Genomic DNA, 446376 nt, shown 5'->3' on the forward strand with positions numbered 1-446376 from the left:
CACACCTGGGCCTTGGCCGGCCTGGCAGCCGCCGGGGACACCGTCCAGCTCGAGATCCTCCGGGAAGACCAGGAACATTCCCTCGACCTCCTGCGCGCCGGCGCCGCGGCGGCCGCGATCACGGCCACGGCGGCGCCGGTGCCGGGCTGTTCGTCGCGCAAGCTCGGCGTCATGCGCTACCTGCCCGTCTGCACGGCGGACTTTTCCCGCCGCTGGTTTGCCTCCGGCGTCACCGCGGCGGCGCTGGCCAAGGCCCCCGTGCTGGTCTATGACCGCAAGGACGACCTGCAGGACCGCTGGCTGCGGCGGTTCGGCCGCTCCCCGGTTCAAGCACCGCGGCACTACATCCCGGCCGCCCAGGAGTTTGGGGATGCCATCCGCTGGGGCATGGGCTGGGGCATGATGCCCGAGATCGAAATCGGCGAGGACCTCCGGACCGGAACGCTGGAGGTCCTCGCTCCGAGCACCCATGTGGACGTCGCCCTTTACTGGCAGCAGTGGCGGCGTGGCTCGGCGGCGCTCGCCCACGTCGCGGACGCCGTCCAGGCCGCCGCACGCGTCCTCCGGTGAGGCCGCCGGGAACACGCGCGGGAACATTGGCAGGAAACCGACTAGACCTGACCGATTTCCGCCAGCCGCCACGCCGCCGCACGGGCTAGATTGGCAGCATGGCAACAACCGCCGAGACAGGCTCCCCCCATCCGGACAGCACCCACCCGGGCACCGCAGACCCCGGTACCACGAACCCCGACAGCACGCACGAAGCAGCCTCGCACGCGGCCCCGCCCGCCGCGGCCAAGGCGCCCCTTCGGCCGGGACAGATCAGCAGGCTGGGGATCGCCGCCGTCGTGGTCACGGTGGTCCTCTGGGCGTCGGCCTTCGTGGGCATCCGCGCCGTCGGGCCCAGCTTCTCCCCAGGACCGCTGACCCTGGGGCGGCTTTCCGTGGCCGCCGTCGTGCTGGGCCTGGTGGTGCTGCCGCAGTTCCGCAAGGCGCCCGCGTTCCCCAAGGGCCGCGAGTGGTGGCCCATCCTGGCTTACGGCGTGATGTGGTTTGGCGGCTACAACGTTGCCCTGAACGCCGCCGAACATATGCTCGACGCCGGCACGGCCGCCCTGCTGATCAACGTCAACCCCATCCTCGTGGCTGTGATGGCCGGGATCATCCTAAAGGAGGGCTTCCCGCGCTGGCTGATCATCGGCAGCCTGGTCGCATTCGGCGGCGTCGCGGTGATTGCCCTCGGGTCCGGCCAGCGCTCGACGGCGGACGTGGCCGGGGTTCTGCTCTGCCTGCTCGCGGCCGCCCTCGCCGCGGTGAGCGTGATCGTGCAGAAGCCGGTGCTTCGGAAGATCCCGGCAGCCCAGGCCACCTGGTTCGGCATCATGGTGGGTGCGGTGTGCTGCCTGCCCTTCAGCGGCCAGCTCGTCGCGGAGCTGCAGGCGGGGCCGCTGCCCGCGACGCTGGGCCTGGTCTACCTCGGCGTATTCCCGACCGCGATCGCGTTCACCACCTGGGCGTACGCGCTCTCCCTGATCGACGCCGGACGGCTCGCGGCCACTACCTACCTGGTCCCCGGCACCACCATCCTGATCTCCTGGCTGGTATTGGGCGAGATTCCCACCATCTGGGGCCTGGTGGGCGGCGTGATCTGCCTCGCCGGCGTCTCCCTCACCCGGCGCCGCTCCCGCCAGGGTCCCGCCCCGAAGCAGGGGGCCTAGAGTTCTAGGTATGCCCGCTTCACTGCCTCCCGGCCTGCCGATCGTGCCGGACGGAAACGACGACGGCGGCCGCGCCGGAGACGGCGGCGGCGGGCCGTTCCCGATGTCCGAGGACGAGTTCGAAGCCGCGGTGGGCGACGCCCTGGACCGGATTCCGCCGGAGCTGGCGAAGACCATGAACAACGTGGCGGTCTTCATCGAGGACGACTACACCCCGCAGCCGGGCGAGGACCCGGACACGGTGCTGCTGGGCCTTTACGAGGGCGTGCCGCTGACCGAGCGGGATTCCTGGTGGGACGCCGGCTCGCTGCCGGACCGGATCACCATCTACCGCCAGCCGATCCTGGAGCTCTGTACTTCGCGCGAGGACGTCGTTGAGGAAGTGACGGTCACCGTGGTTCATGAAATCGCGCACCACTTCGGCATCAGCGACGCGCGGTTGCACGAACTCGGCTGGGGCTAGCTGCCCTGGGGGCGACTAGCCTTGGAATCATGGGACACGACCACAGTCACTCGCACGGCATCACGGCGTCAGCCACCGGCACTGCCAAGCACCGCAAGCGCCTGATCGCCGTCCTGGGCATCACGCTGGCCGTGGTCCTGATCCAGGTCGCCGGCGCCCTGGCCTCCGGCTCGCTGGCGCTGCTGGCCGACGCCGGGCACATGCTCTCCGACGCCGCCGGCGTCTTTATCGCCCTGCTGGCCGCCTGGATCGCAGCGCGTCCGGCGAGCGATGCGAGGACATACGGCTACCAGCGGGCCGAGGTTTTGGCCGCACTGGCCAACGCGCTGGTCCTGATCGTCATTTCCGTGGTCATCTTCTTGGAGGCCATCCGGCGGCTCGGGTCGGCCCCCGAGGTACACACCGACGTTATGCTCTTCGCCGCCATCCTGGGCGCGGTCGCCAACCTCGTCTCCCTGCTGATTCTGCGCGGCGCCCAGAAGGAAAGCCTCAACGTCCGCGGCGCCTACCTTGAAGTCCTGGGCGACCTGTTGGGCTCCTTCGCCGTCATTGTCGCCGCCATCGTCATCATGGCCACCGGCTACCAGGCCGCGGACACCATCGCCTCGATCCTCATCGCCTTGATGATCCTGCCCCGGGCCTGGCACCTGCTCCGGGACGTTGTTGACGTGCTCCTCGAAGCCACCCCCAAGGGTGTGGACGTGCAGATGATCCGCGAACACATCCTGGCCGTGGACGGTGTGGTGTCCGTCCACGACATCCATATCTGGACTATCACGTCCGGGGTGCCCGTGTTCTCCGCCCACGTGGTGGTGGAGGATGCGGCGCTGGGCGCCCGCGGCGCGGACCGGGTGCTGGACAAGCTGGTCAGCTGCCTGGGCTCACACTTCGACACCGAGCACTGCACTTTCCAACTCGAACCCGCCTCCCACGCGGAGCACGAAACGCACCAGCACGCCTGACACTTCCGGCCCCCTCCCGGGGCGACACGCCCGGAAGAATGCAACCGAATAACACCAGTGTTGTTTATGTTATTGATGTGACCTCTGTTGCCAAAGTGGTATTTGGCACGTAGCCTCGTCCCTGCTGGGCGATCCGCAGAGGGGCATGTCTCCGTGCCAAAATTCCTACCTCGCTCGCACCAGCCTGAATGCAACGAGGTTTTCCATGGTTTGGACCGGACCCGGCGGCAGGGCCGCAGCCCTGTGCACCGCCGTCGCGTTGCTGGCCACACTGGCCCTTCCGGCCCAGGCCGCACCGGCCCTGACGGCCTCCGTACCCGGCCTGCGGGTCCCGGCCGCCCCCGAGGTCCCGTCGCCCGAGGACATCGCCGCGGCGAAGTCGAGTGAAAGCGCGACGGCGGACCAGGTCGCGCGCATTGACCGCCTCCTGGCGGAAGCGGCCAAGGCCCTGGACACCGGCCTGGCCGCCTCGCTCGCGGCCAACAACGCCTACGCGGACGCCTTGGTGGAGCTGGGGATTCGGCGGCAGGCCGCCGCGCTGGCGGCGGCCAAGGCCTCCGCTGCCGAAGCGGAGCAGGCCAAGGCGCGCAAACTGATCGGCCAGCTCGCCGGGGATCTGTACCGCAACGGCGGCATGACGCCGGCCCTCGGCAGCCTGGTCAGCGGGAACGGCCAGGCGCTGCAGCAGGCCGCCACGCTTGAAGCTGTGGCCGCCGCCCGCACCCGCGCCTTCCAGACCGCGGAGAATGCGGCCGCCGCCGCCCAGTCGGCCAAGGCCTCCGCGGCCGAGGCTGACCACGCCGCCGACGATGCAGCCCGCACGGCGGAATCCCGGAAAGCCGAGGCCGAGCAGGCCAGCCAGGCCCGGCACCGGGCGGTGGCCGCCGCCGCGGCGCAGCGCACGGTTTTGGTGGACCAGCTGGCGACGCTGCGGAACACCACCGTGGCCCTCGAGACGGCGCGGGTGGACGCCTTGGACCGCGAGCGCCAGCAGGCGCAGCTGGCCGCCGTGACTGCTGCCTCCGCGCAGCTTCCGGCTCCGCAGCCCGCCCGCCTCGTGCCGCCGGTGCCGGCTCCAGCGCCGGCCGCGCCTGTTCCGCCGGCGGCCGGGGCGGCGCCCGGGCAGGACCCGGTCCTTCCTGCGCCGCCGCCTGCACCGGCGCCCCTCCCGGCTCCGGCGCCGGCTCCTGCCCCGCCGCCCCCACCCGTGCCCGCGCCCACACCCGGTGGTTCCAACGAGACGGCAATGTCGGTGGCCCTGGGCAAGACCGGCGCGCCGTATTTCTACCAGTACGGCGGAACGGGCGCCTACGGCTTCGACTGCTCGGGCCTGGTGCAGAACGCGTTCGCGGCGGCCGGCAAGTCCCTGCCCCGCACGGCGGCGGAACAATTTGCCCAGGCTCCCGTCCACGTCCCGCTTTCCGAGGCGCGGCCGGGCGACCTGCTGGTCTGGGGCTCCGCACCCGGCTTCTACCATGTGGCCATCTACCTGGGCAGCGGACGGGTGGTTCAGGCACTGAATGTGGACGCGGGCATTACCGTGACGGACCTTGCCTCCATGTCCGGGATGCAGCTCTACCCGGTCGCTGCCCGGTACTGACCCCCTGCCGGAGGCCTGCGAGGCCCTAGGAGAGTACGTCCTTGGTGGCGAACCTGGCGTAGGCGAGCGCCCCGAACACGGCCAGGTACCCGCCCTGCAGCAGGGCGTTGGCGGCGAACGAGTCCCACGCGATGGGCTGGCGCAACAAGTCGGCGAAGTCGAGCCAGCGGTGGCTGAAAAGCCATGGGTGCAGCCATTCCAGCTGCGGCAGCGCATCCGCGACCTGGGCGACGACGGCGAGCACCACCGTGGCTGCCATGGCGCCAACGGGAACGTCCGTGAGGCTGGACATGAACAGGCCGATGGCGGACAGCCCCACCAGGGACACGGCCAGGTAGGCGGCGATCAGGAGCAGGCGTCCCAGGGCTTCGGCCGCGCCGATCGTCTCCCCGGAGAGCAGGGTCACCGGCCCCACCGGGAAGAGTGCCGCCCCGATGCCGGCCCCGACGAGCGCCACCGTGAGGGGTGCGGCGACGGCGAACACTACCGCGCCGGCGTACTTCACCAGCAGCAGCCGGCCCCGGCCGGCCGGGGCCGCCAGCAAATAGCGCAAGGTCCCCAGGCCCGCCTCGCCGGCCAGGGTGTCGCCGGCCACCACGCCGATCGTCAGCGGCAGGAACAGCGGAACGGCCACCAGCATCGCGGTGACGCCGGCGAACAGCCCGTTCTGGCTGATCCGGTCCAAAAACGCGGGTCCGCGGCCGGGCGGGACGGCCGACGAGAGCCGCACCGCCACGGCGATCAGCACCGGGATCGCGGCCAGGGCGAGGAGCATGGCCCAGGTCCGGCGGCGGCGGAAGAGCACACCGAGTTCGGACGCGAGGAGCCGCAGGCCAGGGGCCCGGGCCGCGCCCTGATGAAGGGGTCTCCCCGGATCACTGGGCAACGTCAAACCCCTCCCCTGTCAGCTCGACGAAGCGGTCTTCGAGGCTGCCCTGCTCCAGGGTGAAGCCGCGCACCCGGACGCCGGCCGCGACGAGCGCCTCCACCACTTCTTCCGGCGCGGGGGCGCCGGCGACGGGCCCGGCAGGCAGCGGCGCATACAGCACCTCGCCCCTTGCCGCAGCGGTACCGCCGTCGGCCGTCAACCCCAGGCCGGCCAGCACCCTGGCGGCGGTCCCGGCGTCGGGGGTCAGCAGCCGGATCCTGGCTCGGCCGGCCCGCCGCAGCTCCGTCAGGGGGCCCTGCGCCACGAGGCGTCCGGCGCTCATGATGGCCGCGTGCGTGCAGATCTGCTCCACCTCGGCGAGCAGGTGGCTGGAGACGAACACCGTGGCGCCGTCGGCGGCGAGGGAACGCACCAGGTGCCGCACCTCCCGGGTGCCCTGGGGGTCCAGTCCGTTGGTCGGCTCGTCGAGCACCAGCAGCTCCCGGGGCACCAGCAGGGCGTTCGCGATGCCAAGGCGCTGTTTCATGCCCAGCGAGTAGGCGCGGACCTTTTTGTCCGCGGCATGCCCCAGGCCCACCCGTTCGAGCGCCGTGCGCACCCGCGCGTGCCGGGTCGCGGCAGGCGCCGCCGGATCCGCGGCGTCAAAGCGCAGGAGGTTCGCCGCCCCCGAGAGGAATGGGTAGAAGGCCGGCCCTTCGACCAGGGCGCCGACCCGCGGCAGCACGGTGCGCAGCCGCTCCGGCATCTCCTCGCCGAGCACGCGCACCGAGCCGCTTGAGGCCGCGGCCAAGCCCAACATGATCCGGATGGTGGTGGTCTTGCCTGAGCCGTTGGGGCCCAGGAAGCCGAAAACGGAGCCGCGCGGCACGGCAAGGTCGACGCCGTTGACCGCCAGTTGGCGGCCGAAGCGTTTGCTCAAACCCCGGGTCTCGATGCTCAGTTCGGCGGAGGGTGCGACGGCGGTCACCGCTCGGCGGCCGCGGCCTGGAGCCGCTCCAGCGGGACGAACCCGGCGAAGACGCGGCCGTCGTCGAGGATCAGTACGTTCACCAGGGCGCTGGAGAGGAGCCTGCCGCCGGGGACCGGGACGCTCGCCCGGGCCAGCAGCGACGCCGCGTTCCCGGGCTCCCCCGACTGCTGGGCCGGCGCCTTGCCCGGTGAGCCGGTACCGTTCAGTGCGCCGGCGGGGAGCTCGACGACGGATTCCCAGCCGGTTCCGCTGACGTGGACCTTGTCCTTGGCCGCCGGGTGTTCCTTCGGGCCGGTGGATTTGTGGTCCGGGACCGGGAGTTCCTTGACGGTGGCCCCGGGGGGCGGGCTGAACATGAAGATCGCCGCGTCGGGGGTCTCGAGCGAGAGCTTCGTGAAGACGAGGCGGAACGCCGGGTCCGCCTGGCCGCGGGCCTTCACTTCGATGCCGAGCGGCATTCCGTTCTGGCCGTCCACCGAAATCGCCACGGAGGCCAGCAGGGTGGATGAGGACTTGGGCGTGAGCACCAGCTGGTAGGCGGCCCGTCCGGCAACCTCAACGTCCGTCCCGACGGATACGTCGCTGCTCTTCTCGAGCTTGGCCAGGAGTTTGTCGGCCAGTTGGTCCGGCGCGGGCATCGCTTCTTTCCCGGAGCCGTGCCGGTCTTTCGATCCGGCCGGGAGGACGGCATGCGCGGCGGTGTTGTCCTTGGAGTTGTACAACCAGACCTCGTCGCCGTGCCGGACGACATCCCGCTCCGCCAGCCGATCCAGCACCTGGATGCGGGCGTTGTCCGGGCCGTCACGGTAGACCCTGGCGGTGTGCGGCCCGGTCAGCAGTTCCAACCAGGCGGTGTCTCCGGTCGATGCTCCCGGACCGGTCTGCGGGAGTTCCGGCAGGCCAAGGCTGGACGTTTGGTCCAGCGTCCCGGAGAACGACGTTTCGCGGTGCTGGGCAATCAACGCCAGCACCTGCTCGGGTGATTTCGCCGGCAACGGATCCCCCGCGCTGGCAGGCACGGATCCCGCCAGCACCCCGGCGGCGATCACGGCAGGAACGGTAACGGCCGGCAACCAGCGCAGCCAGAGGCGGGTCATTGCGACCGCGCACCAACATTGCAGCTCATGATTCAACATTACGCCCGGGAAGCGCCTGCATCACCGCTCCCCGGAGGATTGCTTCGACGGACTTTCCCCGCCGGGTGCCGCGCCCGCGGGCCCGGCATCCGGCACCACGGTGCCTTCGCCGCCGTCGACCGTAATCCGCTGCCCGGTGGCGATCAGCGAGGTGGCGTCCGGGACTCCGACGACGGCGGGGATGCCGTATTCCCGGGCGACGACGGCGCCGTGCGAGTTGGGTCCGCCCATCTCCATCACGAGTCCGCCGGCGGTCAGGAATAGCGGCGTCCAGCCCGGATCCGTGGACGGCGCCACCAGGATCTCGCCGGGCTCCAGCCGCGCACCCTGGGGATCGAGGATGACCCGCGCCGCGGCGGTGACCGTGCCGGCCGACGCCGGGGTGCCGCCCAGCACTCCCGCTGCCGCACCCGTCCCGGCGGCGCGGGATTGAAGCGCCTCCGGTTCGGTCCCGTCCGAGAGCAGCACGCGCGGGATGTGCCGCCGGCCCAGTTCGCGGGCGTAGTCGGCACGGCGGAGCGCCACGACCGCGTGCAGTGACCTCCCGGCGAGGCCTTCGCGGACCTCGACCAGGTCCAGGAAGAAGACGTCGTCAGCGTCCGTGATGCGGCCGGTTCGGGCGAGTTCCGTCCCGATGGCTTGGAGTTGCCCGCGCACCGCGGCGAGGGCCTCGACGATGTGGTACTTGGGCAGTTCCCTTAGCCCGGCGAACATCCGGGTGCGTTTCAGCGCCGCCCGCACCAGCACCGCGCGCAGCCTGCCCCGCTCACCCGCGACGGCGGCCAGCCGCTGCGCCTGGGCCTCGGCGTCCCGCGCCGCCCTGCGGAATTGCCGGTCCGGGGCCTGCTCCGGATCCTCCAGCCGCAGGTAGTTGGCCAGGACGCCGAGGATGTGGACCGGGTCCTCGGACCAGCGGGGCACCCCCAGGTCAATTTCGGCCACCGCCCGGTGCCCGTAGCGGCCCAGGAAACCGGCAAGCCCGGACTGCACGGCGGCTGGCAGCTCGCGGGCCCGGTAGCGGCGGGCGAGCTCCGGCACCGTTTCGGCGTCGAACACCGCCGCGGCACCGGCGTCGGCCCGGATGGCGTCGGCGAGCTGCCAGAGCGCCAGGTCCATCTCGGTGGTCACATTGTGGGGCAGCCCCCGCAGCACCGGCTGCAGCGACCCCGGCACGGCGCTGTTTCCCAGCAGTCGGCCGGCGGCCGCCAGCAGGGCAAAGCCCAGGGCGGGCAGCGGCAGGATGCTGGGCACCACCGGGAACAGTTCGCGGCCCAGGATGCGCTCCACGTGGTCCAGCCGTTGCTCCGCGGTGGAGCCGGCCGGGACCACCAGGGCGGCCCGGAAGCGTTCGCCGAAGCGCTCCGCCCGGCGCAGCGCTGCCTCCGGCCGGAACAGGGCGCGCAGCAGCGACTCCGGGACCCTCCCCCGCGCCGCCACGGGCAGGATGTGGCGCAGCAGCCGCCAGGGCGACCGGCTGGTGACGGAGAACCGGGGGTCATCGAACAGGCTCCGCAGCACGGCCGCGGAGCGGGCTTCCATCACGTCGAACACCCGCGGCACCAGTGCCCGTCCGACGGCGCTGCGCAGCACCGGGGTCAGGTCGAAGAACAGCCGCTGCCCGGCCGGCGCGTACGGGGCGGGTCCGTCGTGCGGAGCCGGCACCTCGAAACCTGCCGCCCGGGCCACGGACGAAGCGATCAGCCGGAAGCCTGCCAGCCCCATCGGCGTCAGGGGCCGGGTCAGGCCCTGGGCCAGGCTGAAGCACAGGTAGACGCGGGTCCCGTCGGGGACCTGCCGGCGCTCCGGCAAGGGGTAGAGCGTGGTGATAGGCCGCGACTGCGTCAGCCACGCCATTCCGCCGTCGTCGATGGCCCATTCCAGATCCTGCGGCGCGCCGAAGTGCACCTCCGCGCGGCGCCCCAGAAGTTCCAGCACCAGGAGCCGGGCATCGTCGACGCAGGGCTGCGCGCCGGAGCCGGACTGGCCGACCCGAGCGGTCCCGCCGCCCGGCAGCGGCCGAATGGCCACCTCTTTGCTCCCGATCCGGCGTTCGAGGATCCGCCGGGTGGCGCTGTCGATGACGAAATGGTCCGGGTTGACCGCTCCCGACACCACGGCCTCGCCAAGGCCCGGGCTGGCATCGATGACCGCCTCGTGCCGCCTGCCGGTGACCGGGTTCGCGGTGAACAGGACCCCGGCGACGGCTGCGTCCACCATCCGCTGGACCACGACGGCGAGCGACACGGCCTCCGGGCTGATCCCGTGGGCGGCGCGGTAGCTCACCGCCCGGTCTGTCCAGAGCGAGGCCCAGCACTGCCGGACCGCCGCCAGGACCGCCTCGATGCCGACGACGTTGAGGAGGGTGTCCTGTTGGCCGGCGAAACTGGCGAACGGCAGGTCCTCGGCGGTCGCGGAGGACCTGACCGCCACCGGGGCATCCGGGCCCAGCGCCGCGTAGGCGTCGCGCACGGCCAGGACAACATCGGCCGGGACGTCCGCGGCCAGCACCAGGCGGCGCGCGGCGGCGGCCAGACCGGCGAGCCCGGGAAGGTCCTCGGCGGAGGTCGCGGCGAGGGACGCGTGGACGGCGTCGAGCCCGGCGCCCGCGGTGGCGTGCCGGTAGGCCCGGGTGGTCAGGCAGAAACCCGGTGGAACCGGCAGTCCCGCCCGCAGCAGTTCACCGAGGTTAGCGGCCTTCCCGCCGACGGCGGGCAGCAGCTCCGCGCCGATCAGTTCAAGGGCCAGGACCAGTCCGGGCTGCGGCTCCTGCCGCTGCGTCCCTGGAACGGATGTTTGTTCCACCTGACGGCCCTCCCTTGGGCGAGAAAGCGCTCGGACTACGAGCCGAGCATCGGTCCGAAGCTGGGCCTGTCGGCCAGCCGCGGGTCCTCCCGGTCCGGGACCACCATGACGGGGCCCTTGGCGTGGTGCAGGATGCCGTCGGAGGTCGATCCCAGCAGCATTCCTGCGAAGCCGCCCCGGCCGCGGGTGCCTACCACCACGAGTTCCACATGCCGGCTCGCCTCGACGAGGATGTCCACCGGGGAACCGTCCACGAGCTGGGTTTCGACCTCGAGCCGGGGGAAGTGGCTTTTGAGCCAGGCCACTCCGGCGTCGAGCTGGACCCGGATGTCGGCGAAGAGCGCCTCCCGGTCCATCGGGGCGGGAACCCAGGCGAGTGAACCGCTGTATTGCGGGACGGCGCAGACCAGGCGCAGCGGCGCGGAGAGGCGTTCGGCCTGGGCGGCGGCCTCGAGCACCGCCACGCGGGCCTGTTCGGAGCCGTCCACCCCCACCACCACGACGTTTTCGACCGGCTGGTGTCCGGACTTTTCCCGTTCGGCCCGGACATGTTTGTCATCGGTTGTCTCGCCCAGCCGGTCGCCGCAAATGAGCGGGACCGTGACCGTGGGGCATTTGGCGTGCGCAGGCAGCGCGCTGCTGACCGATCCGAGGAGCCTGCCCACGAAGCCGCCCCGGCCGCGGGTGCCAAAGACCAGCAGCTCGGCGGTTTCCGTCATCTCCAGCAGGACACCGGAGGCGTCGCCGTTCTCCACCGAGGCGTCGACGTCGATGTTGTAGCGGGCCACCTTGTCCAGGGCCTGCTTCAGGATCGCCTCGGCGCCTTCCCGGATCACCGAATCGTCGACCGTCGCGTACCCGCCGTCCAGGCCGGAGGCGGCGAAAACGGGCACCGAATAGGCGGTCACGATGTGCAGCGGGCGACGCCGGCGCTCGGCTTCCCGTGCCGCCCAGACCAGGGCGCAGTGGCTGTGGTCCGAGCCGTCCACGCCGACCACGATCCCCCGAGGAGCGTGCTCTTCGGCAGCGTCCCCCGCCGGGTCCGGCTGCACCTGTTCTCGGGCCATGGGGTCCGCCTCCTCGCGATACGTGGCTGTGTTGCGGCTATTCTGCCAGACCTGCCGGGGTACGGCCTCCATCGGCCCGGCGGGCAGGTTTTACCAAGTGTTTACACAGCGTTCGGCCGGCCCCGGAACCCGCGGAGCGACAGGCTTCCCGGCAGGTCCGGCCAGCGCAAAACGCCGTAAACCCGGGAAAAATCAAAGTGAGGCCGCCCCTGTTCACGGCCGGCAATCTTGGGTATCCTCTGAGGCAGCTGAACCGAGACTCGTCTTTCAGATCGCAGGCTCCCTTGTGGAGTGCGCCTGGGACGGGTCAGTGGAAAAGCGTTCCGGACATGGGTCCGGAACACGCATCATTCGAGGAAGGACCCCCGCAGTGTCGAGCATGCCCGCGTACGGCGGAATCGAACGGACCAGCACTGTGGTCATCGGCACGGGGCTTTCCGGACTGGCGGTGGCCAGCGAGCTGCAGCGCCGCGGGGTCGGCGCCATCGTGGTGGACGGGCTGGACCTCCTCGGCGCCGGGAACCCGGCCAACACCTCCTCGCTGCAGCGGTGCGACGCGGCGGATGCGGCCACGCTCCGGGAACGCAACGAGATCCTGCGGCACCTGCGGAACTACGCCGTCAGCCACAAGCTCGACATCCGCAATGACGTCCGCGCCCTGCAGCTGGACCACCTCGACGCCGACGGCCTGGGCGTTGGCGGCCTCGGCGCCGGCGAGGACCTTCACGACGCTGCGCACCGGATGCAGCCGTGGGCTGTCAGCACCCCCAACGGGATCCTCTACGCGGACCACCTGGTCCTCACCCGCTGCGCGCACAGCCAGTTGCGCCGCATGCTGGCCGAGCTGGGGGTGGCCGCGGGCCAGAACCTGATGGCAGCCATGCATGCGCTCGGCATGTACCTTGTCGGCGTAGGCGAACTCATCACCCCGACGCCGAAGGAAGTCCTCCGCCAGGCCAAGCTGGTGGGCCAGGCGATTTCCGCCAAGGTAAACCCGGACGGCATGCCCTCCTTGCTGTCCGGCGGATTGGCCCTGCCGGCCTAGGAGCCGCCGCCCTCGCCGTTTCCTGCGCCGTTTGTTCCTGCGCTGTATTCAGCGCCGGTGGCGTCGTCGTCGCCGGCGTTGAGGCGCCTCTTCGCCGACAGCGCCAGGGCCACGAGGATGCCCACGGCCACCGCGACGAAGAGCACGATGCTCCACGGGAACGGCTGGGAGGCGTCCGGCACCGTCGTCGGCGCGACCGTTGTGCCCGGCTGGGCGGTGCCCAGCGTCGGCACCGTGGCCGCCGCTGCGCCCGCACCCGCTGACGACGCGGCGCCTGCAGCGGTAAAGCCGAAGGTGCCCTCGATCGGGTGGCCGTCGGAGCTGGCGACCCGCCACTGCACGGTGTAGGGGCCGGCCGGGGCGCCCGCCTTGAGCTTCTGAGACGCAACATTGTCCACGATCTGCACCGCGCCGTCGGCCCAGTTGGTGCCGGCGGCGTCGTTGACCTTGATCTGGGTGCCGAGCGCCAGCGGGCGTTCGCTGAGGGTGAGCGACACCGTTGCGGGCGCTGTGGGTACCGTCGCGCCGGCGGCGGGGCTGGTCGATTCCACGGAGTCGTGGGCGGACGCAGGTCCGGCACCCAGCAGCGCGGCGCCCAGCAGGAACGCAAGCAGCGTGATCAGGCCCAGCAGGGCACCCGGAAGTTGTCTGGTCAAACGCATGGCCGGCCCGCTCCTAGTGTTGGCTTCCTTACAGACTAGGCGAGTTTGGCGGGTGGGCGCCGTCACGCCTAATAGGATTTAGCTAACACCCCTTTTCCCTCCCGGAGGACCAATTGCTTAAGCAGGGCTCTGCACTCGACCGGTATTTCAAGATTTCCGAGCGGGGGTCGAACTTCTCACGCGAGATCCGTGGCGGGTTCGCCACGTTCTTTGCCATGAGCTACATCGTGGTGCTGAACCCCCTGATCCTCTCCGGCCCGGATTCCTCCGGCGGAACGCTCGGCTTCCCGGCCGTCGCGGCCGTGACCGCCCTCGTGGCCGGCATCCTGACGATCCTCATGGGAGCCTGGGCCAAGCACCCCTTCGCGCTGGCAACCGGCCTCGGCGTGAACGCCTTCGTGGCCGTCACCGTCGCCACCAACCCGGGCCTGACCTGGCCGGACATGATGGGCCTGGTGGTCCTCTCCGGCGTCACCATGCTGATCCTGGTGCTGACCGGCTTCCGGACTGCCGTGTTCCGGGCCGTCCCCGAAGGGCTGAAGACGGCGATCGTCGTCGGCATCGGCCTCTTCATCGCCCTGATCGGCCTGGTCAACGCCGGCTTCGTCCGCCGCATCCCGGACGTCGCGGGCACCACCGTCCCCGTGGGCCTCGGCTTCGACGGCAAGCTCCTCGGCTGGCCCACGCTGGTGTTCGTGATCGGCCTGGTCCTGACCATCGCCCTCGTGGTGCGCAAGGTCAAGGGCGCCATCCTGATCGGCATCATCACCTCCACCATCCTGTCCGTGATCCTGGAATTCACCCTGCACATCGGGCCCAGCTTCGACGGCAAGAACTTCAACCCCCAGGGCTGGTCCCTCGTGGCGCCCAAGTTCACCGACTGGGCCGCCCCGGACCTGTCCCTGATCGGCAAGGCCAACCCCTTCGGCGCGTTCGAGCACCTCGGCTTCGTGGCCGCCACCCTGCTGGCCTTCGTGATCCTGCTGAGCATCTTCTTCGACGCCATGGGCACCATGGTGGGCCTGGCCACCGAGGCCGGCACCATCGACAAGGACGGCAACATCCCCAACGTGGACCGTGTGCTGCAGATCGATGCCCTCGGTGCCATCGTGGGCGGCGGCGCGTCCGTCTCCTCCAACCAGATCTACGTCGAGTCCGGCGCCGGCATCGGCGAGGGCGCCCGGACCGGCCTGGCCTCGATCGTCACGGGCCTGCTGTTCCTCGTCGCCATGTTCTTCACCCCGCTGATCAACCTGGTGCCGTTCGAAGCCGTGGCTCCGGCGCTCGTCGTCGTCGGCTTCATGATGGTCTCCCAGGTCGGCAAGATCGACTGGCAGGACTGGGGCATCGCGATCCCGGCGTTCCTGACCTTCACGCTGATGCCGTTCACGTACTCGATCGCCAACGGCCTGGGCGCCGGGTTCATCTCCTTCGTGCTGATCCGTCTGGTCCAGGGCCGCGCCCGCGAGGTGCACCCGCTGATGTGGGCCGTGGCTGCCGCATTCCTGCTGTTCTTCGGCATCGGCCCGATCGAGGCCGCGCTCGGCATCCACTAGGGGCTCCCCCGCGTTTAACCGGTTTTGGGAAAAAGTTCCGGGATTTGGGACACTGCGGCGGTGGCGCTGCTGGTTTTCCCGCCCGGGCTGGGGTGAGCTAGGTGCATGCCTTCTCCCGCCACTACCGTTGATCTCCCGCCGCAGCCCTGGACCGGGCGGTTCGACGGCGATAGCGCCGAGCACCGCCGCTGGTGGCAGGCCGTGACGCCCTACTGGGCGCACCGGCTTCCGCACCCGCAGCGGGCCGGCTCCTCCGCCCCGCGGCCCGCCGTCGTCCTCGGCTTCGGCAGCGACGCCGGCGTACGCCGCAACAAGGGCCGGGTCGGGGCGGCGGCTGCGCCCGCCGCCATCCGTGCCGCCCTCGGTCCGCTCGCCTTCCATCTGGACCGGGAGGTGCACGACGCCGGCGACGTCACCGTCACCGGTGACGCACTGGAGGCCGGGCAGGCGCGGGCCGGGCTCGTCGTCACGGCACTGCTCGACGCCGGGGCCCTGCCCGTGGTGCTCGGCGGCGGCCACGAAACCGCCTTCGCCAGTTACCTCGGCGTCGCCGGCTCCGCCTCGGTCCGCGAAGGCCTCCGGGTGGGCGTGCTGAACCTGGACGCCCACTTCGACCTCCGCGACGAGCCGGTGCCCAGTTCCGGCACCCCGTTCCTGCAGATGGCCCGGGCCGAAGCCGCCGCGGGCCGCGAACTGCGGTACGCCGTCGTCGGGATCTCCGAACCCAACAACACCCCCGCGCTGTTCCGCACCGCCGCCGAACTGGGAGTGGACTACCTGCTGGACGAAGACTGTTCCGCGGAGGCGGCGCACGCCTTTGTGGCCGCGTTCCTGGCGCAGGTGGACGCGCTGTACCTGACCATCGACCTGGACGTGCTGCCGGCGTCGGTGGCGCCAGGGGTAAGCGCCCCGGCCGCCTACGGCGTCCAGCTGCCGGTGATCAGCGGGGTCTGCCGGCAGGTGGCCGCGAGCGGGAAGCTGCTGCACCTGGACGTTGCGGAGCTCAACCCGGAGTTCGACGTCGACGGCCGCACCGCCAGGGTCGCCGCGCGGCTGATCAACACGCTGCTCCGGTAGGCCGCGGGACCTCAGATGGCCGTGTGCGGTGCCTGGCCCTCGTCGCCGTGCTGTTCCACCGCCCGGCGCTCACGCAGCCGGTCCAGCCGGTTCATCACCGGCGCCGTCGTCGCGCCGTGCAGCACGATCGACATCGCCACCACCAGCCCCACAAAGGCCCAGAGCCGCTCCGCTTGGGCTCCGAAATTCCCGTGGCCGAGGGCGTAGGCGAGGTAGTACAGGGAGCCGATACCGCGGATCCCGAAGAAGGAGATGGCGATGCGTTCGCGGGGGCCGGTCTTGCCCCGGGCCAGCCCGAGCCAGCCGGCCAGCGGGCGCACCAGCAGCAGGAATGCCAGCGCCACGAGCACCTCGGCCCAGCCGATCCCGGCCAGCAGGCCGCGCGCGATGGCCCCGCCCAGCAGGACCAGGATGACCACCGTCAGGAGCCGCTCCAGCTGCTCCACGTAGGAGTGCATGACGCGGTGGAAGCCGTGCGTGCGCTCGGCGGCCCGGATGGTGACGGCGCAGACGAACACCGCGACGAAGCCGTAGCCCTCCACCATCTGCGTGACGCCGTAGGCCAGGAACGTCGCCGCCAGCGCCACGAAGCCCTCGGAGTGGTTGGACAGCCGGACGCTCTCATGCCGCGCCGTAAAGAAGAGCCGCCCCAGCAGCTTCCCCGTGGCCAGTCCGAGCAGCACGCCGACGCCGATCCGCCAGAGCACATCCACCGCCAGAAAGTGCCCCAGCCAGCCGGACGGCGACGCCCCCACGAAGCTGATGGCGATGGCGAGGTAGACGAACGGGAACGCCAGGCCGTCGTTCAGGCCAGCCTCGGAGGTCAGTCCGAAACGGATCTCGTCCTCCCGCTCGGTACCTGCCTCCTCGTCGGCGGGCTCCCCCACCTGCACCTCGGAGGCCAGGACCGGATCGGTGGGGGCCAGAGCTGCCGCGACGAGGAGCGCGGCGCCCAGGCCGAAGCCCAGGAACCAGAGCCCCAGCAGGGTCAGGCCAATGATGCACAGCGGCATGGCCAGGCCGAGCATCCGCCAGGTCGTTGACCACTGCCGCCGTCCGAGCGGCCGGTCCAGCGCCAGCCCGGCGCCCATCAGCGAAACGATGACGCAGACTTCAGTCAGGGAGGTGACGAATTCACCGTGCTGCAGCGGATCGGGGTCCGGCAGGGCGGGCATCAGGGTAAACGCCAGCATGCCCGCGCCGAGGAAGACCATGGGCATCGAGAGGGGCGCCTTGCGCAGCAGCTTGGGCAGCACGGCCGCGATGAAAACGGCGATGCCGGCCGCCGTATAGATAACACTGGGAGCCTCAAACACGTGCACGTCCTCCTGCCGCGAGCGGGATGCGGGCCTGGAATGGGTCGAGGCGCCGTTCCAACCAGAACGGCGCCCCTCGCCTCAAAAGATATACCGCCACCTGCACACTATCGGCTCCGGGCGGGTAAGCCACGCCGGACAGACTAGAATGGAGGGCGGCCAACCGGCCGGATTCTAGGAAAGACCAGTCAATGAACACACCCACAATGCAGACCCAGGCCGCTGACACGACGTCCATCAGGCTCTCGTTTGCCAGCGCCGACGAGGTCCACCACGGCCTCGAAAATGCCGTCAACACACTCATCGCCTCGGCCGTCCGGGACCGCCGGTGCGGGATCCGGGTCACCCGGCACGAACCCGGCGCCTACACGGTCGCGCTCGACGATACCGTGCCCTTCGGCGAAACCCACGAGGACGTCGCCGCCTAGCCTGCGCGGGCTGCGAGACGGCAAAGGGCCGGTGCGGGGAACTCCCCTCACCGGCCCTTCTGCTTGCCGCTGGCGGCGCGGGGCGACTAGCTCCGCCGCACCTGCACGCCGTCCGACTTCAGGAAGAGCTGCGCCTCGGACGGCGCTCCCGGCACGAGCCAGAGCACGTTGCCGCTGGCCGAGACCTCTTCGACTTCTCCTGCCGCCAGCAACTGTGCGTGCTTCACAATTTCGACCCGGTCCCCCGTCTTGAGGCTCCTCCAGTCGGAAACCGTGCCGGCCAACGCCGTGCGCCTGGACATGACCGTCCCGCGTGCTTTCATGAACTGCTACCCCTTTGTAGGTTCGTTTTTTAATTTTTGGGCCACAACATCCTTGGTGTGGGCTTTGTCATATTTTTACTACATTTCCCTTGGCCCCGTTGGCCGTGTTGCCCACTATTTCGGGGGTGCCGGAAAATCCCTGCCCGCCTCGTATTTTCTTTGCCGTCAGGCCAGATTTCCGACGGCGGATTCGGCGGCGGCCCGGACCTTCCCGGAGGCGACCAGCAGGTCGGCTGCCTCCAGTTCGGGTGAGAGGAAACGGTCAGTGCCCGGGCCCTCGACGACGTCACGCAGCACCGCGATTACCGCGGCCCCGGCCGGCCCCGGGGTCAGTTCGCCGCCGGAGAGCTGGGTGCGGATGTCCAGGGCCCTGGCCGAGGTCACGAGTTCGATTGCCAGGACGCGGCGCAGGTTCTCCACCGCCCGGCGAAGCTTGCGGGCCGCGTGCCAGCCCATCGAGACGTGGTCCTCCTGCATTGCTGAGCTCGGGATCGAGTCCACCGACGCAGGCACGGCAAGGCGCTTGTTGTCCGAGACCAGCCCGGCCTGGGTGTACTGGGCGATCATCAGGCCCGAGTCGACGCCCGGATCGGCGGCCAGGAAGGCCGGCAGCCCGTGCGAGCGGGCCGGGTCCAGCATCCGGTCGGTCCGGCGTTCGGCGATGGAGCTGAGATCCGCGACGGCGATCGCCAGGAAGTCCAGCACGTAGGCCACCGGGGCGCCGTGGAAGTTGCCGTTGGAGCTGACCCGGCCGTCCGGCAGGACCACAGGGTTGTCGATCGCGGCGGCGAGTTCGCGTGAGGCGACCAAGGCGGCATGGTCCACGGTGTCGCGGACGGCGCCGGCCACCTGGGGTGCGCAGCGCAGCGAGTAGGCGTCCTGGACCTTGGTGTCGTTGATCCGGTGCGAGGCCACGATCGGGGAGTTGGACAGGACCCGGAGCATGTTCTCCGCCGCGGCAGCCTGGCCGGGGTGCGGCCGGAGTGCGGCGTGCAGTTCGGGCAGGAACACCTGGTCGGTGCCCAGCAGCGCCTCGACGCTGAGCGCGGCGGTGATGTCCGCCGTCGTGAGCAGCTGGCGGAGGTCCGCGATGGCCATCAGCAGCATGCCGAGCATGCCCTCGGTGCCGTTGACCAGGGCCAGGCCCTCCTTTTCGGCCAGGGTGACGGGTTCGATTCCGTGCGCGGCGAGGAGTTCCGCGACCGGGCGGGCGGCCTTGGTGCCGTACAGCGTGCCGTCCGGGCCGGTCGCCTCGCCTTCGCCCATCAGGACCAGGGCGCAGTGGGACAGCGGGGCGAGGTCACCCGAGCAGCCGAGCGAGCCGAATTCGCGGACCACCGGGGTGATGCCGGCGTTGAGGACGTCCACCATGGTCTGCAGGACAACGGGCCGGACGCCGGTGCGGCCGGAGGCCAGGGTCTTTGCGCGCAGGAACATGATGCCGCGGACCACCTCGCGTTCCACGGCCGGGCCCATGCCGGCTGCGTGGCTGCGGATCAGGGATTTCTGCAGCTGGGTGCGCAGCCCGCCCGGGATGTGGCGGTTGGCCAGCGCCCCGAAGCCGGTGGAGATGCCGTAGGCGGGCGTCTCGCTGTGTGCGAGCTCGTCGATGTGGGCACGGACCTTGGCGACGGCGTCGAGGGCGTCCTGGGCGATGGTCACGTGGGCGTCGTGGCGGGCGACGGCGACGAGGTCCTCCGGGGTGACACCGCTGGAGCCGAGGGTGACGGTGAGCGGTTCGTGGGTGGTGAGTGTCACTTTGTGGTTCCTTCGTTCATGGGGATGCGGACGCCGCGTTCCTTGGCGACCTGGACGGCCCGGTTGTAGCCGGCATCGGCGTGGCGGATGACGCCCATGCCGGGGTCGTTGGTGAGCAGGCGTTCGAGCTTCTGCGCCGCGAGGCCCGTGCCGTCGGCGACGGAGACCTGGCCGGCGTGGATGGAGCGGCCGATGCCGACGCCGCCGCCGTGGTGGATGGAGACCCAGGTGGCACCGGAGGCGGTGTTGAGCAGGGCGTTGAGCAGCGGCCAGTCGGCGATCGCGTCGGAGCCGTCGGCCATCGCCTCGGTCTCTCGGTACGGGGAGGCGACGGAGCCGGAGTCGAGGTGGTCACGGCCGATCACGATCGGCGCCTTGACTTTGCCCTCCCTGACGAGCTGGTTGAAGAGCAGGCCGGCCTTGGCGCGGTCGCCGTAACCAAGCCAGCAGATGCGGGCCGGCAGGCCCTCGAACTCCACCCGTTCCTGCGCGGCGTCGATCCAGCGGTGCAGGTGCTTGTTCTCGGGGAACAGCTCCTTGATCGCCGCATCCGTGACGGCGATGTCCTCCGGGTCGCCGGAGAGCGCTACCCAGCGGAACGGGCCGAGGCCCTCGCAGAACAGCGGCCGGATGTAGGCGGGGACGAAGCCGGGGAATTCGAAGGCCCGGTTGTAGCCGCCCTTGCGGGCCTCGTCGCGGATGGAGTTGCCGTAGTCGAAGACCTCGGCGCCGGCGTCCTGGAACTCGACCATAGCCTGGACGTGCTTGGCCATCGAGGCTTGGGCCTTCTTGGTGAAACCTTCGGGGTCGGCGGCAGCCTCGCGGTGCCATTCCTCGACCGTGATGCCTTCGGGCAGGTAGCTCAAGGGGTCGTGCGCCGAGGTCTGGTCCGTGACGATGTCCACGGTGAGCTCGCCGGCGTTGTGGCGGCGCAGGATTTCCGGGAAAACCGTGGCGGCGTTGCCGACGTAGCCCACCGACCAGCCGCGGCGTTCTTCCTTGGCTTTGAGGACCTTGGCGATGGCGGTGTCGAGGTCGGTTTCCACCTCGTCGAGGTAGCGCTTGCCGGCGCGGCGGCGCAGGTGGCTCTCGTCGACGTCGACTATCAGGCAGGCGCCCTCGTTGAGGGTGACGGCGAGCGGCTGGGCGCCACCCATGCCGCCGCAGCCGCCGGTGAGGGTCAGTGTGCCGGCGAGCGTGCCATCCTGATCCCCGGTGAGCTTGCGGGCTATCGCGGCGAAGGTTTCGAAGGTGCCCTGCAGGATCCCCTGCGTGCCAATGTAGATCCAGGAGCCGGCGGTCATCTGGCCGTACATCATCAGGCCCTCGGCCTCGAGCCGGCGGAACTCGGGCCAGTTGGCCCAGTCGCCGACGAGGTTGGAGTTCGCAAGCAGCACGCGCGGCGCCCACTCGTTAGTGCGGAAGACGCCGACGGGCTTGCCGGACTGGACCAGCAGGGTCTCGTCCTTTTCCATGGTCTCCAGGGTGCGGGTGATGGCGTCGAACGCTGCCCAGGACCGGACGGCACGGCCGGTGCCGCCGTAGACCACCAGGTCGTCCGGGCGCTCGGCGACCTCGGGGTCCAGGTTGTTCATCAGCATGCGCAGCGGGGCCTCGGTCTGCCAGCTCTTGGCAGTGAGCTCGGTCCCGCGGGCTGCTTTGACCGGGCGGGCACCGGTGGTGAAATCGGCGGGTGCCATGGGGGGGCTCCTTCGTTCTCTGGGGTGGTTCCGGGGACAGGTTCTGTATCAACTAAAGCCTGTCCGCAGGCCCGGAAACAGGGGGTTCGGACGGGTGCTGTCCGGGATGCCAGACCCAACTGACTCGCACTTGTTGTCGTTTTGGGCCGCAAGACGACAACTACTGCGGGTTAGTTGGGCTGGGGCGGCCGTGGATCCGGGCCGAGAGATCGTCCGCGACTTTCTTCACCCGCGCGGCCAGGACCGGCCACTGCTCGGCGGGCAGCTTGTCCTCCAGGAAGGTCACGGCGACGGCGGCCGTGGGCCAGCCGGTGTGGTCTGTCACGGCAGCGGCGATCGACCCGAAGCCCGGCGTCACCTCGCCGTGTTCGGTGGCGTAGCCGCGCTGCCGGACCTGGTCCAGGTGCGAGGACAGCGCGGAGTACTTGGTGATCGGGGATTCCGTCTCATGCCGCGCGCTGAACGCGGCGGCGTTCGGGTACAGCGCCCGGACCTGGGACTTCGGCAACGCAGCGAGGATCGCGCGCCCACTGGCGGTGAGGTGGCTGGGTAGCCGGACGCCGACGTCGGTCACCAGCGAGGGCCGGTTCTTGGCCCGCTCCTCGACGATGTAGAGCACGTCCCGGCCATGCAACACGGCCAGGTGCGCGCTCTCCCCGATCACGTCCACGAGCGTAGCGAGCATCGGCCGGCCGAGCCGGGAGAGCGGCTCCTGCCGGGAATAGGCGCTGCTCAGCTCGAAAGCGCTGATGCCGAGGCCGTACCGCTGTTCCTCATGCAGGTGCAGGACGAAGCCGTTCGCCTCCATCACGCCGAGCAGGTGGTAGACACTGGAGCGCGGCAGGCCCAGGGAGGTGGCAATGTTCGACGCCGCCATCGGCCCGCGCTTGGAGGCCAGCAGTTTCAGGATGCGTAAGGTGTTCTCGGCCGCGGGCACCTTGGATGCCGCCCTGGCCGCCGGCTTTGGCGCGGCGCTGGCGGCCACGATTGGCGCGGCGCTGGCACTGGCAGCTTGCATGTGTTCCTCCTCAACGGGCCGGTGTCCGGTATCCCGTACTTAAGCATGCACCCGGCACTCGGATGCCAGCGGGCACGCTCCAAGTGTTGTGTCTGGTATCCCGGACGTTGGCCGGACGCCGCCGAGGGACTTCCGACCCTAGCCCCGCCGGTGGCGGCGGTGCTTCGCTGGACGCAGCCCCGGACCGCGAGGGAGGACTGCCGTGCGCTGGTTTGCAGGACTGTTTCTGGTCGCCCACGGCTTGGTCCACCTGGCCATCTGGCTGCCGCGGCCGGACGCGAAGGCGCCGTTCGACGTCGGCCGGTCCCCCTTCGCCGGCGAGGTGCGCCGAATGGCCGTTGTTCTGGCCATCGCCGCCGCGGCGGTACTGGGACTCGGCGGGCTGGGAGTCCTCGTGGCGGCGCCGTGGTGGATTCCGGTCACGGTTGCCGGCGCAGGAATCTCCGCGGCCCTGCTGCTGCTCACGTTCAACCCGTGGTGGCTGATCGGGCTGGGCATCAATGCCGCCATCATCGTGCTGGCTCTGCAGCAGGCGAGGTAGCGCGCGTGGATGCCCCGCCGACGGCGTTTCGCAGCGCCGGGCTGAAAGCCGTCAAGACCGTGCACACCCTCGCCTGGTTCAGCATCGAGGCGGCCATGGCCTACGTCCTCTACGCCGGGATCCGGGGACGCTCCGACCGGAAGGCGGGCGTCGCCGGCGGCGTGGTCTTCGCCGAAACGGCGATCTTCGCGGGCAACGGCTTCCACTGCCCGCTGACAGCGGTCGCGCAGCGGCTCGGCGACGCGAGCGGCTCCGTCACGGATATCTACCTGCCGGGGTGGTTTGCCCGGAACCTCCCGGCAATCCATGTGCCGCTGATCGTGCTGGCCGTCGCGCTCCACTGGAGGAATCTCCGGACACGCGTCGGTAGGTCAAGGCGCCCCACGCCCGGGGCAGGACCTAAAATCAGTTATGGTTCCGCTGAGTAATATGCTGGCGTTTGCGCTGGCCTCCGCCGTGCTGATTGCCGTCCCTGGGCCCAGCGTGCTGTTCGTGATCGGCCGGACCCTGGCCTTGGGCCGCAGGGGCGGACTGTTGAGCGTGCTGGGGAACGCGCTGGGTGAACTGCTGCAGATCGCCGCGGTGGCGCTGGGGGTCGGCGTCGTCCTGGCTCAGTCGGTGGCACTCTTTAACGTGGTGAAGTTCGCCGGCGCCGCCTACCTCATCTACCTCGGCATCCAGGCGATCCGGCACCGCGGCGGAAATACGGGTGTCCGCGGCCCTGCGCGGTCGGATTCCGCCTGGCGCGTCCTGCGGGAGGGTTTCATTGTGGGGGCGACGAATCCCAAGTCGGTCGTCTTCTTCGTTGCCGTGCTGCCCCAGTTCGTGGACTATCGCGTGGGGGCCATCCCGCTTCAGCTCGCTACCCTCGGTGCGGTCTTCCTGATGATCGCGCTGGTGTCGGACAGCGCGTGGGCCATGGCCGCCGGGACCGCCCGGCACTGGTTCGCACGGTCACCGCGGCGGATCTCGGCACTGGGCACCACCGGAGGGATCATGATGATCGGCCTCGGCGGCACACTGGCCCTCGTCGGCCAGGCCGGAGAGCTACCCGCGGGTAAGTAGTTCTTGGCTGCAACCCAAGTGGTATGGGTGCTCCCAAGGGGTAGTTGTTACTCGTGTTACTCGCGATGGCGGCCCGTACAGTTGGCGTACGACGTTACCGGACCGGCCGGGTGCCTCCGCTGGGGAGACCTCGGGCCGGTGCGGACCGCCGGGGCCGCACCGCTGACCAGAGCAGCGGCGGGAGCCCACCGCGCTGAGGTGAGACTTAGCGCCCCGGTCTCAGAAACTGGGCGCCAAGTCCCACCTCGGCAGCAGCGGCTCCAGCCGCCCGTGAAGTGGGCGGTCAGCCTAGCGGGCGGACCAGCCGCCATCCATGGTGTAGCTGGCGCCGGTGACCATGCCGGCGTCGTTCGAGGCCAGCCAGGCCACCAGCGAGGCAACCTCCTCCGGCTCGACCAGGCGCTTCACCGCGGCCTCGGTGAGCATGATCTTGGCCAGCACCTCGGACTCCGGGATGCCGTGCACCTTGGCCTGGTCCGCGACCTGCGACTCGACCAGCGGGGTCCGGACGTACCCCGGGTTGACGCAGTTCGACGTTACGCCGTGCGCGCCGCCTTCCAGCGCCGTGACCTTACTCAGCCCTTCCAGGCCGTGCTTGGCGGAGACGTAGGCGCTCTTGAACGGCGATGCCCGCAGGCCGTGGACCGAGGAGAGGTTGATGATCCGGCCGAAGTTGTTCGCGTACATGTGCGGCAGCGCGGCACGGATCAGCAGGAAGGGTGCCTCCAGCATCAGCGTGACAATCCGGCGGAAGTCCGCAGGATCGAAGTCCTCGATGGGGCTGATGCGCTGGATCCCGGCGTTGTTGACCAGGATGTCGCAGTCCAGGCTGAGCGTCTGAAGCGAGTCGACGTCGAGCAGGTTGACCGCCCAGGCGGTTCCTCCCACTTCGTCGGCGAGGGCAGTGGCGGCGGCCTCATTGACGTCGGCCACCACCACCTTCGCGCCGCGGGCGGCCAGTGCGCGGACGGTTGCAGCCCCGATGCCGCTTGCGCCGCCGGTGACCAGGGCCTTGCGGCCGTTGAGCGAATTTTCCATGTACCCAGCCTTCCAGTTCAGAAATTGACGAGTTCTGCAGTTGACATCACGCGGTTCAGCGGACGGCCGCCACGGCCAGGCCTTCACGCTCGGCGTCGAGCCGGTCCACTTCCTCCAGCGCGATGCCCTTGGTTTCCTTCAGGCTAAGCACTGCCACCGTGGTGATGGCGCAGGCCACGACGAGGTACAGGGCGGTGGGCAGCCAGGAACCGGTGTCCTTGAGCCAGGCGGTGGCCAGCAGCGGCGCCAGCGAACCGGCGAAGATCGAGGTGACCTGCGAGCCCAGCGAGACGCCGGCGTAGCGCATCCGGGTGGGGAACAGCTCGGCCATCAGCGCCGGCTGGCCGGCGTACATGAAGCCGTGCAGGCACAGGCCGATGGTCACGGCCAGAACGATGATGACGGCGTTCTTGGTGTCGAACATCGGGAAGGCGAAGAACGGCCAGGTTGCTCCGGAGATGGCGCCGACCAGGTACACGGGCTTGCGGCCCCAGCTGTCCACCAGGCGGCCGATCTGCGGGATGATCAGGAAGTGCACCAGGTGCGCGATCAGGAGCGCCAGGAGCAGCGACGAGGTGTCGTACTTGTCCACGGTCTTCAGGTAGACGATCGAGAAGCTGACCACCAGGTAGTACATGATGTTCTCCGCGAACCGGAGGCCCATGGACTGAAGGATGCCCTTGGGGTATTTGCGGATGACCTCGCGGACGCCGTAGCTGGCGGCCTGTTCGGCTTCCAGCTGCGCCTTGGCCTCGAGGAAGATCGGCGCCTCGGAGACGTTGGTGCGGATGTAGTAGCCAACGAACACGATGACGGCGGAGAGCCAGAACGCCACGCGCCAGCCCCAGCCGAGGAAGTCCGCGGCGCTGAGCGTGTTGGACATGATGAACAGCACCAGGGTGGCCAGCAGGTTGCCCACCGGCACGGCGGCCTGGGGCCAGCTGGCCCAGAAACCGCGTGACTCGTTGGGGCTGTGCTCAGCCACCAGCAGCACGGCGCCGCCCCATTCGCCGCCGAGGGCGAAGCCCTGGATGAAGCGCAGGAGGACCAGCAGGGCCGGGGCAAGGTACCCGATGTCGACGAAGCCGGGGAGGCAGCCCATCAGGAAGGTGGACACACCGATGATCACGATGGTCAGCTGAAGCGTGGGCTTGCGGCCCAGCTTGTCACCGATCTGGCCGAAGACGATCCCGCCGAGCGGGCGGGCGACGAAGCCGACGGCGTAGGTCAGGAAGGCCTGGATGATGCCGTCCAGCTCATTGCCGGTAGCCGGGAAGAAGTACTTGCCGAACACGAGGGTGGCGGCGGTGGCGTAGAGGAAGAATTCGTACCATTCGACGACGGTGCCGACCATCGAGGCGGCCACGATTTTCTTGAGCCCCTCACCCTTGCGGGTTGCGGGGGGTGTAGCGGAGCGCTGTTCTACGCTCATAGAAAACTCCTAGGTGTCCACGGCGACACATTTTGTGGTGCTTGCCGTTGCCGTGCATCCAGCTGTGATGCACGGCACTGAAAATGGGCTTCATCGAGTATTGCCGCAGATTCGCCGCGGCTCAATGGCCAAACGGGCACGAAGTATGTGCAGAATTGCAGATATGAAGGCAAATCCCGACGACCTCCTGGTCCTGCTGGCCGTCTCGCGCTCGGCTAAGTTCACGACGGCGGCCCAGGCCCTGGGCCTGAACCACACCACGGTCTCGCGCCGGATCGCCGCGCTGGAGAAGGCTCTCGGCGGCCGGGTCCTCTCCCGGGCCGCCGGAGGCTGGGAACTGACGGACCTCGGCGCCGCGGCGGTTGCCGTCGCGGAGCAGGTGGAAGGCGCCGTGAGCTCGCTCGAACAGCCCGGAAAGACGCCGGACCCGGTCACCGGCGTCGTGCGGATGACGGCGACGGACGGCTTCAGCGCCTACATCGCCGCCCCCGCGGTCGCCCGACTCCGCCGCCTCCACCCCGGGCTCAGCGTCGAGATCATTACGGTGACCAGGCGGGCGCTGCAGCAGCGCTCCGGACTGGACATCGAGGTGGTGGTCGGCGAGCCGCAGGTGCACCGCGCCGAGGCCGCCCGGCTGGGCGAGTACATGCTCGGCATGTACGCCTCGCGCAGCTACCTGGCGGAGTACGGCACGCCGGCGTCGGTGGACGAACTGAAGGAGCATCCGCTGGTCTACTTCGTCGACTCAATGCTCCAGGTGGACGACCTCGACGCCCCGCGCCGGCTGGTGCCGACCATGCGGGACGGGCTGAGCTCCACCAACGTCTTTGTCCACGTGGAGGCGACGCGGGCCGGGGCGGGGGTCGGTTTCCTGCCGTGCTTCGCCGCGGACCTGCACCCGGACCTGGTCAGGCTGCTGCCGGAGCAGTTCGCTGAGTTGCTGCCCTATTGGATGGTCCTGCGGCCCGATTCGATGCGCCGGCCCGCCGTGGCCGCCGTCGTCCAGGCCCTGCGCGAGCAGACCGACGCGCACCGCGAGGCCCTCCTCGGCCGGGGCGGTCACGCATCGGCTGCTCCGTAGGCGCCCTTTTGGGCCCGGAACAGGACCGTTACGGAGCAGCCGACGACGCCGGACGGGCGGCATCGCCGTCCGCCGACGTCGCCTGGTCGGGCGCCGGCGGGTCGTGGCGGACGGCCGCGCCGGCGGCGAAGGCACGCACCCTGGCGTCGTCCCAGATGTGGGCAGGCACCGCCCCGCCGAGCAGGCGCCGGGCAAGGCCGGGGTCGTCGTCGAACGGCACATCGCTGCCGGCGATGATCATGTTGCCGTAGCGCCGGCCCTTAAGCATGGCTGGGTCGGCGATGATGACCGTGTGCTCGAAGGCCGCGGCGATGGTGGCGGCGTCCTCGCGCGCATTGGCCAGGGCCGGGGCGTCGCCGGAATTCACCAGGTAGATCCCGCCGGGCGCCAGGACCCGCTTGGCGTGCCCGGTGAACTCCGCCGTCGTGAGCGGCCGCGGGGTCACTGCGCCTGCGAAGACGTCGCGGATGATGAGGTCCCGCGTCTGGGGCGTGAGGGTCTCGGTCACTTCCCGGGCCTCCCCCACGCGGAGGCGCAGCAGCGGGGCCTTGGGCAGATCGAACCAGCCGCGGACGTACTCGGCGAGTTTTCCGTCCAGCTCCACCACCACCTGGCGGGCGTCCGGGTAGGCGGCGTGGAAGTAACGCGCCAGTGAGCATGCCCCGCCGCCGAGGTGCAGGGCCCGCAGCTTTGGACGGGTCGACGGTGGCCAGCGTGATTCCACCAGTGCGGCAATCCACCGCATGTACTCGAAGTCGAGGAACAGCGGGTCCGCGAGGTCGATATGCGAGCTCATGACGCCGTTGATCCGCAGCAGCCAGCCGGTCGAATTGTCCTGGTCAGGAATGAGCTCGCAGTCGCCGGTGTCGATGTAATAGACGCCGGCCACGGGTCCGTTCGGGCGCGAACCCTTTGGCACGTCCACCACTCCCGGCGTCGAGGTTGCGGTGTCCCGGCCGGCCGCCCTGCCCCGCTTGGCCATCAGCCGTCCACCGTTTTGCTCATGCTTCAACCCTAGCGGGCAGCCACTCCCCCAATTTGCGGTCCGGCCTTGTAATCGAATGCGAAGCATGCTTAGTATCGACTAGTAATCATGCTTACTATTCGAGTTCGGCGCTGCGGGTTTGCTCCCCGGCAGCAGATCTACAAGGAAAGAGAGCGACGATGACAGAGAACCAGTGGCCCCAGGACGGCAGCTACGGCACCCCGACGGTGACGCAGGCCAACGACACCGAACTGCGGCAGAGCTCGACGTTCCCGCCTGCTTCGACCGGGACGTCCTCGAAGACCGACACCGCCAAGGGCGAAGCGGGCGAAGTGAAGCAGCAGGCCGCGGAATCGGCCCAGAACGTCACCGAAACGGCAAAGGCCGAGGCGGCGAACGTGGCCGGCGAAGTGAAGAGCAACGCCAAGGACCTCCTCGCGCAGGCCCGGACCGACCTCACGGCGCAGGCCGGCACGCAGCAGCAGAAAGCCGCCGAGGGCCTTCGCTCCATCTCCAGCGAACTCCACACCATGGCAGCGGCCTCGGACCAGCCCGGCGTCGCCACCGACCTGGTCCGGCAGGCCGCCGAGCGGTCCTCGTCCGTGGCCACGTGGCTCGACAACCGCGACCCCGGTTCGCTGCTGAACGAAGTGAAGTCATTCGCCCGCCAGCGCCCCGGCACTTTCCTGCTGGCCGCCGCCGGCGCCGGCATCCTGGCCGGGCGGCTCAGCCGCAGCCTTAGCGCCGGAGCCCCGGAAACGTCCTCCGCCGGCACCGCCGCGCAGTACAACGCCCCGGCCACCCGGATACCCGATGCCGGCGTCGCGGTCCCCCCGCCGCCGGTGGGCTACCCGGAGACGACGACGGCCGGCATGGCCGGAACGTATCCGGAGCCGACGACGGCCGGCGCCGCCGAAACGTACCCGCCCAGCCCCCTTGAGGGATCAGGCACCCAGGCCGACCCGTGGGCCAATGACCCGCTGACCGCCGACCCGTACCGCATCGATCCGAGCGTCGACCCCGACCGTAAGGATCCGTTCGACGGAGGCCGTCGATGAGCAGCGAGATGCCCACGGGCGCCCCGATGCCTCCCACCGAGGCCCATGTGAAAGCCGAAACGAACTCCCTGGGCGACCTGCTCGGTGACGTCACGCGGGACATGTCCACCCTGATGCGTCAGGAAGTGGAACTCGCCAAGGCCGAACTGAGGCAGACCACGAGCCGGGCAGGCAAGGGCGGCGGCATGTTTGCCGGTGCCGGCGTCGCAGGCCACTTTGTCCTGCTGTTCCTCTCCCTCGCCCTCTGGTGGGGGCTGGGAACCCTGATGGGACTGGGATGGTCCGGCGTCGTCGTCGCGATCATCTGGGGCATCATCGGCGCCGTGCTGGCCTCGATGGGCCGCAAGGAACTCAAGGCGATCAAGGGCATGCCGCAGACCGCGGAGACCCTCCAGGAAATCCCCCCGACCCTCAAGCCCAGCCACTAGAGCGAGGAAAACACAATGAGTGAAAACCCGGATGCCATCCGCGCCGACATTGAAGCAACCCGCGCCCGGCTCGGCACCAACGTCGACGCCGTGGCCGACAAGGTCACCCCGTCGCACATCGTCCAGCGCCAGACTGACAAGGTCAAAGACGCAGTGTTCGGAGTGAAGGAGAAGGTCATGGGAGCAGCCGACCACACCACCGGCAACGTGCATTCCGCGGGCGGCAGCGCCGCCTCGCACCTGAACGACGCCGGTTCCGCCGTCGCCGACGCACCGCACCAGGCCAAGGTGAAGACCCAGGGCAACCCGCTCGCTGCGGGCCTCATCGCCTTCGGCGCCGGCCTGCTGGTGTCCTCGCTGATTCCGGCCAGCACCAAGGAGCGGGAGGCCGCTGACGCGTTGAAGACAGCTGCCGAGCCGCTCACCACCGAGCTGACCGAGGCCGCGAAGCACGTGGCCGAGGGCCTGAAGGAACCTGCCCAGGATGCCATGGAGAACGTCAAGGCCACCGCCGCCGACGCCGCCCAGAACGTCAAGGGTGAGGGTCAGATGGCGGTCGCCGATGTGAAGGACCGCGCCGCCGACGCCAGGGACAACGTCCAGCAGGCCTAGCCCGACCCGGCAGACGGCCGGCTGCCCCGCTGACGCGCTGGGCGGCCGGCCGCTGCGCTTAACCACGAAAGAAGATTCCGATGGCCAAGAACCTCACCACGGCGGAAACTGGCTCCATGGACGACGCCGAAACCCCGGAGAGCAGCACCGCAAAGGCGCGCACCGCTCCCGCCCCGGACGACGCGCGCAAGCCGGACCGCCCCACCGATGTCACCAAGCCCTCCTGGAAGTACATCGCCAAGAAGACCCTCCGGGAATTCACCAAAGACCAATGCCCCGACCTGGCCGCCTCGCTGACCTACTACTCGGTGCTCTCGATCTTCCCGGCGCTGTTGGCGCTGGTGTCCTTGCTGGGCCTCTTCGGAGACGCGCAGAAAACCACCTCGGCGTTGCTGGACATCGTCCAGGGGATCGCCCCGGGCGAGACGGTCAAGACGATCCGCCCGGTGGTCGAAGAACTGGCCGGTTCCTCGGCCGCCGGCTTCACGTTCATCCTGGGCCTCCTCACCGCCCTCTGGTCCGCCTCCGGGTATGTCGGGGCGTTCGGCCGGGCCATGAACCGGGTGTACGAAGTCGATGAGGGCAGGCCTTTCCTCAAGCTGCGCGGCACCATGCTCGCCGTGACCGTCGTCAATCTGCTGATCGTCGTCGTGCTGGCCGCGATGCTCGTGCTCAGCGGGCCGGTGGCCGAGTCCGTCGGCAACGTCATCGGCCTCGGCGATGCTTTCCTGGCCGTCTGGAACGTCGCCAAGTGGCCGGTGATGCTGGTGCTGGTCATCGTGGCCATCGCCGTGCTGTACTACGCCACCCCCAACGTCAAGCAGCCGAAATTCCGCTGGATGAGCATGGGGTCCGCGATCGCCGTGGTCGTGTTCCTGCTGGCTTCCCTGGCCTTCGGCTTCTACGTGGCCTACTCCAACAGCTACAACAAGACCTACGGCGCGATCGGCGGCGTCATCATCGCGCTGCTTTGGCTGTGGATCCTGAACATGTCGCTGCTGTTCGGCGCCGAGTTCGACGCCGAAACCGAGCGCGGCCGCCAGCTCCAGGCCGGCATCGAGGCCGAGGAAACCATCCAGCTGCCGCCGCGCGATACAAAGAAGAGCGACAAGCTCCAGGCCAAGGAGGAAGAGGACATCCGCCGCGGACGCGAGCTGCGGGAAGAACACGGCGGCCGCGAACGGGCTGGGGACCAAAGCCCCTAGGCGCTCCGCGCCCGCACGGGTTGTACTGGGGGGACGCACCGCTGGGGGTGCCACCGTCCGCCTACCGGGAGGATATATGCCGGCGCCTGCAGCAGCCCCCGGGCCCATCGCCGTCGGCTATGACGGTTCCGAAATCTCGCAGCTCGCCGTCCGCTGGGCCGCCAGCCATGCCGCGTCCCGGGGCCTCCCCCTAAAAGTTGTGCACGCCTGGGTCTGGCCGATGTTCACCAAGGACCTGGGGCCGGTCAAGGGCGTGGCGGGCAGCGGACTACGGCATTCCGCCGAGGCCATCCTCGCCGAGGGCCTCAAGCTCGCCCGCGAGAACGCCCCGGGGCTCGACGTCGGCGGCGTCATGGAGGCGGGCCTGCCCGCGCAGGTCCTGCGCCACGCCTCCGCCGGCGCCGCCCTCCTTGTCGTCGGAAGCCGCGGCATGGGCGGCGTGCTTGGACATTTGGCCGGTTCGGTCTGCCTCGACCTCGCAGGCTCCGCACCGTGCCCGCTGATGGTGGTCCGCCGCCCGCACCTGCCCGGCCGGCCCGTCGTCGTGGGCATCGATGCCGCCGCCCGGAGTTCGGCCGTCCTCGCCGACGCCGCCCGGCTGGCAGCCGCGGTCGGGGCAGGTTTGCAGCTCGTCCACGTCGATCCGGGCCGGGGCGGGGCCGGCGGGGAGCACGGCCGCCACGCCCCGCTGCACGGCTCAGAGCTGTTGGAGCACGCCGTCGCCGAAGCCGGCCGTCTGGTCCCCGGGCTCGCCGTCTTCGGCACCCTCAAGGACGGCCACGCGGCCGCCAAGGAATTGGTGGAAGCTGCAGCGGATGCGGATGTGCTGGTGCTCGGCACCCACAGCCGCGAGGGGGGACTGGGGAACACAGTTTCCGCGGTGCTGCACAAGGCCCCGTGCAATGTCATGATTACGCGCTGATTCCCGGGCTCCGGGAGCGCCGCCGCCGGAGCCCCCGATTCAGGCCGAGGAGTGCGGGAAAGGGAGGCTCTGTGCGAGCCTGGTGGGTTGCGCAGCCCGGGCCGATGGCCGACGGGCCGTTGGTGTCCGGCGAGCGCCCGGACCCCGTGCCCGGCCGCGGGGAGGTCCTGGTACGGGTGCATGTGTGCGGGGTGTGCCGCACGGACCTGCACCTGGCCGAGGGCGAGCTGGCCCCGCGGCGGCCCGGCGTCATCCCGGGGCACGAAGTGGTGGGCGAGGTGGTCGGCGCCGGACCAGGGGCAGCCAGGTTCCGCCCCGGCGAGCGGGTGGGGGTGGCATGGCTCGGGGGCACCTGCCGCTCCTGCCGGTTCTGCCTGCGCGGGCAGGAAAACCTGTGCCTGTCCCCCACCTTCACCGGCTGGGACCGCGACGGCGGCTACGCCGAACTCATCACCGTCGCCGAGGACTTCGCCTACCGGATCCCGGGCATCTTCCCGGATGAGGAAGCGGCCCCGCTGCTCTGCGCCGGCATCATCGGCTACCGCGCCCTGATCCGCGCGGAACTGCCCATCGGCGGCCGGCTGGGCATCTACGGCTTCGGCGCCTCAGCCCACCTCGCCGCCCAGTTGGCGCTTTACCAGGGGGCCAGGGTCTACGTGATGACGCGGTCCCCGGACGCCCGCCGCCTCGCCCTGGACCTCGGGGCCACCTTCGCCGGCGGGGCCGACGAACAGCCTCCGGACCCGCTCGACGCCGCCATCCTCTTCGCCCCGGCCGGCGGCCTGGTGCCGCCGGCCCTGAGGGCCCTGGACCGGGGCGGGACCCTCGCCGTCGCCGGCATCCATCTCAGCGACATCCCGCCCCTGCACTACGCCGCCGAGCTTTTCCAGGAGCGCCAGCTGCGCAGCGTCACGGCCAACACGCGGGCCGACGGCGAGGAATTCTTCCGCCTCGCCGCGGAAATCCCGCTCCGCCCGACCACCGTGGCCTACCCGTTCGACGCCGCGGACCGGGCGCTGCGGGACCTGGCCGCGGACCGGGTCACCGGCGCCGCCGTCATCCGCGTGGCCCCCTAGCCATCCGGGCCGGCGCGGAGGAACTCGTGCTCCTGGCCGGCCCGGAGCAGCACTTGCCGGGCGCCCACCCGGACCAGGACCGGGGCGGCGTCGCCCGGGGCAGCGGAGACAAGCAGCCGGTCGGTTTCCAGGTGCACGGCCAGCAACTGGTCGCGGTAGCGGACCTGGAAGTCCACCCGGCGGAGTTCGGTCGGCAGCCGGGGGCTGAAGTCGAGGGCATCGCGGGTGATCCGAAGCCCGGCAAAGCTGCGCTGGACGACATCGATCGAGCCGGCCATAGCGCCGAGGTGGATGCCCGAGCTGGTGGTTCCGCCCTGGGTGTCGTCGAGGTCAGCGTCCAGGGCTTCGCGGAACGTGGCCCAGGCCTGCTCCGGGTCGCGCTGGGCAAGGACCGAGGCGTGCGCCACGCGGCTGAGCGTGGAGCCGTGCGCTGTCCGGGCCAGGTAGAAGTCCACGGTTGCGGCCATCTGCGCGGGGGTGACCGTGTAGCCCATCCGGCCGAGGAAGCCCACGAGCTGGTCCTCGCCGAGGACGTAGAGCAGCATCAGGACGTCGGCCTGTTTGGCGAGCCGGTAGTGGTTGGTGCTGTCGCCCTCGGCTTCCAGGATGAGGTCCAGCCGCTCGATATTGCGGTAGCTGCGGCGGTAGTGGTTCCAGTCCAGCTCACGGAGCGCCCCGTAGCCGGCGAACTGGCTGATGATGCCGTCCCCGTGGAAGGGCACGAACATGCGCCGGCTCAGCCGCGCCCAGGCCGCGATCTCCGCCGCCCTAACGCCGAGCCGTGCCCGGAGGTCCTCCATGTCGAAGCCCCGGACGGAGTGCATGATCCATTCGGCCTGGTCGAACACCCAGGCGGCCATGATGTTGGTGTACGCGTTGTCATCCAGGCCGCCGCCCGGGTCGCCCGGATTTCCGGTGTGGTACTCGTCCGGACCCATGACGCCCCGGAGGTGGAACCGGTCGTCGATGGGGTCGTAGTCGGCCATCGACGCGAACAGGCGGGCAACCTCGACAATGAGTTCCGCGCCGTGCTGCGTCAGCCAGCCGCGGTCCTGGGTGGCTTCGAAGTACTGCCAGGCGTTGTAGGCCACGGCCAGGCCCACGTGGCGCTGGAGATGGGAATAGTCCGGCACCCAGTGCCCGGAGAGTTTGTTGTAGAGCAGCATGGGGGTCTGCTCCGTGCCGTCACTGCCGCTCTGCCACGGGAAAAGCGCGCCGCGCAGCCCGGCCGCCCTCGCGGCGTCGCGGGCCGTGCCGAGCCGCCGCCAGCGGTAGTCGATAAGTTCACGGGCCAGCGAGGGCAGGCGGGAGTTCAGCACCGGAAGGACGAACAGCTCGTCCCAGAAGACGTGCCCGCGGTAGCCCTCCCCGTGCAGTCCCCGGGCCGGCACGCCCGCGTCCAGCTCGGCGGTGTGCGTCGTCAGCGTCTGCAGCAGGTGGAAAACGTGCAGGTTCAGGATCAGCTGCGCCTGGGAGGGGGCATCGGACTCGATGATGAACGGTGCCAGCAGCAGGGTCCAGGCCCGCTCATGCTCCGCCAGCAGCGCCTCGAAACTGCCCGATCGCGCCAGCACCGCCTCCGCGCCCGTCAGCGGAGAAGAGACCGCGTGGTCCCGGGAACTGGCGACCCCCACCGTCTTGGTCACCGTCACCGCACTCCCGTCTGCGACCGGCACCTCGAAGCGGTGCGCGTACAGCCCGCCCAGCTGCTCGAACTCGGAATTGGCCGGTCCGGACAGCTCCGTCCGCAACGCCAGGGCAATGCCGATCCGGCTCTGGCTGGTCTGCACCTGAACGCTCAGTCCGACGGCGCCGGGGCCGCCTGTGTTCTGCCCGCCGGCACCCGGGCCGCCGGCGGACTCCGAGACCTGCACCCCCGACAGGTGCCGCGTCGACAGCTGCGCATCCTCCGGAACATTGGAGTTGGTCACCGCCGTGTCGCAGCCGCTGCGGATGCTGACGCGGCCGCTCCAGCCGTCCGCGGTGAGCACGGTCTCCAGCGCGGCGAGATGCGGCTCCGCCATCGACACGAGCCGGCGCTGCACCAGCTGGAGCCGCCGCCCGGCATCGTCCTCCAGCAGCGCTTCCCGGGTGAGCAGCGCCCGCTTGAGGTCCAGGGTGCGGCGTTCCCGGCGAAGCGTCAGGCCACCCTCGGACCACCAGGCGCCGTCTTCGATCCGCAGGTCCAGATGCAGCCAGTCCGGGATGTTGACCATGTGTTCGTCCACGGTCCGCTGGCCCTGCACGACGCTGGCCAGCCGGTTGTAGACGCCCGCCAGATAAGTTCCGGGGTAGTGGATCTCGCCGCCGCGGTGTTCGGGGGCGGCGCCGCGGGTCGCCAGATAGCCGTTGCCCAGCGTGGTGAGGGCCTCCCGGTGGCCCTCATGCGCCGGGTCGAAACCCTCATAAACCAGCAGCCAGGGGTGGGTTATGACCAGGCCGATGTCCAGTTCGCTGACGTCTTCCACCACGATGTCCGCACCGGCGGCTTCCAGCTCGGCCCGCCGACCGGTCCGGTCGATGCCGACGACGAGTCCGAAGCCACCCCGGCGGCCCGATTCCACCCCTGCGACGGCCGCTTCGATGACCATGGCCCGGCCGGGCGGAATGTCCAGCCGGCGCACCGCCTCCAGGGCCAGCGCCGGCGACGGCTTGCCCGGGATGGCGCGCCGGAGCGCCGCCTGCCCGTCGGCCACGTGGTCGAAGAACCCGTCCAGGCCGACGACGGCCAGGAGCGCGCCGGCGTTGGAGGCGGAGGTGGCGAGCAGCACCGGGATCCGGCCCGCCCTGAGCCGTTCCAGCAGGGCTACGGTGCCGGGGAAGGCCCGCGGCGGGTTGCCGCGCAGCGCCTGCCCGAACAGCTCATCCTGGCGTTTACCGAGTCCGAACGCGGTCCAGTCTCCCGGGCCGTCCGCGGGCGAGCCGGGCGGGAGCTGAGCCCCGCGCGCGGCCAGGAACGCCGCGATCCCCTCGGCGGCGGTCCTGCCCTCGATGAAGGCCGTGTAGTCGGCATCGGTGAGCGGGTCGCGGCGGGTACGCGACGGCAGCCGGGGGTCGTTGAAGACGTCCCCGACGAGCCGGCGCCAGGTCGCGGCCCGGAGTTCCGCGGTGTCGAGGACCACGCCGTCCAGTTCGAAGACCACCGCGTCGACGGGCGCCAGTGCAGCTGCAACAGTGGGCGACTCCGTCATGCGCTATTCGTACCAGTCTTCGGTGTGCGGCAACAGGGGCGGCAACAGGGGCGGCAACTGGGGCGGCCGGCGCGGCAGCTGCTGCGGCAGCCGGCCTCAGCCAAGGAGTGCATCGAGCGTCGTGAAGCCGTAGCCGGCCTGCCGGATCCGGTTGAGTAGCTGCGGCAGGGCGTCGGCGTCGAGGGTAGTTCCGTCGTCGGGGTTGGAGCCGATGTGCATCAGGACGATTTCCCCCGGCTGCAGCGCGGCGAGCACCCTGTCGGCAACGATTTGGGCCGTGATCCCTCCGCTGGTGCCCTTCCAGCCCAAGGTGTCGACCGTCCAGCGGACCGGGAGGTAGCCCAGCGCATTTACGGCCGCGATGGTCCGCGCGTCCCGCTCGCCGAAGGGAAACCGGAACAGCGGGCGGGCGTCTGCGCCCGCGGCCGCGATCGCCGCCTCGGCTCCGGCGAGTTGCTGGGCGATCTGGGCGTCGCTGAGGGAAGTGAACCCCGGGTGCGCCATCGAGTGGTTGCCCACCCGGTGGCCGGCGGCCACGATCGAGGCGACGCCGGCCGGGTTGGCGCTGGCCCAGGTGCCGGTGAGGAAGAAGGTTGCCCGGGTTCCGGTCGCGGCGAGGGTCTGCAGAATGCCGGGCAGGCCTGCAGAGTTGGCGCCGGCGTCGAAGGTCAGGGCGACGACGGGCCCTGCGTTCGGGATGACCCCGACGTCGGCACCCCGGAGCGCCGGCGGGAACGGGTCCGCAGGCGGCTGCGGCGGAGCCGGAGGAGGTTCCGGCGGGGCGGGAGGCGGTTCAGCGGGCGGAAGCGGCGCCTCCGTTACCGGGGCCTCGGTGACCGGCGCGTTCGACGGCGGAGCCGGCGCCGGGCTGGTCGCGGGGCTCGCCGGCGGGGCCGGCGGCGCGCTCTGCGTCAGCGCCGCCGCGGCCGTCGTGGTTCCGGTGGTGCCGGAGGCCGCCGGCGGCGCAGCACCGTCAGGCCGCCCGGAAAGGATCACCGCCGTCACCACCACGGCGGCAAGCAACAGCACCGCGGCCGCCAGCGCAATCAGCCGGCGGGTGTTCCCGGCCAGGATCGACCACATGCTTCACCATGGCACCACCGGCCCCAGCGAGGGTAGGGCTGAAAGGCCCGCGAATATCCCCGTCCTCCCGTCTCAACATCTCGACGCGCCACGGGGAGGGGGAGGCTGCGCAGTAGGATGCTTGTAGGCGCAGACGCCTGGTTCTGCGCGAACATCGAGGCGGGAAAACCGTGAAAATTGTGCTCCGGTATCCGCTGGTTGCGGGCACGGTCGCCGTTCTCCTGGCGGTGGTGTTGCTGTTGGTCTCCGGCCAGGAAGACATCGCCCAGATCGGCGCGAGCATATACGCGCTCGCCGTGGCCGCCTACCTCGCCGTCGGCATGGTCCGTCGGCTGATGGGCGGGCAGTGGGGCATCGACATCCTGGCCGTCACGGCGATCGTCAGCACCGTGCTGGTGGGCGAATTCGTCGCCTCGATGATCATCGTGCTCATGATGGCCGGCGGCACAGCCCTGGAGGACTACGCCGCGGGCCGGGCCAAGAAGGAACTGACGTCCCTGCTGGAGCGCGTTCCGCAGACGGCCCACCGGGAACGCAACGGCAGCTCCGCCGCCGGAACGAACCCCGCCGGCACGAACCCCGCCGTCACCAGCACGTCCGGAACCGAGCCCCTTGACATCCAGGCCGGTGGCCAGCACGAGGACGTGGCCGCCACCGACGTCCGGGTCGGGGACATTCTCCTGGTCCGGCCGGGCGAAGTGGTGCCCCTGGACGGCATCCTGCTTTCCGAATCGGGCAGCTTCGACGAGTCCTCGCTCACCGGGGAGAGCCTCCCGGTGGAGCGCGTGGCCGGCGAAGGGCTGATGAGCGGCTCCCTCAACGGCGAAGCAGCGGTCCGGATGCAGGTGACCGCCCTGATGGAGGACTCGCAGTACAGCCGGATCGTCGCCCTGGTGAAGGAAGCCGCGGACAGCAAAGCGCCCATGGTGCGCCTGGCCGACCGCTACGCCGTCCCGTTCACGGCGTTCGCGTACCTGCTGGGCGCCATCGGCTGGATCATCAGCGGCAGCCCGGCCCGGTTCGCCGAAGTCTTGGTGGTGGCCACGCCGTGTCCCCTGCTGATCGCCGCCCCGGTGGCCTTCCTGGGCGGCATGAGCCGGGCCGCGCGCGGCGGCATCATCGTCAAATACGCCGGCGTCCTGGAGCAACTGAGCCGGATCAAAACCGCAGCCTTCGACAAGACCGGAACCCTGACCTACGGCCGGCCGTCCCTGGTGGGTATCAGGACGGCTGGGTCCTTCACCGAGGACGCGGTCCTCGGGCTCGCGGCCTCCGCCGAACAATATTCCTCCCATGTGCTCGCCGCCTCGGTGATGGACGCGGCGCGGGGCCGCGGGCTGGTCTTCGGGACCGCCACCGAGGCCACCGAATTCGCCACGCACGGCGTCCGGGCCCGCTTCGACGGCCGGGACGTAGTGGTCGGCAAACCCAAGTTCGTGGCGGAGTCGGCCGCGGGCCTGGTGGAAACGGAGCTGGCCAGCGGCGAACTCGCCATCTACGTTGGCGTGGCCGGCGAATTTGCCGGAGCCCTCGTGATGAGCGACCCCATCCGCGGGGAAACCGGCCGCACCCTGGCCCAGCTCAAGGAACTCGGCGTCACCCGTACTGTCATGCTGACCGGCGACGCCCTCGCCACCGCTAAGCACATCGCGGGCGAGGCCGGGCTCACCGACGTCCGCGCCGAATGCCTGCCGGCGGACAAGGTCGAAGCCGTCCGGTCCCTCCCCGCCCGCCCGGTGATGATGGTGGGCGACGGCGTCAACGACGCACCTGTCCTCGCCGTCGCCGACGTCGGCATCGCCATGGGGGCCCGCGGCTCGACGGCGGCCGGTGAGTCGGCCGATGTCGTGATCATCCTCGATGACCTGTCCAAGGTCGCCTCGGCGGTGCGGATCGGCCAGCGCACGATCAAGGTGGCGCTGCAGAGCATCTGGATCGGCATTGCGCTAAGCGTGGCCCTGATGATCGCCGCCGCGGCCGGCTTCGTCCCGGCCATCGCCGGCGCCCTGTCCCAGGAGCTCGTGGACCTGGCCACCATCCTCAATGCCCTGCGCGCGCTCAGTGCCGGCAAACAGGGGGCCGGCAAACAGAGTGCCGGCAAACAGGGGGCGGCCAAGGCGGCGGCGGGCACCCCGGCGCCGGGCACCGCGGGGCCCGGTGCCAGGACCCGGGGGCAGAAGGACGCCGGCGGTGCTACCGGGAAGCCGCCAGCTTCTCGGCTTCCGCGATCCGCGGGACGGTCCTGAGGTAGCTGTCCGGGTTCAGCGAGATCGAATCGATGCCCTCGCCGACCAGGAACGCCGCGAACTCCGGGTGGTTGCTGGGCCCCTGGCCGCAGATGCCGATCTTGATCCCGGCCGCGTGCGCTTTGCGGATCGCCTCGCTGATCATCGCCATGACGGCCTCGTCGCGCTCGTCGAACAGCGCCGCCAGCTGCGCAGAGTCTCGGTCCACTCCCAGGACCAGCTGGGTGAGGTCGTTCGAGCCGATCGAGAAGCCGTCGAAGCGGGTGGCGAACTTTTCGGCCAGGACCACGTTGGAGGGGATTTCGCACATCATGTAGACCTGGAGGCCGTGCTCGCCGCGGACCAGGCCGTTCTCTGCCATCACGGCCAGCACCTTGTCCGCTTCCTGCGGCGTGCGGCAGAAAGGGACCATCACAATGATGTTGCTGAAGCCGATCCGTTCCCGGACCCGCTTCAGGGCCCGGCATTCGAGCGCGAAGCCGTCCCGGTACCGTTCGTCGTAGTAGCGCGAGGCGCCGCGGAAACCGAGCATGGGGTTTTCCTCGGCCTCCTCGAACGCTGAACCACCCACCAGGTGCGCGTACTCGTTGGTCTTGAAGTCGCTGAGCCGCACAATCACCGGGTTCGGGTGGTAGGGGGCGGCGATCTTCGCGATGCCCAGCGCCAGCGCGTCCACAAAGTAGTCCCGGGAGTCGGCGTAGCCGCGGGTCAATTCCCGGATCTGCGCGGCCTCCTGCGGGTCCGTGACCCGTTCCGGATGGACCAGCGCCATCGGATGGACCCGGATCAGGGCGCTGATGATGAACTCCATCCGGGCCAGCCCGACGCCGTCCGCGGGCAGCCGCCACCACTGGAAGGCGGCCGCGGGGCTGGCGATGTTGACCATGACCTTGGTGTGCGTCGCCGGCAGTTCGCCCAGGTCCACCTCCTCGGTCTCGAACGCGAGCGTGCCGGCGTAGACGCGGCCCTGGTCGCCTTCGGCGCAGGACAGCGTCACGGCCAGCCCCTCGGCCAGCACCCCGGTGGCGTTGCCGGTCCCGACGACGGCGGGCACCCCCAGTTCCCGGCTCACGATCGCCGCGTGGCTGGTGGGACCGCCGTGGTCCGTGACGATCCCGGCCGCGCGTTTCATGATGGGAACCCAGTCCGGGTCGGTCATTTCGGTGACCAGGATGGCGCCGTCGCGGAACTTCTCGATGTCCGCGGCGCTCCGGATCACGCAGGCCGTCCCCTGTGCGATCGAGTCGCCGATCGCCGCGCCGGTCGCCAGGACAGCCCCTGTTTCGAGCAGGTGGTGCAGGGTGAAGCGGGAGCCGGTCTTGAGTGACTGCACGGTCTCGGGCCGAGCCTGGACCATAAAGAGTTCGCCGGTCTCGCCGTCCCGGGCCCATTCCATGTCCATCGGCCGGCCGTAGTGCTCCTCGACGGTCACGGCCCAGCGCGCCAGGGTCAGGATCTCGGCGTCGGCCAGGACGAAGGCGCGGCGTTCGGCGTCGGAGGTGTCCACCGTCCGGGTGCGGGCGTGGCCGCCGCGGCTGTAGACCATCTTCTGTGCCTTGGAGCCGAGGGTCTTTTCGATGATCGGGCTGATTCCTTCGGCCGGCCCCTCCGCCGGTCCCTCTGCCGCGGCGGCGCCGCCCAGGAGCGGTTTGAACACCAGGTACTTGTCCGGGTTGATGCTGCCCTGAACCACGGTCTCGCCGAGGCCCCAGGCGGCGCTGATCACGGCCGCCCGAGGGAACCCGGAATCCGTATCGATGGAGAACATCACCCCGGAGGCCCCGACGTCGGAGCGGACCATCCGCTGCACGCCGATCGAGAGCGCGACGTCGAGGTGGTCGAAGCCCTTGACCTCCCGGTAGCTGATGGCCCGGTCGGTGAACAGCGAGGCGTAGCAGCGCCGGCAGGCGTCCATGAGTTCCCGGTCGCCGGCGACGTTGAGGAAGGTTTCCTGCTGGCCGGCGAAGCTGGCGTCGGGCAGGTCCTCGGCCGTGGCGCTGCTGCGGACGGCGACGGAGAGCCGCTCCCGCCCGGCGCGCCGGCCCAGGTCCCGGTAATGCGAGCGGATGGACTCGGCGATGTCCTCCGGGAAATCGCTGGCCAGGAAGAGTTCCCGGATGGCCTCCCCGGTTTCGCGCAGCGTGGCGTCGCCGGAACGGTAGGCCAGGATCCGCGAGCGCATCGCCGGTTCGATCCCGTTCGCCGCGATGAACGTCCGGTAAGCCGCGGCGGTGGTGGCGAAGCCGTCGGGGACCCGCACGCCCCGGGCCTTGAGGGACTGGATGAGTTCGCCCAGGGAGGCGTTCTTGCCGCCGACCTGGGGAACGTCGCCCATGCCGATCTCTTCAAACCACAGCACATGTTCGGGCATGCCGGCGCTCCTCGGTGTTCGTCCGCCAATGGTCCGATCCTGCTGCCCGGCGCGGCGCGGGGTCAGAGGCTTTGGACCTCTTAGGCGGCGGATTCGGCGGTGCCTGGCCAGCCCGCGCAAGACTAGGCGGCGCGGGCCAGCCCGCGGTGCCGGGCCGCCTTGTAGAGCGAATCGGCGAGCAGGACGGCGGGAATTGCGGCGAGGGCCACGGCCAGCCCCCCGGGAGTCGGCGGGGCGTGGCCCAGCAGCGCCGCGAGCGGGCCGAGGAACAGGAAGACCGCCAGCAGACCCAGCTCCGCCAGCACGGCCCAGAGCAGCAGCCGGTTGGTGAGCCAGCCCAGCCGCCAGGGCGGGGCGGTGGCGCTGCGGCAGGCGAAGGCGTTGGCGAGCTGGCCCAGGACCACCGTGGTGAATGCGGCGCCCGAGGCGGCCATCAGGACGTCCGACGGCGGCAGTTCCGCCCCGGGGCTCCAGCCGGCGCCGAAGAGCACGGCGGTGTAGGCGATCATTTCCATCAGGGCCTCCACCGGTCCCAGCAGCCCGAACACCCGGAACATCAGGGCGCGGTCCATCAGATGCCGGCGTTCCGGCGGGCGTTTGAGTGCCCCCTTGCTGGGGGCCTCGCTGCCGAGGGCCAGGGCCGGCAGCAGGTCGGTGCCGATGTCCAGGGCGAGGATCTGCAGCACGCTCAGCGCCAACGGGAACCGCCCGCCGGACAGGGCCCAGAACACGAACGGCGTCAGTTCCGCGACGTTGTCCGTGAGGTGGTAGGTCAGGAAGCGGCGGATGTTCGCGTAGGTGGCGCGGCCCTGCTCCACGGCCGCGATGATTGTCGCGAAGTCGTCGTCGAGCAGCACCAGGTCCGCCGCCTCGCGGGCCACGTCCGTGCCGCTGCGGCCCATGGCGACGCCGATGTCCGCCTGCTGCAGGGCCGGTCCGTCGTTGACGCCGTCGCCGGTCATGGCCAGCACGTGGCCGCGGTGCTGCAGCAGCCGGGCCACCCGGAGCTTTTGCTCCGGCGTCACCCGGCTGACCACGACGCCGTCGCGGTCCAGCAGCGCGGCCAGGACCTCATCGTCTTCCGGCAGCGTATGGCCCTCCAGCACCAGCTCCGGTGAGCCGATCAGGCCGGTTTCGCGGGCAATGGCGGCGGCCGTGAAGGCGTGGTCGCCGGTGACCATGCCGACCTTGATGCCGGCCTCGCGGGCCGCCTGCAGGGAGAGCCGCACCTCGGCGCGGGGCGGATCGTGCAGGCCGATCAGCCCCAGCAGCGTCAACCCGGTCTCCACGTCCTCGGGCTTGAAGGGGGCGCCCGGCAGGCCCGGCAGGCTCCGCTGCGCGACTGCGAGGACCCTGAGCCCGCGCGAGGCCATCTGGTCCACCATTTGCAGGGCGCGGTCGGCGCCGCCCTCGCCCTCGCCCTCGCATAAGGGGATCACGGACTCCGGGGCACCCTTGACGAAGAGCGTGGTGCCGACGATGGCGGACTCCCGCAGCCGGCGGGGATCGAAGGCAAAGCGGTGCGACGGCGTCGGCTCCTCCGGCCGGCCGCCGGGGCCGGCAAGCCGGGTGGCGAGCGCGTCGATGGCGGCTTCCATCGGGTCGCCCTCGGCGATCCACTGCCCGTCGTGGGGCACCGCCCGGCCCACCGAGGCGGCACGGGCGGCGGCACTGAGCCGCTGCCCCGCCTGGAAAGCCGCCGCCCCGGCGTCCGCGCCGCCTTCCCCGGAGACTTGGGCTTCCGGCCCGTAGCCCGCCCCTGTGATGCCCAACAGACCCGACGGCGTCCAGACCTCGACGGCGTTCATCCGGTTCTGCGTGAGGGTTCCCGTCTTGTCGGTGCAGATGAACGTGGTGGAGCCAAGCGTCTCGACCGCCTGCAGGTTGCGCACCAGGGCGTTCCGCGCGGCCATCCGCTGCGCGCCGATGGCGAGCGAGAGGGTGACTGTGGGGAGCAGGCCCTCGGGCACCAGCGCCACTGCCACGCCGATCGCGAAGAGGAACGCATCGCGCCAGGAGATGCCTACGAGCAGCGAGAGGATGAAGAACAGGGCGCCGATGCCCAAGGCCACGCCGGCGACAATCCGGACAATCCGCTGCAGTTCCAGTGCCAGCGGGCTCGGCGGCGCTTCGACCTTGCCGGTCAGCGACGCGATCTCGGCGAGCCTGGTCTGTCCCCCGGTGCTGGCCACCACGCCTTCGGCCGTGCCGATGACCAGGAAGGTTCCACCGAACACCGTGTCGCCGGCGGCCTTCGTCACCGCTTCGCTTTCGCCGGTGAGCATCGATTCGTCCACCGTGCAGCCCGCGGCCAGGGCCAGCTGGAGGTCCGCCGGCACCCGGTCTCCGGCAACCAGCACGACGGCGTCGCCGGGAACCAGCTCGGCGGCGTGCACCGTGACGATGCGGTTGTCCCGCCGGACCGAGACCATGGCGGGCAGCAGCTCGCGCAGCTTGGCGGCTGCGTGCTGGGCGCGCTCCTGCTGGATGTAGGCGAAGACCCCGTTAACGACGATCACGACGACGATGGCGACGCCCAGCTGCGGCATCCCGGCGACGAAGGCGAGGACGGCCGCCACCCAGAGCATGATGGCAAAAAAGTGGGTCAGCTCTGCCAGCAGCCGCCGCCACCCCGGCACGGCCCGGACCTCGGGCAGCCGGTTCGGCCCGGCGCGCTCCAGCCGCAGGGCAGCCTCCGCCGAGCTCAGCCCGGAAATTCCTGGCAGCGGCCCGGCCGCGGCGGGGTTCACCCTCCGCCGCCCGTCATGCGCAGCACCTAACCCCGGCACTGCCCAGGTGCGTCATGCCTCCGAGGATGCTCCGGCGCAGCGCCGCTGGTTAGGGCCAAAGGTCACCGGGGGCGGCCGGCGGCTACGCCCCACCGGGGCGGCTGCGGTTGCCGGGCCCCCCTCAGTTGCCGGTGGCGGCCGGCGGCCGCTGCCGGCCGAGCGAACGCAGGTACGCGCCGAAGCCCTGGGGCGCCCGCGACTGCGTCCGCCCGGAGGTCAGCACCCGCATGCTGTCCGTGGCGAGGACCGTGAACGCGAGGCTGCGCAAGCCTTGGACGAGCGTGCGGTCCTCATGCGATTCCTGCTTGGAGAAGCCGCCGGCGGCCAGGTAGGCGGAGGCCCGGACGCCGAAGTTGGCGCCGTAGATGTGCGGGTGGTTCTCCTCGAACGGATGGCGGTCCAGCCAGCGGCGCAGCAGTTCCGGATCCATGCCCACGGGATCCGGTTCCACCGAGCCCAGCACCGCATCGGCGCCCGCGTCGGCGAACTCGAGCTGCCGGACCAGCCAGTTCTCCGGGACCTGGGAATCGGCATCGGTGTTAGCCAGCCAGGTCCGGCCCGGCCAGGGCGCCGGCCGGGAACGCTGTCCCGGGGCGCGACGGCCGCCAAGCACGGCGCTGCGGACACCCGCCGCCCGGCTCGCGCCGGCGCTGCGCAGCCGGACCTCGAGTGCACTGAAGCGCGGGTCGGCGTCGACGTATCCGGCGGTGATCGCGGCGGTGCGGTCGGTGCAGCTGTCCAGGACCACCGTCACGCAAACGGCGATCTCGGGCCGCTGGCGCTGCAGCTCGTCGGCAGCGCGCTGCACCGCCCGCAGCGCCCGCCCGATGTGCTGGTCCTCGTTGTGGGCAGGCATGACCACGGCGACGGCGTCGATGCCGGGCCGCCGCGACGGGGTCCTGGCCGCTGCGGCCGGACCGCTCACGGGAGCGGCTCCGGGGCGCGGAGGATTTCCAGCACGAAGTCGCGCTCCCGGTAGAGGCCGGCGTCGGCCCAGCGAAGCTGCCGGCGGGCTGCGGAGTGGACGGTGTCGCCGTCGAGTTCCCAGCCGTCGATCGGGTGCCGCCAGTGACAAAGCGCCAGGGTGCCGCCGGGCAGCAGGGCATCTTCGACCCGGTCGAACAGCGCGGCCAGTTCCTCGGGCGAGAGGTAGTAGCCCACCTCGGACACCACGATCAGGTCAAAGGCCCCCTCCGGCCAGTCCTGCGGAACCGTGAGGTGGCTGGTCCGCGCGTCGGGCAGGTGCGCGAGCCGCCGGGCGGCGTGCGCCAGGGCGGCGCTGCTCGCATCGACGGCCAGGAAGCTCCGGCACCGCTCAGCGAGCTCGACGCTGAGGGTGCCGATCGAGCAGCCGATCTCAAGCCCGGCGGTGAAACTCCGGGCGGGCAGCGCCGCGAGCGTCAGCGCGCGTTTGCGGTGCTCGTACCAGCTGGTGGTGTAGTCCCAGGGGTCCTCGTTCCGGGCGTGGACGGCGTCGAAGAGCCCCTCGGCGTCGGCCGCGGCGTAGCCGGGGCGGGTGCCCGCGGCCGGAGCGGGCGCTTGCCAGGCGAAGGTTTCCCAGTGCCGGGAGAAGTGTTCCAGGAACGCGGGCGGGAGCAGCACTTCGTCCCCCGGCTGGTCCGACAGCGCCCGGACCTGCGAGGTGTGCGCCGCCATCGCCTGTGCCTTGGCCTGCTCCTCGGCCGGGGACAGCGGGAGCCGCAGCCACCGTTGCCAGGCCGGGTCCCCGGGACCGGCCCAGAGCCAGTACCAAACCGGGTACTCCAGCAGCCCGTACCCGGCCGCGGCGACCGCCTCGGCCGCCGCGACGCCCAGCGCGTCGTGGTCGGCGTGGCCGTCGTGCCGGTATGGCGCCACGAGGACAATCCGGTCCGCCGGCAGGCCGGTGGCGGCCGCGGCCTCGCGGATGGCGGCCAGGACCTGCTCCCGCCGCCCGGAAAGCTTTCCGTCCGGCAGCCCGAGGTACCGCCACTCGGCGTCCGGGACGAGCCTGCCGAGCGCACTGTCGAACTCCCGCAGCCGCAGGGCGGACAGCCGTTCGGGCGTGGTGCTGGGCGAACCGGGGTGCGAGGCCTCCCCGGCCGTGCACAGCAGTACCCGCACCTCGGCGCCAAGCCCGTGCAGCCGGGCCATCAGTCCGCCGGCGCCCAGGGATTCATCGTCGGGGTGGGCGGCCAGGACGATGAACGCCGTGGCGGCGAGTTCCGCGGCGTCCAGCGGCAGTTCCGGCAGGGTTGCCACGCCGCTGCGTGCCCAGTCGGATTCGGGAGTCCCGGCGTCGCTGTGCGTGAAGCTCACCATGGGTGGTCCCCCTTGAAGGTCAGGGCGCCGAGTTGGGCGTCGTCGCGCATGGCGTGGTGCTGGCGGACGTAGAGCGAGAGGTCGGCCATGCGTTTGGCGTAGGGTTCGTCGAAAGCCAGCGGGCCGGGCCCGAGGTTTTGGCCCACCAGCGCCTGGATGCGGTCGACGGCGGCGGCCACGTTGCCGCGGACGCGCAGCGCCTCACTCCATGCGCCGGGTCCGGAGAGTTCCCCGCCGTCGATCCGGGCTGCGGTCCGGGCGAGGTAGTGCAGGAGGCCGGAGAGCGTGCGGTCGATTTCGCCGAGGTGCGCGAGGGCCAGCTGGTCCGGTTCGCGGCCCCCGTCGGCCGCCGTCTTGAGCGCGTCCGCGTAGCTGCGGGCCACGGCGACGGCGCCGCCGAGCCAGCAGGCAGCGACCCCCATGCCGCCCCAGGCGAAGCCGGGGCGCTGGTAGTACCAGCCGGTGCCGCCGAGCGGGACGGCCGGGACGGCGTCGAAGTGCACGGTGCCGCTGGGGATTTCGCGCAGGCCCCGGCTGGTCCAGTGCGGGTCCGCGAAGCTGACCCCGGCGGCGTGCAGGTCGACGGCGAAGGCGGCGCGGCCGCCGCCGTCAAGGTGTGCAGTCAGCACGGCGTGGTCGAGCTGCGCGGCGATGGAACACCATGGCTTGGATCCCTGGAGGACGACGGTGCCGCCCGCCTCCTTGGCGTCCAGCGTCAGCCCGGGCGCCTCGGCGGCGAAGACTCCCCACGTCCCGTCGAACGGGACGGTGCCCCCGGCCCCCGCTGCCTGGGCGAGGATGGCGGCGGCGTCGAGGTGGGGTTCCAGGATCCGGCCGGCGGCGACGTCGACGGCGGTGACCGAGGCGAGGATCTCCCAGAGGAACGCGGTCCGACCGGACCCGGGCTTGGGGGCGGTCTCCCCCAGATCTTTGGCAAGGGCCAGCAGGGCCGGGACATCACCGACGCCGGCAGCGGCGGTTTCCAGCAGCGGCCCGAGCCCGGCAAGTTCATCCGGGGTGGAGCTGATCCGCACGGCGCGGGGAGGGCGGGTCTCCTGGGTCGCGTTCATTCGGTGGCCTGTGTCCTTTGCGAAGTACGCCTGGTGCTGTTCGTTTCAATGGCTGTCGGCCGAAGCCGCCGCCGGATAAATCTAAGCATACTTAGCATTTGGCCGGTCCGGGCCGCCGCGGCGCCCGTCTGCGCCGTCACTGCGCGATCGCACAGGCCACCTCACGGCGCTATCTTACGAGGGCGAGCGCGAAGCCGTCCCAGCCCTTCGACCCGACCGTCTGGATCACGGTGGCGTCCAGCCGCGGGTCCTCCCCCATCATCTGCAGCGCGGCGACGATCCCCGGGGCGTTGACGGGGTCCAGGGCCGGTTCCAGCACCGCGCCCTCCCAGACCACGTTGTCCATCACTACCGTGGTGCCGGGTCGGCCCAGCCGGATGGCCCAGTCCAGGTATTGCGGGTTGTTTTCCTTGTCCGCGTCGATGAACACGAAGTCGAAGGGTCCGGAGTCCTCGGCCTCCAGTTCGCGCAGCGTGTCCAGGGCCGCGCCCACCCGCACGTCCACGAGGTGGCCCAGGCCGGCCCGGTCGAGGTTCGCGCGGGCCACCTCGGCGTGCCGGGGCAGGTATTCGCAGGTGATGATCCGGCCGCCGTCGGGCAGGCCCTGGGCCATCCAGATGGTGCTGAATCCGGCCAGGGTGCCGATCTCCAGGACCCGGCGGGCGCCGGAGAGCCGGACCAGCAGCTTGAGCAGCTTGCCGGCGTTCGGGGCGACCTCGATGGGCGGCATCCCCGCCGCGAGGGCGGCTTCCACCGCGTGCCGCAGCGATTGATCGGGCCGGACCACGACGCCGGAGAGGTACTCCTCAACGGCGATCCAGCGGGACGTGGGCTGATGCTCGATCATGCGGCCCAGTCTTCCAGTTGGTGCCGCCAGGCGGTAGGGGCAGTGCGGTAGGGGCAGCGCGGCAGGACTGACGCGACCGCCGATGCCCAGGCCGAGCGCTCCCGCCGCTCCCGGTCAGTCGCCCAGCGCCGCTTCCAGCCGGTCCAGTTTGCCCGTCAGTTCGCCCGAGTAGCCGGGGCGGATGTCGGCCTTGATCACCAGGGAGACGCGGCTTCCGTAACGGCCCACGGCGTCGGTGGCCCGCTTCACGACGTCGAACACCTCGTCCCACTCCCCCTCGATCGTGGTGAACATGGAGTCTGTCCGGTTCGGCAGGCCGGATTCGCGGACGATCCGCACGGCCTCGGCAACGGCGTGGTGGACCGAGGCGTCGTCGGCGTCGGATCCGGCGGGAGCGTCGGCGGGGCGACCTGAGGGTGCGACAGAAAATGCAAGCAACATGGCTCCAGTCTGCCACGCCCCGTGAGGCCCGTACGGGGCCGGATCCGCGGTCCGACACGTCACAAAGTGGCGTACCCGCCGGTAACAGGTTTCCTCCACCTCCGCGTTGCTACCCTGAGCAAATGAACCGGGGAGTAGACCGCAGGCCGTTGCGCGCGGACGCCGCGCGCAACGTGAACAAGATCATTGCCGCGGCCCGCCAATGCTTCCGCGAACACGGCCCCGAAGTCCCGCTGCAGACCATCGCGGTCACCGCCGGGGTTGGTCCCGCCACCCTGTTCCGGAACTTCGCCGACAAAGAGGAACTGGTCCTCGCAGCCCTGCACCAGCAGCTGAAACTGCGGGTCAACCCGGTCATCGAAGAAGCCCTGGCCGGCAAGGACGCAACCGAGGGCCTGTTCCGCGTGGTCGACGCCCTGATGGGGGTGGCCAGCGACGAAGCCAACCTCCTCGGCGCGGTGGCCGGCCGCCGAGGTGTGCTTACCGGGATCACCGGGGACCTGATCGAGTCGGTGGCTGTGCTGTTGGGCCGCGGCCAGGGCCAGGGCACGCTGCGCAGCGACATCTCGATGACCGACATGATCCGGCTGCTGGCCATGCTGATCGGTGTGGTGGACACCATGGAGGCCGGCTCGGACGCCTGGCGCCGCCCGGTCGCGCTGCTCGAAGACGCCATCCGCGCCGAGCGGCCCGAGCGCCCGCTGCCGCCCCAGTCGCTGCTGCCGGGAACCGTGTACGGCACCGCTTTCGGCGTCGGCTTCGGCTTCGGCGGCAGCTAGGCATCACGTAGCGTTGGTCCCATGACCTGGGAATCCGTTGCTGGCGTGCTCGGCGGCCTGTTGTTGCTGTATGCCGCGCTGCTGGTGCTGCTCTGGGGCTACGCACGGCGTCACCCCGAGACCGTCACCATGAAGGATGCCCTGCGGCTGCTGCCGGACCTGCTGCGGCTGATCCGGCGGCTGCTGGCCGACCGCACGGTGGCGGTGGGGGTCCGCGTCCGGCTCGCCCTGCTGCTGGCCTACCTGCTCTCGCCGATCGACCTGGTGCCTGATTTCCTGCCCGTCATCGGCTACGCGGACGACGTCGTCATCGTCGCCCTGGTGCTCCGCTCCGTGGTCGCCCGGGCCGGCGAGGAGGCCCTGGCGCGGCACTGGCCCGGCACCCCCGAGGGGCTGGGGCTCATCCTGAAGCTGGCCGGGCTCGGCGCCGCCCGGTGAGGTGTGCCACGCCCGGGCGCTGTGCGGAATAGCGCCCGCGAAGCAGCCGTTGTGGCCTGCATGAAGGCAATCACTTACAGCGAATACGGCAGCCCCGACGTCCTCGAGTTGACGGAGCAACCCCTGCCGAAGGTCGGGCCGGGCATGGTCCTGGTCAAGGTCAAGGCGGCGTCGGTAAACCCGGTGGACTGGAAGATCATGGCCGGCTACCTCGATGCAGCCATGGATCTGCAGTTCCCGGCGATTCCCGGCTGGGATGTGGCCGGGGTGGTCGAGTCCGTGGGCATCGACGCGCCGCACTTCAAGGCCGGTGACGAGGTCATTTCCTACGGCCGCAAGGACTATGTCCATGGCGGCAGCTTCGCCGAATACATCGCGCTGCCGGAACGGCTCCTGGCCCGCAAGCCTGCGTCGCTGGGCTGGAACGAATCCGCCGGCCTTCCCCTGGCGGGATTGACCGCCTACCAGGTCCCCACCCGCTTGGGCCTCAAAGCGGGTGAGACGGTGCTGATCCACGGCGGCGCCGGCGGCGTCGGGTCCCTCGGAATCCAGATCGCCGCGGCCCTCGGCGCCAGCGTGATCGCGACCGCCTCCGAAAGGAACCACGACTTCCTCAGGTCGCTCGGGGCCGAACCCGTCAGCTACGGCGACGGGCTCGCCGAGCGGGTGCGGGCCCTGCGTCCGGACGGCGTCGACGTCGTGGCGGACTTCGTGGGCGGCAACCTCGACGCCACCCTGGCCGTGCTGGCCGACGGCGGCCGGCATGCCTCCATCGCGGACAGCGAGGTGGAGCAGCACGGCGGCACCTGGATGTGGGTCAATCCCGTTGGCTCCGAACTGCAGGAACTCGCCACCCTTGTCGACGAGCGCCAGCTGAGGGTCGAGGTGGCGCGCACCTACCCGCTGGCCCAGGCTGCCGATGCCTTCCGGCTCAACATGGAGGGACACACCCGCGGCAAGATCGTTGTCACGGTCGACGGCGACTAGGGCCGCCGCCCGGGCGCCAGCGTAGCCGCCCCCGCGGACGTCCCCACGGGGCACCGCGGGGGTTCTCCGACGAGGATCTGCCGGCCGCGCGAACTCGCGGGGTCCACGGACGGCGCCGAGCTGTTTGTCTATCCCGGCGCTCAGCACCTCTTCGCCGGCTCCTCGCTCGATGCGTACGACCCGGAGGCGGCAGCGCTTCTGCTCGAACGCGTGCAGGCGTTCCTCGCCTCCGTCTGACCGGCACGACCGGGAACGACCAGCCGCCGGGCATGTCAGTCCGAGGCCGGACCTTGCTGATCGGCATCCGGCGGCGAATCCGGCGTGGCGGGCTTTTCCTGGGCCGGCTTTTCCTTTGTCCCGTGCCCGTGCCCGTGCTGTGCCGCCTCCTGCAGGTGTTGCTGCAGTTTCTCTTCGGCCTCGCGGCGGCGCCGGGCCATCTCACGCAGCTCCCGGGTGGATTCGGCACCCGGAGATACGAAGTGCTCATGCGGCTTGGCATGGTGTGCCCGGCCGGCGGCCTCCGGATTCGCGTCCGGGCTCGTGTCCGGCCCCGCGGCGGCCCGATCCGACGGTTCGGGGGCAGCGCGGTTCGGAACATCACTGTCGGTCATCTTCCAATGCTCCCACCGGCCGCCCGGGCGCGCTAAGGGCTAAAGACCGTTGAGCGCGGCGGGTCAGTTCCAGCCGAGCAGCCGCAGCCCGGCCGCGGCACCGGCGCCGGCCAGGACCACCACCAGGAATGGCGCGCGGAACCAGAGTGCGACGGCGGCCGCGGCGAGGGCACCGAGCCGGGCATCCAGTGCCAGCGACTGTCCGGACGCCACCGTGTTCACGACGGTAAGGGACGCCAGCAGGCCGATCGTCATGGTGCCGGCGATCCGGGACATCCGGGGATTGCGCAGCACGCTGGCCGGCACGAGATACCCCACCAGTTTCCAGGCGTAGGCCAGCACGCAGGACAGCAGGAGCCAGAGCCAGAGCGTCATGAGGCCTCCCCCGGAGCGCGGCCGCTTCCATGGCCGTGGTGCTGCTGGGCGTACGGGTCCACGTCGGGCTCAAGACCCTCGTCGCTGCGGCCATGGCTGAACCAGCCCACCAGCGCGGCCACGGCCGCGGCGACCAGGATCGGCACCCCCGCCGGCACCCACGGCACGGCCAGGACGGTAGCCAAGGCGCAGGCGACGGCGATCGCGACCGGTTCACGGCCCTTGAGCCTCGGCCACAGCAGGCCGAGAAACGCTGCCACCGCGGCGCCGTCGAGCCCCCACTGCTTCGGATCGCCGAGCGCGGCGCCGGCCAGCGCGCCCACGGCGGTGAACAGATTCCACAGCACGAAGATGCCGATCCCCGCCGTCCAAAAGCCGCGGCGTTGCTCCGCCGGGTCGGTCTGGCCGGTGCTGGTGGCGGTCGATTCGTCGATGGTCACGTGCGCCGCAGCGAACCGGCGCCAGCCCCGGGGCCGGAGCAGTGCGTTGAGCTGCATGCCGTAGATGCCGTTACGCATACCCAGCAGGGTGGCCGCACCCATCGCCGCGACGCCCGAGCCGCCGCCGGCCACGACGCCGATGAAGGCGAACTGCGAGCCGCCGCTGAAGAGCAGCAGGCTCAGCGCCATGGTCTGCCAGAAATCGAGCCCGGACGTCACGGACAGGGCCCCGAAGGACACGCCGTAGAGCCCGGTGGCGATGCTGATGGAGAGTCCGACGCGGACGGCCGGGGATTGCGCGAGCTTCACCGGCGGCGCTTCGGGGCCGGCCTGGACAGGCTCCACGCGCACGCGATGAGCGGGGCCTGCAGCGGCAGCCGCAGGCTGTGGACGCGCCGCTGCACGGGCGTGCCGGCGGGTCCGTAGGCCGCGCGGAGCGCAGCGAGGTGTCCGGCGAGGAAGGCGGTGAACAGGCCGGCCACGCACCCTGCGGCCACGCGGCGGGTCGGCGGGATCAGGAGTCCGACGGCGGCGCCGGCCTCCAGCAGCCCGCTCGCTGCCACCCATTCCTCCCGGGACAGCACGGCGAGGGGCCCGTTGCGCCGGCTGCCGGAGTCGTCCCGGCAGAGGTAGTCCGGGACCACCGGGGCGAAAAACCCGGGGTCGCGGAAGTGTTTTGCCGCACTGGCCAGCAACAGCCCGCTCAGGGCTGCCGCGGAGAGGGTGTGGGTTTCCCGGGGGGACCAGCGGAAAGGCATGGAACCATGCAACCACAGCCGCGGAGCGCCGGGTAACCTAAGGCCGTAACCTGCGCAGGCTTTGCGCCCGCGGGCGCCGAAAACGGGACTTTCCGCAGGGGGTTCGGGAGGGGCGCCCGGGAGTACCTTGGTGACTATGAGCAGTGTCGTGCAGATGACGGGCGTCGTGAAGCGTTTCGGGGCCGTGACCGCCCTCAATGGCCTGGACTTCGAGGTGGCCGCCGGTGAAGTGCACGGCTTCCTCGGCCCCAACGGGTCCGGCAAGTCCACCACCTTGCGGCTGCTGCTGGGCATGTTGCGGGCCAATGCGGGATCCATCCGGGTGCTGGGGTTGGATCCCTGGCGCGATGTCGGCACGCTGCACCGCCGGCTCGCGTACGTTCCCGGCGACGTGTCCTTGTGGCCCAACCTGACCGGCGGCGAGGTGATCGAGCTCCTCGGCCGGCTGCAAGGCGGCCAGGACCGGGCGCGGCGGGACCAGCTGCTGGAGCTTTTCGAGCTGGATCCCACCAAAAAGGCCCGAACCTACTCCAAAGGCAACCGGCAGAAGGTGGCGCTCGTCGCTGCCTTGGCCACCGACGCCGAGTTGTTCCTGCTGGACGAGCCCACGAGCGGACTGGATCCGCTGATGGAGGACGCGTTCCGCGGCTGCGTCCGTGAACTCCGGGCGCAGGGCCGGACGGTGCTGCTCAGCAGCCACATCCTCAGCGAAGCGGAGGCGCTCTCCGACCGGGTCAGCATCATCAGGGCAGGCCGGGTGGTGGAGACCGGGCCGCTGGAGCAATTGCGGCACCTGACCCGCACGTCCGTCACGGCCGACGTCGGCGCCGTGCCGCACGGGCTGGAGCTCCTGCCCGGCGTGCACGATGTGGTGGTGACCAACCACCGGGTCAGCGCGCAGGTGGATCCCTCGGCGCTTGGACCTTTCCTGGAGGCCCTGACGGCCGCCGGGCTGCGGTCGCTGACCAGCCAACCGCCAACGCTGGAAGACCTGTTCCTGCGGCACTATGGCTCGGGGAACGGCGGCTCCGGGAACGGTACGGGGGCCAAGGAGACCGGCTCCGACGCCGTCGGCTCGGCCGCAGCGGGTTCCGGCAGTTCGGGTTCAGGCGGTCCGGGGGCGGGCAATGCCTGAGACGCTGGCCGGCACCGGAATACTCATTCGCCTCGGGCTGCGGCGGGACCGCTGGCTGTTGCCGGTCTGGGTCCTCGGCTTTGCCGTCGTGGCCTATTCGACGGCGCTGGCCGGCGCGGACCTCTACCCAGACGTCGGCAGCCGCATCGAGGCCGCCAACGCGCTGAACGCCACCGCCTCGATGGTGGCGATGTTCGGGCGCATTTACGACCCCGCGTCGCTGGGGGCCCTCTCGCTGATCAAGTACACCGCGTTCATGACCGCAATCCTCGCGGTCCTGATGGTCATCCTCATCATCCGTCACACCCGGGCAGATGAGGAGAGCGGACGCCTGGAGCTCCTCGGCGGCGGCCGGTTGGGGCGCGACGCGGCGCTGGCGGCCGCCCTCGGCATCGGTTTCGGGGCGAGCCTGGGCGTGGGGCTGCTGTCCGCCGCCGCTTTGGCTGCCGGCGGCCTGCCGGCCGCCGGTTCGCTGGCCTTCGGCCTGGGCTGGGCCGCCACCGGGATGGCGTTCAGCGCAGTGGCCGGCGTCGCGGCGCAGCTGACGGCGAGCGCCCGCGCCGCCACCGGACTGAGCGTCGGCGTCATCGCCGTCACCTACGGCCTGCGGGCGGTGGGAGACCTTGCCGAACCGGGCCCGTCGGTGCTCTCCTGGCTCTCGCCGATCGGCTGGAACCAGCAAATCCGGGCGTTCGCCGGTGACCACTGGTGGGTGCTGACGCTGCCGGTAGCGCTCTGCGTCCTGCTGATCCCGGCGGCCTTTGCCCTCCGAGCGCGCCGGGACCTGGGCGCGGGGCTACGGGACGAGCGGCCGGGTCCGGCGGTGGGTTCGCTCACCGGGGTCTGGGCCCTGGCGTTGCGCCTGCAGTACCGGGTGTGGCTGGCCTGGGCGGTGGCCTTCATCGTCTTCGGCGTGGTAATCGGGTCCCTGGTCAGCAACGTCGAGCAGATGCTCAGCTCCCCCAACGCCCAGGACCTCATCAAGCTGATCGGCGGCGCCTCCGCGCTGCGGGACGCCTTCCTGGCCGCGGAAATCAGCATCATGGGACTCCTGGCCGCGGCCTACGGCGTGGCGGCGGTCAACCATCTGCGGAGCGAGGAGTCCGCGGGGCATACCGAGGCCTTGCTGTGGACCGCCACAACGCGCCCCCGCTGGGCCAGCAGCCACTACGCCTTCGCGCTGGCCGGGGTTGCCGTGCTGATGGTGCTGGCCGGGGTGTCGATCGGCGTCGGCGCCGCCGCCGCCGTGCAGGACCCGGAGCTGGTTGGCCGGTCGATCGTCGCTTCGCTCGCGCAGGTTCCGGCGGCGTGGGTGCTCGCCAGCGTCGCGCTGGCCGTCTTCGGTTGGGTGCCACGACTGGCCGGGGCGGTCTGGGGGGTGCTTCTTGCCTTTGTGGCGCTGGGAGAGTTCGCAGTGCTCTGGAATGCCCCCGGATGGCTGATGGACCTCTCGCCGTTCCGGCACTCGCCGCTGTTGCCGGTGGGTGCCGACGCGGTGCCCGCCCTGGTCGCCCTCACCGCCGTCGCCGCAGGGCTGGCCGCGCTGGGGTACCTCGGCTGGCGGCGGCGGGATCTGGCCGCCTAGCGGCCGTGGGGTTAGCGTGCGCGGCGCACCATCTCGCTGATCCAGATGGGGGCAAACGGGGACGTGCAGCCCGGCGGAGTGGGATAGTCCTTGAGCACGCCGAGGCGCTCACCAATGGCAAGGGCCCGGGCGCGGTGTTCGGCGTGCTCGATCCCTATCTGGGCCAGGCAGTGGTTCATCGCCCACTGCAGGCGGTCCGGGGCATCCTTCAGCTGCGCCTCGATGGTGTCCAGGAGTCCGCCAAGGTCGAGGCCAACGGGATTCTTCGCTACCCGCTCGGTCGTCAGCGCCCAGCCGGCACTCGCAACCACCGGATCCGGGTTGGAGGACCACAGCAGCCGCAGCTTTTCGGCGTGGGGGCTCTTCTTCACCACGTAGTTCACGAGCCAGTCGTGCACCTTCGGACTGCGGGCCGCACGTACCATCGCGTCCAACTCGTCGGGCCCGAACGCCGCCGGGCGGCAGATAAGAATCGCCAAAAGCTGCGCCGGGGTCTCTCCCGCCTCCCATAGCCGGGTGGCGAGTTCCTGCTGCGTCTTCAAACGCTTCGCAATGGCGCGCAGCTCGCTGAGCTTCACACCGTGGTCGTCACCGTGCTTCTCGTTCACCAGCCGTGCCTTCGGGTCCTCGAGCCGGGCCAGTTCAGCCATCAGCTCGGTCACTGACTGGTTCAACGTCGTCTCGTTCATCCCGTGCTCGCCTAAAGCCGGGCGAGCAGCTGGGCGCGGACCTCGGCGGGACGGTTGGTGGTGATCTCCTGGATGCCCAGTTCCTGGCAGAGGTAGACGTCGTCCGCCGAGTCGACCGTCCAGACCCGGAAGCGGCGGCCCGAATCCAGCCAGCGCCGGACCGTACGGGCGTGCCCGCGGACGTAGCTGATGCCAGGCCCGGCCAGGCCCACCTCGTTGTCGTCCAGGATCCGCTCCCCCTCGGTTTGCGCGGCCTTCAGGACGTTGGCGAGGGCGCCGCCGGTAAGGGCCCCGAGTCCCAGTTCCTCGCGGATTTCCTCCACGTGCACGTCGTCCACGAGCTGGCAGATGGCCGAGGCCGGCACGGACTGCAGCAGATGCTTCACCGAGTCGGGGCTGAAGCTCATGAAGGAGACCCGGATGTTGTCCAGCATCGAGGTGGTCCGGTCCCAGCCCTCGGCCTCGAGGACCGCCAGGACCCGGTCCTCGAGCTTGAGCTGGTAAGGGCTGGGGTGCTTGAGCTCGATCGCCAGCCCGATCTCGCGTCCGGCCAGGCGCAGGATGTCCAGCAGTTCGGGGAGGGTCAGGAACTGTTCGGACAGGGCGCCGTATTCCTCGGGGATCCGCGCCCCCTTCCAGGAGCAAAAGTCCAGCAGCCGCAGCTCCGCCAGAGTGCGGTCCGCGACCGGGCCGGTGCCGTCCGAGGTGCGGTCAAGATTGGCGTCGTGCAGCAGCACCGCGTGCTGGTCGCGGGTGAGGTGAATGTCGCATTCGACGCCGTCGGCGCCGTCGGCGATGGCCTGCAGGTAGGCTGCGCGGGTGTGCTCGGCGAAGGCTGCGCTGGCGCCACGGTGGGCGTAGACGAGCGGGCGGGCGGCGGCGGGCTCCTCGGTAGTCATGCTGACACGTTAGCGGACGCCGGTGACGGATGCGCGGCTAGGCTGGGCACATGCAGGTGAACACTGAACGAACCGCCCGCCCCGCCGTCCCAGCGGCCGGCGCCGGACACCGGCTCTCGACCGCCGACGCCGAAAAGGCCGCGGCGCTGCGGAAGATGAAGCTGCTGGCCGTGTCCCTGCTGATCGGCATGGCGGTCATTTTCGTGCTGGCCTTCGCCCTGCAGAAGCAGAACCCGTGGCTTGAGTACGTCCGGGCCGCGGCCGAGGGCGGCATGGTCGGCGCCCTCGCGGACTGGTTCGCTGTCACGGCGCTGTTCAAATACCCGCTGGGCCTGAAGATCCCGCACACCGCGATCATCCCGCGGCGGAAGGACCAGATCGGGGCCTCGCTGGGCGAATTCGTGGAGACCAACTTCCTCTCCGAGCAGGTGGTCAAGGAGAAGCTGGCCAGCGTGGACGTCGCACGGAAGGTCGGCGCCTGGCTGTCCGGTCCGGGTGGCGCCGAACGCGTGGCCAAGGAGGGCGCGGCCGTGATCCGCGGCGCGTTTACGGTGCTGAACGACGACGACGTCCAGGCCGTCATCGAGGGCATGGTCCGCCGGCACCTGCTGGCCCCGCCCTGGGGCCCGCCGGTCGGCCGGCTCGCCGAGCGCGTGTTCGACGACGGCCACCACCACGCGCTCGTGGACCTGCTGGTGGACCGCACCGTGGACTGGGTCCGGGACAACCACGAGACGGTCAACCGGCTGGTCACGGACCGCTCCCCGGCCTGGGTGCCCAACTTCGTGGACGGCCTGGTGGGCGACAAGGTCTACGTGGAGATCCTGAAGTTCACCCACGCGGTGCAGGCCGACCCGCAGCACCAGGTCCGGCTCTCGATCGACAAGTACCTCAAGGAGTTGGCCCAGGACCTGCAGCACGACCCGGTCATGATCGCCCGTGCCGAAGGCGTCAAAGCGCAGGTGCTGGGCGATCCGGAGGTCCGCGAACTCGCCTCGCGCACGTGGGGCACGGTCAAGGCCGCGCTGCTCACCGCCGTCGACGACCCGCACAGCGAGCTGACCGTCAGGTTCAAGGCCGCCGTGCACGACTTCGGCACCCGCCTGGTGGTTGATCCGGAGCTCGCGGGCAAGATGAACACGTGGATCGGCGACGCCGCGGGGTACCTCGTGAACAACTACCGCGCGGACATCGCCGGCGTGATCACCGATACCGTGGCCCGCTGGGACGCAGCGGAGACCTCGCAGAAGATCGAACTCCAGGTGGGCAAGGACCTGCAGTTCATCCGGATCAACGGCACCGTGGTGGGCGCCCTCGCCGGGCTCGCCATCTTCACCGTGGCTCACCTGGTCTTCGGCTGACCCGGCGCGAACGGACGCTGAGGCCCGCTAGGCGGGCGCGACCTTCGCCGGGGACCGGCCGTGCAGGACGAAGAGCGTGAACGCCAGCGCCGCGAGCGCGGTGACCACAAGCAGCAACAGCCCGATCGAATAGCTGTGGGTCGCGGCGTCGTAGGTGGCGCCCATGACCAAAGGCGGGAAGTAGCCGCCCAGGCCGCCGGCGGCGCTGACCACCCCGCTGATGCTGCCGACCTTGCCCGCCGGGGCGAGCACCCCGACCCAGGCGAAGACTCCGCCGGTGCCGAGGCCCAGGGCCGCCGCCATGGCGACGAACGTCAGCCCGGCGGGCACGTCCCCGTCGGGCTGCAGGTTCACCACCCATGCCAGCACGGCGACGCCGGCCAGCGAGGCCACCACCACGGGCTTGGGGCCGAACCGGTCCGCGAGGACGCCGCCCACCGGCCGTGCCAACACAGCGGCCAGGGCGAACCCGGCCGTCCGGGCACCGGCGGCGCTGGGATCAAAACTGTAGACATCACGCAGATACGTGGGCAGGTAGGTGGCGAACGAGACGAATCCGCCGAAGACTACGGCGTAGAGGAAGCACATCTTCCAGGTGATCGGAGTCTTGGCGGCGTCGAGCAGTTTCGGCAGCACCGGGGCGTTGTTGCGGCTCCAGCCGGGGGATTCCTTCATCAGGAACCAGACCAGCGCGGCCATAACGGCCAGGACCCCGGCAATCAGCAGGTGCGTGGGGAAGTACCCGATCCAGGCGACCAGCCGCGGGTTCAGAAAAGCGGCCAGGGCGGTGCCTCCCATCCCGGCGCCGAAGACTCCGGTGGCGAAGCCGCGCCGGGACGGTTCGTACCAGGCGCTAACGAACGGAATGCCGACGGCGAAGACCGTTCCCGCGACGCCCAGGACCAGCCCGGCGGCGAGCACCAGCGCGAAGGATCGGATGGTGCCGCCGAGCGCCACCAGCAGGATCGGAACGATGGCCGCCAGCAGGACGAAGCTGAACATCGCGCGGCCGCCGTACTTGTCGGTGAGGGCGCCGACGACGACCCGGCCCAGCGAACCGACGAACACCGGCATGGCAACGAGGATGCCCGTGGTGGCGGGGTTGAGCTGGAGGTTCTGGGTGTAGAAGGCCCCCAGTGTGGCCACCGAATTCCATGCCCAGAAACCCGCCACCGAGGCGGCGGTGGCGAGCACCAGGTTGAGCGTCCGGCCGCCCGGGGCGGCTGCGGACGGGACAGCTCCGGCCATCGTGGTTTCCTTTCGGTTCAGCGGGGCGGGGTCACCAGGAACGCAGGCGCCTCACCGGTTCCTGGTGTCCCGATCGCGGGTTCCGACGGCGGACCAGCCGCGGCGCGCGGCGGTAGTGGAACTTCGCGCGGCGGCGGCGCCGGCCTTGGCGCCGTCCCGGTCGCGGTCCCGGGAGCGGTAGACGATGTAGGGGCGGAAGAGGTAGTGGAACGGGGCCGTGAAGGCGTGGACCAGCCGGGTGAAGGGCCAGATCACGAAGAGCGCCATGCCCACCAGGGTGTGCAGGTGGAAGGAAAAGGGCGCCGCCGCCATCGCCGCAATGTCCGGCTGGAAGATGAACAGCGAGCGGAACCACGGGGCCACCGTCTCGCGGTAGTTATGCCCGTGTTCGCCCTCGAACACGCTCGCGAGGGTGGTCCAGAGCCCAAACACGATGGCCGCGGTGAGTACCACGTACATGGACTTGTCGTTCCGGGTGGTGGCCATGAAGACCGGCCCGGTGGTGCGGCGGCGGTAGATCAGCAGGAGGATCCCGCCCAGGGTCCCCACCCCGGCGATCCCTCCGACGGCCAGGGCATTGAAGTGGTAGAACTCCTGGCTCATCCCCACGGCCTGGGTCCACGCCATCGGGATGACCAGGCCGAAGAAGTGCCCGGCGATGACGGCGAGCAGGCCGAAGTGGAACAGCGGCGAGGCGATCCGCAGCAGCCGGGATTCGTAGAGCTGGGAGGACCGCGTGGTCCAGCCGAACTGGTCGTATTTGTACCGCCAGACCAGGCCGCCCACCAGCACAACGACCATCACGTAGGGCAGGACGCCCCAGAGCACGATGTCCAGCGCCGAGATTGCGGCGGTGGCTCCGGGCTCGGCTTCGGACACAAGCATGGTCAGGCCCCCTTTACGGGCAGCAGGCGCGGATCGTAGGGGTCCAGGCCCACCGCTTCGGTGGGTGGCCCGTAGCCGGCCATCCGCATGACCGCCTGTTCATCCGACGGCGACTTGCCGGGCAGTGTGGCGCAGATGGCCTGCAGGATGCGGGCGTGCGGCAACTCGTCCCTGAGCAGCCCAAAGCGGAGCATCTCCAGGCTGGCCCGGAAGCGGCTCAGCAGTTCACGTCCGGCAGCAAGGTCCACCAGCGCGGCGTATTCCAGGACCATCGGCAGGTAGTCCGGCAGTTCGCCATGGGTGTCCACCAGGATGTCGCTCTGCCGGTAGGTTTTCTTGAAGTTGCCCAGCACTTCGCCCCGGCGCCGGGTGTCCCCGTCGGTCCAGTAGGACAGGTGAAGGGCATGGCGCTTGCCCAAATCGAACTCACGGACGTAGTGGGCCTGGAGCTCCAACGGCGGGGTGGATTCCAGCCGTTGCAGGACCTCGGCGAAGTCCGCGACGGCGCCGGGGAACTCGGCCAGCGCAGCCCGCATCAGCGGCACCCTCCCGATCAATTCCTCGTCCGGGTAGGTCAGGCACCAGGCGGCGCCGAGGTAGACCACCTGCTCGCGGCGGCTCACGGCTGCTCCCCCGCGTGGCTGTGGGTGCCCGGCGTCGCCGGCGGCCTTTCGGTCGGCCTTTGGGTCGGCCTTTCGGGGAAGAGCCCGGAGGGGGCCCCGGTTCCGTCCCAGTTCAGCAGGTTCACCCGGCCCCGCAACGTTGTTTCCCCGGGCGCGGAGCCGGAGGTCTGCCGGTCGCGCAGGGCGTTGAAGGTTTCCACGGCCACCGGGACGGGCCTGCCGCTGGCTTCGCCGAACGGGGCGGAATCCTGCATGCCGGGCCCTCCCTCGAAATCCAGCGAGCAGCCCATCTCTTCGAGGTCGTGGGCCTGTTCCACGTGGGCCTTGGGGATCACGTAGCGCTCCTCGTACTTCGCGATGGCCATCAGCCGGTACATCTCGTACATGGTCTGGCTGTCCATGCCCACGGCTTCGGGGATGGTGTCGTCGGGGTCGTTGCCGAGGCTGATGCCGCGCATGAAGGAGCGCATGGCCGCGAGCTTCTTCAGCACCGCGGTGACCCGGTCCGCGTCCCCCGCGGTGAAGAGCTCGGCGAGGTACTCCACCGGGATGCGCAGCGCGTCGATCGCGCCGAAGAGGTTGCCGGCGTCCTCGCCGTCGTGCCCCTGGTCGCGCAGCAGGTCCACCACGGGTGAGAGCGGCGGGACGTACCAGACCATCGGCATGGTCCGGTATTCGGGGTGCAGCGGCAGGGCCACCTTGTAGACCTTGGCCAGGGCATAGACCGGCGAGCGCCGGGCCGCGTCGATCCAGTCCTCCGGGATGCCCTGGGCGCGGGCATCGGCCTGGACCGCGGGGTCGTTCGGGTCCAGCAGCACGTCCATCTGGGCGTCGTAGAGTTCCTGCGGATCGGTGACGGCGGCCGCGGCGGTGACGGCGTCGGCGTCGTACAAAAACAACCCCAGGTAGCGCAGCCGGCCCACGCAGGTCTCCGAGCACACCGTCGGCAACCCCACTTCCACCCGCGGGTAGCAGAAGGTGCATTTCTCGGCCTTGCCGGTCTTGTGGTTGAAGTAGATCTTCTTGTACGGGCAGCCGGTGACGCACTGCCGCCAGCCGCGGCACTTGTCCTGGTCCACCAGCACGATCCCGTCCTCCACGCGCTTGTAGATGGCGCCGGAGGGGCACGAGGCCATGCAGGACGGGTTCAGGCAGTGCTCGCAGATCCGGGGCAGGTAGAACATGAAGGTCTGCTCGTAGGCGAACTTGATTTTGTCCTCGGATTCCCGGCGGACCTTTTCCACGATCGGGTCCAGGTGCCCGTTCTCCGTGGAACCGCCCAGGTCGTCGTCCCAGTTCGCGGACCAGGTGATCTTGGTGTCCTCGCCGGTGATGAGGGACTTGGGCCGGGCCACCGGGAAATCGTCGCCCAGCGGCGCGTCCACGAGGGTTTTGTAGTCGTAAGTCCAGGGCTCGTAGTAGTCCTTGAGTTCGGGCTGGACCGGGCTGGCGAAGATCCCGAAGAGTTTCTTGACCCGGCCGCCGGCCTTGAGCACCAGCTTGCCGCGCTTGTTCAGCACCCAGCCGCCGTGCCACCGTTCCTGGTCCTCGTAGCGGCGCGGGTACCCCTGTCCGGGGCGGGTTTCGACGTTGTTGAACCAGACGTATTCGGTACCCGCACGGTTGGTCCAGGCCTGTTTGCAGGTCACCGAACAGGTGTGGCAGCCGATGCATTTGTCCAGGTTCATGACCATGCCCATTTGAGCCATAACACGCATCAGTACTGCACCTCCTGGGAACGCCGGCGGACGGTGGCCACCATGTCCCGCTGGTTTCCGGTGGGGCCAAGGTAGTTGAACGCGTAGGCCAGCTGGGCGTAGCCGCCGATCAGGTGCGAGGGTTTGACCAGCAGCCGGGTCACGGAGTTGTGGATGCCGCCGCGCCGGCCGGTGGCCTCGGACTTGGGCACGTCGATGGTGCGTTCCTGGGCGTGGTGGACGTAGACCACGCCGGCCGGCATCCGGTGGCTGACGATCGCCCGGGCCACCAGGACGCCGTTGATGTTGACGCATTCCACCCAGTCGTTGTCCTTGACCTCGATGGCGGCGGCGTCGGCCGGGCTCATCCAAACCGTGGGTCCGCCGCGGGAGAGCGAGAGCATCAGCAGGTTGTCCTGGTACTCGGAGTGGATGGACCATTTCGAGTGCGGGGTCAGGTAGCGGACCACCACCTCCATGGACCCGTCCCGGCCCAGCTTGGGTTCGCCGAAGAGCCGGTGCATGTCCAGCGGCGGCCGATAGATCGGCAGGGCCTCGCCGATGTCCCGGATCCAGTCGTGGTCCAGGAAGAAGTGCATCCGCCCGGTGAGCGTGTGGAAGGGTTTGAGCCGCTCGATGTTGATGGTGAAGGGCGCGTAGCGCCGACCCCCGGTTTCGGAACCGGACCACTCCGGCGAGGTGATCACCGGGACCGGCCCCGCCTGGGTCTGGGCGAAGGTGATGAACTTTTCCTCCGAACCCTCGGACAGGTCCGCGAGTTTCTTCCCGGTACGGACTTCCAGGTCCCTGAAGCCCTGGACGGAGAGCGCGCCGTTGGTGGTGCCGGAGAAGGCCAGGATGGCCTCGGCCATTTTCGCGTCGGTGTCGATCGCGGGCCGGCCGTCCGCGGCGCCGCCGAGCATCACCCCGTTGGAGCGGCTCAGCCGGTCCAGCGCGCCGGCAAGTTTATAGGTGACGTTCTTGACCGTGAAGCCGAGCTTGTCGGCCAGCGGCCCGACGGCGGCCAGCTTGTCCGCGATGGCCGTGTAGTCCCGCTCCACGACGGAAAAGACGGGCATGTTCTGGCCCGGTACAGCGGGGATGGACGTGTCCCGCCAATCCCGCACGATCCCGCCGGGCTGGGCGAGCTGGCCGGGGGTGTCGTGCTGCAGCGGAACGCTGACCAGGTCTTTGCGGACACCCAGGTGGGTCTTCGCGAGCCGGGAGAACTCCTGGGCCAGCAGGTGGAACATGTCGAAGTCCGTTTTGGTCTCCCATGGCGGGTCGATCGCCGGGGTGAAGGCGTGCACGAACGGGTGCATGTCGGTGGAGGACAGGTCATGTTTCTCGTACCAGGTCGCCGCGGGGAACACGACGTCGGACAGCAGCGTGGTGGAGGTCATCCGGAAGTCCGCCGAGACCAGCAGGTCCAGTTTCCCTTCCGGCGCCTGCTCGTGCCACTTCACGTCCCGGGGTTTGAGCCCTTCGGCATGGTCTTTGCCCAGGACGTTGTTGTGCGTGCCCAGCAGGTTCCGCAGGAAGTACTCGTTGCCCTTGGCCGAGGAGCCGAACAGGTTGGAGCGCCACAGCACCAGGGTCCGCGGCCAGTTCTCCGGGGCGTCCACGTCCTCGATTGCCGGGTTCAGGGTGCGGTTCTTGAGCGCCTCCGCGATGTAGCCGGGGGTGTCCTTCGCGGTGCCGGCGGCGACGGCGGCCTCCGCCTCATCCGCGACATCCAACGGGTTGCGGTCGAACTGCGGGTAGAACGGCATCCAGCCCAGCCGGGCGGACTGGGCCATGGCGTCCGCAGTGTGCATGCCGTCCAGGGCCCCGGTGGACAGCGGGGACTTCAGGGCGTCGGCTGAGTACCCGTCCTGCCGCCACTGATCCGTGTGCATGTACCAGTAGCCGGTGCCGATCATGGTCCGCGGCGGCCGTGACCAGTCCAGCGCGTTCGCCAGGGACACCCAGCCGGTGGCGGGCCGGGTCTTTTCCTGGCCCACGTAGTGCGCCCAGCCGCCGCCGTTGCGGCCCATGCAGCCGGTCAGCATCACCAGCGCCAGTACGGCCCGGTAGGTGGCGTCGCCGTGGAACCACTGGCAGATCCCGGCGCCCATAATGATCATGGAGCGGCCCTTGGACTCTTCGGCGTTCCGGGCGAACTCGCGGGCCACCCGGATGCAGGCCTGGGCTGGTACGGAGGTGATCTCCTCCTGCCAGGCCGGCGTGTAGGGCGTCCCGGCGTCGTCATAACCGGCTGCCCACTCACCCGGCAGCCCGTCGCGGCCCACACCGTACTGGGCCAGCATCAGGTCGAACACCGTGGTGACCAACTGCCCTTCCACCTCGATGACGGGAACGCCGCGCCGGAGCACACTCCCTTCGCCGCCGGCGTCCTCGAAGCACGGCAGCAGGATCTCCGCGCTGTCACCGGACACCTCGCGCAGGGACAATGCGGGGTCGATTCCCTCAAGGTCCAGGTTCCATTTGCCCTCGCCGCTGCCGGAATAGCGGAACCCGAGGGAGCCGTTGGGGACCGCCGGCCGCCCGGCCTTCTTGTCGAACAACACGGTGCGGAACGCCGCGTCCTCGGCCAGGGATTCGGCCGGGATGTCCTTGGCGGTGACGAATTTGGACGGGGTGAGGGTGCCGTCGTCGCGCCGTTCCAGCCGGACCAGGAAGGGCAGGTCGGTGTATTGCCGGACGTAGTCGGAGAAGAACGGCACCTCGCGCTCGACGAAGAACTCCTTGAGCATGACGTGCCCCATCGCCAGCGCCAGCGCCGCGTCGGTCCCGGCCTGCGCGGGGAGCCATTCGTCGGCGAACTTCGTGTTGTCCGCGTAGTCCGGGCTGACCGTGACCACCTTGGTGCCGCGGTACCGCACCTCGGCCATCCAGTGCGCGTCCGGGGTGCGGGTCACGGGGACGTTGGAGCCCCACATCATCAGGTAGCGCGCGTCCCACCAGTCGCCGGATTCCGGGACGTCCGTCTGGTCGCCGAAGACCTGCGGGCTGGCCACAGGGAGGTCGGCGTACCAGTCGTAGAAGGACGTCATCACCCCGCCGATCAGCTGGATGAACCGGGTCCCGACGGCGTGCGAGACCATGGACATCGCGGGGATCGGCGAGAACCCGGCGCAGCGGTCCGGGCCGTAGTTCTTGATGGTGTTGACGTGCGCGGCGGCCGCGATCTCGATCGCTTCCTGCCAGGACACCCGGACCAGGCCACCCTTGCCGCGTGCCTGTTGGTAGCGGCGGCGGCGCTCCGGATCCCCCACGACGTCGGCGAAGGCCAGCACCGGGTCGCCCAGCCGGGCCTTGGCCTCGCGGTACATCTCCACGAGCACCCCCCGGGCGTAGGGGAACCGGACCCGGGTCGGGGAATAGGTGTACCAGGAGAAGGCCGCCCCGCGCGGACAGCCCCGCGGCTCGTATTCCGGGCTGTCCGGGCCCACCGAGGGGTAGTCGGTCTGCTGCGACTCCCAGGTGATGATGCCGTCCTTGACGTACACCTTCCAGGAGCAGGACCCGGTGCAGTTCACCCCGTGCGTGGACCGGACCACCTTGTCATGGCTCCAGCGGTCCCGGTAGAAGATGTCGCCCTTGCGGCCGCCTTCCCGGAACACCGCCCTGCCGTCGTCGGTCTGGTCCCATTTCGTGAAAAATCGGCCCAGCTTCAACATTGCGTCCGAGGCGGGTCCGTCCAACCCCGCGGAGCCTCCGGCAGTCATGCCCCCAAGCTAGGTGCCGGAATCTTGCTCCGATAGGGCCCTACGGCACTGGGCAGTTGTGCGGCTTGTGCGCATCGACGGCGGCTCGGCCCACTGGAGTCAGAAGTCGATCCCCTTGACGAGAGTAATGAACTGGTTCTTGGTCTGTTCGGCGGTGGGACCGGTTGGGGAGATCAGGATCTGCGCGGTGAAGATGGCCATGTTTTGGCCGCGGGCCACCATAAGGGACATGACCGTGACCGGAACATCGCTGGGCGGCCGGAGGGCCTTCGGTCCGCCGGGCTCCGTCCGGACAATGAGGATCGCCCGGTCTCCGACACTGTCGACGTTCTGGCCGTCCGGCACCGGCCGCGACAGCCAGGAAGCCCCGCCCTGGTGGAATTCGATGGAGAAGACCAGCGAGTCCGGTCCGGGGGTTCCCAACGCGCCGAACGTGTGCCGGCAGTTGCCCTCGCCCGGGAGGACCTGCGCCTGGGTTGTCGCGTCGAACGCCCGCTTGAGCGCTTCGGCGCTGACCAGGGCGCACACGGGGTTGTCGGTGGTGGCTTGCGGGCCGACGGGCGGCGCGGACGGGACACTGAGCGCGCTCCCGTTGCCCCAACCTGCCTCGACGGCGGCCTGGGCGAGCGCACGGGCCGTGGCGTTGCCATCCGGGACGGGGATCCCCGACGCTATGGGCGGGGTGGCCACGACGCGCAGGTCCAGTGACTCGTTGCCGCGGACCGCCTTGAGAACGGTGTTGGCCGACGCCCCGCCGGCCTCGCCGCGGAACCAGCCCGTCCATTGGAAGCACGCGAAGTCGCCAATGCCCGCCACGGGCGAGCAGTCCGGGGTCTTGTTCGCCTCGGCGATCTCGGCCGCCGACGCGGGCGAGGTCAAGGACACGGTCAGGGCGTTCATGCCCTGGTCCGATTTGCTGATGTAGCTGCACAGGTAGGCCGGGCTCCCCGGAGGCCTGGCTGCCTGGTTCTGCCCCGTGCCTCCGAAGCTCGGATCCACCTTGGCGGCAATCTGCGGTGTGATCAGGTCGCAGGCCGGATTGCCCGAACCGGACGATGGCGGCCCGGCGGACGGCGTCGAACTCCCCGGTGCACAGGCGCCGAGGAGAAGCGCCAGTGCCGCGCAAAGCGCCAAACGCTGTCGAGAAGCCCGGATCCGATGAACGCGCATGGTCTCCCCCAGTCGGCGGAAACCGCCCCCGCCTGTTCGAGGGCTGCTCCGATGGCACCAACGCTAGGGACAAGCGGGTTGCAGCAACAGGGCCGACCGGCCCCCGGAGCCTCAAGTGCCCGTTTGCGCTCTGACTAGGCGAAGGGCTCCAGTTCGACACCGGCCTGTTCCAGCGCGGCGCGGACGGCGGCGGCTACCGACACCGAGCCAGGGGTGTCGCCGTGCAGGCAGAGGGAATGCGGTGTGAGCGTGACGACGGTGCCGTCAACCGCCAGGACTTCGCCCTTGAGGGCCAGTCGGAGCGCCCTCTCGACGATCTCCTCCGGGTCCTCGATCACCGATTCCTCCTCCAGCCGCGGCACGAGGGTGCCGTCCGGGAGGTAGGCGCGGTCGGCGAAGGCTTCATGGAACACGGGGTTGCCTGCGTCCCGGGCGATTCCGAGCAGGGCGGAATGCTCAAGGCCCAGGATCGGCAGCCCGGGATCGTAGGCCTGGATGGCGGCGACCACGGCGGAAGCCTGTTCGGCGTCGTGGATGGTGCGGTCATAGAGGCCGCCGTGCACCTTGACGTAGTCCACCGAGGCGCCCACCGCATGGGCCACGCCGTCGAGCGCGCCGAGCTGGTAGAGGACGGCCCCGAACAGGTCGTCGAAGGTCATGTCCATGGCGCGGAGGCCGAAGCCGGCCAGGTCCGGGTAGCCCAGGTGGGCGCCCACCCTGACGTCGAGCTCATAGGCCGCGCGGCAGGTGTCCAGCATGGTGACGGGGTCCCCGGCGTGCAGTCCGCAGGCCACGCTGGCGCTCGTGACCAGCCGGAACATCGCCGCGTCGTCGCCCATGGTCCAGGAGCCGAAGGACTCCCCGAGATCAGCGTTCAGGTCCACGGGTCAGCCTTCCGCTTCGGGGACAGCGGCCATCAGCTCGCCGGGGATGGTCTGCGGCATGGGGCCGAAGGCCTCCTTGGCATTCCCGATCACGGCACGCCCCATCATCCGGTTGCCGACGCCGCCCACCACGGCACCGACGCCGAACGGCAGCGCCCGGCCCAGCAGCGCGGTGCCCTGGCGCTTGAGCAGGTTCCGCAGGAAGGCCCGCTGGATCCGCTGCCGCACGGAACCAAAGCCGATCAGCGGCGCGCGGCGCGCGAACAGCGTCCCCCAGGCCTGGGTGGGGCCCCTGCCCTGGCCGGCCGCCTGGCCGCTCAGGGAGCTCAGCAGCGCGGTGCCTTCCTCGCCGAGCATGATTGCCATGACCAGGGTGCTCGCCTTCTCCGGGTCCACCATGCGTACGCCGTGGAGCTCCGCCAGAGAGGTTGCGTACAGGGCGGTGGCTTCCAGGAATCCGACCGTCGCGGCGGCGGAGAGTCCCAGGGCGGCCACGGTGCCGACGCCGGGGATGACGGCCGATCCGCCGACGAGGGCGCCGCCGCCGGTCACGGCGGCCAGGTAGTTGCGTTCCAGGATGGCGGCCAGCTGCGCCGCGGAGGCGTGCGGGTGTTTGCGCTGCAGCCGCCGCAGGTTGGCCAGCACCAGCGGGCGCTGGATCTCCACCGCGCGCAGGAGCATGTTGTGGACGCCTGCCTTGGGCTTGCCGTCGGCGTCGAACATTGCGTTGTGGGCGGTTTTCTGGGCAATCTTCATTGCCGGGTTGCTGCGCTGGGCCATCGTCGCCTCTCCGTAAACCTAAGGGTGCTGAACTTCTTCCAGCCTTAACACTAGGCCACGGGCCGTCCGGCCGCTCCGGCACCCCCGGCACATCGGCGGCGGCTAGAGCACCCAGGACTCGGCGAGGGCGACGAAGGCGGAGGAGGACGGCCCCAGCGGGCCCGGGTAGACCGCGGGCGTGCCCGGCCATTCCACCCCGAATTCACTGAGCCGGCCGGAGCTGCAGGGCAGGTAGACGTTGCTGAGGGCGGCGCTCCCTTCGCCGAGCTGGAAGTTCGGGGCGGTGAACTGCCGCCGGTCCAGGACTCCGTTGACGGCCAGTTCCGCCTTGTGGCCGGTGGCACGGAACCCGGTCGCCGGGTCCACTTCTACCGTGAACTCGTCGTGGGTGTGCCCGACGCCGGTCAGCGGGAACCGGGCCGCCTCGGGGAAATGGCGGGTGAGCTCGGCGGCCAGGGTTTCGGCGAGGACTTCGTTGGGGCCGTAGCTCCGCCAGCCCTGCAGGGTGGCCACGAGCAGGGCGCTGCCCGCACCCCAGCGGGACCAGTCGGCCTGCCAGAAGGTGGCGAAGCAGCTGGCCGGCTCACCGGGAACCTGGGTTCCGCCGGCGTCCGCGGGGTGCAGCGCCAGGCCCACGTTGATTCCCACAAATGCCAGGCTGCGCCGCACCGCTGCGGTGGCCGTTTTCTCCATGAAAGGAGCCTAACGGGACGGCAACGGCCGCAGCCGGAAGGTCGTTGCTTCCGGCCGCGGCCGTGTCCTCGCTGGGTTGTCCGGCTAAAAGCCGGTCCGCGCCTGGGGACCGCCGCTTAGCGCGGGGTGCGGATCAGCTTCTTGTTCACAAACTCGTCCATCCCGAACCGGCCCAGCTCACGCCCCACGCCGGAGCGCTTGACGCCGCCGAAGGGCATGTCAGCCTGGGTCTGGGCGACCGAGTTGATGAACACCATGCCGGTGTCCAACTGGTCGGCAACTTCCTGGGCCTTCCCGGGGTCGGCGCTGAACACCGAGCCGCCCAGGCCGTAGGGCGAGCCGTTGGCCAGGTCGATTGCTTCCTCCACGCTGGCCACCTTGTAGATGACGGCCGCGGGCCCGAACAGCTCCTCGGAGAAGGCGCGCATCTCCGGGGTGACGTCGGTGAGGACGGTGGGCTCCACGTAGGCGCCGGGTCCGTCCACCTTGTGGCCGCCCGTGCGCAGAGTGGCGCCCTTGTCCACGGCGTCCTGGATCTGCTCGATCAGCCCGTCCGCGGCGCTCTGCGAGGACAGCGGACCGAACCGGGTGTCCTCCTGCTGCGGATCGCCGGGCTTGATCCTGGCCATCCGCTCGGTGAACTTCTCCACGAACGGCTCGTAGAGGTCTTCCAGGACGATGAACCGCTTGGACGCGGTGCAAGCCTGACCGGCGTTGCCCATCCGGCCCCCTACGGCGGCCTTGACCGTGGCGTCCAGGTCATCGGAGTCGAGCACGATGAAGGGGTCGCTGCCGCCGAGTTCCAGGACGTACTTCTTAAGGTTGCGCCCGGCGGCCTCGGCCACGGCCGCACCAGCCCGCTCGCTGCCGGTCAGGGAGACGCCCTGGACGCGGGAGTCCGCGATGATCTCCGCCACCTGGTCGTTGTCCAGGAAGACGTTAGTGTAGGCGCCCTTCGGCAGGCCGGCGTCGTGGAAGATCGCCTCGATGGCCAGCGCCGACTGCGGGCAGCTGCCGGCGTGCTTGAGCAGGATGGTGTTGCCCAGTACCAGGTTGGGCGCGGCGAAGCGGGCCACCTGGTAGTAGGGGTAGTTCCACGGCATGATGCCCAGCAGGGGGCCGACCGGGGCCGAGCGGACGACGGCGGTGCCGCCGCCCTTGACCTCCAGCGGCTCGTCCTTGAGGAATTCCGGGCCCTCGGTGGCGTAGTAGTCGTAAATCGAGGCGACCAGCTTGACCTCGCCGCGGGCCTCCACCACGGGCTTGCCCATCTCCTTGGCAATCAGGCGCGCCAGTTCATCCTGGCGCTCCCGGTACAGCTCGGCGACCCGGGCGATGACCTTGGTTCGCTCCCCCACGGGCGCCTTGCGCCACTCGAGGAATGCTTGCTGCGCGGCGGCGAGCGCCGTCTCGACCTCTTCCTTGGTAGCAAGCGGAAATTCCTTTTCCGTCTCTCCGGTCGCGGGGTTCACTGTCTTGTAGGCAGTCATGGGTCCACCATCTCCGTTTCTGGCTGGTTTGAGCCGGTTCGGGCGCGGGACCGCGGGTGGCGCCGGGTAGGGCGCCGGCGGCGGTTCCCGCCCATTGCGAGGGCCGGCCTGATCGCAAGAGCAGAACCGGTCCCTTAGGCGCCAACCGGGGCACCCCCCGGCGTATTCCATCCTGCCGCGGCCGAAGCCGTCCCGGACCCGGGGACGGCCGGCGACCCGCTGACCGATGGCCCTAGTTGACGGCGCGCACCACCGGGATCGACGCCGTCGGCGGACCACCCGGGAAGACCGTGGGCTCCGGGCTCACGACGGCATGCAACGGCACGGTCACCGGTTCGCTGCCGACCGTGAACCGCTCCCCGCGCACGTCGACTTCCAGCGGCGCCCCGTCCGGGACCGTCAGCCGGAGCTGGGTATGGTCAAGTTCGACGTGCAGCAGCCCGCCCCGCAGTTTCAGGTGGAAGTCCAGGGCGTCCCAGTCGGCAGGCAGCCGCGGATCGAAGTGCGGCACGTCGCCCTGGTCCCGCAGGCCGGCGAAGCCGCTGACCAGCGAGCTCCAGACCCCGCCCGTGGAGGCGATGTGCACACCGTCGATCGTGTTGCCGTGGGTGTCGTCAAGGTCGATGTAGAGGGCATGGATGAAGTGCTCCAGCGCGGCCTCCCCGTGGCCTACCTCGGCCGCCATGATGCCCTGCACACACGCGGAGAGGGTGGAGTCCCCGGTGGTGATGGGGTCGTAGAAGTCGAAGGCGCGGCGCTTTTCCTCCGCAGTGAAGTCCTGCCACTGGAGGAACATCGCCAGGACGGTGTCCGCCTGTTTGAGCACCTGGTGCCGATAGATCACCAGCGGGTGGAAGTTCAGCAGCAGCGGGTACTTGGACCGCGGCGTGTCCCAGTCCCATGGCTCCAGGGTCATGAAGTCGTTGTCCTGCGAGTAGACCTGCAGGTCCTCGTCGTAGGGCAGCTGCATCCGGTTCGCGGCTTGCTCCCAGAACTCCCGCTCGGCGTCGTCGATCCCCGGATGGTCCAGCGCTGCGGCGGCACGCAGATTAAACCGGGCCATGACGTTGGTGTAGAGGTTGTCGTTGACGACGGCGGTGTACTCGTCCGGGCCGGTGACCCCGTGGATGTGGAACAGCCCGTCCTTGCCGAAGAAGCCCAGCGAGGCCCACATCCGTGCCGTCTCGATCAGCAGATCGGAGCCGAGGGTCTCCTTGAACTCCGTGTCGCCGCTGGCCCAGATGTAACGGTTCGTGGCGAAGGCGATCGCGGCGGCGATGTGGAACTGCGCGGTGCCGGCGGCGTAGTAGGCGCTGGCCTCCAGGCCGTTGATGGTGCGCCAGGGGAACAGGGCGCCGTCGACGCTGAGCTCCTTGGCGCGGATCCGGGCCTCGGGCAGCAGGTCGTGGCGGAACTCCAGGACCTGGCGGGCGTTACCCGGGTTGGTGTAGGTCAGGTAGGGCAGCAGGTACACCTCCTGGTCCCAGAAGTAGTGCCCGTCGTAGCCGGAGCCGGACACGCCCTTGGCCGGGATGCCGGCCACGTCGGCGCACGCCGTGGCCTGCGCCAGCTGGAAAAGGTTCCAGCGGATGGCCTGCTGCAGTTCCTCCTGGCCGCCGACGACGATGTCGCTGGTGGTCCAGTAGTCGCGGTAGTGCGCCGCGCTCTGGGCAAAGATCTCGGCCACGGACAACAGGGCGGACTCAGCGGTGTCGGCGAGGTCCTCGTCCGCGGCCCGCCCCACCGCGTAGCTGACGCTTTTTTCCAGCACGAACGGGGCGTCGGGGCTGACCGCGAGGACGTAGCGGACGCTGCTGTCGTCCTCGTCCACCTGGGTGTCGAACGGCTGCACGCCGGCGTTGGTCCAGTGGTCCACGGCCATGCCGAGCCGCTGCTTGGATTCGGCGGCCTCCCAGGAGAGCCGCAGCGAGCCGTCGCCGCCGTCGAGCCGTACCGGGAGCAGCACACGCCCGGCGTGGCGGCCGGCGCGCCGCGGGTCGTGGGCCGAGTGGTCCTCCACCGGCTGGTCCTGGCGGTTGACGACCGCGGACGTGACGTCCGCGGAGATCTCGCGGTCCGCCGCGACTTCCAGCGAGATGCCGAGGGCACCGCGGGCCTGGTATCCCACAGCGCGGCGTTCCGTGGTGGTCACGGTGGCCCCGGAGCGGCACTGCCAGACGATCCGGCACTCGTAGACGCCGGTGGCGAAGTCCACGCTCCGCCGGTAGTCCAGGACCGTGGATTCCTCAAGGCTGAGCATCTCGCCGTCGATAATGACAACGAAGTTGTTGGCATCCGGAACGTAGAGGATGCGCTGGCCGGTGCGGGCGAAGCCGTACGCGTTTTCCGCGTGCTTGATGTCCCAGATCTCGTGGAAGCCGTTGATGAAGCTGCCCGGGAGTTCCGCGTCGGCGGCTGCCCAGTGGGCGCCCCGGATACCGAGGTGGCCGTTTCCGAGGCTGAAGAGTGTCTCCAGCGTTCCGGCGTTGCCCGGCAGGTGGACGGTCTCCACAAGTTGCCAGGGGTCATTGGGGAACCTGGCGCGGTCCGAGGTGATGAGAGCCATGGTGGGGTCCTTCAGCGGTGGCGGTTGAACGGGTGAGGGGTGGCGGCCGGTTAGAGCAGGTCGGCCAGATCGCCGACCACGATCGTGGCGCCCGCGTCGAGCAGGGTCTTCCGGCCCGCTCCGCGATCGACGCCGATGACCGAGTGGAAGCTCCCCGCGCTTCCAGCCTGGACACCGGAGACGGCATCTTCGACGACGACGCATTCTTCGCTGGGCAGGCCCAGCAGCCGTGCGGCGTATTCGTACGTGGCAGGGCTCGGCTTGCCCGGCAGGCCTTCGGAAGCCGCGACGACGCCGTCAACCACCACCGGGAAATAATCCGAGAGCCCGGCGGCCTTAAGCACCGGGACGGCGTTGCGTGAGGAGGAGACCACGGCGACCTTCAGTCCGCGCTCCAGTGCGGCTTCGATGAAACGGACCGAACCCTCGTAGGGTGTCACGCCGCCGGCCGCCACGATGTCGTTGAAGACCTTGTTCTTGCGGTTGCCGAGGCCGTGCACGGTGTCGTTGGCCGGATCGTCGTCGGCCGGACCCTCGGGCAGCACAATGTTCCGGGAAGCCAGGAAGTCGCGGACGCCGTCGAACCGGGGCTTGCCGTCGATGTGGTCGAAGTAGTCGCTCTCGCGGTAGCCCGGCGCCTCCGGCACACTCTTCAGGAACCCGTCGAAGAGTTCCTGCCAGGCGCGTTCGTGCACCACCGCGGTGGGGGTCAGGACGCCGTCGAGGTCAAAGAGGATCGCGGAAGCGCCGTCGAGGACGCCGGCCGGGCCGTGGCTGGTGGAAGTCTCGGCGACGGTGGAAATCTCGGTGCTGCTCGAAGTCTCAGCGCCGTTGGAAATCTCAGTCATGAAGCGATTGTCCTTTCAGACGGTGGCATGGAAAGTCTCGGAAAAGTGAGGGGCCGGGCTACGTCGCACCGGGGTGGCGGCTGCCGCGGGCGTTGGCCGGCATCAGCGTCGGCGGCGGGTGCTCCGGCGCTCCACCAGCTTGGTCTCCAGCAGGTGGGCGGCGGGGGGATTTGGAAGCCCCGGGTGGTGGAGCCTCTCGATCAGCAGGTTGGCGGCGAACGCGCCCTGGTCCGCCACGGGCTGGGCGATGGTGGTCAGCCCGAGGAACCAGCTCATCTGATGATCATCGATTCCTATGATGGAGACGTTCTTGGGCGCCGCCAAACCGAGATCCCGCAATGCCATCAGTGCACCGAAGGCGGTTTCGTCGCAGCCGGTGAACACGGCGGACGGCATCCGGCGGTTCTCGATCAGCTCCGTCATGGCCCGGCGGCCGCCCTCGATGCTGGATCCGGCGTCGAGCACCAGGTCCGGATCGACGGTCAGCTCGTGCTCGGCCAGGGCCAGTTCGAAGCCGCTCCTCCGCGCCTCCGCGGTGACCACGGAACGCCCCTCCGGCTCCAGTCCGGCCAGCATCGCCACGTCCCAGTGGCCGAGGCCGAGCAGGTGGCCGGTGGCCTGGCGCGCGGCCTCCACATTGTCGATGCCCACGTTGTCCCACGGGACGCCGTGCATCCCCACGCTCGCGACGGCCAGGCCGGAGGCCTCGACGGCGGCCACTTCCGCGTCGTCGAGGGCGACGTTCAGCAGCAGGATCCCGTCCACCCGCTGGGCCAGCCCGGCGAGGTCGCCGAAGAGTTTGCGTTGCACGCTGGGCCGGTTCCGCAGGCTGATCAGCACGGTATCGTAGCCGCTGTCGGCGAGTACTTCCTCCGCGGCCTCGACGGCCTGGGCGAAGTACCAGGCGGTCGCGGTGGGGACAATGATGGCCACGGAGCCGGTGGTTCCCCCGGCCAGCCGGGCGGCTGCGGAGGACGCCTTGTAGCCGAGCTTGGCAGCCGCATCGGTGACTGTGGCTTGGGCCTTTTCGGATACGTTGGGGAGGTGCCGGAGCGCCCGGGAGACGGTGCAGATGGAGAGCCCGGAAAGGGCGGCGACGTCTTGGATTGTCACGCGCGGAGCCTTAGTCATGCGACACGGGCCTGGACCTTTCTTCCCCCTGCAGTAGTGGGCCGATCAAAATGGCCAAAGTAAACTGTAAACGCTTATAAATTGAGCGCGCAAGTGGCGGCGGATTTCCATCGAGTAGAAATATCCGACGGCGCAGAGTCCGGCGCAGCGTCCCGGCTCAGGGTCCCGCCTCAGGGTCCCGCCTCAGCGCAGCACGTAGTGGCGCAGGAACGCGCCGACGTCCACGAGTTCCGCCGCTGAGACCGAGTGGCCCATCCCCGGGTAGCTGCGCGCCGTGAGCTGGGTATGGCGCTGCAGCCACTCCTCGGTGTGCGCGGTGGCGTCGTCGTTGATCACGGGGTCCGCTTTGTCCCGCCCCCAGAAGAACGGCGGCCGGGCGGTGAAGGACTCGCTCATGGCCAGCAGCTCGTTGTCCAGGACAAAACCGGACAGCCCGACGACGGCGCGGAACGCCTCCGGCCGGAGCCGCAGCAGGGTGCTTGCCATGGCCATGCCCTGGGAGTAGCCGAGCAGGCTGACGCTGCTGTGGTTGGCCTTGACCGAGTCGATCCAGGCGAAGACCGAGTTGGTGGCGGTGATGACGTCCGCGAAGTCGTGGGTGAGGAAGTAGTCCAGCAGGAACCAGCCGTAGTCGTCGCCGATCACCTTCGGCCCGCGCAGGGCGGCGCAGGTGAACTCGGGCGGCAGGCTGGGGAAGAGTTCCGCCATCCGGGTCTCGTCCGTGCCGTAGCCGTGCAGCATCACCAGCAGCGGCGTGCCGGCGCGCTCGGGCTCCGGCCTCGACCAGACGACAGTTTCCATGGGGACAGCCTAGCCAGCCGGTGCCCTTCCCCGGTCCGCGGGGGTTTCCGCGGCGGAATCGGACAGCCGCACCGGAATCGGGCAGCCGGACCCCGGACCCGCGCCGCGCCCGTCCGAAAACGGCGCCGCCATCCGAAACCGCCGCGAAATTAACCCCGGACACACCGAATTTTCCGGCGGGGCGTGGCCATAATCGTTGAAACGACAGGTACCGGGCTGTAGCGTGACGCTGGACAGCATGCTTAGCATCACCTATCGGTCCCACCGGACAACAAGGAGCAAGTCATGAGAATCGGTTCCTCCATCTTCCTTATCGCCATCGGCGCCATCCTGGCCTGGGCCATCGCACCCGGCCTGATCCCCAACGTCGACCAGACCATGATCGGCTACATCCTCATGGTGGTCGGAGTCATCGGACTGGTCGCGTCCCTGATCCTGGCCTCCCCCGGCCGCAGCCGCACGCGCCGCGTCAGCGAAACACGCTCCGTCGTCGACCCCAACACCGGCGAGACCATCACCCGCAACGAAAGCCGCGACGCCGGCATCTAATCCGCGCACACTCCCCGGCGCAGCCATGCGCCCCAGCAACGCCACCCGGACGCCGGGCCGGACCGTAAAGGTCGGGCCCGGCGTCCGCTGTTTAACCCGCATCCCCCACGCCGGGCACCGCAACGTCCGGGCATGCCCATCCCCGGGCGGCACGAATGGACATAATCCCGAAGTGCCCACTACCCGGCGGCAGGAATGGGCATGCCCCTCACCCCAAAGCTCCACCACCGGGCATGTCCCCTGGTAGTCCCCACGATTGGGCATGCCCATCCCCGGGCGGCACGAATGGACATGATCCCGAAGTGCCCACTCCCCGGCGCCGGGAATGGGCATGCCCCCCGCCCCGAGGCCCGACCAATGGGCATGTCCCCCGGCGCATTCGAAGACCGGACATGTCCCCAACCCTGCTCCATCTACCCCGTTCTGCGTTCGTGTTGTTTTTTCGTTGACAAAGCCACATGAACAAAGATAAAGTCAATCAATTCCACTTCATGTGATGGGGGTCACCGAAAAATCCGGGATCCGCAGCACCCGAAGTAGCAGTACCCGAAGTAGCAGTACCCGTAGTTATCGTCGCAATGGAGGGCACGTGTTCGCCGAGGAACGCCAACAACTGATCGTGGAGCTCGTCGCCGCCAGCGGGCGGGCCAGCGTCACCGACCTCGCCGAGCGCTTCAGCATCACCACCGAAACCGTCCGCCGCGACCTGGCCGCCCTTGAGATCGCCGGCACTGTCCGCCGGGTCCATGGCGGCGCAGTCTCGCCGGAGCGCTTCAGCACCACGGAAGAAAGCATCCTGGAGCGTACGGTGCAGCGGCAGACCGAGAAGACCCGGATCGCCAAGGCGGCCCTCGACCTCATCCCCCAGGGCCGCGCCGGCAGCATCCTGATCGACGCCGGCTCCACCACCGAGGCCCTCGCGGAGATGCTCGCCGCCCGGACGGCCGGAGGAAGCTCCGGAACGGCGGGAGCCGGCCCGGCAGCAGCGGGCGGAGCGCCGGGGCCAGCCGGCGCCGCGGGCGAACCCGAGCTCGTCGTTATCACCCACGCGCTGCCCATCGCCGCGAAGCTCTCCGGCGAACCCGGCGTCGCCCTGCACTTGCTCGGCGGCAAGGTCCGCGGCCTGACCCAGGCCGCGGTCGGGCAGTCCACCGTGGAAGCCGCGGGGCGGATCCGGCCCGACATCGCGTTCATCGGCACCAACGGCATTTCCGCGGCCTTCGGCCTGAGCACTCCCGATCCTGAAGAAGCAGCCGTCAAGGCCGCCTTCGTCCATTCAGCGCGCCGCATTGTGGTGCTGGCTGATTCCTCCAAACTGGACGCGGAAACGCTGGTCCAGTTCGCCTCCTTGAAAGATCTGGACACCGTGATCACAGATACGAACCCCAGCCCGGCCCTCGCCGCGGCCCTCGCGGAAGCCGGAGTTGAGGTGGTGGTCGTATGATCGTCACTCTCACGGCCAACCCCAGCCTGGACCGCACCGTGGCCCTGCCCGGCCCGCTGCTCCGCGGCGAGGTCCAGCGCGCCATTTCCGTCCGGCAGGAATCCGGCGGCAAGGGCGTCAACGTCTCCCGCGCCCTCGTGGCCTCCGGGCTGAAAACCATCGCGGTGCTCCCCGGGGCCGCGGCCGACCCGGTGCTCGCCGGGCTGCGCGACAGTGACGTGCCGTTCGCCGCCCTCCCCATCGGCGAGCCGCTGCGCAGCAACGTGGCCCTCACCGAGCCCGGCGGCGTCACCACCAAGATCAACGAACCCGGCCCGGTCCTGAACGCGGAACAGCAGGAGGCCCTGATCGGGCTGCTGCTGGATTCGTCCCGCGGCGCCAGTTGGGTCGTTCTGGCCGGCTCGCTGCCGCCCGGAGTCCCGGCCGACTTCTACGCCACCGCTACCCGGCGGCTGCGTTCCCTGCACGACGGCACCGAGGCACCCCTCATCGCCGTCGACTCCTCCGGCGAACCGCTCGCCGCCGCGATCTCCGGGGATGCCCTTGGCCGACCGGACCTGCTCAAACCCAATGCCGAGGAACTGGCCGAACTGGCTGCCGCAGCCGGATTCGCCACGGACAAGTCCGCCGAGGAACTCGAGTCGGATCCGGCGGCTGCCGCGGCCGCCGCGGCCGCCGTCGTGCGTTCCGGAGTGGGTGCGGTACTCGCCACCCTCGGTTCCAAGGGGGCGGTGCTTGTGACGGCCGACGGCGCGTGGCTGGCCACGCACCCGCCGGTCAAGGCGGTCAGCACGGTTGGCGCGGGAGATTCCTCGCTGGCCGGCTACCTGCTCGCTTCAAGCCAGGGCGCCGCCCCGGCCGATTGCCTGCGTCAGGCGGTAGCCCACGGGGCTGCCGCTGCCTCCCTGCCGGGCTCCACCGTCCCGGCAGTTCACCAAACCACCCCCGATGCCGTAACCATCACGGCCCTGAAGAAGGATTGACAGTGACCCAGCTCATTACTACCGAACTGGTCGAGCTCGACCAGAATCTAGGCACTTCGCCCGAGGACGTGATCCGGCACCTGGCAGGCAGAGTTGCGGCCAACGGACGCGCCACCGAAGTCGAAGGCCTCTTCGCCGACGCCTTCGCCCGGGAGTCCAAGACCGCCACCGGCGTTCCCGGCGGCATCGCGATCCCGCACTGCCGTTCGACGGCGGTCACCGAGGCGACGCTGGCCATGGCGCGGCTGTCCCAGCCGGTCGATTTCGGCGCCAAGGACGGCCCGGCGGACCTGATCTTCTTTATCGCGGCCCCGGAAGGCGCGGACCAGGACCACCTCAAGCTGCTCTCCAAACTGGCCCGCTCGCTGATCAAAAAGGACTTCACCGCCGCCCTGCGCGCCGCCGCCACGCCGGCCGAGATCGTGGAGCTGGTCGAGGGCGCCCTCGCGGACAAGCCCGCAGCCCACGCGGACGCCGCACCGGCAGCCGCCGCAGCCGCCGCTGCCGGCGCCGGCTCCGCGGCCGGCGCCGGCTCCGCGGCGGAAGCGCAGCCCGGCGCTCCCCGCGCCAAGCGCCTGGTCGCCGTGACCGCCTGCCCCACCGGCATCGCCCACACCTACATGGCGGCCGACTCGCTCGTGGCCGCTGCCAAGGAAGTCGGCGTGGACCTGCAGGTGGAAACCCAGGGTTCCTCCGGCGCGAAGGCCCTGGACCCGGCCGTGATCGCCGCCGCCGATGCCGTCATCTTCGCCGTCGACGTCGACGTCCGCGGCAAGGAACGCTTCGCCGGCAAGCCGGTCATCAACGCCCCGGTCAAGCGCGGCATCGATGAGCCGGAGAAGATGGTCCAGGAGGCCCTCGCCGCGGCCGACAACCCCAACGCCCGGCGTGTGCCGCACTTCGGCGCCGAGGAACAGGCCCAGCACGAGGCCGAGGAAAAGGGTGAGCACATCGGCCAGAAGCTCAAGAAGGCCCTGCTCACCGGTGTCAGCTACATGATCCCGTTCGTGGCGGGCGGCGGTCTGCTGATCGCCCTCGGCTTCCTGATGGGCGGCTACCTGATCACCAAGTACGCAGACACAATCGTGGTGCAGAACAGCCTCTTCAACCTGCCCACCGAGTTCCCGGACAACGCCTGGGGCCCGTTCGGCGCCTACCTCGGGGCCGTGCTGTTCAAGATCGGCGCATTGTCCCTCGGGTTCCTGGTTCCGGCCCTGGCCGGTTACATCGCGTACGCCATCGCCGACCGCCCGGGCATCGCGCCGGGCTTCGTCGCCGGCGCCGTGGCAGGCTTCATGGGCGCAGGCTTCCTCGGCGGCATCGTCGGCGGCCTGCTCGCCGGCTATGTCGCCCACTCGATCGGCAGGCTCCAGGTGGCGCGCTGGCTGCGCGGCCTGATGCCGGTGGTCATCATCCCGCTGCTGGCCTCCCTGGTCGCCTCGGGGCTGATGTTCCTGATCCTGGGCGGCCCGATCGTCGCCATCACCAAGGGCCTGAACGGCTGGCTGTCCGGCCTCACCGGGGCCAGCGCCATCGCCCTCGGCGTGATCCTGGGCCTGATGATGTGCTTCGACCTCGGCGGACCGGTCAACAAGGTGGCCTACGCCTTCGCCGTCGCCGGCCTCGGCGCCGCGAGCATGGACAACCAGGCGCCGTGGCAGATCATGGCCGCAGTGATGGCTTCCGGCATGGTTCCCCCGCTGGCAATGGCCCTCGCCTCGACGGTGCTGGACAAGCAGCGGTTCAGCCTGGCCGAGCGTGAAAACGGCAAGGCGGCCTGGCTGCTGGGTGCTTCCTTCATCTCCGAAGGCGCCATCCCCTTCGCCGCAGCCGACCCGCTGCGCGTCATCCCGGCCAGCATGCTGGGCGGAGCGGTCACCGGCGCCATCTCGATGGCGGCCGGCGTCGGATCCAAGGCACCCCACGGTGGCCTCTTCGTCTTCTTCGCGATCGACAACTTCCTGATGTTCGTGGTGTCCATCGCGGTTGGCACGGTAGTCACTGCCCTCGCCGTGATCGCGCTCAAGCGCTGGGCAGTCAAGAAGACCGTTGATACGGTTGAACCGGTTCCCGTAACCGTCTGAGCCGGTCCACCACAGACCTTCCCCAGCGATTATCCGAAGCTGAATCCCCAAAGCTGAATCCAAGGAGCAGAAATGACCGAACGTAACGCCACCATTGCCAGCCGCGTCGGGCTGCATGCCCGGCCGGCCGCCATCTTTGCCGAGGCTGCAGGCGAGTTCGATCTCGAAATCACCATCGCCCGGCTCGGCGAACCGGAGGACGAGGCCATGGACGCCGCCAGCATCCTGTCCCTGATGAGCCTGGGCGCCTCGCACGGCGAGGTTGTGGTGTTGCGTGCCGAGGGCGACGGCGCCGACGCCGCCCTCGACCGCCTGGTCCAGATCCTCGAAACGGACCACGACGCCGAATAGCACCACCCCGTGCGGCCGCCGGCCCGCCTCCCCTGCCAAGGGACGGCGGACCGGCGGCCGCACGTCGTTAAGGCCCCGCCCTCACGGCTCACGCCCCCGATGGGACATGCCCAGTCCTCATCGCCAACCGGGGGCATGCCCATTCCTCATCGCCAACCGGGGGCATGCCCATTCCTCATCGCCAACTTTGGGGCATGCCCATTCCCGTCGCCAACCCTCTGGGGACATGCCCACTCCTGGCCCCAGCGCATGGACATATAGGCACTATGTCCATTGGCGGGCCGACCCGAAGGGCATGTCCCGTGGTTCTGCCGCTGACGGGACATGCCCGGCCACCGTCGTCCAGGCCGTCGTCCCCGCCGGCAGCAGCCGCAGGGCCGATGTCATAAGGGGACTTAGTAAGTGCTTGTCTTCGCCGTGCGGCGTGGATAGTTTGGGAACCGCGGCACCTCCACCGAGGGTCGCCGCCGGAACGAGTTCCCGGACCGAAGGAGATCACCGCATGGTTAGCGTGCAGGAAAGCATCGAAGTCGACGTTCCCGTGTCCACCGCGTACAACCAGTGGACCCAGTTCGAGACGTTCCCGAAGTTCATGAAGGGTGTCGAGGCCGTGGAGCAGATCGACGAGACCTCGCTCCAGTTCCGCACCGACATCGCAGGCGTGCGGCGCGAATATCTGGCCCAGATCACCGAGCAGGAACCGGACCGCAAGATCGCCTGGGTCAGCACGGACAAGCCCCGCAATGCCGGCACCGTCACGTTTGAACCCCTCGGCGCCGAGCGCGCACGCGTCAACGTCGAACTCGAGTGGGAGCCCGAGGGCGTGGTGGAGAAGACCGGTTCCGCCGTCGGGGCGGACAGCCGCCAAGTCAGTGCGGACCTGGGCCGCTTCAAGGAGTTCATCGAGTCCCGCGGTATCGAAACCGGTGAATGGCGCTCCTCCGTTGCCCGCGGCGAGGTCGACGACGTCGACGACGCTGACCCGGCTGCCGGGGAGCTGCGGTAGCCATGCCCGCGAAGAAAAAGGGTGCGCCGCAGGGCTCCGAAAGCCCCAGCATCAAGGACCCCGAACTGTACGAAGCGTTGCTGGACGACGGCGCCTCAAAGCAGAAGGCAGCCCGGATTTCCAACGCAGCGGCCCAGCGGGGCCGGTCCGCCGTGGGCCGCAAAGGCGGCAAGTCCGGCGACTACGAGGACTGGACGGTTGCCCAGCTCAAGGACAAGGCCAGGGAGATCGGCCTCAAGGGCTATTCGGCCAAGAAGAAGAGCGAGCTGATCTCCGCTCTGCGGAACTCCTGAGCCGATGGAGGTACCGCCGGCGGCGACCCCGGATGCGGGCTCAGGCGCCCTTGCGCGCCGTCTTCGCGGCCGGCGCCTTGGCGGCAGGGGTCTTCGCGGGGGCGGCCTTCGCGGTGGACTTGGCGCCGGCCGCCTTGGCTGCCGGCGCGGACCCCGCCCCGGCACCGCCGCCAGCGGCCTTTGCGGTCGACTTGGCCGCGGTCTTGTCGGTGGTCTTGGCCGTGCTCCTGGCAGTGGTCTTCTGGGCTGCCGGGGACGCCGCGGACCGGGGCGTTCTCGTCGAGGCAGCGGCCTTGCTCCCTGCGGCCGCGGCGCCGCCGCCGGCGGCGGAGGCCGCGCCCCGTTTACGCTCGATGCTGCGTTTCAGCGCGTCCATCAGGTCGATCACCTCACCGGTCCCGGCTTCCGCTGCCGGGGCGCCGAAGGTCTCCTCCGTGTCCAGCGACTCGCCCTGTTCGAGCTTGGCGTCGATCAGCTGCCGCAGTTGGATTTGGTAGTCGTCCGTGAACTGCTCCGGGTCGAAGTCGGCCGCCATCGAGTCGACCAGGGCCGCGGACATTTCCCGCTCCTGCGCCGAGATCCGCACGCTCGTCTCCAGCGCCGGGAAGCTCGCCTCGCGCACCTCGTCGGCCCACAGCAGTCCCTGCAGCACCAGCACATCGCCGCGGATCCGCAGTGCCCCGAGGCGGGTCTTCTCCCGCAGCGCGAACTGGACGATGGCGACCCGGTCGGTGTCCTCCAGTGCCCGGCGCAGCAACACGTAGGCCTTGGGCGACTTGGCGTCCGGCTCAAGGTAGTAGCTCTTCTCGAACGTCATCGGGTCGAGTTGCTCGGCGGGGACGAACTGCACCACCTCGATCTCGTGGCTGTTCTCCGCCGGGATCGACTTCAGCTCCTCGCGGCTGAGGATCACCGTGCGGCCGTCCTCCTCGTAGGCCTTGTCGATGTCCTCGTAGTCGATGATTTCGCTGCAGACCTCACATCGGCGCTGGTAGCGGATCCGGCCGCCGTCAGCGTTGTGGACCTGATGCAGGCTGATGTCGTGGTCCTCGGTCGCGCTGTAGACCTTGACCGGGACGTTGACCAGCCCGAATGCGATCGCGCCTTTCCAGATGGCTCTCATGGCTCAAGTGAACACCAGAGCCGCACGGAGGTGAAGTGTTTTGGCTGAGAGCAAGGAACGCGTCCGGGTCGGCGGCCGGGAACTGGTGCTGACCAACCTGGACAAGGTCATGTACCCGGTGACCGGAACCACCAAGGCCGATGTCCTGGCCTACTACGCCGCGGTGGCACCGGTGCTTATCCCGGCGGCGGCCAACCGGCCGGCGACCCGGAAGCGCTGGGTCCACGGCGTCGGGACGGCCGAGGCGCCCGGCGAAATGTTTTTCCAGAAGAACCTGGACCACTCCACGCCGGGCTGGGTGCCGCGTGCCTCCATCACCCACAAGGAGCGCACCATCCAGTACCCGCTGGTCAATGATCCGGCCACGCTCACCTGGCTGGCCCAAATAGCGGCCCTGGAGATCCACGTGCCGCAGTGGCGGGTGGATTCCCACGGCAACGCCCTGCCGCCGGACCGGCTCGTGCTGGACCTGGATCCAGGCGACGGCGCCGGCCTGGCCGAATGCGCGGAGGTCGCCGCACTGGCCCGCAGCATCCTCGTCGATGTCGGCCTGGAGCCGGTCCCCGTGACCAGCGGCAGCAAGGGCATCCACCTGTACGCCGCACTGGACGGGACGCAGAGCTCGGACCAGGTCTCGGACTTTGCCCACGAACTGGCCCGGGCCCTGGAAGCGGACCATCCGGAGCTGGTCGTGAGCGACATGAAGAAGACCCTGCGCACCGGCAAGGTCCTCGTGGACTGGAGCCAGAACAACGCGGCCAAGACCACGATCGTGCCCTACTCGCTGCGCGGAAGGCTGCGGCCCACCGTGGCAGCACCACGCACCTGGCGCGAACTGGCCTCGCCATCGCTGCGCCAGCTCGACTACGAGGAAGTGATGAAGCGCGTGAAGTCCGGCAAGGACCCCTTCGTGGTCATCTCCGGCGGCGCGCACGGCAGCGTCCCGGGCGGAGCCGAGGCCGAAGCCCCCGCGGAACTCGACGGCGGCGACGCCGACCCCCGGCTGGAGACCTACCGCACCAAGCGGGACGCGGCCGGCACGCCGGAGCCGTTTACGGCCGAACAGCACCGCAACAGGACCGACGGCGGCACGCTCCGGGAGAGCTTCGTCATCCAGGAGCACCACGCAAGCCGACTGCACTACGACTTCCGCCTCGAGCGCGACGGCGTGCTGGTGTCCTGGGCGCTGCCCAAAGGCGTCCCCACCACCAAGACCAAGAACCACCTCGCGGTCCAGACCGAAGACCACCCGATGGACTACGCGGACTTCGAGGGCACCATCCCCAAGGGCCAGTACGGGGCTGGCACCGTCAGCATCTGGGACCGCGGGCACTACGAGTGCGAGAAGTGGATTGCCGGCAAGGAAGTCATCGCCACCCTCAGCGGGCAGCCGGACGGAGGACTGGGCGGGACCCGGCGGTTCGCGCTGATCCATACCGGCCAGGCCAACGACCAATGGCTCATCCACCTCATGGACGCCCCGGGGCAGGCCCGCACGCCCTCCCCCAAGGACGCTCCGCCGGCAGGGCCGCAAACACCGGCCGGCGGCACCGCCGGCGGCACTCCCGCCCCGGATCCGGCGCAGCTGGCACCGATGCTGGCCAGCGCCGGAACGCCCGCGGACCTGGCGGACAAGGACTGGCAGTTCGAACTCAAATGGGACGGCGTCCGCGCCCTGGTCCTGGGCGACGCGCAACGGATCAGGCTGATCAGCCGCAACGGCAACGACATGTCCGCCAGCTACCCGGAGCTGACGGACCGCGGCTGCTGGCCGCCGCAGGACTTCGCCGCCGACGGCGAGATCATCGCCGTCGGTCCGACCGGCCGGCCCGACTTCGGGCTGCTACAGGGACGGATGAAGCTCAGCAAGGCCGCCGACGTCGCGAAGGCGCGGGCCGCCACCCCGGTGCGCCTGATGCTCTTCGACCTGCTCACCGAGGGCGGCGAGGACCTCCGGCGCCGCCCGCTCCGGGAGCGGCGGAACCGCCTGGAGGCTTTCGCCGCGGCAGGCTTCCGGGCCGAGAACCAGGAAGGATCCTGTCCGGTTCAGCTGTCCGAGGTGATCGACGCCGACGTCGGGCACCTCCTGGAAAGCGCCGAGGAGCTGGGACTCGAAGGCGTGATGGCCAAGCGCACCGGCGGACGCTACGTCGGGCAGCGGAGCCGGTCCTGGCTCAAGCTCAAGTTCGAGAAGACCCAGGAGGTGGTGGTCGGGGGCTGGCGGCCCGGCAACGGCGGCCGCAGCGAATCGGTTGGATCGCTGCTCCTGGGCATCCCGGACGGGCCAAAGCTGCGCTATGTGGGCCGGGTGGGCAGCGGTTTCAGCACCCGCGAACTCCATGAACTGCGCCAGCAACTGGATGCCATACCGCGCAAGACGTCGCCCTTTGCGGAGGTCCCGGCGGAAGACGCCGCCGACGCCCGGTGGGTGTCGGCCAGGCTGGTCGGCGAGGTGACCTTCGGCGACTGGACGGCGGGCGGGAAGCTCCGCCACCCGGTCTGGCGGGGCTGGCGGCTGGACAAGGCCCCGGCCGACGTCGTCGTCGAACATAGCTGAGGGCCCGCCGTGGCGGGCCCTCAGTGGGCTTAATCGTGGTGTGGGATGGCGGGGCGGCTTTGACGGTGGATGGCCGCTTCGGCCACCTGCTGCGCCTGCTGTCCGCGGACCACATCCCGGTCCTTGGGATGGCGGTGCTTGCCGCTGCCGTCCGGCCACTCATGGCCGTCTGCCGGCGAGGGCGGCTCCGGGCGTTTCCCCTCCGGTCCCGGGACCTCGTCCATGGACTCCGCGAGGTGGCTGGCAACCTCAGGCTCGATCTCTTCTCTCGAGTGATGATCCGCCATGGCTCTTCCTTTCTGCGATGAAATGAAGCGTCCCACAATCGTAGGTCGGCGCCGGTGAGATGTCTCTAGGTGCTACCAGCGGACTTTCTTCTGCGCAGGGCCCTGCTTGCCGCTGGCGTGGGTGGGCTTATGGCTGCGTCCGACACTTGGCAGTCCGGCGCCGCCGCGGGATTTGCTCGCGAGCATTTCCTTCTGGGCATCGGTCAGGCGGGACTTCAGGCCCTTTTCCGGTGTCGGTGCCGCCGGGGGTTCTTTCGCGCCGGGCGTCCCGGGCTGCTCCGGCTCGTTCTTGTCTGTCATGGAGGCTCTCCTCAGCTCGGCTCGAAATGACGCTCGCGATGGCACTGGCGACGGGTCCACCATAGGCGGTTGCCGCGCCGCTTGAACAGGGGTTCGACGGCGGCGGACGCCGGCCCGGGGCGGGACGCGGACGCGCCCGGGGAATTGGAGCTGTAATCGCTCTACACGCTGAGCCACGACTACGGCAGCAGGCTCGGGGCCGCCCTGCTGGCTTCGGCCCTCGGCGACTCCCCCGCCTACCTGTGGGTGCTCGAAGACAACCCCCGGGCCCGGGCCTTCTAAGCCAGGCACGGGTTCCAGCCCGATGGGGAACGCAGGCTGCTGCCGCCCAGGTGGTACGAGCTGCCCGAACTACGCCTTGCGCGGCCGGGTGCGGACACCCCGAAAGCGGCCGAATAGGCGCCCCAAAGCACCCACATCCCGCCCGGCGCGAAAAAACTTGGCGGCCACTCCCCGAAACCGCCTCCTTCCTAGGAACGGCGCGGATAAAGCGCGCCCGGAGTCAGCGCGCAAAGACCCGTAGCGGCGGTCGAAGCGGCGGATGATACGGCACCGAAATCGGAAACGCCATGGAAATCGCGTAAAATTGAAACCCTGCCCGGAGCGGGGCAGCTATAAGTCGCAAGCAAATGACCTCCACAGGAGTTGCCCAAATGCCCAAAGACCGAAGCACCACCGACTCTTCAGCTGGCGTTTTGAACGCCAGCGGAACTAACCAAGGCGCACCCAGGGGCGCCAAGAAACCGCGGCTGCGCCGCCGTCGACTCCGCGAGTCCGACGTCAACGTGGTCGACCAGCCCATGCTTAAGAAAGCGCTCGGCGGCACCATCGTGGGTAACACCATGGAATGGTACGACGTCGGCGTGTTCGGCTACCTCATCACCACCATGGGACCGGTGTTCCTGCCTGAGGCGGACAAGTCCGTCCAGACCCTCTTCCTGCTCGGCACCTTCGCCGCCACCTTCATCGCCCGCCCCCTCGGCGGCGTCGTGTTCGGCTGGCTTGGCGACAAGGTCGGCCGGCAGAAGGTTCTCGCCGCGACCCTCATGATCATGGCGGCCAGCACCTTCGCCGTCGGCCTCCTGCCCGGCTACGCCCAGATCGGCATCTGGGCTGCGGTCCTGCTGGTCCTGTTCAAGGTGATCCAGGGCTTCTCCACCGGCGGCGAGTACGCCGGTGCCACCACCTTCGTGAGCGAGTACGCCCCGGACAAACGGCGCGGATTCTTCGCCAGCTTCCTGGATATGGGCAGCTACCTCGGCTTCGCCGCCGGTGCCGCCCTGGTGTCCGTGCTGCAGCTGACCCTCGGCCAGGACACCATGGAGCAGTGGGGCTGGCGCATTCCCTTCCTGCTGGCCGGTCCGCTGGGCCTGATCGCTGTTTACTTCCGGAGCAAGATCGAGGAATCCCCCCAGTTCCAGGCCACCCTGGATGCCCAAGAGAACCTCGCCAAGGACGCCAGCGCCGCTGACACGGCCGCGTCCAAGGGACCGGTGGGCATTGTGAAGGCCTACTGGCGCTCCATCATCGTCGCCATGATCCTGGTTGCCGCGGCCAACACCGCCGGCTACGCCCTGACGTCGTACATGCCGACCTACCTGACCGAGTCCAAGGGCTACGACGAGGTGCACGGCACCCTGTTGACCATCCCTGTGCTGGTCATCATGAGCCTGTGCATCCCGCTGACCGGCAAGCTCTCCGACCGGATCGGACGCCGCCCCGTGCTCTGGATCGGTGCCATCAGCACCGTCGTCCTGGCCACCCCGGCGTTCCTGCTGATCGGCGTCGGTGAGATCTGGTCCACGTTGGCCGGCCTCGCCCTGATCGCCTTCCCGGTGACGTTCTACGTGGCCAACCTGGCGTCGGCGCTGCCGGCCCAGTTCCCGACGGCCAGCCGCTACGGCGCCATGGGCATCGCGTACAACTTCTCGGTTGCCATCTTCGGCGGCACCACGCCGTTCATCGTCGCGGCCCTGATCAACGCCACCGGCAACGACATGATGCCGGCCTACTACCTGATGGCCACCTCGGCGATCGGCGCCGTGGCGATCTACTTCCTCAAGGAATCCGCCCAGATGCCGCTGCCGGGCTCCATGCCCAGCGTGGACACCCAGGCCGAGGCCCGCGAGCTGGTCGAGACGCAGGACGAGAACCCGCTGATCGACCTCGAGCACATGGACATGCCGCTCACCGCGGCAGAGGCCACCGAAGGCGACGCCGGCAAGGTTCCGGCCCCGGCTTAGCCCGGACCGTCCACCGGACGGCCCCGTAGCCAAGCGCCCCGCCCGTAGAGGCCCGTCGCGCGCGTTTCCCGTTCCGGAAGCGTGCGGGGCGGGCCTTTGGCGGGTCCGCAGCTCCCCGTGTCCCGACTGTCCGCGCCCGATGCCCGCACGCATCCCCTTCCGCACAGCCACCCGCAACCGCACCGTCTGGAGGCCCGAATGCAGTCCCTGCTGCGGCACGTCCGCGTGCTGCACCGCCTTGGACCGGCAAACCGCGACCATGTCTCGGCGCTGCGCGTTGCCTTCAGCGTGGCCGGGCCCTCGCTGGCGCTGCTCGCGGCCGGACGGCCCGACCTGATGATCTACGCCGTGTTCGGCGCCCTCACCGGAATGTACGGCCGTTCCGAACCCCACCAGCTCCGGCTCAAGCACCAGCTCCAGGCGGCCTTGGTCCTGCTCGGCGGCTTGGGCGTCGGCGTCCTGCTCTCGGTTAACCAGCTCCACTCCTGGACGCTCGTGGCCGTGGAGTCGTTCCTGGCCGCCGCGGGATCCTTGTTCGCGGACAAGGTGGGGTTGAAACCCAACGGACCGTTCTTCGGGATCCTCGCCCTCGGCGCGTGCGCCTCCATCCCCACCCCGGGCCCATGGCCGCTGGCGCTGCTGGTCGGTGCGGGATCGGCTGCCTTCTCCATCGCGGTCGGATTTGGCGGCTGGGTTCGGGGCCGGGTGTGGGAACGCGGCGCGGAGCGTGAAGTACCGCCGTTGCGCGGGATTCGCCGTCGTGCCGCCTGGATCCACGCAGCACGGTATTTCGCAGCGGTCGCCGCGGCCGGCAGCATCGGGGTTGTGAGCGGCAGCGGACACCCGCACTGGGCGATGGCCGCGGCTGCCGTTCCGCTGGCAGGGGCGGACCTGCCAAGCAGCGTCTACCGCGGGGTGCACCGGATTGTCGGCACCCTGCTGGGCCTGGTGGTGGTGGCCGTGGTGCTGTTCCCCTGGGCGTGGTCGCCGCTGCGGCTATTCCCCGGCCACGAGACGGCCGTCCTGGCCGTCCTGGTGATCGTCCTGCAGTTCACCACCGAGCTCTTTATGGCCCGGCACTACGGGCTTGCGATGGTGTCGTTCACGCCCGTCATCCTGCTCATGACGCAGCTCGCTTTCCCGGCCGACCCGCGTCTCCTGGTGGCGGAGCGGGCGGTCGAGACCCTGGTCGGCGCCTGCACCGGGATCGCCGTCGTGGGCCTGATCCGGCGCCGCTGCCCGACCGCTGCGACAGCTGGCGCGTAGCCGGCCGTTGCCCCTACTTGGCGCGCCGCGGCGGCCCAGCCACGAGCCGCGCCGGCAGCACCCGCGTCGCCGCGGTGAGAATCTTGTAGCGCTTGCTCGGGATGGACACGGCCTTGCCCTTTTCGTTGTCGGCCAGGCCTTCGCGGACCACCTGTTCAGCCTGCAGCCACATCCAGCGTGGGGCGACCGTTTTGTCCATGCCCATCCGGTCGTGGAATTCGGTGTGCGTGAAGCCGGGGCAGACGGCCGTCACCTTCACCCCGCGCCCGGCGTATGCGAGGTTCGCCCAGCGGCTGAAGCTCAGCAGCCAGGCCTTCGCGGCGGAATACGTTTGGCGCGGCAGGTACGCAGCCACGGACGCCACGTTGATGACCCGGCCCGAGCGCCTTTGCAGCATCCCCTGCAGCGCGGCGTGGGTCAGTTCCATCGCCGTCTGGACGTGCAGCCTGAGGTGCTGCTTTTCCTCGGCGATGTCATTGTCCGCGAAGGAACGCAGCAACCCCATTCCCGCGTTGTTGACCAGGATCTCCACCGGCCGCGCCGGATCACTCAGGCGCCCGACGACGGCGGCCACGCCGCCGTCGTCCGCCAGGTCGGCAGCCAGCACCTCAGCCCGGACGCCATAGCGGTTTTCCAGGTCCTGGGCGCGGGCCTGCAGGCGTTCCACGTCGCGCGCCACCAGGACCACATTGTGCCCCTGCTCCGCGAGCTGGCGGGCGAATTCGGCCCCGAGTCCTGCAGTGGCGCCGGTGATCAGGGCGGTGGCGGCCGTGGCGGACGGTCCGTGAGCGGGTGTGTTCATAGCCACAGCCTAGCCGCGCCGCGTGGGAGGGGTCAGGCCAGGGCCGGCCCTGCGGCCAGTTCGCCGCCGGCCGGGCCGTCCGGGGCGGGGTCCGGGGCGCCGCCCAGACCGTACCCGGACAGGCCGGGGGCGCTCTGCTGAGTGGGGTCATCCGCGGCCTGGTAGCGCTGCTGCAGTTCGTCGGCGGCGAGCTCGTACCAGGTGTGCGCCCCGAAGGAGGGGCTGGGGGTGTCCAAGTGGCGGTACAGGGCGTCGGCCAGCTGTCCCAGCGCCACGTCGGAGAGGGCCCGCACGGTAGCGGCAGGATCCATCGTGCCCTCGAAGTAATCGGACAGTTCGAGACCCTCGATCAGGTCCGGACCGTCGGCGGCAGGTTCGGCTTCCGCGCAGTCCAGAGCATCGACGTCGGCGGCGACCCGGCCGTTGACGCTGCCGGTGATCTCGACGTCCAGGTCGGCAAGGACCTCGCCGTCCGAGCCGACGTGGAGGAGGCAGATCGGCAGCTCGGCCGGCTCCTGCAGGGTGACGCGAAAGCCCTCGGTGGCGGCGGCCGCGACCCCGGCACCGGGCGCGGTCGGGTCCTGGGCAGCCGCGAGCTGCCGGAGGTAGAGCAGGATCTCCGGGTCGAGGTGGGAGGCGCCGTGCAGGTCGATGCTGACGTCCGAGCCGTCCGCAAGGCGGCTGGCGCGCCGCATCATGTGCAGCAGGTCGGGATAGTTTGCCTGGGTCAGGCAGCCGGTGACTTCCAGGGTCACCTGTCCGGGATCGGCATCAACACGGACAAGCACACGCAGTTTGTGGTTCACGGGATCTCCAAATGACAAGTCCTTGAGCCAACTGCATAACTCAAGCTAAACCATACGAGGTTGTTGCGCGGGCCACAAGCGGCTACGCCCCGGCAGGTTCCTGTTCCGGCCAGTCGATGCACTGGTTGTAGGCGTCGTGTTTGCGCAGATACCGGTAGATGTACGGGCAGTGCGGAATGATCCGCTTCCCCGACGCCACAACGTCGTCCAGGGCGAAGTGTGCGAGCACCCCGGCGAGCCCCTGGCCCGCGAATTCTTCGGCGGTTTCGGTGTGGATGAAGTCCACATGCCCGGGCCGGTCGATGTAGCGCACCTGGACCGCGAGCTTGCCGCCGACATGCAGTTCATAGCGGTGCAGGGCATCATTGCGGGTGGTGGAGACGTCCGGAGCGAACGTGTCTTCAGTGCCTACCGAGTTCTCCGTCATGGTTCGACATTGGCACTTAATGGCGGGCGTGGCAATGGCAGTCCGGCTCCGCCTCCGTCGGCGTTGCGGGCCGGAACGCGGCCCAGCAACAGCACGGCGAGCGCGAAGCACGCCGCCCCGCCGCCGAGGAGCCCCACCGTGAGCCCGTTGAGGGCCGCATCGGCGACCGGGATGAAAACGACGACGGCGGCCGTCACCACGGCGGCGGCCGGCCGGGCACGCGAGTGGCCCGGCGCCGTCGGCCGTTCCTCCAGCCGTCCGAACAGGGCCAGCACCGGCAGCAGCAGGACGATGACACCCAGCAGCACCAGCGGCCGGGTCCACCACCAGGCTGCGGTCCCCCCGGTCGGCTGGGGCAGGTCGGTGAGCAGCAGCAGTCCGGACATGGCGGCGAGCAGGGGCAGGTGCCACAGGTAGACGGTCATGGAACGCCGGCCCGCCCGCGCCAGGAGGCTGCGGACTCCGCCGAGTGCCGCCAGCCGGGCGACCAGGGGCCGGAGCAGCTGGAGCGCCGAGGCCTGGGAGACCGCCAGGAGGAACAGGGTGAGGTTGGGCGGGTTGAGGTTGACGAGCATGTTTCCCGAGTACAGGCGCAGCACCACCAGCAGGCCGAGCACCAGGTTGCTTGCCGCCATCATGCCGAGCAGCCCGGAGGGGCCGAGGCCCCGGAGCTTCCCGTCGGCCACGAGGAAGCCCAGCTGCTGCACGGCGCACCACAGGAACACCATGTTGGCGTAGGCCAGCTGGGGCAGCGCCCCGCGGAGGCAGTCCACGGCCACGACGAGGGAGACGAGGACGGTGAGGGTCAGCCAGGGGGCGCGGACGTGGAGCGCGGCCAGCCACGGCAGGTTCAGCTGCGCGGCCAGATACGCGGCCAGGAACCACAGCGGCATGCCCGCGCCGCTGGCCAGCAGCTGGATCACCTGGGGGTCCACGCCGCTGAGCCGCGCGGCCCAAAGGCCGGTGAACATCACGGCCAGCAGGACCGCGGCCGGCCGGATCAGCCGCAGCAGCCGGCCCTGGACAAACTCGAAGGCGTTTCCGCCCAGTCCCGACAGCCGGCGCCAGGAGTGCAGGCCGGTGATGCCGCCGGCTACGAAGAACAGCGGCATCACCTGCAGGACCCAGACCACGGGCTCGAACCAGCGTTGGTTGCCGAGGGTGTTTTCGGAACTCACGGTGCCGTCCGGGTGCAGGACCGGGCTCACCATCATCGTGTGCCCGATGACCACCAGCGCGAGGCAGAAGAACCGGGTCAGGTCGATGACCAGGTCACGCTCCGGCACAGCAAATGCCGCGCGGTCTGCCGGCTGCTGCCGTGGAGCCCGTGGGCCGGGTGCGGAATCTGCCAACGCGCCCCCTTCGAGCTTGTGAGCGTCAAACCCTCCGTATTGCCTCCATTGTCGGCCCTGGCGCCGCCTGCGGCCAGAGCCGCCTGCGGGTCAGCGGGAGAGGGTGGCCAGTGCCGTGGCTGCGAAGTTCCCGGCCGCGGCGCCCCATTCGGAGAGCAGTCCCTGAAGGTTCTCGCCGTCCCGCCGGTGGGCTGCGGTGTGGGTTTCGAGGGTCTCCAGCACGCCGGTCCGCAGCTCCGTGTTGAAGTTGACCTTCCCCACGTTCATGCTGGCCGCCTTGACGAGTTCCGCCGCGGGGATGCCCGAGGCGTCGTGCAACACGAGGGGAATGCGGGTCCGCACCGCGATGTCCTGCAGCACGTCCCAGCGCAGTTCCGGATCGCCCTGGTATTTGCCGTGGACGTTGCCCACCGCGACGGCCAGCAACTGGGCGCCGGTGCGGGCCACAAAGTCCTCCACTTGCGCGGAGTCGGTGAGCCCCGCCGTGCCGGGCGCCGGAGCATTGCCCGCCGCGTCGGATCCGAAGGCACGGTCCTCGTCGCCGGCGAGTCCGCCGAGCTCGGCCTCGATCACGATCTCCCCGGCGAAGCCGGCGCCATCAAGGGCGGCGCGCGCCGCCCGGACCAGGGCGATGTTGTCCTCGTAATCCAGCGACGACCCATCCACCAGGACGGAGTCCGCCCCGGCGGCCACGGAGTCGGCAATCACCCGGAGATCGGAGGCGTGGTCCAGCTGGACGGCCACCGGAACGCCGGCGACGTCGGCGAGGCCGCGCAGCGCGGCGATCAGCCGCAGCCCGCCCGGTGTGGCCGCGGTGCTCGGCGAGACCAGCAGGATGGCGCCGAGGCCGGCGTCCTCCGCCGCAGCCACGACTGCGAGCGCCGTCGTGAAGTCGTAGCAGGTGAAGGCCGGTACGGCTGATCCCCGCTTCAGTGCTGCGCTGACCAAGGAATCGAGACGGACACGCATCAGGCGCTCAGGCCTCACACCAGGATCCAGGCCACGAACGTCAGGGCGAATCCTGCCAGACCCAGCACTGTGGTGAGCACGGTCCAGGTCTTGAGGCCGTCCGCCACGGTCAGGCCGTAGTACCGGACGACCACCCAGAAGCCGGCGTCGGTCACGTGGGAGAGGCCAAGGGAGCCGAAGCCGATCGCGATGACGATCACGGCAATCTGGGCCGGGGTGTAGCCGCCGCCCGCCACGGCGGAGGAAAGCAGGCCGGCCGTGGTGACGATCGCGACCGTGGCCGACCCCTGGGCTGCGCGGAGGGCCAGGGAGATGATGAAGCCAAGCAGCAGCAGCGGCACACCGAGGGTGTCGAGGGATTCGGAAAGTGCCTTGCCGATTCCACTCACCTGCAGGACGCTGCCAAAGACGCCGCCGGCTGCGACCACCATCAGGATGGAAGCGATCGGGGGAAGGGCTCCTTCAAAGATTTCGCCGGTCTCCGTCAGCGACCACTGGCGGCGGACGGCCAGGAGGAAGAAGCAGAGCGCAACGGCCACCAGGAGGGCGAACACGGGGGTGCCAACGAAGGAGGCGACGCCGTACCAGAAGCTGTTCTTGTCGATCACGAGGGTGCCCACGGTGCCGAGCAGGATCAGCGCGATCGGGGTGGCGATGAGGAAGATGATGAGTCCGGGCCGGGGCGCGGCCAGGGCTTTGCTGCCCGGGCCATCGTGACCGACCCGCACCAGGGAAGCGGAGCCGAACTCATCCACCTGGGCCTTGATGGAGGGCAGGAGCTCGTAGTCCTTGCGGTTCATGATGGATGCCACAAAGTAGGACAGGAAGCCGAGCGGCACGCAGATCACCAGCGAGATCAGCGCGATCAGTCCGATGTCGGCCCCGAGCACGCCGGCGCCGGCAACGATCCCGGGGTGCGGGGGAACGGCCACGTGGATGGCCAACATGATGCCGGCCATGGGCAGGCCGAACTTCACCGGATGGACGTTGGCGATCTTGGCGAAGGCGTAAACGATCGGCACCAGGACGATGATGCCGACTTCGAAGAACACCGGGATCGCAACGAGGAAGCCAACGGCGGTGAGGGCCACGGCCACCCGCCGGGCACCGAGCCTGGCGGTGAAGTGGTCGGCCAGCGACTGAACGCCGCCGGAGACCTCGATCATCCGGCCAAGGATCGCGCCGAGGGCGATCAGCAAAGCCACCTTGCCCATGGTGCTTCCAACGCCGTTGGCCACCACGGTGAAGACGTCTTTGAGCGGGATCTGCGCGGCCACGGCCACCAGTACGCTGACGGTCAGCAGGGCCACGAAGGCCTGGATCTTGAACCGGATGATCATCAGCAGCAGCAGGGCAACGCCGGCGACCGCGATGGTGAGCAGCAGCGGAGTTCCCAGTTCCACGGCCGGCTTGATGACGGGCGCGTCGGCCGCGCGCACCATCAGGGAATTGAGCAGGGGATTCATGCGGAGTGTCTCCTTTGACGTCACTCTAGCCAGTGAGGGGGTGTTGTGGTCGACGGCGGACGGCGCCGGCGTCGTCGGGTTGGGGGGACCCGGGGGTCCGGGCCGATCGGTGGATTAGGCGTTGCGCCTGGTGGGGGCGACAACCTTGATGACAGCGGAATCATCGGCGGCAGCGAGCCCCTGGGCCTGGCCGAGCAGGTACAGCTGTTCGGCGGCGGCGGCCACCGGCGCGGCGAGTCCGGCCGCCCGCGTCGCCTTGCCGACGATTCCCATGTCCTTGACGAAGATGTCCAGGCGGCTGAGGACTTCAGCGCCGCTTTCCGCGTAGGCCTGAAGGATGCGGGGACCGCGGTTCGAAAGCATAAACGACCCGGCGGCGCCGGCTTCCAGGGCCGCCAGCGTCTTGGCCTGGTTCAGGCCGAGGGCGTCCGCGAGCGCCATCGCCTCGGCCGCGGCGGCGATGTGGATCCCGCAGAGCAGCTGGTTGACGGTCTTGAGCGCCTGGCCGTCACCGGGCTTGTCCCCCACGATGGTCAGGGTGGAGGCGAGCAGTTCCAGAACGGGCCGGGCCGCTTCCAGCGCCTGCGGCTCGGCACCGACGACGATCAGCAGATCGCCTTCGCCGGCACGCTGGGGTCCGCCCGAGAGGGGCGCGTCAACGAGGGAGACGCCGTATTCGGCAAGCCGGGCAACGGTGGCGGGGATGGCGTCGGTGCCGACGGTGCTGCCGAGGATCACGACGGCGCCGGGCTTGAGTACCGGGGCGACGCCGGTTTCGCCGAAGAGGACGTCGTCGAGCTGCTCGCCGTTGCGCACCGCCAGGAGCAGCGCGTCGGCCCCCTCCGCTGCCGCACTGGCGGAGGCGAAGGTCCGGACCCCGGCGTCTTCGGCGAGGCGCAGGCGCGGCTCGGCGATGTCGAAGCCGTGGACGGTCAGCCGGGTGGCCAGGCGGGTGGCCATGGGCAGTCCCATGGCGCCCAGGCCGAGGACGGTGACTTGGTAGTTCATGGTTTTCTCCGTTGAAAGGGGTGTTGTTGGGTTAGGGGGCAGCCGGGGAGAAGGTGTTGCTGAGCTTGCGGGTGACCTGGGCCAGGGATTCGTCGTCGCCCACGTTTCCGGCGAAGACGACGTAGGGGATGCCCTTGGCCGGCCCGTCCACCGGCTCCCACAGGCTGACGATGCCAGGCAGCATGGGGCCGCGGACGATCGCGTGGCGGATTTCCAGGCCCAGGGCGGCCACGTCCGAGGAGGTGATGCCGCCCTTGGCGATGACAAAGCGCGGCGGGTAGGTCTTGAGGGTCCGGTTCACCACGGCGACGACGGCGGCGGACACCGAGCGGGCGATCCGCAGGCTCTCGGCGGCGTCGTCCGTTTTGATGAGCAGGCGGCTGGTGTGCAGGATGACGTCGGCGCTGTGCAGGGACTCTACGACGGTGCGGACGATGCCGTCCAGGTAGTCCTCGGACGAGCCGCCCAGGAGCTTCTCGACGTCGATTTCGACGATGCGGGCGGCACCATGCTGCTCGACGAGGGCCTTGAGCTGGCGGGTGGTCACGCCCACGTGCGAACCGACGACGATCAGGCCGCCGGCATCTGAGGGGGCGTTGCCCGCGTAGGCCTCCTCGCCGCTGAGCTCGGGACGGATGTCTTGGCCGATGCGGCCGCGCACGAACGGCGGCCCCACACGGTAGAGCAGCTTCTTGCCGCGGCGCTCGGCTTCCTCGAGGCCCAGGGCGAGGGCACGGAAATCGTTCTCGGTGACAATGTCGGCGACGATCGGGGTGGAGTCCGTGGCGGCGTCGATGGCGTCGGCGATGGCCTTGGCCGAAACCTGGGGGTCACCGTCAGGACCGGCGGCGCGGATGACGTCGAGGGTCAGTACGATCACCGACTCCGCAGGGAAGCGGCCCCCGGACTTCTCTTCGACATACTTGGCCAGTTCGGAGTTCGCGAAGCCGAAGCTAGCGTCCCTGGCGAACTCCGTGTCCGCCACGGGGGAAAGCTTGCCGGCGTTCGTGCCGGTGCCGCGCATGAAGTGCACGCCGCCGATCGTCACGCGTCCCGCGTCGGGGAACGCGGGCACGATCACCACGCCGTCCGTCGCCTCGCCGCTGGCGGCGGCGATGGTGGCCGCGATCGTGTCCGGCTCGAGCGGGTAGTGGCCGCGGAGCGTGGAGTCGCTGCGGCTGACGAACCCCAGGCGCAGGCTGGAGCCGGCACCACTGGAACCGGCACCACTGGGACCGGCACCGTCGGCCAGGAGTTCGGCCGCCGCCAGGGCGTTCCGGACCACTGCCTCATTGCGGACGGCAGCCTCGGCGGGGTCCAGGCTGCGGGTGTTGGTCAACACGTAGACGGCGTCCGGGCGGCGGCCATCGATCCGGTGCGTGAACGCCCAGCTGAAGTCTTCGACATCCCAGCGGGTGAGGACCGGCAGGTTCGCGACGGACTGGGTGCCGGTCGGGTCGTCGTCGAGGACCACCAGGATGCGGGGTGAAGCCCCGGACGCGGCGGCGAGGGCGTCGGCGACGGTCCGCGCGGGAATCCGGACCTCACCCGGGAAGGCGGCCAGCACGTCTGCTTCGAAAGGCTCTGCTTCAAGGGGCACTTGCACTCCATTGTGGGAACTCTGCGGCGATGTGGTGATTTGTAAGATGTCTGACATCTAACAGGTGAATGCTAGTGTGGCATACGGCACAAAGACGCGCAAGTAGACTGGTCAGTCAGGCAACTCGGTGACGGCGGATGGGGAAAATTGGCTAGGAAATCGTTGGTCGGCGTCGTGGCAGATGAACTGCTGGACCGCATCATTGCCGGCGAATTTCCGCCCGGGGCATCCGTCCCCGGCGAGCTGGAGCTCAGCGCCCGCCACGACGTGAGCCGGATGACGGTCCGCGAGGCGATGAAGACCCTGGAAGCCCAGCGGATCCTCAGCGTGGAGCGCGGCCGGGGAACGTTTGTGAACCCGTTGAGCCGCTGGGCCTCACTGGAAGCCGTGCTCCGGGCGGCCTCCGAGGGCAAGAACGACGCCGCGGCAGCCGTCCAGCTGATCGAACTGCGCCGGATGCTGGAAACGGGCGCCTGCGAGCTGGCGGCGGCCCGGATCGGCGAGGCCGACCTCACGACCCTGCGCGGGCAGGTGGAATCGATGCGCGAGGCGCATGAGAAGCACGACGTCGCGGCCTTCGTGGCGGCGGACCTGGCCTTCCACGACCTGATCCTGCGCGCGTCGGAGAATGTTTTTGTGGCTGTCTTGTTCGCGCCCCTGCATCGGGTGCTGGAAAAGCGGCGGACCCAGACCTCCGAGGTGCGGGAAATCCAGGCGCACGCGATCGGGCATCACCGCCAGATCGTGGAGGCGCTGTCGACGCGCGATCCGCACCGGGCACGGGACGCGATGGACGCCCACATGCAGCAGACCCTGGACGACCTCAAAGCCTACGTCCTGGCCGAACCCCGGGCCTGACCTGCCGGGTCACAGCCGGCTGGAATCAGGCGAGCGAGAGGAAAAGCTTCTCGAGCTCGGCCCGGTCCAGGCTGGGATCCTCCTGCTGCATGCACTGCTGCAGGCCGGTGGCGATGATGGAGAAGCCGGCCTTGTCCAGGGCGCTGGAGACAGCAGCAAGCTGCGTAACGACGCTCTTGCAGTCCCGCCCTTCTTCAATCATGCGCGTGACCGCGGCGAGCTGGCCCTGGGCGCGGCGAAGGCGGTTGATAACGGACTTCATATCGGTGGGATCGAGTTCCATGGGTGGCCTCCCGGAGTAAATGGATTCCTTCCTATGGTATACCCCCCTTGGTATTACGCATACCCCCGGCGGTATGCCCTAGGGCGCAGTGACGCGAAAATCCCGCCCGCTAGGGGACATAAGTACCTAGCGGCGGCGTAGATTCCGGCGTAATGCTGAGGATGTGAACGCGGCCAGCTTCATCAATCCGGCAGACGCTCGAAAAGGTGCCACCACCACCGGTTCCGGGCCCTGGAAGCGCTACGTCGCCCTGGGAGACTCCTTCACCGCTGGCCTCGGCGATCCCGAGCCCCTGAACCCCGGAGGGATGAGGGGCTGGGCGGACCGGATCGCCGAGGAATTCAGTGCAGCGCGCAACGATTTTGCCTATGCCAACCTGGCCATCAGCGGCCTCGTGCTGCAGCAGATCGTGGACCAGCAGCTCGGCCCGGCGATCACCCTGAAACCGGATCTCGTCACACTCTCCGCCGGCGGCAACGACCTGGTCTTCCACCGCCGCGATCCGGACCGGCTGGCGGCCAGCCTCGATGAGGCCGTGGCGGCCCTCTCCGCCACCGGGGCGACCGTCGTGCTGTTCACCGGGCCGGACTGGGGGGATACCCCGGTCTTCGGCCACATCCGCGGCAAGGTGGCGGTCTTCAACGAGAACATCCGGACCATCGCCGCCCGGCACCACGGCGTCATTGCCGACTTGTGGACCCTGCGGCAGTTGAGCGACCCGAGGATGTGGGACCCGGACCGCCTGCATTTCTCCCCGCTCGGCCACCATACGATCGCCGGAATGGTGCTGGACACGCTGCACGTCCCGCACACCCTGGAGCCGCTGCAACCCAAGCCTTTGCCGGCCGGCAACTGGCGGGCGACCCGGGCGGACGACCTCGCCTGGGCCACGCACTACCTGCTGCCCTGGATGATGCAGCGGGTCCGGCCGCGCGCCCGCAACGGTCCGCCCGCCCCGAAACGTCCCGAGCCGGGCCCGGTCTTCGGCTGGCCGGGCACTGCGGGCCGCCCCTAGTCCGCCCGCGATCTGTCGGCTACTCTGCAGGGACGGCCCTGGCCGGAGACTGCAGACCGATGACGATCACGAGGAGCGAAGTTGTCTAATCACACCTACAGCATTTCTGAAATTGTCGGAACCTCGAATGAAGGCGTCGACGCCGCCGTCCGCAACGGCATCGCGGAGGCCTCAAAAACCCTGCGGAACCTGGACTGGTTCGAGGTCAAGGAGATCCGCGGGCACCTCGAGAACGGCCAGGTAGCCGACTGGCAGGTGACGATTAAACTCGGGTTCCGGCTGGAGCGCTAACGTCCGGAAGGACCGCCCATGCAGTACAGCCAATTGGGCCGCTCCGGCCTGAAGGTTTCCCGCCTCTGCCTGGGCACCATGAATTTTGGGCCGCAAACAGAGGAGTCGGCCGCCCACGCAATCATGGATGCCGCGCTGGACGCGGGCATCAATTTCTTTGACACGGCCAACGTCTACGGCGGCTCCAAGCACCGGGGCTGGACCGAGGAAATTCTGGGCCGCTGGTTCGCCAAGGGCGGCGGGCGCCGGGAGCGGACGGTGCTCGCCACCAAGGTTTACGGCACCATGGAGGACCGGCCGAACGAATCCAGGCTTTCCGCCCTGCACATCCGCCGCGCCCTGGACGAGAGCCTGAAGCGCCTCGCGACCGACCATATAGACCTCTACCAGTTCCACCACGTGGACCGGAATACCCCGTGGGAAGAGATCTGGCAGGCCGTGGATGTCGCGGTGCAGCAGGGCAAAATCGTATACGCGGGCAGCAGCAACTTCGCCGGCTGGCACCTGGCCCAGGCGCAGGAGGCCGCGGCCCGCCGGAACTCCTACGGCCTGGTCAGCGAGCAATCCATCTACAATCTGCTGACCCGCGACGCGGAACGTGAGGTGGTTCCGGCCGCGCAACACTACGGCCTGGGCATCCTGCCGTGGTCCCCACTGCACGGCGGGTTGCTGGGCGGGGTGCTCAAAAAGGAGGACGACGGCGTCCGACGGACCCAGGGCCGCGCGCTGGAGGCCCTCAAGAAGCACCGGAACCAGATCCGCCGCTATGAGGACTTCGCGGACGAGCTCGGCCAGGAGCCCGGGGTGCTGGCACTGGCCTGGCTGTTGCACCAGCCCGCCGTGACGGCGCCCATCGTCGGCCCGCGCACGCCGGAGCAGCTGGGCGCCGCACTCACGGCCCTTCCGCTGAAGCTCGACACGGAGGCCCTGACGCGCCTGGATAGAATCTTCCCCGGCCACCGGACCGCCCCGGAGGACTACGCCTGGTAGGCCCTAACTCGGCCTGCCCCGGGCCATGTTGGCATGTTCTCCGGATGTCCTCCGGGCGCAGAATGGGCCAAATTCCCCCGCCAATTCAAGGATTCGCGAAGATTTTGGGCGCGCCGAGTGGTATTTTGATAGTAAGCATGATTAGTATTTAGGCAGAAGGATGAAGCGCACCCGGCAACCCGGGTGTCTCCTCAACGAAAGAGAAGGGCCGATAAAAATGGGTTTTTTCGCATTTCTGATTCTGGGTCTTATTGCCGGCGCAATCGCTAAGGCTATCCTGCCGGGCCGTCAGGGCGGTGGCTGGGTCATCACGCTGATCCTCGGCGTCGTGGGCGCCCTGCTGGGCGGCTTCATCGGTAGCGCACTTTTCGGCACCGGACTGCAGGAATTCTTCTCGCTGACGACGTGGCTGCTGGCGATCGGCGGTGCGATCATCGTACTGCTGGTCTACGGCATGATCACCAAGCGCTCGCACCGCTAAAACGGAGCGACCGGAAAACCGGTCCCGGGATTATTTCCCGGGGCCGGTTTTTTGGCACCGGACAGTATTCGGATACGACTTCCAGAGCACCAAGAGCAGGGGTACAGCATGAAAGCCAAACTTCTTTTCGGCACCGGACTCGCAGCAGGTTACGTCCTTGGGTCCCGCTCGGGCCGGGCCGCCTACGAAAAACTCAAGGCCAGGGCAACAGGCCTCTGGCAAAGCAAGCCGGTCCAGGACAAGGTGGCCGCGGCGACTGAAGCGGTCAAGGAAAAGGCCCCCGAGGTCTCCAGCCAGCTGACCGAGGCCGCACGCCGCGCGGGCACCGTGATCAGTTCCGCTGTCCTCCGGGACGACGACGCGTCCGGCACCTCCGGCGGCGCCCATGCCGCCGCGGGAGCGGCGGCGGACGCCCCGTCCGACGTCTTCTCGGATCCGGCCCTGAACGACACGACCGGTCAGGACTGGTCCGATGAAGGCGGCGTTACGCCCGCCGGACCGGCCACCAACGTGGACCCGGAGAAGCACTGACGGATCCAGGCGTCGGAACCCTCAGCGCGGAGTTTTGGCCGCGGCGCCAGCCAGGACGCTGCCAAGCACCACGGTGGCGTCCAGTCTCCGTGAGCTGAAGACGCGGCTGGAGAGCCCGTTCCCGGCAAGGATCCCGATGGTCTGCGGCGCTTGCCGCCGGCTCGTCTCGATCAGCAGATGGCCGCCCGGCGCCAGCCATTCCGGCGCCGCGGCGGCCACTCGCCGTTGCAGCTCCAGCCCGTCCGGGCCGCCGTCCAGGGCAACACGGGGTTCGTGCAGCCGTGCCTCTGGGGGCATGGTTCCGATCATCCCCGAGGGGACATAGGGCGCATTCACGGCCAGGATATCCACGCGTCCGCGGAGCCGTTCCGGCAGCGGGCCGTACAGATCGCCTTCATGGACTTCGGCGCCGAGCGGCTGCAGGTTGCGCCGCGCACAAGCCGCCGCAGCGGGGTCGACGTCGGCGGCGTGCAACTCCAGCGGCCCGGCTGCTGCGGCCAGCGCGGCGCCCACGGCCCCCGAACCGCAACACAGGTCCACCACAACGGGCGTTCCGGCCGCCCCGCGCGCCTGCAGGAGCCGGGCTGCCAGCCGGACAAGGTACTCGGTGCGACGGCGTGGGACAAACACCGCGGGGTCAACCTCGATGCGGAGGCCACAAAACTCCGCCCAGCCCAGCACGTGTTCCAGCGGCAGCCCCGAGACCCGCCGCCGAACCAGCGATTCCAGCTCCTCCGCGGTGGCCGCGGCGGCGACCAGCAGGGCAGCCTCATCCTCGGCGAACACGCAGCCGGCGGCGCGGAGCCGGCCGACGACGTCGGGGCGCTGCGTGGGGATTGTAGGCATGAATGACGCCCTTTCCGCCGCGCGTGACGGCAGCAGGTCCTGGAAGCCCCATGCTATCCAAGCCGCGCCCAGACACCCCTGTGAATGTTCCTAGCCGACCAGCCGGAGCGGCGGCACGGGCCGGGCAAGCTTGCTGGCCAGCTTCTCGGCCGCGGCAGCCGGGGGCCGGGCCGCGGGATCCATCGCGGTCATGGCCGTCAGCAGGGACACCCAGCCGGCGCCGAGTTCGGCCGGGATAGCCGGGCCCCGCAGCGTGCGGGCCACCAGCGACTCGACCGGCGTCCCGGGATAGGCCTTCACGCCGGTGAGGCACTCCAGCAGCACTAGCCCCAGCGCGTAGATGTCGCTGGCCGCCAGGACGGGCTGCCCGGCCGCCTGCTCGGGGCTCATGTAGTGCACGGTTCCCGAAGAATCGCCGGGTTCCGGCTGCGTGCCGGCCGCCGTGGCAATGCCGAAGTCGGCGATCCGCACGGAGCACCGCCGCAGTTCACTGAGCAGGATGTTCGCGGGCTTGATGTCTCGGTGGACCAGCCCGCGTCCGTGCACATGCCCGAGTCCGGACAGCGCGGCGGCAGCCCAGCCGGCCACATCCTCCGGGGCGCATGCGCCGCCGCGGATCCGCTCGGCCAGGCTTCCGCCGTAGGCGAATTCTTCAACCAGGAACGGCCGTCCCGCCCACTGGTCGCCGCCGGGGACAGTGCCTGCGGCGATGAAACGGACGACGGCGGGGTGGTCCAGCGAGGCGAGCATGCGTGCCTCGGCATGGATCCGGCTGGCGTCCTTCTCGGCCGGCCCCTCGGCCACCTTGATGGCCACCGGGCGGTCATTGGAAAGGTCAGTGCCCCGGAAGACGGTGGCGGTTGCGCCGCGGCCCAGGAGTTCGTGGACCAGGAACCGCCCCTCCGGGGCGTCCGGCAGCGGCAGGATTTTGGCATCGAGCCCGGCCACGGCGGGGACGGCGGCGGGACGTCCCACCGCGGCGACTGGAGCCGCACTCACGAAAGTGCGAGCAGTGCGTTGGAGGTATGGACGATGCCATCGAGCTGGAATCCGCAGGAGCAGCGCCACACGGGCGGAAGGTCTGCGGAGCCGCTGCCGGCGTCGAACGAATAGACCGACATGGTGCCCAGCACCGGCGCCGTCCACTCCATCGGCGTACCGCAATGGCTGGGCGCCGGGTTCGCCGTATTCAAGGGCAGCGCGGACGCAACGGCGCCCGGCTCTGCGGGTGACCGGGGCGCAGCCAAGGGGCCCGCACCGGCTCCCGGGGTTCCGGTGATCGTCAACAACTCAGTCACGACTCCTCCACGCGCACGATTATCTGACACAAGTAGTAAGCATACATATCAAGTAGTAAGCATACATATCACTAGCCGGACTAGCTAGTTTTCGGAGCTAGATACTTGCGCACCGTCCTGCGCGGCAGGGTCAGTGGTGTTCCGACTGCCCGTCGAGGGCTTCGGTCATGCGGCGAAGAAAGCCCACGATGATGCGGCTTTCCTCGGCGCTCAGCTCCTCCGCGACGGCCAGCATCCGGCGGTGCATTTCGCCAAGGGTGGCGCGGACCTCGGAGTCGGTGACGGCGGTCGGGACGATCACGAGGGAGCGCCGGTCCGTGGGGTGCGGCTCGCGGCGGACGTGGCCGCTTCCGACCAGCCGGTCAATCAGTGAGGTGGTGGAGGCCGTGGTGATGCCCAGAGTGCGGCTGAGGTCTTTCGGCCCGACCCGCTCCCCCGTGGCCTGGGCGCGCAACAGGTACCGCAGTGCCAGCAGGTCCGTCTCGCCCATGCCCATGGAGTCCCGGGTGGAACGGCGGGTGGCCACCTCGGCGGCCCGGTAGCTCCTCAAGGCGTGCAGCACGGCCGCCGGGGCATCGAGGCGCTCGTCGGGGCCGTACCAGTACCCTGAGCTGGAGGCGGTGTCGGAGTTCATCCGTCAATCCTAGCCTGACTTATTACTAGACGAACTTGCAATGAATGGCCCTGCCTCCATCAATTGGAAAATTGTCTAAGGCCATTGACGATGGTTTTCCTCAGGGCCATCATTTTGGCTAGACGACGCTGGGGCGCTGTGGCACGAGGAGCCGCGCCGTGGACAGGCAACCGTTCAAAAGTTCATGCGAGGGGCCCTTTCCAGGAGTCGATCCCGACGCAGGTCCCCGCATCGACAACACCGCAGTGGGGTTCCGGCTATGATGGCCGCGATGCTGCGCCTGGTTCTGCAGTTCCGGTTGCTGGTGCTGGCTGTGGCGGCGGGAATTCTCGCTTTTGGACTCACGACCCTGCCGGGTACGGCAGTGGACGCCTTCCCCGAATTCGCTCCGCCCCAGGTGGAGATCCAGACCGAGGCCCTCGGGCTGTCGGCGGCGGAAGTCGAGCAGCTGATCACCTCGCCGATGGAGGCTGACCTGCTCAACGGCGTGGCGTGGGTGGAGGCAATCCGCTCCAAGTCCGTTCCGGGCCTGTCCTCGATCCAGATGGTCTTCAAGCCCGGCACAGACCTGTTCCGGGCGCGCCAGCTGGTCTCGGAGCGCCTGACCCAGGCCCGCGCGCTTCCCAACGTGTCGGCAGCACCCGTGCTCATGCAGCCACTCTCATCGACCAGCCGGGTCATGATGATCCGGCTGACCTCCACCGACATGTCGGCCATCGACATGTCGGTACTGGCCCGCTGGACCATGAAGCCCGGGCTGCTCTCCGTACCCGGCGTCGCCAACGTGGCTATCTGGGGCCAGCGCGACCAGCAACTGCAGGTCCTGGTTGACCCGGCACAGCTGGCAGCCAAGGGGGTGACGCTGGACGAAGTCATCAAGACCACCGGCAATTCCGTCTGGGTATCGCCGCTGAGCTACCTCGAGGCCTCCACCCCCGGCACGGGCGGCTTCTTCGAAACCGGGCACCAGCGGATCGGCGTCCAGCACGTCCTGCCGATCGCCTCCCCCCAGGACCTGGGCCAGATTCCCATCGAGGGGCCCAACGGCAAGCTCCTCCTGAAGGACGTTGCCACGGTCGAAACCGACCACCAGCCGCTCATCGGCGATGCCCTCCTGAGCAAGGAAGCCGAGCTGCTGCTGGTGATCGAGAAGTTCCCCGAGACCAACACGATGGCCGTGACGAAGGGTGTGGATGAGGCCCTCAAAGCCCTCCAGCCCGGCTTGCCGGGCGTCAAGATCGACACGACCGTCTACCGGCAGGCCTCCTTCATCCAGGAGGAAGTCGGTACGCTCGGCATCGCTCTGCTGATCACCCTCGTGCTGATCGTGGCCATGTTCGGTGCGTTCTTCCGCTCGTGGCGCACCGCCGTCATCAGCGTGATCGCCATTCCGGTGTCGCTGTCCGCGGCTGGTCTGCTGCTGTACGTGCGCGGCGCCGGAATGAACACGATGGTCCTCGCCGGGATGGTCCTGGCCCTGGCCGTCATCGTGGGCGACGTCGCCGAGGACCTCAACGGCCTCGTCAGGGCCAACCGGATTCCCGCCGGCCCCGGCCTCCGGGGCCAAGAGTGGCGGGAAGCCCTGATCCCTGAGGCCGTGCGGTCGGTACGCACGCCGATGCTCTACTCGCTGATGATCATGGCGCTGGCGGTCATGCCGGCGTTCTTTGTGGCGGGCGAAAACGGGGCGCTGTTCGGGCCACTCGTCCTGAACTATCTCTTGGCCCTGGTCATCGCCATGGTCGTGGCGCTGACCGTCACGACAGCGCTGGCCTATTACCTGCCGGCGGGGTCCGCGCCCCGCCCGGAACGCCGCGCCCTGGCCCGATTCGAGGGCGGTTACGGCAGCCTCGTGTCCCGGGTGACCGCAAAGAGCCGGTGGGTCTTTGCCGCCGCCGCTGTGGTGGCGCTGGCCGGCCTTGCCCTGGCACCGCAGCTGGCCGGGTCACGTCCCGTGGTGCCTGTCCTGGCCGACAAGACCCTGGTCGTGCACTGGAGCGCGATGGCCGGAACCTCGGACCAGGAAATGAGCCGGATCACCGAAGCCGCCGCCGGCGAACTGCGCGCCCTCCCGGGGGTCGCCAACGTGGGCGGGCACGTCGGCCGCGCGGTCACCTCGGACCAGGTCGGCGACGTCAGTTCCGGCGAGCTGTGGGTCACGGTTGCCCCGGATGCGTCCTACGCCGACACTGCCGCCGCCATCGGGCAGGTCATTGCCGGGTATCCCGGCCTGACCAGCAAGGTGTCGACCTACCCGCAGGAGCGCATCGACCAGATCCGCGAGGCCGGCGACAGCGGCTTCGGGGTGCGGGTCTACGGCCTCGACAGGGCGGTCCTGCGGCAGAAGGCGGCAGAGGTGCAACGGATCCTGGAGCATACCGCCGGCGTCGTGAACCCCCACGTGGACGCCCCGGTGGAACAGCCGATCGCCGAGGTCAAGGTGGACCTCGCCGCAGCGCAGAAAGCCAGCATCGTTCCCGGCGATGTCCGACGTGCAGCAGCGGCGCTGCTGCAGGGCATCGAAGTCGGAAACCTCTACGAGCAGCAGAAGGTCTTCTCCGTGATCGTGAAGGGGGCGGCGTCCACCCGGAACAGCCTCGACAGCGTCCGTGACCTGATCATCGACACCCCCAACGGCGGCCACGTCCGCCTCGGCGACGTCGCCCAGGTCACGATGGTGGGGAACGAAGCCGCGATCCTGCACGACGACACCTCACGGCGCATCGACGTGAAGGCGGAAATCCAAGGCCGTTCCGTCACCGATGTGCAGCAGGACGTCAACAAGAGCCTGCAGCAGATGCAGTTCCCGCTCGCCTACCACGCCGAGGTCCTGACCCAGTACGCACAACTGCAGGGCAACTACCAGTGGCTGTGGCTGCTGGCCGCCATCGCGGCGGCCGGCGTGCTGGTGCTGCTCCAGACGGCCGCCGGAGGCTGGAAGCTCGCCGGCATGATCTTCCTCGGCCTGGTCCTGTCCCTGTCCGGCGGAGTATTGGCCGCCCAGGCCGCGGGCTCCGTCAATTCGCTGATTTCGCTTGTCGCCTTCGCCGCCGTCCTGGGCATCGCCGCCCGCGGCGCCCTGCTCCTGCTGGGCCTGCTCCGGAGTCTGCGGGCCGAGGACAGCACCGCCTCGTGGCCGGATCTGATGCTTCGGGGCGCACGGGAAAGGCTGGTACCCACCCTGATGACGTCCGTGATGACCGCCGTGATCCTGCTGCCGCTGGTCTTCTTCGGCGGCGTGACCGGTACGGAGATCATCTTGCCGCTCGCCGTGATCATCTGGGGCGGGTTGCTGACGACGACGCTCTTCGTGCTGTTCGTTATGCCCGCCGTGCTGCTTCGGTTCCAGCCGAAGGAAGCACTGAGCCCCCGCGCCGGCAGCGGTTCCCTTGGCCGGACCGAAAGTCAGGATGCGTCATGAACCCGATCGCTTCGCCACGGCGCCGCACGTTGGCCGGGCTGGTCATTGCCGCCTTCCTGGCCCTCGGGGCAGCAGGCTGCGCCCAGATCCAGGAGGCCGCCCCTGCCAACGGAGACCCCGCCGTCCTCGCTGAGGTTCCGGGAACGGATCTGCACCGCATCACCCTGACGGAGCACGCCGTCGAGCGCGTCGGCCTCAAAACCGATGTCACCGCCGTGGATCCACAGACGGGGAAGCTGAGCGTCTCCTACTGGGCCATCCTGTACGACAGCACCGGAAAGACCTGGGTCTACACGAACCCCGAGCCCCGGGTCTACGTCCGCCAGGCCGTCACCGTCGAGCGGATCAACGGCGCCGTCGCCCTGCTGAGTGACGGTCCCGCCGCCGGCACCGTGGTGGTCACCACGGGAGCCGAGGAACTGTACGGCGCAGAATTCGATACGGCGCACTGACATGCGCTGGCTCATCGGCATCAGCCTGAGGTTCAGAACCATCGTCGTGGCCTTGGCCTGCGCGGTCATGCTGCTCGGCTCGCTGCAGCTGGGCTCCGCATCAGTGGATGTCTTCCCCGAATTCGCCCCTCCCCGGGTGGAAATCCAGACCGCCTGCCTGGGATTGACCGCGGAGGAAGTCGAGCAGCTGGTCAGCGTCCCGATCGAGGCGGCGGTGGGCGGCATGCCGGGCCTGGACGAGCTGCGGTCCAAGTCGGTGCCGCAGCTGTCCTCGATCGTGCTGATCTTCCACCAGGGAACGGAACTGCTCAACGCCCGCCAGTTGGTGTCGGAGCGGATGGCTGCGGTGACGGCGGCGCTGCCCACCTGGGCGGCCCCGCCGGTGATGCTGCAGCCGCTGTCCGCCACGAGCCGGGTGATGAAGATCGGCATGACCTCCGCGGACCGGTCCCTGATCGAGATGTCGATGCTGTCCTACTGGACCATCCGGGCACGGCTGCTCCGGGTTCCGGGGGTGGCCAATGTAGCCATCTGGGGCGAACGCCTCCAGATGCTGCAGGTGCAGGTGGAACCGGACAAGCTCAAGTCTCAAAACGTCTCGCTCAACCAGGTCATGGAGGTCACGGCGGGGGCCCTCGACGCCGGGCTGCTGAAGTATTCTCCGGGACGGTTCATCGGCACCGGCGGCTTCATCGACAGCCCGACCCAGAGAATGGGGGTCCGCCACGTCCAGCCGATCCAGACGCCCGCCGACCTGGCCCAGGTCACTATCCGGGAGAAGGACGGCGTGGCATTGCACCTGGGCGACGTCGCCCAGGTGGTCGAGGACCACCAGCCCCTGATTGGGGATGCCGTCATCAACAACGGCCACGGGCTCATGCTGATCGTCGAGAAGCTGCCGTGGGGCAACACCCTGGACGTGACCAAGGGCGTGGAGGAAGCCCTGAAGGAGCTCCAGCCCGGGATGAGCGGGATCAGCTTTGACACCACCATCTTCCGCCCGGCGAGCTTTGTCGAGGAGTCCATCTCCAACCTCAGCACCGCGCTGCTGCTGGGCTGCCTGCTCGTTGTCCTGATTCTCGGTGCCTTCCTCTTCCAATGGCGCACCGCCCTGATCAGCCTGATTGCCATACCGCTTTCGCTGCTCACGGCGGCCCTGGTCCTCTATTTCACCGCCAGTTCGATCAACACCATGGTCCTGGCCGGGCTGGTTATCGCCGTCGGCGTGGTGGTGGACGACGCGATCATCGACGTCGAAAACATCTTGCGAAGGCTGCGGCAGCACCGTGCCGCGGGTTCTAAGGGCTCGGGCAGCGACGCGTCGGCCGCTTCCGTGGTCCTGAAGGCCTCGCTCGAGATGCGAAGTCCGATCGTGTACGCGACGCTGATCATTGTGGTCGCCGCCGTGCCGATCTTCTTCCTGGACGGGCTGACCGGCGTCTTCTTCCGGCCGCTGGCCATCACCTATACCCTGGCCGTCCTCGCCTCCATGCTGGTGGCCTTGACCTTGACGCCGGCGTTGGCCCTCATCCTGTTGGGGAACGCAAAGTTGGAGGAGCGGGACCCGCCGCTGGTCCGGGTGCTGAAGCGCGGCTACCACGCCGCGCTGTCCAGGGTCATGAACCGTCCCCGCTACGGCTATGCCGGCTTCGCCGCCCTCGCCGCCGTGGGCCTGGCGATCACTCCGTTGATGGGATCGTCGCTGTTCCCGACGTTTAAGGAGCGGGACTTCCTGATGCACTGGATCGCGCAGCCGGGAACGTCGGCGCAGGAGGAATACCGGATCTCGCAGCGCGGGTGTGCGGAGTTCCTCAAAGTGCCCGGCGTGCTGAACTGCGGCACGCATATCGGGCAGGCGTTCGCGGCGGACGAGATCGTCGGCGTCAACGCCGGCGAGCACTGGATCAGCATCGACCGCCACGCCAACTACGACGAGACGCTGGCCGCCGTGCAGGAAGTCGTGGAGGGCTACCCGGGGCTTCACCGCGACGTCCAGACCTACCTGAAGGAGCGGATCGAGGAGGTCCTGACCGGGGCCAGCGAGCCCATCCTGGTCCGCGTGTTCGGTGACGACCTCACCGTGCTGCGCGAACAGGCCCAGCGGGTCAAAAAGATACTGGATGACGTTCCGGGCACCGAAGACCCCCATGTGTCCCTCGAGGTCGAGGTGCCGCAGGTTACCGTCACGGTGGATCTTGCCGCCGCGCAGAAGTTCGGGCTCAAGCCCGGGGATGTGCGGCGGGCAGCGGCCACGCTGGTTGCCGGCGAAGAGGTCGGAGACGTCTTCCGGGACGGGCGAGCCTACGACGTCCAGGTCTGGAGCACCCCGGCCACCCGCTCCAGCGTGACCAGCATCGAGGACCTGCCGATTGATACCCCCGGCGGACAGCGGGTCCGGTTGGCCGACGTCGCCGCCGTTAAACTGCAGGCAACGCCCAACCAGATCGACCGCACCAACGGGTCCCGCCGGGTGGAAGTGGGATCCTTCCTGGCCAAGGGTGCAGACATGGGGGTCGTCGTCGGCAAATTGCAGGACCGGCTGGCCGACCTGGAACTGCCGGCCGGCTACAGCGTCCAGTTGCTGGGTGAGTTCACCGAGCGTCAGGCCGCGACGAACCGCCTCATGGTCTTTGCGTTGGCGGCTCTTGCCCTGATCCTGCTGCTGCTGCAGACCTCATTCCGCAGTTGGCGGCTGGCATTTCTCTCGCTGTTGACGCTGCCGATCGCCCTGGTCGGCGGGGTGATGGCCGCGTACATCTCCGGCAGGGTCCTGTCGCTGGGATCGGTGGTCGGGTTCCTCACGGTGATGGGGATCGCGGCGCGCAACGGCATCCTGCTCATCAACCACTGCCAGCACCTGGAAAAGAACGAGGGCCAGGCTTTCGGCCGTGCCCTCGTTCTCCGCGGAGCCGGGGAACGGCTCTCGCCCATCCTCATGACCACACTGGCCACCGGGCTGGCCCTGGTGCCACTCGTGGTGATGGGAGCCGTTCCGGGCCACGAAATCGAACACCCCATGGCCGTCGTCATCCTCGGCGGCCTGGTCACTTCAACCCTGCTCAACCTGTTTATTGTGCCGTCGCTCTATCTCCGTTTCGCCAAATCGAAGAAGGAACGTCTGGCCCCCACGCCAGAGGCCGCCGCTTAGTACCCGACCCTCCCGGCGATTCCCCACAAAGAAGAGGACAGATCGATGTTTAGTAAGCAACGTGCCGCATTAACGTGCCTCATCGCCCTCCCGATGTCGTTCCTGACCGGGAGCCCCGCCGTGGCCGGAACGGCAGACTGCGGGCCGGGCTCGATGCCCGAATTCAAGGCCGCGGACTTTCCCTCGCACCCTGAGATCGACAACAGATGGCATCCCATGAAACCCGGTACAAGGTCGGAATTCTCCGGCACCGTCACAGACCTCAGCTCCGGAACGCCGGAGACCCACGAACACCGCGTCGTGTCCATCGTGACCGGGCTCACCAAAAAGATCGACGGCGTGCGGACCGTGGTCCTGTGGGACAGGGACTACTCCGACGGGGTGCTGGCGGAGTCTGAGCTGGCATTCTTCGCCCAGAACCGGCACGGCGACGTCTGGCTGCTCGGTGAGTATCCGGAAGAGTTCGACGCCGGAAAGTTCACCGGCGCCCCCAAGACCTTCATCTCGGGCCTGGACGGCGCGCACGGCGGCATCGCGATGCAGGCCCATCCCCGGGAAGGAACGGACGCCTACACCCAGGCCTCGGCACCCTCGATTGGCTTCCTCGATTGCGCGCAGGTGGTTGAGCGCAAGGGTTCAACGGTGAAGATCGACGAGTTCAACCCGCTCGACGGCGCGGCTGCCGGCCACCAGCAGAAGTACTACCGTTCCGGCGTCGGAAGCTACAAAGTGACCGCCTCCGGCGGGGACAGCCGGGAACTCCTGAACCTTGACAAGACGGTCAAGCTGGACGCCGGGGACCTGGCCCGCGTCAACGACCGGGCGAAGGCGCAGGACCGCCACGGCTACGAGGTCAGCCCCGACATCTACGGGCAGACCCCGAAGGCCGTCGAACGGTAGCGTCCCGCCCTCCCGGCCCGTGACGCACAAAAACCCCCGGCATCCTGTCGCCAGGAAGCCGGGGGTTTTTCCACTCTTCGCTAAAAGAGTGGGCCCTGTGGGGATCGAACCCACGACCCACGGATTAAAAGTCCGATGCTCTACCAACTGAGCTAAAGGCCCCAGCCGACAGCCACCAACGGCAGAAAATCCGCCCTTGACAGACACGTCGGCCCATTCCATTTCTGGACGTTAACACTGTACCCCAGACGCAGGCGGCCTTTGTCACACGGGCCGACACACCGCCGTCGCATTGCCGCTGCGCCGCCGTCGCGCGGCGGAGGTCCATGCTCGATTCCCGGAATGCACAGGAGTAGCGTGGGGGCATGAACGAGCAAGCAGGAGCCAGCAGCCCCGGACCGCACCGTCACCACAAGCCGAAGCCTTTCGCACCGATCGACTTCGAACCGTTCGCCGGTGGAGCGGATCCCGCCCGGGTCTCCGAGGCAGCCCACCTCGCGGCCCAGGCGCTCGTGCGCCGCGGACGGGACAGCGACGACCCCAAGATCACCAAGCGGCTGGTCAAACTAGCCGACGAACAGGGCCTGGACGCGATCGCCGAAATGTGGGCGGAGAGCCCGGCACGATCCCTTCCGGGCGCCCTCTGGCGGCTCTACGCCCTGCGTGCCGCCACGATCCGTGACCCTGAACGGATTTCGGTCTACTTCAAGGCCGGCAAGGACACCGCACAGGTGTCGCACGTGGTGGCAGGGGCGGCCGAGCCTCCGGGCGCCGACGAAATGAAGTCGATGGCGGACGCCATCCTCTCCGGCGCGTTCGACGGCGAGTTCGACGTCGCGCTGGAACGGTCGGCAGCGTTCTGCCGGGTGGTGGCGCTGGGCCAGGCCACGCTCGCCGACGGCGTCGATCACAGCAACGCGAACCATGCGAGCAAGCTGACCCGGAATTCGCACCTCCTGGTCAAGACCGCCGAGGACCTCGAACACGCGGCCAACGCCTGGCGGCTGGGCGAGCTGGACTGAGTCACCCGGCGGCCGTCCCCGGGCGCCGCGCGACGCCCGAAGACGACCGTTTAGACCCCTTTCACGGCACTGTCAATACGCACGCCGGGCCCGCGCTGTCAATGTTGACTTGGGCCTGCCGACGTAGAAAACTAAAGGCGGTGTCGAACCGCGAAACCCCCGGGCTTCAACAATTAGCCGCCTAGAGCGGCCTACCGCCGAGAGGCGTATCCGGTTCGGCACCATTTTCATGCCCGCTGCCGGGACCGGCGGATTCCCACCTTCAAATTCCGGGCGGTAAAGTAATCCCCATGCGCGGGTCATCGTCACGTTCCAGGGCCGGCAGACAACGCCCGTGTACGCCTCGTCCGGAGACCGGTAACCCCACGTGAAGCTGCGCCTTTTTCCCCACGAGCCCGCAGGGCTGAACCTGCTCTCCCAGATGGCCCACCAGATAGCCCTCGCCACGGGAACCCTTTCGGAGATCCTGGGCGCCCCCGCCAGCGAGCACTCGCGGCTCGTGGAGGACATGCACGACCACGAAGCCAAGTCCGCTGAACTGCATTTTGCCCTCCTGACACACATGCGGACCAGTTTCCTGAACCCGCTCCCCCGCGAGGACATGTACGCTCTTTCCCGCTACCTCAACGAGGCGATGGAGAAGCTGGACGCCGCCGCGGACCTCGTTTTCCTCTACAAGCTGGAGCGGCTGCCCAAACGCGCGGCCGACCAGCTGGAAATCATCAGCCGGCAGGCCGAACTCACGGTCGACGCCATGCGACAGCTGAACAATCTGGATGACCTTGAGGATTACTGGATCGAGGTCCTCCGGCTCACCAAGCGGGCGGAGCGCACCCACCGGGTCTGGGTGGCTGACATGCTCAAGGACATGAAGTCGGCCCAGTACACGCGCAACCGCGACATCGCGGACCAGCTCGTGGAAGTCACCAAGGACATGCGGCGGATCGCCACGCAGGTGGGCAGCATCATCGTCAAGGAATCCTGAGGTGTCCCTCGTCCTCTTTGCCCTGGTGGTTCTCTTCGCCGGGGCGTTTGCCTTCCTCAACGGTTTCCGGGACGCTTCCTCCTCGGTTGCCCTAGCGGTCCGGACCCGGGCCCTGACCCCCACGGTCGCGGTGCTGCTGGCCGGGTTGTTCAACTTCGTCGGCGCCGCCCTCAGCGCGACGATGGCGCTGCAGGTCAGCCGGACCTGGGTCATCCTCCCGGCGGGGGCGAACGGGCTCACCATCCTGGTTGCCGGGCTGCTCAGCGCGGTCCTGTGGGGCATCTACAACTGGTGGCGCGGAATTCCGTCCTCCTCGACGCACGCGCTTGTGGGCGGTCTGGCGGGGGCCAGCGCCGCCAGCGTGGCGGTGGGCGGAAACTCGGTGGCGGGCGCGGATCAGTCGCTGCTCTTCCAGGTGGTGCTGCCCTTGCTGATCTCCCCTGTCATCGCCTTCGCGGGCGCCTACCTGCTGGTCTGGCCCGCTTCCTGGGCGGCCCGCTACACCCCGCCGGGCGTGGTGAACAGCAGGTCCCGGCGGGCACAGTCCGTCGCCGCGGGCGCGGTGGCCTTCGGCCACGGCCTGCAGGACGGCCAACGCACGAGCGCTGTGCTGATCCTGGCGATGCTGGCCGCGGGACTGCCCGACGGCGGCTCCACGCCCGCGTGGGTGGCCCTCCTGACCGCCGCCATGCTGACCGCCGGCACCCTCGCGGGAGGCTGGCGGATCTCCTACACGATCGGCTACCGGCTGGTCAGGGTCGACCCACTGCGCGGGTTCGTCGCCCAGCTTTACAGCAGCGTCATCCTGCTGGTGGGCGCGATCGGACTGCACTGGCCGGTTTCCACCACCCACACTGCAACGGCGGCCGTGCTGGGCGCGGGCACGAACCAGCGTTTTACCGGGACCGACCGGCGGCTGGTGCTCCACGTCCTGGCCTTCTGGGCCCTAACCCCGCTGGTGACCGCAGCAGCGGCCTTTGTGCTGGAACTCGCCCTGTCGCCCCTTACCGGGCTCTAGCACCCGGCGGTTGCTCCTTAGGTGGGCTGGTTATCCGAAGCGGCCGGAGACATAATCCTCGGTGGCCTTGACGGTGGGGTTGCTGAAGATGGTGTGCGTGTCGCCGTATTCGATCAGCTTGCCGGGCTTGCCGGTGCCCGCGATGTTGAAGAACGCCGTCTTGTCCGAGACGCGGGCGGCCTGCTGCATGTTGTGGGTCACGATCACCACGGTGTATTCGTCCTTGAGCTCGTTGATGAGGTCCTCAATGGCGAGCGTGGAGATGGGGTCCAGGGCGGAGCAGGGCTCATCCATCAGGATCACCTGGGGCTCCACGGCGATGGCGCGGGCGATGCAGAGTCGCTGCTGCTGGCCGCCGGAAAGTCCCGATCCGGGCTTGGCCAGGCGGTCCTTGACCTCGTTCCAGAGGTTGGCGCCGCGCAGCGAGCGCTCCACGAGGGAGTCCGCCTCACCCTTGGAGATCCTCTGGTTGTTCAGCTTCACGCCGGCCAGCACGTTGTCCCGGATGGACATGGTGGGGAACGGGTTGGGCCGCTGGAAGACCATGCCGATCTGCGAACGCACCGTCACCGGGTCCACGCCGGGGCCGTAGAGATTGTCGCCGTCGAGCAGCACTTCGCCTTCCACCCGGGCGCCGGGGATGACTTCGTGCATCCGGTTCAGGGTGCGCAGGAACGTGGACTTGCCGCAGCCGGAGGGGCCGATGAAGGCGGTCACGGACTTGGCGTCGATGCTGATGTTGACGTCCTCGACGGCCAGGAATTTGCTGTAGTAGACGTTGAGGTCTTTGACGTCGATGCGCTTAGACATGCTGTTCCTTCACTTGTGGAGGTAGGGACCGGGTGCCGGCGGTGGCCTAGCGGCCGGTCTTCGGGGCGAAGATGCGTGCCACGAGGCGGGCGCCCAGGTTGAGCAGCATCACCAGGATGATGAGGACCAGGGCCGCGCCCCAGGCACGCTGGTCGGAGGGACCCGGGTTGGACGGGGAGGTCGGGTTGAGGATCTGCGTGTAGATGAAAGTGGGCAGCGAGGCCATCCAGCCGCCGAACACGTTGTTGTTGATGGAGGTGGCGAAGCCGGCGGTGACCAGGATCGGGGCGGTCTCACCGATCACGCGGGCGATCGCGAGGGTGACGCCGGAGGCGATGCCGGAGATAGCCGTGGGGATGACCACCTTGATGATGGTCCGCCACTTGCGGACGCCGAGGGCGTACGCGGCTTCACGGAGTTCGTTCGGGACGATCTTGAGCATTTCCTCGCTCGAGCGGACCACCACCGGGATCATCAGGACGGACAGCGCGACGGCGGCGACCGCGCCGGTCTTGGTGCCGGGGCCGACGACGACGAAGAAGAATGCTGCGGCGAACAGACCGGCCACGATCGAGGGGATGCCGGTCATCACGTCGACGAAGAACGTGATGGCACGGGCCAGCGCCCGGTCCTCGCCGTATTCGACGAGGTAGATCGCGGTGAGCAGGCCCACCGGGACGGAAATGACGGTCGCGAGCAGGGTGATCTGCACCGTGCCCACCAGCGCGTGGTAGATGCCGCCCATCACGGGGGCGCCGTTATCGACACTCTTGTTGTCGAACGACCCGGTGACGCCGTTCATCGAAGTGCTTAGAAAGCCCGGGTCCAGCAGGCCGGGGAGGCCCTTGGCCAGGACGGTCCAGATCACCGAGATCAGCGGCAGCAGGGCAATCAGGAAGGCGCCGACCACGAGGCAGCTGGCCAGCCTGTCCTTGGCCTTGCGGGAGCCTTCCACGACGGAGCTCCAGCCAACCAGTCCGGCGGCAAAGAGCAGGGCCGAAACGATGCCCCAGCCGAAGGCATTGAAGCCGATCAGGGCCAGGATGGCAGCCCCGAGGACGAGCGCGAGGCCCAGCACGATGTACGGCGCGGCCTTGGGCAGCTGCCCTTTGGTCAGGGCCGAGCGTTTGCGGGCCGGGGTCAGGGTGGAGGTCATTTAGTTGGCTCCCGAGAATTCTTTGTGCCGGGTGATGATCCACCGGGCAATCATGTTCACGCCCAGCGTGATGACGAACAGCACCAGGCCGGCGGCGATCAGCGTGCTGACCTTGAGGCCGCTGGCTTCGGGGAAGTTCAGGGCGATTTCGGCGGCGATGGTCTGGTTCCCGGACTGGATCAGGCTTGCCGTGAGGGCGCCGGAGGAGAGCACCAAGGCGACGGCCATGGTCTCGCCGAGGGCTCTGCCGAGGCCCAGCATCACGGCGCTGACGATTCCCGGGCGGCCGAACGGCAGCACGGCCATCCGGATCATTTCCCAGCGGGTGGCGCCGAGGGCGAGGGCGGCCTCCTCGTGCAGCTTGGGGGTCTGCAGGAAGATTTCGCGGGAGAGCGAGGTGATGATCGGCAGGACCATCACGGCCAGCACGATACCCGCAGTGAGGATGGTCTTGCCGGTGGCCGAGGCCGGGCCCTGGAAGATCGGCAGCCAGCCCATGTTGCCGGCCAGCCAGTTGTACGCCGGGGAGATTTCCCTGGCCAGGAACGCGGCGCCCCAGGCGCCGTAGACTACGGACGGGATGGCGGCCAGCAGGTCGATCACGTAGCCGAGGCCCGACGCCAGCCCGCGGGGGGCGAAGTGCGAGATGAAGAGTGCGACGCCGATTGCGACCGGGGTCGCGATCACGAGGGCGATCACGGCGGCGATCAGGGTGCCGATGACAATCGGCCAGATGTAGGCGAAGAAGCCTTCGCCGCCCTGGATCTTGTCCGGGGACGCCACGAGGGCGGGGATTGCCTGGATGACGAGGAAGAGTGCCACGCCGAAGAGCACGGCAAGGATCAGGCACCCTGCGGCCAAGGTGGCTGCGGAAAAGACTTTGTCTCCGGCGCGGCCTGCGCCCCGGGACGTGGTCAGGGAGGTGGTGGTCACTTCATGATCCTTCAGCTTCGATCCGCACCGGCGGCCGCGTGGATCTCTCCGGGCCGGCGGCTGTGGATCTTTGGGTACTTCGAAAAAACGCCTAGGTTCCCTGCCCCGGGCGGGCGGTCAATAACCGCCTTTTCGGAACAGGGAACCTGGGGTAGGGCTGGTGTTTCCACTATGCCCTGCGGCGCAAGAGATCCCTAGGACTTGGCCTTGATGGATTCGATGGACTTGAGAGCCTTGTCCTGCAGAGTCTTGGACAGCGGCGCGGACTTGGCGGCGTCGGCGGCAGCCTTCTGGCCGGCGTCGGAGACTACGTAGCTTTCGAAGGCCTTGACCAGGTCCGCGGTTGCCTTGGTGTCGTAGGTGCCGCACACGACGTGGAAGGAGACCAGCACGATCGGGTAGGCGCCTTCGATGGTGGTCTTGCGGTCCAGCTTGATGGAGAGGTCGTTGGCGTTGCGGCCCTCCACCGGCTTGCCGGCGTCGACGGCCTTGGCGGCGGCGTCGGCGGAGATCTTGGTGAACGAACCGCCGACCTTGATCTGGGCGACGCCCAGCTTGCCGCTGACAGCGGAGTCATCTGCGTAGGTGACGGCGCCGGGGGTGTCGGTAACGGTCTTGACGACGCCGGAGGTGCCCTTGGCGTTCTCGCCCTTCAGGGACGCGGGCCAGATGCCGGATGCCTTGTCGGTCCAGACGTCGGAAGCGGCGGCGGCGAGGTAGTCCGTGAAGTTCTGCGTGGTGCCGGAGTCATCCGAGCGGTTCACCGGGGTGACCTTGAGGTCCGGGAGCTTGGCGTCGGGGTTCAGCGCGGCGATGGCCGGGTCGTTCCACTTGGCGATTTCGCCACGGAAGATCTTGGCGACGGTGGGCGCGTCGAGCTTGAGCTCCTTGAGGTCGGGCAGGTTGAAGGCCACCGCGATCGGGGAGATGTAGACCGGGATGTTCAGCGCGCCGTCGGGGCCACACTTGGCCTGCGCGGCGGTCATCTCCTCGTCCTTCAGGTAGGCGTCGGAGCCGGCGAACTGGGCCGAGCCGTCGATGATCGCCTTACGGCCGGCGCCGGAGCCGTCCGGGGAGTACTGGACGTTGGCACCCTGGTTGGCGGAGGCGAAGTTGGTCTTCCACACGTCCATGGCTGCACCCTGCGCGGAGGAGCCGATGCCGGTCAGCGTGCCGGTGACCTTCACGGCGGCCGCAGACGGCGTGGCCGACTGAGCGGTGTTGGTTGCGTTGTCGGAGCCGCAAGCGGTGAGCGCGAGAGCGCCGGCTGCGATGACAGCGATGGCCGCGTTGCGGCCGAAGCGTGATGCCTTCACTAGATGTACCCCTTCCAGGGTTATTCAGATGCGTGCCGGACCGGAGACGTCCGAACAAAAAGACGGTGGATACGTTTGTACCTTTACCGAAGGTAGGTGCCCCAAGTGAAGAGAATTGTGGTCCAAAGTGAACGGCGGGTTAACGACTCCCGGCCATTCGCTGACATCTGACGGGTTGCGGTTGCGTTGCGTGCGTCACAGTCGTAGGGGCCGCGGCCTGCGGCTCCGGCACCGCGGAAGGCAAATAGACTGGTAGGCATGGCCCCCGCTACTGGACTCACCGCAAGCGCACGATTCCTGCGCGGGAGGGTCCGCACCGGCTTTGTCCGGAGCCGCAAGTCGCTCCTGCCGGCGATCCAAATGACGGCCTGCGCCGTCGGGGCCTACGCCTTCGCCGAGTACGTCCTGGGCCATACGGGGCCGCTGTTCGCCGCCACCTCCTCCCTGATCGCCCTGGGCTTCTCCCGCGACCCGCGGCTGCGAAGGGTGGTGGAAGTAGGCCTGGGCTGCACCATCGGCATTGTGGTGGGCGATCTGCTGCTGCACTGGCTGGGCGCGGGGATCTGGCAGGCCGCCGTCGTGCTCCTTTTCTCGATTCTGCTGGCCCGGTTCCTGGACAGCGGAACTATTTTCACCACGCAGCTGGGCCTGCAGTCCCTGCTGGTGGTGCTGCTGCCGGCGCCCGCGGGAGGACCGTTCACCCGGAGCATCGACGCGGTGGTCGGTGGTGTCTTCGCCCTGCTGGTGACCTTCCTAATTCCCAAGGATCCGCGGCGCGAACCCCGCAACGACGTCAAGAAACTGCTGCATGAACTGGCGGAGGTGCTTCGCGAATGCGCCTCTGCCCTGACCCACAGCGACTCCACCCAGGCCTGGCACGCGCTGATCCGCGGCCGCAACTGCCAGCCCCTGGTCGACGCGATGCGCCAGACGCTCCGCGCCTCCGGTGAGGTCGCAGCACTGGCCCCCGCCTACCGGCGGCACCGGGAGGAGCTGGACCGACTGGCGCAGTCGGTGGACTTCATTGACCTCGCGCTGCGCAACAGCCGCGTGTTCGCGCGCCGGCTCACCAGCGCGATCAACCATGCCGCCCTCTCGGACGAGGCGACCGAGAACATCGCGGAGGTCCTGCAGGAAACCGCGGCCGCGATCGACGAACTGGGGCTGGGCCTGGCGGAGGTGCAGGACGGCGCGCGGCGCGCCCACCTGCGCACGGCCCGGGTGGAGCTGAGCGAGACGGCCGGCCGGCTGCACCCCCGGCTGCTGGACGTGCAACGGCTTGAGGGCGAAACTGTCGTGATGCTCTTCCGCCCGCTGATGGTGGACCTTCTCGAGGCCGCCGGCATGGATCCGGACGAGGCCCGCGACATCCTGCCCGCCCTGTAAGGCCGGGGCGGGCTTCCCCGCGGGGCGGACTCCCCGGCGGAGCGGACTCCCCGGCCGCGTCGGTGCCCGGCTGGGCTGGTGTCCGGAAGTGCTAGATGCAGGAGTGGTCGTAATCGAACCCGCCGGAAACGTACTGGGTGAGGCTGACCTTGCCGCCGCCCGTCAGCGCGGGGTCGGCGCAGCCGCGTTTTGCCAGGGCAAGGGTCCGGGCCCCGGCGAGCCAGCTCGGCAGTGTGTAGAGGTTGCTGGCGGACGGCACCGTGCCGACAATCTGGTCCCACTGGCTTCGGCTGGAGTAGAGCCCCGTGCGGGCTCCGATGCTGGCGAAGTACGCGGCCATGCCCTCCAGGTCCGCACGGTTCGCCAAGGTTTCCTGGGACCAGCTGTTGCCGGTCTCGACATCAAGCCACCACATGTACGACGCCGGGTTGCGGAGGCCCCGGATGGTGGCGTCGTCATAGGCCTTCGCGTAACCGTACATGTACGAGCAGGCGGCTCCGTAGGAGTGCCCGGTGCACTCCCCGTACGGGTTGGCCACGGTGGTCCCGCCGTAGCTGTTGCTGCTGGGCCACCACGACCCGGCTGCCCCGGGATTCGCTGTGTTGACGTACAGGGCCACCAGCGGCTGGCCGGTTCCGCCCTTCGAGGTGCCGGCCCAGGTCAGCTGCGTGCCAAGGCAAGGGTTCGTGGTGTTGGCCAGCCCGTTGTTGACGCCGACGATGCCGAAGGTCTGGCCTTTCGGCAATGCCTTGCCACACTGGGGCCACGAGACGTCGTTGCCGGGACCGGGTGCCGTGGCTGCCTCGGCGGGCAGCGCGGCAAACGCCAGGACCGCTGCTGCGGCGGCCGCCAGGACCACCCGGAAATGCCACCGGGAAACAGCTGGGTTACGAGTAGACATGGTCGGCCTTCCGTTAGTGCCTTGGCACGGCAGGAACCCAGCATGGGCGGTAGAGGCGTGCACCGTCAAGGCCCTCCCGCAACGGACGCCGCCCGCCCGAAGCGGGGCTCCGGGCCGGATGTCGGCGCCCCCGGTTAGGGTTGAGCAATGGCAACAAAGACAACCCGAGCCACCAAGGCACCGGGCTATAAGTGCGCGGAATGCGGCTGGACCACGGCCAAGTGGGTCGGCCGCTGCGGCGAATGCCAGGCGTGGGGCACCGTGGAAGAGACCGGCGCCGCTGTGGCGCGGACGACGGCGGCGGCCACCGTCCTGGAACCCGCGCGCCGGATCGCCGACGTCGACGCCACAACGGCCGCGTTCCTCCCCACCGGGGTGGACGAGCTGGACCGGGTGCTGGGCGGCGGCCTGGTCCCCGGCGCGGTGATCCTGCTGGCGGGCGAGCCGGGCGTGGGCAAGTCCACGTTGCTGCTTGACGTCGCGGCCAAGTTTGCCCGCACTGCCCAGGACGTCCTCTACGTCACCGGCGAGGAGTCGGCCGCGCAGGTGAAGCTGCGCGCGGACCGGATCGACGCCGTTGCCGACTCGCTGTACCTGTCGGCCGAGACGGACCTCGGCCAGGCGCTGGGCCAGGTGGAAAAGCTCGAGCCGAGGCTGCTGGTGGTGGATTCGGTTCAGACCCTGAGCAGCGCCGACGTCGAAGGCAGCGCCGGCGGCGTTTCCCAGGTCCGCGAAGTCGCGGCCTCCCTGATTGCCGCGGCCAAGCGCCGCAACATGACCACCCTGCTGGTGGGGCACGTGACCAAGGACGGCTCGATTGCCGGCCCCCGGCTGCTCGAGCATCTGGTGGACGTGGTCTGCCAGTTCGAGGGCGAGCGGCACTCCCGGTTGCGGCTGCTGCGCGCCGTGAAGAACCGCTACGGTCCCACCGACGACGTCGGCTGCTTCGACCTGAACGAGGACGGCATTGTGGGCCTGGCCGACCCGAGCGGCCTGTTTGTTTCCCGGACCAAGGATCCGGTCTCCGGCACCTGCATCACGGTGACCCTGGAGGGGCGCCGCCCGCTGCTGGCCGAAGTCCAGTCCCTGCTGGCCGAGAGCGCCAATGCGCAGCCGCGGCGGGCCACCAGCGGGCTCGACAGCTCACGGGTGGCGATGCTGCTGGCCGTCCTTCAGCAGCGTGCCGGCTGCCTGCTGCACAAGGACGACTCCTACGTGGCGACCGTGGGCGGGGTGAAGCTCAGCGAGCCGGCCACGGATCTTGCCGTGGCCCTGGCCGTCGCCTCCGCAAAGGCCAAGAAACCGCTTCCGCAGCGGCTCATCGCCTTCGGTGAAGTGGGGCTGGCCGGCGAGGTCCGGCCGGTGCCCGGGATCAACCAGCGTATCCAGGAGGCCCACCGCCTGGGGTTCACCCATGCGGTGGTCCCCGCCAGTCCCAACGGCCCCGGCCCGGTCCCGGCCGGCTTCTCGGTCCGGGAGGTCAGCCACCTGGCCGAGGCCCTGGGCCTGCTGATCAGCTGACGCCCGGCGCCGCACGTCCCGGAGGCGACTTAGGACCCTAGCGCTCCGCTTCGCGCGGGCGCACGATTGGAACAGGAGCTTCCAGCGGCGAAGGGACCGGTCATGATGTGGGGGTACGGGCAGAACCTCGGGTGGATGTGGCTCTGGGGCATGCTGCTCCTGGTCGGAATCGCAGTGCTTGTTCTGCTCGCGATCCGGGTCTTCGGCGGCCCCGGCCGCGGCGGCCTGCCCGGGCACGGACAGCCCGGGCCCTACGGCACACCCCCGGTGCCCGGCCGGAGCCCCGGAACCCCGGGGGGCCGAAGCCAGGCCCGGCTGATCCTCGACGAGCGCTTCGCGCGGGGCGAGCTGACCGCGGAGCAGTACCGCGAACATGTGAGGGAACTCGGCGAGGGCACGTAGTGCCGCCGATCAGCCGCCGGAACGCCCTGCTGCTGGGCGGACTCGGAGCCGCCGGGACCATTGCCGGCGGTACCGGACTGTGGCTTTCCCTCAACTCCGGGCCGGCGCCGGTCACCGGGCAGGACCTGGCCCAGCCCGGGGCGCTCCGCAGCTCGGGCGGCGTCCTCGCCGCGACCCTTGAGGCGGCCCCGGGACGGCTGCCGCTGGCCGGGCGGCTGGCCGGTGCTTTGGGCTACAACGGCGGCACCCCGGGACCCACCCTGCGGCTCCGGGCAGGCGACGTGCTCAGGCTCCGGCTCGTGAACAAGCTCGCCGAACCCAGCAACCTGCACCTGCACGGGCTCCACGTGTCGCCCGAGGGCAACGGAGACAACCCTTTCGTGACCGTGGAACCGGGCAGCAGCTTCGACTACGAATACCAGCTCCCGGCCGGGCACCCGCCGGGCCTGTACTGGTACCACCCGCACCATCACGGAAGGGTGGCGGACCAGATCTTCGCCGGGCTTTTCGGCGCCATCATCGTCGAGGACCCAGAGCCCGTTCCGGCGAGCGCTGAACGCATCCTGTTGGTCTCCGATACCAGCCTCGACGCCGGGGGAACGTGGCAGAGGCCACCGAGCCGGAGCGGATGGCCGGACGGGAGGGCACCCTCGTGCTGGTCAACGGACAGGCCAACCCCCGCCTGGCGGCGCGTCCCGGGGAACGGGAGCGCTGGCGGATCGTCAACTGCTGCGTGGCGCGGTACCTGCGGTTGCGGCTGGACGGGCAAAAGTTGCAGCTGCTGGGAATGGACTCCGGGAGGTTCCAGTCGCCGTCGGACGTGCACGAGGTGCTGCTGGCGCCGGGGAACCGGGCGGAACTGCTCGTCACGGCCGCCGCCGGGGAATCCGTGCTGCGGGCACTGCCCTACAACCGGGGAAACATGGCCGGGATGGCCGGCCGCGGCATGGGTCCCGGACAGCCGGAGGGCGCACCATCGGATCCAGCCGGCACCGCCTTGGCGACTCTGCTGGTCGCCGGCGACCCCGCGTCCCCAGCCGCCGCCGTTCCCGCCGGGCCGGCACCGCCGGAACTCGGCTCCGCCGTCGTGGCCGCCCGCCGGCAATTGGTCCTCGCCACCCCCATGGGGATGGGTCCGGGGATGGGCCCGATGGGCTTCAGCATCAACGGGCGGACATTCGACGCGAGCAGGACGGACACCGCCGTGGCCGCCGGGACCGTCGAGGAGTGGACCCTGGTCAACCGGAGCCCGATGGACCACCCGTTCCACCTGCACGTGTGGCCGATGCAGCTGATCGCGGAAAACGGCCGGCCCGCGGAACCCGCCGGCCTGCGGGATGTGGTCAATGTGCCAGCCAACGGGCGGGCCACTGTGCGGATCGCGTTCCGGGATTTTTCCGGCCGCTCGGTCTACCACTGCCACATCCTGGACCATGAGGACCTCGGCATGATGGGCGTGATCGAGGTGCGTTGACGCCGCTCTGCCGCGCGGCGCGGCACCCCTCCCCGGCCGCGCCTAAACACTTGCCAAGCATACCCCCCGGGGGTATGTTGTAGGTGAAACCGGACGCCAAGGAGACTTTGCAGGAAGCAGGAATCATGGAACACCAGCACAGTGGCCGCACGGAGCAATTGCAGGCCGGCGGCGCCACCGGACACACGCACCACCCCGGCCGGCTACCCGGCCGGCAACCCGCCCGTGACGATGAGCACCTGGTGCACAGCCACGGCCAGCACGCCGGGCACAGCGTCGCGATGTTCAAGAACAGGTTCTGGCTGACGCTCGCGCTGGCGGTCCCAGTGGTGCTGTTCAGCCCGATGTTCGGCGCTCTGCTCGGCTACCAGCCGCCCGAGTTCCCCGGCTCCGCTTGGATTCCGCCGGTCCTTGGCACGGTGGTGTTCCTCTACGGCGGCCAGCCCTTCCTCAAGGGCGGACTCTCCGAGCTGAAGGCGCGCACGCCGGGAATGATGCTCCTGATCGCCATGGCCATCACGGTCGCTTTTCTCGCATCCTGGGCGACCAGCCTGGGAATCGGCGGGTTTGACCTGGATTTCTGGTGGGAACTGGCGCTCCTGGTGGCGATCATGCTGCTGGGGCACTGGATCGAGATGCGGGCCCTCGGTTCGGCGCAGGGCGCGCTGGACGCCTTGGCGGCGCTGCTGCCCGATGAAGCGGAGCGCATCACTGACGGCGGGACTGAAACGGTGAGCGTCGCAGATCTCGCCATCGGCGACGCGATCCTGGTCCGCCCGGGTGGCCGGATGCCAGCGGACGGCACTGTCACCGAGGGCCAGGCGGAGTTCGACGAGTCGATGATCACCGGTGAATCCAAAACGGTCCTTCGCTCCCCCGGCGATCCGGTGGTCGCCGGGACCATCGCGACGGACAACAGCGTCCGCGTGCGGGTCTCAGCGATCGGTGAGGACACCGCCCTGGCCGGAATCCAGCGCCTCGTGGCCGAGGCCCAGGCCTCCTCCTCGCGGGCCCAGGCCCTCGCGGACAGGGCGGCGGCCTTCCTGTTCTACTTTGCCGCCGGGGCCGGCATCCTGACCTTTATCGCCTGGACCCTGCTGGGAAGCGTGGCCGACGCCGTCGAACGCACCGTTACGGTGCTTGTCATCGCCTGCCCGCACGCCCTGGGCCTCGCCATCCCGCTGGTGATTGCCATATCCACCGAGCGGGCCGCGCGGGCGGGGGTACTGATCAAGGACCGGATGGCACTGGAACGGATGCGCACCGTCGACGTCGTGCTCTTCGACAAGACCGGAACCCTCACCAAGGGAACCCCCGAGGTTTGGGCCGTGGCCGCCGCGGAGGGCGCCGACCAGGACGAGGTCCTGGCCTTGGCCGCCGCGGTGGAGTCGGACAGCGAGCACCCCGTGGCCCGCGCGATTGTCAGCGCCGCCCGCGAGCGCGGTCTGGACGTTCCGACCGCAACGGACTTCACCTCGCTGACCGGCCGCGGCGTCCGCGCCAGCATCGGCAGCAGGCAGCTGCACGTGGGCGGACCGGCCCAGCTGCGGGAACTCGGCGCCGCGGAACCCCCGGAGCTCGCCGCCGCCACCACCGGCTGGATCGAGCGCGGCGCCGCCGTGCTGCACCTGATCGAGGGAGGCCGCGTGCTGGGTGCGGTCAGCCTGGAGGATGCGGTGCGCCCGGAATCCCGCCAGGCCGTCGCGGCGCTGCAGCACCGCGGCATCAAGGTCGCCATGATCACGGGCGACGCGCGGCAGGTGGCCCGGGCCGTCGCGGCGGAACTCGACATTGACGAGGTCTTCGCCGAGGTACTGCCGGCGGACAAGGACAAGAAGGTGGCCGCGCTGCAGGCGCGCGGCCTGAAGGTGGCCATGGTGGGCGACGGCGTCAACGACTCCCCCGCGCTGGCCCGTGCCGAGGTGGGGATCGCCATCGGCGGCGGGACGGATGTGGCCGTCGAGTCCGCCGGCGTGGTCCTGGCCGGCAACGACCCCCGCGCAGTGCTCTCCATGGTGGACCTTTCCCGGGCCAGCTACCGGAAGATGTGGCAGAACCTGGTCTGGGCCACTGGCTACAACCTCGTCGCCGTGCCGCTGGCCGCCGGGGTCCTGGCCTTCGCCGGGATCATCCTCTCCCCCGCTGCCGGTGCCGTGCTGATGTCAGCTTCGACGATTGTGGTGGCGCTGAACGCCCAGCTGCTGCGGCGCCTGAAGCTCAACCCGGCCCAGGTCCGCTGAACGTGACGCCCATGGACGCCCGCTCAAACACCCCTTCCTTCGGCCGCTCCTACGCCCGCGTCGGTCCGCGGATGGACGCCCGCGGTGCGGCGGCCCACCGCCGCCGTTTGGTGGAGGCGGCGCACGGTACCGTCGTCGAAATCGGGGCAGGCTACGGTGCGACCTTCCCGTTCTACCCGCCCACGGTTTCACAGGTGCTGGCGCTCGAACCGGACCCCACGCTGCGTGCCCTGGCGCGGGACGCCGCGGCCACGGCGCCGGTCCCGGTCACGGTGCTCAACGGGGTCGCGGAGTCGCTGCCGGCCGCGGATGCCTCGGTGGACGTCGTCGTCTCCAGCCTGGTGCTGTGCAGCGTGGCCGAGCCGGCAGACGTCCTGGCCGAGGCCCTCCGGGTCCTCAAGCCGGGGGGCCAACTGCTGTTCTACGAGCATGTCCGCTCCGCGCACCGGTTGCTGGCGGCGGCGGAGGACCTGCTCACCCCGCTCTGGAGCCGGCTGGCAGGCGGCTGCCACCCGAACCGGGACACCGCCGCGCTGATTGTCCGGGCGGGCCTGGCGGTTCAGTCTCTGGACCGCTTCGGCTTCGCGGCCCTGCCCGGCAACCCGCCGGTGGCCCACGTCCTTGGGGTGGCCGTCAAGGCCTAGGGCCGCCAGGGCGGCCGCCCGGCCCGGGGAAACCGGGCTGGAGCCCGGAACAAAGAACGCAGGACAAAGAAAGGACGCCCGCCGCGATGGCAGGCGTCCTTTCCGGCAGGCTCGGGTGCTTAGGCCTTTTTGGGCGGCAGGGCGAGCTTGAAGATCTTGGCCCAGGTGGAGCCGACCTGCTTCCAGATCGGGCCGGTGGTGTACGGCAGTCCGTAGCGCCTGCAGATCTCCTGCACCTTGGGCGCCACCTCGGCGTAGCGGTTGGACGGCAGGTCCGGGAAGAGGTGGTGTTCGATCTGGTGCGAGAGGTTGCCGGTCATGAGGTGCATGAACTTGGAGCCGGAGATGTTGGCCGAGCCGATCATCTGGCGCACGTACCAGTCGCCGCGGGTCTCGCCGTCGACCATTTCCTCGGTGAAGGTGTCCGTCCCGTCGGGGAAGTGCCCGCAGAAGATCACCGCATGGGCCCACACGTTGCGGACCGCGTTCGCGGTCAGTGTGCCGTAGAGGGCCTGCTTGCCGGAGCCGGTGAGCATGGCGACGGCGGGCGTGGCGGCGTAATCCTTGGTGAACTGCTTCAGCGCCTTGCGTCCGAGCGCCTTGAGGTCCTTGGTGAGTGCTTCCTTGGACTTCCGGCCCTCGCGGTAGTCCACGAGCTCGAGGTCGTAGATCGCGATGCCCCACTCGAAGACCGGGGCCAGCAACGCGTTGTAGAGCGGGTTGCCCAGGTTGAAGGGCTTCCACTCCTGCTGCGGGTCCATCCGCAGCAGGTTGTACCCGATGTCGTTGTCCTTGCCGACGACGTTGGTCCAGCGGTGGTGCAGGTCGTTGTGGGTGTGCTGCCAGGAACGCGCCGGGGTGACGAAGTCCCACTCCCAGGTGGTGGAGTGGATGTCCGGGTCGCGCATCCAGTCCCACTGGCCGTGCAGGATGTTGTGTCCCAGCTCCATGTTTTCCAGGATCTTGGCGAAGCTCAGCAGCGTGGTGCCGGTGACCCAGGCGGCCTTGTTCTTGCTGACCAGCAGCGCGGCGCGGCCGGAGATCTCCAGGGCGCGCTGGATCTTGATCATGCGGCGGATGTAGGCGGCGTCGGAGGAACCGCGCTTGGCGAGGATGTCGTCCTTGATGGCGTCCAGCTCGCGGCCTAGCTCTGCGACCTGCTCGTCGGAGAGGTGCGCGGCGGCGGGCGGCCGCAGCAGCGGGCTGCCGGTCTCGGCGAGCGCCCCGGGCCGCTTCTTTACGGCGGCGGGAGCCTTGGCGGCGCCAGCGCCGGCTCTGGCGCCCTGGGGAGCGTCCTCGGAAACGTCGGGCTTGTCGGAAACAATCGTCATGCGGTGGTTCTCCTCAGAGGTCGAGGTTAACGGGTCCGGCGGCTGCCGAAACACACGTCTGGATTAGTTGGCCGGGCTCGCCATGGACTTCGTCCGTGCGCAGGTCACGGACCTGTCCGGCCCGGAGGGGGATAAGGCAGCTGTGGCAGATGCCCATCCGGCAGCCGCTGGGCATCAGCACGCCGGCGTCCTCGCCGACGTCGAGCAGCGGGGTGTCACCGTCGGCCTCGACTTCGCGGTCGGAGGCCTCGAAGGTGACCAGTCCGCCGTCGCGCCCTTCCCCGCCGGCGAGTTTGGTACTGAAGCGTTCGATGGTGAGACTGGCTTCGGAGGGTTCGGTGCCGGCGGCTTCTGCCTCCCAGAGGGCCTCGGTGTCGTCGAGGAACCCTTCGGGGCCGCAGGCGTAGGCGGCGCGTCCGCGCCAGTCGGGGCACAGCCGGTCGAGGGTTGCCGCCGTGCCAAAGTCCAGCCGTCCGTGTTCACCGCTGAACCAGTGGATGACCTTGAAATTGGGGAATTGATCAGCCAGTTCGGCCAGTTCCTCGCGGAAAATGGCGTCGGCCGCCGTGCGGGCCGTGTGGACCAAGACGACGTCGGCGTCGGGGCGGCGCGGGACCAGCGTCCGGATCATCGACATCACCGGAGTGATGCCGCTGCCGGCAGTGAGCATCAGCAGCGGACGCGGATGCTCCGGCAGGACGAAGTCGCCCTGGGGCGGCGCTAGGAAAAGGACGTCGCCGGGCTTCGTGGTGCGGACCAGGGCTCCGGAAACGGCACCCATGTCCGTGACGGTGATGGCGGGGTCCTCGCCGGCGGGTGCGCTGAGCGAATAGGAGCGCCAGTGGCGCACGCCGTTGAGTTCGACGCCGATGCGGGCCCACTGGCCTGCTCGGTGCGCTTGCCAGCCTCGGCCGGGACGGAAGAAAATGGTGGCGGAATCGGCCGTTTCTGGAACCACCCGGGTGACCACGCCGCGCAACTGGCGGGCGGAAAACACGGGATTGAACAGCGACAGAATATCTTCTGGAGCTAGGGGGGTGGTCAGTAGAGATGCGGCGCGCGCCAGCTTACGGAGCCGGATCATCTACCAAGCCTATGTCAGCTTGCGTCATAATTCTTCACCCAAGGCATACGATCTACCTGAAGAAACTATCTCCACACAACAACTTTTTTGGAAACCGTTATGGATGCTTCGCCCGCCGGGCACCCCGGCTACCCCGCCTACGACCCGCCGTGGCTTGCCTTGCCGAAGGAGGTCTCCGACATGCTCCGGCCCAGGATGCCCGGCATCGTGGAGGCCATCATCGAGGCCGTGCCGCAACTGGTTCCCGCCTATGCCCGGCCGATCGAGGGCCGCTTCGGGCGAGGCCTGCGGCGCGGCGTGGCCACGGCGCTGGACCGCTTCCTGCAGTTGCCCGGCACCACGTTGCCGGCGCTTTCCGAGGAAAGCCGGCAGCTAGTGGCGGGACTGGGCAGCGGCGAGTTCCGGCAGGGCAGGAGCATGGATGCGCTGCTGAGCGCCTACCGGATGGGTGCCCGCGTGACGTTCCGCGAGATGTCGAAAGTCTCGGTGGAACACCATCTGGGCCAGAACGTGGTGGTGGATCTGGGCGAGTCGATCCTGGCCTACATCGACGAACTTTCCGCGGTCAGCGCCGAAGCCTACGCCTTCGAGCAGTCCGAACGCGCGGGAGCGGTGGACCGGCGGCGCACCGAATTGCTGGACCTGCTGCTGCTGGGTCAGGCGGACGAGGCGGCCCTGCGCCAGACGGCGGCCATGGCGGACTGGTCGCTGCCCGTGCGCATGGTGGTGGTGACGCTGCCGGTGGACCGGGCCGCCGGGCTGCGGCTGCGGCTGGGGCCGGGAACGCTGGTGATCGAACGCGAGACCGACGCCGTGGCGCTGGTTCCTGCGCGCAAGTCCAAGTCCGCGCGGAGCGACCTTGAGGCGGCGCTCCGGGGCCGCGGCGCCTCCGTGGGGCCGGCCGGTGGCTGGGAGAAGGTTCCCGAATCCCTGCGGCTGGCCGTGCTGGCAGCGTCCGTCCTGCCGCACCGGGACGGCCCCGATGACCCGCCCATCTGGGCGGACGAACATCTGGCGGCGGTAATCCTGGGCGCCGAGCCTTCCGCGATCACTGAACTGGCCACCCGCCGGCTCGCTCCGCTGGAGGGACTCCGCCCGGCGCAGCGCGAGCGGCTCGCCGAGACGCTGCTCTCCTGGCTGCGCCACTGGGGCCAGCGCGGACCCGTGGCGGCCGAGCTGGGCATCCATCCGCAGACCGTGGGCTACCGGGCGGCCCAGCTGCGCGAGCTGTTCGGTGACGCGCTGGAGGACCCGGTGGCACGGTTTGAGCTGGAACTCGCGCTCCACGCTGGTAAGCGTTAGACAGCGCCGGCGCTAGCTGGCCATGGCCCCGCGGCTCTGCAGCCGCATCTCCAGGTCGTTCATGACAATCGCGGCGAGGTCCTCGAGCGTACGGGTGTCCTCTGCGGAGAACTCCCGCGGCTCCCGGTCCAGGATGCAGAACGTGCCGAGGTTGAAGCCGTCTGGGGTGCGCAGCGGGACCCCCGCATAGAACTGCAGCCCGAACTCCCCGGCCACGAGCGGGTTGGACAGGGTCCGCGGGTCCGTCACGGCATCCTCGACGACCCAGGGGCCGTCCTGCAGGATCGCCGAGGCGCACAGCCCGGGATCCCGGCCGATCTGGGTGACATCGGTGCCGTGGTGGGCCTTGAACCAGATCCGATCGTGGTCCACGACGCTCACGATCGCCACCGGTACCGAAAACACCCGGGCTGCAAGCGCTGCGATCCGGTCGAAGGAACCGTCCTCGGGGGTATCAAGGATCTGGTACCGCTCGACGGCGCGCATCCGGCCGTCCTCGTCGTTCGTCGTTGCCTCGAGCTGCCGGTGGCGGCCGGCGCCGTTGATGACTTCCTGGCGCAGGGCGAGGGAGACCTCCCGGGCGGGCGGCCGGGCGGCCGGGTCCCGGGACAGCATGGAGGACAGCAGCGCCACCCACATGGGGGCGAGCTCCTCCGGAATCTGGGGATCCTGCAGCAGCCGGGCGACGGCGGACTGGATCGGCGCGCCGGGGTAGGCCATCTTCCCGGTGAGTCCTTCGAGCAGCACGAGTCCCAGCGAGTAGATGTCGCTGGCCGGCCCGGCCGGGTCGCCGGCGGCCTGCTCGGGGCTCAGGTAGGCGGGGGTCCCGGAGGTGCCGCCGTCGTCGTCCATGCGGTTTTGCCCGAGGATGGCCGCAACGCCGAAGTCGGTCAGTTTGGCCCGGGGCCGGCGGTCGTCGCTGCTGTAGTTGACCAGCAGGATGTTCGCCGGCTTGATGTCCCGGTGGACGATCCCGTGGTGGTGGATGTACGACAGCCCGTCCGCCAGGTCATAGCCGATGTGGGCCATGTGCGCGGCGGAAAGCGGGCCCTGGAGGGTCCGCTGGCGCAGGTCGTGACCGGGCACGAGTTCCATCACCAGGTAGGTCAGTCGGGAGTCCGGATCGCTCAGGTCGGCGCCGGCGTCGAACAGGGTGACCAGGGCGTGGTGGCTCATCCCTGCGAGAATCCGGACTTCCTGCCCCTGCCGGCGTGTGCGTTGGAGATCGTCCGCGTCGTTGCGGAAGAGCTTGACCGCCACCTCGCGCTGCAGCAGCTCATCGTGCGCGCGGTAGACGGTCGATTGGCTTCCCCTGCCAATGAGGGCTTCGATCCGGTACCGTCCGCTCAGCAGAAAGCCGGATTCCATAGTTATTGTCAACGGGGTTCTTGTTCCCTCGATACGGGTCCGCACGGGGAAATCGGGCGGATCAGTCCTAAAGCCGGCCAGTCGGCCAGCGCCCGCGCTATTAGCAAGGTTACTTATGATACCGCGAAAAGCGGATTCAGGAAGACCCTGCGGCGGGTTATTTCGGGCGCCCCGGCGGGCCGCCCGTCGGTGCTCCGGACCGCGGTCCGGAGGCTACTTTGCGGGGTTGTGCGTGCCGATCGGCAGGAGCGTCAGGTCCGGGTGGTTCTTCTCGATCCGGCGCAGGGCCCAGACGTCGTTGAACAGCGCCAGGTATTCTCCATCGGAGCGGAGCAGCACCTCGGCGCCCGGCACGTTGGCCAGCGCGGGCATGGCGTCCGCCGTCGTGATCCGGGCGAGAGAGTAAGGCAGACGCTCCAGCCGCATCGGGGCACTGAAGTCGTGCGCCATCCGGTCCTCGACCACCTCGAACTGCATCGGGCCAACAGCTGCCAGCACCGGGGCCTGGTCGCCGCGGATGTCGGAGCGGAGCACCTGGATCACACCCTCGTGTTCGAGCTGTTCGATGCCGCGGCGGAACTGCTTGAAGCGGCTGGGGTCCTTCGAGCGCGCCACCTGGAAGTGCTCCGGGGCGAACAGCGGGATGGCGGGGAACTCCACGGGCTGCTCCAGGAACAGGCTGTCCCCCACGCGCAGGGAGGAGGCGTTCACGAGGCCAACGACGTCGCCCGGGAAGGCTTCGTCGATCACCTCGCGTTCGCGGCCGAAGACCTGCTGGGCGTACTTGGTGGCGAACGACTTCCCGGTCCGGCCCTGCGTGACCACCATGCCGCGTTCGAAGATGCCGGAGCAGACCCGGATGAATGCGACGTGGTCGCGGTGGGCCTTGTTCATGCCGGCCTGGACCTTGAAGACGAACCCGGCGAACGGCGCGTCGACCGGCCGCGGGTCGCCGTCGACGTCGGGCCTGGGGGCAGCGGGCGGCGCGAAGTCCACCAGGGCGTCGAGGATTTCCTTGACGCCGAAGTTCAGCGCGGCGGAACTGAACAGGATCGGCGTCGCCTTGCCGGCGTGGAAGGCGTCGACGTCGAACGCGAGGTTGGATTCGATCACGAGGCCGGCCTCGTCGACGGCGTTGGACCAGTCCCCGCCCTGGCTGGCGGCAGCCTGCTCGGGGGTGAAGTACTCGGTCAGGGCGATGTTGGCGCCGGCGTTGTTGCGCTGGAACCGGGCGAAACGGTCGTTGCGCAGGTCCCACACGCCGCGGAAGTCACCGGAGATCCCCACCGCCCAGGTCAGCGGCATCGGCTGCAGGCCCGTGCGTTCGGTGATCTCATCCATCAGGGCCAGGGCATCCAGGCCCGGCCGGTCCCACTTGTTGATCACGGTGATGATCGGCAGGTTGCGCTGCTTGCAGACCTCGAAAAGCTTCATGGTCTGGGTTTCCAGGCCCTTGGCGGCGTCCACGAGCATCACGGCGCAGTCGACGGCGGCGAGCACCCGGTAGGTGTCCTCGGAGAAGTCCGCGTGGCCGGGGGTGTCCAGAAGGTTGATGACGGTGTCGCGGTAGGCGAACTGCAGCGCCGCGGAGCTGATGGAGATGCCGCGGTCCTTCTCCATCTGCATCCAGTCGGAGACGGTTTCCTTGCGGTTGGCTTTGCCGCTGGATGCACCGGCGGTGCCGATCACCTTCGCGTGCAGGGCGAGCGCCTCGGTCAGCGTGGACTTACCGGCGTCGGGGTGCGAAATGACTGCGAAGGTCCGGCGCCGGGCTGCCTGCTTGTGAATCTCCTGGACTCGGGCGGGGCTGTGGACTTCTTGAGACACGGTGCTACTTTCGCTGCGGCTGTGGACGGGTCACGGCGCGGAGAGCCCGCGGTACACCCAAGGCTCCAAGTTTATCGCAGGCAGCGCCGGACCCCGGGCCGAGAGGGAAAAGTGCGGTTTCCACGGAGGAGTCCACGGCCATCCGCGGGGCACCTCGGTCCGTGCCGGAATGGGCCACTTTGAGGCTTGACCGTGCGGAAACAGCCCTCCGGTACCCCTATGATGGTGCTTACGGGAAACCGGGCATTTTTGTTCTTGCCGGCAAACGGTTGAAAACCGGTAAAAACGGCGTACTTGCGGGCAGCGGCCTGCACCTTTGAAGGGAAAACCTATGGCTCGGAGCCCCGAAGATGCACTCAAGGCGACTCTGGCCAGGGTGGCACCGGGGACGGCCCTGCGGGACGGGCTGGAACGCATCCTCCGCGGGCGCACCGGCGCCCTGATCGTGCTGGGCATCGACCGGACCATCGAATCCATCTGTTCCGGCGGTTTCGAAATCGGTATCGACTTCTCCCCCACCCGGCTGCGCGAACTGGCCAAAATGGACGGGGCGATCGTCTGCGACAAGGACGCGAGCAACATCCTGCGCGCGGCGGTCCAGCTGGTCCCGGACTCCAGCATCGAAACCCAGGAATCCGGCACCCGGCACCGGACCGCGGAGCGTGTTGCCATCCAGACCGGCGTCCCGGTCATCTCGGTGAGCCAGTCGATGCAGATCATCGCGCTTTACGTCAACGGCCTGCGCCACGTCCTGGAAGGCTCCGAGAAGGTCCTGGCCCGCGCCAACCAGGCCCTGGCAACCCTGGAGCGCTACCGTTCACGCCTGGACCAGGTGACCAGCTCACTGTCCGCCCTGGAAATCGAGGCCATGGTGACGGTCCGCGACGTCGCCGTGACCCTGCAGCGCCAGGAAATGGTGCGGCGCATCTCCGAGGAGATTTCCCAGTACGTGCTGGAACTCGGCGAGGACGGCCGGCTGCTCTCGCTCCAGCTGGACGAGCTGACGGTGGGCCGCGGGCCGGGCAGCGACGTGATCATCCGGGACTACTCGGGCCCGCACGCCTCGGCCGAAGACATCGAGAAGGCCGTCAAGGCGCTCGTGAACCTGGGGCCCACCGAGCTCATCGACCTCGGCAAGATCGCCGGGATCGTCGGCTTCGCCGGCGGCGAGGCGAACCTCGACGCCGTCGTGCAGCCGCGCGGCTACCGCCTGCTGTCCGGACTGAAGGCGGTGCCCAAGGCCGTCGCCGACCGCCTGGTGGACCACTTTGGCGGGCTGCAGTTCCTGATGGCCGCCACCATCGACGACCTTATGACCGTGGACGGCATCGGCGACCAGCGTGCCCGGACCGTCCGCGAGGGCCTGAGCCGTATGGCCGAGGCGAGCCTGCTGGACCGGTTCCTCTAGGCCCCTGATTCCCGTCGGCTGCTCCGTAACGTCCCTTTTGGGCCCGCGAAACGGCCGCTACGGGGCAATCGCTGGAGCTCAGCCGAGCTGGAAGACGGCTTTCGGGCTGGTCTTGTTGCCGAGCCGGGCGGTGAACACGTAGGTTCCTCCGGCAGGTTGGACCGCGACGGCAGCGCAGCCCTCCACCGTACGGTTGCGGGCCCACGGGAAGTTTGCCGTCTCGCTCTTGCCCGGGGCAATCGTCTTGACCAGGTCGCTGCTCTCCGCCTGGCAGTCCTTGGAGGAGAAGATCCGGTCCGACCCGCTGGTGACCAGATACTCCATCTGCGACGTGCCGATGTTAACCTCGCACGGGACGCTGTTGCCGTTGGTGACCTTCAGGGTCAGCAGCGGATTCTCCCCCGCCGCGTAGGCTGCCTTGTCCGTGGCCGCGGCGACGGTGACGAGCTTCTGGTCGCAGCCCGAGCTCGGGCTGGGCGTGGCCGCGGCGGATTCCTGTGTGCTGGGAGCCGGGGTACTCCCGGGCTTTTCCTGCTGGGGGGATTCGCTGGCCGTGGCCGCCGGGTCCGCACCGTTGAGGGCGGTGGAGATCGCGACGAAACCGCCGACGCTGAGGGACAGCACCAGCAGCAGAATGGCCCCGACGAAGAGCCGGCGGCGGCGGTACACGGGACTGACCGGCTTCCGGGACGGGTTTCCGCTGGTCTTTGCCCTGGCGGACGCCTTCGGTCCCGAACCGTGCGTACCTGAGTTGCCTTGCCTGACCATCCTTCTAGGCTAGAGAACGCGGCGGGTTATGCCGGCAAACCACGCCGCTGGCCGGACTATGGTCCGCATCTCTATTAAGCTGGATCGATCAAAGCCCTAGCCGATTCCCCCGCCCTCCCGGCCGCCCCGGCGGTTCCGCTCACCCAACTGCACGCTGCCCTCGACGGCTGGTTCGACGAAACGGCCCGGGATCTTCCGTGGCGCGCGCAGGACTGCTCCGCCTGGGGTGTGCTGGTCAGCGAAATCATGCTTCAGCAGACCCCCGTGGTCCGGGTGCTGCCGGTCTGGGAGGAATGGCTCCGGCGCTGGCGCGCCCCGGCCGATCTGGCCCGCGAGGCCGCCGGCGAGGCGGTCCGGTCCTGGGGCCGGCTGGGGTATCCTCGGCGGGCCCTGCGGTTGCACGCGGCCGCCGTCGCGATCGTGGACAACCACGGTGGCCAGGTCCCGGGCGGCTACACGGAGCTGCTCGAGCTCCCCGGCGTCGGCAGCTACACGGCGGCTGCCGTCGCAGCGTTTGCCTTCGGCAAGAGGGAGACGGTGGTGGACACCAACATCCGCCGGGTCCACGCCCGGCTCGTCACCGGCGCCGCGCTGCCGGCCCCGGCCCTGACGGCGGGCGAAATGCGGCTCGCCGCACAACTGCTGCCCGACGACGGCGCAGCCTCCGTGCGCTGGAACGCCGCCGTGATGGAACTGGGGGCGCTGGTCTGCACCGCCCGGGCCCCCAAATGCGGTGAGTGCCCCGTGCGCGGCGCCTGCGCGTGGCTCGCCGCCGGCGAACCTCCGCCCACCTACACACCCAAGGGGCAGGCCTGGCACGGGACGGACCGGCAGGTGCGCGGCGCCGTGCTCGCCGTCCTGCGTGTGGCCGAGTCGCCGGTGCCCCGCGAACTGCTGGAGCGCGCGCCGGTGGACCTGGGTTTCGAAACCGGCGGGATCGGCGTTCCGCTCGCAGCGCTGCACCGGCTGAGCTCCGCGCCGGAGCAACTGGAACGCGCCGTCTCCGGGCTGCTCAGCGACGGCCTGGCCGAGCTGCACGCCGGCGGCCTGCGGCTTCCGGGCTGAGCCTTCCGGCCTGAGCGTTCCGGGCTGGGTCTTCCGGGCGGGGCCTTCCGGGCGGGGTCAGGGCTCCCCGAAGCCGGCCCGGATCAGGCCGCCCAGGTAGTCCACGGCCTTGCCGGCGTCAGGGCCGCTGGCCTCGACGTGCAGCACCGTCCCCTTGGCGGCGCCGAGCATCATCAGCTCGGTCATGGACGCGCCGTCCACCCCGTTGACCGTGACATCGGCGTCCATCCCGGCCACGCCGCCGGCGATTTTCGCAGCCGGCCGGGCGTGCATCCCGGCCTGGTTGACCAGTTCGAAGTCGCCCTGGGCGTCCGGCGGCTGCTGGTGCTCGTGCGCGGTACCGTGCGGGTGCGCCGGCGGCCGGTAGACGGCTTCGGCCGCCTCTTTCACCGTCTCGGCGTCGGCCCCCGCCTGGGCCGAGACCGCGGCGGCGACGAGCCCTTCGATGAGCGGGGCGTCGGCGAGGTGGATGGACTCCGGCTCGGCGGCGAATTCCACCGCCGATGCGGCTGTCATAACGGCGGATCCAAGGTCGGTCAGCACCACGATGCCGTCTCCCCCCGCCGCCTGTTCCAGCGCGGCCATGACCTTCTCAAGGCTGGTTCCGATCCGGCCGTCGTCGGTGCCGCCCGCGGCGATGATCAGGACGTCCGGCGCCATTTGCGCGGCAAGTTCGACGGCGCCGTCGGCGATCTTTTCGCTGTGGGAAACGACGACGAGCCGGACGGTCATCCGGCGGCTCCCGACGCGGCGCGCAGGATCAGGGCACTGGATACCGCCCCGGGGTCGCGGTGGCCGATGCTGCGCTCCCCCAGGTAGCTGGCGCGGCCCTTGCGGGCCAGCATCGGGTCGGTGGATACGGCCCCGGCTTCGGCCGCCTCGGCCGCGGCGGCCAGCACCTTGTGCACGTCGCCCTCGGCGGCGGCGGCGGCGGACGCGTCGACGGCGGGGGTCCAGGCATCCACCATCGTCTTGTCTCCGGACTCGGCCTTCCCGCGGGCCACGATGCCGTCACGGGCCGCCTGCAGGGCGGCGGCCAGGGTGGCGGCGTCGATGTCGGCGGCGTCCCCGAGCGCGGTGGCTGCGCGCAGGAAGGCCGTACCGTACAGCGGCCCGGCGGCGCCGCCGACCTTCGACATCAGCGTCATGGCGGTCAGCTTCAGCGCCGCACCCGCCGTTTCCGGCGGGGTTTCGGCGAGCTTGTCCATCACGGCCTTGAAGCCTCGGTCCATGTTCTCGCCGTGGTCGGAGTCCCCGATGGGCCGGTCCAGCTCGATGAGTTCGACCCTGTGTTCCGCCATGGCCTCCGCGGACAGGGTCAGCCAGCGCACCGCCCAGTTGACGTCAAGCCCCATGTTCAGACGCCCCAGCGAAGGGCCGCCGTGTGGACGGGCGCGTCCCAGAGCCCGGTCATTTCATCGTCGAGGCGCAGGACGGTGATGGAGCAGCCCTGCATCTCAAGCGAGGTGATGTAGTTGCCCACCAGCGAGCGCGCCACGGTGACGCCCTGGTCCGCGAGTCGCTGCGCGGCCCTGCGGTAGACGATGTACAGCTCGCTCGCCGGGGTGCCCCCCATGCCGTTGACGAACAACAGGACCTTGTCTCCCGAGGCGAGGCCGAGGTCGCTGACCACCGGGTCGAGGAGGCGGTCCGTGATGCCGTCCGCGGGCTCCATCGGGATCTTGTGCCGCCCGGGCTCCCCGTGGATGCCGATGCCGATCTCGATTTCGTTTTCCTCGAGCTCAAAGCTGGGCACTCCGGCGTGCGGGACGGTGCACGCGCTCAGGGCGACGCCCATGCTGCGCACGTTCTGGTTGACACGGTCGCCGATGGCCGCGACGGCGTCGAGGCCGTCCCCGCGCTCGGCTGCGGCGCCGGCGATCTTCTCGACCAGGACGGTGCCGCCCACACCGCGGCGGCCCGCCGTATAGAGCGAGTCCTGCACGGCGACGTCATCGTTGACCAGCACCGTGCGCACCTCCACCCCCTCGGCCTGCGCCAGCTCGGCGGCGGTTTCGAAGTTCAGCACGTCGCCGGTGTAGTTCTTCACGATATGCACGACGCCGGCGCCGGAGTTCACCGCGAGGGTGGCCGGCAGGATCTGGTCCGGGGTGGGCGAGGTGAACACCGCGCCGGGCACCGCGGCGTCGAGCATGCCCATCCCTACGTAACCGCCGTGCAGGGGTTCGTGGCCGCTGCCGCCGCCGGAGACGAGGCCGACCTTGCCCGCCACCGGCGCGTCCTTGCGGACAATGAATTTCGGATCCGGGTGGACAGTCACCAGGTCGGCATGGGCCAGCCCGAACCCTTCCACTGACTCGTCGACCACGGCTTTGGGATCATTGATGAGTTTCTTCATGGCTGCGCTCCCTGGATGGTGTCCTGGCTGCTTGCTTAGACCCTACTACCGGGGCCCGGCCAGCGGTAGGCTCCGGATTCAACCGCAACCGGAGCTCAGGGCCGGGGTGCCGCCTCGGGCGTGAAGCCGGGCCAGGCGTCGGCGCCGAGCGCGTCCTGGCGTCGCGGCCGGTGCGCGGAGCCGCCACTGGCTCCGCCGGACACGCCTTCCCCGCCGGACGGGTCCGGCGGCAGCGGCAAGGCGTCGACTGTCATTTGGAATGCGGAGAAATCTGGAAAAATCACGCGATTCTGCAATTTCTGCCTCCGGAAGCTGGCGGCCCGCCCCATCGGGCCGGGATCAGTTTATCCACCAAGTTGATTTAGCGGAAGACCCCGGACCCGGGCAGGAGAGGCGGCCTACAGAGTCCGGATCATCCGGGTGTTGCCCAGGGTGTTCGGCTTGACCCGCGCGAGGTCCAGGAATTCGGCAACGCCCTCGTCGTGCGAGCGCAGGAGCTCCGAATACACCACCGGGTCCACCGCCGTCTGGTCCGCCATCACGTCAAAACCGTGCTTCTTGAAGAACTCCACCTCGAAGGTCAGGCAGAACACGCGGGCGATGCCCAGCGCCCTCGCATCGTCCAGCAGGCGCTCCACCAGCAGGTGGCCCACACCCTTGCCGCGCCAGGCGTCCGAGGTGGCCAGCGTGCGCACCTCGGCCAGGTCCTCCCACATCACATGCAGCGCACCGCAGCCGATCACCTCGCCGTCGGCCGTTTCGGCGATCCGGAACTCCTGGAGGCTTTCGTAGTACGCCACGGTTTCCTTGGCCATGAGGATCCGCTGTTCGGCCAGGGGTGCCACGAGGGTCTTGATAGCGGCGACATCGCCGGTGCGGGCAGGGCGGATGCGGATCGTCTCAGTCACAGCCCAATCCTACGGGGCGGCCCCCGACCAGGATCAGAGGCCGAGCTCGTCCGGCACGGGAAGGTCCTTGTCCAGCAGGTGCTTGGCGAGGAAGTGCTCGACCACGCCGTACCAGACCTTGGCGTGCTGCGGCTGCAGGATCCAGTGGTTCTCGTCCGGGAAGTACAGGAAGCGGTGGTCGGTCTCACCGTCTTCGTCGGCTGCGAGCTGGGACTTGGAGAGCAGCTCGTACCAGAGCCGCAGCCCCTCGCCGATGGGCACGCGGTAGTCCTTGTCACCGTGGATGACCAGCATGGGCGTGCGGATTTTCTCCACGTGCAGGTGCGGCGAGTTCTCGGCGGCCATCTCGGCCGTCATCTCCTTGAGCCAGTACTGCGCGGCGTCCGTCGTCGGGCCGAACTGGTCCAGGGCCCACAGGCTGGCGTGCGTGACGATTGCCTTGAACCGGTCCGTGTGGCCGGCCACCCAGTTGGCCATGTAGCCCCCGAAGGAGCCGCCCATGGCCGCGGTGCGGGTCTCGTCGATGTCCGCGCGGCCCACGACGGCGTCCGTGATCGCCATCAGGTCCAGGAAGGGCGCGTTGCCCCACTCGCCCCAGCCGCGCTGGATGTGCTCCTGGCCGTAACCGGTCGACAGGGCCGGGTCCGGGAGCAGCACCGCATAGCCCCTGGCGACGAGCAGCCACGGGTTCCAGCGCCAGGTCCAGGCGTTCCAGGAGCCCAGCGGTCCGCCGTGGATCCAGAGCAGCAGCGGGGCAGGGTTGCCGGCCGAGGCACCTTCCGGCAGGGCCAGGTATCCGGGCACCCGGTCGCCGCCCGGCGAGGTAGCCTCCACCCGCTCGAGCACGCCGCGGTAGGCGGGACGCTCCGCGGGCGCGGGAAGACGGGTGACCTCGCCGCTGGCCAGGTCGATCCGCACGGCTTCCGCCGGGAATTCATAGGAGCTGCGCAGCGCGAAGGCGCTGCGGCCGTCCGGGGCGACGGCGACGTCGGTGTAGGCGGCACTGTCGGCCGTCAGCCGGACCGGCTCCGCGTCCCCGCCGGGCGTCCCGGGCACGCCGACCCGGAATACCGGGCAGGCTCCGTCCTCGTCAGCGGTTACCAGCACGGCCGATCCGTCCGGCAGCCAGGCCGCCGGGCGCGGCCAGCGGTCCCAGCCCGCCGCGAGCGGCGTCAGGCCGGCGCCGTCGCCGTCGGGGTCGGCACCGTCGCCCGAGACGTCCAGGAGGTGCAGCCCAACCCGGGGTGCCTGCTCCGGGGTGGTGTCGGTCTCGCTGACCACCACCAGGGCCCGGCCGTCGGGGCTCACCGGGCCCGGGAAGTAGCTCATGCCCTCGGTGTCCAGCAAGACCCGCCGGGTGCCGGTGGCGACATCGACCGCCACCAGGACGGTGCGGGAGTCCGCGTTGGCCAGCGGCTTGGTGAAGCTGCTGAAAAGGGTCTTGCCGTCCGGGCTGACGACGGTGTCGGCCTCGCGGAGCCCGTTGCCGGCGTCGGGGGTCAGGTTGCGCAGGCGGACCGGCGGGACGGCGTCGACCGTCGCCGGCTTGCCCGGCTCGGGCTCCGGCCCGGGCTCGACGGCGAACAGCCGGGGCTGCGCGGGACCCAGGTCCGCATCCCAGTAGCGCACGGGATAGCCGCTGTGCAGGATCGCGGCCACCTTGTTGTCCTGGCGGGCCTTGCGGCGCTCCTCGTCGTTGTCCTCGTCCGTGGAACCGGCGAGCACGGATCCCGTCACGAACAGGGCATCGGCCGCCTTCGCTGCCAGGAGGCCGCTGACGCCGCCGGCGCGTGAGAGCGCGACGCGGGCCTCGCCGCCGTCAGCCGGAAGGACCCACAGTGCGTTGACTGGGTCGCTATCCGGGCTTTCCGGGTCCGGGCGGGCGGAGGTGAAGTACAGCTTCCCGTCAGCGGCGAACACGGCCCCCGCCTCGCCCTTGGCGCTGCGGGTAATACGCCGGGCCTGCTTCTTCCCCGCGGGGTCCAGCTCCCAGAGCGCGGTGCGGTACTCGGTGCCCTTGTCGTTGAGCGTGGCCACGGTGGTGACGAGCCGGCCGCCGTCGGGGCTCAGTGCCAGGCCGCTGACCTTCGGGATGGCGAGATAGTGGTCCAGGTCGTGGAACGGGGTCTCGGGATATTCGCCCAGGGTCTGGGTCTCGGTGGAAGCCATGCCCCCGATTCAACACCCCTTGTGCCCCGGATCACACCCCGTTCACTAAGAGTGAAACACTGCTTTCAGAGTGGAGTGGCTCGGGATCACGGCGGATTTTCAGGCTCGCTTGGCATGATGGGTGCATGAATCCCGAAAAAGCCCTCCCCCGACGCTCCCTTCTGCTCGGTGCTGGCGCCCTGGGCGGCGGCGCGCTTGCCCTGTCCGCCTGCGCAGGTCCCGGCACGGGCACCCCCGCCTCCAGCGCGGCGGCTGAGCCCTCCGTGCCGGCCGGCACCGCCGTCAGGATCGGCAAGCTCAGCGATGTCAAGGTGGGGGGCACCGCTACCGGGAAGCTGAACGGTAAGACGGTGGTGATTTTCCGGCCGGATGAAAAGACCGTCCTTGCTTATGACGCGACCTGCACGCATGCCGGCTGCCCGGTGGCTCCCGACGGAGCGGACTTCGCCTGCCCCTGCCACGGCTCCTCGTTCAAGGGCTCCGACGGCAGCGTGGTCAACGGCCCGGCCAGGTCACCGCTCGCCAAACTGACGGCGGCGCTCGACGGCGAATGGATCACCGTCAGCGCCTGACGCCCCGCCACCGCGTGATGGCAGCAAAAGGCCCCGGCCGCCTCCTTGAAGGAAGCGGCCGGGGGCTTTGTCGTAGAGCCTGCGCGGCGGGCGCCTAGACGCTCGGAGCGATCTCCGGGATGCGCGGCTTGGCGTTGCCGGCAAAGGTGAACTTCGCGTCGTCGCCTTCGCCTTCCACGTCCACCACCACGATGTCGCCGGAGTGCAGCTCGCCGAAGAGGATCTTCTCGGAGAGCTGGTCCTCGATCTCGCGCTGGATGGTGCGGCGCAGCGGCCGGGCACCCATCGCGGGGTCGTAGCCGCGGGTCGCTAGGAGCACCTTGGCCGCGGTCGTGAGCTCGATGCCCATGTCCTTGTCCTTGAGGCGCTTCTCCAGGCGGGTGACGAACAGGTCGACGATCTCAATGATCTCGTCCTGGGTCAGCTGCGGGAACACCACCACGTCGTCGACACGGTTCAGGAACTCGGGGCGGAAGTGCTGCTTGAGCTCCTCCGTGACCCGGGCGCGCATCCGGTTGTAGCCGGTCTGCGTGTCAGTGCCCGACTGGAAGCCGGTGGCAACGCTCTTGGAGATGTCCCGGGTGCCGAGGTTCGTAGTCATGATGATCACAGTGTTCTTGAAGTCAACCACGCGGCCCTGGGAGTCGGTCAGGCGGCCGTCTTCCAGGATCTGCAGCAGCGAGTTGAAGAGGTCGGCGTGCGCCTTCTCCACTTCGTCGAACAGGACCACGGAGAACGGACGACGCCGGACCTTCTCGGTCAGCTGGCCGCCCTCCTCGTAGCCCACGTAGCCCGGAGGGGCACCGAAGAGCCGCGAGACGGTGTGCTTCTCCGAGTACTCGGACATGTCCAAGGTGATCAGCGCGTCTTCCTCGCCGAACAGGAACTCCGCGAGTGCCTTGGCCAGCTCGGTCTTGCCGACGCCGGTGGGTCCGGCAAAGATGAACGAGCCGCCCGGACGCTTCGGGTCCTTCAGGCCTGCACGGGTGCGGCGGATCGCCTGGGACAGGGCCTTGATGGCCTCGTTCTGGCCGACCACACGCTTGTGCAGTTCGTCTTCCATCTTCAGCAGGCGCGAGGATTCTTCCTCGGTCAGCTTGAAGACCGGGATGCCGGTGGAGTTCGCCAGCACCTCGGCGATGAGATCCTCATCCACCTCGGAGATGTCGTCCATGCCGCCGGTCTTCCACTGGCGTTCCTTCTCGGCGCGTTCGGCAATGAGCTTCTGCTCCTTGTCGCGCAGCGAGGCGGCGCCTTCGAAGTCCTGCGCGTCGATCGCGGACTCCTTCTCCAGCTTCATGGCCGAAATCTTCTCGTCCATGACCTTGAGTTCCGGCGGAGCTGTCATCCGGCGGATGCGCAACCGGGCACCGGCCTCGTCGATCAGGTCGATCGCCTTGTCCGGCAGGAAGCGGTCCGAGATGTAACGTTCGGACAGGCTGGCCGCCGAGGCGAGGGCGCCGTCGGTGATGGTGACGCGGTGGTGCGCCTCGTAGCGGTCACGCAGGCCCTTGAGGATCTCGATCGCGTCGGCGACGGAGGGCTCCTTGACCTGGATCGGCTGGAAGCGGCGTTCCAGGGCGGCGTCCTTCTCGATGTGCTTGCGGTACTCGTCCAGCGTGGTGGCACCGATGGTCTGCAGCTCGCCGCGGGCCAGCATGGGCTTCAGGATGGAGGCCGCATCGATGGCACCTTCGGCGGCACCGGCACCCACGAGGGTGTGGATCTCGTCGATGAAGAGGATGATGTCGCCGCGGGTGCGGATCTCCTTGAGGACCTTCTTCAGGCGCTCTTCGAAGTCACCGCGGTAGCGGGAGCCGGCCACGAGGGACCCGAGGTCCAAGGTGTACAGCTGCTTGTCCTTGATGGTCTCCGGCACGTCGCCGCGGACGATCGCCTGGGCCAGGCCCTCGACGACGGCGGTCTTGCCGACGCCGGGCTCGCCGATCAGCACCGGGTTGTTCTTGGTGCGGCGGGAAAGGACCTGCATAACGCGTTCCATTTCCTGCTCGCGCCCGATCACCGGGTCCAGCTTGTTTTCCCGCGCGGCCTGGGTCAGGTTCCGGCCGAACTGGTCGAGGACGACCGAGCCGGCGGGGGTGCCTTCGGCCTGGCCTGGGCCAACGCCTGCACCGGTGGTTTCCTTGCCCTGGTAGCCGGAGAGCAGCTGGATGACCTGCTGGCGGACGCGGTTCAGGTCCGCTCCGAGCTTGACCAGCACCTGGGCAGCCACACCTTCACCCTCGCGGATGAGGCCGAGCAGGATGTGCTCGGTGCCGATGTAGTTATGGCCCAGCTGCAGGGCTTCGCGCAGCGAGAGCTCCAGCACCTTCTTGGCGCGCGGGGTGAAGGGGATATGGCCGGACGGGGCCTGCTGGCCCTGGCCGATGATCTCCTGCACCTGCTCGCGCACTCCGTCGAGCGAGATGCTCAAGGACTCGAGGGCTTTGGCGGCAACACCTTCACCCTCATGGATCAGGCCCAAGAGGATGTGTTCGGTGCCGATGTAATTGTGGTTCAGCATGCGTGCCTCTTCTTGGGCAAGCACAACTACGCGACGGGCACGGTCCGTAAATCGCTCAAACATTTTCGCCACACTCCTAGCTACGACGTACTTTGATGCTACGTGGCCGGGTTCGAGATTTGTGGCTTGTTCGCCACAGGGGAAACCGGGACGGGTCACGGGCGCCACCGGAGCGCCCGGGCGCGGCCCGGACCGGGTGCGTGGTGCGGCTGCGCTCCCGCCCGGTTGTTGGTTCCGGGACCCGGGAGACATAGCGCGTCCCCGGCCTATCGCGGCATTTTCAGCCGGTAACCGGGCGGGAACGCACCGGCGCCCCAGCATCGGCCGGCGCACATGGGAAAGCCCCCGCCCGGGGGCGGGGGCTTTCCCACTGTCAATTGCACGCGGGGCTGCGTCCGGGACGCGGCTTCGAGCTAGGAATTCGCCTTTTGGTACGCTTCCTGAATTTCCGCCTGGATACGGCCGCGGCTGTTTACCGCATAGCCGTTGTCCCGGGCCCACTGCCGGATCTGCGCAGAGTCCTGATTGCGGCCGCTGGAGACTTTAGTCCGGGTTGCCCGGCCGCTTGATGTCTTGCGCGCGTGGCCTACGTATCGCTCGAGTGCCGAGCGGAGTTCGGACGCGTTGCCGGACGACAGGTCAATTTCATAACTGACGCCGTCCAGGCCAAACCGGACAGTTTCGTCCGCGGCTCCCCCATCCAGATCATCAACGAGGATGATTTTAACTTTCTGTGCCATAAAGACTCTCTTTTCAAAAGGATGAGTATTTAGAAAAGCAGGATGTATCTGTAAAAAGTATCCATCCTTTTATGGCTGCGAGTCAAAGCGAAAAACCCCTTCCAAAGAAAAACCACAGGAAGGAATAGTTGCCTTTAGCGCTGTTCGGGGGAATGCCCGTTTTCCGGAGCGGGATTCTGCTCCGGCCCGCGGGCGGCCGCCTCCGCCTGGGCGCGGGCCTCGGCCTGGCGCTCGGATTTGTCGGCGTTAAAGATGGCCTTCATGGCGAACCAGAAGAGGAGCCCGACCACCACGGACGGGAGCAGGACGGCGATGTACTCCATGATTAGTGGCCCTCGGGCTTGAGCAGCGGGAAGAGAATGGTCTCCCGGATGCCGGCGCCGGTGAAGAGCATGACCAGCCGGTCGATGCCGAGGCCAATGCCGCCCATCGGCGGGGCGCCGTACTCGAGGGCGCGAAGGAAGTCCTCGTCCAGCTGCATGGCTTCGACATCGCCCGCGGCCGAGCGGCGGGACTGCTCGGTGAGCCGTTCGCGCTGGATGACCGGGTCGATCAGTTCGGAGAACGCGGTGCCGCGCTCCATCCCGCCGATGATCAGGTCCCATGCCTCGATCAGCCGGTTGTCCTCGCGGTGGTGGCGGGCCAGGGGCTGCGCGGAGGGCGGGTAGTCGTAAACAAAGGTGGGGTTGAGCAGCGTCGGTTCGACCAGCTCGCCGAAGAGCTCAACCACGAGCTTCTCCGCGTCCCAGCCCGCGTCGACCTTGACCTCGTGCTTGGCGGCGATGGCCAGCAGCTCCGAGACGGGGGTTTCCGGGGTGATGTCCTGGCCCACGAAGTCGGAGAGGCCGGGGTACACGGCCATCCAGGCCCAGTCGCCGTCGAGATTGATTTCGCCGGCCTCGGTCTGGAGCACGCGGCCCACCCCGGCGGCGTCGGCGGCGTCGAGGATGATTTCCTTGATCCGGTCCGCCATGACGAACTGGTCAGCCCAGGCCTCGTAGCTCTCCAGGGTGGTGAATTCGGGGCTGTGCGTCGAGTCGACGCCCTCGTTGCGGAAGACGCGGCCCATGTCGTAGACGCGGTCGATCCCGCCGACGACGGTGCGCTTGAGGTACAGCTCGGTGGCGATGCGCAGCGTCATCTTCTGGTCGAAGGCGTTCATGTGCGTCTCGAAGGGGCGGGCCGTGGCGCCGCCATGCACCAGCTGCAGCATGGGGGTTTCCACCTCGACGTAGCCCTGGCGGTGCAGGGTTTCGCGGATCGAGCGGGTGATCGCGGCGCGGGTGTAAACCATTTCGCGGGCCTCGTCGCGGACGATCAGGTCCACGTAGCGCTGGCGGACGCGGGTTTCCTCGTTCAGCTCGGCGTGCAGCACCGGCAGCGGCCGGAGCGCCTTGGACGCCATCGACCACGACTCGGCCATCACGGAGAGCTCGCCGCGGCGGGAGGAGATCACCTCGCCCTTGATGAAGACGTGGTCGCCCAGGTCCACGAGGGCCTTCCAGTCCGCGAGCGCTTCCTCGCCGATGTTGGCCAGGCTGAGCATGACCTGCAGCCGGACGGCCTTCCCGTCCGTCCCGCCCTCCTGGAGGGTGGCGAAGCACAGCTTGCCGGTGTTGCGGATGAAGACGATGCGGCCGGTCACGCCGACGACGTCGCCGGTGGTCTCGTCGGCCACGAGGTGGGCATACTTTTCGCGGATCTCCGTCAGCGAATGGGTGCGCTCGACTCCCACCGGGTACGCCTCGATGCCGCGTTCGATCAGCTTGGCGCGCTTCTCCATGCGGACCAGGGTCTGTTCGCTGGCGTCGGAGTGCTCGTGCGGGGCAGGGGTGTTTTGGGAAGTCACAATCCCCAAGTTTACCGGGCTTTCGGGAGCGGCCGGTTCGGGCGGGGCGGGAAGAGACCAGGAATAGACTCAAGCCTGTGGAGACGTGGAGGATTCGGACCGACGACGGCGAGGGGCACCTCGAGCTGAACACCTTCCGGCCCGCGCCCGGGGCCGCTCCGGCGGCGGCCCGCGCCGCGGCAACGGTGCCATTGTCGGCGCCGGCTGAAGGCACGCCGGACCCGGCGGCGGGGACCGGCGTCGTCGTCGTGCATGGAACCTTGGTCACGGCGGCTCTGTACCGACCGTTCGCCCGGAGCCTGACCCGGCTGCTCGGCCGCCCGGTGCACTGCTACAACCGGCGCGGCCGGGCCGGGTCCTCGCCGCAGCCTGCGGACTACTCGGCGGCAACCGAGGTGGCTGACCTGGCCACTGTGCTCCGGCAGACCGGGTCCACGGATGTGGTGGCGCACAGCTACGGCGGGTTTGTGGCGCTGCAGGCGGCACGGAGCGTGCCGCTCCGGCGGCTGGTCACTTACGACGCCGCGGTGTCCCTCGCCGGGAACCTCACCAGCCGCTGGCGGCCCGAGCTGGAGCGTTCGGTCGCGGCCGGGGAACTGGACAGGGCGTGGGCCCACCTGGTCCAGGGGCTGGAGACCGCGGGTCCGGTGTCAAAGCTGCCGCTCGGTGCCTTGCGCATGCTCAGCATCCTCTCGGCCCGGACCACGCTGGGCGCCGAGATGCGTGAGCTGCTGCCCACCGCGGTTGCGGAGATGCGTGCGGTGCTGGCCGCCGACGCCGAACTCGCCGACTTCGCCTCGATCACGACGCCCACGCTGATGCTGACCGGGGGCTGGAGTCCGGACTACTTCGCCGACACCGGGCGCCAGCTCGCGGCGGCGGTACCCGCGGTCAAGTTCGCCGTGGTGCCCGGCCAGCTGCACGAAGGTCCGCTCCGGCCCGGGAACCGCCGGCTGGCGTTGATGGCGGCCAGGTTCCTGCTCGGCGCGGGCACTCCGGCGCGGCCCGGAATCAGGCGGCGGCTGCGGTTGGGCCGCTGACTTCTGGCACTAGAATCGGGGGCGACCTATGTCGAAAGGAACCCCTTGGCCAAGCTCTACTTCCGCTACGGCGCGATGAACTCCGGCAAGTCGACGGGCCTGCTGCAGGCCGCGTTCAACTATGAGGAGCGCGGCCAGAGGGTTGTGCTCGCCAAGCCGGACATTGACACCAAGGGCGACGCCGACGTCGTGTCCCGGCTGGGCATGACGCGCTCGGTGGACTTCCTGATCCCCGCCGGCGCTTCCGCCCGGGAACTGTTCTCGGCGCACGCGCACGGCGACGACCCGGACGCCCTGCTCCAGCACGTGGACACATCTCCCGTGGCCTGCCTGCTGGTGGACGAGGCCCAGTTCCTCGAGCCCGGGCAGGTCGATGACCTCTTCCGCATCGCCGTGCTGGACAACGTCCCCGTGCTCGCCTACGGCATCCGCACCGACTTCCGGACGCGCGCCTTCCCCGGATCGCTCCGGCTCCTTGAGATCGCGCACACCCTGGAGGAGCTCAAGACCATCTGCCGCTGCGGCCGCAAGGCCATCTTCAACACCCGCCGGATCGGCGACGAGGTGGTGTTCGACGGCGACCAGGTGGCGATCGACGGGCAGGACGCCTGGTACGAGTCGCTGTGCGGCTCCTGCTATCTCGAGATCTCCGGCGGCCGGCTGGGCTAACCGAAGGCGGCCCTGGTGTGCGGACCCGGGCGCCTCGGCTAGGCTCGGAACATGACCCGCGAGAACATCAGAACCCCCGACGGCGGAACCCTCGAGCTTTTCAGCACGGGCGCGGATCTTGCCGCGGCGGGTTCCGGCGTCGTCGTCGTGCCCGCCTCGATGGTGACGGCCGCCGACTACACCCGTTTCGCGCAAAAGCTCAGCGCAGCCCTGGGCCGTCCGGTCCACACCTTCAACCGGCGCGGCCGCGGCTCGTCCTCCCCGCAACCGGAGGACTACACGCTGGACGTGGACATCCGGGACCTTGATGCCGTGATGAAGCACACCGCGAGCACCGACGTCTTTGGCCACAGCTTCGGCGGCGCGGTGGCGCTGCACGCCGCGCGCACCCTGCCCGTGGAGCGGCTGGCGGTGTACGACCCGGCCGTCTCGGTTAACCACAGCGTCACGGCGGACTGGATTCCCGAGTACGAGCGCCTCACCGCCGCCGGCGACGACGACCGGGCCTTGGCCGTGCTGGTGCGCGGCCTGGAGACCGGAAGCGCCGTCTCCCGGATGCCGCTGTCCATGCTGACGCTGGCGAACAAGCTCACCGCCGGCACGCCCGTCGGCAAGCAGCTGCGCGAGCTCATGCAGACCGGGGTGCGTGAAATCAAGGCGATCATCGCCGCCGACATGCCGGCCGAACCGTTCCTGGAGCTGCCGCTCGAGACGCTGATCATCGTGGGCGAGAAGAGCCCGGCGTACTTCGGCGTGGCCTGCGGGCAAATCCACGACGTGCTGTCCGGCTCCAGCTACACGATCCTCCCGGGCATGGGCCACGACGGCGTCAACAAGGCGCCGGACAAGCTCATCGCCGAACTCAGCGAGTTCTTCGCCGGCTAGGTCCAGTCCCCTCCGGTCCGAACGGACACTTGGGGCCCACAAGGAGGGCCCAAGTGTCCGTTCGCGCTGGGAAGCGGGCGGTCAGTGGGCTGCCGGAGCCCCGACGCCTTCCGCTTTGCGCATCAGCATGGACAGCACGACGGCGGCGAGCGCTATGACCGCCGCGGTCAGGAACGCCGCGTGCATGCCGGCGACGATTCCGGCGCCGGCCGACACGACGGCGAAGATCGAGACCAGAAGCGCGGTACCGGCCGCACCCGCGACCTGCTGCAGCGTGCTCATGATGGCGGAACCGTGGGAATACAGGTGCGGCGGCAGCGGGTTCAGCCCCGTGGTGAAGGCCGGCGTGAACAGCAGCGCCAGGCCCAGGCTCAGGGCCACGTGCAGCGCGATGATCCAGCCCACCGGCGTCTGGGCGTCCAGCCCGGAGAACTGCCAGAGCGCCAGCACCATCAGGACCGATCCGGTGACGGTCAGGGGCAGGGGTCCCACCCGGTCGAAGAGCCGGCCGATGACCGGGCCCAGCAGTCCCATCGCCAGTCCACCCGGCAGCAGGGCAAGCCCGGTTTCCAGCGACTTGAGGCCGCGGACTTCCTGCAGGTACAGGGGCAGCAGGATCACGGCTCCGAACAGCGCAATCATCGCGACCACCAGCAGCAGCACGGACACGGTGAACATCCGGAAGTTGAAGGCGCGCAGGTCAAGCAGCGGCGCATCGGACTTCTGCAGCCGGAGCTGGCGCAGGACAAAAGCCAGCAGCGCCACGACGCCGACGGCGAGCGCCGCTACCGCCGGGGTGGCGGCCCCGCCGCTGCCGCCGATCTGGCTCAGCCCGTAGACGACGCCGCCGAAGGCCGGGACGGTCAGCACAACGGAGAGCGCGTCGAGTCGGGTCTTCTCGTTTTCGCCGATGTTCCGCAGGAACCTGGCCCCGATGCCGAACGCGAGCAGGGCGATCGGCAGGACGAAGACGAACATGAACCGCCAGGAAAAGTTCTGCAGGATCAGCCCGGACACCGTGGGTCCCATCGCCGGCGCCACGGAGATCGCGATGCTGACGTTGCCCATCACGGCCCCGCGGCGGGAAATCGGGACCAGGGTGAGGATGGTGGTCATCAGCAGCGGCAGCATGATGGCGGTGCCGCCGGCCTGGATGATCCTGGCCAGCAGCAGGACCGCGAACCCCGGCGCGACGGCAGCCAGGAGGGTGCCCCCGGAGAAGAGCCCCATGGCCAGCATGAACACCGCCCTGGTGGAGAGCCGCTGCAGGATGAAACCGGTGGTCGGAATAACCACGGCCATGGTCAGCATGAAGCCGGTCGAAAGCCACTGCACGGTGGGTGCGTCGACCCGCAGGTCCACCATCAGCCGCTGCAGGGCGACGTTCATGATGGTTTCGTTCAGGATCACCACGAAGGTGGCCGCCAGCAGGGTCGCGATGACGGTGACGGACTCCCGGGACAGCTTCTCCGGCCCGGCCGCCGGGGTTCCCCCGCGCTGCGCCGTCGCCGGGGCGGCGTCGTCGGTCCGGGTCTGCGGGGCCAGGCTGGCTTGGACGTTGGAAGGGGCATCTGCTGGCATGGGGATTCCCTCAGGGAGTTGAAGTGGATTCGGCGGGCATCGTCGCCACTACGGTTTCCAACCAGCCGTTTGCAGCGGTAATTCCCGACACGGGAGACAAGTTGCCGTGCATCTGCCGGGGCATCGGAACACTGGCATCGGAACACTGGGCCCGCGGACCGTACCCGGGGCCTATGTCCCCTACCAGCACCCTGGCGGCAGGCGTTGGCTGGTAACAGGGCCGGGGCGCGCAACGGGGGCGCCCGATCCCTCCACTCACGCGACGAGAGGATTCACCATGGGCCACATCAAGCTCGACACCCAGATCAACGCGCCGGTCGAGCGCGTCACGGAAATCGCCGTCGACCCCTATCACTGGGCGTCGTGGTGGGTCAACCTCAGCGAGCCTAAGAAAGTGGAGGGCGACGGCGGGGCCGGAACCGTCGTCGAGCACAGCTACCTGATGGCCGGGGTGCCCTTCCCGGTCACGACCCGCGTCCTGGAAAACGAACCGACCGCCACCGGCGGCCGCCACGTGCGCCTCGAATTCGACGGGCCTCTCAGGGGATGGCAAACCTGGGACTACGAGCCCTCCGGAAACGGAACCCGGGTCAGCGCGGAAATCGAGTACAACGTCCCGGGGGCCGCCATAGGAAAGTTCGCGGACCGGGTGCTGGTGGAGCGCCTGCAGGAACGGGCCAGGGAACACACCCTGGAGAACCTCAAACTGATGGCGGAGAGCGCCGCCGGCTAGGAGTCCAGCGGCACGTTGTCGATCAGCCGCACCGGGCCCACCTTGGCCGCGATCAGCACCAGGCCCTCGCCCCGGAACGGGGTCTCGCGGCAGTTCTCGGCAAGCGGCTCCAGGGTGCGCGGATCCACCACGTCGAAGTAGTCCAGCTCCACGAGCGGCTGGGACTCCACAAGCGCCCGGGCCGAATCCAGGTCGAGCGGTTCGTGGGCGTTGGCCCGCTCCTCGACCAGCCGCAGCGCCCGGGAAAGCACCAGGGCGGCCTCACGTTCCGCGGCGGAGAGGAACCGGTTGCGGCTGGAGAGGGCCAGTCCGTCCGGGGACCGCACGATCGGCACCGGCACGATCTCCACCGGGAAGTTCAGGTCCGCCACCATCCGCTGGACCAAGGTCAGCTGCTGGGCGTCCTTTTGGCCGAAATAGGCCCGGTAGGCGGCCTGCCCGGCACCGGGAAGCCCGTAGTGCAGCAGCTTCGCGACCACTGTCAGGGCGCCGTCGAAGTGGCCCGGCCGGGACGCACCCTCCCATTTTTCCGCGAGCACGCCTGAGGTGATCCGGACCATCGGCTCCCCGCCGGGGTACACCTCCTCGACCGCGGGCGCGAAGGCCAGGTCCACCCCTTGGGCGTCGAGCAGGGCCAGGTCCGCCTCCAGGGTCCGCGGGTAGCGCTCAAGGTCCACGGCCTCGCCGAACTGCAGCGGGTTGACGAAGATGCTGGCCACCACGACGTCGTTCTGCTCGACGGCGGTGCGCGCCAGCCGTGCATGCCCCTCGTGCAGGGCGCCCATCGTGGGCACCAGCCCCTGCGAGGTGCCGCGTTTTTCGGTGAGCAGGCGCGCGCTTTCGGCGCGGAGTTGGGCAGCCGTGGTTACGAGCTGGATCGCCATCTCAGGGTCCTTCCTCAGGGTGCGGGCCGTCGGTACCGGGGCCCTCGAGCGCCTGCCGGATGCCGTCGATCTGCCCCGGCCTTAGCAGCCCGCGGCTGCCGGCACGGCGGGCCGTCGCCCGGGCCATAGCCAGGTACGCGTCCAGAATATCGCCCGAGCCGCCGCCGAGTTCCCGCAGGGCCTCGGTGTGCGCGGCGACGGTCCCCACGTCCCCGCGCGCCACAGGCCCGGTCAGCGCCGACTCCCCGGACGCGAGGGCATTCTCCAGGGTGGCGCGCAGCAGGGGGCCCAGCATCCGTTCGGGGGCGTCGACACCGACGTCGCGCAGTAACTCGGAGGCCTGCGCCACGAGGGTGACGAGGTGGTTCGAGCCGTGGGCAAGGGCGGCGTGGTACAGCGTGCGGTCCCCCTCGGCGATCGCTACCGGCTCGGCGCCCATCTCCACCACGAGCGCCTGCGCGATCGGCAGCATGGCCGGGTCGGCCGTCACGCCGAAGCTGCAGTCGAGCAGCCGGGTCAGGTCCAGGCTCATGCCGGTGAAGGTCATGGCGGGGTGCAGCGCCAGCGGGATGGCCCCCGCGGCACGGACCGGGTGCAGGATTCCGACGCCGAAACGCCCCGAGGTGTGGGCCACGAGCTGGCCGGGCTGCCAGGCCCCGAGCTTCGCGAGTCCCTCCACGAGAGGGCCAAGGGCGTCGTCCGGGACCGCCAGCAGCACCAGTTCGGCGCGCTCCACGATGTCCTGCACCTCGAGGATGGGGACCCCGGGCAGCAGGGTTTCGGCACGGTCGCGGCTGGCGTCCGACACGGCGGAGACCCCGACGACGGCGTGCTCCGCGGCGCGCAGTGCCGCCCCGAGGACGGCGCCCACCTTGCCCGCTCCGATGATTCCGACGCCGAGGCGTCCTGGCTTAGCCATGCTGCGGCCCTTCCTGTGGTGCGGGTTCGAGGGGTGCGGGATCCTGTGCTGCGGGGACCTGTGCTGCGGGTTCGAGGGGCGCAGGTTCGAGGGGTGCGGTCCGGGCGAGCCAGTGTTCGCTGGTCTGCCGTTTCCGCGCCGTGCGGGCGCGGGCCGCCTGCGCGTCGAGCAGGGCGCGGCCCTCGTCCAGGCCGGCCTGGACCAGCCGCGGCGCCACCGGACCGGCGGTGGTGTGCAGGACCAGGTCCGCGACCCTGAAGCGCCGGGCCACCGGGCCCTGCTGCAGCGCCATCGACTGGGTGCGCTGGTGCGGGACCAGCACGAGCTGGCGCCACCAACGGCCGGAGCGGATCAGCAGGGCGGTGTCTGTGGCAGCAAAGCCGTTGCGCCGCCAGCCCAGCGGGGCGAGCAGGCGCGCCCGCCGCGGGGTGGTGACGAAGCCGCCGTCGTCCATGGCATTCGCGCCGGCGGCCGGTGCGAGTCCGTGCAGTCCGGCAGTGAACACGCGCACGGGGTCCGGGGTGCCGGGATCGGGCAGGACCAGCGAGAGCATGGTGAGCACCTCCGCGAGCGTCCCCACCGGCAGCAGGGTGGTCCGGGAGGAACCCTCGCCGTTGCTGCCCGCCGTCCCGTAGCCGGCCACGTTGACCTGCATCCGGTACCAGCCGAAGATGCGCCACAGCGGCGGCTGGCTGACGCGCAGGGCCTGGATCCGTCCCGGCGGCAGGGTCTGGGCCTGGGTGTCGAGCAGGCCGTAGTGGAGCCGGATGCCGTCGGCGGAGATGGCGGCGGTGAAGTTGTAGCCCTTGTTGAAGGAGTTCCAGTAAGCGGCGACCAGGCCCAGGCCGGCGGGGATCAGGTAGAAGTAGAAACTGCGGCTCTCGGTCACGGCGGAGAGCACCACGGAGGCCACTGCGCCGAGGACGATGACGACGCTCTGCTCGCTCAGTACCAGCGATCCGGCGAGGCGGGCCGGCGGAACGGTCAGTACCGTATGCTCCGGGGCCTCCACGGGGGCCGGCCCCACGTGGCCGGCTTGGCCGGGCTGGCCCGGCTCACTGGGCTGGCCCTGTTGCCCGGGTCCGGGTGGCGCGGTCACGCCGGCAGCACCGGAGGCGCTGGCAAGGATGGTCGCGCGGAGCCGGCGGGCCTCATCGGCGCGCAGGTAGGCCAGGTGCACCGCCGACTGCCCGGCGTCCGCCACCTCGAACCTGAGCTCCGCGAGCCCGAAGATCCGGGCGAGCAGGGGCTGCACGACGTCGATCGCCTGGACCCGGTCCAGCCTCGCCTGCCGCTGCTGCTTGAACAGGAACCCGGTGTTGACGCGCACATAGCCGTTCGCCACCTGGTAGCGGGTGAAATACCAGCTCAGGACAAAGCCGAGCACGGTCAGCAGCAGCACCGTGCCGCCACCCAGCAGCAGCCAGGGCGCCCGTCCGGCGAGCCGCTCGTCAAAGACCGGGGCGCCCTGGAGCAGGCGTTCGAAGGAGTCGCGGCCAAAGAAGAAGAACAGTGCGGCCAGCGCCACCCAGCCCCGGACAAAGGGCGACGCCGGGTGGACGCGCTGCCAGCCGTCCCCGCTGCCGGTCACAGTCCGGCCAGCCGGGCCTCGCCGCGGGCGGAGAGCTGTTCGCGCAGCCGCGCCCCTTCCCCGGCGGGCAGGCCGGGGATCTCCGCGCTGGTCCCCGCCGAGGCGGTGTGGAGCTTGACGGTGCACAGGCCCAGGCCGCGTTCCACTGGCCCGGCGCCGATGTCCACGTACTGCATCCGCCCGTAAGGCACCACGAGGGTGCGCTGGAAGAAGATTCCGCGGCGGATCAGCAAGTCATCCTCGCGTTCCGCGTAGCCGATGGACCGGACCTGGCGCGGGATCAGCACCAGGCGCCAGAGGGCCAGCAGGAAGGCTGCGGCGGGGACGGCTAAGGCGAGCCACAGCGGCGGCCACGCCCACGCACCGGTCAGGACCAGTACAAGCGGGAGGGACAGCACCGCGACGGCGATGAGGTTCCCCAGCGCCCAGCCGACGACCCGCACCGTGACGTACTTTGGTGAGACCCGCAACCATGCCACGCCCGGCGGGTCAATCGCCTCGGTACGCATACTCGCCTTCCGCCTTCGGTTTGCCGCGCTTCCCCTGCAGACCCGGCGTCCCCTCGGCGTCGCCGTCCTCGGGCGGAATACGGCAGAACCGCTCCACCACCAGGCCCACCACAATCATGGCGAGACCGCCGCCGGCCATGACGAGCGTCTGCCAGGTGATGGCCTGCCCGCTGCGCACGTTCCACAGCCGCAGCTGGTCCAGGAAAATCCCCGCGTGCCAGCCCAGCAGCATGGCGCCGGTGTAGGCGCACGCCTGGGCGAGGACCAAGGTCCAGGCGGCGAGGATCGGGTTGAGCATTTTCTTCTTCTTGCCGTTGCGCCAGCGCAGCACACGGATCCCCAGGATCAAGGTGAGGACCACGATCACGCCCATGGTGACCAGGCCGGTCAGCGGCAGCACCGGGGTGGCCATGCTGTAGCGGCTGGCGAGCAGGGTGGCGAACCAGCCTGCGGCGGCGAGCCCGACGCCGATCACGAGCAGCACGAGGGGGTTCGTCAGCTTCACGGAGCCTCCACCGCTCCCGCCCCGGTCACGCCGCTGAGGTCCTCGAAGCCGTCGAAGGGCACGAGGTCCGGGAAATCGGCAGCCCTGGCCGCCAGCTCGCCCACGCGTTCGCCGTTGAGCTCGGCGGCGGGGTCGATCAGGGACCACGGGTACAGTACGAAGGCGCGTTCCGCGGCGCGCGGATGCGGGAGGGTGAGCTCAGGGTCGGAGCTCACCAGATCGCCGTAGGTGATGATGTCAACGTCGAGGGTGCGGGGGCCCCAGCGGACCTCGCGGACCCGCAGGTGTTTCTGCTCCACGGCATGGCAGTGCCGCAGCAGCTCCTCCGGGGACAGCGAGGTCTCCACGGCGATCACCATGTTCAAGAAATCCGGCTGGTTGGCGGGGCCGCCCACGGCTTTCGTCTGCACAATCGGCGAAATGGCCAGCAGCCGCACTTCCGGCGGGTCGACAAGGTCGGCTACCGCCGCGGAAAGGGTGTCGTTGCGGGCCCCCAGGTTGCTGCCAAGGGCAATCACGGCCCGCGTGTAGGCGGCGGGCTGGGCGCTCATTGCCGGTCCCGGTGCACGCTGACGGACACATCACCGAAGTCGACCTCGATCGGGGCCTGGGGTTTGTGCACCGTGATGTCCACCGCCGCCACCGGGAAGCGCCGCAACACGTCTTCGGCGATCCGGACGGCGAGGGCCTCGATCAGGTTCAGCGGCGTGCCGGTGATCCAGCCGCTGATGCAGCCGGCCACCTCGCCGTAATGCGCGGTGTCCTGGACGTCGTCGGACGCCGCGGCCGTGCTGAAGTCCAGGTGCAGCACCGCGTCGACGACGAACGGCTGCCCGTCCCGGCGTTCGAAGTCGAACACCCCGTGGTGCCCGACGGCGGTGACACCGCTGAGCGTGATCCGGTCCATGGCTGCCGGTCAGCCGTTGCCGGGCGCGGCGGGCACCGGCGACGGGCCGGCCGCCGGGGCGATGCGGGCGGCGACCTTGACGGCGTCGAGGCTGGGGCCGACGTCGTGCACGCGGACGGCCCAGGCGCCGCGGAAGGCGCTGATGGCGGTCACGGCAGCGGTGGCCGCGTCCCGCTCCTGCGGCGGGGCGGACTTGCCGGCGACGGTCAGCAGGCTGCCCAGGAAGCGTTTCCGGGACGCCGCGACGAGGACCTTGTGCCCCATGGCCTGCAGCACGTCCAGGTCCTGCAGTAGTTCCCAGTTCTGCGCCTCGTTCTTGGCGAAGCCCAGGCCGGGATCAAGGATGATCTGCTCCGGGGTGGCGCCGGCAGCGTAGAGCTTGTCACGGACGCCGGCGAGTTCGGCGGCGACGTCGCGGGCCACGTCGCGGTAGTCGGTCAGCGAGTCCATGGTGCTGGCGTCGCCGCGGCGGTGCGTGAGGATGTAGGGCGCCTTGCTGCGCCCCACGAGCTCGATCATCTCAGGCTCGATCGTGAGGCCGGAGACGTCGTTGATGATCGTGGCCCCCGCTGCCAGCGCCGCCTCGGCGGTGGCGGCATGCGTGGTGTCGATGCTGACCAGCGCGCCGGCCTTGACCAGGGCCTCGATCACCGGCAGCACCCGGCGCTGCTCCTCCTCGACGCTGACTTCGGCGGCGCCGGGGCGGGTGGATTCGCCGCCGACGTCGATGATGTCCGCGCCTGCGTAATACATCCGCAGGCCGGCGGCGACGGCGGTGTCCGACGTCGCGTGCTTGCCGCCGTCGCTGAACGAATCCGGGGTGACGTTCAGGATCCCCATCACGAGCGTCCGGTCCGAGGGCAGGTCCTTGAAGCTCGCGGCCGGGCGCGGCTTGCGCAGCACGGGCAGCGGCGATGTGGCAGGTCCAGTTCCGGGGGCTGCGGCGAGGGTGTCCATAGTGCTTTTCTTACCTTCCGAGAATGAGGCTCATGGCTTCGGCGCGGGTGGCCGGGTCATGCAGTTGCCCGCGGACCGCGCTGGTGACGGTCCTCGCGCCGGGCTTGCGGATGCCGCGCATGGACATGCACAGGTGTTCGCATTCGATCACGACGATCGCGCCGCGCGGCTTCAGGTGTGTGGTCAGAGCCTCGACGATCTGGGTGGTGAGCCGTTCCTGGACCTGCGGGCGGCGGGCGAACATGTCCACCAGCCGGGCCAGCTTGCTCAGCCCGGTGACCTTGCCGTCGTGTGAGGGGATGTAGCCGACGTGGGCCACCCCGTGGAACGGCACCAGGTGGTGCTCGCAGGTCGAGTAGAACGGGATGTCCTTGACCAGGACCAGTTCCTCGTGGTCCAGGTCAAAGGTGGTCGCGAGGATCTCCGCCGGGTCGTGGTGCAGGCCCGCGAACATCTCCGCGTAGGCCTTGGCCACCCGCTTCGGGGTGTCCAGCAGGCCGCTGCGGTCCGGGTCTTCGCCGATGGCGAGCAGGATCTCGCGGACCGCCGCCTGGATCCGCGGGCGGTCGACCTTGGTGCCGTCCCGGCCGTCGGCCGCCGCCACGTCCGAGGGGAGGGGGGCGGCGGTGGCGGGAACGTCGTCGTCGTCGAAGTAGGAAGTCACAGAAGAAGCCTAGCCGGGATGGCCGTCGGGCCCCAGATCCGTCACCCCGCCCTGGAAGGGCTCCTGTCCGGGGACGCCCTGGGCGTGCGGGGGCAGGGCGTCCAGCGGTTCTTCGAGCCGGGCCTCCTTGGCTTCCTCCTGGGCCTCCCGCTCGGCCTTCTCGCGGCGGGACTCCACCGGGCCGACGGCCTGGATCGGCCGGCTTTCCTTGGAGAGCCAGATCTCGCGGAAGTCGCGCTTGCGGATGTTGGTGAAGACGTGGGCGATCTCCTGCTGGTTCAGGGTTTCGCGTTCCAGCAACTCGAGCGCCAGCTGGTCCAGGACGTCGCGGTTCTCGGTCAGGATGGCGTAGGCCTCGTCGTGCGCACCCTCGATCAGGCGGCGCACCTCCTCATCGACGACGTAGGCGATCTGGTCCGAGTAGTTGCGCTCGTGGCCGGCGTCGCGGCCCAGGAACGGCTCCCCGCCGCCCTGGCCGAGGCGCACGGCGCCGACGCGCTCACTCATGCCGAACTCGGTGACCATCTTGCGGGCGATCCCGGTGGCCTTCTCGATGTCGTTGGACGCACCGGTGGAGGGGTCGTGGAAGACGAGTTCCTCGGCCACCCGACCGCCCATGGCGTAGGCCATCTGGTCCAGCAGTTCGTTGCGGGTCACGGAGTACTTGTCGTTCTCCGGAACCACCATGGTGTAGCCGAGGGCGCGGCCGCGCGGCAGGATGGTGATCTTGGTGACGGGGGCCGAGTTCCGCAGCGCCGCCGCGACCAGGGCGTGGCCGCCCTCGTGGTAGGCGGTGACTTTGCGCTCGTGTTCCTTCATCACGCGGCTGCGCTTCTGCGGGCCGGCCATCACACGGTCGATGGCCTCGTCGAGGGCGCGGTCATCGATCAGGTTGGCGTTCGAGCGCGCGGTCAGCAGCGCGGCCTCGTTGAGGACGTTGGCCAGGTCCGCACCGGTGTAACCCGGGGTCTTCTTGGCCACGGCCCGCAGGTCGACGCCGGGAGCCATCGGCTTGCCCTTGGCGTGGACCTTCAGGATCTGGTCGCGGCCGATCAAGTCCGGGGCCTCCACGGAGATCTGGCGGTCGAAGCGGCCCGGCCGGAGCAGCGCGGGATCGAGCACGTCGGGGCGGTTGGTGGCAGCGATCAGGATGACGTTGGTCTTGACGTCGAAGCCGTCCATTTCAACCAGGAGCTGGTTGAGGGTCTGCTCACGTTCGTCGTTGCCGCCACCGATGCCCGCACCGCGGTGCCGTCCGACGGCGTCGATTTCGTCCACGAAGATGATGGCCGGCGCGTTGGCCTTTGCCTGCTCGAACAGGTCGCGGACACGGGACGCGCCCACGCCGACGAACATTTCAACGAAGTCGGAGCCGGAGATCGAGAAGAAGGGAACGCCTGCCTCGCCTGCGACGGCACGAGCCAGCAGGGTCTTGCCGGTACCTGGAGGGCCGTACAGCAGCACGCCCTTGGGGATTTTGGCGCCCACGGCCTGGAACTTCGCCGGTTGCTGAAGGAATTCCTTGATTTCTTCGAGTTCCTCGACGGCCTCGTCGGCGCCGGCGACGTCGCTGAAGGTCACCTGCGGCATGTCCTTATTGACCATCTTGGCCTTGGACTTGCCGAACTGCATGACCTTGGAGCCGCCGCCCTGCATCCGGGAGAGCAGGAACCAGAACAGCACGCCCAGCAGCAGGACCGGGACCAGCAGGGAGAACAGGCCGGAGAACCAGTTGGTCTCGACCGGCTGGTCGGTGAAGCCGCTCGGCGGCTTCGAGTCGGTCACGGCCTTGACGACATCCTGCGCGCGGGCGTTGACGAAGTAGAACTGGACGTTCTTACCCTTGTCCTGCCCGTCGACCTGCAGGTTGTCCTTCAGGACCAGGTCCACGCGGTTCTCGGCATCGAAGATCTTGGCCTGCTCGACCTTGCCGCCGCCGGTCAACAGCGCCAGGCCCTTGTCCGTGTCGATGCGGCTTGAACCGCCCGGGGCCAGGGTGGCAAAGGCCAGCAGGAGCATGCCGATAACAACGACAATCCAGATGCCCGGGCCCTTGAAGAAACTCTTAGCTTTCATCTGATCGGGGGCTGGCCCCGTCCCTCCTGGTAGTGCTGCACGGCGACCGATCTGCGCGCGTGGGTGCTGCGTCAGGTTCTAGCTATACACCGTCGCAGTGACTCACGCACGGTCAAGGCTAAAAGTTCCCTGTCGGCGTAGCGGAGGGCTGTGCGGGTGCAGAACTGAACCGCCGCCGGGCCGTAGGGAAGCCGCCGGGCAGTCGCGGTTTACTCGTAGACGTGCGGCGCGAGGGTGCCGACGAAGTCGAGGTTGCGGTACTTCTCGGCGTAGTCCAGGCCGTAGCCGACGACGAATTCGTTGGGGATGTCGTAGCCGACGTACTTGACGTCGATCTGGACCTTCGCGGCGGTGGGCTTGCGGAACGCGGTGCAGATCTCCACCGAGGCCGGGCCGCGGGACTCCAGGTTGGTCTTGAGCCACGAGAGCGTGAGCCCGGAGTCGATGATGTCCTCGACGATCAGGACGTCCTTGCCCATCAGGTCGGTGTCGAGGTCCTTGAGGATGCGGACCACGCCGGAAGACTGGGTGCCGGAGCCGTAGGAGGAGACGGCCATCCAGTCCATCGAAACGTGGCTGTGCAGGGCACGGGCCAGGTCGGCCATGACCATGACCGCACCCTTGAGCACACCCACGATCAGCAGATCGCGGCCTTCGTAGTCCTTGTCGATCTGGGCAGCGAGTTCAGTGATCCGGGACTGGATCTGCTCCTTGGAGTAGAGAACGTGCTTGAGGTCTGCCTGGACGTCGTTTGAATCCACCAATGGCTCCTGTGTAGATGCGGGTGCGACTAATTTTGGGGCGGTTTTTGAGGCCGGAATACAAGCTTCCCACAGCGGGCGCCCTCGCGGGGAACGCCGCCCGCGCCGGACTGCCCCGCCTCGGACAGCTGGGCGAGGGAGAGTCGGTAGACGCTTACGCCGCCGGGCAGCTCCACCGGCCCGGCGGATCCCTGCCGGCGCAGCAGCGCTTCGGCGGCCAGCAGCCGCTGGTAGCTGGGCTGTTGGCCCCCGACGGCGGCAGCCGCCTTGGCGATCACCCGGAACCTGAGCGCCGGCGCCAGGTCGCGCAACGCGGCCTCGGGCAGGCTGAGCTCCGGGCCGGTGCGCTCCTGCAGCCGCTCAAAGGTGTCGCTGGCCACATCCTCGAGGTAGTCGGCGTCGAGCTGCAGGATCGACGCCGTCCTGGCCAGCGACTCGGCAACCCCCGGGCCGAGCTTCTCCTCCAGCATCGGCAACACCTCCACACGGGTCCGGGACCGCGCAAAGGAGGGGTCCTCGTTGCTGGGGTCGTGCCAGGGGTCCAGTCCCTCCACGGAGCAGATTTCCAGCGTCTCGGCCCGGCGCAGGCCCAGGAATGGCCGCAGCAGGCGGCCGCGGACCGGCCGCATCCCGGCCAGCGAGCGGGTTCCGGAGCCGCGGGCCAGGCCCAGCAGGACCTGTTCGGCCTGGTCGTCCAGGGTGTGGCCCAGCAGGATGGCAGCGGCTCCGGTGTCGTCGGCGCACGCCTCGAGGGCCGCGTGCCGGGCATCCCGGGCGGCGGCTTCCGGGCCCATCCCGTCGGGGGCGACGTCGACGGCCCTGACCTGGACCGGCGCGAGTCCCAGCTCCCGCAGTGCCGTGGCCGCCGCGGCGGCGACGTCGGCGGAACCGGGCTGCAGCTGGTGGTCCACGACGACGGCGCCGACGGTGACGGGATGCCCGTCGACGTGGCCGCGGCGGGCGAAGTAGGCGGCGACGGCAGCAAGCGCGAGCGAGTCAGGCCCGCCGCTGCACGCCACGAGGACGCGCGCGGGGTAGCCGGCGTCGGCGAGGGCGTCCTGCAGCATTTTCCGCGCCTTGCCGACGACGGGCGCGAGCCGGCCGGGCCGGCGTCGACCGCCGGGAACCGCCGGCAGGTCCGGGTGAGTGGGGACTGGCACGCGGACTAGAGCCCCATCCGCTCGAGCCACAGCTTCGAGTCGTGGATTTCGGGTTCGGTGGGGAGGTGGTCGGCGGACTCCCAGACCCGGTTGAAGCCTTCCATCCCGGCGGCGTCGACCACTTCGCGGACGAACTTCGAGCCGTCGCTGTACTGCCGCATCTTCGCGTCCAGGCCAAGCAGGCTGCGGATGAACTTCTCGATGGCGCCGCGGTCCTTGCCGCGGGCGTTGAAGCGCTGCCGGATGGTCTTGACCGAGGGGACGATGCTGGCGTCGACGGCATCCATGACCACGTTCGCGTGGCCCTCCAGCAGGCTCATGACGGCCGTGAGGTGGGAGATCGCCGCCCGCTCCTCGGGGTCCTGGAGCAGGTCCAGGATGGCTCCGCGGCCGGGGGCTGAACCCGGGGCGGAGCGGTCCCGGAGCGATTTCGCGGCGGCGGCGGCGCGTTCCATGATGGAGTCGACATTACCCAGCAGGTGGGCGCTGAGATCCTCGATCTGGTCCAGCATGTGGTGGCGCAGCCACGGTGCGGCGGCGAACTGCACCCGGTGGGTCTGTTCGTGCAGGCATACCCAGAGCCGGAAGTCCTCGGGCGCTACGTTGAGCTCGCGTTCCACCGAGATGATGTTGGGCGCCACCAGCAGCAGCCGGCCCGCGGCGGGGGCCGTGGAGTTCGGGGCCAGGGCGGAGAACGGGTCGTACTGGCCCAGGACCTTGCTGGAGAGGAAGGCCAGGATGGCGCCCAGCTGGCTGCCGGTGATCGCGCCGCCGACGCTGGCCGCGCCCGGGCCTACGGTCCCGCGGCGGCTTTCGAGCATTTTCTCGATTGCCGGCTGCAGCATCACGGCGAAGCTCTGGGTGTTGGCCTTGGCCCAGGAGGCCCGGTCCACCACCAGGACGGAGGAGTCGCGGAGGTCCCGGGCCGCTTCCAGTCCGGTGATGTCGTGGACATGCGGCACGGAAATGTCCGCCATGAGGCGCAGGTTTTCGACGGCGGCGCCGATCTCCCCGGATCCCAGGGACGGGCCGGCCGGGGTCAGCCGCGCCGCCGTGGAGGCCGCCAACTCCCAGTTGATGAGGGCCTGGGCTGCCTGGCTTGGTGTCTGGGCTGATGTCTCGCGCGAAGAGGACTCCATAGTCCCCATCAGATCACAGCGGGCCGGGGATGCGCCTTAAATTCGTCGGCCGGCGAACGTCGCGGCCGGTGCCCGCCGCTTCGACGGTTCCCCGCAGGTTAGATGTCCCTTGCCATCGAGTGCGCAGGGAACCGTCGAAACGGCGCAGCCTCAGCGGCACCCGCAGGCAGCCAGGGCCGAGGCGGTGCGGTCCAGGGCCGCCTTGTTGCCGGCCGCGCCCGGCGTCAGGTTGTTCCCGATGAAGGAGAAGACCAGCAGCCGGCCGTCGGCGTCGACCACATAGCCGCTGAGGGCGATCACGGTGTTCAGCGTTCCGGTCTTGGCCCGGACCAGTCCGGCGCCCCGGGAGGTACTGGTGTCCGTGTACCGGCTGCCGAGCGTCCCGGTCAGCCCGGCCACCGGGAAGCCGGCCAGGGCGGAGCGCAGCCTGCTGTCCGTGCCCGTGGTCATCGCCCGGACCACGGCGGAGAGCTGCCGGGCCGAGACCTGGTTCGCCAGGGTCAGCCCGGCGAGATCGGCTGCCCGGAGCGTTGCCGAGGGGATCTTCAGCTCCTCGAGCTGCTGCAGCACGGCGGCGACGGCGCCCTCGTTGCTGGCGGGTTTGCCGCTGGCCGCTGCCACCATCCGGCCCATGACTTCGGTGAGGTAATTGTCGGAGGTGCGCAGCAGCAGGTCCACCTGCTGGCCGACGGTGGCCGACTCGACTTCGGCCAGCACCTTGCCGGCGCGTCCGGCGTCGTCCGGTGTTTTTAAGGTGGCCGGGACCCTGGCGACGCCGGGGGCGACGGTGAGTCCCGCGGCGGCGCCGGCCGACGCGAGCCGGGCCGCGAACGCCTCGGCGGCTGCCATGGCGGCGTCCCGCGGGCGGGGACCGGTGGTGGTGCCCGGTTCGAAGCGTGCCGAGTTCAGGGCCAGCGGGAACAGCGGGGCCACCTCGCCGGCGGCGACGTCCTCCGGGCTCCAGGCCGGGCTCAGCGGCGGTCCGGTGAACAGGGAATCGTCCAGCAGCACGGTCACCGGGCCGGAGACGCCGGCCTGCTGGAGGGCACTGACGGTGGACTGCGCGAGGGTGGCGAGCCCGGCATGGCCCAGCACGGCATCCGGCGCCGACTCCCCCGCGCCCAGCAGCACATCCCCGCCGCCGGTCAGGACAACGGTGCCGGGTGTGGCGCCGGCGACGGCCCTGGTGCTGAAGCGCCGGTCCGGGCCAAGCGTGCGCAGCGCGGCGGCGGCGGTCAGCAGCTTGATATTCGAGGCCGGGGCTCGGACCTCGTCGCCGGCCCGGTCGAAGAGGACCTCACCGGTGACGGCGTCCTGCACCACCCCGCTGAAGGACCCGGCGCCGTCGGTCTTCAGGGTGGCATTGAGCTGGGCGGCGAGCGCCGCCGCATCGGGCACCGGCGCCGCGTCGCTGAGCGGCCGCGCACCGCCGCCGCCCGCACCGCCGCTGCCCGGAGCGCTCAGGGTGGCGGGCAGCCGCTGCCAGGGCCCGGCTGCTGCCGGTTCCTGCGGCCGGGCGGGCCCGAGGAATCCGGGACTGATCGCCGCGCCTGCGGGGAGAATGAGCGCCACCACCAGGAGGGTCAGGAGCAGCATCGGGAGGATGCGGCCAAGCCTTCGGAACGCCGGAGCGGTGGCGGCGCGGCGCTTACTGCGTGTCATGCTGCTGCTGGTCCTTAGTCCCGAAATGTCCCCACTAGTTCCTGAAACCTGGGCCTGTCGCTATATCCTCAATAGTAGTCGGCGGCACCGGCACTGCTTTTTCCGGGTCTCACGTGTGCCGCGCACCCCCTGAATCCGTCGAGGAGCATTCCATGAAGCATGACGTGACCATCGAGATCCCCAAGGGATCGCGCGTCAAGTACGAAGTCGACCACGAGACCGGCCGCGTCCGCCTGGACCGCGTCCTGTTCACCTCCATGCAGTACCCGACGCACTACGGTTTCTTCGAGAACACCCTGGGCGAGGACGGCGACCCGCTGGACGCGCTGGTGCTCCTGCAGGACTTCGATCTGCACCCCGGCGTAATCGTCGAGGCCCGCCCGATCGGCGTTTTCAACATGACCGACGACGGCGGCGGGGACGCCAAGGTCCTCTGTGTGCCGGCCGACGCCCGCTTCGACCACATCAACGAGATCAGCGATGTCAGCGAATACCTGATCAAGGAAATCGAGCACTTCTTCACCCGGTACAAGGACCTGGAGCCCGGCAAGTGGGTCAAGGCCGAGGGCTGGGGCGACCGCGCCGCGGCCGAAGCCGAACTCGAAGCCTCGATCAAGCGCTACGTCCCGGGCGCCGGACACTAGTCCCCGCCACGTCCGAACGTACCCTTGAGGCCCCCGAATCCACGGATTTTGGGGCCTCAAGTGTACGTTCGCGCTTTGCCAGCCGCGGGTCAGGATTGTGTGAAATTGTTGGTTCATGAACGCCGAGCCTGCCTTTAGTCCGCCCTGCGGCCCGGTCACCGGACGGCGCGACGGCGACGTGCTCCGGGCCATGGGCATTCCGTACGCGACCGCTGCGCGCTTCCAGCCGCCGGCCAGCGCACCCGACTGGACCGAGGTCCTCGCTGCCACCTCCCCCTCCCCCGCCTGCCCGCAGGCCCCGGTCCCGTTCCTCGATGACATCCTCGGCACCCGGTACGGCGAACTGCCCGGCAGCGAGGACTGCCAGCGGCTCTCGATCACCCTGCCGGCGGACCTGCGCGACGGCGAACGGGTGCCGGTGATGGTCTGGCTGCACGGCGGCTCCTATACCTCCGGTTCCGGGGACCTCGCGATTTTCGATCCCCAGGCCCTCGTCGCCGAAAACCGCGTGATCGTGGTCTCCGTGACGTACCGCCTCGGCCTGTTCGGCTACCTGGCCACCGGCACCGGGCGGCCCGCCAACCTCGGACTCCTGGACCAGCTCGAGGCCTTCCGCTGGGTGCAGCGCAACATCAGCGCATTCGGCGGCGATCCGGACAACGTCACGGCCTTCGGCCAATCCGCCGGCGGCGACGCCGTAGCGCACCTGATGTCGACGCCGGAGGCGCCCGCCCTGTTCCGGCGCGCGATCATCCAGAGCGCCCCGCTGGGCATCACCCGGGGCCGGGCAAAGATGAGCGCCGCGATGGGCGTGGCCGCCGAGGCCGTCACCGAAGACACCCCGGCACTGGACGTCGTCGAGATCGAAGGGCACGTCTCCCAGGTGGCCCGGAAGTACGGACTGATCGCGGCCATGCCGTTCGGCACCCAGTACGGACATGCCCCACTGCCGCCGGAGAGTGGCATTGAGGACGCCTGGAACTCGACGGCCCCCGGAATCGAGGTCCTGATCGGGCACACCTCGGAGGAGGCACGGATGTTCCTGCCGCGCAACCGCGCCGTCAGCCGCCTCGGCCGGGTCCCGCTGGTCGGGAACGCTGCTGTCAAGGCCATCAACTGGGCTGTGACCGAGGCGGTGTACGGCCGGGCGGCCCGGAGGTTTGCCCGGCGGCATGCCCGGGCCGGAGGGAAGGCCTACCGCTATGTGCTGTCCTGGGCCGCCCCGGGAAACCCCTACGGCGCCGCGCACACCGTGGACCTGCCGCTGCTGTTCGGCAACGAAAAGACGTGGGCCGGAGCCGGACTGCTCGCCGGCGTCACGTGGGAGGACATCAACGCCCAGGGACGTGAACTCCGCGCCATGTGGGCCCGCTTCGCCGCCGGCCGGGGCCTGGAGCGCCGCGGCGGGATTCCCGGCGCCCTCCGGTACCGCTCGGTCTGAACGGTGCCCGCGCTGAAACCCGGCCAGGACGGCCCGCGGTGAGGACCCTCGGCGTCGACCTCGCCGCGGCCACGAAGAAGACCGCGGCCGCCGTCGTCGAATGGGGCGATGGCGCCGCCCGCCTGAGGCACCTGTCGCTCGGCGTCGACGACGGCGAGATCGTGCGGCTCTTCGCCGCGAGCGAGCTGACCGGAATCGACTGCCCGGTGGGCTGGCCGGACGCCTTCCTGCCCTTCATCGCGGGCCACCTGGCCGGCGATGCGCAGCCCGTGCTGGACCACGACGGAATCGAGGGCCGCCGCTTGCTGGCCTACCGCGACACCGACCGCTTTGTCACCGCCCGGACCGGGCTGATCCCGCTCAGTGTCTCCGCCGACCGGCTGGCCCACCCGGCGATGCGCTGCGCCGTCATCCAGGCCAAGATCGCCCGGGACCACGGACTGCAGTCACGGGACGGCAGCGGCCGGCTGGCAGAGGTCTACCCGGCGGCGTCCCTGAAGTCCTGGGGCCTGCCGGCCCGCGGCTACAAAGGACGCGGCGGCGCGGAAACGCAGCGCCTCGGCGAGCTGCTGGACGCGCTCACGCGGGCGGCGCCCTGGCTGGACCTGGCCGGCCACGACGAGCAACTGGCCGGCTCCGACGACCTGTTCGACGCGCTCATCGCCTCCCTGACCGCCCGGGCCGTGGCGCTGGGCAGCACGCTCCGCCCCGACGCAGGGCACGCCCGGGCCGCACGCACCGAGGGCTGGATCCAACTGCCCGTCGGCGGCCTGGATGCCCTCCCCGGCCCCCGGCCGTAGCGGGCCCGCGCCCTCCGGGCAGGCTCCCGGTCGATCGCGTCGATGGCCAGCTTGAAGCGGTCAACCTTCCTCCTTGTAACCGCGCAAGTGCAGGCCCTCCTGGTTGGGTTTCCGGGGCGGCATGGCTCGGGATGCAGCCGGGGCAGGAGAACTGCCGGAACAGCTCGGCCGGCCCGGTCCGCTCATCCCACCCATCAGCCAGGTGAGTTCTCCGCACCCGTCCGTGCCGCCGGCGGCGGCGTCCACCCCATCGCAACATCCCCGGGGGCTGGAAACAAGCCCGCCGGGGCCCCGGGCAGGAGCGGCGGCGGGTCTGTTACGGGGCCGGTACCGGGTACTTGCCTCCCCTTGGGCAAACGGTAGTCTGTCATCCAGTATGTTCACGCTGACCATCAACCAAACCGACAGCCGGCGCGACGGCGACAAGGTGCCCCAGCTCCTCAAGGACCTGCGGCACATTCCGGCGCGCCTGGATTTCGACCGCTCGGTGGAGGACGAAGTGCAGGGCATCCTGGACTGCCCGCGCCAGACGGTGGAGGCCGCGCTGGTCGCCCTGCGGACCGGCGCCTGGTATGTCGGGATCGGCGTCGGCCCGGTCAACGAACCGCTGCCGAACCAGATCAAGGACGCCTCCGGGCACGGCCTGGTCTACGCCCGCCGGGCCGTGGACCGGCTGAGGAACAGCAAGGAGCGCGTGCCGGTGGCGGTGGAGGGCCCGTTCGCTGACCTGGCCGCCGAGGCCGAGGCCGTCCTGCGGCTGCTGGGCCACATCGTGCAGGGCCGCAGCGCCGCCGAGTGGCGGGTGCTGGATCTGCTGACCCCTGGCGTGCGCGGACAGCAGAAGGCCGTGGCCGAGGAACTGGGGATCACCACCCAGGCCGTCAGCAAGGCCGTGGCCCGGGCCCAGTGGAACGAGGAACACGCGGCCCGGCCGGCCGCGGCCCGGCTGCTGGCCCTGATCCTCGACGTCCGCTAGGGCACGGATCTAGCGGAGGATGCTGCGCAGCACGTGGGCGGCGCCGTCGTCGTAGACCGAGTGGGTGACCTCGTCGGCCGCGGCGATGACCTCGGCGGGCGCCTGGCCCATCGCGACGCCACGGCGTGCCCAGGTGAGCATCTCGATGTCGTTCCGGCCGTCGCCGACCGCCACCGTGCGGTGCGCCTCGATGCTCAACCGTCCGCGCAGCTGTTCCAGGGCGCTGGCCTTGGTCACGCCGGCGGCGGCAATGTCCAGCCACGCCGTCCAGCCCACGGAGTAGGTGACGCCGGCGAGGCCGACGTGCCGGATCGCCGCGTTGAATTCCTCGGGCGTGTTCTCCGAACTGAATACCACCACGCGGACGGCGGTGGCCTCCAGCATGGTCTGGAAATCGACGCCGATCGCTTCGACGCCGAAGCTGGCATCCTGGAAGCGTTCGGTGGAGAGGAAATTGCCGTTCTCGTCCTCGAGCGCGTATTTGGCGGAGGGCAGCCGCTTGCGCAGCGCACGGAGCGCGGGGCCCGGGTCGAACGTGGCCTTGTGCAGCACCTCGTAGCCGTCCGCGAGTCCGGCATCCACGCGCAGGGTCACGCCACCGTTGGAGCAGACCGCGTAGCCGTATTCGATGCCGATGTGCTCGATGATGGGCAGCGTGGCGTTGAGCGAGCGGCCGGTCGCGATCATCACCTCGTGCCCGGCGGCCACGACGGCCTGTGCGGCTTCCCGGACGGGACCGGACATGTGCCCGTCGTGGTCGACGAGGGTTCCGTCGACGTCGAGGGCGATCATCATTTTTTCGTTTGCATCTCGCTGGTCATCGTTGCCAGCGACTGAGGCTTCAGTCATTGTTGTCATTCCACAAGTAGAGCAGACACCGCCGACGCTCGCTAGGACGCGCGCCACAGCGCCGCGTGAAGTCTTGGTGAACGGCGTCTGACGGCGTCCGACGGCGTTTGGCCCGGGGACGGGTTGGCCAGAGGACGGGTTGGCTAGAGGACGGGGAGCACCGTCATGCCCCCGAGGTACTTCTGCAGCGCCGCCGGGACGTTGACCGAGCCGTCCGGGTTCTGGTGGTGCTCCAGGATGGCGACGATCCAGCGGGTCGTGGCGAGGGTGCCGTTGAGCGTGGCAACCGCGCGGGTGCCCTTGGGGGCACCCTCCTCGTTCATTACGCGTTCGCGGATGTTGAGCCGGCGGGCCTGGAAGGTGGTGCAGTTGGAGGTCGAGGTCAGCTCGCGGTAGGCGCCCTGGGTGGGGACCCAGGCTTCGCAGTCAAACTTGCGGGCAGCGGAATTGCCCAGGTCCCCTGCGGCCGTGTCGATCACACGGTAGGGCAGCTCGCACTTGGCCAACATCTCCTCTTCCCAGGCCAGCAGGCGCGCGTGTTCGGCGGCGGCCTCCTCGACCGTGGTGTAGATGAACATCTCCACCTTGTTGAACTGGTGCACGCGGATGATGCCGCGGGTGTCCTTGCCGTGTGAACCGGCCTCGCGGCGGTAGCAGGAACTCTGCCCGGCGTAGCGGATCGGGCCGCCGGTGAGGTCCAGGATTTCGTCCGCGTGGTAGCCGGCCAGGGCCACCTCGGAGGTCCCCACCAGGTACAGGTCGTCCTCCGCGAGGCGGTAGATTTCGGCGTCGTGCTTGACGTCGAATCCGGTGCCCTGCATGGTTTCCGGGCGGACCAGCGTCGGGGTGATCATGGGGACAAAGCCGGCGTCGATGGCCTGCTCCATGGCCATCTGGAGCAGCGCCATCTCCAGCCGGGCGCCCACGCCCCGCAGGAAGTAGAAGCGTGAACCGGAGACCTTCGCCCCGCGCTCCATGTCGATGGCGCCGATCAGCTCGCCGATTTCCAGGTGGTCTTTCGGCTCGAAATCAGGGAATTCGCGCGGCGTCCCGACCGTCTTGACCACCACGTAGTCGTCCTCGCCTCCGGCGGGGACGCCGTCCTCGACGAGGTTGGGAATACCGCGCAAGAGCTCCTCCTGGGCGGCCTGGGCGACGTCGGCATCCGCCGAAGCTTCCTTGACCGAGGCGGCGAGGACCTTGACCTCGGCGAGCAGCGCCTGCTTTTCCTCGCCCTTGGCCTGTGCCACCTTCTTGCCGAAGGCGTTCTGCTCGGCGCGCAGGTTTTCGAAGCGGATCAGCGCCGCGCGCCGGGCAGAATCCGCGGCGATGATCGCGTCCACCACGGATTCGTCGGCGCCGCGGGCGCGCTGGCTGGCACGGAACTTGTCCGGATTTTCGCTGAGGTCTTTTACGTCGATCACCAGATAAGAGTATCGAATCCGGGGGGTGCCTTTCGGCCGTCCTGCGGCGCCGCACGGCCGGGATAGTGTTGGAGCAACATGCGCGACTGGCTGCTCTACCTCGTCATCGCTGGGGCCCTGGTATTTGCCGTCTCCAGTTGGTGGGGTGTGCGCCGGCTGAAGGCCAAGCACACCCGCAGCGCGGTCTGGGAAGAAACGCACAATCCCGGCCTGGGTCGGCAGAAGGTCGCGGTGGTGCTGAACCCGATCAAGTCGAGGTCCGCGGAGGCCCGGGTGCTGGTCGAAAGTGCCTGCCTCGCGGCCGGCTGGGAGGCGCCGCGGTTCTTCGAGACGACCGCCGAGGACCCGGGATTCTCGCAGGCCCGGGCCGCCGTCGAGTACGGGGCCGACGTCGTCCTCGTGGGCGGCGGTGACGGCACCGTCCGCGTCGTGGCCGACGTCCTGGCGCACACCGACATCGCCATGGGGCTCCTGCCGTTGGGCACCGGAAACCTGCTGGCCCGCAACATCCACCTGGACATCGGTGACCTGCACGGCTGCGTGCAGATCGCGTTGTTTGGCCACCAGCGCTTCATCGACACCGCCCGGATGACGGTGGAGAACGCGCGGACCGGGCAGTCCGCGGACCACGCCTTCCTGGTCATCGCCGGCATCGGCATGGACGCCGAGGTGGTGGGCGACACCAATGACGGGCTCAAAAAGGCGGTGGGCTGGCTCGCCTACACGGAGGCCGGGGTGCGGCACCTTCCGGGCCGTCGCAAAAGGGTCGCCATCTCACTCGATGACCAGCCCGAACAGTCACGGAAGATCCGGAGCATCCTGTTCGCCAACTGCGGGCTGATCCCCGGCGGCATCGACTTCATTCCGCAGGCCATGATTGACGACGGCATGCTGGACGTGGTGGTGATGAGCCCGCGCAGCGCGATCGGCTGGCTGGCCATGTACTGGAAGATTGTGCTCAAGCACAAGCGGAACCTGCCGGTGATGACGTACTACCGCTCGGGCAAGATCGTGATCAAGTGCGCCGAACCGATGCCCACCCAGGTCGACGGCGATCCGTCCGGCGAGGCCACAACGGTCACCGTCCAAGTGGCACCCGGCTCACTGCTGGTCCGGGTCAAGGAAGGCGTCGGCCGGGAAGACACGCCGTAACGCTAGCTGGCTTCCTTCTTGGCGTCGGCTGCCTTCTCCGCTTCGGCGGACTTTTTCGCCTCCGCGGCCGCCTTGGCGGCGCGGGCCTCGGACTGCTCGCGGATCATCGCCTGCTCCTCCTCGAAGCGCAGCCGGTCCGCCCGGTCGGCGTCGTCGCCGTCCCAGTCCTGGTTGTCAGCCGTCGGCTTGGGATTCACGATCATTCCCTGGCCGTCATTCTCTGTGCTGGTGCCTGACATGGCCCGCTCCCTCCGGTGGACTACCCCAATATGGATCAGGCAAGCATACGCACAGTTTCCAAGGGGTGGAAGTGCCGGATGAGGCATTTGTCTACGCTGTGGGCGAAGCCTCCGGGTTATATTCCTGCACCACAGATGCCCCGCTGAGAATGTCTTCGACCCAGGCGTGGGCCGCCCGGAATGCCTGGTCGGAGGTGTGCGGCGCGACGTCGGCGCGCTGGCCGTCCGCCCGTCCGTAGGAGCCCAGGAAGCGTGTGGCCGGGCTGATCCGGTGCAGCCCGGCAAGGGCGTCGGCCACGCGGGCGTCGCCGACGTGGCCGTCCGCGTCGATGCTGAAGAAGTAGTGGCCCAGGTACTGCCCGGTGGGCCGGGACTCGATCCTGCTCAAGTTCACGCCGCGGGTGGCGAACTGGTCGAGGATTTCCATCAGGGCGCCAGGCCGGTCCTCCGGCAGCGGGACCACCACGGTGGTCTTGTCCGCCCCGGTCCGTTCCGGCAGGACGCCGGGGCGGCCCACCAGCACGAAGCGGGTCACGGCGCCCGGGTTGTCGCCGATGTTCTCGGCCAACACCGCCAAGCCCGGTTGCTCGGCAGCGACGATGGGCGCACAAATCGCGGCGTCGTAGTGCGGGTCTTCCTCCAACAGGCCCATGGCGGCGGCCGCGGTCGAGGATCCCGGGATATATTCAGCGTCCGGAATATTGTGGTCGACCCAGAGCCGGCACTGTGCCCAGGCGTGGCCGTGGGTGGAGATCCGGCGGATGTCCTCGATCCGGACGCCGGGCCGGGCAACGAGCACAAAACTGATGGGCACGAGTGCCTCGCGGAGGATCCGAAGCTCCTGCCCGGTGGCGATCGCGTCCAGGGTGGCGGTGACCCCGCCCTCCACGGAATTCTCGATCGGAACCATCGCCGCGTCGGCGGATCCGTTGCGGACCTTGTCCAGCGCCGTGTTGACGTTCGAGGAGGGGATCCGGACGGCATCCGCCGCCCCGGGCACCTGCATCAACGCGGCCTCGGTGAACGTGCCTGCGGGGCCGAGGAAGGTGTAGGTGACAGGGGAATCGGGCATCGGCTTGTCCTTCGGTTACAGGATGACGGGCTTGAGCCCGTTGTCGGAGACGAGCGGCAGGCCGTTCTCAAGCCATTGGTCCATGCCGCCGGCGACGTTCAGCGCGGAGTAGCCGTGGCCTACCAGCCACTGCGCGGCGCGGAAGGAACGGCCGCCGGTGCGGCAAATGATGTAGAGGTCCTCGTCGGGGTCAAGTTCGTCGAGCCGGGCCGGGAGCTGGTCCAGGGGGATGTGCAGGGCACGCTCGGCATGGCCGGCCGCCCACTCGTAGTCCTCGCGCACGTCCAGAAGCCTCGCGGCTTCCGGAATGTCAGAAACGGTCACGGTGTCGATGTCGCTCATGGTCGTCCTTTCCGCTGGAACCACGTTTGCATCCAGCGTATCGCCAGCGGTTGGAGGCGTCCCCAATCACGCGGCACGTTACGCTTCTGGAGAGCGCAAAGGAGCCCCTTGGCTGAGATTCACGAACTGTCCGCCGTCGCGCTCCGGGATGCCCTGCGCTCCGGCGAGCTCTCGGCCCGCCACGCCGCTGCGCACTTCCTGGACCGCATCGCCAACGAAAACCCGCACCTTGGCGCGTTCATCACGGTCACCGCGGAGCAGGCCCTCAAGGATGCCGCCGCCGCGGACAGCCGCCACACCGTCGCGGCCAACGACGGCGACCCGGCCCTGCCGCCGCTGCACGGCATGCCGACGGCCTTCAAGGACCTGACCGACGTCGCCGGCGTCGTCACCACGCACGGAAGCGCCGCCCTGGAACACAAGCCGGCCCCGGCCGACGGCGCCCTGGCCGCCACGCTCAAGAACGCCGGCGTCGTCTCGCTGGGCAAGACGCAGGTCCCGGAATTCGGACTGACGGCCTACAGCGAGAACCGGATCGCTCCGCCGTCCCGCAACCCGCACGCGCTGAGCCGCAGCTCCGGCGGATCCTCGGGCGGCAGTGCCGCCGCAGTCGCCGCCCGGCTGCTGCCCTTCGCGCCGGGATCCGACGGCGGGGGCTCCATCCGCATTCCCGCCGCGGCGTGCGGGCTGGTGGGCCTGAAACCGGGCCGCGGGCTGGTCCCGGCCGGGGAAAGCACCGGAGACCCTGCCAGGCTGGTCGTGGCTGGCCCGCTGGCCCGCTCCGCGGCGGATGCTGCCCTGCTGCTCGACGCACTCGTCCCGCCGGAGAAGGCACCTCAGGCCGTGGGGCATGCGCCGGGGCAATCCGCCGGTCGCCGGGCCAGCTACCTGGAACTGGCCCGGCAGGATCCGCCGCGGCTGCGGATCGGCGTCAGCCTGAACAGCCCGTGGCAGGCGGTCTTCCCCGTCACGCCCGAACGCGAGGCCCTCGACGCCCTGGCGGCGGGAATCCGGCTGCTCGAGGCTGCCGGCCACGAGACCGGCGAAGCCGCCATCCGGTACGACAACCGCTACCCGGGCGCGTTCACGACAGCCTGGACGGCCGGCGTCGGCAGCGCCCGCATCGCACCGCAGCGCGAGGCGCTCCTGACCCCGCTGACCCGGACATTCCGGCGGCGCGCCCAGCAGCGCAGCGCAGCCAAACTGGACGAGGCCCTCGGGTTCCTGCGGCAGTTCGAGCGGGACACGGTTGCGCAGTACGCCGCCTGGGACCTGGTCCTGAGCCCGGCGCTGGCGCAGACGCCGCGTCCGGTGGGCTGGTTCACCGGCGCCGCGCACGGGGACGGCTACTGGCCGGCGGCCGAATGGGCCACCGACGCGGACGACGACTACCGCAAGCAGTGCGAGTTCGCGCCGTGGTCGTCCCTGGTCAACGTCTGCGGGCTGCCAGCGATCAGCATTCCGGTGCACTGGACCGGCGGCGCCCCGGGTTCGGGCGTGCCGATGGGCATCCAGCTGGTGGGCCCCAGCGGGTCCGAAGGGCTGCTGCTCCAGGTGGCCGCGCAGCTGGGTTTCTAGGTAGCAGGCGGCCGGGATTTCCCGGGCCCCCGTTGCTTGGGGTTTACTGGTGCCGACGCGGGTCAACGACAGGAGAGCGATCGATGAAGATCACCGGAGCAGTGCTTGAGGAAATCGGCCGCCCCCGGCCCTTTGCCGAGTCCAAACCCATCAGCATCGCGGAGCTGGAACTCTCTGCCCCCGGGCCCACGGAAATCCTCGTCCGCCTCGAGGCTGCCGGCATCTGCCACTCGGACCTCAGCGTTGTCGACGGGAACCGGGTCCGGCCGGTGCCCATGCTGCTGGGACACGAAGCCGCCGGCCGGGTGGTCGAAGTCGGCGAGGACGTCACCGACCTGGAGCCCGGCCAGCGGGTGGTCATGTCCTTCCTGCCGCGCTGCGAGAAGTGCGCCAACTGCGCCGCGGACGGCCGGCTCCCCTGCACCGCCGGCTCCAAGAGCAACGGCGAGGGCAGCCTGCTGCACGGTTCCATGCACCTCAGCCGCGGCGGCGAGACCGTCTACCACCACCTCGGCGTCTCCGGGTTCGCCACCCACGCCGTGGTGGACCGGGCCTCCGCGGTACCCGTCGGCGACGATATCCCGGCGGACATCGCCGCCGTCCTCGGCTGCGCGGTCCTCACCGGAGGCGGCGCCGTGCTGAACGCCGCTAAACCCCGGCCCGAGGACAGCATCATGATCGTCGGGCTCGGCGGCGTCGGCATGGCCGCGCTGATCACCGCCGTCTCCCAGGGCGTCTCCCGGATCGTGGCCGTGGACACCCTGGCGGAGAAGCTGGAGCACGCCCGCCGCCTCGGCGCGCACGAAACGTACACCCCGCAGCAACTGGCCGAACATGGCGTCAGGGCCAAGTTCGTCGTCGAGTGCGCCGGCAGTGCCCGGGCGTTCGAAACCGCTTTCGCCGCGACCGAGGCCGGCGGCACCACGATCACGGCCGGGCTGCCCTCCCCGGACTCCCGTGCCCAGCTGTCCCCGCTGACCATCACGGCCGAGGCCCGCAACATCGTCGGCAGCTACCTCGGCTCGGCGGTGCCGGCGCGCGACATCCCCAAGTACGCGCAGCTCTGGCGGGACGGGAAACTGCCGGTCGAGGAGCTCATTTCGTCCCGGATCGCCCTGGCGGACATCAACCAGGCCATGGACCAGCTCGCCGACGGCAAGGCGGTCCGCCAGGTCATCATGTTCGACGCCGGATAGCCGGCCGCTGGGCGGCGAAACACCTTTGGATTGACTTGCCCCGGGCCGCCGCGGATGTGACAATCGCGCACCGCAATGTCAGCATTAAGTAAATGAGCACAACTCATTTAGCCAATCCCCCCGCTACAACGCCGGGCGATACCTCGTTTTTTGGCCACCCGAAAATGCTGGCCAGCCTCTTCTCCGTAGAAATGTGGGAGCGCTTCTCCTTCTACGGAATGCAGGGGATCCTTCTCTACTACATGTACTTCTCGGCCGCCGAGGGTGGCCTTGAGATCAACAAGGTCCTCGCCGCGAGCCTGGTCGGCGCCTACGGTGGCGGCGTCTACCTCTCGACCATCCTGGGCGCCTGGCTCGCTGACCGGCTCTTCGGTTCCGAGCGTGTGCTGTTCGGTTCCGCCGTCATGATCATGGCCGGCCACATCGCCCTCGCCCTCATCCCGGGCGTGCCGGGCCTCGTTGCCGGCCTCGTGCTGGTGGGCGTGGGTTCCGGCGGGCTGAAGGCCAACGCCACCGCCCTGGTGGGAAGCCTGTACCGCGAGAAGGACGAACGCCGCGACGCCGGGTTCTCCATCTTCTACATGGGCATCAACGCCGGCGCCCTGATCGGCCCGCTGGTCACCGGCTGGCTGCAGGAGAGCCAGGGCTTCCACTGGGGCTTCGGCGCCGCCGCCGTCGGCATGGCCGTGGGCCTGGGCATCTATGCCCTCGGCCGCAACAAGCTCCCCGAGGAGGCGCACCGGGTTCCCAACGCGCTGCCCGAGGCAGAACGCACCAAGTACGGACTGATCTTCGCCGTCATCGCCGCGGTCATCGCCGTGCTGCTGGCCACCGGCCTGGTCAACGCGGACAACCTCGCCATGTCCATGGCGTACGCCGCCATCGGCGCGTCGGCCCTGTACTTCGTCCTGATCTTCAGCAGTAAGAAGGTCAACGCCACCGAACGCGGCCGCGTGGCAGCGTTCATCCCGCTGTATATCGCCTCCGCCGCGTTCTGGGCCCTCTTCCAGCAGCAGTTCACCTTCATTGCCGTGTACTCGGAGGAGAAGCTGGACCGGAACCTGTTCGGCTGGGAAATGCCGGCCGCCTGGGTCCAGTCCATCAACCCGGTCTTCATCATCATCTTCGCCGGTGTCATGGCAGCCCTGTGGACCCGGCTGGGACGCAGGCAGCCCGGTTCGGCGCTGAAGTTCTCGATCGGCCTCTTCGTGATGGGACTCGCCTTCCTGGCGTTCATCCCGCTGGCCGGCGGGGGCAAGACGCCGCTGCTGGCGCTGGTGGGGATCCTGCTGCTGTTCACGCTCGCGGAGCTGTTCCTCTCCCCCATCGGTCTCTCGGTGACCACCAAGCTGGCCCCCAAGGCCTTCCACACGCAGATGGTGGCCCTGTTCTTCCTCTCGGTCTCGCTGGGCACGACCCTGGCCGGGATGCTCTCGGGCCTCTACAACCCCGACGACGAACTGCCGTACTTCATCGGCGTCGGTGGCACGGCCATGCTCCTGGCCGTCGGCCTGGCCGCGGCTTCGCCTGCCATCAAGAAGCTCATGGGCGGCGTACGCTGAGCTAAATGAGCACCCGTCATCGCCCGCCGGTTGAGGCCCGCGTCTACGTCCCCGCCCCCGGCGAGGCGTCCGACGTCGAACCCATGCCGGCGGGCGATGTCACTGAGGGCGTAGTGCGGGTGGGCGGCACCATCCGCCGCCCGCACCAGCCGCAGTCCCTGGCCGTCGCCGCCTACCTGGACTGGCTCGAAGACGCCGGATTCGAGGGCTCGCCGAGGTTCCTGGGCCGCGACGCGGAGGGCAGGGACGTGCTGACCTTCCTGGCCGGACAATGCGCCGGGCCCGTCCCGGAGGCCTGGGTCCAGTCCGAGGAACTGCTGGCCTCCGTGGCCCGTCTGGTCCGGCGGCTGCACACGGCCTCGGCCGGTTTCGTGCCGGCCGCCCATCCGTTCCCGCCCCGCGTCCCGGCGGGCGCGGTCAGCCAGGACCCGGCAGAACTCGTTTGCCACCTTGACGTCACCCCGCAAAACGTCGTCGTTCGGGACGGACTGGCCGTCGGGCTGGTGGACTTCGATCTCGCCGGCCCCACCACGGCCTTCAAGGATTCCTTCAACGCCGCGTCGCACTGGGCACCGCTCCGGAACCCGGCCGACGCGTGGCCGGGATGGGAAGCCACCGACCCGTTCCGGCGGCTCCGGATTTTCGCCGACGCCTACGGCTGGCGCGATGCGGAACGGCGGGCGTTGCCGTCGTTCGGAATTGAGGCGGCCGCACTGAGCTACGAGCGGATGGAGCACAACGCGAGGGTCCTCGGCGGCGGCTGGGCCCGGATGTGGAACGAGGGCGTCGGCGGCATGATCCGCCGCCGCGGCGCCTGGCTGGAGGCCAACGCGGACCGGTTGCTGGACGCTCTTACGGGGCGATGAAGTCCGCGTTCGAGAAGGCGACGCCAAGGGTGACGACCACCAGGACCGTCATGGCAATCGCGGCGTAGCCCAGGACCAGCCCCGCGATCGCCATGCCCCTGCCGGCCGGCTCGCGGTTCAGCGCGAGGTGCCCGAGGACGACGGCGGCCAGCTGCGGGAGCAGGAAGAAGCCGAAGCCCAGGAAGGATGCGATGCCGCAGCACAGACTCGCGATGCTCAGGGCTTTCGGGGCGGCCGACACGCCGTAGTAGTTCGGCTGGCCGTAGGCATCGGCGTACGGGCCTGCCGGCGGCCCGTAGCCGCCGTAGTGGCCGGCCGGCTGCCCGGGATGCGGTGCCAAAGGCGGCATAGGGGGAATATGGCCGTCGGCACCGTACGCCGGGCTCCACGGCGGCTGGTCCCCGCGCTGGGCCTGATCGTGCCTGGTCTGATCGGTCATCGTGTTCCCCTCTGACATGTGTCCCTTCAGATTACCGCCGCAGGGTTTTCCCGGCCGGGGGCACGGCGTCACAGCGGCCCGATTCCGGCGAAACCATGTTGCCCTGGGCCCAGCGTCTGGCATGCTGGAGCCATGGCTAGCCGCGCGGGCACAGTTGCCCAACCCCAAGACCTTGTTGACCTCACTGCGCTCCTCGACGCGTACTACGACGTCTCGCCGGATCTGGGCGACCCCGGCCAGCGGGTGGCGTTCGGAACCTCCGGGCACCGGGGCTCCAGCCTCAAGGCCTCGTTCAACGAGCCCCACATCCTCGCCATCACCCAGGCCATCGTGGAATACCGCGCCGGCCAGGGCATTACCGGTCCGCTGTACCTCGCCAAGGACACCCATGCCCTGAGCGAACCGGCCCAGAACTCGGCCCTGGAGGTCCTTGCGGCCAACGGCGTGCACGTCCTGATCGACGCCCGCCACGGCTACACGCCGACGCCTGCCCTGAGCCACGCCATCCTGACCCACAACAACAACTCGCCCGCTGGCGCGCCGCAGGCCGACGGGATCGTGGTGACTCCCAGCCACAACCCGCCCGGCGACGGCGGTTTCAAGTACAACCCGCCGCACGGCGGCCCGGCCGACACCGATGCCACCGGCTGGATCGCCAACCGCGCGAACGAACTGCTGGAGAACGGCCTGCGCGGGGTCAAGCGGGCCCCCATTGCCGAGGCCATGGCCGCCGGCACCACGGGCAAGTTCGATTTCCTGTCCAGCTACGTCGATGACCTGCCGTCCGTGCTGGACCTGAACGCGATCCGCGACGCCGGAGTCCGCATCGGTGCCGACCCCATGGGCGGCGCGTCCGTAGACTACTGGGGCGAAATCGGCGAACGCCACCACCTCAACCTCACCGTGGTAAACCCGACCGTGGACCCGCAGTGGGCCTTTATGACGCTGGACTGGGACGAGAAGATCCGGATGGACTGCTCCTCCCCGTCGGCGATGGCGTCCCTGATCAACCGGATGGCTGTTGGTGCGGACGGGTCCGCACCCTTCGACGTCGCCACCGGCAACGACGCCGACGCCGACCGGCATGGCATCGTCACGCCAGACGGCGGCCTGATGAACCCCAACCATTACCTCGCCGTCGCGATCGACTACCTGTACCGGCACCGCACCGGCTGGAACCCCCAGTCGGTGATCGGTAAGACCCTGGTGTCCTCCTCCATCATCGACCGGGTGGCCGAAAGCCTGGGGCGGAAGCTCGTCGAGGTGCCGGTGGGCTTCAAGTGGTTCGTGCCGGGACTGCTGTCCGGCGAGGGAGCCTTCGGCGGGGAGGAATCCGCCGGCGCCTCGTTCAACAAAATGGACGGCAGCGTCTGGACCACGGACAAGGACGGCATCCTGCTGGCGCTGCTGGCTTCCGAGATCACGGCCGTCACCGGCAAGTCGCCGTCGCAGCTCTACAAGGGCCTCACGGACCAGTTCGGAGACCCCGTGTACGCCCGCATCGACGCCGCCGCCACACGGGAGCAGAAGGCCGCACTGGGCAAACTGTCGCCGTCGGACGTCACCGCGACGGAACTGGCCGGCGAAACCATCACTGCAAAGCTGACCGAGGCGCCCGGCAACGGCGCGGCCATCGGCGGCCTCAAGGTGGTCACCGAGAACGCCTGGTTCGCGGCCCGGCCCTCCGGTACCGAAGACGTCTACAAGATCTACGCCGAGTCCTTCAAGGGCGCGGACCACCTCCAGCAGGTGCAGGCCGAAGCCAAGGCTCTGGTGGACGGGGTGATTTCCTAGCCGGTTCCCGGGCCGGAGGCGCCGCGGGCTCCGGCCCGGAGGCTCAGGCCGTCTGTTCCTCGCGGAGGCTCGTTGCCAGGACCGACCGGTCCCGGCCGAGCGTTTTGGCGTGGTAGAGCGCGGCGTCGGCCGAGGCGATTAGGGCCTTCAGGTCGACGCGGCCGGGGCCGGTCGAGGCGATGCCGTAGCTCACGGTGGGAAGCCGGGCCTCAACGTCCGGCTGTGCTTCCTGCAAGCGGCCGCTGATGATGGCCGCCATTTCGCCGGCGCGCTCCGGACTGACGCCCGGCAGGAGCAAGACGAACTCCTCGCCGCCGTAGCGCCCCACGAGGTCGGTGGAGCGGACCGAGGCCGTGCACGCGGCAGCGAAGGTCTGCAACGCCACGTCTCCGGCCGCGTGCCCGTACTGGTCGTTGACGGCCTTGAAGTGGTCCAGGTCCGCCAGGACAAGCGACGCCGTGGTGCGGGCATTGCCCAGGCGGCGCAGTTCGTTCTCCGCCAAGTCCATGAAGGCGGTGCGGTTGAGGAGCCCGGTAAGGCCGTCCACCGTGGCGCGCGCCCGAAGGTCCCGGGTCAGTTGTTCGTTGCTCAGCTCAGCCATGGTGAAAGACGCCAGCACCAGGATCATCGAGGTGAGGAGCGTCGTCACAACCGAGCCGAAGTAGGCGACGAACACCGCCCCTTCCGGGCCGTCGATGAGAAAGGCGGTCAGCCGGCCGGCGTAGAAAACGGCCAGGAACGCGGAGCCGTAGGCGAGGGGGCGGTGCACGCGGGAGTAGTCGACGTCGAGCACGAAGAGCTCCCGGGACGAGAGGCCGAGCATCAGCCCCATCATGCCGAGCATGACCGCGCCGCCGGACCAGTTGTTGGTTGCCGGATGGTCCAGAATCGACAGGACACCCGTCAGGGCCGGACCCGCCAGCATGGCCCACACCTGGGAGCTTTGGTTGCGCAGCGACCGAGCGCCCGCCCACATGGCCACGGCCCCGCCAACCAGCAGGGTGTTGCCCAGCGGGTTGGCCCACGCCTGGTAGACAGTACCGTCCAGCAGATACGACGCCGATCCGGTGAGGAAGAGCAGCAAGGCGGAGCACCACCATCCGCTGAAAGGGGAACGGGTCCGCCTGTAGGTGATGAAGTAGAACAGGCAGAGCAGCGTCAGGGTCACTACGGCCAAGGCGACCCGCAAGGTGGAGGTGTCAAGCATCATCCTGTGGTTCCCCCAGCACGCACCTCGTGACCCCGGTAGTTGTCGGTGTCAGTCCCAATTTGACCCCAAGTATTGCACCTCGGATGGCAAATGAAGAGGTTCGTTCACAGTGTGGCCTCCCAGAGCCGCAAAAGCCGCCTCGTGGCGTGCCCGCCGTCGGGAGCCATGTCCACCAGCGCGACCCGGTCCAGCTCCACGTGATCGCCCGCCCTGGGCGCTTTCTCGCCCCGGTGGGAAACATGCGGACGGAACCCCGCCATGGTGTAGCCGGGCGTGGCGATCCGGCCCGGCAAGGCTTCGACCGCGCGCACGAGAGCCTCATGAAGTGCCTGAAGCGGGGCACTGGCCTCGATCAGGCTGACCGGGACCGAGCCGCCGCGACCAAAGCCTGCCTCGCCGCCGACGGTCAGGACGCTCCCCAGGGCGGCCCGGACCGGCGCGTCCATAAGCGCCGCCACGCGGGCGGCCAGGGCATCCCCCGCGACGGCGGCAGCGTCGCCGCCGTTATCTCCGCCGCCGGGCTGCCCTTCACCGGGCTGCCCGACGACGTCGAACTTCACCAGGGTGATGTGCAGCGGCCAAGCGTCGCGGGGGAATTCCATTCCCTCGGTCACCGGCTCCAGGAAAGCGACCACAATCAGGTTCCGCATGGGCATAGTCTGCCACTGCCCACCGACGCGGTCGCGTGCCGCCGGGTTAGACGGTGCGGACCACGTCTTCGTAGGCGAACTTGGGCTTCGGGGCACCCCAGGCGTTCTCGGCGGCCTGGCCGATGTTGACCACCATGAAGCTCTTCTGGCTGCCGTCCGGGAAGAACGCGGCATCGATCTTGCCGAAGTCGGCGCCCGTCATCGGTCCGGCCGAAAGCCCAAGCGAACGGACGGCCAGGATGAAGTAGCCGGCCTGGAGGTGGGCGTTGTTGTTGCCGGTGGCCGCGGCGAGGTCCGGGGCGGCGTCGTACATGGCCTTGGGGGCGTTGTAGCCGGGGAGAAAGGTATCCCACTGCTCGTGCCAGGCAGTGTCGGTGCTGAGGACCGCAACCAGTGGCGCGGTCGCGGTCTTGGCGCGGTTCCCGGCGGACAGGGTGTCCACCAGAGCGGCGAGGGCCTCGTCCGAGCGGACATAGGTGACACGCAGGGGCTGCGAGTTGAACGCGGTGGGACCGAACTTGGTCAGCTCGTAGATGGCGCGGGCCTGCTCGTCCGTGACCTCCCCGGTAAAGGCGTTGGCAGTGCGTGCCTGGGCAAAGATGGCGTCCACCGCTGCGGCGTCGATTACTGCTTCTTCATGGGCGATGGTCATTCGCGTCCCTTTCGCTGGGCTCGCCCCGTCCGGGGCGCTTCTGCTGTCCCTTGGTTCAACAGGGTTTCCGGCCACCAGCTTCCCGGCCCGTGGCGTGACCTCGCCCACAGCGGGCCGGCTGCGGCGCCGTAATTTCGGCGATTAGACGCGGTCGGGGCGCCGGTTTCAGGGTTATTTGCCCGCCCTCACCGTAGTGTGGCGCGCTCGGCCGACGTCGAGTTCCTCCGGAAAGGTCTCCCAGTGCCGGAGCGGCGAGAAGAGGACCGGCAGCGCCGAGGTGGCCGCAATGATGGCCGACGCCCAGAGGACGGTGGCTTCGCCCGCAAGCAGCGCGAGGAAGCCGCCGGCGAGGCTGGCCACGGGCATCACGCCCAGGGTGACCAGCCGGTAGCTGGACATCGCCCTGCCCATGAGGTCGGCGGGGACGAGCCGGGCCACGATGCCGGCACCCGCCAGGCCGTTCAGCACCACGAAGTAGGACCAGCCGAAGCCGGAGAGCCCCACCCAGAACACCGCCGGCAACGCCAGGTCGGGGGCTGCGGGAACCAGCAGCATAGAGCAGGCGCCGGCCAGGCTGGCGATGAACTTGGTCCTGCCGATTCCGAGGCGGCGGGTGATGCTGGTGGCCATCAGGGAGGCCGCCAGTCCGCCGGCTGCGGATACGGCGCCCAGCGCGACGACCTGGTCCACCGGTATCCGGAGGGCATTGAGGACAAAGACGACCTTTGCGCCGGCTCCCCACATACCGGCCGCGTTGACCAGCGCAATCGAGCCCATCAGGGCCCGGACGATCGGGTGCCCCAGCGTGAAGACCAGCCCGTGGCGCGCCTCCGCCCAGAATCCCGTTGGCCCAGAGGAGCGGACGGACCGTACCTCGGGCAGCCCGCACGTCACCGCGGCGGAGAACAGATAGGCCAGGCCCGAAATCGCCAGGAGGACCGGCGCAGCGGCGATCCTGATCAGGACACCGGTGACACCCGGGGCCGCGACGGCAAGGCCGCTCTGGACCGTCTGCACCCGGGCGTAGCCCCGCGCGAGCTGGTCTCCCGCCAATAGCGTAGGCATCACCGCCGACTGCGCCGAGGTAAAGAAGACGTCGGCGGCACTGATGACGGCGGCGACGAGGAAAAGGTGCCAGAGCTGCAGGGCGCCCGCCGCAAAAGCCAGGGGCACGGTCAGCACGACTGCGGCCCGGACCAGGTTGGCGCCGATCAGGACCGGCTTACGGGGCCAGCGGTCCACGAGGACGCCGGCCGGGACGCCGAGGACCAGGAACGCCATCATGCCGAGGGCGTTGAGAATCCCTGCTTCGAAGGCCCCGGCGCCGAGGACGGCCACGGCAACAACCGGCAGCAGCGCACGGGCGACGTCGTCGCCGATCCCGTCGCCGATGCCTGCAATGAAGAGCCATCGGAATGGTCCGCGCAAGAGCGGCCCGGCGGGAGTGGCGTCCGGGCCCTGTCTTTTGCCGGCGGGACGGCTACGCTGGGAGCCAGGCGATGTGCGAAAGGTCACATGCGAGGGTGTCAGGTAGCACCTGACGTTGTCAACGCCGCCGCGCACCAAGGGGCAAAGATGGTCGACGTCGATTCGGGACAGCGCTATTGCTCGTTCTGTGGCTGCGCCGCGACCCGGGACCGGCGGCTCGTGGTTGGTCCGGGCATTTCGATCTGTGAGCACTGCGTAGGCGCCGCCAGGGATCTGCTGGACGCCCCCGCGCAGGCTGACGGGGCCCGCTCCCTTGGGCCCGCTTGGGAGCAGTTGAGCGATGAGGAACTCCTGGCGCAGCTGCCCGAAATTGCCCTCCTCGGCTCCCACGTCGAGGAGCAGCTACGGCACTGGGTCGGCGCCGCCAGGGGAAGAGACATCAGTTGGTCCCGGATCGGCGCCGCCCTGGGTATTACCCGGCAAACCGCTTGGGGACGCTTCAAGACTGTCCCCTGAGCCGGACGTTGCCGGCGATCAGGCGCCGTCGTACTGCAGCGAGGACGAGAGCTCACGGTGCGCATTGGCCTGGTCGAGGAGCTCGGCGGCCTTCCGCTCAGCGGTCTCGACGGCGTCGGCTCCGGCAAGGAATCAGCCTCCGGCCGGGCGATCCGGGGGAAGGCCGTGGGCGCCGGCGCCCTCCGACGTGCTGGGCGGGGCGGGTTGAGCGAGTTGAACTGCGATGTCGTCAGTCCAGCCGTCGATGGCCGCCCAGTCCCGCAAGTCTCCAAAGCGGCCGCCGGTGAGGCGGAACAGGAGCCTGAGCGGCGTCGGCATCTGGCCGGCCTCGTAGACACCCGAGAAGACTCTGTGGCCGCGAAGTGGAATGTGCTGGAACTGGCTTCGCTCCAGGCGCTGCTGTTGGAGTAGCGCGCCGCGCTTGCGAAACGGCTTTGGCAGGGCGTCGGACATCCCCACGCTAAACGCCCAGACGCGTCGCTTGGCCAGTTCCTGCGCCTGGTGTTCGAGGAACAGCAAAGCCGGGGCCAGCCATGCTTGGTTGTGAATAGCACTGCCGACCACGACAGCCTCGTAGTCCGAGACAGACTGGACCTCTTCCACGGACCGGCACTCGACCTCGCCCAGCGCAACAGCCAAACGTTCGGCCACGTGGTGGGCTATCTCCCGGGTCGACCCAAGCGCACTTGCATAGGCAACGAGAACCCTCATGGTGAACCTCCTACCTTCCTCGCTCCAGTCTCTTGGAAGCCGGGCCGATCAGGACCTGCCATAGGTCCCGCCGTGGGCCAGCGCGGGTGTAGGCGCGCCGACGAGCACGACTGTCCCTGGCTGGGGCTCCCCATAATGTCTGACCCTCGCGGTTGAATTGGGTTATGGGAATCGGTGCAGCTCTCATCGCTCGTCCGGCCGGAAGGCCGGGCGGTGATGGACGCGGCGTAGCCCCTAATTTTGATGGGGTCCTTGGCCGACTTCAGGACCTGTGCGCGACGGCGGTCGCGGACTCGTCACTGCTGGACTTTGGCGAGGCATCGGAGTTGGCCGGCCAAGTCGAGGAAATCTCCCGGGCCGTGGAGTACCTGCAACTGGTTGCCGCGGGGGCCGTGGACCGCACCCGCAAGGAAGCCGCCGCTGCCGGCAGTGCCCCGGTGCTCGATGACGGCTACCGCAAGAGCTCCGAGTTTCTGCGGGACCGGTTGCAGATCAACGCCGCCGAAGCCCACCGGCGCCTGTCCCTGGCCGGGGACGTGCTGCCCCGCACCGGGATGACCGGCCAGCCGCTCCCTCCCGTGCACGAGGAACTCGCCGCCGCCGTAGCCGGCGGGTCCGTGCCGTCCCGGTCCGCGACCATCATCACGCAGGCGCTGGGCCGGGTGCGGTGCGTCTGCGACGCGGAGACGGCCGCCCGGATGGAACACGCCCTGACCCGCACCGCGGCCGAGCACGACCCGGACTTCCTGGCCCGGATCGCGAGGCGCTGGGTGGACGCGATCGACCAGGACGGCGCCGAACCCTCCGAAGAACTCCTCCGCCAACTCCAGGGCGCCTTCATCCGCAAACCCCGCCACGGCCTGCAGCACCTGGAAATCTTCGCCACCACCGAACAGTTCGAACATCTCCTCACCGTGATGAACACCGCCACCAACCCCCGCACCACCAGCGCGGACGGTGGTGCCGACGGCGGCAGCGAGAGCGCGGCGCCCGGCGGTGACACCGCCGCGGACGCGGAGGCGGGCACTACAGCGGACGGGTTCGTGCCGACCCAGCTGGACCGGCGGTCCCGGCCGCAGAAACTCCTCGACGGCCTCGTCGGCGGCTGCAAAGTCGCCCTCGCCTCCGGCGGGCTGCCCGCCGCGGGCGGACTCCGGCCCCAGGTCATGGTCACCATCGACTACCGCGACCTCCTCGACCGGCTCCGCAGCTACGGGGACACCGTGGAGGCCGGCGCGCCCGGCCGGACCGACACTGCCAGCACCTACCCCGACGCGGCCGGACAAATCGCGGGCACCGGCCCGTTCGGGTTCACCGGCACCGGGACAATGGCGTTCACCGGGCCCGTCACCGCCGCGACCATCCGCAAAATTGCCTGCGACGCCGACATCATCCCCGTCCTCCTCGGATCCCGTGGCCGGGTCCTGGACATCGGCCGCACCAGCCGCATCTTCCCGCCGCACATCCGCAAAGCCATCACCGCCCGCGACCAGGGCTGCGCCTTCCCCGGCTGCACCATCCCCGCACCCTGGTGCGAAGCCCACCACATCGACTACTGGTCCCGCGGCGGCACCACCAGCACCGACAACGGAACACTCCTGTGTTCCCACCATCACCACCTGATCCACAAAGAACAATGGACCATACAGCCCCGCAACGGCATCCCGTGGTTCATCCCGCCACCCCACCTCGACCCACACCAAACACCGCGACGAAACCACTACTTCAGATCCTGATCGGCGCCTCCGACCGGGCGGGTAACGGGCAGTTGCGCCGGCGTCTCATGCGCCGTCTGCGCCGACGTGCATAATCCCCGGCGGTCGCGGCTCAAGTGGGCCGGCGAGCGGCGCGACCGTTCCACCGGCCGGTCTGTCACGGTGCATGTTCGGCCGGGAGCCATCCCACGCAGCCGCCTGTAGAGTTAGCCCTTCAAAGCCGGAACGCAAACCCGGCATGGCGGCACGGAGGGCATGATGAACGAGAAATTGCATCTCACGCCGGACGATGGCTTTCCCGAGGACCTGGGCGAAGTCGCAGATCAGCAGTTGCAGGTACTGGATAGCCAGATCCAACGCCAACTCGATTACGAGGTCGTTGCGGAGGGCGAGCCGAACCCGGAGACGGAATTCCGGCACTACGAGCTCGACGAAGAGTTCCAATCCCGCGAGGATCGCTAGCGCCGCCAGCGGTACGGGGTCGTCGTGGACACCCGGACCAGGCCGTAGCGCTCCAGAATCGGCCGCGAATATTCGGTGGAGTCGCTGTGGATGAGCTTCTTGCCCAGCAACACCGCCGCGCGCGCCCGGGCCGCGGTCACCGCGCGGTAAATCCCCCGTCCGCGCCACTCTTCGCGCGTTGCTCCGCCCCAGATGCCTGCGAAGTCCGTGTCCGGCACCGGCTCAAGGCGCCCTGCACTGACCACCACCCCTTGATGTTCCGCCACCCACAACTCCATCCCGTCGGCGTTGGCCATCCGGCGGAGGATCGTTTCGGCATTTCCGTCCGAGACGGGACTGCCAAAGACTTCGTCCTGCATGGCGCTCATGGCCCGGACGTCGGATTCCTCCGTCACGCGGCGTAGGCTCACTCCGGTCGGCAGGGCCACGTCGACGTCGAGCGCGCTAGCTGCCCCGATCATGACCGACTCGGTCTCGTCCGGCTCAAATCCGTTCTCCAGCAGTGCCTCGAGGAGCCCGGGCGCATGATCGTGGCCACGGGTCTTCCATTCAACCCGCACGATGTCCGGGTTCGCGCGGTAGAACGCCGCGGTTTCCGCCACCCACCCCGCGATCGTTCCTGCGCTGGCTCCGGCCAGGTCCTGATAGGTCACGAATCCGCGGCCGCCGGCGAAGGTCACTAGCCGCAGGGGGCCCAGCCGTTCGACGGCGACCGCGCTGGGGGTCTCGGCATCGGTCCGGAGCTGCTGGTCGTAGGCCGCAAGGAACGTCGAAGTATCCATCGGAACTCACGGTACCGCGCCAACCCGCCCAGTCGCCGACACTGATCTGGCCGTGGTCCTGCTCATGTTGGCGGTTGTTGTCCCAGCTTGGCTAGCGTGGCTGTTCCACAGGGCGAGGACATTCAAGAGACAACTCCAGCTAGCCCATCCCGGAGCGCTCGTCGTCGACACCTTCTGGACAGGGCGCGAACTCGGGAGATTCCTCAAGAAAGCCCCACTGACGTCGAAGGCAAAGGGCACGGGATACATCCTGGACCTGGTCGCGGACGCCCGCGGGCTTCAACTGGTCAGAAAACGACGACGATCCGTCCACTTCGGACTCGTGCCGTGGGAAAAGTCAGTGAGACACTGCGGAGGCCGCTGGAGCGCCGCCCCATGCTGGTCATTGAGATTGAATCTTGGGGCACCCCGTTTGTCGCAGCCATTCGCCTGGTGCCTTCCGGGAGGCAGAACCGGGAAAGTGGAATGGCTCTCGCCGAAATGATCCTCGCGAAGAGGCCCCTCGTTCCTGTCCCGAAGAACCGTGCACAGTCAAGATCTGGCTCCAAGAATGAATATGCTGGCTTTTTGGTTGAGATCTCGGAGATCTGAAGAGAATCGCGTCATTGCCGTGGATAGGGTGACTGGCATGGAACCAGTTCTGAACTTCGTACGGCGTTGGGGCGCCCCCGTGGCGGCCGTCATCTTTTTCTCCTTGTGGTGCGTGGGCGAATCCGGGCGGATGGGAGGATCCTGGCTGACTTGGTCAGGCAACTGGCCGCTGGTGCTGATGACGTTGGCAGTGGCCACTGCCTGTTGGAAACCGCTGGTGTCCCTCGGGTTCACTGTGGCGCTCCTCGCCGGTCAGCAGAGCCTGGCATTGCCGGCGATGTACGCCAATCACTGGGCCATCTATCTGGGCTCTTTCATAGCCCTGGGCTTCACTCTGTGGACCGCAACGCCCCGGATGCGGTACATCGCGGCGGCCGCCAATCTGGTGTTCATTGCGCTTATGACCTACCTGATGCTCTCCTGGCGGTACGGCGGAGGGGTCGGCTGGTTCCTGCCCATGTATTACGGCGACAGACCCATGTTCCTGCGGTACGGCTGGCAACTCTTCGCGCTCCTGCTGCTGATCGCCGGGGCCTGCGCCGCCGTCGGTCTCTTGCTGGCGCTTTACCAGGAGCGGGGAAGCCTATTTCGTGCCCGGGAACTGGACCGGAACAGCCTGCAGGAAGCTGAGATCGACCTGATCGTGGAGCAGGAACGAACACGTATCGCCCGCGATCTGCACGATGTGCTCGCCCATTCCCTGGCGGTCATCGCCGCGCAGGCCGACGGTACCCGCTACCTGAGCAAGGACCAGCCCAAAGCAGTTCTCAACGCTTTGGACACCATCGCCCGGTCGGCGCGCAGCGCGCTCGTGGACGCCCAGCGCGTCATCGAGGGGGTCCGCGATGACGGCCTGGTGACACCCCAGCCGCGTCTGAGCGACATTCCGGCTCTCATTGAAGGCATGCAGCGGGGCAGTTTGAAAATCCACCCCAGCGAATCCGGGGCACCCGTGGACCTCTCCACAGGACAGCAGGTGGCAGTGTTTCGCATCGTGCAGGAATGCCTCACCAACGCGCTCAAACACGGCGGCCGCGGCACCGACGTCCGGCTCCACTTCGATTGGAGCGGGCCGGGCCTGACCCTGCATGTGGCCTCGGAAATAGCCCCCGCCGGCCAGGAACACGCCGCGGATACGGCCGCGCCCCGGGCCGGGCGCGGGCTTCCCGGTATGCGCGAACGCGCCCACCTTGCCGGCGGATGGCTGACCGCCGGCCCGGACGGCGAAAGCTTCCGGGTGACGGTCTTCATCCCCTACGGAACCCGGGATCTGAGGGCATGGGAAGAGACCGCCGGCGCGGAGGCCGGAGACACCTTCAGCGCCGCGTCCGGGGCCGAACCTGAGCTGGTGCTGGCCTCACGGGGCTTTGCCCTGCCGGCGGAGGCGACCGGGAAAGCGGACCATCATGGCTGATACCGGGTCGCGCATCTCAGTTGCCCTGGTGGACGACCAGCCGTTGTTCCGCGCCGGTATCCGCATGCTCATTGAGAGCCAGGAGGACATGGAGCTTTGCGGAGAGGCCGACGACGGGGAGCAGGCAGTTGCGCTGGCAAGCCAACTTCGCCCCGACGTGTTGCTGATGGACCTTCGCATGCCGGTCATGAACGGCATAGAGTCAACCAGGCGCATTGTTCAGAGCGCTGCGGCTGGCGGCACCGACAAGCCGAAAATTATAGCGTTGACCACCTTCAACAGAGACCAGGCAGTCGTCGAGGCTGTGCAGGCCGGCGCAAGCGGTTACCTGCTCAAAAGCGCCGAACCCGAGTTCCTTCTAGCAGCCATCCGCACCGTCCACTCCGGGTATTCGGTCATCGCACCGGGATCCATCCACTCCCTTTTTGAACATGCTGCCCGCAATGCGCCAGCGCCTGGCCCGGACCTATCCATCCTCAATGTCCTGTCGGCGCGGGAACGGGACGTGTTCCTGCTCGCGGCCAAAGGACTTAGCAACGGGGAAATGGCGGAGAGCCTGTTCGTCTCCGAAGCGACCATCAAGACGCACCTGCGCAGCGTCTTGGACAAGATGGAGCTCCGCACCCGGCTTCAGTTGATCGCCTTCGCCCACGAGCGCCGCCTCCTGGGCGCCTGAAACGTTAGGCTCGGTCCATGGCAACCCTCGATGACCTGGCCGACGTCAGATCCGCCTATGACACGGTCGCCGAGGATTATGCGGCGGCGCTTCCGGACACCAGCTTCGAGGCCCCTCTTGACATGGCCATGATCGACGACTTCTGCGCCCGGCTTCTTGCCTCCCCTGGACGCAAAGTGATCGACGCCGGCTGCGGTGCCGGACGCCTGAGCGTCCACGTCAACGACGCCGGACTGGACGTCACGGGAGTAGATCTCTCACCGGGGATGATCCGGACGGCGCAGCGGAGCCACCCCGGGCTCGCCTTCGAAGTCGGCGAGCTGACGGATCTCCCGGCAGCAGGCGCAGCCGCGGACGGCATCCTCGCCTGGTACTCGATCATCCACTCTTCCCCGTCCGAGCTGCAGCCCGTCGCTCGCGAGTTCTGGCGGGTGCTCAGGCCCGGCGGCGTGGCCCTCCTTGCCTTCCAGGCCGGCAGCGGACACCGCACCCTCAAGCGCGCCTACGGGCACGACGTCGAACTGCGGGCGGAGCTGCATTCCCCCGACGACGTCGCGCTCCAATTCACGGAGCAAGGCTTCGTGCTCGAGGCGCAACTTGTTCGTGCCGCACGGGCGACTGAAAAACACCCCCAGGCAATGCTTCTGGTGCTCAAACCGACCGCGGCCACCGGAGCGCCGTCGGCCCGTTAGTCCCCTTCGGCGGGCTGTCCGATGCTGATCCAGTACCGCCAAACCTTGTCGGCTCCGGAGTTGCGGCTCCTCTCGCGCACTCCGCCCTGGCGCTCGATCGTTGCCGCCGAGGCGAAGTTGCCAGCCGCGCAGATCAGTAGAACGCGGTCCATCCCGGTCCGACGCGCCTCCTCGACCATCTGTCCAAGCGCCCAGGTTCCCAGGCCGTGGCCCCGGGCGGAGGGCCGGATTCCGTAGCCGATGTGCCCGGCCCGTTCCACGGAGCTGTTGCCCTCGTGCCGCAGCGCGATCCCGCCGAGCACTAATTCGCCCTCGATGATCCAGCGGTAGGTGCAACGGGCCGATTCCGCGGCCAACCGTCCCAGCCACACCTCGAAACCCGCCGGAGACTCGACGTCGTCTTCCGGTAGCAGCCCGAAGCCATCCTCGTGGAAGCCTGGCCCCCACTCCGCATGCGACGCCAGCCAGGCCGCATGCAGGCGTTTCGCCGGAGCAGTCAGGACAGGCATTCCGCAACTATATCGACGCTGCTCCCGCGCCGGATGCGTCCGGCCGGCGCGGTAAAGTGGCACCCGGAAGATTCCTTCCCGGTCCCGCCACACATTCTTGAAAGGCTCGCTGCAATGAGCATGCTCGGCACCAAATGGAAGATCCACGGAAACGGCAAGTCCATCCGCCCCGGCGAGGTCGTCAGGCCGGATGAGCGCCTAGCGTGGCCCCTGACCATCGGCGTGGGCATGCAGCACGTCGTCGCCATGTTCGGCGCCACCTTCCTGGTCCCGATCATCACGGGTATGCCGCCCGCCACCACCCTGTTCTTCTCCGGCATCGGCACCCTGCTGTTCCTCGTCATCACCAAGGGCCGGGTGCCCAGCTACCTCGGCTCCTCCTTCGCCTTCATCGCTCCGATCATGGCCTCGCAGCAGCAGTACGGGATCCCGGGCGCCCTCGGCGGCGTGGTGCTGGCCGGCGTCGGGCTGGCCATCATCGGCGCCGTCGTGCAGAAGTTCGGCGCGGGCTGGATCAACCGCCTGATGCCGCCCATCGTGACCGGCGCGATCGTGGGCCTGATCGGCCTCAACCTCGCCCCGGCGGCCAAGAAGAACTTCGACGCCGCCCCGATCACCGCCCTGATCACCCTCGCCGTGATCATCGTCGTCAGCGTTTCCTTCCGCGGCATCCTGGGCCGGCTGAGCATCCTGGTCGGCGTTGTGGTGGGCTACCTCGTCGCCGTAATCCGCGGCGAGGTCAACTTCGCCAAGGTCGACGCCGCCGCGTGGGTCGGGCTCCCGCACTTCCAGACCCCCGAGTTCCACCTCGGCGTCGTCGGTCTGTTCGTGCCGGTTGTCCTGGTGCTGGTGGCGGAAAACATCGGCCACGTGAAGTCGGTGTCCGCCATGACCGGGCAGAACCTCGACGGCGTTTCCGGCCGCGCGCTGATGGCCGACGGCGCCGCGACCGTCCTCGCCGGTCTGGGCGGCGGCTCGGGCACCACCACCTACGCAGAAAACATCGGCGTTATGGCCGCTACCAAGGTGTATTCGACGGCGGCCTACTGGGTGGCCGGCGTCTTCGCCGTGGTGCTGAGCTTCTCGCCGAAGTTCGGCGAACTGATCGCCACCGTCCCGGCCGGTGTGCTCGGCGGCGCCGCCACCATGCTCTACGGCATGATCGGCGTCCTGGGCGTGAAGATCTGGGTCCAGAACAAGGTGAACTTCTCTAACCCGATCAACCTCACCACCGCCGCAGTGGCCCTGATCGTCGGCATCGCGGACTACACCTGGACGATCGGCGACCTGAAGTTCACCGGTATCGCGCTGGGCTCCGCGGCTGCCCTGGTGATTTACCACGGCATGAAGGCCATCGCGAAGGCCCGCGGCACCGTGGCCGAGCCGGAAACCGAGGACGCCGCCCCGGTCGCTGCCGTCAAGGCCGCCGTCAACGCCGCCGCGAAGCGGGCCCCTAAGAAGCGTCGCTAACCAGCCTTAGCAACGGCGCAAAAAAGGCTGGCGTCCTCCCACCTTCCGGTGAGAGGACGCCGGCCTTCTGCGTACCCGCGTCGTTTTAGCCGGCGTCGAATGACTCCGGGTCGTCGCTATCGTGGTCCTTGGGCGTCTTTTCGTCGGGCAGGTCCGTGCCGCTGCCGTCCGGGATGCCGGCGGCGTCCTGGCCGGATTCCGAGGAGAAGGGCCGGCCCGGCTCGGGTTCCTCCGTGTTGGAAGCATCCATCTCGGCCTCCGAGGAGGGCGCCGCGCCGCCACTTTCCGCCGCGGCCCCGTTGCCCTGCTCGAATCCGGCTTCGCTGCGTTCGTTTTCCGCGCTCATCTGTTCCTCCGTTCCTCCGAAGCGCCCAGCTCCGGGTTCTCCTGCACTGTCGTGGTCTTCTGCGCCGAACCGGCTAAGGTCCGGAGCGCCCGCCGGGTACGTCTCGCCGTCCGGGCTGTCCTGGTTGAGGCCCGCGGCGTCGAAGGCCTCTTCTTCGCGCGGCTGGGCGAACGTCTTCTCATCTCCGCCCGGCATTTCCTGCTCCGCCGTGGGCGTTCCGCAGCCGCCTGCTTCTTCCTCAACGGTGCGTCCGTGCTGGTTTTCCTGAGTCATGTCGTTCCTCCTGCTTTCTCGCACTCGGTCGTTCGAATCTGGATGGTCGGATCGTGAATGGTGGATCTCAGAGGCCCTTGCCGCCGGTCACGGGCAGAACGGCGCCGGAAATGTAGGAGCTGTGATCGGACGCCAGCAGCACATAGGCCGCGGCGAGTTCCGCCGGCTGTCCGGCCCTGCCCAGAGGCGTGTCCTGGCCGAAGCTGGGGAGCTTGTCCGGCCATTCGGTCGCCGGGATCAACGGCGTCCAGATGGGCCCCGGTGCGACGGCGTTGACCCGGATGCCCTTTGGCCCAAGCTCCTGCGCCAGGGCTTTGGTGAACGCCACCTGGGCCGCCTTGGTCATGGCGTAGTCGATGAGTTCCGGCGAGGGGTTGAAGGCCTGGATTGACGCCGTCGTGATGATGGACGCGCCGGCCGTCAAGTGCGGCGCGGCTGCGCGGGCGGTCCAGATCAGGGAATACAGATTGGTCTTGAAGACACGGTCAAACTCATCGGTGGTCAACGACTCGAAGCTGTCCCGGTTCTTTTGGTACGCGGCATTCAGGACCAGGACGTCGAGCCGTCCAAACTCGGCCAGCGTGTCCAAGACAATCCTGGACGCGAATTCCTCACTGCGCCCGTCACCCGGGAGCAGGAGCGCTTTCCGGCCTGCTTTCCGGATCCACGCGGCGGTGTCCTGCGCGTCGTCCTCTTCTTCGGGGAGATAGGAGATGGCGACGTCGGCCCCTTCTCGGGCGAACGCGATGGCCACCGCTTTACCGATTCCGGAGTCCCCTCCGGTGATGAGCGTTGCCTTGCCTTCGAGGGCGTTGCTGCCCTCGTAGCTGTGCTCACCGTGATCCGGCGCGGGGTCCATGGGCGCTGTCAGCCCGGGCTGTTCCTGGACCTGTTCGGGGAAGGGCCCGGTGTGGTAGCCGGCCCGGGGGTCCTTCGGCTGGTCCTGCTTAGAGTCGCTCAATAGTCCACCTACCCAAATGTGTCGGTTTTCCTGTTTCTCCACCGTACCCGAAAATCGTCAGTAAGCTTAGTACCACGTTTTGATCCACGTTTTGATCCACGTTAGGAGCCCTGACGCCGGGCGCCGGGGAAAAAGGCGGCACTGACAACGGCCTTGATCCTGCTGCCGGTCAACGCGCACCGCAGGCTCTTCCGCAGGGGGCTCAAGGAAACCCTCGGGGCGAGCGCGGACCGCATCGCGAAGGTGGCTCTGGGCGGCGTCGCCCTCCTGAGCGTGGGAACCTCGGCGCTGGTCTTCGACGTGGTGGCTGGACGGGGCGCCGGGCTTACGGCCGGCGGCGCACTGCTCGCCATATTGTTGGCGTTGCTGGTCCTGATTCCCAACCGGCTCCGCCGTCGGGACGGTCGGGGCTAAGTCATGGCCGCTACAGACGGTCAGACCATCTATCCAGGTTGAGGGGCATCCAAGCCCGTGGCGGAGCCGCACTGCGAGACCGGCGCCCAGCACCGGCTCGCCTAGTCCGCGGGGCGGTCCTTGCCCTCGGCGGGGCCAGCCGGCGGCTCCTGGCCCTCGGCGGGCTCATAGGTGTGGTCGAACGGCATCTGGTTGAGGTCAAGGTTCTCGTTGGAGTCCTGTCCGGCCACGAGCTCGTGGGCTTCCTCGATCGTGTCGACGCTCGGCATCGACCCCCTCAGTGGCTTACCCGCTGTCTCCGTGATGAAGTACACCGCCACCGCCCCGATCGCCGAGGTAGCCATCAGGTAGTACGCTGGCATCATTTCGTTGCCGGAGGCGGCAATCAGCGAAGCGATGATGAATGGTGCCGTGCCGCCGAAGATGGCCACGGCGAAGTTGTAGGCGATGCCCATGGCGCCGTAACGGCTCTCCGTCGGGAAGAGGGCAGGAAGCGCCGAGGCCAGGTTGGCCACGTAAAACGTCAGCGGAAACGCGATCAGCGCCAGGCCCAGCAGCGTCGACCAGATGGCGCCGATGCCGATCAGGAGGAAGGCCGGGGCGGCCAGCACCACCGTGCCCAGCGAGCCGATCCAAAGCACCGGCCGCCGCCCGATCCGGTCCGAGAGCCGGCCCGTCAGCGGAATCGCGGCTGACATCAGGACCAGGATCGGAATGGTCAACAGGGTGCCGTGAAGCTCGTCATAGCCTTTGTTGGAGGTCAGGTACGTCGGCATGTAGGACGTCAGCGCGTAGCCGACCGTGTTCGCCGCGGCCACCAGGATCATGGCCAACAGGATTCCGCGCCAGTGCGACGCGAAGATGGCCACCGGGCCCTTGGTTTCCGTGGCCTCCCCTGCCGGAGTGCCGGCGGCCTGCGCGTCGAGGCTGGCCTGGAACGCCGGGGATTCCTCGATCTTCATCCGGAAATAGATGGCGATCAGGCCCAGCGGACCGGCAATCAGGAACGGGAGCCGCCAGCCCCACGCCTCCATCGCATCGCCGCCGAGGGTGACCTGCAACAGCGTTACCAGCGCCGCGCCGATGGCGAAGCCCATGTAGCTGCCCAGGTCCAGGAAGCTCGCGAAGTAGCCGCGTCGGGCGTCCGGGGCGTGTTCGCTGACGAAAGTGGTGGCGCCGGCGTATTCGCCGCCGGTGGAGAAGCCCTGGATCAGCTTGGTGGCGACGAGCAGGACGGCGGCCCAGATTCCGAGCACGGCGTAGCCGGGCAGCAGCCCCACCACGAAGGTGGAGGCGGCCATGATGATGAGGGTCATCGCGAGGACCCGCTGGCGGCCGATCTTGTCGCCCAGCCAGCCGAAGAACACCCCGCCCAGCGGCCGCGCCACGAAGGTGGCGCCGAAGGTGCCGAGCAGGAACAGGTTCTGCACCGTCTTGTCAGCCTCGGGCAGGAAGACCGGGCCCATGGTGGTGATCAGGTACCCGAACACGCCGACGTCGTACCACTCCATCGTGTTTCCGACGATGGTGCCGCTGAGGGCCTTGCGCATGACGCGGCGGTCAACGACGTTGATGTGTTCGACCTCGAGCCGGCGCTCCTGGAGCCTGGGCCGGCGGGGGCTGTTGCGCTTCATGGACATCTTGCTCTCCTGGGCGGGGCCACGGTATTGCGCGTGGCCCTGGCAGGGAGTCACGGCCCCCAATTGAAGCCAGTTTAACGTCGAAGGCACGCCGGGAACAGGGTCGGACCGCCGGTAGCCCCTTTCCGGGTTAGGCCCCTTCGAGTACCTGGCTGGTGGTCCACGCCAGGTACTTCGCGGCTTTCGCGATCGCCTCGGCCGGGCTTGGCGCCGTGTCCAGCAACTGGGCGGCCGCGACCACCCCGTGGCGGGCCAGGTCCTCCGGCGTCACGAGGATCCGGCCGGCGACCATAATCACCGGGATGCCCCGCGCGTGGGCGGCGTCGGCCAAGGCAATCGGCGCCTTTCCGGTCAGCGACTGGGAGTCCAGGGAGCCCTCCCCCGTGATCACCAGGTCCGCCTCGGCGAGCTTTTCGGCCAGGCCGGTGAGCCCGGCAACGAGTTCGAAGCCGCCTTCCAGCGCCGCGTTTGTGAAGGCCAGGAACGACGCCGGGAAGCCACCGGCCGCGCCGGCGCCCGGGACGTTGACATCCCGGCCGCTGGCCTGCCGCAACACCGACGCCCAGTTCCGCAGCCCGGCGTCGAGCACTTCCATGGCCTCCTCGTCGGCGCCCTTCTGGGGGCCGAAGACATGGGCCGCACCGTCGGGCCCGTACAGCGGATTCTGCACATCCACGGCGATCCGGAACTTCACGGCGGCCAGCCGGGGGTCCAGTCCGCCAAGGTCAACGGCGGCCACGTCGGCGAGCGAGCCGCCGCCGAGGGGCACCACGTTCCCGGCAGCGTCCACGGGCTTGAGGCCCAGTGCGCGCAGGGCGCCGCTGCCGCCGTCGCTCATGGCCGAGCCGCCCACGCCGAGGACAATTTCGGTCGCACCGGCGTCGAGCGCGGCCGCGATCAGCTGCCCGCATCCGTAGCTGTGTGCGCGCAGGGCGTTGGCGGGGGTGGGTTCCATGTGCGCGAGCCCGGACGCCTGCGCCGTCTCGATGACGGCGGTTGCGCCGCCGAGCGCGTCCTGGCGGATGGCCCAAGCCGCGCCGATCGGGGCCAGGATGGGCCCGACGACGGCGTTCAGGCGCTCCTCGTACCCGGCGGCGAGAGCGGCCTCCAGGGTGCCTTCGCCGCCGTCGGCCACCGGGAACTGGACGGTCTCGGCTTCCGGGTAGACCCGCAGGGCTCCCTCGGTCATTGCGGCGGCGGCTTCGGCGGCGGTCAGGGAGCCCTTGAACTTGTCCGGGGCGATCAGGATACGCATGGTTCCATCCTGCCAGCCGGCACCGACTTTCCCACCCCGCGACAAGGCCCGGGCGCGGTACGGGACGTCAGTGCGGCCACTGCCCACGCTCCTGCAGGACCGCCTTGAGCAGGTCGGCCCGGTCGGTGACGATCCCGTCCACCCCGAGGTCCAGGAGCCGGTGCATCTCGGCCGTCTCGTTGATGGTCCAGACGTGGACGTGCAGGCCGTGGCGGTGGGCGCGGCGGACGAACCCCGCCGTCACCACGGGCACCGCGCCGTAGCGGACCGGGACCTGCAGGGCGTGGACGTCACGCAGCGCCCGGGCCGCCACCCGGCGCAGCAGCGGCGCGGGAAGCAGGGGGCCGAGCAGCACGAAGAGGGCGTTCGAGGCCATGCCGGCTGAGCTTGCGGCGGGGCGGCTGAGGCGGCGCAGCACCGCACGCCGCCGCCGGTCCGAGAAGCTGGCAATCAGGACGCGTTCGTGCAGGCCGTACTGCTCGATCGCCGCGGCCAGGGTTTCCACCGAGTTCCAGTCCTTGACGTCGAGGTTGAGCCGGATGTCCGGGAACTCCGTGACGAGTTCGGCCAGCAGCGGGACCGGCTCCGCGCCGGCGATCCGGGCCTTGGCCACCGCCTCGGCGGGCAGCTCGGAGATCCGGCCCCTGCCGTCCGTGACGCGGTCCAGGGTTTCATCGTGGAAGAGCAGCAGGACGCCGTCCGAGGTGGTGTGGACATCGGTTTCCAGGTAGCGATAGCCGAGGGCGACGGCGGCGCGGAACGCGGCCATGGAATTCTCGGCGCCCTCCGGCGAGAAGCCGCGGTGGGCCATCGCCACGGGCTCGCCCGCAGCGCTGCCGTGTTCGAGGAAGGGGTGCGGGGCGGTCACCTTTGAAGCGTACCGGAGGGGCGCGCTCAGGAACCCTGCGGCAGGATCTCCACCCCGTCGCTGCAGTGCAGCAGCGTGCGGCCGCCGCCGTCGAGGTCAACCCAGACCGTGGTGTGGTCCACCGTCAGCGCGTCCACGAACCCGGCGGTCTCGTAGCCCGGCGCGAGCCGCACCCGCACGCGGTCACCCTGGCGCAGGCTCTGCCAGTGCGCGTCGGGGGCCACCCGCCGCAGCGGCTGCTCATCCAGATGTCGGTTAACGTTCCTGGCCATGATTGCCCCACCCTCAGTCATACGATCCGTTCGGTGTTGCCAGCCTAGGAGGCCAAGGTGAACGGCAGTTGTCCCCCAGCTGGGAATCCCGTGACCGCCGGGGGCGGATCGGTGTGCCGGTGATTACGGGAGGCGGACGCCGAGTTCTGCGAGCTTGGCCTCGAGGATCTGCGCCACGCCGTCGTCGTCGAAATGCGGCGCCTGCTGGCCGGCGGCGCGGATGGCTTCCGGGTGCCCGCTGGCCATGGCGTAGCCATGCCCGGCCCAGCGCAGCATCTCAATATCGTTGGGCATGTCGCCGAACGCCACCACGTCCTGCGCCTGCACGCCCAGGGTCGCCGCGTATTCGGCGAGGGTCACGGCCTTGTTGACGCCGGGCAGCGAAAGCTCCAACAGGGCGACGTTCGGGGCCGAGTGCGTGGCCGCGGCCAGGTGGGCGACGGCCGGGGACACCTCGGCCAAGAACTCGTCCGCGGTCCCTTCCCGCACGATCGCGAGGAACTTCACGACGGCGTCGTCGGCGCTGAGCGTCTGGTGCAGCGGGGCCGGCGTGAACTCGGCGAGCAGGCCGGAGGAACCGGTTCCGAGGAACCCCGGCTCCAGGTGGAATCCGGTGAGGGTTTCCGCGGCGAACAGCGCGGAGGGGCGCAGCCGCTGGATGATCCGGCGGGCCTCGAAGACGGCGTCGAGCTCCAGCGCGCGGGCGGACACCACCCGGTCCGCCTCCAGATCCCAGACCACCGCGCCGTTGGAGCAGATGACGGTGCCGGTGTGGCCCAGCTGGTCCTGCAGCGGGTGCAGCCAGCGCGGCGGACGGCCCGTGACGAAGACCAGTTCCACCCCGGCGTCGCGGCAGGCATGGAAAGCACGCACGGTCCGGTCGCTGATCTTGCCGTCGTGGCCGAGGATCGTTCCGTCAATATCACTTGCTACCAGCCGCATGCTGCCAGTCTACGTGGGCTGCGCCGGCGCCGTTTCGACGGTTCCGTGCCCGGTCGACGCGCGTGGGCGTCGAGGGCGCAGGGAACCGTCGAAACGGGGACGTGGGGCGGCGGGGCGGCGGTCAGTGCCGTTCGTAGATGCCGGTCAGCGACGCCCGGCCCAGGACGTGCGGGCCGAGCTTGGCTTCCAGCTTGGCCGGGGATGCACCGGCGTCGAGCCCGGACTTTTCCACGTTCAGGGCGTGCACCGTGATGACGTAACGGTGCGGTCCATGCCCCTTTGGCGGGGCTGCCCCGAGGTAGCCGGCCGAACCGCCGTCGTTCCGGAGCTGGAAGGCACCGAACGGCAGGCCGCCGCCGTGCCGCGATCCCGCGCCGGCGGGCAGCGAGGTGACATCCGCGGGGATGTCGAGCACCGCCCAGTGCCAGAAGCCGCCGTGGCCCGGGGCGTCCGGGTCGAAAACCGTGACGGCGTAGCTCCGGGTCCCGGCCGGCGCGCCGGTCCATTCCAGCGGCGGCGATTCGTCCCTGCCGCCTGGCCCGGTCGCGGCGCCGCGCTGGGCCGCCGGCAGGATCTGGCCGTCCTCGAAAGTATCGCTGCGGAGCGTGAAGGTTGCCATGGCTTCCTCTCAGTTGCTGGCCAGACCCGCGCTTTCCGGGTCGAGCTCCATCCGGTTCAGTTCGGCACGCGTGGGCGGGTTGGCGCCGGCGCGGGAGACCGTGACGGCGGCCGCCGCCGCGGCGTGGGCGAGGAGTTCGCGCAGGCTTCCCGCCGAGAGTTCGCGCAGTTCCTTGCGGTTCTGCGCCCCGTTGAGGCCCAGGTCCACGATGCCGGAGAGCAGCGCGGCCATAAAGGAATCGCCCGCACCGACGGTGTCCGCGACCTTCACCGGCGGCGCCGGGACGTGCGCCTCGCCGGCGGCGGTGACCCCCCACGGGCCGGCCGCGCCCCGGGTGACCACCACCATGGCGGGTCCCTCCGAACCCCCGAGCGAGAGCCAGCGGCGCGCCGAATCCAGCGGATCCACGCCGGGGTACAGCCATTCGAGGTCCTCGTCGGAGGCCTTGACCACGTCCGCGAGGGTGACGAACTTTTCCGCTTGGTGGCGCGCGTAGTCGGCGTCGGTGATGATGCTGGGCCGGCAATTGGGGTCAAAGCTCACGGTGGTCGACGGATGGGCGTATTCGACGGCGGCGAGCACCTCGGCGGCGCCCGGCGCCAGCATGGTCGCGATCGAGCCGGTGTGAAGCAGAGTGCTGCCCTGCAGCATAAACGGCAGCCGGTCCGCCAGCCCGGGCAGCTCCCAGGCGAGGTCGAAGGTGTAGCTCGCGGCGCCGTCGTCGTCGATCTGGGCGGTGGCCACCGATGTCGGCAGCTCGTCCGGCCCCAGCGGGAGCAGCACAGAACTGGACCTCAGGTGCGCCGCGACGGACTCGCCGTAGGCGTCCCGGCCGTAGCGCCCGATGAACTGCACCGGGTGGTCCAGCCGGGCCAGACCCACCGCAACATTCAGCGGGCTGCCGCCCACATGGGCCTGGATACCTGAGGAGCGCTGGACGACATCAACCAGGGCCTCACCGATGACTGTGAGCATGGTCATACTCTGCCAGAGAACGCGGCCCGGCGCTCCTGTGAACCGGCGCGGAATGATTTCGCATCATACCCCCTGGGGTATATTCTTTTGAAATGGCAGACCCCAACATCCCGGCCGGGCGGGGCGCAGTCGTGCTGGGCCTGCGCCAAAATCTTGCCCAGTTCATGCTGCTCGTGGCGGTCAACGCCCTCGTCGGCGGCACCCTGGGCCAGGAGCGCACCGTCCTTCCCCTGCTGGCCAGCGACGTCTTCCATCTCGACAAGTACACGAGTGCGCTGACCTACATCCTGGCCTTCGGCCTTGCTAAGGCGGCCACCAACTATTTTGCCGGAACCCTCTCGGACCGCTTCGGCCGCAAGCCGGTGCTGGTGGCGGGATGGCTGATCGCCCTTCCCGTCCCGCTGCTGCTGATCTTCGGCACCAGCTGGTCCTGGATCGTTGCCGCCAACGTGATCCTGGGCATGAGCCAGGGGCTGACCTGGTCCACCACGGTGGTCATGAAGATGGACCTGGTGGGGCCGAGCCGGCGCGGGCTCGCCATGGGCTTCAACGAGGCCGCGGGCTATCTGGGCGTGGCCGGCACCGCCCTGGTCACCGGCTACCTCGCCGCTTCCTACGGCCTGCGTCCGGCGCCCTTCCTGCTCGGGGCCGCGTACATCGCCCTGGGCCTGGGCTTGTCAGTGCTGGCGGTGAAGGAGACGCACCACCACGCGAAGACCGAGGCCGCGAACCACGTGGATGCGCACAGCGGCGCCGGAGCGGCGCTCAGCACCCGCGAAATCTTTACCCTGACCAGCTTCCGGGACCGCTCGCTCTCCTCCGTGAGCCAGGCCGGGCTGGTGAACAACCTCAACGACGGACTGGCCTGGGGGCTGTTTCCGGTGCTCTTCGCCGGCGCGGGCCTCTCGATTGAGCGGATCGGCATCCTCGCGGCCGTGTACCCGGCGGTCTGGGGTGCGGTACAGCTGCTCACCGGCGCGGCGTCGGACCGGCTGGGCCGCAAGTGGCTGATCGCCGGGGGCATGTTCGTCCAGGCCGTAGGGCTCGCGATCGTGGCCGCCGGACGCGGTTTCGAAATCTGGCTGCTGGCGGCCGTCCTGCTCGGCGTCGGTACGGCGATGGTCTACCCCACCCTGCTGGCGGCCATCGGCGACGTTGCCCACCCGCAGTGGCGGGCCCGGTCGGTCGGCATCTACCGGCTGTGGCGCGACGGCGGATTCGCCGTGGGCGCGCTGCTCTCGGGGCTGCTCGCGGACGCCTACGGCATTCCAGTGGCGATCTTCGTCGTCGCCGGTCTGACCGCGGCGTCCGGGCTCGTCGTCGCGGTCAGGATGCGCGGCACCGACCACCACGCATAGCCCGGCCCAGCGCCGCGCCGGCCGGAGCGCCGGCTCAGCGCTCCGCGCCGCCCTCCTGGTAGACGTCCGGGATCCCGTCATTGTCCGAGTCCCGCCGTTCGTCTTCCTCCGCCAGCCGGTACTGCCGGTTGCGGGTGCGGAGCACCACGCTCGCCAGCAGCGCGGCCAGCACCGAGGCCGCCAGGATGCCGACCTTGGCGTGGTCGTCATGGAGGCTGCCGTGACCGAAGCTGAGCTCCGCCACCAGCAGCGACACGGTGAAGCCGATCCCGGCCAGGATCGAGACGCCGAAAACGTCGATCCACTTGAACGAGCTGTCCAGCCGCGCCTTGGTTACCTTGGTGAGCAGCCAGGTGGTGCCGAGGATGCCGGCCGGCTTCCCCAGCACGAGGGCCAGGATGATGCCCAGGGCGACCGGGTCTGCCAGCGCCGAGCCGAGCCCCTCCCAGCCGCCGACGGCGACGCCGGCGGAGAAGAAGGCGAAGACCGGCACCGCGACGCCGGCCGAGATCGGCCGGAAGCGGTGCTCGAAGATCTCCGAAAGCCCCGGTCCGGCGTCCGGTCCCCCGCTGGCCTGGGAGCGGAGCACCGGGATCGCGAAGCCCAGCAGGACGCCGGCCACCGTCGCGTGGATGCCCGAGGCGTGCACGAGGGCCCACGTGGCCAGGCCCAGCGGGAGCAGGATGAGCCACGCCGCGGGCGCCTTCAGCCCGAAGAAGCGGCGGTACCGGTGCGCGAGGTAGGTGTAGAGGCCCAGCGGCAGCAGGGCCAGCAGGAGCGGGACCACGCGGAGATCGCTGGAGTAAAACACGGCAATGATGGTGATGGCGATCAGGTCATCCACCACGGCGAGGGTGAGCAGGAAGATCCTCAACGCACTCGGCAGGTGCGAACCGATGATCGCGAGGACCGCGACGGCGAAGGCGATGTCCGTGGCGGTGGGGATCGCCCAGCCGCGCAGCGTTTCCGGACTGCCGAGGTTGACGACGGCGTAGATCACCGCCGGGATGATCACCCCGCCGGCGGCCGCGGCGACCGGCACGATCGACTTGTCCAGCTGGCGAAGGTCGCCGGCCACGAACTCGCGCTTGAGCTCCAGTCCGACCAGGAAAAAGAAGATGGCGAGCAGTCCGTCGGCCGCCCACGCTCCCAGGCTGAGGTCCAGCTGCCAGGGTTCATAGCCGATGGTGAAGTCGCGGAGGGCAAAGTAGCTCCCCGACGCCGGTGAGTTGGCCCAGATCAGCGCGACGACGGCCGCGAACACGAGCAGGGCTCCGCCGACGGTTTCCTTACGGAGGATTTCGCCGATGCGCAGGGATTCGGCGTAACTGCCGCGGCCGAAGATGGTCAGGCGCGGCGTGCCGGACGGACGCGCGGGAGGAGGTGTGTGGCTCATGCGGAAGTCCTCAGAATTGGGGTCGACTGAACTATGCCGACCAGACTTCCCGGCGCACCTGACCCCAGTCTAGGCGATGGCGCGGCTGTTCTCGGGGCTCAGCCCAGCAGTTGCTGGACCAGTTCGCGGCATTTCCGGTACGCGGCCGCCTTGGGCTCGATCAGGGCGAAGTGGTCGCCGGGGACCTTCAGGAGCTGGACCGGGGCGCCGCCGGCCTTGGCTGCCGCGGCGTAGGCCTCGGACTGGCTCATCGGGACGGTGTCGTCCTCGGTGGTGTGCACGGCGTAGACGGGAATTCGCAACGGTACCGCGCTCATCGGGTCGGCGAACTTATGCCGTTTCGGGTATTTTTCCGAGGAGCCGCCCAGGAAGTTGCTCACGGCTCCGTTGCTGAGGTTCAGCCGCTCCGCCTCCGCCAGGTTCAGCAGCCCGGACTGGCTAACCACCCCGGTGAGGTGCACCGCGGCGTCGCCGTCCTTGCGCTGGAGCTGGCGGTCCGCATCCGGGGCGCCGAGCTGGCCAAGCCGGCTGCGTCCGGCCGCCCAGACCGCCAGGTGCCCGCCGGCCGAGTGGCCCAGCGCCACCACACGGTCCAGGCCGAGGTTGTGTTCGGCCCCGATGTCACGGAGTTTGTCGATCCCGGCGAGGACGTCGGCGAAGGTGTTTGGCCAGCCGCCGCCGTTGCCGGCCCGGCGGTATTCCAGGTTCCAGGCTGCCACGCCGTGGGCGGCGAGGTCCTTGGCCAGCGGTTCGCCGAGTTCGGCGCCGTACTGCGAACGCCAGTAGCCGCCGTGGATGACCACCGCCACGCCTCTCGGCTCGGCCGCATCCGGGAGGAAAAGCTCCCCCCACTGGCTCGCGTCGTCGCCGTAGTGGTACTTCTGCCGCTTCACTGTGTCCTCCTTGGGGCCCGGTGAACAGGCGGTGGCTGCCCCCAGTGTCACCGCCGCTGCGGCCGCTATGAAAGCCCGACGCCGCACATCAGCCATGTGCTGAGCCTACCTTGGGTGCCGCGCGGCACCGCGGAGCGGCGCTGCGGTGCTGCCGCCATGGCGGCACACGGGGCCCGCTGTCATAGCCGGGCCGTAAGCTAGGCCCATGGCAAGCAACTGGGAGCGCCTGGACCCCGCGCTGCGCGAATCCGTGCAGGAAAATGTCGAACTGTACGAGCGGGTCCGTCCTGCCCTGAAACTGGTCACCCGGGAGGTGTTGCTGACGCTGCGCACCATGCTCAAGGGCACCGAGGTGACGCCGCTGTTCGTGACCGGCCGGACCAAAACCGTGGAGTCCTTCCGCGAGAAGATTTCCCGGATTGAAGAGCCGCTGGAACCTGGAGGGCCGCCGGTTCTGAAGTTTCCGGACCCGTTCCGCACGCTCAATGACATGGTCGGCATCCGCGTCATCACCAAGCTCCCGGCCGAGAACGCCGTCGTCGCCAACCTGATCAAACGCCAGCGCCAGCTCTTTGACTGCCGCGGCGACCGCGAGAAGGACATCGGCTCCATCGAGTCGGGGACCTACGGCTACTCCAGCCGGCACCTGATCCTGCGGACCATCCAGAACGAGACCGTCAAGGAGTACCAGCAGGCCTTCAACCCGGACGCACAGCCCAACGGCAGCTACTTCTTCGAGTGCCAGATCCGCACGGTCTTTGCCCATGCCTGGAGCGAAATCGAGCACGACATCCGCTTCAAGGCAGAGGATCCGCGCGCCTGGACACCGCACTTCGACCGCCAGTTCACGGCCACGGCAGCCATGTTGGAGACCGTGGAGAGCGCGTTCGCCGACCTGCACGAACGCTACGAGGAAGTCCGTAGCTACTGGGACATGGACGGCGAGGGGGCCGCGCAGCTCACGCCGAACCGGATCCGCGATGTCTGGCGGACGCTGCTGCCGCACGTTGACCGCAAGGTGGACGACGACTGGGGCTGGGCGGCGGAGCTGATGGCCGCGCACGGCCTGAACCAGACCGTGCAGCTCGCGGGCCTGCTCAGCGCCAACCGGATCACCGAGGTCCGCAAGGCCCTGGACCACCGGTACTCCCCCGGCCCGGACCGGCTGCTGGACGACCTGCTGCTCTGGCAGTACGGAACCGCCCACATTGACCTCACCGCGGAACCGGCCGACGCCGTCCCGCACCCGCGGCGGGACAGCCTGCTGCGCCGGCTCAAGCAGATCGAGCGCTACCGGCTCACGCAGGGCTAGGGGTTTTCGCCCCTAAAGCGCGGTCGGCTCGAAGCGATCCTCGACCACGTCGGCGGCGGACCGCGCGGACTGGACCCGCCTCGCCCGGTATGCAGCCTTGCCGGGGACTTCCGTGAATGCCTCGACCAGTGCGGTCCCGCGGTAGAGCAGGCCCACGCCGTCGTCGCTGCAATGCGTCTCGCCCAGGGTCCCGTCGGCGACCAGTCGGTGGACGGTGGGCCGGCGCGCGGCCGTCCCCACGTGGGCGACCCTCGAGCCCGCCCGAGGTCGCAAGGATGGTCGGACTGTCGGCAGGCATGGGGTGTACTCCTCGAACGGGGACGGCAGGCTCAGACGCAAACTACTAGCCGCCCCATCGGCCTCGTGGGCTACGTTGGACGCTAGCGGCCCGGCTCAACGATGAAAGAAGGACCACGTGGACAGTGACGCAGGGAGATGGTTCCTCAGCGGCGCCGAGCGGGGCAATCCGGCTACGGCCGTTCAATCGGGCGGTGCGGGGTCGCCGTCGTGGTCGGAGGGCAATCTCGTGCGGCCCCTGATTCACGGCGCGAGCTACTTCGCCCGCCTGCATGAGGAGCTGACGGCGCTGCAGGCGGGAGACCGTGTGTGGTTCACCGACTGGCGCGGCGACGCGGATGAGCGGCTGCTGGCGGGCGGGCCGTCGATCGGCGACCTGCTCGCCGGCCTGGCCCGAGCGGGAGTGGAGGTCCGGGGCCTGGTCTGGCGATCCCACGGTGAGCGCATCTCGGCGCCGATCAGCGGGCGCTCCAACCAGCGCCTGGGGCGCGAGATCAACGACGCCGGCGGTGAGGTGCTGCTGGATCAGCGGGTCCGCCTGTTTGGTTCCCACCACCAGAAAATGGTCGTTATCCGGCGCCGTGACGACCCGTCCCGGGATGTTGCGTTCGTTGGCGGCCTGGATCTTTCCCACAGCCGCAGGGACGACGCCGACCATGCGGGAGACCCGCAGGCGGTCGTCATGGACTCCCGATATGGAAAACGGCCACCGTGGCATGATGCCGCCCTCGAACTGCGGGGCCCTGTGGTGGCTGATGTGCTGGCAGTGTTCGCCGAACGGTGGAACGACCCCCATCCCCTGGACCGCCGCACGCCCTACCGGATGCTGCTGCAGCGCCTGGCCCGGATGCCGCGACACCCCGAACCGCTCCCGGCCGCCGCTCCACCGCCGCCGCCGGCGGGCCCACACGCCGTGCAACTGCTGCGCACCTACGGCGTTAAGCGTCCGCCGTTCCCGTTCGCACCCGACGGGGAACGCAGCATCGCCCGCGCCTACACCAAGGCCTTTGCCCGCGCCCGCTCGCTGATCTACATCGAGGACCAGTACCTGTGGTCTACCGAGGTTGCTGCCGGGATCGCGGAGGCCCTCGAACGGAATCCCGGACTGAACGTGATCGCCGTCGTGCCCCGCTACCCCGACGCGGACGGCGCCATCGGCGGGCCGCCCAGGCGGATCGGGCAGCTGCGTGCCCTCGACAGGCTGCGCCGGGTGGCGCCAGGCAGGGTCGGCGTATTCGACCTGGAGAACAGTGCGGGAACCCCGGTCTACGTGCACGCCAAGATCTGCATCATCGACGACACCTGGTTTACCTGCGGCTCGGACAACTTCAACCTCCGCTCCTGGACCACCGACAGTGAGCTCAGCTGCGCCGTGCTGGACACCAGCGCCGGAAACCTGCAGGCCGGCGGCGCCCAGACCAGCCCGACCCCGTCCCGGTCACTGGCCCACACGCTCCGGCTCCAGCTTTGGGCCGAACACTTGGGCATGGAGGAAGGCGATGTCCGGCTCGAGGACCCGGCCGGGGGGCTGGCACTGTGGAACACCGCAGCCAGCGCACTCGAGCGCTGGCACGACGCCGGCAGCGGCTCGCCCCGACCCGCCGGACAGGTGCGCCACCACACGGTCGAACCCGTGTCCCCGCTCCAACGGCTCTGGGCTGATCCCCTCAACCGCTTCATCGTGGACCCTGACGGCCGTCCCCGCAGGCTGCGCGGGACTCCCCGGTTCTAGGCAGTCGTGTCCGGAGCATTTCGGCCCGCCCCGGGAGCCTGTTGGCACAAAATAAAAAGTACCCTTAGTATTTTGGGGGAAGCGGTCCGTTGGACCGGGACTTGAATCTGGTTTGTCAAAATCTTCATCAGAAGAAAAACAAAGGGAGTCACTATGTTGCTTTGGATCGCTATTATTCTCGCCGTTCTTTGGCTTCTTGGCCTGCTCGGCAGCATCGGCGGCGGGTTCATCCACCTGCTGCTCGTCATCGCCGTCGTCGTCCTGATCTTCCACTTCATCCGCGGACGGTCCCGCGTTTAGTCCGGACTGCGTACGGCTGTGGCGGGGGTGCTGAGAATTCAGCGCCCCCGCCATTGTTTTGTCCCGTGAGCAGGCAGTCAGGAATCCGGCCTCCGGAACCGCGCCACGTAGCGCCGCTGCCATGGTGTTTCCACGGCGCTGCGTCGGTAATTCTGCCGCACGAACGCGACGGCTTCGGCAGCCGGAACGCCGTCGAGGATGGCGATGCAGGCGAGGGCGGTGCCCGTCCGGCCCCGGCCGCCCCAGCAGGCCACTTCAACCCGCTCAGTTTCGGCGCGCCGCCAGGCCTCCTGGAACGCGTCGAGGGCGTCGACGTCGTCGGCGGGCACGTGCAGGTCCCGCCAGCGGACCCACCGGGAGTCCCACGCCATCGGCCGCGGGCTTCTGCCCAGCAAGTACAGCCCGAACTCCGGCCGCGGCCCGGGCGGAAACGGCGCCAGGAGGGGCCGGCCGCGGATGAGCCGCCCGGACGGAAGACTGAGCACACCGGGCCGTCCCGGCTCCCACGTCGGCGCCATAATCCCGAGCGTAGCCGTTCCTGCGAAACCAATGAAGGACCCCTGCGGACTCTGGCGATGGACTCCGGCTTACAAAGTAGGGCCGCACGGGTCTGGCGGCAACGGAAGCGGGTCCCTAGAGTAGCCGGGAACTCCAAGAACCGTTGAAAGGAAGCCCCACGGATGTCATTCCAGGCGTACCTCGACACCATCGAGGACAAAACCGGCCTTACTCCCCGCCAACTCCTAGAGCTCGCCCGGGAGAAAGGCTTCGCCGAGGGGTCAGGGAAGGCAGGCGAGATTCTCGACTGGCTGAAGGCCGACTTCGGGCTGGGCCGCGGCCACGGCATGGCCCTCGTCCACGTCATCCGGCAGGGGCCGGGTATCAGCAGCAAACACGTTGGTACCACAGGTGCGCACAGCGATGAATCGGACACCCTCTGGCTGGACGGCAAGGCGTCGAAGCCCGTCTCCTAGCAACCGCAGCCGGGCCCGCCTAGTGCCCGGCGCCGAGCCTGCCCCGTTGGCCATCGCACTCTCGTTAGCCCCGCCATAAATATGACATACTCGTCCGCCCCTTGGTCATAAAGTGGCCGCATCGCAGACACTGGTGGCACCATGCTTGGATGCTTGAGGCAACCAAATCCCCAGAGTCCCGCACTGACGCGGACGCCCCGGTCAATCCCGCCCTCGCCGCCGAGGCGAAGATCGCCCGGATTGCGGTCACCGTATTTCCGCTCCTCGTGGCCGCCGCCGGCGTCGCCGGCTTCCTCCTGCCGGGCGCGTTCAAACCGCTGGCGCCGAGCGTGCCCTACCTGCTCGGCATCATCATGTTCTGCATGGGCCTGACCCTGACCCCGCCGGATTTCGCCTCCGTGGCGAAGCGCCCGTGGGCCGTCGTGCTGGGCATCGTGGCGCACTACGTCATCATGCCGGGAGCCGGGTGGCTGATCGCCCAGGCGCTGCAGCTTGAGCCGGAACTCGCCGTCGGGCTGATCCTGGTCGGCTGCGCGCCGTCCGGCACGGCGTCGAACGTGATGGCGTTCCTGGCCAAGGGAGATGTTGCCCTGTCCGTGGCCGTCGCCTCCGTGTCGACTCTGATCGCCCCGCTTGTCACTCCCCTGCTGGTTCTGTTCCTGGCCGGGTCCTACCTGCAGATCGACGCCGCCGGCATGGTGCTGGATATCGTCAAGACGGTGCTGCTGCCGGTGATCGCAGGCCTGCTGGCACGCCTGTTCCTGAAGAAGCTCGTCGCCCGGGTGCTCCCGGCGCTGCCCTGGGCCTCGGCTGTCGTCATCTCGCTGATCGTGGCGATTGTGGTGGCCGGCAGCGCCAACAAGATCGTCGCCGCCGGCGGCATCGTCTTCCTCGCCGTGGTCCTGCACAACGGCTTTGGCCTGGGCCTGGGCTACCTCGCCGGAAAGCTCGGGCGCCTGGACGACAAAGCCCGCCGCGCCCTGGCCTTTGAGGTGGGCATGCAGAACTCCGGGCTCGCCGCGACGCTGGCCACGGCGCACTTCAGCCCGCTGGCCGCGCTGCCCTCGGCCGTGTTCTCGCTCTGGCACAACATCTCCGGCGCCATCGTTGCCGCCTGGCTAGCCCGCCGGCCGCTGCGCGACGCCTGATCCCCGCGGGGACCTTGCCGGCCCCGGTGCTTCTCCCATCGTGTGAACTCTGTTGCCCTGCGTGACGGGCACAGGGCACTTGCCTTGCGGGGGCAGGGCCCGGTCGGGAGGATGAAGGGACCGCTAGGCACGGCAGGGAGGTGGAACCCGCTCATGGACGACCAGTACACAACTGAACGGGACGGCTTCGGCAGGCTGCTGGCAGACCGGCAGGTCTGGCGGCAGGCGACGACCATCCCTGCGGCCGGCGAACTGACCGCACGCTGGCTGGAGGGCCGGAGCCAGTACCAGCCCGGAACTTTCACCCCGGGCATCGACGCGGAGACCGAGCCGATCGCCGGCCAGCTGGCGGAACTGAACCGGAACGGGCTGTTCACCAAGGAATCGCAGCCCGGGCTGAGCGAGGGCGGTAACGCGCAGCGGGCGTACGTGACGGGGTTCTGCACGCCGGAGTCGGCGGGCAGACTGCTGGACCTCTCGTCACGGACCGAATTCGTGACCGTTGCGCACGCTCCGGGGGAAATGAGCCGGGCCTCGATTCCCGTCACCCTGCAGGGCGCCGAGATCGTCACCGTGCTGGGCACGAGCGAAAGCCCGATTGAAGCGGACCAGCTTCAGGACTGGTCGGCCGAGGCCAACGAATCGCTGGCGCTGGTCCTGGCCGAGTCCTGGTACGTCGAGGTTTTCGACCCCGTATGGGGACGCGACGGCGTGCTGCTGGCGGCGGTACTGGATGCTCTAACGGCTGGGTGAACCGCGGTCCGCGGCGCGCCTCCCCAGGTTCCGCCCGCGACGGCGGCGGGTCTAGCCGATGCTGGCTGCCTCGTCGAGGGTGCGTGACTCGAAGTGCTCCAGCAGCTCGCGCATGGCCTCCACCCCTTGGGTAAACGTCGCTGAGGCCCGCCATTGCTCGATTTGTTCCAGTGATTCCCACGGGCCGGTGCTGATAAACCGGTTCTTGACGTCATGGTCGTGCATCAGCACAGCCCGGGTATGGGGGTAATCCTCCTGCGTTTTCCTGGCCAGATCACGCCAGGCCTGGACAAAATCGTTCTCGCGTCCCGGGTGAACCAGCCAGATTCCAAGCGTGTAGACAGACATGGCTGCCACCTCCATTCTCTGTACGGGGTTGATATGGCCGATTATGTTCCCGGAGACGAGCACCCGGTAGGGCCGGATTGCCCGGCCAACTCCCGGGCCCGATGACGCCTGCCAAGGCCAAACCTGCGCTAGCCTGTGACCATGGACCGCCAGTTTCTCCGGCGGTCCGGCCCGGGGCCGCAGTGGTCCGGAGCCAGAATCTGCAGGTTGTTCCGTATCGAGCAAAGGATGATCATGGCTATTTCAATCGAACTTGGCAAGAAACTCGACAAGGCCTACGAGGACAAGAGCCTCGACGAAGTGCTGGCCGCGCCCCCGTCAGCGCTGGCAGGACTTACGGAGAAGCACGACGAACTGCTCGCCGGCATGGGCATCAAAACGATCCGCGACCTGGGCAGCAACAAGTTCTTCGCCACCGCTGGCGTCCTCGTTGCGCTCTCCGGCCACGTCGACTAGCCAAAATTCTGTCCCACCAAACTGAGAAGGGTCCGTCCGGTTTCAACCGGACGGACCCTTTTGCTCAACCCGGCGCCGTCGGGAACGCCGGCGGCAACGCTACCCGATCAGCGCCAGCACCGCTCCGGCGGTGACCACGCCGCCGGCTTCGGTGCGCAGGTCGGTGACCGTGCCGTCCCGGTGCGCGGCGACCTGGGTTTCCATCTTCATCGCCTCGAGCACAACGACGGGATCACCGGCAGCGACCCCGGCCCCCCGCTGGACAAGCCATTTCACTACGGTACCGGCCATGTGGGCCCGCAGTTCCGCAGGATCCGCAGGGCCCGCGGTGGCGCCGTCGGGAGCGGTTCCCTCCGCGCCATCCATCGAAACCCCGGCCGGGAGGCCGCCGGGTATCGCCCGGCCGGACCGTGCCCAGCCGTCCAGCAGGTCGGCCGGAAGCCCGACGGCGAGGCGCTTGCCGTCAACCTCGACGGTGATGGTGCGGCGTTCGCCGTCGGGCGCCGTGGTGCTGTAGCCGGGGTCGGCGGCGATCGAGACGTGGTCGGCGAAGTCGGTCTCGATCCAGCGGGTGTGAATGCCCAGCGCCGTCTCGGAGGTGAAGTCCGGGGATTCCAGCACGGCCCGGTGGAACGGCAGCACGGTGGCCACCCCGGTGATGCTGAGTTCGGCGAGGGCGCGGCGGGCCCGGCGCAGGGCCTGCTGCCGGTCCGCGCCGGTGACGATCAGCTTCGCCAGCAGGGAGTCGAACTGCGGCGGGACGAACGAGCCGGAGCGGACGCCTGAGTCAAGCCGGATCCCGGGGCCGGTGGGGCCGGAGAACTCGGCAATGGTGCCGGGTGAGGGCAGGAAGCCGCGGCCGACGTCCTCGGCGTTAAGCCGGAATTCGAAGGAGTGCCCCCGGGGCGCCGGGTCCTCGGTGATACGGAGCTGCTCCCCCGCGGCGATGCGGAACTGCTCCTGGACCAGGTCGATCCCGGTGGTCTCCTCGGTAATGGGGTGCTCCACCTGCAGGCGCGTGTTGACCTCCAGGAAGGCGACTGTGCCGTCGGCCGCCACGAGGAACTCCACCGTGCCGGCGCCGGAGTAGCCGGCCTCCCGGCAGACGGCCTTGGACGCCTGATAAATTTGGCGCCGCTGTCCGTCCGTGAGGAACGGTGCCGGGGCTTCTTCGACGAGTTTCTGGTGCCGGCGCTGAAGCGAGCAGTCGCGGGTCCCGACGACGACGACATTCCCGTGGGTGTCCGCCAGGACCTGGGCCTCGACGTGGCGCGGCCGGTCGAGGTAGCGCTCCACGAAGCACTCGCCGCGGCCAAAGGCGGCGACCGCCTCGCGGACGGCGGAGTCGAAGGCCTCCTCGATTTCTTCAAGCGCGCGGACCACCTTCATGCCGCGGCCGCCGCCGCCGAAGGCCGCCTTGATGGCGATCGGCAGTCCGTGCTGCTCGGCGAAGGCGCGGGCTTCCGCCGCGGAGCCGACGGGCCCGTCGCTGCCGGCCACCAGCGGCGCCCCGGCCCGGACGGCCGTTTCGCGGGCCGTGATCTTGTTGCCGAGCAGGCGGATTGCCTCAGGCGCGGGCCCGATCCAGGTCAGTCCGGCGTCGAGGACCGCCTGCGCGAAGTTGGCGTTCTCGGACAGGAAACCGTAGCCGGGGTGCACGGCGTCCGCGCCGGATGCCGCCGCCGCGTCCAGCAGCTTGGGAATGTTCAGGTAGGTGTCAGCGGGCGAATTGCCGCCCAGGGCAAAGGCCTCGTCCGCGGCGGAGACGTGCACCGCGTCGGCGTCGATGTCGGCGTATACGGCGACGGACGCCAGCTGGGCGTCGTCGCAGGCCCGGGCGATCCGGACGGCGATTTCGCCGCGGTTGGCGATCAGGACCTTGCGCATCAGCTACTCACTTCGTGTTCGGCGGCGGTGTGTTCGGGGGTGGTCGGTTCGGGGGTGGGTTGCTGGGTGCTGCCGGGCTCCGCCCAACGGAAGCGGATGGTCCCGCCGATCGGAATCTGCGCGGCGCGGTCCAGTTGCGAGTCGACAACGACGGCGATCACCGGGTACCCGCCGGTGATCGGGTGGTCGGCGAGGAACAGCACGGGCAGGCCTTCGGGCGGGACCTGCAGCGCGCCGGCAACGGTTCCTTCGCTGGCCAGCTCCCCTTCCCGGGTGCGCTGCAGCGGGGTTCCGTCCAGCCGCATGCCCACCCGGTTGGACTGCGGTTTCACCACCCAGTCCTGGCGGGTAAGGGAAGCCAGCGCCTCGGCGTCGAACCAGGCAGCGCGGGGGCCGGGGACGACGTCGAGCACCGTCACTCCGGTGCCGGGGAACTCGGGCTGCAGTTCCGGATGGCCGACGACGCCGGATTCGGAGTCGCCGCCGGAGGCCAGGAGCTGCCCGGCGGCCAGCGGCGCGGGGCCGATCCCGGACATCGTGTCGGTGGACCGGCTGCCGAGGACGGGGTCGGCGTCCACGCCACCGCGGACCGCGAGGTAGCTGCGGAAGCCGCTCGTGGGCGCGCCGATGCTGAGGGTTTCGCCGTCGAGCAGGGCGAACGGGGTGGCCATCGGGACGGTGCGGCGGGCCGGCCCCGCCTCGGGGCCGGCCGGGGTGGTGATGGCAAGGTCGGACGGGGCCCCGGCAACGGCCAGGACCTGGTCCCCAACGGCCTGGACGGTGAGTCCGCCGGCGACCGTTTCGATCGCCACTGTCTCAATACCGGCTGCGCCGGGCGCGTTCCCGACGAGCCGGTTGGCGCGGCGCAGCGAGGCACGGTCCAGCGCACCGGCCGCGGAGACGCCCAGTCCGGAGTGGCCGTGGCGTCCGAGGTCCTGGATCAGGCTCTGCAGGCCGGGCGAGACGATCCGGAGTCCCGAGGCCACCTTCGTCGCGGCGCCTTCAGGGTGCGGCTCCGCTGCCAGCTGCACGGTCTCGCGGACCGCGCGGAACTGGATCCGGGAACCGGGTGCGGCCAAGGCGGGCTGCTCGCGGTCCAGATCCCACATCCGGGCGGAGGTGCGGCCGATCAGCTGCCAGCCGCCGGGTGAGCGGCGCGGGTAGACGGCCGAGTAGTTTCCGGCCAGCGCCACGGACCCCGCGGGCACGGCCGTCCGTGGGGAACTGCGGCGGGGAACGTGGAGGGCTTCGTTGTCGCCGACGAGGTAGCCGAAGCCCGGGGCGAAGCCGGCGAACGCCACGGTCCACGGCTGGCCGGTGTGCGCGGCGATCACACCGTCGATGCCCAGGCCGGTCAGCTCCGCAACTTCGGCGAGATCCTCGCCGTCGTAGACGGTGTCGATGACCACGAGGCCGCCGTCGCGCTGTACCGGGGCGGTGAGGTCGAGCCGCAGCAGCTGCGCGGCGATCCGACGCGCGGAGGCGGGCGAGTCGGCCGTCACCATCACGGTCTCGGCGGCGGCGAGCACGTCCAGCTGGCCGGGCAGCGGGTGCTCCAGCAGCTGGGCCTGCAGCGCCAGCACGCCCGGCGTGCCGCCGAGCTCGGCGAGCACGGCCCGGGTCCCCACCGCCCGCACCGCGTTCACCTTGTGGCCGGCCGCCTGCCGCGCTGCCACCGTATCCATTGCTGCCTCCATGATCGCCGCCGTCTCCAAGGTCCCGCGCCGCCTAGGCGCGGGCTTCCTGCAGCAGACGCTCTTCCTCGCTGGTCTGCGGGTTCCGGCCGATTGCGAGGCCGACGACGGTCACCACGGCGGACACCGCGAGGTACCCGGCGATGAGGGACCAGTTGCCGGTGGCGGCGTAGAGCGCCGTGAAGATCAGCGGGGCGACGGCGCCGCCGATCACACCGGCCAGGGTGTACGCCAGCGAGCTGCCGGCGTAGCGCAGCCGGGCGGGGAACTGCTCGGTGATGTAGGCAGCCTGCGGCCCGTACATGAAGGCGTGGAAGGCGAGGCCAATCACGACGCCGATGGTCAGCATCAGCACGGACTTGCCCTGGATCATCAGGAAGAATAGCGGGATGTAGACGGCCGTGCCGACGGCGGCGATGCCGTAAACGAGGCGGCGGTTGAAGCGGTCCGTGAGCGCTCCGGCGGCCGGGATCAGGGCGAGCTGGAAGGCGGAGCCGATCAGGATGGCGCCAAGGACGTTGCCGGTGGTCATGCCGAGCTGCTTCGTGGCGTACAGAGCCACGAAGACGGTGAAGAGGGAGTAGAGCACGTCGGGGCAGATGCGCGACAGGGCGGCTGCCAGCAGGGCGCGGGGTTCCTTGGTGAAGACCTCCTTGATGGGGGCCTTAGGCGCCTCGCCGTGGGCCTGGATGGCTTTGAAGACGGGGGTTTCCTCGAGCCTGAGCCGGATCAGGAGGCCGAAGACCACCAGCAGGGCGGAGGCCAGGAAGGCCACGCGCCAGCCCCAGGACAGGAACGCCTCGTTGCTGAGGGTTGCAGCGAGCAGGGCCAGCACGCCGTTGGCCATCAGGTTGCCGGCCGGCGGGCCGATCTGGGCGGCCGAGGACCAGAAGCCGCGTTTGCGGGCGTCGCCGAATTCGCTGGAGAGCAGGACCGCGCCGCCCCATTCGCCGCCGACGCCGATGCCCTGCGCCAGGCGCAGCAGCACCAGGATGGCCGGGGCGGCGACTCCGATCGCCGAGTAGTCGGGCAGCACTCCGATGAGGACGGTGGCGACGCCGATCAGCATCAGAGTGACCACGAGGACGTGCTTGCGGCCGATCTTGTCGCCGAGGCGGCCGAAGATCACCCCGCCGATGGGGCGGGCCAGGTAACCGACGGCGAAGGTGGAGAAGGACAGCAGCAGGCCCACCAGCTCGTCACCGACCGGGAAGAAGATCTTGGGGAAGATCAGCGCCGAAGCCACGGAGTAGATCGCGAAGTCGTAGTACTCCAGCGAGGTGCCGGTGAGGCTCGCGATGTAGGCCTTGAGGGCGCCGGGCGGCAGCTTCTTCTTGCTGCCCGCCGGAGCGGCCTGGTTCGGTGTGGACATGATGTTCCTCCAGTTGCGGGTGGTGCCTGGGCTGGTTGGTTTGGGTTGCCTAGATGAAGGGGGCGGTGCCGATGCCGGCGGCGTTGAGCGCTTCGCGGACCGCGGCGGCCATGGCGACGGCTCCCGGGGAGTCGCCGTGGACGCAGATGCTCTCGGCCCGGATCTTCAGGATGGAGCCGTCGATGGTGCGGACCGCGGAGTCGGCGGCCATCCGGAGCACATGCTCGGTGACTTCGGCGTGGTCGTGCAGCACGGCTCCGGGGAGCGTGCGGGACACCAGGGTGCCGTCCGGGTTGTAGGCGCGGTCCGCGAAGGCTTCGGTGACCGCACGCAGCCCGGCCGCCTCGGCCAGGCGGAGCACCTCCGAGCCCGGAAGGCCCAGTATGGCGAGGTTTGGATCGACGGACTTCACGGCGTCGACGACGGCCCGCGCCTGCGCGGTGTGCGCGACGATCGCGTTGTACAGGCCGCCGTGCGGCTTGACGTAGCTGACCCTGCCGCCTTCCGCGGCTGCCAGGGCCTGCAGGGCACCAATCTGGTAGACGACGTCGTCTGCCAGTTCGCCCGGATCGATGTCCAGGAAGCGGCGGCCGAAGCCGGCCAGGTCGCGGTAGCCGACGTGGGCGCCGATCATGACGCCGGCGGCGACCGCCTCGCGGCAGGTCTTTCGGATGACGGAGGGATCCCCGGCGTGGAAACCGCAGGCAACGTTGGCGCTCGATACGGAGCGGAACATCGCGGTGTCGTCGCCGAGGCTCCACCGTCCGTAAGACTCGCCGACGTCGCTGTTCAAGTCGATGGTGGTCAGCCCGCTGTTTGCCATGTGTGATCCTCGTCTCATTGCTTAGCCCCTACTAGGATGCACCATTCTGTTGGATTGTTCAACAATCCGACGATTCCCACTTGGAACAATCGTGTAGATTCGGCACTATGACGACTTCCGACGCTGGCCCCCGAGCCCTGGCGGCCGCGGCGCGCCTGCGCATCGCCGTCCCGTCGGTGGCGGACCGGGTTGCGGCAGAACTCCGCCAGCAGCTGGCCGATGGCGTGCTGCTGCCCGGCACCCGGCTGACCGAGTCGACGATTGCAGAGGAACTCGGCGTCTCCCGCAACACCGTCCGTGAGGCCTTTGCCGAACTCGCCGCGGAACGGCTGGTGGTCCGGCACCCCAACCGCGGGGTCTTTGTGGCCAGCCTGGCCCCCGGCGACATCCACGATGTGTACACGGTGCGGCGCGCCGTCGAGGTCGCGGCCCTTCGGGGCGGGGGGAGCCCGGAGCGGGTGGCAGCGGTCCGCGCCGCGGTCGAGGAGGGGAAGGCCGCGGCGGCGGCCGACGACGAAGAGGCCCTGGGCACCGCGAACCAGCATTTCCACCGCGCGATCGTGGCCCTGGCCGGGAGCCGCCGGCTGGACACCATCATGTCCCAGGTCCTTGCCGAGATGCGCCTGTTCTTCCACAAGGCCACCGTGGACGCGCATTTCTATCGCAGCTACCTCGACGACAACGAACAGATTTGCGCCGCGCTCGAAGCGGGCAAACCGGACCGGGCCGCGGAGCTCCTGCTGGCCTACCTCGACCGCTCGGAAGAGAAGCAGAGCGCCGTCCACGGGGAGTGAGTGGGGCCGTCCGGGGACGGTCCCACCGGCCGCTTGCTAGGCTGAAAACATGAAACGCACCCTCGCCGCTGCGTCCCTTGCCGTCCTCGCGATTGCCCTTTCGGGCTGCGGCCAGGTGCAGCAGGCCACCGACAAGGCCGTCAGCGACGGCGCCTCCAAGGTCGCCACCGCGGCCGGCAACGAGGTCAAGAAGCAGGCCTGCTCCCTCGTGGCGGACGGCCTGGTCAGCGCGTCGGACAAAAAGGCGTTGGGCAGCCTCGTCTCAGGCGCCCAGGCCGCCGGCATGCCCGCGGAGATCACGACGCCGCTCAAGAAGATCGCGGATTCGGGCGACCAGGTGCCGGCCGATTCGATCAAGGCCCTCCAGGACGCCTGCGCCAAGTAGCCGGCATACGGGCGGCCGCCTAGCGCTTGCCCTTTTTCCGTGATCCCTTGCCGCGGCCCTTGTCCGGGTTCGGCGCGTAGCGCTGCGCCACCTTCGGCTTCTTGACGGCGGGGCCGCGCCGGTCCGGCTTCGGTTCGCGTTTGGGCTTCTCCTGCTGCGCGGACGGCTGCCGTGAGCTGGCCGCGGTGCGGCCGCGGACGATTCCGATGAACTCCTCGATCACCTCGTCGGTGGAATCGCTCGGCCAGGCCAGGGCGATTTCGGTGGTCGGCGCCCCGGTAAGTTTGCGGGCCACGGTGTCCTTGACGTTGAAGTGGCGCGCCACAGACATCGGCAGGACCACCAGGCCGGCGCCACTGGCGACCACCTGCAGGGCCTGCTCGGGTCCGCCCAGGCCGGCAACATCGAGGAAAGTCTCGGCGGCCAGGTCCGCCAACGCGACCTCCTCGAACACCGAGATTTCGTGGCCCTTCGGCGCCACCACCACGGGCTGCTCTTCGTAAAGCGGGATGACGCTGAGGCCCTCGCGCTCCACCGGCAACCGGACGAAGCTGAGGTCCGCAGTGCCGTCGCGCAGCACGGTCAGCTGGGCGCCGTCGTCGGACATAAAGGCGCGCAGCGGAACGTCGGGCATCCGCTCTTCCCAGCGGCGGATCCACTTGCCGGGTGTCACCCCGGCCACGTACGCGAAGCTCAGCTCCCGCGTCTCGGGTACCGAATCGTCGTGGGGCTGGGCGGTTTCTTCTTCTGCGGACACATGTTCACAGTACCGTCCGCACCGCAGGAGGGCTCCGGTCCGGCGGTTGGATGGTGCCCTCCGCGCATCCCGCCGGATACCCTTGAAGCATGACCTCTGCAAACTCCCAGTCCATGAAGCCGGCCACCGTTGCCAAGAAGCTTGGCATCTACCTGCCCGCAACACCCCAGGAGTTTCAGGATTCGGTCATCACCCGCGCTGATTTCGCCGAACTCCAGGCCAACCCGCCGGAGTGGCTCGCCGAACTGCGGCGCACCGGCCCGCACCCGCGCCCGGTCGTCGCGCAGAAGCTCAACGTCTCCATCAGCGGCCTGGCCCGCGGCGGCGTCGAGGAAGCGCTGACGACGGCGGAAATCACTGCCCTGCTGCAGGCTCCCCCGGCGTGGCTGGTCGCCGAACGCGCCACCCACGCGGCAGTCCGCGCCGAAGCCCAGCGCGTCAAGGACGAGGCTGCGAAGAAGGACGCCAAGAAGGCCCGCGCCAAGGCCGAGTAGCCGCCGCCGTTTCGACGGTTCCGTGCCCACTCGACGCTGCCAACCGCCCTGCCGGCAGGGAACCGTCGAAACGGCGGGGTACCGCGCCTAGTCCTGGTGCAGCTGCACGTAGTTCCCGCAGCCGTCGTCGAGCACGACTGTCGTGCCGCCGGGGCCCTCCGAGGGTTCGCCTTGGAACATCACGCCCTTAGCCGCCAGCCGCTCGTACTCGGCCCGCACGTCAGGGACGCCGAACACGATCGCCGGCAGGCCGGCGTCGTGGCAGGCGTTCATGTAGGCGGCGCCGATCGGGTTATCGCTCGGCTCCAGCAGCAGTCCCACCGAGCCGCCGCCCGCGCCCTCCGGATCCTTGATGATGTAGAGGTTGTGTTCCGGCAGCGCCATCAGTGATTCAAAGCCCAAAACACCGGTGTAGAACTCGTGGGCGGACGCCGGGTCCTTGACGTGGATGGAGCACATTTTTAGTCGCATGCGCCCTAGGCTACGCCGGGACGGACCGGGCGGGAACCGGCCATTGACGGCCCGGCCGCGATGGATTCCAATGGAATCAGCGGAACAGCGCCCGCCCGGGACGGGTTCCGCAGGAGGTGTGCGATGCCGTCACTGTCGGGATCCGGTCCGCTGTGGGCCCTACAAATCCTACCCCTCGCCCTTCTAGTGATTGCCGCCGCGGCCGGGTCGGTCTACCTCGCGCGAAAGCACCAAGCGTCCGACGGCGGCCTGCCGGATGCGGTCTTCTGGGACGGCTTCGCAGGACTCGCCATCATCGCCCCCGCGGTCCTGCTGCCGTCGCTGGCGTCCCCTCCGACCGGGCTGCTGCTCACCGCCCTTGCCGTTGCAGCGGCCGCCCTCAGCTACCGGTGGACACCAAAACTGTTCCGCTGGCGGGAGGTCCGGCAGGCCGTCCGGGACGCGTCGGCCGCCGACGCAGCCGCGGCCGAGCGGCACCGTGAGGCCCTCGCACGATGGCGGCGCTACGAGCTGGACCCCGCCTTCTGCATCGAATTCCCGGCGATGAGCGATCCGCTCCGGCCGGAAACCTCCGCCATGCTCAAGGCGATGAGGACAGCCGAGCGGCTGCGCCATGGATCCGGCCCGGACCGCGGGACACCCGGCCGCTACAGCACCGCCGTCGACCGCCTGGAACAAGCGCTGGCGGAAGCAGAACGCGCCGCCGGCGCGCTGCAGTTTTCCAATGAAGGGGCACGATGACTGACATCACGATTATCGGCAGCGGCAACATGGCACGGGCGATCGGCCTCCGGGCGGTCGCCGCGGGACGGTCCGTCCAGGTCCTGGACCGGAGTCCGGACAACGCCGCCAAACTCGCGGCGGAACTGGGTTCCAACACGGCGTCCGGGGGCCTGGGCGATGTGCCCGAGGGCGACATCGTGGTCTTGGCCCTCTACTTCGAGCCGGCCAAGGAGGTCGCCACCCACTATGGCGACACGCTCAGTGGCAAGACGGTGATCGAGATCAGCAACCCGGTGAATATGGAGACCAGGGACTCGCTGGAGGTCGAGCCGGGGACTTCCGCGGCGGAAGAGGTGGCCAAGCTCCTCCCCGGCGCCCGGGTGGTGAAGGCGTTCAACACGACCTTCGCGGGCACCCTGGCAGAAGGCTCCGCGAAAGGCATGCCGCTGGACGTCTTCATCGCCTCCGACTCCGAGGCGGCCCGGAACGAGGTGGCCGCCTTTGTCGCCGCGGCAGGACTCCGGCCCCTCCAGGTCGGGGCACTGCGCCACGCCCGCGAACTGGAGGGGATGCAACTGCTGGTGATCGGCCTGCAGCTGAACCCGGCCTACGAGTCCTTCAACTGGGGGACGGCGCTGAAGATCATCGACTGAGCACGCCGCCGGTCCGGCCGGCCTAGAGTTCGACCGTGCCGCTTTCCCCGACGCTCATCCGGCTGTTGGTGACCTTCGACTTCACCCACTGCAGGACGGTCGCGGCCGTGCCGCCCGGGCTGGACCAGTACTCGGCCGAGTCCGAATCGACGCGCAGCAGGACCACCCCCGGGGTTTCTGGGCCGTCCGGGAACCACGCCTCGACTGCCTGGTTCCAGCGGTCACGGATTTTCTGCCGGTCCGTGACGACCGCTGCCGTGCCGGCCACGGAAACCCATTCGGTACGCTTCCCGAAGGACACGTTGACGGTGGGGTTGGCCGTGATGTGGGCGACCTGCGAGGTGTCGGCCGACGTAAAGAACCACATGTCGCCGTCGTCCTCGACGTTCTGGACGGCCAGCGGCCGGCTGACCAGGGCGCCCTTTTCGTTGATGGTGGTGAACATCCCGATCCGCGAATCGTTAATGATCTCTGTCACCGCGCTGATGTCCTGTGCGTCCGACATGCGCTCACCTCGTTCTTGATCCAACGGGGAAGGTCCCCCTACCGCCAGCCTATTGATAAGCGTGCTTACTTTTCAAGGTGCACGCCAGGCGGCTGTCAGGAGGAGGACCTTCGGCGGTCGGATGCCGGCAGTAATGGACCAGGTCAGTTGCCCCGGGACAGCACCTGGCCTTTGAAGAATTCGGGGCGCAGCCGGGCCATGACCAGCATCAGCACCACCCCCAGCAGGATCACGCCCATCCCGAGGATAAAGACCAGGCCGAGACCTCCGATGGAGGAACCTGAACCGTACCCCGGGTCCATCGAGTCGTAGGCGGTCTTGACGAACATCACCAGCAGGATGACGCCACCCAGCAGCGGGGCCAGGAACTTGAAGAAGAAAGAGTGCGCACCGCTGAACGCCTGGGCGCGGAAGAACCAGACGCAGGCCAGGGCGGTGATGCCGTAGTAGAAGCAGATCATCATGCCCAGGGCCGTGATGGTGTCCCACAGGGCGTTCTCGGACAGAGTGCGCGTGATGACGTAGAACGCGGCAGCAGCCACGGCCGAGGCAACGGTGGCGTAGCTCGGCGATTTGTAGCTCGGGCTGATCTTGCCGAACTTGTGCGGCAGTGCCTTGTAGTGGCCCATGGACAGGAGGGTGCGCGCCGGGGACACGAACGTGGACTGCAGCGACGCGGCCGAGCTGCTGAGGATGGCCAGCGACATCAGGATCGCGAACGGGCCCATCACGGGACCGGCGAGGACGGCGAAGATGCTGCCCTGGTTCTCCGGGTTTCCCGCGCCGAGGCCTTCTTCACCGATGCCGGCGAAGGCCAGGGTGGACAGCGCGACAGTCATGTAGATAACCACGATGACCAAGACCGTGACAGTGGCGGCGCGCCCCGGGGTCTTCTCCGGGTTCCGTGTCTCCTCGTTCATGGTCAGCGTGACGTCCCAGCCCCAGTAGATAAAGATGGAGAGCGAAACGCCGGCCGCGAAGGCGGAGAAGGACTCGACGGCGAAGGGGTTGAACCAGTCCGGCGCGATGGCGGTGGCGTCAAAGGCCGTTCCGTTGGCCACGTGGCTGAAGGCGGCGACGGCGAACCAGCCCAGGACGAGCAGCTGGAAAGCGACCAGCACGTACTGGACGGTCTTGGTGGTTTCCATGCCGCGGTACGAGATCCAGCATGCGAGGGCGATGAAGACCAGGGTCGTGGCGATGTTGAGCGGCAGGTTGGTGGTCAGGTCCGCCAGGTCAGGGTTGCCGAAGAGCTGCGCCAGCATGAGGTAGAAGAAGTCGACGGCGACGGCCGCCAGGTTGGACAGCACGATGATGGTCGCGGCGATCAGCCCCCAGCCGCCCATCCAGCCGATCCACGGGCCAAACGCCCGCGACGCCCAGGTGAACGAGGTGCCGGCGTCGGGCATGGCATTGTTCAGCTCGCGGTAGCCGAAGGCCACCAGCAGCATGGGGAGGAAGCCGACGAGGAAGATGGCCGGCAAGTGGACGCCGACCTCGGAGACCGTCGGGCCCAGGGCGGCGGTCAGGGTGTAGGCCGGCGCGATGCAGGAGACACCGATGACGACGGCGCCGATCAGCCCCACCGATCCGGCTTTCAGTCCTTTTTCGCTCAGGCCGTGGCGCTGCTCGGTGTGTGCGGCCTTGGAGGTCGCGTGTTCGGTGGTCATGCTCGTGCCTCTCGGGAGGTGTCATTCGACGTTGAATGGGACAAGTTCTTGAGTTCGTAATCACTGGGGACCACGATCATCGGCACCGGCAGCGCGCGCAGGATGCGGTTCGCGGTGCTGCCCAGGAAGATGGAGCGGTTCCGGGCGAGACGGCTCGAACCGATGAGCAGGACCTCTCCGGGCTCCCACTCGAGCCGGTCCACCGCCTCCTCGACGCTGCGGCCCTGGGCCACCACGACGCCGGCCTGGCCGGCCAGCGAGCCGCCGGACGCGGTGGCCGGAAGGGCTGCCGCAAGGTGTTTGCTCGCGTAGTCGCGGGCGGCCTCGGCGGCTTCCGCCGAGTCCCCGTCGTCCAGGGTCAGCAGCGAGACGACGCGCAGCGGCACTTCCCGGTTCACTGCCATGGAGACGGCGAAGTCCAGCAACTCTTCCGCGCCCGGGCGGTCTCCGAGTCCGCAGCTGACGCGGGTCAGGGCCTCGCGGCGGTGGTAACCGTGCGGGGCCAGCGCCACCGGGACGGTGGCGGCGTGCAGCAGGGCGCTGGCCACGGAACCGACGGTGAAGCGCTTGAACAGCCCGTTGCTCGTCGCGCCGATGACGAGCATGTCCGCCTGGAACTCGTCACAGGCCTCGATCAGGGTCTGTGCATCCGATTCACCGCTGCGGATGTGGGTTTGCGCCGGGACGTCCGCGGGCACCAGGGCCAGCGCTTCGTCGAGCCATTCGCTCGCCTGCTGGTGCAGGTAGCTGTCATAGCCTGCGGCGGGCGCGTGCGCCGCGTTGAACACTCCGGCGTCCGGGATGGCCACCACCAGGTCCAGGCTCGCGCCACGGCCGCGGGCCAGGGAGACGGCCAGATTGACGGCATCGCGGCCTCTGGCATTGGCTGAATACCCCACTACGTAACGCATCTGGCCGACCTCTCTGTTTCTTTGGGATAAGGGTTTGCGGATAGGGACGTGCGTGCCGGGCTTTAGCGGCCGGCCGGGGTGCGGTCGGCGGCGGCGACGATCCGGGCCGCCGTCGCACGCCCCATCCGAACGGCGCCGTCGACGTGCTGGTAGCCCTCGGCGGCGAGGTCGGAGGATGCCCAGTAGATCGGTCCCACCGGGGCGTGCTGGTCCTTGCCGTAGCGGTGCAGTCCGCCCAGGTCATAACTGGCCGCGTAGGCACCGCGGGTCCATTCCTCCGAGCCCCAGTCAGACTCGTAATAGACCTCCGGTTCCAGCGCCCTGGGACCCAGGAAGCCGGCGATTGATTCGAGGATGGCGCCGCGGCGGTCCTCGGCGCTGAGCTCGAACATGGCGTCCGCTTTTTCGTCCGAGACGAAGCCCACCAGGGTGCCGCGGGGATCCTCGAAGTTGGTGTTGTCGTAGACCTCCTGGACCAGCGCATCGGCCCCGAAGCAGGTGCCGGACAGTCCATCTTCCCGCCAGAACGGGGTGCTGTAGACGGCGTGCACCTTGATGACCAGGCCCAGCGACTGGTGCTGGTGCATCTGATGCTGGCGGCGCGGCAGCGGCGGGTTATAGGAGACCCGGGAATAGAGGTTCGGCGGGACGGCCATGATCACGAAGCGGGCATTCACCGTTGCGCGGTCCGACACCACGGTCGCCCGGTGGCCGGCGGCACTCTCCGCCCAGTTGATCGTGCGCACCGGGCTGGAGAGGACGACGTCGTCGCCCAGTTCCGCCGCCTGCAGCAGCGAGACCTGCTGCATGCCCCCGACGACGCGCCGGTCCAGGATGAAGTCTTCATCGGTGAGGTTGGTGAAGGAGCCGGCCGACGCCGCCATCAGCACCGCCTGCAGGGCGGAGAAGGCGTGCGCGGGCTTGGTCAGCATGCCCCCGGCGATGAAGAGGCCGATGTTGTTGCAGGCTTCCTCATCCGCGGAGTTCGCGCGCAGCCAGTGGTGGAAGGAGATGGTGTCCAGCTCGCGGGCCTTGGGGTGCGCCCACGGCTCGGTGGCGCCGATTTCCGCGGCGAGGGAGTCCAGCAGGGCGGTCAGCTTGTCCATTTCGGCCGCCGTGGTGTCACTGACCGGGAAGGTCTCCCCGGTGTAGAGCGTGCGCTTGCCGCCGGCGCCGATGTACACGGACTTTCCGTCGCGATAGCGGTCGTAGGTTTTCAGGCCGAGCTCATCGAGGAGGCCCAGCAGCGCGGTCTGGTCCGGTGAAACCCACTGGCCGCCGATCTCGAGCATGGCGCCGTCGATGGTGTCCGTCCAGGTCCGGCCACCCACGCGGTCGCGCGCCTCCAGCACGGCGACGCTCAGTCCCGCCTTCCGCAGCTCCCGGGCTGCGGTCAGGCCGGCCGGCCCGGCTCCAACGATGACGACGTCGCGGTCAAGTTCCAGCATGATGTCCTCTCTGTGGCCGCGGAGTGATGCGAACCACTAAATGAATGCCATTCATTTAGGATGACTATAGCGCTACGGTTGGAAAGAGGGAAGACCCCGACGCAAAGTCACGTGCGGTGGAATAATCCAGGGGACAGCCCAGTAGAAAGGACCGGAATGCCGGCAGCCACCAGCGCCACAGCGGAGCCGCACCGCCCCGATGCCAAGCAGCGCCGCCGCGTGGGCCGGCCCCCCACGGCCGTTCTCGACCTGGACGGCATCACGGCCGCCGCGCTGCAGTTGGTCCGCAAGAGCGGTTATGACGGATTCACCATGGCCGCCCTTGCCCGTTCGCTGAATGTGGCGCCGTCGGCCCTCTACAACCACGTGGCCTCCAAACGGGAGGTGTTGGTCCTTATCCAGGACCACCTGACGTCGTTCGTGGACGTGTCCGCGTTCCAGACCGAACCCTGGGACCAGGCGGTGCGGGACTGGGCCTGGAGTTACCGCGATGTCTTCTCCCGGCACACGCCGCTGATCCCCGTGATTGCGGTGCTCCCGGTCGCGGATGCCCCCAAGACCCTTGCCATGTACGAGGCCGTTAGTGCAGGATTTCGCCGGGCAGGTTTCCCGCTAGAACGCATCGTTCCAGCGATTGTGGCCCTGGAGTCCTTTATCTTCGGCTCCGCATACGATGTGACGGCCCCGGCGGACATCTTTGATTCCGGCAGCCTGGCGGCCTCGACGCCGAACTTCTCCGCCGCCGTGGGCAGCCTCGGCGATCAGGGCTACGCGAACCAGGCGGATGTGGCTTTCGGCCTCGGGCTTGAGGCACTGGTTGCCGGGTTCGGGGCACTGCGCACGTAAGGTGCAGGCTAGAGCTTTCCGTAGCGCGCGCGGGCCATCGAGTACACGCCGTAAGCGACCAGCCCTGCCGCGACGGCTGCGAGCAGGAACACGCCATACGGCTGGGAGCCAAGGGTTTTCAGGCCGCCGTCCAGGCCCGTTGATTTCGACGGATCCGCGGTGGCCGCGGCGACGACGATGAGGACACCGGCCAGGGCGAGCACCACGCCTTTGGCGACATAGCCGATGGTGCCGATCCACTCGACCGCCGTGCGGGCCTTGCCCGGATCCTGCAAATCCTTCATGAACTTCCGCGTGAGCCCACGGTAGGCGTAGAAGACGCCCGCGCCGATGATTGCCAGTCCAATGGCGGTCAGCAGCACCACACCGGCCGGCGCCGCCATGAATTTGGCAGTGAAGTCACTGGCCGACTGGCTGGAGCTTTTGCTGCCGCCCGAGGCGAAGACAGCGAAGGTGAAGGCCAGGAAACCGAACACCACAGCCTTCCCGGCGGCCGACGCCGCCTTCTGCAACTTCTTCTTCGGGTCGGATTCGGAACGGGCCTCGAACACGGCCTCGCCGACCATCCAGAGGGCCAGGGCGGCACACGCCGCGAAACCCGCCCAGAGCAGGAAAGGGCCGCCGGGCTTGGAGGCCAGCGATCCGATTGCGCCCGACTGGTCGGCCTGGCCGCCCTGCCCCTTGTCTATTTGCAGGGCAATGGCGCCGACCAGGATGTGGACCAGCCCGATGAAGACATATCCGGCGCGTGCCAGCATCTGAAATGCGGGGCTTCGGCTCGCCGACGCCGCTTCTGATGCTGCCCGATTGGCCTTCTGCGAGGCGTTGCCCATGGCCAGCCCTTCCCGGTATGAACTTGATTGCGGTTGCCCTTCAGCGACGAGCAGGCCGCCGGCGTCACGGAATGCTTCAGTGTAGTTCCGTCCGCGGCGACCCGACAGACCCGTGGGGGCTTGGCAAAAGACGATCCTCCCCCGAAGACGCTGACTTGCTGGCTCGCAGGCGCAAGCCGGGCTAGGGTGGCGGCAATAATCACTCTTGGAGGGGGACCAATGAGGTTTTGGCGCTCGGTGATGACCAGAACAGCGGTTGCGGCGGCACTGCTCGGGGTCGCTTTGGCCGGCTGCCAGCCGAGCCCAGGTCAACCCAACGCAGTGCCGTCGAATGTAACGCCCCCCATTGCAGCGGCGGCAGCGCCGGCCGCGGTGGCCACCCCTTCTTCGACTGAGTTCGCGGCCATCATCCAGGCGGCAGTCGAGGATCGGAACGGCACTGCCCTCGATACCCCTCCGGCCCCGCGGTTACCCGAGGCGAAGACGACGGCGGACTACCGGGCCAAACGGGACCGCGACCTGCCAGTGGTCACGCAGTCGAAGGCCCGCTTCAAGTCCTTCGGATTCTGGTACACCTCCTTTTCGACGACGGTGACCGTGGAGCCGATGGAGGTTAAGGGCGCTGCAGCGTCCGTCCATTTCAAGGAATTGACGGAGCAGCATCTGGCTTCGGCGACCAACGGCCCGAGCAACGTCCCCGAGGAATACTCGTTGCCGCAGATCGCGACATTCAGGGCGTCCGCCGGGGGCTGGCAAATCGACAGCATCACCCCGGTCGGGAACAACTTTGGCTTGCCGATGTCCGTCGTTGCGGACTGAGGCCGCCCTGGTCCGCGCAGCCGAACCGAACGTGGCCCCGTGCCGGAGGCAGCGGAAACAGTCGGGGTCGGGTGGTTTTTGAAAGGTCCGGGACAGTGCACGCGACCGGGACTTGCTGGGGGTATCCGGCTGCGACGACATCCTGGAAGGTCGCCGCAGCACCGGCGATGGAGAACTTGACCGGTACGGCCTGACCGGGTGAGGCAGCGTTCAGGGCCGGGGCGTGACAACACCGGACACATCCGCAGTGAAGGCGCCGACGGACTGGTCATTGGTCTTCCCCAGTCCGGGGGAAGAGACGACGGCGGTTACCGGGGCGCCCGGCGCGAAACCGTCAGCGCTCACGCTGACGCTGACGCTTTGGCCGGCTTGGAGGGTCCGCCGCGAGCCTACCAGTGAGCCAGCCGAGCTGCTGGCCGATGCCCAGTCCCTCCATCGGGCTTTCGTACTCCCAGTTCCCGTCTTCGAGGGCGGTGCGGTCCTGGCCGCCGCACAGCGCGACCAGCCGGACGTTGTCGATGCCGGTCAGAGGCCGGGGCGGCACGCTCCTTGTCCAAGGATGGCGAGGCCATTGAGGTCCCCGGCCTGGTAGGCGGTCACGCCGACGGTGTCGGAGGGGTTCATCAACTGGGTCGGATCCTGGACGTGGTCGAGCCCGACGACATGGCCGAGTTCGTGCTCGATGACTCCGCGGGCCTGGGCCAGTCCTTCACGGTTGATCATGGACTGCATGCCGGGCCCGTTCAGTTCCAGCTGGCCGCTGACGTAGGCGAACCCGGAGCCGCCGATGCTGACAGCTTCGCTGCCGCCCAAGCCCATGACGTTGGTGCCGACCTGGTTGTTGGTGAAGCGGGGCTCCTCGGCGGTGGTTTCCCAGGCGATCAGCACCGGGGCCCAGCGGTCCCCGTACCTGGCCGGCTGGTAGGACTCGTGCTGCGCGGAGGGCGCTTCGGTGGTGGCGCCGTCGTTGATGAACACCAGCCCGGTAGCCCGGGATACTGCAGCAATGGCTTCCTGGATGAACTGCGGTCCGGCGGCCGGTGAGTTGGCCGCGCGCGTCACGTAGTGGATGGGGCGGCACGGGTCGTAGGTCAGCGGTTTGCCGTCGTCACCGGTGTGGGTGAAGGCGTACGAACCGGACTTGGCCGTGACAGGTGCCGGATATCCGAGCGGGGCGGCATGTTCTTCGCGCCCCGGGGTGGGGTGGTCGGTAACCACACGCCTGGAACCCCCGCTGGTATCGGCCGGGGGCGCCGCAGCCGGGCCCGGGACCGGGATGTTGAGCGGCGGCAGCGGGTTGGGCAAGCCGCTGGCAGGCTGCTGGGCGGGACCGCCCAGGATGGCCGAAGGTTTCAGGTCACCGTGCAGGTACAGGGCCCCAGCGAACAGAAGGGCGGCGGCGGCGAGGACACCGACAGCTTTGAAGAGCTGCGCCACCATGCGCCCGAGCGCGCGAAGGACCCGCAGCGGCCACGGGGCGCGGCGCGGTACGACGTCCCTGTAGGCGGCTTCGGTGCGGACCGGTGCGGCATCCCATCCGGACAGCATTGGGGATGCGTGCCCCCGCCAGCCGTCCGCGGGCGCCTGGCCGCCGGCCATTTCCTCAAGCTTCCACAGTGGAATCCGCTTTGGCTCGGAGGGTTCACTCATCGGCGCTCACACCCTCACCATCGTCAGCGCCGGTGCCGCCGTAAGGAAACCCAAGGGACCGGACGACGTCTAGCGGGGCTGCGAACTACAGACCCAGGTCCTTGACCGCGGTCACCCAGTTGATCGCGATGGCCTTCTGCGCGGCCGCCAGGGTGATCTGGTGCGAGCAGACGGCCTTGTTCAGCTTCGTCTCGACGGCGTCCTTTGGGTTGGTGGTGCCCGGGGCGCCGGCCCGGTTCGGTTCCGGCCACAGGTTGGACACGGCGTTGGTGCCGCCGAGCTGGAGGCTGATGAGGTGGTCGTACTCAGTGGATGAGGCCCTGGTCTGGCCGTACTGGGTCAGGCTCTGGGCCTTGACCTTGTCGGTGTCCGAGGCGGGGGCGCGGACCGTGGTCGTGTAGCCGGATTTGCAGATAGTGGAACCTATGTTCTCCTGCGTCACGGCCGGGTCGACGGCGCCCGGGGTGCAGGCCGGGTCCGGCAGGTACAGTCCGGCTGCGGCGTCCACGGTCCGGGCCCTGCACTGGCCCGGGGTGAGGTTTTCGTCAATGGCGACCTCGTCCGGGGAATGCACAACTTTCACATCCGGTGCGGTTCCGGGCAGCGGTCCAGCCGGGATGGCGGAGACTGAGGGTGCGGTGCCGTCGGCCGGGGTGGAGTCAGCCGAGCTGTCCTCGCTGTCGGCGGACGGTGACGCGGCTGCACTGGCTTCGGCTTTCGGGGAAGCGCTGTGGGACTTCTGGGAGTTGGCGTAGAGGAAGCCGACGATTACGAGGGCAGCGACGATAAGTGCGGTGAACAGGGCGAGGCGTTTGCGGGAGAAGGTCATGGTTCCTATGTGTACGGAGGGCCGAAAACGTGTCCCCGGGCATGCAGAAGGGGAGGACGCCGAAACATCCTCCCCTTCGATGGGTCCTGGGCGCGTGAGGCGCGCAGGGAGCGCTTGAACTCCTCAGCGTCCGTAATCGGGGCCATGCCGAGCGCGTTCCGCTTCGTCCACTCCTCCATGTCGAAGGCCTTGCGGTGCTCGGGCCCTGGGGTCCTGACGGTGTCGGATCCAAGAGGTTCGCTTGGGCGAGAATCTCCTCCGCCTGGGTGGAGACAAAAAAGAACCCCGGTCCGAAGACCGGGGTTCTGATGCGTGCGCGAGGGGGGATTTGAACCCCCACGCCCTTTCGGACACTGGCACCTGAAGCCAGCGCGTCTGCCGTTCCGCCACTCGCGCGCAACTTCTTTCACCTAAGCTGGAGCCCGTATTCCGGACCATCAACCCCGTAAAAGCAGCGAGATCAAGCATAACGGACAACTGCGGGAAAACACCAATCGGGGCAGCTGGGACGCCAAAGTCCCCGGAAATCCGCACCGGAACCGCGCACCGGAGCGGCCGGCAGGCGGGGCCGCCCCGACTCCGCCCTTGACCCGGCAGCCCGGACATCCGCGCACGTCAGCGCCTGTCCGGGACAAATTTACGGCCCGGGGCGGCGGGGCTCATTAAGGTCATTCCCAGCCTTGCCCAGTAGTATCTGATGTAGGAGTGCCCGATTACGGCGGACTCCCGCGAATGTTGGAAACCGAGTTCCGGAACAAACGCTGCATCGCAGCCGTCAGGAAAGGAGAAGGACCATGGGCTTGCTGGACAAAGTCGAGCGCGGCATCGAAAAGGCCGTCCGCGGAGTCTTCTCCACCGGTTCTCGCGCCCAGGTTGAGCCGGTCGAGATCGCCAGCCACCTCCGCCGCGAAGTGGACAACAAGGCACTCACCATCGCCGCGGGCCGCACCCTCGCACCCAACGTCTTCGATGTCCTCCTCAGCGGCGACGATTTCCAGCGCGCCCAGGAATGGGGCACGCCGCTGGCCGAAGAGTTGTGCGACGTCGTCATCAACCACGTCCGCAGCCAGGGCTACACCTTGCAGGGTCCGGTGCGCATCAGTTTCCGCCGCGACGAAGAACGCCGCGCCGGCGATTTCGAGATCAAATCCCGGACCGAAAAGGCCGGCAACGCCCCCGCGCAGCCCGGGGCCCAGAGTTCCGTGCCGGCGGCCCCGACCCGCCAGCCCGGCCACCTCCAGCCTGTGCTGGACATTGATGGCCAGCGTTATTCGCTGAATGCATCCTCGGTGGTCCTGGGCCGCTCCTCCGAAGCGGACATCCTGATCGACGACACGGGAGTGTCCCGTCGTCACCTGGAAATCCGCACGGGCCAAGGCACTGCACAGGCAATCGATCTGGGATCGACGAACGGCAGCTACGTCAACGGCCACAAAGTTGTGGGCAGCTCGGAGCTCACCGACGGCGCCACGATCACGATGGGACGGACCAAAATTATCTTCCGCCTTCTGCCCGCCAACCCAGGCGGCCGCCCGTGAGTGAACTGACCATCACCGCCCTGCGCTTTGGTTTCCTGATTCTCCTCTGGGTCCTCATCTTCAGCATCGTGTCGGCCATGCGCCGTGACCTGATGATCGGCCGCAAGGCAGCCGCCGGCGCCCCCACGGCACGCCAGGTGCGCCGCAACCCGGCCCTGGCCGAGCCAGCCCCGGCGCCGGTGAAGCAGCAGGCCCGCCAACTCGTCGTCACCGAAGGCCCGCTCAAAGGCACCACGCTTGCGCTGGCCGCAAGCCCCATCCTGCTCGGCCGCGCCCAGGAAGCCACCCTGGTGCTGGAGGACGACTACGCCTCCGGCCGGCATGCCCGCCTGTTCCCACAGGGCAGCCGCTGGTTCATCGAGGACCTCGGTTCCACCAACGGCACGTATCTGGCAGATCAACAGCTGACCCGGGCGCTTCCGGTGGAGCTGGGTGTCCCCGTGAGAATCGGCAAGACGGTCATTGAATTGAGGCCGTAGCCATGGCTGCCCCCGAGACTCCCGCAGACAAGGCAGCAACTGCCCCAAAGCGGCCGCTCATCATGCGCTATGCCGCACGCTCCGACGTCGGCCGCGTGCGGTCGAAGAACGACGACTCGGCCTATGTGGGCCGCCACCTCGCCGTCGTGGCGGACGGCATGGGCGGGCACGCCGGCGGTGACGTGGCCTCAGCCGCCACCGTGCTGGATATGATCCACCTCGACCGCGACGATTACGACGGCGCCGCCGGCGAAGCCGACACCGTCCTCGCCGACGAGATCCAGACGGCCAATTCGCTGCTCTCCGAACTGGTCCACATGAACCCGAAACTGGCCGGGATGGGGACCACCGTCACGGCCCTGCTGCTGGCCGGGGGCAAGCTCCACTTCGCGCATATCGGCGATTCGCGCGCCTACCGGCTGCGCAACGGCACTTTCGAACAAGTCAGCGTGGACCACACCTTCGTCCAGCGGCTCATCGACGAGGGCCGGCTGCGCCCCGAAGAGGCGGAGACCCATCCGCACAAGAATGTCCTGATGCGTGTCCTCGGCGACGTCGACGCCAGCCCCGAACTTGACCTCGACGTCCTCGACGTCGAACCCGGTGAACGTTGGCTGCTGTGCTCTGACGGCCTGAACTACGTCGCCGGCCACGTGGTCGAACGCACCGTCCGTGAGACCAGGGACCTGCGCGAGTGCGCCGAAAAGCTCGTTGACCTCACGCTTGAGGCCGGCTCACCCGACAACGTGACGGTGGTGATGGTCGACATCGCGGAACAGACGCCCGACGACGTCAACACCGCCTCCGTCGAGGTCGTCCCCGCCCCTGCACCCGTCACCGGCACGGCTCGGACACCGCAGGCCGCCGCAGCCACTGCCATACCGCCGGCGGTCAGCACCGGCAGCACCTTCGCGGGCAAGGCCACCGAGGGCGTCCTGGGTGGAAAACCCGCCGACTCGGCCGCGAAGAGCCCAGAGACCAGCGACGACCGGGCGAAGGAACCCGAGCCCTCCACCGACCCGAACCTCGGCGAGCACCTCTCCGCCGAGGTCCTGCGCGAGGAACTCTCAACCCGTCCCCATGAGCTCGTGGGCGCCGCGGCCAGCGCTGCCGAATCGGGCTCGATTCCTTCCATCGCCGGCCGGACGGTGGCCCGCCGCGCCGCCACCGTGCTGACGCACAAGGCGGAGCAGGACAAGGACGAGACCGAAGAGTACAAGCAGCCGGTTAAACGCCGGCGCTGGCTGACTATGTCCATCGCCGCGGCCATAGTCGCGGTGCTGGGGATCGGTCTCTGGCTTGGCTACGCGTGGACGCAAACGAGGTACTACATCGGTGAGCATGACCAGCGCGTCGCCATTTTCAACGGGGTCTCCCAGCGCCTCGGCCCCATTCCGCTTTCCACCCTCGAGACGGTGACTGATATCCGGATGTCCGACCTGCCAGAGTTCTCCCAGCAGCGGGTGCGACAAACGGTTCCCGCGCGGGACCTGTACGACGCACAGCGGATCGTCAAGAACCTGGAGCGCACCGGAACGACGGCGCCGGCCGACGAGTGCCTGACGCCCTCACCCTCAGCCAGCGCAAGCGGCACGGCGCCCACGCCCACCGCTGCGCCATCACCCGGATCGGCAGCCGCGCCTGCCCCCTCCGGGTCCGCCAAACCGTCGCCGGCCCCGACGAACTGTGAGGGGGGCAAATGACGCCTATCGACCCCACCCCCAGGCCGCGCCGCAATGCCGAGCTGGTCCTGCTGGTCCTCGCCCTCGCGGTGGGTATCGGCGCGAACGCCCTCGTCGGCGTCGACCGGCAGAAGGCGTTCGACACGGATTTCTGGTTCCAGTCCGGGCTGCTCACCGCCGCGGCGCTGGCATTCCATGTGGTTCTCCGTCTTCGTGCAAAATATGCCGATCCGGTAATACTTCCGCTGGTGGTGGGCCTTAACGGCCTCGGTCTGGCCATGATCCACCGCCTGGACCGGGTTGGCGAGGACACCGGCAACAACCAGTTGCGGTGGACCCTGGTAGCCATGGCCGTCTCCATCGCAGTGATTTTCGTCCTCAAGGACCACCGGCTCCTGCGCCGCTTCACCTATATTTCGCTGGCGGCCAGCGCCGTGCTGCTGATCCTTCCGCTGGTCCCGGGAATCTCCGCCGGCGAAGTCCTCGGCGCCAGCGTCTGGATCAAGCTGGGGTCCATGACCTTCCAGCCCGGTGAACTCGCCAAGGTCACGCTCGCCATCTTCTTCGCCGGTTACCTGTCCTCCAACCGCGACCTGATCCTGCTGGCCGGCCGCAAAGTCGGCCCCCTGCAGTTCCCCCGGTTCAAGGACATGGGCCCGATGATTGCGGCCTGGCTGGTGAGCATCGGGGTGCTGATCTTCCAGCGGGACCTCGGAACGTCCATACTGTTCTTCGGCCTGTTCCTGGTGATGATCTACGTTGCCACCAGCCGGATCAGCTGGGTGATCATCGGCGTCGTGCTGATGGTGGCCGGGGGCTTCGTTGCCGCCAAAGTCTTCTCGCACGTCGCACTGCGCATCGACGGCTGGGTCAACGCCTTCACGCCCGAGGTCTACGATCGGGAATTCGGCGGCAGCCGCCAAATTGTCGAAGGGCTCTTCGGCATGGCCAACGGCGGCCTGGTGGGAACCGGCCTGGGCCAGGGCCGCCCCAATCTCGTCCCCTTCGCCAACAGCGACATGATCGTGGCCTCGTTCGGCGAGGAACTCGGATTGATTGGCATCTTCGCGATTGTGCTGATGTACCTGTTGCTGTTCACCCGTGGCTTCCGGGCCGCGCTCGGCACCCGGGACGCGTTCGGCAAGCTGCTCGCCACCGGGCTGTCCTTCGCGATTGCGCTGCAGTGTTTCGTGGTGATCGGCGGCGTAACGCGCCTGATCCCGTTGACCGGTCTCACCACGCCGTTCCTGGCCGCCGGCGGATCTTCCCTGCTGGCGAACTGGATCATTGTGGGCCTGTTGCTGATGATCTCCCACACCGCCCGCGGACCGGTGGATACCACTCCGCTGCCGCCGGGCCAGGACCCGGACGCTAACAAAGAGGCTCCGCCCGTGCCCCCGCGGCCGGCCACGGCTCCGGCCAAGAGTGCCCGTACCAGTCCAGATGCTCCCACCGAGGCGGTGAAACACCTGTGAACCAGGCCATTCGCAACTCCTGGATCGCCGCGATCGCAATGTTCGCGCTGATCTTTGGCGCGCTCAGCTACGTCCAGGTGGTCGGCGCCGACGAGCTTAAAGCCAACGCGTGGAACAGGCGCACCCTGCTGCAGAACTACTGCAATGACCGCGGGGCGATCATCGTCGGCGGCACGCCCGTGGCGCAGTCCGTTCCCGGCAGCGAAAGCTGCGCGTTCCAGCGCAGCTACACCCAGCCGGAGCTGTACGCGGGGATCACCGGCTACTTTTCCAAGAACTACGGCCTGACCGGCATGGAACTGGCCATGAACGAACAGCTCGCCGGCAGCTCCGACCAGCTCTTCCTGGACCGGGTCGGCCAGTTGTTCCTGGGCAACCAGCCCAAGGGCGCCTCGGTGGAACTCACGCTGGATCCAAAAATCCAAAAACTCGCCTACGACCTCATTCCGGAGGGCCAGCGGGGATCCATTGTGGTGACCAACCCAAAGACCGGCGCCATCCTGGCCATGGTCTCCAAGCCCTCGTACAATCCCAACCTGGTTGCCACCCAGGATGCAGACGCCGAGGCGGCCAACATCACCGCCCTGAACAAGATCCCGGGCATCAACCTGAACCAGTCCGTCAGCGGCCCCACCGGTGCACTGCTGGCCCCCGGGTCCGTCTTCAAGATCGTTGACACGGCGGCGGCCCTCAGCTCGGGCAAGTACAACAAGGACAGCGTGCTGCCCAACCCGGCCGAGATGCCGTTCCCTGGGATCCAGTACAAACTTCCGAACTACGCCGGCGGCAACTGCTACACCCGCGACACGGCCACGTTCGCCTTCGCCCTGCAGCAATCCTGCAACACGCCGTTCGCCCGGATCGCCCTCGACTTGGGCCAGAAGGCGATCGGTGACCAAGCGGCCAAGTTCGGTTTCGGCCAGGACTTTGGCGACCAGCTGAAGCTGGAGTCCGCCAAGAGCACCTTCCCGAGCGAGCCGCTGGACGAGGCCAGCCTGGCGCAGTCGGCCATCGGCCAGCGCGATGTCCGGGCCACGCCGCTGCAGATCAACATGATGACCTCCGCGATTGCCAACGGCGGCGTCCAGATGAAGCCCAACCTGGTCAAGACGCTGCGGTCCCCCGACCTGCGGATCCTCAACGAGCCCAAGCCTGAGACGCTCCGGACCTCCACCACACCGGAAATCTCCCGCCAGATCACCGAATGGATGACCAGCGTTGTCAGCGAGGGCATCGCCCGCGGTGCCGCGGTGCCGGGCATCCAGGTTGCCGGCAAGACCGGCACGGCCGAGCTCGGTACCGGCCTGAACAATTCATGGTTTACCGGGTTCGCCCCGGCCAATGACCCGCAGGTGGCTGTCACGATCGTCATGCAAGGCGTGGACATCACCACCGGCGCACAGCTAACCAGTCCGAACGCGAAGAAGATTTTTGAGGCGGTGTTGAATAAGTGAGGCCTTCATCGGGAATCACCCTCGGCGGCAGATTCCAGCTGACCACGCGCATTGCGATCGGCGGGATGGGTGAAGTCTGGAAGGCCAAGGACCTGATCCTTGGCCGGATTGTCGCCATCAAGGTCCTCAAGGAGGAGTACACCGGCGACCCCGGTTTCCTCCAGCGCTTTCGGGCCGAAGCACGGCACACCGCCCTGCTGAACCATGTGGGCATCGCCAACGTCTTCGATTACGGCGAGGAAGAGGGCTCCGCCTACCTCGTGATGGAGCTCGTCCCCGGCCAGCCGCTGAGCAGCATCATCGAGCATGAACAGGTGCTCTCACCGGACCGCACCCTGTCGATGATCTCCCAGACGGCACGGGCCCTGTCTGTTGCCCACGCCCAGGGCCTGGTGCACCGGGACATCAAGCCGGGAAATCTGCTCATCACCCCGGACGGCCGGGTCAAGGTCACCGACTTCGGCATCGCCCGCCTCGCGGACCAGGTCCCGCTTACCCAGACCGGCCAGGTCATGGGCACCGCCCAGTACCTCGCCCCGGAGCAGGCCACCGGGCAGACGGCTACCGGTGCCTCCGACATCTATTCCCTGGGCGTCATCGGCTACGAGTGCCTCACCGGGCACCGCCCGTTCTCCGGCGAATCCCAGATCGCGATCGCACTGGCCCAGGTCAACGATGCCCCGCCGCCGCTGCCGGACACGCTGCCCAGGCCCGTCCGCGCCCTGCTGATGTCGATGCTGGCCAAGGACCCCAAGAACCGCCCGGCGGACGCGATCAAACTGGCAGAGGCAGCCGATGCCATCCGCAACGGCGACATTGCAGCCGCGCACGCCGCCGTGCCCGGCATGCTGCTCTTCGAAGCGGCCACCGGTCCCGTCACCGCGCCGGTGAACGTTCCCACCGCCGCCACGGGCGTCATCGGCGCCAGCTCGGTCGAGGACAAGTCCACGTCGGCGCTGCCGGTGGTCGGTGCTGCCGGCGCCGGCGCTGCTGCCGGGCTCGCCGCGGGAGCCGCCGCTGCCAGCGGTTACGGCGCCCGCAACGCCCTGTCTCGCGCCGATGCGCTGGCCGCCGAGCGCAACTGGGACCAGGAGGAAGAGGACTACGACGGCTACGAGCCGGAGGAAGAGCCCCGCCGTCGGGGACGCAGCCCGTGGACCTGGCCGCTGATCGCCCTGATCCTGCTGGTGTTGTTTGCCCTGATGGGAGTCGTGCTGTCACAGGCTGGGGTACTTTTCCCGTCGTCCCCGGCTCCCACCAGCTCGAGTGCCAAAGCCAGCACCCCCGCGCCGACCTCCAAGAGCCCCAGTCCCACCAGCAGCTCGGCCACGCCCACACAGTCGACGCCGGCAGCGATCAATCTGTACCCAGACGCCTACAGGGGCCGGCCGTACAACGATGTCCGCAGCGAACTCATCGGGATGGGTCTGCAGGTCAAGGGCAACCAGGTGGCGGATCCGTCAACGCCCGGTACCGTCACGGACATCAATCCCTCCGGGCCGGTGCAGCGCGGCGACGTCATCACGGTGACCTACTCCAAGGGTCCGGACATGGTCGCGGTCCCGCAGTTCAAGCAGGGCGCCAGCGAGACGTCGGTGCAGCAGGCGATCGAAGCCGCCGGTCTCCGGTGGCAGAAGGGCGATCCGCTGCCCGGCACCAAGAACCAGCAGGAGGGCACCTTCGTGAGTTCTGAGCCCGTTTCGGGATCGCAAGTCCCGGCCGGGTCGGTCGTGACCTATCACCTGGCCGCCGCCCCGGCAGCACAGTCGCCGTCGCCGAGCGTCAGCGTAAGCAAGTAGGCATCGTGTCCACTTCACCCCGCACTCCATCGCACCGGGAGGACAGCAGCCCGGTGACAAGCCAGCGCGTCCTCAGCGGGCGCTATGAGCTGGGTGAGCTGATCGGTCGCGGCGGTATGGCCGACGTCTTCCGCGGGATCGACACCAGGCTGGGTCGGACCGTTGCCATCAAGCTGCTCCGCCCGGATCTCGCCCGGGACCCGCAGTTCCAGGCCCGGTTCAAGCGCGAAGCCCAGGCCGTCGCCGCGCTGAACCACCCGTCGATCGTGGCAGTCTTCGACACCGGGGACCACGCCGTCCCCGGCGGCCACGACGACACTGTGCGGGTGCCGTACATCGTGATGGAGTTCGTCGCCGGCAAGACCATCCGGGATCTGATCCGGGCCAAGGAAGTCACCATCGACCAGGCCATCGACTTCAGCCTCGGTGTGCTCTCGGCCCTCGATTACAGCCACAAGGCCGGCATCGTCCACCGCGACATCAAACCGGCCAACGTGATGTACTGCACGGACTCCAACAGCGTTAAAGTGATGGACTTTGGGATCGCCCGCGCCATGGCGGATTCCTCTGCGACCATGACCCAGACGCAGGCGGTAGTGGGAACGGCCCAGTATCTGTCCCCCGAGCAGGCCCGGGGCGAAACGGTCGACGCACGGAGCGACCTGTACTCGGCGGGCTGCCTGCTCTACGAAATGCTGACCGGTCGGCCGCCGTTCATCGGCGACAGCCCCGTGTCGGTGGCCTACCAGCACGTGCGCGAAATCCCTGAACCCGCCAGCAGCCTCAATCCAGACGTTTCCGAAGCCCTGGACAGTGTGCTGGCCAAGGCACTGCAAAAGAACCGGGCAGACCGTTTCCAGGACGCCGCGGCCTTCCGGCGCGCCCTCCGGGCGGCCCGCAGCGGCGTCGCCGTGGCGGCGCTGCCGCGCAGCGAAAGTCCCACCGATCCGAACAACACGGTTGCACCCACGGACCACGTGCCGCCCACGGCCGCTTTCTCCCTAACCGGCGCCGCATTCCTCGATGACACCGCCGCCGGTATACCACCCGCGCACCTCCCGGACAGCAACGACCCGCTCGCCGCAACATCCGGCGGCCACATGCTGCCGGACACCGGGAGCCTGCCGCTCAGCCTCCCGGCGGAGCGCGAACCCAGCGGCCAGCAGAAGTCCCGCCGCCGGACGTGGGTGGCCACACTCGTGATCTTCACGCTGCTGGTCCTGGCGGGCGGCGGCCTGTGGCTCTACAACATGGTCAACCAACAGCCGCCGCCGGTGGCAAAGGTGGACGTCCCCACGGTGGCGTCCCTGACCGAATCCGAGGCTTTGCAGAAGCTCTACAACGCCGGCCTCAAGCCCCAGCTGAGCCGGGTCCAGCATGAGACCGTTCCCAAGGGAACGGCCGTCGGAACGGTGCCCTCCGCCGGGAGTTCACTGGAACGCAACTCCGAGATCACGCTCAAGATCTCCGAGGGCCCCAGCGTCATCACGATCCCGGCGGACCTGCCCGGCCGGACCGAGGCGGACGCCAGGGACGTGCTGCGCAGGACCGGTCTGACAGGGGCGCCCAAAACCACGCTGAACAACAGCCCCAACGTGGCGGCCGGTGTCGTCATCACCACCAACCCCGCACCGGGCCAGAACGTGGCTGTGGGGAGCACGGTGGAAATCATTGTCTCCACTGGCAAAGTGGCGGTGCCTCAACTCGTCGGGCTGACGCAGGCGGAGGCTGAGGCGGCGCTGAAGACGGTCGGTTTGGTTCCCAGCTTCAGGGAAGTGGAAAACACCCAGGTTGCGGCGGGCAAGGTGACCGGGCAGAGCGATCCTGCGGATGCACCGGTCGAACAAGGCAAGACGATCACCGTCACCGTGGCCAAAGCTCCGCCGCCCCCGCCGGTGCCATCCCCCTCGCCGTCGCCGTCGTCGACCAAGACCAATTCCAAGGACGGCGCCGGCAGCCTGCTCGGCAGCTTTGCCACTCCCTAGGGCGCTCCCCGGCGCCCTCCGGAGGCTGACGCCTCAGGGCCAGCCGTGGGTCAGTGCTGGATGAGCGGGCTCAACGCGGAGGCCCGGGCGGCGGCGCCTGCCATGCCGAGCGACTCAAGCCAGTTGCCAAGCATCAGATAGCCGCCCTCGGTGAGCACCGATTCAGGGTGGAACTGGACCCCGCACAACGGTGCCGTGCGGTGCTGCAAGCCCATTACGACGCCGGTTCCCGTCTCCGCGGTGATCTCCAGAACCTCGGGGATGCTTTCCCGGACGGCGGCGAGCGAGTGGTAGCGCGTCGCGGTGAAGGGCGAGGGGAGGCCGGCGAAGACACTGCTCCCGTGGTGCTCCACGAGCGAAGTCTTGCCGTGCATCAATTCGGGGGCGTGGGTGACCCGGCCGCCGTAGGCCTCCGCCAGCGCCTGGTGCCCAAGGCAGACACCCAGCATCGGCTTGTTATGGCTGCCGCACCACTTGATCAGCTCGATGCACACCCCGGCCTCAGCCGGCGCGCCCGGCCCGGGGGAAATCAGCACGCCGTCGCGTGCTTCGGCCATCTCAATCGCCTCGGCCAGCGTCACGTCGTCGTTGCGAACCACCGTGGTCTCCGCGCCGAGCTCCTGGAGGTAGCCGACCAGGGTGTAGACAAAGCTGTCGTAGTTGTCTACAACCAGGATCTTCGTTGTGCTCATGGGTGCCTTGCTGTGCCAATCGTCGAGTCAGTGGACGGGCTGGATTGCGCCGTCCAAGGGAACAGGAACTAAACCATCAATACCAGTACCCCAGCCAGCAATACCAGCGCCGGCGCAACCGCCGGCCGCACTGCTTCCGGCAGCACCGGCGCGGTTCCCTGCGCGACGCGGGCGTGGCCCTAACTACAGCTAGAATTGGCTGCGATTAGGATTCCAAACCCGACCACGAGCGTGATGCCCGCCGGCTATTCCTCCTTGCAGGATATCAAGCAGAGTCATCCGCTCTTCGTCCAGCCCGTCTAGGAGGACCCGTGCCAGAGTCGAAGCCGCGAAAGAGGACTGCCCGCGTGGCGCAGCAGACTTCCGCGACGCAGGCCTACAAGCCGAACCCCGTCTGGTTCAAGCCGGTGATGTTCGGCCTGATGATCATCGGACTGCTGTGGATCATCACCTTTTACATCAGCGAAGGCGCCTTCCCGGTCAAGGACTGGGCCTCGTGGAACATCGTCGCCGGCTTTGGCATCGCCATCGTAGGCTTCCTGATGACCACGCGCTGGCGTTCCTGATTCAGTTCTACCCGTTCGCAGGAGGCCGGCACACCCGTGTGCCGGCCTCCTGCGTTAAGCGCGCAACCTTCCGCGGTTGAACGGGCGATAATGCTGGAAGGCAACTCTCCAGCGAAGGATTTCCACATGACTCCGGATGTTACTGGCTGCATCATTGGCGAGGACGGACTGGCCCGGCCCGCCTGGGCAGCCGCCGACCCCCTGCTGCGCGACTACTATGACAGCGAATGGGGCCTCCCGGTGCGGGACGAACAGGGGTTGTACGAACGTATCAGCCTCGAGGCGTTCCAGGCGGGGCTGTCCTGGGCAACGATCCTGCGCAAGCGGCCTGCCTTCCGCGCCGCCTTCGCGAATTTCCACCCGGAGACCGTGGCAGCCTTCACCGACGACGACATCGAGCGGCTCATGCAGGACGCGGGCATTGTGCGCAACCGGCTCAAGATCCGCGCAGCGATCACCAACGCCCGGGCTACCCTCGACCTCAGGGACGACGGCGGGCTTGTGGACTTTGTCTGGGCCTACCGGCCCGACGCCACCCCGGAACCCACTGCCCTGGACCAGATCCCCACCAGCTCACCCGAGTCCACCGCCCTGTCCAAGGCGCTGCGGAGGCGCGGCTTCGTATTTGTGGGTCCCACCACGATGTACGCCCTGATGGAGGCCATTGGGATGGTCGACACCCACCTGCTGGACAGCCACCGCCGGGGCACGTCGGGCGTCTGGGCCGGGTAAGGCCGCAACCGGCACAGCGGGCCGCCAGCTGCACAGCTGTGCACAAGTTAACTAAAGTTATCCACAGCGTGTTGATGACCGGTGCGGCCGTCGATCCTCGCACAGAACCCTCCGGTGGCGCCGTTCCGCGCCGAGATCCGGGACCGCGACGCCGGCATGCTCCCGAATGACAGCTCTGTAAGTTATTAACAATGTGGATTGTCTGTGGATAACCTCGCGCGCCACCCACGGTTCCATGGTTTAGGCGGTTTCGGGGGTCCTGCGGCCCGCGGGTCCCGCGTTTGGCGGCACGGCTGGCACCGTTGATCGGAGGCGGCAGCGGACCCCGGGTTATCCACTTAACAACAGCCTTATACCCACAAGTTATCCACAGCTGGGGAGAACTTCCGAGAGCGGCAGCCCGTGCGAATCCGGAAAGGCCTGCAATGTCAGGGTTTTGCCCCGGAGAACTTAGAGGATCAAGTTATTAACACTGTGAAGAACGCTGTGTATAACCGAGTTAAAATCAGATAAAAGGCAACGCACCGCGAGCCCGGGTCCCCTGGCATCGCTCGCGGCCGGGTCGCGCGGCCCTGCGCCCACGTCTCCCGTGGCCTTGGCTGGCTCGGGGCGGTGGGGCCACCGTGAGGCTTTGCGTGCCCGGGCTGACGCCGGGCAAACACGCACCGGCTGTGGCGGGTCGGCTCCGCGTGGACCTGCCGGAAAGTTGTCCACTTAACCACAGACGCGCCCTGGTGAGTTATCCACAGATGTGGAGATTGTGGGCGCCTCGTTCCGGAATTTGCCCACTGTGGCCGTCAGATCCGGCAAGGCGGTCTGAACTACAGGCATGTAAGTTACCAACAATGTGGATAACCCCTGTGGAAAAGTTCCCCCGGAGACGACGCGTGTGGAACAGGGTGCAGGGGTTCCGCAAAGGCGCGGCGGAGGGGGCGGCGGCTAGGCAGTGAGCGCGGTGGCGGCCACGCGCAGGGCAGTGGCCGCAATGAGCAGGCACACCACCAGGACCATACCGGCGGCCTGCAGGAGTCCCCGGCGCGGCCCGCGCGGCACGTAGGCGATCACGGCGGCGCACAACGCCCCGGTGATCAGGCCGCCGAGGTGGGCCTGCCACGCGATCTGCGGGACCACAAAGCCGATGACACCGTTGATGGCGATCAGGACCCAGAGCTGCCTGGTGTCACCGCCGCGCTGGCGCTGGACCACCAGCATGGCGCCGAAGAGACCGAAGATGGCACCGGAGGCACCGACGACGCCGGTAAGGGGCTGGCCCGGAACGTAGGCCGGCGTCAGCAGGAGATAGCCGACGGAGCCGCCCACGGCGGACAGCAGGTACAAGGCCAGGAAGCGGATGCGCCCGAGGAGGGGTTCCAGCGCCTGGCCAAACATCCACAGCATGTACATATTCAGCACGATGTGGAGGATAAAGCCCTGGGAATGAAGGAAGGCCGACGTGAGCATGCGCCAGGGCTCGAAGGCTCCATACTCCGGGGTGGCGTACACGGTGGCGAAAGCGAAGTTCTGGTAGATCCCGTCGTTGGGAACTATCCACTGCAGCACGTACAGCGCCGCACAGGCCGCGATGATCCCGAGGGTAACGAGCGGCCTGCCGACGGCGGCAGCCCCGCCGTAGACCGAGCGGGGCGTCGGCGTCGTACGGTTGGTTTCGTTGACACAGTCAACGCATTGGAATCCGACGGCGGCCGCCCGCTGGCAATCGGGGCACGCAGGGCGCCCGCACCGCTGGCACCGCACATAGGCGGGGCGGTCCGGGTGCCGGGGGCACACCGGGATCTCCGCGGACGGCTCTGCCGCCGGAATTCCGTAGCTCATGGCCTGGGGCTAGAGCTGTTCGATGTCAATGCTGTTGATAACGACATCCTCGACCGGGCGGTCGCCCATGCCGGTGCGGACACCCTCGATGGCGTCCACGACCTTCTTGGATTCCTCGTCCGCAACCTCACCGAAGATGCTGTGCTTGCCCTGCAGCCAGCCGGTCGGGACGGTGGTGATGAAGAACTGGGATCCGTTGGTGCCGCGGCCCATCTGGATGCCGGCGTTGGCCATGGCCAGCTTGTAGGGCTCGTTGAAGGTCAGTTCCGGGTGGATTTCGTCGTCGAACTTGTAGCCCGGTCCGCCGATGCCGCGACCCAGCGGGTCTCCGGCCTGGATCATGAAGTCCTTGATGATGCGGTGGAAGATGGTGCCGTCGTAGAGCGGCGTACCGGTCTTGTCCTCGCCGGATTCCGGGTGGGTCCAGGCTTTCTCACCGGTCGCCAGGCCGACGAAGTTGTCGACGGTCTTCGGCGCGTGGTTGCCGAAGAGGTTGACGACGATGTCGCCGAGGCTCGTGTGGATAGTGGCTTTTGCGGTTGCGTTGGCAGTCATAGGCCCTATTCTTCCACGGCAGGTGGAGACGTACAGGGCCGTGCAGCCAGTTCCGCGCTGGGTGAAATCGCGCCGAAATCGGGCCTAAGAATAGCCGGTGGGGTCACGGCCACGTAGGCTAACAGCAGAACCGTCACATTAATCGGGAGGTAGTTGTGAAGAAAACGGATCGTATTGCCCGTGAGCTGGAGCACTCAGTCAGCAACGCGGTAGAGAACGCCAAGGACTGGGCAGCCCCGCGGGTTGAGGCGGCAGTCGACTGGGCTGTTCCCCGTCTGCAGCAGGGCCTGGACACCGCTTCTCCCAAGATCCAGGAGGGCCTGAAGTCGGCGGCCCACAACCTGGCCGGTGGCGTTGCCACCGTGACCCCCCGGATCCAGGACGGCTTGGCCCAGCTGGCGCCCAAGATCCACGACGCCGTCGACAGCGCCACCCCACGGCTGCACGAAGCCTTGGACAAGGCCACCCCGGTGATCGCCAGCGCCCGCGACCGCGTCGTCGAGGAGTACCTGCCCAAGCTCTCCGACCAGATCGGCCAGGCCTCCGACGCCGTGCACCGCACCCTCGAGAGCGCACCCGCCCACGTGGACGCCGTGGCACAGCGACTGGTCGACTCCGGTGTTGTCCACAACATCCAGGAGCAGGCACAGACCGCCGGGCAGCAGATCAAGGCCGCGGCAACCGAAGCCAGCCGTGCCGTCAGCGGTGAACTCGCGAAGCCGCAGAAGCCTAAGCACCGCGGCTTCCTCATCTTCGGCGTCATCGCCGCGGCGGTCGCCGCCGGCGTCGCTGCCTGGAAGGCTTCCAAGCCGATCGAGGACCCGTGGAAGACCCCGGCTCCCGTCACGCCCGCGACGCCGGCGCCGGTCCCTGCCACCACGGTGAACGACGTGAAGGAAGCTGCCAAGGACACCGCCGACGACGCCGCTGCGGCAACCGTTGCCGCCGCCGATAAGGCTGCCGAGGCCTCGGCCGACGCCGCCGACGACGTGGCTGCCAAGTCGGGGGATTCCTCCGCGAAGGTCGCCACTGACGCCAAGACCGCGGTACGGAACATCGCTTCGAGCCTGAACGGCGAAAACAAGGCGAAGTAGACCGTCCGCCGGGCGGCTCACGAACGGGCCGCCGTACGGCAGCAACCAGGGAGGGATCCCGCCACCGGCGGGGTCCCTCCCTGTGGTTTGCCAGTTCCAGCGCCTGCAGTTTCAGCGCCTGCCCTACCCGCGCCTTGTCCCTACCCGCGTCGCGGAGCCGGTCAACGGCCGTAGGAAACGCTGCAGGTGCTAAATTTGGGGGGATGTCACCCGAAAAATCCTCTGCGGATACCGTGCGCGATGCTGAGCCGCCTCCGGCGGTCTCCATCGTCATCCCCGCGTACAACGAGGAAAGCGTCATTCGGCAGTGCCTGATTGCCGCCGTTTACCAGTCGGTCCCCGCGCACGAGATCATCGTGGTGGACAACATGTCCAAGGACCGCACGGCGGACATCGTCCGGCAGATGCAGTTGGAATATCCGGAGAGCCCGATCCTCCTGCTCAGCCAGGACAAGGACCAGGGCCTGATCCCGACGCGAAACTTCGGACTGGACCACGCCACCGGTGATGTGCTGGGCAGGATTGACGCAGACTCCGTCCTTGAGCCGGACTGGGTGGAGCAGGTCCAGCAGGCCTTCGCAGATCCGGCCGTGCATGCCGCAACCGGTCCCGTGGTCTACTACGACATGCCGATGCGCCGTTTCGGGCTCAAGGCCGACGACAAAATGCGCCAGCTCATGCTCAAGCTGGCCAAGCACCAGTATCACTTTCTCTTCGGCTCCAACATGGCCCTGCGCCGCTCCGCCTGGGAGACGATCCGGCTGGAGACCTGCCGGGATGAGAAGGACGAGATGCACGAGGACATCGACCTCTCCCTGCACCTCGCCGACCACGAACTTCGAATCCAGTACTGGCCGCAGATGGTGTCCGGCATGTCCGCCCGCCGCCTCGAGGATTCGCCCCGCGACTACCGCTACTACGTCACGCGGTTCGACCGCACCTACAAGGCGCACAACGTCAAGAAGATGGCGCTGAAGGCACCGATGGTCGTCTTCTTCTCGGTCTACTTCCCGGCCAAGCTGCTGCGCGCCATCCACACCGTCAACACCACCCAGCCGGCCCGGCGCGGCGGCCAGTAGCCCCCGCCGGCCCCGGCCGCCGTCGTCAGTCCGTTCCCAGCTCCGCAAGGCGGGCGGCGCTGCGCCGCACCGCACGGGAGCGGCGCTGGCCCATCACGACGACGGCGAGTCCCACCAGGATCATCCCCAGTCCGGCGTAGGTGCCTGCCGGGAGGGTCTCAGCCAGGAACGCCGCCGCCAGCAGGGCTGCCCCCGGGATCTCCAGCAGGATGATCATCGAGACCAGCAACGGGCTCATGGTGGCCAGCAGGTGGTTGAACGCCGTGTGGCCCACCAGCTGGGCACAGACCGTGATCGCCAGGATGCCGAGCCAGCCGGTCGCTTCGAAGCCGGCCAGCGGCTGCCCTGCGGTGACGGCCATGACGGCGACGACGGCCGCACACATGCCGTAGCAGAGCGTGGTGTAGACGCCGGTGCCCATGGTCTGGCGGGCCTTGCCGCCGGCCAGCGTATAGATGCCGGCCAGCACGCCGCCGGCGACCGCGAGCAGGTCACCGGCCAGCGCCTCGGGTGAGCTGCCCATGTCGAAGCCGGTAATGGCCACCACGCCGCCGAAGGCGAGGCCGAGGCCGGCCAGGACCTGCCAGCGGTGTCGGACCCCGCGGAAGAGCTGGAACACGGCGATCCAGCCCGATTGCAGGCAGACCAGGGCGGTGGCAGCGGCCACCGAGGTCAGTTGCAGCGAGGTGATGAAGCAGGCGAAGTGCAAGGCCAGCGCAACCGCCGCGGCGAGGGACCAGCGGAACTCGCTCCCCGTGACCCGGCCGAACTGGCGGGGCTGCCGCACCAGCACGGGCCCGGCCATGACCGCAGCTCCGATCGCGTTGCGCCAGAACGCGATCGCGAGGGCGCTGACGGAGGTGGCACCGAGGGTGGCGGCGATCAAGGGGCCGGACGAGGCGACGCCCAGCACGCCCAGGGCAGCGAGGAAGAAGTTCACGCCTCAACAGTAGTGGCCCGGCGGGGGCGCAACCGTCCCGGGTCATCCCGTTACGGCTAGGACGGGCCGGTGCAACGCAAAAGGTCCCGGCCAGCGTTTCCGCTGACCGGGACCTTTTCCTATGGTGGAGGCACGGGGACTCGAACCCCGAACCCCCTGCTTGCAAAGCATAAGTTCAAGGGGCTTTTGCTCTTGTAAATCAGGAGAATTTACTGCCCCGGGGCGCATCTGGGGCGCACCTGTCCGAGGGGCTCACGGCCTGGTTCTTCTTCGATACGACGCTACGTGCTTGCCGAACACGAGTGCTACGGTGCGGCCAGGACGTGACCCCCGCCGTGCAGATCGAGCGTTCGCGCTCTCATCTGACAGCAGCAGATGGTCGACCACGAACCTTCGGTTTTCGAGATTCAAATCGGGCTCCGGTCTAGGATCCATTTGCCCCTCTTGGAAGATGTCAGCCTCGACTGAATAAGTATGTTCTCATACGGACCACAGCGCAGCGGAGTAGCAGAAACAAAACCTCCCGGAGGAGAGTTCGCCATGGCAGCACCCTACGATGAAGAGTTCGCCACGTCAGCAGTCCCCCTGGCCCGGTCCGGAAGCTGCTGCGCTAACTCTGGCTGATCCACTGCAGTCGCCATGGGAGCCAAAGTTCCACTCATGATCAGTCCTCCCGGGACTGCCCGGCGTGTCAGGCCAACCCCGCATTGAGCGCTATTCAGACACACCCGGCCAACCTGGTCCATCTGGATTCACCTATTCCAGACGGCCCGGCACCGGGCGTTAGGCCGGAAGTATGCCGGACCTGCTGAGTAACGCCCGGGTCTTGGGGTGTTGGGGCGTGGTAAAGATGCGGGATGGGGGTCCCTGCTCTACGATGACGCCTTGGTCCATGACGACGATCCGGTCGGCGATTTCCCTGGCGAATTGCATTTCGTGGGTGACGATGACCATGGTGGTTCCCTGTTGGGCGATTTTTTTGATGACGGCGAGTACTTCGCCCACCAGTTCAGGGTCGAGTGCCGAGGTGGGTTCGTCGAAGAGCATGACGCTGGGTTCCATGGCGAGTGCCCGTGCGATGGCGACGCGTTGCTTTTGGCCGCCGGAAAGCTTGCTTGGGTAGTTGTCCATCTTGTCGCCAAGCCCGACCATTTCGAGATTGGGGACAGCGATGGCGCGGGCCTGCGCGGTAGAGAGTTTCTTCACGTCCCGAAGGGGTGCCATGACGTTGCCGAGAGCGGTCTTGTTGAGGAACAGGTTGAAGTGCTGGAAGACCATGCCGATGTCGGTGCGTTTCTGTGCCGTGATCGTCGCCTTCTCGGCGATTAGTTCGCCGTCCCGTTCTTCGTAGCCGATCAGGTGCCCGTTCACGTAGATTCTGCCGGCCTCGATGGTTTCGAGTTTGTTTATGCAGCGAAGGAGGGTGCTCTTGCCGGATCCGCTGGATCCCAGGATGGCGACGGTTTCCCCGCGGTGGACAATCAGGTCCACGCCTTTGAGTACTTCCACCCGCTTTTGCACATGTCTGCGTCCGGATAGCCGTCCCCAGAGGGTTTGCTTCGTTTCCGAGACGAAGGTTTTGTGGACGTCCCGGACGTCGATGATGGTGTCGTCAGCCATTGGCCCGTGCCTTTCGTTCGAGCACTACCACTACGCGCGAGAGCGGAAGGCTAATAATCAAATACAGGATGGCCGCAGCGGTGTAGATGGCCGTGGTCTGGAAGGTCTGGCTGTTGAGGATATTGGCGGTCTTCAGGATCTCCGTTACTGCGATCACGGAAGTCAGGGCGGTGTCCTTGATCATCGCTATGAAGTAGTTGCCGATTGGGCCCATTGAGACCACGAAGGACTGTGGAATGACGACCTTCCATAGGGTCTTGGTGGGTGTGTAGCCGAGGGAGAGAGCGGCTTCGGTCTGGCCGTGTTCCACGGAGAGAATGGCGGAGCGGAAGACCTCGGAGAGGTAGGCGGCGTAGTTTAGGCCGAGGCCCAGGATGCCAGCCGGGACGGGTTCGATGTCCACCCCTATGCTGGGCAGCACGAAGAAGATGTAGACCAGCTGAACCAGCAGGGGGGTGCCGCGGATGATCTCGAGGTAGAACGTTGCGATGGCGCGAAGTATTTTACTTGAGGAAATGCGGGCCAGGGCAATAAGGAGACCCAGGACCAAGGCCAATGCCATGGCTCCGAGAGCGAGCTGCACAACGACGGGTACGGCCACAAGGAGTGCCGGGAAGACGGCGAAGGTGTTGTTGATGAAATCCAAGGAATCCCTTAATTTAGGGTCGGGCAGGGCCGGCGGCTGTCCGTGGTGTTGAATCCATCTCGCGGATTTCCGCCGGCCCTGCGGGAAGTGGGGCCTATTTGATCATGTTGGCGTCGGTCAGCCCGTATTTTTTGAGGATTTCGAGGTACTTCGGGGTCTTTTTCAGGTCCGCGAGTCCGGAGTTGAGGTCCTGTAGCAGCTGCGTATCGTCCTTGCGGACGCCGGCGCCAATGGTGCCGGGGTAGTAGGGCTTGTAGGGCGTGACGAGCTTGAGCTTGGGGTTCGGCTTCTGGACGAGGCTGTAGCCGATGACCGCGCTGTCGGTGAAGACTGCGTCAACCTGCTTGTTTTCCACTGCTGCCAGCAGAGCTGCCTGCGAGTCAAACAGTTTGACCTGGCTGCCTCCCAGGCTGTCCACCAGGTCCTTGAATACGGTTCCGGTTTGCGCGCCGAGTACCTTGCCTTTCACGTCGTCCCGGGAGGCGAGAGTAGAGTCCGCCGGGACGACCATCGCTTCGCCCTCCGTGTACCAGGGGTCGGTGAAGTTGATTTGCTTCTTCCGGTCGTCCGTGATGTACATGGCGTCCACAATGACATCAGCCTTCTTCGCGGATAGACCGGCGATCAGTGTGGCGAACTCGGAGGTGAAGACCTTGATCTTCCAGCCTTTTTGATCTGCGATGGCCTTCATCATGTCCCCGTCGATCCCCTTGAGCTCTCCGGAAGACTGGTCCGTGAAGGAGAACGGGGCGTCGTTGGAAGTGGCGATGGTGATTGTCTTCTGATCGGAGCCAGCCGTTGAGCCGCTGGTGCTGCTGCCTCCTGAGCCGCAGGCGCTCATGGCCAGTGCGATGACGACGCCCATGGGAACCAGGGCCGCGAGCCGTTTGCCGCGCTTTTCTGTGTTGAACAAGGTGTGCCTTTGTTAGTGGTTGGTGTTATCGGTTGAAGCGTTCGAGTCGAAGGGTGGCGGTGGCCTTGTGGGCCTCCATGCCTTCGAAGTCGGAGATCGTCGCGACGTAATTTGCCAGACGCGGGGTCGCCTGCTGTTCGACGCGCTGGAATGTGAGGGGTTTGAGGAACCGGGATACCGACAGCCCGGCCGAGGAACGAGCGCCGCCTCCGGTGGGAAGCACGTGGTTGGTACCGGAGATGCCTTTGTCCGAGTAGGCCACCGTGGACCACGCGCCCAGGAAGAGGGAGCCATAGTTGTGCAAATTGGCATGGTAATAAGCGTCGTCGGCCGTCTGAATTTCCAGGTGTTCCGGGGCCAGACGGTCCATGATCTGCACGGCGGTTTCCCTGTTGTCGGCCAGGTAGACGGTTCCGTAGTCCCGCCATGCAGGTCCGGCGATGTCCCGGGTGGCCAGGGTCCGCAGCTGCCTGGCAATCTGCCGGACGACTTCCTCCCCCAGTTCCCGGGATGTCGTCACCAGGGATGCCGGGGATTGCGGGCCGTGTTCGGCCTGGCCCAGCAGATCGGCAGCGACGAGTTCGGGGTCGGCGGTTTCGTCGGCGATCACGGCGACTTCGGACGGTCCGGCGAGCAGGTCGATACCGACCCGGCCAAACAGCTGCCTTTTGGCCTCGGTGACGTAGGCGTTGCCTGCCCCCACCAGCATGTCAGCGGGTTGTTCGCCTAGAAGACCGAAAGCCATGGCCGCTATGGCCTGCACACCGCCCACGATGAACGCCCGATCAACCCCGGACAGATAGGCCGCATACAACACTGCCGGGTGACCGCTTCCCCCGCTGGTCGGCGGGGTGCACGCGATCACACTGCCGACGCCGGCGGCTTTAGCAACCCCCACCGTCATAAAGGCGCTGGCGAGGATGGGGAAGCGTCCGGCCGGCAGATAGGCACCGACGCGCGGCACGGGGACGTATTTCTGCCCGGCGTACACCCCCGGCATGAGTTCGGTTTCGAAATCCGTGAGACGTTCCCGCTGCTCGGCGGCGAACAATCGAGTTCGGTCGGCACCGGCCATGAGTGCCTCACGCAGGTCCGGGGTCAGGTGATCGCCGCTCCGGGCCAGCGTATCCTGGCTGATTTCGATGCCGTCCCCTGCCCAGCCGTCGAGCTGGCGGGAGTACTTTAGGACGGCATCCATGCCGTTGGTCTCAATATCACCCAGCATCGCGGAGACCGTGGCGACGACCTCGGGGAGCCGCTGAGCCGGCACCCCGACGACAGCGGGGCTCTTCAGGACATGAAAGACTCCCTGGATGTGTCGCGTGTCACTCTCTGTGATGTGCATGGGCTCAAACGTACGGTTATCGCACGTATCGCACAACCGGGCCTAAACCGGTGAGAGCCATCGGGTTTACCTATGCCTTGGCTAACCGCGTTAGCTGGCCGGGCATATCACCTTGTCTCGGCTTCCGGGGCGGGGAGCCTACTAACCCTGCGGCCTATAGGGTTGGCCTATGACCCTCATCCAGCTCAGAGCCTTCCTGGCGGCATACGAGCTCGGTTCTTTCACAGCGGCGGCCAAGAAGTTGGAAACAAGCCAGGCGTCAGTATCGGAGCTCATCAGCCGGCTCGAACACGAACTGGGCCACACGTTGTTCATCCGCGGCGGGCGCAGGCTGCTGCCGACCACAGCGGCGGTCGAGCTTCAAGTCCACGCACTGCAGTCGGTGACCTCCTTTGACAACGGTGCCCAAGCACTGAAGTCGATGTCTTCCCTCGAAGGCGGCGTCTGCACGTTTGGTGTGTTGCGGTACGGCGCCTACTACGACCTGGCGGATCTTGTGCAGCGCTTCCATGGACGCTACCCCAAGGTAAAGGTTCACCTCGTCGGTCTCAATTCAGTTGCCGTGGCCGAGTCAGTGGCTGCAGGCGAAATCGAAGCAGGCCTCATAGTGCTGCCGGTGGTCGAAACGGGGCTTCAGGTCCGACCACTCTTCCGGGATGAGGTCTTCTACATCTCGGCAACGCGGGACCCGTCCCGCGGCCCTATGACGATCGAGGAGCTCGTCAAGTCCAAACTGGTGCTTTATGACGCGTTCGCCGGCTGGCGGGACCCCACACGCAGACAGATCCTGGAGCGTGCACGACTGAAGGGGCTGAAGATCGATCCCGCGATCGAGGTAGAGCACGTGGACACCGCGCTGGGACTCGTTTCCACGGGAGCCGCTGATACGTTCGTGCCCCAAGCCATTGTCAACGGGGTCGGATTCCCGCAAAACGTCAAGGCTGTGCCTTTCGCCGATCCCCTCTACGACACCATCGCCCTGATCCAGCGCGAGGCGGCCTATCTCTCTCCCGCCACACGAAAGATGGCGCAAATGGCGGAGCGTACACTCCTGGCCAAGGTAGCCCCGGGGCGGAGCGTGCGGCGGTGAGGAAGCAGGAAGATCAGCCTTCGGTCTGATGCCGAAACCCGGAGCCCTATACCGGCTCCGGCGGCCCGACTCCTTGGCGAAGACCGCGTGAAGGTGATCTGGCAGGCACCGTTCCCGATCCGGCCGGCTAATGCCGCGTTCGTGACAACCTGGCCTTGACCATTCGTTCTTCTTCAGTGTTCAGGCCTCTACGAGGGCTCAATCCGGATCATCCACGTGTCCGGCGCCGGAAGGCGACTGAACCCGAATTTTTCGTACAACCCGTGCGCATCGCCCGTGGACAAGACAATCCGCTTGATATTCAGCCGCTCGAGATGACTACAGACGGCGGATACCAGTGCCTTTCCCAAGCCCTCACCTCGCACGGACGAATCGGTAAAAACGTCGCAAAGCCACGCAAAAGTAACCCCGTCGGTCACGACGCGCGCATAAGCCACCTGCTCATCCGACCCGGTCCGGTAAATCCCAAAATTCCAGGAGGCACTGATCGCGGCGTCCTGCATCACTCTGCTGCGGCCAACCGCCCAATAAGAATCCTCACTCAGCCACCGGTGAACTTGGACACGGTCTATTCGTGAGGTGTCGGAAGAAAATTCAAACCCGAGCGGACACTCGATGGCAGGCGGTATCGTCATACCCGAAGTATTCCAGATCCCCGTCGAGCTCGACCCACAATGCCGAAAGACCACTCGTCCAACTGGCCGTCGCCGCTCGGGCGCCGGCCAGGCGGACCCACCTTAGATGCCATTGTGCCGCGGCATTCAGTTACTCCGGTCTAGTCGTTGACGCGGACCTCGGGAAACCAGCCTGCCGCAATGCTCCTTCATGTCGCAGTTACACAACGGACCCGTGGTTCGACAGGATGCCCGTGGTGGTCTGCGTGATCGCGCCACCAGACGCTTATTCCGGTGGCCGCGTCGAGGCGCGGGTGCTCAAGTGGGCGACCCGCACCGGCGTCCACGTCGATCGCGCAGCCTGCGTCTGGCTGATCGGCAGGAGCATCGACAAGGCCTGTGAGTGCATCTGCGTCACAGACCCCTGCCGAGGTCCCCGCCAACGCGGTGCCCTTCGACATGCCCGGCGCGGACCCCACCGACCACGGCCACCACTGCACCGTCGCGGCCATGCTGCGCCGCTACGACATCGTGGATCCGTCCTGTGGAAACTGGCCGAAATCATCGACCACGCCGACATCGACGAACGCTACGATGCCCCGCGGCCCCGGCATCGTCTGGACAGCAGTTCGGACCCGAACGGCAAATTTCGCCGGTGGTTTGAAACGTGGCGGTAAAGGGTCTGGCGGCTGACGCCCTGCTCTTTACACAGGGTGCCGCGCGTCTTCCGTTTCCAGGGAGCCCATCTCGCGCATCACGGACAAGTTCCTCGAGGAGATGAACGAGTGGCAGAACCTGCCCCTAGATGAGGTCGGCGATCGTCATGGACGCCATCGTGGTCAAAATCCGGGATGGCCAGGTCGCCAGCCGGCCGATCTACGCCGCCATTGGCGTCATCCTGGACGGGGGGAAGGACATTCTGGGCCTGTGGGCCGGGCTGCGGCGAAGCCGCGAATTACTGGATGAGCGTTCTCATTGACATCAAGAACCGTGGTGTGAAAAGCAGCTTCTTCCTGGTCTGCGACGAACTCAAGGGCCTGCCGGAAGTAGTGGGCAATGCCTGGCCGCTGACGTCGGTCCTCCGCGGCAAAACTACACTGGCCGGGGCGCTTTTGGGGCACCTGAGTCCTGAATGATCAAAAGCCACGAGCTTCTCACAGTTGTCCGTCACACTTGGATCCGTTCGAGTACCTGGCGGGGTCACTTATGACCTTGGCGAGGGTTTCGACGGGCACGAAGACGCCTTCGCCTTGGCCGCCGGCATAGACGACGCCAACGAGGAGCCCTGCTGCATCGACGACTGGGCTCCCTGAGCTGCCATGTTCGACTGGAGCGTCGCTGTAGATCATCGGAAGCGAGGACCATCCAATCGGGTCCGGTCCGTACCTCAGCACACGACCGTTTGTGGTGGTGAGTTGACCTCCGAGAGGGTAGCCCACCACGGACACGGCCGTGCCTGTTGCCGGGTTCGACTGTGCTAGCCGGATGGTGGCTGGTAGGACCTCCTTGGTCCATACGAGGGCGAGGTCGGCCACTACTGCGGCACCGACGGCATTCACCGCGATATCCCGGCCATCATAGGTGCTCACTTGGAGGAGAGCTGCGCCTCCGATCACGTGGCGGTTGGTGACCAGAACATGGTCTCCGATAGCGAATCCGGATCCTGAGGACACTCCACAGCCGATGTTGCGTATGCGGAGGGCCGCTTTCTCGTACTTGCTAAATCCGGCTGCGGTGGCGACCGCCACCGGTGATTGGAAGGTAGGCGCCGGAGCGGGTGTCTCACGGTACGATCGGGCTGGCTGAACATCCGACGGAGGGGGCACTGGGGCCAGGCCGCAGCCTGCCAGTGCAAGGACAATGAAGGAAATCGCTGCTGCGATGCGAAACGCGGGCCGCGTCACCTGCCAAGTCCCTGGATTGCACTGGTCAGACTGTTGGCGTCTTTCCACGCCACCTCACAAACGGAGTCGACCGACGTGGAACGCGTCTGCCACGCCGCATGATCATACGGCCGAGGTCCGCCCAGAAACGTTTCAAGATCCTGGTGCTGGTGAATGCATGCGGCCGTTTCGTTCGTCACCTTCTGCGAGTTCGCTACGAGGGCAGTCAGGACGGCAGCGGTGTCCCCGATCTGGGCCTTCTCATTAGCTAAGGAACGGATTCGGGTGTTCGACGAGCTGAGCTGAGTCGTCGTGTCATTCAACTTCTTAGTAGTGTCGTCCAATTGGGAGGCCAGCGTAGTGTTTTTCTGCGCGAGATCGTCTCGGACGGCCGTCATGGATGAAAGGTCACGAGCCGTCTTGTCGGAGGTCGTGCGCCATTGTTCCGCCGAGTTGGTGGTGTACACGTAACCTGCTCCGACCGTGAGCAGGCCTGCCGCCAGGATCAAGATAGTGACAACGTATGGCCAGCGGCGCGGCCTAAGTAGTCCAGGTCGGTCGGGGGTTCGCTCGTCACCGCTCAGATGGGGGTCGGCGACGTATTGGCCGGCCTCGAGTTCCCCCTCGGCCTCCGGTGCAGTATCCAACTTGAACCCCCTGAAGTCGCCAACTGCCAAGAATCAGTCTGATCTTAGCGGACGCTCGTTCGTCGGAATAGACGAAAAAGTCCAGGAGTCAGGACCCACTCCGCTGCAGTGAATCTGGCGGGTTCCAGTCGATATTAAGTTCCCGCTCTGACCGCCCCTTTCCGGCAACAAGACCATCAATCCTTGCCATGAGCGGCTCAAGTCCTGCGGGGGCCAGATGGCCGTACTCATTCAGCGTGGTCGAAGGCTTGGAGTGGCCCAGTGCCCGACTGACCGACAGAATGTCTCCGCCGGCCTCAGAGAGTGCGATCGCGGCGAACGTGTGCCGGAGTCCGTGGACATTGATACGTGCGATCCTTTCGGATCGGCCCGCATTCGCCCGAGTGACGCCGCGGGTGACGACGTCGGACACATACCGCTTTCCGACCGGACAACCCGGCTTGCGGGGACTCTCGAACAGAGGTGCCGACTCGGGACGCCCGTGGGTATGTTCCAGCAGCCAGGGCAGCATGGCCTCAGGCACCGGGAGTCGGCGTCGGCTGGCCCGGGTCTTGGTCGTGTCCGTGCCGGACCCCGAATTCCTCACCCAGAGCCTGCCGTCGATAAGGTGTCCGACAAGCAACGACCGGGCCTCGCCGGAACGCACACCCATCAGGCCCAGCACCCCCAAGAGCGCCTTGTCGGCGACCTTCGGTGTAGCCGCGATGACGGCCATGAGCTCTTCGGACGACCAGTAGGGGCGCTCCACGTGGCCGAGGGACACGACGATGCCCTCGGTAAGGTCGGCGTCAACGAGCCTGTCGTGGACGCCTCGCTTGAAGGCTGCCCGAAGGATCTCGACCTGTTTCTTCCGAGACGATGCAGCCAGGCCAGGGCGCCGCGACCAGATCTCGATCTCGGTGGTGTCTAAGGTCGAGACGACTCGGTCGCCGAACGCCGCGCGGACGACTCCTGCATGATGAAGGTCAGTGCTGATTGTGTTCGGAGAACTGCCGGGGTCTGCCTTGGCAGAGAGATGGCGGTCCAGGAGGGTGCCGACGGTCACTGACGCCGCACGTACGGCCTGAGCTCTGGGAAGGCCCATCTGACTGGCGTCGTCCTGGTACGCCTGGGCCTTCTGGTGCTCTCTGTACGACTGCTTGCGTTGAGGCGCTTCCCGGCCGGAGCCTTCCCGCCATCTCCTCTGCCAGCGCGGCGCGTTGCGTGCACGCTTTTGCGCGACTTCCGCCTTGGACAGGCCTGTCCAGAGGTCGTGGACGGTCATAGTGGCCACCGGTCGGTCGTCAGGGTTTCGGCGATGTCCTCCTCGGCCTGGCGTTTCATCAGACGCTGCTCGTTCCGGTCACGTCGATCGAGTTCAGCGCGAAGTTCTTCATCGGAAAACGCTGCAAGGACCTGCCGTGCGAGGACGGAGCGGCCGGCCACAGCCGCCTGGGCTTCTTGCTCGGACGCGAAGGAGACCTCCTGCCCGGCTTCGACTCGGCTCGCTTCGACGAGCAGGTCTGCGGCGCGGGCGCGATCGTGGACGCGGAGGACGTCCGGGTGGATGCGCAGCGCGGAGGCCAGCTTGACCAGCGTTCGGTCCGGCGGGATTGCAACTCTGGCCTTGCCGTCACGGTACCGAATACCGTTCATCGCAATGTGCACAGCCGCGACACTCAGTCCGGTCGCTGAGGCGAGGTCGGCAACGGTTAGACCCGATTTCCGGTATGCGGCCTTGAGCATCGCGCTCTCGGGCGGTACATCGAGCCCCGGTTCATTGGTAGAGATGTTCACACACGGCACGATACTACAAATCTTACCAATCTGATACTCTTGAATAGTCAGGCTCCTCCGAGCCGACCGTCAAGACGCAGCCGGTGAGCTGCGCGCGTCTCGAAAGAGGCGAGTGAAACCGGCCAGGAGGCCGTACGGGGCCGAGGTACACCAGACGCGTACGGACATCGGATCTTCATCTCGAAGTCCGAAAGGCACCGTTATGCATTCCAGCATTCACACCACCCTGACCAGCATCCTCGACAGCATCGGCCGCGAACATTCGCTGTTGGACGTGAAGGACGCCGCACTGGTGATGGGCGTGACCCCTTGGTGGGTCCGCCAGCTCATCGCCAAGGGGGATCTCCGCGCAATCAACGTCGGCGGACCTGAGAAAGCTGCGCGCTTTCGGATCGACCCCCACGACCTGAACGCCTGGATGCGCGAGCGGGAGACCAGGCCGCGCGACCTGGTCGGTTGACCAGTTGGTTGCGGCCGTCTTGCTCCAGTGTCAGCACTCGATTGGGGCCGCGCAGGATCGGCAGCCGTCCGACCTCACCTCCGTCCAGGAGCTGGAACACGCTGCGGAAGCATTGCGGAACCCCGCACGGAAGACGATCCGCATTCAGCTCCGCAAGGCTTCCGCAGCCTCCTCTCCCCCGAGAACACACAGAAAAAAGGGCCTAGCCTGCGGAGCTGCGGACGGAATCCCCCTACTTCTCTCCTTGTAGGTCAAAAAAAGAAGGGGTGTGGGTGCCGAAAGAGAACTTGGGGGAAGTTTCCGCAGTTCCCCGGCTCCGCATCACACAAGCAACCTGCCCGAAACAGGACCGGTAGTCACGGGCTCACTTCTTACGAGGAGTTTCTTCTCTCCGGTACCTGAACCACATGAAGAAAGTCCCCGCCGAAGCGAGGGCTCTTCAATAACTCCGCCCCATCCAGATCACGAGTGGCCGCTCGTGGACGATCCGAAGGGATTACGTAATCATGCAATCCCCGGCCGGGCCAAGCACCACGAACGTCGGAACGGCAGGCCTTACCTCCTCGACCGTGCGGCCGCAATGGTCGCCACCAGGGTGCCCGCCGGCACCACCCCCGGCGAAGCTGACCGTTTGCCTTACTAATCAGACCCCGGACCACCCCTGCGTGGTCGCCGCCATCGCGGGATCGGCTCCGAACGCAACACTTTTATGCGAAAGGTCATCACAATGACGAACACGATCACTGCCAACCTCGACGCCGAAATCGCGAAGGCGAAAAAGCAGGCTTCGGACCGTATCGCCAAACTCAAGCGGGAAGCCGCAGCCGAACAGAAGAAGATCGACGCGAAGGTCATCGAACTGCTCCGCGAGCAGGATCCCTCCCTGCACGAACGGCTTTCGCGTTCAGCCGTGGAAGTTCTCGCAGCGGCCAAACGGACGGGCCGCGTAGGTGCCCGCCGAGCGGTTCCGACAAGCTCATCCGAGCCGACGAGCATCGACGACGCGCGTCGGATGTTTGGGGAGGAAGCATGATGAACGATGCGTTAAGCGCTCCGCCCTTCCCGGGGATCGAAGGGGGCGAAGCCCCCTCGCAAGCAGCACCGGAAGACACGAGCGCCAGCGAAGTGTCTGACGGAGCTACTGCTTGCCGCTCTGACGTACAGGTGGATCAGCAGCCCGACACCCCAAGCAACGCCGGTCGGGATGCTGTGGAAGCTGTGCGTCAGAGCCACGACGCGCAGCGTCGTGGCAGTCGAGCGAAGCTCGACGTGGACTTCGGCCACACGACTCTCCCTGCGGTGCGCGCCCGCGCGCACCGCCTCGGGCTTCAGCCCGGCGTGTGGGTGAAGGCCGTCGTCCGGGACGCGCTGCATGCGTCGCGGGCGGATGAACTCGATGCTGCCATTGCAGCGGCCCTCATCGGTGGTGAACAGCGGGCCCAGGTATCAGCGGATGTTCGGGCATTGGCCGCGCAGATCCGGCCCCTGGCCATCAACGTCAACGATCTCGACCGTCGCGCCCGTGCCGGCGAAGCTGTCTCGCTCGACGTCCCCGTGGCTGAGCTTATGAATCTTCTCCTCGAAGTGCGAGGACTTTTGGGCGATCGGACGGCCGGATGAGCACCACTCACTACAGTCCGAGCAACAGCGCTGCCGACACTGAGCGGTACGTCAGGGGCAATGACAACTCGCGGGGCGTGGCGATCACGTGCGACGTCCCGGGGCCGCCGGGTGTGTTCGCTGCCCGGGCACGGGCATTGACGCAGAACACCCGTCGTGAAGTCGAGGTTCTGCACTACCGGCAATCGTTCAGCGACGAGGAGTTCGATCCGAAGAATCCCGAGCACGTGCAGCGCGTTAACGACCTCGGGTATCTGTTCGCGAAGAAGATGCATCCCCATTCGGATGTGCTCGTCGTCACGCACATCGACGGCCGCGGCGGGAAGGCACACAATCACATCATCGTAATCAACCACGACAACGCCACCGGCAAAGCGTTGTCGCAGTACAGAACGTTCCACGACAGGAAAGCCGGTGACCAGCGCGGCGTGCAGTCCGCCAACGACGAGCTGATGCTTGAACACGGCCTTTCGGTCGTCAAGCGCGTGGACCATCAGCCCAAGGACTGGGAACTTCGCCGTGAAGACTTTGCCGACGGCTCTCTGGACCGGCAGATGGGCGATCGCATGATGGCTGCGCTCGAAGACCCCCGTGCCACCAGCAAGACGGGGCTCATCGCGGTACTGGACGAGCAGAATCAGCTGCCCGGCGACAACGGTGCCTTCCCTCCGCGCATCCGGCTGCACACCTCGGTCGCCAGGAAAGGCAAACGCGCAGGTCAGGAAATCTGGACGCTCTACATCGAAGACCGACGCGGTGAAACCAGCCGGGCCGAACGGCGTAAGCGAACGTCGGTGCTCTCTGCCGACTTCACCCCGGAAGGCGCACAAGCGTTCTTCGACTACCACCAGCAGAACCACATTCAGAAGGAGCAGGACAATGAGCGCATCACTCGAACGGCTGAAGCAGCACGACGCACAGCAGGGGCCGCCCGCGGAGCAGACCGACAAGATGATGGAGGTGTTGACCTCAATCCTCACCGCCGTCGAGTCACAGAACAGCCGCCTCGCGGCATTGGCGGACCGCCAGGAGAAGTTCGCCTCGTACATGACGACGATGGACAAGGAGATGAACGAGCAGATCGAAGGGCTGGAGCAGCTGATTCGGTTATTGATCACGGCGGCCTCCGTGCCCGCGCCCAACGAATCCTTGACGAGCGAGAACGTGCGGAACGAGATGAACGAGTTCGGGCAGACGCTGAGCTTGCTCGCCGGCGCGATCGACGGCAAGCAGATCGCCGGCGCAGTTTCGTCGCTGATGTCCGCGAAGACTCAGATCGAGAAGACGACCGCCTGGAATTCTGACAAGGCCAACGAATTCGTCCAGAAGTACCAGCAGGCACTCAACGCTGCAGGAAGGGCGATCAACGCGACCAGGGACAAGGCCGTCACGACAATCAAAGAGACAGCGACGGCAGTTGCCGGAGAAGCGACTCAACAGGTCGATGCTGCCCTTGGACGCCTCGATGCTGCCAGGCAGAGTGCTGAACGCCTTGTGGAATTGGCCGAGCGTCTCCAGAAACCGTTGGGGTGGGCTGCGGCAGCCCGGCTGAGTCTCACATTGCTCCCCGTTGCCGCGGTGTTACTCATGGGGGTGATGACCGTATGGACTCTCGTGGTCGGCATCCGGTGGGCGCTGGCTCAGGACTGGGAGATCTGGCTGAACATCACCGCAGGAATCGGCCTCACAGGATTTGTCGCGGGGGTCGGGTTCGGATTATGGCGGTTGACGGTCTGGGTGAAGGTCGCCCTCGATAGGGCAGCAATGGAACTGGGAAGGAGAAAGCGATGAAGTACGGCTACACGCGGACCAGCACGAAGGACAAGCAGGACGACGACCTCCAACGGCGCGCATTGGTCGATGCGGGTGTTCCCGGCAGTGCCATCTTCTCCGACCAGGTCTCTGGTTCCAAGGAAGCCAAGGCCCGCTCGGGATGGACAAACCTCGACGGGCGGCTCTTGAAAGGTGATGAGATCGTCGTCTGGCGCATAGATCGCATTGGGCGTTCCATGATCGACGTCATCACCACTGTGAAGGACCTGCTCGACCGGGGAATCGAGGTGAGATCCCTCTCGGACGGTATTGACCCGTCGACCCGCGAAGGACGCTTGATGCTGCACCTCATGGCGACCTTCGCTGAGTACGAACGCGAACTCATCCAGGAACGTGTTCAGGCCGGCGTCGATGCAGCTAAGGCCAGGGGCGTGAAGTTCGGGCGTCCCACGCCGGATGCGAAGAAGGTCGCGTTGAACCTCCGGACGGTTCAGCATCTCATCGAGTCCGAGGGGCTCGGAGTTGTCGATGCATCCCGGACCGTCGGGTGGTCTAAGGCGACGTACTACCGGCACCGTTCGGCGGCCGGAGTCTCGTAAACGCCACCCCGAGGCCGGGACTTCTGAGACAACATTCCGAGACCAGTTCACTGGTGCACTGCCGGTGAACGGGTCTCGTCTCGTCTAGGAGATGTTTACGAGCCAGGTTGAGGGGACACGGCGACTGGGCAGTGCCTCCAGCAGCCGGCTAGTGCCGCGGATACTTTGGAGCCTGCGGAACTCGGAGGAAAGTGCCGAAGACATCAGGAAGCGGTTTCGAAGCCAGGTTTTCCGCCTCCTTGCGCGCGTTGACAATGGTTTGTTGGCGCACCGGGATAATCCCGGATAGACGCACAGTTACGGTGTGCGCTACAGCCCCCTGGCCGCGAGTCGGAGGCATGGACGGCTCAGGGCCGACCAAGGGCGGTCATGATCTGATAGGCCACCAGTTCAGGATCCTCATGGGCCCAGAATCGAAGAACGGTCCACCCAGCGGCTATCAGGCTCGCTGACGTCTCAATATCGCGGTTTCGGTTTCGGGCTATTTTTGCTTCCCAATAGGCGACATTGGATCCCGGCGCGCGGTAGTGGGTCGGACAACCGTGCCAAAAGCATCCGTCGATGAAGACGGCCACTCGTGGACGCGTGAAAACCACATCAGCCGTCCGTGGAAGTCCAGGTATCGGTCGATAGCTGACACGGTAACGAAGGCCCTTGGCGTGCAGGATTCGTCGAACAGCCAACTCCGGCTTCGTATCGCGGGAACGGTTGCCCTGCATCGCCTTCCTGGTGGCAGGTGTTGTCGCCCAAGAGTTTTCCACCCTGCCAACGTACGGTGCATGGGCCCACCGAACCAGACCGCTCCAGGGTAAGCAACGACACGGCCGCCAAGCAGCCGGGAAATTGGCACTAGGCGTCCGCGCGGAAGTAGCGTTAGGCGCATGACTCAAGTCCAATCTCTTCCCCCTCTTTCGCGCGCGCCGTTGCGCGCGGCTGAGTTCTTCGCCGGCATCGGTCTGGTGCGTGCAGGTCTCGAGCCCGCAGGCTTTGAAATCGTCTGGGCCAATGACTACGAGCCGGCGAAAAAGGAGATGTACGAGGGGAACTTTGGATCTGATCACGACTTCGCATTGGGAGACGTGGCTGAAGTCAGCAGCTCGATCCTTCCCGAAGACCTGGATTTCGCTTGGGCCAGTTTCCCTTGCACCGACTTGTCACTCGCCGGCGACAGGCGCGGGCTGGCGGGGAAGCAGTCAGGCACCTTCTTCCACTTCACCCGAATCATGAACGAACTCGGGGACAAAAAACCCCGAGTGATTGCTTTGGAGAACGTCAATGGTTTGGCGACGTCGCACGGCGGCGACGACATGGCGGCCCTTGTGAGAGAACTCAATGGTCTCGGCTACAGCGTGGACGTCCTGGCTCTGGATGGCCGTCGGTTCGTCGCTCAGTCCCGGCCCCGTATCTTTATCGTTGGCAGCATGGACGTCCCAGTGGAGGACACAAGGGAAGTGTCAACACTGCGTCCCGAATGGCTGCAAGGAGTCTTCCAGGATCCCACCTTGCGAACTCACCGAGCAGCCCTCCCTGAGCCCCCAGAGATGTTGACCGTGGGCCTGTCCGACGTGGTCGAATCGATGGGCCCGCGTGACAGCCGCTGGTGGGACGAGCAGCGTAAGGAAAAATTCCTCACTTCCCTTTCCGCGGTCCAGCGCGAACGCCTGGATGCCATGAAGGCGTCCCAGCAAGTGACATATCGAACGGCTTATCGGCGCACGCGGGCCGGTGTGCCCGTTTGGGAGATCAGGGCCGATGAGGTCTCGGGGTGCCTGCGCACAGCACGCGGAGGTTCTTCCAAGCAAGCGGTTGTGATGGCCGGGCGCGGAAAAGCGGCCGTTCGGTGGATGACTCCCGTTGAATACGCACGCCTCATGGGAGCCGGAGAATATAACCTGGCTGGCCTCAGAGACAGCCAGATTCTCTTCGGATTCGGCGACGCTGTAGTCGTACCCGCTGTCCAATGGGTCGGGCAAAACTATTTGGCACCCCTTATCCGGGGCGAACTCCTCCAGCCTGCACGGCTAAAACGGGTGGTCGGCTAGTGTCCTCCCGCGGTGATGCAACGCTGCCCGGAAGCGGCCCGTCAGTCCCGATCGAATCCCTGCCCGCAGAAGACGTTCGACAGTTTCGTTCTCAGCTCAAGACCTTTATGGAAGGTCTTGACGACCAAGGCCGAAAAATAGGGACAGCTACTTTCGGCATCTACGCGTTCTACGACTACGACGGGGAACCCATCTATGTCGGACAGACCCGCGAAAAGCTGTCCGGGCGGGTAGGGCGACACCTTACCAACCAAAGGACGGACGCCGTGGCGATGCGGGTCCTAGACCCCCTAGAAGTCGCCGCAGTGGAAGTATGGCCTCTGTGGGATCTCGTAGAGAAGTCGAAGTTGGCGACCACTAGGGAAGCCAAGAAAGAACTGCTGCGACAACTCGATGCCTATGAATACTCCGCATACCTGAAGGCCATTGAGGACAGCCGATTCAAGGCGATCCTCAACGAGAAGATCCCGCCGCCCTCTGCTCCCGTTCCACTCCCGCAATCTTTCAAGGAATCGCTCGTCACCGAGCTTCATCTGGTCGAGAGAGGCCACGCTGACATCCGAATTGCGCGCAGGGCCGAGACAGTCTCACGACTGGCCGACGTAGTACGTGAACGAGGAAAAGTCACCGTGGGGCTCCGCCGCGTGCTAGTGGTGCAGGCCGTCCGGCTTGCCTTCCTTTCCGCTCAACGCCTTGCCGTTGCTGAGGGGCGTCCGCTGCCGACACCTGAGTCCATCAACGTAAGCCAGCTCGTCGGTTCCGTACTCAGCGAAGCTCCGGACACGGGCGAAGACGACGACGGCCTATAACCGGTTGCGGATCAGGTCCTCAGAGGCGGCTAACATCCATTCGCCGTCGCCTAACCGGATCTCGTATACAGCTTCCCCGGTTGGGCTCATACTTCGGCAGTTCGCCTCAAAATATGGCGACCCGTCTCGCGTTTGGGCTACGGCATCCCTTGTCCTGACCGCTCGAAAAGTGCCAAGCGGTCCACCTGGGCTGGCGATGTCTTCTGCCATCACGAGTTGCCGTCGTCCTTTGTCACCACAGCACTAGCCGACTGTTGTCGAAGCGTTTCCCGCCTCTTGCGTTTGTAATCGCGTGACTTCTTGTTATGTGCTTCTCGGCAGGTGTCGCAGCGGCAACCGCTGTCATAGCTCAAACTGGTCCCGTGCCGGCCCAGCGTCCGACCTTCACGACGGACACGGTCCAAATATTCTGCGTGAGCAATCGTGTTTGCCTTTCGGCAACGGGCACAACGGCATTTGTGGTTGCCGTACCCATCGGTCGTTCCGTGCCGGGGATCATCTTCAGTTAGTGGCGCCATACGACCTACTGTATGGCGCCCCTACGGATGCCGGAATTCGAGCCTTCCGTCGGCCGCTGTCCTGATCTGCTCTGACGCGCTGCGCCCTGCCGGTAGCGATAAAGTGAGAGCAGCACCGGGCACTAGCACCTGCAAGGAGGAAGGGTTCGCAATGGCAGCACGTGAGCCGTACAGAACCCACGGCCAACAGCATCTCGGGGATTTCTTAGACCTATTGCAGAATCACGGATGGATCACCTGGGAGTTGGCCAGCGACGACAGCCCCACGCTGTTTCGAATAGCGGAGCGGGGCTCCCTTCCGGCCGAGTACCGGACTTGGGAGGCCGAAAAGCTGGCCCAGCGCATCGCCGACAGGGAAGGCATTCCATGGATGCCCGTGCCGTACCCCGGAGGCCATGACCGCTACCTCGAAACTATCGCCCGGATCAGAGCGATGACGAGTCAACGAGGTGGCGTTTCGGACCGCTAACTCTAATGCCTCCGCTGGTAACGAGACCGGTCAGCGCAGACAGCCAGCGGCTACAGCATTTCGGGGATCTCAATCTTGAGCGAAGGGTCCGGTTCGGAAGCGTGCACTCTCTCGTTGTATTTCTCGAGAAGCGCACGTAGCCCTGTCCTCACCCCATGAGAGGTGAAAACAGCCATCTCCTCGACGTTCAGCCCGACGAATGTCTCAATCGAGATAACGCTAATCAGGGGCACCAGTTGCGCATTGTCCGCGAGTTGCAGAGCAGCAGCGACCCGGTCTTCGGGTACGAGAACCACCGGCCGGTAACCCTGCACCAAGTTCTCCTTGCAACGGTAGGACAAAAGTCTCTCACTGGGACTCATAGTCACGTGAAACGCAGTGTTCCCCACGGAGAAGTCGCCAGCCCTGGCCGTCTGCACGTCGGCGGTGCTGTAGCTATCGTTCCCTATCTCGTGTTCAGGGAATCTGAGTGCGAGTTTGGCTCCGACCAGATGCTGGGCCACGGCTCCCGCAGTGTGACCTCCCTTAGTTTTAGCCGCGGACAATATGTTCTGCACGGCGACGCTCACTGGATGTGAAGGATTGATTTCCGCTTTGACGACCTTGCGGGCGAAGTAGTCTTCTTGGACTCTACGGACAAACCATCCCTGCAGAGCATCTACGACCTCGTCCTGTTCGTCGGCTCCCAGCTCCACATAGCCTGCAGCAAGTGCTGTCTCGTTAATCTCTTGCGCCAATTCGTCGGCTTTGGGCAAAGTGCCTCTCGATGTCCTTCCTCCCTCCGACGTAAACCGCCTGGACTCGCCATGGGCGGCCAAGATTTGAGTTATCTTCGGACCGCTGATTCCTTGTACCTGGGAGCCTGTCGCGTAGGTAGTGCGATCCAGCGGAAATGCCTGGCGGAGATGCTCGCACAGGATTAGTCCTACTGTCATGACGTTGGTGGAGATGGTGCCATTACGCGCGCGTTTGGATTCATACCATCGAGCCACCGCGCCTTGGAGGGTTTCCGCCACCGATCCAGAATCAGCCATTTGCCCTTGACTCTCCCATCACAGACTTAGCCAATAGGTGCCAGGTAGCAAGCTTCGCATCGTACGGTATGGCAAATGCGTTGGAGCTGCTGGGCAGCACGAAGACTTTGCTTGTGCCAATCATCCAGCGGGGTTGTCCGCCAAATTCGGGTTTTTTCCTTCCCGCAAACCTGGCACAGTTCTTACCCGCAGTCATACCGTTGAATCCAATCCATCGAGGCTTGATGTCTTCTACCAAGTCCAGGAAGCGCTCGAAGTCGTATTTGAGGCCTTCGTCCTTGCTTTGGGCAGTAGTTTTATTCAGGTCTGTCAGTCCGATTCCGAAAGTCACAAGCCTTGTGTCCTCTGTCGGACTCAATTGTGTGGGAGTTAGCCCTGACTCATGGAGGAGTTTCCAGAAGCTGTTCTTGGCAGTGTTCGCGTAGTAGTGACCGTCCTGTGAGCTCTTTTCAGCCACTGCTGTGCCAACGATAAGAACGTCCAAGTCTTGGGCTGTGATGTCAGGTAGAATCATCCTTCTTCACCGAAGCCTGTGGCCTTTTCATTGCCTTCGGAGCAGGTGCAGGGAAAAGCGGGCGACCACTCGGCCGTCCGTCGAAGCGCTTCAGCCCGCCAGGGGCCGGCGGTGCTGTGCAACCCCTTGTCCCAAACTCCCGTAGACCAGGGCTCGTTTCCACAGCCCAGGCACAGGCTCGCTATTTCTTCTTTCCACTCCACAAAATCAGCCGACGTCCCAGTCATAAGCTGCACAGCGCCACAGTCGTGCCAACAACCAAGCAACTTTCGTTCCAGGAAATCAGTCTCCATACAAGCGAGCCTACGTTACCGCCGGCCGAGTAATTCAGTTAATTCGGTCCCCAAAGGCGTGGACCCCGGATAATCATGGAATGACTGATTGCCCAACCCTCTACCTGTTTCCATACCTCCGGCTTCGTGAAACTGTTTCCGCTGGACCGTGGACGTTGCAGCCGCTTGATCTGGACAAGCTCACCACCACGGAAGATGGGATTGGTCGAACTCTCCAAGCACTCTTAGCCCGGCACCGCGATGAAGCTGGTAAGCACCTCACCACAGCTACTCTTGTACACCGCATTGAACCGGAACAGCGCTCCGAAGAGGACCGTGGACTAGAACACCGTGCTCTGCAGGCAGCGGTCACCTTCGCAGTGACGGATGCCAACACAAGCGGCGGAAACGCGATTGATTGGCAGGCACCAGCCCTAAACGTAGCCACCGCCGAAGTTGGGACATTCTTCATCGGGGAAGTGACCGAGCTCGATAACGGTACGTTTGCGCGAAGGCGAGGCGGGGCATTGAACCGGAGAGTAGTAGCTGGCGGTACGGTTCATGATGAATTCGTGGTTGTACCTCCGCCTGAAGGGCTCGTGTCGATGCCCGAGTTGAGGCTCGACGCCGAGCTGGTCGAAGCGGTTTATCGGATCGTCGTCGACAGATGGTCTGACCATTCCCTAACGTTGAACCGTCAGGTTGTGTCTGCCCTCCACTGGCACAGCCGCGCTTGGGAGAATCAGCCGCTCCACACGATGCCCGACATCATAGTTCAATTGAAGACTGCCATTGAGGCTCTCTCCGGTCACAGCAGTACAGTTGCCGGCATTTCAGCACTTGAAGACATCTACAGGGCAGTCGAGGGCACGCTCGGGGCCGATCAGTACTTGTGGCGGGCGTCTGCACCCATATTTCCCCGTACTTTCAATGGAAAGACGAAATCGTATAGCGCATTCGCCCACTGGTACTGGTCGTTGGCAGATACCCGCAACCAGATAATCCATGACACAGAAGGGCCAGTCATGGAATACCTCGCGCCTGGGTCGCCTTTCGAAGGAAACATCTTCCGTATGGCTGAGAGGGTCACTCGGGAACTCATCAAGATTCGTCTCGCGCAGTTGGGTTACCCGCAGGCTGCTCTCAGCCCGACGAATCAGCGTGTACTTCGGCTCGCTCAGCAAGAAGGCTTAGCCAAGCAAGTGAAGCTCGTCGCCCCTCTATGATCACTGGCGGTGCAAGGAACCTGCGTCGCTGCCAGCGCGTGAAGCGGACCCGTCACTCAGTCTCGAAAAGACCAAGAAGTGGCACCCATTTCCCGGTGTCGGGGAACGGAAGAGACCATCTACCGTAAGGGCAGTCGAGGGAATCACAGGTCCCGCCGGAGAATAGTCCCACGTCCTTCTCTCGAAGGATGTCCGCCAGGGTCGCCGGGGCCAGGATGGTAAGTTGGGGGCCAGTGAGCCGAGCCCTTCTTAGCACCCGCTTATCCCGTGTGAGGAAGATGTGCGCCCCCATGGATTGAGCTTCAAGTACTAGATCCCGATCCGCACCAATTGGTAAGCCACCTTCGTCCCCAAGTGAAGGACGAGAAGGCCATGCCGACGGAGCAGGCTGGTCCCAGTCCCCGAATTGGAAAGCAAGCGCCTCCGCGATGGCGTCAACAGCAGGGGCTTGAGAGCTCAGGAACCGTTCTGTCCGCTTACGTGCATCGGTAAGGGATCGGGGTGTCACAATGAATCGGATATCTCGCACAAGCCATAAATTCAGGATTTCACCCAATCCGCTGAGGTCCCGAGCATAGCCCTCGTCGAGATCGACGATGTGATCTTCATTTAGCAGCGCAGCCCCGTGCTCGCGCAGGTCGATAAGGATGTTTGAGTCAAGTGACATGACCAGAGGCCCGTGGTAGTCCGTCGGCAATAAGCTAAGAGGTTCTTGGCAAAATCCTAAGCCTCCGGATGCGGTGGGTTCGTGCAACATAAGCGTTACCGTACAGCTTCAAAAGCGCTGACCATTCAAGGCCACCCCGGGCGGTGCTGGTGTCGGCTGGATTGTCCAGACACCAGGCCAGGTTTTCCTGACTTGCTCCGTCCAAGATGGCCCATCGGGGAGGCCCAGCACTGCTACTTTGATCCGCCCCAGCATGTTGCCGTCAGGAACCAGGGTCCGGAGGTACCAAGGCAGAAAGGATCCGCTGGACTTTTCCAACAGATTCTGAATTCCGAAGGTATTCGTCGTAGGACTGACGCGCGTTTTGCAGAAGTTCGTCGTACATCACGACTCGGGTCTGGATGGGTCGCAACTGGTCACTACTGGTCTGCCGACCTCGATAGTCTGCCCAGTCTCGGAGCTCCCGCCCGACGACACAGACAATGGAGTGTGGCTCGTTTCCCTTGCCTGCGTTGTCGAGCCACTGCATAAGCGCGTTGCGGTACTTCTTCACCTGGGTGCTCAAAGTCTCTGTATCCGTGATGACGCCTGCACGCTTGAGTTCGATGATCACATGCTGGCCCGAGGTCTTCTGGTACCTGATGTCGTAGCGGGATTTTTGCTCTTCAACCGAGAGCTTGTCCGAGATCTCCGCGAAGGCTTTCTTCATGGAAACCTCCATGCTGGGGGCTGCAGCGCGTTCCCACCCAGGATCCAGGAGCCACAGGTGCTCGAACAAGTGGTCCTGAAGAAACCGTTCCTTTTCATTGTCATCAACGAGCAGTTGGAGCTTGTCGATGATGGCCAATCTGGAGGCAACGATCTTGTGATACAAAGCGGCTTCCAGATCCGCGCTAGTCATCAGAACGCTGCCTAGGGCCTGTAGATCCTGTGCAGAAACGTTCTCCAAGGCCTCAAGGTTGTCCTTTTGACGCATGATCTCAAACGCCAAGACCCCTTGGGCGAAAACTTCGTTGCGCGCCTCGGGCGATAAACCAAGCTGGTTGATCTTCCCGAATAGGCGCTGAGCCTTGGACTTCGTGTCCTTCCCAAGCGTGAGGAACCATTCCTGTATCTCGGGGATCTCCAACGCTGTCTTCGCGCCCTCCTCATTCCGGAGGACCGTCCATTGCCGTTTGATGTGTTTGATCTCGGTGCCGACGAAGTCCCGGAGCATGCGGTAGCGCTCGTCGTCCTGGACAATGCTCTGCCGCGAGCTTGTCGCGATGTCAGCTTCGTCGTCTTCGTCCAGGAAGTCGGCGTGTATTTCTCCGAAAAGGTAACTCTTGAAGATACCCACTTCGTTGAACTGGTCAAGGATGTCTTCCTGCGCGAGTTTGCCCCGGATCATCAAAGGAACTTTGTTGAGGTGATCTTCCCCGGTGGAGTCGCGAAGGGTCGTCGTGTCTAATGCGGTGCCCATGTAGCCCCGGACAGTCTTGCCTTCGGCGATAGTCCCCGTTCGTTCTTCCAAGCGCGGACTATGTTTCAGGTCCCCTTTGATTGCTTTGTGGTCGCTTTCATCCCCATACGTCCAGAGATACTGCGCCTTGCTTGTCAGGTCCCTATCTTCGACGGAAATGGGCACACCATCGATGGTCACCTCAAAGCCGTGTTCGGCCCCTATGACGCTGAAGCGCCTCGCTAGGCGCCGCCGCAAATGAGAGGCTGTTCGGTTGATGCTCTTCTTCAGTCCAGTGAGCGTGATCCGCGTGCCACCGCTGAAGTCGATGGTATCCGTGGGCATGACCCGCGGATAGTAGGCCTTGGATTGGCTGGGATCATCGCCGCCGATTTGAGCGTTGATCTGTTCGAGCTCCAGCAGCAAGGCGCTCTTCTGGCCATCTTTAACCGTTTCCACGAGGATCTCCGTGGCGACGCTGAAAAGAGCGAGCTTGCCGATGCCTTTCCGCCCCATGACTGCCCGGCCGGAAGGGGATGTGGCGGAATCCTTGTTTTCGCGGCGCTGGTACCCGACCCTCAAGAGTTTTGAGTTGACATCGGCTGCCGTCATGCCGATGCCATCGTCCTGAACTACGATCTTCTGGTTGTCGACGTCCAGCTGGATCGTAACAAGATGCGCGTCGGCATCCCAGGCATTCGCGACTGTTTCGGACAGAACCGCTGGGTGGTTGCTGTAGAGGTTGATCCCGAGGTGATTGAGCACGTTCAAGCTCATGCTCATCTCGAAGGGGTGGCTGCCCATGCGTCTCTCCAAACTGAGGGGTGATGCTAAGGTTCCAACTCTATGCGATCTAGGTTCCCCAACTGTCTTGCAAGAACTGTGCAGGCTTGGACCGGGCAAGATATCTGAGTTGTATGAGCATCCCATTTCCCTACGACCGGGACACCCTAAAAATCCGGCGGTGGTCCCAGCTGAAACACCCTGTCTCCGAGCGTGCCTTATGCAGGCACCATCGGATTGATTTGTTCATCCTCCGACTTTTGCCCGCCAAGGTGCCACCCAATGATGTCCAGCGCCCGCAACGGTGATATTGACGGGCCGGGGGCCAAAGCCGCAATCTCGAGCCACTTGTCCATTTGCCTGACCAGGTCATGCTGGATTGCCGGTAGCAGCAACGTCGAGAAGTCTTCCCAGCTTCGATCCTTCGCACGGGGAATCGTTCCGTTCCGCATGTAGCACACGCGTATATTCTCGTCATACAACGGAATCAGCTCTGGTCTTTTGCGGTGGAGAACCTTGGACAGTTTGACAAGGCTCACTTGGTTCGGCTCGTAGTCGTCAAGAATTCCGAAGAGTCGGGCCAAGGCTTCCAGCGTGGGCTGTCCTGCATCGGCGAGCGTGCCCCTCAGTGCGGGGTCTGAAAGCCTGGCGTTCAGAATCGGAAGCAATGCTTCTAGGCTGTAGTAGGTGGCAATGGGCCTCTGATGGGCGTGCAGCAACGACACTGCCAGCAGATCCGACGGCCCGACGTCGGCACCCGGATGGCCAGGATAAGCGTCATACGCGGGGTAAGCCCACTGTCCACCTTCATTGCCCAAGTAGCGAGCTGCAAAGGCCAAAGCCTTCTTGAACTCGATCCGTTCCCCGCCTACCTCCAAGTACTCCGTCATCGACTCATCCTAGGCGGGCCTGCAGGTTGACTTTGCTGGAAGACACCCCGAACAGGCCCCACTCATTTCCGGAAACGAGAGGGAGATCATCCATTGTCGGTCCCCCTCTGTAGCTTTACGACTGTCGACAGGAAGGCTGACCCATGGACATCCCCGAGATCGAGACCGTGATCTGGCGAGAAAAGGAGGATCTGAAGAATTGGTGCCCGTCGAACGGCGACAACGCCCGACGAATGATCCCGCTCGCCCGTTCGGACGCGTGGAAGGTGCAGTGCCTCGCAAGCGGTCAAAGGTGGCACAGGGGCAGCACGGTATTAGCCGAAGACGGCCGGCCATGAGAAATGACCGTACGCCCCAAACGGTGCTTGGGACGCTCGTGGACCGGGCGGTCTGCATGCCGTACGCCAAGCCGCAGGTGCTCCGGCACGGATTCCGCCGCCACCGAGACGAAGACACCGGAAAGTGGAGAAGTGTCGCCCCCATCAGCGAAGACGCCGCTGCCGCCGCAGCATTCCTCGTCACGATATTGACAGAGTCTTCTGCAAACTCCAGGTGGTCGAAGGCAGAACTTGCCCTTGACCCAGGCGGCCCGTGGTGGGCGAAGCCACGCGACGACTTCTTCAAGTTGGACAACGACGCGCGCAAGTGGGTCCTCGACCGGCTGGAGGATACAGCCGTGCGCGCAGCCGAGTGCCTTGAGAACGAAGCAGTGGACCGGGGGTGGGCCTGGCTGTGGTCACAGCCTCCCTTGGCATCTCCGGGCAAAGTGCGCCCGTCGATCACGCAACCTGACCTGATCGGCGGCCTGGACTGGAAGCGATGCGACGTAATCGACCTCAAGACTACGGGCAAGGACGACCTCCGCTCAGCTGCGAAGTCGGGCCAAACTCAGGTTTTCGGATCGTGGGTTGCGTCACTGAGAAGGATGGGCTTTACTCCTGACCGCTGCAGCGTGCTAGTCGTCTCGACAACGGATCACCGGTACGACTGGATCGGGTTCCCGGTTACCGACGCAACTGCCGGGCCAGCGCTTCTCACCACAAGCTGAGCTCAACTGCTCTCGTGCGGCACAATCACACCGTGTGGAGGCTATTCCAGTGTCGGCAGCTCCATGTGGGCCAGCCTCGTCACGGCTTCGGGAGTCGCCCGGCCCCGTTCCTTGTCCAATGCCACTCTCAACTGCGCGGCCAGAATATTGCGGCGTATGTGGAGCGCCAATTCTCTCCGAGCCTCGGGGTCCCTCCGGAGCTTTCCATCGGGCGTTCTCAACGTAACGAATGGTGACGGCAGCTTCGGGGGCGTCAGCTGCGCCAGTCGTACTACCGCCTCCGGGGTCTCACGCCCCCGGACCTCGTCGAGGGTAATGCGAAGTTGGGCCGCCCGGATTCCGCGCCGTATGCGCAGGATAGTTTCTTTCCTGGAGGCCTGGGCTTCCTCATCAGTAGCAGACATTGGCGCGTCCCTCTCTGCACGTTGCGTCCATCATTTCAGAGACGTCCACAGCCGCCAAGGCACCAATGCTCAATAGGGGGCGCCGCACCAGCACACGTCCATGCTGGCCCGCCAAGACAACTCCGCCAGGACGACATGGCGCAAACCGCAGCGCTTTCCGGCCGCCAACGGATGGTCTATCGTCACATGGCAAGGCATATCTTGGCATGACAGGGAACAGACTATGGCCGCACCTGCAGGACCTTCCGACCAGCGCGGACGGTGTTCCGCGCCTTGGAGAGCGTGGACGGCGACGTCTCGCCCCAACTCGCCCGATCTGTTCAGGCCAGTATCAACTTGGTGAAGCAGATCGGTCGGGAGTTCGGGCTTCTCACCGAAAGTGAAGCCCGGGCCGCCCTCGGACAAGTGAACGCCACGGATCTGCCAGACTTGTGGGTCCGGTATCGCGGCGAGACCAAGTACCCGGGATTCCTGTTGGAACCGTCACCCGGCAGTGAGGCGCCGATGAGAGTCCGCCCACTATTTAAAGACTTGAAGGAGATCGCCAGCGAGTACGGCTGGAGTGGCCAGAGCACCGTCTTTTGGTTGACATTCCCGACGACGTTTTTCGCGGACCACGGCCGCCCCGTCGACCACCTGCATGAACCTGCCCTAGTGATCGCCGCGTTCGCAGAGGCAGCCGGCAACCGAATGTGATCCGACCGCCGCGTCGTTCAGCTGCCGAACCGGCCACCCAATCGCTATCTCGGGGGAGGTCGTCTGTACGGAAGCCAACGGTAGCTGGCGGGGGCACCTGGGTCTCTGAAACCAGATTCCCGCCACAGGGACTCGCGGGGTCCGGATCCGAGTTCTAACGACTTCTAGGAAGTTCTAGGGGGTTCTAGGATTTTTCCTAGAACCCCCTAGAACTTCCTAGATCTTCATAGACCCTTCGGATTCCGAGGTCTCGGAGCGGCAGTCGGCTAGGTGGCCAGAACTTCCTGGATCAGCCCTGTCGGCCTACTGTGCTTTCTCTCGCAGCCGATAAAATTCAAGGACCGCCACAACAGGAACAGAAGGTCGCAATGGGTGACCCCCAGCAGCATCGAGATCTCCCCAAAGTCCCCGAAGAGCAACCTACCCGCGACCTAACCCCGGAGCAGAAGCGCGAGCTCACCATCGACACGATGGCCAGCTGGGCCCTGGACGGTTTGCACCCCACCCGCGAGACCGTTGAGAGCATCAACGAGTTTCTGGCCAGCGGACTCACGGCGAGTGAATACATCCAGAAGTTGAAAGAGAAGTGGCGCCCAGCGGAGGGTGACTAGGCGTTCGTCTATCGGCTAGACATGATGGCGTCGACGTCAGCAGTCCAGCGCCCGCTCAACTTTTCGTGGCTTTCTGCCCCACACGTTAGGGACGCACTGCGGTTTCCGAGGGGCTCTCAAGCCACTCCACAGATTTCTCGCCGAGGCCGGCGGCCATGGCAGTCGCAGTCTCGCGCCAGGCCGTGAGTTCCGCAAAGGCCACATGGGGCTGGTTGGTCGCGAAGGACGCACGCGCGGCGGCCAAGACAGCGTCCGCGCAGGCATCACGGTCAGCAGGGCTCAGGGCCAGCATCCACGGGAAGCGGTCGCTCATTCGGACAGCCAAAGTTCCTTCCATACTCGTGGTCACAGCGACAAGCTGGGACGCCAGTTCCAACAGCGAAGAGCGTGCCTGATCTGCACTCTCGGACATCAGCACCAGGGACTCACCGTCGCGACGGGTGATCTGGACCGGGTGGTCCGCCGCTGCCGCAAAGACTTCAGCCGAGGCGCGGCTCAGTTCAGAAGACTGAAAAATTGTTCGGGAACTGCTTGGTGCGCTCATCCTCCAACACTAACTCGGAACGTGTTCTGAAGTTTGGACCACTGCTGATCATGTGCCGAACCCGCACGTTCGGCCTCGCGCCGGAACTCGTTCAGGAGCAGAGTCTTCCCGATACCCCTGAGTCCGTGCAGGACAATCCCACGGTCCGGACGACATTGGCGGACCCTGGCCAACAGTAGGTCGAACGCGTCGACTCCGTCCTGCCTGCCTGCGAGTTCGGACAGACGCCGGCCCAAGCCGGGCGATCATTGGTTCGGTGCGCTTTCCATATCCGCATGCGTGAAAGCCATATCCAAAAAATGGATATGCGATTATGAGCTGTTATCCGGCTCGCATTCTTGCCTGAATCCTCTGTCACCAGCCGGTCCAAGTGTTCGGTTACCGCAGCATGTCAGTCCCGCGGCGCATACTGTGGCTTTAGACAGTCAACCAGTTCGCCGAAAGCCGCCCTACACGATTCCCCGTTAGTCGCTGGTTTAGTAGGGTCGCTTGACTGTCAGTCAGGGAGCAGATGAAGTCCACGACAGCCCGCGCTAACCTTCCGTCACGGGTCCCTACTGCAGCCATCGACGAATCCGAAACTGCGTGGTCGCAAAATTCCCAGAGCCTGGCAGGCAGAACCGTCGGTGGCAGTCTATAGCCGATCAAAGATTTATCCCCGAAGGACTTGTCCTTGCGAACAATTTCCCAAAGGTCAAAGAACAACTCCCTAATAACGCGACGCTGACCCTGCTGGCTCATAAATAAATTTGGTGTGATAATTACATAAAGATGAGCTAGACTCTTTAGTACTTCCGCCATGTAACGGGCACGCAATTCCACTCTAAGAGAGTTTCGTCCTTCAATCTCGACAGCGTTCGTAAGATACTCAATGATTTTTGTTGCGAAATTATGCAACTGACTGTGCGCCATTCTGGATCCATCAAAAGCTACCTTTGGAAGAAGACTTCGAATTTGCAGATACACACCGTCGTCAAAGGTTTTTAACTTCTTCGCGAACTCGGAACGGGCAGCCATATCCAAAATTCCCGCACTGAGAGTATCAAGCGTCTTATTCTCGGCAAATTTCCTGAACTTGCTCCACTCGGCATCGTCTGTTCCGAGCAAGTTAAGGGGGATTATTCCCGCTCTAAAAAAATCCTCTGTATCGTGAACCGCGTACGCAACGTCATCGGCCCAGTCCATGATCTGCGCGTTTATTGATCGGCCACCCTCCTCGTCCTTGCTGTCAAGATACGGATATCGCTGGACAAGTCGGTCATAGAAGGATTGCTCTGACTTGTAGAAACCCCATTTTTTTCGTAACTTTGGATTTTCCTTGGGAGTGCCCTGAACCCAGGGATACTTCTGAATGGCACACAGAGTTTCCCACGTCAAATTTAGGCCAGCAAATTCCCTGTTCGGATTGCTGCTCTCAATATTCCGCTCAATCTCCTCCGCCGTAGACCCGCCCTCTTTCGTCTCGAGCGGAATCGAACGATAATCGGTTGGGTGCTGCGCTTTTTCGTCGTCGATGGCTAGTTTACGAAAACTCAAGCGCGTTACGATTCTGAATGACTGCGCATTTCCCTCAAACGAATCCTCCAGGATGGCAATCCCGTTTCCCCGGCTTCCGTCGCGTTTCACTTCTCCGGAGAGAATCTTCTGCAACTCGTCTTCGGCAGCGTGACCGAAAGGCGGGTGACCAAGATCGTGAGCGAGCCCGGCAGCGTATACGACGTCGGGTTTAATGGCCCTATTTTTCTGGTTTTGTTCGCTTAATCTTTGCGCGGTTCGCTGACCGACTTGGGCGACCTTCAGGCTGTGTGTCAGGCGATCGTGATACACGTAGTCGTCGTGAGGAGAATCGACCTGAGTGACTCCTGCAAGTCGACGAAATTCGGTACTGTAGAGGATTCTATCCGCATCCCGTTGAAATGCTTTTCGCGATCCGTCTTTTCGCTGACGTTCGGTTCGCGGTCGGTCTTCCTCATCCACCACGCCCGGGACCTAGGCTGTCTGCGCTTCACTCAGGCCGAAGGCGGGGTCTGTCACTTTGAGAAGGCCGTCCGGGGCTACCTCGATCGTCCCTAGATCTTCAAAATCGCTCAACACCAGACCAATAAGGTCCGAGTACTCTGGCTCCTGCTGTTCCAGATGCTTCAGAAGCTCCCAGGCATTTGTCCCAGCTTGGTCCCTCGTAGCGGCAACCTTACGAAATTCATCGATCCACATTTCTTTGACGTGGTCCAACGCACGCAGCCTATTGAGCTTGCGGTTCAAAGCTGCCAGTGTCAACGCGGTATCAGAGTATGCGGTGTCGCTCATTTGAGTCTCCCTCGGGTTCGCTAAGGCGTCGCTTCTGTACATCGGCAAACTAGTCTGACTGGACCACAAACGCCTTCTACTGCGGTGGGGCGGGAGGGTAGCTCTCGGTACGTCGCCCGAAGCATGTTGACCAACCTTCCGCACTCCCCTCAACTCTGCCACTCACTCGTCGATTACCATCGTAGGCCTCGACCATAGACACGACCAGACCTCTTACGGAACCTCGCTGAGTTTAGTGAAATGCTTCCCGCGTCCATGGTCGCACGCCACCGCCGGCGAGAGCCGAAGTGAACCAGCGAGTCGCTGTCGACGACGTCCTCTGTTTACTTAAGTAACGAACCGCTGATCAAGTAGATTCCCTGCAGTCTGTCGGGAGCCCTTGTGAATGTGTCAACTTGATTGGAGCCCACCAGGACGGCCCGAACGGTACCCACCGAAAAGGTGCGCCCAACCGGTGCTCATCAGCTGAGTTTGCGCCGCAGCCGTCACAGGACGGGATGAATCGCGGAATGTACTGTTCCTCAGGATTAACTCGTCGACATTTGATCAGGGCGTGAAGGCGGCTCGCAGCCGTGGGGCGACTAGCAAAATAGGCTCCCTTTCACTCGCTTTTGAAGCTGAGCGTGTCAGTTCCGCTCTTCCAAGTAAGCGTGCCTTGGCTGAAGGTCTGTTCGATGGGCCGTTTCAGGAATTCCATCACCCACAGTTGCTGACCGCCGGCATCGTCAATGCACCCCATCGCGCCGGTTGCGATGTTCCTGACGGTAAGCGTCGTTCCGGTCATTGTCGCTGGCCCGCTCATGGGTCCACACCGGGTTATCACGGTCAGCTGAAGTTCTCCATTTACGGAGGTCAGCTGTGCGCTAACGCCGCCGGAGGCTACCCATGGGAGGTCTTTGCCGTTCGCCGTTCCAGATACGCCGTTGTATTTCGTGCACGGGCTCGAGGGCAGGAACGCCGCGCAGGTTTCCTGGGGCGGGGAGGTGGTGGTGGAACCGGGAGGTGAGCTGGTGGACGTTCCTGAGGTGGTGGAGCTAGTGGAGCTTGGGGCGGGTGCGGCAGTTCCTGGTCCGCCCGTTTTCGTATCCCCGCAGGATGTCAGCAGTATACCAACAAAGAGGAGAGGAACTGTGTATTGCCACAACCGGGTGCGCTTCATTGAACTCCTTTTAGGGTGGATGCTGATCGGAGCCTATATGGAGCATTCGGCTTTGTCAGTGACCTCATTTTGGAGTTCCGTTACGGCGAACCTCGCAAAAAACGAAGGAGCCCGGGTTTGGGACCCGTCGCGTGCTCTACCGGGCTTCCTGGGCCAGCATGACGGCCAGTCGGTAGGAGTCGGTACCCGTTTCGATGATGGCGCCGTTGAAGGTGAGTCGGTCTACGATCGCTGCGCACAAGCGTGGGTCGGTGAAGGTTTTGGTCCATCCGGAGAACGATTCGTTGCTTGCGATGGCGATGGAGTTCTTCTCCTCCCTTTCGGTGAGGACCCGGAACAGCAGTTCAGCGCCGCGGCGGTCCAGTTCCATATAGCCGAGTTCGTCGATGCAAAGTAGGTCAACGCGTCCGTATCGGGCGATGGTCTTGGCGAGGACTTTCTCGTCGGCGGCTTCGACGAGTTCGTTTACGAGCCTGGTCGCCAGGGTGTACTTGACCCGATAGCCCTTCTCGGCCGCGGCGGTGCCGAGTCCGATGAGCAGGTGGGATTTACCGGTCCCTGAGTCCCCGATGAGGCAGAGGGGTGATCCTTTGCGGATCCAGTCTCCGGTGGCGAGGGTGTGGATGGTGGCGGGGTTGATGTTCGGGTTCGCATCGAAGTCGAAGTCCCCGAGCCATTTGTCCCGCGGGAATCCTGCCGCTTTGACCCTGCGGATGGAGGAGCGCCGGTCCCGGTCGTCGCACTCGGCCAGCAGCAGTTCGGCCAGGAAGCCTTGGTAGGAGAGTTGTTCCTTGCCCGCGACGGTGAGGGCCTCGTCCAGGACGGCCCGGACCGTGGGCAGGCGAAGCCTGCGGCAGGCCTGGTCCACGGCCGCAACAGCGGCCTGTTCGGTCAGGCCGCGTCGCCGGCGCAGAGTCGGAGTGATGGTCGTAGAGGGTCCGGCAGGGCTCATGAGATGTTCTCCTTCGATGCTGTGCCTGCGGGGTGTTCGGTGCGTTTAGCCAGCAGCTCGTCATAGGCGCTGACCGATGGCAGGGGCCGCGTGTCCTGCGGGAGCCCGGCGATGACCGCGGCCGGGTCCATGAGACGGCGCTGGGTGAGACTGACAACCCGTTGCACATTGACTTCATCGTGAGCACTGGGATGACGGTCCGAACCGGACCCACCCGCGGGGATGTTGGAGGCGTGTCTGCGCGCTTCTACAGCGACGACATCGGCACTGACAGCACCCACTCCCAGCGCCGCGATGATCCCAGCATGGACGTCGCGGGCGTCCATGGAACGGTGGAGCAGCAGCACGTCGATGAGTTCACGAGTCCCGTCGGCATCGCCGTTGACCCTGCGGGCAGCGGCCCAGAACGCTTCATGGGCGTTGGTGAACGCCCCGGACTCGCGTGCCCTGGCCAGCGCAGTGGAGCCGGGCAGCGCGCCCGGTTTGGTCTTCAGAACCTCCAGATAATGGTCCAGCTGGACCGACTGCCCGCCTTTCGCAACGATCCGCGGATGCCTGGCGACCACGGCACGGCCGTCGAACACCACGACCTCGGACGCCCGCAGGGACACCCGGACTTTCCGGCCGATGAACCGGGCCGGGACGGAGTACTTCATCATCCGCACCGTGACCATCGAAGACCTATCCACCCGCGGCGTCAGGACCAGGCCCGGGTCGAAAATCTCTCCCGGCAGCGGCGCCAGGAACGGCCGCTCGGCAGCGAACTCCTGGCCGATGGTGCGGATCCTGTCATTGATCCGCCGGGCATCGTCCTGCGCTTCCCATTCCCGGATACGGTCGTTTAGCTCATCCAGGGATTCAGTAACAGGCATCGGAGAGAGCCGGTTGCGGCGGAACCACCCCACCTCGCCCTCGACCCCACCCTTCTCATGAGCTCCGTCGATACCGGGCTGGCAGTAGAAGGGGTCGAAGCCGTAGTGCGATCTGAACAGCACCCATCGGTCGTTTTCCTGGCGCTGCCGGCCCTGCCCGAACACCACGGCAGTGACCGCGCTGGTGAGGTTGTCATACCTGATGTGCTTGGTCGGGACGCCGCCCAATACATTGAAGGCTTCAATGTGGCCTTCCAGAAAAGCCTCCTGGGCCTGCGTCGGGTAAATCCGGTGGATGGCCTTGCCCGAGTGCGAGAGGCGGAAGACGAACATGTGGCACTTCGTCTTTACCCCATTCAGCACGACCCAGACTTCACCGAAATCCACTTCCGCCTCAGCGCCGGGAGCGTGCTCCTGGGGCACGAATGCCTCCACCCGGCGGCCTGCCTCCATGTCGATCTGGGCCCGCCGGACCCGCACGTAGTCACGCACGGTCGAATACGACAGCTCCTCAGCGCCGTGCTCCTCGATGAGCCGGGCCAGGATGCTGCGGGCAGTATGGCGCTGTTTCCGTGGCGCTTGGGTGTCCTCGATGAGCATCGCGTCGATCGTGGCTTTGAATGAATCGAGACGGGGCGAGGACCGTTCCGGAGTTTTTCGCTCCGGCGGTACCGGGGAGTTCAAAGCCTTCCGCACCGTTTTTCTCGCCACATGATGCCTGCGCGCAAGTTCCCGGATCGACGAATCCTCGACTCTGGCTTCCCTGCGGATAGTCGCGAACAACTCCACCTTTGACCCCATCCCGGCCCTCCCGCGCTTGACCCCGATAATGATGGGATCAACGCTCACAGGTGGGTACCATTCAAGCCGTCATTAGGTCCGGTATGTCGTTCAGGTGGGTCCCCTTCGGGCCGTCCTAGTGGGCTCCGTTCAGACTGACATATTCACCCTTGGCTTATCCGGCTGCTCGGGCCTCCACGACGACAGTTAGGACTAGTCCTGTTCTGCTCCAGCAAGTGGAAACGCAGGCACAGCCCGCCAGCTAGGCGGTTTTTCCCCGAGAGCAATAGCGGTCTGTTTTACCAAGGCCTCTGAAGAGTGCCTAAATACGCGGGCACAGGTAATAGCGCCGTGAAGGGTAAGCGAGTATTTGTTGTCCTTCTGCGGCCGCAATACGGACGACGCGTGAAGGCCCTGCCGCATAGGTGTGGGCCAGTGTTCGGAGAGGTAGCCGCGAGTTAGCCCATGTGCCAGTGAATGACGAACCTGCAGCCATCCGTCAGCTTGGTCCAGGGTTTGCTCCCAGGAGATGTCTGCTTCAGTCCACCAGTTGCTCTGTCCGAGCGCAGGCGGCGAGAAAACTGTCAAGGCAAATTGGCTCCGCCATGTATTGGGAGACCAGTTCCCAAGCTGGGAAACTAAATTCTTTTCGAAGTCCCGAAGGGACGGAGAGTTCGTGTTTGCCAGCTTGGCAATCTGAGCGAAGCTTAGTCCTCGTTTGGCCCCTACGACGGCAACAAACTCCTCCAGGAACCCCTCGAAAGCGGACACGGATGTCAGGACTATGGCGGGCCCAAGTGCCATGTGTTTGGCCTCAGGCCTGTGTTTTTTCCTTTCGTGCAGCTGTTGAAGCCCGTTGGGGACGGCGAGACTCTTGGCGTAACGGGCTACAACGCTTTTTAATTCTGGTGCGTAAGGCATGCTGAGGAGTCTAGCCAGCCGATGTCATGTTTTCTTGTTGCGACTCCGCTGCTGCGTAGGTCACCGACTATGACCGGGACCGCGTTCGTGACGTGGGTGCTGTTCGTCATCTGGGTGCTTGGCACGCCGGACCTTGATCTGTTGCAGGGCCCGGGATGCACCTAGCGGTGCTACCGCCAAAACAGCGTGCTCCACTACCTTAGAATCGGAACAATCAAAGCGGACGCTGCCGGCGGACCGCGAACCACAGCCCACCGACTAACCTGGCCGTCCGGCATGTTGTCCCACAACTCCAGCCACAATCAGCCGTCACAGATGAAACTTCCGGGACGGTGCACGGATTGCGGCTAATAGGAGTCGCTGCCGGTTTCGGGGCTCGCACAGTTGAAGGGCTAACTCGGAACGTGTTCTGAGCTCTGCCGGCAGTTTCGCTGAGCCGAGCCTTGACTTACCACGCCACAGCATACGGTCGTTATGTTGTGCGCTAATTGGTACTCGTGGAATGTCCGGACGTCCGTGGCCCTGCTCGGCGTGGGCGTAATGCCAAAAGTCGGACGACGCACAACTTCACCGACGGTGTACTACGGAGCCTGATCCGGGCAATAGTGGCCGATCGACCTAGCCAGGACGAACGCCACCTGAACCTCAAACTGAGGGGTATCGTCCGGTTTTATAAGACCCTTGCGAATCTCACCGTATGAGACGCCGTCTCTTCGCATCTTGCAGAGATGATGGGCGAACTCGACCAGTGACTCATCACTATAGGTACTGAAGAAGGAGGCGTTAGCTCGAATATCGTCGATGAAGGGCTTGTCCGGCGGGCCGGCGGAGCACCCGCTCAGGAGCGAGGCCACAGTCAATAGGCCGCCGATGGCCACGGGAACCGCGCTGGCCCTCCCGCCTCCATTTGGATTCACCAAGCTAAATGTCCCACCGGCGCCAATCCATGAGAACTTCTTTCTTGGAAGTGGTTGGACCGAATCCTTGGCGTCCTCAGCTGAAAGTCCTGCTCCACACTTAGAACCCATTTTGCTTTCCTCTTGCCGTCGACTGAGCTCGTGACAATCGAACGGATTCGATCAGTCTGATGCCAATCCTAAACTGGTGCGGAAGTAGTGGATCTTTACCGCCACGAGTCCGGCAAGGGTGCCAGGAGGAACACGTCCGATGGCGCCCCTTTTCAGCTAGCGCAAAGCGCGGCCCGAGTTACATCGAACACCTCGGAATTCTCACCCGATCCAGGACGTGGCTTCGGTAAATTGTCGGAGTTCAGTCGGGGTCCGGCATACCTAAGCCCCGGCCCCGTGAGACTCTGCGGGGTCTGAGCCCTCAGTTATACGAAGTTATAGGGAGTTATTGGGTTTTTCCTATAAGTGGCTATAAGTTCCAATAAGCGGAAACAGTTGGATAGCGAGGTCCTCAGCGCGGCGCTGGATTGGCTGACGATGACGGGTTTGGATGTCACCGTTCGGCGGGGTGAATGCTGCAAACCCGATCAGTGCCATTGTCACGAGCCGTCGGCATCAGAACAATGCCCCCAAGTTGAACCGTTCCGAGTCGGCACAGTGGCAGGATGGCACCCATCATGGACAGGCAGTTGCGGCGCGCTCCTGACGCGGAGTGGGTGTTGATGTACCGGCTCGGGCTGAGCCGGAAACGCATCGCTGAGCTGGTGCGCGCCGAACCGGCCACCGTCGGTTACCACCTGGTCATCGCGCGCCGCCAGGACCCGGGGCTCGAGGCGGAACACCTGGCTGCCGCCGGCCCCCACAGACCCTCTCCCGCGGGCCTTGCCCGCATGGAAGAGATCATCACCTGGATCGGCGGAGAGGGGCGGCATCCCCGTGACCGCTCCGGCGACAAGGGTGAACGGTCGATGGCCCGGTGGCTCTCTGACCGTCGGCGCGAAGTGGCCCAAGGCACGCTTCACCCGGCCTATGGCCGGGGCCTTGCCCGAGTCCCCGGGTGGGACTGGAACCACAAGGCAGCGGCCGAGGAAGCCAGATGGCGCCGACGGCTGGCCGAGCTCGTGGACTTCCGCCAGGAAGGCAACGACTGGCCCCGCCATAAGAAGTGCGATTCCGAGCGGGAACACACCCTCGGCGTGTGGGTGCATGCCCAGCGGCAAAAGCAACGCCGCGGCGAGCTCGACCCCGTGAAGGTCAAGCTCCTGGATGATGCAGTTCCGGGGTGGCAGACCGGGAGGACCAGGGGGCGTCCACCCCGACTGTGACCGGAGGGTTGCGACTCTCGAAATGTCAGCCCCCTGGTCATACTGTGCGCATGATCGAGATCCGGCAGCTCTACCCTCGGGACTGGGAACCTACAGAGCCCCTCGTTGCCTACAACAAGGCCGACCGGCGTGTGGTGATCGCAGCCGAGATGCGCCGCGGGAACAATTCCTATTACGACCGCTACGGATACAAGGGCTCCCAAGACATCGTCTGCATCGACTGTCTGGAGGCCGGCCGCGACGTTCCGGTCTCGCTCGTACAGGCGGAGAGGAAGTGTATACACTTCCGCCACAAGGCAGGTGAGGCCCCCGACGGCCTGGGCCGGCACGGCGAGACGGCGGAGCACCTGCACGGCAAACAGCTGATGATGGACTGGGCCGGCTACCAGCGCCACATCCTCCCCGGGTCCGTCGACGATGAAGTCTGGGTGCCGGGGGCCCGGCTGCGCAGCGATGTGAAGGCAGAGACATTCGGCGGCCATCAACTGGCGTTCGAGGTCCAACGCAAGCCGATGGACCGCAAGGACTGGGACCGCCGCCACGGTGGCTATGAGCGCGCAGGTGTCTTTGACTTATGGCTATGGTCCCCCGACGTTCCCCACCTTGTCCTGGACCTACCCCTGACAAGCGTCGTGCTCGACATGGAGCACGAGGAGATCGGCATCATGGTGGCTGACTACGCAGGACGATACCGCCACGCCACGGCGGAGGGTCGCATCATCAGGCCCACCCACTACGCCGCCGCACCGCTGACCGATTGGGGCTTTTCAGCTGCAGGGTCTCTCGTGCCTCCGGCGGAGATGGCCGAGTACATCGGCGACAAACCTGAACCGAGGCGTGTTGCGCAACTCAATGATCACCGGAACCCACCGGCGAAGCCGCCGCTAAACCGACCGCAGCACCCGGGTGCCTCGTCGGGTCAGTACTGGCGCGTCACCCGCTCCGGCTGGGGACAACCGGGCGTTGGTGGACGTGCACCGTATATCGACCCGGAACGCGAAGAGCAACGCAGACTGGATGCCATCGCACGTATTATGAGCAAAAAGCGCTAGGTCGTCGGCACTCCCCGGCACAGCCTAAAGCCCACTGCCGCCCTTCCACTCCTGTGCGCTCACGCGCTTGATGCTGGCGGATTGTGCCCAGCCCAGGTGGTACTTGCCTGAGACATCCAGCCACTCGATGAGGCCGTAGCTGTGTGACCAGGCCACGGCTTTGCCGTAGATCCCGTTGACGCATACGAGGGGTCGGCCGTATTTGGGGAAGTCCCGGATCGGCGAGCTGTCATCCATGGGGCGGGTTTGGTCGGCGTCCAGGCGCGCCATCATCCGGTTCATGTCCTCGGGAGAGCCTGCCTTGATCACAACTCAATTTTAGGGCGGATCTTCACATGCTATCGAACACACGTTCTCCACAGGCTTCTCCACATGTGGATATATTTTCGACTACAGCTCTTTGCCACCGACCACCTACGCGACCCAAGACTAGGGCGTGACGGCCGCTGCGAATTCGTACATTGAAGTTGTACATTGACGGAAGGTCCACGTACTAGCATGTCGGGTACAACCAGGAGGTAGTGATGGCCATAACAGCTAGCGAGGCTCGCCGCGAGCTTGCCCGCCTCATCGAGCGGGTGAATCTCGACCGCACCGAGATCGAGATCGTGTCCAGGCACCGGTCCGCGGTCTTGATGTCGAAGGCGGAGTACGACTCGCTGGTGGAGACAAGCTACTTGCTCCAATCCCCTGAAAACGCTCACCGACTCATATCGGCGCTGGCATCCGCCCGTGGAGGAAGCCTTCGCGGACAATCGGCGAACTGATCACGCGGAACGTCCTGTCTCATGGTCCCGATATGCCTTGAGAACACCAACGAAGAACGCGTTGCGATTGTTCGCAGTCCAAGTACGGGCGAGTCCCATGATTACTTTCATGTGGTTCTTGCGGAATCGAATCCTTCGGGTCTCCGTTCCGGTGGAGCCGCTGACCCGTTTGGACCTCCCCGGCGCCCGTCCGAAGATGTCGTTGACCGGGATCACGCTACCCTCGGTCGAGAAGATTTCACTGAGTTGGTCTCCCGCAGTTGCCCAACTGATGGTGTTCAGCACGAACTCCGGATACGAGACTCGAGAAGCGTCGTGTTGATCTGTCAGCCATCGGCTCAGATCCTTCGGCAGATAGAGGGTAACGTTGCCCGAATGCTCAGCTTCAGAGCTCTCTACCGAGGCAAGCGTTGCGAGACCGACATCCGGCATGCCGGAGACTGGCCGGACCTGATGATCCGCGGACTTCTCGGGCCACTCGGCCGCGGCGGCATACGATTTTGTTCCGTCAGCCAGGTCCAGCCCCACTCCTAGCGGAGTCTCGGTGCCGCATGCCTCGATACCAGGATCGAGTGAATGGCCTGATTCAGCCTGCCGGCGGTGCAAGCAGGTGTCCAAGGCCTTCCCACCCGCTGTAGCCCGCGCGGCACGTGCGAGTCGGTATCGCCTGACGACCGGCGGCAGATCAATCTGGGACAGCTGCACCACCCGCCGTGGCGCCTCGAGTCCACACCTCGTATCGCGCCGCAGACGGAGTCGTGCTGCGCGGACTTCACGCCGCAATGCGGAGAGCGCCTGATCACTCATTTTCAATTCGCAGGTCCTGTTGTAGGTCACTTCTTGTCGCAATCGCTCAGAATCGGATGATTGGCGTCGGCTTCTATAGGGCCGCCGACATGGTCCCCTAAGGAAGGTAGCCCAAGGCGCGGCGGCTCTATAGGCGCAAATATCTTCTTTCAGTGCGCAAACCGGCACGGAGGTCGTCATGGGTGTAGCAGCACCAGCTTGTTTGTGCTGGACCCCGAACCATCCCAACCTTTTTGAACGGAGCTGGTCTCCATGCCCAGGCGACCTGGTCCGACCAGAGTGTTACCGAGCCACCATCTTTCGTGACGGCGCACTCTCTGGGAACGTGTTCTAGGGTGCATTGAATATGTCCAGGCCGGTGCACTCTAGATTCGGCTGCAGGAATGTGTCGGACGCACGCCGGGCGCACCCAGGCAGACCCAGGCGCCGTATTCCCCGAGATCCCAAGGCACACCGGGCACACCCAACCCAACACCAATTACTACCGCAATTTACCGATTCACTATCGCAAGGGTCATCAGGGCGTCGTGTCATGAGACCAGAAGATCCAGTCCGCCGCGGCAAGAACCGCGTCATACCGGGGAAAACAAAAGAACCAGGCGGTCTAGCCGCCTGGCTCTTTTCCTTTTTCCTATGGTGGAGGCACGGGGACTCGAACCCCGAACCCCCTGCTTGCAAAGCAGGTGCGCTACCAATTGCGCCATGCCCCCATAAGAAGCAACCCGTCAATCATACCCCCGCGCCGGAGAGCTGTTTCCAGCTTCCCTGCCGGGGATCCGCACTAATCAACCGTGTCGGTCGATTCGCTCCAGACTGCCTTCCGGGCTTCGGATTCCTGCACTTTCCTGTAGAGCAGGACGCCTGCGATCGAGGCTGCAACTATCAGCAACTTCTTCACACGCACCCCGTTCCGTTCCAGTCTGACGTGGACCTTTACAGGAACCAGTACAGGTTCCGTGGGCGTACCAGGACTTGAACCTGGGACCTCTTCGTTATCAGCGAAGCGCTCTAACCGCCTGAGCTATACGCCCCGATGCCTCATCGGGCCGAGATATGACTTTACAGCACATCCCGGCCCGATCTCAAATCGAGGCATTTCCCCGGGTGCTCTCCGGGAAAAGTATGGGTTTTAGTCGTCCGTCAGGGTGACGCCAATGCCGCCCACGAGGGTGGCCGCGATGTTGTACAGCACTGCCGACAGCATCGAGAGGGCGGTCAGGAGGACCACGTTGATCACGGCGATGATCACGGCGAAAGAGGCAACCTGTCCGAGGGAGGCGACCTTCTTCAGTTCGAAACCGCCGCTTTCGGATCCGGCCAGGGTTCCGAGCAGGCCGTCGACCTGGTCAAAGATGCCGGTCAGGTCCAGGACGGTCCAGAGCACGATCGCGGCGACGACGGTCACGATGCCGAGTGCCACGGAGAGCAGGAAGGCCATCTTGAGCACGGACCAAGGGTCCACCTTGCTGATCAGCAGGCGTGCGCGGCGGACCTTGGCCTTCGGAGCCGGCTTGACGAGGCCCGGCTGACCGGGACGCTGTCCCGGGGCTTCAGGACGCTGTCCCGGGACCGCCGGGCGCTGGCCGGGAGCGGCGGGACGCTGGCCGGAGCCGACGACGCCCGGGCGCTGCTGCGGACGCGACGGCGCGCTTACCCGCGGGGCGGCAGCCGGCGGACGCATGCCGCCGGGGCCGCTGCTCGACTTGGGATATGAGTCGGAATTACTCACGCGTTACCTCCGGTGTTGTCTTCGTCCAGCTCGGCATGGCCTGATGACTCATCTGACTCCGGGGCCGGTACTGATTCTGTCTCTGCGGACCCCTCGCGTGATCCGGTTTCTCCAGCCAACGTTACGTCATCCTGCTCCGTAGCCGGACGTTCAGCGCCGCTTTCGAGGTCAGTTTCCTCGGTCTCGAGGCCGCGTTCGCTGTTCCGGGCCACCGCGATGATGCGGTCATTCTTATCCGGCTTGGCAAAGATCACGCCCATGGTGTCGCGTCCCTTGGCCGGAACGCCGGCGACCGAGGAGCGGACCACCTTGCCGCCTTCCATGACGACCAGGACCTCGTCTTCCTCCTGGACGATCAAGGCACCGACGAGGTGTCCGCGTTCTTCCTGGTATTTGCCGACCTTGATGCCGAGACCGCCACGGCCCTGGAGGCGGTATTCCTCCACCGCGGTGCGCTTGGCGAAGCCGCCTTCGGTGACAATGAAGACGAACGAGCCGTCCTGCACGACGTCGGCCGCCAGCAGTTCGTCATCCTCGCGGAACTTCATGCCGGTCACGCCGGAGGTTGCCCGGCCCATCGGGCGCAGGGCTTCATCCGTGGCGGTGAAGCGGATTGACTGGCCCTTGCGGGACACCAACATCAGGTCATCGGTTTCGGACACCAGCTGCGCGGAGACGAGTTCATCGCCGTCGCGAAGGTTGATCGCGATCACGCCGGCGGAGCGGTTGGTGTCGTAGTCCTCCAGGCGCGTCTTCTTGACCAGGCCGCGCTTGGTGGCGAGCACCAGGTACGGGGCGTGCTGGTAGTCGCGCAGGTCCAGTACCTGGGCAATGTGCTCGTCCGGCTGGAAGGCCAGCAGGTTAGCCACGTGCTGGCCCTTGGCGTCACGGGCTGCCTCGACCAGCTCATAGGCCTTGGCGCGGTAGACGCGGCCCAGGTTGGTGAAGAACAGCAGCCAGTGGTGCGTCGTGGTGACGAAGAAGTGTTCGACGACGTCGTCGCCGCGCAGCTGAGCGCCCTTGATGCCCTTGCCGCCGCGCTGCTGGGAGCGGTAGTTGTCGCTGCGGGTGCGCTTGACGTAGCCGCCCCGGGTGATGGTGACGACCATTTCCTCTTCGGGGATCAGGTCCTCGATCGACATGTCGCCGTCGTAGCCCATCAGCACCTTGGTGCGGCGGTCGTCGCCGTGTTTGGCGACAATCTCGGCGAGTTCGGTGCTGATGATCTCGCGCTGGCGCTCCTCGGAGGCCAGGATCGCGTTGTATTCGGTGATCATGGCTTCGAGTTCGGCATGCTTGTCCTGGATCCGCTGGCGTTCCAGGGCGGCCAAGCGGCGCAGCTGCATGTCCAGGATGGCCCGGGCCTGCATGTCGTCGATGTCCAACAGCTCCATCAGCCCATCGCGGGCCGCTTCGGTGGTACTGGAGGCCCGGATCAGGGCGATGACCTCATCCAGCGCATCCAGCGCCTTCAGCAGGGCACGGAGGATGTGCGCTTCCTCCTCGGCCTTGCGGAGGCGGTACCGGGTCCGCCGGGCGATGACGTCCATCTGGTGTGTGACCCAGTGCCGGATGAACGCGTCGAGGCTGAGCGTGCGCGGCACACCGTCGACAATCGCGAGCATGTTGGCAGCGAAGTTGTCCTGCAGCTGGGTGTGCTTGTAGAGGTTGTTCAGCACCACCTTGGCCACAGCGTCGCGCTTGAGCACAATCACCAGGCGCTGGCCGGTGCGGCCCGAGGTCTCGTCGCGGAGGTCGGCGATGCCAGAGATCTTGCCGTCCTTGACGAGTTCGGCGATCTTGATGGCCAGGTTGTCCGGGTTGGCCTGGTACGGCAACTCGGTGACCACGAGGCAGGTGCGGCCCTGGAGTTCCTCCACGTTGACCACCGCGCGCATGGTGATCGAACCGCGGCCCGTGCGGTACGCGTCCTCGATGCCCTTGTGGCCCAGAATGGTAGCGCCGGTCGGGAAGTCGGGGCCCTTAATGCGCTGGATGAGCTCTTCGAGCAGCTCTTCGCGGCTTGCGGTCGGGTTGGCCAGGTACCACTGCACGCCGTCGGCAACCTCCCGGAGGTTGTGCGGCGGAATGTTGGTGGCCATGCCGACGGCGATGCCGGAGGAGCCGTTCACCAGCAGGTTCGGGAACCGCGCCGGCAGGATGGTCGGTTCCTGGTTCTTGCCGTCGTAGTTGTCCTGGAAATCGACGGTTTCCTCGTCGATGTCGCGGACCATTTCCATCGCCAGCGGGGCCATCTTGGTTTCGGTGTACCGCGGCGCGGCGGCCCCGTCGTTGCCGGGCGATCCGAAGTTGCCCTGTCCCAGCGCCAGCGGGTAGCGCATGGTCCAGTCCTGGATGAGGCGGACCAGGGCATCGTAGATCGCGGTATCGCCGTGCGGGTGGTACTGGCCCATGACTTCGCCGACCACGCGGGCACACTTGTTGAAGGATCGCTCCGGGCGGTAGCCGCCGTCGAACATCGCGTAGAGCACGCGGCGGTGCACCGGCTTGAGGCCGTCGCGGACGTCCGGAAGCGCGCGGCCCACGATCACGGCCATGGCGTAGTCGAGGTAGGAGCGCTGCATTTCGGTCTGCAGGTCGACCTGCTCAACGCGGTCCGTCAGCACATCGGTATCAAGAACGTTGCCTTCGAGTACGGGCTCCGCACCGGCGGCGGGGACTTCGGGTGTTTCGTCACTCATCGTCTATATTTTCCGTTTCAGGTATATATCGGTTCTGGAATATGCAGGGCCTTGGCCGCTAGATATCGAGGAACCTAACGTCCTTGGCGTTCTGCTGAATGAAGTTTCGGCGGGATTCGACGTCTTCGCCCATCAGGACGGAGAAGGTCTGGTCCGCTGCCAGGGCATCGTCCATAGTGACCTGCAGGAGGGTGCGGTGCTCCGGGTCCATGGTGGTGTCCCAGAGTTCCGTGTAGTCCATCTCGCCGAGACCCTTGTAACGCTGGATGCCGTTGTCCTTGGGAATACGGCGGCCGGCGGCCTGGCCGGAGAGCAGCTTCGCGTCGCGTTCCCGGTCGCTGTAAACGTAGTCGTGCGGGGCGTTGGACCACTTGATCCGGTACAGCGGCGGCTGGGCGAGGTAGACGTAGCCGTTCTCGATCAGCGGGCGCATGTAGCGGAACAGCAGGGTCATCAGCAGCGTGGTGATGTGCTGGCCGTCGACGTCGGCGTCGGCCATCAGGACGATCTTGTGGTACCGCAGCTTGGCGAGATCAAAGTCCTCGCCAATGCCGGTGCCGAAGGCGGTGATCATGGACTGGACCTCGGCGTTGCCGAGCGCCTTGTCCAGCCGGGCGCGCTCGACGTTGAGGATCTTGCCGCGCAGCGGCAGGATGGCCTGGGTTTCGGGGTTGCGTCCGCGTTTGGCCGAACCACCGGCGGAGTCGCCCTCCACGAGGTACACCTCGCACTTGGCAGGATCCTTGGACGAGCAATCGGACAGCTTGCCGGGCATACCGAAGGACTCCAGCGGGCTCTTCCGGCGCGCGTTGTCGCGGGCCTTGCGCGCAGCCATCCGGGCCTGGGCTGCGGAGATGGCCTTTCGGATGACGTCGCGGGCCGGGCCGGGATTGCGTTCCAGCCAGTCGCCGAGGCCGTCGGTGACCACGCGCTGGACAAAGCCCTTGACCTCGGAATTGCCGAGCTTGGTCTTGGTCTGGCCCTCGAACTGCGGCTCGGAGAGCTTGACCGAAATAACCGCGGTCAGGCCTTCCCGGATGTCGTCACCCGTGAGGTTGTCGTCTTTTTCCTTGATGATGCTCTTCTCCCGCGCATAGCGGTTGATGAGCGAGGTCATCGCGGCGCGGAAACCCTCTTCGTGGGTGCCGCCCTCGTGGGTGTTGATGGTGTTGGCGTAGGTGTGGACGCTCTCGGAGTACGCGTTGGTCCACTGCATCGCCATTTCCAGGGCGATGTGCCGTTCCGTGTCCTCGGTTTCGAAAGCAATGACGTCTTCGTGGACGACGTCGACCTTCTTCCCCGAGTTGAGGTGCTTCACGTAGTCCAGCAGGCCGTCGTCGTACTGGTAGACCACGGTGTGGAACTCGGCGGGGACTTCGCCCTCGGTCTCGACGACGTCGAGGTTCAGGTCTCCGTCTTCGGATGGTTCAGCGGCGGCGCGGCGCTCGTCCGTCAGTGTGATGCGCAGGCCCTTGTTGAGGAAGGCCATCTGCTGGAAGCGGGCGCGCAGGGTCTCGAAATCGAATTCCACGCTCTCGAAGATGGTGGGGTCCGGGTAGAACGTCTGGGTGGTGCCGGTCTCGGTGGTTTCCTCGCCCTTGACCAGGCCGCCCTGCGGTTTGCCGCCGTCGGCGAAGGACATCCGCCAGACGTGGCCCTGCCGGCGGACCTCGGTGTCGACGCGGCTGGACAGCGCGTTGACCACGGAAATACCAACGCCGTGCAGTCCGCCGGAGACGGCATACCCGCCGCCGCCGAACTTGCCGCCGGCGTGCAGGATGGTCATGACGACTTCAACCGTCGGCTTGTGCTCGGTGGGGTGCATGTCCACCGGGATGCCGCGGCCGTTGTCGACCACCTTCACGCCGCCGTCGGCCGTCAGGACGATCTCGATGTGCGTGCAGTAGCCGGCCAGCGCTTCGTCAACCGAGTTGTCGACGACTTCATAGACGAGGTGGTGCAGGCCGCGGGGTCCGGTGGAGCCGATGTACATGCCCGGGCGTTTCCGGACAGCTTCCAGGCCCTCAAGCACGGTGATGTCGCTGGCACCGTATTCGCGCGGCGTCGCCGCCTCCGCGGGTGTGTCCGCCGGAGCGCCTCCCGCCGCTGGTTCCGTTGCCGGGATATCTGCATTGTCGTTAGCCACAGGCGCTTTCGACTCCTCTATGTTCGTTGAAGGCCGGCCGTCGCCGTCTCCCAAGAGGAACGGCCACCGCCAACAGGCACGTCACTGACGGCACCGGCAACATCGCTTGCGAGTTCCTGTTTCCACACACAAAAAGTGCGTCGGAAACGGACTCAGTCGACGTTTCACCGGCGCCCAGTTATCTATCACGATTCTACCGTGTTATAGGGCGGAAACCCGCATTCTAGAGGCCCAAACGGCGGGTAAAGTGCCGCTGGGAGGCCGTTGACTCCACCTGCAAGGCTCCAGGGGTGCTCCGGCTGGGTTCCTATACGCATCCGGGGCGTTAGAGCGCCCTACACGGCGTTTGCGCATTTTTCAATAGTTTTGGAAGGAGTGCTTCATACCCGGGCCACAGCAGCCGGCGCCTACCCGTAGGTGTCGCGCGGGCCGCGGCCGTTGACCGTCCGCGCCCCCTTGCGCCAACTCGGTGCCGCGGGACCCAACACCTGGATGCTGGTGACGACGCCCTCGCCGAGTTCATTGCGGAAATTCTCCAGCAGGCTCAGGCTCAGCAGGCGCAGCTGGGTGGCCCACGCCGTCGAATCGCAGCGCACATGCAGCGTCGTATCGGTGAAACTCTCCGGTGTGCAGTGCGCGGAAATCTCGGGGCCCACCAGGGCCGGCCACTGGGCCATCACCGATCCAACCGCCACCGGCGAGCTCCAGCCGCGTTCGGCCACCAGCCGTCCCACCACCTTGCCGAGCCCCAGCGGGTCGCGGCCGGTGCCGTGGAACTGGGCGAATCCGCGGGTTCCGGCACTGCGGGCCGGTTTCTGCGTGCTTCCGGGGCGGGGCGGCGCCTTCCGGCGGATTTCACCCCGTGCGGCCGCCGCGTCCCGCATCCGGTTCAAGGCGGCCTGGGCGGCGTCGATGTCATCCGGGTCGCGGCCCGGCTGCAGTCCGCCGTCGGTATCCTTATTCATCGCCTGTCACTCATGGTTTGTCCGGCTCATCGAGTCCTCCCGGAATGACCTTCACCCGCCGTCCGGCGAGTTCGGCCGGGATGTCGTCCTCGACGGCGGCGGTCACCAGGACCTGCTCCGCGCCGGAGACTATTGATGCCAGTTTACGCCGCCGCTGGACGTCCAGCTCGGCAAAGACATCGTCCAGGATCAGGATGGGCGCCGACCCGCCGGTGCGCGCATCGTCCAGCATGACGTAGTAGGAGGCCAGCCGCAGGGCCAGACACATGGACCAGGTTTCCCCGTGCGAGGCGTACCCCTTGGCCGGGGCCTGGCCCAGGACCAGTTCGAGTTCATCCCGGTGCGGCCCCACCAGGGAAATGCCGCGTTCCAGTTCCTTGCGCCGGGAAGCCGCGAAGGCCCGGACATAACGTTGGGTGAGCTCCTCGACACTCAGCGGGCGAAGGTCTTCCATCCCCTCGGCCGGCTCGGCGCCGGAGGATGCGGCGGTAGCCTCGCCGTCGTCGTCAAACGCCCCCTGCAGGGTGGAGCGATAGGCCGCGCCGGCGGCTTTGGACCCGTCGGTGAGCTGGGCGTAAGCGTTATTGAGGTGGGGCTGCAGCCGTTCGACCAGCTCCAACCGCGCGTGCAGGAGTTCGGCCCCGGCCCTGGCCATGTGTTGGTCCCAGACATCAAGGGTGGCTTCATGGCCGGCAGTGAATTTGCCGGCCCGGCCCGATTTCAGCAGGGCATTGCGTTGTTTCAGCACCCGGTCGTAGTCGCTGCGCGTGGCAGCGTGCCGCGGGACCAGGCTGACCAGCAGTTCATCCAGGAAGCGGCGCCGGTTCGACGGGTCACCCTTGACCAGGGCGAGGTCCTCCGGGGCAAAGAGCACCGTCTGGCAGATGCCCAGGATGTCCCTGGCACGGACCGGGTTGCTGCGGTTGATCCGCGCACGGTTCGCCCGGCCGGCATTGATTTCCAGTTCCAGTACGGTGGACTGGTCACCGCGGACCAGTTTTGCCCGGATCATGGCCCGTTCGGTACCGAAGCGCAACAGCGGGGCATCCGTACTGACCCGGTGCGAGCTGAGCGTGGCGAGGTACCCGATCGCTTCCATCAGGTTGGTCTTGCCGATGCCGTTGGAACCGACGAGCACGGTAACCCCCGGTTCCAGGCTGAGGTCCACCTGGGCGTAACTGCGGAAATCTGTCAGCGAAAGTTGTTCTAGGTACACGCCGGTTTCAGGACTCCAGGAACTACTTGGCCGGCCGGGTTGCGTGGCCGCCGAACTGGTGGCGCAGCGCGGACACCATCTTCATCGCCGGCGAGCTGTCTTCGCGGGAGGAGAAGCGCGCAAAAAGGGCCGCAGTGATGGCCGGCGCCGGCACGGCATTGGCGATCGCTTCCTCGACGGTCCAGCGGCCTTCGCCGGAATCTTCGACGTAGTCGTCGATGGATTCCAGCCCGGGATCTTCATCCAGGGCCTTAACCATCAGGTCCAGCAGCCAGGAGCGCACGACCGTGCCCTTTTGCCAGGCCCGGAAGGTTCCCGGCAGATCGGAGACGATGTCCTTTGCGGCGAGGAGCTCATAGCCTTCCGCGTAAGCCTGCATCAGGCCGTATTCGATGCCGTTGTGCACCATCTTGGCGTAGTGTCCGGCACCCACGCCGCCCACATGCACGAAGCTGTCCGCACGCTCACCTTCCGGTCGGAGCGCATCAAAGACCGGGAGTGCCCGTTCGATGTCGGCCGCGTCGCCGCCGGCCATCAGTCCATAGCCGTTCTGGAGGCCCCAGACGCCACCGGAAACGCCGCAGTCGGCGAAATGGATACCCAGTTCAGCCAGTGCGGCGGCGTGCTTTTGATCTTCGGTGAACCGCGAGTTCCCGCCGTCAATCACGAGGTCGCCGGCGTCGAGCTTGCTGCCGAGTTCGGTGATCACGGCGTCGGTGATGTCGCCGGCGGGGACCATAACCCAGATCACCCGGGGCGCCGGAACCGCGGCAATCAGCTCGTCAATGCTGGCGACGTCGGTCACGTCCGGGTTGCGGTCAAAACCGGTGACCTCGACCCCGCCCTTGCGCAGGCGCTCGCGCATGTTGAAACCCATTTTTCCAAGGCCGATCAGTCCGATGTGCACGGGGTGAACTCTTTTCTGCGCTGGGGTGTCGGTTGTCGTTTTGGGGCCCAGAACGACAACAGCCTCGGCCCACGCCTCCAGGCTTCCCTTGCCGAGCTGGCGAGGCGAGGGTGGCGATGGGGACTAGTTGGGCAGGCGGACTGGCATAACCAGGTAACGGTAGTCGCCTTGGTCTTCGCCGTCGGCGTCCTGCTGGGCGGTGATCATCGCCGGCTTCGGAGCCGTGGTGAAGGAGAACCGGACGAATTTGGTCTCAATCACGGTGAGGCCCTCGATGAGGTAGTGCGGGTTGAAGGCAACCGTGATGTCCTCGCCGGTCAGCTGGGCTTCAAGCTCTTCCGAGGCCTGGGCGTCCTCGCCGGTACCGGCGTCGAGGTGCAGCTGTCCCTGGGTGAACGCGAGCCGGACCGGGGTGTTCCGTTCGGCCACGAGCGAGACACGGCGCACGGCTTCGACCAGTTCCTGGGTCTGCACGGTGGCGTGAATCGGGGTGGAGTCCGGGAACAGCGAGCGGATCTTCGGGTAGTCGCCGTCGACCAGGAGGGACGTCGTGGTGCGGCCGCCGCTCTCGAAGCCGATCAGCCGGCTGTCGTCGTCGGCGAGGGCGAGGTTGATGTCGCCACTGCCTCCGAGGGTCTTGGCTACTTCGTTCAGGGTCTTCGCTTTGACCAGGGCGCTCGTGGAAATTCCGGGGGTGGCGGGCTTCCACGGGACTTCGCGCATGGCCAGCCGGTAGCGGTCGGTGGCCAGCAACGTGATGAGGTCGTCTTCGATTTCCATCCGGACACCGGTCAGGATGGGCAGGGTGTCGTCCTTGCTGGCCGCGATGATCACCTGCGAAACGGCCTGGGCAAACGAATCACCCGGCACCGTGCCGCTGATCGGCGGAAGTGAAGGCAGCGGCGGGTATTCCGCCTCCGGCATGGTGGCCAGGTGGAAGCTGCTTCGGCGGCAGCTCAGCGTGACTTTGTTGCCGTCGGTCTCGATGTCCACGGGTGCGGACGGCAGGCTGCGGCAGATGTCGGCCAGCAGACGACCGGAAACCAAGATGGTGCCTTCGGTGGTGATGTCGGCAGGAATTTCCAAGCGGGCCGAGGTCTCGTAGTCAAAGCTCGAGAGGCTCACGGTGCCGGCTTCGGCCTTGAGGAGCAGACCGGAAAGCACTGGAACGGGCGGCCGCGGAGACAACGACCGGGCGGCCCAGGTCACGGCTTCGGCCAGGACGTCCCGCTCGACTCTGAACTTCACGGAAGGGTGCCGCCTTTCATTGCTGCTGACATCGCTACGAATCATCTCTAAAAATTGGCACTAAAAGTCATAGTGCCACGGCGGTTCCGGGCGTCGTGCCGGATCCGCCAAAAAGCTAAGTGCATGCATCCCGGAGGCCGGTCACCCGGCCCCGGTTCCGGTGAGCGAATGACAAGAGCGTGTCCGGGACGGACACACTGCAGACAGCTTAGCCCCAAGAACCGAGTTCTCCCATCCCCGGGTTACACCAGTGTGGTTCTCGGCTTTGGTTCAGCACGGCCTTGGGCCGGCCGGCGGAGGGTCGAAAAGAAACTGTTGTTTGAGGGAATTTCATTTTCTTGGGATTAGTAGTGTTAATAACTGCTGTGGAAACTGTGGATAACTCGATCTCGCGGTGCAGTTCCGCGGTTAAGCCCTGTTCATGGACTGTGGGTGGAGCAGGTTTTAAACAGGGTGTGGATGGGGACAACATTTTGTGCCGTTTCGACGATCCACAGGCGCCTTAAGGGTTTTAAGCCCACTAACCGCGGTTGTCCCCTTAACTGTCCACAGGGTTGTCCACAGTGCACTGTTAACAAGGTAAGAGTGCGCGGCGCGGGAGCTTAGGAATTGCGCTGCTGCTGCTTGATCCGGTTGGTCAGCTCGGTGACCTGGTTGTAGATCACGCGGCGCTCCGCCATGAGCTCACGGATCTTCCGGTCGGCGTGGATCACCGTGGTGTGGTCCCGGCCACCGAGTTCCTGGCCGATTTTGGGCAGGGACATGTCCGTGAGCTCCCGGCACAGGTACATGGCGATCTGCCTCGCGGTGACCAGCGTCCGGGTCCGGGACTTGCTGCAGAGTTCCTCCATGCTGAGCTTGAAGTAGTCGGCAGTCTGGGTGAGAATCTGCGCCGAGGTGATCTCCTGGGCGCCGTCGTCGGTGATCAGGTCCTTGAGCACCATCTCGGCCAGGGCCACATCCACCGGCTGCCGGTTCAGGCTCGCGAAGGCCGTGACCCGGATCAGCGCACCCTCGAGCTCGCGGATGTTGCTGGAGATCTTCGAAGCGATGTACTCCAGGGCGTCGTCGGGGGCGGAGAGGCCTTCGCTCAGGGCCTTCTTGCGAAGGATCGCGATTCGGGTTTCCAGTTCCGGCGGCTGGATGTCCGTCAGCAGGCCCCACTCGAAGCGCGACTTCATGCGGTCCTCGAAGCCGGCAAGCAGCTTGGGCGGCTGGTCGGAGGTGATGACGACCTGCTTGTTGTTGTTGTGCAGGGCGTTGAAGGTGTGGAAGAACTCCTCGAGCGTCCGGTCCTTGCCCGCGAGGAACTGGATGTCATCGATCAGCAGGACATCGACATTGCGGTAGGTGGTTTTGAAGCTAGTGCCTTCATCGTCGCGGATCGAGTTGATGAAGTCGTTGGTGAATTCCTCGGAGTTCACGTAGCGGACCCGAATGCCGCTGTAGAGGCGGCGGGCGTAGTGGCCGATCGCGTGCAGCAGGTGGGTCTTGCCCAGGCCGGAGTCGCCGTAGATGAACAGCGGGTTGTAGGCCTTGGCGGGGGCCTCGGCGACAGCGACGGCGGCCGCGTGCGCAAAGCGGTTGGAGGAACCGATCACGAACGTGTCAAAAACGTACTTCGGGTTGAGGCGGCCGAATTCGTGGGAAGTGCTCGGCAGCATCGGCTGGGGCTTCAGCTCCACCAAGGGGTCGGCCACCAGGGACAGCTCGTCGGAGGGCTCCGGTTCGACGTGCAGCGGCACCAGCTCGGTGTCGACGTCGATCGCGCAGCGGATCTCGTCGGAAAAGACATCGCGCAGTGCGTCGTCGAGGGCTTCCTTGACCTGGGTCTGCAGGACCTCACGGGTGAGCTCATTGGGAACGGCCACCAGCAAGGTGGACCCGATCAGGCCCTGGGCCTGGGCGAGGATCACGAAGCCACGCTGCCGGGGGGTGACCCGGTGGTCGTTCTCCAGGAGGCTGACCACCCGCCGCCAGGAACTTCCGACGGTGTTCGCGTGGTTGGCTTCGTCTACCGTCATCAATCAGTTCCTCAAACCTTGCTTGCCTGCGTTACCTGCAGCCACAGGACCCGAACCAGGCTGCTGGCCCGGGCTTAATCCACAGGGTTGTGCACAGTCCGTGGATAATCGGCTACTGGGACACTCTAGGGGATGAAAAGCCTAGAAGATAGCTGGGGTTAGCCCTGTGGATAATCACACCGGTGTAGTTCGAAATCGGGGCGCGTGACGCACTTCATCCACAGGCCGGCGGGCGGGTTAACCACAGCTGGGGACAGGCGGCAGCGCAGCTCCCGGTTTGACTCGGGAGGCGTTTTTCGCCTAACGTTGTGAAGTCCTTTGTGTCCGCTTTTCGCCTCATTGAATCTCTCCCCGACGCCTGCGTCTTTGCGAGTCGAGGGAAGCGGCGCATACAAAACTTAGCGTCGGCCAGTTCTTCCCCTTTTTTGATCGGGTGGGCGCACCTTTGATCCACTGGAGTAACTAACGTGAGCAAGCGGACTTTTCAGCCGAATAACCGCCGTCGAGCCAAGAAGCACGGCTTCCGCCTTCGTATGCGTACCCGTGCCGGCCGTGCCATCCTGGCAGCCCGTCGTGGCAAGGGCCGCACCGAGCTGTCGGCCTAAATAACTGACTCGTCGGTCACCATCCCTATGCGAGTTGAACGGTGCTAGCCACCCGGAACCGTCTGAGGACCCCTACCGATTTTTCAACAACTGTACGTTCCGGCGTCCGCAATGGACGCCGGAACTTAGTGTTATATACGGCAGCTCTCGCTGCCGATGAACCAAGCCGGATCGGTTTCATCGTTTCCAAGAGTGTCGGGAACGCTGTTGTCAGGAACCTCGTTAAGAGGAGACTAAGAGAAGCCGGCGCCTTGTCGCTGCAGAAGTATCCCAGCGGGTTCGCTATCGTGGTCCGGGCCCTGCCCGCCTCGGCGGCAGCCGGCTGGGACAATCTGCTGGGCGACTATGACGCCGCTTTGGAGACAACCATGAAACGGTTGGGCAGCCGCCTTCCCCAGGCCGCTTCTACAGTTTCTTACGAGACAACACAGGAAGGGACCCCGCGTGCGTAACTCAACTGCCGCCGTCGTCCCCGTTCCTGGATCTCGTTTCAAAGCCTTGGCAGCCTGGCTCGGCCGGGCGCTCTGGAACCTTCCCCGCAACATCCTGATCCTGCTGCTGATCGGCTACCGCAAGGTGGTGTCCCCGCTGTACGGACAGGTTTGCCGATTCTTCCCCAGTTGCTCGGCGTACGCGCTGGAAGCAGTCACGGTGCACGGCGCCGTCAAGGGAAGCTGGCTCGCGGTCCGGCGCCTCTTGCGCTGCCACCCATGGAATTCCGGCGGTGTGGACCATGTCCCCGCCGGTCACCGGGAGTGGCCCGACGGCCACACCCCCAGAATTGTTGTGCTGAACAACCCGGACAAGTACCTGGCTGTTCAGTCTGATGGAGAAGGCCGCTCGGCGGCCTGACGAGTAGGGATAACGTATGGACATCTTTGGAACAATTCTGGCCCCGTTCAAGTGGCTAGTTTCCGCCATCATGATCGGTTTTCATGATGGATTGAGCGCCATTGGGCTCCCGGCCGCCAACGGGTGGACCTGGACGCTGTCCATCATCGGGCTGGTGCTTGTCATCCGCGCCGCGCTGATCCCCGTCTTCGTCAAGCAGATCAAAGCCCAGCGCGGCATGCAGTTGTTGCAGCCGGACCTGAAGAAGCTCCAGGACAAGTACAAGGGCAAGACCGACCAACTTTCCCGCCAGGCCATGGCGCAGGAACAGATGGCCATGTACAAGAAGCACGGCACCAACCCGTTCTCGGCCTGCCTGCCCATGTTGATCCAGATGCCGTTCTTCTTCGCTCTGTTCCAGGTGCTCTCCGGTATCAGCTCCGCCAAGGCCGGCGGGACTGGCATCGGCGCGATGAACATCGACCAGGTCAAGCAGTTCGATGAGTCGAGTATTTTCGGCGCTCCGCTCTCTGCGTCCCTGCTGCACGGCGGCGCCGGCGGCAACGACGTGGCTGTCTGGGTACTCTCGATCGTGATGATCCTGGCCATGACAGCGTCGCAGTTCATCACGCAGAAGCAGATCATGGCGAAGAACATGTCCGAAGAAGCCATGGCGAGCCCGTTCATGCGCCAGCAGAAGATGATGCTCTACATCCTGCCGGTCGTCTTCGGCGTCGGCGGCATCAACTTCCCCATCGGCGTCCTGATCTACTGGACCACCACGAACCTTTGGACCATGGGCCAGCAGTTCTTCGTCATTCGCCGTATGCCGACGCCGGGATCCCCCGCCGCCAAGGCCCTGGCCGAGCGTCGTGCCGCCAAGGGCCTGCCCTCCCTGCCCCTGATGGGTGCCAAGAAGGCCGACGCCGAGGCCGAAGCAGCAGCCGCTGCTGCCGCCGTCGCCGCCAAGAGCCAGCGGGTACAGCCGCAGCGCAAGAACAGGAAGAGGAAGTAATGTCCGCCGAGAGCACCGAACACGCTATTTCCGACGAAGCCGCTTCCCAGGCCGAGCTCCAGGCCGAGGTCCTGGCTGACGGTACCCCTGAGCCGCGGAATGACTCCGACGACGCCACGCGCGGCTCAGAGAAGGGCTCCTCGGCCAGCCGCCTTGAGGAAGAGGGGGATGTGGCCGCGGACTACCTCGAAGAGTTGCTGGACATCGCCGACATTGATGGCGACATCGACATCGAGGTCCGCAATGGACGCACCTACATCTCGATTGTCGCCGAAGAGGAAGGTTCCGGTCTGGAGAACCTGGTTGGCCGCGACGGTGAGGTGCTCGAAGCCCTTCAGGAGCTGACCCGCCTCGCGGTACTCTCGGCCACGGAGAACCGCTCCCGCCTCGTGCTGGATATCAATGGCTACCGCGCGGACCGTGCCGGTGACCTGCAGCAGATTGCTGAAGACGCCATCGCCTCGGTCAAGGACACGGGCAAAGCCGTCGCGCTCGCCCCGATGAGCGCCTACGAACGCAAGATCGTGCACGACGCCGTGGCAGATCTTGGCTTTGTCAGTGAGTCCGAAGGCGAAGGTGCCGACCGGCACATCGTTGTCTCCGCAGACTGAATCCGCGGAGTAACCTGATGGTGGAAATTACTGCGGCCGAACTCAAGGCTGCCGAATCTATTTTTGGCGACCGGCTGGACCTGGCGAAGCGCTACGTGGAGCATTTGGCCACCTCGGGGACGGAACGTGGCCTGATCGGCCCCCGCGAAGTGCCCCGGCTGTGGAGCCGACACGTCCTCAACTGCGCCGTGATCGAGCGCGAGATCGCCCACGGAAGCCACGTGGCCGACGTCGGTAGTGGCGCCGGCCTTCCGGGCCTTTGTCTCGCCATTGCGCGTCCGGACTTGGAACTCACCCTGATCGAACCGCTCGAACGGCGCGTGATTTGGCTCCAGGAAGTGGTCGATGACCTCGGACTGGAAAACGTCACTATCATGCGGACCAGGGCGGAACTGGCTGTGGGCCAGGTCCAGGCCGACGTCGTCACCGCCCGTGCGGTTTCAGCCCTTTCGAACCTTGCCGGACTGACGATTCCATTGCTCGGTGGCAAGGGTGAAGTTGTCGCCATCAAGGGGCGCAGTGCCGGTGAGGAGATCGAGAAGGCGGCCAAAGTGATCCGCGAGCTCGGTGGCGTGGAGACAGCTGTGGTGGTGGTCGGTGAGGACCTCCTCGAAGAGCCCACGACGGTTGTCCGAATCGTTGTGAACAAGCCTCGAAAGATTGCGTAGCACCAGCCCGGTGCCGTCGGTCTTCTGAGCGAAGAGGTTAGGCTAGTGACCGGCAGTAAACGCCGAATGAGAGTGAGAGTGTCAGAGTGAGCAGTAGCGAAGCCTCCACACAACGGATTCCCCCGTTTGTGTCCCTGGGGTCAGCACGTGCCTTCGGCGCGCCGGCTGCCGCTCACAATGTGTCGCCGAAGCAAACGCTTTCGGTTACAGACTCGGTTCATGCGAGCGTTTCACGTGAAACTTCCGTTCCCTCGATCGGCAACGTGCTCGATTCCATCGACGATTCAAGCCCGATTGCCCGCGAGCTCGCCCACGAGAACAAGCGCCGCGAACGGCTGCTGGGCCGCGAATTGCCGAAGCCGGAAAAGACCCGGATCTTCACCGTTTCAAACCAAAAGGGCGGGGTGGGCAAGACCACCACCACCGTCAATATCGCTGCCGCCCTGGCTGCCGCCGGGCTCAACGTCCTCGTGATCGACATTGACCCCCAGGGCAATGCCTCCACCGCGCTGGGAATCGAACACCACGCCGACGTCGACAGCATCTATGACGTCCTCATCAACGACCTGCCGTTGCAGGACGTCGTGGCTCCCTGCCCGGACATCGCGAAACTGATTTGCGCCCCGGCTACGATCCACCTGGCTGGCGCAGAGATTGAACTCGTCAGCCTGGTCGCCCGGGAGCAGCGTCTGCGGCGCGCCATCGACGTCTATGCCAAGGAACGCGCTAAGAACGGCGAGGAGCGGCTGGACTACATCTTCATCGACTGTCCGCCGAGCCTTGGTCTCCTGACGGTCAACGCTTTCTGCGCCGCCAGTGAAGTCCTGATCCCGATCCAGTGCGAGTACTACGCGTTGGAAGGCCTGAGCCAACTGCTCAAGAATATCGAAATGATCCAGAAGCACCTCAATGCGGATCTGGTGGTCTCGACCATCCTGCTGACGATGTACGACGGCCGCACCAACCTCGCAGCCCAGGTGGCAGCCGAGGTGCGTGAACATTTCCCGGAGCAGGTTCTCGGAGCTGTGGTTCCGCGCTCGGTCCGGATCTCGGAGGCGCCGAGCTACCAACAGACCGTCATGACCTACGACCCTTCCTCCAGCGGCGCCCTATCCTACTTGGAAGCCGCAGCGGAAATTGCTGAACGTTAGAATCTTCTCAACAATTGCACTAGCCAGAGCCGGAGTATGCCGGGCTCTTCCACTGGAGGGATTTATCCATGAGCGATAAGCGACGCGGCCTCGGCCGTGGACTTGGCGCGCTGATTCCAAGTTCCGCCTCGGCCAACGCCTCCGGGAACGGAACTGCGCCGTCCCGGCCCGTGGACCTGTTTTTCCCCGAAGCCAGGAAGCGCACCTCGGAAGCGGAAACCCCGGAAGAGACCACGGCAGCCGAAACGTCGGAGGCGGAGACGACGGCGTCTTCCGCTTCGGTGGATTCTGTGGAGTCAGTTGCCCGCGCCGATGCGGGTGCGCGCGCCCAGCCGGCGGCCAAGGCTGCGAAGACCGAAGAAGAACCGTCCACTGAAACTTCGCGGCCAACTGCCAAGAAGGCAGCCCCGCGCAAGACCGCAGCGGCTAGGAGCGAATCCCGTGACCCCGGCGAGGCCGGGACCAAGCCCGCGACCGCGGGGCTCAACGTCGACGGCGACAACGGTGTGGACCTGGTGGAGGTCCCCGGCGTCCGTTTCGCTGAAATTGCGGTAACGGACATTCATCCGAACCGCAAGCAGCCGCGTTCCGTGTTCGATGAGGACGACATGGCGGAGCTCGTGCACTCGGTTCGGGAAATCGGCGTCCTCCAGCCAATTGTGGTCCGGACTTCAACCGAAGAAGGTGGCGAACCCTACGAACTCGTTATGGGTGAACGCCGCTGGCGTGCCGTGCAGGCCGCCGGGCTGGACACCATCCCTGCGATCGTCCGGGACACCACTGATGATGACCTGCTGCGCGATGCCCTGCTGGAGAACCTTCACCGCAGCCAGCTGAACCCGCTCGAAGAGGCCGCCGCCTACCAGCAGCTGCTCGAAGACTTCGGAACCACCCATGAGCAGCTCGCTGATCGGATCGGTCGGTCCCGGCCCCAGGTATCCAACACGCTGCGCTTGCTGAAGCTGCCGCCTCTGGTGCAGCGCCGAGTAGGCGCGGGCGTCATTTCGGCAGGCCACGCCCGCGCGCTTCTCGCGCTTCCCGACGCGGCCGCCATGGAGCGACTTGCCCAGAAGATCGTCGCCGAGGGAATGTCGGTCCGGGCAACCGAGGAAGCCGTAACTCTCTACCAGAGCCCCTCCGCGGCGCCGAAGAGCAACATTCCCCGTCCGGGCGCACGCCACGAGCGCCTCGATTACCTGGCCTCTTCGTTGTCGGACCGCCTGGATACGAACGTGAAGATCTCCCTCGGTGCCCGCAAGGGCCGCGTCAGTATCGAATTTGCCAGCGTTGAAGACCTCAACCGGATCATGGACGTCCTAACCCCAGGTAACCCCAGCTAAGTTTCCTGCTATCCAGGCATAGGCAGGGCCCGTTTCACGTGAAACGGGCCCTGCTTTTTTGTCCGCAGCCCCGCCCTCCTGTTTCTGTGCGGGCATTGCTGGCGTCAAACGCGCTGAAGACGCTCTAGTCGGGCTGCTTGTCCCTGCTGTGGCAGTGGTGGAGGCGAAGCGCCTAGGCAGGCTTCAGGGCTCTGTGGCCGCATACGCAGGTTCCTAGGCGCAGGGTGTGCCGGAAGAGGGGCACTGCGCGACAAGATTATCGGCTACGTCGCTGACGGGGCGTCAGCCTGCGATTATCCTGCGGCGATTCGGGTCCCCCGTGGGAGGCGTCCGGGCGTTTCACGTGAAACAGTGGGGTCGTGTCTACGGTTCGCTTGCATCAGTCCCGAGATACGGAGTGGCCCGGAACACAATGAGTTTTTTTGAGTTTCGGATTCAACCTGCCGTGAGGGGGCGCACCCAGGAAACTCCTTGGGTGCGGGACCAATGGCTGTGCATAGTCCCCGGCCTTTGACAACGGCTCCGCTCTCCGAGATTGGCCAACTCCGCCGCCTGAAGTATCGCCTAAGTCGGCCGACGGGTCGTAAGCCGCGGCATCGAGCTTCCGTCGCGCTCCGACAGCTTGTATTCGACCGCAACCCGCTAGTGGAGTCCGGGTGATAGGTTCGGGCGGCTTCGGCGTTTGTTCCAGGAACGGCTCAGCTGCCGGAGTTCAAATTGCAGCCGAGGGCGTGGGAGGAACCCCCGCTTGGAGGTTCCTTGGCTGGCTGTTTCACGTGAAACACTACCGCCCTTTGTCGCGCCTTGACGGCATCGACCATAGCCTCTGCCCCTCGGCGGGGTTATCGCGGAGCCTCGCAGGATTACCGTGAGGGCAGCCGCTAGCTGCAGTTGGTGCCGTTTTACGCTGTTGGGTATGAGGCACGCGGCTCCCCCGAAGCTGATCGGATGGCCCCTTTCCTCCGCCTCCTCCGCAAGATTCCACGCTCTGAATTTCTCCAAAGCCATTCATGCTGCACGGATTTGGCCGTAGGGAATCTGACGGAGCTACGCGAAGAACACCTCCGCCAACGGTCCCAAGAGCATTGCGGCGTGCCTGCCCTTTGAAGTCCAGTCCGCGTTGAGAGGGATGCTAACGCCGTTAGTGATGCCGGCCCGGCATCCTTGCGGTACAGGCATCGCCTCTTGCCTAGTAGTTTTCGGCCGAGACTCCTGGAGCACGAACCGACGGCGGTGGGTTCCAGTGAAGCTCAGCTCCTTCGGCCCAGGGCCTGCCAGCGGCAACTGGCAGGCACTGCGTTGGCTAGCACGCTGCTTCGGAGTCATGCACCGGATAGTAGGAAGCGGCCGTGCTAGTGGTGCCGGGGGCCACGGGTTGCTCGGCGACTTGGCCCTTCGCCTGCCAGCTACGGGGAGTCCTGACGTAATGCCCAGTGGTGCGGGCGACACGGAGTCTGCGTTTCCCGGGCCACCCACGGATTGCGCGGACGCAACAGGCTTCGACTCCGCTTACTCTGCTGACCGCAGGCACACCTCGGCTCCCCCAGATCCTCCTCGGGCCTTCGCGCCGCAGGGGTCCCTGGGTGCAGTTCCTCTCCCTGGCAGTCGCTGGAGGTGAGGGTGGATTTCGAGCCGCCCCAAACACCCCTTCCCCGCGAGCATACTGGCCCGTGGAACGCCGGCCTTCCCTCGGACGGATGGTGACAGGACTAACGGCTCGGACTCCACGTGCCGGCATCGGGTCGCCACTCGGCCCGGTCCGAGCTTCCGCCAACAAAGCATCAGCACCTCCTGAAGGGCGGATCGGACTGTCATTGCGGAAGCGAGTGCCGGTGGATGGCGACGCGGACCGACGTGGAGAAAGCGGTGGATATTGCTGTGGATAACTTTGTGGATTACTTCCGGTCGTGGGGACACGGGTGGAAGCTGAGCCGAAGGTGGTGGGTGGCCTCTCACCCGGCCCACTCCCCAGCGTTGGAGGAACGAGTGGATGTTTCACGTGAAACGCAGCAACTGGGCGGACGGCGGCAGCAATCAAGCACGGCAGCGCCTGAAAAATCCCCACAACCTGGTTAATTTTTCTGGCTTCTGATCCGGCCTAAGCCGCTAGTGTCCGGGCGCTCCTGCTCGGACGGGAAGCGGACTGGCGCTGACCAGCCCAAGCCGCTGGTAGTTCACCCGTCTGACCGGCGGAAAGTACTGGCGCGGCCTGTGGATAGAGCTGTGGGTAATTTCCCGTGGACCTGTGGATAACTATGTGCACAAGTTCTGTGGAGAACTGGCCAATCAGCCCCCGGTCCCCCTCGGAGTCTCCCCCTCGGAGTAAATCGGAAGAGCGGGCAGGCCGCGGGAGATCCTTGCTTCCCTGGCTACAGAGGCAGCTCGGCGACGTCGTATCTCCGGGCAATAGGAGCGAACATCCGATCGGGATGGTGCGCCCCTGATCACTGGGTGCTGGCGCCGCCCATGACCCGGCCAGCGTGGGTGCCTACTGCTTCCCGCAGTGTGATCTCGGCGGCGGAGCGTGCAAGCCGTGGAACCGTTGCCGAACCAGGCGGCGAACCGACTACCAGCCAGACTCGCGGGTTCACGCCGGACCACATCAGGGTCTGCGTACCTCGCGCCAGTAGCGTCCTTGAGGTGGCGGGCCGACGCATGGAATCTGGTTCATGTCCGCCAACCAGGACCGGAGGTACTGAGGGGAGCCGGTTGTGAGGCTGGTCCGGCGGCACAGTCGGACGTAGACTCTCTGGGCGCTCCCCTCCGGCGGCGAGCCCTCTCCCTCTGACTCCCACTAGTGGCGCACGGGAGTCGTCCGACCGGCGCTTCCCGGAAGTGGACGGGCGTGTACTCCGGACCGTCCTCGCGTTTCCACGCAAGTATCCAGCGACGGGTGCCATGCAGCTTGGAGGTGATGAGGGCGAGCGTCTCAAATCACCGTGGCGGTCCGTTGGCTCGGTGAGGCGCAGGTCTGGAGCAAGCTCAGCACGTCGGCCGGCATGGAACTCGATTGCTCTAACTTCCATCCGCATAGCGGGCAGTTCCGCCCTTCGCACCGTACCCTTCGGACGCTTATCGGCCTTGGATGAGGGCACTCGACCGGTCTGGGTGCGAGACCCGTCCAAGATCCGTGGTCGATTCGCTGACTGGCAAGTCTTGGTCGCACGTTTCACGTGAAACATTGCCCCATTGAGGGACGCACGCCCCCTTTGGTGTTCAGGAGCCAGCGGGGGTTCCATTAAGTGATGCGTGGCTCCATGCGTCTCCTCGGGTCTGCTTCGGTGTACCCGAAGATGCGACGTATTACGTCCTGGGCAATGTCAGCGTGACGATTGAATCCGCACGATGCCAAGCTTCGGCCTAGCGGTTTCATGGGCGGCGCAGAAACGGACCGTCACAGGCCGCTGGCAGCCACACGACTTGGCTGAATATGCCGCGAACGAACGGCGGCGAGCTCACGGCGGCACTTAAGTCGCAAAGGGTGCCTAACAAGCGATACTAGATAGCTGACTATCGGTAATCCATCCAGGTGGCCGATGTGGATGCTCACGAACACTTGAAATGGACCACGATGGCTGCGTGCAGCATGCGCGCGGGATGTTTCACGGGAAACGGGCCGAAGACTCCTTGAGGGATTAATGCAAACGTCGCCGGACATCGGTTTCCAGGCATAGTTGCCGCATATTTCGGGCACCGCGGCGCCCACGATCGAAGAGTGCGTCAGACGGTCACGGCCCAAGGCTCGTCCATCCGGTGAAGGAAGGACGGGTATTGGAGCCTTCATAGCGTCCGCCTAGAAGGGGTGTATACCGGAATAGAGATGCCATGGATGTACATGGGGTTCTAAAGCAACTGCAGGAGGATTTCTCGGAGGGCTGCAAAGATACTCCCCTAGGTGCGTGTTTCACGTGAAACCTTGCGGTCGCTACGTCCGCTATGCCGTAGACGTCGCGTGCCCGAGTGGTTCACGTGCTTTCCCAGGCCACAAGCAACAATTAGCCGGCACGAACTCCCCAATATCGGCAAAAGTATTGAGGAGACGGTCGCGTCCCGAACCTCGAGTCAAGAGGCTGACGGTTTTAGTTCCCGGGGCTGCGCAAAATTGACGCGGGGTGGCGGAACGGCGGTCAGTGTTTCACGTGAAACATATCGGCGCTAACGGTACCGTGAGGCTTATTTGCCACCGTGAAACCTCATCTAGACTCCACACCCGTCCAGCGACAGTATCCCTGGGACCAAATACTGCTGAGTGCATAGCCCCGCCCACATGGCTCAGGTTCCCAACAAGGACGTCGGACCGGCTGCGTCATGTCCTCGAACCGCGCTGAAGGGTGCACGAGCCGCGGGGACATCTCCACGGAGACGCGCGTGCCACGCACTTGCGACGCGCAGAAGGCAACCTACCGTTATTTTCGCGAAAGTAGCTAGCGGCGTGGAAAGCCGGCCGCCAAAGAACCTGGGGTACGGCCCCCTAACGTGCAGGACAGAAACGACGAATAGGCCAGAGCCGTTGAGCACAGAAGATATCTTCAATCAATCGCTACTAGTTGCACTCCTTGTGTTGAAGCGCCCTGAAGACCCCGTTCAGAGGCATGACGCGGAATCCGCGGACGCCGTGGGCCGCTAAGACGTCGAACCATGGGGAAACTAAAAGGCGGCCCCCTCTCTTGGAGAGGGGGCCGCCTTTCGGATCCGCCCTTTCAGGGGCAATCCGGAAAAGTGTGTTGCCGACTAGGACAAAACGTCGGCGAATTCCTTTTCGAAGAACTGCTTGGGCCTGGCGCCGATGACGGTGCCCTTCACTTCCCCACCCTGGAACAGGTAGACGGCGGGAATGGAGGTGATGCCGTATTCAGCCGCGATGGCCGGGTTGTCGTCGACGTTGACCTTGACGACATTGACCTTCTCGGCGTACTCGACGGAAATCTCGTCGAGGATGGGACCGAGCTTGCGGCAGGGTCCGCACCATTCTGCCCAGAAGTCCACGATGACGGGCTTGTCAGCCCCCAGTACGTCGGTGCTGAAGCTGGCGTCTGTTACGTCTTTAGCGTTGCTCATAACCTTGTCTTTCTCTTGGGTTGCTTGCCGCGCGCTGTTTAGGCGTGGAGGTCTGCGAGGTAGTGCTCGACGTCGAGAGCGGCGACGCAGCCGGAGCCGGAGGCGGTGATGGCCTGGCGGTAGGTCGGGTCGATCACGTCGCCGGCGGCGAAAACGCCCTTGATGCTCGTCTTGGAGGTGCGGCCCTCGACGGCGATGGTGCCTTCGGGCGCAAGGTCCAGCTTGCCCTTGACGAGGTCGGTGCGGGGATCGTTTCCGATCGCCACGAAGACGCCGGTCACGGCGAGTTCGGTCTCGGTACCGTCAACAAGGTTCTTCAACCGGAGACCGGTGACCTTGTCTTCGCCGAGCACATCCTCCACGCCGGTGTTCCAGATGAAGCTGATCTTTTCGTGCGCCAGGGCGCGGTCAGCCATGATTTTGGAGGCGCGCAGCGTGTCGCGGCGGTGGACCACGGTGACGGACTTCGCGAACTTGGTCAGGAACAGAGCCTCTTCCATGGCGGAGTCACCGCCACCGATGACGGCGATGTCTTGATCCTTGAAAAAGAAACCGTCGCAGGTTGCACACCAGCTGACACCGTGTCCCGAGAGGCGCTTCTCGTTGGGGAGGCCAAGCTCGCGGTAGGCAGATCCGGTGGACAGGATGATGGACCGGGCCTGGAAGGTCTCCCCCGTGCCGATGGTCACGGTCTTGATGTCGCCGTCGAGATCCAGTGCGGTGACGTCCTCAAACTGGATTTCCGTGCCGAAGCGCTCGGCCTGCTTCTCGAAGTTCTCCATTAGGTCCGGGCCCATGATGCCGTCCGGGAATCCGGGGTAGTTCTCGACGTCGGTGGTATTCATCAGCTCTCCGCCGGCGGTCACCGACCCTGCTAGGAGCAGCGGCTTCAGGTTGGCGCGTGCCGTGTACACCGCGGCGGTATAGCCCGCGGGGCCGGAGCCGACGATGATGACATCACGTACTTCGGACGCGGTGTTTTCTGCGTTGCTCACTGAACGGTGAACCTCTTCCTTTGTCGATGCGCCCGCCTGGATGGCCGGCCACATGGCACAACTGCCGTGCGGGCGCGAATATTCCGCTGATGCCGGTCACAGCGAGGGCATCCACAAGTACTCAGGGTACCGGTGGGCATAGGAAACCGGGGTGTGTCAGCCCCCGGGTTACGAGCGCCGGTTACTGGACTTTGATCTCGGCCAGGCGCAAGCCGAAGCCGTAGCGGGTCTTGGGTGCGGCCAGCTTGGGCAGGCTCTTGATGGAGACGATCACATACTGGGCCGTGACGGGCTCCGGCAGCGGCATAGTGAGCTCCGGCGAGGTGAAGCTGTTGCTGCCCACCTGCTTGGCTCCGTCCAGCGAGGGCCGGTCATTGGTGAAGACGCTGATGTTGCCGCCGGAGGCTCCGAGCTGGCTGAGGGTCACCGAGGAAATCTGGGCCGGACCCTTAAGCTTCACGATCAGCGGAACGCCGTCGGGCGCGAAGCCGCCCCAGCTGTCGGTGGCAAATTCCATGTCGGACCAGTAGCTGGCGGCGTTACCGTCATAGGTCTTCACCAGATCGCCGTCGTAGGTGGCGGCGAAGTCGAAGTTGCCCTGGCGGGTGACGGACTCAATGGCCGGCGGCACTGCCGCCGGCGACGCGCTTTGGCTTGCCGACGCCGTGCCCGACTGTGTGGGGGTACCGGCGGCAGTGGTGGTCTTGGCGGCTTCTGGTGCGCCGCCCTTGAAAAGGCCGCCCAGATTGGTGACGGCGAAGATGAGGCCGATGACCAGCACGGCAGCCAGCAGGGCGCCCACGAGCCAACGCATGGACCGCGGCTCGCGCCGGGGCTCGTCGTCGTTGTTGGCGTCGTAGTCCGCGTAGTCGTCCTCCGCCGCACGCTTCCGGGCGAAGGCCGGGAAGCGTGCGGCGCCGCCGGCGCCCTTTGAGCCGGCCGTCTCCAACGAGGTGGTCTCTTGCTCAGGCTCGGCGTAATCGTAATTTTCGTCCTCCCAGAGGGAGACCTTCGGCTTCTCCCCGGCCGGGGATGCCTGGGCTGCGGGCTGGGCGGGCTGGACCGGGTGGGCCGCCGTTGGCTGCGGCGTGGCCTCCTGCGGCGCGGTCTTGGGGGACCTGGCTGAGTTTGCGGCGGCGGCGCCCGCGGCTACTCCGGCGGCGGCAGCCCCCGCAGCCCCCGCAGCGCCGGCTCCACGGGCACCTGCGCCTGCGCCTGCGCCCCCGGCACCAGCAGCCGGAGAGGCTGCCGGTGGGGTGGGAACGCGCTGCGGAGGGGCCGACGGCGTCGTGGGTCGCAGTGCAGCCTGGCGCTGCTGTTCTCCGTAGTTGATGTACCCGGCTTCGACTTCCTCGTCGTCGTAGAGTCCGTCATAGGTCTCGGGCTCCGTGGAGCGCGCCTGGCCGAAGATTTCGCTGCCCAGCGTGTCGGTGAAGAAGGGCTCGACGTAAGGCGGGTTGGAACTGACCACCAGGTCCAGCAGGTCGGCGGCCGAGGTGTGGTTTGTGATGAGGTAGGTGGCGGCGTCGCTGACCCCGAGGTCGAGGATCTGGACGTGGCCGGGGCGTTCACCCGTTGCCACCTCGCGGGCGCTCTGGGCCACCTGGTCGGCGTTTCCCGGGCCGGCAACGAGGATGCTCACGGGGCGGTTGAGCACCTGGTCCACGCCGTCCAGCACCAGATCCTGGTCATGCGAGGTCAGTACCGTGGCTGTGACCTTGTAGCGGCCGCCAAGTACTGATCCGACATCGATCGGGTGGGACACGGGTTCCTCCTAGACTGTCCGGGAACTGCCGGCCTTGATGACGTCAACAGTCATCGCAGGCCCCCCGGTAAGATGGTGGACCCCAGGTCTGCAACTCCCCTTGTTAGTCTTCGATCCTAGCCGATGCAGTCTCGGCGCCGCGTGATTCCGGCATCCGGAAGCGCAGTGGGGTTATTTTTTCTTCCGCCGGCCGAACGGGAAGTAAGGGTTGTGGCCTGCCTGCCCCTGGTAGGTCCGGCGGCCGGGCAGGGGTTTCTCGGACCGGCCCTGGCTGGCCTGGGCGGTGCTGGGAAGCTCCTCCTCGGGGAGGTAGTCGCCGTCGGCCCCCCAGCCGCGGCCGTCGTCGCGGAGGTCCGGGCCGGCGCGGAAGGAAGCCGCGTCGAATTCGCCGGAGATCCGGGGGATCAGGCCGGTGTCCACCGAGGTGGTGGCCCGCTGGGGCATCGTACGGGCGGGGGCCTGAGCCTCGTGCGCCACGGCCTCTCCGGCGCCGGTTTCCGGACCGGTTTCGGGGTGCGTTTCAGCGGCGGGGGCACGGCGGAGGCGGCCAAGCAGCGGCTGCAGCAGGTCCTGCAGCTCCGTGACGCGGAGGGCCTTGAGCAGGACGAAATAGACGGCGAGCATGACGGGGCCGACGACGACGATCGTCACCAGGGCCGCGGGCCTGCTGCTCCAGGCGAAGCCGTCGGGCCGGTAGCTGCCCATGAGCCACAAGGCGCCGGCGGCGGCCAGGGCCGAGCCGAGTGCCGCGTAGCCCATACGGATGTAGGAGCTGGCAACCCGCGGCCCATCGAGGTGCCCGAGCAGCCGGCGCAGGAAGAACGCACTGACGATGACCGAGAGGATGTTGCCGCCGGTGTAGAGGACGGCAATGGCGAAGATGATCTGGTCGAACGGCAGGTACTGGATAAAGAAGGCCGCCACGACGTTGACCGCGGCCAGCACCAGCTGGATGAAGAACGGGGTGCGGGCGTCCTCGTTGGCGTAGAACACCCTCGACATCATGAAGTTGGCACTCATGAACGGGGTGCTGAGGGCCAGGATGGTGAGCGTTTGGGCCAGCATGACGCCGTCCTGTCGCTGTTCCCCGGAGAAGAACATGCCCAGCGGTCCGGCGAGGGCGAAGAGCGCGAGGGCCCCGAAGACCGTCGCCACGGCCATGGTGCGCAGACCGTGCGACAGCGCCCGCCGCAGCTCGGCCCGGTTGCCGTCCTGTGAGGCGCGAGTCATGCGGTTGAAGAGCACCGTGGCCAGCGAAAGCGCAATGATCGAGTGCGGGAGCAGGTAAAGCTGGCTGGCCACTTCCAGCACGGCGTTGCCAGGGAGGGTGGCCGCCGCGGCGTGGTCGCCCGCGCGTTCGAGCCGGAGGCGCTCCGCGCCGGGGATCGTGGCGATGCGCATGACATAGAGGAACGCCAGCTGGCCGGTGGCGGCGGTGGCCAGCGTCCAGACGCTCAGCTTCGCGGCCTGCCCCAGGCCCACGCCACGCCAGCCGAAGCGCGGCCGCAGGCCCAGCCGCAGCCGGAAGACCGGAACCAACAGCATGGCGGTCTGCGCGATGACGCCGATGGTGGAGAACCCTGCCACCAGGAAGGTCTGGAAGGAGCCCCAGTTGTCGAGGGTGTGCGGGTTGGCGGCGTTGGCGCCGAGGATCCAGATGAACATGCCCAGGCCCGCAATGGCGACCACGTTGTTCAGGATCGGGGCCCACATGGCGGGTCCGAAGGCGCCGTTGGCGTTCAGCACCTGCGTGAGCAGGGCGTACAGGCCGTAAAAGAAGATCTGCGGAAGGCACCAGAACGCGAACGAGACGGCCAGCGACTTCTGCTGCGGCGAGTAGCCCTGGGTGGTCAACTCAATGACCCAGGGTGCGAGCAGCGTCACCAGCAGCGTCAGGGAGAGCAACACCACCACGGCCAGGGTCAGCAGCCGGCTGATGTAGTCCGCGCCGCGGTCCGGTCCCTTGCTGGCCTTGATGATCTGGGGCACCAGGACGGCATTGAAGACGCCGCCGGCCACTAGCAGGAAGATCAGATTCGGCAGGTTGTTTGCGTTGATGAAGGTGTCGGTAACCGTCGAGCCGAGACCGAGCGCCGCTGCCAGCATCCAGGTCTTCCCGAAGCCCAGGAATCGTGAAACCAACGTTCCGGCGGCCATGACGGCGCTGGAACGCGCCTCTCCGGGATGGGCGGCCTGGGCGGCGGCCGCCCCGGAGGGGACGGGCTTTTCTGAAGGGGGCTTGGCTGCAGACATTGTCTTCATCGTCTCACCCGGGCGTGCCTTTGTGCGCAATCCGGGCACCGAAGCGCCTCGGGCGGCGCCGTGGAGGGCGGCCGGTGCGGCGTTTGGCCGCCCCTCGGGATGCCTCAGCGGTGTTCGGGCAGCACTTCCCGGGCGAGGTCCGCGATGCGGCGCTCATTCGGGAAGGAGAGCTTGCGGGCCAGTTCGTGGAGCGGGACCCAGGCGACGTCGACGGCTTCCTGGTCCGGATCGTTCTCGATGGTCAGTTCCCCGCCGGTGGACTGCAGGAGGTAGTGGTGGACGGTCTTGTGCACGCGGTGCCCGCTGACGGTAAACCAGTAGTCGATGCTTCCGAGCGGCGCCAGGATCTTGCCTTCGATCCCGGTTTCCTCCGCGATTTCGCGGACTGCGGCTTCCTCGTTGCTTTCCTCGCCCTCCGGGTGGCCCTTGGGCAGGCACCACTCGAGGCGTCCGCCGCGGTTGAGGCGGGCAATGATGGCAACCCGCAACTCTGCGTCGGAGGTGTCCACCACAACGCCGCCGGCAGAGATTTCCTCGACAGTCGGCAGCGAAGCCGGTCCCGGGTGCTGCGCAGGCGCGACGTTGGCACCTATTGCCGATGGCAACGGTGCGTTTGTCCTCCTGCCGGGAGCGCTCGGTACGGGATGGGCCATGGAGTCCACTCTAACGACTCTTGCCCTGACTTGATGACCTAAACATGACGGGAACGTGGCCGGGCAGAAAACCGGCGCGGCTTCCCTGCCCGTCCGCGCGGCGGCCTCCGGCGGATCGTGAACGGCTCCAGTGTGGTGCTGGCTGGGATTTCTGACAAGCTTAAGAGACTATGGCGCACGCACATCACCAGACTGACTCCCACACCGTCGACTTCCAGGTGGACCCGGTGGTCCTCGAACTTGGGCAGCGCTTTGTCGACGCCGGTCATGAGCTTTCCCTGGTGGGCGGTCCGGTGCGTGATCTCTTCCTGGGCCGGGTCTCACCGGACCTGGACTTCACCACGGACGCGACGCCGGATCAAACCGTGGCACTGATCAAAAAATGGGCGGACAACTACTGGGAGATCGGGCGCGCCTTCGGAACGATCGGCATGCGCAAGGCCGGGTTCCAGATCGAGATCACCACCTACCGCGCCGAGGCCTACGATCCAGAGTCGCGCAAGCCCGTGGTGGCGTTCGGATCATCCCTCACCGACGACCTGTTGAGGCGGGACTTCACCATCAATGCCATGGCCCTGCGGCTGCCGGCGATGGAACTGGTCGACCCCTTCGGCGGGGTCCGGGACCTGCACTCCTCCACGCTCGCCACGCCGGGTTCCCCGGAGGACTCCTTCTCCGATGACCCGCTGCGGATGATGCGTGCCGCCCGCTTCGCGGCCCAGCTGGGCGTGACGGTGCACCCGGACGTGCGCCAGGCGATGACAAAAATGGCGGAGCGGATCAAGATCATCTCCGCCGAACGGGTTCGCGACGAGCTCGTCAAGCTCATCTGCGCCGCCCGGCCTCGGACCGGCGTGGACCTGCTGGTGGAGACCGGGCTGGCGGAATTCGTGCTGCCCGAAGTCTCGGCCCTGCGCCTCGAATCCGATGAGCACCACCGTCACAAGGACGTCTACCAGCACTCGCTTCAGGTCCTGGAGCAGGCCGCGGCGCTGGAATCGGAGGCTGACGGGCCCGTGCCCGGCCCGGACTTCGTGCTGCGGTTCGCGGCGCTGATGCACGACGTCGGCAAGCCCGCGACGCGCCGCTTCGAGCCCGGCGGTGCGGTTAGCTTCCGCCACCACGACATGGTCGGGTCCAAATTGACGTCCAAGCGGATGAAAGCCCTGCGCTTCGACAACGACACCATCAAGGCCGTGGCCAGGCTGGTGGAACTGCACATGCGCTTCTACGGCTACGGCGACGCCGGCTGGAGCGATTCAGCAGTCCGCCGCTACGTCACCGACGCCGGGCCGCTCCTGGAGCGCCTGCACCGCCTGACCCGTTCGGATGTGACCACCCGTAATCAGCGCAAGGCGGAGCGGCTGGCTTTTGCCTACGACGACCTGGAGGCGCGCATCGCGGCGCTTCGGGAGCAGGAGTCCCTCGAGGCCGTCCGGCCCGACCTCGATGGCGGCCGAATCATGGCCCTGCTGGGACTCAAGCCGGGTCCCGTGGTGGGGCGGGCCTACAAGTTCCTGCTGGAAGAGCGGATGGAACACGGCCCGCTGGATCCGGCCGTTGCCGAAGCAAAGCTGCACGAATGGTGGGCGGCGCAGCCGGAAGCTGCCGCCGTCGACATTTCCCCGACAGAGGAGTCCTAAGTGATTGCACCTTCCAACGGCCCCCGCCCCCAGCTCTGGATCCTGCGCCACGGCGAAACGGAATGGTCCAAGAGCGGGCAGTACACCGGCCTCACCGACCTTCCACTCACGGTGGAAGGCGAGCAGCAGGCCGTGGAGGCGCGGAAGGTGCTCGACGCCGTCGACTTCGACCTGGTGCTGACCTCACCGCTGCGCCGGGCACGCCGGACGGCGGAGCTGGCTGGTTTCCCCGACGCCCAGCTGGAACCCCTCGCGGTGGAATGGGACTACGGCGAGTACGAAGGCATCAGCTCCGATCTGATCCGCAAGGACAACCCCGACTATCTGATCTGGACGCACGGGGTGCCGAACGGGGAATCCCTCGACGACGTCGCGGCCCGCGCGGACAAAATCGTGGCACGCGTCCTTGAATCCGGGCTGGACAATGTGCTCATCGTGGCGCACGGCCATTTCTCCCGGATCCTGACCGCGCGGTGGCTTGGCCTCGACGCCCACGAGGGCCGTCACTTTGTGCTTGGCACGGCGAAAGTGTGCACCCTGGGCTGGGATAAGAAGACCCCGGCCGTCGTCCGCTGGGGACTATAAAGTCTGTATATAGTCCGTGGGGAAAAGTTTTTCCGAGAATCTTTATGAATTATGTTGTCAATGGCCGCATTCATGGTGTATTTTTATTCCTGACCCCAGTGCGACTTGCCAGGGTCACGGCGCGCGTCGCCCCGGCCAGTCAGCCGGAGATACGGCAGAACAGAAAAGGAGGTTGGGAAAATGATTACTTTGACTCGCGGATGGATGTACACCCTCACCGCCACCCCGGCCTCTGACGCTGCCCCGCGCCCGAAAGTCGGACTTTCCGCCCGCTAATCCCCCGCTCCCGGCCTGAAGCCGGAGCCGGTAGTTTGCCAGGGCTCTCCTTGACGGAAAGCCTGGGAGGAATGTCGGACCCAGCGGACCCTCGCGGTTGCGCCATCACCCCATAGTTCGGAACCCAGCTTCTTGTTGGGGCTGTAGCGCATTGCGTACGGGGCCCATTCGTTCGTGGTTGTTCTTGACAGCCGCGAAACCACCTCATTAGCACCCGGCATTTCCGCACCCAATTCGGGGCTCATGTCACCGATTTTAAAGGCCTCTAATTGGCATGCCCAATTGTTTTCCATTTCTGCAAATGAAAGGTCCAGCGTGACTATCGCAACGAATCCAACCGCACGGGCCGCCACCCGGCGGCGCCAATCTCTCCGCCGGAACCCTGGAAGGGAGGTGACCACCATGATCCGAAAACTGCATGGGGTACTTGTCTTCAACCCGACCCCGTTTCGCCGGGAAGGGACGCAGTTCAACGGCCAGCTGCTGGAACAGCGGCGAGAAGAGGTTTTCCTCGCCATGTACCAGCTGGGACGTCTCCGCTGATGTCGCGGCGATCCGGCCCCGAGCGGGCAGAGAAATGCGCCCAGCGAAGGGGGAACTGGTGACAGCGATTGGAACTGGTCTGCAAGGAGCCCACGCGGCGACGCGTGGGCTCCCCCCGTTTAACCGCCCGGCCGCCCCGGTAAGCTCGAGGCATGCAGGAGACAAAGCCGCCGGGGAACCGCAAGCGGACCCGACTGGTAGTCCCGAGCCGCAGTGACGTGCTGCTGCGGAACTTCACCGAACTCATCGGCGGCCCCCTTGGCCGGCGGACGGCCCCCGGCATCGTCTCCCCCGGCTTCTTCACCGTTGAACGTGTCCTGGTTCTACTCACCGTCCTCGCCGCCCTGCTAGGGATCCTGCTCAAGAGCTACTGCCGCGGCAACGGCTGGGAATCCCCCGGCCAGTTCTACGCCACCTGCTATTCGGACTTCCCCGAGCTGTTCCGGAACCGTGGACTCGGCGACGGCGCCTTTCCCTTCGTCACCGCAGGCAGCTTCTTCGAATACCCCGTGCTGATGGGGTTCATCGCCGGGGCCACGGCCCTCCTGGTCCCCGGCCACGGCGTCAGCGATTCCCGCGTCCTGGCCTACTTTGACGTCAACGCCACCCTGATCGCCGCCGTCTGGATCGTCACCGCACTGGCCACCGCACGCACCGCGCGGCGCCGGGCCTGGGACGCCGCCATGGTGGCCCTCGCCCCCGGCATTGTCCTCGCCGGCTTCATCAACTGGGACATGTGGGCCGTCGCGCTGCTGGCCCTTGGCATGTACTTTTTCTCGAAGAACAAACTGGTGCTCGCCGGCCTTTGTATCGGACTCGGCACCGCGACCAAGCTCTACCCGCTGCTGGTGCTCGGTGCGGTGGTGCTACTGGCAATCCGCACCGGCAAGGTCCGTGCCTTCCTTGTCACCGCCGCTGCCGCCGCCGCCACCTGGCTGGCCGTGAACATCCCGGCTGCCACCAGCGACCCGGCCGGCTGGAAGTACTTCTACCAGTTCACCGAGTCACGGCCCGCGGGCTACAGCTCCCCCTGGTTCGCCTACAACCTCGTGGCCGGACGCCTGGGCTGGAAGCCGCTGGAGGCCGAGGCCATCAACGCCTCGGCCCTCAACCTCTTCCTGGCGGCCTGCGTGCTGATCGCGGTCCTGGCCCTTGCGGCCCCGCGCAGGCCGAGGCTGGCCCAGCTGGCGTTCCTGATCGTGGCCGCCTTTATCCTCACCAACAAGGTGTATTCGCCGCAGTTCGTGATCTGGCTGATCCCGCTGCTGGCCCTGGCCCGGCCCCGGTGGCGCGACTTCCTCATCTGGCAGGCCGTCGAGGGACTGCACTGGGCCGCCATCTGGATGTACCTCGGCCAGGTCACCAGCGGCGGCGCCGCCCAGCACAACATTGACATGCCCTACTACGTCCTCGCCGTCCTGGCCCACATGCTCGCCACCGGCTACCTGATGGCGCGGGTGGTGTGGGACATCTGCGACCCGGGATACGACGTCATTCGCCGCCACGGCATTGATGATCCCCACGGCGGCCCCTTCGACCGGGCCGCGGACTGGCTCCGGCTGGATCTCCTGCGCCCCTCGGCATCCGTGCTGCCGTGGCGGCGCGCCCGCACCGGGGCCTGATCCGGGTGCCCGACGTCGCCGTCGTAGGTTCCGGGCCCAACGGGCTGGCCGCCGCCGTGACGATGGCGCGGGCCGGGCTGGCGGTGCACGTCTACGAGGCGGCCGCGACCGTGGGCGGGGGACTCCGCACCGCGGAGCTCATCGAGCCCGGCCATTTCCACGACGTGTGCTCAGCGGTGCACCCGATGGCCCTGGCGTCGCCGTTCTTCCGCGAGTTCGAACTGTCGCGGCGCCTCCGGCTGGAGGTCCCGGACCTCTCCCACGGCGCACCCCTCGACGGCGGACGTGCCGCGCTGGGGTACCGCTCGCTGGAACGGACCGCGGCGTCCCTGGGGCGCGACGGCCTGGCCTACCGCCGGCTCATGGCGCCCCTGCTTGACCGGCTGGACGGCATCGCCGATCTCACCCTCAACCAGTTGCTCCGGGTGCCCCGTGACCCGCTGGCGGCCGCCGTGTTCGGACTGCGGACCATCGAGCAGGGGTCTGCCCTGTGGGGACTGAGGTTCCGCGATGAGCTCGCACCGGCACTGCTCAGCGGGGTGGCCGCCCACGCGGTGGCTCCCCTGCCGACGCTGCCCGCGGCGGCAGCCGGCCTGCTGCTGGGCGCGCTGGGCCACGCCGGCGGCTGGCCCATCCCGGTGGGCGGCTCGGCGGCGATCGCCCGGGCCATGGTGGCGGACATCGAAGCCCACGGCGGTGTGGTGGAAACCGGGGCGAGGATCGGCTCCCTGGCGCAATTGGCGCCGGTCAAGGCCACGCTGCTTGACGTAGCCCCGCCGGGACTGCTTCGGATCGCCGGGAGCCGGCTTCCGGCCGGGTACCGCCGCGCGCTCGAGTCGTTCCGCTTTGGCAACGCCGCCTGCAAGGTCGATTTCATCCTGTCCGGCCCGGTGCCGTGGGCCGCCCCCGAACTCGCCGATGCCGGCACGGTTCACGTGGGCGGCACCCGGGCCGAAACCGCCGCTGCCGAACGCCTTGTGGCTGCCGGCCGGCATCCCGGGCGGCCCTATGTCCTGGTTTCCCAGCCTTCCCGCTTCGATCCGGGACGTGCCCCCGCCGGCCGGCAGGTTCTCTGGACTTACTGCCACGTTCCCGCAGGATCCACGGTGGACATGGGCGAGGCAGTCACGGCGCAGCTGGAGCGCTTCGCCCCGGGTTTCCGGGACCTGGTCGTGGGCCGCCGCGTGACGACGGCCGCGGAACTGGCCGAATACAACGAGAACTACGTTGGCGGCGACTTCAGCGCCGGGGTGATGGATCTGCGCGGCCTGCTTCGGCGCCCCGTGCTGGGACCCGTACCGTGGCGCACACCCGTCCCGGGACTGTACCTCTGCTCCTCGTCCACCCCGCCCGGGCCCGGTGTCACCGGTATGCCGGGTTTCCACGCGGCCAAACATGCCTTAAAGGACATATTCGGACTGACAGCGCCGGCGCTGGGGTTCTAGGACGCGGCGGCCAGGATCCCCGCCGAGAGGCGGCCGTCCCGCATGGTCCCCACGGCGTCGGTGAAGGAAACCAGCCCTGTATCGTGCGTGACCATCAGGGTTGCCACGCCGAATTCGTCCGTGACCTGGCGGAGCAGCCGGACAATCTCCTCACTTCGCCCGCGGTCCAGCGCCGCCGTCGGTTCGTCAACCAGCAGCACCGCCGGGCTGGCCATGAGGGCCCTCGCGATGTTCACGCGCTGCCGCTGCCCGCCGGAGAGCTGGTGCGGACGTTTGTCGAGCACCGACGCCAGGCCAACCCGTCCTAGCAGCTCCACGGCCTTCCGCCGTGCCTCGCCCAAGGGCTCGGCCCGCAGATGGGCGGCGACCAGAAGCTGTTCCACCGCGGTGAGCGACGGCAGCAGGTTCGGCTGCTGGAAGATGATCCCGATGCTGTCCCGGCGGAGCGACGTCCGCCCGGCGTCCGGAAGCGCGGCAGCATCCTGGCCCGCCACCAGGACGGATCCGGCGGTGGGGCGCACCAACGTGGCGGCCACGGCCAGCAACGACGACTTTCCGGAACCTGACGGGCCCACAAGGGAGACGAATTCGCCGCGGCGCAGTTCCAGGCTGACGTCGTCGAGGGCACGCAAGGTGCCCTCGCCGTCGGGGTATTCGAGGGTGACATGGCTGAGCTTCAGGTCGGGTTCCATAAATATGCCTTTCGGAGAATGTTTTTAGCGGCCGGGGCGGCGCACCGGCGGGATGGACGGGTGTTAGTTGCCGCCGAGTGCCAGGAGCGGGTCGATCCGGGCGATGCCGCGCACTGCCAGCTCCGCGCCGGCCAGTCCCAGGACCACAATCCCGGCGACGGGCAGCAGGGTGGTCTGCACGGTGGTGAGGAACGGCGCCGCCTGTGCGGCCAGCAGGCCGCCGACCACGCCGGCCGCCCCTCCGGCGGCGGCCCCGGTGACGAGGACGACCGCCGCCTGCACCATGGCGTCCTGGAGCACGTACGCCGAGGAACCGCCGAGGGCCTTCACGACGGCAATGTCCCTGGTGCGCTGCACCGTCCACACGGTCAAGAACGCCACGATCACCAGCGCCGAGATGCCGTAGAGGAAGGCTTGCATGAGCATCAAGGACCCGTTCTCGCTGCGGTAGGAGCCGAGCGCCTGGAAGGAACCCTCCCGGCTGGCACTGACCGTCCCGGCAGCCTCGTCCGCCGCCGGGACATCCGCGCCGCCGTCGTCGAAGCTCGCCGCGATCACGGTGGCGACGGCGTTCCCTCCGGCCAGATGGGCCAGCTTCCGCCAATCGGCCAGGGTGGTCCAGACGACGCCGGTGTGCGAATACCACTGCTCCTGGACCACGGCCGAAACCGCGAGGTCGGTGCCGCCCACCGAAACCCGGCTGCCGACGGCGAGGTCGAGCTCCCTGGCGAGTCCGGACCCCACCACCACCGTGCCCTCGCCGACCGGGGCCGGCGCGAGGCGGCCGCCGGAGTCGACGCCGAAGACGGCCACGTTGGCGGTGCCGGCCGGGTCTCCGCCCGCGCCGAGGGCCTGCAGGCGGGTTTGGCTGATGCCGAGCCCTTCGGCCCTGCTGACGCCGTCGCGGGCGGCCCAGGCGGCCAACTGGGCGCCGGTGACCTCGGATTCGGTGAAGGAGGCCTTCGGGCTGGTGCCGGCCGGTGCACCGAAAACGATGTGATCGGCCGGCAGGTCGGCAATGGCGGACGTTGACTGGTTGCCGAGTCCGGCGGTGAGTCCGGAGAGCATCACGAGCAGCAGGGTAATCAGGGCAACGACGCCGCCCATCAGGGCGAAGCGGCCCTTGGCGAAGCGGATGTCGCGGATGGCGAGAAACATGGGTGTCCTTTGCGGTGGTTAATGGCGTCCTTCCACTCTGGCGCCGCGGGAGCGGCCTGACATCGGGCGTCCGGATGGTCCGGGGCGGACACCCGGTTGATCCGCCGGTCAACCAAAAGGTTGATTGTGGCCGCCCGCCGCCCGTTGTCCGGCTTTGTTGTCCGGCCTGCGGCCGGCTCCGGGCTAGGCTGAAAGCATGGAGGACCTAAGCGGCGCTGCGGAGCACGACTCCACCGGCGCGGCCGTGATCCTCCGCGTCCTTCGGGTCAGCCTGCACGTGGGTTTTGCCGTGCTGCTGCTGGTGGCGCTGGTGCGGCTGCTGGCCGCCGGGGTCCACGGGGCGGCGTGGCTCCAAGTCGGCCTGGTGCTCTGCCTTGCCGGCGTCTACCTTGCGGGCACGGTACTGGAGAAACGCCACTCCGTCCGGCCCGGCCGTTTCGACCCACGGCCGCTGTCCGCCTGGTGGCTGGCCGCGGTGTGCCTGCTTTGGCTGCTGTTGGTCTGGGGCAGCGCGGACTTCGTCTGGCTGGCCTTCCCGCTGTTCTTCCTGCAGCTGCACGTGCTTCGGCGGGGGCCGGCGCTGGCCGCCATTGGGGCCAGCACCATGATGGTGGTCGCGGCGCTGTGGTTCCACAACGGCGGGCCGGCCGGGAGCCAGCTGCAGCTGCCAATGGTGCTCGGGCCGGCCTTTGGCGCGGCCTTCGCCGTGGTCACCGGGCTGGCCTACCGGGCGCTGTACCTGGAGGCCGAGAATCAACGGCTGGCAGCCGAGGAACTCCGCGCCACGCGCGCCGAACTGGCCCGCAGCCAGCACGACGCCGGGACGCTGGCGGAGCGGACCCGGCTGGCCCACGAAATCCACGACACCCTGGCCCAGGGTTTCTCCAGCATCGTGCTGATGGGACGCTCGGCCGAACAGGCGCTGGACGCCGGCGACACGGGACTGGCCCGGAACCGGCTCCGGACCGTCCAGGACACCGCCGCCGCCAACCTGGCCGAGGCGCGCAACTTTGTCCGCGGCCTGCAGTCCCCCGACCTCGAGCAAAGTTCGCTGGTGGACGGCCTGCGCCGGCTGTGCGCGCAGACCGAAACGGAGGCCGCCGCCCGCGGCGCGGCCTTGAGCTGCCGCCTTGAGGTCGAGGGCACCCCTGCGGACCTCCCCAACCCGTACCGGACCACCCTGCTGAGGGCTGCCCAGTCCAGCCTCGCCAACGTGTGGACCCACGCGAACGCCGGAACCGCCGTCGTGACCCTGTCCTTCCTGGGCTCCGAGGTGGCCATGGACATCTTCGACGACGGCGCCGGCTTTGACCCCGCCGCGGTGCCTAACCGCGCCGACGGATCCGGCTTCGGCCTGCTGTCGCTGCGGGACCGGGTGGCGGCGCTGGCCGGGACCCTGGACCTTGAGTCCGCCCCCGGCGAGGGGACCGTGGTCGCGATCCGGCTGCCGCTCGAGGGGGGAACACCACCGGGGACGCCGGCCGGTGCGCCCGGGAAGGGGGGACGGTGAAAGAGATCCGCGTCCTGCTGGTCGACGATCATCCCGTGGTCCGGGCCGGACTGCGGGCCATGCTGGCCGACTTCGAGGGCATCGCCGTCGCCGCGGAGGCCGCCGACGGCGCCGCCGCCCTCGCCGCGCTGGCGAGTCTGAACGCCCTGGGCGAGCCGGTCGACGTCGTGCTCATGGACCTGCAGATGGGCGCCGGCATGGACGGAGTCACGGCGACGGGCAGGATCAAGGCCGGCGAGGCCGGGACGCCGGCACCGCCCGTACTGATCCTCACGACCTTCGACTCCGACGCGGACATCCTCGCCGCGGTGGAGGCCGGCGCGAGCGGCTACATGCTCAAGGATGCGCCGCCCGGGCAGATCCGCCAGGCGGTGCTGGCTGCCGCCGCGGGCCAGACCGCGCTGGCACCGGAGGTCGCCGCACGGCTGCTGGGCCGGATCCGGAACCCCGCGCCCGCCCTTTCCGCCCGGGAGATCCAGCTGCTGGAGCTGCTTGCCACCGGCCTGGGTAACCGGGCCATCGCCCGGAAGCTGTTCATTTCGGAGGCGACGGTGAAGACGCACCTGGTGCATATCTACGGGAAGCTCGGCGTGGACAACCGCACCGCCGCCATCGCCGTGGCGACGCAGCGGCGGATCATCCGTCGGGGCTAGGACCGACCCGGTGACACGGCAATGTCCCTGGCACAGGGCATAATGGCGCGAATGGGGAAAATTCAAAAGCTTTCACTGGGCCTGGTAGGCCTTCTTCTCGGCGCCTCGCTGGTGGCCTGCGACGACGGCCGGGCCGGCGCGCAGGAGGCCGCGAAGCAGCTCGCGTCCGCGGTTGCCGCGCTCGACGTCGGAGCCGTGCCCTTTGAAGGCAAGGACTCCGCCGCGGCGAACGAGAAGCTCCACGAGGTCTTCAAGGGGCTGGACCCGGTCAGGCCGGCGGTCCAGAGCGGCGAACTCAAACTGGACGCCGCCACCGCGACCGTGCCCCTGGAGTACAGCTGGAAGATCGGCGCCGCCGAATGGAAGTACTCCGTCTCCGCCCAGCTGAAGAAGTCGGGCGACAAATGGCTCACCGTGTGGAGCCCGGGGTTGCTTGTGCCCGGACTGGCCGACACCGAAATCCTTGGCACCTCGACCGAGGCGCCGCAACGGGCCGAGATCCTGGGTGCCGCCGACGCAAAGCTGGTCACCTACCGGCCCGTGGTCCACGTCGGCATCGACAAGCCCCGGCTGGGTTCGGCCGACCCCGCCGCCTCCGCGGCCAAGCTCGCCCAGCTGGTGGGCGCCGATCCCGCCGCCTACACCCAGCAGGTCCAGGCAGCCGGCGCCGAGGCGTTTGTCACCGCCATCACCCTCCGCCAGGATGGCCGGACCATCACCGACGAGCAGATCGCCGCAGTGCCGGGCGCCCGCGCGATCGCCGATTCACTCCCCCTCGCGCCCTCCCGCACCTTTGCCCGCGCGCTGCTGGGCAGCGTGGGCGAGGCCAGCGCCGAACAGATCGAGAAATCCGGCGGTGCGCTCAAGGCCGGGGACAGCACGGGCACCGGCGGCCTGCAGCAGCAATACGATGCCCAGTTGCGCGGCACGGACGGCGTCCAGGTCTTTGCCCAGACCGCGGGCCTCACGGCGGAACAGCGCCAGGCCCAGCTCAACGGCGGCCGCCGTGTCCTCTTCCAGGAACCGATGAAACCCGGAACCCCGCTGAAGACGACCCTCGACCCGAAGCTGCAGCAGCTGGCCGAGGACACCCTGGCCAAGGTGGGCCCGGCGTCGGCCATCGTGGCGCTCCGGCCCTCCAGCGGAGCGGTGCTGGCCGCCGCTTCGGGGCCCGGCAGCAACGGCTATGACACGGCCATGCTTGGCCAGTACGCCCCAGGGTCCATCTTCAAGATCGTGGATTCGCTGGCTATGTTCCGCAACGGCATGACCCCGGACGCCACGGTGGACTGCCCGGCCACCCTCACGGTGGACGGCCGGACGTTCAAGAACGCCGAGGGCTACCCAGCATCCTCGCTGGGCTCGGTCACCCTGCGGGACGCCTTCGCGCACTCCTGCAACACCGCCTTCATCAACGCGCGGGAAAAGGTCAGCCAGGCCCAGCTGGAATCGGCGGCTACGTCCCTGGGGGTCGCCGTGGAGGCGCCCTCGCTGGGCGCCGCGGCCTTCCTGGGCTCGGTCCCGGGCGAGGCCGCCGGCACCGAGCACGCTGCCTCGATGATCGGCCAGGGCAAGGTGCTGATGTCACCGCTCGCCGCGGCCATCATGGCCGGCTCGGTGGCCAAGGGGGCCCCTGTCGCCCCCGTGCTGGTCCTGAACCCGAACGCCGCCGCGGCGGGAAGCCCCGCGCCGTCGGCCGGGGCCACCGCCGAGCCCTCGACGTCGGCCCCCGCCCCCGCAAAGTCCGCCGGCCCCCCGGTGACGGCCGCCGAAGCCGCCTCCCTGGCGGACATGATGCGCGCCGTGGTGACCTCCGGCCACGCGGGCTTCCTGGCCTCCGTGCCCGGCGCACCCGTGGGCGCCAAGACCGGCACCGCGGAATTCGGCAAGGAGAACCCGCCCAAGACCCATGCGTGGATCGTGGCCGTTCACGGGGACCTCGCGGTGGCCGTGTTCGTCGAGGACGGCGGCCTCGGCGCCACCACGTCCGGGCCGCTGCTCAAGGAGTTCCTCACCGCCGCCGGCTGAGGCAGGCGTTCCGCAGCCTTCGGCCGCACCGGCCGTGGGAGGATTGCAGTGTGGCTCATATTGACGTATCCGGCATCGACTACTTCCTCTCCGACGGCACCCAGCTGCTCAACGGGGTGACGTTCAAGGTCCCGGACGGCACGAAGACGGCGCTGATCGGGCCCAACGGAACCGGCAAGACGACGTTGTTCCGGATCATCTCCGGGGACCTCGTCCCGGACGAAGGCGTGATCGGCCGCTCCGGGAACATGGGCATCATGCGCCAGTTCGTCGGCCAGGTACGGGACGAATCGTGTGTCCGCGACCTGCTGGTCTCCGCCGCGCCGCCCGCGCTGGCGGCCGCCGCGCACGCCGTCGACGAAGCGGAACTGGCGATGATGGAGCACGACGACGAGCCCACCCAGATGGCCTATGCCCAGGCCATCGTCGACTGGGGCGACGCCGGCGGCTACGACGTCGAAACCGTCTGGGACGAGGTCTGCATGGCCGCCCTCGGCCTGCCCTTCGACCGCGCACAGCACCGCCCGGCGTCGAGCCTCTCCGGCGGCGAGCAGAAGCGCCTGGTGCTCGAGGCGCTGTTCGCCGGGCCGGACGAGCTGCTGCTCCTGGACGAGCCGGACAACTACCTCGACGTCCCGGGCAAGCGCTGGCTCGAGGCCAAGCTCAACGAGTCGAAAAAGACCGTGTTCTTCATCAGCCACGACCGCGAACTGCTCAACAACGCCGCGGGCCGCATCGTGACCCTGGAACCGGGCATCAACGGTGCCGGCGCCTGGGTCCACGGCGGCGGCTTCGGCTCCTACGTGGACGCCCGCGCGGACCGCAATGCCCGCTTCGACGAGCTCCGCAAGCGCTGGGACGAGGAGCACGTGAAGCTCAAGGAACTCGTCAACATGTACAAGAACAAGGCCGCGTTCCGCTCCGACATGGCCAACCGCTACCACGCGGCGCAGACCCGGCTGGCGAAATTCCTCGAAGCCGGCCCGCCCGAGGCGCTGCCGATCGAGCAGAACGTGAAAATGCGGCTCAAGGGCGGCCGCACCGCCAAGCGCGCCATCGTGGCGGAGAAGCTGGAGCTCACCGGGCTGATGAAGCCGTTCTCCACCGAGGTGTGGTTCGGCGACCGGGTCGGCGTGCTTGGCTCCAACGGCTCGGGAAAAAGCCACTTCCTGCGGCTGCTGGCCACCGGCGGCACCGATCCGGAACGCGAGCACCTGCCGGTCTCCGACGTCGAAATCGCCGAAGTCCCGCACGAGGGGACGGTAAAACTCGGGGCCCGGATCCGGCCCGGATTCTTCGCGCAGACCCACGTCCGGCCCGACCTGCTGGGCAAGACGCTGCTGGAGATCCTGCACCGCGGCGACGAACACCGCTCCGGGCTGGCCCGCGAGGCCGCCGCCGGCGCGCTGGACGGTTACGGCCTGGCGGGTCAGTCGGAGCAGAAGTACGAGTCCCTGTCCGGCGGGCAGCAGGCGAGGTTCCAGATCCTCCTGCTGCAGCTCTCCGGGGCCACCCTGCTGCTGCTCGACGAGCCCACGGACAACCTGGACCTGCACTCGGCCGAGGCCCTGGAACGGGCCATCGACCACTTCGAGGGAACGGTCCTGGCCGTCACCCACGACCGCTGGTTCGCCCGGACCTTCGACCGCTTCCTGGTCTTCGGCTCGGACGGCAAGGTCTACGAATCGGCCGAACCGGTCTGGGACGAAAAACGCGTCGAGCGTGCCCGCTGAGAGCCCACAACCCGGGAGCAGTGAACCCATGACCAGAACCGCCAGCGCACCGGAACTGAAGGCCGCCGCCGGGGCGACCTTCCTCGTTTTTGGCATCAACGGACTCGTCTTCGCCAGCTGGGCCGCCCGGATCCCGGCGGTGACCGAGATCCTGCACATCACCTCGGGACAGATGGGAACCCTGCTGCTGTGCGTCGCCGTGGGCTCTTTGATCGCGCTGCCCACCGCCGGGTTCGTGGTGGGGCGGCTCGGAACCGCCAACACCGTGCGCGCCGCCGGCCTGCTGGCCGCCGTCGCAGGTGCCGGCGTGGCGCTGTCCCTCGCCGGCGCAGCCGTTCCCGGAACGGCCGTCTCGCTCTTCTTCCTCGGCATCGGCATCGGCCTCTGGGACGTCTCCCAGAACATTGAAGGGGCCGACGTCGAACACCGCCTGGGGCGCACCATCATGCCGCAGTTCCACGCGGCCTTCAGCGGCGGCGCCTTCGTGGGTGCGCTGGTTGGTGCTGGACTGTCCAGCCTCGGCGTCGGGCTCCCGGCGCACCTGCTGGCCATTGCCGCCGTCGTCGCGGTCCTGACCACGCTGGCCCCGCGGTACTTCCTCCCGCACGCCCCGGAGCCGCGCCCGGCAGCCGGCGAAGCCGGGAAGCCACGGGCCGCTTCGGCCTGGCGGGACGGCCGCACCCTGCTGATCGGCGTCGTCGTCCTGGGCGCCACGTTGACCGAGGGTGCAGGCAACGACTGGATCGCCAAGGCCGCCGTGGACGGCCTGGGCGCCCAACAGTCCACCGGGGCCCTGCTCTTCGCGGCTTTTGTGCTGGCGATGACCGCCATGCGCTTTTTCGGCGGCCGCGCGATTGACGTGTACGGAAGGGTGACGGTGCTGCGCGCCAGCATGGCCGCCGCAGCTGCCGGACTGGGCTTCTTCGTTTTTGCCGGGAACATCTGGCTCGCCACCGCCGGCGCGGCGTTGTGGGGCGTTGGCGCCGCCCTCGCGTTTCCGATGGGGATGTCCGCCGCGGCCGACGACCCCAAGTACGCCGCGGCGCGCGTCTCGGTGGTTTCCACCATCGGGTACGTCGCGTTCCTCGCGGGACCGCCGCTCTTGGGCTACCTCGGCGACCTGACCGGGATCCGGCTGGCGCTGCTCGCTATCGGGGTGCCGATTCTGGGGGCGCTGCTGCTCGCCGGCGCCGCGAGGCCCTTGCGCGCCAGCTAAGCAGCCGCCTGGCGTCGGCGTTCTCCCTGATGCAGCTCTTTTGCCAGCCGAGCCAGAGCAGCAGCACCAGCGGCGCGGCGAGGCACAGCGCACCGACGGTGTCCGTCAGCCAATGCGCCGACAGGTACGTCCTGCTGATCATCATGGCCACGGTGCCGGCCCCGGCGACCAGCCAGACCCAGGCCTTCGCCATCAGAAGGGCCAGCACCAGGACGAAGGCCGTGGTCGAGGCGACGTGCCCAGAGGGGAAGGACCCCGTATCGGTCAGGACCACCGTGTTGTGCGGGCGTTCGCGCAGCAGGGTGGCCTTGAGGAGTTGGGTCAAAATTAGTACGGCCACCCCGGCCGCCGCGCTGAAGATGGCTGCCCGCGGCCGCCGTCGGACCAGAAGCGCCACAACCAGCAGCCCGTGGAGCAGCAGCACGCCGCGGTACCCGGCGATGTTCAGGAAGGCGTTGGTTCCGTCCCAGAAGGGGCTTCGCAGGCCGCTGATAAACCCGGCCCAGGCGTGGTCAAGGCCCAGAAACGGCGGGCTGGCGGCGTCGGCGAGCAGCAGGCCGCCCAACACCGCCGCGACGGTAAGCATTGCGGTGCAGGCCGCGAGGAGGCGGCCCGTGGGAACATGCCGGGGATCCAACACTCGGGTCATCGCCTCATCCTAGCGGCGCTCGGCAGTAGGCTGGGGAAATGCGAAGCATGCTGAGAAAAGCGCCTGGCCGGCTCGAAAAGTTGGACCGGAAACTGGTCGGGGCCGTCTCCCGGTTACCCGGCGGAGGCCACGATGACTTCTTCCGGCGGCTCTCGGCGGCCGCGAACAACGGCAAGCTCTGGTTCGGAATAGCCGCGGTGATGGCGCTCTTTCCCGGCAGGACCCGGCGGGCGGCACTGCACGGAGTGCTGGCGCAGGGCGTGGCCTCCGCGGTGACGAACCTGGTCTTCAAGGCGCTGCTGCCGCGGGCCAGACCGTTGCCCGAGCATCTCCCGGTCTTCCGCTTCGTCCACCCGCAGCCCACCAGTTCCTCCATGCCCTCGGGGCATTCCGCCTCCGCCGCTGCCTTCGCCCTCGGTGTGGGGCTGGTCCGGCCAGGGCTGGGCGCCGCGGTGGCGCCCGTCGCCGCCGGCGTTGCCTACTCCCGGGTCCACACCGGTGCGCACTGGCCCTCCGATGTCTTCTTCGGCACCGCGATCGGGGCGGGCGCGGCGCTCGTGACGCGCTCCTGGTGGCCGGTCCGGCCCCCGTTCCCCGCGGTCCGGCGCACCCCCGTTCCGGCGCCGGCGCTCCCCGACGGCGAGGGGCTCGGAATCGCAGTCAACACGCTGGGCGGCTCCTACGCCGAGGAAACAGCCGAAGCCCTGCAAGAAGTATTCCCAAAGGCGTATATAAAGGAGATCGGGCCGGATGAGGATGTCGCCGCGGAAATCGAGGCCGTGGCGACCCGGCCCGGCGTCGTCGCGCTCGGCGTCTGGGGCGGGGACGGGACGGTGGGCACCGCCGCCGCGGCCGCCGTCGAGCACTCGGTGCCGCTCCTGGTGCTGCCCGGCGGAACGCTGAACCACTTTGCCCGCGACGCCGGCACCCCCACCCTGCAGATCGCCGTTGACGCCGCAAGCAACGGGGAGGCGGCGCGGGCCGACATCGGCCACGTCGCGGTGGAACGGGGTTTGCCGGACAGCCCCGAGAAGCTAGAGATCACCATGCTGAACACCGCCAGCATCGGCCTCTACCCCAACCTCGTGCGGCGCCGGGAACAACTCCAGCCGGCCCTGGGGAAGCCGCTGGCCGGGGTCGTCGCCATGTTTCGGACCTTCGCCGCGGGCACCCCGAGCACACTGGTGGTGGACGGCGTGCGGCACAAGCTCTGGATCCTGTACGTCGGGCGCGGCCGCTATTATCCCCGCGACCATGCGCCGCTGGTCCGGCCGGTGCTCGACGACGGCGTGCTGGATCTGCGCATGATCACCGCGGACGAGTCGTTTGCGCGGCTGCGCCTGCTGTGGGCCGTACTGACCGGCACCGTGGCCACCTCGCGGATCACCCACCTGCGCGAAGCCAGCCGGATCCGGGTGGAACCGGGCGACTCGACGATGGTGCTGGCGGTGGACGGCGAAGTCATGCCCGCTGTCCGTGCCGTGGAGTTCTCGGTCAAGCACGGCGGCCTGGTGTATTACACGCCGCAACAGAACGACTGAGCGCGTGCCATTCCTTGGCAACCACCCTGATTCGCCCCTGAAACAACCCTGAGAACGGCGAATTTGCGGCATTGCCTCGGTAGCGTGGGGCGTACACAACCACACGCTACGCAAAGGAACGCTTCCATGATCGAAGCACGAGGCCTGACGAAGGTGTACGGCGAGAAGACTGCCGTCGCCGGAGTCAATTTTACCGTCGAGGCCGGGCGGGTCACCGGCTTCCTGGGCCCCAACGGCGCCGGCAAGTCCACCACCATGCGCATGATCATGGGACTGGACCGGCCGACGTCGGGATCGGTCACCGTCAATGGTGTGCCCTTCAACCGGCACCACGCCCCGTTGCGCGACGTCGGCGCCCTGCTGGACGCCAAGGCGGTCCACACCAGCCGCTCGGCGTACAACCACCTGCTCGCCATGGCCGCTACGCACGGCATCCCGAAGAAGCGCGTGCATGACGTCATCGAAATGACCGGGCTGGCCGAGGTGGCCCGGAAAAAGGTGGGCGGATTCTCCCTCGGCATGGGCCAGCGGCTGGGTATCGCCGCGGCGCTGCTGGGCGACCCCCAGACCGTCATCCTGGACGAGCCCGTCAACGGCCTCGACCCGGAAGGCGTGGTCTGGGTCCGCAACCTGGTCAAGTACCTCGCCTCCGAGGGCCGCACCGTGTTCCTCTCCAGCCACCTGATGAGCGAAATGGCCGTCACGGCGGACCACCTGATTGTGATCGGACGCGGCCGGATCATCGCTGACGCCCCGATTCAGGAGATCGTCAACGGCAAGGGGCAAGGCCGCACCCGGGTCCGCACCGACCAGCCTGACCACCTGATGCGCCTGCTGGCCGGCTCCGGTGTCTCGGTGGAGGTGCAGGACAACGAACTCCTGGAGGTCAAGGGGCTGGAACCGAAGCACATCGCCCGTACCGCCCTCGACAACCACGTCATGATCTACGAACTCACCCCGCTCCAGGCCAGCCTCGAGGAGGCCTACATGGAGCTGACGAAGGATGAGGTCGAATACCACTCGCTGATCACCACGGGCGCCAATGCCCCCGCCCAGACCGGAGGCCACTAAGCCATGAGCTCGACGACACTCGAACCCACCCCGTCCCGCCGCGGGGCGCAGTCCGGCGCCTCAAACAACCAGGCAACCGACCGGGCAGGCAATGGTCTCAGCACCGGCCCCGGACCGAGTTTCCCGCGGGTGCTTAACTCCGAATTCATCAAGTTCCGCACCCTGCTGTCCACGCTGATCCTGCTTGGCGCTACCATCGTGGTCATTGTGGGGGTCGGCGCCCTTGCCGCCTGGGGAATCGGCCAGGCGCTGCAGTCCTCCGGCGCCAACCCGCAGCGTGCCGCAGCATTGGCCGCCCAGGGCGACATTGCCGCCTCGGCGCCCAGCGCGGGCATCTCCTTCGCTCAGCTGATCCTCGGTTCGCTGGCCGTGCTGATCATCAGTTCGGAGTTCACCACGGGGATGGCCCGGTCCACGTTCACGGCCGTGCCGAAGAGGATCCCGGCTTACCTTGCCAAGCTCCTCATCGTTATCGTTGCGGCCTTCCTGGTCACCGCACTCTCGCTCTACCTCGCCGGACTCGTGGCGGTCCCGATCTTCGACCAGTACGGACACACCCTGGACGTCTCCAGCGGCCACTACTACCGCACCCTGCTGATCAACAGCGGCTACGTGGCCGCCGTGGCCGCGATCGGCATGGCCCTGGGCGCCCTGCTGCGCAACTCCGCCGGCGGCATCATGAGCCTGGTCGGGATCTTCTTTGTGCTGCCGATCGCGCTGCAGATCATCCAGGGCGACTTCGTCAAGGAACTCCGCAAGTTCATCCCGGACAACACGCTGGCCCCGATGACTGCCGCCGAGCACCTCCCCGACACCCTGGAGGCCTGGCAGGCCGCCCTGGTCCTTGGCGCGTGGGTGGTCGTCCCGGTGGTGCTGGCCGGCATCCTGCTCAAGAAGCGGGACGTCTAGTTGTACTGTCCCGGCACGTTAGTGACACGGGGACTGATTTGACGCAATAAGAGGACCTCCGGGTGTTGTGTGGTGCTTGTCGAGAGCGAACACAACCCAGGAGGTCCTCGTGTCCCACCGTAACGCGTTTTTGGCTCACTCGGGCCGTCTTCGGCTGGCTCGCTGCATCGTTGATGATGGTTGGCCGTTGCGCCGGGCGGCTGAACGGTTCAGTGTCTCCGTGCCGACGGCAGCCCGTTGGTCGCAGCGGTACCGTGATTTCGGCGAGGACGGGCTGGAAGACCGTTCAAGCCGACCGGCTGCCTGCCCGCACCGGACCCGGGTGCGATCCGAGCGGCGGGTGTTGGGTCTGCGGGTCAACAGGCGCTGGGGTCCGGCCCGGATCGCGTATCACCTGCACTTGAACATCTCCACTGTTCACCGGATCCTGGCTCGTTACCTCTGTCCCCCGCTGCGGTTCACCGATCCGGCCACCGGAGTCAGGACCCGGGGCCGGGACCGCGCCCGCCGATATGAATACGCCTGGCCCGGCGAGATGGTCCACATCGATGTCAAGAAGCTCGGCCGCATCCCCAACGGCGGCGGCCACCGGATCCACGGGCGCGTGCAGGGCGAGGCGAATGCCCGGGCCAGGAACCTCGCCGAAGGCCGCCGTAAAGACCGCGGGCAGGTCAGGGGCTACTCCTTTATTCATCACGCCGTCGATGACCATTCCCGGTTCGTCTACTCCGAGATCCTTCCCGACGAAACCCAAGCCACAGCGGCCTCATTCATGCGCAACGCCATCGCCGCTTTCCAAGCCCAAGGCGTTCGGATCAGGCGGGTGATGACCGACAACGGCTCCTGCTACCGGTCCAGAGCTTTCGGCAAAGTCCTTGCCGAGGCCGGCATCAGCCACAAACGCACCCGGCCCTACCGACCCCAGACAAACGGCAAGGTCGAACGCTTCAACCGAATCCTCAAAGAGGAATGGGCCTACGCCAGGGCCTACCGCTCAGAAACGGAACGCCAAGCCTGTTACCAGGACTTCATCGACTACTACAATCACCACAGGCCACACACCGCCCTCAAAGGCGCCTCACCCGCCAGCCGTGTCACTAACGTGCCGGGTTAGTACATCTAGTCCGTAGTTATGGGGGCGCGCCGGCCGGCTGGCGCGCCCCCGGGCCCTGCCCCAAAAGGCCCCGAAACAGTGGTTTCCGGCACATTGCGGAATTGCCGGTGAGGCATCAGGCTTTGCCGCGGAGGCCCTCCCACTGGAGATCTGCCCCAAAACGTCTGGCGTAATCTGTGGGATTGCACAGAACATCGCGTTTCCATTGCCGTCTAGGGTGAAACGACACTGTGGTCCACTGCACATCCGCCCCGGGCATCGCCTGGCGCGGGTGACGGACCGACACCACCCACGAAGGACGGCGCTTAATGCAGGCTGACCAGCAACTCTCCAAATCCCTGAAACCACGGCATCTGTCCATGATCGCCATCGCCGGCGTCATCGGGGCCGGGCTCTTCGTCGGCTCCGGCGCAGCGATCCAGCAGGCCGGCCCCGGCATCCTCGTCGCCTACCTTGCCGCCGGCCTCGTCGTCATCCTCGTCATGCGCATGCTCGGCGAAATGGCGGCAGCCAATCCCGAAACCGGTTCCTTCTCGACCTACGCCGATAAAGCCCTTGGCCGCTGGGCCGGTTTCAGCATCGGCTGGCTCTATGCCTGGTTCTGGATCATCGTGCTCGGCATTGAGGCCACGGCGGGAGCGGCCATCATGCACCGCTGGGTGCCCGGCATCGACCAGTGGGTGTGGGCGCTGGCCCTCATGGTGCTGCTGACCCTGACCAACCTCGGCTCGGTGAAATCCTACGGCGAATTCGAGTTCTGGTTCGCCTCCATCAAGGTCGCCGCGATCGTGCTGTTCCTGCTCTTCGGCGCCGCCGCCATCCTCGGCCTGATCCCCGGTGTCCCGGCCCCCGGCCTGGACAACCTGGTGGGCAGGGGCGGCTTTATGCCCAACGGCCCCGGCGCCGTGCTCGCCGGCATCCTCGTGGTCGTGTTCTCCTTCTTCGGCGCCGAAATCGCCACGATTGCCGCCGGTGAATCCGAGAACCCGGTCGATGCCGTCAAGAAAGCCGTGAAATCCACGGTCTGGCGCATCCTGGTGTTCTACATCGGCTCGATCGCCATCGTGGTGACCCTGCTGCCGTGGAATTCCGCCTCCGTGGCGAAGAGCCCCTACGTCGCCGTGATCGAACTCTTCGGCATCCCGGGCGCCGGAACCATCATGGACATCGTGGTGCTGACCTCCGTGCTGTCCTGCCTCAACTCCGGCCTCTACACCGCCAGCCGGATGCTCTTCTCCCTGTCCCGCCGCGGCGATGCGCCCCGCTCCTGGATGCGGATCTCCAGGCGCGGCGTCCCGGCCGCCGCTGTGCTCGCCTCGACCGTGGTCGGCTTCATCACCGTGGGCCTGAACTACATCGCCCCGGACACCGTCTTCCTGTTCCTGGTCAACACGTCGGGAGCCATCGCCCTGTTCGTCTGGCTGGTCATTTCGGTGTCCCAGCTGATCCTGCGCCGCCGGATGGGCACCGCGGCCCGGGAACTGCAACTGAAGATGTGGCTCTTCCCGTACCTGACCTGGGTCGCGATTGTCAGCATCGTCGCCCTGCTGGTGGGCATGGTGGTACTCGATTCCACCCGGGAATCGCTGCTGCTCTCGCTGGCGCTGGCCGCCGTCGTGGTCGGAATCGGGCTCTGGCGCTACCGCAAGCACAGCACCCCCCCTTCTGACCAGCCCGGGCCGAGCCCCGCCGCCGAAGCCCCCAGCGAGGAAGCCACCGCCGGCGTCGGCCCGGCCTAAGGTCCGCCGGACATGCCGCGCCACCGGACATGCCCCACGCCGGGGGCCGCGGATGGACATATTGCCTTTATGCCCATCGGCGGCCGCCACGGGAGGGCATGTCCGGTGATCGGCGGCCACAGGGCGGCCACAGCAACGCCCTAGCCACGGCACAGCGCCGCGCGGTTGCATGGGGGCATGGACACCTCGACGCCGCCCCCGCACGAACCGCACCCCAACCACGACCGCGGCCTGGAATTCGACCTCGGAACGCTGATGAGCCGCCGCTCGCTGGGCATATTCCTGGGCGCAGGCACCGCGGCGGCCCTCGCCGCCTGCACCCCTGGCGGTTCCCCGGCCGACGGCGCCTCCTCCACGGGTGCCGCGCCCCCGGCGGCCGCATCGGCGTCGGGTTCGACGGCGGCGGCTTCAGGCGCGGCCTCCGCCGCACCCACCCTGACCCGCGCCATCGCCGAATGCGGCGTCGAGATCCCGAGGGAAACGGCCGGACCGTTCCCCGGCGACGGATCCAACGGGCCGAACGCCCTGGCGGCATCCGGGGTGGTCCGGAAGGACATCACCGCCAGCTTCGGCACCTCGTCCACCAAGGCCGACGGCGTGCCCCTGACCGTCACACTTACCCTGCTCGACAACGCCAAGGGCTGCGCACCGCTGGCCGGCGCCGCCGTCTACGCCTGGCACTGCGACAAGGACGGAAAGTACTCGATGTACGACGCCGGACTGAAGAACGAGAACTACCTCCGCGGCGTCCAGGAGGCGGATGCCAACGGGCAGGTCACCTTCACCACCATCTTCCCGGGCGCCTACAGCGGACGCTGGCCGCACATCCATTTCGAAGTCTTCGAGTCCATGAGCAACGCCACCTCGGCCGGACAGATCCTCACCGTCTCGCAAATCGCCCTGACCGACGCCGCCTGCAGGGACGTCTACGCCTCGGCCGGCTACGAATCGAGTGCCCGAAACTTCCCGCGGACCACGCTGAAGTCGGACAACGTCTTTGGCAACGACGGCGGGATCTACCAGCTGGCCACCATGGCCGGTTCGGTGACCGGCGGGTACACGGCCGGACTCAACGTCACGGTCTAGCGCCGGCGCTAGACTCGGAGCCATGCCTTCCTCCGCCACAGCCGCAGACCATATCCAGGACCTCGGCGCGTACGTCAGCGCATCGCCCTCGAGCTTCCATGCCGTCCACGAGGCCGCCCGCCGGCTGGACAACGCGGGATTCACCGGCCTCGACGAGCTGCAGCCCTGGGACGGCGCGGCAGCCGCGGGTTCCGCCGGCAGGTTCTACGTGGTCCGCGACGGCGCCCTCATCGCCTGGGTAACGCCGACGGGAGCTGGACCCGCCACCGGCTTCAACATCCTCGGCGCGCACACCGATTCGCCTTCTTTCAAACTCAAGCCCAAGGCCACCACCGGCAAGTTCGGCTGGCTGCAGGCCGGGGTCGAGGTCTACGGCGGCCCGCTGCTCAACTCCTGGCTTGACCGCGAACTGCAGCTCGCCGGGCGCCTGGTGATGCGCGACGGCACCCAGCACCTCACCGCCACCGGGCCGCTGTTGCGCTTCCCCCAGCTGGCCATCCACCTGGACCGCGCCGTGAACGACGGCCTGGCCCTGGACAAGCAACAGCACATGAACCCGGTCTTCGGCCTCGGCGACCCCGCCGGCGCGGACCTCCTGGGCCTCCTCGCGGACCGGGTCCCCGGTGCCGCCGTGGATCCGGGGCAGATCGGCGGCTACGACATCGTCATCGCGGACACCCAGGCGCCGGCCGTGTTCGGTGCCCGCGGCGAGTTCTTCGCCTCGGGCCGGCTGGACAACCTCTCCGCCACGCACGCCGGGCTCGCCGCGCTCATCGGGCACGCGTCCGGACCGGTGCCGGCCGACGGGCCGATCGCCGTGCTGGCCGCCTTCGACCACGAGGAAATCGGCTCCGCCTCGCGCTCGGGGGCCTGCGGACCCGTCCTGGAGGACATCCTGGTCCGCATCTCCGACGGGCTCGGGGCGACGGCGAGCCAGCGGCGGCAGGCGTTCGCGGCGTCGTTCTGTGTGTCCGCCGACGCCGGGCACGCCGTGCACCCCAACTACCCGGAGCGCCACGACCCGGCCAACCGGCCCGTCCTGAACGGCGGCCCGCTACTGAAGATCAACGCCAACCAGCGCTACGCCACCGACGCCGCCGGCGCGGCACTCTGGGCCGGGCTCTGCGCCGACGCCGGGATCCCCTACCAGGAGTTCGTCTCCAACAACGTGATGCCCTGCGGGTCGACGATCGGTCCCCTGACCGCCACCCGGCTCGGGATCCGGACGGTCGACGTCGGCGTTCCGCTGTTGTCGATGCACTCGGCCCGCGAGCTCTGCGGCGTCGAGGACCCGCACCGGCTGGCGCTGGTCACCGAACTGTTCTTCCGCACCGCCTCCCACCCGGTCCCCCGGGCCGTCTCCTAGGAGCTGGCGAGGCCGATCACGAGGTTGATGGTCGCGGCCAGGATGACCGTGCCAAACAGGTAGGACAGCAGGCTGTGCTTGAGGGCCTCGGCGCGGATCGCATGGTTTTTCAGGGCCGTGTCAGACACCTGGTAAGTCATCCCCAGGCTCGTGGCGAGGTAGGCGAAGTCGGTGTACTGGGGCGGTTCGTCCTGGTTGAAATCGATGCCGCCCACCGCGGCCCCCGCCTTCGGCGCGGTGCTGTAGTAGAGCCCGGCGTACCGGACGGTAAAAAGCGTCTGCACCAGCATCCAGGCCAGCGCGACGGATGCGAGGGCCAGCAGGCCGCCGCCGAGCCGCGATCCGCCGTCGTTGCTGCTGTGCGAATCGAGCACGACGGCGGCCACGGCCGCGAGGCTGGCGACGTTGGCGGCCAGGATCATCAGGTCCGTGACGCTGCGGGACGGATCCTCCGAGGTGGCGTGCGCCCGGGTGCCGGCGGCGTCCAGCGGGCCGATCACGATCCACACCCACACCACATAGGTCAGCGCGGCGCTGCTCCAGCCCACGGCCGGGGCCTCCACCCAGCGCCCGGCGAGCCCCGAAGCGCCGGCGGCCAGCAGCCCGGCAAGCACCATCACGGCGAAGCGCAGCCGGCTGCGGTGGATCGTCGTTGCCGTGGAACGGGAGGGCGAACCAGTACTCATGCCCCGATCATGGCACACGCACCCGGGAGGTTATCCACATGCCTCCGGGGGCGCTTCCGCCGCCGCCGCCGGTGACCTACGGTGGCAGAATAAGAAATCGCCGAAATCCGCCCGGATGCACTAAGCTATTGAAGTCTGTGCTGCGCCCTGCCTCCGTTCCGGGGGCTATGTGCCGCACAAGCACCGCAAATGAACCTCCTGTTACGGAAATGCCGTAACCGCTTAGCCCAAAGGAGGTGGGTTCACATATGCGTCCTTACGAATTGATGGTAATCATCGACCCCGAGGTCGAAGAGCGTACCGTTGAGCCGTCGCTTCAGAAGTTCCTGAACGTCATCACCAACGATGGTGGAACCATCGAAAAGGTTGACATCTGGGGCCGTCGTCGACTGGCTTACGAAATCCAGAAGAAGTCCGAAGGTATCTACGCCGTGGTGAACTTCACCGCCGCGCCGGCTACCGCCAAGGAACTTGACCGCCAGCTGAGTCTCAACGAGACCATCATGCGCACCAAGATCACCCGCCCCGAAGAGCAGAAGGTTGTTGCTGAGTAATCAGCTCCACCCCTCAATCTTTAACCCCGCAGGAACGAACAAGGAGGCAGTAGATGGCAGGCGAAACCACTATTACGGTCATCGGTAATCTCACCAATGATCCCGAACTGAGGTTCACACCGTCAGGTTCGGCAGTAGCTAACTTCACCATCGCGTCTACTCCCCGCACCTTCGACCGCCAGTCCAATGAGTGGAAGGACGGGGAAACCCTGTTCCTCCGCGCGTCGGTATGGCGCGAAGCAGCCGAAAATGTCGCGGAGTCCCTCACCAAGGGCATGCGCGTGATCGTTTCCGGCCGCCTGAAGAGCCGTTCCTACGAAACCAAGGAAGGCGAGAAGCGCACCGTTATCGAACTTGAGGTCGACGAGATCGGCCCCAGCCTGCGCTACGCCAACGCCAAGGTCAACCGTACCCAGCGCTCCGGCGGTCAGGGTGGTCAGGGCGGCTTCGGCGGCGGCAACAGCGGCGGTTTCGGTGGCAACTCTGGTGGAAACCAGGGCGGCAACTCCGGCGGAAGCTGGGGCGGCAACCAGCCCGCGCAGCAGGATGATCCCTGGGCCACGCCCGGGGTCAGCAATGCAGGCGGCGGCTGGGGCAACGGCCCGGATTCCGAACCTCCCTTCTAAACAACATCTAAGGTCCGACGTCGGGACCCGCGAGGCAGCCGCACGGCAGCCACGCGACGACCGCCGCGGATCACCACCATCCCGTGGATCAATATCCACGGGCTCCATCGAATAGGAGCTCCACGATGGCTAAGGCTGAACTCCGTAAGCCCAAACCAAAGTCCAACCCCTTGAAGGCCGCTGACATCACTGTCATCGACTACAAGGACGTAGCATTGCTGCGCAAGTTCATCTCCGACCGCGGAAAGATCCGCGCCCGTCGCGTCACTGGCGTCACGGTGCAGGAACAGCGCAAGATCGCCCAGGCAATCAAGAACGCCCGCGAAGTTGCTCTGCTGCCTTACTCCGGCGCTGGCCGCGGCTAAGGAAGGGATTAACTAACATGGCAAAGCTCATTCTGACCCACGAAGTAACCGGTCTCGGTGCTGCTGGCGACGTTGTCGAGGTCAAGGACGGTTACGCACGTAACTACCTGCTGCCCCGCAACTTCGCCCTGACCTGGTCGAAGGGTGGCGAGAAGCAGGTTGAGTCCATCAAGGCTGCCCGTGCCGCCCGCGAGCACGCTTCCCTGGAAGACGCTCAGAAGCAGGCCGCTGCGCTGCAGGCCAAGCCGGTCAAGCTCGTTGTCAAGGCTGGCGAGACCGGACGCCTGTTCGGCACCGTCAAGCAGGGCGACGTGGCCGACGCTGTTGAGGCCGCAGGCCTTGGCCGCATCGACAAGCGCAAGGTTGAACTGCCGGCTCACATCAAGTCGACCGGTTCCTACCAGGCCAACGTCCGTCTTCACGACGACGTTTCCGCTGTGATCGAGCTCGACGTCGTTGCAGGGAAGTAGTCTTTTCGACTGACTGAACTGCACAGGATGCCCCCGCCTCCGGATTCCTATGGGAACCGGACGCGGGGGCTTTCCGCCTTAAATCCGGCGCCGCAACCGGCCGGACCTAGCCGTGGTGCAGCTCCTTGGTGACGTGCCGGTAGCCGAGCCGGACCAGGTCGGCGAGCACGGCCTCGTCGACGTCGTCGAGCTTGTTGACGTACAGGCAGCCGGTGCCGGTCTTGTGTTTGCCCAGCCTGCCGAGCAGTTCGGCGGCCTCCGGGCCGGACGTGAGGCCGTAGAGCGACAGGCTGGATTTCCTGGGGGAGAACCCGACTGCGGCGGCGTCGCCCTCCCTGCCGCTGGCGTACTTGTAGTGGTAGTGGCCGAAGCCCACAATCGTCGGACCCCACATTTGGGCCGGTTCCCCCGTGATTTCGGACATAAGCGCCAGCAAGCGTAATCCGTCGTTGCGCCGCACCGGGTGATCGACGGCGGCGAGGAACTCCTCCACGGACGCGCCCGTTGCCTGCGTTTTGTTTTCGGCCATGACGGCAGTCTGGCAGATGCGGGCTGTTGCTGTCAGCCGCGCCGTCCGCCTCAGCGGCCGCCGGTGATAGCCTGCTGCGGTGAACGCCATGCCCGCAGCGCCCCGCCTCCGCCCCTTCGCCCAGGTGGATGTTTTTACCGATGTGCCCTACCGGGGCAACCCGCTGGCGGTCGTCGTCGACGCCGAGGGCCTCGACGGCGGGACCATGCAGCAGTTCGCCAACTGGACCAACCTCTCCGAGACCACCTTCCTGCTCCCGCCCACGCGTCCGGAGGCCGACTACCGGGTGCGGATCTTCACCGGCAGCGAGGAGTTTCCCTTTGCCGGCCACCCCACCCTCGGCTCGGCGCATGCCTGGCTGGAGGCCGGCGGCGTCCCCGGCCGGGACGGCGTCCTGGTCCAGGAATGCGCGGCCGGGCTGGTCAGGGTAAAAAGCGACGGCGCCCGGCTGGCCTTCGCGGCCCCGCCGTTGACCCGGACGGGTGCCGTGGCGGAGGAGGATCTGGTTCATGTCGCCGCCGGGCTTGGGCTGCCCCGGGAAGCACTGTTAGACGCCTCGTGGCTGGTCAACGGCCCGGAATGGATCGGCGTGCTGCTCGAGTCCGCCGAACAAGTGCTGGCCATCAGGCCGGACTACCCCGCGATGTCGGGGCTCAAGGTGGGGGTGATCGGCCCGCGCCCGGGAGGATCCGCCGTTGATTTTGAGGTGCGCACCTTCATTCCCGGGGACGCGGCTGCGGAGGACCCCGTCACCGTCAGCTTCCACGCCGGGGTCGCGCAGTGGCTGATCCGCAGCGGACGGGCCCCCGAGTCGTACCTCGCGGCGCAGGGAACGGTGCTGGGCCGGTGCGGCCGGGTCCACGTCGACGCCCTGGGGGACGACGTCTGGATCGGCGGCAGCTCGGTCAGCTGCATCGAGGGGTTTGTCCTGCTCTGACCCGGCCGGGGGACGGGAATAAACGGGTGATGCCGCCGCTTCTACAGGTAGATGCAAATGCATGTAGTGGCATTGCAGAGCTGGATTCGAACTAGGAGCACACCGTGGAAACCCGCCGTATCACCGTTCTCTCCGCCGGACTCGGCGTCCCGTCGTCGAGCCGCCTGCTGGCGGACCAGCTGGCGGCCTCAGCCGAGCGCCAGCTGACCAACGCGGGCTACGCCGTGACGGTCGGCGTCGTCGAACTGCGGGATCTGGCCGTTGAGATCGCCAATAACTTCGTGACCGGCTACGCGGCGCCGCGCCTGGCCGAGGTGATTGCCGGGGTGGAGGCTTCCGACGGCATCATCGCCGTCAGCCCGGTCTTCAGCGCGTCCTACAGCGGATTGTTCAAGTCGTTCATCGACGTGCTGGACCCCAAGTCCCTGGACGGCAAGGCCGTGTTGCTCGGCGCCACCGGCGGCACCGACCGGCATCAGATGGTGCTGGACTACGCGATGCGCCCGCTCTTCAGCTACCTGCGCACCCGGACCGCCGCCACCGGCGTCTTCGCCGGCCCCCAGGACTGGGGAACGACCGGCGACGGCGGCACCCCGCTTTCGGCGAGGATCGAGCGGGCGGCGGGGGAGTTCACGCGCCTGCTCGACGGTGCCCAGCCGCGGCAGCAGCAGGGGCCGCTGGAGTCACTGCCGTTCGAGCAGTTGCTCGCCGGCATCTCCGCCGGTAACTAGCGCGGTACCGGCCGGTCATTCTTCGAGCAGCGCGATGAACTCGCGGGCCTGCTTCAGTGAAATGTCCGAGTGCCGGGTCAGCGCGGCCGCCGCGCCCTCGGTGTCTCCGCTCCTGGCCAGCGTGCGGATCCGGCCGTAAATCTCGTCGTTGAGCATGTTGCTGCTGACCTCGCGGGTGATCTCTCCCTTGCTCGCAATCGCCCGGTACCGGTAGGGGAAGCGCTGCGGCGCGTCCTCGTCGTCGTCGTGGGCGGGCTGCTCGGGCGCCTGCCGGGGCCGGTACGGCTGCGGGTGGGCGGCCAGGGCTCCAACCGCGTCCCGGGAGGCGCGGAGGCCCTCGCCGGTGGCTTCCAAGTAGAGCTTGATGGCTGCCATGGCTTGGCCCTGCGCGATCAGGGCATACAGCCGGCGGTGCTGCTCCTGATCCAGCTTCGCCGCGGCCGTGCGGGCAAGCTCCGCCGAATTGCGGATGGGCTGCGGGGCCTCGTCCGTCCGGGCGGCCGGACGGCGGCGCCCCATGGCACGGGCGGCCAGGACGACGGCGACGCCCGCGAGCACGAGGATCAGGAGGGGGACGAGCAGGGCTTCCATGGACTACAGCCGATCTACGTAATTCTTGGCGGTCAAAAGGTCGGAACGGGTGGCCTGGCGCAGCAGCCTGATCGCCTGCATCTTGTGCCCGGAGCGGGCCAGGGACTGGAGCTGCAGGGTGAACTGGGGGCTGAGCTGGCCGCCGGGCAGCACGGCACCCAGGTGGCCGGGCCGTCCCGCGTCGTTGAAGGAGCCTGGCCGGGCGACCAGGGCCGCGCGGGCGTGCTCCTCCTGCTGCGATTGCTGCTGTTCGTTCTGGCTGGGGCGGGTTGAGGCGTCCACACGCGCCCGCGCGGCCATGGCGGCCCTCACCTGGGCCTCGTAATGGGCACGTGAGCGCATGGCCAGTTCCAGCTGGTACCGCTCGGCGTCGGAGATGCCGAGGTTGCGTGGTTTCAGTGCCGCGGCTACTGCCCACAGGATGCCCGCAAGGATGAGGGCAGGCAGCATGACTATCAAGACGTCGCCCATGGCCACAGCTTATGCCAGATAGCAGTTATCCACAGCACATTCTGGGTTTCGCATACAAGCCGCGGCCAGGGCCGTCAATTCCGCGCCATTCCGGTGATAAGCATCACAAAATTAGCATATTTGCGCCGGTCCGTGGCCTCCGTACGCGGCCGCTATCCCGAGCCGCCGGATGCAAGCTGTGGATGAAGCTTGGTGCAATTTCTTTTTCATCCACAAGGAAAATGATGTATTTCCGCAGGTCAGCGGCATGTTAGGCGGCAAAGTATTCCTCTATCCACAGACGTTCCCACAGGCTGTGCACAAGAAGGGGCCATTAGTCCACAACTTATCCACAGGGGTGCGTGGAAGCGGGGTTGGAGCCTGCCCGATCGGGGGCTAACGTTGCGGGTGACCAGCCGCGGCGGCACCGTGTTCCGGTCCCGCTGCGAGGCACCGGGCGGGCCGGCAAACCGCACGCCCGGGGCGGGCTGGCACCGCATGGCCGGCCAGCTCCTGCGGGCAGGACAAAAAGTCGGTGCGGGCTGATAGGAAGTAAGTGGCGGGCGCCTGGGGGGCGCGTGGCACGTTTCGCCGCAACGCGGGCACCACAACAGATGGCTTAAATGCCGGCGGGGAGCGCGACACCGCCGGAACACTATGAAGGACGGCAGTTTTGTCAGTTACGCATCTTGACTCGGTTGAGGGCACCCGGGGGGCCGAAGGCAGCCGCAAGCCGCCTCAGGACATCCCCGCCGAACAGTCCGTGCTGGGCGGCATGATGCTGTCCAAGGATGCCATCGCCGACGTTGTGGAAATCTTGCGCGGCCAGGACTTCTACCGCCCGGCGCACGAGACCATCTACGAGGCCATCATCGACCTCTACGGCCGCGGCGAGCCCGCCGATGCCGTGACCGTGTCGGATGAGCTGACCAAGCGGGGCGAAATCAACCGGATCGGCGGCCCTGCCTACCTCCACGAGCTGATCCAGACCGTTCCCACCGCGGCCAATGCCGGCTACTACGCCGAGATTGTGGCCGAACGGGCCGTCCTCCGCCGGCTGGTCAATGCGGGCACCAAGATCGTCCAGCTCGGCTACGGGCAGGACGGCGAAGTGGAAGACCTGGTCAACCAGGCGCAGGCAGAGGTCTACGCTGTGGCCGAGCGCCGCACCGCCGAGGACTACGTCGTCCTCAAGGACGTCATGGAATCCACCGTGGATGAGATCGAGGCATCCGGGCACCGCGGGGAAGGCATGGTGGGCGTCCCCACCGGCTTCTACGAACTCGACGAACTGACCCACGGCCTGCACCCTGGCCAGATGATCGTTATCGCCGCCCGTCCCGCCGTCGGCAAGTCCACGTTCGCGCTGGACTTCGCCCGCTCCGCGGCCATCAAGAACAACCTCGCCACGGTCATGTTTTCCCTCGAAATGGGCCGGAACGAAATCGCGATGCGCCTGCTCTCGGCGGAGGCCACGATCGGCCTGCAGGACCTTCGCAAGGGCACCATCAAGGACGAGCAATGGTCCAAGATCGCCACCACCATGGGCCGGATGAACGATGCCCCGCTGTTCATCGATGACAGCCCCAATATGTCGCTGATGGAAATCCGCGCCAAGTGCCGCCGGCTGAAGCAGCAGCACGACCTCAAGCTGGTCATCCTCGACTACCTGCAGCTCATGAGCTCGGGCAAGAAAGTCGAATCCCGCCAGCAGGAAGTCTCGGAGTTCTCCCGGGCACTCAAGCTGCTGGCCAAAGAACTCCAGGTTCCCGTCATCGCGCTGTCGCAGCTGAACCGTGGCTCCGAGCAGCGCCAGGACAAGCGCCCGATGGTCTCCGACCTGCGCGAGTCGGGCTCGATCGAGCAGGACGCGGACATGGTCATCCTGCTGCACCGCGAAGACGTCTACGACAAGGAGTCCCCGCGCGCCGGCGAGGCGGACATCCTGATCGCCAAGCACCGCAACGGCCCCACCAAGGACATCGTGGTGGCGTTCCAGGGCCACTACTCCCGCTTCGCCAACATGGCGGGCGATGCCGGCGGCGGAGGCTTCTAGAGCAGGTGGTTGGGCAGCCGGTTTCCGGGTGCCCGGCCCCTGATCTCCAGCAGCTCCCGGGCATGCGCGTGCAGCCGCTTATCCTCCGCGGAGACCGGAACCCACCGCGGGACCGGCACGGAGGTACCGTTCTCGTCCCGGGCCACCATGACGGTCAGGCAGTACGTGGTGAGGTTCAGTTCGTGCCCCTTGGGATCGCCGGAGCGGACGTGGACGGCAATGTGCATTCCCTTCGTCCCGGTGTAGACCAGCCGGGCCTCCACCTCCACGAGGTGGCCGATGAGCAGCGGCCGGTAGAACCGCACGCCGCCGGAGAAGACCGCCACCGTGTCCATCCCGCAGTAGCGGGAGGCGCACACGTAGGCGGCCTCGTCGATCCACTTCATGACGATTCCGCCGTGGACCTTGCCGCCCCAGTTCACGTCCGTGGGGGCCGCCATGAACCGCAGCGTGACGCGTTCGGCGGTTCCGGCGTCGGTGTATTCCTGCCCGCTCATGGCCTGGACTATGTCCTCGCGGACCTTGATCCGCGCCAGCGCGTGGTCGCGCTGCTCGATCTCGGCCGGCGTCGACGGTTCATACTGCGGCACCGGAATCGGTTTGCCGTCCTCGCCCACTGCCACGAAGATCACCATGCACTGGCTGCGCATCGTGGCGGGGCCGCCCTTGGGATCGCCGGAGGAGACGACGGTCCGGATGTGCATGGAGGAACGGCCGGTGTAGACGATGGTGGCCGTGACCTCCACCATGTCGCCGCTGTTCACCGGATCCGCGAAGTGGATATTCCCCACATAGGCGGTCACGCAGTAGGAGATCGCCCAGCCGACGGCGGCGGCGTAGGCTGCCTTGTCCACCCATTCGAGCACTGTCCCGGCGTCCACGGAGCCGCTGTGGCCGACGTCCGTGGGTGCGGCAAGGAAGCGCAGGGTGACGGCGTTGGCGGAAGTCTCACTCATGGAAGTGAGTGTACTGACCGGCCGTCACACCGCATCGGGGCCATCGACATAATCGCGGCGCAGGGCGCCACACAAACCGCCACCGACGACGGCGGGCGGCCACCGTAAGGTGACCGCCCGCCGTCGTGTGCGTTGGAGCCGAGGCTACGCCAGGGCGCTGAGCTTGGATCCGCTGCGGCCAAAGACGGCCTTGTCGACGGAGACCCGACCGGCGCCGACGAGCGCTACGGCGAGGGCCGCGGCGGCCAGGATCAGCACCAGCTCGTAGCCGCCCGCGGCGGCAAATATGCCCGCCGGGGCATGCACCAGGAACAGGGCGCCCAGCATGTCCAGGGCGAGGAGCACGGCGAACACGCGGGTCAGCACGCCAAGGATCAGGGCGACGCCGCCGACAAGTTCCAGGGTGGCGATGACCGGGGCGACGAGGTTTGCGGCGGGGACACCCATTTGCACGAAGGCGGCCTGGGTACCGGGAATGGTGAATTCGTTGAATTTCTGCCAGCCGTGGGCGGCGAACAGGAAGCCGGTGACGACGCGCAGGATCGTGCGGGCCGTGGTGGTGAGTGTGGGCTGGTTCATGACATACCGTTCTGACGATGGGAAAGCCGAGGGGCGGGCCGGCAGCTCTTTAGTTGAAGATTCAAGTTATATTTTGCTCATGCTTAGTTGAAAAGTCAACTAATGCGACCCGCGGTGACACAGGGGTGACACAGGGGTGACGCCGTACGACGACGGGAGGGCCGCTAGGGTGGTTCCGTGCCAGAACCAGCCCCAGCAACGCTGACGCCCCACGCCCGCCGGCGGGAAATCCTCCGCCTTGCCGTTCCCGCGTTCGGGGCGCTGGTCGCGGAGCCGCTGTTCCTGCTGGCCGACTCCGCCATCGTCGGACATCTGGGTGTTGCCGAGCTCGCCGGTGTCGGGCTGGCCTCCGCCGTGCTGCATACCGCGGTGGGGCTCATGGTGTTCCTGGCCTATTCCACAACCCCGGCGGTGGCGCGGGCGGTCGGCAACGGGCAGCTGCCCCGGGCCCTGGCGGCCGGACGTGACGGCGTATGGCTCGCCCTGGTGCTGGGTGTCATCCTGGCCGCGGCCGGATTCTTCACCGCCGAACCGCTGCTGGACCTGATGGGTGCCCGCGGCGAGGTGCGGACCTTTGCCGTGGACTACCTGCGCTGGTCCATGCCCGGCCTCGTGGCGATGCTGCTCGTCTTTGCCGGGACCGGCGTCCTGCGGGGCCTGCAGGACACCCGGACGCCGCTGGCCGTGGCTGCGGCCGGCTTCACCGCGAACATCGCGCTGAACTTTTTCCTGGTCTACGGCGTGCGGCTCTCTGTCACCGGCTCGGCCGTGGGCACCAGCATCGCCCAGTGGGCCATGGCCCTGGCCTATGTCGCGATGGTCCAACGCAACGCGCGCAACCACGGGGTGTCCCTGCGCCCGGACTGGCACGGTATCCGGGCGCTGGCCCGGGTGGGCTCGTGGCTGATGCTGCGGACGCTCAGCCTGCGCATCGCCATCCTTGCCACCGTGCTGGTGGCCACGGCCCAGGGGCCGGTCAACCTGGCTGCGCACCAGCTCGCGATGACCATCTTCACCTTCCTCGCCTTCGCCCTGGACGCCCTCGCGATTGCCGCCCAGGCGCTTATCGGCAAGGAACTTGGGGCCGCCCGGCCGGCCGCCGCCCGCGAGCTGACCGGAACCATGGTCCGCTGGGGACTTGGCTTCGGCACGCTGACCGGGGTCCTGCTCGCTGCCGCCGCGCCATGGGCCGGGCTGCTGTTCACGCCCGACGACGGCGTCCGGTCCGCCCTCACGCTCGCCCTGTGGGTCCTCGCCGCCGGGCAGCCGCTCGCGGGCTACGTCTTTGTCCTCGACGGGGTGCTGATCGGGGCCGGTGACGCGCGGTACCTGGCGATCGCCGGCGTCGTGAATCTCGCCGCCTACCTGCCCCTGCTCCTGGCGGTCCAGCTCTCCGGTTCCGCTGGCGGTCCGGCGCTGCTCTGGCTCTGGGCCGCCTTCTCGCTCGGCTACATGCTGGCCCGCGCGCTCACGCTGGGGCTGCGGGCCCGCACGGACCGCTGGATGCTGCTCGGCGCCCGCTGAGGCGGTGGCCGCAGGCCGGTGCGGGCCGCGGGCGGACGGTGCGGCCGGACGGTGCGGCCGGACGACGCGGCCCGGATCCGGAAGCCCTAAACTGGACGGGTGACTCTCCCCGCAGCCCCCACGCCGCCACCGCCCTGCCCGCCGCCACGGACCTCTGGAAGCCCGTCCTGGTCCGGGCCGCCGTCGCGCTGGTGTTCGGCGCCGTCACGGTGTTCTGGGCGGCACCGTCCGTCCCGGGCATGGGCTGGGCGGGCGGTCTCTACCTGCTCGCAAGCGGCGTGGTGCTGGCTTGGAGCGTCAAGAAGACCGGATTGCCGCACGGGACGGGCGCCGCCAAGGCCCTCGCCGCCGCCGGTGCGGTGCTCACAGGCACCGGTGCCGCCGTCGGGCTGATCCCCGGAAGCCTGGTCTTCGGCATCGTCGGCGCCCTCGGCCTGGGGCTCGCCGGCGCCGCGGAGCTGTACCTCGGCGTGGCCACCCGCCGCCGCTCGGTGCTGGCGCGCGACTGGATCGCCTCCGGCGTGATCGGCCTCGGCACCGCCGCGGCGCTGCCCTTCTTCATCGAGCTCGGTCCGCACGCGCTGCTGGGCGTGGCCGGCGGCGGCGCCATCATCAGCGGCGTGCTGTGGACCTTGGCCGGACTGACCCTGCGGCACGATGCGCGGGGCGTTTCCGCGGAGGCCGTAAACTAGGAGGGACAGGTTCTACCCTGCGTAGAACAACCGCGGTATCACGACTGCCACGCCTGCCCGGCGCTGGCGGCAGGAGGAAAGCACCTTGGCAGAGCAGAAATCAGGAGCACGCCGCAGTCTGCGGACCTCGGTCAAGGGACCGCTGATGTTCTCCGCGTTCTGGGCAGTGCTGGCCTTTGTCGCCGTCCTGATCTTCGCCTCCGGGGGCAGCGCTAAAGCGCCCCGCTTCGACCTCGCCTTTACCGGCGCCGGCATCGCCTTCATCGTCACGCTCGTGATCGCCGCCATGCTTTCGATGAGCTACAAGGACAACGCCGAGCACCTGGGCAAGGGGTCCGGCGTCAACCTCAGCTCCAGGAGGCCGTCGTCGTCGCACGGCCACCCCGGCGCGCAGCCGGCCCCCGACGCCGACGAGGCCGGCGAGATCCGCTAGGACGCCGCCTTCCGGGCGCGGTAGGCAGCGACGTGCGCGCGGTTGGCGCAGTTTCCGGTGTCACAGTAGCGCTTGGACCGGTTCCGGCTGAGGTCCAGCACGACGGCGTCGCAGTCGTCCGCGGCGCAGACCAGCATCCGCTCCATTTCCTTGCTGCGGATTACGTCCACCAGGGCCATCGCTGCCTCGGTGCTCATCCGGTCGGCCAGCGGCGCCTCGGGGCTGGTGGCGTGCAGGTGCCAGTCCCAGCCGTCGTGCTTCATGAGCTGCGGCAGGGCCCTGGCCTCGCGCAGCAGGCGGTTGACGGTCTCCACGGCGGCGTCTTCGTCGGCCAGCCACAGTTCGGCCAGCTCGGCGCGCAGCCGGTGCACGCTCGCCAGCTCCCCGGCGTCCCGGGTCCGTGAGCCGCTGAAGCCCTCGGCCTCGAGGAAGCGGTCCAGGTCCGCGACCGTGGACAGCTGCTCTTCACCGTTGGCGGCCGTGTTGATCAGGCCGACCACCGAGCGCAGCGCAACTTCCGTGTCAGGGGCAAAAACCATCTTGACTCCTTACGTTGTCCGGGCGTACTGTCATGACCATAACCCCACTTTACTCCTGACAGGAGGCAGCCCGTGTCTGCCGCACGCCGCCCCGCCGGGGCCCAGGCCACGAACCAGCCCGCGTTCCGCGGCGCCGAGAACACCCGGCCGGACGCTCCAGGCTTCCTGGCCTCGGGGCTCGGGGTGGCGTTGTTTTCCTCGGCCGTGTTCGGACTTTCCGGTTCCTTCGCCAAGGCGCTGCTGGAGACGGGCTGGACCCCCGGTGCCGCGGTGACGGCCCGGCTCACCGGAGCCGCGCTGGTCCTGGCGGTCCCGGCCGTCGCCGCCCTGCGGGGCCGCTGGCACCAGCTCCGGAACAACTGGCTCACCGTGCTGCTGTTCGGCCTGATCGGCGTGGCCGCGTGCCAGCTGTTCTACTTCAATGCCGTCGCGCGGCTGTCGGTCGGCGTCGCGCTCCTGCTCGAATACCTCGCCCCGGTCATCATCGTGCTGTGGCTCTGGGGGGCGAGCCGGAAGCGGCCGCGGCCGCTCACGATTGCGGGCACGCTGCTCTCGCTCGCCGGACTGGTCCTGGTGCTGGATCTTACCGGGGCGGTGAAAATCGACGTCGCCGGCGTGCTGTGGGGTATTGCGGCCGCGGTCTGCCTGGCCATCTACTTCTTCATCACGGCCAAGGAGAATGACACGCTCCCGCCGATCGTGCTGGCCTCAGGGGGACTCATGGTGGGTGCGCTCGTGATGTGGCTCGCGGCGGCGACCGGGCTGCTGCCGATGGCCGCCAGCACCTCCGACACGCGGCTTGGCCCCTGGGTCACGCCCTGGTGGGTGGCGCTGGGCGGCCTGGTTGTCCTCGCCACCGTGCTCGCCTATGTCTCCGGCATCGTGGCCGCGCGGGCACTGGGCTCAAAGGTGGCATCCTTCGTCTCACTGACCGAGGTGCTCTTCGCCGTCATCTGGGCCTGGCTGCTGCTGGGCGAGCTTCCCGGCCCGGTCCAGCTCCTCGGCGGCCTGCTGATCGTCGGCGGGGTGGTGCTGGTCCGGCTGGACGAACTGCGGCGCCCGGCCGCCCTGCCCGCCGAACTCGACCACGCGAACGACGTCGAACCCGTCCCCTGAGCGGCGGCGCCCGCCGCAGCGGCAAACGGCCCGGCGGCGGGCTACTTGCCGAAGCTTCGGAGTCGCAGCGAGTTGGCGACGACCAGCACGGAGCTCGCCGCCATTGCCGCGCCTGCAATCATCGGATTGAGCAGGCCCAGCGCGGCCACCGGGATGCCGACCGCGTTGTAGAAGAAGGCCCAGAACAGGTTCGTCTTGATCGTGGCCAGCGTCCGGCGGGACAGCTCAATGGCCTGTCCGACCTGCCGCAGGTCGTTGCCCATCACGGTCAGGTCCGCGGCTTCGATGGCGACGTCCGTGCCGGAGCCCATGGCGATGCCCAGATCCGCCTGCGCCAGGGCCGCGGCGTCGTTCACGCCGTCCCCGGCCATTGCGACCGTGGCCCCGCCGGTCTGGAGTTTCCGGACCGCGTCTACCTTGCCCGCGGGCAGCACGCCAGCGAAGACGTCCTCCGGCGGGATGCCGACGGCGGCGGCGACCTGGCCGGCCACCGCGGCGTTGTCTCCGGTCAGCAGGATGGGCCGCAGGCCCAGTTCGCGGAGCCGGGCGATGGCCGCCGCGGAGCCGGGCTTCAGCGTGTCCCGCAGGCTGATGATGCCGGCCGGTTCCCCGTCGAAGGCCACCCAGATGGCGGTGGCTCCGGCGGCCTCGGCGGCGGACAGGGCCTCCCGCTGCGCTCCGGAGACCGTGACGCCGTTTTCCTGCAGCCAGCCGGACCGGCCAACAATAACGAGACGACCGTCCACGCTGCCGCGCACGCCGCCGCCGGGGGCCGAATGGAAGTCGGTGACGGCGGGCAGCGGGGCGGGGCCGCCAGACCCCTGCCCGGCGGTGAGTGCCGCCGCCGCGATGGCCCGGGCGACGGGATGCTCGGAGGCGGCTTCTGCCGCACCCGCGAGCCGCAGGACCTCGCTTTCGCCGAACGGGGCGAACGCGCGGGTGCCGGCGACGGCGAGGTGGCCGGTCGTAACCGTGCCCGTCTTGTCCAGCAGGATGGTATCCACGGTGCGGGTGTCTTCGAGTACCTGCGGACCCTTGATCAGGATGCCCAGCTGGGCGCCGCGGCCGGTCCCGGTGAGCAGTCCGACCGGGGTGGCCAGGCCCAGCGCGCACGGGCAGGCGATGACCAGCACGGCGACGGCGGCGGTGAAGGCGGCGCGGAGCTCGGCGTCGCTGACCGCCGGGCCGGCCGCGAGCAACCAGGCGCCGAAGGTGACCGCGGCGAGGGCGAGGACCACCGGGACGAAGACGGCGCTGATCCGGTCCGCGAGCCGGGCGATCGGCGCCTTCCCGGACTGCGCCTGGGAGACCAGCCGGCCCATCTGGGCCAGTGTCGTGTCAGCGCCCACCCTGGTGGCGCGGACCAGGAGTCGGCCGGAGGTGTTGATCGTTGCGCCGGTGACCCGGCTGTCCGGTCCGACTTCGACCGGCACCGATTCCCCGGTGACGAGGGAGGCGTCGACGGCGGACGAACCCTCGATGACCACGCCGTCGGTGGCGATCTTCTCGCCGGGGCGGACGACGACGATGTCCCCGACCCGGAGCCGGTCGGCGGGCACCTTGAACTCCAGGCCGTCCCGGAGGACGGTGGCGTCCTTGGCGCCCAGGTCCAGCAGCGCCTTGAGCGCGTCGCCGGCCTTCCGCTTGGCGTTAGCCTCCAGGTAGCGGCCGAGGAGCAGGAAGGTGGTGACGACGGCGGCGACCTCGAAGTACAGTCCGCCGCCGCCCATGCCTTCCATGCCCGGGTGCTCGGTGAGCCTGGGATCGGCCAGGAGCTGCCACGCGGAGAAGGCATAGGCGGCAGTGACGCCGATCGACACGAGCGTGTCCATGGTCGAGGACAGATGCCGGGCGTTCACGGCGGCGGCCCGGTGGAACGGCCAGGCCGCCCAGCTGACCACTGGCAAAGCCAGAGCGCCGGCAACCCACCCCCAGTTCGGGAACTGGAGGGCCGGGAACATGGAAATCAGGAACACCGGGATGGTCAGGGCCGCCGCGGCCAGCAGCCGCGGCCTCAGGGTTGACGCCGGGCTCGCGGCCGCCGCCTCGGCAGCCGTCTCATGCGGCGTCCGGAGCGTGGCCTTGTAGCCGGCGGCGTTCACGGTGGCAGTGATTTGCTCGTCCGTGATGCCGGCCGGAACGGTGACCCGGGCGGACTCGAGCGGCAGGTTGACCGAGGCGGTGACGCCGTCGAGCTTTCCGAGCTTGCGTTCGACCCGGCCCACGCAGGAGGCGCAGGTCATGCCCTCGATGTCGAGTTCAATCACCCGGCTTCCGGGCTGGTCCAGCAGCTGCGCGTTGCTCACGGTATGTTTCCCTTCAGTCCTGGCTGGTAAATGTCCGGCCCGTGGCGGGCTCAGGCCTCGTTTGCTACCACCAGGTAGCCGGCCTCGGCGACCGCTTCGCCGATTTCGGCAGGCGAGAGCGGCTTGGCGGAGGTGATCGTCACGGTGGAGACGCCGCCGGCGTTGAGGTCGACGTCGACGCTTTCGACGCCGGCGAGGGACTCAAGTTCTTCGGAGACGGAGGAGACGCAGTGTCCGCAGGTCATGCCGGATACCTCGATGGTGGTGGAAACGGTGCTCATGGCTTGCTCCTTGGTGGGGGACTGGTGGTTTATCAGCCCGGTCGTTTGGTGCGCGGTGTGGTTGGTGTTGCCGCTACCGCAGCAGGCGCCCGATGGCATCGGTGGCCTCCTTCACTTTGAAGTCGATGGCTTCCGCCCGGAGTGCAGGATCCGGCTCGGCTGCCGCGCCGACCACACAGTGGCCGATGTGCTCTTCCACCAGCCCGAGGCTGACGGCGTGCAGGGCCTTGGTGACGGCGGCAACCTGGGTGAGGATGTCGATGCAGTACTTGTCCTCATCGACCATCCGGGCGATGCCGCGGACCTGTCCCTCGATCCGTTTGAGCCGCTTGAGGTAGGCATCCTTGTTGGCGGAGTAGCCGTGCTGCTGGGGCGCGGCGTCGTCCAGGGCGGCCGTGGCGGAGGTCTCGGACTTGTTCATGCCCCCAACATATACCCCATGGGGGTATCTGGCAAGTACCCTCCGGGGGTATCGCTGCGGGGCGCCGCGTCGCGCCGAGGGGCGCGGAACGGGACACGGACCGGCCGGAAATTAAAGAGCTCCGGAGTGCGTTATTGGGGGATACGCACTCCGGAGCAGCTATGGGGTAGGGGGTTTCCCGCCTACGACTACAACCTTACTTGGCGGTAGCGAAGATGCGCCAGCACCTCGAATAACTACTTTCGCTTTATTTTCCCGGGGCGGGCCGGGGCCTGAATTTCCGGGAAGCAGGGGCGTCCGGGGACAGCTGGCCGGCAGGAAAATCGAAGTGTTCAATCGGGTAGGCGAAGATATCCGCCAGGGACATCACGGAGCACGGCGGGTCTTGCCGGGTCCGGGGGTCCGCGTGGGGACGATCAGGATGGGCCGGTCCTGATGGTGGCTGAGCCAGGCGGCTACAGAGCCGTTGAGGGCGGCGGTGATCCGGTGCCCCAGCCCGGGTTCGGGGGTGCCCACCACGATCATCGCCGCGCCGGCGTCGGCCGCCAGCCGCCCGAGCGCCCTCGCCGGATCCCCCGCCAGGGTCCGCAGGCTCCACTCGACGCCGGTGCCCTCGCACACAGCGGCAATGTCGGACCGCAGACGTTCCGTTTGCTTCCGGATCTCCTCGTTGTCGGCTTCGGGGTGCAGCGACAACCGGTGGGCGGAACGGGCCGGATCCCACTCCACCAGGTAGCTGGCCTCGTCCACGAACGCGCAGAGCAGTGGCGCGGCAAGGACCCCGGCCAGCGTCACGGCGGTTTCGAGCACCTCCGGAGGGTGTCCCGGGAGGACGCCGACAACCAGCGGTGCGTGGGGCGTGCGCTCTGCGGGCATAGTCCATTCTTGCCCCGCGGCCGCCTGCCCGGCTAGGGCCATCCTCCCCGAACCAGCCCTTGATCGGCCCTCCCGCCGGACCTACCGTTGAAGGACAGTGAAAGGCGGGCAGCGTGGAAATCTATATGTGGTGGCTGGACCTGGACCTCGCCAGCAAGGAGTGGCTGCGGGAGAACCTGCGTGCCGCGGAGTTGCCGCTGCCGGTGCTGCAGGGCATCGCCGAGGCCGGCGGGCCGCACCCGGACAGGGCCACCGGGGGGCTGAGCGACGCCGATTGGGACTTCGTCGAGACCCAGTCCGAGTTCGTCGACTGAATGGGCTTAAACCATTGCGGCGGCCGGGCCGGGGTGGTTGCATGTAGGGCATGGCTACCGCAGAGAGTTATGTCCTGGCGATTGGAACCAAGAAGGGCCTGTGGCTGGCAACCAGCCCGGACCGCCAACACTGGTCGCTCTCCGGCCCGCATTTTCTGATGAGCGAGATCCCCAGCATCGGCATCGATACCCGCGAAGGCCGGACGCGGATCCTGGTCGGGGTCCGATCGGAGCACTGGGGACCCACCGTCTTCCACTCCGACGACCTCGGCGAAACCTGGCATGAGCCTGAAAACGGCGCCATCCGCTTCCCTGAGGACACCGACGCCGCACTGGAGCGCGTCTGGCAAATCCACCCCGACGCCGAGTCCCGCCCCGGCGTCGTCTGGGCCGGCTGCGAGCCGATTTCCGTTTGGAAGTCCACCGACGGCGGTGAACACTTCGAACTCAACCGCGGGCTCTGGGACCACCCGCACCGCAGCGAATGGGGGGCCGGCTACGGCGGTGCCGCCGCCCACTCGATCGTCGTCAACCCCGACGGGGACAAGGTGCACGTCGCGATGAGCACCGGCGGCGTCTACCGCTCGCTCGACGGCGGCGCCTCCTGGGAGCCGCGGAACAAGGGAATCTCGGCGCGCTTCAACCCCGACCCCTACCCCGAATTCGGCCAGTGCGTGCACAAGATCGCCGCGGACGCCGCCGTCGACGGCCGCCTGTACGCCCAGAACCACCACGGCGTCTACCGCAGCGACGACGACGCCGAAAGCTGGGAGTCGATTGCCGAGGGGCTGCCGGCGGACTTCGGCTTTGTTATGCTCACGCACCCGCGCCGCGCCGGCACGGCCTGGGTCATCCCGCTCAAGGCCGACGGCGAACGGATCCCGCCGGGCGGAAAGCTGGCCGTGCACCGGACGGACGACGCCGGGGCGCACTGGAAACGGCTGGATGACGGCCTCCCGCAGGCCGAGTTCAACGCCGTGCTGCGCGACGCGGCCTGCGTCGATGCGGCCGAACCCGCCGGAGTCTATTTCGGAACCCGCGGCGGCAGCGTCTACGCCAGCGCGGACGAAGGCGAGCACTTCACCGAGGTCGCATCGCACCTGCCCGACGTGCTCTGCGTCCGGGCCGCGGCGCTCACCGGCGCTCCGGTGCACGGCGCCAAGGCCGACGGCGCCCTCGCCGCGGCCGAGGTTTCCGCGTGAGGCGTCCCTTTGCCTGACATCAGCGTGGTGCTGCCCAGCGTCCTGCAGCCGCTGGCCGGCGGGCAGTCCATCCTGACTGCGCCCGCCGAGGGGGCCGTGACGGTCCGGTGGCTGCTGGATACGGTGGCCGGTGACTTTCCCGCGCTGTCCCGGCGGCTGCGGGACGAAACCGGTGCTGTCCGCCGTTTCGTGAATATCTACGTCAACGGGAACGAAATCCGGCGCCTGCAGGGTCTGGGCACGGAGGTGGCGCCGGGCCAGGAAGTGTTGATCATCCAGTCCGTCGCCGGCGGCTAGCCGGTCAGGCCACCCGCCAGAGGCTGCATTCGTCCGTGTTGACGGCCTTGCGCGTGCCCGACTGCCGGTCCAGGATCCAGACGACGCCGATTCCCGGTGCCGTTTCCTGCACGCAGCCGCGGCGGATCACGACGTCGTCGTAGTTCGGGCCGACGCGCAGCCGGGCCTCGATCTCGTCGCCGCGGTGCAGCTGGTCAAGGGCGCGGACTCTGGTTATGTGGGCTTTGGCTTCCTTCAACATGGCTGGCCTCCTGGACTGGAGCTGGTGCCTGCTCTTGCCGGCACTTCCAGTGTCCGGCGCCAATGTTGCCGCCGCGTTTCCGCCCGGTAAGCGCTGGGTTAGTTTTGCGGGGGTCTCATTTCGAGTCCTGCCCGGCAGCCGTCCGGGCCAGGCGCCCGGGGGATCGACGCGGGCGTTCCGCCGCGCCAGAATAGGGCCCATGCAACTGCCCCTGATGCCCCCGATCGCGCCGATGCTGGCGAAGGCCGTCAGCGCCCTGCCCGAGGGCCCGATGAGCTTTGAGCCCAAGTGGGACGGATTCCGGTCCATCATCTTCCGCGACGGCGAGGAGGTGGAGATCGGCAGCCGCAATGGCAAGCCGCTGACCCGCTACTTCCCGGAGCTGGTGGAGGCCCTGAAGCTGAACCTCCCGCCCCGCTGTGTGCTCGACGGCGAGATCGTCCTGGTGGGGGCCTCGGGGGACCGCCTTGACTTCGACGCGCTCCAGCAGCGGATCCACCCCGCCGCGAGCCGGGTCCGCCTCCTCGCTGACCAGACCCCCGCGAGCTTTGTCGCCTTCGACCTGCTGGCCCTGGACGACGAGGATTTCACCGCGCGGCCGTTCGAGGAGCGCCGGGCGGCCCTTGAGGTGGCGCTCGCCCGCTGCGCCGCGCCGGTGCACCTAACCGCCGCGACCCGGGACCGGGACACCGCGGGACGGTGGTTCCGGCAGTTTGAGGGCGCCGGCCTGGACGGGATCGTGGCCAAGGCGCTCGCCTCCAGCTACCAGCCGGACAAACGCACGATGTTCAAGGTCAAGCACGAACGCACGGCGGATTGTGTCCTCGCCGGGTACCGGGTGCATACCTCGGGCCCGGACCGGATCGGTTCGCTGCTGCTGGGGCTGTACAACGGCGACGGTGTCCTCGCCAGCGTCGGGGTGGTGGGTGCATTTCCGATGCAGCGCCGCAGGGAACTGTTTGAGGAGCTCCAGCCGCTGGTCACCGACTTTGCAGACCACCCGTGGGCGTGGGCCCGGCAGGAGGAGGGGGCGCGGACGCCGCGCAACGCCGAAGGCAGCCGGTGGAGCGGGAACAAGGACCTGGGTTTTACGCCGCTGCGCCCGGAGCGGGTGGTCGAGGTGAAATACGACCACATGGAGGGGGCACGGTTCCGGCACACCACCCAGTTCGTCCGGTGGCGGCCGGACCGGGAGCCCGGTTCCTGCACCTACGCGCAGCTGGAGGAGCCCGTCAGCTATGACCTGGCCGCGGTGCTGGGTGCCGGCGGCCCGGGGACGGCGGACGGCGGCTGAACCTCCCGCCGTCGAGCGTCCCACGCGACGCTCCCGCCCGGCTCTCCGCCCGCGCCGCTGCCGACACGCGGAAAAGCCCGGCGTGTTCGGTGAACACGCCGGGCTTTTCCGTATGTAACTGGGCGGGAGCGTCGGGGACGCCGTCGCCTTCCGTCCGTCAGCGCAGGCCGAGTTCCTTGGTGGGAACCTTGAACGTTTCCTTGGCGGTCAGTGCAGAGACGGCGGCAATGACGCAGATGATGCCGGTGAAGATGGTGATCTGGACCCAGCCGCCGGGCTTGATACCGCCCATGGCCGCGACGATTGCCGGGGCGAAGCCCGCCATCAGGAAGCCGAGCTGGGTGCCGATCGCCAGTCCGGAGAAGCGGACCTTGGTGCTGAACATTTCGGCGTAGAAGGACGGCCACACGGCGTTGGAGGCCGCGTAGCCGAAGGAGAAGAAGCCGATGGCGGCCAGGAACATCAGCGGGACGCTGCCGGATTCCAGGCTGAGCAGGAACACCGGGGTCAGCACCGCGCTGGAGAGTGCGCCGTAGATGAAGACCGGCTTGCGGCCGATCCGGTCGGCCAGCTTGCCGAAGAGCGGCTGGGTGCCGAGGGCGACCAGGTTGGCGCCCACCACCAGCCAGAGTGTGACGGTGCCGTCCACGTTGGCGACGTTCTTGGCGTAGCTGATCGCCAGGGTCCCGAACACAGTGGAGACAGCGGCGATGAAGGCGCAGGCCACCACGCGCAGCACGTCGCGCCAGTGGTGCTTGAGCAGGTCGGCGACGGGGAGCTTGGAGATCTGGGCGCTCTTCTGTGCTTCCTCAAAGGCCGGCGGCTCGTGCAGGGTGCGGCGGATGAAGAACGCGACCACCACGACGACGGCGCTGAGCCAGAACGGGATACGCCAGCCGATGCCGTACTTGACCTCATCCGGCAGCGCCAGGACGGGGATGAAGACCAGGGCGGCGAGAATCTGGCCGCCCTGGGTGCCGGTCAGGGTCCAGGAGGTGAAGAAGGAACGGCGGTTGTCCGGGGCGTGCTCCAGGGTCATGGAGGAGGCGCCGGCCTGCTCGCCGGCGGCGGAGAGGCCCTGGCAGAGCCGGGCGATCACCAGCAGCGCGGGTGCCCACCAGCCGACGGTCTTGAAGTCCGGCAGGCAGCCGATCACGAACGTGGAGGCGCCCATCAGCAGCAGCGTGAACATCAGGACCTTCCGTCGGCCCACCCGGTCACCGAAGTGGCCCAGGATCACGGCGCCCACCGGGCGTGCCACGTAGGCGAAGCCGAAGGTCGCGAAGGACATGATCGCGGCATTCGCGTCCGCGTCCGGGAAGAAGACCTTCGGGAAGATCAGCGCGGCGGCGGAACCGAAAATGAAGAAGTCGTAATACTCGACGGCGCTGCCCAGGAAGCTGGCGAGGGCTGCCTTCTTTGGCGTCCCCGCCGGTGCGGCAGTGCCCGGCGTCGTAGACGGGAGTGTCTGGCTCATGGTGTTCCTTTGTGTGACGACATTGTCGCGGATGGATCGGGAAGGTCTCGCCGGCCGGTGGCTTTAAGTGTGCGGCAGCCGGTGGACCGAGGAAAGACCCGGACTAGTAGCCACATGGTGGGAGCTACTTGTGCGATGTAGCAAGCATGGCTGTGATTGCCATCACTTGTCAACAAAAATAATCATCATCTAGCAATAGCTCTCACCATGTGAGAACATCGATACATGAGTGTGAACCAAGACACAGAGTCGACCCTCGCTGCCGACGCCCCCGCAGGCATCCCCGCCGACGCCCCCGCCGGCGGCCCAAAGAAGCCCGGGCGGGAGGATTCCCGCACCGACATGGTGGGCAAGGCCCTGGGGCTGCTGGTCCTGCTGGGGGACGAGCCCCGCGGGGCCAGCGCCGCCGAGCTCTCGCGCCGCGCCGAACTGCCGTTCAGCACCACGTACCGGCTGCTCGGCTCGCTGACCAGGGATGGCTTCGTGGACTACGAGCCGGACGGCCGCCGCTACCACCTGGGCCTGCGCGTCTTCCAGCTCGGCCAGCGCGTGTCCAACCACCACGGCTTCGCCGGCACCGCGCTTCCCATCCTGCGCCGCGTCACCGAGGAGACCGGGGAGGCCACCATCCTGTCCGTGCGCGACGGCAACCACCATCTCACCGTCAACAAGGTGGACGGCCCGCAGACCTTCCGGGTTACTTCCGACCCCGGCCACCTCGGCGCCCTGCACACGACGTCGGTGGGCAAGGCGCTCGTCGCCTTTGCCGATGACGCCACGCGGCGCCAACTGGTGGACGAGCTCGAGCTGGAGCCGCTCACGGACGTGTCCATCACCGACCGGGACGCGTTCCGGGCCGAGATCGAGCTGGTCCGCAAGCGCGGCTACGCCACCATGGACGAGGAAAACGAGCTCGGCATGCGCGCCGTCGCCGTCCCCGTCTTCAACTCCCAGGGGTACGCCTTCGCCTCGCTGGCCACGGCGGTCCCGGTGTTCCGGATGAGCATGGAGGCCCTCGTGGCCCTGGTGCCGCTGCTCCAGTCCGCAGCGGCCGAACTCTCGGCCCGTCTTCCCCAGCAATAAATCATGTTCGTAATAAGAACAACCGTGCAATATGTGAACAGTTGCGGTAACGTAATCCCCATCACCCGGCCCGCCGCCGTCCACACCGCGGCCCGCCGAGTGCCGTTGTCAAAGGAGCTATACGGATGAGCAACCGAGCAGAGTCCTTCCTCGTGGGCCTCGTAGGCGATGGCGTCACGCCATCCCTCACGCCCCCCATGCACGAACGGGAGGGCGACGTGCAGGGCCTGCGATACCTGTACCGCCCCATCGACCTCACCGAACTCGGCCTACCGGGGCAGGCTATCGGGGAGCTCCTCACCGGCGCGCGGCGGCTGGGCTTCAACGGCCTGAACATCACCCACCCCTGCAAGCAGCTGGTGCTCCAGCACCTCGACGAGGTCTCCCCGGACGCCCGGCGCCTCGGGGCGGTCAACACCGTGACCATCCGCGACGGCCGCTTCATCGGCCATAACACCGACTTTTCCGGTTTTGCTTCAGCGCTCGCCTCCGGCCTGCCCGGGGCCAAGCTGGACCGCGTGGTGCAGCTCGGCGCCGGCGGCGCCGGATCCGCCGTCGCCTACGCCCTGCTCACCGCCGGGGTCCGCCGTCTGGACCTCGTGGATACCGACGCGGCCCGCTGCGCCGACCGGGCCGCCGAGCTCGCCGGGTTCTTCCCGGACAGCGAGGTCACCGCGCGGACGACGGCGGAGCTCCCGGAGCTCATGCCGCTCGCCGATGGCCTGGTCCACTGCACCCCCGTGGGCATGGCCGCCCATCCCGGGGTGCCGCTGGAGACCTCCCTGCTGGAGTCCCGGCACTGGGTCGCGGACATCGTCTACCGGCCGATCGAGACCGAACTGGTCCGCGAAGCCCGTGCCAGGGGCTGCGAGGTGCTCGACGGCGGCCGGATGGCCGTAGGCCAGGCCGCCGACGCCTTCCGGATCTTCACCGGCCTCGAGGCCGACGCGGACCGCATGCGCTCCCACTTCCTGGAGCTCGTCGCCGCCGAGGAGGTGGCCGCCTGATGCGCACCGGAATCGCCACCGTCTGCCTCTCCGGCACCCTGAAGGAGAAGATGCAGGCCTGCGCCATCGCCGGTTTCGACGGGATCGAGATCTTCGAACAGGACCTCGTCACCTCCTCGCTGAGCCCGGAGCAGATCCGCTCGATGGCCGCGGACCTGGGCCTCACCCTTGACCTGTACCAGCCGTTCCGCGACTTCGACAGCGTCCCCGAGGAGCTGCTCGCCGGCAACCTGCGCCGGGCCGAGGCCAAGTTCCGGCTGATGTCACGGCTGGGCATGGACACCATCCTGGTCTGCTCCAACGTGGCCACCGCCAGCATCGACAACGACGAGCTGCGCGCCGCCCAGCTGTCCCGGCTGGCCGAGCTCGCCGGCGAGCACGGGGTGAAGGTCGCCTATGAGGCCCTGGCCTGGGGGAAGTACGTCAACGACTACGAGCACGCCCACCGGCTGGTGGAACTCGTGGACCACCCGAACCTGGGCACCTGCCTGGATTCCTTCCACATCCTGTCCCGGGACTGGGATACGGCACCGATCGAGGGGTTCAACCCGGAGAAGGTCTTCTTCGTCCAGGTGGCGGACGCCCCGAAGCTGTCCATGGATGTGCTGTCCTGGAGCCGGCACTACCGGGTCTTCCCGGGCGAGGGACAGTTCCAGCTCGCCAAGTTCATGGGCCACGTGGTCCGCGCCGGCTACACCGGCCCCGTCTCGCTTGAGGTCTTCAACGACGTCTTCCGGCAGTCCGACGTCGAACGCACCGCCGTCGATGCCATGCGCTCGCTGATCTGGCTCGAGGAACAAAGCGCCAGGTGGCTGGAGGCCAACCCGACCCCCGCCGAAGCGGCCGCCGGTCCCGGACGCCACCGCCATCCGATGGAACTGGCGACGCTGCCCCGGGTGGCGGAACCGGCCGGGTTCAACTTTGCCGAGGTCCGGGCCGCCGAAACCGGCGCCCTGGAGACCCTGCTGGGCCAGCTGGGCTTCGGGTTCAACGGCCGGCACCGGACCAAGAATGTGCAATTGTGGACCATGGGCCACGCACGCGTGATCATCAACGAGGAAGCCCCCGCCGCCGCGGAGACCGCCATTGCCGCGGTCGGCTTCGACGTCGATTCCCCCGTGATCGCCGCCGCCCGGGCGCAGCAGCTGAAGGCCCCCGCGGTGCCGCGCAAGAGCCAGGCGGACGAGGAAGTCTTCCAGGGCTTCGCCGCGCCGGACTCCACCGAAATCTTCCTCTGCCAGGGCAACCCGGACGGCACCGCCGCCTGGGTCAACGAATTCGGCACCGCCGCTGGAACCGCCGCAGCGGGTCCGCAGGCCGTGATCGACCACGTCAACCTCGCCCAGCCCTGGCAGCACTTCGACGAGGCCGTGCTTTTCTACACCAGCGCACTGGCCCTCGAGCCGCAGCCGTACGCCGAGGTGGCCAGCCCCACCGGGCTGGTCCGCTCCCAGGTGATGACCACCCGTGACCGGGGCGTGCGGCTGGTGCTGAACCTGGCGCCGCTCCTCCAGCAGGAGGGCGGGCCGGACGCAGCAGCCCTCTCGCCGGGAACCCAGCGCCGGACCTACCAGGAGCACATCGCCTTCGCGGTCGATGACCTGGTGGCCACGGCCCGGGCTGCCCGCGGCCGCGGCCTGGAGTTCCTGCGCATCCCGGCGAACTACTACGAGGACCTGGACGCGCGCTTCGACCTGGACCCGGCGTTCCTGGCCACGCTGAGCGAGCTGAACCTGCTCTACGACCGCGACGCCGACGGCGAGTTCCTGCACTTCTACACCGCCACCGTGGGCAGCGTGTTCTTCGAAATGGTGGAACGCCGCGGCTCCTACGACGGCTACGGAGCCCCCAACGCCCCGGTCCGGCACGCCGTCCAGTACGACCACCTACACCAGCTGAAACTCACCGCCTGACCCCACCCGGCCAGGACCGACCCATCCCAACCCAACGAAAGGAGGCTGCTGTGCCTGAAGAGATCAACCTCGAGATTTTCAACGCGGACCCGCTCACCGAGGACGTGTCCGACGCAGCGCCCGAGGGCGCATCGAAGCCTGCCGCCAAGCAAGTTCCGGCCCTGGACACCGCGGCGGAATCGCAGCAGATTCTCAGCGACGAGATGACGGCGCTCGGGGATGCCTACGCGCAGGCGCTCCGAAACGGTGCCCCGGCGGAAACCCAGCCGCGGCTGGACTACCCGCCGTACCGCAGCAGCATCCTGCGCCACCCGACCAAGAGCCTGCAGCACGCGGACCCGGAAACCATCGAGCTGTATTCACCGGCATTCGGGCACATGGACGTGCACGCGCTGGAATCCGACCTCACCATCCAGCACAACGGCGAGCCGCTGGGCGAGCGGATCATCGTCTCCGGCCGCGTGCTCGACGGCGACGGCCGGCCCGTGGCGGGCCAGCTCGTGGAGATCTGGCAGGCCAACTCCTCCGGCCGCTACATCCACAAGCGCGACCAGCACCCGGCACCGCTCGACCCGAACTTCACCGGCGTCGGCCGCTGCATCACCGGCGCGGACGGGTCCTACAGCTTCACCACGATCAAGCCCGGCGCCTACCCGTGGAAGAACCACCTGAACGCCTGGCGGCCGGCCCACATCCACTTCTCCCTCTTCGGCCAGGAGTTCACCCAGCGGATCGTGACGCAGATGTACTTCCCCGGCGACCCGCTTTTCGCCCTGGACCCGATCTACCAATCGATCGTGGACCAGGACGCACGGGACCGGCTGGTCGCCACTTACAACCACGACCAGACCAAGCCGGAATGGGCGCTGGCCTACAACTGGGACATTGTCCTGACCGGGTCGAAGCGGACCTGGACCGAGAACGAGGCACTGGGCGCGGACGGAGACGACCATGAGTAAATTGACCCCTACCCCCGGCCAGACGGTGGGCCCGTTTTACGGCTACGCCCTGCCCTACGCCAAGGACCGCGAGCTGCTGGCCCCCGGTTCCGCCGGTTCCATCCGGCTGCAGGGCACCGTCTTCGACGGCGCCGGCAACCCCGTCCCGGACGCCATCCTGGAGATCTGGCAGGCCGACGCCGAGGGCAAGGTCCCGCAGCACACCGGCTCCCTGGTCCGCGACGGCTACACCTTCACCGGCTTCGGCCGCAGCGCCGTGGGCAACACCGGCGTCTTCACCTTCACCACGGTCAACCCCGGCCCCACCGCGCCCGGCGCCGCGCCGTTCATCTCCGTGGTCGTCTTCGCCCGCGGCCTGATGAACCGGCTCTTCACCCGCGTCTACCTGCCGGAAAACGAGGAAGCCCTCGCCGCCGACCCGCTGCTGGCCTCGCTCGATCCGGAACGCCGCCGGACCCTGATCGCCCGGCGCGACCCCGACGGCGGCCTGAGCTGGGACATCCGGTTGCAGGGCGAGGAAGAGACGGTGTTCCTCGACTTCGAGGGCGCCGGCATGGCGGGCGCGGGTGCCGGGGACGCCAGGTGAGAACTCCGAACGCTGAGGACGGCGACTTCGGCCTCCTGAGCCCGGTGTCGGCGTCGCCCTGGGTGGCGGCGCTGACCGGGGACCGGGCCGTGCTCGACGCACTGCTCCGGGTTGAGGCCGGCTGGGCTGCCGTCCTGGAAGAAGCGTCCCTGGCGCCGGCCGGCTCCGCGGCCCTCGTGGCGGCGGCGGCCGACGTTGACCGCTACGACATCGCCGGGATCGCCGTCCGCGCCCAGGGCGGCGGCAACCCGGTGATCCCGCTGCTCGCCGACCTCCGTGAACAGGTCAGGGCGCTGGACACGGCCGGCATCGGGGCCGCAAAGGCCGTGCACACCTCGCTGACCAGCCAGGATGTGCTCGACACCGCACTGATGTTGCTGGCCGCCGGCGCCGTCCGGGAACTGCTCACAGAGACCCGCCGCACGACGGCGGCCCTGGCCGACCTTGCGCAGCGGCACCAGCAGACCCTGTGCGTGGGCCGCAGCCTGACCCAGCACTCTCTGCCGTTCAGCTTCGGCCTGAAGGCCGCGCAGTGGTTCCACGGGCTCGCCGCCGCCGCGCAGCGGCTCGAGGCACTGGAACTGCCGGTCCAGACCGGCGGGGCCGCAGGCACCCTGGCGGCCGGTACCGTGCTGGCCGAGGGCTCCGCCCTGGCGCCCCTCGACCTGGCCGACCGCCTGGCCGCCGCGCTGGGGCTGGCCGCCGTGCCCGCCCCGTGGCACACCAACCGTCTGGCCGTCACCGCGCTCGGCGACGCCCTGGCCGCCCTGACGGACGCCGCCGGCAAGATCGCCGCCGACGTGCTCTTCCTGAGCCGTCCCGAAGTGGCCGAACTGGCCGAACCGCGGGCCGCCGGCCGCGGCGGCTCCTCGGCCATGCCGCAGAAGCAAAACCCGGTGCTGTCCGTGCTGGTCCGCAGCGCCGCCTTGCAGGCTCCGGCGCTGGCAGCCCAGTTGCACCTGGCGGCCGCCATTTTCAACGACGAACGTCCCGACGGCGCCTGGCACAGCGAGTGGACCGCGTTGCGGTCGCTGCTGCGCCTGGCCCTCGGCGCTGCCGGACAGCTCCGCGAACTGGCCGAGGGCCTTCAGGTCTTCCCGTCGGCGATGCGGCGGAACCTGGACCTCTCCGGCCCCCTGCTGCTCTCCGAGGCGGTGGGCGCCGCCGTGGGACCCCTGCTCGGGGCGGACGGCCGACGCCGGCTCCAGGCGGTGGTGGACCAGACCCTCCAGGTGCACGCCGCCGAACAGTCCAGCTCCTACCGGAAACTGCTCCGGGCGGCCGTCCCGGCGGAGCTGCTCTCCGACGAGCGGCTTGAGGAACTGCTGGATCCGGCCAACTACCTCGGCCAGTCCGCCGAGATCTCGCGCCGCATCCTCGCGGCGTGGCCCGCTTACGCCCGGCCCGAGGTCGCGCGGCCCCGTCGCGAACCGACCGAACGCAACAACCCGACCGAAGGCGACAACCCGACCGAAGAGAAAGGCGCCCACCGTGGCTAGACCAACCCTCAAGGCCGTACTGCTCTCGCCCGTGCGCGAGCTCGGCGACAAGCCCCTCCTCGTGGTGGGCCCGTCCCTCGGGACGTCCACGCTGCTCTGGAGCCAGGCCGGTGCCCTGCTCGGCGACGACGCCGACGTCGTCGCCTGGGACCTCCCCGGCCACGGCATCTCCCCGGCCGCGGCGGAGACCTTCACGGTCGACGAACTGGCCGACGCCGTCGTCGAGTTGGTCGATTCGATCGCCCCCGGCGCGCGCTTCCACTACGCCGGCGTGTCCCTCGGCGGGGCCACCGGCCTGCAGCTGGGCATCAAGCACGGCGAACGGCTCAAGAGCCTGTCCGTGCAGTGCACGGGTGCGAAGATCGGCACCCCGGAGGGCTGGCTGGAACGGGCCGAGACGGTCCGCAACCAGGGCACCCCGGTGATGATCGAGGGCTCCGCCCAGCGCTGGTTCGCGCCGGGCTTCATGGAGCGCGAGCCCGACCGCAGCAGCCGCCTGCTGCACACCCTGCGTGATACGGACCGCTTCAGCTATGCGTTCTGCTGCGAGGCCCTCGCCGGATTCGACGTCCGCGAAGAACTGGGCAGCATCCGGGTCCCCACCCAGGCGCTGGCCGGCGCCCACGACACCGTCGCCCCGCCGTCGTTCGCTCAGGAGATCGCCGACGGCATCACCGCCGGCGGCGGCACGGCCAATGCGGCGACGCTGGAGGGGGTGGCCCATCTGGCTCCCTTCGAGGCCCCCGGCCACGTGGCCGAACTGCTGCGCAGCCTGATCAGCTGGACCGAATCGCGCGGAGCGGGCCAGTGACCCGGCCCGAGCGGAACGGTGTGGTCCAGCCGGATGCCACCAGCCAAGAGATCTACGACGGCGGCATGAAAGTGCGCCGCGAAGTGCTCGGTGCCGCGCATGTGGACCGGGCCAACGCCGCCAAGGACGACTTCACCGAGGATTTCCAGGACATGATCACCCGGATCGCGTGGGGCGGGATCTGGACGCGGCCCGGAATCAGCCGCCAGATGCGCTCCGCCGTCACCATCACCGCGATGGTGGCGCACGGGCACTGGGAAGAACTGGCGATGCACATCCGCGCCGCCATCACCAACGGCCTGAGCAGGGACGACATCAAGGAAATCCTGCTCCAGACCGCGATCTACTGCGGGGTCCCCTCCGCCAATACCGCCTTCAAGACCGCCCAGCAGGTGTTCCGCACCATCGACGAAACTGATCCGACCGCCGCACCCCCACCCAACTGACTCGCACTTGAGGCCGTTTTCAGGGCTGAAAACGGCCTGATCTGCCAGCCAGTTGGAAGGGAACGTAACCATGAGGGACATGAGAGATGACTGAGGCTTTTCTGTACGACGCCGTGCGGACCCCGTTCGGGAAGTTCGGCGGCGGGCTCGCCGGCGTGCGGCCGGATGACCTGGCCGCGCACGTGATCGGCGAGGCCGTGAAGCGGGCGCCGGGGCTCGACCCGGAGCGGATCGATGAGGTGGTGTTCGGCAACGCCAACGGCGCGGGCGAGGAGAACCGCAATGTCGCCCGGATGGGTACCCTGCTGGCGGGGCTGCCGGTCTCGGTCCCGGGGACCACGGTGAACCGGCTGTGCGGGTCCTCGCTGGACGCGGCAATCATCGCGTCCCGGCAGATCAACACCGGCGACGCGGACCTGGTTCTGGTCGGCGGGGTCGAATCGATGTCCCGGGCGCCCTGGGTGCTGCCCAAGACCGAGAAACCCTACCCGGCCGGGGACCTGTCCCTGGTGTCCACCACGCTGGGCTGGCGGCTGGTGAACCCGGCGATGCGCCCGGACTGGACGGTGTCCCTGGGTGAGGCGACCGAGCGGCTGGCCGAAAAGTACGGGGTGACCCGGGAGGCTCAGGACGAGTTCTCGGCCGCCTCGCACAACCTTGCCGCCGCGGCGTGGGATGAGGGCTTCTACGACCGGCTCGTCGCCCCGGTCCCGGGCACGGACCTGGTCCGGGACGAGGGCATCCGCCCGGGGTCGTCGGCGGCCAAGCTCGCCGGGCTCAAGACCGTGTTCCGTGCCGAGAACGGCACCGTCACGGCCGGGAACGCGTCCCCGCTCTCGGACGGCGCGTCCGCGGCGTGGCTCGGTTCCGAGGCCGCCGCCGGGCTGCTGGGGCTGGACCCGCTGGCCCGGGTCGCCGGGCGCGGGGCGCACGCGAACGATCCGCAGTTCTTCGGCTACGCCCCGGTCGAGGCCGCGAACAAGGCCCTCGCGAAGGCCGGGATCGGCTGGGACCAGGTCGGCGCCGTCGAACTCAACGAAGCCTTCGCCGCGCAGTCCCTGGCCTGCATCAACGCCTGGGGCATCGACCCGGCGATCGTGAACCGGCACGGCGGCGCGATCGCGATGGGCCACCCCCTCGGCGCCTCCGGGGCACGGATCCTGGGCACCCTGGCCCGATCCCTGCAGGCCTCCGGGCGGCGCTGGGGCGTCGCCGCGATCTGCATCGGCGTCGGCCAGGGCCTCGCCGTCGTCCTCGAAAACGTATCTGCCGCACCGTCGGCACCGGCTGCAAAGGGCTAGGACATGCTGAACTTCATTGACACCGTCGGCGAGGCCGTCGTCGGCATCAAGGACGGCTCCACGGTGATGATCGGCGGCTTCGGCAACGCCGGGCAGCCGTTCGAACTCATCGACGCCCTGCTCGACTGCGGCGCCACGGACCTCACCGTGGTGAACAACAACGCCGGCCAGGGCGACCAGGGCCTCGCGCTGCTGGTCAAGGAGGGCCGGGTCAGGAAGATGATCTGCTCGTTCCCGCGGCAGTCCGACTCCTGGCACTTCGACGCGAAGTTCCGCGCCGGCGAGATCGAGCTGGAGCTGGTGCCGCAGGGGAACCTGGCCGAGCGGATCCGCGCCGCGGGCGCCGGGATCGGGGGATTCTTCACCCCCACCGGCTACGGCACCATGCTGGCCGAGGGCAAGGAAACCCGCTTCCTGGACGGCAAATGGCAGGTGTTCGAAACCCCCATCCACGCCGACGTCGCGCTGATCAAGGCGCTCAAGGCCGACGGCAAGGGCAACCTCGTCTACCGCAAGACGGCCCGCAACTTCGGCCCCATCATGGCGGCGGCCGCCCAACACACGATCGTCCAGGTCTCCGAGGTCGTCCCCACCGGCGGCCTGGACCCCGAGAGCGTCGTGACCCCCGGAATCTACGTCAACAGCATCGTGAAGGTGGCCTGAGATGAGCCTCAAGACGAGTATCCAGACTTCGGACGCGCCGCTGGGCCGCGATGACCTGGCCCGCCTGGTGGCCCGGGACATCAAACCCGGCTCGTTCGTGAACCTGGGCATCGGCCAGCCCACCCTGGTCTCCAACTACCTCCAGCCGGAGCAGAACATCACGCTCCACACCGAGAACGGCATGCTCGGCATGGGCCCGGAGGCTACCGGCGACCAGGTCGACGGCGACCTCATCAACGCCGGCAAGATCCCGGTGACGGAACTGCCCGGAGCCTCCTACTTCCACCACGCGGACTCCTTCGCGATCATGCGCGGCGGCCACCTGGACATCTGCGTGCTGGGCGCCTTCCAGGTCTCCGCGACCGGCGACCTCGCGAACTGGCACACCGGCGCGCCGGACGCGATCCCCGCCGTCGGCGGCGCCATGGACCTGGCGACCGGCGCCAAAGACGTCTTCGTGATGATGACGCTGCTGACCCGCGAGGGTGTGTCCAAGCTGGTGGAGAGCTGCAGCTATCCGCTCACCGGAATCGGCTGCGTCACCCGGGTCTACACGGACAAGGCTGTGTTCCTCACCGGCCCCGACGGCGTCCAGGTGCGCGAAACCTTCGGCTGCACGCTCGAGGAGCTGCAGGACATGGTGCCGGTGCCGCTCACCGCCGCGGCAGCCTGACCACCGCGTATAAAGTGAGGCGTGACCGAGAGGCGTGAAATGACTGAGGCAGCAAAGGGCACCCGGCCCGACGGGGCGCCCGCGGCCAGCGACCAATACGTGCAGTCGCTGGCGAGGGGACTGGCGGTGATCCGGTCCTTCGACTCGGAGCACCCGCTGATGACGCTGACCGAGGTCGCGGCCCGCACCGGCCTCACCCGCGCCACCGCGCGCCGGTTCCTGCACACCCTCGTCGAGCTCGGGTACGTCCGCACCGACGGTAAGGCCTTCGCTCTGACGGCCAAGGTGCTCCAGCTCGGCTACGCCTACCTCTCCGGGCTGTCGCTGCCGCAAATCGCCCAGCCGCACCTGGAGGAACTCTCGCTCAAGCTGGGGGAGTCGACGTCGGCGGCCGTGCTGGACGGGACGGACATTGCCTACATCGCCCGGGTGGCGACGCGCCGGATCATGACCGTCGGGATCACCGTCGGCACCCGGTTCCCGGCGTACGCCACCTCCATGGGCAGGGTGCTGCTGGCCGCCCTCCCGCCGGCCCAGTTGAAGGAGTATCTGGCCACGGCCGAGCTCCGGCCCCTCACGCCACGAGCCATCTCCACCCCCGAAGACCTCGCGGCGGAGCTGGACGCCGTCCGGGCCCAGGGCTGGTGCCTGCTGGACCAGGAACTCGAGCTCGGCCTGATGTCCCTGGCCGCGCCGATCCACGACGGTCCCAAGGTGGTCGCGGCCATCAACGTCTCGCTGCAGGCCCAGGCCGTCGCGGCGCAGCCCGATCCGGCGGCCTACCTGGATTCGGTGCGCGAGGCCGCCGTCGCGACGGCAGAGCTCATTTCCGCGGATCTCTCCGCCGGAGGCTGACCCGCCCGAAGGCGCCGCAGCCTGACCCGCCCCGGACCGCGGCCTAACCGCGCCGGGACCGGGCGAACAACTGCCGCAGCGTAAAGAAGCAGCCCAGGGCGCTGAACAGCAGCGCCATCAGGAACTCACCCCGGAGGCCTTCGACCAGCTGCGGGTTGTTGCCCAGGTTGTAACCCAGCAGGTCCCACGCCCGGGGCTCGAACAGCAACGCCAGCGGCGACGCACCCAGGTACTCGGCCAGGTCCAGCCAGATGCTGCCCATGAAGGACAGCAGCACCGTCGCCAGGGTCACGCCAACCACCACCCATGCCCCGCGCCGCGAAATGGCACCACCGCCGGCCGCCGTGCTGCCGGCGAGATACAGCCGGGCGGCGCCGGCAGCCGTCACGAAGGCGACGATGGAACCCATCCACCCCAGCTTCCACATGACCAGCCAGAGCCCGACGCCGAGCGGGACCACGGCGAGGGCAAACACTGTGCCGCGCACCGCGCTTTCCAGGGACTCCGGGCGGACCGGGGGGAGGGGCAGGGCGGGCAGCTGAGACTGCCGGTGTTCCGCGGAATCCGGCCACGGCGCCCCGTCCGGCCAGCGCTGGCCGTATTGCGGCTCGGCCTTGCCAAAGGTTTCGGACTTTTTTTCGGCGTCAAAATCTGCGCGCTCTGTCATCATTCCCCCAAATGAGATGAGTGTTCCGGTCAACGATGTGCCGGTAAATCCCGCTTAGTCTGGCACAAAGCGGAAGGAAAATGATGATTTAGGCGGCATTGTTTCGGCGCCAGGGTCAGGGCGCGGGCTCTGGCTGCGTCGAGATCGCTATAGTGACCCCGGCCCCGTCGTCGCTGATCCTCAGGTGCAGCGGCCGGTCCACGAGACTGGCGTGCATGTCTTCGCTGTCTTCCGGGGCCAGTTGCTCGGCCAGCCGGGTGAGGGCCAGCGCCATCGCCCGCCCCCAGTCGTGCGGGTCCCTGCTCGATGCTTCGGCTTCGGCTGAGTAGTTTTCTTCCGGTCCGGTCATGTGCTGCCGCCTTCCGTGCCTGGAACGAGGCCGCCCGGCGAATCCGGGGCATCCGGCAAGGCCGGGCGCGCGACAGTTCCTGAACATGGCCAGTGTAGTGACCGCCCGGACTGTGCGTCCATGATTCCCGGGCACGTTGCGCAAGGTTCCAGCCCCGCCCCGATAGGATTTCCCTGCGGGGCCTCTCCCGTCACTTGCCGAAGGACGCCATGCCACAGACCAATGCCGCGCAGGACACCTCCGCGCAGGACTCCCCCGTACAGCCCCGCCGCGCCGCCGTGGTCATCAACCCCATGAAATCCTCCGGCGAGGACTTCAAGGCCGCCTTCTACCGGCTCTGCGAAACGCAGGGCTGGACGGAGCCGCTCTGGCTCGAGACCACGGCCGAGGACACCGGACTGGGCCAGGCACGGGAGGCGCTGGAGGCCGGCGTCGACGTCGTAATCGCCGCCGGCGGCGACGGAACGGTCCGCTGCGTGGCCGAGGTCCTGGCGGGGACCGGGACGCCGATGGGCCTGGTTCCGATGGGCACCGGCAACCTGCTGGCCCGCAACATCGGCGTCGACATCACCGACCCGGTGGCCGCCAGCTACGACATCCTGAACGGCAGCGACATCAAGGTGGACGTCGTAAAGGCCAGCCTGGACCACGCGGCGGACGAACAGCTCTTCTTGGTCATGGCCGGCCTCGGCTACGACGCGGCCATCATGGCGAACACCGTCGACGAACTCAAGGACCGCGTGGGCTGGCTCGCCTATGTGGAGGCCGGCATCCGGCACCTGCCCGGCAAGCCGGTCAAGGCACACATCAGCATCGACGGACAGCACCCGGTCCGTCGCCGGATCCGCAGCGTCATGGTGGGCAACTGCGGCAAGATCACCGGCGGCGTGGAGGTCTTCCCGGCCGCGAAGATCGATGACAACATCCTGGACGTCCTGATCCTGGCCCCGGCGGGCAAGCTCGGCTGGTTCAGCGTCCTGGCCGGCATGTTCGGCCGGAAGAACGGCAAGAACAAGTCCGTGGAGTACTTCGCCGGGAAGTCCGCGGAAATCAGCCTCGACCATGAGCAGGAGTTCCAGCTCGACGGCGACCACATCGGCAAGGCCAAGCACCTCAAGGTGGCCGTGGAGCACGAGGGCCTCACCATCAGGATGACGAAGGCGGCTTAGCCCTCCGTCACCGGGACCTGCCGGTAGGCGAGGATCTCGGCGAGCTCGGCCAGCCGGTGCGCCCGCGCGGATTCCGCGGGGGTGAACGGCTCGCCGGGCCGGACAAAGCTGATCGGACCGTGCCAAGCGGTCGGAATCCGGAGCAAGGTCCCGTCCTGGGGGTCCTGGAACGGCGGCCCGGAATCCGAGCCGGGCAACGCCACGATCCGTGCCCGCAGCAGCTCCGCCACGGCCAGCGGCAGCTCGGCGGGATGGGCGGCGATCCGGGCGGCGAGGCTCAGGGCGCCGGTCTGCCCGTCGGCCATGGCCAGGGCAGTTGTGGGCCAGACCTGCGGCTCGCGGCCGCCGCCCTCGCGCAAGGCCCGCAGCAGACCGAGTTCGCCCACCTCCCCCGGGGCCGCCAGGACAAATTCGTCCAGGACGCCGCCCGGCACGTGATGGACGTGGATGCTCAGGATGTTCGTGTCCAGACCGGCCAGTTCCTGCGTGAGCTTTTGCAGTGCCCCTGGCCGATCCCTCAGCACGGTGCGCGCCCGCCACAGGGCAGGCGCGGCGCCGAGCCGGCTGCGGTGCCGCAGGGCGGGGGCGTGCAGCCACCGCCGCAGCATCCGCGCCGCCGAAGGTTCGGCCACCCAGATCACCAGGACCGTGGCGGTCACCGTGAGGACCAGCACCTTGGCCAGGTAGGGAAGATGGGTTTCGACGACGGCGGCGTGCACCAGGAGTTCGATCGGCAGCATGACGGCGACATTGGCCAGGGTCAGCCGCGCCTTGGTCGGTTCGGGCATCTGGCCGCAGACTTCGCAGCTCAACTCCGCCGCGGACGGGGCCGGGTGCGCGGGACGTGGCCCCGCCGGCGTTCCACGTTTTGCTCTGGGCTTCATGCTCCCATCGTGTCCGCCCGCTGTTTCAGGCCGGTTGCCGCCGGATGAAGATTTGCGTCGACGGGTTGCGGCTGCGGGACTGTGGCACTGCGGGCAGGCTAACGGCTGTGCCCGCCGGAGTACTCGGCCGTCCGGCCGGCCGGGGCGTCCGCGCGGCGTTCGCCGCCATCGTCCGCGGTCGGGCCGCCGTCGGCGGCTTTGTCCGCGCCTACCCCGGTTCCGGCCAGCGAGGCCAGCAGGTCACGGATCTCCGCCAGCAGCGCGGTGTCCGGCGGGAGGGGCTTCTCCTCGGGCTCGGCGGTGGCCAGCCGCTGCTTGACCAGCCGGTTGATCCGGTTCATCGGCGCCACGAAGATGAAGTACACCACGGCCGCGGTGATGACGAAGGTCACGAAGGCCGTGATGACGGCGCCTATGTTGACGAAGGTCTTCGTGTTTCCGGGCCAGACGTAGAAGCCGAGTCCCTGGGTCTCGACGCCGCCGGCGGCAGCGATGACCGGGTTGATGATGTTCGTGGTGAACGCCGTGACCAGGGCGGTGAAGGCGGTGCCGACGACGACGGCGATGGACAGTTCGATCACGTTGCCGCGCAGGATAAAGTCCTTGAATCCTTTGAGCATGGTGTCCTCTCGAATGGATGCCGTGTGGTTGGTTCAACCGCTAGACGCTACCATCTTGACCCGCGGCCGCGTCTTCCGTTGAACGGAATTTGGAGCCCGTAATGTCCCGGTTCCGGCGTAGGATTCAGGCGGATGCCAGTGCCGCCGTCGTTCCCTGAACCGAATGCAAAGGAAGGCCCATCCCGCTCGTGAAGCCCGCGACATTGCTTGCCGACATGTTCACCATGGCTCCGGCCAACAAGGATCACCAGGTCGCGGTCCGGTGCGCCGTGGGCGTCTTCGTCCCGCTGCTCAGCCTGGTGCTGCTGGGCAGGCTGGATCTGGCCATCTTTGCCTCCTTCGGCGCCTTCACCGGGATCTACGGCCGAAACGAACCCCATGGCAGGCGGCTGATCCTCCAACTGCGGGCCGGCACGCTTATGCTCGCCGTCATCCTGCTCGGCGCCCTGACGGCCCGCGCCGGGGAAGCGTTCGCCCTCACGCCGTCCGGCAGCATTTGGCTGCAGGTCCTCGCCACCACGCTGGTGGCCGGCGGCTGTTCGCTGATCGTCGCCTGGTGGCGGCTCCGTCCGGCGGGATCCCTGTTCCACATCTTCGCCTTCGCGGCAATTGCCTCCATCCACAGCCAGCCACCGCTGTGGCAGGGAATGCTGGCGGCCGTCCTGACCGTCCTCTTCGCGCTAGTGGTCGGCATGTCCGCCCGCGTGGTCCCGAGTCGCCGCAAGCCGTGGTCCTGGCCCCCGCCGGCACGGCTCACCGAGCGGGAGCGCCGCGTCGCCTGGCTTGAAGCGGTGGGATACCTTGTGGCGGCGGGGCTGGCCGGCACTCTTGCCACCGTGGTCGGGGAGTGGCTCGGCTTCGGCCACAACTACTGGGCGATGGTGGCCGCCGTCGTGCCGCTTGTGGGGCACACGACCCGGCACCGCCTCAGCCGAGGCGTGCAGCGCATCATCGGTACCGCCCTGGGACTGGTCCTGCTCGCGCTGATCCTGCTGCTGGAACCCGCCCCCTGGCAGACGGTCCTGGTGATCGCCGCCTGCCAGTTCGGCGCCGAAATGTTCATCGCCCGCCAATACGTGCTGGCCCAGGTCTTCGTCACCCCTCTGGCGCTGATTTCGACCCTGCTGGTGGCCCCGACGCCGGCGGGAATGCTGCTGCGGGACCGGTTCCTGGAGACCGTCATCGGAGCCGCCGTCGGCGTCGCCGTCGTCCTGGTCCCGATCGCGTGGCGCCGGCTGGGCGCGGGCACCCATTCAATGGAAGACTGATTCCAAGACAAAACAACAATTCGGGAAGCAGGGCGGATGGCTAACTCCCGCACCGGGGATTCGGTGGTCGACCGGGTGGTGCGTCTGATCGAGGCGTTCCCCGAAGGGTCGGCGTCCCTGCAGCTCTCCGACCTCGCGGACCGGGCCGGCCTGCCGCTGACGACGGCGCACCGGCTGGTCCGGCAGCTGGCCGGACACGGTCTGGTGGAGCTGGGTAGCGGCGGATCGGTCCGGCTGGGGCTGCGGCTGTGGGAACTGGTGAACCGGAATTCCCCCACGCTGGCCCTGCGGCAGGCGGCGATGCCCTTTATGGAGGACATCCAGCAGGTGCTCAACCAGAATGTGAACCTGGCAGTGCTGGACGGCTGGGAGGCCCTGTTCGTGGAGCGGCTGTCCCGCCGCGGCTCCGTTGCGAACCGCGCCCAGATCGCTGGCCGGATGCCCGTGCACCTGTCCTCGGCCGGGCTGGCCCTGATGTCCCACCAGCCGGCGGCGGTGCAGGCCGCGTACCTGCGCCAGTTCACCGACCCCTCGGGGAGGCTCCGCGCCGGCGATGTCCGGGCGCTCCTCGCCGAGTCGGCCGGCCAGGGTTTTGCAGAGCTGGCAGGGGTGGTGGACCCGGATACCTGGGGGATCGCCGTCCCCGTACTGGACGCCAAGAAGCGCACGGTGGCGGCACTCGGCGTCGTGGTTCCGCTGCGGGAGGTGCGGCTGCAGGCGCTGGTGCCGGCGCTGCAGACAGCTGCGCGGGGGATCGGCCGCCGGCTCGGAGACACCCGCACCGCCGCTGAATTCCGTTCAATGGAAGACCTGTAACGCGGATCACCCCGGCGGGCGCACACTGTAGCCAGAGAATCCACCGGCCCCGGACGCCCAGCAGTCCCGGCCCCGCAACGAAGCGAGGACACCATGGCAAACCGCAAAGTCATCACCACCCAGGTCGCGATAATGGGCGCCGGCCCGGCAGGGCTGATGCTCTCGCACCTGCTGGCCAAAGAGGGCATCGAATCCACCGTGATCGAGATCCGCAGCCACAAGGAAATCTCCGAAACCGTCCGGGCGGGCATCCTGGAACACGGCTCCGTGAACCTGCTCGTGGACAGCGATGTTTCGGACCGCGTCCTGCGTGACGGGGACCGGCACGACGGCATCGAACTGCGCTTCAACGGGGAAAGCCACCGGATCGACTTCCAGGACCTCGTCGGCGAGTCGGTCTGGCTCTACCCCCAGACCGACGTTTTCCTCGACCTCGCCGCACGGCGCCGGGCGGACGGCGGCGATGTCCGCTACAGCGTCACCGACACCACCATCTACGACCTTGAGGGCGAGCCAAAGGTCTGGTTCACCGATGCCGAGGGAGTCGAATGGGAGCTGCAGGCCGACTTCATCGCCGGCGCGGACGGTTCGCGCAGCCACAGCCGCTTCCAGATCCCGGAGGCCCAGCGCAAGTGGTACTTCCACGAGTACCCCTTCGCCTGGTTCGGGATCCTGGCCGAAGCGCCGCGCAGCTCCGACGAACTGATCTACGCCAACTCCGAGAACGGCTTCGCCCTGATCAGCCAGCGGACCGAGACGGTCCAGCGGATGTACTTCCAGTGCGACCCGAATGAGGACGTCAACGACTGGAGCGAAGACCGGATCTGGGACGCCTTCCGCAGCCGGGTCAACGGCAACGGCTTCGAACTCAAGGAGGGTCCGGTCATCGACAAAACCGTCCTGAAGTTCCGCAGCTTCGTGCACGCCCCGATGCGCCACGGCAAGCTCTTTCTCGCCGGCGACGCCGCCCACACCGTCCCGCCGACCGGCGCCAAGGGCCTGAACCTCGCGCTGCACGACGTCAAGGTGCTTTTTGAGGGCCTCGACAGCTTCTACAAGACCGGCTCCACCAAGCTCCTGGATGTGTACAGCGACCGCGCCCTGGACCGGGTCTGGAAGGCGCAGCATTTCTCCTACTGGATGACGTCCATGCTCCACACCCCGACCGACGCCGACGACTTCGCCCGCGCCCGCCAGCTCGGCGAGCTCAGTTCCGTCGTGTCGTCGCGGTACGGCCGCGCCTACCTCGCGGAGGCCTACACGGGCTGGCCGTCAGCGCGCTAGGAACGGCCCCGGGAGGGGGCACAATTCCGTCGACAGCACCCCCGGCCAGGACTAGCCTTTAACCGTCCCAGCATGACCCGACAAGGACGACGGAGAGGTGTCCGATCATGGGAACCGCAGAAAATATTGAGCTGGTCCGGCGGGGGTACGAAGCCTTCAACACCGGGGATATGGCGACCCTCAACGAGCTGTTCGCGGAGGACGCAGTCTGGCACGTGGCCGGCAGCGGCGTGCTCTCGGGAACGAAACAGGGCCGCGAGGCCGTCCTGGCCTACTTCGGGGAACTGGGAGCACGCACCCGGGGTGACTTCCAGGCCAGGGTCCAGGACATCGTCGGCGGCGAGGACCACACAGTCGCGATCCAGCAAACACACGCCACCAACAACGGCAAGACCCTGGACGTGTCCACCGTCATCACGTTTGTGGTCCGTGACGGAAAGATCGCCGAGGGCAGGGAGTATTTCGAGGACACTGCCAGGGCGGACGACTTCTGGGTCTAGCCCGCGCCGACAGCCTGACTTGCTCCCCGGCCAGCCCTAGCTGCGCGGCGGTTACGGAACGGGCGCGGGATCTTTCCGCGCGTCGTCCACGGGGACCGTCGCCGGGCTGGCCTGCGCGCGGTAACGGCAGGCGCCGGCGGTCTTAACGCGCCGTGAACACCCGGCGCCGCCCGTCGGCGTCGAACCTGGCGGACCAGGGTCCCCAGCCCGGCAGCGTCAGGAGCGGGCGTTGAACACGTCCGCGCCGAAGCTCTTGAGTCCCGGCGCCCCGGCGTACCCGAGCCGTGGCAGCGAGAAGATGTCCTCGATGCTGGCCAGCAGGCTGAAGTGGTTGTAGGGCGTGTCCGATGACGTGCCGCCGTGGGTAAAGGGCGAGAGCACCAGGGCGCCGACGCGGCCGCCGGCGGCGCCCCCCGGAATCGCGGCAGACCCGGTCGTCTGGCCTTCGGTCTCGTCGAAGGTGATGACCAGCACGCCGTCCTGCTTGAAAGCGGGGGAGTCGAGGATGGCCGGGACCTGCTCCCGAAGCCAGCTGTCGCTCGCGGCCAGCCCACCCGGGCTGCCGTCGACGCAAGGATTGTCGTGGCCGTCATGGCAGAGGTTGGGCGAGATGTAGGCGAGGTTCGGGGTCGTGGCGATCGACTGCAGGTCCCCGGCCAGGGCCGAGAAGTCCACGACGTTGCGCGCACAGTCCGGGGAGGAAGTGATCGCGGTGAAGTAGACGAAGGGGTTGTGCCGGGTGGCATACTGGTCGCCCTGCTTGGCGCCCTGGTGGTCGTCCTTGGCCCCGGGTTCGGGATGCTGGCAGGGGGTCCCCATGTCCTCCATGTAGCCCTTCCAGGTCTTTCCGGCCGCACTGAGCTGGCCGGCGACGGTGGGAACGGACTCGGGATAGACGCAGCCGGTGCCCTGCACCTGCCCCGGGGCGGCCGTTCCGGTCTGGGTGAAGGGGGCATACGTCGGGCAGTCCGCGCGGGTCATCGGGTTCGCTCCCTGCCCCGAAATTTGGGCCAGGTAGTTGGGGTTGGAGTTGTGGGCGATGCCGTAATACGCGGAGAGCAGCACGCCCTGGGCGCGCAGGGTCCGGGAGAGGTACGGGGCCGCGGAGCCGGACCCCCAAACCTTGTCATAGCCCTTGTTTTCGAGGTTGATGACGAAGACGTGGCCGGGCTTGCCGGCCGCCTGCGGCCCGCCGGAGGCAGGCGCGGAGGACGACGGTGGCCCGGAGGACGTCGGGGGCGGCGGTGCCGTCGCCGTCGTCGTGGGAGAGCCGCTGCCGGTGGGGCCGGGTGGCTGCGGGGCCGGGGTACAGGCCGCGGCCGCGGTAATCAGCGCGCCGGCAAGCAGGAGGCCGGTCATCCGGCGGGCGGGGAGGGCATGGTTCCGGCTCATGCGTTCCGGCTTTCTCTTGACGCGGTGGTCCGTGTCTTAAGCAAACCCCTTCGCGGCCCCCGGCGACAGCTTCCGGCGGGTATTCACAGGGAGTTCACACCATTGCCGTCCATGCGGCAGAGTGCGAGTTGATCGCCTTGGCGTAGCAGTACGAGTGTTCCACCCCGACGTAGGGTCCAAAGTTGGGCACGGCAGTGAAGCCTGAACTCTCGTAGAAGTGCCGTCCGTCGGCCTGCACCGACCCCGCCTCCGCAGTCAGGGTGGTGATGCCGAGGGCATGGGCATGTCCTTCCAGCGCCGCCAGGATGGAGCTGGCCACCCCCGAGCCGCGGGTGTACGGCAGCACATACAGCCGTTTGATCTCCGCGGAGTGGTCGTCCAGCAGCCGCAGCCCCCCGCAGCCCACCGGCTGGCCGGACGCCTTGTCGTGGGCCACCAGGAAAACCGCCGTGTCGGCCTCCGACGGCGGCGGTCCGGGCTCGTGGTCGCTATGGCCGAAGCGGGCGTCCAGTTCCGCCTGCTGGGCGGCCCGCAGGTCGGCGCCCACGGGGTTGGCCCAGGGGACCTGCCGGATGTGGAGCCGCGGGTTGGTCTGCATCGCTGCCTCGATTCGCCGAAGGGTTATGCAGACCAAGGCTAGGGAGGGGCGGTTTCGGCGGTGTTTCCGCCGTGTAAGGGCTTCGAGAACTCGGCGGCCCGCCGTTTCGACGGTTCCGCGCCCACTCGACGTTCGCAGGCACCCCTCCGGCACGCAAACGTCGAAACGGCACGTCAGGCCGGGCGGCCGGTGGGGTCTTCCGCCGTCGGATCCGCGAGGGCAAGTCCGCCCACCGGACTGCCGTCCCAGTGGATCAGGCGCCAGCCGGCGTCGGGATCGCCTTCGAGAGCCACGATGCCGGTGTTGGCGAGCACGTGGCGGGCCGCGAACTCCGCCTCGACATTGGCGGCACGCAGCCCGGTCCAGACCCGGATCGCCGCGCCATGGCTGACCACGGCGACGCTGGACTCGTCCCCGCCGGTGGAGGCGGCGGCGATCCTGGCGATCGAGTCGTCGAAGCGTTCGAAGAAGTCGTGGCCGCTGGGGCCGGAGGGCATTCGCCGGTCCAGTTCACCCGCGGTCCAGGCAAACACGGTGCCCAGGTAGCGCAGGTGGGATTCGCGGTCCGTGAGCTTTTCCAGGGCTCCGGCCTCGATTTCCCGCAGCCCGGCAAGCACTGCGATCTCCAGGCCCCGGCTGCTGGCAAGCGGCGTGGCCGTGAGCTGGGTGCGGACCAGGGTGGACGCGTAAAGCAGTTCGATCCGCTCGTTCACCAAGGAACGGGCAAGGGCGGCCGCCTGGCGCTCGCCGAGCTCGGTCAGGCCGGGTCCCGGATGGGCGGTGTCCAGCTGGCCCAGGACATTGCCCGGGGTCTGCCCGTGGCGGATCAGCAGAAGCCTCATGGCAGCGATTTTACCGGCTGCCTTTACCGGCCGCGCCGGGTTACTGGATCCGGACCGTGGCCTGGATCGGCGCGTGGTCGCTGGGGTAGCGGTCGTCCAGGCGGAAGGTGTTGACCGCTGCCTCGGCAACCTGGATATCCGGCGTCACCGCGATCCAGTCGATGCGGCTTTCGCCGATGACGGGGTCCTTGTAGTTCGGAAACGTGCCGTACTCGGGGGTCAGCCGTTGCTGCGCGGCGGTCCAGGAATCCCGGAAGGCGCCGCTACCCACCAGGGTGCTGTACGCCCCGGAGGAGCCGGCGTCGGCGTTGAAGTCCCCCATCAGGACGGTCGGCAACCCCGGCTCGCGGGTGGCATGCTCGATGATGGCCTCAGCGCTGCGCAACTGGGCGTTCTCTGACTCGTGGTCGAAATGTGTGTTGACCACCATCAGCTCACGCCCGGTGCAGTTGTCTTCGAACCGGCCCCACGTGGCGATCCGTGTGACGTCGTTACCCCAGGTCGCCGAGCCGGGCACCGTGGGCGTATCCGAGAGCCAGAACTGGTCCCACTCGTGCAGCCGCAGGCGGCGGGAGTCGTAGAAGATGCAGGAGTGCTCGCCCCGGCTGCCGCCCTCGCGGCCGTGGCCGATCATCCGGTAATGCTCCGGAAGGGCATCCTCGATCACGGCCAGCTGGTGCTCCAGCCCTTCCTGGATCCCCAGCACTTCCGGGAGTTCCTCGGCCAGGACGGCCTGCAGCGCCGGAACCCGCTCGGGCCAGTAGTCGGCCTGTCCCGGCAGGGTCGCCGGGATGTCGCAGCGGATGTTGAAGCTCATCAGGCTCAGGGCGGCCGGGTCGGCGCCGGCTCCCGCCGGGCCGGGGTCGGCGTCGGGTTCGGTCAGAACAGTCCGTGCTGTCGACTCAGTGTCGCTCGGCAAGGGGTCTCCTCGTGTCGGTAACAACCCCAGCTTCCGCCTGGAAGCTGGCCAGTCCTCGACGGCCGCGTAAACGACGGCCTGCCGGAAGGTTAATTCGGGGCAAGCCCGGCTAGGCCAGGTGGTCGACCAGCTTGTCCGCGATGCCGGTGTACTTGCCGGGGGTGAGGGCCAGCAGCCGGGCCTCGGCGTCCGCGGACAGGCCAAGGCCCTGGACGAATTCCTGCATCCGGGCGGCGTCGACGCGCTGGCCGCGGGTCAGGTCCTTGAGCCGTTCGTACGGGTTTTCCATGCCCGCGACGCCGGCGATAGCCTCGGCGCGCATCACCATCTGGATTGCCTCGCCAAGGACCTCCCAGTTGGTGTCCAGATCCCGCGCCAGCACGTCCTCCGCGACGTCCAGGCGGTCCAGGCCCTTGGCAACGTTGGAGATGGCCAGCAGGGAGTGGCCGAACGCCACTCCGATGTTGCGCTGCGAGGAGGAATCGGTGAGGTCGCGCTGCCAGCGGGAGGTGACCAGGGTGGAGCCCAGCACGTCCAGCAGCCCTGAGGAGATCTCCAGGTTCGCCTCGGCGTTTTCGAAGCGGATCGGGTTGACTTTGTGCGGCATGGTGGAGGACCCCGTGGCGCCGGCCACCGGGATCTGCGCGAAGTAGCCGATCGAGATGTAGCTCCAGATGTCCGTGCAGACGTTGTGCAGGATCCGGTTGAAGCGTGCGACGTCGGCGTACAGCTCCGCCTGCCAATCGTGGCTTTCGATCTGCGTGGTCAGCGGGTTCCAGTCCAGGCCCAGGCCCTCGACGAAGCTGCGGGCGACCTGCTCCCAGTCGGCGCCCGGCACGGAGGCGACGTGCGCCGCGTAGGTGCCGGTGGCCCCGTTGATCTTGCCGAGGTACTCGGTCCGGGCGATGCGGTCCAGCTGGCGCGTCAGCCGGTGCGCGATCACGGCGAGTTCCTTGCCCAGCGTGGTGGGGGTGGCGGGCTGGCCGTGGGTGCGGGAGAGCATCGGCACCGCGCGGTTGGCCTCGGCCATCGCGCTGATCTGGGCGACGAGCTTGCGGGCGGCGGGCAGCCAGACGTCCTCCACGGCGCCCTTGACACCAAGCGCGTAGGAGAGGTTGTTGATGTCCTCGGAGGTGCAGCCGAAGTGCACCATGGCGGTCAGGTGCCCGATGCCGATCCCGGGCAGGCGCCGGCCAATGTAGTACTCCACGGCCTTGACGTCATGCACTGTGACGGCCTCGATGTCGGCCAGCTCGGCGACCGACGCGGCGTCGAATTCGGTCACAATCGCACGTAGCTTCGCCTGCTGCTCTGAGCTCAGCGGGCCCGCGCCGGGCAACACATTGTTGCTGGTCAGGTGGATGAGCCATTCAACCTCGACGGCGACCCGGTCGCGGTTGAGGGCAGCCTCGGAGAGATAGTCCACCAGCGGCGCGACGGCCGACTGGTAGCGGCCGTCGAGCGGGCCGAGCGCGATCTGGTGGTCGGAAGCGGCGAGGGCCAGGCGTCCGGACGGCGTGCGGGTCTCGGCTGTGGCGGCAGTTTCAGGCATGGTCCGATTCTTTCACGAAGTGCCGCCGGCCCTTAAGCGGGCGGTTGCGTATGACATTCCGCCTGCGGGCCGGGTGCTTGTCCACATAGCCGCCGCGGCCGCTTCCGGCGCGGGCCGCGGGTCCCTAGCCTCGAACCCGGAACTGAAGTGAAAAGGAAGGGAGTCCCGGTCATGAGCGGCACGTTGACAGCAGCCGATGCGACGGCCTGTGCCTCACGCAGCTACGAGGTCCAGCAGCTGGCTGCCAGGGTGGCGTCCTGCGCGGAGCAGGCCGGCGCGGTTCTTGCCAGTCTGGGCCGGCTGGAACTCCAGGCCTGGCAGTCCCCGGCGGGCCGCGCCTACCGCACAACACTGTCGCTGCAGGCCGCGTCCCTGCGGCGCGCCCGGGACGGGTTGCAGGGCGCGGCTACGGCGGTCCTGCGGCACGCCCAGCATGTGACGCTCTCTTCGGGGCGCCCGGGCTACTGATGACGGAGTTCACCCCGGCCGGCTCCGGAGAGGTTCCGCGCCCTTCGCCGCCTCCTCCGGACGGGATGCTGCGCATCCGCGGCGGGGTGGGCGGACTGAGCTTCCAGTTCGAGGAGCTGCTGGCCGGCGCGGCTGCCCTGGACGCGGTGGTGCGGCAGCTGTACGCCGTGGAAGGGGAGGCCGACGGCATCAGGCGGTCGCTCTTCGAGTACCAGACGGATTCCTACCGCAGCGGCAGCGACGCCATTATCTCGGTGGGCGAGGCCGGCCGGGACGTCGGCCGGGTCCGGGCAGAACTCGAACACATCGCAGCCCAGGTGCGGGCCAGCCACCGGGAGTACGAGTTCACCGAAGCCCGCAACGCGCTGTTGCTCAGGGTGGGACTCAGCGGCCCGGAGTACGGCTCCGCCCAGGGGCCGTTCGAGCTCCCCGGCGTGCGCGACCAGGTCGAACACGGGGTGGCCTCGGCTCCCCGCGGCCTCGCCCTGCTGCTGGGACTGCCCGTCCCGCTCGCCGGCGCCGTCGGGGCGCTCAGCGGGCCCACCGATGTCCGCCGTGCGGTGCGGGAACTGACGACGGCGCCGGGGCTGGGATTCCTGAAGCCGCGGCCGGTCAGGGTCGTGGGCAGCCAAACGGCCATTGCGGACGTTGATGTCTCGCCGGCCGGTCTGCTGCGGCGTGCGGAGGCGGTGGGCCGGAACAGTGGCGACATCGAGGTGATCCGGGTCGACGGCGGCGACCGCCGAGCCTGGGTGGTCATCATCCCGGGAACGCAGCTCGGCGGCCTGCCCGAGGGCACGAACCCCTTCGACGTGGCCGGCATCGCCGAGGCGCTTGGCTACGACTCGGCGGCCACCAATGCGGCCGTCGGGCTGGCATTGCGGGAGGCCGGCGCGGAAGCGGGGGAGCAACTCGCCGTTGTGGGCTACAGCCAGGGCGGTATCCATGCCATGAACCTGAGCACGGACAAGGCGTTCCTGGCGGAATTCGACCTCAAGTTCGTGCTGACCGCGGGTTCCCCGGTCGGTGGCATCAGCCCAGCGCCCGGGATCGGCAGCCTGCACCTGGAACACCAGCATGACTGGGTGCCTGGGGCAGACGGGCTGGCCAATGCCGACACCAGGGACCGGGTGACTGTCACGCTGACGAACAACCTGACCCTGCCGCCGCCACAGGACTTCGGCCTCGGCCCGGGCCACAACTTGGAGAACTACGCGGCCGGGGCGGAAGCGGTCTCGGCGAGCCGGGATCCCTCGCTGCTGGCCTCCACCGCGGCCTTGGCCGCGGTGGTCGGGGCGGGCGGCAGCGCAACGGTGACCAGGTTCTCCCTGCGGCGCGAGGCGCTGCCTGCGCCGGGGGTGCCCACGGCCCCCGGCCCGGAGCCCAGGGTGCCCGTGCCGCCGTCGGCCAGGCCCGCCGTGCCGCGAACGGTGCCGGCCGCGACGCCGGTACCACTGGGCGTGGCCGGTTAGTGCGGCCGGTCAGCGCCGGCGGCCGCCCGGGAGCCGGCCGGCTACCAGGGACACCACGGTGATGATGATGGCCGCGAGCACCGCGGTCCAGAAGAAGGAGTCGATGGTGAAATGCACCGGCGTGTAAGAACTCAGCCACGAGGTGAGGTACAGCATGGCCGCGTTGATGACGATCGTGAACAGCCCCAGCGTGAGGATGGTGATCGGCAGCGACAGCAGGCTGACCAGCGGCTTGACGAGGGCGTTGACAAGGCCGAAGATCAGGCCGATGAACAGGTAGGCCAGGATGATCCCGATCTTGTCCGTGCCCTGCGTGACGCCGCTGTTGGCCACGGCCCCGGTGGTGGCCGAGGTGGAGATATCGAGCCCGGGAAGGATCCAGCTGGCGATCCACAGGGCCAGTGCATTGACGATGACCCGCACGAAGAGTGAGCGCATGGCCCCATGCTGTCACACCACCGGGCCACCCGGCAGGAGGGCGAAGTAGGCTAGGTGGCATGACTTCATCAGACAACCAGGCCGGCGGGATCCGCCCGCGGCCGGTGGTAGACCTCCTTCCCCGCTACGCGGCCGGCAAGCCGCCGGTCCCGGTCGAGGGGCTCGTGAGCTACAAGCTGTCCTCCAACGAGAACCCCCTGCCCCCGATCCCTGCAGTGCAGCAGGCCATCGCGGCGCAGACCGACTTCAACCGCTACCCGGACCCGCTGAGCAGCAAACTGCGCGGGGAGCTCGCCGGGTTCCTGGACGTCCCGGCCGAGGACATCGTCACCGGCGCCGGCAGCCTCGGAGCCCTCAACCAGTTGCTGGCCACCTTCGCCGGGCAGAACGACGACGGCAAGGCCGACGAAGTCATCTACGCGTGGCGCTCCTTTGAGGCCTATCCCATCAGCGTGGGCCTCGCCGGCGCGGACAGCGTGCAGATCCCGCTGACGGCCGAGGGCCGGCACGACCTCGACGCGATGGCCGCCGCGGTGACGGCGCGCACGCGGATGATCCTGCTCTGCACCCCCAACAACCCCACCGGCCCCATCCTCACCACCGAGGAAACTGAGCGCTTCCTCAAGAGGGTCCCGTCGGACGTCGTGGTGGTCATTGACGAGGCGTACCAGGAGTTCGTCCGGGCCGAGGACGCGGTGGACGGCATCGAGATGTACCGCAAGTATCCCAACGTCGTGGTGCTGCGGACCTTCTCGAAAGCGCACGGGCTGGCCGGACTGCGGGTGGGCTACAGCGTGTCCCAGCCGGAGCTCACGCAGCACCTGCGCGTCACGGCCACGCCGTTCGCGGTTTCCCAGATCGCCGAGGCGGCAGCGGTCACCTCGCTCCAGCACTTCGGCGAGGTTGTAGAAAGGGTACAAAGCCTGGTCGACGAACGGGACCGCGTGACGGCCGGACTGCGCGAGCTCGGCTGGTTTGTGCCGGACGCGCAGGGCAACTTCGTCTGGCTGAATCTCGGCGCCAACAGCGCGGAATTCGCCGCGCTGGCGGGCGAACGGGCACTGTCTGTCCGGGCCTTCGGCACCGAGGGGGTGCGGGTAAGCATCGGCGAGCCGGAGGCCAACACACGGTTCCTCGAATTGTGTGCGATCTATACAAAAGCCCCGCAGCGTTCCTAGCGCTTAACATGAAGCCCGCAGGGAGCCCGCTGCGGATAAAGTAGGGGACGAGTTAGCCAAATATATGCCGGACCAGGAATGTATTCCCGGTCCGGCATGTATCCCAGCGATTGCGGCGCATTCGGATGCGGCAGGCAAGGAGACGGTATGGGCGCCACACATCTGCCCTCTACCGAGTTCGATGGAACCGACGTGGACGACCGGCGTGAGGCGCAGGCCGAAGCCGTGTTGGGCGACCCCGCTGTCCCCATGGTCCAACTGCTGGGCCCGGACGGCACCCTGGGCACCGACCCGGTGTTCTCCGAGTACGCGGCCCGGCTCGACGCGGAAAAACTCCGCAGCTTTTACACCGACATGGCCAAAATCCGCCGCTTCGACGTGGAGGCAACCGCGCTGCAGCGCCAGGGCCAGCTGGCCCTGTGGGTCCCGCTCACCGGCCAGGAAGCGGCGCAAATCGGTTCCGGCCGGGCGAGCCAGCCGCAGGACTACATCTTTCCCACCTACCGGGAGCACGGCGTCGCGCTGACCCGCAATGTGGATCTGGCCGAACTGCTCCGCCAGTTCCGCGGCGTGTCCAACGGCGGCTGGAATCCCAAGGACACCAACTTCCACCTGTACACCCTGGTCCTCGCCGCACAGACCCCGCACGCCGTCGGCTACGCCATGGGCATCCAGCGGGACCAGAAGCTCGCCGCCGCCGCGTCGGCAGCCGGGAAGCCTGAGGCCGGGGCGCAGAAGCCCAAGGCCGCCGTCATGGTCTACTTCGGCGACGGCGCCAGCTCCGAGGGTGACGTCCACGAGTCCATGGTGTTCGCGTCCTCCTACAACGCCCCCGTGGTGTTCTTCTGCCAGAACAACCACTGGGCCATCTCCGTGCCCACCACCGTGCAGACCCGCATCCCGCTCTCCAACCGAGCCAAGGGCTACGGTTTCCCCGGGATCCGGGTGGACGGCAATGACGTGATCGCGGTCCACGCCGTCACGGAGTGGGCCCTGGAACGTGCCCGCCAAGGCAAGAGCCCGGTCCTGATCGAGGCCTTCACCTACCGCGTCGGCGCGCACACCACTGCGGACGACCCCACGAAGTACCGCGGCTCCGAGGAGGAGGCGCAGTGGCGGGCGAAAGACCCGCTGGAGCGGCTCGAGAAGTACCTCCGTGCCGAAGGCCTTGCCGACGACACCTTCTTCGAACAGGTCAAGGCCGACGGCGACGAGCTCGCCGCCTATGTCCGCAAGACCACGCACGACCTGGAAACCCCGGACATCCGCACGGCGTTCGCCAACACCTACGCCGAGGCGCATCCCCTGGTGGCCGAAGAACTGGCGTGGTTCGAGGAATACAGCGCCGGCTTTGCCGACGAGGCGGAGCCGGCCGACACGGAGGCGGCCAACAGATGACCACCATGACCATTGCCAAGGCCATCAACGAGGGCCTGCGCGCGACCCTGGCCAGCAACCCGCGCACCCTGCTGATGGGCGAGGACATCGGCCCGCTGGGCGGCGTCTACCGCGTCACCGACGGCTTGATCGGCGAGTTCGGCGCCGACCGCGTCGTGGACACCCCGCTGGCCGAGTCCGGCATCATCGGCACCGCGATCGGCCTGGCGCTGAGCGGCTACCTGCCGGTCTGCGAGATCCAGTTCGACGGCTTCGTCTTTCCGGGCTTCAACCAGATCACCACGCAGTTGGCCAAGATGCATTCGCGCAGCAACGGCAACCTCACCGTCCCGGTCGTCATCCGGATCCCCTACGGCGGCGGGATCGGCTCGATCGAGCACCACTCCGAGTCCCCGGAAGCGCTGTTCGCCCACACCGCCGGGCTGAGGATCATCACCCCGTCCAACCCGCACGACGCCTACTGGATGATCCAGCAGGCAGTCGACTGCCTAGACCCGGTGATCGTCTTCGAACCGAAGCGCCGCTACTGGCTCAAGGGCGAGGTCGACACCGACTCCCCGGGCCAGTCCGCGGACCCGTTCCAGGCCCACGTGCTGCGCGTAGGTACCGACGCCACAGTCGTGGCCTACGGCCCGCTGGTTCCCGTGGCACTCGCCGCCGCTTCCGCCGCCGCCGAGGACGGCCACAGCGTGGAAGTGATCGACCTGCGCTCCATCTCGCCGATCGACTTCGACACCGTCACGGCCTCGGTCCGCAAAACCGGCCGGCTGATCGTGGCGCACGAGGCACCGACCTTCGGCGGCATCGGCGGCGAGATCGCCGCCCGCGTCAGCGAGCGGGCCTTCCACTCGCTCGAGGCCCCGGTCATCCGCGTCGGCGGCTTCCACATGCCCTACCCGGTGGCCAAGGTGGAGGAAGACTACCTGCCGGACATCGACCGCATCCTTGAGGCGCTGGAACGCGCCCTCGCCTACTGACGGGGATCTCCATGACCGTGAACAAGTTCAACCTTCCCGACGTGGGCGAGGGCCTGACCGAGGCCGAGATCGTGTCCTGGAAGGTCAAGGCCGGCGACACCGTGGCCGTCAACGACGTGCTCTGCGAAATCGAGACCGCCAAATCCCTCGTGGAACTCCCCTCCCCGTACGCCGGGACCGTCACCGAGCTGCTGGTCCCCGAGGGCATGACGGTCGACGTCGGGACGCCGATCATCAGCGTGTCCGACGCGGCGACCGCCGAGCCCGCCTCCGCCGCTAAACCGGCGGCCGCGCCTGCCGTGCAGGCTCCCGCCGCTGCAACCCCGGACGAGGCGCCGATGTACGGGAAGCTGGAGCCGGACACCTCCGAGGCCGGCGGCCCTCCGGCCGGCGGTCCGCTGGTCGGTTCCGGCCCAAAGGCCGACGCCGTCAAACGCCGGCGCCGGATCTCCGCACCGCCGGTTCCGGCCGCCGCCGCCCAGGCCCCCGCCGTCGAACCCGTCGAGGCGCATGACATCTGGATCAGCCCGGAAGCCGTCGCCGGCGCCGAACGTCCGGCCCCGGCAGCAGCCGTAGCCGTCGACCAGCGGCCCACTCTGGGCGGCGCCATCACAGGCCTCGTCAGCCGCGTCCTGGCCAAACCCCCGGTCCGGAAGATTGCCCGGGACCTCGGCATCGACCTGGCCGACGTCGTGCCCACCGGCGCACGCGGCGAGGTGACCCGGGAGGACCTGGTGAGCTACCAGGCGCAGCGCGACGCCGAGGTGGACCAGGCGGATTCATTCTGGGGCAAGACCGGCCGGCCCCAGGAGCAGCGGATCGAACGCATCCCGGTCAAGGGCGTCCGCAAGGCCACCGCCCGGGCCATGGTGGAGTCCGCGTTCGCGGCCCCGCACGTGTCCATCTTCGTGGACGTCGATGCCAGCCGCACCATGGAGTTCGTCAAGCGGCTCAAGGTTTCCCGCGACTTCGAGGGCATCAAGGTCTCGCCGCTGCTGATTCTCGCCAAGGCGGTCATCTGGGCCGCGGCGCGCAACCCCAGCGTCAACGCGAGCTGGGTGGATGCCGAAGACGGCAGCGACTCAGCCGAGATCCATGTCAAGCACTTCATGAACCTTGGCATCGCCGCCGCGACCCCGCGCGGGCTGATGGTGCCGAACATCAAAAACGCCCAGGACCTCTCGCTCAAGGAACTCGCCCTGGCGCTCAACGATCTGGCCACCACGGCGCGGGCGGGCAAGACCCAGCCGGCGCAGATGCAGGGCGGCACCCTCACGGTCACCAACATCGGCGCCCTGGGCATCGACACCGGAACGCCGATCATCAACCCGGGCGAGGTGGCGATCGTGGCTTTCGGGACGATCAAGCAGAAGCCGTGGGTGCTCGACGGCGAGGTGATCCCGCGCTGGATCACGACCCTCGGCGGATCCTTCGACCACCGCGTGGTGGACGGGGACCTCTCGGCCCGGTTTATGGCCGACGTCGCGGCGATCCTGGAGGAACCGGCCCTGCTTCTGGATTGAGGTCTGCCGGGCCGGCCGAGTCGCTGGCGCTCCCACGGCAGCCGGCGCCAGCCCGCATCAACCCGTTGGTTGGCCCGGCTGCTTGGGTCCGATCCGGTAGGGGCGCATCATCTCGTTGTCTTCATGTTCGAGGATGTGGCAGTGCCACACGTACTGGCCGGCCGGGGCGAACGTGGCCTTGATGCGGGTTACCTGTTGCGGGTAGGCGACAACAGTGTCCTTGACACCGGTTTCCCAGGGTTCCGGCGGGGTCGGGACCGAGGCAGGAGCCAGCTGAACTTCCTGGGTGCTGTCGTTGATGGTGATACGCTGCCGGTTCACCACCTCGAACGCGACTGCATGGACGTGGACCGGGTGGGCATCGCTAGTTGCGTTATAGAACTCCCACACCTCGGTGGTCCCGACGGCGGGGTTCTCGGTGACCTCATCGCTCCACGGGCGCTTCAGCCACACGCCCGGTGCCGCGTTGGGATTACCGGTCACCGTGCCGAGCAGCACCTCGGCCGGGACGCCGGGGAACGTAGTCGATTCGTCCTCCAACAGAGCCAGTGGACGGGTCACGGTAGCTGCCGGCAACGCTTCGTGTGCGGGCAGACGCAGGAAGCGCGGCGGTGTGGACTCGTCGTCGCCGTTCCTGCGGCCCACCCTGAATTGCAGCACCTGCCCCGTTCCGTCAGGGTCCGCGGCGTCGAAGTCGACGCCGGGCTGGCCCCCGCTGAACGGCTCGTCCGGTCCGACGTTCTTGAGGACGTAGTTGCCGGGGGCGACGTTGGTGAAGTCGACGATCATGTCCGCGCGCTCGGCCGGGCCTATCAGCAGCCGCCCTGCGTTTCCCGCGGTGAGGTTGACCGGGTGGTCGAGGAAGCCGCCTTCGTTGCCGATCTGCCAGAGTTCAGCCCCCGGGATGGCGGTGATGTCGAGGATGAGGAACCTGGCCTGGCAGCCGTTGAGGAAGCGCACCCGGTATCGCCGCTGCTCCACGTCCAGGTAGGGCCAGGTGTTGCCGTTCACCATGAGCGTGTTGCCGAAGAACTCCGGGTTCCAGATCGGGGACAGGTCGCTGCCGGGAATGAACGGTCCGGTATTCCCGTCGAAGAATGTCCTGCTGTCGGGGTAGAAGAGCGCGCCGTCGGTGTTGAAGGACCGGTCCTGGATCACGATGGGTATCTCGAAGGTCCCCCGGTTCCGGTTCCGACCCCGCTCGTCATACTCGCCCTGGTTGTCGCCCTCGCCCGACGCCGTCCTGGGAAGGTGTGCCCGGCGCCCGGTGCGGGTGTCACGGACGGCCTCATCGCCCTGGGGCCCGCCGCGTACGATGTAGAACCCGGCGGGTCCGGCATAGACATTCAGGCGCGTCATGCCGACAGTGTGGTCGTGGTACCACTTAGTCCCTGCCTCGGTGTTGGGATATTGGAAAGTAGCGAAGCCCTGGCCCCATTTCGCCCCGAACGACGCAGCGGCCTTGTTTGCGAAGAACTCATACCAGGTGCCCTTGGTAGCGAAACCCGCCGGGATGTTGCGGGCTTTGGGCAGGAACCAAGCCTCGGCGTAGCCGTCACTCTCATCCCCGACGCCAATAGAGCCGTGCACGTGCGTGACGAGAGGCACCGGCCCCTGGTAGCGGGACGGGGTGGATGGAAAGATGGGCCGCGTGTCACGCCCGGCCGTGCCGCCGCCCGGGTTGGCCCAGTGCAGGGTCGGGTCGACCGGCAGCAAATGCGGCAGAAAATTGCCCCGCTTGTCCGTCAGATCGTTGATCCATTTGACCCGGACAGGCCGCTTCCAGCCGGCCTCTATGGTCAGGGAGGGGGCATTGAAGATCTTCGGCGCCCTGGGGTCCTCTGTAGTCGCAGGGCCGTACCCCCACACTGTCGTGGCCGGCATGCCGGCGGGCAGGATCTGCTAGCGGCGTCATGTACTTGGAAATCTGTGGGGGCGTCAGCGTCCCGCCCGGAATGGCAACCGTCCGAACCAGTTGGGGCATGCCGAACGGAATGGGCATGAACATCCCCAAGGCGCCGGTGGAGGTGAATTTCAGAAACATTCGCCGGTCCATCGCGGTTCCCTTCAGCCAGCCCGCCGGCCGAAACCGCCCCGACCTGCCGCCGACAGCGTAGTCGGGCCGCCACATCGGCGAGCATCCAAAGATGAGAAATTTCCATCTGGCGTGAACTTAGCGGGCGGACCTACGGAAAAGGTTGGAGAGGACGACGCCCCCGCTCCGGCGCCCCGCACCAGCCGATGGGGACGACCTTGGAAAATAGCGCCGATCAAATCTTTGGGATTCCTGTCCCTGGCCCGCGCGGCGGCATTAGAGTGGCACCAGCCGTCGCCTCGGCGGACGCCGATCAAAGGAGATTTTGCGTGTTCTCGAGCCCGTTCCCCGCTGTTGATATCCCCGACGTCAGCCTCTACGAATACCTCTTCGGCTCTCTGACTGAGGACGACCTGGACCGGATCGCCGTCGTCGACGGGACCAGCGGCGCGGAAACGAGCTACCGCGAGCTGCGCGACCGGATCAACGCCCTCGCCGGCTCCGTCGCCGCCCAGCGGCTGGGAGTCCATGGGGTCGCCGCCATCTTGTGCCCGAACATCCCGGCGTTCACCGTCGTCTTCCACGGCCTGCTCCGGGCCGGCGCCACCGTCACGCCGATCAATTCGCTGTACACGGCGGACGAGATCGAAAAGCAGCTCACCGACGCCGGAGCCAGCTGGCTGTTTACGATTTCTGCCCTGCTGCCCGCCGCCCAGGAGGCGGCCGCCCGCGTCGGGATCCCGGCGGAGCGGCTGGTGGTGCTCGACGGCGCCGAGGGCCACCCCTCGCTGACGGAGCTGCTCACGTCCGGCGCGCCGGCCCCGGAGATCAGCTTCGATCCCGCCACCCACATCGCCGTGCTGCCCTACTCCTCGGGCACCACCGGCCGGCCCAAGGGCGTGATGCTCAGCCACCGGAACCTCGTGGCGAACGTGGAACAGTCGCGCGGGCTGCTCAAGGTCCGGCCGGAAGACCGGCTGCTGGCCCTGTTGCCGTTCTTCCACATCTACGGACTGACCGTGCTGCTGAACCTCGCCCTCCGGGAACGGGCCCGCCTGGTCACCATCCCCAAGTTCGACCTCGCGGAGTTCCTGCGGATCGTCCAGGACCACAAGTGCAGCTACCTCTTCATCGCACCTCCGGTGGCCGTGGCGCTGTCCAAGCACCCCATGGTCGCGGACTACGACCTCAGCTCCGTCCACACCACCCTCTCCGGGGCGGCGCCCCTGGACGGCGCACTCGGGGCGAGGCTGGGCGAGCGGCTCGGCTGCAGGGTGCTCCAGGGCTACGGCATGACTGAAATGAGCCCCGTCTCGCACCTTATTCCGGTCGATGCGACGGACGTGCCGGTCAGCTCGGTGGGCTACACGGTCCCCAACATGGAGTGCAGGCTGCTCGACCCGGCCACGGGGGAGGAGATCGAGGTCCCCGCCGAGGGAACCAGCGCCCCGGGGCACCTGCTCTGCCGCGGGCCCAACGTCATGCTCGGCTATTTGAACCGGCCCGAGGAAACGGCGGACACCCTGGATGCAGACGGTTTCCTGCACACCGGCGACATCGCCACGGTGCGGGCGGACGGGGTGGTGTCGGTCGTGGACCGGCTCAAGGAACTGATCAAGTACAAGGGCTACCAGATCGCACCGGCCGAGCTCGAGGCGCTGCTGCTCACCCACCCCGGCATCGCCGACGCGGCAGTGATCGGAACCGCCGACGCCGACGGCCAGGAGGTGCCGATGGCCTTCGTCGTGCGCCAGCCCGGCGCTGACGGCGAGGCGCTGGACGAGGCCGCCGTGCAGGACTTCGTGGCCGCCAGGGTGGCACCGTTCAAGAAGATCCGGCGCGTCGAGTTCATCGATGCAGTGCCGAAGTCCTCCTCCGGCAAGATCCTGCGCCGGATGCTGAAGACCGCGGAGCCGGCGCCGCAGCCCTAGCTGTACTGCCCAGCCCCTAGCCGGCCAGCCCTAGTCGGAGGAGTCGGTCTTGGCGATGTAAACGTCGCAGGGGGCGTTGTGGGCCACACTGTTCGCAACGCTCCCCAGGACGCGGCCGAGGCCGCGCATACGGCGGTTGCCGACCACGATCATCTGCGCACCGGAGCGCTCGGCCTCGTGGATCAGCGCTTCCGCGGGCTTGCCCCGGGCCGCGGCGTAGGTGACATTGACCTCGGCCGTGCGCAGGCCCTCCGCAACGGACTTGGCGACCTTCTCGGCGTCGTCGGCGTCGGAAACAATCCACCGGTCGCTGCCGCTGCTGAACACCTCGGTCCGGTCGCTGTCGAACGCGCTGACCACGTGCAGGGTGGCTCCCAGGGAGACCGCCAGGTCCCGGGCCGTGTGCGCGGCCTTGAGGGCAGTTTCACTGCCATCGACGCCAACAACGATAATTCCGGTCATGGGGGAACTCCTCTGGTCAAGCACGGATCGGGCCACAGCAATGATTCAGGCTACAACGCGGCGACGGCTTCCCCCAGCACCGGCGCCAGACGTCGGACACCTTCTTCGATGGCGTCGGGAGGCACCGCGCTGTACGCGAGCCGCAGTTTGTTGGAGGGCTCATCCGAGTGGGTGAAGGCCGCCCCGGGCACGAAGACGACGCCTGCGTCGATGGCCCTCTGCAGCAGCGGATAGGTGTCGACGCCCTCGGGCAGCGTAACCCAGACGAAAAAGCCGCCCTCCGGCCGCGTCCAGCTCAGCCCCTCCGGCATGTACTTCTCCAGTGCCGCGAGCATCGCCTCGCAGCGTTCCTGGTAGAGCCCGCGGTAGGTGGCGATCTGCCCGCGCCAGTCGTAATCCCGCAGGTACGCGGAGACCAGCATCTGGTTGAGCGTCGGAGGGCACAGGGTGACAGCCTCCGAGGCCAGGTAGTAGCGGCGCTGGAGATGTGCCGGGACCAGCGCCCAGCCGATCCGCAGGCCCGGGGCAAAGATCTTGGAGAAGGACCCCATGTAGATGACGTCATCCGGGTTTCCGGCCCGCAGCGGGGTCAGCGGCTTGCCGTCAAAGCGCAGCAGGCCGTAGGGGTTGTCCTCGAGGATGAGAATATTCGCATTGCGGCATATGTCAACGACCTGCTGCCGGCGCTCGGCGGCGAGGGTGATGCCGGAGGGGTTGTTGAAGCTCGGGATGGTGTAGAGGAATTTGATGTTCTTGCCCGCGGTCTGCAGGGCCGCGATCTTGGCTTCCAGCAGGTCCGGAATGATCCCGTCCCCGTCCATCGGCACGGTTCCCACCTCGACCTGGTAGGCCTCGAACGTGTTGAGCGCACCGACGTAGGTGGGATCTTCGACGAGCACGACGTCGCCCGGGTTGCAGAAAACCTTGGTGGCGACGTCCTGGGCGGACTGCGAGCCAGCGGTGATGACAACGTTTTCAGGCTTAGCGTCAAGGATGCCCTCGGCGGCCATGACCTCGCAGATCTGCGTGCGGAGTTCCTCGGTTCCCTGTCCGCCGCCGTACTGGAGGGCGGTCAAACCCTGTTCCGCGATGATCTTCGCTGCGGACTGGCCGAGGCGCTCGAGCGGGAGCGACTGAAGGTAGGGGCTGCCGCCGGCCAGCGAAACGAGGCCGGGACGCAGGGAGATCTCGAAGACGTCCCGCACGGCGGACTGCTTGATGTTTGCGGCGCGCTCCGAGAAAAGCCTCTCGTGGCGGTGGGCGGACGTAGCCGCGCGTTCGATTGCGTCAATTGCCTCGGCCGGGAGAAGCTCTGCGGCGGCATCAAGTGTTTCGTGGCTCACAATCCTAGGATACAGGGCCGCGTTGTCAGTGGGAAAACTTTTGTTCACAAAGGCGCCGAAGGGTGCCCGGACGCAGGACACCCCCGGCAGCTGGGGGACTGCCGGGGGTGTCGGTCTGCAGGCCGGGGACTAGGCTGCTTCGGTGCTCCGAGCCTGTTCGAGGGCGGCAAAAACGCCCTTGATCTGCTCCACTACCTCGGCGTCGTCCTTCGGGTGGATCTCCGCGAAGCGGACCATGGAGCCCGGAACGGCAAGCTTGACGTCTTCGAGGACCTGGGCGCCGGCGATGCCGACGGCCTTGCGGGCCTCGTCCTGGGCCCAGACGCCGCCGTACTGGCCGAACGCTGTGCCGACGACGGCCGTGGGCTTGCCGCTGAGGGCGCCGGCGCCGAACGGGCGGGAGAGCCAGTCGATGGCGTTCTTCAGGGGCGCGGGGACGGTGCCGTTGTACTCCGGGGTGACCAGCAGCAGGGTGTCCGCTTCGTTGGCGGCGGCACGCAGCGCGGCCGCGGCCGCGGGGACCTGGCCCTCGACGTCGATGTCCTCGTTGTAGAACGGGATGTTGCCGAGGCTCTCGTGGATAACGACCTCCACCTGCTCGGGGGCGTTGAGCTGGATCGCCTCGGCGAGCTGGGCGTTGGTGGAGCCGGCGCGCAGGCTGCCGACCAGGGTGAGAACGGTGTTGGTGGTCATGTGAACTCCTTGTATCGCGGCGCCGAGGTTCCGGCGGCTTGATGGTCGCGGAGGCTTTGGGAGGCCTTCATCCATCTAAACGGACTGCGGTCCGTTTAATATTCCCCGGGGCTACACTTGGCGCTGTGAGCCTGATCCCAATCCGCCCCGGCGCGCCGGATGCCCCAGCTGCGGGCGCGCCTGCCCCGGGTGCGCCCGACAGCCGCCCCGGCAGCGGCCGCGCGGCCGAGTCAGAGCGACGGGATGCCGCCCGCAACCGTGAGCTGCTGCTCCGGGCCGCCCGGGAACTCATCGAGGAGCGCGGCGTGGACGGTCTCACGATGGCCACGCTCGCCCGGCGTGCGGGCGTAGGCAACGGCACCGTGTTCCGTAGATTCGGCAGCCGGGCGGGTCTGATGATGAACCTCCTCAGTGACGCCGAGGCCCAGTTCCAAGGCAGGTTCATGTTCGGCCCGCCGCCCCTGGGGCCGGGCACCCCGCCCCTGGAGCGGCTCATCGCGGTTGGCGCCGAACGCATCGGCTGGGTGCTGGAGTACGGTGACCTTGCCCGGGCCGCCGACGTGTCTGCCTACAACCGCTTCGATGTGCCCGCAGCCGTCCTCTGGCACCGCCATCTCGAACTGCTGCTGCGCCAGGCCGGCGTCACCGCAGACCCCTGGCTCATGGCCGGCGCCCTGAGCGTGACGCTCGAGCCGGAACGGATCCTGCACTCCGTCCGGGTCCACGGCGTGGCACCCGACCGCCTCGTCGAGTCATGGCGTGAGTTGGCCACCCGCGTCGTCAACGGAGCGTAGGCTAGCCGGTCCGAGCGCCGGCTGACAATTCAAATCAATTCAAAGGAATTATTCATAACGATCTGGTAGTGGCTGTACCGTTTCGGCCCGTTTCCCGCGCCTGCCCGGGATTGCTTTGTGATAGTTTCCTCTGGAATGTGACCCGCAACATAGTCCACAAGGACTCGCCGAGAGGCCTGCGGGGGGCCAGTCACCCGCTGGCCGTGATCCCGGATCGGCAGCGGAAACCCCCTGCCATATGGGGGGGACAACGGAAGGATCCATGCTGTGAATCTCAACACTCCTGCAGGCGGCGCGGCGGAAAAGACCGCCCGGGCAGCGGCAGGCACCGTAAAGACACCGGCGATCCAGAACTAGTCGTCCCATGCTCCGATATCTCGCCAAACGTGCCCTCACGTATGTCTTCATGATCTTCCTGACCACCACCGCCGGGTACTTCCTGGCCGTGAACACCCTGCAGCCGGCGCTGCTGGAGCAGGAGCGGATTCCGCGGCCCACCCCCGAGCAGGTGGTCAATTCCTTCCGGCTCAAGGGCCTCGACCCGGAGCTCAGCCCGTGGGAGCGCTACGTTGACTGGCTCACGGCGATCGTCACCCGCTGGGATTGGGGACGCAGCCCCAACGGCGCGTTCATCAACGCCGAGTTCGGCGACCGCGTCTGGATCTCGACCCGGCTGTTCCTGGCCTCCATCATCCTGACCCTGATCATCGGCGTCGCCCTGGGCGTCTACACCGCGGCCCGGCAGTACAAGTTCTCCGACCGCGCCATCACCTCATACAGCTACCTCGTCCACATCGTGCCGGCGCCGATCGCCTACTTCCTGGTCCAGCTCGGTGCCATCAACATCAACGAGACGGCCGGTGAGCGCATCTTCTTCGTTACGGGCATCTCCACACCCGGGATGGAGGGCAACGGCTGGGCACAATTCGTCGACCTGATGGCCCACTACGCCGTGCCGACCTTCGCGATCACGATCGTGGGCTGGGGCACTTACCAGATCGCGCAGCGCCAGTACCTGCTCGATAACGTCAACGCCGACTTTGTCCGCACCGCCCGCGCCAAGGGGCTGACCCGCAACCAGGCCATCAGCCGGCACGCGTTGCGGGTGTCCTTTATCCCGGTTGCGCAAAGCATCGCCTTTACCATCCCCGCGATCTTCGCCGGCGGCTTCTTCGCGGAGAAGATCTTCGCCTGGCACGGCGTCGGCTCCTGGAGCATCGACGCGATCGCCCTCCAGGACGTCAATGCCGCGACGGCGACGCTCGCCTACGGCTCCGTGATCTTCGCCATCGGTGCGATCCTCGCGGACTTCGCCACCACGCTGGTCGACCCGAGAGTGCGGGTGCAGTAACCATGACAAACCTGAATGCCATTGACCCGGCAGCGGTCGCCGAAGAAGCAAGAATCGAAGGCAACGACGTCGTCATTGCCAAGTCCTCGATCATCCTGCGCCGCTTCCTGCGCAATAAGACGGCCGTCGCGGGCCTCGTGATTTTTCTCGCCCTCACGCTGTTCTCCTTTGTGGGCGGTTTCTTCACCAGCTGGGACAAGGAGACGATCGACCCGTTTAACATCGGCATGCCGCCGTCGGCCGAACACCTGCTCGGCACCTCCCAGGCCGGGATCGACCTCTACGCACTGACCGTGGAGGGGACCCGGATCTCGATTCTGATCGGCCTCGTCGTCGGCCTCGTCTCGGTCCTGATCGCCGCCGTCTACGGCTGCACCATGGCCTATTTCGGCGGGAAGGTGGACAAGGTCATGCTGTTCATCCTCGAAGCCCTGATCATGATGCCGGCCCTGCTGGTCGTGGCCGTGGCCACGAGCGGGGGCGGCAACGGACTGCAGAAAACGCTGCCCAGCTGGCTGCTGCTGATCATCGTCCTGCTGGTCTTCAGCTGGATGGGCACCGCCCGTCTCATCCGCTCGCTGTCAATGTCGCTGATGACACGCGACTTCGTCAAGGCGGCCCAGTACATGGGGATCCCGCCGCGGCGCATCGTCTGGCGCCACCTGGTCCCGAACATCGGCTCGCTGCTGGTGCTGGATATCACCCGCGGCATCACCGGCGCGATCCTGGCCGAGGTTGCGTTCTCCTTCATCGGCATCGGCATCAAGGTCCCGGATGTCAGCCTGGGTGTGCTGATCGGCCAGGCTACCTCCCAGGTCTCTACGTTCCCGTGGATGTTCTGGGTCCCGCTGACCGTCATGTTCCTGCTGACCGGTTCGCTCGCCATGATGAACGACGGCCTGCGTGACGCGTTCGATCCCAGCTCCAGCTCCGTAGGCAGCGCCAGGAAGAAGAAGACGGTATGAGCCACGAAATGACCGCCAGTTCCGGGTCCGCCGACCTCTCCACCGCCGAGCGCCTGCACGTCGCCGGGCTGCACACCGCCAACCGGCATTACACGGATGCCCCGGCGGATGCGGTGCTGTCCGTCCGGGACCTGAACGTCCGGTTCAACACGGAGAACGGGGTGGTGCACGCGGTCCGCGGCATCGACTTCGACCTCCGCGCCGGCAAGACGCTGGGCATCGTGGGCGAATCGGGCTCCGGGAAGTCCGTCACCTCGATGGCCATCATGGGCCTGCTGCCCCCGACGGCGGAGATCACCGGCTCGGTCCGGCTGCAGGGTAACGAACTGCTGGGACTCAGCGATAAGGCCATGTGCCAGTACCGCGGCAACGACATCGCCATGGTCTTCCAGGACCCGTTGTCCTCGCTGACGCCGGTCTACACGGTCGGAACCCAGATCGTCGAGGCGCTCACGGTCCACAACCCCACGATGAGCAAGCAGGCCAAGGAAGAGCGCGCCGTCGAACTGCTCAGCATGGTGGGCATCCCGAGCCCGAAGGACCGGCTCAAGGCCTTCCCGCACGAGTTCTCCGGCGGCATGCGCCAGCGCGTGATGATCGCCATCGCCATCGCCAACAACCCTCGGGTGCTGATCGCCGACGAACCGACGACGGCGCTCGACGTCACCATCCAGGCGCAGGTCCTCGAAGTGCTGCACACCGCGCAGGAGGAAACCGGCGCCGCCGTCGTTATGATCACGCACGACCTGGGCGTGGTCGCCGGCATGGCGGACGACATCATGGTGATGTACGCCGGCAAGCCGGTGGAAACCGGCAGCGTCGACGAGATCTACTACAACCCGCGGATGCCGTACACGATCGGTCTGCTCGGGGCGGTGCCGCGCGTTGACGTGGCCGAGAAGTCCACCCTCGTGCCGATCGAGGGCATCCCGCCGAACCTCATCCACGCACCCACCGGATGCTCCTTCGCGCCGCGCTGCCCGCTGGTCAGCGAGGCCTGCCTGGAGGGCGAGCCGGAGTTGTTGCCTGTCACCGGCAACCACGCGGACGGCGCCCAGTCGCACCGGGCCGCCTGCATCAAGACCGGCTCCCTGGGGCAGGAAATGGACGCCCGTGAGGTGTTTAAGGCCCCGGCCGTGCCGGTGTCGCGCTTTGACGCGATCCCCCGCACCGAACGCCGGAGCGTGCTGGAGCTTAGGGACGTCAAAAAGCACTTCCCCCTGTTGAAGGGTGCCCTGATCAAACGCCGGATCGGCACCGTCAAGGCGGTCGACGGGCTGAGCTTCGACATCCGCGAGGGCGAGTGCTTCTCGATCGTCGGCGAATCCGGCTGCGGCAAGACCACCACCTTGCTGGAGATCATGGAGTTCCACAAGGACCAGGACGGCGAGGTGGTCATCGGCGGCCTCAGCAATAAGCAGGCCTCCGACGCGAAGACCAAGAGCGCCATGCGCAAGGAACTCCAGATGGTGTTCCAGGACCCCACCGGCGCCCTGGACCCGCGGTTCACCGTCTTTGAAGTGCTGTCCGAGCCGCTCGAGAATGCGGGCTTGGCCAAGCCCCAGATCCGGAAGCGGATCATGGAGCTGATGGAACTGGTGGGTCTGCAGCCGGACCACGTCAACCGGTTCCCGAACCAGTTCTCCGGCGGCCAGCGGCAGCGGATCGGCATTGCCCGCGCCCTCGCCGTGAACCCGAAGCTGGTGGTCCTCGACGAGCCGGTGTCCGCCCTCGACGTCTCCGTCCAGGCCGGCGTGATCAACCTGCTCGATTCGCTCCGCGCGGAACTTGGGCTCAGCTACCTGATGGTGGCCCACGACCTCTCCGTGGTGCGGCACATCTCCAACCGGGTGGCCGTGATGTACCTGGGCAAGATCGTCGAGATCGGCGACGTCGACAGCGTCTTCGACAATCCGCGCCACCCCTACACCCGTGCGCTGCTCTCCGCGATTCCGGTCCCGGACCCCGTCCTGGAACGCACCCGCGAACGCATCATCCTGCAAGGGGACCTGCCTTCGCCGCTGGAGGCGCCGAAGGGCTGCAACTTCGCCACCCGCTGCCCGGTCTTCGCCGCCCTGCCGCCGGCCAAGCAGGAGAAGTGCCTGACTCAGGAGCCCTTGCTGGAAACAGCACCCGGCACGGCCGCCTCCGCGGCACCCACAGACCAGCAATTCGCCTGTTTCTACCCGGACGGCGAACTGGACGCGGACATGCTCGTTGTCCACAAAACCACCTGATTCACTCATCCGCATCAACTCGCACCAGAAGGAACAAAAAGGGGAAAACATGAAGAATCTGACCAAGATCGGCGGCGTTACCGCCGTCGTGGCAGCGCTTGCGCTCACCGCCTGCGGCGGTGGCGGCGGCGCAGCAAAGGGTCCCGAGGCCGGCAAGGGACAGGAAGCGGGAAGCGACCTGGCCAAGCTCGTCAGCATCAACGCGAAGGACGCCAAGGACCTGCAGCCGGGCGGCACCGTCACCCTGCCGCTGGGCAACCTTGGACCGGACTTCAACGGTTTTTCCAACAACGGCAACAGCGCGGACAACACCGCACTGCACCGCCCGATCGACCAGGCCGGCACCTGGGGCTGCTGGAACTTCGACTTCGACGGCACCGCCACGCCGAACAAGGACTTCTGCGAAGACGTCAAGAGCGAGGTCAAGGACGGCAAGCAGACCATCACCATCAAGGTGAACCCCAAGGCCACCTACAACGACGGCACGCCGATCGACGTCAAGACCTTCGAAAACACCTGGAACATGCTCAAGGGTGCCAACAAGGACATCGACGTCGTCAGCTCCGGCGCGTACGAGTTCGTTGACTCCGTCAAGGCCGGCTCCAGCCCCAAGGAAGTCATTGTCACCACCACCCAGCCGGTCTACCCGCTGGACTCCCTGTTCACCGGCTTTGTGCACCCGGCCGTGAACACCCCGGCGATCTTCAACGACGGCTTCACCGGAGAGATGCACCCGGAGTGGATGGCCGGCCCGTTCAAGGTCGACAAGTACGACAGCGCAGCCAAGACTGTCACCCTCGCCCAGAACGAGAAGTGGTGGGGCAACAAGCCGGTCCTGGACAAGGTGGTCTTCCGCCAGCTTGAGAGCAGCGCCGCAATCGCCGCCTTCAAGAACGGTGAAATCGACGGTGTTTCCGCCAACACCATCACCCCCTACAAGCAGCTCGACGGCACCAAGAACTCCGAGATCCGCCGCGGCCAGCGACTCTTCGCCGGCGGCCTGAACCTCAACGCGCAGAAGGCCCCGTTGACCGACGTCGCCATCCGCAAGGCGATCTTCACCGCCGTCGACCGCGAGGCACTGCGCAAGGTCCGCTTCAACGGCCTGAACTGGGAGGAAGAAAGCTCCGGGTCGATGATGCTGCTGCCGTTCTCCAAGTACTACCAGGACAACTACCCGGTCAAGGAGACCGGCGCCGACGCCGCCAAGAAGGTCCTGACCGACGCCGGCTACAAGCCCAACGCCGCCGGCATCATGGAAAAGGACGGCGTCCCCGCCGCCTTCAAGATCAGCAACTTCGGTGACGACCCCACCACGCTGGCCTTCGCACAGACCCTGCAGAACCAGCTCAAGGCAGGCGGCATGGACGTCGGTATCGACCAGCGCGCTTCCGCCGACTTCGGCAAGGTTGTGGGCAGCCGCGACTTCTTCCTGAGCATCTCCGGCTACACCGTGGGTTCGGACGCAACCGACGCCGTCAAGCAGTTCTACGATTCCAAGACCAACTCCAACAAGCTCGGTGACGCCGACTTGGACGCCAAGATCAAGAAGCTCTCCACTATTGCCGACAACGCCGAGCGCAACAAGGCCGCGATGGACGTGGAAAAGGAGCACATGGCCAAGTACTTCTCCATGGGCGTGGTGATGAACGGACCGCAGATCTCCTTCGTCCGCACCGGCCTGGCCAACTACGGCCCGTCCCTTTTCAAGAGCCTGTCCCAGGTTCCGGACTGGACCACCATCGGCTGGGAAAAGAAGTAGCACCTACCCTTCCGACGCTCTCTCAGCTATAGCGGCTTTTCGGGCGGCGTTCCCTCACCTTCTGGGGGAGCGTCGCCCGAATTGTTGTCAGAGCTGAGGGAGCGTCGGACCGGGGGCGCCGGAGTAGCGTGGAACCATGCCAGACGACTCCAGCAGCCCCATCCGCACCGCCGTCGCCGGCTTCGGCCTGTCCGGCAGCGTTTTCCACGCGCCGCTGATCGCGGCGAATCCGGCCTATTCGCTTGACGCCATTGCCACCTCCGACGCCGGCCGGAAAGAGGCCGCCGCGTCCCGCCACCCTGCGGCGACGGTCGTGGATACCCCGGCCGAGCTGCTCGCCCTCGCCGGCGGGCTGGACCTGCTGGTGCTGGGGACGCCGCCGGCCACCCACTATCCGCTTGCCAAGGCGGCGCTGGAAGCCGGCCTGGACGTCGTCGTCGACAAGCCCTTTACGGTGCTCAGCGCCGAGGGCGCGGAACTTATCGACCTCGCCGCGCGGCTGGGCCGGGTGCTCACCGTGTTCCAGAACCGGCGCTGGGACGGGGACTTCCTGACTCTGCGCGGCCTGCTGGAGCGCGGCATCCTCGGCACAGTCACGCGCTTCGAATCCCGCTTTGAGCGCTGGTCGCCGAGCGTCACGAAGGACTGGAAGGCTGCCGCCACGGCCGGCGACGGCGGCGGCGTGCTGTTCGACCTCGGCACCCACCTGCTGGACCAGGCCGTGGAACTCTTCGGCCCCGCCACCGTGACGTACGCGGAGCTCACGGCCCGCCGGCCCGGGGAACGGGCGGACGACGACGTCTTCGTGGCCCTGCGGCACGACTCCGGAGTCACCAGCCACCTCGCGATGAACCTGCTCTGCGCGCAGCAGGGCGCGCGGTACCGCGTGCTGGGCAGCGACGGCGGCTTCACCAAGCACGGCGTCGACCCGCAGGAGCCTTACCTCGCCGCCGGCGGGAGGCCGCTGGACGCCGACTACGGCGTGGAGGCCCGCGAGTGGGCCGGCCTGCTGGGCCGCGACGGCCACCTGGACCGGCTGCCCACCGAACGCGGCGCGTACCCGGAGTTCTACCGGATCCTGGCGGACAAGATCATCGACGGCGGGGCCGCCTCGGCCCTGCCCCTCCCCGTCGACCCCGCGGGGCCGGTGGAGGTACTGCGGCTGATCGAACAGGCCCGGGATCTTGCGACGCTGCGGGCTTAACGTTTGAACGGCAGCCATCCAGAAAGCGTGCGTCAAAGCGACGAAGGAGCAGCACGCGTTGGATGACTGCCGTTCAAACGGCTGACTGGAACTTACGCGGAAACGAGCTCGTGCCAGTCGGCGACGAGGGGCAGGTTGTGCGCCTCGGAGACCGAGCGGTGCGCCACTTTGCCGCCGGCGACGTTGAGGCCGGCGGCGAGGGAGGCATCGCGTTCGAATGCTGCCTTGACGCCCAGGTTGGCCAGCGAAACCGCGTAGCGCAGCGTCACGTTGGTCAGCGCATAGGTGGAGGTGTTCGGGACGGCGCCCGGCATGTTGGCCACGCAGTAGAAGATCGTGTTGTGGACCTTGTACGTCGGTTCCTGGTGCGTGGTGGGGTGGGTGTCCTCGAAGCAACCGCCCTGGTCCACGGCGATGTCCACCAGCACGGAGCCGGGCTTCATCCGGGAGACGAGCTCGTTGGTGACGAGCTTCGGGGCCTTGGCGCCCGGGATCAGCACGGAACCGATCACGAGGTCAGCGTCGACGACGGACTTTTCGATCTCGTAGGCGTTGGACGCGACGGTCTTCAGGCGGCCCTGGTACTGGGCGTCCAGTTCGCGCAGGCGGTTGATGTTGATGTCCAGGATGGTGACATCGGCGCCGAGGCCCAGGGCCATCGCGGCGGCGTTGGTGCCGGCCACGCCGGCGCCCAGGACAACGACCTTGGCCGGACGGACGCCCGGGACGCCGCCCAGCAGCACACCCTTGCCGCCGGCGGGAGCCATCAGCGAGGTGGCGCCGACCTGGACGGACAGGCGGCCGGCGACCTCGGACATCGGGGCCAGCAGCGGCAGCGAGCGGCCCTCCTGCACGGTCTCGTAGGCGATCGCAGTGACGCCGGAGTTGATGAGCTCCTGGGTCAGGTCCGGCTCGGCCGCCAGGTGCAGGTAGGTGAAGAGGATCAGGCCCTTGCGGAAGCGGTGGTATTCGGCCTTGACCGGCTCCTTGACCTTCATCACCATGTCGGCGCGGGCCCACACGTCGTCCGCCTCGGCAACGATCTCGGCGCCGGCAATGGCGTATTCCTCGTCGGTGATGCCGGAGCCCAGGCCCGCGCCGCGTTCCACCAGGACGGTGTGGCCGTGGTGGCGGAATTCGTGCACGCCGGCGGCCGTGATGGCGACGCGGAATTCGTTGTTCTTGATCTCTTTGGGGACACCGATAATCATTTTTGGGCTCCAGTGGTTGTGGGCCTTGTGGGCCTGGGGGTGTGCGGGGAAGTCGTGATTCCAGAATAGAACCGGCTGTGAGGCAGGCGACAGTGCCGCCGTCCGGGTCCACGGCCCCGGCCCCGTCATTCCGGGGTTTTGCAAAAGCACGGCTCGACAGTTGTCGACTCCCGGGGCGGCAGGTGTCGCCTGCTGTCCGTTGCCGCGGCGTTCGTGGCCGGGGGCCGCGTGGCAGTAAGGTGGCACCATGCAGCAGCAGGACGTGGAGCAGCTAGTGGAGACCGTGGCGCAGCGGCTCGGGCGCGGGCTCTCCTTGGAAGACCTCGACGGCGTCCTGCTCGCCTACAGCTCCAACCAGTCCCAGGCAGACCGGGTCCGGGTGAATTTCCTGCTCAGCAAGCGCGTCGCCGTGGATGTCAGCGCCTGGCAGCTCTCCCACGGCATCGCGACGGCGGTGCGCCCGGTGGTGGTACCCGCCAACGAGGAACTGGGAATGCTCGGCCGCGTGTGTGTCCCGCTGCTGGTCCGCGGGTTCCGGGTGGGCTACCTGTGGGTCCAGCTCGACGCCGAGGAACCCACCGCCGCGTCCGTCCTGGCCCGGCTGCCGGAGGTAGCCCGCGAACTCGAGCAACTCTCAGCCCTGCTGCTGGACTCCAACACCGCCGAATCCGAGTTCCGGCGCCGCCGCGAACAGGAGTTCCTTGCCGCCTGCCGGGGCGAGGTGAACGCCGTCGCCGCCGTCGGAGGCTGGAAGGAAGTCCAGGGCCGCGGGCCGTGGCAGCTGGTCACCGTCCTCGACGCCGACGGCTGGGCCGAGGGCTCGGACCCGATCGCCTCCACCCTGATCCACCGCTCCGCCGCACTGCAGGCGACCATCGGCGTGGACGCCGCCCTCTTCAGTGCCGGGACCGAGACGCACTCCGTCGTGCTGTTCAAGGAGTCCTCCGGCCGCGCCGACCACGCCCAGGTCCTGGTCCACTACCAGCTGGAACTGGCCAAGCGCGCCGGCCGCCCGGTCCACCGGATCATCCTGGGCACGTCAGAGGGGTTCTCCCGACCGCGCGAACTGGCCGAGGCCTACCGGCAGTCGCGCCAGGCGGCGCAGGCCGCGGCGGTGGACCCCCAGCTCGGGGAGCTTGTGGACTGCCGAGCCACCGGCCTGTACCAGCTGCTGGCCTCGGCCGGCGGCGGGGCCGGCGCCTGGGCGGATGCAGGATCCGTGTACTTCAAGATGCTGGAGGACCACGACCGCAACGGGGAACTGCTGCCGGTGCTGGAACTCTTCTACGACAATGACAGCTCGGTCCAGGAGGTGGCCGGCAAGCTGCATTTGCACCGGAGCAGTATCTACAACCGGCTGGGCAGGATCCGGCAGGTGCTCGGTGTCGACCCGCTCAAGGGGATGGTCCGGCTGGAACTCCATGCGGCGCTCAAGGCCCGGCGTTGGGCCGACCGCCCGAGGATCTAGCGGGCCGCGGCCCTAGTGGTCGTCCCTGAAGGCCGGGTCCTGCATCGGTCCGGGCGCGGTGTCCCGCGCGTCCGCCCACGCTGACTCCCGCCTGCGGCGAGTGATCCGGCTGTCCGTCCACAGGGCCACGGCGACGAACGCGACGCAGCTGGCCATAAAGGCCGCCGTGTTGTTCAGCCCCATCACGGTTCCGAGGATGCCGGTGAGCACCATGGCGGCGATGCCGGCCAGGATGTGCCACCCTCTGAACTTACCCACAATTCAAGCGTAACCCCGGCCTTCGCCGCGTTTCCGCGCCGGGCCGGGATCGTTGTTTGATCCTTATCACGCCGTCACGAAGCATCCGCGCCGTCGCTGTCTTTTCTGTCAGCAGCGTCGCCGCGGGCGGCCTCGGGTGCCGCATTTTCCGCGGCGGTATTCTTCTTTTGGGTCTCCAGCCACGCCATGACATCGGCGAGCCGGATCCGCCGGTGCGTGCCGCGGTACTCGACCGGAATCTCGCCGCGGTCCGTCATATTGCGCAGGTAGGTGTGCGAGATCCCCGCCAGCTCCGCCGCCTTCGAGGTGGTCAGCATGTCCTCCACGCTGCTGACCGTGACCGACTCGCCCCGGCTGAAGCGGCCCAGCAGGTCGACGACGGCGTCCCGCGCCGCCGGCGGCAGGCGGTGCACGGTGCCGTCGACGAAGACCGTGATGTCGCTGCTGCCGTTGAGCGCGTAGCGCAGTTTCTGTGCATCCTCGGCCGGGAGCCCGGCCGTCAGCCGGGGCGCGATCAGTGTCATGGAGTGCATCCTAGCGCCCCGGGCCGGGGCCGACACTCCCGTTACAGGCCGAGGTCCTCCAGTACCGGCAGCTTGGCACGGACCCAGGCGCGCGCCTCGGTGGCGCTCGGGGCGGAAAGGGCCAGCCGGGCCAGCTCCTGCGCCTCGGCGAGGGTGACCGTCTTGAGCACCGCGGCCACCGCGGCAATGGAGCGCGCTGTCATGGACAGCGTGCTGACCCCCAGGCCCGTCAGTACGACGGCGAGGGCGGGATCCGCCGCGGCCTCGCCGCAGACGCCGACCGGCTTGCCGTGGCCCTCCGCGGCGGAGCCCTCAACCGTGAGGCCCACGAGCCGGAGCACGGCCGGCTGCCACGGGGTATTGAGTGCAGCGAGCGGTCCGAGCTGCCGGTCCGCGGCCATGGCGTACTGCGTGAGGTCGTTGGTGCCCAGGCTCGCGAAGGCCACTTCCCGCAGGATGGACTCGGCGGTGAGCGCCGCGGACGGCACCTCCACCATGACGCCGGGCGTCTTGATCCCGGCCTCGGCGCACAGCGACGCGAACCGTGCGGCTTCCTCCGCCGTTGAAATCATCGGCGCCATCACCCAGACGTCCGCCTCGGAGTCCTGCTCCGCCCGGGCGATCGCCTGCAGTTGGCGCTCCAGCACTCCGGGCGTGGTGAAGTCGGTGCGGTAGCCGCGGACGCCGAGCGCGGGGTTCGGCTCGGTGGCGTCGGTGAGGAACGGCAGGGGTTTGTCCGCGCCGGCGTCGAGCGTGCGGAGCACCACCTTCTTTCCGGGGAAGGCGTCGAAGACACCCTTGTACGCGGCGGCCTGCTCCTCCACGGAGGGTTCGGTGTCCCGTTCCAGGAAGCAGAACTCGGTGCGGAACAAGCCAACACCCTGGGCGTTCAGGCCGGCCGCGGCGACGGCGTCCTTCGCCCCGCCCACGTTGGCCAGGAGCGGCACGAGGTGGCCGTCCGCCGTCGTGCCGGTGCCGTCAAAGTCTGCCAGCAGCGACGCGGTGGCGGCCCAGTGCTCCGCGGCGGCGCGCTGCGCGTCCCCGGGCTCCGCCGCGATGGTGCCGGCGGCGCCGTCGACGTAGACCTCCGTACCGTCCGGCAGGGAGTCGACGCCGGCGGCGGCGACGACGGCGGGCAGGCCAAGGGAGCGGGCGATGATCGCGGTGTGGGACTGCGGGCCGCCGCCGGCGGTAAGGAGTGCGAGCACCTTCTCGGGATCGAGCGTGGCCGTGTCCGCCGGGGCGAGGTCCTCGGCAATCAGGATGAAGGGCGTCGCGGAGGACGGGATACCCGGGGCGGGCACACCGCGCAGCGCGGCCACGATCCGCGCCCGGACGTCCAGGACGTCGGTGGCGCGCTCGGCCATGTAACCGCCAAGGTTGTGCAGCATCTCGGACACCGACGCGCCGGCCTCCCAGATGGCACGCTGGTTGGAGGTGCCGCGACCGATCAGCTTGGCGGCGGACTTCAGCAGCATGGTGTCTGTGGCCATCAGCGCCGTGGCTTCCAGCACGGCCTTGCCGTCGCCGCTGACCGTCTCGGACCGGGCCTTGAGCTCGTCGTGCACGGCCTTGGCCGCCGCTTTCAGCGCCGCCGTCGCATCCTCGGCGGAGACGCCGGCCGGCAGTTGTTCGCCCGCGGGCGGCTCGCTGACCGGCTTCGGCATCTGGCGGATGGTGCCGATGATCCGGCCCGGGCTGACGCCTACTCCTTGGAAGTTCTGCACTGAAAGTCCTCGTTCTCTGCGGTGAGCCAGTAAAGAAAGTGTATGTGATGCACTTCATATAGCGTTGCTATAGGTGCTAGGGTAGCGGTTATGAGTATCGATGGCCAGCTACCGCCCAAGATCCGGCTGCTCCGTGCAGCCGCCGGATTGCTGGCCAAGTCCGGAGGCGCCTCGGTCTCCACCCGCCAGATCACGCAGCTGGCAGGGGTGACAGCCCCCACCCTGTACCACCACTTCGGGGACAAGGAAGGGCTGTTCGACGCCGTCGTCGCCGCCGGCTTTGAGGAATACGTGGCCGGCGAACGCGATTTCGCCCCGTCCGGCGAGCCGCTGGAGGACATCCGGCGCATGTGGGACCAACATGTGCAGTTCGGGCTCAAGCAGCCGGAGCTGTACCTCGTGATGTTCGGCAATATCCGCCCCGAGAGCCGTCCCGCCGTCGTCGCCGACGCCGAGGCCCTGATGGAGGAAATGCTGAACAAGGCGGCCGTTGCGGGCCAGCTCGCGGTCCCGCCCAAGGAAGCGGCCCGGAGCATCCTGGCCGCCAATGTGGGCGTCACGCTCATGCTCATCACGGAGAAGGCGCCGGAGCGGAACCTCGAGCTCTCCGCTATGACCCGCGACGCGATGATCTTTGCCGTCTCCACGGAGCAGGCACGGGCGTCCGGGCCGGAAGACTCCGGAAAATCCCCGGTGGTGGTCGCGGCCATCGCCCTGAATGCGGCACTGCAGGCCTCGCATTCGGACCAGCTCTCCAGCTCGGAGCTCAAGCTCTTCCTCGAATGGCTTCACCGGATCTCCACCAGTTCCACCAGCTAGCTCGTCGGAAATATCGGACAATCCTGCGATGCCGCAGGAATCACGGTTAGGAAATCACATGGCAACAGAGACAGTGGCGAAACCCCGGAGCAGTGTGCGGGTCGGCGTACAGAAATTTGGCACTTTCCTGTCCGGAATGATCATGCCCAACATCGGTGCCTTCATTGCCTGGGGCATCATCACGGCCTTCTTCATCCCGGCGGGCTTCACCCCCAACGCGGACCTGGCCAGGCTGGTCGGGCCGATGATCACTTTTCTGTTGCCGCTCCTGATCGGCTACACCGGCGGGCGCATGGTCTACGGGGTTCGCGGCGGCGTCGTCGGCGCGGCCGCGACGATGGGCGTGATCGTCGGAACGGACATCCCCATGTTCATCGGCGCCATGATCATGGGCCCGCTGACGGCCTGGATCATGAAGAAGATCGAAAGCCTCTGGGAAAACAAGGTCAAGCCCGGCTTCGAGATGCTGATCGACAACTTCACCGCGGGCATCGTCGCCGCCGTCATGGCCATCTTCGGCATGCTGGTGATCGGCCCGGTGGTGAAGGCCTTCAGCAACGGCGCCAGCGGCGTCGTCGAGTTCCTGGTCAATAACGGGTTGCTGCCGTTCACCAGCATCTTCATCGAGCCCGCCAAGGTCCTGTTCCTGAACAACGCCGTCAACCACGGGATCCTGACCCCGCTGGGTACCGAACAGGCGCTGGCCCAGGGCAAGTCCATCCTCTTCCTGCTCGAGGCCAACCCCGGCCCGGGCGTCGGCATCCTGCTTGCCTACATGATCTTCGGCAAGGGCATGGCCAAGGCGTCGGCCCCCGGTGCCGCGCTGATCCAGTTCGTCGGCGGCATCCACGAGATCTACTTCCCGTTCGTCCTGATGAAGCCGATCATCATCCTCGCCGCGATCGGCGGCGGCATGACCGGCATCTTCACCCTCGTGCTCACCGGCGCGGGGCTGCGTTCGCCGGCCGCTCCGGGCAGCATCATTGCGGTCTTCGCGGCCACTCCCGCGGACAGCTTTCTCGGCGTGGCCCTGTCCGTGCTGCTTGCCGCGACCGTGTCCTTCCTGATTGCCTCCGTCATCCTCAAGTCCAGCAAGGACGTCGAGGGTGACGAGCTCGGCGCGGCAACCACCCGGATGGAAGCCCTGAAGGGCAAGAAGAGCTCCGTCTCCTCCACCCTGGCAGGATCCGGTGCGGGCGGCGTCGCGGTACTGGCCGGTCCGGTCAAGAACATCGTTTTCGCCTGCGACGCCGGTATGGGTTCGTCCGCGATGGGCGCCTCGGTGCTGCGGAACAAGATCAAGGCCGCCGGCTACCCGGACGTCAAGGTCACCAACTCCGCCATCGCCAACCTCAGCGACAGCTACGACGTCGTCATCACGCACCAGGACCTGACCGAACGGGCCAGGCCCGCCACGTCCAGCGCCGTCCACGTCTCCGTGGACAACTTCATGAACTCGCCGAAGTATGACGAGATCGTGGAACTGGTCAAGAGCAGCAACGCACCGGCGGACGCCTCGGGCGCCGTGGCCGGCGGCGCGGTGGGCGCCGGCGCGGCCGCGGGCGCCGGCACTGCGGTGGCCGCCGAAACGGCCGCCGAGCCGGAAGCCGGGGCCGGACCGTCCGGCATCCTGGTCGCCGACAGCGTGGTCCTCAGCGGCACGGCAACCACCCGCGACGCCGCGATCGACGAGGCGGGCCGGCTGCTGCTGGACCGCGGCGCCGTCGACGCCGGCTACCTGGACGCCATGCACGAGCGCGAGGAATCCGTCTCCACGTACATGGGCAGCTACCTCGCGATCCCGCACGGCACCAACGCCGCGAAGGACCACATCATGAAGTCCGCGGTGTCCGTGGTCCGCTACCCGAACGGCATCGACTGGAACGGCAAGGAGGTCAAGTTCGTCGTCGGCGTCGCCGGCATCAACAACGAGCACCTCCAGATCCTGTCCTCGATCGCCAAGGTCTTCACCAACAAGGCCCAGGTCGCGCAACTGGAGGCGGCCACCACCGTCGATGAAGTGCTCGACCTGTTCGGAAGGGTCAACTCCTAGTGAAGGCTGTACATTTCGGAGCCGGAAACATCGGCCGCGGGTTTGTCGGGCTGCTGCTGCACGAGGCCGGCTATGAGGTGGTGTTCGCGGATGTCGCGGACGCCCTCATCACCGCCCTCGCCGCGGCGGACAGCTACCAGGTGCACGAGGTGGGGGACAGCCCCGCCGTGCGGACCGTGGACAACTTCCGCGCGCTCAACTCCGGCACGCAGGAGGCCGACGTCGTCGCGGAAATCGCGACGGCGGACATCGTCACCACCGCCGTGGGCCCGCACATCCTGAAGTTCGTGGCGCCCGTGATCGCCAAGGGGATCGCAGCCCGGCCGGCGGGGCTGGCGCCGCTGCAGGTGATGGCGTGCGAGAACGCCATCAACGCCACCGAAATCCTGAAGTCCGAAATTACCGCCCAGTGGGACCCGGCCGCCGGCTCGCTGGACGACGCCGCCGTGTTCGCCAACACGGCGGTGGACCGGATCGTGCCCAACCAGGAGGCCGGGCAGGGCCTGGACGTCACGGTGGAGACGTTCTACGAGTGGGTCATCGACCGCACCCCGTTCGGGGGCAAGGAGCCGGTCATTCCGGGGGCGACCTTCGTGGACGACCTGGCGCCCTACATCGAGCGGAAGCTCTTCACCGTGAACACCGGGCATGCCTCGGCCGCGTACTTCGGCTTCGAGGCCGGGCTGGCCAAGATTTCCGAAGCCATGGCGGACCAGGACGTCGCCGCGGACGTACGCGCCGTGCTGGACGAGACCAAGGAACTCCTGGTGGCCAAGCACGGCTTCAACCGCGAGGAACAGGAAGGCTACGTGCAGAAGATCCTCGGCCGCTTCTCCAACCCGCACCTTCCGGACACCGTGAACCGGGTGGGGCGGGCGCCGTTGCGGAAGCTCAGCCGGCACGAACGCTTCATCGGGCCCGCGGCGGAGCTGGCCGAGCGCGGAATCGTCCCCGAGGCGCTGCTCGGAGCGATCGCCGCCGCGCTGCGCTTTGACGACCCGGCCGACGCCGAGGCCGTTGAGCTGGCGCAGATCCTGAACTCCTCCACCCCGGAGGACGCCACCACGAGGATCACGGGCCTGGACGCGGACCACCCGCTGTTCCCGGCCGTCTGCGCCCTCGTCGAGGAGGCCAAGGCCGCCGTCTAGCCGGACGCTCCCGCACCTTGCGCGGACAAAAGAAGGGGCCTCCCTCACCTGGTGTGAGGGAGGGCCCGTTGTTTAAGCCGGGGATCTGCGGGAGGTCAGACGCGGACGGCGTCGGTCTCGGCGTCGGCCATCGCCTTCCATTCGGCCACGCGGGCCTGGTGCAGCGGCGAGCGGCGGACGACGGCGAACGCCGCGCCGAGGATCGCGAACCAGAGCGGCGTGACCAGCAGGGCGACGAGGGTGTCCGGCTGCGTGGTCAGCGCCCAGATGAGGAACGCGAAGAACGCGAACACGACCCACACCATCGGGATGCCGCCGGGCATCTTGAACGTCGAGGCCGCGTGCAGCTCCGGCCGGCGCTTCCGGAACACCAGGTAGCTGGCCAGGATGATGCTCCAGACAAACATGAAGCAGACGGCGGAGACCGTGGTGACCATGTCGAAGGCCACGCCCACGTCCTTGCCCGCATATAGCAGGGCGACGCCGGCGAGCAGCAGCACACAGGACAGGAACAGGGCGTTCTGCGGGACCTTGCGGCTGGAGAGGCGGCCGAAGAGCTTGGGGGCGTCGCCGTCGTTGGCCAGGCCGTAAACCATCCGGGACGTGGAGTAGATGCCGGAGTTGGCCGAGGACATGGCGGAGGTCAGCACCACCAGGTTCACCACCGTGGCGGCCATGCCGAGGCCGGCGAGGGAGAACATGGCGATGAACGGGCTCTGCCCGGCCTTGAACCCGGTCCAGGGGGTCACCGACATCAGGATGATGAGGGCGCCCACATAGAAGAGCATGACGCGCAGCGGGATGGCGTTGATGGCGCGGGGCAGGTTGTGCTCCGGGTTTTTGGTTTCAGCCGCGGCGGTGCCCACCAGTTCGATGCCCACGAACGCGAAGACGGCGATCTGGAAGCCGGCCACGAAGCCCATGAATTCCTTGGGGAAGAGGCCGCCGTGGCTCCACAGGTTGCTGAAGCTGGCCGTGCCGGCGTTGGACTGGAAGCCAGTGAAGATCATGACCAGGCCCACCACGATCAGCGCCACGATGGCCACGATCTTGATCAAAGCGAACCAGAATTCCGTCTCACCGAAGGCCTTGACGGTCGGAAGGTTCAGCAGCAGCAGGATGATGATGGTCGCGATGCCCGGAACCCACAGCTGGACGCCGGGCCATAGCTGCTCGGCGTAGCCCGCGATGGCAATCACGTCGGCCACGCCTGTGACCACCCAGCAGAACCAGTAGGTCCAGCCGGTGAAGAAGCCGGCCCAGGGGCCCAGCAGGTCGCCGGCGAAGTCGCTGAAGGACTTGTAGTTCAGGTTGGACAGCAGCAGCTGGCCCATGGCGCGCATTACGAAGAACAGCATGAAGCCGATGATCATGTACACGAAGATCACGGACGGCCCGGCCACCGAGATGGTCTTGCCGGAGCCCATAAAGAGGCCGGTGCCGATGGCGCCGCCGATGGCCAGAAGCTGGATGTGCCGGTTGCTCAGCGAGCGTGCAAGGTGGGGCTCGGTGTCCCGGCTGGAGGCAGTTCTCTGCTCCGCGGTTGTCTGTTCGGGCATGTCAACAATCCTTTGAGTGGTCCGCCGAAGGTGACGGCGGTTACAAATCAGCCTTACCAAAGTACAGCTTCGGAACGCCGGCGGCCTTGTCGGGTAGCAACCATTGCGTCATGGCAAGCTGGGTGGGTGACTTCCACTTCGGCTGGCCAGACCGCCCTGCTAACATTCGGCGTCGACGGCGGAACGTTCCGCCTGCGCCGCGCGGCCCGGGCGCAGCTCACCACGGCTGGGGTTTGCGGCGAGCCATGAGGGCATGAAGCTCCTGCTCTAGCCTCCATTGACTCTTAGGATGCCTAACTGTTAGGCTGCCTAACTATGAGTGAACGACCGTTGCCGGACGCCGGCCTGACCGCCCTCGCCGGAGATTTCCGCGAAGCCCTGCGCCACAGCATTTACCTGGTCCGCCGGCTGGACGCCGACGGCGAACTCAGCGCCGCCCAGCTGAGCACGCTCAAGATGCTGCTGGACAGCGCGGGTGGCACTGCCGAAGCGAGCGGCGTGCGGGTGGGTGAAATTGCCCGGAACCTCGGCGTCAAGGTGCCGAGCGCCACCGAGCAGATCATCAAGCTCGAACGTGCCGGGCTGGTCCGCCGGGAAGCTGATCCTGCCGACTCCCGGGCCGTCCGCGTCCACCTCACCCGTGAGGGACACGCCGCCGTCGACTCGGCGAACCAGCGCCGCAATGCGGTCATGGCGGCCATCCTCGGTTCACTGACGGATGTCGATCGGGAAGCCCTCGCGGCCGCCATCCCGGTCATCGGCAAGATCAACGAGTCCCTGCAGCCCTGACAACCGGCTGTCCGGCCCGCAGGGCACAACGACAGACCAAACCACGACATTAGGAGCGCCTTCCATGGACGGCCAGCTCACGGCGCCAGCGCCGGAGGCAACATCAACCCTCGAGGACGAAAAAGCCTCACTGCTCAAACAACCCAAGGCGGTCTGGGCCACTGCCCTCGCGGCGGTGTTTGCCTTTATGGGGATCGGGCTGGTGGACCCCATCCTGCCCGCCATCGCCAAAAACCTCGACGCCACCCCCAGCCAGGTGTCCCTGCTGTTCACCAGCTACTTCCTGGTCACTGCCGTCGCCATGCTGATCACCGGATTCGTCTCCTCCCGGATCGGCGGCAAGCGGACCCTGCTCGCCGGCCTTGCCATCATCGTGGTGTTCGCCTCGCTGTCCGGCCTCTCCGGCAGCGTGAGCGAACTCGTCGGCTTCCGCGCCGGCTGGGGGCTGGGCAATGCGCTGTTCGTGGCCACCGCACTGGCCGTCATCGTCGGCGTCGCGAGCGGGGGCGCCGGGACCGCCATCATCCTGTACGAGGCCGCGCTGGGCCTGGGCATTTCGCTAGGCCCGCTGCTAGGCGCATTGCTCGGCGGCTGGCAGTGGCGCGCCCCGTTCTTCGGCACCGCGGTGCTGATGGCGTCGGCCTTCATCGCCCTGATCGCGTTGCTGCCCAAGACCCCGCGGCCGGAGCGGAAGGTCCGGCTGCGGGATCCGCTGCTTGCCTTGGGCCACAAGGGCCTGCGGACGACGGCGGCCAGCGGGCTGTTCTACAACTACGGCTTCTTCACCATCCTGGCCTTTACCCCGTTCATCCTGGGCATGGATGCCTACGGGATCGGCGCGGTGTTCTTCGGCTGGGGCGTCGCCGTCGCCGTCTTCTCGGTCTTCGTGGCCCCGGCACTGCAGCGGCGCTTCGGGGCCGTGCGGGCCCTGGGTGGGACCCTGGCGCTGCTGCTCCTGGACCTCGTCGGCCTGGGCCTAGCCGCGGGGCACTCGGTGCCCGCCGTCGTCGTCCTCGTGGTGGCCTCCGGCGCGCTGCTGGGGATCAACAACACGATCTACACCGAGCTGGCGATGGGGGTCTCGGATTCGCCCCGTCCGGTCGCGTCCGCCGGGTACAACTTCGTGCGCTGGATGGGCGGCGCGCTGGCCCCGTTCGCCGCGGCACAGCTGGGAGAACACTTCGGGCCGCAGGTGCCGTTCTTCGCCGCGGCCGTGGCCATGGCGCTGGCAATCGCAGTCGTCCTCAGTGGACCCCGCGACCTGGCCGCGCACGAGCCGCACCTCGTCTAGGCCCTAGCTCTCCGGGGCGGGCTACTTCCTGGCGGAGCCCTTCGGGACGAAGAGGGTTTCGGCGTGCTCCAGGGCCATGCCGTTGGTCTCCGGCACCTTGAACATCACAAAGAAGAACGACGCCGCCGCAAACAGGGCGTACATGGCGTAGGTCAGCGGCAGCGAGGCAGCGGCCATGACTGGGAAGCTCAGCGTGATCGCGAAGTTGGCGATCCACTGGGCGGCCGCGGCCAGCCCCAGGGCGCGGGCGCGGATGCGGGACGGGAAGATCTCGCCCAGCAGCACCCACACCAGCGGGCCCCAGGAGGCGCCGAAGCTGATCACGAAGACGTTGGCGGCCACCAGGGCGGCGGGGCCCCAGGCGCCGGGAAGGGTGATCGAGTCGCCCGATCCGGTAGCGGAGCCGAAGGCGAAGGCCATGGTCGCCAGCGAGGCGGCCATGCCGATGGAGCCTGCCAGCATGATGGGGCGCCGGCCGATCCGGTCCACGAGCGCGATCGCCACGAGGGTGACCAGGATGTTGGTGATCGCGGTGGCCACGGAGATCGTGAGCGAGTCCTTCTCCTGGAAACCAACGGCCTTCCAGAGCGTCGTGGAGTAGTAGAAGATCACGTTGATGCCGACGAACTGCTGGAGCACCGACAGGATGATGCCGATCCACACCACCGGCTGCAGGCCGAGCGACTTGCCGCGCAGGGAGCCCTTCTGGCCGGCGAGCTGGTCCTCCTCGATGGCCTTCTTGATGTCCCGCAGGTGGCGGTCGGTGTCGTCGTCCGGGGCGATGGATTCGAAGACCTTGAGGGCTTCCTGATCCTTGCCCTTGAAGACCAGGAACCGCGGCGATTCGGGCAGTGTGAAGGCGATCCAGCCGTACACGACGGCGGGGACGGCGCCTGCGATGAACATCCAGCGCCAGGCCTCGATGCCGAACCACAGGTTCTGGTCGGCGCCGCCGGCGACGTTGGCGAACACGGCGTCGGAGAGCAGCGCCGCGAAGATACCGGTGGTGATGGCGAGCTGCTGCAGCGACGCCAGCCGGCCGCGCACGTGCCGCGGCGAGATCTCGGAGATGTAGGCCGGGGCGATCACCGAAGCCAGGCCGATGCCCAGGCCGCCGATGAGGCGCCAGAAGATCAGGTCCCAGACGCCGAAGGCGAAACCGGTGCCGAAAGCGCTGACCAGGAACAGCAGCGCACCGAGCTTCATGGCCGGGATGCGGCCATAGCGGTCCGCGACCTTGCCGGCCAGGTAGGCGCCGGCGGCGCAGCCCAGCAGGGCGATGGCGACGGCGAACCCGGTCACGGCCTCGCTGAGCGCGAATTCTTCCTTGATGGCGTCGACTGCGCCGTTGACGACCGAGGAGTCGAAGCCGAAGAGGAAGCCGCCAACGGCGCCCGCCACGGCCAGCCAAATGACCCGTTTGGGAATCTTGGCGACGGTCTGGTCTTGGGTGGTGGTCATGTGGCTCCCTCGGCAATTCGTGGTCCACGGCTCGCGCCGCAACTACCAAGTCTTGCATCGGCACCACCGCGATGCACATCACAGGGCGCAGAAAGTGAGATGAAACATACAGTTCGCGGCGGCGGGAAACGCAAACGGCAGGCAGTCCAAAAGACTGCCTGCCGTGACGCGATTGCGCGGGTGCCTAGTGCGCCGGGACCGACTCCTTGGCGGCGGCCTTCGGGTCGGTGAGCTTCTTGTTCGGCAGTGCGAAGCTGATCAGGAAGGCAACACCGGTGAGCACGGCTGCGGTGAGCATGACGGCGTCGATCGACTGGGCGAAGCCTTCGGTGATCGGCCGGGTCAGCGCCGAGTTGGCGGTGTGCAGCCAGCTCGTGTCGTTCAGCGAGTCGTTGCTGGCGCCGTTCTTGAAGAAGGCGTAGAGCTTAGCGTTGGCGGGGTCGGCGGCGACGGCCGGGTCCTTGAGCACCTTGAGGTAGTCCGCGTTCTGCACGGCGTCCTTCATGCCCGTGGCGATCTTATCCGCCGCGAGGCTGAACAGCATCGAGATGAACACGGCGGTGCCGACGGCCCCGCCCATGGAGCGGAAGAACGCGGCCGAGGAGGTGCCCACGCCCATGTCCTTGGCCGGGACCGAGACCTGCATGGCGAGGGTGAGCGGCTGCATGCAGAAGCCCAGGCCCAGGCCGAAGAACACGGCGATCGCACCGGGCACCCAGAGCGGGGTGTCCACGCCGAGGGAGAGGCCCATGACGACGGCGGCCGCGGTCAGGACGGCGGTGCCAAGGATCGGGAAGATCCGGTACGTGCCCGACGCCGAGATGGTCCGGCCGGCCGTGATGGAGCCGGTGAGGATGCCCACGGTGAAGGTGATCATCATCAGGCCGGCCTCGGTGGGGGTCAGGCCCTTGACCAGCTGGAGGTACATCGGCAGCATCGCGATGGCGCCGAACATGCCGACGCCGATGATGAAGTTCAGCAGCGACGAGAGCCCGAAGGTGATGTTCTGGAACAGCCGGAGCGGGATCAGGGCGTAGTCGCCGGCCCGCTTTTCGGCCAGCAGGAACGCCACGATGCCGAGCACCCCGAGGCCGTAGCAAAGGAAGGCGCCGGTGGAGGTCCAGCCCCAGGTCCGGCCCTGTTCGGCGACGAGCAGCAGCGGCACGATCGCCAGGGTGATGGCGGCGGCGCCCCAGTAGTCGATCTTCTGCTTGAGGTGCTTGGCCGGCAGGTGCAGGTACAGGAACACGACGGCGAGGGCCGCCAGGCCGATCGGAATGTTGATGAAGAAGACCCAGCGCCACCCGTCGAAGCCCAGGATCGTGGTGGTACCGGCGAAGGCACCGCCGATGACGGGCCCCAGCACGGAGGAGATGCCGAAGACCGACATGAAATAGCCCTGGAACTTGGCACGGTCCTTCAGCGCCACGATGTCCCCGATGATGGTCAGCGCGAGGGCCAGCAGGCCGCCGGCGCCCATGCCCTGGATGCCGCGGGCAATCGCCAGCTCGGTCATCGAGTGGACGGAGCCGGCGTAGAGCGAGCCGGCCAGGAAGATCAGGATCGCGGCGAGGTAGAGCGGGCGGCGGCCGAAGATGTCGCTGAGCTTGCCGTAGAGCGGCGTGCTCACTGTGGAGGTGATCAGGTACGCCGTCGTGGCCCAGGCCTGCAGCGAGAGGCCGTCCAGGTCATTGGCGATGGTGTAGATCGAGGTGGACACGATGGTCTGGTCCAGCGACGACAGGAACATGCCGAGCATAAGGCCCACCATGACGGTGATGGTCTGACGGTGTGTCAGGACCTCGCCGGGCAGGCGTGAGGACGTGGTTTTGGACATGACTGCTCCAAGGGGAAGTTTATGGGGTCAAGCAGGAAGGTTGCTTTCAGTAACTATCTTACCGGCTACTTTGTTCCCGCCGCGTTCCCGCCGCGTTCCCTTCCGCGTTCCCCGTCCCTCGGGGGCCGGCTGTGAAAACGCTCAGCGTTCCAGCAGGATCCCGTCCGGGTCGCACCAGATCCGCTGGCCCGGCCGGATCGCGACGCCGTCGATATCCAGCTCCACGTCTGTCTCGCCGGCCCCGGCCTTGGCGCTCTTGCGCGGGTTGCTGCCGAGGGCCTTCACCCCGAGCGGAAGCCCGGCGATCGCCACCCGGTCCCGGATGGCGCCGTTGATCATGACGCCGGCCCAGCCGTTCTCCACCGCGCTCGCCGCGATCATGTCCCCCATCAGCGCTGTGCGGAGCGAGCCGCCGCCGTCGACCACCAGCACCGCGCCGTTGCCCGGTGTGCCGAGCATGGTCTTGACCAAGGCGTTGTCCTCCCGGCAACGGATGGTCCGGACGGGACCGCTGAAGTGGGTGAGGCCGCCGAGCGACTGGAACTGCAGGGCAATGGAGTCCAGCTCCTCGCCCCGCTCGTCGAACAGGTCGGCGGTGTTGACGGGGCTGGCGGGGTTAAGGGGCGAGTCTGGCACGGGTTCTCCTGGTTCTCGGCAATAGCTGGCGGGCGTTGATGCCCACGATAGTCTGGGCGCACACTGATCATCAGCTTCAGTCATCAGTTCCGGGGGGAACCACATGAGCCTGTCCGACACCGCAGTGGCCGCCCTTGCCGAACCGCAGCGCCCGGTCCGCCCGGCGTGGACCGCCGGCGTCGTCCTGGTCAACGTTGGCATCAATGCGGCCTTCTTCGGCCCGCTCCAGGTGCTGCTCGGCCAGCAGGCCGCGGCGTTCAACGAGGGCGAAAAGGAGGCCATCCTGGCCCTGGTCACCGGGGCAGGGGCGGCGGTGTCGCTCGTGGCCAACCCGCTGTTCGGTGCGCTCAGCGACCGGACCGCTGCCCGCCGGGGCCGCAGGGTGCCCTGGGTGCTCTTCGGCGCGATCCTCGGTGCGGCCGCTCTCGCCGCGCTCGCCGGGGCCCCCAACGTCGCCGTCATGACCATCCTCTGGTGTCTTGTGCAGGCCGGCTGCAACGGGGCGTACGCCGCCATCACCGCCGCCATTCCGGACCGGGTGCCTGCGCCGCAGCGCGGCACGGTGGGAGGCCTCGCGGCGATGGGCCAGACCGTGGGCGTCCTCGCCGGCGCGGTGATCGCCGCCGTCGTCTCCGGCAACTTCGCGCTCGGCTATCTGGTCTGTGCCCTGGCGCTGCTGGCCGGCGTCGTGCTGTATTTCTTCAAGAACGACGACGTCGCGCTGCCGCGGGCCGGGCGGCCGCCCTTCAAGCTCGCGGAATTCGCCCTGAACTTCTGGATTTCGCCGGTCCGGTACCCGGACTTTGCCTGGGCCTGGCTGACCCGGCTGCTGGTAAACATCGGCAACCACATGGTGACGCTGTACCTGCTCTTCTTCCTTACCGACGCGGTCCGGCTGCCCCAGACGCAGGGTCTGGCGGCGGAGTCCGGCGTCCTGATCCTCACCGGCCTGTACGCGGTCATGGTCATCATCACGAGTGTGGTCGGCGGCAGGTTGAGCGACCGGATGGGGCGCCGCAAACCGCTCGTCATTCTCTCCTCGGCCATCATCGCAGTGGCCGCGCTGATCCTGGCCGTGGCCCCCACCTGGCCGGGGGCGCTGATCGGGGCCTCGGTGCTTGGCATCGGCTTCGGCGCCTACCTGGCAGTGGACTTTGCCCTGATCACCGAGGTGCTGCCCACCGCGCTGAACCGAGGCAAGGATCTGGGGGTTATCAACATCGCCAATTCGCTGCCCCAGGTGCTCGCGCCGCTCATCGCCTACCCCTTTGTGGCCTACTGGGGAGGGTACGTTTCGCTCTACGTGGCCGCCGCGGTGATCGGTCTGCTGGGAGCCGTGTTTGTGGTGAAGATCACGGGCGTGGACTAGGGCCGCCGGCACCCCGTTTGACTGGCATTCGGCCCCCTGACGTGCCGTATAGTGGACGGGATTCCCGCGGCAGCGCTGTGGACTAACCCTCCCGGCTGCCGAGAAAAACGACCCCGGAACGCTGCTGATGCCTGAATTCCCTTCGGATCTTCCGCCAATGGCCCCGCCGCCCACCCTTCCCCGCCAGCGGCGGCGCTATGCGCGAATCCTTGAGGTCGCGGCCGGCTTTGCCCGGAAGGGCCTGGACTCCGTGGTGCTCTCGGAGGTGGCGGCCAAGGCAGACGTGCCGCTGGGTACCCTGTACCGCTACTTTCCCTCCTCGACCCAGCTGATGCTGGCCCTGTACCGCAAGCAGCTCGGCGAGCTGCACCTCGGCGAGTGGCCGTCCGGTACCAGGGTTCCGGTGCATGCGCTGGTGGGTGTGGTGATGGAAATTTTCCACATGCGCCTCATGCAGCCTGCGGTGGAGCAATGCCTGAACCGGGTGGTCTACGCGAAGGACACGGACACCACCCGGCTGCTCCGGGACATCGACGCGACCGCGGAGAAGGCCGTGACGGCGCTCAGCGGCGACCCGGCCGTCTCCCGGGTCCTGCTGCTCACCGTCACGGGTCTGGTCCAGTCCGTCCGCTGCCGCAGGCTCTCGCTGTTCGAGGCCGAGGAAGACCTCAAGAAGGCCTGCTCCCTGCTTTCACGGGGGCGCGGGAGCGCGAAGCCGGTCTAGACCAGTTACCGGAATATGTCTGGATGAATCTCCGCCGGGGCGCTGCGTTGTCTACCATGGCAGAACCGGAGCGGCGCCAGCGCCAGCACTTCCGGGAGCTTCACCGCAGGCCCGCCACCCCCGGGCCGCCCGCGAAGTTCCCCCAGACCATCTCGGGCACCACTGTGCCCCAGCAGCCAAGTGCCGTACGCCCACGGTGAGCCCCAGGAGACAACGACGTGTCCATTGAAACGATCATTCCCGCCAATTCCACCTCCCCCGACGGAGCCTCAGACGCGCCGGTAGCAGCGCTCAGCGACGAGGAAATCTTCGCCGCCCACGAGGGCGGCAAGCTCTCCATCGCCAGCACCGTCCCGTTGGCCAGCAAACGCGATCTCTCCATCGCCTACACGCCCGGCGTCGCCCAGGTCAGCCGCGCCATCGCCGCCAACCCGGACCTGGCCAAGACCCACACCTGGGCGCAGCGCCTGGTGGTCGTGGTCAGCGACGGCACCGCCGTGCTGGGCCTCGGTGACATCGGGGCCAGCGCCTCGCTGCCCGTGATGGAAGGCAAATCCGCCCTCTTCAAGGCGTTCGGGGACCTCGACTCCATCCCGCTGGTCCTCAACACCACCGACGTCGACGAGATTGTCGAGACGCTGGTCCGCCTGCGGCCCAGCTTCGGCGCGGTCAACCTCGAGGACGTCTCGGCGCCGCGCTGCTTCGAACTCGAAGAAAAGCTGATCGAGGCCCTCGACTGCCCGGTCATGCACGACGACCAGCACGGCACCGCCGTCGTCGTCCTCGCCGCCCTGACCGGCGCCGCAAAGGTCACCTCCCGCGAGCTGGAAGGGCTCCGCGTGGTGGTGTCCGGTGCCGGCGCGGCCGGGATCGCCGTCGCCGAAATCCTGCTGACCGCCGGCATCGACGACGTCGTGCTGCTGGACTCCCGCGGTGTGATCAACCGGGACCGCGCGGACATCGCCGCGGATCCGGCGAGCAAGAAGGCGCAGCTCGCGGCCCGCAGCAACCCCCGCGGCGTTGTCGGCGGCCCGGGCGAGGCGCTCCTTGGCGCCGACGTGTTCATCGGTGTCTCCTCCTCCCGGCTGGACGAGGAGCACCTGAAGCTGATGAACCACAGCGCGATCGTCTTCGCCCTCTCCAACCCGGACCCCGAGGTGCTGCCGGAGGTCGCGTCCAAGTACGCCGCCGTCGTCGCCACCGGCCGCAGCGATTTCCCCAACCAGATCAACAACGTCCTGGCGTTCCCCGGCATCTTCCGCGGCGCCCTCGATGCCGGGGCCCGCCGCATCACCCCGGCCATGAAGCTGGCCGCGGCCCGCGCTATCGCCGAACTGGCCGAGGACGAGCTCTCCGCCGATTACATCGTGCCGAGCCCGCTGGACCCGCGCGTGGCCCCGGCCGTCTCGGCGGCCGTCGCCGCTGCGGTGGAGGCGGAGTAGGCAACCGCCGCCGCCGCCAGCCCTAGACTGGGGCGATGAACCCCGACACCGTCGTGACCATCCTCTGCGGCCTGGCCATCCTGGTGGGCGTGGCGGGCATCATCGTGCCCGTCCTGCCCGGCAGCATCCTGATCGGACTGAGTCTGCTGGCCTGGGCGCTCTGGGGCGGCGCCGGTGCCACCGGTTGGGTCGTCTTCGGCATCGGCCTGGTGCTGGTGCTGGCCGGGATGACCGCCGGCGCCGTGCTGACCGGCCGGAAGCTGAAGCAACACAGCATTCCCGGCCGGTCCGTCGTCACGGGCCTGGTGTTCGGCGTCGCCGGGATGTTCCTCATTCCGGTGGTGGGCCTCTTCGTGGGTTTCGCTGCCGGACTGCTGCTCAGCGAGCTCCACCGCACCCGCGCCTGGCGGACCGCCGTCACCTCGAGCTGGGCGGCCCTGAAAGCCACCGGCCTGGGCATGATCACCGAGTTCGGACTGGCCTGCCTGGCCGCGAGCACCTGGGTGATCGGCGTCTGGGTGGCCGCTGCCGCTTAGCCGTTCGGCCGGCCGCCCGGCGCGCGCTATTAGCATGGAAGAATGAGCGCCGGACAGTCCTTGGGACCCATTTACCGCGACACCCGCGACCTCACCCCGTTCGGCAGCCCGCAGGTCCGCACACCGGTGCGTGACATCGCGGACGGCGTCGGCGGCATCCTGCACACGGCGCTCGGCGGCCGGAGCGGGGCGCTGCTCAACGTGGACGGCACCATCCCCCGGCTTAAGCGGATCTCCGGGAAGGCAGCCAGGGCGGTGTACGAGGCGACCTTCCACAACGCCGACCCCAACCGGCTGATCGCCGCGGGCCGCGCCTACCCCGGCTGGGCCGGGCTGTGCTACGTGCTGGCCGGGCTCCTGGCGCACCAGCAAGGCGGGTACCTGCGCGCCTCGGAACTCCTCCAGCGCGGCCTCACCACCAGGAACGACGACGACGCCAACCAGTTCGCGTCCGGCTACCTGGCCCGCGTGGTCACCCGGGTTGAGGTGGCCGAGCGCCTTGAGGTTCCGATTCTCTTCAGCGAGGAAGCGGTGTTCCTGGCGCTTTCGCACTCCCTCCGCGAGACAGGCCACCTCGAGGCGGCGCTGCAGACTGTTGCCTCGTTGCCGCCCTCGCTGCCCGCGGCCCTGGCCCGGTGCTCGGTGGCGTTTGCGCTGGGCCGGGACAAGGAAGTGACCGTCTGGACGGAGGGGCTGTTGAATGCCGATGACCTCTCGGCTGCGCTGTTGTTGATCCGCGCGCGGTCGCTGCGCCGCCTCGGGGCGCCCAAGGCCTCCCAGATGGCATTGAAGGAGGTTCTCCGGCGGCGGAAGACCCACCTGGCGCTCCGCAATGATGCCCTGACGGACCGCGCCCTGCTGCTCCTGGACAACGGGCGCAAGTCACTGAATCCCCGTGACTGGCTGCGCGGCCGGCCCGTCGAGCTCGAAACCTTCGAAGTCATTCGCAAGGACGCGGAAGAACGCAGGCTCTGGGAACAGGAATGGAAGGCGTTGAACGGGGAATGATCCGTTGCGGGCGGAGGCGGCGGGGCTACTGCCGGGCAATCCCCGCGACCACCGGAACCAGCTGCTCGCCCAGCAGCACGAGGCCCAGGGCCACCATGATGACCCCGCTGGCGAGCGTCACCCGCCGGGCTGCTCCGGGCCGGGAGTGCAGGAGCCTGCGGGCGAGCAGGGCCACGCAGCTGTAGATCACCGCCACCAGCAGCACGAAGGTGAGGCCCAGCAGGCCGGACTGCAGCGGCACCGGCAGTGCGGCGTCCGGGCTGACGAACTGCGGCACCAGGGCGACAAAGAAGAGCA

423 protein-coding genes, 4 tRNA genes and 5 pseudogenes (2 of these 432 running past the window's edge) are annotated in these 446376 nt (G+C 67.8%); 211 read left to right on the top strand and 221 right to left on the bottom strand.

Annotated elements, in window-relative coordinates:
- From ACZ5Z0_RS08045 to ACZ5Z0_RS08065, 5 genes are all read left to right on the top strand, one after another.
- Positions 1-570: the 3' portion of an ArgP/LysG family DNA-binding transcriptional regulator gene (locus tag ACZ5Z0_RS08045; protein ID WP_464110653.1), read on the top strand. The gene continues 312 nt to the left of window position 1, outside the view; 570 of the gene's 882 nt are visible here — the last part of the coding sequence; its start codon lies beyond the left edge, outside the window; it ends in the stop codon at positions 568-570.
- A 98-nt stretch (positions 571-668) separates the two neighbouring features.
- Complete coding sequence (locus ACZ5Z0_RS08050; RefSeq protein ID WP_464110654.1) at positions 669-1718, top strand: DMT family transporter; 1050 nt, start codon at positions 669-671, stop codon at positions 1716-1718.
- 10 nt (positions 1719-1728) lie between these two features.
- Positions 1729-2181 carry a metallopeptidase family protein gene (locus tag ACZ5Z0_RS08055; RefSeq protein WP_464110655.1) on the top strand — a complete coding sequence of 151 codons (453 nt, stop codon included), beginning with the start codon at positions 1729-1731 and terminating at the stop codon, positions 2179-2181.
- Between the two features lie 29 nt (positions 2182-2210).
- Positions 2211-3143 carry a cation diffusion facilitator family transporter gene (locus ACZ5Z0_RS08060; protein WP_464110656.1) on the top strand — a complete coding sequence of 311 codons (933 nt, stop codon included), beginning with the start codon at positions 2211-2213 and terminating at the stop codon, positions 3141-3143.
- A gap of 205 nt (positions 3144-3348) precedes the next feature.
- Positions 3349-4743 (top strand): C40 family peptidase, encoded by a 1395-nt coding sequence (locus ACZ5Z0_RS08065; RefSeq protein WP_464110657.1) that lies wholly within the window; start codon positions 3349-3351, stop codon positions 4741-4743.
- Between the two features lie 25 nt (positions 4744-4768).
- Here the strand turns inward: ACZ5Z0_RS08065 and ACZ5Z0_RS08070 are convergent, their stop codons facing one another.
- Genes ACZ5Z0_RS08070 through ACZ5Z0_RS08090 form a run of 5 tightly spaced genes read right to left on the bottom strand, consistent with a single transcriptional unit; the run spans position 4769 to position 11607 of the window.
- Complete coding sequence (locus ACZ5Z0_RS08070; protein WP_464110751.1) at positions 4769-5629, bottom strand: ABC transporter permease; 861 nt, start codon at positions 5627-5629, stop codon at positions 4769-4771.
- Entirely contained in the window at positions 5619-6599 is a 981-nt protein-coding gene (locus ACZ5Z0_RS08075; RefSeq protein ID WP_464110658.1) for an ABC transporter ATP-binding protein, read from the bottom strand. Before ACZ5Z0_RS08075 ends, ACZ5Z0_RS08070 begins: the two co-directional genes overlap by 11 nt.
- Positions 6596-7699, bottom strand: a complete 1104-nt coding sequence (locus ACZ5Z0_RS08080; RefSeq protein ID WP_464110659.1) for a LolA family protein — start codon at positions 7697-7699, stop codon at positions 6596-6598. The genes ACZ5Z0_RS08075 and ACZ5Z0_RS08080 overlap by 4 nt, the downstream gene beginning before the upstream one ends.
- A gap of 60 nt (positions 7700-7759) precedes the next feature.
- Entirely contained in the window at positions 7760-10540 is a 2781-nt protein-coding gene (locus tag ACZ5Z0_RS08085) for a PEP/pyruvate-binding domain-containing protein (RefSeq protein ID WP_464110660.1), read from the bottom strand.
- Between the two features lie 35 nt (positions 10541-10575).
- Positions 10576-11607: a universal stress protein gene (locus ACZ5Z0_RS08090; protein WP_464110661.1), complete on the bottom strand. Its 1032-nt coding sequence runs from the start codon at positions 11605-11607 to the stop codon at positions 10576-10578.
- Between the two features lie 379 nt (positions 11608-11986).
- Here ACZ5Z0_RS08090 and ACZ5Z0_RS08095 point away from each other — a divergent pair, with 379 nt between their 5' ends.
- Entirely contained in the window at positions 11987-12652 is a 666-nt protein-coding gene (locus ACZ5Z0_RS08095; RefSeq protein WP_464110752.1) for an FAD-binding protein, read from the top strand.
- Here the strand turns inward: ACZ5Z0_RS08095 and ACZ5Z0_RS08100 are convergent.
- Positions 12649-13314 carry a copper resistance CopC family protein gene (locus tag ACZ5Z0_RS08100; RefSeq protein ID WP_464110662.1) on the bottom strand — a complete coding sequence of 222 codons (666 nt, stop codon included), beginning with the start codon at positions 13312-13314 and terminating at the stop codon, positions 12649-12651. The genes ACZ5Z0_RS08095 and ACZ5Z0_RS08100 overlap by 4 nt on opposite strands.
- Before the next feature lie 113 nt (positions 13315-13427).
- Here ACZ5Z0_RS08100 and ACZ5Z0_RS08105 point away from each other — a divergent pair, with 113 nt between their 5' ends.
- Complete coding sequence (locus ACZ5Z0_RS08105) at positions 13428-14870, top strand: NCS2 family permease (RefSeq protein WP_464107951.1); 1443 nt, start codon at positions 13428-13430, stop codon at positions 14868-14870.
- Between the two features lie 105 nt (positions 14871-14975).
- Entirely contained in the window at positions 14976-15947 is a 972-nt protein-coding gene (gene hutG / locus ACZ5Z0_RS08110; protein WP_464107952.1) for a formimidoylglutamase, read from the top strand.
- 11 nt (positions 15948-15958) lie between these two features.
- On the opposite strand, the gene ACZ5Z0_RS08115 is transcribed toward hutG, so the two are convergent.
- Positions 15959-17263 carry a cation:proton antiporter gene (locus ACZ5Z0_RS08115; protein ID WP_464107953.1) on the bottom strand — a complete coding sequence of 435 codons (1305 nt, stop codon included), beginning with the start codon at positions 17261-17263 and terminating at the stop codon, positions 15959-15961.
- A 191-nt stretch (positions 17264-17454) separates the two neighbouring features.
- Between ACZ5Z0_RS08115 and ACZ5Z0_RS08120 the strand changes: the two genes are divergently transcribed.
- Complete coding sequence (locus tag ACZ5Z0_RS08120) at positions 17455-17691, top strand: hypothetical protein (protein ID WP_464107954.1); 237 nt, start codon at positions 17455-17457, stop codon at positions 17689-17691.
- A gap of 86 nt (positions 17692-17777) precedes the next feature.
- On the opposite strand, the gene ACZ5Z0_RS08125 is transcribed toward ACZ5Z0_RS08120, so the two are convergent.
- The 4 genes from ACZ5Z0_RS08125 to ACZ5Z0_RS08140 form a co-directional block, all read right to left on the bottom strand.
- Complete coding sequence (locus ACZ5Z0_RS08125) at positions 17778-18014, bottom strand: hypothetical protein (protein WP_464107955.1); 237 nt, start codon at positions 18012-18014, stop codon at positions 17778-17780.
- A gap of 165 nt (positions 18015-18179) precedes the next feature.
- The gene (gene hutH / locus ACZ5Z0_RS08130; RefSeq protein ID WP_464107956.1) at positions 18180-19772 is read right to left on the bottom strand and encodes a histidine ammonia-lyase; all 1593 of its coding nucleotides are present in this window, start codon (positions 19770-19772) and stop codon (positions 18180-18182) included.
- Positions 19769-21472: a urocanate hydratase gene (locus ACZ5Z0_RS08135; protein ID WP_464107957.1), complete on the bottom strand. Its 1704-nt coding sequence runs from the start codon at positions 21470-21472 to the stop codon at positions 19769-19771. Before ACZ5Z0_RS08135 ends, hutH begins: the two co-directional genes overlap by 4 nt.
- A 160-nt stretch (positions 21473-21632) precedes the next feature.
- Positions 21633-22490, bottom strand: coding sequence for an IclR family transcriptional regulator (locus ACZ5Z0_RS08140; protein ID WP_464107958.1), 858 nt, complete (start codon positions 22488-22490; stop codon positions 21633-21635).
- A gap of 202 nt (positions 22491-22692) precedes the next feature.
- Here ACZ5Z0_RS08140 and ACZ5Z0_RS08145 point away from each other — a divergent pair, with 202 nt between their 5' ends.
- From ACZ5Z0_RS08145 to ACZ5Z0_RS08155, 3 genes are read left to right on the top strand one after another with little or no spacing between them, the layout of a single operon-like run.
- The gene (locus ACZ5Z0_RS08145; RefSeq protein WP_464107959.1) at positions 22693-23031 is read left to right on the top strand and encodes a hypothetical protein; all 339 of its coding nucleotides are present in this window, start codon (positions 22693-22695) and stop codon (positions 23029-23031) included.
- Between the two features lie 5 nt (positions 23032-23036).
- A complete protein-coding gene (locus ACZ5Z0_RS08150; RefSeq protein WP_464107960.1) occupies positions 23037-23459 on the top strand; it encodes a hypothetical protein in 423 nt (140 codons plus the stop codon).
- On the top strand, positions 23443-24096 hold the full coding sequence (locus tag ACZ5Z0_RS08155; RefSeq protein ID WP_464107961.1) for a LysE family translocator: 654 nt from the start codon (positions 23443-23445) through the stop codon (positions 24094-24096). Before ACZ5Z0_RS08150 ends, ACZ5Z0_RS08155 begins: the two co-directional genes overlap by 17 nt.
- 288 nt (positions 24097-24384) lie before the next feature.
- Here ACZ5Z0_RS08155 and ACZ5Z0_RS08160 read toward each other — a convergent pair whose 3' ends face one another.
- Positions 24385-25134, bottom strand: a complete 750-nt coding sequence (locus ACZ5Z0_RS08160) for a 3-hydroxybutyrate dehydrogenase (protein ID WP_138767683.1) — start codon at positions 25132-25134, stop codon at positions 24385-24387.
- 55 nt (positions 25135-25189) lie between these two features.
- A complete protein-coding gene (locus tag ACZ5Z0_RS08165) occupies positions 25190-26566 on the bottom strand; it encodes an MFS transporter (protein WP_464107962.1) in 1377 nt (458 codons plus the stop codon).
- Between the two features lie 163 nt (positions 26567-26729).
- Between ACZ5Z0_RS08165 and ACZ5Z0_RS08170 the strand changes: the two genes are divergently transcribed.
- Positions 26730-27647, top strand: coding sequence for a LysR family transcriptional regulator (locus ACZ5Z0_RS08170; protein ID WP_464107963.1), 918 nt, complete (start codon positions 26730-26732; stop codon positions 27645-27647).
- A gap of 28 nt (positions 27648-27675) precedes the next feature.
- Here the strand turns inward: ACZ5Z0_RS08170 and ACZ5Z0_RS08175 are convergent, their stop codons facing one another.
- On the bottom strand, positions 27676-28629 hold the full coding sequence (locus ACZ5Z0_RS08175; RefSeq protein ID WP_464107964.1) for a spermidine synthase: 954 nt from the start codon (positions 28627-28629) through the stop codon (positions 27676-27678).
- A 182-nt stretch (positions 28630-28811) separates the two neighbouring features.
- On the opposite strand from ACZ5Z0_RS08175, the gene ACZ5Z0_RS08180 reads away from it, so the two are divergent.
- The 6 genes from ACZ5Z0_RS08180 to ACZ5Z0_RS08205 all read left to right on the top strand — a co-directional run bounded on the left by ACZ5Z0_RS08180 (position 28812) and on the right by ACZ5Z0_RS08205 (position 33933).
- The gene (locus tag ACZ5Z0_RS08180; RefSeq protein ID WP_464107965.1) at positions 28812-29690 is read left to right on the top strand and encodes an ATP synthase subunit B family protein; all 879 of its coding nucleotides are present in this window, start codon (positions 28812-28814) and stop codon (positions 29688-29690) included.
- Entirely contained in the window at positions 29687-30118 is a 432-nt protein-coding gene (locus ACZ5Z0_RS08185; RefSeq protein WP_464107966.1) for a phage holin family protein, read from the top strand. The genes ACZ5Z0_RS08180 and ACZ5Z0_RS08185 overlap by 4 nt, the downstream gene beginning before the upstream one ends.
- Positions 30119-30133: 15 nt before the next feature.
- On the top strand, positions 30134-30730 hold the full coding sequence (locus tag ACZ5Z0_RS08190; protein WP_464107967.1) for a DUF3618 domain-containing protein: 597 nt from the start codon (positions 30134-30136) through the stop codon (positions 30728-30730).
- An 80-nt stretch (positions 30731-30810) separates the two neighbouring features.
- A complete protein-coding gene (locus tag ACZ5Z0_RS08195) occupies positions 30811-31935 on the top strand; it encodes a YihY/virulence factor BrkB family protein (protein WP_464107968.1) in 1125 nt (374 codons plus the stop codon).
- Positions 31936-32011: 76 nt separating this feature from the next.
- A complete protein-coding gene (locus ACZ5Z0_RS08200) occupies positions 32012-32857 on the top strand; it encodes a universal stress protein (protein WP_464107969.1) in 846 nt (281 codons plus the stop codon).
- 71 nt (positions 32858-32928) lie between these two features.
- Positions 32929-33933, top strand: coding sequence for a zinc-dependent alcohol dehydrogenase family protein (locus ACZ5Z0_RS08205; protein WP_464107970.1), 1005 nt, complete (start codon positions 32929-32931; stop codon positions 33931-33933).
- On the opposite strand, the gene ACZ5Z0_RS08210 is transcribed toward ACZ5Z0_RS08205, so the two are convergent.
- Together ACZ5Z0_RS08210 and ACZ5Z0_RS08215 are read right to left on the bottom strand one after the other, a co-directional pair.
- A complete protein-coding gene (locus ACZ5Z0_RS08210; RefSeq protein WP_464107971.1) occupies positions 33930-37124 on the bottom strand; it encodes an HAD family hydrolase in 3195 nt (1064 codons plus the stop codon). The genes ACZ5Z0_RS08205 and ACZ5Z0_RS08210 overlap by 4 nt on opposite strands.
- A gap of 96 nt (positions 37125-37220) precedes the next feature.
- Positions 37221-38207, bottom strand: a complete 987-nt coding sequence (locus ACZ5Z0_RS08215; protein ID WP_464107972.1) for a polysaccharide deacetylase family protein — start codon at positions 38205-38207, stop codon at positions 37221-37223.
- A 170-nt stretch (positions 38208-38377) separates the two neighbouring features.
- Between ACZ5Z0_RS08215 and ACZ5Z0_RS08220 the strand changes: the two genes are divergently transcribed.
- The gene (locus ACZ5Z0_RS08220) at positions 38378-40453 is read left to right on the top strand and encodes a heavy metal translocating P-type ATPase (RefSeq protein WP_464107973.1); all 2076 of its coding nucleotides are present in this window, start codon (positions 38378-38380) and stop codon (positions 40451-40453) included.
- On the opposite strand, the gene ppsA is transcribed toward ACZ5Z0_RS08220, so the two are convergent.
- From ppsA to ACZ5Z0_RS08255, 7 genes are all read right to left on the bottom strand, one after another.
- Positions 40401-42824 (bottom strand): phosphoenolpyruvate synthase, encoded by a 2424-nt coding sequence (gene ppsA, locus ACZ5Z0_RS08225; RefSeq protein ID WP_464107974.1) that lies wholly within the window; start codon positions 42822-42824, stop codon positions 40401-40403. The genes ACZ5Z0_RS08220 and ppsA overlap by 53 nt on opposite strands.
- Positions 42825-42946: 122 nt before the next feature.
- On the bottom strand, positions 42947-45574 hold the full coding sequence (locus ACZ5Z0_RS08230) for a cation-translocating P-type ATPase (protein WP_464107975.1): 2628 nt from the start codon (positions 45572-45574) through the stop codon (positions 42947-42949).
- A 160-nt stretch (positions 45575-45734) separates the two neighbouring features.
- Positions 45735-46538: a glycosyltransferase family 2 protein gene (locus ACZ5Z0_RS08235; RefSeq protein WP_464107976.1), complete on the bottom strand. Its 804-nt coding sequence runs from the start codon at positions 46536-46538 to the stop codon at positions 45735-45737.
- The gene (locus ACZ5Z0_RS08240) at positions 46535-47914 is read right to left on the bottom strand and encodes a PIG-L family deacetylase (protein WP_464107977.1); all 1380 of its coding nucleotides are present in this window, start codon (positions 47912-47914) and stop codon (positions 46535-46537) included. Before ACZ5Z0_RS08240 ends, ACZ5Z0_RS08235 begins: the two co-directional genes overlap by 4 nt.
- Positions 47908-48984 (bottom strand): acyl-CoA dehydrogenase family protein, encoded by a 1077-nt coding sequence (locus ACZ5Z0_RS08245; protein ID WP_464107978.1) that lies wholly within the window; start codon positions 48982-48984, stop codon positions 47908-47910. Before ACZ5Z0_RS08245 ends, ACZ5Z0_RS08240 begins: the two co-directional genes overlap by 7 nt.
- A 169-nt stretch (positions 48985-49153) precedes the next feature.
- The gene (locus ACZ5Z0_RS08250) at positions 49154-49831 is read right to left on the bottom strand and encodes an O-methyltransferase (protein ID WP_464107979.1); all 678 of its coding nucleotides are present in this window, start codon (positions 49829-49831) and stop codon (positions 49154-49156) included.
- A 114-nt stretch (positions 49832-49945) separates the two neighbouring features.
- Positions 49946-50272, bottom strand: a complete 327-nt coding sequence (locus tag ACZ5Z0_RS08255) for a thiamine-binding protein (protein WP_464107980.1) — start codon at positions 50270-50272, stop codon at positions 49946-49948.
- 122 nt (positions 50273-50394) lie between these two features.
- Here ACZ5Z0_RS08255 and ACZ5Z0_RS08260 point away from each other — a divergent pair, with 122 nt between their 5' ends.
- From ACZ5Z0_RS08260 to ACZ5Z0_RS08270, 3 genes and pseudogenes are all read left to right on the top strand, one after another.
- Positions 50395-51051: a TetR/AcrR family transcriptional regulator gene (locus tag ACZ5Z0_RS08260; RefSeq protein ID WP_464107981.1), complete on the top strand. Its 657-nt coding sequence runs from the start codon at positions 50395-50397 to the stop codon at positions 51049-51051.
- Positions 51052-51291: 240 nt separating this feature from the next.
- A pseudogene (locus ACZ5Z0_RS08265) lies at positions 51292-51373 on the top strand (YkvA family protein); the annotation flags it as partial.
- Positions 51374-51549: 176 nt separating this feature from the next.
- Positions 51550-52476: an NADP-dependent oxidoreductase gene (locus tag ACZ5Z0_RS08270; protein ID WP_464107982.1), complete on the top strand. Its 927-nt coding sequence runs from the start codon at positions 51550-51552 to the stop codon at positions 52474-52476.
- A gap of 272 nt (positions 52477-52748) precedes the next feature.
- Here ACZ5Z0_RS08270 and ACZ5Z0_RS08275 read toward each other — a convergent pair whose 3' ends face one another.
- The 4 genes from ACZ5Z0_RS08275 to ACZ5Z0_RS08290 form a co-directional block, all read right to left on the bottom strand.
- The gene (locus ACZ5Z0_RS08275; RefSeq protein WP_464107983.1) at positions 52749-53087 is read right to left on the bottom strand and encodes a hypothetical protein; all 339 of its coding nucleotides are present in this window, start codon (positions 53085-53087) and stop codon (positions 52749-52751) included.
- A 63-nt stretch (positions 53088-53150) separates the two neighbouring features.
- On the bottom strand, positions 53151-53462 hold the full coding sequence (locus tag ACZ5Z0_RS08280) for an AzlD domain-containing protein (protein ID WP_464107984.1): 312 nt from the start codon (positions 53460-53462) through the stop codon (positions 53151-53153).
- Complete coding sequence (locus tag ACZ5Z0_RS08285; RefSeq protein WP_464110753.1) at positions 53459-54211, bottom strand: AzlC family ABC transporter permease; 753 nt, start codon at positions 54209-54211, stop codon at positions 53459-53461. The genes ACZ5Z0_RS08280 and ACZ5Z0_RS08285 overlap by 4 nt, the downstream gene beginning before the upstream one ends.
- On the bottom strand, positions 54208-54660 hold the full coding sequence (locus ACZ5Z0_RS08290) for a DoxX family protein (RefSeq protein WP_464107985.1): 453 nt from the start codon (positions 54658-54660) through the stop codon (positions 54208-54210). The genes ACZ5Z0_RS08285 and ACZ5Z0_RS08290 overlap by 4 nt, the downstream gene beginning before the upstream one ends.
- A gap of 136 nt (positions 54661-54796) precedes the next feature.
- On the opposite strand from ACZ5Z0_RS08290, the gene ACZ5Z0_RS08295 reads away from it, so the two are divergent.
- Together ACZ5Z0_RS08295 and ACZ5Z0_RS08300 are read left to right on the top strand one after the other, a co-directional pair.
- Positions 54797-55795, top strand: a complete 999-nt coding sequence (locus ACZ5Z0_RS08295) for an ABC transporter ATP-binding protein (protein WP_464107986.1) — start codon at positions 54797-54799, stop codon at positions 55793-55795.
- Positions 55788-57380 carry an ABC transporter permease gene (locus ACZ5Z0_RS08300; RefSeq protein ID WP_464107987.1) on the top strand — a complete coding sequence of 531 codons (1593 nt, stop codon included), beginning with the start codon at positions 55788-55790 and terminating at the stop codon, positions 57378-57380. Before ACZ5Z0_RS08295 ends, ACZ5Z0_RS08300 begins: the two co-directional genes overlap by 8 nt.
- An 11-nt stretch (positions 57381-57391) precedes the next feature.
- Here the strand turns inward: ACZ5Z0_RS08300 and ACZ5Z0_RS08305 are convergent, their stop codons facing one another.
- On the bottom strand, positions 57392-58069 hold the full coding sequence (locus ACZ5Z0_RS08305) for a DNA alkylation repair protein (RefSeq protein ID WP_464107988.1): 678 nt from the start codon (positions 58067-58069) through the stop codon (positions 57392-57394).
- An 11-nt stretch (positions 58070-58080) separates the two neighbouring features.
- Entirely contained in the window at positions 58081-58968 is an 888-nt protein-coding gene (locus ACZ5Z0_RS08310) for a glycerophosphodiester phosphodiesterase (RefSeq protein ID WP_464107989.1), read from the bottom strand.
- A 50-nt stretch (positions 58969-59018) separates the two neighbouring features.
- On the opposite strand from ACZ5Z0_RS08310, the gene ACZ5Z0_RS08315 reads away from it, so the two are divergent.
- Complete coding sequence (locus ACZ5Z0_RS08315) at positions 59019-60329, top strand: DUF445 domain-containing protein (protein WP_464107990.1); 1311 nt, start codon at positions 59019-59021, stop codon at positions 60327-60329.
- Between the two features lie 27 nt (positions 60330-60356).
- Here the strand turns inward: ACZ5Z0_RS08315 and ACZ5Z0_RS08320 are convergent, their stop codons facing one another.
- From ACZ5Z0_RS08320 to ACZ5Z0_RS08385, 14 genes are all read right to left on the bottom strand, one after another.
- Positions 60357-61577 carry an MFS transporter gene (locus ACZ5Z0_RS08320; protein ID WP_464107991.1) on the bottom strand — a complete coding sequence of 407 codons (1221 nt, stop codon included), beginning with the start codon at positions 61575-61577 and terminating at the stop codon, positions 60357-60359.
- Between the two features lie 51 nt (positions 61578-61628).
- Entirely contained in the window at positions 61629-62462 is an 834-nt protein-coding gene (gene narI / locus ACZ5Z0_RS08325; RefSeq protein ID WP_464107992.1) for a respiratory nitrate reductase subunit gamma, read from the bottom strand.
- 2 nt (positions 62463-62464) lie between these two features.
- Complete coding sequence (narJ, locus tag ACZ5Z0_RS08330) at positions 62465-63085, bottom strand: nitrate reductase molybdenum cofactor assembly chaperone (RefSeq protein ID WP_464107993.1); 621 nt, start codon at positions 63083-63085, stop codon at positions 62465-62467.
- Positions 63082-64803 (bottom strand): nitrate reductase subunit beta, encoded by a 1722-nt coding sequence (gene narH / locus ACZ5Z0_RS08335; protein WP_464107994.1) that lies wholly within the window; start codon positions 64801-64803, stop codon positions 63082-63084. Before narH ends, narJ begins: the two co-directional genes overlap by 4 nt.
- Entirely contained in the window at positions 64803-68513 is a 3711-nt protein-coding gene (locus tag ACZ5Z0_RS08340) for a nitrate reductase subunit alpha (RefSeq protein WP_464107995.1), read from the bottom strand. Before ACZ5Z0_RS08340 ends, narH begins: the two co-directional genes overlap by 1 nt.
- Before the next feature lie 99 nt (positions 68514-68612).
- A complete protein-coding gene (locus ACZ5Z0_RS08345) occupies positions 68613-69413 on the bottom strand; it encodes a hypothetical protein (protein ID WP_464107996.1) in 801 nt (266 codons plus the stop codon).
- Between the two features lie 404 nt (positions 69414-69817).
- Positions 69818-70567, bottom strand: a complete 750-nt coding sequence (locus tag ACZ5Z0_RS08350; RefSeq protein ID WP_464107997.1) for a LamB/YcsF family protein — start codon at positions 70565-70567, stop codon at positions 69818-69820.
- Positions 70568-70570: 3 nt separating this feature from the next.
- The gene (locus ACZ5Z0_RS08355; RefSeq protein ID WP_464107998.1) at positions 70571-71347 is read right to left on the bottom strand and encodes a hypothetical protein; all 777 of its coding nucleotides are present in this window, start codon (positions 71345-71347) and stop codon (positions 70571-70573) included.
- A 102-nt stretch (positions 71348-71449) separates the two neighbouring features.
- The gene (locus tag ACZ5Z0_RS08360; RefSeq protein WP_464107999.1) at positions 71450-72040 is read right to left on the bottom strand and encodes a hypothetical protein; all 591 of its coding nucleotides are present in this window, start codon (positions 72038-72040) and stop codon (positions 71450-71452) included.
- 116 nt (positions 72041-72156) lie between these two features.
- Positions 72157-73530, bottom strand: coding sequence for an NAD-dependent succinate-semialdehyde dehydrogenase (locus ACZ5Z0_RS08365; protein ID WP_464108000.1), 1374 nt, complete (start codon positions 73528-73530; stop codon positions 72157-72159).
- Between the two features lie 232 nt (positions 73531-73762).
- The gene (locus tag ACZ5Z0_RS08370) at positions 73763-76096 is read right to left on the bottom strand and encodes a glycoside hydrolase family 65 protein (RefSeq protein ID WP_464108001.1); all 2334 of its coding nucleotides are present in this window, start codon (positions 76094-76096) and stop codon (positions 73763-73765) included.
- A 50-nt stretch (positions 76097-76146) separates the two neighbouring features.
- Positions 76147-76944: an HAD family hydrolase gene (locus tag ACZ5Z0_RS08375; protein WP_464108002.1), complete on the bottom strand. Its 798-nt coding sequence runs from the start codon at positions 76942-76944 to the stop codon at positions 76147-76149.
- Between the two features lie 102 nt (positions 76945-77046).
- Entirely contained in the window at positions 77047-78057 is a 1011-nt protein-coding gene (locus tag ACZ5Z0_RS08380; RefSeq protein WP_464108003.1) for a LacI family DNA-binding transcriptional regulator, read from the bottom strand.
- A 201-nt stretch (positions 78058-78258) separates the two neighbouring features.
- A complete protein-coding gene (locus tag ACZ5Z0_RS08385; RefSeq protein WP_464108004.1) occupies positions 78259-78876 on the bottom strand; it encodes an alpha/beta hydrolase in 618 nt (205 codons plus the stop codon).
- A gap of 285 nt (positions 78877-79161) precedes the next feature.
- On the opposite strand from ACZ5Z0_RS08385, the gene ACZ5Z0_RS08390 reads away from it, so the two are divergent.
- The 7 genes from ACZ5Z0_RS08390 (at position 79162) to ACZ5Z0_RS08420 (ending at position 85586) form a co-directional block, all read left to right on the top strand.
- Entirely contained in the window at positions 79162-79425 is a 264-nt protein-coding gene (locus ACZ5Z0_RS08390) for a DUF6458 family protein (protein ID WP_138767724.1), read from the top strand.
- A 589-nt stretch (positions 79426-80014) separates the two neighbouring features.
- Positions 80015-80869 carry a DeoR/GlpR family DNA-binding transcription regulator gene (locus ACZ5Z0_RS08395; RefSeq protein ID WP_464108005.1) on the top strand — a complete coding sequence of 285 codons (855 nt, stop codon included), beginning with the start codon at positions 80015-80017 and terminating at the stop codon, positions 80867-80869.
- Positions 80866-81852, top strand: coding sequence for a 1-phosphofructokinase family hexose kinase (locus ACZ5Z0_RS08400; RefSeq protein WP_464108006.1), 987 nt, complete (start codon positions 80866-80868; stop codon positions 81850-81852). The genes ACZ5Z0_RS08395 and ACZ5Z0_RS08400 overlap by 4 nt, the downstream gene beginning before the upstream one ends.
- A 2-nt stretch (positions 81853-81854) precedes the next feature.
- Positions 81855-83936 carry a PTS fructose transporter subunit IIABC gene (locus ACZ5Z0_RS08405; protein WP_464108007.1) on the top strand — a complete coding sequence of 694 codons (2082 nt, stop codon included), beginning with the start codon at positions 81855-81857 and terminating at the stop codon, positions 83934-83936.
- Positions 83937-84008: 72 nt separating this feature from the next.
- Entirely contained in the window at positions 84009-84287 is a 279-nt protein-coding gene (locus ACZ5Z0_RS08410; protein ID WP_138767728.1) for an HPr family phosphocarrier protein, read from the top strand.
- A gap of 502 nt (positions 84288-84789) precedes the next feature.
- Positions 84790-85293, top strand: a complete 504-nt coding sequence (locus ACZ5Z0_RS08415; protein WP_464108008.1) for an SRPBCC family protein — start codon at positions 84790-84792, stop codon at positions 85291-85293.
- 2 nt (positions 85294-85295) lie between these two features.
- The gene (locus ACZ5Z0_RS08420; protein WP_464108009.1) at positions 85296-85586 is read left to right on the top strand and encodes a DUF7218 family protein; all 291 of its coding nucleotides are present in this window, start codon (positions 85296-85298) and stop codon (positions 85584-85586) included.
- A 40-nt stretch (positions 85587-85626) separates the two neighbouring features.
- Here the strand turns inward: ACZ5Z0_RS08420 and ku are convergent, their stop codons facing one another.
- Positions 85627-86709, bottom strand: a complete 1083-nt coding sequence (ku, locus tag ACZ5Z0_RS08425) for a non-homologous end joining protein Ku (RefSeq protein WP_464108010.1) — start codon at positions 86707-86709, stop codon at positions 85627-85629.
- Between the two features lie 40 nt (positions 86710-86749).
- On the opposite strand from ku, the gene ACZ5Z0_RS08430 reads away from it, so the two are divergent.
- Entirely contained in the window at positions 86750-89266 is a 2517-nt protein-coding gene (locus ACZ5Z0_RS08430) for an ATP-dependent DNA ligase (protein WP_464108011.1), read from the top strand.
- A 29-nt stretch (positions 89267-89295) separates the two neighbouring features.
- On the opposite strand, the gene ACZ5Z0_RS08435 is transcribed toward ACZ5Z0_RS08430, so the two are convergent.
- The gene (locus ACZ5Z0_RS08435) at positions 89296-89553 is read right to left on the bottom strand and encodes a hypothetical protein (RefSeq protein ID WP_464108012.1); all 258 of its coding nucleotides are present in this window, start codon (positions 89551-89553) and stop codon (positions 89296-89298) included.
- Between the two features lie 72 nt (positions 89554-89625).
- Positions 89626-89853 (bottom strand): hypothetical protein, encoded by a 228-nt coding sequence (locus ACZ5Z0_RS08440; RefSeq protein ID WP_464108013.1) that lies wholly within the window; start codon positions 89851-89853, stop codon positions 89626-89628.
- A 653-nt stretch (positions 89854-90506) separates the two neighbouring features.
- Between ACZ5Z0_RS08440 and ACZ5Z0_RS08445 the strand changes: the two genes are divergently transcribed.
- Entirely contained in the window at positions 90507-92096 is a 1590-nt protein-coding gene (locus ACZ5Z0_RS08445) for an MFS transporter (protein ID WP_138767736.1), read from the top strand.
- 198 nt (positions 92097-92294) lie between these two features.
- Positions 92295-93362 carry an FUSC family protein gene (locus tag ACZ5Z0_RS08450; RefSeq protein WP_464108014.1) on the top strand — a complete coding sequence of 356 codons (1068 nt, stop codon included), beginning with the start codon at positions 92295-92297 and terminating at the stop codon, positions 93360-93362.
- A gap of 13 nt (positions 93363-93375) precedes the next feature.
- On the opposite strand, the gene ACZ5Z0_RS08455 is transcribed toward ACZ5Z0_RS08450, so the two are convergent.
- From ACZ5Z0_RS08455 to ACZ5Z0_RS08490, 8 genes are all read right to left on the bottom strand, one after another.
- Positions 93376-94164, bottom strand: a complete 789-nt coding sequence (locus tag ACZ5Z0_RS08455; RefSeq protein WP_464108015.1) for an SDR family NAD(P)-dependent oxidoreductase — start codon at positions 94162-94164, stop codon at positions 93376-93378.
- Between the two features lie 32 nt (positions 94165-94196).
- Positions 94197-94970 carry a hypothetical protein gene (locus ACZ5Z0_RS08460; protein WP_464108016.1) on the bottom strand — a complete coding sequence of 258 codons (774 nt, stop codon included), beginning with the start codon at positions 94968-94970 and terminating at the stop codon, positions 94197-94199.
- A gap of 82 nt (positions 94971-95052) precedes the next feature.
- Positions 95053-95397, bottom strand: coding sequence for a GNAT family N-acetyltransferase (locus tag ACZ5Z0_RS08465; RefSeq protein ID WP_464108017.1), 345 nt, complete (start codon positions 95395-95397; stop codon positions 95053-95055).
- A complete protein-coding gene (locus ACZ5Z0_RS08470; protein WP_464108018.1) occupies positions 95394-96683 on the bottom strand; it encodes an acyltransferase family protein in 1290 nt (429 codons plus the stop codon). The genes ACZ5Z0_RS08465 and ACZ5Z0_RS08470 overlap by 4 nt, the downstream gene beginning before the upstream one ends.
- 156 nt (positions 96684-96839) lie before the next feature.
- Complete coding sequence (locus ACZ5Z0_RS08475; protein ID WP_464110754.1) at positions 96840-97718, bottom strand: class II fructose-bisphosphate aldolase; 879 nt, start codon at positions 97716-97718, stop codon at positions 96840-96842.
- 14 nt (positions 97719-97732) lie between these two features.
- Positions 97733-99184: a GntP family transporter gene (locus tag ACZ5Z0_RS08480; RefSeq protein WP_464108019.1), complete on the bottom strand. Its 1452-nt coding sequence runs from the start codon at positions 99182-99184 to the stop codon at positions 97733-97735.
- 114 nt (positions 99185-99298) lie between these two features.
- Positions 99299-100192: an NAD(P)-dependent oxidoreductase gene (locus ACZ5Z0_RS08485; RefSeq protein ID WP_464108020.1), complete on the bottom strand. Its 894-nt coding sequence runs from the start codon at positions 100190-100192 to the stop codon at positions 99299-99301.
- A gap of 31 nt (positions 100193-100223) precedes the next feature.
- Positions 100224-101792 carry a four-carbon acid sugar kinase family protein gene (locus tag ACZ5Z0_RS08490; RefSeq protein ID WP_464108021.1) on the bottom strand — a complete coding sequence of 523 codons (1569 nt, stop codon included), beginning with the start codon at positions 101790-101792 and terminating at the stop codon, positions 100224-100226.
- A gap of 147 nt (positions 101793-101939) precedes the next feature.
- On the opposite strand from ACZ5Z0_RS08490, the gene ACZ5Z0_RS08495 reads away from it, so the two are divergent.
- Positions 101940-102650 (top strand): FadR/GntR family transcriptional regulator, encoded by a 711-nt coding sequence (locus ACZ5Z0_RS08495; RefSeq protein ID WP_464108022.1) that lies wholly within the window; start codon positions 101940-101942, stop codon positions 102648-102650.
- A gap of 25 nt (positions 102651-102675) precedes the next feature.
- On the opposite strand, the gene ACZ5Z0_RS08500 is transcribed toward ACZ5Z0_RS08495, so the two are convergent.
- Positions 102676-102933: a metal-sensitive transcriptional regulator gene (locus ACZ5Z0_RS08500; protein WP_138767747.1), complete on the bottom strand. Its 258-nt coding sequence runs from the start codon at positions 102931-102933 to the stop codon at positions 102676-102678.
- Positions 102934-103096: 163 nt separating this feature from the next.
- Between ACZ5Z0_RS08500 and ACZ5Z0_RS08505 the strand changes: the two genes are divergently transcribed.
- From ACZ5Z0_RS08505 to ACZ5Z0_RS08525, 5 genes are all read left to right on the top strand, one after another.
- Complete coding sequence (locus ACZ5Z0_RS08505) at positions 103097-103948, top strand: SGNH/GDSL hydrolase family protein (protein ID WP_464108023.1); 852 nt, start codon at positions 103097-103099, stop codon at positions 103946-103948.
- A gap of 81 nt (positions 103949-104029) precedes the next feature.
- On the top strand, positions 104030-104239 hold the full coding sequence (locus ACZ5Z0_RS08510; RefSeq protein ID WP_138767748.1) for a dodecin: 210 nt from the start codon (positions 104030-104032) through the stop codon (positions 104237-104239).
- An 18-nt stretch (positions 104240-104257) separates the two neighbouring features.
- Entirely contained in the window at positions 104258-105229 is a 972-nt protein-coding gene (locus tag ACZ5Z0_RS08515) for an aldo/keto reductase (protein ID WP_464108024.1), read from the top strand.
- 217 nt (positions 105230-105446) lie between these two features.
- Positions 105447-105710, top strand: a complete 264-nt coding sequence (locus ACZ5Z0_RS08520; protein ID WP_464108025.1) for a GlsB/YeaQ/YmgE family stress response membrane protein — start codon at positions 105447-105449, stop codon at positions 105708-105710.
- 108 nt (positions 105711-105818) lie between these two features.
- Positions 105819-106241, top strand: a complete 423-nt coding sequence (locus tag ACZ5Z0_RS08525; protein WP_464108026.1) for a hypothetical protein — start codon at positions 105819-105821, stop codon at positions 106239-106241.
- Between the two features lie 21 nt (positions 106242-106262).
- Here ACZ5Z0_RS08525 and ACZ5Z0_RS08530 read toward each other — a convergent pair whose 3' ends face one another.
- The 4 genes from ACZ5Z0_RS08530 to ACZ5Z0_RS08545 form a co-directional block, all read right to left on the bottom strand.
- Positions 106263-107087, bottom strand: coding sequence for a putative protein N(5)-glutamine methyltransferase (locus tag ACZ5Z0_RS08530; protein WP_464108027.1), 825 nt, complete (start codon positions 107085-107087; stop codon positions 106263-106265).
- A gap of 90 nt (positions 107088-107177) precedes the next feature.
- A complete protein-coding gene (locus tag ACZ5Z0_RS08535) occupies positions 107178-108086 on the bottom strand; it encodes a serine/threonine-protein kinase (RefSeq protein ID WP_464108028.1) in 909 nt (302 codons plus the stop codon).
- Positions 108083-108385 carry a hypothetical protein gene (locus tag ACZ5Z0_RS08540; protein ID WP_464108029.1) on the bottom strand — a complete coding sequence of 101 codons (303 nt, stop codon included), beginning with the start codon at positions 108383-108385 and terminating at the stop codon, positions 108083-108085. Before ACZ5Z0_RS08540 ends, ACZ5Z0_RS08535 begins: the two co-directional genes overlap by 4 nt.
- Positions 108386-108515: 130 nt before the next feature.
- Complete coding sequence (locus tag ACZ5Z0_RS08545; RefSeq protein ID WP_464108030.1) at positions 108516-109019, bottom strand: MarR family winged helix-turn-helix transcriptional regulator; 504 nt, start codon at positions 109017-109019, stop codon at positions 108516-108518.
- Positions 109020-109290: 271 nt separating this feature from the next.
- Between ACZ5Z0_RS08545 and ACZ5Z0_RS08550 the strand changes: the two genes are divergently transcribed.
- The 4 genes from ACZ5Z0_RS08550 to ACZ5Z0_RS08565 are packed head-to-tail and all read left to right on the top strand — an operon-like array spanning position 109291 to position 116940.
- Positions 109291-112440, top strand: coding sequence for an efflux RND transporter permease subunit (locus tag ACZ5Z0_RS08550; RefSeq protein ID WP_464108031.1), 3150 nt, complete (start codon positions 109291-109293; stop codon positions 112438-112440).
- Complete coding sequence (locus tag ACZ5Z0_RS08555) at positions 112437-112892, top strand: hypothetical protein (protein ID WP_464108032.1); 456 nt, start codon at positions 112437-112439, stop codon at positions 112890-112892. The genes ACZ5Z0_RS08550 and ACZ5Z0_RS08555 overlap by 4 nt, the downstream gene beginning before the upstream one ends.
- 1 nt (position 112893) lies before the next feature.
- A complete protein-coding gene (locus ACZ5Z0_RS08560) occupies positions 112894-116040 on the top strand; it encodes an efflux RND transporter permease subunit (protein ID WP_464108033.1) in 3147 nt (1048 codons plus the stop codon).
- A gap of 45 nt (positions 116041-116085) precedes the next feature.
- Positions 116086-116940 (top strand): hypothetical protein, encoded by an 855-nt coding sequence (locus ACZ5Z0_RS08565; RefSeq protein WP_464108034.1) that lies wholly within the window; start codon positions 116086-116088, stop codon positions 116938-116940.
- Positions 116941-117029: 89 nt separating this feature from the next.
- Here the strand turns inward: ACZ5Z0_RS08565 and ACZ5Z0_RS08570 are convergent.
- Positions 117030-117102 (bottom strand) — tRNA-Lys (locus ACZ5Z0_RS08570).
- Positions 117103-117305: 203 nt separating this feature from the next.
- On the opposite strand from ACZ5Z0_RS08570, the gene ACZ5Z0_RS08575 reads away from it, so the two are divergent.
- The 3 genes from ACZ5Z0_RS08575 (at position 117306) to ACZ5Z0_RS08585 (ending at position 119965) form a co-directional block, all read left to right on the top strand.
- On the top strand, positions 117306-117962 hold the full coding sequence (locus ACZ5Z0_RS08575; protein ID WP_464108035.1) for a hypothetical protein: 657 nt from the start codon (positions 117306-117308) through the stop codon (positions 117960-117962).
- A gap of 367 nt (positions 117963-118329) precedes the next feature.
- Positions 118330-118947 carry a DUF47 domain-containing protein gene (locus ACZ5Z0_RS08580; protein ID WP_464108036.1) on the top strand — a complete coding sequence of 206 codons (618 nt, stop codon included), beginning with the start codon at positions 118330-118332 and terminating at the stop codon, positions 118945-118947.
- A 1-nt stretch (position 118948) separates the two neighbouring features.
- Entirely contained in the window at positions 118949-119965 is a 1017-nt protein-coding gene (locus ACZ5Z0_RS08585; RefSeq protein WP_464108037.1) for an anion permease, read from the top strand.
- 30 nt (positions 119966-119995) lie between these two features.
- Here the strand turns inward: ACZ5Z0_RS08585 and pstB are convergent, their stop codons facing one another.
- The 4 genes from pstB to pstS all read right to left on the bottom strand — a co-directional run bounded on the left by pstB (position 119996) and on the right by pstS (position 124180).
- A complete protein-coding gene (gene pstB, locus ACZ5Z0_RS08590) occupies positions 119996-120775 on the bottom strand; it encodes a phosphate ABC transporter ATP-binding protein PstB (RefSeq protein WP_464108038.1) in 780 nt (259 codons plus the stop codon).
- Between the two features lie 46 nt (positions 120776-120821).
- Positions 120822-121931: a phosphate ABC transporter permease PstA gene (gene pstA, locus ACZ5Z0_RS08595; protein ID WP_464108039.1), complete on the bottom strand. Its 1110-nt coding sequence runs from the start codon at positions 121929-121931 to the stop codon at positions 120822-120824.
- Positions 121932-122864: a phosphate ABC transporter permease subunit PstC gene (gene pstC, locus ACZ5Z0_RS08600; protein WP_464108040.1), complete on the bottom strand. Its 933-nt coding sequence runs from the start codon at positions 122862-122864 to the stop codon at positions 121932-121934. It abuts the gene before it with no gap.
- A 194-nt stretch (positions 122865-123058) separates the two neighbouring features.
- Positions 123059-124180, bottom strand: coding sequence for a phosphate ABC transporter substrate-binding protein PstS (gene pstS, locus ACZ5Z0_RS08605; RefSeq protein ID WP_464108041.1), 1122 nt, complete (start codon positions 124178-124180; stop codon positions 123059-123061).
- A gap of 258 nt (positions 124181-124438) precedes the next feature.
- Here pstS and ACZ5Z0_RS08610 point away from each other — a divergent pair, with 258 nt between their 5' ends.
- Complete coding sequence (locus ACZ5Z0_RS08610; RefSeq protein ID WP_464108042.1) at positions 124439-125566, top strand: FUSC family protein; 1128 nt, start codon at positions 124439-124441, stop codon at positions 125564-125566.
- A gap of 91 nt (positions 125567-125657) precedes the next feature.
- Here ACZ5Z0_RS08610 and ACZ5Z0_RS08615 read toward each other — a convergent pair whose 3' ends face one another.
- On the bottom strand, positions 125658-126467 hold the full coding sequence (locus tag ACZ5Z0_RS08615) for a glycoside hydrolase family 25 domain-containing protein (RefSeq protein ID WP_464108043.1): 810 nt from the start codon (positions 126465-126467) through the stop codon (positions 125658-125660).
- Between the two features lie 147 nt (positions 126468-126614).
- Between ACZ5Z0_RS08615 and radA the strand changes: the two genes are divergently transcribed.
- The 6 genes and pseudogenes from radA (at position 126615) to ACZ5Z0_RS08645 (ending at position 132748) form a co-directional block, all read left to right on the top strand.
- Entirely contained in the window at positions 126615-127988 is a 1374-nt protein-coding gene (gene radA / locus ACZ5Z0_RS08620) for a DNA repair protein RadA (RefSeq protein WP_464108044.1), read from the top strand.
- A gap of 102 nt (positions 127989-128090) precedes the next feature.
- Positions 128091-128390 carry an SHOCT domain-containing protein gene (locus ACZ5Z0_RS08625; RefSeq protein ID WP_464108045.1) on the top strand — a complete coding sequence of 100 codons (300 nt, stop codon included), beginning with the start codon at positions 128091-128093 and terminating at the stop codon, positions 128388-128390.
- Positions 128390-128866 (top strand): annotated as a pseudogene (locus ACZ5Z0_RS08630) (multicopper oxidase domain-containing protein); the annotation flags it as partial. The gene ACZ5Z0_RS08625 and the pseudogene ACZ5Z0_RS08630, both read left to right, overlap by 1 nt.
- A 125-nt stretch (positions 128867-128991) precedes the next feature.
- Entirely contained in the window at positions 128992-129864 is an 873-nt protein-coding gene (locus ACZ5Z0_RS08635) for a multicopper oxidase family protein (protein ID WP_464108046.1), read from the top strand.
- A 125-nt stretch (positions 129865-129989) separates the two neighbouring features.
- The gene (locus ACZ5Z0_RS08640; protein WP_464110755.1) at positions 129990-132104 is read left to right on the top strand and encodes a heavy metal translocating P-type ATPase; all 2115 of its coding nucleotides are present in this window, start codon (positions 129990-129992) and stop codon (positions 132102-132104) included.
- Positions 132105-132115: 11 nt separating this feature from the next.
- The gene (locus ACZ5Z0_RS08645; RefSeq protein WP_464108047.1) at positions 132116-132748 is read left to right on the top strand and encodes a class I SAM-dependent methyltransferase; all 633 of its coding nucleotides are present in this window, start codon (positions 132116-132118) and stop codon (positions 132746-132748) included.
- Positions 132749-132867: 119 nt separating this feature from the next.
- Here the strand turns inward: ACZ5Z0_RS08645 and ACZ5Z0_RS08650 are convergent, their stop codons facing one another.
- Both ACZ5Z0_RS08650 and ACZ5Z0_RS08655 read right to left on the bottom strand, forming a co-directional pair.
- The gene (locus tag ACZ5Z0_RS08650; protein WP_464108048.1) at positions 132868-134079 is read right to left on the bottom strand and encodes a fatty acid desaturase family protein; all 1212 of its coding nucleotides are present in this window, start codon (positions 134077-134079) and stop codon (positions 132868-132870) included.
- Positions 134080-134092: 13 nt separating this feature from the next.
- Positions 134093-135163 (bottom strand): ferredoxin reductase, encoded by a 1071-nt coding sequence (locus ACZ5Z0_RS08655; RefSeq protein WP_464108049.1) that lies wholly within the window; start codon positions 135161-135163, stop codon positions 134093-134095.
- A gap of 99 nt (positions 135164-135262) precedes the next feature.
- On the opposite strand from ACZ5Z0_RS08655, the gene ACZ5Z0_RS08660 reads away from it, so the two are divergent.
- Entirely contained in the window at positions 135263-136465 is a 1203-nt protein-coding gene (locus ACZ5Z0_RS08660) for a PucR family transcriptional regulator (protein ID WP_464108050.1), read from the top strand.
- Between the two features lie 12 nt (positions 136466-136477).
- On the opposite strand, the gene ACZ5Z0_RS08665 is transcribed toward ACZ5Z0_RS08660, so the two are convergent.
- Both ACZ5Z0_RS08665 and ACZ5Z0_RS08670 read right to left on the bottom strand, forming a co-directional pair.
- Complete coding sequence (locus tag ACZ5Z0_RS08665; RefSeq protein WP_464108051.1) at positions 136478-137833, bottom strand: GAF domain-containing serine/threonine-protein kinase; 1356 nt, start codon at positions 137831-137833, stop codon at positions 136478-136480.
- Between the two features lie 213 nt (positions 137834-138046).
- The gene (locus ACZ5Z0_RS08670; protein WP_138767774.1) at positions 138047-139660 is read right to left on the bottom strand and encodes a peptide chain release factor 3; all 1614 of its coding nucleotides are present in this window, start codon (positions 139658-139660) and stop codon (positions 138047-138049) included.
- 331 nt (positions 139661-139991) lie between these two features.
- On the opposite strand from ACZ5Z0_RS08670, the gene disA reads away from it, so the two are divergent.
- Entirely contained in the window at positions 139992-141068 is a 1077-nt protein-coding gene (disA, locus tag ACZ5Z0_RS08675) for a DNA integrity scanning diadenylate cyclase DisA (protein ID WP_138767775.1), read from the top strand.
- A gap of 78 nt (positions 141069-141146) precedes the next feature.
- On the opposite strand, the gene ACZ5Z0_RS08680 is transcribed toward disA, so the two are convergent.
- Entirely contained in the window at positions 141147-141836 is a 690-nt protein-coding gene (locus ACZ5Z0_RS08680) for a hypothetical protein (protein ID WP_464108052.1), read from the bottom strand.
- Between the two features lie 246 nt (positions 141837-142082).
- On the opposite strand from ACZ5Z0_RS08680, the gene ACZ5Z0_RS08685 reads away from it, so the two are divergent.
- On the top strand, positions 142083-142901 hold the full coding sequence (locus ACZ5Z0_RS08685) for an HhH-GPD family protein (protein WP_464108053.1): 819 nt from the start codon (positions 142083-142085) through the stop codon (positions 142899-142901).
- 57 nt (positions 142902-142958) lie between these two features.
- Here ACZ5Z0_RS08685 and dhaM read toward each other — a convergent pair whose 3' ends face one another.
- From dhaM to ACZ5Z0_RS08715, 6 genes are all read right to left on the bottom strand, one after another.
- Positions 142959-143633 (bottom strand): dihydroxyacetone kinase phosphoryl donor subunit DhaM, encoded by a 675-nt coding sequence (gene dhaM, locus ACZ5Z0_RS08690; RefSeq protein WP_464108054.1) that lies wholly within the window; start codon positions 143631-143633, stop codon positions 142959-142961.
- Positions 143630-144256 (bottom strand): dihydroxyacetone kinase subunit DhaL, encoded by a 627-nt coding sequence (dhaL, locus tag ACZ5Z0_RS08695; RefSeq protein ID WP_464108055.1) that lies wholly within the window; start codon positions 144254-144256, stop codon positions 143630-143632. Before dhaL ends, dhaM begins: the two co-directional genes overlap by 4 nt.
- Before the next feature lie 2 nt (positions 144257-144258).
- Entirely contained in the window at positions 144259-145260 is a 1002-nt protein-coding gene (gene dhaK / locus ACZ5Z0_RS08700) for a dihydroxyacetone kinase subunit DhaK (protein ID WP_464108056.1), read from the bottom strand.
- 95 nt (positions 145261-145355) lie between these two features.
- Complete coding sequence (locus ACZ5Z0_RS08705) at positions 145356-145514, bottom strand: hypothetical protein (protein ID WP_464108057.1); 159 nt, start codon at positions 145512-145514, stop codon at positions 145356-145358.
- A 144-nt stretch (positions 145515-145658) separates the two neighbouring features.
- Entirely contained in the window at positions 145659-146168 is a 510-nt protein-coding gene (locus ACZ5Z0_RS08710; protein WP_464108058.1) for an amino-acid N-acetyltransferase, read from the bottom strand.
- Positions 146169-146201: 33 nt separating this feature from the next.
- On the bottom strand, positions 146202-148337 hold the full coding sequence (locus tag ACZ5Z0_RS08715) for a S9 family peptidase (RefSeq protein ID WP_464108059.1): 2136 nt from the start codon (positions 148335-148337) through the stop codon (positions 146202-146204).
- A 125-nt stretch (positions 148338-148462) separates the two neighbouring features.
- Here ACZ5Z0_RS08715 and ACZ5Z0_RS08720 point away from each other — a divergent pair, with 125 nt between their 5' ends.
- Positions 148463-148909 (top strand): QcrA and Rieske domain-containing protein, encoded by a 447-nt coding sequence (locus ACZ5Z0_RS08720; RefSeq protein WP_464108060.1) that lies wholly within the window; start codon positions 148463-148465, stop codon positions 148907-148909.
- Between the two features lie 94 nt (positions 148910-149003).
- Here the strand turns inward: ACZ5Z0_RS08720 and ACZ5Z0_RS08725 are convergent, their stop codons facing one another.
- The 4 genes from ACZ5Z0_RS08725 to lysS all read right to left on the bottom strand — a co-directional run bounded on the left by ACZ5Z0_RS08725 (position 149004) and on the right by lysS (position 154022).
- Positions 149004-151496, bottom strand: coding sequence for an ATP-dependent Clp protease ATP-binding subunit (locus ACZ5Z0_RS08725; RefSeq protein WP_464108061.1), 2493 nt, complete (start codon positions 151494-151496; stop codon positions 149004-149006).
- Between the two features lie 350 nt (positions 151497-151846).
- A complete protein-coding gene (locus ACZ5Z0_RS08730; RefSeq protein WP_464108062.1) occupies positions 151847-152173 on the bottom strand; it encodes a histone-like nucleoid-structuring protein Lsr2 in 327 nt (108 codons plus the stop codon).
- A 134-nt stretch (positions 152174-152307) separates the two neighbouring features.
- Positions 152308-152496 carry a hypothetical protein gene (locus ACZ5Z0_RS08735; RefSeq protein WP_464108063.1) on the bottom strand — a complete coding sequence of 63 codons (189 nt, stop codon included), beginning with the start codon at positions 152494-152496 and terminating at the stop codon, positions 152308-152310.
- Positions 152497-152498: 2 nt separating this feature from the next.
- Positions 152499-154022, bottom strand: a complete 1524-nt coding sequence (gene lysS, locus ACZ5Z0_RS08740; RefSeq protein ID WP_138767787.1) for a lysine--tRNA ligase — start codon at positions 154020-154022, stop codon at positions 152499-152501.
- A gap of 77 nt (positions 154023-154099) precedes the next feature.
- Here lysS and ACZ5Z0_RS08745 point away from each other — a divergent pair, with 77 nt between their 5' ends.
- From ACZ5Z0_RS08745 to ACZ5Z0_RS08755, 3 genes are read left to right on the top strand one after another with little or no spacing between them, the layout of a single operon-like run.
- Entirely contained in the window at positions 154100-155062 is a 963-nt protein-coding gene (locus tag ACZ5Z0_RS08745; protein ID WP_464108064.1) for an alpha/beta fold hydrolase, read from the top strand.
- Positions 155063-155107: 45 nt separating this feature from the next.
- Positions 155108-155731 (top strand): thymidine kinase, encoded by a 624-nt coding sequence (locus ACZ5Z0_RS08750; protein WP_464108065.1) that lies wholly within the window; start codon positions 155108-155110, stop codon positions 155729-155731.
- 51 nt (positions 155732-155782) lie between these two features.
- Positions 155783-156616 carry an alpha/beta fold hydrolase gene (locus tag ACZ5Z0_RS08755; RefSeq protein ID WP_464108066.1) on the top strand — a complete coding sequence of 278 codons (834 nt, stop codon included), beginning with the start codon at positions 155783-155785 and terminating at the stop codon, positions 156614-156616.
- Between the two features lie 81 nt (positions 156617-156697).
- Here ACZ5Z0_RS08755 and ACZ5Z0_RS08760 read toward each other — a convergent pair whose 3' ends face one another.
- On the bottom strand, positions 156698-158197 hold the full coding sequence (locus ACZ5Z0_RS08760) for an MDR family MFS transporter (RefSeq protein ID WP_464108067.1): 1500 nt from the start codon (positions 158195-158197) through the stop codon (positions 156698-156700).
- 277 nt (positions 158198-158474) lie between these two features.
- Between ACZ5Z0_RS08760 and ACZ5Z0_RS08765 the strand changes: the two genes are divergently transcribed.
- Positions 158475-158930, top strand: a complete 456-nt coding sequence (locus ACZ5Z0_RS08765; protein WP_464108068.1) for an SRPBCC family protein — start codon at positions 158475-158477, stop codon at positions 158928-158930.
- Here the strand turns inward: ACZ5Z0_RS08765 and panC are convergent.
- From panC to dacB, 14 genes are all read right to left on the bottom strand, one after another.
- Positions 158927-159814 (bottom strand): pantoate--beta-alanine ligase, encoded by an 888-nt coding sequence (gene panC, locus ACZ5Z0_RS08770; protein ID WP_464108069.1) that lies wholly within the window; start codon positions 159812-159814, stop codon positions 158927-158929. The two genes, ACZ5Z0_RS08765 and panC, sit on opposite strands and share 4 nt — an antisense overlap.
- A 1-nt stretch (position 159815) precedes the next feature.
- On the bottom strand, positions 159816-160733 hold the full coding sequence (locus ACZ5Z0_RS08775; RefSeq protein ID WP_464108070.1) for a Rossmann-like and DUF2520 domain-containing protein: 918 nt from the start codon (positions 160731-160733) through the stop codon (positions 159816-159818).
- The gene (locus ACZ5Z0_RS08780) at positions 160726-162324 is read right to left on the bottom strand and encodes a PH domain-containing protein (protein WP_464108071.1); all 1599 of its coding nucleotides are present in this window, start codon (positions 162322-162324) and stop codon (positions 160726-160728) included. The genes ACZ5Z0_RS08775 and ACZ5Z0_RS08780 overlap by 8 nt, the downstream gene beginning before the upstream one ends.
- The gene (locus ACZ5Z0_RS08785) at positions 162321-162833 is read right to left on the bottom strand and encodes a PH domain-containing protein (protein WP_464108072.1); all 513 of its coding nucleotides are present in this window, start codon (positions 162831-162833) and stop codon (positions 162321-162323) included. Before ACZ5Z0_RS08785 ends, ACZ5Z0_RS08780 begins: the two co-directional genes overlap by 4 nt.
- On the bottom strand, positions 162814-163338 hold the full coding sequence (locus ACZ5Z0_RS08790) for a DUF3180 domain-containing protein (protein ID WP_464108073.1): 525 nt from the start codon (positions 163336-163338) through the stop codon (positions 162814-162816). Before ACZ5Z0_RS08790 ends, ACZ5Z0_RS08785 begins: the two co-directional genes overlap by 20 nt.
- Positions 163335-163889 carry a 2-amino-4-hydroxy-6-hydroxymethyldihydropteridine diphosphokinase gene (gene folK / locus ACZ5Z0_RS08795; protein ID WP_464108074.1) on the bottom strand — a complete coding sequence of 185 codons (555 nt, stop codon included), beginning with the start codon at positions 163887-163889 and terminating at the stop codon, positions 163335-163337. The genes ACZ5Z0_RS08790 and folK overlap by 4 nt, the downstream gene beginning before the upstream one ends.
- Positions 163886-164245, bottom strand: a complete 360-nt coding sequence (folB, locus tag ACZ5Z0_RS08800; RefSeq protein ID WP_464108075.1) for a dihydroneopterin aldolase — start codon at positions 164243-164245, stop codon at positions 163886-163888. Before folB ends, folK begins: the two co-directional genes overlap by 4 nt.
- A gap of 9 nt (positions 164246-164254) precedes the next feature.
- Positions 164255-165202, bottom strand: coding sequence for a dihydropteroate synthase (gene folP / locus ACZ5Z0_RS08805; protein ID WP_464108076.1), 948 nt, complete (start codon positions 165200-165202; stop codon positions 164255-164257).
- A gap of 10 nt (positions 165203-165212) precedes the next feature.
- The gene (folE, locus tag ACZ5Z0_RS08810; RefSeq protein ID WP_464110756.1) at positions 165213-165806 is read right to left on the bottom strand and encodes a GTP cyclohydrolase I FolE; all 594 of its coding nucleotides are present in this window, start codon (positions 165804-165806) and stop codon (positions 165213-165215) included.
- A 69-nt stretch (positions 165807-165875) separates the two neighbouring features.
- Positions 165876-167942 carry an ATP-dependent zinc metalloprotease FtsH gene (ftsH, locus tag ACZ5Z0_RS08815; protein ID WP_464108077.1) on the bottom strand — a complete coding sequence of 689 codons (2067 nt, stop codon included), beginning with the start codon at positions 167940-167942 and terminating at the stop codon, positions 165876-165878.
- Between the two features lie 209 nt (positions 167943-168151).
- Positions 168152-168703 carry a hypoxanthine phosphoribosyltransferase gene (gene hpt / locus ACZ5Z0_RS08820; protein ID WP_138767802.1) on the bottom strand — a complete coding sequence of 184 codons (552 nt, stop codon included), beginning with the start codon at positions 168701-168703 and terminating at the stop codon, positions 168152-168154.
- A gap of 29 nt (positions 168704-168732) precedes the next feature.
- On the bottom strand, positions 168733-169770 hold the full coding sequence (gene tilS / locus ACZ5Z0_RS08825) for a tRNA lysidine(34) synthetase TilS (protein WP_464110757.1): 1038 nt from the start codon (positions 169768-169770) through the stop codon (positions 168733-168735).
- Positions 169771-169868: 98 nt separating this feature from the next.
- Positions 169869-171002, bottom strand: a complete 1134-nt coding sequence (locus ACZ5Z0_RS08830; RefSeq protein ID WP_464108078.1) for a zinc-dependent metalloprotease — start codon at positions 171000-171002, stop codon at positions 169869-169871.
- Positions 171003-171152: 150 nt separating this feature from the next.
- Positions 171153-172664 carry a D-alanyl-D-alanine carboxypeptidase/D-alanyl-D-alanine endopeptidase gene (gene dacB / locus ACZ5Z0_RS08835; protein ID WP_464108079.1) on the bottom strand — a complete coding sequence of 504 codons (1512 nt, stop codon included), beginning with the start codon at positions 172662-172664 and terminating at the stop codon, positions 171153-171155.
- Between the two features lie 152 nt (positions 172665-172816).
- Between dacB and ACZ5Z0_RS08840 the strand changes: the two genes are divergently transcribed.
- The 4 genes from ACZ5Z0_RS08840 (at position 172817) to ACZ5Z0_RS08855 (ending at position 176525) form a co-directional block, all read left to right on the top strand.
- On the top strand, positions 172817-173308 hold the full coding sequence (locus ACZ5Z0_RS08840; RefSeq protein WP_138767805.1) for an inorganic diphosphatase: 492 nt from the start codon (positions 172817-172819) through the stop codon (positions 173306-173308).
- A gap of 115 nt (positions 173309-173423) precedes the next feature.
- Positions 173424-174749, top strand: a complete 1326-nt coding sequence (locus ACZ5Z0_RS08845) for a carboxylesterase family protein (protein WP_464108080.1) — start codon at positions 173424-173426, stop codon at positions 174747-174749.
- A 38-nt stretch (positions 174750-174787) separates the two neighbouring features.
- On the top strand, positions 174788-175549 hold the full coding sequence (locus ACZ5Z0_RS08850; protein WP_464108081.1) for a DUF429 domain-containing protein: 762 nt from the start codon (positions 174788-174790) through the stop codon (positions 175547-175549).
- Between the two features lie 376 nt (positions 175550-175925).
- Positions 175926-176525 (top strand): hypothetical protein, encoded by a 600-nt coding sequence (locus ACZ5Z0_RS08855; RefSeq protein ID WP_464108082.1) that lies wholly within the window; start codon positions 175926-175928, stop codon positions 176523-176525.
- A gap of 9 nt (positions 176526-176534) precedes the next feature.
- Here the strand turns inward: ACZ5Z0_RS08855 and ACZ5Z0_RS08860 are convergent, their stop codons facing one another.
- Both ACZ5Z0_RS08860 and serS read right to left on the bottom strand, forming a co-directional pair.
- Complete coding sequence (locus tag ACZ5Z0_RS08860; protein ID WP_464108083.1) at positions 176535-177383, bottom strand: HAD family hydrolase; 849 nt, start codon at positions 177381-177383, stop codon at positions 176535-176537.
- A 134-nt stretch (positions 177384-177517) separates the two neighbouring features.
- Positions 177518-178798 carry a serine--tRNA ligase gene (serS, locus tag ACZ5Z0_RS08865; protein ID WP_464108084.1) on the bottom strand — a complete coding sequence of 427 codons (1281 nt, stop codon included), beginning with the start codon at positions 178796-178798 and terminating at the stop codon, positions 177518-177520.
- A gap of 78 nt (positions 178799-178876) precedes the next feature.
- On the opposite strand from serS, the gene ACZ5Z0_RS08870 reads away from it, so the two are divergent.
- Positions 178877-179950, top strand: a complete 1074-nt coding sequence (locus ACZ5Z0_RS08870) for a diacylglycerol/lipid kinase family protein (protein WP_464108085.1) — start codon at positions 178877-178879, stop codon at positions 179948-179950.
- 2 nt (positions 179951-179952) lie between these two features.
- Here ACZ5Z0_RS08870 and ACZ5Z0_RS08875 read toward each other — a convergent pair whose 3' ends face one another.
- The 3 genes from ACZ5Z0_RS08875 to ACZ5Z0_RS08885 all read right to left on the bottom strand — a co-directional run bounded on the left by ACZ5Z0_RS08875 (position 179953) and on the right by ACZ5Z0_RS08885 (position 181603).
- Positions 179953-180189, bottom strand: a complete 237-nt coding sequence (locus ACZ5Z0_RS08875; protein ID WP_464108086.1) for a hypothetical protein — start codon at positions 180187-180189, stop codon at positions 179953-179955.
- A gap of 91 nt (positions 180190-180280) precedes the next feature.
- A complete protein-coding gene (gene pheA / locus ACZ5Z0_RS08880; protein ID WP_464108087.1) occupies positions 180281-181261 on the bottom strand; it encodes a prephenate dehydratase in 981 nt (326 codons plus the stop codon).
- 15 nt (positions 181262-181276) lie between these two features.
- On the bottom strand, positions 181277-181603 hold the full coding sequence (locus ACZ5Z0_RS08885; RefSeq protein WP_138767815.1) for a rhodanese-like domain-containing protein: 327 nt from the start codon (positions 181601-181603) through the stop codon (positions 181277-181279).
- A gap of 108 nt (positions 181604-181711) precedes the next feature.
- Between ACZ5Z0_RS08885 and ACZ5Z0_RS08890 the strand changes: the two genes are divergently transcribed.
- The 4 genes from ACZ5Z0_RS08890 (at position 181712) to ACZ5Z0_RS08905 (ending at position 186805) form a co-directional block, all read left to right on the top strand.
- Positions 181712-183181: an amidase gene (locus ACZ5Z0_RS08890; RefSeq protein WP_464108088.1), complete on the top strand. Its 1470-nt coding sequence runs from the start codon at positions 181712-181714 to the stop codon at positions 183179-183181.
- Between the two features lie 83 nt (positions 183182-183264).
- Complete coding sequence (locus ACZ5Z0_RS08895) at positions 183265-184377, top strand: alcohol dehydrogenase catalytic domain-containing protein (protein WP_464108089.1); 1113 nt, start codon at positions 183265-183267, stop codon at positions 184375-184377.
- Positions 184378-184469: 92 nt separating this feature from the next.
- On the top strand, positions 184470-185939 hold the full coding sequence (locus tag ACZ5Z0_RS08900; protein WP_464108090.1) for a peptide MFS transporter: 1470 nt from the start codon (positions 184470-184472) through the stop codon (positions 185937-185939).
- A gap of 5 nt (positions 185940-185944) precedes the next feature.
- Complete coding sequence (locus ACZ5Z0_RS08905; protein WP_464108091.1) at positions 185945-186805, top strand: phosphotransferase; 861 nt, start codon at positions 185945-185947, stop codon at positions 186803-186805.
- On the opposite strand, the gene ACZ5Z0_RS08910 is transcribed toward ACZ5Z0_RS08905, so the two are convergent.
- Complete coding sequence (locus ACZ5Z0_RS08910) at positions 186792-187244, bottom strand: DUF4190 domain-containing protein (RefSeq protein WP_464108092.1); 453 nt, start codon at positions 187242-187244, stop codon at positions 186792-186794. The genes ACZ5Z0_RS08905 and ACZ5Z0_RS08910 overlap by 14 nt on opposite strands.
- Before the next feature lie 132 nt (positions 187245-187376).
- Here ACZ5Z0_RS08910 and pgm point away from each other — a divergent pair, with 132 nt between their 5' ends.
- On the top strand, positions 187377-189038 hold the full coding sequence (pgm, locus tag ACZ5Z0_RS08915; RefSeq protein ID WP_464108093.1) for a phosphoglucomutase (alpha-D-glucose-1,6-bisphosphate-dependent): 1662 nt from the start codon (positions 187377-187379) through the stop codon (positions 189036-189038).
- 43 nt (positions 189039-189081) lie between these two features.
- Here the strand turns inward: pgm and ACZ5Z0_RS08920 are convergent, their stop codons facing one another.
- From ACZ5Z0_RS08920 to ACZ5Z0_RS08935, 4 genes are all read right to left on the bottom strand, one after another.
- Complete coding sequence (locus ACZ5Z0_RS08920) at positions 189082-190248, bottom strand: GGDEF domain-containing protein (protein WP_464108094.1); 1167 nt, start codon at positions 190246-190248, stop codon at positions 189082-189084.
- Between the two features lie 104 nt (positions 190249-190352).
- The gene (locus tag ACZ5Z0_RS08925; RefSeq protein WP_464108095.1) at positions 190353-190898 is read right to left on the bottom strand and encodes a 2'-5' RNA ligase family protein; all 546 of its coding nucleotides are present in this window, start codon (positions 190896-190898) and stop codon (positions 190353-190355) included.
- Between the two features lie 46 nt (positions 190899-190944).
- Entirely contained in the window at positions 190945-191550 is a 606-nt protein-coding gene (locus ACZ5Z0_RS08930) for a malonic semialdehyde reductase (protein ID WP_464108096.1), read from the bottom strand.
- 171 nt (positions 191551-191721) lie between these two features.
- Entirely contained in the window at positions 191722-192978 is a 1257-nt protein-coding gene (locus tag ACZ5Z0_RS08935; protein WP_464108097.1) for an MFS transporter, read from the bottom strand.
- Between the two features lie 147 nt (positions 192979-193125).
- Between ACZ5Z0_RS08935 and ACZ5Z0_RS08940 the strand changes: the two genes are divergently transcribed.
- A complete protein-coding gene (locus ACZ5Z0_RS08940) occupies positions 193126-193494 on the top strand; it encodes a ClpX C4-type zinc finger protein (RefSeq protein ID WP_464108098.1) in 369 nt (122 codons plus the stop codon).
- 132 nt (positions 193495-193626) lie between these two features.
- On the opposite strand, the gene ACZ5Z0_RS08945 is transcribed toward ACZ5Z0_RS08940, so the two are convergent.
- Positions 193627-194205 carry a flavodoxin domain-containing protein gene (locus ACZ5Z0_RS08945; RefSeq protein WP_464108099.1) on the bottom strand — a complete coding sequence of 193 codons (579 nt, stop codon included), beginning with the start codon at positions 194203-194205 and terminating at the stop codon, positions 193627-193629.
- Between the two features lie 164 nt (positions 194206-194369).
- Here ACZ5Z0_RS08945 and ACZ5Z0_RS08950 point away from each other — a divergent pair, with 164 nt between their 5' ends.
- Both ACZ5Z0_RS08950 and ACZ5Z0_RS08955 read left to right on the top strand, forming a co-directional pair.
- Positions 194370-195941: an HNH endonuclease signature motif containing protein gene (locus tag ACZ5Z0_RS08950; protein WP_464108100.1), complete on the top strand. Its 1572-nt coding sequence runs from the start codon at positions 194370-194372 to the stop codon at positions 195939-195941.
- Between the two features lie 234 nt (positions 195942-196175).
- A complete protein-coding gene (locus ACZ5Z0_RS08955) occupies positions 196176-196382 on the top strand; it encodes a hypothetical protein (RefSeq protein WP_464108101.1) in 207 nt (68 codons plus the stop codon).
- On the opposite strand, the gene ACZ5Z0_RS08960 is transcribed toward ACZ5Z0_RS08955, so the two are convergent.
- Entirely contained in the window at positions 196379-197164 is a 786-nt protein-coding gene (locus ACZ5Z0_RS08960; RefSeq protein WP_464108102.1) for a GNAT family N-acetyltransferase, read from the bottom strand. The genes ACZ5Z0_RS08955 and ACZ5Z0_RS08960 overlap by 4 nt on opposite strands.
- A gap of 628 nt (positions 197165-197792) precedes the next feature.
- Here ACZ5Z0_RS08960 and ACZ5Z0_RS08965 point away from each other — a divergent pair.
- From ACZ5Z0_RS08965 to ACZ5Z0_RS08975, 3 genes are read left to right on the top strand one after another with little or no spacing between them, the layout of a single operon-like run.
- Positions 197793-199169 (top strand): sensor histidine kinase, encoded by a 1377-nt coding sequence (locus ACZ5Z0_RS08965; RefSeq protein WP_464108103.1) that lies wholly within the window; start codon positions 197793-197795, stop codon positions 199167-199169.
- Entirely contained in the window at positions 199162-199845 is a 684-nt protein-coding gene (locus tag ACZ5Z0_RS08970) for a response regulator (RefSeq protein WP_464108104.1), read from the top strand. The genes ACZ5Z0_RS08965 and ACZ5Z0_RS08970 overlap by 8 nt, the downstream gene beginning before the upstream one ends.
- Positions 199846-199862: 17 nt before the next feature.
- Positions 199863-200537 carry a class I SAM-dependent DNA methyltransferase gene (locus ACZ5Z0_RS08975; RefSeq protein ID WP_464108105.1) on the top strand — a complete coding sequence of 225 codons (675 nt, stop codon included), beginning with the start codon at positions 199863-199865 and terminating at the stop codon, positions 200535-200537.
- Here the strand turns inward: ACZ5Z0_RS08975 and ACZ5Z0_RS08980 are convergent.
- Entirely contained in the window at positions 200534-201046 is a 513-nt protein-coding gene (locus ACZ5Z0_RS08980; RefSeq protein ID WP_464108106.1) for a GNAT family N-acetyltransferase, read from the bottom strand. The genes ACZ5Z0_RS08975 and ACZ5Z0_RS08980 overlap by 4 nt on opposite strands.
- 114 nt (positions 201047-201160) lie before the next feature.
- On the opposite strand from ACZ5Z0_RS08980, the gene ACZ5Z0_RS08985 reads away from it, so the two are divergent.
- Positions 201161-202516, top strand: coding sequence for a uracil-xanthine permease family protein (locus ACZ5Z0_RS08985; RefSeq protein ID WP_464108107.1), 1356 nt, complete (start codon positions 201161-201163; stop codon positions 202514-202516).
- 85 nt (positions 202517-202601) lie between these two features.
- On the opposite strand, the gene ACZ5Z0_RS08990 is transcribed toward ACZ5Z0_RS08985, so the two are convergent.
- A complete protein-coding gene (locus tag ACZ5Z0_RS08990) occupies positions 202602-203135 on the bottom strand; it encodes a hypothetical protein (RefSeq protein WP_464108108.1) in 534 nt (177 codons plus the stop codon).
- A gap of 67 nt (positions 203136-203202) precedes the next feature.
- On the bottom strand, positions 203203-204096 hold the full coding sequence (locus tag ACZ5Z0_RS08995; protein WP_464108109.1) for an SDR family oxidoreductase: 894 nt from the start codon (positions 204094-204096) through the stop codon (positions 203203-203205).
- A gap of 135 nt (positions 204097-204231) precedes the next feature.
- On the opposite strand from ACZ5Z0_RS08995, the pseudogene ACZ5Z0_RS09000 reads away from it, so the two are divergent.
- Positions 204232-204510: pseudogene (locus tag ACZ5Z0_RS09000) on the top strand (DUF6328 family protein); the annotation flags it as partial.
- Between the two features lie 101 nt (positions 204511-204611).
- Here the strand turns inward: ACZ5Z0_RS09000 and ACZ5Z0_RS09005 are convergent.
- The 7 genes from ACZ5Z0_RS09005 to ACZ5Z0_RS09035 all read right to left on the bottom strand — a co-directional run bounded on the left by ACZ5Z0_RS09005 (position 204612) and on the right by ACZ5Z0_RS09035 (position 211081).
- Positions 204612-206150 carry an MFS transporter gene (locus tag ACZ5Z0_RS09005; protein ID WP_464108110.1) on the bottom strand — a complete coding sequence of 513 codons (1539 nt, stop codon included), beginning with the start codon at positions 206148-206150 and terminating at the stop codon, positions 204612-204614.
- A 130-nt stretch (positions 206151-206280) separates the two neighbouring features.
- Positions 206281-207405: a glycerate kinase gene (locus ACZ5Z0_RS09010; protein ID WP_464108111.1), complete on the bottom strand. Its 1125-nt coding sequence runs from the start codon at positions 207403-207405 to the stop codon at positions 206281-206283.
- Between the two features lie 67 nt (positions 207406-207472).
- On the bottom strand, positions 207473-208273 hold the full coding sequence (locus ACZ5Z0_RS09015; RefSeq protein WP_464108112.1) for a glycerophosphodiester phosphodiesterase: 801 nt from the start codon (positions 208271-208273) through the stop codon (positions 207473-207475).
- Positions 208274-208299: 26 nt separating this feature from the next.
- A complete protein-coding gene (locus tag ACZ5Z0_RS09020) occupies positions 208300-208545 on the bottom strand; it encodes a hypothetical protein (protein WP_464108113.1) in 246 nt (81 codons plus the stop codon).
- 123 nt (positions 208546-208668) lie between these two features.
- Positions 208669-209487 carry an HAD family hydrolase gene (locus ACZ5Z0_RS09025; RefSeq protein ID WP_464108114.1) on the bottom strand — a complete coding sequence of 273 codons (819 nt, stop codon included), beginning with the start codon at positions 209485-209487 and terminating at the stop codon, positions 208669-208671.
- A gap of 121 nt (positions 209488-209608) precedes the next feature.
- Entirely contained in the window at positions 209609-210106 is a 498-nt protein-coding gene (locus ACZ5Z0_RS09030; protein WP_464108115.1) for a YbhB/YbcL family Raf kinase inhibitor-like protein, read from the bottom strand.
- Between the two features lie 9 nt (positions 210107-210115).
- Entirely contained in the window at positions 210116-211081 is a 966-nt protein-coding gene (locus ACZ5Z0_RS09035; protein WP_464108116.1) for a carbohydrate kinase family protein, read from the bottom strand.
- Between the two features lie 92 nt (positions 211082-211173).
- On the opposite strand from ACZ5Z0_RS09035, the gene ACZ5Z0_RS09040 reads away from it, so the two are divergent.
- Complete coding sequence (locus ACZ5Z0_RS09040) at positions 211174-212439, top strand: MFS transporter (RefSeq protein WP_464108117.1); 1266 nt, start codon at positions 211174-211176, stop codon at positions 212437-212439.
- Between the two features lie 34 nt (positions 212440-212473).
- Here ACZ5Z0_RS09040 and nhaA read toward each other — a convergent pair whose 3' ends face one another.
- The gene (nhaA, locus tag ACZ5Z0_RS09045) at positions 212474-213835 is read right to left on the bottom strand and encodes a Na+/H+ antiporter NhaA (RefSeq protein ID WP_464108118.1); all 1362 of its coding nucleotides are present in this window, start codon (positions 213833-213835) and stop codon (positions 212474-212476) included.
- A gap of 98 nt (positions 213836-213933) precedes the next feature.
- Positions 213934-214728 carry an alpha/beta fold hydrolase gene (locus tag ACZ5Z0_RS09050; RefSeq protein ID WP_464108119.1) on the bottom strand — a complete coding sequence of 265 codons (795 nt, stop codon included), beginning with the start codon at positions 214726-214728 and terminating at the stop codon, positions 213934-213936.
- Between the two features lie 205 nt (positions 214729-214933).
- Between ACZ5Z0_RS09050 and ACZ5Z0_RS09055 the strand changes: the two genes are divergently transcribed.
- Positions 214934-216040, top strand: coding sequence for a GTP pyrophosphokinase (locus ACZ5Z0_RS09055; RefSeq protein ID WP_464108120.1), 1107 nt, complete (start codon positions 214934-214936; stop codon positions 216038-216040).
- 12 nt (positions 216041-216052) lie between these two features.
- On the opposite strand, the gene ACZ5Z0_RS09060 is transcribed toward ACZ5Z0_RS09055, so the two are convergent.
- A complete protein-coding gene (locus ACZ5Z0_RS09060) occupies positions 216053-216313 on the bottom strand; it encodes a hypothetical protein (RefSeq protein WP_464108121.1) in 261 nt (86 codons plus the stop codon).
- Positions 216314-216566: 253 nt separating this feature from the next.
- Between ACZ5Z0_RS09060 and ACZ5Z0_RS09065 the strand changes: the two genes are divergently transcribed.
- Positions 216567-218069 (top strand): phospholipase D family protein, encoded by a 1503-nt coding sequence (locus ACZ5Z0_RS09065; RefSeq protein WP_464108122.1) that lies wholly within the window; start codon positions 216567-216569, stop codon positions 218067-218069.
- Positions 218070-218222: 153 nt separating this feature from the next.
- Complete coding sequence (locus ACZ5Z0_RS09070; protein WP_138767859.1) at positions 218223-218369, top strand: lmo0937 family membrane protein; 147 nt, start codon at positions 218223-218225, stop codon at positions 218367-218369.
- A 77-nt stretch (positions 218370-218446) separates the two neighbouring features.
- Here ACZ5Z0_RS09070 and ACZ5Z0_RS09075 read toward each other — a convergent pair whose 3' ends face one another.
- Complete coding sequence (locus tag ACZ5Z0_RS09075) at positions 218447-218740, bottom strand: protein-tyrosine phosphatase family protein (protein WP_261375218.1); 294 nt, start codon at positions 218738-218740, stop codon at positions 218447-218449.
- Between the two features lie 309 nt (positions 218741-219049).
- Here ACZ5Z0_RS09075 and ACZ5Z0_RS09080 point away from each other — a divergent pair, with 309 nt between their 5' ends.
- From ACZ5Z0_RS09080 to ACZ5Z0_RS09090, 3 genes are all read left to right on the top strand, one after another.
- The gene (locus ACZ5Z0_RS09080) at positions 219050-219343 is read left to right on the top strand and encodes a DUF4287 domain-containing protein (RefSeq protein ID WP_464108123.1); all 294 of its coding nucleotides are present in this window, start codon (positions 219050-219052) and stop codon (positions 219341-219343) included.
- Between the two features lie 149 nt (positions 219344-219492).
- Positions 219493-220491, top strand: a complete 999-nt coding sequence (locus tag ACZ5Z0_RS09085; protein ID WP_464108124.1) for a bile acid:sodium symporter family protein — start codon at positions 219493-219495, stop codon at positions 220489-220491.
- Positions 220492-220644: 153 nt separating this feature from the next.
- Positions 220645-221244 (top strand): DUF6919 domain-containing protein, encoded by a 600-nt coding sequence (locus ACZ5Z0_RS09090; protein ID WP_464108125.1) that lies wholly within the window; start codon positions 220645-220647, stop codon positions 221242-221244.
- A 51-nt stretch (positions 221245-221295) separates the two neighbouring features.
- Here the strand turns inward: ACZ5Z0_RS09090 and ACZ5Z0_RS09095 are convergent, their stop codons facing one another.
- Entirely contained in the window at positions 221296-221592 is a 297-nt protein-coding gene (locus tag ACZ5Z0_RS09095) for an antibiotic biosynthesis monooxygenase family protein (protein WP_186372194.1), read from the bottom strand.
- A gap of 234 nt (positions 221593-221826) precedes the next feature.
- Here ACZ5Z0_RS09095 and ACZ5Z0_RS09100 point away from each other — a divergent pair, with 234 nt between their 5' ends.
- A complete protein-coding gene (locus ACZ5Z0_RS09100; RefSeq protein ID WP_464108126.1) occupies positions 221827-222048 on the top strand; it encodes a hypothetical protein in 222 nt (73 codons plus the stop codon).
- A gap of 99 nt (positions 222049-222147) precedes the next feature.
- Here the strand turns inward: ACZ5Z0_RS09100 and ACZ5Z0_RS09105 are convergent, their stop codons facing one another.
- The 4 genes from ACZ5Z0_RS09105 to ACZ5Z0_RS09120 are packed head-to-tail and all read right to left on the bottom strand — an operon-like array spanning position 222148 to position 227809.
- The gene (locus tag ACZ5Z0_RS09105) at positions 222148-223935 is read right to left on the bottom strand and encodes an acetyl/propionyl/methylcrotonyl-CoA carboxylase subunit alpha (RefSeq protein ID WP_464108127.1); all 1788 of its coding nucleotides are present in this window, start codon (positions 223933-223935) and stop codon (positions 222148-222150) included.
- The gene (locus ACZ5Z0_RS09110) at positions 223935-225632 is read right to left on the bottom strand and encodes a 5-oxoprolinase subunit B/C family protein (protein WP_464108128.1); all 1698 of its coding nucleotides are present in this window, start codon (positions 225630-225632) and stop codon (positions 223935-223937) included. Before ACZ5Z0_RS09110 ends, ACZ5Z0_RS09105 begins: the two co-directional genes overlap by 1 nt.
- A gap of 31 nt (positions 225633-225663) precedes the next feature.
- A complete protein-coding gene (locus tag ACZ5Z0_RS09115) occupies positions 225664-227001 on the bottom strand; it encodes an MFS transporter (protein WP_464108129.1) in 1338 nt (445 codons plus the stop codon).
- 49 nt (positions 227002-227050) lie between these two features.
- Positions 227051-227809 (bottom strand): LamB/YcsF family protein, encoded by a 759-nt coding sequence (locus ACZ5Z0_RS09120; protein WP_138770291.1) that lies wholly within the window; start codon positions 227807-227809, stop codon positions 227051-227053.
- A 122-nt stretch (positions 227810-227931) separates the two neighbouring features.
- On the opposite strand from ACZ5Z0_RS09120, the gene ACZ5Z0_RS09125 reads away from it, so the two are divergent.
- Positions 227932-228618 carry a GntR family transcriptional regulator gene (locus tag ACZ5Z0_RS09125; RefSeq protein ID WP_464108130.1) on the top strand — a complete coding sequence of 229 codons (687 nt, stop codon included), beginning with the start codon at positions 227932-227934 and terminating at the stop codon, positions 228616-228618.
- 49 nt (positions 228619-228667) lie between these two features.
- Entirely contained in the window at positions 228668-229003 is a 336-nt protein-coding gene (locus ACZ5Z0_RS09130; RefSeq protein ID WP_464108131.1) for a hypothetical protein, read from the top strand.
- A gap of 19 nt (positions 229004-229022) precedes the next feature.
- Here the strand turns inward: ACZ5Z0_RS09130 and ACZ5Z0_RS09135 are convergent, their stop codons facing one another.
- Entirely contained in the window at positions 229023-229760 is a 738-nt protein-coding gene (locus tag ACZ5Z0_RS09135) for a LysR family substrate-binding domain-containing protein (protein ID WP_138767872.1), read from the bottom strand.
- Positions 229761-229849: 89 nt separating this feature from the next.
- Here ACZ5Z0_RS09135 and ACZ5Z0_RS09140 point away from each other — a divergent pair, with 89 nt between their 5' ends.
- Positions 229850-230254 carry a DUF5997 family protein gene (locus tag ACZ5Z0_RS09140; protein WP_138767873.1) on the top strand — a complete coding sequence of 135 codons (405 nt, stop codon included), beginning with the start codon at positions 229850-229852 and terminating at the stop codon, positions 230252-230254.
- Positions 230255-230341: 87 nt separating this feature from the next.
- On the opposite strand, the gene ACZ5Z0_RS09145 is transcribed toward ACZ5Z0_RS09140, so the two are convergent.
- Positions 230342-230725, bottom strand: coding sequence for a VOC family protein (locus ACZ5Z0_RS09145; RefSeq protein WP_464108132.1), 384 nt, complete (start codon positions 230723-230725; stop codon positions 230342-230344).
- A gap of 123 nt (positions 230726-230848) precedes the next feature.
- Here ACZ5Z0_RS09145 and ACZ5Z0_RS09150 point away from each other — a divergent pair, with 123 nt between their 5' ends.
- Together ACZ5Z0_RS09150 and ACZ5Z0_RS09155 are read left to right on the top strand one after the other, a co-directional pair.
- The gene (locus ACZ5Z0_RS09150; RefSeq protein ID WP_464108133.1) at positions 230849-231466 is read left to right on the top strand and encodes a hypothetical protein; all 618 of its coding nucleotides are present in this window, start codon (positions 230849-230851) and stop codon (positions 231464-231466) included.
- On the top strand, positions 231463-232101 hold the full coding sequence (locus ACZ5Z0_RS09155; RefSeq protein ID WP_464108134.1) for an NADPH-dependent F420 reductase: 639 nt from the start codon (positions 231463-231465) through the stop codon (positions 232099-232101). The genes ACZ5Z0_RS09150 and ACZ5Z0_RS09155 overlap by 4 nt, the downstream gene beginning before the upstream one ends.
- 22 nt (positions 232102-232123) lie before the next feature.
- Here the strand turns inward: ACZ5Z0_RS09155 and ACZ5Z0_RS09160 are convergent, their stop codons facing one another.
- From ACZ5Z0_RS09160 to ACZ5Z0_RS09175, 4 genes are all read right to left on the bottom strand, one after another.
- Positions 232124-232606 carry a pyridoxamine 5'-phosphate oxidase family protein gene (locus ACZ5Z0_RS09160; RefSeq protein WP_464108135.1) on the bottom strand — a complete coding sequence of 161 codons (483 nt, stop codon included), beginning with the start codon at positions 232604-232606 and terminating at the stop codon, positions 232124-232126.
- Between the two features lie 143 nt (positions 232607-232749).
- Positions 232750-234276, bottom strand: coding sequence for an APC family permease (locus tag ACZ5Z0_RS09165; protein WP_138767878.1), 1527 nt, complete (start codon positions 234274-234276; stop codon positions 232750-232752).
- A complete protein-coding gene (locus ACZ5Z0_RS09170; RefSeq protein WP_464108136.1) occupies positions 234273-235187 on the bottom strand; it encodes a universal stress protein in 915 nt (304 codons plus the stop codon). The genes ACZ5Z0_RS09165 and ACZ5Z0_RS09170 overlap by 4 nt, the downstream gene beginning before the upstream one ends.
- 62 nt (positions 235188-235249) lie before the next feature.
- On the bottom strand, positions 235250-236635 hold the full coding sequence (locus tag ACZ5Z0_RS09175) for a flavin monoamine oxidase family protein (protein ID WP_464108137.1): 1386 nt from the start codon (positions 236633-236635) through the stop codon (positions 235250-235252).
- A 156-nt stretch (positions 236636-236791) separates the two neighbouring features.
- Here ACZ5Z0_RS09175 and ACZ5Z0_RS09180 point away from each other — a divergent pair, with 156 nt between their 5' ends.
- Positions 236792-237481, top strand: coding sequence for a TetR/AcrR family transcriptional regulator (locus ACZ5Z0_RS09180; RefSeq protein WP_464108138.1), 690 nt, complete (start codon positions 236792-236794; stop codon positions 237479-237481).
- Positions 237482-237489: 8 nt separating this feature from the next.
- Here ACZ5Z0_RS09180 and ACZ5Z0_RS09185 read toward each other — a convergent pair whose 3' ends face one another.
- On the bottom strand, positions 237490-238314 hold the full coding sequence (locus ACZ5Z0_RS09185; protein WP_464108139.1) for a DUF1206 domain-containing protein: 825 nt from the start codon (positions 238312-238314) through the stop codon (positions 237490-237492).
- Between the two features lie 321 nt (positions 238315-238635).
- Between ACZ5Z0_RS09185 and ACZ5Z0_RS09190 the strand changes: the two genes are divergently transcribed.
- Entirely contained in the window at positions 238636-239133 is a 498-nt protein-coding gene (locus ACZ5Z0_RS09190; protein ID WP_464108140.1) for a hypothetical protein, read from the top strand.
- 210 nt (positions 239134-239343) lie between these two features.
- On the opposite strand, the gene ACZ5Z0_RS09195 is transcribed toward ACZ5Z0_RS09190, so the two are convergent.
- The 5 genes from ACZ5Z0_RS09195 to ACZ5Z0_RS09215 form a co-directional block, all read right to left on the bottom strand.
- The gene (locus ACZ5Z0_RS09195; RefSeq protein WP_464108141.1) at positions 239344-239478 is read right to left on the bottom strand and encodes a hypothetical protein; all 135 of its coding nucleotides are present in this window, start codon (positions 239476-239478) and stop codon (positions 239344-239346) included.
- A complete protein-coding gene (locus ACZ5Z0_RS09200; RefSeq protein WP_464108142.1) occupies positions 239468-239677 on the bottom strand; it encodes a hypothetical protein in 210 nt (69 codons plus the stop codon). The genes ACZ5Z0_RS09195 and ACZ5Z0_RS09200 overlap by 11 nt, the downstream gene beginning before the upstream one ends.
- Positions 239659-240783: a hypothetical protein gene (locus ACZ5Z0_RS09205; protein WP_464108143.1), complete on the bottom strand. Its 1125-nt coding sequence runs from the start codon at positions 240781-240783 to the stop codon at positions 239659-239661. The genes ACZ5Z0_RS09200 and ACZ5Z0_RS09205 overlap by 19 nt, the downstream gene beginning before the upstream one ends.
- A gap of 85 nt (positions 240784-240868) precedes the next feature.
- The gene (locus tag ACZ5Z0_RS09210) at positions 240869-241612 is read right to left on the bottom strand and encodes a hypothetical protein (protein ID WP_464108144.1); all 744 of its coding nucleotides are present in this window, start codon (positions 241610-241612) and stop codon (positions 240869-240871) included.
- Positions 241613-241925: 313 nt separating this feature from the next.
- Positions 241926-242008, bottom strand: a tRNA-Leu gene (locus ACZ5Z0_RS09215).
- A 398-nt stretch (positions 242009-242406) separates the two neighbouring features.
- On the opposite strand from ACZ5Z0_RS09215, the gene ACZ5Z0_RS09220 reads away from it, so the two are divergent.
- From ACZ5Z0_RS09220 to pknB, 7 genes are read left to right on the top strand one after another with little or no spacing between them, the layout of a single operon-like run.
- A complete protein-coding gene (locus tag ACZ5Z0_RS09220) occupies positions 242407-243150 on the top strand; it encodes an FhaA domain-containing protein (RefSeq protein ID WP_464108145.1) in 744 nt (247 codons plus the stop codon).
- Entirely contained in the window at positions 243147-243629 is a 483-nt protein-coding gene (locus ACZ5Z0_RS09225) for an FHA domain-containing protein FhaB/FipA (RefSeq protein WP_464108146.1), read from the top strand. Before ACZ5Z0_RS09220 ends, ACZ5Z0_RS09225 begins: the two co-directional genes overlap by 4 nt.
- Before the next feature lie 2 nt (positions 243630-243631).
- The gene (locus tag ACZ5Z0_RS09230) at positions 243632-245332 is read left to right on the top strand and encodes a PP2C family protein-serine/threonine phosphatase (RefSeq protein WP_464108147.1); all 1701 of its coding nucleotides are present in this window, start codon (positions 243632-243634) and stop codon (positions 245330-245332) included.
- Positions 245329-246786 (top strand): FtsW/RodA/SpoVE family cell cycle protein, encoded by a 1458-nt coding sequence (locus ACZ5Z0_RS09235; RefSeq protein ID WP_464108148.1) that lies wholly within the window; start codon positions 245329-245331, stop codon positions 246784-246786. The genes ACZ5Z0_RS09230 and ACZ5Z0_RS09235 overlap by 4 nt, the downstream gene beginning before the upstream one ends.
- Positions 246783-248240, top strand: coding sequence for a peptidoglycan D,D-transpeptidase FtsI family protein (locus ACZ5Z0_RS09240; RefSeq protein WP_464108149.1), 1458 nt, complete (start codon positions 246783-246785; stop codon positions 248238-248240). Before ACZ5Z0_RS09235 ends, ACZ5Z0_RS09240 begins: the two co-directional genes overlap by 4 nt.
- Complete coding sequence (locus ACZ5Z0_RS09245; RefSeq protein WP_464108150.1) at positions 248237-250039, top strand: protein kinase domain-containing protein; 1803 nt, start codon at positions 248237-248239, stop codon at positions 250037-250039. Before ACZ5Z0_RS09240 ends, ACZ5Z0_RS09245 begins: the two co-directional genes overlap by 4 nt.
- A 5-nt stretch (positions 250040-250044) precedes the next feature.
- Positions 250045-252024, top strand: a complete 1980-nt coding sequence (pknB, locus tag ACZ5Z0_RS09250) for a Stk1 family PASTA domain-containing Ser/Thr kinase (protein WP_464108151.1) — start codon at positions 250045-250047, stop codon at positions 252022-252024.
- 50 nt (positions 252025-252074) lie between these two features.
- Here the strand turns inward: pknB and ACZ5Z0_RS09255 are convergent, their stop codons facing one another.
- Entirely contained in the window at positions 252075-252716 is a 642-nt protein-coding gene (locus ACZ5Z0_RS09255) for an aminodeoxychorismate/anthranilate synthase component II (RefSeq protein ID WP_464108152.1), read from the bottom strand.
- Between the two features lie 311 nt (positions 252717-253027).
- Between ACZ5Z0_RS09255 and ACZ5Z0_RS09260 the strand changes: the two genes are divergently transcribed.
- Positions 253028-253282 (top strand): cell division protein CrgA, encoded by a 255-nt coding sequence (locus ACZ5Z0_RS09260; protein ID WP_464108153.1) that lies wholly within the window; start codon positions 253028-253030, stop codon positions 253280-253282.
- A 126-nt stretch (positions 253283-253408) separates the two neighbouring features.
- Entirely contained in the window at positions 253409-254014 is a 606-nt protein-coding gene (locus tag ACZ5Z0_RS09265) for a DNA-3-methyladenine glycosylase I (RefSeq protein ID WP_464108154.1), read from the top strand.
- A 939-nt stretch (positions 254015-254953) separates the two neighbouring features.
- Here ACZ5Z0_RS09265 and ACZ5Z0_RS09270 read toward each other — a convergent pair.
- Both ACZ5Z0_RS09270 and ACZ5Z0_RS09275 read right to left on the bottom strand, forming a co-directional pair.
- Entirely contained in the window at positions 254954-255847 is an 894-nt protein-coding gene (locus tag ACZ5Z0_RS09270) for a rhomboid family intramembrane serine protease (protein ID WP_464108155.1), read from the bottom strand.
- A gap of 9 nt (positions 255848-255856) precedes the next feature.
- Positions 255857-256402 (bottom strand): peptidylprolyl isomerase, encoded by a 546-nt coding sequence (locus ACZ5Z0_RS09275; protein WP_138767895.1) that lies wholly within the window; start codon positions 256400-256402, stop codon positions 255857-255859.
- Between the two features lie 155 nt (positions 256403-256557).
- On the opposite strand from ACZ5Z0_RS09275, the gene ACZ5Z0_RS09280 reads away from it, so the two are divergent.
- Together ACZ5Z0_RS09280 and ACZ5Z0_RS09285 are read left to right on the top strand one after the other, a co-directional pair.
- On the top strand, positions 256558-257496 hold the full coding sequence (locus ACZ5Z0_RS09280) for a hypothetical protein (RefSeq protein WP_464108156.1): 939 nt from the start codon (positions 256558-256560) through the stop codon (positions 257494-257496).
- A gap of 203 nt (positions 257497-257699) precedes the next feature.
- Positions 257700-258575, top strand: a complete 876-nt coding sequence (locus ACZ5Z0_RS09285; protein WP_464108157.1) for a glycosyltransferase family 2 protein — start codon at positions 257700-257702, stop codon at positions 258573-258575.
- 25 nt (positions 258576-258600) lie between these two features.
- On the opposite strand, the gene ACZ5Z0_RS09290 is transcribed toward ACZ5Z0_RS09285, so the two are convergent.
- From ACZ5Z0_RS09290 to hisD, 5 genes are all read right to left on the bottom strand, one after another.
- Positions 258601-259515, bottom strand: a complete 915-nt coding sequence (locus ACZ5Z0_RS09290; RefSeq protein ID WP_464108158.1) for a DMT family transporter — start codon at positions 259513-259515, stop codon at positions 258601-258603.
- Positions 259516-260298: 783 nt separating this feature from the next.
- Positions 260299-261135, bottom strand: a complete 837-nt coding sequence (locus ACZ5Z0_RS09295) for an amino acid ABC transporter ATP-binding protein (RefSeq protein ID WP_464108159.1) — start codon at positions 261133-261135, stop codon at positions 260299-260301.
- Positions 261128-261781: an amino acid ABC transporter permease gene (locus ACZ5Z0_RS09300; protein ID WP_464108160.1), complete on the bottom strand. Its 654-nt coding sequence runs from the start codon at positions 261779-261781 to the stop codon at positions 261128-261130. Before ACZ5Z0_RS09300 ends, ACZ5Z0_RS09295 begins: the two co-directional genes overlap by 8 nt.
- A 94-nt stretch (positions 261782-261875) precedes the next feature.
- On the bottom strand, positions 261876-262694 hold the full coding sequence (locus tag ACZ5Z0_RS09305) for a substrate-binding periplasmic protein (protein WP_464108161.1): 819 nt from the start codon (positions 262692-262694) through the stop codon (positions 261876-261878).
- Positions 262695-262719: 25 nt separating this feature from the next.
- Positions 262720-264039, bottom strand: a complete 1320-nt coding sequence (hisD, locus tag ACZ5Z0_RS09310) for a histidinol dehydrogenase (protein ID WP_464108162.1) — start codon at positions 264037-264039, stop codon at positions 262720-262722.
- A gap of 169 nt (positions 264040-264208) precedes the next feature.
- Between hisD and ACZ5Z0_RS09315 the strand changes: the two genes are divergently transcribed.
- Positions 264209-265129 carry a LysR family transcriptional regulator gene (locus ACZ5Z0_RS09315; RefSeq protein ID WP_464108163.1) on the top strand — a complete coding sequence of 307 codons (921 nt, stop codon included), beginning with the start codon at positions 264209-264211 and terminating at the stop codon, positions 265127-265129.
- Between the two features lie 188 nt (positions 265130-265317).
- On the opposite strand, the gene ACZ5Z0_RS09320 is transcribed toward ACZ5Z0_RS09315, so the two are convergent.
- Entirely contained in the window at positions 265318-265764 is a 447-nt protein-coding gene (locus tag ACZ5Z0_RS09320; RefSeq protein WP_464108164.1) for a GNAT family N-acetyltransferase, read from the bottom strand.
- A gap of 227 nt (positions 265765-265991) precedes the next feature.
- Here ACZ5Z0_RS09320 and ACZ5Z0_RS09325 point away from each other — a divergent pair.
- From ACZ5Z0_RS09325 to ACZ5Z0_RS09335, 3 genes and pseudogenes are all read left to right on the top strand, one after another.
- Positions 265992-266117 (top strand): annotated as a pseudogene (locus ACZ5Z0_RS09325) (hypothetical protein); the annotation flags it as partial.
- Positions 266118-266202: 85 nt separating this feature from the next.
- Positions 266203-266436 (top strand): hypothetical protein, encoded by a 234-nt coding sequence (locus tag ACZ5Z0_RS09330; protein ID WP_464110758.1) that lies wholly within the window; start codon positions 266203-266205, stop codon positions 266434-266436.
- Positions 266437-266466: 30 nt separating this feature from the next.
- Positions 266467-266822: pseudogene (locus ACZ5Z0_RS09335) on the top strand (transposase); the annotation flags it as partial.
- Positions 266823-266897: 75 nt separating this feature from the next.
- Here ACZ5Z0_RS09335 and ACZ5Z0_RS09340 read toward each other — a convergent pair.
- The 4 genes from ACZ5Z0_RS09340 to ACZ5Z0_RS09355 all read right to left on the bottom strand — a co-directional run bounded on the left by ACZ5Z0_RS09340 (position 266898) and on the right by ACZ5Z0_RS09355 (position 270049).
- On the bottom strand, positions 266898-267491 hold the full coding sequence (locus tag ACZ5Z0_RS09340; protein WP_464108165.1) for a trypsin-like peptidase domain-containing protein: 594 nt from the start codon (positions 267489-267491) through the stop codon (positions 266898-266900).
- A gap of 152 nt (positions 267492-267643) precedes the next feature.
- Positions 267644-268273, bottom strand: coding sequence for a hypothetical protein (locus ACZ5Z0_RS09345; protein WP_464108166.1), 630 nt, complete (start codon positions 268271-268273; stop codon positions 267644-267646).
- 88 nt (positions 268274-268361) lie between these two features.
- Positions 268362-269537: a tyrosine-type recombinase/integrase gene (locus ACZ5Z0_RS09350; protein ID WP_464108167.1), complete on the bottom strand. Its 1176-nt coding sequence runs from the start codon at positions 269535-269537 to the stop codon at positions 268362-268364.
- Positions 269534-270049, bottom strand: coding sequence for a helix-turn-helix domain-containing protein (locus ACZ5Z0_RS09355; protein WP_464108168.1), 516 nt, complete (start codon positions 270047-270049; stop codon positions 269534-269536). Before ACZ5Z0_RS09355 ends, ACZ5Z0_RS09350 begins: the two co-directional genes overlap by 4 nt.
- 202 nt (positions 270050-270251) lie before the next feature.
- Between ACZ5Z0_RS09355 and ACZ5Z0_RS09360 the strand changes: the two genes are divergently transcribed.
- The 6 genes from ACZ5Z0_RS09360 to ACZ5Z0_RS09385 all read left to right on the top strand — a co-directional run bounded on the left by ACZ5Z0_RS09360 (position 270252) and on the right by ACZ5Z0_RS09385 (position 274501).
- Positions 270252-270509: a helix-turn-helix domain-containing protein gene (locus ACZ5Z0_RS09360; protein WP_464108169.1), complete on the top strand. Its 258-nt coding sequence runs from the start codon at positions 270252-270254 to the stop codon at positions 270507-270509.
- Between the two features lie 727 nt (positions 270510-271236).
- Positions 271237-271542, top strand: a complete 306-nt coding sequence (locus ACZ5Z0_RS09365; protein WP_464108170.1) for a hypothetical protein — start codon at positions 271237-271239, stop codon at positions 271540-271542.
- Positions 271539-272129, top strand: a complete 591-nt coding sequence (locus ACZ5Z0_RS09370; RefSeq protein ID WP_464108171.1) for a hypothetical protein — start codon at positions 271539-271541, stop codon at positions 272127-272129. Before ACZ5Z0_RS09365 ends, ACZ5Z0_RS09370 begins: the two co-directional genes overlap by 4 nt.
- Complete coding sequence (locus ACZ5Z0_RS09375) at positions 272126-273433, top strand: relaxase/mobilization nuclease domain-containing protein (protein WP_464108172.1); 1308 nt, start codon at positions 272126-272128, stop codon at positions 273431-273433. Before ACZ5Z0_RS09370 ends, ACZ5Z0_RS09375 begins: the two co-directional genes overlap by 4 nt.
- On the top strand, positions 273387-273920 hold the full coding sequence (locus tag ACZ5Z0_RS09380; protein ID WP_464108173.1) for a hypothetical protein: 534 nt from the start codon (positions 273387-273389) through the stop codon (positions 273918-273920). The genes ACZ5Z0_RS09375 and ACZ5Z0_RS09380 overlap by 47 nt, the downstream gene beginning before the upstream one ends.
- Entirely contained in the window at positions 273917-274501 is a 585-nt protein-coding gene (locus ACZ5Z0_RS09385; protein WP_464108174.1) for a recombinase family protein, read from the top strand. The genes ACZ5Z0_RS09380 and ACZ5Z0_RS09385 overlap by 4 nt, the downstream gene beginning before the upstream one ends.
- Positions 274502-274848: 347 nt before the next feature.
- Here ACZ5Z0_RS09385 and ACZ5Z0_RS09390 read toward each other — a convergent pair whose 3' ends face one another.
- Positions 274849-275220: a very short patch repair endonuclease gene (locus ACZ5Z0_RS09390; RefSeq protein WP_464110759.1), complete on the bottom strand. Its 372-nt coding sequence runs from the start codon at positions 275218-275220 to the stop codon at positions 274849-274851.
- 162 nt (positions 275221-275382) lie between these two features.
- On the opposite strand from ACZ5Z0_RS09390, the gene ACZ5Z0_RS09395 reads away from it, so the two are divergent.
- The 3 genes from ACZ5Z0_RS09395 to ACZ5Z0_RS09405 all read left to right on the top strand — a co-directional run bounded on the left by ACZ5Z0_RS09395 (position 275383) and on the right by ACZ5Z0_RS09405 (position 278339).
- Complete coding sequence (locus ACZ5Z0_RS09395; protein ID WP_464108175.1) at positions 275383-276543, top strand: DNA cytosine methyltransferase; 1161 nt, start codon at positions 275383-275385, stop codon at positions 276541-276543.
- Positions 276544-276650: 107 nt separating this feature from the next.
- Positions 276651-277352, top strand: coding sequence for a GIY-YIG nuclease family protein (locus ACZ5Z0_RS09400; protein ID WP_464108176.1), 702 nt, complete (start codon positions 276651-276653; stop codon positions 277350-277352).
- Between the two features lie 669 nt (positions 277353-278021).
- A complete protein-coding gene (locus ACZ5Z0_RS09405; protein ID WP_464108177.1) occupies positions 278022-278339 on the top strand; it encodes a hypothetical protein in 318 nt (105 codons plus the stop codon).
- A gap of 50 nt (positions 278340-278389) precedes the next feature.
- Here ACZ5Z0_RS09405 and ACZ5Z0_RS09410 read toward each other — a convergent pair whose 3' ends face one another.
- Together ACZ5Z0_RS09410 and ACZ5Z0_RS09415 are read right to left on the bottom strand one after the other, a co-directional pair.
- Positions 278390-279373 (bottom strand): DUF4928 family protein, encoded by a 984-nt coding sequence (locus ACZ5Z0_RS09410; protein ID WP_464108178.1) that lies wholly within the window; start codon positions 279371-279373, stop codon positions 278390-278392.
- On the bottom strand, positions 279366-279887 hold the full coding sequence (locus tag ACZ5Z0_RS09415) for a mismatch-specific DNA-glycosylase (RefSeq protein ID WP_464108179.1): 522 nt from the start codon (positions 279885-279887) through the stop codon (positions 279366-279368). Before ACZ5Z0_RS09415 ends, ACZ5Z0_RS09410 begins: the two co-directional genes overlap by 8 nt.
- A gap of 373 nt (positions 279888-280260) precedes the next feature.
- Between ACZ5Z0_RS09415 and ACZ5Z0_RS09420 the strand changes: the two genes are divergently transcribed.
- A complete protein-coding gene (locus ACZ5Z0_RS09420) occupies positions 280261-281385 on the top strand; it encodes a hypothetical protein (RefSeq protein ID WP_464108180.1) in 1125 nt (374 codons plus the stop codon).
- Between the two features lie 929 nt (positions 281386-282314).
- Here the strand turns inward: ACZ5Z0_RS09420 and ACZ5Z0_RS09425 are convergent.
- Together ACZ5Z0_RS09425 and ACZ5Z0_RS09430 are read right to left on the bottom strand one after the other, a co-directional pair.
- Positions 282315-284297 carry a BbrUII/HgiDII family restriction enzyme gene (locus ACZ5Z0_RS09425; RefSeq protein WP_464108181.1) on the bottom strand — a complete coding sequence of 661 codons (1983 nt, stop codon included), beginning with the start codon at positions 284295-284297 and terminating at the stop codon, positions 282315-282317.
- 197 nt (positions 284298-284494) lie between these two features.
- Positions 284495-285166 carry a DUF6308 family protein gene (locus ACZ5Z0_RS09430; protein ID WP_464108182.1) on the bottom strand — a complete coding sequence of 224 codons (672 nt, stop codon included), beginning with the start codon at positions 285164-285166 and terminating at the stop codon, positions 284495-284497.
- A gap of 143 nt (positions 285167-285309) precedes the next feature.
- On the opposite strand from ACZ5Z0_RS09430, the gene ACZ5Z0_RS09435 reads away from it, so the two are divergent.
- The 4 genes from ACZ5Z0_RS09435 to ACZ5Z0_RS09450 all read left to right on the top strand — a co-directional run bounded on the left by ACZ5Z0_RS09435 (position 285310) and on the right by ACZ5Z0_RS09450 (position 287925).
- Complete coding sequence (locus tag ACZ5Z0_RS09435; RefSeq protein WP_464108183.1) at positions 285310-285504, top strand: hypothetical protein; 195 nt, start codon at positions 285310-285312, stop codon at positions 285502-285504.
- On the top strand, positions 285501-286214 hold the full coding sequence (locus ACZ5Z0_RS09440; protein ID WP_464108184.1) for a hypothetical protein: 714 nt from the start codon (positions 285501-285503) through the stop codon (positions 286212-286214). The genes ACZ5Z0_RS09435 and ACZ5Z0_RS09440 overlap by 4 nt, the downstream gene beginning before the upstream one ends.
- Before the next feature lie 686 nt (positions 286215-286900).
- Positions 286901-287314: a hypothetical protein gene (locus ACZ5Z0_RS09445; RefSeq protein WP_464108185.1), complete on the top strand. Its 414-nt coding sequence runs from the start codon at positions 286901-286903 to the stop codon at positions 287312-287314.
- Positions 287315-287682: 368 nt separating this feature from the next.
- Positions 287683-287925 (top strand): antitoxin VbhA family protein, encoded by a 243-nt coding sequence (locus tag ACZ5Z0_RS09450; RefSeq protein ID WP_464108186.1) that lies wholly within the window; start codon positions 287683-287685, stop codon positions 287923-287925.
- Positions 287926-288010: 85 nt separating this feature from the next.
- Here the strand turns inward: ACZ5Z0_RS09450 and ACZ5Z0_RS09455 are convergent, their stop codons facing one another.
- The 8 genes from ACZ5Z0_RS09455 to ACZ5Z0_RS09490 all read right to left on the bottom strand — a co-directional run bounded on the left by ACZ5Z0_RS09455 (position 288011) and on the right by ACZ5Z0_RS09490 (position 296488).
- A complete protein-coding gene (locus ACZ5Z0_RS09455) occupies positions 288011-288469 on the bottom strand; it encodes a prevent-host-death protein (RefSeq protein WP_464108187.1) in 459 nt (152 codons plus the stop codon).
- On the bottom strand, positions 288466-288705 hold the full coding sequence (locus tag ACZ5Z0_RS09460; protein WP_464108188.1) for an ATP-binding protein: 240 nt from the start codon (positions 288703-288705) through the stop codon (positions 288466-288468). The genes ACZ5Z0_RS09455 and ACZ5Z0_RS09460 overlap by 4 nt, the downstream gene beginning before the upstream one ends.
- A gap of 181 nt (positions 288706-288886) precedes the next feature.
- Positions 288887-290449 (bottom strand): deoxyguanosinetriphosphate triphosphohydrolase family protein, encoded by a 1563-nt coding sequence (locus ACZ5Z0_RS09465; protein ID WP_464108189.1) that lies wholly within the window; start codon positions 290447-290449, stop codon positions 288887-288889.
- A 9-nt stretch (positions 290450-290458) separates the two neighbouring features.
- The gene (locus ACZ5Z0_RS09470) at positions 290459-290776 is read right to left on the bottom strand and encodes a hypothetical protein (RefSeq protein WP_464108190.1); all 318 of its coding nucleotides are present in this window, start codon (positions 290774-290776) and stop codon (positions 290459-290461) included.
- Positions 290777-291377: 601 nt separating this feature from the next.
- A complete protein-coding gene (locus ACZ5Z0_RS09475) occupies positions 291378-291560 on the bottom strand; it encodes a hypothetical protein (protein ID WP_464108191.1) in 183 nt (60 codons plus the stop codon).
- Between the two features lie 511 nt (positions 291561-292071).
- Positions 292072-292887 carry an IS21-like element helper ATPase IstB gene (istB, locus tag ACZ5Z0_RS09480; protein ID WP_464108192.1) on the bottom strand — a complete coding sequence of 272 codons (816 nt, stop codon included), beginning with the start codon at positions 292885-292887 and terminating at the stop codon, positions 292072-292074.
- The gene (istA, locus tag ACZ5Z0_RS09485; protein ID WP_464110760.1) at positions 292884-294560 is read right to left on the bottom strand and encodes an IS21 family transposase; all 1677 of its coding nucleotides are present in this window, start codon (positions 294558-294560) and stop codon (positions 292884-292886) included. The genes istB and istA overlap by 4 nt, the downstream gene beginning before the upstream one ends.
- A 1481-nt stretch (positions 294561-296041) precedes the next feature.
- Positions 296042-296488: a DUF732 domain-containing protein gene (locus ACZ5Z0_RS09490; RefSeq protein WP_464108193.1), complete on the bottom strand. Its 447-nt coding sequence runs from the start codon at positions 296486-296488 to the stop codon at positions 296042-296044.
- 557 nt (positions 296489-297045) lie between these two features.
- On the opposite strand from ACZ5Z0_RS09490, the gene ACZ5Z0_RS09495 reads away from it, so the two are divergent.
- Both ACZ5Z0_RS09495 and ACZ5Z0_RS09500 read left to right on the top strand, forming a co-directional pair.
- A complete protein-coding gene (locus tag ACZ5Z0_RS09495) occupies positions 297046-297693 on the top strand; it encodes a helicase associated domain-containing protein (protein ID WP_464108194.1) in 648 nt (215 codons plus the stop codon).
- 50 nt (positions 297694-297743) lie between these two features.
- Entirely contained in the window at positions 297744-298745 is a 1002-nt protein-coding gene (locus ACZ5Z0_RS09500) for a competence protein CoiA family protein (protein WP_464108195.1), read from the top strand.
- Positions 298746-298769: 24 nt separating this feature from the next.
- On the opposite strand, the gene ACZ5Z0_RS09505 is transcribed toward ACZ5Z0_RS09500, so the two are convergent.
- Positions 298770-299054 carry a hypothetical protein gene (locus ACZ5Z0_RS09505; protein WP_464108196.1) on the bottom strand — a complete coding sequence of 95 codons (285 nt, stop codon included), beginning with the start codon at positions 299052-299054 and terminating at the stop codon, positions 298770-298772.
- A 215-nt stretch (positions 299055-299269) separates the two neighbouring features.
- On the opposite strand from ACZ5Z0_RS09505, the gene ACZ5Z0_RS09510 reads away from it, so the two are divergent.
- Positions 299270-299512 carry a type II toxin-antitoxin system Phd/YefM family antitoxin gene (locus ACZ5Z0_RS09510; RefSeq protein ID WP_464108197.1) on the top strand — a complete coding sequence of 81 codons (243 nt, stop codon included), beginning with the start codon at positions 299270-299272 and terminating at the stop codon, positions 299510-299512.
- Here ACZ5Z0_RS09510 and ACZ5Z0_RS09515 read toward each other — a convergent pair whose 3' ends face one another.
- From ACZ5Z0_RS09515 to dnaA, 12 genes are all read right to left on the bottom strand, one after another.
- Complete coding sequence (locus tag ACZ5Z0_RS09515; RefSeq protein WP_464108198.1) at positions 299513-300040, bottom strand: RNA-binding protein; 528 nt, start codon at positions 300038-300040, stop codon at positions 299513-299515.
- Between the two features lie 913 nt (positions 300041-300953).
- Positions 300954-301029: transfer RNA gene (locus tag ACZ5Z0_RS09520), tRNA-Ala, on the bottom strand.
- A gap of 71 nt (positions 301030-301100) precedes the next feature.
- Positions 301101-301223 (bottom strand): DLW-39 family protein, encoded by a 123-nt coding sequence (locus ACZ5Z0_RS09525; RefSeq protein ID WP_464108199.1) that lies wholly within the window; start codon positions 301221-301223, stop codon positions 301101-301103.
- Between the two features lie 53 nt (positions 301224-301276).
- A tRNA-Ile gene (locus ACZ5Z0_RS09530) sits at positions 301277-301350 on the bottom strand.
- Positions 301351-301448: 98 nt separating this feature from the next.
- Complete coding sequence (locus ACZ5Z0_RS09535) at positions 301449-302048, bottom strand: DUF3566 domain-containing protein (protein ID WP_464108200.1); 600 nt, start codon at positions 302046-302048, stop codon at positions 301449-301451.
- On the bottom strand, positions 302045-304750 hold the full coding sequence (gyrA, locus tag ACZ5Z0_RS09540; protein ID WP_464108201.1) for a DNA gyrase subunit A: 2706 nt from the start codon (positions 304748-304750) through the stop codon (positions 302045-302047). The genes ACZ5Z0_RS09535 and gyrA overlap by 4 nt, the downstream gene beginning before the upstream one ends.
- Before the next feature lie 58 nt (positions 304751-304808).
- Positions 304809-306896, bottom strand: coding sequence for a DNA topoisomerase (ATP-hydrolyzing) subunit B (gene gyrB / locus ACZ5Z0_RS09545; RefSeq protein ID WP_464108202.1), 2088 nt, complete (start codon positions 306894-306896; stop codon positions 304809-304811).
- Between the two features lie 407 nt (positions 306897-307303).
- Entirely contained in the window at positions 307304-307861 is a 558-nt protein-coding gene (locus ACZ5Z0_RS09550) for a DciA family protein (RefSeq protein ID WP_464108203.1), read from the bottom strand.
- A gap of 10 nt (positions 307862-307871) precedes the next feature.
- Positions 307872-309077 (bottom strand): DNA replication/repair protein RecF, encoded by a 1206-nt coding sequence (gene recF / locus ACZ5Z0_RS09555; RefSeq protein WP_464108204.1) that lies wholly within the window; start codon positions 309075-309077, stop codon positions 307872-307874.
- A gap of 22 nt (positions 309078-309099) precedes the next feature.
- Entirely contained in the window at positions 309100-309984 is an 885-nt protein-coding gene (gene gnd, locus ACZ5Z0_RS09560; RefSeq protein ID WP_464108205.1) for a phosphogluconate dehydrogenase (NAD(+)-dependent, decarboxylating), read from the bottom strand.
- 123 nt (positions 309985-310107) lie between these two features.
- Complete coding sequence (gene dnaN / locus ACZ5Z0_RS09565) at positions 310108-311232, bottom strand: DNA polymerase III subunit beta (protein WP_464108206.1); 1125 nt, start codon at positions 311230-311232, stop codon at positions 310108-310110.
- Positions 311233-311834: 602 nt separating this feature from the next.
- Entirely contained in the window at positions 311835-313256 is a 1422-nt protein-coding gene (gene dnaA / locus ACZ5Z0_RS09570) for a chromosomal replication initiator protein DnaA (RefSeq protein WP_464108207.1), read from the bottom strand.
- Positions 313257-313723: 467 nt separating this feature from the next.
- On the opposite strand from dnaA, the gene rpmH reads away from it, so the two are divergent.
- The 8 genes from rpmH (at position 313724) to ACZ5Z0_RS09610 (ending at position 319477) form a co-directional block, all read left to right on the top strand.
- On the top strand, positions 313724-313861 hold the full coding sequence (gene rpmH / locus ACZ5Z0_RS09575) for a 50S ribosomal protein L34 (RefSeq protein ID WP_003800212.1): 138 nt from the start codon (positions 313724-313726) through the stop codon (positions 313859-313861).
- Between the two features lie 41 nt (positions 313862-313902).
- A complete protein-coding gene (gene rnpA, locus ACZ5Z0_RS09580) occupies positions 313903-314313 on the top strand; it encodes a ribonuclease P protein component (RefSeq protein WP_464108208.1) in 411 nt (136 codons plus the stop codon).
- The gene (gene yidD / locus ACZ5Z0_RS09585; protein WP_464108209.1) at positions 314306-314713 is read left to right on the top strand and encodes a membrane protein insertion efficiency factor YidD; all 408 of its coding nucleotides are present in this window, start codon (positions 314306-314308) and stop codon (positions 314711-314713) included. Before rnpA ends, yidD begins: the two co-directional genes overlap by 8 nt.
- Positions 314714-314729: 16 nt before the next feature.
- Positions 314730-315707, top strand: coding sequence for a membrane protein insertase YidC (gene yidC / locus ACZ5Z0_RS09590; RefSeq protein WP_464108210.1), 978 nt, complete (start codon positions 314730-314732; stop codon positions 315705-315707).
- Complete coding sequence (locus ACZ5Z0_RS09595; protein WP_464108211.1) at positions 315707-316318, top strand: Jag family protein; 612 nt, start codon at positions 315707-315709, stop codon at positions 316316-316318. Before yidC ends, ACZ5Z0_RS09595 begins: the two co-directional genes overlap by 1 nt.
- Positions 316319-316335: 17 nt before the next feature.
- Entirely contained in the window at positions 316336-316986 is a 651-nt protein-coding gene (gene rsmG, locus ACZ5Z0_RS09600) for a 16S rRNA (guanine(527)-N(7))-methyltransferase RsmG (protein WP_464108212.1), read from the top strand.
- Between the two features lie 86 nt (positions 316987-317072).
- A complete protein-coding gene (locus tag ACZ5Z0_RS09605) occupies positions 317073-318137 on the top strand; it encodes a ParA family protein (protein ID WP_464108213.1) in 1065 nt (354 codons plus the stop codon).
- Between the two features lie 68 nt (positions 318138-318205).
- Positions 318206-319477 (top strand): ParB/RepB/Spo0J family partition protein, encoded by a 1272-nt coding sequence (locus ACZ5Z0_RS09610; RefSeq protein ID WP_464108214.1) that lies wholly within the window; start codon positions 318206-318208, stop codon positions 319475-319477.
- 4731 nt (positions 319478-324208) lie between these two features.
- Here the strand turns inward: ACZ5Z0_RS09610 and trxA are convergent.
- From trxA to ACZ5Z0_RS09635, 5 genes are all read right to left on the bottom strand, one after another.
- Entirely contained in the window at positions 324209-324535 is a 327-nt protein-coding gene (gene trxA / locus ACZ5Z0_RS09615; protein ID WP_138767913.1) for a thioredoxin, read from the bottom strand.
- A 38-nt stretch (positions 324536-324573) separates the two neighbouring features.
- Complete coding sequence (gene trxB / locus ACZ5Z0_RS09620; protein ID WP_464108215.1) at positions 324574-325530, bottom strand: thioredoxin-disulfide reductase; 957 nt, start codon at positions 325528-325530, stop codon at positions 324574-324576.
- 181 nt (positions 325531-325711) lie between these two features.
- Positions 325712-327295 (bottom strand): ABC transporter substrate-binding protein, encoded by a 1584-nt coding sequence (locus ACZ5Z0_RS09625; protein ID WP_464108216.1) that lies wholly within the window; start codon positions 327293-327295, stop codon positions 325712-325714.
- A gap of 171 nt (positions 327296-327466) precedes the next feature.
- Positions 327467-329548: a murein biosynthesis integral membrane protein MurJ gene (gene murJ, locus ACZ5Z0_RS09630; protein WP_464108217.1), complete on the bottom strand. Its 2082-nt coding sequence runs from the start codon at positions 329546-329548 to the stop codon at positions 327467-327469.
- Positions 329549-329661: 113 nt separating this feature from the next.
- Entirely contained in the window at positions 329662-330210 is a 549-nt protein-coding gene (locus ACZ5Z0_RS09635; RefSeq protein WP_464108218.1) for an NUDIX hydrolase, read from the bottom strand.
- 170 nt (positions 330211-330380) lie between these two features.
- Here ACZ5Z0_RS09635 and ACZ5Z0_RS09640 point away from each other — a divergent pair, with 170 nt between their 5' ends.
- The 5 genes from ACZ5Z0_RS09640 (at position 330381) to ACZ5Z0_RS09660 (ending at position 336324) form a co-directional block, all read left to right on the top strand.
- A complete protein-coding gene (locus ACZ5Z0_RS09640; RefSeq protein ID WP_464108219.1) occupies positions 330381-331853 on the top strand; it encodes a CCA tRNA nucleotidyltransferase in 1473 nt (490 codons plus the stop codon).
- Positions 331854-332438 carry a histidine phosphatase family protein gene (locus tag ACZ5Z0_RS09645; protein ID WP_464108220.1) on the top strand — a complete coding sequence of 195 codons (585 nt, stop codon included), beginning with the start codon at positions 331854-331856 and terminating at the stop codon, positions 332436-332438.
- 669 nt (positions 332439-333107) lie between these two features.
- A complete protein-coding gene (locus ACZ5Z0_RS09650; protein WP_464110812.1) occupies positions 333108-333257 on the top strand; it encodes a hypothetical protein in 150 nt (49 codons plus the stop codon).
- 152 nt (positions 333258-333409) lie between these two features.
- Positions 333410-334879, top strand: a complete 1470-nt coding sequence (locus tag ACZ5Z0_RS09655) for a glycosyltransferase family 87 protein (protein ID WP_464108221.1) — start codon at positions 333410-333412, stop codon at positions 334877-334879.
- Between the two features lie 5 nt (positions 334880-334884).
- Positions 334885-336324, top strand: coding sequence for a phytoene desaturase family protein (locus ACZ5Z0_RS09660; RefSeq protein ID WP_464110761.1), 1440 nt, complete (start codon positions 334885-334887; stop codon positions 336322-336324).
- Here ACZ5Z0_RS09660 and ACZ5Z0_RS09665 read toward each other — a convergent pair.
- Complete coding sequence (locus ACZ5Z0_RS09665; protein WP_464108222.1) at positions 336321-337016, bottom strand: ABC transporter ATP-binding protein; 696 nt, start codon at positions 337014-337016, stop codon at positions 336321-336323. The genes ACZ5Z0_RS09660 and ACZ5Z0_RS09665 overlap by 4 nt on opposite strands.
- A 63-nt stretch (positions 337017-337079) precedes the next feature.
- Positions 337080-338174, bottom strand: a complete 1095-nt coding sequence (locus tag ACZ5Z0_RS09670) for an ABC transporter permease (RefSeq protein ID WP_464108223.1) — start codon at positions 338172-338174, stop codon at positions 337080-337082.
- A gap of 196 nt (positions 338175-338370) precedes the next feature.
- On the opposite strand from ACZ5Z0_RS09670, the gene ACZ5Z0_RS09675 reads away from it, so the two are divergent.
- From ACZ5Z0_RS09675 to ACZ5Z0_RS09695, 5 genes are read left to right on the top strand one after another with little or no spacing between them, the layout of a single operon-like run.
- Positions 338371-339684: a sensor histidine kinase gene (locus ACZ5Z0_RS09675; protein WP_464108224.1), complete on the top strand. Its 1314-nt coding sequence runs from the start codon at positions 338371-338373 to the stop codon at positions 339682-339684.
- Positions 339681-340337 (top strand): response regulator transcription factor, encoded by a 657-nt coding sequence (locus tag ACZ5Z0_RS09680; protein ID WP_464108225.1) that lies wholly within the window; start codon positions 339681-339683, stop codon positions 340335-340337. Before ACZ5Z0_RS09675 ends, ACZ5Z0_RS09680 begins: the two co-directional genes overlap by 4 nt.
- Positions 340338-340388: 51 nt before the next feature.
- Positions 340389-342365 (top strand): penicillin-binding transpeptidase domain-containing protein, encoded by a 1977-nt coding sequence (locus tag ACZ5Z0_RS09685; protein WP_464108226.1) that lies wholly within the window; start codon positions 340389-340391, stop codon positions 342363-342365.
- A gap of 50 nt (positions 342366-342415) precedes the next feature.
- Positions 342416-344098: an ABC-F family ATP-binding cassette domain-containing protein gene (locus ACZ5Z0_RS09690; protein WP_464108227.1), complete on the top strand. Its 1683-nt coding sequence runs from the start codon at positions 342416-342418 to the stop codon at positions 344096-344098.
- Positions 344099-344126: 28 nt separating this feature from the next.
- Positions 344127-345314, top strand: coding sequence for an MFS transporter (locus tag ACZ5Z0_RS09695; RefSeq protein ID WP_464108228.1), 1188 nt, complete (start codon positions 344127-344129; stop codon positions 345312-345314).
- Here the strand turns inward: ACZ5Z0_RS09695 and ACZ5Z0_RS09700 are convergent.
- A complete protein-coding gene (locus ACZ5Z0_RS09700) occupies positions 345247-345963 on the bottom strand; it encodes a phosphatase PAP2 family protein (protein ID WP_464108229.1) in 717 nt (238 codons plus the stop codon). The two genes, ACZ5Z0_RS09695 and ACZ5Z0_RS09700, sit on opposite strands and share 68 nt — an antisense overlap.
- A 38-nt stretch (positions 345964-346001) precedes the next feature.
- On the opposite strand from ACZ5Z0_RS09700, the gene ACZ5Z0_RS09705 reads away from it, so the two are divergent.
- From ACZ5Z0_RS09705 to ACZ5Z0_RS09735, 7 genes are all read left to right on the top strand, one after another.
- Positions 346002-347504: a bifunctional phosphatase PAP2/diacylglycerol kinase family protein gene (locus tag ACZ5Z0_RS09705; protein WP_464108230.1), complete on the top strand. Its 1503-nt coding sequence runs from the start codon at positions 346002-346004 to the stop codon at positions 347502-347504.
- Between the two features lie 126 nt (positions 347505-347630).
- A complete protein-coding gene (locus ACZ5Z0_RS09710; RefSeq protein ID WP_464108231.1) occupies positions 347631-348575 on the top strand; it encodes an ABC transporter ATP-binding protein in 945 nt (314 codons plus the stop codon).
- A 3-nt stretch (positions 348576-348578) separates the two neighbouring features.
- Positions 348579-349484 carry an ABC-2 transporter permease gene (locus tag ACZ5Z0_RS09715; RefSeq protein WP_464108232.1) on the top strand — a complete coding sequence of 302 codons (906 nt, stop codon included), beginning with the start codon at positions 348579-348581 and terminating at the stop codon, positions 349482-349484.
- 109 nt (positions 349485-349593) lie between these two features.
- Positions 349594-350598, top strand: coding sequence for an IS481 family transposase (locus ACZ5Z0_RS09720; protein WP_464108233.1), 1005 nt, complete (start codon positions 349594-349596; stop codon positions 350596-350598).
- 308 nt (positions 350599-350906) lie between these two features.
- Entirely contained in the window at positions 350907-352337 is a 1431-nt protein-coding gene (locus ACZ5Z0_RS09725; protein ID WP_464108234.1) for an amino acid permease, read from the top strand.
- 177 nt (positions 352338-352514) lie between these two features.
- Entirely contained in the window at positions 352515-353423 is a 909-nt protein-coding gene (locus tag ACZ5Z0_RS09730; RefSeq protein WP_464108235.1) for an intradiol ring-cleavage dioxygenase, read from the top strand.
- A gap of 22 nt (positions 353424-353445) precedes the next feature.
- The gene (locus tag ACZ5Z0_RS09735; protein WP_464108236.1) at positions 353446-354789 is read left to right on the top strand and encodes a M18 family aminopeptidase; all 1344 of its coding nucleotides are present in this window, start codon (positions 353446-353448) and stop codon (positions 354787-354789) included.
- Here ACZ5Z0_RS09735 and ACZ5Z0_RS09740 read toward each other — a convergent pair.
- Positions 354786-355475, bottom strand: a complete 690-nt coding sequence (locus ACZ5Z0_RS09740) for a DUF1345 domain-containing protein (RefSeq protein ID WP_464108237.1) — start codon at positions 355473-355475, stop codon at positions 354786-354788. The two genes, ACZ5Z0_RS09735 and ACZ5Z0_RS09740, sit on opposite strands and share 4 nt — an antisense overlap.
- Positions 355476-355723: 248 nt before the next feature.
- Here ACZ5Z0_RS09740 and rpsF point away from each other — a divergent pair, with 248 nt between their 5' ends.
- The 4 genes from rpsF to rplI all read left to right on the top strand — a co-directional run bounded on the left by rpsF (position 355724) and on the right by rplI (position 357490).
- On the top strand, positions 355724-356029 hold the full coding sequence (gene rpsF / locus ACZ5Z0_RS09745; protein ID WP_307033447.1) for a 30S ribosomal protein S6: 306 nt from the start codon (positions 355724-355726) through the stop codon (positions 356027-356029).
- 53 nt (positions 356030-356082) lie between these two features.
- Positions 356083-356655 carry a single-stranded DNA-binding protein gene (locus ACZ5Z0_RS09750; protein ID WP_146336250.1) on the top strand — a complete coding sequence of 191 codons (573 nt, stop codon included), beginning with the start codon at positions 356083-356085 and terminating at the stop codon, positions 356653-356655.
- 125 nt (positions 356656-356780) lie between these two features.
- A complete protein-coding gene (rpsR, locus tag ACZ5Z0_RS09755) occupies positions 356781-357020 on the top strand; it encodes a 30S ribosomal protein S18 (protein ID WP_003800144.1) in 240 nt (79 codons plus the stop codon).
- 17 nt (positions 357021-357037) lie between these two features.
- Positions 357038-357490: a 50S ribosomal protein L9 gene (rplI, locus tag ACZ5Z0_RS09760; protein WP_056736830.1), complete on the top strand. Its 453-nt coding sequence runs from the start codon at positions 357038-357040 to the stop codon at positions 357488-357490.
- A 106-nt stretch (positions 357491-357596) separates the two neighbouring features.
- On the opposite strand, the gene ACZ5Z0_RS09765 is transcribed toward rplI, so the two are convergent.
- Positions 357597-358019: a DUF1801 domain-containing protein gene (locus ACZ5Z0_RS09765; protein WP_464108238.1), complete on the bottom strand. Its 423-nt coding sequence runs from the start codon at positions 358017-358019 to the stop codon at positions 357597-357599.
- 88 nt (positions 358020-358107) lie between these two features.
- Between ACZ5Z0_RS09765 and ACZ5Z0_RS09770 the strand changes: the two genes are divergently transcribed.
- On the top strand, positions 358108-358956 hold the full coding sequence (locus ACZ5Z0_RS09770) for a PhzF family phenazine biosynthesis protein (RefSeq protein ID WP_464110762.1): 849 nt from the start codon (positions 358108-358110) through the stop codon (positions 358954-358956).
- A 104-nt stretch (positions 358957-359060) separates the two neighbouring features.
- Positions 359061-359687, top strand: a complete 627-nt coding sequence (locus tag ACZ5Z0_RS09775) for an FMN reductase (RefSeq protein ID WP_464108239.1) — start codon at positions 359061-359063, stop codon at positions 359685-359687.
- Between the two features lie 15 nt (positions 359688-359702).
- Here the strand turns inward: ACZ5Z0_RS09775 and ACZ5Z0_RS09780 are convergent, their stop codons facing one another.
- The gene (locus ACZ5Z0_RS09780; RefSeq protein ID WP_464108240.1) at positions 359703-360278 is read right to left on the bottom strand and encodes a hypothetical protein; all 576 of its coding nucleotides are present in this window, start codon (positions 360276-360278) and stop codon (positions 359703-359705) included.
- 3 nt (positions 360279-360281) lie between these two features.
- Complete coding sequence (locus ACZ5Z0_RS09785) at positions 360282-360749, bottom strand: hypothetical protein (RefSeq protein WP_464108241.1); 468 nt, start codon at positions 360747-360749, stop codon at positions 360282-360284.
- A gap of 652 nt (positions 360750-361401) precedes the next feature.
- Here ACZ5Z0_RS09785 and dnaB point away from each other — a divergent pair.
- On the top strand, positions 361402-362784 hold the full coding sequence (dnaB, locus tag ACZ5Z0_RS09790; protein ID WP_175323067.1) for a replicative DNA helicase: 1383 nt from the start codon (positions 361402-361404) through the stop codon (positions 362782-362784).
- On the opposite strand, the gene ACZ5Z0_RS09795 is transcribed toward dnaB, so the two are convergent.
- Positions 362781-363740, bottom strand: coding sequence for an acyl-CoA thioesterase (locus tag ACZ5Z0_RS09795; protein ID WP_464108242.1), 960 nt, complete (start codon positions 363738-363740; stop codon positions 362781-362783). The genes dnaB and ACZ5Z0_RS09795 overlap by 4 nt on opposite strands.
- A 144-nt stretch (positions 363741-363884) precedes the next feature.
- Positions 363885-364319 (bottom strand): DoxX family protein, encoded by a 435-nt coding sequence (locus ACZ5Z0_RS09800; protein ID WP_464108243.1) that lies wholly within the window; start codon positions 364317-364319, stop codon positions 363885-363887.
- A gap of 177 nt (positions 364320-364496) precedes the next feature.
- Here ACZ5Z0_RS09800 and ACZ5Z0_RS09805 point away from each other — a divergent pair, with 177 nt between their 5' ends.
- From ACZ5Z0_RS09805 to ACZ5Z0_RS09815, 3 genes are all read left to right on the top strand, one after another.
- Positions 364497-365843 (top strand): MATE family efflux transporter, encoded by a 1347-nt coding sequence (locus ACZ5Z0_RS09805; RefSeq protein ID WP_464108244.1) that lies wholly within the window; start codon positions 364497-364499, stop codon positions 365841-365843.
- A 38-nt stretch (positions 365844-365881) separates the two neighbouring features.
- A complete protein-coding gene (locus tag ACZ5Z0_RS09810) occupies positions 365882-366535 on the top strand; it encodes a hypothetical protein (RefSeq protein WP_464108245.1) in 654 nt (217 codons plus the stop codon).
- Between the two features lie 85 nt (positions 366536-366620).
- Positions 366621-366968, top strand: coding sequence for a hypothetical protein (locus ACZ5Z0_RS09815; RefSeq protein ID WP_464108246.1), 348 nt, complete (start codon positions 366621-366623; stop codon positions 366966-366968).
- On the opposite strand, the gene ACZ5Z0_RS09820 is transcribed toward ACZ5Z0_RS09815, so the two are convergent.
- Positions 366965-367507 (bottom strand): CGNR zinc finger domain-containing protein, encoded by a 543-nt coding sequence (locus tag ACZ5Z0_RS09820; protein WP_464108247.1) that lies wholly within the window; start codon positions 367505-367507, stop codon positions 366965-366967. The two genes, ACZ5Z0_RS09815 and ACZ5Z0_RS09820, sit on opposite strands and share 4 nt — an antisense overlap.
- A 165-nt stretch (positions 367508-367672) precedes the next feature.
- On the opposite strand from ACZ5Z0_RS09820, the gene ACZ5Z0_RS09825 reads away from it, so the two are divergent.
- Positions 367673-368623 carry an EamA family transporter gene (locus ACZ5Z0_RS09825; RefSeq protein WP_464110763.1) on the top strand — a complete coding sequence of 317 codons (951 nt, stop codon included), beginning with the start codon at positions 367673-367675 and terminating at the stop codon, positions 368621-368623.
- 41 nt (positions 368624-368664) lie between these two features.
- On the opposite strand, the gene ACZ5Z0_RS09830 is transcribed toward ACZ5Z0_RS09825, so the two are convergent.
- The 4 genes from ACZ5Z0_RS09830 to ACZ5Z0_RS09845 form a co-directional block, all read right to left on the bottom strand.
- Positions 368665-370929, bottom strand: coding sequence for a heavy metal translocating P-type ATPase (locus ACZ5Z0_RS09830; RefSeq protein WP_464108248.1), 2265 nt, complete (start codon positions 370927-370929; stop codon positions 368665-368667).
- 50 nt (positions 370930-370979) lie between these two features.
- The gene (locus tag ACZ5Z0_RS09835) at positions 370980-371210 is read right to left on the bottom strand and encodes a heavy-metal-associated domain-containing protein (protein WP_464108249.1); all 231 of its coding nucleotides are present in this window, start codon (positions 371208-371210) and stop codon (positions 370980-370982) included.
- A gap of 73 nt (positions 371211-371283) precedes the next feature.
- Positions 371284-371631, bottom strand: a complete 348-nt coding sequence (locus ACZ5Z0_RS09840) for a metal-sensitive transcriptional regulator (RefSeq protein ID WP_464108250.1) — start codon at positions 371629-371631, stop codon at positions 371284-371286.
- 366 nt (positions 371632-371997) lie between these two features.
- Positions 371998-372507 carry a universal stress protein gene (locus ACZ5Z0_RS09845; RefSeq protein ID WP_464108251.1) on the bottom strand — a complete coding sequence of 170 codons (510 nt, stop codon included), beginning with the start codon at positions 372505-372507 and terminating at the stop codon, positions 371998-372000.
- Between the two features lie 113 nt (positions 372508-372620).
- Between ACZ5Z0_RS09845 and ACZ5Z0_RS09850 the strand changes: the two genes are divergently transcribed.
- The 3 genes from ACZ5Z0_RS09850 to ACZ5Z0_RS09860 are packed head-to-tail and all read left to right on the top strand — an operon-like array spanning position 372621 to position 374320.
- Positions 372621-372821: a hypothetical protein gene (locus ACZ5Z0_RS09850; protein ID WP_464108252.1), complete on the top strand. Its 201-nt coding sequence runs from the start codon at positions 372621-372623 to the stop codon at positions 372819-372821.
- Positions 372822-372871: 50 nt separating this feature from the next.
- Complete coding sequence (locus tag ACZ5Z0_RS09855) at positions 372872-374023, top strand: WD40/YVTN/BNR-like repeat-containing protein (RefSeq protein WP_464108253.1); 1152 nt, start codon at positions 372872-372874, stop codon at positions 374021-374023.
- Between the two features lie 9 nt (positions 374024-374032).
- Complete coding sequence (locus tag ACZ5Z0_RS09860) at positions 374033-374320, top strand: MoaD/ThiS family protein (RefSeq protein ID WP_464108254.1); 288 nt, start codon at positions 374033-374035, stop codon at positions 374318-374320.
- A 4-nt stretch (positions 374321-374324) separates the two neighbouring features.
- On the opposite strand, the gene ACZ5Z0_RS09865 is transcribed toward ACZ5Z0_RS09860, so the two are convergent.
- Positions 374325-374561: a hypothetical protein gene (locus tag ACZ5Z0_RS09865; protein WP_138767954.1), complete on the bottom strand. Its 237-nt coding sequence runs from the start codon at positions 374559-374561 to the stop codon at positions 374325-374327.
- 199 nt (positions 374562-374760) lie between these two features.
- Between ACZ5Z0_RS09865 and ACZ5Z0_RS09870 the strand changes: the two genes are divergently transcribed.
- Positions 374761-375855: an ATP-dependent DNA ligase gene (locus ACZ5Z0_RS09870; RefSeq protein WP_464108255.1), complete on the top strand. Its 1095-nt coding sequence runs from the start codon at positions 374761-374763 to the stop codon at positions 375853-375855.
- 157 nt (positions 375856-376012) lie between these two features.
- Here the strand turns inward: ACZ5Z0_RS09870 and ACZ5Z0_RS09875 are convergent, their stop codons facing one another.
- The gene (locus tag ACZ5Z0_RS09875; protein WP_464108256.1) at positions 376013-377332 is read right to left on the bottom strand and encodes an MFS transporter; all 1320 of its coding nucleotides are present in this window, start codon (positions 377330-377332) and stop codon (positions 376013-376015) included.
- Positions 377333-377557: 225 nt separating this feature from the next.
- On the opposite strand from ACZ5Z0_RS09875, the gene ACZ5Z0_RS09880 reads away from it, so the two are divergent.
- The 12 genes from ACZ5Z0_RS09880 to ACZ5Z0_RS09935 all read left to right on the top strand — a co-directional run bounded on the left by ACZ5Z0_RS09880 (position 377558) and on the right by ACZ5Z0_RS09935 (position 389128).
- Complete coding sequence (locus tag ACZ5Z0_RS09880; RefSeq protein ID WP_464108257.1) at positions 377558-378415, top strand: IclR family transcriptional regulator; 858 nt, start codon at positions 377558-377560, stop codon at positions 378413-378415.
- A 125-nt stretch (positions 378416-378540) separates the two neighbouring features.
- Entirely contained in the window at positions 378541-379422 is an 882-nt protein-coding gene (locus ACZ5Z0_RS09885) for a shikimate dehydrogenase (RefSeq protein WP_464108258.1), read from the top strand.
- A complete protein-coding gene (locus ACZ5Z0_RS09890; protein WP_464108259.1) occupies positions 379422-381335 on the top strand; it encodes a TIM barrel protein in 1914 nt (637 codons plus the stop codon). Before ACZ5Z0_RS09885 ends, ACZ5Z0_RS09890 begins: the two co-directional genes overlap by 1 nt.
- A 50-nt stretch (positions 381336-381385) precedes the next feature.
- The gene (pcaH, locus tag ACZ5Z0_RS09895) at positions 381386-382294 is read left to right on the top strand and encodes a protocatechuate 3,4-dioxygenase subunit beta (RefSeq protein ID WP_464108260.1); all 909 of its coding nucleotides are present in this window, start codon (positions 381386-381388) and stop codon (positions 382292-382294) included.
- Positions 382287-382880 carry a protocatechuate 3,4-dioxygenase subunit alpha gene (gene pcaG, locus ACZ5Z0_RS09900; protein ID WP_464108261.1) on the top strand — a complete coding sequence of 198 codons (594 nt, stop codon included), beginning with the start codon at positions 382287-382289 and terminating at the stop codon, positions 382878-382880. Before pcaH ends, pcaG begins: the two co-directional genes overlap by 8 nt.
- The gene (locus tag ACZ5Z0_RS09905; protein ID WP_464108262.1) at positions 382877-384379 is read left to right on the top strand and encodes a lyase family protein; all 1503 of its coding nucleotides are present in this window, start codon (positions 382877-382879) and stop codon (positions 384377-384379) included. The genes pcaG and ACZ5Z0_RS09905 overlap by 4 nt, the downstream gene beginning before the upstream one ends.
- The gene (locus tag ACZ5Z0_RS09910; RefSeq protein WP_464108263.1) at positions 384372-385190 is read left to right on the top strand and encodes an alpha/beta fold hydrolase; all 819 of its coding nucleotides are present in this window, start codon (positions 384372-384374) and stop codon (positions 385188-385190) included. The genes ACZ5Z0_RS09905 and ACZ5Z0_RS09910 overlap by 8 nt, the downstream gene beginning before the upstream one ends.
- Positions 385187-385636: a 4-carboxymuconolactone decarboxylase gene (pcaC, locus tag ACZ5Z0_RS09915; RefSeq protein ID WP_464108264.1), complete on the top strand. Its 450-nt coding sequence runs from the start codon at positions 385187-385189 to the stop codon at positions 385634-385636. Before ACZ5Z0_RS09910 ends, pcaC begins: the two co-directional genes overlap by 4 nt.
- Positions 385637-385722: 86 nt before the next feature.
- Positions 385723-386937: a thiolase family protein gene (locus ACZ5Z0_RS09920; RefSeq protein ID WP_464108265.1), complete on the top strand. Its 1215-nt coding sequence runs from the start codon at positions 385723-385725 to the stop codon at positions 386935-386937.
- A 3-nt stretch (positions 386938-386940) separates the two neighbouring features.
- Positions 386941-387600 (top strand): 3-oxoacid CoA-transferase subunit A, encoded by a 660-nt coding sequence (locus ACZ5Z0_RS09925; protein ID WP_464108266.1) that lies wholly within the window; start codon positions 386941-386943, stop codon positions 387598-387600.
- Position 387601: 1 nt separating this feature from the next.
- Positions 387602-388273 (top strand): 3-oxoacid CoA-transferase subunit B, encoded by a 672-nt coding sequence (locus ACZ5Z0_RS09930; RefSeq protein WP_138767964.1) that lies wholly within the window; start codon positions 387602-387604, stop codon positions 388271-388273.
- A gap of 39 nt (positions 388274-388312) precedes the next feature.
- Positions 388313-389128, top strand: a complete 816-nt coding sequence (locus ACZ5Z0_RS09935; protein WP_464108267.1) for an IclR family transcriptional regulator domain-containing protein — start codon at positions 388313-388315, stop codon at positions 389126-389128.
- 43 nt (positions 389129-389171) lie between these two features.
- Here ACZ5Z0_RS09935 and ACZ5Z0_RS09940 read toward each other — a convergent pair whose 3' ends face one another.
- Positions 389172-389798 (bottom strand): hypothetical protein, encoded by a 627-nt coding sequence (locus ACZ5Z0_RS09940; protein WP_464108268.1) that lies wholly within the window; start codon positions 389796-389798, stop codon positions 389172-389174.
- A 112-nt stretch (positions 389799-389910) separates the two neighbouring features.
- The gene (locus tag ACZ5Z0_RS09945; RefSeq protein ID WP_464108269.1) at positions 389911-390144 is read right to left on the bottom strand and encodes a hypothetical protein; all 234 of its coding nucleotides are present in this window, start codon (positions 390142-390144) and stop codon (positions 389911-389913) included.
- Positions 390145-390353: 209 nt separating this feature from the next.
- Here ACZ5Z0_RS09945 and ACZ5Z0_RS09950 point away from each other — a divergent pair, with 209 nt between their 5' ends.
- A complete protein-coding gene (locus tag ACZ5Z0_RS09950) occupies positions 390354-391313 on the top strand; it encodes a diacylglycerol/lipid kinase family protein (protein ID WP_464108270.1) in 960 nt (319 codons plus the stop codon).
- Here the strand turns inward: ACZ5Z0_RS09950 and ACZ5Z0_RS09955 are convergent.
- Both ACZ5Z0_RS09955 and mscL read right to left on the bottom strand, forming a co-directional pair.
- Positions 391310-392197, bottom strand: coding sequence for an ACT domain-containing protein (locus ACZ5Z0_RS09955; RefSeq protein WP_464108271.1), 888 nt, complete (start codon positions 392195-392197; stop codon positions 391310-391312). The two genes, ACZ5Z0_RS09950 and ACZ5Z0_RS09955, sit on opposite strands and share 4 nt — an antisense overlap.
- Before the next feature lie 98 nt (positions 392198-392295).
- Complete coding sequence (gene mscL, locus ACZ5Z0_RS09960) at positions 392296-392817, bottom strand: large conductance mechanosensitive channel protein MscL (RefSeq protein WP_464108272.1); 522 nt, start codon at positions 392815-392817, stop codon at positions 392296-392298.
- 215 nt (positions 392818-393032) lie between these two features.
- Between mscL and ACZ5Z0_RS09965 the strand changes: the two genes are divergently transcribed.
- The 4 genes from ACZ5Z0_RS09965 (at position 393033) to ACZ5Z0_RS09980 (ending at position 396685) form a co-directional block, all read left to right on the top strand.
- Entirely contained in the window at positions 393033-394085 is a 1053-nt protein-coding gene (locus ACZ5Z0_RS09965; protein ID WP_464110764.1) for an FUSC family protein, read from the top strand.
- A 36-nt stretch (positions 394086-394121) separates the two neighbouring features.
- Complete coding sequence (locus ACZ5Z0_RS09970; protein ID WP_464108273.1) at positions 394122-394901, top strand: IclR family transcriptional regulator; 780 nt, start codon at positions 394122-394124, stop codon at positions 394899-394901.
- Positions 394902-394994: 93 nt separating this feature from the next.
- Positions 394995-396185, top strand: a complete 1191-nt coding sequence (locus ACZ5Z0_RS09975) for a 4-hydroxybenzoate 3-monooxygenase (RefSeq protein WP_464108274.1) — start codon at positions 394995-394997, stop codon at positions 396183-396185.
- Positions 396186-396292: 107 nt separating this feature from the next.
- The gene (locus ACZ5Z0_RS09980; RefSeq protein ID WP_464108275.1) at positions 396293-396685 is read left to right on the top strand and encodes a nuclear transport factor 2 family protein; all 393 of its coding nucleotides are present in this window, start codon (positions 396293-396295) and stop codon (positions 396683-396685) included.
- A gap of 216 nt (positions 396686-396901) precedes the next feature.
- On the opposite strand, the gene ACZ5Z0_RS09985 is transcribed toward ACZ5Z0_RS09980, so the two are convergent.
- The 5 genes from ACZ5Z0_RS09985 to purB all read right to left on the bottom strand — a co-directional run bounded on the left by ACZ5Z0_RS09985 (position 396902) and on the right by purB (position 401988).
- Positions 396902-398077 carry an alkaline phosphatase family protein gene (locus ACZ5Z0_RS09985; protein ID WP_464108276.1) on the bottom strand — a complete coding sequence of 392 codons (1176 nt, stop codon included), beginning with the start codon at positions 398075-398077 and terminating at the stop codon, positions 396902-396904.
- Between the two features lie 94 nt (positions 398078-398171).
- Complete coding sequence (locus ACZ5Z0_RS09990; protein WP_464108277.1) at positions 398172-398675, bottom strand: GNAT family N-acetyltransferase; 504 nt, start codon at positions 398673-398675, stop codon at positions 398172-398174.
- Positions 398676-398848: 173 nt separating this feature from the next.
- Complete coding sequence (locus ACZ5Z0_RS09995) at positions 398849-399517, bottom strand: histidine phosphatase family protein (RefSeq protein ID WP_464108278.1); 669 nt, start codon at positions 399515-399517, stop codon at positions 398849-398851.
- Positions 399518-399557: 40 nt separating this feature from the next.
- Positions 399558-400436: an endonuclease/exonuclease/phosphatase family protein gene (locus ACZ5Z0_RS10000; RefSeq protein ID WP_464108279.1), complete on the bottom strand. Its 879-nt coding sequence runs from the start codon at positions 400434-400436 to the stop codon at positions 399558-399560.
- A gap of 109 nt (positions 400437-400545) precedes the next feature.
- Positions 400546-401988, bottom strand: coding sequence for an adenylosuccinate lyase (gene purB, locus ACZ5Z0_RS10005; protein WP_464108280.1), 1443 nt, complete (start codon positions 401986-401988; stop codon positions 400546-400548).
- A 171-nt stretch (positions 401989-402159) separates the two neighbouring features.
- Here purB and ACZ5Z0_RS10010 point away from each other — a divergent pair, with 171 nt between their 5' ends.
- Positions 402160-402456, top strand: a complete 297-nt coding sequence (locus ACZ5Z0_RS10010) for a hypothetical protein (RefSeq protein WP_464108281.1) — start codon at positions 402160-402162, stop codon at positions 402454-402456.
- The gene (locus ACZ5Z0_RS10015) at positions 402456-403928 is read left to right on the top strand and encodes a hypothetical protein (protein WP_464108282.1); all 1473 of its coding nucleotides are present in this window, start codon (positions 402456-402458) and stop codon (positions 403926-403928) included. Before ACZ5Z0_RS10010 ends, ACZ5Z0_RS10015 begins: the two co-directional genes overlap by 1 nt.
- A 9-nt stretch (positions 403929-403937) precedes the next feature.
- Here ACZ5Z0_RS10015 and ACZ5Z0_RS10020 read toward each other — a convergent pair whose 3' ends face one another.
- Positions 403938-404366 carry a phage holin family protein gene (locus ACZ5Z0_RS10020; protein WP_464108283.1) on the bottom strand — a complete coding sequence of 143 codons (429 nt, stop codon included), beginning with the start codon at positions 404364-404366 and terminating at the stop codon, positions 403938-403940.
- Positions 404367-404425: 59 nt separating this feature from the next.
- On the opposite strand from ACZ5Z0_RS10020, the gene ACZ5Z0_RS10025 reads away from it, so the two are divergent.
- From ACZ5Z0_RS10025 to ACZ5Z0_RS10040, 4 genes are all read left to right on the top strand, one after another.
- On the top strand, positions 404426-405544 hold the full coding sequence (locus ACZ5Z0_RS10025) for a histidinol-phosphate transaminase (protein WP_464108284.1): 1119 nt from the start codon (positions 404426-404428) through the stop codon (positions 405542-405544).
- A gap of 147 nt (positions 405545-405691) precedes the next feature.
- Positions 405692-406942: a pyruvate dehydrogenase (acetyl-transferring) E1 component subunit alpha gene (gene pdhA / locus ACZ5Z0_RS10030; RefSeq protein ID WP_464108285.1), complete on the top strand. Its 1251-nt coding sequence runs from the start codon at positions 405692-405694 to the stop codon at positions 406940-406942.
- Entirely contained in the window at positions 406939-407919 is a 981-nt protein-coding gene (locus ACZ5Z0_RS10035; protein WP_464108286.1) for an alpha-ketoacid dehydrogenase subunit beta, read from the top strand. Before pdhA ends, ACZ5Z0_RS10035 begins: the two co-directional genes overlap by 4 nt.
- Before the next feature lie 11 nt (positions 407920-407930).
- On the top strand, positions 407931-409442 hold the full coding sequence (locus ACZ5Z0_RS10040; RefSeq protein ID WP_464108287.1) for a dihydrolipoamide acetyltransferase family protein: 1512 nt from the start codon (positions 407931-407933) through the stop codon (positions 409440-409442).
- A gap of 57 nt (positions 409443-409499) precedes the next feature.
- Here ACZ5Z0_RS10040 and ACZ5Z0_RS10045 read toward each other — a convergent pair whose 3' ends face one another.
- Positions 409500-411326 carry a multicopper oxidase family protein gene (locus ACZ5Z0_RS10045; protein ID WP_464108288.1) on the bottom strand — a complete coding sequence of 609 codons (1827 nt, stop codon included), beginning with the start codon at positions 411324-411326 and terminating at the stop codon, positions 409500-409502.
- A 480-nt stretch (positions 411327-411806) separates the two neighbouring features.
- Between ACZ5Z0_RS10045 and ACZ5Z0_RS10050 the strand changes: the two genes are divergently transcribed.
- Positions 411807-413408, top strand: coding sequence for an AMP-binding protein (locus ACZ5Z0_RS10050; protein WP_464108289.1), 1602 nt, complete (start codon positions 411807-411809; stop codon positions 413406-413408).
- Positions 413409-413438: 30 nt separating this feature from the next.
- Here the strand turns inward: ACZ5Z0_RS10050 and ACZ5Z0_RS10055 are convergent, their stop codons facing one another.
- The 3 genes from ACZ5Z0_RS10055 to ACZ5Z0_RS10065 all read right to left on the bottom strand — a co-directional run bounded on the left by ACZ5Z0_RS10055 (position 413439) and on the right by ACZ5Z0_RS10065 (position 415906).
- Positions 413439-413870, bottom strand: coding sequence for a universal stress protein (locus tag ACZ5Z0_RS10055; protein WP_138767987.1), 432 nt, complete (start codon positions 413868-413870; stop codon positions 413439-413441).
- A 50-nt stretch (positions 413871-413920) separates the two neighbouring features.
- Complete coding sequence (locus tag ACZ5Z0_RS10060; RefSeq protein WP_464108290.1) at positions 413921-415213, bottom strand: aminotransferase-like domain-containing protein; 1293 nt, start codon at positions 415211-415213, stop codon at positions 413921-413923.
- Positions 415214-415342: 129 nt separating this feature from the next.
- On the bottom strand, positions 415343-415906 hold the full coding sequence (locus ACZ5Z0_RS10065) for an NAD(P)H-dependent oxidoreductase (protein ID WP_464108291.1): 564 nt from the start codon (positions 415904-415906) through the stop codon (positions 415343-415345).
- A gap of 125 nt (positions 415907-416031) precedes the next feature.
- On the opposite strand from ACZ5Z0_RS10065, the gene ACZ5Z0_RS10070 reads away from it, so the two are divergent.
- The 6 genes from ACZ5Z0_RS10070 to ACZ5Z0_RS10095 all read left to right on the top strand — a co-directional run bounded on the left by ACZ5Z0_RS10070 (position 416032) and on the right by ACZ5Z0_RS10095 (position 424219).
- On the top strand, positions 416032-416700 hold the full coding sequence (locus tag ACZ5Z0_RS10070; RefSeq protein ID WP_464108292.1) for a TetR/AcrR family transcriptional regulator: 669 nt from the start codon (positions 416032-416034) through the stop codon (positions 416698-416700).
- A gap of 364 nt (positions 416701-417064) precedes the next feature.
- The gene (locus tag ACZ5Z0_RS10075) at positions 417065-418051 is read left to right on the top strand and encodes an ABC transporter permease (RefSeq protein WP_138767991.1); all 987 of its coding nucleotides are present in this window, start codon (positions 417065-417067) and stop codon (positions 418049-418051) included.
- A gap of 2 nt (positions 418052-418053) precedes the next feature.
- A complete protein-coding gene (locus ACZ5Z0_RS10080) occupies positions 418054-419016 on the top strand; it encodes an ABC transporter permease (protein WP_464108293.1) in 963 nt (320 codons plus the stop codon).
- Positions 419013-421253 (top strand): dipeptide ABC transporter ATP-binding protein, encoded by a 2241-nt coding sequence (locus ACZ5Z0_RS10085; RefSeq protein ID WP_464108294.1) that lies wholly within the window; start codon positions 419013-419015, stop codon positions 421251-421253. Before ACZ5Z0_RS10080 ends, ACZ5Z0_RS10085 begins: the two co-directional genes overlap by 4 nt.
- Before the next feature lie 49 nt (positions 421254-421302).
- Entirely contained in the window at positions 421303-423015 is a 1713-nt protein-coding gene (locus ACZ5Z0_RS10090) for an ABC transporter family substrate-binding protein (protein WP_464108295.1), read from the top strand.
- A gap of 136 nt (positions 423016-423151) precedes the next feature.
- Positions 423152-424219 carry a Gfo/Idh/MocA family protein gene (locus ACZ5Z0_RS10095; RefSeq protein WP_464108296.1) on the top strand — a complete coding sequence of 356 codons (1068 nt, stop codon included), beginning with the start codon at positions 423152-423154 and terminating at the stop codon, positions 424217-424219.
- 92 nt (positions 424220-424311) lie between these two features.
- Here ACZ5Z0_RS10095 and ald read toward each other — a convergent pair whose 3' ends face one another.
- Entirely contained in the window at positions 424312-425430 is a 1119-nt protein-coding gene (gene ald, locus ACZ5Z0_RS10100) for an alanine dehydrogenase (RefSeq protein WP_464108297.1), read from the bottom strand.
- A gap of 247 nt (positions 425431-425677) precedes the next feature.
- On the opposite strand from ald, the gene ACZ5Z0_RS10105 reads away from it, so the two are divergent.
- Positions 425678-426898: a PucR family transcriptional regulator gene (locus tag ACZ5Z0_RS10105; RefSeq protein WP_464108298.1), complete on the top strand. Its 1221-nt coding sequence runs from the start codon at positions 425678-425680 to the stop codon at positions 426896-426898.
- A gap of 12 nt (positions 426899-426910) precedes the next feature.
- On the opposite strand, the gene ACZ5Z0_RS10110 is transcribed toward ACZ5Z0_RS10105, so the two are convergent.
- From ACZ5Z0_RS10110 to ptsP, 3 genes are all read right to left on the bottom strand, one after another.
- Complete coding sequence (locus ACZ5Z0_RS10110) at positions 426911-427156, bottom strand: hypothetical protein (protein ID WP_464108299.1); 246 nt, start codon at positions 427154-427156, stop codon at positions 426911-426913.
- 74 nt (positions 427157-427230) lie between these two features.
- Complete coding sequence (locus ACZ5Z0_RS10115; RefSeq protein ID WP_464108300.1) at positions 427231-427680, bottom strand: helix-turn-helix domain-containing protein; 450 nt, start codon at positions 427678-427680, stop codon at positions 427231-427233.
- A gap of 41 nt (positions 427681-427721) precedes the next feature.
- Positions 427722-429407, bottom strand: a complete 1686-nt coding sequence (gene ptsP / locus ACZ5Z0_RS10120; protein ID WP_464108301.1) for a phosphoenolpyruvate--protein phosphotransferase — start codon at positions 429405-429407, stop codon at positions 427722-427724.
- A 90-nt stretch (positions 429408-429497) separates the two neighbouring features.
- Here ptsP and ACZ5Z0_RS10125 point away from each other — a divergent pair, with 90 nt between their 5' ends.
- Genes ACZ5Z0_RS10125 through ACZ5Z0_RS10135 form a run of 3 tightly spaced genes read left to right on the top strand, consistent with a single transcriptional unit; the run spans position 429498 to position 433427 of the window.
- On the top strand, positions 429498-430226 hold the full coding sequence (locus ACZ5Z0_RS10125) for a TetR/AcrR family transcriptional regulator (RefSeq protein WP_464108302.1): 729 nt from the start codon (positions 429498-429500) through the stop codon (positions 430224-430226).
- Between the two features lie 58 nt (positions 430227-430284).
- Entirely contained in the window at positions 430285-432279 is a 1995-nt protein-coding gene (locus tag ACZ5Z0_RS10130; RefSeq protein WP_464108303.1) for a PTS mannitol transporter subunit IICBA, read from the top strand.
- Positions 432279-433427, top strand: coding sequence for a mannitol-1-phosphate 5-dehydrogenase (locus ACZ5Z0_RS10135; RefSeq protein WP_464108304.1), 1149 nt, complete (start codon positions 432279-432281; stop codon positions 433425-433427). Before ACZ5Z0_RS10130 ends, ACZ5Z0_RS10135 begins: the two co-directional genes overlap by 1 nt.
- A gap of 95 nt (positions 433428-433522) precedes the next feature.
- Here ACZ5Z0_RS10135 and ACZ5Z0_RS10140 read toward each other — a convergent pair whose 3' ends face one another.
- Complete coding sequence (locus ACZ5Z0_RS10140) at positions 433523-434986, bottom strand: amino acid permease (protein ID WP_464108305.1); 1464 nt, start codon at positions 434984-434986, stop codon at positions 433523-433525.
- 126 nt (positions 434987-435112) lie between these two features.
- Here ACZ5Z0_RS10140 and ACZ5Z0_RS10145 point away from each other — a divergent pair, with 126 nt between their 5' ends.
- The 3 genes from ACZ5Z0_RS10145 to ACZ5Z0_RS10155 all read left to right on the top strand — a co-directional run bounded on the left by ACZ5Z0_RS10145 (position 435113) and on the right by ACZ5Z0_RS10155 (position 437066).
- On the top strand, positions 435113-435235 hold the full coding sequence (locus ACZ5Z0_RS10145; RefSeq protein WP_464108306.1) for a hypothetical protein: 123 nt from the start codon (positions 435113-435115) through the stop codon (positions 435233-435235).
- A gap of 66 nt (positions 435236-435301) precedes the next feature.
- On the top strand, positions 435302-435775 hold the full coding sequence (locus ACZ5Z0_RS10150) for a MarR family winged helix-turn-helix transcriptional regulator (RefSeq protein WP_464108307.1): 474 nt from the start codon (positions 435302-435304) through the stop codon (positions 435773-435775).
- A gap of 64 nt (positions 435776-435839) precedes the next feature.
- A complete protein-coding gene (locus tag ACZ5Z0_RS10155) occupies positions 435840-437066 on the top strand; it encodes an MFS transporter (RefSeq protein WP_464108308.1) in 1227 nt (408 codons plus the stop codon).
- Positions 437067-437087: 21 nt separating this feature from the next.
- On the opposite strand, the gene ACZ5Z0_RS10160 is transcribed toward ACZ5Z0_RS10155, so the two are convergent.
- The 3 genes from ACZ5Z0_RS10160 to rraA all read right to left on the bottom strand — a co-directional run bounded on the left by ACZ5Z0_RS10160 (position 437088) and on the right by rraA (position 441000).
- Positions 437088-438527 carry a sugar porter family MFS transporter gene (locus ACZ5Z0_RS10160; RefSeq protein WP_464108309.1) on the bottom strand — a complete coding sequence of 480 codons (1440 nt, stop codon included), beginning with the start codon at positions 438525-438527 and terminating at the stop codon, positions 437088-437090.
- 184 nt (positions 438528-438711) lie between these two features.
- Positions 438712-440364, bottom strand: coding sequence for an MDR family MFS transporter (locus ACZ5Z0_RS10165; protein ID WP_464108310.1), 1653 nt, complete (start codon positions 440362-440364; stop codon positions 438712-438714).
- A gap of 141 nt (positions 440365-440505) precedes the next feature.
- Entirely contained in the window at positions 440506-441000 is a 495-nt protein-coding gene (gene rraA / locus ACZ5Z0_RS10170; RefSeq protein ID WP_464108311.1) for a ribonuclease E activity regulator RraA, read from the bottom strand.
- A gap of 103 nt (positions 441001-441103) precedes the next feature.
- Between rraA and ACZ5Z0_RS10175 the strand changes: the two genes are divergently transcribed.
- The 5 genes from ACZ5Z0_RS10175 to ACZ5Z0_RS10195 all read left to right on the top strand — a co-directional run bounded on the left by ACZ5Z0_RS10175 (position 441104) and on the right by ACZ5Z0_RS10195 (position 446079).
- Entirely contained in the window at positions 441104-442369 is a 1266-nt protein-coding gene (locus ACZ5Z0_RS10175; RefSeq protein WP_464108312.1) for an MFS transporter, read from the top strand.
- Between the two features lie 127 nt (positions 442370-442496).
- Entirely contained in the window at positions 442497-443093 is a 597-nt protein-coding gene (locus ACZ5Z0_RS10180) for a TetR/AcrR family transcriptional regulator (RefSeq protein ID WP_464108313.1), read from the top strand.
- A 218-nt stretch (positions 443094-443311) separates the two neighbouring features.
- The gene (locus ACZ5Z0_RS10185) at positions 443312-444535 is read left to right on the top strand and encodes an NAD(P)-dependent malic enzyme (RefSeq protein ID WP_464108314.1); all 1224 of its coding nucleotides are present in this window, start codon (positions 443312-443314) and stop codon (positions 444533-444535) included.
- Positions 444536-444570: 35 nt separating this feature from the next.
- Positions 444571-445071, top strand: a complete 501-nt coding sequence (locus ACZ5Z0_RS10190) for a DUF456 domain-containing protein (protein ID WP_464108315.1) — start codon at positions 444571-444573, stop codon at positions 445069-445071.
- Between the two features lie 42 nt (positions 445072-445113).
- Complete coding sequence (locus tag ACZ5Z0_RS10195) at positions 445114-446079, top strand: hypothetical protein (protein WP_464108316.1); 966 nt, start codon at positions 445114-445116, stop codon at positions 446077-446079.
- A gap of 25 nt (positions 446080-446104) precedes the next feature.
- On the opposite strand, the gene ACZ5Z0_RS10200 is transcribed toward ACZ5Z0_RS10195, so the two are convergent.
- On the bottom strand, positions 446105-446376 hold the final stretch of the coding sequence (locus tag ACZ5Z0_RS10200) for a LysE family translocator (protein WP_464108317.1). The gene runs 415 nt beyond the window's last position; the window shows 272 of its 687 coding nt (coding positions 416-687); its start codon lies off the right edge, out of view; the stop codon is at positions 446105-446107.

It is taken from the genome of Arthrobacter sp. T2-23 (assembly GCF_055398325.1).

Bases quoted from the DNA above. Each gene is read 5' to 3' on its own strand.
- ACZ5Z0_RS08140 (WP_464107958.1), bottom strand. From the start codon at position 22,490: ATGCAAGCTGCCAGTGCCAGCGCCGCGCCAATCGTGGCCGCCAGCGCC.
- ACZ5Z0_RS08720 (WP_464108060.1), top strand. From the start codon at position 148,463: ATGAATCCCGAAAAAGCCCTCCCCCGACGCTCCCTTCTGCTCGGTGCT.
- hutG (WP_464107952.1), top strand. From the start codon at position 14,976: ATGCCTTCTCCCGCCACTACCGTTGATCTCCCGCCGCAGCCCTGGACC.
- ACZ5Z0_RS10010 (WP_464108281.1), top strand. From the start codon at position 402,160: ATGAGCGGCACGTTGACAGCAGCCGATGCGACGGCCTGTGCCTCACGC.
- mscL (WP_464108272.1), bottom strand. From the start codon at position 392,817: ATGCTCAAAGGATTCAAGGACTTTATCCTGCGCGGCAACGTGATCGAA.
- ACZ5Z0_RS10155 (WP_464108308.1), top strand. From the start codon at position 435,840: ATGGACGGCCAGCTCACGGCGCCAGCGCCGGAGGCAACATCAACCCTC.
- ACZ5Z0_RS10140 (WP_464108305.1), bottom strand. From the start codon at position 434,986: ATGCCCGAACAGACAACCGCGGAGCAGAGAACTGCCTCCAGCCGGGAC.
- ACZ5Z0_RS08765 (WP_464108068.1), top strand. From the start codon at position 158,475: ATGGGCCACATCAAGCTCGACACCCAGATCAACGCGCCGGTCGAGCGC.
- ACZ5Z0_RS08985 (WP_464108107.1), top strand. From the start codon at position 201,161: ATGAGCATGCTCGGCACCAAATGGAAGATCCACGGAAACGGCAAGTCC.
- ACZ5Z0_RS09180 (WP_464108138.1), top strand. From the start codon at position 236,792: ATGCCGGCAGCCACCAGCGCCACAGCGGAGCCGCACCGCCCCGATGCC.
- ACZ5Z0_RS08945 (WP_464108099.1), bottom strand. From the start codon at position 194,205: ATGAGGGTTCTCGTTGCCTATGCAAGTGCGCTTGGGTCGACCCGGGAG.
- ACZ5Z0_RS08840 (WP_138767805.1), top strand. From the start codon at position 172,817: ATGAAGCATGACGTGACCATCGAGATCCCCAAGGGATCGCGCGTCAAG.
- ACZ5Z0_RS09795 (WP_464108242.1), bottom strand. From the start codon at position 363,740: ATGAGTGAGACTTCCGCCAACGCCGTCACCCTGCGCTTCCTTGCCGCA.
- ACZ5Z0_RS08275 (WP_464107983.1), bottom strand. From the start codon at position 53,087: ATGACCGACAGTGATGTTCCGAACCGCGCTGCCCCCGAACCGTCGGAT.
- ACZ5Z0_RS09025 (WP_464108114.1), bottom strand. From the start codon at position 209,487: ATGCGGCTGGTAGCAAGTGATATTGACGGAACGATCCTCGGCCACGAC.
- ACZ5Z0_RS09380 (WP_464108173.1), top strand. From the start codon at position 273,387: ATGTCCGCGAAGACTCAGATCGAGAAGACGACCGCCTGGAATTCTGAC.
- ACZ5Z0_RS09865 (WP_138767954.1), bottom strand. From the start codon at position 374,561: ATGTTGAAGGAAGCCAAAGCCCACATAACCAGAGTCCGCGCCCTTGAC.
- ACZ5Z0_RS10095 (WP_464108296.1), top strand. From the start codon at position 423,152: ATGCCAGACGACTCCAGCAGCCCCATCCGCACCGCCGTCGCCGGCTTC.
- ACZ5Z0_RS09670 (WP_464108223.1), bottom strand. From the start codon at position 338,174: ATGTTTCTCGCCATCCGCGACATCCGCTTCGCCAAGGGCCGCTTCGCC.
- pdhA (WP_464108285.1), top strand. From the start codon at position 405,692: ATGGGCGCCACACATCTGCCCTCTACCGAGTTCGATGGAACCGACGTG.
- ACZ5Z0_RS08735 (WP_464108063.1), bottom strand. From the start codon at position 152,496: ATGGAGTACATCGCCGTCCTGCTCCCGTCCGTGGTGGTCGGGCTCCTC.
- ACZ5Z0_RS08920 (WP_464108094.1), bottom strand. From the start codon at position 190,248: ATGATGCTTGACACCTCCACCTTGCGGGTCGCCTTGGCCGTAGTGACC.
- ACZ5Z0_RS08970 (WP_464108104.1), top strand. From the start codon at position 199,162: ATGGCTGATACCGGGTCGCGCATCTCAGTTGCCCTGGTGGACGACCAG.
- ACZ5Z0_RS08680 (WP_464108052.1), bottom strand. From the start codon at position 141,836: ATGGTCAGGCAAGGCAACTCAGGTACGCACGGTTCGGGACCGAAGGCG.
- ACZ5Z0_RS09020 (WP_464108113.1), bottom strand. From the start codon at position 208,545: ATGGCCAGGAACGTTAACCGACATCTGGATGAGCAGCCGCTGCGGCGG.
- ACZ5Z0_RS09470 (WP_464108190.1), bottom strand. From the start codon at position 290,776: ATGAGCGACACCGCATACTCTGATACCGCGTTGACACTGGCAGCTTTG.
- ACZ5Z0_RS08255 (WP_464107980.1), bottom strand. From the start codon at position 50,272: ATGTTGCTTGCATTTTCTGTCGCACCCTCAGGTCGCCCCGCCGACGCT.
- ACZ5Z0_RS08960 (WP_464108102.1), bottom strand. From the start codon at position 197,164: ATGGATACTTCGACGTTCCTTGCGGCCTACGACCAGCAGCTCCGGACC.
- ACZ5Z0_RS10055 (WP_138767987.1), bottom strand. From the start codon at position 413,870: ATGACCGGAATTATCGTTGTTGGCGTCGATGGCAGTGAAACTGCCCTC.
- folP (WP_464108076.1), bottom strand. From the start codon at position 165,202: ATGGACACCCTCGCCGCAGCCCCCGGAACTGGACCTGCCACATCGCCG.
- ACZ5Z0_RS09370 (WP_464108171.1), top strand. From the start codon at position 271,539: ATGATGAACGATGCGTTAAGCGCTCCGCCCTTCCCGGGGATCGAAGGG.
- ACZ5Z0_RS08245 (WP_464107978.1), bottom strand. From the start codon at position 48,984: ATGAACGCGACCCAGGAGACCCGCCCTCCCCGCGCCGTGCGGATCAGC.
- ACZ5Z0_RS09450 (WP_464108186.1), top strand. From the start codon at position 287,683: ATGGGTGACCCCCAGCAGCATCGAGATCTCCCCAAAGTCCCCGAAGAG.
- ACZ5Z0_RS10025 (WP_464108284.1), top strand. From the start codon at position 404,426: ATGACTTCATCAGACAACCAGGCCGGCGGGATCCGCCCGCGGCCGGTG.
- ACZ5Z0_RS10190 (WP_464108315.1), top strand. From the start codon at position 444,571: ATGAACCCCGACACCGTCGTGACCATCCTCTGCGGCCTGGCCATCCTG.
- ACZ5Z0_RS09995 (WP_464108278.1), bottom strand. From the start codon at position 399,517: ATGAGGCTTCTGCTGATCCGCCACGGGCAGACCCCGGGCAATGTCCTG.
- ACZ5Z0_RS08175 (WP_464107964.1), bottom strand. From the start codon at position 28,629: ATGGCCAAGCGGGGCAGGGCGGCCGGCCGGGACACCGCAACCTCGACG.
- ACZ5Z0_RS08715 (WP_464108059.1), bottom strand. From the start codon at position 148,337: ATGGCTTCCACCGAGACCCAGACCCTGGGCGAATATCCCGAGACCCCG.
- ACZ5Z0_RS08280 (WP_464107984.1), bottom strand. From the start codon at position 53,462: ATGACGCTCTGGCTCTGGCTCCTGCTGTCCTGCGTGCTGGCCTACGCC.
- ACZ5Z0_RS08210 (WP_464107971.1), bottom strand. From the start codon at position 37,124: ATGACGGAGTCGCCCACTGTTGCAGCTGCACTGGCGCCCGTCGACGCG.
- ACZ5Z0_RS08525 (WP_464108026.1), top strand. From the start codon at position 105,819: ATGAAAGCCAAACTTCTTTTCGGCACCGGACTCGCAGCAGGTTACGTC.
- istA (WP_464110760.1), bottom strand. From the start codon at position 294,560: ATGGGGTCAAAGGTGGAGTTGTTCGCGACTATCCGCAGGGAAGCCAGA.
- ACZ5Z0_RS10125 (WP_464108302.1), top strand. From the start codon at position 429,498: ATGAGTATCGATGGCCAGCTACCGCCCAAGATCCGGCTGCTCCGTGCA.
- ACZ5Z0_RS09145 (WP_464108132.1), bottom strand. From the start codon at position 230,725: ATGCGACTAAAAATGTGCTCCATCCACGTCAAGGACCCGGCGTCCGCC.
- ACZ5Z0_RS08665 (WP_464108051.1), bottom strand. From the start codon at position 137,833: ATGGAATCCGGCTTTCTGCTGAGCGGACGGTACCGGATCGAAGCCCTC.
- ACZ5Z0_RS09205 (WP_464108143.1), bottom strand. From the start codon at position 240,783: ATGAGTGAACCCTCCGAGCCAAAGCGGATTCCACTGTGGAAGCTTGAG.
- ACZ5Z0_RS09710 (WP_464108231.1), top strand. From the start codon at position 347,631: ATGATCGAAGCACGAGGCCTGACGAAGGTGTACGGCGAGAAGACTGCC.
- ACZ5Z0_RS09715 (WP_464108232.1), top strand. From the start codon at position 348,579: ATGAGCTCGACGACACTCGAACCCACCCCGTCCCGCCGCGGGGCGCAG.
- ACZ5Z0_RS09160 (WP_464108135.1), bottom strand. From the start codon at position 232,606: ATGTCGGACGCACAGGACATCAGCGCGGTGACAGAGATCATTAACGAT.
- panC (WP_464108069.1), bottom strand. From the start codon at position 159,814: ATGGCGATCCAGCTCGTAACCACGGCTGCCCAACTCCGCGCCGAAAGC.
- ACZ5Z0_RS09780 (WP_464108240.1), bottom strand. From the start codon at position 360,278: ATGGAAGCCCTGCTCGTCCCCCTCCTGATCCTCGTGCTCGCGGGCGTC.
- ACZ5Z0_RS09735 (WP_464108236.1), top strand. From the start codon at position 353,446: ATGCCTTCCTCCGCCACAGCCGCAGACCATATCCAGGACCTCGGCGCG.
- ACZ5Z0_RS09095 (WP_186372194.1), bottom strand. From the start codon at position 221,592: ATGTCTGTCTACACGCTTGGAATCTGGCTGGTTCACCCGGGACGCGAG.
- folB (WP_464108075.1), bottom strand. From the start codon at position 164,245: ATGGACCGGATCACGCTCAGCGGTGTCACCGCCGTCGGGCACCACGGG.
- ACZ5Z0_RS09985 (WP_464108276.1), bottom strand. From the start codon at position 398,077: ATGAGCCGGAACCATGCCCTCCCCGCCCGCCGGATGACCGGCCTCCTG.
- ACZ5Z0_RS08440 (WP_464108013.1), bottom strand. From the start codon at position 89,853: ATGACAGACAAGAACGAGCCGGAGCAGCCCGGGACGCCCGGCGCGAAA.
- ACZ5Z0_RS09410 (WP_464108178.1), bottom strand. From the start codon at position 279,373: ATGGCTGATTCTGGATCGGTGGCGGAAACCCTCCAAGGCGCGGTGGCT.
- ku (WP_464108010.1), bottom strand. From the start codon at position 86,709: ATGAGAGCCATCTGGAAAGGCGCGATCGCATTCGGGCTGGTCAACGTC.
- ACZ5Z0_RS08050 (WP_464110654.1), top strand. From the start codon at position 669: ATGGCAACAACCGCCGAGACAGGCTCCCCCCATCCGGACAGCACCCAC.
- folK (WP_464108074.1), bottom strand. From the start codon at position 163,889: ATGAGCGCCCAGCCCGCCGCCTACACGCGGGCCGTGATTGCCCTTGGC.
- ACZ5Z0_RS08295 (WP_464107986.1), top strand. From the start codon at position 54,797: ATGAGCAGTGTCGTGCAGATGACGGGCGTCGTGAAGCGTTTCGGGGCC.
- ACZ5Z0_RS09975 (WP_464108274.1), top strand. From the start codon at position 394,995: ATGGCAAACCGCAAAGTCATCACCACCCAGGTCGCGATAATGGGCGCC.
- ACZ5Z0_RS08730 (WP_464108062.1), bottom strand. From the start codon at position 152,173: ATGGCACAGAAAGTTAAAATCATCCTCGTTGATGATCTGGATGGGGGA.
- ACZ5Z0_RS09210 (WP_464108144.1), bottom strand. From the start codon at position 241,612: ATGACCTTCTCCCGCAAACGCCTCGCCCTGTTCACCGCACTTATCGTC.
- ACZ5Z0_RS10195 (WP_464108316.1), top strand. From the start codon at position 445,114: ATGAGCGCCGGACAGTCCTTGGGACCCATTTACCGCGACACCCGCGAC.
- ACZ5Z0_RS08705 (WP_464108057.1), bottom strand. From the start codon at position 145,514: ATGACAGTCGACGCCTTGCCGCTGCCGCCGGACCCGTCCGGCGGGGAA.
- ACZ5Z0_RS08165 (WP_464107962.1), bottom strand. From the start codon at position 26,566: ATGAGCGTAGAACAGCGCTCCGCTACACCCCCCGCAACCCGCAAGGGT.
- ACZ5Z0_RS08120 (WP_464107954.1), top strand. From the start codon at position 17,455: ATGAACACACCCACAATGCAGACCCAGGCCGCTGACACGACGTCCATC.
- ACZ5Z0_RS09275 (WP_138767895.1), bottom strand. From the start codon at position 256,402: ATGACTGCCAACGCAACCGCAAAAGCCACTATCCACACGAGCCTCGGC.
- ACZ5Z0_RS08385 (WP_464108004.1), bottom strand. From the start codon at position 78,876: ATGGAAACTGTCGTCTGGTCGAGGCCGGAGCCCGAGCGCGCCGGCACG.
- ACZ5Z0_RS09005 (WP_464108110.1), bottom strand. From the start codon at position 206,150: ATGTCCATGAAGCGCAACAGCCCCCGCCGGCCCAGGCTCCAGGAGCGC.
- ACZ5Z0_RS09385 (WP_464108174.1), top strand. From the start codon at position 273,917: ATGAAGTACGGCTACACGCGGACCAGCACGAAGGACAAGCAGGACGAC.
- radA (WP_464108044.1), top strand. From the start codon at position 126,615: ATGGCAACAAAGACAACCCGAGCCACCAAGGCACCGGGCTATAAGTGC.
- ACZ5Z0_RS08930 (WP_464108096.1), bottom strand. From the start codon at position 191,550: ATGACCATCGCCCATGAAGAAGCAGTAATCGACGCCGCAGCGGTGGAC.
- ACZ5Z0_RS09035 (WP_464108116.1), bottom strand. From the start codon at position 211,081: ATGCTCACAGTCATCGGTGAGGCCCTGGTTGATGTCGTCCAGCGCTCC.
- dhaK (WP_464108056.1), bottom strand. From the start codon at position 145,260: ATGAAGAAACTCATCAATGATCCCAAAGCCGTGGTCGACGAGTCAGTG.
- ACZ5Z0_RS08185 (WP_464107966.1), top strand. From the start codon at position 29,687: ATGAGCAGCGAGATGCCCACGGGCGCCCCGATGCCTCCCACCGAGGCC.
- ACZ5Z0_RS08270 (WP_464107982.1), top strand. From the start codon at position 51,550: ATGAAGGCAATCACTTACAGCGAATACGGCAGCCCCGACGTCCTCGAG.
- ACZ5Z0_RS08480 (WP_464108019.1), bottom strand. From the start codon at position 99,184: ATGAATCCCCTGCTCAATTCCCTGATGGTGCGCGCGGCCGACGCGCCC.
- ACZ5Z0_RS08725 (WP_464108061.1), bottom strand. From the start codon at position 151,496: ATGTTTGAGCGATTTACGGACCGTGCCCGTCGCGTAGTTGTGCTTGCC.
- ACZ5Z0_RS08560 (WP_464108033.1), top strand. From the start codon at position 112,894: ATGCGCTGGCTCATCGGCATCAGCCTGAGGTTCAGAACCATCGTCGTG.
- ACZ5Z0_RS09725 (WP_464108234.1), top strand. From the start codon at position 350,907: ATGCAGGCTGACCAGCAACTCTCCAAATCCCTGAAACCACGGCATCTG.
- dhaL (WP_464108055.1), bottom strand. From the start codon at position 144,256: ATGGGGCTTGACGTCAACTGGGCGGTGCGCTGGCTGACCCTGTCCGCG.
- ACZ5Z0_RS08190 (WP_464107967.1), top strand. From the start codon at position 30,134: ATGAGTGAAAACCCGGATGCCATCCGCGCCGACATTGAAGCAACCCGC.
- ACZ5Z0_RS08875 (WP_464108086.1), bottom strand. From the start codon at position 180,189: ATGTCAGGCACCAGCACAGAGAATGACGGCCAGGGAATGATCGTGAAT.
- ACZ5Z0_RS08465 (WP_464108017.1), bottom strand. From the start codon at position 95,397: ATGACGGAGAACTCGGTAGGCACTGAAGACACGTTCGCTCCGGACGTC.
- ACZ5Z0_RS09365 (WP_464108170.1), top strand. From the start codon at position 271,237: ATGACGAACACGATCACTGCCAACCTCGACGCCGAAATCGCGAAGGCG.
- ACZ5Z0_RS08100 (WP_464110662.1), bottom strand. From the start codon at position 13,314: ATGCGTTTGACCAGACAACTTCCGGGTGCCCTGCTGGGCCTGATCACG.
- ACZ5Z0_RS09730 (WP_464108235.1), top strand. From the start codon at position 352,515: ATGGACACCTCGACGCCGCCCCCGCACGAACCGCACCCCAACCACGAC.
- ACZ5Z0_RS09165 (WP_138767878.1), bottom strand. From the start codon at position 234,276: ATGACCACCGAACACGCGACCTCCAAGGCCGCACACACCGAGCAGCGC.
- ppsA (WP_464107974.1), bottom strand. From the start codon at position 42,824: ATGCCCGAACATGTGCTGTGGTTTGAAGAGATCGGCATGGGCGACGTT.
- ACZ5Z0_RS09070 (WP_138767859.1), top strand. From the start codon at position 218,223: ATGTTGCTTTGGATCGCTATTATTCTCGCCGTTCTTTGGCTTCTTGGC.
- narH (WP_464107994.1), bottom strand. From the start codon at position 64,803: ATGCGTGTTATGGCTCAAATGGGCATGGTCATGAACCTGGACAAATGC.
- ACZ5Z0_RS09430 (WP_464108182.1), bottom strand. From the start codon at position 285,166: ATGACGGAGTACTTGGAGGTAGGCGGGGAACGGATCGAGTTCAAGAAG.
- ACZ5Z0_RS08155 (WP_464107961.1), top strand. From the start codon at position 23,443: ATGGTTCCGCTGAGTAATATGCTGGCGTTTGCGCTGGCCTCCGCCGTG.
- ACZ5Z0_RS09970 (WP_464108273.1), top strand. From the start codon at position 394,122: ATGGCTAACTCCCGCACCGGGGATTCGGTGGTCGACCGGGTGGTGCGT.
- ACZ5Z0_RS09550 (WP_464108203.1), bottom strand. From the start codon at position 307,861: ATGAATAAGGATACCGACGGCGGACTGCAGCCGGGCCGCGACCCGGAT.
- ACZ5Z0_RS09945 (WP_464108269.1), bottom strand. From the start codon at position 390,144: ATGACCGGACCGGAAGAAAACTACTCAGCCGAAGCCGAAGCATCGAGC.
- ACZ5Z0_RS08125 (WP_464107955.1), bottom strand. From the start codon at position 18,014: ATGAAAGCACGCGGGACGGTCATGTCCAGGCGCACGGCGTTGGCCGGC.
- ACZ5Z0_RS09390 (WP_464110759.1), bottom strand. From the start codon at position 275,220: ATGCAGGGCAACCGTTCCCGCGATACGAAGCCGGAGTTGGCTGTTCGA.
- narI (WP_464107992.1), bottom strand. From the start codon at position 62,462: ATGCTTGTGTCCGAAGCCGAGCCCGGAGCCACCGCCGCAATCTCGGCG.
- ACZ5Z0_RS08450 (WP_464108014.1), top strand. From the start codon at position 92,295: ATGCAGTCCCTGCTGCGGCACGTCCGCGTGCTGCACCGCCTTGGACCG.
- ACZ5Z0_RS09965 (WP_464110764.1), top strand. From the start codon at position 393,033: ATGTTCACCATGGCTCCGGCCAACAAGGATCACCAGGTCGCGGTCCGG.
- ACZ5Z0_RS08615 (WP_464108043.1), bottom strand. From the start codon at position 126,467: ATGTCTACTCGTAACCCAGCTGTTTCCCGGTGGCATTTCCGGGTGGTC.
- ACZ5Z0_RS08895 (WP_464108089.1), top strand. From the start codon at position 183,265: ATGAAGATCACCGGAGCAGTGCTTGAGGAAATCGGCCGCCCCCGGCCC.
- disA (WP_138767775.1), top strand. From the start codon at position 139,992: ATGGCTCGGAGCCCCGAAGATGCACTCAAGGCGACTCTGGCCAGGGTG.
- ACZ5Z0_RS09115 (WP_464108129.1), bottom strand. From the start codon at position 227,001: ATGTCCACACCGAACCAGGCCGCTCCGGCGGGCAGCAAGAAGAAGCTG.
- ACZ5Z0_RS08260 (WP_464107981.1), top strand. From the start codon at position 50,395: ATGAACCGGGGAGTAGACCGCAGGCCGTTGCGCGCGGACGCCGCGCGC.
- ACZ5Z0_RS08755 (WP_464108066.1), top strand. From the start codon at position 155,783: ATGACCCGCGAGAACATCAGAACCCCCGACGGCGGAACCCTCGAGCTT.
- ACZ5Z0_RS09840 (WP_464108250.1), bottom strand. From the start codon at position 371,631: ATGAACAAGTCCGAGACCTCCGCCACGGCCGCCCTGGACGACGCCGCG.
- ACZ5Z0_RS09455 (WP_464108187.1), bottom strand. From the start codon at position 288,469: ATGAGCGCACCAAGCAGTTCCCGAACAATTTTTCAGTCTTCTGAACTG.
- dhaM (WP_464108054.1), bottom strand. From the start codon at position 143,633: ATGACCGTCCGGCTCGTCGTCGTTTCCCACAGCGAAAAGATCGCCGAC.
- ACZ5Z0_RS09395 (WP_464108175.1), top strand. From the start codon at position 275,383: ATGACTCAAGTCCAATCTCTTCCCCCTCTTTCGCGCGCGCCGTTGCGC.
- ACZ5Z0_RS09880 (WP_464108257.1), top strand. From the start codon at position 377,558: ATGAGTGTGAACCAAGACACAGAGTCGACCCTCGCTGCCGACGCCCCC.
- ACZ5Z0_RS09255 (WP_464108152.1), bottom strand. From the start codon at position 252,716: ATGAGCACAACGAAGATCCTGGTTGTAGACAACTACGACAGCTTTGTC.
- ACZ5Z0_RS09655 (WP_464108221.1), top strand. From the start codon at position 333,410: ATGCAGGAGACAAAGCCGCCGGGGAACCGCAAGCGGACCCGACTGGTA.
- ACZ5Z0_RS09835 (WP_464108249.1), bottom strand. From the start codon at position 371,210: ATGAGCACCGTTTCCACCACCATCGAGGTATCCGGCATGACCTGCGGA.
- ACZ5Z0_RS08065 (WP_464110657.1), top strand. From the start codon at position 3,349: ATGGTTTGGACCGGACCCGGCGGCAGGGCCGCAGCCCTGTGCACCGCC.
- ACZ5Z0_RS08655 (WP_464108049.1), bottom strand. From the start codon at position 135,163: ATGATCCGGCTCCGTAAGCTGGCGCGCGCCGCATCTCTACTGACCACC.
- purB (WP_464108280.1), bottom strand. From the start codon at position 401,988: ATGCCTGAAACTGCCGCCACAGCCGAGACCCGCACGCCGTCCGGACGC.
- ACZ5Z0_RS08500 (WP_138767747.1), bottom strand. From the start codon at position 102,933: ATGGAACTCGATCCCACCGATATGAAGTCCGTTATCAACCGCCTTCGC.
- ACZ5Z0_RS08965 (WP_464108103.1), top strand. From the start codon at position 197,793: ATGGAACCAGTTCTGAACTTCGTACGGCGTTGGGGCGCCCCCGTGGCG.
- ACZ5Z0_RS08215 (WP_464107972.1), bottom strand. From the start codon at position 38,207: ATGTGGTCGATCCTGGCCGGGAACACCCGCCGGCTGATTGCGCTGGCG.
- ACZ5Z0_RS10150 (WP_464108307.1), top strand. From the start codon at position 435,302: ATGAGTGAACGACCGTTGCCGGACGCCGGCCTGACCGCCCTCGCCGGA.
- ACZ5Z0_RS09435 (WP_464108183.1), top strand. From the start codon at position 285,310: ATGGACATCCCCGAGATCGAGACCGTGATCTGGCGAGAAAAGGAGGAT.
- ACZ5Z0_RS09685 (WP_464108226.1), top strand. From the start codon at position 340,389: ATGGGGAAAATTCAAAAGCTTTCACTGGGCCTGGTAGGCCTTCTTCTC.
- ACZ5Z0_RS08900 (WP_464108090.1), top strand. From the start codon at position 184,470: ATGAGCACAACTCATTTAGCCAATCCCCCCGCTACAACGCCGGGCGAT.
- ACZ5Z0_RS09980 (WP_464108275.1), top strand. From the start codon at position 396,293: ATGGGAACCGCAGAAAATATTGAGCTGGTCCGGCGGGGGTACGAAGCC.
- ACZ5Z0_RS08475 (WP_464110754.1), bottom strand. From the start codon at position 97,718: ATGCGTGTCCGTCTCGATTCCTTGGTCAGCGCAGCACTGAAGCGGGGA.
- ACZ5Z0_RS08360 (WP_464107999.1), bottom strand. From the start codon at position 72,040: ATGGAGAAAACGGCCACCGCAGCGGTGCGGCGCAGCCTGGCATTTGTG.
- ACZ5Z0_RS09770 (WP_464110762.1), top strand. From the start codon at position 358,108: ATGCCCGCAGCGCCCCGCCTCCGCCCCTTCGCCCAGGTGGATGTTTTT.
- ACZ5Z0_RS09405 (WP_464108177.1), top strand. From the start codon at position 278,022: ATGGCAGCACGTGAGCCGTACAGAACCCACGGCCAACAGCATCTCGGG.
- ACZ5Z0_RS08420 (WP_464108009.1), top strand. From the start codon at position 85,296: ATGCCCGCGAAGAAAAAGGGTGCGCCGCAGGGCTCCGAAAGCCCCAGC.
- ACZ5Z0_RS08660 (WP_464108050.1), top strand. From the start codon at position 135,263: ATGGATGCTTCGCCCGCCGGGCACCCCGGCTACCCCGCCTACGACCCG.
- trxA (WP_138767913.1), bottom strand. From the start codon at position 324,535: ATGAGCAACGCTAAAGACGTAACAGACGCCAGCTTCAGCACCGACGTA.
- ACZ5Z0_RS08180 (WP_464107965.1), top strand. From the start codon at position 28,812: ATGACAGAGAACCAGTGGCCCCAGGACGGCAGCTACGGCACCCCGACG.
- ACZ5Z0_RS08845 (WP_464108080.1), top strand. From the start codon at position 173,424: ATGAACGCCGAGCCTGCCTTTAGTCCGCCCTGCGGCCCGGTCACCGGA.
- ACZ5Z0_RS08685 (WP_464108053.1), top strand. From the start codon at position 142,083: ATGCTTCAGCAGACCCCCGTGGTCCGGGTGCTGCCGGTCTGGGAGGAA.
- ACZ5Z0_RS09170 (WP_464108136.1), bottom strand. From the start codon at position 235,187: ATGCGTTACGTAGTGGGGTATTCAGCCAATGCCAGAGGCCGCGATGCC.
- ACZ5Z0_RS09090 (WP_464108125.1), top strand. From the start codon at position 220,645: ATGGACGACCAGTACACAACTGAACGGGACGGCTTCGGCAGGCTGCTG.
- ACZ5Z0_RS10130 (WP_464108303.1), top strand. From the start codon at position 430,285: ATGGCAACAGAGACAGTGGCGAAACCCCGGAGCAGTGTGCGGGTCGGC.
- ACZ5Z0_RS08200 (WP_464107969.1), top strand. From the start codon at position 32,012: ATGCCGGCGCCTGCAGCAGCCCCCGGGCCCATCGCCGTCGGCTATGAC.
- ACZ5Z0_RS09360 (WP_464108169.1), top strand. From the start codon at position 270,252: ATGCATTCCAGCATTCACACCACCCTGACCAGCATCCTCGACAGCATC.
- ACZ5Z0_RS10040 (WP_464108287.1), top strand. From the start codon at position 407,931: ATGACCGTGAACAAGTTCAACCTTCCCGACGTGGGCGAGGGCCTGACC.
- ACZ5Z0_RS08410 (WP_138767728.1), top strand. From the start codon at position 84,009: ATGACCGAACGTAACGCCACCATTGCCAGCCGCGTCGGGCTGCATGCC.
- ACZ5Z0_RS08240 (WP_464107977.1), bottom strand. From the start codon at position 47,914: ATGGTGAGCTTCACGCACAGCGACGCCGGGACTCCCGAATCCGACTGG.
- ACZ5Z0_RS09425 (WP_464108181.1), bottom strand. From the start codon at position 284,297: ATGGGCAGCCACCCCTTCGAGATGAGCATGAGCTTGAACGTGCTCAAT.
- ACZ5Z0_RS08445 (WP_138767736.1), top strand. From the start codon at position 90,507: ATGCCCAAAGACCGAAGCACCACCGACTCTTCAGCTGGCGTTTTGAAC.
- ACZ5Z0_RS09010 (WP_464108111.1), bottom strand. From the start codon at position 207,405: ATGCGTATCCTGATCGCCCCGGACAAGTTCAAGGGCTCCCTGACCGCC.
- ACZ5Z0_RS09085 (WP_464108124.1), top strand. From the start codon at position 219,493: ATGCTTGAGGCAACCAAATCCCCAGAGTCCCGCACTGACGCGGACGCC.
- ACZ5Z0_RS10090 (WP_464108295.1), top strand. From the start codon at position 421,303: ATGAAGAATCTGACCAAGATCGGCGGCGTTACCGCCGTCGTGGCAGCG.
- pstA (WP_464108039.1), bottom strand. From the start codon at position 121,931: ATGACCTCCACCCTGACCCCGGCCCGCAAACGCTCGGCCCTGACCAAA.
- ACZ5Z0_RS09705 (WP_464108230.1), top strand. From the start codon at position 346,002: ATGCGAAGCATGCTGAGAAAAGCGCCTGGCCGGCTCGAAAAGTTGGAC.
- ftsH (WP_464108077.1), bottom strand. From the start codon at position 167,942: ATGAAAGCTAAGAGTTTCTTCAAGGGCCCGGGCATCTGGATTGTCGTT.
- ACZ5Z0_RS10175 (WP_464108312.1), top strand. From the start codon at position 441,104: ATGAGCCTGTCCGACACCGCAGTGGCCGCCCTTGCCGAACCGCAGCGC.
- rpsF (WP_307033447.1), top strand. From the start codon at position 355,724: ATGCGTCCTTACGAATTGATGGTAATCATCGACCCCGAGGTCGAAGAG.
- ACZ5Z0_RS09875 (WP_464108256.1), bottom strand. From the start codon at position 377,332: ATGAGCCAGACACTCCCGTCTACGACGCCGGGCACTGCCGCACCGGCG.
- ACZ5Z0_RS10035 (WP_464108286.1), top strand. From the start codon at position 406,939: ATGACCACCATGACCATTGCCAAGGCCATCAACGAGGGCCTGCGCGCG.
- ACZ5Z0_RS09230 (WP_464108147.1), top strand. From the start codon at position 243,632: ATGGCTGCCCCCGAGACTCCCGCAGACAAGGCAGCAACTGCCCCAAAG.
- ACZ5Z0_RS09265 (WP_464108154.1), top strand. From the start codon at position 253,409: ATGACTCCGGATGTTACTGGCTGCATCATTGGCGAGGACGGACTGGCC.
- ACZ5Z0_RS08390 (WP_138767724.1), top strand. From the start codon at position 79,162: ATGAGAATCGGTTCCTCCATCTTCCTTATCGCCATCGGCGCCATCCTG.
- ACZ5Z0_RS09800 (WP_464108243.1), bottom strand. From the start codon at position 364,319: ATGAACCAGCCCACACTCACCACCACGGCCCGCACGATCCTGCGCGTC.
- istB (WP_464108192.1), bottom strand. From the start codon at position 292,887: ATGAGCCCTGCCGGACCCTCTACGACCATCACTCCGACTCTGCGCCGG.
- pgm (WP_464108093.1), top strand. From the start codon at position 187,377: ATGGCTAGCCGCGCGGGCACAGTTGCCCAACCCCAAGACCTTGTTGAC.
- ACZ5Z0_RS09950 (WP_464108270.1), top strand. From the start codon at position 390,354: ATGCCACAGACCAATGCCGCGCAGGACACCTCCGCGCAGGACTCCCCC.
- tilS (WP_464110757.1), bottom strand. From the start codon at position 169,770: ATGCTGCAGGACGCCCTCGCCGACGCCGGCTACCCCGCGCGCGTCCTC.
- ACZ5Z0_RS08090 (WP_464110661.1), bottom strand. From the start codon at position 11,607: ATGGCCCGAGAACAGGTGCAGCCGGACCCGGCGGGGGACGCTGCCGAA.
- ACZ5Z0_RS09220 (WP_464108145.1), top strand. From the start codon at position 242,407: ATGGGCTTGCTGGACAAAGTCGAGCGCGGCATCGAAAAGGCCGTCCGC.
- pstB (WP_464108038.1), bottom strand. From the start codon at position 120,775: ATGTCTAAGCGCATCGACGTCAAAGACCTCAACGTCTACTACAGCAAA.
- ACZ5Z0_RS10075 (WP_138767991.1), top strand. From the start codon at position 417,065: ATGCTCCGATATCTCGCCAAACGTGCCCTCACGTATGTCTTCATGATC.
- nhaA (WP_464108118.1), bottom strand. From the start codon at position 213,835: ATGAGCCACACACCTCCTCCCGCGCGTCCGTCCGGCACGCCGCGCCTG.
- ACZ5Z0_RS08095 (WP_464110752.1), top strand. From the start codon at position 11,987: ATGCCCGCGTACGGCGGAATCGAACGGACCAGCACTGTGGTCATCGGC.
- ACZ5Z0_RS08760 (WP_464108067.1), bottom strand. From the start codon at position 158,197: ATGCCAGCAGATGCCCCTTCCAACGTCCAAGCCAGCCTGGCCCCGCAG.
- ACZ5Z0_RS09610 (WP_464108214.1), top strand. From the start codon at position 318,206: ATGAGCGATAAGCGACGCGGCCTCGGCCGTGGACTTGGCGCGCTGATT.
- ACZ5Z0_RS08315 (WP_464107990.1), top strand. From the start codon at position 59,019: ATGCAGGTGAACACTGAACGAACCGCCCGCCCCGCCGTCCCAGCGGCC.
- ACZ5Z0_RS09595 (WP_464108211.1), top strand. From the start codon at position 315,707: ATGTCCGCCGAGAGCACCGAACACGCTATTTCCGACGAAGCCGCTTCC.
- ACZ5Z0_RS09075 (WP_261375218.1), bottom strand. From the start codon at position 218,740: ATGGCGTGGGACTCCCGGTGGGTCCGCTGGCGGGACCTGCACGTGCCC.
- ACZ5Z0_RS08775 (WP_464108070.1), bottom strand. From the start codon at position 160,733: ATGGCTAAGCCAGGACGCCTCGGCGTCGGAATCATCGGAGCGGGCAAG.
- ACZ5Z0_RS08645 (WP_464108047.1), top strand. From the start codon at position 132,116: ATGGACGCCCGCTCAAACACCCCTTCCTTCGGCCGCTCCTACGCCCGC.
- ACZ5Z0_RS09475 (WP_464108191.1), bottom strand. From the start codon at position 291,560: ATGACCGGAACGACGCTTACCGTCAGGAACATCGCAACCGGCGCGATG.
- ACZ5Z0_RS09175 (WP_464108137.1), bottom strand. From the start codon at position 236,635: ATGCTGGAACTTGACCGCGACGTCGTCATCGTTGGAGCCGGGCCGGCC.
- ACZ5Z0_RS09350 (WP_464108167.1), bottom strand. From the start codon at position 269,537: ATGACCGTCCACGACCTCTGGACAGGCCTGTCCAAGGCGGAAGTCGCG.
- ACZ5Z0_RS09100 (WP_464108126.1), top strand. From the start codon at position 221,827: ATGGCTATTTCAATCGAACTTGGCAAGAAACTCGACAAGGCCTACGAG.
- ACZ5Z0_RS08400 (WP_464108006.1), top strand. From the start codon at position 80,866: ATGATCGTCACTCTCACGGCCAACCCCAGCCTGGACCGCACCGTGGCC.
- ACZ5Z0_RS08370 (WP_464108001.1), bottom strand. From the start codon at position 76,096: ATGGCTCTCATCACCTCGGACCGCGCCAGGTTCCCCAATGACCCCTGG.
- ACZ5Z0_RS09105 (WP_464108127.1), bottom strand. From the start codon at position 223,935: ATGCGCAAGGTCCTGATCGCCAACCGCGGCGAAATCGCCGTCCGGATC.
- ACZ5Z0_RS09055 (WP_464108120.1), top strand. From the start codon at position 214,934: ATGGCAAGCAACTGGGAGCGCCTGGACCCCGCGCTGCGCGAATCCGTG.
- rpsR (WP_003800144.1), top strand. From the start codon at position 356,781: ATGGCTAAGGCTGAACTCCGTAAGCCCAAACCAAAGTCCAACCCCTTG.
- ACZ5Z0_RS09885 (WP_464108258.1), top strand. From the start codon at position 378,541: ATGAGCAACCGAGCAGAGTCCTTCCTCGTGGGCCTCGTAGGCGATGGC.
- ACZ5Z0_RS10045 (WP_464108288.1), bottom strand. From the start codon at position 411,326: ATGCCGGCCACGACAGTGTGGGGGTACGGCCCTGCGACTACAGAGGAC.
- ACZ5Z0_RS08530 (WP_464108027.1), bottom strand. From the start codon at position 107,087: ATGCCTACAATCCCCACGCAGCGCCCCGACGTCGTCGGCCGGCTCCGC.
- yidC (WP_464108210.1), top strand. From the start codon at position 314,730: ATGGACATCTTTGGAACAATTCTGGCCCCGTTCAAGTGGCTAGTTTCC.
- ACZ5Z0_RS09155 (WP_464108134.1), top strand. From the start codon at position 231,463: ATGACTGACATCACGATTATCGGCAGCGGCAACATGGCACGGGCGATC.
- ACZ5Z0_RS08170 (WP_464107963.1), top strand. From the start codon at position 26,730: ATGAAGGCAAATCCCGACGACCTCCTGGTCCTGCTGGCCGTCTCGCGC.
- ACZ5Z0_RS08340 (WP_464107995.1), bottom strand. From the start codon at position 68,513: ATGACTGCCGGAGGCTCCGCGGGGTTGGACGGACCCGCCTCGGACGCA.
- ACZ5Z0_RS09635 (WP_464108218.1), bottom strand. From the start codon at position 330,210: ATGGCCCATCCCGTACCGAGCGCTCCCGGCAGGAGGACAAACGCACCG.
- ACZ5Z0_RS08060 (WP_464110656.1), top strand. From the start codon at position 2,211: ATGGGACACGACCACAGTCACTCGCACGGCATCACGGCGTCAGCCACC.
- ACZ5Z0_RS10165 (WP_464108310.1), bottom strand. From the start codon at position 440,364: ATGTCCAAAACCACGTCCTCACGCCTGCCCGGCGAGGTCCTGACACAC.
- ACZ5Z0_RS10015 (WP_464108282.1), top strand. From the start codon at position 402,456: ATGACGGAGTTCACCCCGGCCGGCTCCGGAGAGGTTCCGCGCCCTTCG.
- ACZ5Z0_RS09285 (WP_464108157.1), top strand. From the start codon at position 257,700: ATGTCACCCGAAAAATCCTCTGCGGATACCGTGCGCGATGCTGAGCCG.
- ACZ5Z0_RS08345 (WP_464107996.1), bottom strand. From the start codon at position 69,413: ATGAACGCCCTGACCGTGTCCTTGACCTCGCCCGCGTCGGCGGCCGAG.
- ACZ5Z0_RS08550 (WP_464108031.1), top strand. From the start codon at position 109,291: ATGCTGCGCCTGGTTCTGCAGTTCCGGTTGCTGGTGCTGGCTGTGGCG.
- ACZ5Z0_RS09940 (WP_464108268.1), bottom strand. From the start codon at position 389,798: ATGATGACAGAGCGCGCAGATTTTGACGCCGAAAAAAAGTCCGAAACC.
- ACZ5Z0_RS08195 (WP_464107968.1), top strand. From the start codon at position 30,811: ATGGCCAAGAACCTCACCACGGCGGAAACTGGCTCCATGGACGACGCC.
- ACZ5Z0_RS09150 (WP_464108133.1), top strand. From the start codon at position 230,849: ATGCCGTCACTGTCGGGATCCGGTCCGCTGTGGGCCCTACAAATCCTA.
- ACZ5Z0_RS08980 (WP_464108106.1), bottom strand. From the start codon at position 201,046: ATGCCTGTCCTGACTGCTCCGGCGAAACGCCTGCATGCGGCCTGGCTG.
- ACZ5Z0_RS10105 (WP_464108298.1), top strand. From the start codon at position 425,678: ATGCAGCAGCAGGACGTGGAGCAGCTAGTGGAGACCGTGGCGCAGCGG.
- ACZ5Z0_RS09295 (WP_464108159.1), bottom strand. From the start codon at position 261,135: ATGGCTGACGACACCATCATCGACGTCCGGGACGTCCACAAAACCTTC.
- ACZ5Z0_RS08910 (WP_464108092.1), bottom strand. From the start codon at position 187,244: ATGACCGATCAGACCAGGCACGATCAGGCCCAGCGCGGGGACCAGCCG.
- ACZ5Z0_RS09845 (WP_464108251.1), bottom strand. From the start codon at position 372,507: ATGCCCGCAGAGCGCACGCCCCACGCACCGCTGGTTGTCGGCGTCCTC.
- ACZ5Z0_RS08355 (WP_464107998.1), bottom strand. From the start codon at position 71,347: ATGGCCCAGCGCAGCAACCCGGCAATGAAGATTGCCCAGAAAACCGCC.
- ACZ5Z0_RS09375 (WP_464108172.1), top strand. From the start codon at position 272,126: ATGAGCACCACTCACTACAGTCCGAGCAACAGCGCTGCCGACACTGAG.
- ACZ5Z0_RS10160 (WP_464108309.1), bottom strand. From the start codon at position 438,527: ATGACCACCACCCAAGACCAGACCGTCGCCAAGATTCCCAAACGGGTC.
- ACZ5Z0_RS09665 (WP_464108222.1), bottom strand. From the start codon at position 337,016: ATGGAACCCGACCTGAAGCTCAGCCATGTCACCCTCGAATACCCCGAC.
- ACZ5Z0_RS08785 (WP_464108072.1), bottom strand. From the start codon at position 162,833: ATGCGTACCGAGGCGATTGACCCGCCGGGCGTGGCATGGTTGCGGGTC.
- ACZ5Z0_RS08610 (WP_464108042.1), top strand. From the start codon at position 124,439: ATGGCCCCCGCTACTGGACTCACCGCAAGCGCACGATTCCTGCGCGGG.
- ACZ5Z0_RS09890 (WP_464108259.1), top strand. From the start codon at position 379,422: ATGCGCACCGGAATCGCCACCGTCTGCCTCTCCGGCACCCTGAAGGAG.
- ACZ5Z0_RS09510 (WP_464108197.1), top strand. From the start codon at position 299,270: ATGGCCATAACAGCTAGCGAGGCTCGCCGCGAGCTTGCCCGCCTCATC.
- ACZ5Z0_RS08625 (WP_464108045.1), top strand. From the start codon at position 128,091: ATGATGTGGGGGTACGGGCAGAACCTCGGGTGGATGTGGCTCTGGGGC.
- ACZ5Z0_RS08515 (WP_464108024.1), top strand. From the start codon at position 104,258: ATGCAGTACAGCCAATTGGGCCGCTCCGGCCTGAAGGTTTCCCGCCTC.
- ACZ5Z0_RS09110 (WP_464108128.1), bottom strand. From the start codon at position 225,632: ATGGAGGCAGCAATGGATACGGTGGCAGCGCGGCAGGCGGCCGGCCAC.
- ACZ5Z0_RS08305 (WP_464107988.1), bottom strand. From the start codon at position 58,069: ATGAACGAGACGACGTTGAACCAGTCAGTGACCGAGCTGATGGCTGAA.
- ACZ5Z0_RS10180 (WP_464108313.1), top strand. From the start codon at position 442,497: ATGCCTGAATTCCCTTCGGATCTTCCGCCAATGGCCCCGCCGCCCACC.
- ACZ5Z0_RS08160 (WP_138767683.1), bottom strand. From the start codon at position 25,134: ATGGAAAATTCGCTCAACGGCCGCAAGGCCCTGGTCACCGGCGGCGCA.
- ACZ5Z0_RS09990 (WP_464108277.1), bottom strand. From the start codon at position 398,675: ATGCAGACCAACCCGCGGCTCCACATCCGGCAGGTCCCCTGGGCCAAC.
- rsmG (WP_464108212.1), top strand. From the start codon at position 316,336: ATGGTGGAAATTACTGCGGCCGAACTCAAGGCTGCCGAATCTATTTTT.
- ACZ5Z0_RS09870 (WP_464108255.1), top strand. From the start codon at position 374,761: ATGCAACTGCCCCTGATGCCCCCGATCGCGCCGATGCTGGCGAAGGCC.
- ACZ5Z0_RS08925 (WP_464108095.1), bottom strand. From the start codon at position 190,898: ATGCGGAACCTGATTGTGGTCGCTTTCCTGGAGCCGGTGACCGAGGGA.
- pcaG (WP_464108261.1), top strand. From the start codon at position 382,287: ATGAGTAAATTGACCCCTACCCCCGGCCAGACGGTGGGCCCGTTTTAC.
- ACZ5Z0_RS08310 (WP_464107989.1), bottom strand. From the start codon at position 58,968: ATGACTACCGAGGAGCCCGCCGCCGCCCGCCCGCTCGTCTACGCCCAC.
- ACZ5Z0_RS08940 (WP_464108098.1), top strand. From the start codon at position 193,126: ATGGTCGACGTCGATTCGGGACAGCGCTATTGCTCGTTCTGTGGCTGC.
- murJ (WP_464108217.1), bottom strand. From the start codon at position 329,548: ATGTCTGCAGCCAAGCCCCCTTCAGAAAAGCCCGTCCCCTCCGGGGCG.
- ACZ5Z0_RS09185 (WP_464108139.1), bottom strand. From the start codon at position 238,314: ATGGGCAACGCCTCGCAGAAGGCCAATCGGGCAGCATCAGAAGCGGCG.
- pheA (WP_464108087.1), bottom strand. From the start codon at position 181,261: ATGCCCGATTCCCCTGTCACCTACACCTTCCTCGGCCCCGCAGGCACG.
- ACZ5Z0_RS09675 (WP_464108224.1), top strand. From the start codon at position 338,371: ATGGAGGACCTAAGCGGCGCTGCGGAGCACGACTCCACCGGCGCGGCC.
- ACZ5Z0_RS08905 (WP_464108091.1), top strand. From the start codon at position 185,945: ATGAGCACCCGTCATCGCCCGCCGGTTGAGGCCCGCGTCTACGTCCCC.
- ACZ5Z0_RS08055 (WP_464110655.1), top strand. From the start codon at position 1,729: ATGCCCGCTTCACTGCCTCCCGGCCTGCCGATCGTGCCGGACGGAAAC.
- ACZ5Z0_RS08830 (WP_464108078.1), bottom strand. From the start codon at position 171,002: ATGGAGTCCTCTTCGCGCGAGACATCAGCCCAGACACCAAGCCAGGCA.
- ACZ5Z0_RS09955 (WP_464108271.1), bottom strand. From the start codon at position 392,197: ATGAAGCCCAGAGCAAAACGTGGAACGCCGGCGGGGCCACGTCCCGCG.
- ACZ5Z0_RS09925 (WP_464108266.1), top strand. From the start codon at position 386,941: ATGCTGAACTTCATTGACACCGTCGGCGAGGCCGTCGTCGGCATCAAG.
- ACZ5Z0_RS09765 (WP_464108238.1), bottom strand. From the start codon at position 358,019: ATGGCCGAAAACAAAACGCAGGCAACGGGCGCGTCCGTGGAGGAGTTC.
- ACZ5Z0_RS08870 (WP_464108085.1), top strand. From the start codon at position 178,877: ATGCGCGACTGGCTGCTCTACCTCGTCATCGCTGGGGCCCTGGTATTT.
- ACZ5Z0_RS09130 (WP_464108131.1), top strand. From the start codon at position 228,668: ATGAAACGCACCCTCGCCGCTGCGTCCCTTGCCGTCCTCGCGATTGCC.
- ACZ5Z0_RS08565 (WP_464108034.1), top strand. From the start codon at position 116,086: ATGTTTAGTAAGCAACGTGCCGCATTAACGTGCCTCATCGCCCTCCCG.
- ACZ5Z0_RS08375 (WP_464108002.1), bottom strand. From the start codon at position 76,944: ATGACTGAGATTTCCAACGGCGCTGAGACTTCGAGCAGCACCGAGATT.
- ACZ5Z0_RS09420 (WP_464108180.1), top strand. From the start codon at position 280,261: ATGACTGATTGCCCAACCCTCTACCTGTTTCCATACCTCCGGCTTCGT.
- ACZ5Z0_RS09920 (WP_464108265.1), top strand. From the start codon at position 385,723: ATGACTGAGGCTTTTCTGTACGACGCCGTGCGGACCCCGTTCGGGAAG.
- ACZ5Z0_RS08250 (WP_464107979.1), bottom strand. From the start codon at position 49,831: ATGATCGAGCATCAGCCCACGTCCCGCTGGATCGCCGTTGAGGAGTAC.
- ACZ5Z0_RS09415 (WP_464108179.1), bottom strand. From the start codon at position 279,887: ATGATTCTACCTGACATCACAGCCCAAGACTTGGACGTTCTTATCGTT.
- ACZ5Z0_RS08415 (WP_464108008.1), top strand. From the start codon at position 84,790: ATGGTTAGCGTGCAGGAAAGCATCGAAGTCGACGTTCCCGTGTCCACC.
- ACZ5Z0_RS09320 (WP_464108164.1), bottom strand. From the start codon at position 265,764: ATGACGATACCGCCTGCCATCGAGTGTCCGCTCGGGTTTGAATTTTCT.
- ACZ5Z0_RS08455 (WP_464108015.1), bottom strand. From the start codon at position 94,164: ATGAACACACCCGCTCACGGACCGTCCGCCACGGCCGCCACCGCCCTG.
- ACZ5Z0_RS08300 (WP_464107987.1), top strand. From the start codon at position 55,788: ATGCCTGAGACGCTGGCCGGCACCGGAATACTCATTCGCCTCGGGCTG.
- ACZ5Z0_RS09490 (WP_464108193.1), bottom strand. From the start codon at position 296,488: ATGGGTTCTAAGTGTGGAGCAGGACTTTCAGCTGAGGACGCCAAGGAT.
- ACZ5Z0_RS09330 (WP_464110758.1), top strand. From the start codon at position 266,203: ATGCCCGGCGCGGACCCCACCGACCACGGCCACCACTGCACCGTCGCG.
- rplI (WP_056736830.1), top strand. From the start codon at position 357,038: ATGGCAAAGCTCATTCTGACCCACGAAGTAACCGGTCTCGGTGCTGCT.
- ACZ5Z0_RS10115 (WP_464108300.1), bottom strand. From the start codon at position 427,680: ATGACACTGATCGCGCCCCGGCTGACGGCCGGGCTCCCGGCCGAGGAT.
- ACZ5Z0_RS09740 (WP_464108237.1), bottom strand. From the start codon at position 355,475: ATGAGTACTGGTTCGCCCTCCCGTTCCACGGCAACGACGATCCACCGC.
- ACZ5Z0_RS08555 (WP_464108032.1), top strand. From the start codon at position 112,437: ATGAACCCGATCGCTTCGCCACGGCGCCGCACGTTGGCCGGGCTGGTC.
- gyrA (WP_464108201.1), bottom strand. From the start codon at position 304,750: ATGAGTGACGAAACACCCGAAGTCCCCGCCGCCGGTGCGGAGCCCGTA.
- ACZ5Z0_RS08520 (WP_464108025.1), top strand. From the start codon at position 105,447: ATGGGTTTTTTCGCATTTCTGATTCTGGGTCTTATTGCCGGCGCAATC.
- ACZ5Z0_RS09750 (WP_146336250.1), top strand. From the start codon at position 356,083: ATGGCAGGCGAAACCACTATTACGGTCATCGGTAATCTCACCAATGAT.
- ACZ5Z0_RS09315 (WP_464108163.1), top strand. From the start codon at position 264,209: ATGACCCTCATCCAGCTCAGAGCCTTCCTGGCGGCATACGAGCTCGGT.
- ACZ5Z0_RS08485 (WP_464108020.1), bottom strand. From the start codon at position 100,192: ATGAACTACCAAGTCACCGTCCTCGGCCTGGGCGCCATGGGACTGCCC.
- ACZ5Z0_RS10020 (WP_464108283.1), bottom strand. From the start codon at position 404,366: ATGCGCTCACTCTTCGTGCGGGTCATCGTCAATGCACTGGCCCTGTGG.
- ACZ5Z0_RS09400 (WP_464108176.1), top strand. From the start codon at position 276,651: ATGGAAGGTCTTGACGACCAAGGCCGAAAAATAGGGACAGCTACTTTC.
- ACZ5Z0_RS08365 (WP_464108000.1), bottom strand. From the start codon at position 73,530: ATGACTGCCTACAAGACAGTGAACCCCGCGACCGGAGAGACGGAAAAG.
- ACZ5Z0_RS09820 (WP_464108247.1), bottom strand. From the start codon at position 367,507: ATGGTTTTTGCCCCTGACACGGAAGTTGCGCTGCGCTCGGTGGTCGGC.
- ACZ5Z0_RS09030 (WP_464108115.1), bottom strand. From the start codon at position 210,106: ATGGCAACCTTCACGCTCCGCAGCGATACTTTCGAGGACGGCCAGATC.
- hisD (WP_464108162.1), bottom strand. From the start codon at position 264,039: ATGCACATCACAGAGAGTGACACGCGACACATCCAGGGAGTCTTTCAT.
- ACZ5Z0_RS09270 (WP_464108155.1), bottom strand. From the start codon at position 255,847: ATGAGCTACGGAATTCCGGCGGCAGAGCCGTCCGCGGAGATCCCGGTG.
- ACZ5Z0_RS09495 (WP_464108194.1), top strand. From the start codon at position 297,046: ATGGACAGGCAGTTGCGGCGCGCTCCTGACGCGGAGTGGGTGTTGATG.
- ACZ5Z0_RS08640 (WP_464110755.1), top strand. From the start codon at position 129,990: ATGGAACACCAGCACAGTGGCCGCACGGAGCAATTGCAGGCCGGCGGC.
- ACZ5Z0_RS09500 (WP_464108195.1), top strand. From the start codon at position 297,744: ATGATCGAGATCCGGCAGCTCTACCCTCGGGACTGGGAACCTACAGAG.
- ACZ5Z0_RS08575 (WP_464108035.1), top strand. From the start codon at position 117,306: ATGAACGAGCAAGCAGGAGCCAGCAGCCCCGGACCGCACCGTCACCAC.
- ACZ5Z0_RS08860 (WP_464108083.1), bottom strand. From the start codon at position 177,383: ATGACAACAATGACTGAAGCCTCAGTCGCTGGCAACGATGACCAGCGA.
- ACZ5Z0_RS10065 (WP_464108291.1), bottom strand. From the start codon at position 415,906: ATGACCACCAACACCGTTCTCACCCTGGTCGGCAGCCTGCGCGCCGGC.
- ACZ5Z0_RS08435 (WP_464108012.1), bottom strand. From the start codon at position 89,553: ATGGCGGATCATCACTCGAGAGAAGAGATCGAGCCTGAGGTTGCCAGC.
- ACZ5Z0_RS08320 (WP_464107991.1), bottom strand. From the start codon at position 61,577: ATGGCCGGAGCTGTCCCGTCCGCAGCCGCCCCGGGCGGCCGGACGCTC.
- ACZ5Z0_RS09640 (WP_464108219.1), top strand. From the start codon at position 330,381: ATGGCGCACGCACATCACCAGACTGACTCCCACACCGTCGACTTCCAG.
- ACZ5Z0_RS09080 (WP_464108123.1), top strand. From the start codon at position 219,050: ATGTCATTCCAGGCGTACCTCGACACCATCGAGGACAAAACCGGCCTT.
- dacB (WP_464108079.1), bottom strand. From the start codon at position 172,664: ATGACACGCAGTAAGCGCCGCGCCGCCACCGCTCCGGCGTTCCGAAGG.
- ald (WP_464108297.1), bottom strand. From the start codon at position 425,430: ATGATTATCGGTGTCCCCAAAGAGATCAAGAACAACGAATTCCGCGTC.
- ACZ5Z0_RS08955 (WP_464108101.1), top strand. From the start codon at position 196,176: ATGATGAACGAGAAATTGCATCTCACGCCGGACGATGGCTTTCCCGAG.
- ACZ5Z0_RS09125 (WP_464108130.1), top strand. From the start codon at position 227,932: ATGACGACTTCCGACGCTGGCCCCCGAGCCCTGGCGGCCGCGGCGCGC.
- ACZ5Z0_RS09140 (WP_138767873.1), top strand. From the start codon at position 229,850: ATGACCTCTGCAAACTCCCAGTCCATGAAGCCGGCCACCGTTGCCAAG.
- ACZ5Z0_RS09695 (WP_464108228.1), top strand. From the start codon at position 344,127: ATGACCAGAACCGCCAGCGCACCGGAACTGAAGGCCGCCGCCGGGGCG.
- ACZ5Z0_RS08990 (WP_464108108.1), bottom strand. From the start codon at position 203,135: ATGACTCAGGAAAACCAGCACGGACGCACCGTTGAGGAAGAAGCAGGC.
- ACZ5Z0_RS08080 (WP_464110659.1), bottom strand. From the start codon at position 7,699: ATGACCCGCCTCTGGCTGCGCTGGTTGCCGGCCGTTACCGTTCCTGCC.
- ACZ5Z0_RS09040 (WP_464108117.1), top strand. From the start codon at position 211,174: ATGGCAGACCCCAACATCCCGGCCGGGCGGGGCGCAGTCGTGCTGGGC.
- ACZ5Z0_RS08135 (WP_464107957.1), bottom strand. From the start codon at position 21,472: ATGGCACCCGCCGATTTCACCACCGGTGCCCGCCCGGTCAAAGCAGCC.
- ACZ5Z0_RS09935 (WP_464108267.1), top strand. From the start codon at position 388,313: ATGACTGAGGCAGCAAAGGGCACCCGGCCCGACGGGGCGCCCGCGGCC.
- ACZ5Z0_RS08855 (WP_464108082.1), top strand. From the start codon at position 175,926: ATGTTCACGCTGACCATCAACCAAACCGACAGCCGGCGCGACGGCGAC.
- ACZ5Z0_RS08885 (WP_138767815.1), bottom strand. From the start codon at position 181,603: ATGAGCGACATCGACACCGTGACCGTTTCTGACATTCCGGAAGCCGCG.
- ACZ5Z0_RS09855 (WP_464108253.1), top strand. From the start codon at position 372,872: ATGGCTACCGCAGAGAGTTATGTCCTGGCGATTGGAACCAAGAAGGGC.
- ACZ5Z0_RS08950 (WP_464108100.1), top strand. From the start codon at position 194,370: ATGGGAATCGGTGCAGCTCTCATCGCTCGTCCGGCCGGAAGGCCGGGC.
- ACZ5Z0_RS08650 (WP_464108048.1), bottom strand. From the start codon at position 134,079: ATGACGATTGTTTCCGACAAGCCCGACGTTTCCGAGGACGCTCCCCAG.
- ACZ5Z0_RS09930 (WP_138767964.1), top strand. From the start codon at position 387,602: ATGAGCCTCAAGACGAGTATCCAGACTTCGGACGCGCCGCTGGGCCGC.
- ACZ5Z0_RS10080 (WP_464108293.1), top strand. From the start codon at position 418,054: ATGACAAACCTGAATGCCATTGACCCGGCAGCGGTCGCCGAAGAAGCA.
- ACZ5Z0_RS08290 (WP_464107985.1), bottom strand. From the start codon at position 54,660: ATGCCTTTCCGCTGGTCCCCCCGGGAAACCCACACCCTCTCCGCGGCA.
- ACZ5Z0_RS09700 (WP_464108229.1), bottom strand. From the start codon at position 345,963: ATGACCCGAGTGTTGGATCCCCGGCATGTTCCCACGGGCCGCCTCCTC.
- ACZ5Z0_RS09235 (WP_464108148.1), top strand. From the start codon at position 245,329: ATGACGCCTATCGACCCCACCCCCAGGCCGCGCCGCAATGCCGAGCTG.
- ACZ5Z0_RS09440 (WP_464108184.1), top strand. From the start codon at position 285,501: ATGAGAAATGACCGTACGCCCCAAACGGTGCTTGGGACGCTCGTGGAC.
- ACZ5Z0_RS10085 (WP_464108294.1), top strand. From the start codon at position 419,013: ATGAGCCACGAAATGACCGCCAGTTCCGGGTCCGCCGACCTCTCCACC.
- ACZ5Z0_RS08545 (WP_464108030.1), bottom strand. From the start codon at position 109,019: ATGAACTCCGACACCGCCTCCAGCTCAGGGTACTGGTACGGCCCCGAC.
- dnaA (WP_464108207.1), bottom strand. From the start codon at position 313,256: ATGACGGTAGACGAAGCCAACCACGCGAACACCGTCGGAAGTTCCTGG.
- ACZ5Z0_RS08975 (WP_464108105.1), top strand. From the start codon at position 199,863: ATGGCAACCCTCGATGACCTGGCCGACGTCAGATCCGCCTATGACACG.
- ACZ5Z0_RS09785 (WP_464108241.1), bottom strand. From the start codon at position 360,749: ATGGGCGACGTCTTGATAGTCATGCTGCCTGCCCTCATCCTTGCGGGC.